The sequence below is a fragment of the Streptomyces sp. NPDC037126 genome (assembly GCF_055605965.1).
The window spans coordinates 1-338547 of record NZ_JBVJTD010000009.1 but is presented as its reverse complement, the minus strand read 5'-3'; the positions used below and the strand labels follow the sequence as shown (position 1 = coordinate 338547).

At 73.2% G+C, this 338547-nt stretch carries 292 protein-coding genes and 11 pseudogenes; 164 read left to right on the top strand and 139 right to left on the bottom strand.

Features of this window, described 5'->3' with window-relative positions; genetic code table 11:
• Window positions 1–12 precede the first annotated feature (12 nt).
• A pseudogene (locus tag ACZ7FF_RS22085) lies at window positions 13–11577 on the top strand (SDR family NAD(P)-dependent oxidoreductase); the annotation flags it as partial.
• Between the two features lie 135 nt (window positions 11578–11712).
• On the opposite strand, the gene ACZ7FF_RS22080 reads toward ACZ7FF_RS22085, so the two are convergent.
• The 9 genes from ACZ7FF_RS22080 to ACZ7FF_RS22040 form a co-directional block, all read right to left on the bottom strand.
• Window positions 11713–12543, bottom strand: a complete 831-nt coding sequence (locus tag ACZ7FF_RS22080) for an ABC transporter permease (protein ID WP_470813952.1) — start codon at window positions 12541–12543, stop codon at window positions 11713–11715.
• A complete protein-coding gene (locus ACZ7FF_RS22075; protein WP_470813951.1) occupies window positions 12540–13553 on the bottom strand; it encodes an ATP-binding cassette domain-containing protein in 1014 nt (337 codons plus the stop codon). The genes ACZ7FF_RS22080 and ACZ7FF_RS22075 overlap by 4 nt, the downstream gene beginning before the upstream one ends.
• A gap of 222 nt (window positions 13554–13775) precedes the next feature.
• Window positions 13776–19103, bottom strand: coding sequence for a type I polyketide synthase (locus ACZ7FF_RS22070; protein WP_470813950.1), 5328 nt, complete (start codon window positions 19101–19103; stop codon window positions 13776–13778).
• Between the two features lie 219 nt (window positions 19104–19322).
• Window positions 19323–21425: an aminodeoxychorismate synthase component I gene (gene pabB / locus ACZ7FF_RS22065; protein ID WP_470813949.1), complete on the bottom strand. Its 2103-nt coding sequence runs from the start codon at window positions 21423–21425 to the stop codon at window positions 19323–19325.
• The gene (locus ACZ7FF_RS22060; RefSeq protein WP_470813948.1) at window positions 21425–22180 is read right to left on the bottom strand and encodes a thioesterase II family protein; all 756 of its coding nucleotides are present in this window, start codon (window positions 22178–22180) and stop codon (window positions 21425–21427) included. Before ACZ7FF_RS22060 ends, pabB begins: the two co-directional genes overlap by 1 nt.
• 37 nt (window positions 22181–22217) lie before the next feature.
• Complete coding sequence (locus ACZ7FF_RS22055) at window positions 22218–22412, bottom strand: ferredoxin (protein ID WP_470813947.1); 195 nt, start codon at window positions 22410–22412, stop codon at window positions 22218–22220.
• 19 nt (window positions 22413–22431) lie between these two features.
• The gene (locus ACZ7FF_RS22050) at window positions 22432–23628 is read right to left on the bottom strand and encodes a cytochrome P450 (RefSeq protein ID WP_470813946.1); all 1197 of its coding nucleotides are present in this window, start codon (window positions 23626–23628) and stop codon (window positions 22432–22434) included.
• 28 nt (window positions 23629–23656) lie between these two features.
• Complete coding sequence (locus tag ACZ7FF_RS22045) at window positions 23657–24715, bottom strand: DegT/DnrJ/EryC1/StrS family aminotransferase (protein WP_470813945.1); 1059 nt, start codon at window positions 24713–24715, stop codon at window positions 23657–23659.
• A 33-nt stretch (window positions 24716–24748) separates the two neighbouring features.
• On the bottom strand, window positions 24749–26134 hold the full coding sequence (locus tag ACZ7FF_RS22040; RefSeq protein ID WP_470813944.1) for a glycosyltransferase: 1386 nt from the start codon (window positions 26132–26134) through the stop codon (window positions 24749–24751).
• Window positions 26135–26427: 293 nt separating this feature from the next.
• On the opposite strand from ACZ7FF_RS22040, the gene ACZ7FF_RS22035 reads away from it, so the two are divergent.
• From ACZ7FF_RS22035 to ACZ7FF_RS22020, 4 genes are all read left to right on the top strand, one after another.
• Window positions 26428–29325, top strand: coding sequence for an ATP-binding protein (locus ACZ7FF_RS22035; protein WP_470813943.1), 2898 nt, complete (start codon window positions 26428–26430; stop codon window positions 29323–29325).
• 173 nt (window positions 29326–29498) lie between these two features.
• On the top strand, window positions 29499–32192 hold the full coding sequence (locus ACZ7FF_RS22030) for a LuxR C-terminal-related transcriptional regulator (protein WP_470813942.1): 2694 nt from the start codon (window positions 29499–29501) through the stop codon (window positions 32190–32192).
• On the top strand, window positions 32186–34996 hold the full coding sequence (locus ACZ7FF_RS22025; protein ID WP_470813941.1) for a helix-turn-helix transcriptional regulator: 2811 nt from the start codon (window positions 32186–32188) through the stop codon (window positions 34994–34996). Before ACZ7FF_RS22030 ends, ACZ7FF_RS22025 begins: the two co-directional genes overlap by 7 nt.
• Before the next feature lie 357 nt (window positions 34997–35353).
• Entirely contained in the window at window positions 35354–36055 is a 702-nt protein-coding gene (locus tag ACZ7FF_RS22020) for a helix-turn-helix transcriptional regulator (RefSeq protein WP_470813940.1), read from the top strand.
• Window positions 36056–36226: 171 nt separating this feature from the next.
• Here ACZ7FF_RS22020 and ACZ7FF_RS22015 read toward each other — a convergent pair whose 3' ends face one another.
• Together ACZ7FF_RS22015 and ACZ7FF_RS22010 are read right to left on the bottom strand one after the other, a co-directional pair.
• Window positions 36227–36439 carry a hypothetical protein gene (locus ACZ7FF_RS22015; protein ID WP_470813939.1) on the bottom strand — a complete coding sequence of 71 codons (213 nt, stop codon included), beginning with the start codon at window positions 36437–36439 and terminating at the stop codon, window positions 36227–36229.
• A gap of 101 nt (window positions 36440–36540) precedes the next feature.
• Window positions 36541–37323 (bottom strand): aminotransferase class IV, encoded by a 783-nt coding sequence (locus ACZ7FF_RS22010; protein ID WP_470813938.1) that lies wholly within the window; start codon window positions 37321–37323, stop codon window positions 36541–36543.
• 307 nt (window positions 37324–37630) lie between these two features.
• Here ACZ7FF_RS22010 and ACZ7FF_RS22005 point away from each other — a divergent pair, with 307 nt between their 5' ends.
• The gene (locus ACZ7FF_RS22005; protein ID WP_470813937.1) at window positions 37631–39700 is read left to right on the top strand and encodes a SpoIIE family protein phosphatase; all 2070 of its coding nucleotides are present in this window, start codon (window positions 37631–37633) and stop codon (window positions 39698–39700) included.
• 42 nt (window positions 39701–39742) lie between these two features.
• Here ACZ7FF_RS22005 and ACZ7FF_RS22000 read toward each other — a convergent pair whose 3' ends face one another.
• Window positions 39743–40237, bottom strand: coding sequence for a cupin domain-containing protein (locus tag ACZ7FF_RS22000; protein WP_470813936.1), 495 nt, complete (start codon window positions 40235–40237; stop codon window positions 39743–39745).
• Window positions 40238–40317: 80 nt separating this feature from the next.
• Here ACZ7FF_RS22000 and ACZ7FF_RS21995 point away from each other — a divergent pair, with 80 nt between their 5' ends.
• Window positions 40318–41169 (top strand): LysR family transcriptional regulator, encoded by an 852-nt coding sequence (locus tag ACZ7FF_RS21995; protein ID WP_470813935.1) that lies wholly within the window; start codon window positions 40318–40320, stop codon window positions 41167–41169.
• A 4-nt stretch (window positions 41170–41173) separates the two neighbouring features.
• On the opposite strand, the gene ACZ7FF_RS21990 is transcribed toward ACZ7FF_RS21995, so the two are convergent.
• Entirely contained in the window at window positions 41174–41746 is a 573-nt protein-coding gene (locus ACZ7FF_RS21990; protein WP_470813934.1) for a dihydrofolate reductase family protein, read from the bottom strand.
• A 195-nt stretch (window positions 41747–41941) separates the two neighbouring features.
• Between ACZ7FF_RS21990 and ACZ7FF_RS21985 the strand changes: the two genes are divergently transcribed.
• From ACZ7FF_RS21985 to ACZ7FF_RS21975, 3 genes are all read left to right on the top strand, one after another.
• The gene (locus tag ACZ7FF_RS21985) at window positions 41942–42820 is read left to right on the top strand and encodes an SDR family NAD(P)-dependent oxidoreductase (protein ID WP_470813933.1); all 879 of its coding nucleotides are present in this window, start codon (window positions 41942–41944) and stop codon (window positions 42818–42820) included.
• A 67-nt stretch (window positions 42821–42887) separates the two neighbouring features.
• Complete coding sequence (locus tag ACZ7FF_RS21980) at window positions 42888–43454, top strand: TetR/AcrR family transcriptional regulator (protein WP_470813932.1); 567 nt, start codon at window positions 42888–42890, stop codon at window positions 43452–43454.
• A 727-nt stretch (window positions 43455–44181) separates the two neighbouring features.
• On the top strand, window positions 44182–46428 hold the full coding sequence (locus ACZ7FF_RS21975; protein WP_470813931.1) for a bifunctional glycosyltransferase/CDP-glycerol:glycerophosphate glycerophosphotransferase: 2247 nt from the start codon (window positions 44182–44184) through the stop codon (window positions 46426–46428).
• Between the two features lie 12 nt (window positions 46429–46440).
• Here the strand turns inward: ACZ7FF_RS21975 and ACZ7FF_RS21970 are convergent, their stop codons facing one another.
• Window positions 46441–48045, bottom strand: a complete 1605-nt coding sequence (locus tag ACZ7FF_RS21970) for a glycosyltransferase family 2 protein (protein ID WP_470813930.1) — start codon at window positions 48043–48045, stop codon at window positions 46441–46443.
• A 271-nt stretch (window positions 48046–48316) separates the two neighbouring features.
• Here ACZ7FF_RS21970 and ACZ7FF_RS21965 point away from each other — a divergent pair, with 271 nt between their 5' ends.
• Window positions 48317–49228, top strand: coding sequence for a M56 family metallopeptidase (locus tag ACZ7FF_RS21965; RefSeq protein WP_470813929.1), 912 nt, complete (start codon window positions 48317–48319; stop codon window positions 49226–49228).
• A 373-nt stretch (window positions 49229–49601) separates the two neighbouring features.
• Here ACZ7FF_RS21965 and ACZ7FF_RS21960 read toward each other — a convergent pair whose 3' ends face one another.
• On the bottom strand, window positions 49602–49982 hold the full coding sequence (locus tag ACZ7FF_RS21960; RefSeq protein WP_470813928.1) for a BlaI/MecI/CopY family transcriptional regulator: 381 nt from the start codon (window positions 49980–49982) through the stop codon (window positions 49602–49604).
• Window positions 49983–50127: 145 nt separating this feature from the next.
• On the opposite strand from ACZ7FF_RS21960, the gene ACZ7FF_RS21955 reads away from it, so the two are divergent.
• Complete coding sequence (locus ACZ7FF_RS21955; protein ID WP_470813927.1) at window positions 50128–52611, top strand: transglycosylase domain-containing protein; 2484 nt, start codon at window positions 50128–50130, stop codon at window positions 52609–52611.
• Here ACZ7FF_RS21955 and ACZ7FF_RS21950 read toward each other — a convergent pair.
• The 3 genes from ACZ7FF_RS21950 to ACZ7FF_RS21940 all read right to left on the bottom strand — a co-directional run bounded on the left by ACZ7FF_RS21950 (window position 52608) and on the right by ACZ7FF_RS21940 (window position 55537).
• A complete protein-coding gene (locus tag ACZ7FF_RS21950; protein WP_470813926.1) occupies window positions 52608–53243 on the bottom strand; it encodes a hypothetical protein in 636 nt (211 codons plus the stop codon). The genes ACZ7FF_RS21955 and ACZ7FF_RS21950 overlap by 4 nt on opposite strands.
• 114 nt (window positions 53244–53357) lie before the next feature.
• Window positions 53358–54155 (bottom strand): polysaccharide deacetylase family protein, encoded by a 798-nt coding sequence (locus tag ACZ7FF_RS21945; RefSeq protein WP_470813925.1) that lies wholly within the window; start codon window positions 54153–54155, stop codon window positions 53358–53360.
• On the bottom strand, window positions 54152–55537 hold the full coding sequence (locus ACZ7FF_RS21940; RefSeq protein WP_470813924.1) for an MGDG synthase family glycosyltransferase: 1386 nt from the start codon (window positions 55535–55537) through the stop codon (window positions 54152–54154). Before ACZ7FF_RS21940 ends, ACZ7FF_RS21945 begins: the two co-directional genes overlap by 4 nt.
• A 138-nt stretch (window positions 55538–55675) precedes the next feature.
• Here ACZ7FF_RS21940 and ACZ7FF_RS21935 point away from each other — a divergent pair, with 138 nt between their 5' ends.
• Together ACZ7FF_RS21935 and ACZ7FF_RS21930 are read left to right on the top strand one after the other, a co-directional pair.
• Entirely contained in the window at window positions 55676–56107 is a 432-nt protein-coding gene (locus ACZ7FF_RS21935) for a BlaI/MecI/CopY family transcriptional regulator (RefSeq protein WP_470813923.1), read from the top strand.
• 120 nt (window positions 56108–56227) lie between these two features.
• Complete coding sequence (locus tag ACZ7FF_RS21930) at window positions 56228–57583, top strand: MptA/MptB family glycosyltransferase (protein ID WP_470813922.1); 1356 nt, start codon at window positions 56228–56230, stop codon at window positions 57581–57583.
• Between the two features lie 76 nt (window positions 57584–57659).
• Here ACZ7FF_RS21930 and ACZ7FF_RS21925 read toward each other — a convergent pair whose 3' ends face one another.
• The 3 genes from ACZ7FF_RS21925 to paaI form a co-directional block, all read right to left on the bottom strand.
• Complete coding sequence (locus tag ACZ7FF_RS21925; RefSeq protein WP_470813921.1) at window positions 57660–58277, bottom strand: TOPRIM nucleotidyl transferase/hydrolase domain-containing protein; 618 nt, start codon at window positions 58275–58277, stop codon at window positions 57660–57662.
• Between the two features lie 138 nt (window positions 58278–58415).
• A complete protein-coding gene (gene paaK / locus ACZ7FF_RS21920) occupies window positions 58416–59762 on the bottom strand; it encodes a phenylacetate--CoA ligase PaaK (protein WP_470813920.1) in 1347 nt (448 codons plus the stop codon).
• Entirely contained in the window at window positions 59759–60202 is a 444-nt protein-coding gene (gene paaI, locus ACZ7FF_RS21915) for a hydroxyphenylacetyl-CoA thioesterase PaaI (protein WP_470813919.1), read from the bottom strand. The genes paaK and paaI overlap by 4 nt, the downstream gene beginning before the upstream one ends.
• 121 nt (window positions 60203–60323) lie before the next feature.
• Between paaI and ACZ7FF_RS21910 the strand changes: the two genes are divergently transcribed.
• The 6 genes from ACZ7FF_RS21910 (at window position 60324) to paaE (ending at window position 65623) form a co-directional block, all read left to right on the top strand.
• Complete coding sequence (locus ACZ7FF_RS21910; RefSeq protein WP_470813918.1) at window positions 60324–61547, top strand: thiolase family protein; 1224 nt, start codon at window positions 60324–60326, stop codon at window positions 61545–61547.
• Between the two features lie 320 nt (window positions 61548–61867).
• Complete coding sequence (gene paaA, locus ACZ7FF_RS21905; protein ID WP_470813917.1) at window positions 61868–62854, top strand: 1,2-phenylacetyl-CoA epoxidase subunit PaaA; 987 nt, start codon at window positions 61868–61870, stop codon at window positions 62852–62854.
• The gene (gene paaB / locus ACZ7FF_RS21900) at window positions 62851–63153 is read left to right on the top strand and encodes a 1,2-phenylacetyl-CoA epoxidase subunit PaaB (RefSeq protein ID WP_470813916.1); all 303 of its coding nucleotides are present in this window, start codon (window positions 62851–62853) and stop codon (window positions 63151–63153) included. Before paaA ends, paaB begins: the two co-directional genes overlap by 4 nt.
• 9 nt (window positions 63154–63162) lie before the next feature.
• Entirely contained in the window at window positions 63163–63996 is an 834-nt protein-coding gene (gene paaC, locus ACZ7FF_RS21895) for a 1,2-phenylacetyl-CoA epoxidase subunit PaaC (protein WP_470813915.1), read from the top strand.
• Complete coding sequence (paaD, locus tag ACZ7FF_RS21890; protein WP_470813914.1) at window positions 63990–64505, top strand: 1,2-phenylacetyl-CoA epoxidase subunit PaaD; 516 nt, start codon at window positions 63990–63992, stop codon at window positions 64503–64505. Before paaC ends, paaD begins: the two co-directional genes overlap by 7 nt.
• Complete coding sequence (gene paaE / locus ACZ7FF_RS21885) at window positions 64505–65623, top strand: 1,2-phenylacetyl-CoA epoxidase subunit PaaE (protein ID WP_470813913.1); 1119 nt, start codon at window positions 64505–64507, stop codon at window positions 65621–65623. The genes paaD and paaE overlap by 1 nt, the downstream gene beginning before the upstream one ends.
• A 58-nt stretch (window positions 65624–65681) precedes the next feature.
• Here paaE and ACZ7FF_RS21880 read toward each other — a convergent pair whose 3' ends face one another.
• Both ACZ7FF_RS21880 and ACZ7FF_RS21875 read right to left on the bottom strand, forming a co-directional pair.
• Window positions 65682–66164, bottom strand: coding sequence for a hypothetical protein (locus tag ACZ7FF_RS21880; RefSeq protein ID WP_470813912.1), 483 nt, complete (start codon window positions 66162–66164; stop codon window positions 65682–65684).
• A gap of 62 nt (window positions 66165–66226) precedes the next feature.
• Window positions 66227–67939 (bottom strand): MFS transporter, encoded by a 1713-nt coding sequence (locus ACZ7FF_RS21875; protein WP_470813911.1) that lies wholly within the window; start codon window positions 67937–67939, stop codon window positions 66227–66229.
• Between the two features lie 282 nt (window positions 67940–68221).
• Here ACZ7FF_RS21875 and ACZ7FF_RS21870 point away from each other — a divergent pair, with 282 nt between their 5' ends.
• The 5 genes from ACZ7FF_RS21870 (at window position 68222) to ACZ7FF_RS21850 (ending at window position 73474) form a co-directional block, all read left to right on the top strand.
• Window positions 68222–69016, top strand: coding sequence for a TetR/AcrR family transcriptional regulator (locus ACZ7FF_RS21870; protein ID WP_470813910.1), 795 nt, complete (start codon window positions 68222–68224; stop codon window positions 69014–69016).
• Window positions 69017–69199: 183 nt separating this feature from the next.
• Window positions 69200–70285, top strand: coding sequence for an S-(hydroxymethyl)mycothiol dehydrogenase (locus ACZ7FF_RS21865; RefSeq protein WP_470813909.1), 1086 nt, complete (start codon window positions 69200–69202; stop codon window positions 70283–70285).
• Between the two features lie 421 nt (window positions 70286–70706).
• Window positions 70707–71069: a bifunctional 3-phenylpropionate/cinnamic acid dioxygenase ferredoxin subunit gene (locus ACZ7FF_RS21860; protein WP_470813908.1), complete on the top strand. Its 363-nt coding sequence runs from the start codon at window positions 70707–70709 to the stop codon at window positions 71067–71069.
• A complete protein-coding gene (locus ACZ7FF_RS21855; protein WP_470813907.1) occupies window positions 71066–72229 on the top strand; it encodes an NAD(P)/FAD-dependent oxidoreductase in 1164 nt (387 codons plus the stop codon). The genes ACZ7FF_RS21860 and ACZ7FF_RS21855 overlap by 4 nt, the downstream gene beginning before the upstream one ends.
• A gap of 111 nt (window positions 72230–72340) precedes the next feature.
• On the top strand, window positions 72341–73474 hold the full coding sequence (locus ACZ7FF_RS21850) for an aromatic ring-hydroxylating oxygenase subunit alpha (protein ID WP_470813906.1): 1134 nt from the start codon (window positions 72341–72343) through the stop codon (window positions 73472–73474).
• 71 nt (window positions 73475–73545) lie between these two features.
• On the opposite strand, the gene ACZ7FF_RS21845 is transcribed toward ACZ7FF_RS21850, so the two are convergent.
• Window positions 73546–74343: an IclR family transcriptional regulator gene (locus tag ACZ7FF_RS21845; protein WP_470813905.1), complete on the bottom strand. Its 798-nt coding sequence runs from the start codon at window positions 74341–74343 to the stop codon at window positions 73546–73548.
• A 151-nt stretch (window positions 74344–74494) separates the two neighbouring features.
• On the opposite strand from ACZ7FF_RS21845, the gene betA reads away from it, so the two are divergent.
• The 6 genes from betA to ACZ7FF_RS21815 all read left to right on the top strand — a co-directional run bounded on the left by betA (window position 74495) and on the right by ACZ7FF_RS21815 (window position 84796).
• Window positions 74495–76165 (top strand): choline dehydrogenase, encoded by a 1671-nt coding sequence (gene betA / locus ACZ7FF_RS21840; RefSeq protein WP_470813904.1) that lies wholly within the window; start codon window positions 74495–74497, stop codon window positions 76163–76165.
• 452 nt (window positions 76166–76617) lie between these two features.
• The gene (locus ACZ7FF_RS21835; RefSeq protein ID WP_470813903.1) at window positions 76618–78087 is read left to right on the top strand and encodes an aldehyde dehydrogenase family protein; all 1470 of its coding nucleotides are present in this window, start codon (window positions 76618–76620) and stop codon (window positions 78085–78087) included.
• 20 nt (window positions 78088–78107) lie between these two features.
• Entirely contained in the window at window positions 78108–79199 is a 1092-nt protein-coding gene (locus ACZ7FF_RS21830) for a quaternary amine ABC transporter ATP-binding protein (protein ID WP_470813902.1), read from the top strand.
• Window positions 79199–81175, top strand: a complete 1977-nt coding sequence (locus ACZ7FF_RS21825) for an ABC transporter permease (RefSeq protein WP_470813901.1) — start codon at window positions 79199–79201, stop codon at window positions 81173–81175. The genes ACZ7FF_RS21830 and ACZ7FF_RS21825 overlap by 1 nt, the downstream gene beginning before the upstream one ends.
• Window positions 81176–81188: 13 nt before the next feature.
• On the top strand, window positions 81189–82154 hold the full coding sequence (locus ACZ7FF_RS21820; RefSeq protein WP_470813900.1) for an ABC transporter substrate-binding protein: 966 nt from the start codon (window positions 81189–81191) through the stop codon (window positions 82152–82154).
• A gap of 203 nt (window positions 82155–82357) precedes the next feature.
• On the top strand, window positions 82358–84796 hold the full coding sequence (locus ACZ7FF_RS21815; RefSeq protein ID WP_470813899.1) for a GcvT family protein: 2439 nt from the start codon (window positions 82358–82360) through the stop codon (window positions 84794–84796).
• A 12-nt stretch (window positions 84797–84808) separates the two neighbouring features.
• Here ACZ7FF_RS21815 and ACZ7FF_RS21810 read toward each other — a convergent pair whose 3' ends face one another.
• The 3 genes from ACZ7FF_RS21810 to ACZ7FF_RS21800 form a co-directional block, all read right to left on the bottom strand.
• On the bottom strand, window positions 84809–85606 hold the full coding sequence (locus ACZ7FF_RS21810) for an IclR family transcriptional regulator (protein WP_470813898.1): 798 nt from the start codon (window positions 85604–85606) through the stop codon (window positions 84809–84811).
• Window positions 85607–85652: 46 nt separating this feature from the next.
• Window positions 85653–87434 (bottom strand): glycoside hydrolase family 15 protein, encoded by a 1782-nt coding sequence (locus ACZ7FF_RS21805; RefSeq protein ID WP_470813897.1) that lies wholly within the window; start codon window positions 87432–87434, stop codon window positions 85653–85655.
• Window positions 87435–87519: 85 nt separating this feature from the next.
• Window positions 87520–87672, bottom strand: coding sequence for a hypothetical protein (locus ACZ7FF_RS21800; RefSeq protein ID WP_470813896.1), 153 nt, complete (start codon window positions 87670–87672; stop codon window positions 87520–87522).
• Between the two features lie 374 nt (window positions 87673–88046).
• Here ACZ7FF_RS21800 and ACZ7FF_RS21795 point away from each other — a divergent pair, with 374 nt between their 5' ends.
• Window positions 88047–88286, top strand: coding sequence for a hypothetical protein (locus ACZ7FF_RS21795; RefSeq protein ID WP_470813895.1), 240 nt, complete (start codon window positions 88047–88049; stop codon window positions 88284–88286).
• A 20-nt stretch (window positions 88287–88306) separates the two neighbouring features.
• Here the strand turns inward: ACZ7FF_RS21795 and ACZ7FF_RS21790 are convergent, their stop codons facing one another.
• The 4 genes from ACZ7FF_RS21790 to ACZ7FF_RS21775 form a co-directional block, all read right to left on the bottom strand.
• The gene (locus ACZ7FF_RS21790; protein WP_470813894.1) at window positions 88307–90388 is read right to left on the bottom strand and encodes a SpoIIE family protein phosphatase; all 2082 of its coding nucleotides are present in this window, start codon (window positions 90386–90388) and stop codon (window positions 88307–88309) included.
• A gap of 283 nt (window positions 90389–90671) precedes the next feature.
• Entirely contained in the window at window positions 90672–92933 is a 2262-nt protein-coding gene (locus tag ACZ7FF_RS21785; protein ID WP_470813893.1) for an FUSC family protein, read from the bottom strand.
• Between the two features lie 257 nt (window positions 92934–93190).
• Window positions 93191–94894 carry a carbohydrate binding domain-containing protein gene (locus ACZ7FF_RS21780; RefSeq protein ID WP_470813892.1) on the bottom strand — a complete coding sequence of 568 codons (1704 nt, stop codon included), beginning with the start codon at window positions 94892–94894 and terminating at the stop codon, window positions 93191–93193.
• Window positions 94895–95090: 196 nt separating this feature from the next.
• The gene (locus ACZ7FF_RS21775; RefSeq protein WP_470813891.1) at window positions 95091–97523 is read right to left on the bottom strand and encodes a SpoIIE family protein phosphatase; all 2433 of its coding nucleotides are present in this window, start codon (window positions 97521–97523) and stop codon (window positions 95091–95093) included.
• 177 nt (window positions 97524–97700) lie between these two features.
• On the opposite strand from ACZ7FF_RS21775, the gene ACZ7FF_RS21770 reads away from it, so the two are divergent.
• Window positions 97701–99305, top strand: coding sequence for a sigma-70 family RNA polymerase sigma factor (locus ACZ7FF_RS21770; RefSeq protein ID WP_470813890.1), 1605 nt, complete (start codon window positions 97701–97703; stop codon window positions 99303–99305).
• A 69-nt stretch (window positions 99306–99374) separates the two neighbouring features.
• Here the strand turns inward: ACZ7FF_RS21770 and ACZ7FF_RS21765 are convergent, their stop codons facing one another.
• Window positions 99375–99998 carry a TetR/AcrR family transcriptional regulator gene (locus ACZ7FF_RS21765; RefSeq protein ID WP_470813889.1) on the bottom strand — a complete coding sequence of 208 codons (624 nt, stop codon included), beginning with the start codon at window positions 99996–99998 and terminating at the stop codon, window positions 99375–99377.
• Between the two features lie 176 nt (window positions 99999–100174).
• On the opposite strand from ACZ7FF_RS21765, the gene ACZ7FF_RS21760 reads away from it, so the two are divergent.
• The 6 genes from ACZ7FF_RS21760 to ACZ7FF_RS21735 all read left to right on the top strand — a co-directional run bounded on the left by ACZ7FF_RS21760 (window position 100175) and on the right by ACZ7FF_RS21735 (window position 107697).
• A complete protein-coding gene (locus ACZ7FF_RS21760) occupies window positions 100175–102382 on the top strand; it encodes an MMPL family transporter (protein ID WP_470813888.1) in 2208 nt (735 codons plus the stop codon).
• Window positions 102383–102418: 36 nt separating this feature from the next.
• Window positions 102419–103132, top strand: a complete 714-nt coding sequence (locus tag ACZ7FF_RS21755) for an LmeA family phospholipid-binding protein (protein ID WP_470813887.1) — start codon at window positions 102419–102421, stop codon at window positions 103130–103132.
• A gap of 133 nt (window positions 103133–103265) precedes the next feature.
• Window positions 103266–103787 carry a peptide-methionine (S)-S-oxide reductase MsrA gene (gene msrA / locus ACZ7FF_RS21750; RefSeq protein ID WP_470813886.1) on the top strand — a complete coding sequence of 174 codons (522 nt, stop codon included), beginning with the start codon at window positions 103266–103268 and terminating at the stop codon, window positions 103785–103787.
• A gap of 254 nt (window positions 103788–104041) precedes the next feature.
• On the top strand, window positions 104042–106729 hold the full coding sequence (locus ACZ7FF_RS21745; protein WP_470813885.1) for a winged helix-turn-helix domain-containing protein: 2688 nt from the start codon (window positions 104042–104044) through the stop codon (window positions 106727–106729).
• 125 nt (window positions 106730–106854) lie between these two features.
• Complete coding sequence (locus ACZ7FF_RS21740; protein ID WP_470813884.1) at window positions 106855–107373, top strand: hypothetical protein; 519 nt, start codon at window positions 106855–106857, stop codon at window positions 107371–107373.
• Window positions 107374–107499: 126 nt separating this feature from the next.
• Window positions 107500–107697 (top strand): hypothetical protein, encoded by a 198-nt coding sequence (locus ACZ7FF_RS21735; RefSeq protein WP_470813883.1) that lies wholly within the window; start codon window positions 107500–107502, stop codon window positions 107695–107697.
• A gap of 12 nt (window positions 107698–107709) precedes the next feature.
• On the opposite strand, the gene ACZ7FF_RS21730 is transcribed toward ACZ7FF_RS21735, so the two are convergent.
• Both ACZ7FF_RS21730 and ACZ7FF_RS21725 read right to left on the bottom strand, forming a co-directional pair.
• The gene (locus ACZ7FF_RS21730; protein ID WP_470813882.1) at window positions 107710–109119 is read right to left on the bottom strand and encodes a DUF2252 domain-containing protein; all 1410 of its coding nucleotides are present in this window, start codon (window positions 109117–109119) and stop codon (window positions 107710–107712) included.
• A gap of 41 nt (window positions 109120–109160) precedes the next feature.
• The gene (locus ACZ7FF_RS21725) at window positions 109161–109739 is read right to left on the bottom strand and encodes an ion channel (protein ID WP_470813881.1); all 579 of its coding nucleotides are present in this window, start codon (window positions 109737–109739) and stop codon (window positions 109161–109163) included.
• Window positions 109740–109937: 198 nt separating this feature from the next.
• On the opposite strand from ACZ7FF_RS21725, the gene ACZ7FF_RS21720 reads away from it, so the two are divergent.
• From ACZ7FF_RS21720 to ACZ7FF_RS21695, 6 genes are all read left to right on the top strand, one after another.
• Window positions 109938–110582 carry an HdeD family acid-resistance protein gene (locus ACZ7FF_RS21720; RefSeq protein WP_470813880.1) on the top strand — a complete coding sequence of 215 codons (645 nt, stop codon included), beginning with the start codon at window positions 109938–109940 and terminating at the stop codon, window positions 110580–110582.
• Window positions 110583–110644: 62 nt separating this feature from the next.
• Window positions 110645–111991 carry a hypothetical protein gene (locus ACZ7FF_RS21715; protein ID WP_470813879.1) on the top strand — a complete coding sequence of 449 codons (1347 nt, stop codon included), beginning with the start codon at window positions 110645–110647 and terminating at the stop codon, window positions 111989–111991.
• Window positions 111992–112094: 103 nt separating this feature from the next.
• Window positions 112095–112556, top strand: a complete 462-nt coding sequence (locus tag ACZ7FF_RS21710; RefSeq protein ID WP_470813878.1) for an SHOCT domain-containing protein — start codon at window positions 112095–112097, stop codon at window positions 112554–112556.
• A gap of 33 nt (window positions 112557–112589) precedes the next feature.
• Entirely contained in the window at window positions 112590–113015 is a 426-nt protein-coding gene (locus tag ACZ7FF_RS21705) for a DUF7144 family membrane protein (protein ID WP_470813877.1), read from the top strand.
• 156 nt (window positions 113016–113171) lie between these two features.
• A complete protein-coding gene (locus ACZ7FF_RS21700) occupies window positions 113172–113846 on the top strand; it encodes an ankyrin repeat domain-containing protein (protein WP_470813876.1) in 675 nt (224 codons plus the stop codon).
• A 108-nt stretch (window positions 113847–113954) separates the two neighbouring features.
• A complete protein-coding gene (locus ACZ7FF_RS21695; protein ID WP_470813875.1) occupies window positions 113955–114239 on the top strand; it encodes a hypothetical protein in 285 nt (94 codons plus the stop codon).
• Here ACZ7FF_RS21695 and ACZ7FF_RS21690 read toward each other — a convergent pair.
• Window positions 114231–115304 carry an NAD(+)/NADH kinase gene (locus tag ACZ7FF_RS21690; protein WP_470813874.1) on the bottom strand — a complete coding sequence of 358 codons (1074 nt, stop codon included), beginning with the start codon at window positions 115302–115304 and terminating at the stop codon, window positions 114231–114233. The two genes, ACZ7FF_RS21695 and ACZ7FF_RS21690, sit on opposite strands and share 9 nt — an antisense overlap.
• A 145-nt stretch (window positions 115305–115449) precedes the next feature.
• On the bottom strand, window positions 115450–116157 hold the full coding sequence (locus ACZ7FF_RS21685) for an SDR family NAD(P)-dependent oxidoreductase (protein WP_470813873.1): 708 nt from the start codon (window positions 116155–116157) through the stop codon (window positions 115450–115452).
• Window positions 116158–116259: 102 nt separating this feature from the next.
• Here ACZ7FF_RS21685 and ACZ7FF_RS21680 point away from each other — a divergent pair, with 102 nt between their 5' ends.
• The 8 genes from ACZ7FF_RS21680 to pqqB all read left to right on the top strand — a co-directional run bounded on the left by ACZ7FF_RS21680 (window position 116260) and on the right by pqqB (window position 123207).
• Complete coding sequence (locus ACZ7FF_RS21680; protein ID WP_470813872.1) at window positions 116260–117105, top strand: helix-turn-helix transcriptional regulator; 846 nt, start codon at window positions 116260–116262, stop codon at window positions 117103–117105.
• 156 nt (window positions 117106–117261) lie between these two features.
• Entirely contained in the window at window positions 117262–117507 is a 246-nt protein-coding gene (locus tag ACZ7FF_RS21675) for a hypothetical protein (protein ID WP_470813871.1), read from the top strand.
• Window positions 117508–117600: 93 nt separating this feature from the next.
• Window positions 117601–119112 carry a purine-cytosine permease family protein gene (locus ACZ7FF_RS21670; protein ID WP_470813870.1) on the top strand — a complete coding sequence of 504 codons (1512 nt, stop codon included), beginning with the start codon at window positions 117601–117603 and terminating at the stop codon, window positions 119110–119112.
• Window positions 119109–119660, top strand: coding sequence for a cysteine hydrolase family protein (locus ACZ7FF_RS21665; protein WP_470813869.1), 552 nt, complete (start codon window positions 119109–119111; stop codon window positions 119658–119660). Before ACZ7FF_RS21670 ends, ACZ7FF_RS21665 begins: the two co-directional genes overlap by 4 nt.
• Window positions 119657–120364 (top strand): GntR family transcriptional regulator, encoded by a 708-nt coding sequence (locus ACZ7FF_RS21660; RefSeq protein ID WP_470813868.1) that lies wholly within the window; start codon window positions 119657–119659, stop codon window positions 120362–120364. The genes ACZ7FF_RS21665 and ACZ7FF_RS21660 overlap by 4 nt, the downstream gene beginning before the upstream one ends.
• A gap of 222 nt (window positions 120365–120586) precedes the next feature.
• On the top strand, window positions 120587–120985 hold the full coding sequence (locus tag ACZ7FF_RS21655) for an SseB family protein (protein WP_470813867.1): 399 nt from the start codon (window positions 120587–120589) through the stop codon (window positions 120983–120985).
• A 150-nt stretch (window positions 120986–121135) separates the two neighbouring features.
• Window positions 121136–122248, top strand: a complete 1113-nt coding sequence (locus ACZ7FF_RS21650; protein ID WP_470813866.1) for a hypothetical protein — start codon at window positions 121136–121138, stop codon at window positions 122246–122248.
• Window positions 122249–122316: 68 nt separating this feature from the next.
• Window positions 122317–123207, top strand: a complete 891-nt coding sequence (gene pqqB, locus ACZ7FF_RS21645) for a pyrroloquinoline quinone biosynthesis protein PqqB (RefSeq protein ID WP_470813865.1) — start codon at window positions 122317–122319, stop codon at window positions 123205–123207.
• A 47-nt stretch (window positions 123208–123254) separates the two neighbouring features.
• On the opposite strand, the gene ACZ7FF_RS21640 is transcribed toward pqqB, so the two are convergent.
• A complete protein-coding gene (locus ACZ7FF_RS21640; protein WP_470813864.1) occupies window positions 123255–123653 on the bottom strand; it encodes a MarR family winged helix-turn-helix transcriptional regulator in 399 nt (132 codons plus the stop codon).
• A 75-nt stretch (window positions 123654–123728) separates the two neighbouring features.
• Window positions 123729–124079: a VOC family protein gene (locus ACZ7FF_RS21635; RefSeq protein ID WP_470813863.1), complete on the bottom strand. Its 351-nt coding sequence runs from the start codon at window positions 124077–124079 to the stop codon at window positions 123729–123731.
• A gap of 567 nt (window positions 124080–124646) precedes the next feature.
• Between ACZ7FF_RS21635 and ACZ7FF_RS21630 the strand changes: the two genes are divergently transcribed.
• From ACZ7FF_RS21630 to ACZ7FF_RS21585, 10 genes are all read left to right on the top strand, one after another.
• Complete coding sequence (locus tag ACZ7FF_RS21630; RefSeq protein WP_470813862.1) at window positions 124647–124934, top strand: helix-turn-helix domain-containing protein; 288 nt, start codon at window positions 124647–124649, stop codon at window positions 124932–124934.
• Between the two features lie 41 nt (window positions 124935–124975).
• Complete coding sequence (locus tag ACZ7FF_RS21625) at window positions 124976–125935, top strand: SMP-30/gluconolactonase/LRE family protein (protein WP_470813861.1); 960 nt, start codon at window positions 124976–124978, stop codon at window positions 125933–125935.
• Between the two features lie 70 nt (window positions 125936–126005).
• Window positions 126006–126467: a fluoride efflux transporter CrcB gene (gene crcB, locus ACZ7FF_RS21620; protein ID WP_470813860.1), complete on the top strand. Its 462-nt coding sequence runs from the start codon at window positions 126006–126008 to the stop codon at window positions 126465–126467.
• The gene (locus ACZ7FF_RS21615; RefSeq protein ID WP_470813859.1) at window positions 126464–126847 is read left to right on the top strand and encodes a DUF190 domain-containing protein; all 384 of its coding nucleotides are present in this window, start codon (window positions 126464–126466) and stop codon (window positions 126845–126847) included. Before crcB (ACZ7FF_RS21620) ends, ACZ7FF_RS21615 begins: the two co-directional genes overlap by 4 nt.
• Window positions 126844–127218, top strand: a complete 375-nt coding sequence (crcB, locus tag ACZ7FF_RS21610) for a fluoride efflux transporter CrcB (protein ID WP_470813858.1) — start codon at window positions 126844–126846, stop codon at window positions 127216–127218. Before ACZ7FF_RS21615 ends, crcB (ACZ7FF_RS21610) begins: the two co-directional genes overlap by 4 nt.
• A gap of 75 nt (window positions 127219–127293) precedes the next feature.
• Entirely contained in the window at window positions 127294–128130 is an 837-nt protein-coding gene (locus tag ACZ7FF_RS21605) for an undecaprenyl-diphosphate phosphatase (RefSeq protein ID WP_470813857.1), read from the top strand.
• Window positions 128131–128301: 171 nt separating this feature from the next.
• Window positions 128302–128979 (top strand): FadR/GntR family transcriptional regulator, encoded by a 678-nt coding sequence (locus tag ACZ7FF_RS21600; protein ID WP_470813960.1) that lies wholly within the window; start codon window positions 128302–128304, stop codon window positions 128977–128979.
• A gap of 79 nt (window positions 128980–129058) precedes the next feature.
• On the top strand, window positions 129059–130078 hold the full coding sequence (locus ACZ7FF_RS21595) for an asparaginase (RefSeq protein ID WP_470813856.1): 1020 nt from the start codon (window positions 129059–129061) through the stop codon (window positions 130076–130078).
• Window positions 130079–130196: 118 nt separating this feature from the next.
• On the top strand, window positions 130197–131609 hold the full coding sequence (aspA, locus tag ACZ7FF_RS21590) for an aspartate ammonia-lyase (RefSeq protein WP_470813855.1): 1413 nt from the start codon (window positions 130197–130199) through the stop codon (window positions 131607–131609).
• Window positions 131610–131673: 64 nt separating this feature from the next.
• Window positions 131674–132612, top strand: coding sequence for a glutaminase (locus ACZ7FF_RS21585; RefSeq protein ID WP_470813854.1), 939 nt, complete (start codon window positions 131674–131676; stop codon window positions 132610–132612).
• Here ACZ7FF_RS21585 and ACZ7FF_RS21580 read toward each other — a convergent pair whose 3' ends face one another.
• Window positions 132613–132750 (bottom strand): hypothetical protein, encoded by a 138-nt coding sequence (locus tag ACZ7FF_RS21580; protein WP_470813853.1) that lies wholly within the window; start codon window positions 132748–132750, stop codon window positions 132613–132615.
• A 139-nt stretch (window positions 132751–132889) separates the two neighbouring features.
• Between ACZ7FF_RS21580 and mptB the strand changes: the two genes are divergently transcribed.
• Window positions 132890–134293, top strand: coding sequence for a polyprenol phosphomannose-dependent alpha 1,6 mannosyltransferase MptB (gene mptB / locus ACZ7FF_RS21575; protein ID WP_470813852.1), 1404 nt, complete (start codon window positions 132890–132892; stop codon window positions 134291–134293).
• The gene (locus ACZ7FF_RS21570; RefSeq protein ID WP_470813851.1) at window positions 134290–135672 is read left to right on the top strand and encodes a glycosyltransferase family 87 protein; all 1383 of its coding nucleotides are present in this window, start codon (window positions 134290–134292) and stop codon (window positions 135670–135672) included. Before mptB ends, ACZ7FF_RS21570 begins: the two co-directional genes overlap by 4 nt.
• A gap of 14 nt (window positions 135673–135686) precedes the next feature.
• On the opposite strand, the pseudogene ACZ7FF_RS21565 reads toward ACZ7FF_RS21570, so the two are convergent.
• Both ACZ7FF_RS21565 and rho read right to left on the bottom strand, forming a co-directional pair.
• Window positions 135687–136427, bottom strand: a pseudogene (locus tag ACZ7FF_RS21565) (D-alanyl-D-alanine carboxypeptidase family protein); the annotation flags it as partial.
• A 251-nt stretch (window positions 136428–136678) separates the two neighbouring features.
• A pseudogene (gene rho / locus ACZ7FF_RS21560) lies at window positions 136679–137826 on the bottom strand (transcription termination factor Rho).
• Window positions 137827–138154: 328 nt separating this feature from the next.
• On the opposite strand from rho, the gene ACZ7FF_RS21555 reads away from it, so the two are divergent.
• Window positions 138155–139411, top strand: a complete 1257-nt coding sequence (locus ACZ7FF_RS21555) for a cytochrome P450 family protein (protein ID WP_470813850.1) — start codon at window positions 138155–138157, stop codon at window positions 139409–139411.
• Window positions 139412–139583: 172 nt separating this feature from the next.
• Window positions 139584–140456, top strand: coding sequence for a hypothetical protein (locus ACZ7FF_RS21550; protein ID WP_470813849.1), 873 nt, complete (start codon window positions 139584–139586; stop codon window positions 140454–140456).
• Window positions 140457–140578: 122 nt separating this feature from the next.
• Here ACZ7FF_RS21550 and ACZ7FF_RS21545 read toward each other — a convergent pair whose 3' ends face one another.
• Window positions 140579–140977, bottom strand: a complete 399-nt coding sequence (locus tag ACZ7FF_RS21545) for a nuclear transport factor 2 family protein (protein ID WP_470813848.1) — start codon at window positions 140975–140977, stop codon at window positions 140579–140581.
• Window positions 140978–141049: 72 nt separating this feature from the next.
• Here ACZ7FF_RS21545 and ACZ7FF_RS21540 point away from each other — a divergent pair, with 72 nt between their 5' ends.
• Together ACZ7FF_RS21540 and ACZ7FF_RS21535 are read left to right on the top strand one after the other, a co-directional pair.
• Complete coding sequence (locus ACZ7FF_RS21540; RefSeq protein ID WP_470813847.1) at window positions 141050–141619, top strand: PadR family transcriptional regulator; 570 nt, start codon at window positions 141050–141052, stop codon at window positions 141617–141619.
• A gap of 4 nt (window positions 141620–141623) precedes the next feature.
• Window positions 141624–142367 (top strand): class I SAM-dependent methyltransferase, encoded by a 744-nt coding sequence (locus ACZ7FF_RS21535; RefSeq protein WP_470813846.1) that lies wholly within the window; start codon window positions 141624–141626, stop codon window positions 142365–142367.
• On the opposite strand, the gene ACZ7FF_RS21530 is transcribed toward ACZ7FF_RS21535, so the two are convergent.
• From ACZ7FF_RS21530 to ACZ7FF_RS21495, 8 genes and pseudogenes are all read right to left on the bottom strand, one after another.
• Window positions 142345–143088: a GntR family transcriptional regulator gene (locus ACZ7FF_RS21530; protein WP_470813845.1), complete on the bottom strand. Its 744-nt coding sequence runs from the start codon at window positions 143086–143088 to the stop codon at window positions 142345–142347. The two genes, ACZ7FF_RS21535 and ACZ7FF_RS21530, sit on opposite strands and share 23 nt — an antisense overlap.
• A 153-nt stretch (window positions 143089–143241) precedes the next feature.
• The gene (locus ACZ7FF_RS21525) at window positions 143242–144426 is read right to left on the bottom strand and encodes a serine hydrolase domain-containing protein (protein ID WP_470813844.1); all 1185 of its coding nucleotides are present in this window, start codon (window positions 144424–144426) and stop codon (window positions 143242–143244) included.
• A 111-nt stretch (window positions 144427–144537) separates the two neighbouring features.
• Complete coding sequence (locus tag ACZ7FF_RS21520; protein ID WP_470813962.1) at window positions 144538–144660, bottom strand: hypothetical protein; 123 nt, start codon at window positions 144658–144660, stop codon at window positions 144538–144540.
• A 50-nt stretch (window positions 144661–144710) separates the two neighbouring features.
• Window positions 144711–144875 (bottom strand): annotated as a pseudogene (locus ACZ7FF_RS21515) (acetylxylan esterase); the annotation flags it as partial.
• Between the two features lie 218 nt (window positions 144876–145093).
• Window positions 145094–145240 (bottom strand): annotated as a pseudogene (locus ACZ7FF_RS21510) (acetylxylan esterase); the annotation flags it as partial.
• Between the two features lie 150 nt (window positions 145241–145390).
• Window positions 145391–145975: an Rv1733c family protein gene (locus tag ACZ7FF_RS21505; RefSeq protein WP_470813843.1), complete on the bottom strand. Its 585-nt coding sequence runs from the start codon at window positions 145973–145975 to the stop codon at window positions 145391–145393.
• Window positions 145976–146238: 263 nt separating this feature from the next.
• Window positions 146239–147021, bottom strand: coding sequence for a ferredoxin reductase (locus ACZ7FF_RS21500; protein WP_470813842.1), 783 nt, complete (start codon window positions 147019–147021; stop codon window positions 146239–146241).
• Complete coding sequence (locus ACZ7FF_RS21495; RefSeq protein WP_470813841.1) at window positions 147014–147619, bottom strand: sulfite oxidase-like oxidoreductase; 606 nt, start codon at window positions 147617–147619, stop codon at window positions 147014–147016. The genes ACZ7FF_RS21500 and ACZ7FF_RS21495 overlap by 8 nt, the downstream gene beginning before the upstream one ends.
• Before the next feature lie 212 nt (window positions 147620–147831).
• Between ACZ7FF_RS21495 and ACZ7FF_RS21490 the strand changes: the two genes are divergently transcribed.
• Window positions 147832–148596, top strand: a complete 765-nt coding sequence (locus tag ACZ7FF_RS21490; protein WP_470813840.1) for a GNAT family N-acetyltransferase — start codon at window positions 147832–147834, stop codon at window positions 148594–148596.
• Between the two features lie 109 nt (window positions 148597–148705).
• On the opposite strand, the gene ACZ7FF_RS21485 is transcribed toward ACZ7FF_RS21490, so the two are convergent.
• Window positions 148706–149104, bottom strand: coding sequence for a MarR family winged helix-turn-helix transcriptional regulator (locus tag ACZ7FF_RS21485; protein ID WP_470813959.1), 399 nt, complete (start codon window positions 149102–149104; stop codon window positions 148706–148708).
• Window positions 149105–149229: 125 nt separating this feature from the next.
• On the opposite strand from ACZ7FF_RS21485, the gene ACZ7FF_RS21480 reads away from it, so the two are divergent.
• A complete protein-coding gene (locus ACZ7FF_RS21480) occupies window positions 149230–150312 on the top strand; it encodes an ABC-2 transporter permease (RefSeq protein WP_470813839.1) in 1083 nt (360 codons plus the stop codon).
• 61 nt (window positions 150313–150373) lie between these two features.
• Here the strand turns inward: ACZ7FF_RS21480 and ACZ7FF_RS21475 are convergent, their stop codons facing one another.
• Genes ACZ7FF_RS21475 through ACZ7FF_RS21465 form a run of 3 tightly spaced genes read right to left on the bottom strand, consistent with a single transcriptional unit; the run spans window position 150374 to window position 154259 of the window.
• Window positions 150374–151615 (bottom strand): vWA domain-containing protein, encoded by a 1242-nt coding sequence (locus ACZ7FF_RS21475; protein ID WP_470813838.1) that lies wholly within the window; start codon window positions 151613–151615, stop codon window positions 150374–150376.
• On the bottom strand, window positions 151612–152853 hold the full coding sequence (locus tag ACZ7FF_RS21470; protein ID WP_470813837.1) for an AAA family ATPase: 1242 nt from the start codon (window positions 152851–152853) through the stop codon (window positions 151612–151614). The genes ACZ7FF_RS21475 and ACZ7FF_RS21470 overlap by 4 nt, the downstream gene beginning before the upstream one ends.
• A 44-nt stretch (window positions 152854–152897) precedes the next feature.
• Entirely contained in the window at window positions 152898–154259 is a 1362-nt protein-coding gene (locus tag ACZ7FF_RS21465) for a hypothetical protein (protein WP_470813836.1), read from the bottom strand.
• A 301-nt stretch (window positions 154260–154560) separates the two neighbouring features.
• Here ACZ7FF_RS21465 and ACZ7FF_RS21460 point away from each other — a divergent pair, with 301 nt between their 5' ends.
• The gene (locus tag ACZ7FF_RS21460; RefSeq protein ID WP_470813835.1) at window positions 154561–155355 is read left to right on the top strand and encodes a putative protein N(5)-glutamine methyltransferase; all 795 of its coding nucleotides are present in this window, start codon (window positions 154561–154563) and stop codon (window positions 155353–155355) included.
• 260 nt (window positions 155356–155615) lie between these two features.
• Here the strand turns inward: ACZ7FF_RS21460 and ACZ7FF_RS21455 are convergent, their stop codons facing one another.
• Window positions 155616–157694, bottom strand: a complete 2079-nt coding sequence (locus ACZ7FF_RS21455; protein WP_470813834.1) for a SpoIIE family protein phosphatase — start codon at window positions 157692–157694, stop codon at window positions 155616–155618.
• A 318-nt stretch (window positions 157695–158012) separates the two neighbouring features.
• Here ACZ7FF_RS21455 and ACZ7FF_RS21450 point away from each other — a divergent pair, with 318 nt between their 5' ends.
• The 4 genes from ACZ7FF_RS21450 (at window position 158013) to ACZ7FF_RS21435 (ending at window position 162108) form a co-directional block, all read left to right on the top strand.
• On the top strand, window positions 158013–158894 hold the full coding sequence (locus ACZ7FF_RS21450) for a hypothetical protein (RefSeq protein WP_470813833.1): 882 nt from the start codon (window positions 158013–158015) through the stop codon (window positions 158892–158894).
• Window positions 158895–158990: 96 nt separating this feature from the next.
• On the top strand, window positions 158991–159365 hold the full coding sequence (locus ACZ7FF_RS21445; protein WP_470813832.1) for a hypothetical protein: 375 nt from the start codon (window positions 158991–158993) through the stop codon (window positions 159363–159365).
• Between the two features lie 151 nt (window positions 159366–159516).
• The gene (locus ACZ7FF_RS21440; protein WP_470813831.1) at window positions 159517–161532 is read left to right on the top strand and encodes an NADPH-dependent 2,4-dienoyl-CoA reductase; all 2016 of its coding nucleotides are present in this window, start codon (window positions 159517–159519) and stop codon (window positions 161530–161532) included.
• Window positions 161533–161562: 30 nt separating this feature from the next.
• A complete protein-coding gene (locus tag ACZ7FF_RS21435) occupies window positions 161563–162108 on the top strand; it encodes a PadR family transcriptional regulator (protein WP_470813830.1) in 546 nt (181 codons plus the stop codon).
• A 7-nt stretch (window positions 162109–162115) separates the two neighbouring features.
• Here ACZ7FF_RS21435 and ACZ7FF_RS21430 read toward each other — a convergent pair whose 3' ends face one another.
• Window positions 162116–162679 (bottom strand): hypothetical protein, encoded by a 564-nt coding sequence (locus tag ACZ7FF_RS21430; RefSeq protein ID WP_470813829.1) that lies wholly within the window; start codon window positions 162677–162679, stop codon window positions 162116–162118.
• A gap of 201 nt (window positions 162680–162880) precedes the next feature.
• Complete coding sequence (locus ACZ7FF_RS21425; protein WP_470813828.1) at window positions 162881–163852, bottom strand: fibronectin type III domain-containing protein; 972 nt, start codon at window positions 163850–163852, stop codon at window positions 162881–162883.
• Between the two features lie 448 nt (window positions 163853–164300).
• Between ACZ7FF_RS21425 and ACZ7FF_RS21420 the strand changes: the two genes are divergently transcribed.
• Entirely contained in the window at window positions 164301–165080 is a 780-nt protein-coding gene (locus tag ACZ7FF_RS21420) for a glycoside hydrolase family 75 protein (protein ID WP_470813958.1), read from the top strand.
• Here the strand turns inward: ACZ7FF_RS21420 and ACZ7FF_RS21415 are convergent.
• The 3 genes from ACZ7FF_RS21415 to dhaK are packed head-to-tail and all read right to left on the bottom strand — an operon-like array spanning window position 165065 to window position 167115.
• Window positions 165065–165475, bottom strand: a complete 411-nt coding sequence (locus ACZ7FF_RS21415) for a PTS-dependent dihydroxyacetone kinase phosphotransferase subunit DhaM (protein ID WP_470813827.1) — start codon at window positions 165473–165475, stop codon at window positions 165065–165067. The genes ACZ7FF_RS21420 and ACZ7FF_RS21415 overlap by 16 nt on opposite strands.
• A gap of 1 nt (window position 165476) precedes the next feature.
• Complete coding sequence (gene dhaL / locus ACZ7FF_RS21410; RefSeq protein ID WP_470813826.1) at window positions 165477–166076, bottom strand: dihydroxyacetone kinase subunit DhaL; 600 nt, start codon at window positions 166074–166076, stop codon at window positions 165477–165479.
• A gap of 46 nt (window positions 166077–166122) precedes the next feature.
• Window positions 166123–167115 (bottom strand): dihydroxyacetone kinase subunit DhaK, encoded by a 993-nt coding sequence (gene dhaK, locus ACZ7FF_RS21405; RefSeq protein WP_470813825.1) that lies wholly within the window; start codon window positions 167113–167115, stop codon window positions 166123–166125.
• A gap of 327 nt (window positions 167116–167442) precedes the next feature.
• On the opposite strand from dhaK, the pseudogene ACZ7FF_RS21400 reads away from it, so the two are divergent.
• Together ACZ7FF_RS21400 and ACZ7FF_RS21395 are read left to right on the top strand one after the other, a co-directional pair.
• Window positions 167443–167523: pseudogene (locus tag ACZ7FF_RS21400) on the top strand (50S ribosomal protein L31); the annotation flags it as partial.
• 4 nt (window positions 167524–167527) lie between these two features.
• Window positions 167528–167734 carry a hypothetical protein gene (locus ACZ7FF_RS21395; protein ID WP_470813961.1) on the top strand — a complete coding sequence of 69 codons (207 nt, stop codon included), beginning with the start codon at window positions 167528–167530 and terminating at the stop codon, window positions 167732–167734.
• Window positions 167735–167795: 61 nt separating this feature from the next.
• Here ACZ7FF_RS21395 and ACZ7FF_RS21390 read toward each other — a convergent pair whose 3' ends face one another.
• Window positions 167796–168839, bottom strand: a complete 1044-nt coding sequence (locus tag ACZ7FF_RS21390) for a helix-turn-helix transcriptional regulator (protein WP_470813824.1) — start codon at window positions 168837–168839, stop codon at window positions 167796–167798.
• Between the two features lie 85 nt (window positions 168840–168924).
• On the opposite strand from ACZ7FF_RS21390, the gene ACZ7FF_RS21385 reads away from it, so the two are divergent.
• Both ACZ7FF_RS21385 and ACZ7FF_RS21380 read left to right on the top strand, forming a co-directional pair.
• Window positions 168925–169323, top strand: a complete 399-nt coding sequence (locus ACZ7FF_RS21385) for a VOC family protein (protein ID WP_470813823.1) — start codon at window positions 168925–168927, stop codon at window positions 169321–169323.
• Between the two features lie 168 nt (window positions 169324–169491).
• Complete coding sequence (locus ACZ7FF_RS21380) at window positions 169492–169830, top strand: DUF3040 domain-containing protein (RefSeq protein WP_470813822.1); 339 nt, start codon at window positions 169492–169494, stop codon at window positions 169828–169830.
• Window positions 169831–169946: 116 nt separating this feature from the next.
• On the opposite strand, the gene ACZ7FF_RS21375 is transcribed toward ACZ7FF_RS21380, so the two are convergent.
• Window positions 169947–170510, bottom strand: a complete 564-nt coding sequence (locus tag ACZ7FF_RS21375) for a hemerythrin domain-containing protein (RefSeq protein ID WP_470813821.1) — start codon at window positions 170508–170510, stop codon at window positions 169947–169949.
• A gap of 559 nt (window positions 170511–171069) precedes the next feature.
• Here ACZ7FF_RS21375 and ACZ7FF_RS21370 point away from each other — a divergent pair.
• The 5 genes from ACZ7FF_RS21370 to ACZ7FF_RS21350 all read left to right on the top strand — a co-directional run bounded on the left by ACZ7FF_RS21370 (window position 171070) and on the right by ACZ7FF_RS21350 (window position 176252).
• Window positions 171070–171666, top strand: a complete 597-nt coding sequence (locus ACZ7FF_RS21370) for a carbamoyltransferase C-terminal domain-containing protein (protein ID WP_470813820.1) — start codon at window positions 171070–171072, stop codon at window positions 171664–171666.
• On the top strand, window positions 171663–172658 hold the full coding sequence (locus tag ACZ7FF_RS21365; RefSeq protein WP_470813819.1) for a glycosyltransferase family 2 protein: 996 nt from the start codon (window positions 171663–171665) through the stop codon (window positions 172656–172658). Before ACZ7FF_RS21370 ends, ACZ7FF_RS21365 begins: the two co-directional genes overlap by 4 nt.
• A gap of 864 nt (window positions 172659–173522) precedes the next feature.
• A complete protein-coding gene (locus tag ACZ7FF_RS21360; RefSeq protein WP_470813818.1) occupies window positions 173523–173966 on the top strand; it encodes an STAS domain-containing protein in 444 nt (147 codons plus the stop codon).
• A gap of 126 nt (window positions 173967–174092) precedes the next feature.
• Window positions 174093–175343 carry an ANTAR domain-containing protein gene (locus tag ACZ7FF_RS21355; RefSeq protein WP_470813817.1) on the top strand — a complete coding sequence of 417 codons (1251 nt, stop codon included), beginning with the start codon at window positions 174093–174095 and terminating at the stop codon, window positions 175341–175343.
• Window positions 175344–175796: 453 nt separating this feature from the next.
• The gene (locus ACZ7FF_RS21350) at window positions 175797–176252 is read left to right on the top strand and encodes an RpiB/LacA/LacB family sugar-phosphate isomerase (RefSeq protein WP_470813816.1); all 456 of its coding nucleotides are present in this window, start codon (window positions 175797–175799) and stop codon (window positions 176250–176252) included.
• A gap of 73 nt (window positions 176253–176325) precedes the next feature.
• On the opposite strand, the gene ACZ7FF_RS21345 is transcribed toward ACZ7FF_RS21350, so the two are convergent.
• Window positions 176326–176691, bottom strand: coding sequence for a DUF6479 family protein (locus ACZ7FF_RS21345; RefSeq protein WP_470813815.1), 366 nt, complete (start codon window positions 176689–176691; stop codon window positions 176326–176328).
• Window positions 176692–176889: 198 nt separating this feature from the next.
• Between ACZ7FF_RS21345 and ACZ7FF_RS21340 the strand changes: the two genes are divergently transcribed.
• Window positions 176890–177264, top strand: a complete 375-nt coding sequence (locus tag ACZ7FF_RS21340) for a four-helix bundle copper-binding protein (protein ID WP_470813814.1) — start codon at window positions 176890–176892, stop codon at window positions 177262–177264.
• Between the two features lie 120 nt (window positions 177265–177384).
• On the top strand, window positions 177385–178563 hold the full coding sequence (locus ACZ7FF_RS21335) for an acyl-CoA dehydrogenase family protein (RefSeq protein ID WP_470813813.1): 1179 nt from the start codon (window positions 177385–177387) through the stop codon (window positions 178561–178563).
• A 393-nt stretch (window positions 178564–178956) separates the two neighbouring features.
• Here the strand turns inward: ACZ7FF_RS21335 and ACZ7FF_RS21330 are convergent, their stop codons facing one another.
• Together ACZ7FF_RS21330 and ACZ7FF_RS21325 are read right to left on the bottom strand one after the other, a co-directional pair.
• Window positions 178957–179253, bottom strand: a complete 297-nt coding sequence (locus ACZ7FF_RS21330; protein ID WP_470813957.1) for a transposase — start codon at window positions 179251–179253, stop codon at window positions 178957–178959.
• Between the two features lie 176 nt (window positions 179254–179429).
• Window positions 179430–180578 carry a serine hydrolase domain-containing protein gene (locus ACZ7FF_RS21325; RefSeq protein ID WP_470813812.1) on the bottom strand — a complete coding sequence of 383 codons (1149 nt, stop codon included), beginning with the start codon at window positions 180576–180578 and terminating at the stop codon, window positions 179430–179432.
• Window positions 180579–180822: 244 nt separating this feature from the next.
• On the opposite strand from ACZ7FF_RS21325, the gene ACZ7FF_RS21320 reads away from it, so the two are divergent.
• A complete protein-coding gene (locus ACZ7FF_RS21320) occupies window positions 180823–181224 on the top strand; it encodes a hypothetical protein (RefSeq protein ID WP_470813811.1) in 402 nt (133 codons plus the stop codon).
• Window positions 181225–181240: 16 nt separating this feature from the next.
• Here the strand turns inward: ACZ7FF_RS21320 and ACZ7FF_RS21315 are convergent, their stop codons facing one another.
• The 3 genes from ACZ7FF_RS21315 to ACZ7FF_RS21305 all read right to left on the bottom strand — a co-directional run bounded on the left by ACZ7FF_RS21315 (window position 181241) and on the right by ACZ7FF_RS21305 (window position 184169).
• Window positions 181241–181912 (bottom strand): enoyl-CoA hydratase-related protein, encoded by a 672-nt coding sequence (locus tag ACZ7FF_RS21315; RefSeq protein WP_470813810.1) that lies wholly within the window; start codon window positions 181910–181912, stop codon window positions 181241–181243.
• 125 nt (window positions 181913–182037) lie between these two features.
• On the bottom strand, window positions 182038–183081 hold the full coding sequence (locus tag ACZ7FF_RS21310; RefSeq protein ID WP_470813809.1) for an SLAC1 family transporter: 1044 nt from the start codon (window positions 183079–183081) through the stop codon (window positions 182038–182040).
• 71 nt (window positions 183082–183152) lie between these two features.
• On the bottom strand, window positions 183153–184169 hold the full coding sequence (locus ACZ7FF_RS21305; RefSeq protein WP_470813808.1) for an alcohol dehydrogenase catalytic domain-containing protein: 1017 nt from the start codon (window positions 184167–184169) through the stop codon (window positions 183153–183155).
• A gap of 217 nt (window positions 184170–184386) precedes the next feature.
• Between ACZ7FF_RS21305 and ACZ7FF_RS21300 the strand changes: the two genes are divergently transcribed.
• Complete coding sequence (locus tag ACZ7FF_RS21300; protein ID WP_470813807.1) at window positions 184387–184959, top strand: TetR/AcrR family transcriptional regulator; 573 nt, start codon at window positions 184387–184389, stop codon at window positions 184957–184959.
• A 62-nt stretch (window positions 184960–185021) separates the two neighbouring features.
• Here the strand turns inward: ACZ7FF_RS21300 and ACZ7FF_RS21295 are convergent, their stop codons facing one another.
• Window positions 185022–187373: a SpoIIE family protein phosphatase gene (locus ACZ7FF_RS21295; protein ID WP_470813806.1), complete on the bottom strand. Its 2352-nt coding sequence runs from the start codon at window positions 187371–187373 to the stop codon at window positions 185022–185024.
• A gap of 386 nt (window positions 187374–187759) precedes the next feature.
• Here ACZ7FF_RS21295 and ACZ7FF_RS21290 point away from each other — a divergent pair, with 386 nt between their 5' ends.
• Entirely contained in the window at window positions 187760–188479 is a 720-nt protein-coding gene (locus ACZ7FF_RS21290; protein ID WP_470813805.1) for a hypothetical protein, read from the top strand.
• A gap of 130 nt (window positions 188480–188609) precedes the next feature.
• On the opposite strand, the gene ACZ7FF_RS21285 is transcribed toward ACZ7FF_RS21290, so the two are convergent.
• Window positions 188610–188930, bottom strand: coding sequence for a hypothetical protein (locus tag ACZ7FF_RS21285; protein WP_470813804.1), 321 nt, complete (start codon window positions 188928–188930; stop codon window positions 188610–188612).
• A gap of 110 nt (window positions 188931–189040) precedes the next feature.
• A complete protein-coding gene (locus tag ACZ7FF_RS21280) occupies window positions 189041–189238 on the bottom strand; it encodes an MBL fold metallo-hydrolase (RefSeq protein WP_470813956.1) in 198 nt (65 codons plus the stop codon).
• 390 nt (window positions 189239–189628) lie between these two features.
• On the opposite strand from ACZ7FF_RS21280, the gene ACZ7FF_RS21275 reads away from it, so the two are divergent.
• The 6 genes and pseudogenes from ACZ7FF_RS21275 (at window position 189629) to ACZ7FF_RS21250 (ending at window position 197993) form a co-directional block, all read left to right on the top strand.
• Window positions 189629–190471: an oxygenase MpaB family protein gene (locus ACZ7FF_RS21275; protein WP_470813803.1), complete on the top strand. Its 843-nt coding sequence runs from the start codon at window positions 189629–189631 to the stop codon at window positions 190469–190471.
• Between the two features lie 119 nt (window positions 190472–190590).
• A complete protein-coding gene (locus ACZ7FF_RS21270; protein WP_470813802.1) occupies window positions 190591–192861 on the top strand; it encodes a serine/threonine-protein kinase in 2271 nt (756 codons plus the stop codon).
• A gap of 44 nt (window positions 192862–192905) precedes the next feature.
• Window positions 192906–193697, top strand: a pseudogene (locus ACZ7FF_RS21265) (phytoene desaturase family protein); the annotation flags it as partial.
• Between the two features lie 79 nt (window positions 193698–193776).
• Window positions 193777–194889: an NAD(P)H-dependent flavin oxidoreductase gene (locus ACZ7FF_RS21260; RefSeq protein WP_470813801.1), complete on the top strand. Its 1113-nt coding sequence runs from the start codon at window positions 193777–193779 to the stop codon at window positions 194887–194889.
• A complete protein-coding gene (locus ACZ7FF_RS21255; protein WP_470813800.1) occupies window positions 194886–196439 on the top strand; it encodes an acyl-CoA synthetase in 1554 nt (517 codons plus the stop codon). Before ACZ7FF_RS21260 ends, ACZ7FF_RS21255 begins: the two co-directional genes overlap by 4 nt.
• A gap of 57 nt (window positions 196440–196496) precedes the next feature.
• On the top strand, window positions 196497–197993 hold the full coding sequence (locus ACZ7FF_RS21250; RefSeq protein WP_470813799.1) for an acyl-CoA synthetase: 1497 nt from the start codon (window positions 196497–196499) through the stop codon (window positions 197991–197993).
• 96 nt (window positions 197994–198089) lie between these two features.
• Here ACZ7FF_RS21250 and ACZ7FF_RS21245 read toward each other — a convergent pair whose 3' ends face one another.
• The 4 genes from ACZ7FF_RS21245 to ACZ7FF_RS21230 all read right to left on the bottom strand — a co-directional run bounded on the left by ACZ7FF_RS21245 (window position 198090) and on the right by ACZ7FF_RS21230 (window position 201424).
• Window positions 198090–199013 (bottom strand): RNA polymerase sigma-70 factor, encoded by a 924-nt coding sequence (locus ACZ7FF_RS21245; RefSeq protein WP_470813798.1) that lies wholly within the window; start codon window positions 199011–199013, stop codon window positions 198090–198092.
• A 62-nt stretch (window positions 199014–199075) separates the two neighbouring features.
• Complete coding sequence (locus ACZ7FF_RS21240) at window positions 199076–199549, bottom strand: carboxymuconolactone decarboxylase family protein (protein WP_470813797.1); 474 nt, start codon at window positions 199547–199549, stop codon at window positions 199076–199078.
• Between the two features lie 103 nt (window positions 199550–199652).
• Window positions 199653–200507, bottom strand: coding sequence for an ABC transporter permease (locus ACZ7FF_RS21235; RefSeq protein ID WP_470813796.1), 855 nt, complete (start codon window positions 200505–200507; stop codon window positions 199653–199655).
• On the bottom strand, window positions 200504–201424 hold the full coding sequence (locus ACZ7FF_RS21230) for an ATP-binding cassette domain-containing protein (RefSeq protein WP_470813795.1): 921 nt from the start codon (window positions 201422–201424) through the stop codon (window positions 200504–200506). The genes ACZ7FF_RS21235 and ACZ7FF_RS21230 overlap by 4 nt, the downstream gene beginning before the upstream one ends.
• A gap of 207 nt (window positions 201425–201631) precedes the next feature.
• Here ACZ7FF_RS21230 and ACZ7FF_RS21225 point away from each other — a divergent pair, with 207 nt between their 5' ends.
• The 4 genes from ACZ7FF_RS21225 (at window position 201632) to ACZ7FF_RS21210 (ending at window position 205145) form a co-directional block, all read left to right on the top strand.
• A complete protein-coding gene (locus ACZ7FF_RS21225) occupies window positions 201632–202804 on the top strand; it encodes a sensor histidine kinase (protein ID WP_470813794.1) in 1173 nt (390 codons plus the stop codon).
• Complete coding sequence (locus ACZ7FF_RS21220; RefSeq protein WP_470813793.1) at window positions 202801–203463, top strand: response regulator; 663 nt, start codon at window positions 202801–202803, stop codon at window positions 203461–203463. Before ACZ7FF_RS21225 ends, ACZ7FF_RS21220 begins: the two co-directional genes overlap by 4 nt.
• Window positions 203464–203536: 73 nt before the next feature.
• Window positions 203537–204430 carry an alpha/beta fold hydrolase gene (locus tag ACZ7FF_RS21215; RefSeq protein WP_470813792.1) on the top strand — a complete coding sequence of 298 codons (894 nt, stop codon included), beginning with the start codon at window positions 203537–203539 and terminating at the stop codon, window positions 204428–204430.
• A 10-nt stretch (window positions 204431–204440) separates the two neighbouring features.
• Window positions 204441–205145 carry an alpha/beta fold hydrolase gene (locus ACZ7FF_RS21210; RefSeq protein WP_470813791.1) on the top strand — a complete coding sequence of 235 codons (705 nt, stop codon included), beginning with the start codon at window positions 204441–204443 and terminating at the stop codon, window positions 205143–205145.
• A gap of 23 nt (window positions 205146–205168) precedes the next feature.
• Here ACZ7FF_RS21210 and ACZ7FF_RS21205 read toward each other — a convergent pair whose 3' ends face one another.
• Complete coding sequence (locus ACZ7FF_RS21205; RefSeq protein ID WP_470813790.1) at window positions 205169–206785, bottom strand: acyl-CoA synthetase; 1617 nt, start codon at window positions 206783–206785, stop codon at window positions 205169–205171.
• A gap of 190 nt (window positions 206786–206975) precedes the next feature.
• Between ACZ7FF_RS21205 and ACZ7FF_RS21200 the strand changes: the two genes are divergently transcribed.
• The 7 genes from ACZ7FF_RS21200 (at window position 206976) to ACZ7FF_RS21170 (ending at window position 213176) form a co-directional block, all read left to right on the top strand.
• On the top strand, window positions 206976–207776 hold the full coding sequence (locus ACZ7FF_RS21200) for a crotonase/enoyl-CoA hydratase family protein (protein WP_470813789.1): 801 nt from the start codon (window positions 206976–206978) through the stop codon (window positions 207774–207776).
• Between the two features lie 115 nt (window positions 207777–207891).
• Window positions 207892–208833, top strand: coding sequence for a Zn-ribbon domain-containing OB-fold protein (locus ACZ7FF_RS21195; protein WP_470813788.1), 942 nt, complete (start codon window positions 207892–207894; stop codon window positions 208831–208833).
• The gene (locus ACZ7FF_RS21190; protein ID WP_470813787.1) at window positions 208830–209879 is read left to right on the top strand and encodes a thiolase domain-containing protein; all 1050 of its coding nucleotides are present in this window, start codon (window positions 208830–208832) and stop codon (window positions 209877–209879) included. Before ACZ7FF_RS21195 ends, ACZ7FF_RS21190 begins: the two co-directional genes overlap by 4 nt.
• Window positions 209876–211042, top strand: a complete 1167-nt coding sequence (locus ACZ7FF_RS21185) for a thiolase domain-containing protein (RefSeq protein ID WP_470813786.1) — start codon at window positions 209876–209878, stop codon at window positions 211040–211042. Before ACZ7FF_RS21190 ends, ACZ7FF_RS21185 begins: the two co-directional genes overlap by 4 nt.
• 82 nt (window positions 211043–211124) lie before the next feature.
• The gene (locus ACZ7FF_RS21180) at window positions 211125–211367 is read left to right on the top strand and encodes a DUF397 domain-containing protein (protein WP_470813785.1); all 243 of its coding nucleotides are present in this window, start codon (window positions 211125–211127) and stop codon (window positions 211365–211367) included.
• A gap of 138 nt (window positions 211368–211505) precedes the next feature.
• Entirely contained in the window at window positions 211506–212411 is a 906-nt protein-coding gene (locus ACZ7FF_RS21175) for a universal stress protein (RefSeq protein ID WP_470813784.1), read from the top strand.
• A 267-nt stretch (window positions 212412–212678) separates the two neighbouring features.
• The gene (locus ACZ7FF_RS21170) at window positions 212679–213176 is read left to right on the top strand and encodes a hypothetical protein (protein ID WP_470813783.1); all 498 of its coding nucleotides are present in this window, start codon (window positions 212679–212681) and stop codon (window positions 213174–213176) included.
• Between the two features lie 12 nt (window positions 213177–213188).
• On the opposite strand, the gene ACZ7FF_RS21165 is transcribed toward ACZ7FF_RS21170, so the two are convergent.
• Both ACZ7FF_RS21165 and ACZ7FF_RS21160 read right to left on the bottom strand, forming a co-directional pair.
• Window positions 213189–215159, bottom strand: a complete 1971-nt coding sequence (locus ACZ7FF_RS21165; RefSeq protein WP_470813782.1) for an N-acetylmuramoyl-L-alanine amidase — start codon at window positions 215157–215159, stop codon at window positions 213189–213191.
• 269 nt (window positions 215160–215428) lie between these two features.
• On the bottom strand, window positions 215429–216574 hold the full coding sequence (locus ACZ7FF_RS21160) for an aminoglycoside phosphotransferase family protein (protein WP_470813781.1): 1146 nt from the start codon (window positions 216572–216574) through the stop codon (window positions 215429–215431).
• A gap of 287 nt (window positions 216575–216861) precedes the next feature.
• Here ACZ7FF_RS21160 and ACZ7FF_RS21155 point away from each other — a divergent pair, with 287 nt between their 5' ends.
• Entirely contained in the window at window positions 216862–218355 is a 1494-nt protein-coding gene (locus tag ACZ7FF_RS21155) for a DNA-binding protein NsdB (protein ID WP_470813780.1), read from the top strand.
• Between the two features lie 68 nt (window positions 218356–218423).
• Here the strand turns inward: ACZ7FF_RS21155 and ACZ7FF_RS21150 are convergent, their stop codons facing one another.
• On the bottom strand, window positions 218424–219854 hold the full coding sequence (locus ACZ7FF_RS21150) for a PP2C family protein-serine/threonine phosphatase (RefSeq protein WP_470813779.1): 1431 nt from the start codon (window positions 219852–219854) through the stop codon (window positions 218424–218426).
• A gap of 349 nt (window positions 219855–220203) precedes the next feature.
• Here ACZ7FF_RS21150 and ACZ7FF_RS21145 point away from each other — a divergent pair, with 349 nt between their 5' ends.
• On the top strand, window positions 220204–220617 hold the full coding sequence (locus tag ACZ7FF_RS21145) for an SsgA family sporulation/cell division regulator (RefSeq protein WP_470813778.1): 414 nt from the start codon (window positions 220204–220206) through the stop codon (window positions 220615–220617).
• 128 nt (window positions 220618–220745) lie between these two features.
• Entirely contained in the window at window positions 220746–222770 is a 2025-nt protein-coding gene (locus ACZ7FF_RS21140; RefSeq protein ID WP_470813777.1) for a phosphocholine-specific phospholipase C, read from the top strand.
• On the opposite strand, the gene ACZ7FF_RS21135 is transcribed toward ACZ7FF_RS21140, so the two are convergent.
• Window positions 222760–223785, bottom strand: a complete 1026-nt coding sequence (locus ACZ7FF_RS21135; RefSeq protein WP_470813776.1) for a Gfo/Idh/MocA family protein — start codon at window positions 223783–223785, stop codon at window positions 222760–222762. The two genes, ACZ7FF_RS21140 and ACZ7FF_RS21135, sit on opposite strands and share 11 nt — an antisense overlap.
• Before the next feature lie 156 nt (window positions 223786–223941).
• Entirely contained in the window at window positions 223942–225036 is a 1095-nt protein-coding gene (locus tag ACZ7FF_RS21130) for a baeRF3 domain-containing protein (RefSeq protein WP_470813775.1), read from the bottom strand.
• Between the two features lie 162 nt (window positions 225037–225198).
• Between ACZ7FF_RS21130 and ACZ7FF_RS21125 the strand changes: the two genes are divergently transcribed.
• Both ACZ7FF_RS21125 and asnB read left to right on the top strand, forming a co-directional pair.
• A complete protein-coding gene (locus tag ACZ7FF_RS21125) occupies window positions 225199–225978 on the top strand; it encodes an alpha/beta fold hydrolase (protein ID WP_470813774.1) in 780 nt (259 codons plus the stop codon).
• 280 nt (window positions 225979–226258) lie between these two features.
• Window positions 226259–228100: an asparagine synthase (glutamine-hydrolyzing) gene (gene asnB, locus ACZ7FF_RS21120; protein ID WP_470813773.1), complete on the top strand. Its 1842-nt coding sequence runs from the start codon at window positions 226259–226261 to the stop codon at window positions 228098–228100.
• Here asnB and ACZ7FF_RS21115 read toward each other — a convergent pair.
• Together ACZ7FF_RS21115 and ACZ7FF_RS21110 are read right to left on the bottom strand one after the other, a co-directional pair.
• Window positions 228073–228621 carry a DUF4232 domain-containing protein gene (locus ACZ7FF_RS21115; protein ID WP_470813772.1) on the bottom strand — a complete coding sequence of 183 codons (549 nt, stop codon included), beginning with the start codon at window positions 228619–228621 and terminating at the stop codon, window positions 228073–228075. The two genes, asnB and ACZ7FF_RS21115, sit on opposite strands and share 28 nt — an antisense overlap.
• Before the next feature lie 30 nt (window positions 228622–228651).
• Window positions 228652–230262, bottom strand: a complete 1611-nt coding sequence (locus ACZ7FF_RS21110) for an alpha/beta hydrolase (RefSeq protein WP_470813771.1) — start codon at window positions 230260–230262, stop codon at window positions 228652–228654.
• Window positions 230263–230545: 283 nt separating this feature from the next.
• Between ACZ7FF_RS21110 and ACZ7FF_RS21105 the strand changes: the two genes are divergently transcribed.
• The 3 genes from ACZ7FF_RS21105 (at window position 230546) to ACZ7FF_RS21095 (ending at window position 232685) form a co-directional block, all read left to right on the top strand.
• The gene (locus tag ACZ7FF_RS21105; protein ID WP_470813770.1) at window positions 230546–231208 is read left to right on the top strand and encodes a chaplin; all 663 of its coding nucleotides are present in this window, start codon (window positions 230546–230548) and stop codon (window positions 231206–231208) included.
• 104 nt (window positions 231209–231312) lie between these two features.
• Window positions 231313–231834 carry a hypothetical protein gene (locus tag ACZ7FF_RS21100; protein ID WP_470813769.1) on the top strand — a complete coding sequence of 174 codons (522 nt, stop codon included), beginning with the start codon at window positions 231313–231315 and terminating at the stop codon, window positions 231832–231834.
• Window positions 231831–232685 carry a GNAT family N-acetyltransferase gene (locus ACZ7FF_RS21095; RefSeq protein ID WP_470813768.1) on the top strand — a complete coding sequence of 285 codons (855 nt, stop codon included), beginning with the start codon at window positions 231831–231833 and terminating at the stop codon, window positions 232683–232685. Before ACZ7FF_RS21100 ends, ACZ7FF_RS21095 begins: the two co-directional genes overlap by 4 nt.
• A gap of 9 nt (window positions 232686–232694) precedes the next feature.
• On the opposite strand, the gene ACZ7FF_RS21090 is transcribed toward ACZ7FF_RS21095, so the two are convergent.
• Window positions 232695–233966 (bottom strand): MFS transporter, encoded by a 1272-nt coding sequence (locus tag ACZ7FF_RS21090; protein WP_470813767.1) that lies wholly within the window; start codon window positions 233964–233966, stop codon window positions 232695–232697.
• Window positions 233967–234026: 60 nt separating this feature from the next.
• Here ACZ7FF_RS21090 and ACZ7FF_RS21085 point away from each other — a divergent pair, with 60 nt between their 5' ends.
• Together ACZ7FF_RS21085 and ACZ7FF_RS21080 are read left to right on the top strand one after the other, a co-directional pair.
• Window positions 234027–234398, top strand: coding sequence for a MerR family transcriptional regulator (locus ACZ7FF_RS21085; protein ID WP_470813766.1), 372 nt, complete (start codon window positions 234027–234029; stop codon window positions 234396–234398).
• A gap of 47 nt (window positions 234399–234445) precedes the next feature.
• A complete protein-coding gene (locus ACZ7FF_RS21080) occupies window positions 234446–235222 on the top strand; it encodes a GNAT family N-acetyltransferase (protein WP_470813765.1) in 777 nt (258 codons plus the stop codon).
• A gap of 12 nt (window positions 235223–235234) precedes the next feature.
• On the opposite strand, the gene ACZ7FF_RS21075 is transcribed toward ACZ7FF_RS21080, so the two are convergent.
• Window positions 235235–235498 carry a GlsB/YeaQ/YmgE family stress response membrane protein gene (locus ACZ7FF_RS21075; RefSeq protein WP_452971641.1) on the bottom strand — a complete coding sequence of 88 codons (264 nt, stop codon included), beginning with the start codon at window positions 235496–235498 and terminating at the stop codon, window positions 235235–235237.
• A 216-nt stretch (window positions 235499–235714) separates the two neighbouring features.
• On the opposite strand from ACZ7FF_RS21075, the gene ACZ7FF_RS21070 reads away from it, so the two are divergent.
• Window positions 235715–237184, top strand: coding sequence for a hydrolase (locus ACZ7FF_RS21070; RefSeq protein ID WP_470813764.1), 1470 nt, complete (start codon window positions 235715–235717; stop codon window positions 237182–237184).
• Between the two features lie 45 nt (window positions 237185–237229).
• Here ACZ7FF_RS21070 and ACZ7FF_RS21065 read toward each other — a convergent pair whose 3' ends face one another.
• A complete protein-coding gene (locus ACZ7FF_RS21065; protein ID WP_470813763.1) occupies window positions 237230–239950 on the bottom strand; it encodes a glycoside hydrolase family 2 protein in 2721 nt (906 codons plus the stop codon).
• Between the two features lie 107 nt (window positions 239951–240057).
• Window positions 240058–241242, bottom strand: a complete 1185-nt coding sequence (locus tag ACZ7FF_RS21060; RefSeq protein ID WP_470813762.1) for an ROK family protein — start codon at window positions 241240–241242, stop codon at window positions 240058–240060.
• A 135-nt stretch (window positions 241243–241377) separates the two neighbouring features.
• Here ACZ7FF_RS21060 and ACZ7FF_RS21055 point away from each other — a divergent pair, with 135 nt between their 5' ends.
• The 3 genes from ACZ7FF_RS21055 (at window position 241378) to ACZ7FF_RS21045 (ending at window position 244268) form a co-directional block, all read left to right on the top strand.
• Complete coding sequence (locus tag ACZ7FF_RS21055) at window positions 241378–242826, top strand: APC family permease (RefSeq protein WP_470813761.1); 1449 nt, start codon at window positions 241378–241380, stop codon at window positions 242824–242826.
• A 94-nt stretch (window positions 242827–242920) separates the two neighbouring features.
• A complete protein-coding gene (locus tag ACZ7FF_RS21050) occupies window positions 242921–243445 on the top strand; it encodes a GNAT family N-acetyltransferase (RefSeq protein ID WP_470813760.1) in 525 nt (174 codons plus the stop codon).
• A 31-nt stretch (window positions 243446–243476) separates the two neighbouring features.
• Entirely contained in the window at window positions 243477–244268 is a 792-nt protein-coding gene (locus ACZ7FF_RS21045; protein ID WP_470813759.1) for an ArsR/SmtB family transcription factor, read from the top strand.
• A gap of 107 nt (window positions 244269–244375) precedes the next feature.
• Here ACZ7FF_RS21045 and ACZ7FF_RS21040 read toward each other — a convergent pair whose 3' ends face one another.
• The 3 genes from ACZ7FF_RS21040 to ACZ7FF_RS21030 form a co-directional block, all read right to left on the bottom strand.
• On the bottom strand, window positions 244376–244813 hold the full coding sequence (locus ACZ7FF_RS21040) for an SPW repeat protein (RefSeq protein ID WP_470813758.1): 438 nt from the start codon (window positions 244811–244813) through the stop codon (window positions 244376–244378).
• 137 nt (window positions 244814–244950) lie between these two features.
• Window positions 244951–246327 (bottom strand): cryptochrome/photolyase family protein, encoded by a 1377-nt coding sequence (locus ACZ7FF_RS21035; protein ID WP_470813757.1) that lies wholly within the window; start codon window positions 246325–246327, stop codon window positions 244951–244953.
• Between the two features lie 63 nt (window positions 246328–246390).
• Window positions 246391–247902, bottom strand: coding sequence for an SDR family oxidoreductase (locus ACZ7FF_RS21030; protein ID WP_470813756.1), 1512 nt, complete (start codon window positions 247900–247902; stop codon window positions 246391–246393).
• 225 nt (window positions 247903–248127) lie between these two features.
• Here ACZ7FF_RS21030 and ACZ7FF_RS21025 point away from each other — a divergent pair, with 225 nt between their 5' ends.
• The 3 genes from ACZ7FF_RS21025 (at window position 248128) to ssuE (ending at window position 249463) form a co-directional block, all read left to right on the top strand.
• The gene (locus tag ACZ7FF_RS21025) at window positions 248128–248304 is read left to right on the top strand and encodes a hypothetical protein (RefSeq protein ID WP_470813755.1); all 177 of its coding nucleotides are present in this window, start codon (window positions 248128–248130) and stop codon (window positions 248302–248304) included.
• A gap of 176 nt (window positions 248305–248480) precedes the next feature.
• Entirely contained in the window at window positions 248481–248564 is an 84-nt protein-coding gene (locus ACZ7FF_RS21020; protein ID WP_361374499.1) for a putative leader peptide, read from the top strand.
• 344 nt (window positions 248565–248908) lie between these two features.
• Window positions 248909–249463, top strand: coding sequence for an NADPH-dependent FMN reductase (gene ssuE, locus ACZ7FF_RS21015; protein ID WP_470813754.1), 555 nt, complete (start codon window positions 248909–248911; stop codon window positions 249461–249463).
• Window positions 249464–249679: 216 nt separating this feature from the next.
• On the opposite strand, the gene ACZ7FF_RS21010 is transcribed toward ssuE, so the two are convergent.
• The gene (locus tag ACZ7FF_RS21010) at window positions 249680–250729 is read right to left on the bottom strand and encodes an acyl-CoA dehydrogenase family protein (RefSeq protein WP_470813753.1); all 1050 of its coding nucleotides are present in this window, start codon (window positions 250727–250729) and stop codon (window positions 249680–249682) included.
• Between the two features lie 147 nt (window positions 250730–250876).
• On the opposite strand from ACZ7FF_RS21010, the gene ACZ7FF_RS21005 reads away from it, so the two are divergent.
• Window positions 250877–251227: a YciI family protein gene (locus tag ACZ7FF_RS21005; protein ID WP_470813752.1), complete on the top strand. Its 351-nt coding sequence runs from the start codon at window positions 250877–250879 to the stop codon at window positions 251225–251227.
• Here ACZ7FF_RS21005 and ACZ7FF_RS21000 read toward each other — a convergent pair.
• The 3 genes from ACZ7FF_RS21000 to ACZ7FF_RS20990 are packed head-to-tail and all read right to left on the bottom strand — an operon-like array spanning window position 251224 to window position 253162.
• Window positions 251224–251679, bottom strand: a complete 456-nt coding sequence (locus tag ACZ7FF_RS21000; RefSeq protein ID WP_470813751.1) for a hypothetical protein — start codon at window positions 251677–251679, stop codon at window positions 251224–251226. The genes ACZ7FF_RS21005 and ACZ7FF_RS21000 overlap by 4 nt on opposite strands.
• Window positions 251676–252665, bottom strand: coding sequence for a metallophosphoesterase family protein (locus ACZ7FF_RS20995; protein ID WP_470813750.1), 990 nt, complete (start codon window positions 252663–252665; stop codon window positions 251676–251678). The genes ACZ7FF_RS21000 and ACZ7FF_RS20995 overlap by 4 nt, the downstream gene beginning before the upstream one ends.
• Window positions 252662–253162, bottom strand: coding sequence for a cupredoxin domain-containing protein (locus ACZ7FF_RS20990; protein ID WP_470813749.1), 501 nt, complete (start codon window positions 253160–253162; stop codon window positions 252662–252664). The genes ACZ7FF_RS20995 and ACZ7FF_RS20990 overlap by 4 nt, the downstream gene beginning before the upstream one ends.
• A 164-nt stretch (window positions 253163–253326) precedes the next feature.
• Between ACZ7FF_RS20990 and ACZ7FF_RS20985 the strand changes: the two genes are divergently transcribed.
• The 10 genes from ACZ7FF_RS20985 to ACZ7FF_RS20940 all read left to right on the top strand — a co-directional run bounded on the left by ACZ7FF_RS20985 (window position 253327) and on the right by ACZ7FF_RS20940 (window position 262866).
• Window positions 253327–253929 carry a sigma-70 family RNA polymerase sigma factor gene (locus tag ACZ7FF_RS20985; RefSeq protein WP_470813748.1) on the top strand — a complete coding sequence of 201 codons (603 nt, stop codon included), beginning with the start codon at window positions 253327–253329 and terminating at the stop codon, window positions 253927–253929.
• A gap of 25 nt (window positions 253930–253954) precedes the next feature.
• The gene (locus tag ACZ7FF_RS20980; RefSeq protein ID WP_470813747.1) at window positions 253955–254743 is read left to right on the top strand and encodes an anti-sigma factor family protein; all 789 of its coding nucleotides are present in this window, start codon (window positions 253955–253957) and stop codon (window positions 254741–254743) included.
• Window positions 254744–254889: 146 nt separating this feature from the next.
• Window positions 254890–255327, top strand: a complete 438-nt coding sequence (locus ACZ7FF_RS20975) for an ATP-binding protein (RefSeq protein WP_470813746.1) — start codon at window positions 254890–254892, stop codon at window positions 255325–255327.
• Between the two features lie 124 nt (window positions 255328–255451).
• Window positions 255452–256654 carry an RNA polymerase sigma factor gene (locus ACZ7FF_RS20970; RefSeq protein ID WP_470813745.1) on the top strand — a complete coding sequence of 401 codons (1203 nt, stop codon included), beginning with the start codon at window positions 255452–255454 and terminating at the stop codon, window positions 256652–256654.
• A 49-nt stretch (window positions 256655–256703) separates the two neighbouring features.
• Complete coding sequence (locus ACZ7FF_RS20965; RefSeq protein ID WP_470813744.1) at window positions 256704–258092, top strand: aldehyde dehydrogenase family protein; 1389 nt, start codon at window positions 256704–256706, stop codon at window positions 258090–258092.
• A gap of 396 nt (window positions 258093–258488) precedes the next feature.
• Window positions 258489–259418, top strand: coding sequence for an aldo/keto reductase (locus tag ACZ7FF_RS20960; RefSeq protein WP_470813743.1), 930 nt, complete (start codon window positions 258489–258491; stop codon window positions 259416–259418).
• A gap of 519 nt (window positions 259419–259937) precedes the next feature.
• On the top strand, window positions 259938–260315 hold the full coding sequence (locus ACZ7FF_RS20955; RefSeq protein ID WP_470813742.1) for a BlaI/MecI/CopY family transcriptional regulator: 378 nt from the start codon (window positions 259938–259940) through the stop codon (window positions 260313–260315).
• Complete coding sequence (locus ACZ7FF_RS20950; protein ID WP_470813741.1) at window positions 260315–261241, top strand: M48 family metalloprotease; 927 nt, start codon at window positions 260315–260317, stop codon at window positions 261239–261241. Before ACZ7FF_RS20955 ends, ACZ7FF_RS20950 begins: the two co-directional genes overlap by 1 nt.
• A gap of 106 nt (window positions 261242–261347) precedes the next feature.
• Window positions 261348–261749 (top strand): VOC family protein, encoded by a 402-nt coding sequence (locus tag ACZ7FF_RS20945; RefSeq protein WP_470813740.1) that lies wholly within the window; start codon window positions 261348–261350, stop codon window positions 261747–261749.
• Between the two features lie 46 nt (window positions 261750–261795).
• Complete coding sequence (locus ACZ7FF_RS20940) at window positions 261796–262866, top strand: adenosine deaminase (RefSeq protein WP_470813739.1); 1071 nt, start codon at window positions 261796–261798, stop codon at window positions 262864–262866.
• On the opposite strand, the gene ACZ7FF_RS20935 is transcribed toward ACZ7FF_RS20940, so the two are convergent.
• The 3 genes from ACZ7FF_RS20935 to ACZ7FF_RS20925 all read right to left on the bottom strand — a co-directional run bounded on the left by ACZ7FF_RS20935 (window position 262848) and on the right by ACZ7FF_RS20925 (window position 265861).
• Entirely contained in the window at window positions 262848–263363 is a 516-nt protein-coding gene (locus tag ACZ7FF_RS20935) for a mycothiol transferase (protein ID WP_470813738.1), read from the bottom strand. The genes ACZ7FF_RS20940 and ACZ7FF_RS20935 overlap by 19 nt on opposite strands.
• 28 nt (window positions 263364–263391) lie before the next feature.
• Window positions 263392–264882, bottom strand: coding sequence for a carotenoid oxygenase family protein (locus ACZ7FF_RS20930; protein ID WP_470813737.1), 1491 nt, complete (start codon window positions 264880–264882; stop codon window positions 263392–263394).
• Between the two features lie 67 nt (window positions 264883–264949).
• Window positions 264950–265861 carry a LysR family transcriptional regulator gene (locus tag ACZ7FF_RS20925; protein ID WP_470813736.1) on the bottom strand — a complete coding sequence of 304 codons (912 nt, stop codon included), beginning with the start codon at window positions 265859–265861 and terminating at the stop codon, window positions 264950–264952.
• 110 nt (window positions 265862–265971) lie between these two features.
• Here ACZ7FF_RS20925 and mgrA point away from each other — a divergent pair, with 110 nt between their 5' ends.
• A complete protein-coding gene (gene mgrA / locus ACZ7FF_RS20920; RefSeq protein WP_470813735.1) occupies window positions 265972–266964 on the top strand; it encodes an L-glyceraldehyde 3-phosphate reductase in 993 nt (330 codons plus the stop codon).
• Window positions 266965–267043: 79 nt separating this feature from the next.
• Here mgrA and ACZ7FF_RS20915 read toward each other — a convergent pair whose 3' ends face one another.
• On the bottom strand, window positions 267044–267283 hold the full coding sequence (locus ACZ7FF_RS20915) for a hypothetical protein (RefSeq protein WP_470813734.1): 240 nt from the start codon (window positions 267281–267283) through the stop codon (window positions 267044–267046).
• A gap of 412 nt (window positions 267284–267695) precedes the next feature.
• On the bottom strand, window positions 267696–268079 hold the full coding sequence (locus tag ACZ7FF_RS20910) for a nuclear transport factor 2 family protein (RefSeq protein ID WP_470813733.1): 384 nt from the start codon (window positions 268077–268079) through the stop codon (window positions 267696–267698).
• 314 nt (window positions 268080–268393) lie between these two features.
• On the opposite strand from ACZ7FF_RS20910, the gene ACZ7FF_RS20905 reads away from it, so the two are divergent.
• Window positions 268394–268804 carry a hypothetical protein gene (locus tag ACZ7FF_RS20905; RefSeq protein ID WP_470813732.1) on the top strand — a complete coding sequence of 137 codons (411 nt, stop codon included), beginning with the start codon at window positions 268394–268396 and terminating at the stop codon, window positions 268802–268804.
• 80 nt (window positions 268805–268884) lie between these two features.
• On the opposite strand, the gene ACZ7FF_RS20900 is transcribed toward ACZ7FF_RS20905, so the two are convergent.
• On the bottom strand, window positions 268885–270165 hold the full coding sequence (locus tag ACZ7FF_RS20900; RefSeq protein ID WP_470813731.1) for a streptophobe family protein: 1281 nt from the start codon (window positions 270163–270165) through the stop codon (window positions 268885–268887).
• A 337-nt stretch (window positions 270166–270502) separates the two neighbouring features.
• Between ACZ7FF_RS20900 and ACZ7FF_RS20895 the strand changes: the two genes are divergently transcribed.
• Window positions 270503–270955 carry an ATP-binding protein gene (locus ACZ7FF_RS20895; protein WP_470813730.1) on the top strand — a complete coding sequence of 151 codons (453 nt, stop codon included), beginning with the start codon at window positions 270503–270505 and terminating at the stop codon, window positions 270953–270955.
• Window positions 270956–271003: 48 nt separating this feature from the next.
• On the opposite strand, the gene ACZ7FF_RS20890 is transcribed toward ACZ7FF_RS20895, so the two are convergent.
• Complete coding sequence (locus ACZ7FF_RS20890) at window positions 271004–271891, bottom strand: RNA polymerase sigma factor SigF (protein ID WP_470813729.1); 888 nt, start codon at window positions 271889–271891, stop codon at window positions 271004–271006.
• 279 nt (window positions 271892–272170) lie between these two features.
• Between ACZ7FF_RS20890 and ACZ7FF_RS20885 the strand changes: the two genes are divergently transcribed.
• On the top strand, window positions 272171–272554 hold the full coding sequence (locus tag ACZ7FF_RS20885; RefSeq protein WP_470813728.1) for a helix-turn-helix domain-containing protein: 384 nt from the start codon (window positions 272171–272173) through the stop codon (window positions 272552–272554).
• A gap of 13 nt (window positions 272555–272567) precedes the next feature.
• On the opposite strand, the pseudogene ACZ7FF_RS20880 reads toward ACZ7FF_RS20885, so the two are convergent.
• Window positions 272568–273765 (bottom strand): annotated as a pseudogene (locus ACZ7FF_RS20880) (epoxide hydrolase family protein).
• A gap of 121 nt (window positions 273766–273886) precedes the next feature.
• Between ACZ7FF_RS20880 and ACZ7FF_RS20875 the strand changes: the two are divergent.
• Window positions 273887–274369 carry a VOC family protein gene (locus ACZ7FF_RS20875; RefSeq protein WP_470813727.1) on the top strand — a complete coding sequence of 161 codons (483 nt, stop codon included), beginning with the start codon at window positions 273887–273889 and terminating at the stop codon, window positions 274367–274369.
• Between the two features lie 14 nt (window positions 274370–274383).
• Here ACZ7FF_RS20875 and ACZ7FF_RS20870 read toward each other — a convergent pair whose 3' ends face one another.
• The 5 genes from ACZ7FF_RS20870 to ACZ7FF_RS20850 form a co-directional block, all read right to left on the bottom strand.
• Window positions 274384–275283: an aminoglycoside phosphotransferase family protein gene (locus ACZ7FF_RS20870; protein WP_470813726.1), complete on the bottom strand. Its 900-nt coding sequence runs from the start codon at window positions 275281–275283 to the stop codon at window positions 274384–274386.
• Window positions 275284–275337: 54 nt separating this feature from the next.
• A complete protein-coding gene (locus ACZ7FF_RS20865; protein WP_470813725.1) occupies window positions 275338–276216 on the bottom strand; it encodes a geranyl diphosphate 2-C-methyltransferase in 879 nt (292 codons plus the stop codon).
• 45 nt (window positions 276217–276261) lie between these two features.
• Entirely contained in the window at window positions 276262–277311 is a 1050-nt protein-coding gene (locus ACZ7FF_RS20860; RefSeq protein WP_470813724.1) for a family 2 encapsulin nanocompartment cargo protein terpene cyclase, read from the bottom strand.
• A 16-nt stretch (window positions 277312–277327) separates the two neighbouring features.
• Window positions 277328–278770: a family 2B encapsulin nanocompartment shell protein gene (locus ACZ7FF_RS20855; RefSeq protein ID WP_470813723.1), complete on the bottom strand. Its 1443-nt coding sequence runs from the start codon at window positions 278768–278770 to the stop codon at window positions 277328–277330.
• Between the two features lie 227 nt (window positions 278771–278997).
• Window positions 278998–280005, bottom strand: a complete 1008-nt coding sequence (locus ACZ7FF_RS20850; RefSeq protein ID WP_470813955.1) for a zinc-binding alcohol dehydrogenase family protein — start codon at window positions 280003–280005, stop codon at window positions 278998–279000.
• Between the two features lie 147 nt (window positions 280006–280152).
• Here ACZ7FF_RS20850 and ACZ7FF_RS20845 point away from each other — a divergent pair, with 147 nt between their 5' ends.
• Together ACZ7FF_RS20845 and ACZ7FF_RS20840 are read left to right on the top strand one after the other, a co-directional pair.
• Complete coding sequence (locus ACZ7FF_RS20845) at window positions 280153–280947, top strand: VOC family protein (protein ID WP_470813722.1); 795 nt, start codon at window positions 280153–280155, stop codon at window positions 280945–280947.
• A 34-nt stretch (window positions 280948–280981) separates the two neighbouring features.
• A complete protein-coding gene (locus tag ACZ7FF_RS20840; RefSeq protein WP_470813721.1) occupies window positions 280982–281677 on the top strand; it encodes a ribonuclease H family protein in 696 nt (231 codons plus the stop codon).
• Here the strand turns inward: ACZ7FF_RS20840 and melC2 are convergent, their stop codons facing one another.
• Window positions 281678–282499: a tyrosinase MelC2 gene (melC2, locus tag ACZ7FF_RS20835; protein WP_470813720.1), complete on the bottom strand. Its 822-nt coding sequence runs from the start codon at window positions 282497–282499 to the stop codon at window positions 281678–281680. It abuts the gene before it with no gap.
• Window positions 282500–282534: 35 nt separating this feature from the next.
• Window positions 282535–282912, bottom strand: coding sequence for an apotyrosinase chaperone MelC1 (gene melC1 / locus ACZ7FF_RS20830; RefSeq protein ID WP_470813719.1), 378 nt, complete (start codon window positions 282910–282912; stop codon window positions 282535–282537).
• Between the two features lie 339 nt (window positions 282913–283251).
• On the opposite strand from melC1, the gene ACZ7FF_RS20825 reads away from it, so the two are divergent.
• The 7 genes and pseudogenes from ACZ7FF_RS20825 to ACZ7FF_RS20795 all read left to right on the top strand — a co-directional run bounded on the left by ACZ7FF_RS20825 (window position 283252) and on the right by ACZ7FF_RS20795 (window position 289360).
• Window positions 283252–284451 carry an FAD-dependent monooxygenase gene (locus ACZ7FF_RS20825; RefSeq protein ID WP_470813718.1) on the top strand — a complete coding sequence of 400 codons (1200 nt, stop codon included), beginning with the start codon at window positions 283252–283254 and terminating at the stop codon, window positions 284449–284451.
• A 220-nt stretch (window positions 284452–284671) separates the two neighbouring features.
• Window positions 284672–285493 carry a lipase family protein gene (locus ACZ7FF_RS20820; protein ID WP_470813717.1) on the top strand — a complete coding sequence of 274 codons (822 nt, stop codon included), beginning with the start codon at window positions 284672–284674 and terminating at the stop codon, window positions 285491–285493.
• Between the two features lie 58 nt (window positions 285494–285551).
• Window positions 285552–286249, top strand: a pseudogene (locus ACZ7FF_RS20815) (MFS transporter); the annotation flags it as partial.
• 86 nt (window positions 286250–286335) lie between these two features.
• Window positions 286336–286941 (top strand): TetR/AcrR family transcriptional regulator, encoded by a 606-nt coding sequence (locus ACZ7FF_RS20810; protein WP_470813716.1) that lies wholly within the window; start codon window positions 286336–286338, stop codon window positions 286939–286941.
• 125 nt (window positions 286942–287066) lie between these two features.
• Window positions 287067–288050 (top strand): aldo/keto reductase, encoded by a 984-nt coding sequence (locus ACZ7FF_RS20805; protein WP_470813715.1) that lies wholly within the window; start codon window positions 287067–287069, stop codon window positions 288048–288050.
• 52 nt (window positions 288051–288102) lie between these two features.
• Window positions 288103–288600 (top strand): DUF6328 family protein, encoded by a 498-nt coding sequence (locus ACZ7FF_RS20800; RefSeq protein WP_470813714.1) that lies wholly within the window; start codon window positions 288103–288105, stop codon window positions 288598–288600.
• Between the two features lie 130 nt (window positions 288601–288730).
• Window positions 288731–289360: a DUF3887 domain-containing protein gene (locus ACZ7FF_RS20795; RefSeq protein ID WP_470813713.1), complete on the top strand. Its 630-nt coding sequence runs from the start codon at window positions 288731–288733 to the stop codon at window positions 289358–289360.
• Between the two features lie 155 nt (window positions 289361–289515).
• Here ACZ7FF_RS20795 and ACZ7FF_RS20790 read toward each other — a convergent pair whose 3' ends face one another.
• The 10 genes and pseudogenes from ACZ7FF_RS20790 to ACZ7FF_RS20745 form a co-directional block, all read right to left on the bottom strand.
• On the bottom strand, window positions 289516–289941 hold the full coding sequence (locus tag ACZ7FF_RS20790) for an SsgA family sporulation/cell division regulator (protein WP_470813712.1): 426 nt from the start codon (window positions 289939–289941) through the stop codon (window positions 289516–289518).
• Window positions 289942–290002: 61 nt separating this feature from the next.
• Entirely contained in the window at window positions 290003–291046 is a 1044-nt protein-coding gene (locus tag ACZ7FF_RS20785; RefSeq protein WP_470813711.1) for a hypothetical protein, read from the bottom strand.
• A gap of 134 nt (window positions 291047–291180) precedes the next feature.
• Complete coding sequence (locus ACZ7FF_RS20780; protein ID WP_470813710.1) at window positions 291181–292152, bottom strand: LLM class F420-dependent oxidoreductase; 972 nt, start codon at window positions 292150–292152, stop codon at window positions 291181–291183.
• 49 nt (window positions 292153–292201) lie between these two features.
• Window positions 292202–293755 carry a serine/threonine protein kinase gene (locus tag ACZ7FF_RS20775; protein WP_470813709.1) on the bottom strand — a complete coding sequence of 518 codons (1554 nt, stop codon included), beginning with the start codon at window positions 293753–293755 and terminating at the stop codon, window positions 292202–292204.
• 179 nt (window positions 293756–293934) lie between these two features.
• Window positions 293935–294897, bottom strand: a complete 963-nt coding sequence (locus ACZ7FF_RS20770) for a threonine/serine dehydratase (RefSeq protein WP_470813708.1) — start codon at window positions 294895–294897, stop codon at window positions 293935–293937.
• A gap of 93 nt (window positions 294898–294990) precedes the next feature.
• Window positions 294991–296013: a polyprenyl synthetase family protein gene (locus ACZ7FF_RS20765; RefSeq protein WP_470813707.1), complete on the bottom strand. Its 1023-nt coding sequence runs from the start codon at window positions 296011–296013 to the stop codon at window positions 294991–294993.
• Window positions 296010–297050 (bottom strand): tetratricopeptide repeat protein, encoded by a 1041-nt coding sequence (locus ACZ7FF_RS20760; RefSeq protein WP_470813706.1) that lies wholly within the window; start codon window positions 297048–297050, stop codon window positions 296010–296012. Before ACZ7FF_RS20760 ends, ACZ7FF_RS20765 begins: the two co-directional genes overlap by 4 nt.
• A gap of 156 nt (window positions 297051–297206) precedes the next feature.
• Entirely contained in the window at window positions 297207–297884 is a 678-nt protein-coding gene (locus tag ACZ7FF_RS20755) for an AIM24 family protein (protein WP_470813705.1), read from the bottom strand.
• Between the two features lie 56 nt (window positions 297885–297940).
• A pseudogene (locus tag ACZ7FF_RS20750) lies at window positions 297941–298138 on the bottom strand (CAP domain-containing protein); the annotation flags it as partial.
• Window positions 298139–298349: 211 nt separating this feature from the next.
• On the bottom strand, window positions 298350–299567 hold the full coding sequence (locus ACZ7FF_RS20745; protein ID WP_470813704.1) for a serine hydrolase domain-containing protein: 1218 nt from the start codon (window positions 299565–299567) through the stop codon (window positions 298350–298352).
• Window positions 299568–299877: 310 nt separating this feature from the next.
• On the opposite strand from ACZ7FF_RS20745, the gene ACZ7FF_RS20740 reads away from it, so the two are divergent.
• A complete protein-coding gene (locus ACZ7FF_RS20740; protein WP_470813703.1) occupies window positions 299878–301665 on the top strand; it encodes a M4 family metallopeptidase in 1788 nt (595 codons plus the stop codon).
• A gap of 452 nt (window positions 301666–302117) precedes the next feature.
• Window positions 302118–303359 carry an SGNH/GDSL hydrolase family protein gene (locus tag ACZ7FF_RS20735; RefSeq protein WP_470813702.1) on the top strand — a complete coding sequence of 414 codons (1242 nt, stop codon included), beginning with the start codon at window positions 302118–302120 and terminating at the stop codon, window positions 303357–303359.
• 20 nt (window positions 303360–303379) lie between these two features.
• On the opposite strand, the gene ACZ7FF_RS20730 is transcribed toward ACZ7FF_RS20735, so the two are convergent.
• The 3 genes from ACZ7FF_RS20730 to ACZ7FF_RS20720 are packed head-to-tail and all read right to left on the bottom strand — an operon-like array spanning window position 303380 to window position 306884.
• A complete protein-coding gene (locus tag ACZ7FF_RS20730; RefSeq protein WP_470813701.1) occupies window positions 303380–303730 on the bottom strand; it encodes a UBP-type zinc finger domain-containing protein in 351 nt (116 codons plus the stop codon).
• Window positions 303727–305211 (bottom strand): ATP-binding protein, encoded by a 1485-nt coding sequence (locus tag ACZ7FF_RS20725; protein WP_470813700.1) that lies wholly within the window; start codon window positions 305209–305211, stop codon window positions 303727–303729. The genes ACZ7FF_RS20730 and ACZ7FF_RS20725 overlap by 4 nt, the downstream gene beginning before the upstream one ends.
• Window positions 305208–306884 carry an NAD(P)/FAD-dependent oxidoreductase gene (locus ACZ7FF_RS20720; RefSeq protein WP_470813699.1) on the bottom strand — a complete coding sequence of 559 codons (1677 nt, stop codon included), beginning with the start codon at window positions 306882–306884 and terminating at the stop codon, window positions 305208–305210. The genes ACZ7FF_RS20725 and ACZ7FF_RS20720 overlap by 4 nt, the downstream gene beginning before the upstream one ends.
• Window positions 306885–307103: 219 nt before the next feature.
• Here ACZ7FF_RS20720 and ACZ7FF_RS20715 point away from each other — a divergent pair, with 219 nt between their 5' ends.
• The gene (locus tag ACZ7FF_RS20715) at window positions 307104–307970 is read left to right on the top strand and encodes a universal stress protein (RefSeq protein WP_470813698.1); all 867 of its coding nucleotides are present in this window, start codon (window positions 307104–307106) and stop codon (window positions 307968–307970) included.
• A 1-nt stretch (window position 307971) separates the two neighbouring features.
• Here ACZ7FF_RS20715 and ACZ7FF_RS20710 read toward each other — a convergent pair whose 3' ends face one another.
• The 3 genes from ACZ7FF_RS20710 to ACZ7FF_RS20700 all read right to left on the bottom strand — a co-directional run bounded on the left by ACZ7FF_RS20710 (window position 307972) and on the right by ACZ7FF_RS20700 (window position 310702).
• Complete coding sequence (locus ACZ7FF_RS20710) at window positions 307972–309207, bottom strand: DUF4032 domain-containing protein (protein ID WP_470813697.1); 1236 nt, start codon at window positions 309205–309207, stop codon at window positions 307972–307974.
• Between the two features lie 31 nt (window positions 309208–309238).
• Window positions 309239–309985 carry an MBL fold metallo-hydrolase gene (locus ACZ7FF_RS20705; protein ID WP_470813696.1) on the bottom strand — a complete coding sequence of 249 codons (747 nt, stop codon included), beginning with the start codon at window positions 309983–309985 and terminating at the stop codon, window positions 309239–309241.
• Window positions 309986–310072: 87 nt separating this feature from the next.
• Window positions 310073–310702, bottom strand: a complete 630-nt coding sequence (locus tag ACZ7FF_RS20700) for an alpha-ketoglutarate-dependent dioxygenase AlkB (RefSeq protein ID WP_470813695.1) — start codon at window positions 310700–310702, stop codon at window positions 310073–310075.
• A 127-nt stretch (window positions 310703–310829) separates the two neighbouring features.
• On the opposite strand from ACZ7FF_RS20700, the gene ACZ7FF_RS20695 reads away from it, so the two are divergent.
• Both ACZ7FF_RS20695 and ACZ7FF_RS20690 read left to right on the top strand, forming a co-directional pair.
• Entirely contained in the window at window positions 310830–311459 is a 630-nt protein-coding gene (locus ACZ7FF_RS20695; RefSeq protein WP_470813694.1) for a TetR/AcrR family transcriptional regulator, read from the top strand.
• A gap of 18 nt (window positions 311460–311477) precedes the next feature.
• Window positions 311478–313151, top strand: coding sequence for an FAD-binding dehydrogenase (locus tag ACZ7FF_RS20690; RefSeq protein WP_470813693.1), 1674 nt, complete (start codon window positions 311478–311480; stop codon window positions 313149–313151).
• A gap of 2 nt (window positions 313152–313153) precedes the next feature.
• On the opposite strand, the gene ACZ7FF_RS20685 is transcribed toward ACZ7FF_RS20690, so the two are convergent.
• Complete coding sequence (locus ACZ7FF_RS20685) at window positions 313154–313504, bottom strand: DUF488 domain-containing protein (RefSeq protein WP_470813692.1); 351 nt, start codon at window positions 313502–313504, stop codon at window positions 313154–313156.
• 159 nt (window positions 313505–313663) lie between these two features.
• On the opposite strand from ACZ7FF_RS20685, the gene ACZ7FF_RS20680 reads away from it, so the two are divergent.
• From ACZ7FF_RS20680 to ACZ7FF_RS20665, 4 genes are all read left to right on the top strand, one after another.
• Window positions 313664–315085 (top strand): M1 family metallopeptidase, encoded by a 1422-nt coding sequence (locus ACZ7FF_RS20680; RefSeq protein WP_470813691.1) that lies wholly within the window; start codon window positions 313664–313666, stop codon window positions 315083–315085.
• 64 nt (window positions 315086–315149) lie between these two features.
• The gene (locus tag ACZ7FF_RS20675; RefSeq protein WP_470813690.1) at window positions 315150–315890 is read left to right on the top strand and encodes a L,D-transpeptidase family protein; all 741 of its coding nucleotides are present in this window, start codon (window positions 315150–315152) and stop codon (window positions 315888–315890) included.
• 20 nt (window positions 315891–315910) lie between these two features.
• Entirely contained in the window at window positions 315911–316615 is a 705-nt protein-coding gene (locus ACZ7FF_RS20670; protein ID WP_470813689.1) for a response regulator transcription factor, read from the top strand.
• Window positions 316612–318447, top strand: a complete 1836-nt coding sequence (locus ACZ7FF_RS20665; protein WP_470813688.1) for a sensor histidine kinase — start codon at window positions 316612–316614, stop codon at window positions 318445–318447. The genes ACZ7FF_RS20670 and ACZ7FF_RS20665 overlap by 4 nt, the downstream gene beginning before the upstream one ends.
• A 95-nt stretch (window positions 318448–318542) precedes the next feature.
• Here ACZ7FF_RS20665 and ACZ7FF_RS20660 read toward each other — a convergent pair whose 3' ends face one another.
• Window positions 318543–318794 (bottom strand): WhiB family transcriptional regulator, encoded by a 252-nt coding sequence (locus tag ACZ7FF_RS20660; protein WP_470813687.1) that lies wholly within the window; start codon window positions 318792–318794, stop codon window positions 318543–318545.
• A gap of 341 nt (window positions 318795–319135) precedes the next feature.
• Window positions 319136–320023: a LysR family transcriptional regulator ArgP gene (locus ACZ7FF_RS20655; RefSeq protein ID WP_470813954.1), complete on the bottom strand. Its 888-nt coding sequence runs from the start codon at window positions 320021–320023 to the stop codon at window positions 319136–319138.
• Window positions 320024–320087: 64 nt separating this feature from the next.
• Between ACZ7FF_RS20655 and ACZ7FF_RS20650 the strand changes: the two genes are divergently transcribed.
• Together ACZ7FF_RS20650 and ACZ7FF_RS20645 are read left to right on the top strand one after the other, a co-directional pair.
• Window positions 320088–320702: a LysE/ArgO family amino acid transporter gene (locus ACZ7FF_RS20650; RefSeq protein WP_470813686.1), complete on the top strand. Its 615-nt coding sequence runs from the start codon at window positions 320088–320090 to the stop codon at window positions 320700–320702.
• Window positions 320703–320785: 83 nt separating this feature from the next.
• On the top strand, window positions 320786–322090 hold the full coding sequence (locus tag ACZ7FF_RS20645; protein WP_470813685.1) for an MFS transporter: 1305 nt from the start codon (window positions 320786–320788) through the stop codon (window positions 322088–322090).
• A gap of 4 nt (window positions 322091–322094) precedes the next feature.
• On the opposite strand, the gene ACZ7FF_RS20640 is transcribed toward ACZ7FF_RS20645, so the two are convergent.
• Together ACZ7FF_RS20640 and ACZ7FF_RS20635 are read right to left on the bottom strand one after the other, a co-directional pair.
• A complete protein-coding gene (locus tag ACZ7FF_RS20640; RefSeq protein ID WP_470813684.1) occupies window positions 322095–322550 on the bottom strand; it encodes a cyclic nucleotide-binding domain-containing protein in 456 nt (151 codons plus the stop codon).
• 265 nt (window positions 322551–322815) lie between these two features.
• Entirely contained in the window at window positions 322816–323058 is a 243-nt protein-coding gene (locus ACZ7FF_RS20635; RefSeq protein ID WP_470813683.1) for a hypothetical protein, read from the bottom strand.
• A gap of 144 nt (window positions 323059–323202) precedes the next feature.
• Between ACZ7FF_RS20635 and ACZ7FF_RS20630 the strand changes: the two genes are divergently transcribed.
• Entirely contained in the window at window positions 323203–323634 is a 432-nt protein-coding gene (locus tag ACZ7FF_RS20630; RefSeq protein ID WP_470813682.1) for an ATP-binding protein, read from the top strand.
• A 233-nt stretch (window positions 323635–323867) separates the two neighbouring features.
• Window positions 323868–324710: a SigB/SigF/SigG family RNA polymerase sigma factor gene (locus ACZ7FF_RS20625; protein WP_470813681.1), complete on the top strand. Its 843-nt coding sequence runs from the start codon at window positions 323868–323870 to the stop codon at window positions 324708–324710.
• Window positions 324711–324725: 15 nt separating this feature from the next.
• On the opposite strand, the gene ACZ7FF_RS20620 is transcribed toward ACZ7FF_RS20625, so the two are convergent.
• The 4 genes from ACZ7FF_RS20620 to ACZ7FF_RS20605 form a co-directional block, all read right to left on the bottom strand.
• Entirely contained in the window at window positions 324726–326948 is a 2223-nt protein-coding gene (locus ACZ7FF_RS20620) for an FUSC family protein (protein ID WP_470813953.1), read from the bottom strand.
• Between the two features lie 217 nt (window positions 326949–327165).
• On the bottom strand, window positions 327166–328539 hold the full coding sequence (locus ACZ7FF_RS20615; protein ID WP_470813680.1) for an NAD(P)/FAD-dependent oxidoreductase: 1374 nt from the start codon (window positions 328537–328539) through the stop codon (window positions 327166–327168).
• 198 nt (window positions 328540–328737) lie between these two features.
• A complete protein-coding gene (locus ACZ7FF_RS20610) occupies window positions 328738–329172 on the bottom strand; it encodes an ATP-binding protein (protein WP_470813679.1) in 435 nt (144 codons plus the stop codon).
• A 152-nt stretch (window positions 329173–329324) separates the two neighbouring features.
• Entirely contained in the window at window positions 329325–331223 is a 1899-nt protein-coding gene (locus tag ACZ7FF_RS20605; protein WP_470813678.1) for an AMP-dependent synthetase/ligase, read from the bottom strand.
• A 151-nt stretch (window positions 331224–331374) separates the two neighbouring features.
• On the opposite strand from ACZ7FF_RS20605, the pseudogene ACZ7FF_RS20600 reads away from it, so the two are divergent.
• Window positions 331375–331601: pseudogene (locus ACZ7FF_RS20600) on the top strand (DUF6480 family protein).
• Window positions 331602–331609: 8 nt separating this feature from the next.
• Here ACZ7FF_RS20600 and ACZ7FF_RS20595 read toward each other — a convergent pair.
• The 5 genes from ACZ7FF_RS20595 to ACZ7FF_RS20575 form a co-directional block, all read right to left on the bottom strand.
• Window positions 331610–332698, bottom strand: a complete 1089-nt coding sequence (locus ACZ7FF_RS20595) for a glutamate--cysteine ligase 2 (RefSeq protein WP_470813677.1) — start codon at window positions 332696–332698, stop codon at window positions 331610–331612.
• 89 nt (window positions 332699–332787) lie between these two features.
• Window positions 332788–334995, bottom strand: a complete 2208-nt coding sequence (gene glgB / locus ACZ7FF_RS20590) for a 1,4-alpha-glucan branching protein GlgB (RefSeq protein WP_470813676.1) — start codon at window positions 334993–334995, stop codon at window positions 332788–332790.
• Between the two features lie 4 nt (window positions 334996–334999).
• A complete protein-coding gene (locus ACZ7FF_RS20585) occupies window positions 335000–336364 on the bottom strand; it encodes a maltokinase N-terminal cap-like domain-containing protein (protein WP_470813675.1) in 1365 nt (454 codons plus the stop codon).
• Between the two features lie 31 nt (window positions 336365–336395).
• Window positions 336396–338114, bottom strand: a complete 1719-nt coding sequence (gene treS / locus ACZ7FF_RS20580; protein ID WP_470813674.1) for a maltose alpha-D-glucosyltransferase — start codon at window positions 338112–338114, stop codon at window positions 336396–336398.
• Window positions 338111–338547 (bottom strand): alpha-glucosidase C-terminal domain-containing protein (locus tag ACZ7FF_RS20575; RefSeq protein WP_470813673.1); only part of this gene is annotated, 437 nt, incomplete at its 5' end. The genes ACZ7FF_RS20575 and treS, both read right to left, overlap by 4 nt.

The window sequence follows — 338547 nt, the reverse complement described above, 5'->3', positions numbered from 1 at the left end:
GTGGCCTGTGACGTGTCGGATCGGGAGGCGTTGGAGGGGCTGCTCGGTGGGATCGTGGCCGAGCGGCCGCTGACCGCCGTCGTCCACGCGGCCGGCGTCGGCGACAGCGCCCTGACCAGCGCGCTGACACCCGCCCAGCTGGACACCGTGTTCGCGCCGAAGGCGGATGCGGCCTGGCATCTGCACGAGTTGACGCGGGGGATGGATCTGGCCGCGTTCGTGATGTTCTCCTCGGCGGGCGGGCTCGTGCTGACCGCGGGGCAGGGCAACTACGCGGCGGCGAACGTCTTCCTGGATGCCCTCGCCGCCCGCCGCGCCGCCGAGGGACTACCGGCCACCGCCATGGCCTTCGGCCTCTGGGAGGTCGGCGGCGGACTCGGCGCGTTCCTGACGGACGTCGACCGCAAACGGATGACGACCCAGGGCATACCGCCCATGAACCACGAGACCGGCCTCGCCCTGTTCGCGGCCGCGCTGCGGTCGGGGCTCACCAACGTCGTCCCCGTGCGCGTCGACAGCAACGCCCTGCGCACCCGTACGGACGAGGTCCCCGGGCTGCTCCGCGGCCTGGCTCCCGTCGTACGGCGGGCAGCGGCCGGTGGTTCCGCGACACTGGAGCCAGGCTTGAGGGAACGGCTCGCGGGACTGTCGGCGGGTGAACGGCACCGCGTGGTGCTGCACATCGTGCGCTCCGAGGTGGCGTCCGTCCTCGGACACGCCTCGGCCGAGGCGATCGGCCCCGACCGGCCCTTCCAGGAGCTGGGCTTCGACTCCCTGGCCGCCACCGAGCTGCGCAACCAGCTCAACAGGGCCACCGGCCTGCGGCTGCCCGCCACGCTCGCCTTCGACCACCCGAACGCGGAAGCCGTCACCGGACAAGTCCTGCAAGAATTCGGCGAGTTCGGCGGTGACTCGGGTGTCGACTCCGGTGACGAGGAACTCAGGCACGCGCTCCGGTCGATCCCGGTGAGCCGGCTGCGCGACGCCGGACTCATGGACAGCCTGCTGGAGTTGGCCGAGGTGCGCGTCACACCGGCGGACCTGGCCGAGCGCACGGACGACGAGGAACCCGTCGCGTCACCCGACGAGGACGGAGACGCGCTGGCGGCCGCCCGCCGTGAGACCGCACGACTGCGCGCCGACAACCGCAGGCTCACCGCCCAGCGGCACGAGCCGATCGCCATCGTCGGCATGGCCTGCCGGTATCCCGGTGGCGTGACCAGCCCCGAGGGCCTGTGGCGGCTCGTCTCCGCGGGCGACGACGCGATCTCCGCGTTCCCGGCGGACCGCGGCTGGGACCTGTCGACCCTGCGCGACCCGAACGCGGAAGGCCCGGACGCCTACTACACGCGCACCGGTGGATTCCTCGACGGCGCCGCGGACTTCGACCCGGCCTTCTTCGGCATCTCCCCGCGTGAGGCTCTGGCCATGGACCCGCAGCAGCGGCTGACGCTGGAGCTGTCCTGGGAGGCGCTGGAACGGGCCGGCATCGACCCGACCACTCTCAAGGGAACCCGCACCGGCGTGTTCGCCGGCGTGATGTACCACGACTACCCGGGCAGCGACGGCAACGGCAGCGTCGTGTCCGGCCGCGTCTCCTACAAGCTGGGTCTCGAAGGGCCCGCCGTGGCCGTGGACACCGCCTGTTCCTCCTCCCTGGTCGCCCTGCACCTCGCGGTGCAGGCCCTGCGCCAGGGCGACTGCTCGCTGGCGCTGACCGGCGGTGTCACCGTCATGGCCACCCCGGGTGTCTTCGCCGAGTTCGGCCGCCAGGGCGGTCTCGCCCCCGACGGCCGGTGCAAGTCCTTCGCCTCGGCGGCCGACGGCACCGGATTCGCCGAGGGAGCGGGCTTCCTCGTGGTCGAGCGCCTCTCGGACGCCGTACGCAACGGCCACGACGTGCTCGCCGTCATCCGCGGCTCCGCCGTCAACCAGGACGGCGCCTCGAACGGCCTGACCGCGCCCAACGGCCCCTCCCAACGCCGGGTGATCCGCCAGGCGCTCGCGAACGCGCGGCTCGCCGCCGACCAGATCGACGCGATCGAGGCGCACGGCACGGGCACGACCCTGGGCGACCCGATCGAGGCCCAGGCCCTGCTGGCGACGTACGGCCAGGGCCGCGCCGACGACAGTCCCCTCTGGCTGGGCTCGGTGAAGTCCAACATCGGCCACTCGCAGGCCGCCGCGGGTGTCGCGGGCGTGATCAAGATGGTCATGGCGATGCGGCACGGTGTGCTGCCGTCCACGCTGCACGTCGACGAGCCGAGCGACCAGGTCGACTGGACCGCGGGCAAGGTGCGCCTGCTCACCGAGGCCCGGCCGTGGCCGGCCGGCGACCGCACGCGCCGTGCGGGCGTCTCGTCCTTCGGGCTCAGTGGCACCAACGCACACGTGATCGTCGAGGAGGCCCCGGCCACCGCCGAACCGGTGACGGGCGCCGCCGACATCCCGGCCCCGGTCGTGGCGCCGGTCGTCGTGACTGCGGCCGGCCCCGAGGCCCTGCGCGCCCAGGCCGGCCGCCTGCTGACGGCCGTCCGCACGGCGGACCGGCTGCGTCCCGCCGACCTCGGCCACTCCCTCGCGACCACCAGGGCCGCCCTCACCCACCGGGCCGCGTTCGTCGCCGCCGACCGGAACCAACTCCTGTCGGCTCTCGAAGCGGTGGCCCGCGGCGACCAGGCCGTGCCCACGGCGACAGCGGTCTCCGCACCCCTCGCCTTCCTGTTCTCGGGCCAGGGTTCGCAGCGGCTGGGTATGGGGCGTGAGTTGTACGGTCGTTTCCCGGTGTTCGCGGAGGCGTTCGACGCGGTGTGTGCCGGGTTGGATGCGCACGTGGACGTGTCGGTGCGGGAGGTGGTCTGGGGTGAGAGCGAGGAGCTGCTCAACCAGACCATGTATGCGCAGGCGGGCCTGTTCGCCGTAGAGGTGGCGCTGTTCCGGCTGGCCGAATCACTCGGCGTCCGCCCGGACTTCGTCGCCGGGCATTCGATCGGTGAGGTGGCGGCCGCGCATGTGGCGGGCGTCCTCTCCCTGGCGGATGCGTGTGCGTTGGTGGCGGCGCGTGGTCGGCTGATGCAGGCGCTGCCGGAGGGTGGGGCGATGCTCGCTCTCCAGGCGACCGAGGATGAAGTACGGCCGCTGCTGGGCGAGTCGGCGTCGATCGCGGCGGTCAACGGCCCGAACTCGGTGGTCGTGTCCGGCGCCGAGGAGGCGGTGGAGCAGATCGGCGCCCGCTTCGAGGACCGTAAGTCGACTCGCCTGCGGGTGTCGCACGCCTTCCACTCCCCGCTGATGGACCCGATGTTGGACGACTTCCGCCAAGTGGTGGAAAACCTGTCCTTCGCGGCCCCGGTCATCCCGGTGGTGTCGAACCTGACCGGCGCGGTCGCCGAGGACCTGTGCTCTCCGGAGTACTGGGTGCGCCACGTCCGTGAGGCGGTCCGCTTCGCCGACGGCATCCGCACGCTCTCCGACGCGGGCGTGACCCGCTTCCTGGAGCTGGGCCCGGTCGGCGTACTCACCGCCATGGCACAGCAGACGGTCTCGGATGCCGTCCTCCTGCCGGCTCTGCGCGGCGACCGGCCCGAGGAGAACTCGTTCGTCGAAGCGCTGGCGGGGCTGCACATGCACGGCGTCGGCGTCGACTGGGCGGCCTTCTACGCGGGTTCCGGTGTTCGCCGGGCCGAGCTGCCGACGTACCCGTTCCAGCACCGCCGGTTCTGGCCGGCCGTGATGGCTCACGCCGGTACGGCGCAGTCGGTCGGGCTCCGGCCCGCGGAGCACCCGGTGCTGACGGGTGCCGTCGAACTGGCCGAGTCCGAGGGCCAGTTGTTCACGGGTCGGCTGTCGGCCCAGACGCACGCGTGGCTCGTCGACCACGAGGTGATGGGCGCGGTCCTGGTACCGGGCTCCGCCCTGGTCGAACTGGCCCTGCGCGCGGGCGATGAGGTCGGCTGTCCCGAGGTCGAGGAGCTGACTCTGGCGGCCCCGCTCGTTCTGCCCGAGCGGAGCGCCGTACAGCTGCAGGTCTGGGTGGGTGAGCCCGACGCGGCCGGGCGCCGCGCGGTGCGCGTGCACGCACGGCCCGATGAGGACGAGGGTTCCGTGTGGACCCTCCATGCCACCGGGGCACTCGGCGGCGGCACGGGCGCGGCCGTCGGCTTCGACGCGTCGGTGTGGCCGCCGGCCGCGGCCGAGGCCTTGGACGTGACCGCCGTGTACGAGCGGTTCGCGGACGCCGGATTCGCGTACGGACCCGTGTTCCAGGGGCTCAGGGCCGCCTGGCGGAGCGGCACCGAGGTGTACGCCGAGGTCGCCCTGCCGCAGGACGTGGACGGCGCGGCCTTCGCCCTGCACCCGGCCCTGCTCGACGCGAGCCTGCACGCCCTCGCGGCGGCGGGGGCGGAGGGCGCGGAAGGGGCCGAGGAGCGGCAGCCGGGCGGTGTGCCGTTCGTCTGGAACGGTGTGTCCCTGTGCGCGCCCGGCGCGTCCGCGGTGCGGGTGCGGCTGTCGCGCACCGGAGACGGAGCGGTGACCGTCGCCGTCGCCGATGCCGCCGGGGAACCGGTCGCCTCGGTGAAGTCCCTTGTGGTGCGTCCGATTTCAGCGGAGCACATCCAGGCCGGTGCCGCCTCCGCGGTCGGGCGCGACTCCCTGTTCACGGTGGAGTGGTCGCCGCTCGCCGCGGCCGCCCAGGATGCCGTCGCGTTCACCGAACTGGAACTGCCCGCGGAACTGCCCGTCCACGAGCCCGTACCGGATGTGGTGGCGGTCCGGCTCGCGGGGGCCGCGGCTGGCGCGACCGACCTGGTCGGTGCGGTGCACGCGACGACCACTCGGGTGCTGGGCCTGGTGCAATCATGGCTGGCGGAGGACCGGTTCGCCGGCTCCCGCCTGGTGTTCGTCACACAGGGCGCGACGACCGGCGGGGATCTCGCCGCCGCCGCGGCGTGGGGTCTGGTGCGGTCGGCGCAGTCGGAGCACCCGGGCCGGTTCGGTCTGGTCGACGTCGACGGCGACGAGGGCCACGCCCTGCTGGGTTCGGCGCTCGCGTTCGACGAGCCCCAGCTGCGGGTTCGCGACGGACGGGTGCTCGCGGCCAGGCTGGCCCGCGCGACGGGTGGTGCCGAGTCCGGTGCCGAACCGATGTGGGACGGCGAGGGCACGACACTGATCACCGGCGGTACGGGCGGCCTGGGCAGGCTCGTCGCCCGCCACCTGGTCGCCACGCACGGCGTACGGAGCCTGCTGCTCGTCAGCCGCCGGGGCGCCGACGCCGAGGGAGCGGCCGACCTCGCCCGTGAACTGGGCGGGCTGGGCGCACGGGTGGACATCGAGGCGTGCGATCTCGCAGACCGCGCGGCCGTGGACGCGCTGATGGCGGGCCACCAGGTACGCGCGATCGTCCACACCGCCGGTGTGCTCGACGACGCCGTGATCGGCTCGCTCACCCCGGAGCGGCTCGACGCCGTGCTGCGGCCCAAGGCCGACGCCGCGTGGAACCTGCACGAGGCGTCCCGGGAACACGAGGTCTCGCGGTTCGTCGTGTTCTCCTCGGTGGCCGGTGTGTTCGGCAACGCGGGACAGGCCAACTACGCGGCGGGCAACGCCTTCCTCGACGGACTGGCGCAGCACCGGCGCTCGCTGGGGTTGCCCGGCGTGTCCCTGGCCTGGGGGCCGTGGACCCGTACGGGCGGTGGCATGACCGGAGCCCTGACCGAGGCCGAGGCCGAGCGGATGACGCGGGCCGGCCTGCCTCCGCTCGCACCCGAACAGGGCCTGGCCCTGTTCGACACGGCGGTCTCCGGCGTGCGTCCCCACATCCTGCCGGTCCGGCTCGACCTCGCGGCACTTCGCCGAGGCGGTGACGCCGTACCCGCACTCCTGCGGGGCCTGATCCGTGCACAGTCCCGGCGGCCGGCGGGAACGGCGGCTTCCGGCTTCAGCGCCCGCCTGCGCGGGCTGGTCGGGGAGGCGCGCCGCGAGGCGCTGCTCGACGAGGTGCGCACGCACATCGCGCTCGTGCTCGGACACACCGGAGTGGCGGAGGTCGACCCGTCCCGGAACTTCCAGGACCTCGGCTTCGACTCGCTGACGGCGGTCGAGCTGCGCAACCGCCTGGACGCGGCGACCGGCCTGCGCCTGCCGGCCACGCTGGTCTTCGACTACCCGACGGCGGACGCGCTCGTGCGCTTCCTGCTCGACGAAATCCTCGGATCGGGAACCGGGACCGCGACGACCACGCCCGCCGAACTCGCACCGGCGCGCACGACGGCCGACGACCCCGTGGTGATCGTGGGTATGGCGTGCCGCTACCCGGGTGGCGTCGAGTCGCCGGAGGACCTGTGGCGGCTCGTCGCCGACGGCGTCGACGCGGTCACCGGATTCCCGACGGACCGCGGCTGGGACGTGGACGGGCTGTACCACCCGGACCCGGAGCACACCGGCACCAGCTACACCCGCTCGGGCGGCTTCCTGGAGAGGGCCGGTGACTTCGACGCCGACTTCTTCGGGATGAGTCCGCGTGAGGCGTTGGCGACGGACGCTCAGCAGCGTCTGCTGCTGGAGACGACGTGGGAGGCGTTCGAGCGGGCGGGGATCGACCCGGTGTCGCTGCGGGGCAGCCGGACCGGCGTCTTCGCGGGCGTGATGTACAACGACTACGCCAACCTTCTCGGCGGTCGCGAGTTCGAGGGCTACCAGGGCAGCGGCAGTGCCGGCAGCGTGGCCTCCGGCCGGGTGTCGTACACGTTCGGGCTTGAGGGTCCGGCGGTGACGGTGGACACCGCATGCTCCTCCTCCCTCGTGGCCATGCACCTGGCGGCCCAGGCCCTGCGGTCCGGGGAGTGTGCCCTCGCGGTCGCCGGTGGTGTGACCGTGATGTCCACCCCGACCACGTTCGTCGAGTTCTCCCGGCAGCGCGGTCTGTCGCAGGACGGCCGCTGCAAGGCATTCGCCGAAGCGGCGGACGGCGTCGGCTGGGGCGAGGGCGTGGGGATGGTGGTGCTGGAGCGGTTGTCGGACGCGCGTCGCCATGGGCACCGGGTGCTGGCGGTGGTGCGTGGCTCGGCGGTCAACCAGGACGGCGCCAGCAACGGCCTCACCGCCCCCAACGGTCCCTCCCAGCAAAGGGTGATCCGTCAGGCGCTGGCCAGCGGCGGCCTCGGGACGGCTGATGTCGATGTGGTGGAGGCGCACGGCACGGGCACGACCCTCGGCGACCCGATCGAGGCCCAGGCGCTCCTCGCCACCTACGGCCGGGACCGCGAACAGCCCTTGTTCCTGGGGTCGGTGAAGTCGAACATCGGCCACGCCCAGGCCGCGGCGGGTGTCGCGGGTGTGATCAAGATGGTGATGGCGATGCGGCACGGTATCGCTCCGCAGACCCTGCATGTGGATGCTCCGTCCTCGCATGTGGACTGGAGCGCCGGCGAGGTGGAGTTGCTGACGCGGCGGACGGCGTGGCCCGAGACGGGCCGGGTGCGTCGCGCGGGTGTGTCGTCGTTCGGGATCAGTGGGACGAACGCGCACGTGATCCTGGAGCAGCCGCGGGAGGTGGTCTCGGGCGAGGCGGCTGTGGTGGTGCCGGGTGTGGTGCCGTGGGTGACCTCGGGCAGGACGGAGGACGCCCTGCGGGCCCAGGTCGCGCGCCTGCTCGCGGCTGACGTGGAACGTCCCGTGGACGTGGGTCTGTCCCTCGCCGCTGGTCGATCGGTGTTCGACCACCGCGCCGTGGTGCTCAACGGCACCGAGACCGTCCAGGGGCAGGCGAGGACCGGCAAGTCGGCGTTCCTCTTCTCCGGCCAGGGTTCGCAGCGGCTGGGTATGGGGCGTGAGTTGTACGGTCGTTTCGCGGTGTTCGCGGAGGCGTTCGACGCGGTGTGTGCGGGGTTGGACGAGCACCTGGAGCGGCCGGTCCGAGAAGTCGTCTGGGGTGAGAGCGAGGAGCTGCTCAACCAGACCATGTATGCGCAGGCGGGCCTGTTCGCCGTAGAGGTGGCGCTGTTCCGGCTTGCTGAATCGCTGGGTGTGCGCCCGGACTTCGTCGCCGGGCATTCGATCGGTGAGGTCGCGGCCGCACACGTAGCAGGCGTGTTCTCGCTGGCGGATGCGTGTGCGTTGGTTGCGGCGCGTGGCCGTCTGATGCAGGCCCTGCCCGAGGGTGGGGCGATGCTCGCCCTCCAGGCGACCGAGGATGAAGTACGCCCGCTGCTGGGCGGGTCGGTGTCGATCGCGGCCGTCAACGGCCCGAACTCGGTGGTCGTGTCCGGCGCCGAGGAGGCGGTGGAGGAGATCCGTGCCCGCTTCGAGGGTCGTAAGGCGACCCGTCTGCGGGTGTCGCACGCCTTCCACTCTCCGCTGATGGACCCGATGTTGGAGGGCTTCCGCCAGGTGGTGGAGGGGCTGTCCTTCGCGGATCCGGTCATCCCGGTGGTGTCGAACCTGACCGGCGCGGTCGCCGAGGACCTGTGCTCTCCGGAGTACTGGGTGCGGCACGTCCGTGAGGCGGTGCGCTTCGCCGACGGCATCCGCACGCTCTCCGACGCGGGCGTGACCCGTTTCCTGGAGCTGGGCCCGGACGGCGTCCTGACCGCCATGGCCGCCGAGTCCGCCGACGCGGTGTTCGCCGCCGTACTCCGCAAGAACCAGGACGAGGAGACGACCGCTCTCCAGGCGCTTGCGCGCCTGTACGTGGACGGTGTGAAGGTCGACTGGGCGGCCCTCTTCGCCGGCACCGGAGCCCGACCTGTCGACCTGCCCACCTATGCCTTCCAGCACCGCCGCTACTGGCCCACCGGCATGCCCGCCGGACGGGGCGCCGAGGCTCTCGGACTGAAGTCAGCCGAGCACCCGTTGCTCTCCGGGGCGGTGGAACTGGCCGGTTCCGACGGGTTCCTGTTCACCGGTCGGCTGTCGGTGGCGACGCATCCCTGGCTGGCGGACCACGTCGTCATGGGTTCGGTCCTGGTGCCCGGGACCGCGCTCCTCGAACTTGCCGTGCGCGCGGCCGACGAGCTGGGCTGCGGGACCGTGGAGGAGCTGACCCTCGCCGCGCCGCTGACGTTGCCCGGTGCGGGTGGGGGAGTGCGGGTGCAGGTGGGTGTCGGGGCGCCCGACGAGTCGGGGCGTCGGACGTTCACCGTGCACTCCCGGCCCGGGCAGGGCGACGAGGAGCCGTGGACGCGGCACGCCGGTGGCGTGCTCGCGCCGGAGGCGCTCGCTCCCGCGGCCTTCGACACCTCGGTCTGGCCGCCGGCCGGTGCCGAACCGCTCGACGTGGCAGGGGCGTACGACCGGTTCTCGGACCTCGGCTTCGACTACGGTCCGGTGTTCCAGGGCCTGACCGCGGCCTGGCGGCTCGGTGACGACGTGTTCGCGGAGGTCGCCCTGCCCGGCGGTGCGGAGAGCACAGGGGCCGGCGGGTTCGGGCTGCATCCCGCGCTGTTCGACGCGGCCCTGCACGCTGTCGCGCTGGGCGGCGGGGACGGGCAGGCGGGTGTTCCGTTCTCGTGGTCCGGCGTGTCCCTGCACGCGGCCGGTGCCTCGGCGGTGCGGGCCCGGCTCGGCCGGAGCGCGTCGGGTGGCCTGTCGCTGGCGCTCGTCGACCCGGCCGGTGCTCCGGTCGCGTCCGTGGAGTCCCTCGTCGTCCGGCCCATCAGCGCGGACCAGCTGTCCGGCGCACGGGGCGCCGCGCACGACGCGCTGTTCCGGCTCGACTGGACGCCGGTCGACGCCGAAGACACGCTGGACGAGCGGATCGTCGTCGTCGGGGCGGACAGTTTCGCGGCGCTGCTCGGGGAGTACCCGGTGCGCGGTGATCTCAAGGAGCTGACGGCGGACACCGAGTCGCCGCGGGTCGTCCTGGCGCCGGTGTCCGGCGAGGCCGGGCCCGACGGGTCGCCCCGGTCCGTGCACGCCCTGACGGCGCACGCCCTGGAGCTGGCGCAGGCGTGGCTGGCCGAGGAGCGATTCGCCGCTTCCCGGCTGGTGTTCGTGACCCAGGGGGCCACGTCCGGCGCGGATCCGGCCGGGGCCGCGGTGTGGGGGCTGGTGCGTTCGGCGCACTCGGAGAACCCGGACCGCTTCGGCCTGCTGGACCTGGACGGTCCCGACGCGGCGGCGCTGCTGCCGCGTGCCCTGGCCGCTCTCGCGGAGGGGGAACCGCAACTGGCCCTGCGCGACGGTGAGGTGCTGGCGGCCCGGCTCGCCCGGGCCGCCACGGAGACGGGGCCGGCCGCCGTTCTCGGCGGCGAGGAGGGCACCGTGCTGATCACCGGTGGCACGGGCGGGCTGGGCCGGCTGCTGGCCCGGCACCTGGCGGCCGAGCACGGGGTACGGAGTCTGCTGCTGGTCAGCCGGCGCGGTGCCGAGGCGGAGGGCATGGAAGAACTCGTCGCCGAACTGACCGGGTTCGGCGCCGAGGCCGTCGTGGAGGCGTGTGACGTCTCCGACCGCGCCGCCGTGGCGGACCTGGTCTCCCGGCACCCGGTGCGGGCGGTCGTCCACACCGCGGGCGTCCTGGACGACGGGGTCCTCGGATCCCTCACCCCGGAACGGCTCGCGAGGGTCCTGCGGGCCAAGGCGGACGCCGCCTGGAACCTGCACGAGGCGACCGAGAGGCTGGATCTCGACGCCTTCGTCCTGTTCTCCTCCGCTGCGGGCACGCTCGGCAATCCGGGCCAGGCCAACTACGCCGCCGCCAACGCCTACCTCGACGCGCTCGCCCTGCACCGCCGGGCCCAGGGCCTGCCGGGTCTCTCGCTGGCCTGGGGCCCGTGGACGGGCACGGGCGGCGGGATGACGGGCGGCCTGAGCGAGGCCGAGGCCGAGCGGGCGGCGCGGGCCGGGATGCCGCCGCTCACCCCGGAGCACGGACTGCGGCTGTTCGACCTCGCTCTCGGCGCTGACCTGCCGGACCTGCTCCCGGTGCGGCTCGACCTCGCGGCGCTCCGCGCCCGGGGCGAGGTGCCGGCCCTGCTGCGCGGCCTGATCCGTACGCCCGCACGCCGTGCGGCCGGGGGTGCGGAGGGCGCACTCGTCGTACGGCTGGCGGCACTGCCGGAGGCCGAACGCCACGGGGCGCTGCTGGAGGAGGTGCGGGGACAGGCCGCGGCCGTGCTCGGGCACGCCCGGGCGGCCGAGGTGGACCCCGAGCGGTCCTTCCAGGACCTGGGCTTCGACTCGCTGACCGCGATCGAGCTGCGCAACCGGCTCAGCACGCTGGCCGGGGTCCGGCTGCCCGCCACCCTGGTCTTCGACCACCCGACGACCGCGGGGCTGGCGGACCACCTGTACGCGCAGCTCGACCTGGCGCCGCCGGCCGAGGAGACCGCCGGCGCGGCGCTGCTGACCGAACTGGGCGAGCTGGAGCGGGCGTTCGGCGAGGCCGAGGTCAGCGAGGAACTGTTCGAGCAGGTCGCGGGACGGCTGGACGTCCTGCGGGAGAAGTGGAGCTCCCTGAGGGCGGCCGCCCGTGGCGGCTCCGCCGGGGACGGGTCGGGCGAGGACGCGTTCGACTTCGACGCGGCCTCCGACGAGGAGGTGTTCGACCTGCTCGACAAGCAGCTCGGCCTGTAGCCCGGGGGGCGGGCGGGTCGCGGGGCCACCCCCCGGTCCCGCACCCGCCGTACCCGCCGGAAAACCCGGGGCCCGGCCCTCCGAGACTTCCTCGGAGGGCCGGGCCCCGGGCGTTTCAGTTGTGCCGCCCGTCCGTCACATCGGGCGCCGGAATCCCAGCACCGCGAGGACCCCGCCCACGACGGCGACGACGCCACCGGTGAGCAGGGCGGGTACGATCGCGTCCCCGCCCGGGATGTCCAGCGCGAGGGCGCGTGTGGCGTCGATGGCGTAGGTGAGCGGGTTGACCTCGGCGACCGCGGCCAGCCAGGCGGGCAGGTCCGCGACCGGGATGTAGGCGCTGGAGGCGAACATCAGGGGCAGGATCGCGATGACCGCGAGGTTCTGCATCGGTTCCGCACGGCGCAGCCAGGCGCCCGCGGCGATGAACGCCCAGCCGATGGACCAGCTCATGAAGAGCGTCAGCCCGACGGACGCCGCGACCTCGGTCAGTCCGCCGCGCGGTGCGTAACCGAGCACGCCGACGGCCAGCACGAGGATGACCACCGCCTGCACGGCGCTGCGCACGAGGTTCGCGATGCTGCGGGCGAGCAGGAGCGTGGAGGGGACGATGGGGAGTGAGCGGAGCCGGGCCACCACGCCGTTCTTGAGGTCGTCGACCAGTCCCACGCCCGACTGCACGGCGGACTGCACGGCGTTGTCCACGAGAACGGCGGACAGGATGAAGTCGAGGTAGCTGATGCCGGCCGGGAAGTGCGGCGGCGCGCCCATCTTGCTGAAGACCTGGGTCAGGACGAACAGGATGACGACCGGTTGCAGCAGCCCGAAGAGGATCACGCCGGGGTCGGTCACCAGGGAGCGCAGCGAGCGGCCGGTGAGCACCCAGACCTGGAGGAACACGGAACTGCCCTGCCACTGCGTCCGGTCGGGGGCGGACAGGGCGGCGGACGGGACGGTCGTGGTCATGCCGCCGGACCTCCGGAGAGCGAGGGGACGAGGTGCTCGGGCCGCTGCCCGGCGAGGGTCAGGTACACGTCGTCGAGGGTCGGTTCGCCGAAGGAGAGTTCGCCGGCCTCGACGCCCGCCTGGTCGAGCGTCCTGATCACGGTCGCCACCTCCTTGGTGGCCTCGATGGGCACGACCACGGAGTTCGGCTGCGGGCCCGCCATCGGCTGCAGTCCGGCGCCGCGCAGCGCGGCGACGGCCGCGGCGGTGTCGTCGTCCAGCGTGACGGTCACCGTGCGCCGTCCCACTCTGGCCTTCAGCTCGGCGGGTGTTCCGCTCGCGATCACGGATCCCGAGGACAGGACGGTGACCGAGTCGGCCAGCCGGTCCGCCTCCTCCAGGTACTGCGTGGTGAGCAGCACCGTCGTCCCCTGTGCCACCAGCCCCTCCACGATCTCCCACAGCGTCAGGCGGCTCGCCGGGTCCAGACCCGTGGTCGGTTCGTCGAGGAAGAGCACTTCGGGGTGGCCGACGAGGCTGGCGGCGAGGTCGAGCCGCCGGCGCAGACCGCCGGAGTACGTCCGGGCCCGGCGGTCCGCCACCTCCTGGAGGGCGAACAGCTCCAGCAGCTCGTCGGTCCGGGCCCGGGCGGCCCTGCGGCCGGCGCCGAGCAGCCGGGCGATCAGCACCAGGTTGTCCCGGCCGCTCAGCTTGCCGTCGACGGAGGCGAACTGGCCGGTCAGGCCGATGCGGCGGCGGACCTCCTGCGGCTGTCCGGTGACGTCGAACCCGGCGACCGCGGCCCGTCCGGAGGTGGGTGGCAGGGCGCCGGTGAGGATGCCGACGAGGGTCGTCTTGCCGGCGCCGTTGTGGCCGAGCAGCGCCAGTACGGTGCCGCGCCGCGCGGACACGGTGACCGAGTCCAGCGCGCGCACGGATCCGAACGTCCTGCTCAGGTCCTGTGTCTCGATCATGATGTCCGGATCCGCCGATGTGCGGGGGACGGTGCGGGGCTCGAAGAGCCGGGTCATCGGTGAACTCCCATGGTTCGGTTGCCGGATGGAAGAAGCCGACCGGCAGGAGGGTCGCCGGTCGGCTGCGGACGGGGGACGGGTGGGTGGTCGAACGGGGTCGGTGAGGTCCCCTGCGGGCGGCATGCCCCTGAAGGGCCGCGGCTTTGCCGTGTGGCCGCGGACCGGCCACGACGGGCCCGCGGCGGACCGGCGGCCCGTCGCGGCCCTTTCCGCGCGGCCTCAGTCCGCGGCGCCGTCCATGAGGCGGAACAGGTCCTCGTCGGAGGCGGAGTCGAGATCGAGACCGCCGGCCGGCCCGCCCGAGGGGGCCGGAGCCGAGCGCTTCACCAGCTCCCTGAGCCGTGCCGCCGTCACCGGGTCGAGGCCGGGTCCGGTCGCGAGCGCGCGGTCCAGTTCGTCCACGAGGTCGGCGGCCGGCCGCGGCGCCGCCGTCGGGTGCCGGGTGAGGTGCTGTCGTACGAGGCCCACGACGGCGGCGGGCGTGGGGTGGTCGAAGACCAGGGTGGCGGCCAGGCGCGCCCCGGTGGCCGAGGTGATCCGGTTACGGAGTTCGACGGCGCTCACCGAGGTGATGCCCAGGTCCGTGAAGGACGTGCCGCCCTCGGAATCCGCCAGGTGCCGTCCGCCGAGCGTGGCCGAGGTCTCGTCCAGCACCAGGCGGAGGAGTGCGCGGCCCCGCTCGCTCGCGCCGAGCCCGGAGAGCCGCTCGGCGAGTGCCGGGGGCACGGGGCCGGGGGCCGGTCCGTCCGCCGCCCGTACGGCGGCGTCGGCCGGGGACGCCAGCCAGTAGGTACGGCGCTGGAACGGGTAGGTGGGCAGCGGCACGGTGGCCGTGCCGGGCAGGACCGACCGCCACGCCACCGGGACGCCCCGCAGGTGCAGCCGGGCTACGGCAGCGAGCAGGTCGCGCCGCTCGTCCCGGCCGTCCTGGTCGCCGGGCGCCGCCGCTACGACGTCGACGCCGGGCGTGCCGGCCGCGCACGCGTCGACCATCGGTGTGAGCGCGGCCCGCGGGCCGATCTCCAGGAAGACGTCGGCGCCCTCGCGCAGCAGCCGGTCCACCGCCTGCGCGAACCGGACCGGTTCGCGCACGTGCCGGACCCAGTGGCCGGGGTCCCGTGCCTCCTCCCGGGTGAGCGGGCGCCCGGTGAGACAGGAGATGACGGGAACCGAGGGCTCGGCGGTGTCCAGCGTGCCGATCGCCGTCCTGAAGTCCTCCAGCATGGGGTCCATCAGCGGGGAGTGGAAGGCGTGGCTGACCGTCAGGCGCCTGGTCCGGTGCCCGGCGGCCGTCAGTCGGCCGGTGAGTTCGGCGAGTGGTTCCTCCTCCCCGGAGAGGACCACGGAACGCGGGGCGTTGACCGCGGCCACCGCCACGCGGCCCCGGTAGCCGTCGAGCAGGGGGGTGATCTCCTCCTCCGGCAGTTCCACCGCCGTCATGACACCGCCCGCGGGCAGCGCGTCCATCAGCCGTCCCCGCGCGGCGACCAGCCGGCACGCGTCCCCGAGGGTCAGCAGCCCTGCCACGTGCGCCGCGGCGATCTCGCCGACCGAGTGGCCCACGAGCCGGTCCGGGACCACTCCCCAGGACTCGACCAGCCGGTACAGGGCCACCTCGAACGCGAACAGCGCGGGCTGGGCGTACCGGGTGCGGTCGAGCGGCTCCGCCGGGCCCGACCACATCAGCTCCCGCAGCGATTTGCCCAGCAGCGGGTCGAACGCCGCGCAGACCTCGGTGAGCGACGCGTCGAAGACGGGGAAGGCACGCGCCAGTTGCCGGCCCATGCCGGGCCGCTGGCTGCCCTGTCCGGTGAGGACGAACCCGAGCCCCTGCGCGGAGGTGCGGGCGCCCTCCGGTCCGGTCGGGCGCTCAGCCAACTCGGTCAGACAGTCGAGGAGTTCGCCGCGGTCCGTGCCGACGACGTACGCCTGGTGCGCGTGCACGGCCCGGGTGGTGGCCAGGGAGAGGGCGATGTCGCCCGGCGCGAGGCCGGGACGCGCGGCGATGTGCTCGGCCAGCCCGCGTGCCTGCGCGCGCAGCGCGTCCGGGGTCCGCGCCGACAGCACCCACGGTACGCAGGCGGTGTCCCCGGGACGGCCGGCCGTCGCCTCGGCCGGTGCCTCTTCGAGGATCACGTGGGCGTTGGTCCCGCTGATGCCGAAGGAGGAGACCCCGGCGCGCCGGACCCGGCCGGCGGTCCGGGGCCACGGGTGGGCCTGGGTGAGCAGCCGCACCTCGCCCGCCGACCAGTCCACCCGGGAGGACGGCGCGTCGACGTGGAGCGTGCGGGGCAGCACGCCGTGCTCCAGCGCCAGTACCGTCTTGATCACTCCGGCGACCCCGGCGGCGGCCTGCGCGTGCCCGATGTTCGACTTCACGGAACCGAGCCACAGAGGCCGGTCCGCCGGGCGTGCCCGCCCGTACGTGGCGAGGAGGGCCTGCGCCTCGATCGGGTCCCCCAGCGTCGTCCCCGTGCCGTGGGCCTCCACCGCGTCCACGTCGGCGGCCGTCAGCCGCGCGTCGGCGAGCGCCTGCCGGACGACCCGGCGCTGCGCGCCGCCGTTCGGCGCGGTGAGGCCGTTCGACACGCCGTCCTGGTTGACCGCGGAGCCGCGGACGACGGCGAGCACCGGGTGACCGGCGCGGCGGGCGTCCGAGAGGCGCTCCAGGACGAGCAGACCGGCCCCCTCGGACCAGGCGGCGCCGTCGGCGGCGTCCGCGAAGGACTTGCAGCGCCCGTCCGGTGACAGACCGCGCAGCCGGGAGAACTCGGTGAACGACGACGGGGTCGCCATCACCGCCACACCGCCGGCCAGCGCGAGCGACGACTCCCCGGCGCGCAGTGACCGGCAGGCCAGGTGCAGGGCGACCAGGGAGGACGAGCAGGCCGTGTCCACGGTGACGGCCGGTCCCTGCAGACCGAAGGTGTACGCGATACGGCCGGCCAGGGCGCTGCCCGCCGTGCCTACGCCCAGCAGGCCCTCCAACGGGCCGGCCGCGGCCCGGGCGTTGGCCGCGTAGTCGTGGTACATGGCCCCGGTGAACACGGCGGTCCGGCTGCCGCGCAGGGACCTCGGGTCGATCCGGGCGCGTTCCAGGGCCTCCCATGCCGTCTCCAGGAGCAGTCGCTGCTGGGGGTCGGTGGCCAGGGCCTCGCGGTCGGAGAGCCCGAAGAAGGCGGCGTCGAAGTCGCCCGCGTCATGGAGGAAGCCGCCCTGCCGGGCGTAGGACGTGCCGGGCCGGTCGGCATCGTCGGAGAAGAGGTGTTCGAGGTCCCAGCCGCGGCCGGTGGGGAAGTCCGAGACGGCGTCGGACTCGCCGATGACCAACTGCCACAGGTCGTCCGGGCCGCTCACCCCGCCCGGCAGCCGGCATGCCATGCCGACGACGGCCACCGGGTCGTCCTCCGAGGCGGAGGGGAACGGCTCGTCGGCATCGTCGACCTGATCCCCCGTCAGCAGGCGTGCCACGTCGGCGGGCGTGGGGTGGTCGAAGGCGAGCGAGGCGGGCAGCGGCAGACCGGTGGCCTCGGCCAGCAGGTTGCGCAGCCGGATGCAGCGCACCGAGTCCAGCCCGTGGCCACGGAAGGTGACGTCGGGCGCGAGGAAGGCACCGGGTTTCTCAGCGCCGCCGAATTTCCCGGCTGGGCGTGGTTCTCCGGCGGCGCCGAATTTCCCGGCTGGGCGGGATTCTCCGGCGGCACCGGATCCCTCGGCGGCACCGGATTCCTCGGCGGTGTGGAACTCCCCGGCGGCGCCGGGTTCCCCGGCGGTGTGGAACTTCCCGGCGGGACCGGGTTCCCCGGCGGTGTGGGACTCCCCGGCGGTTCCGGGCGACAGCACCCTGGCCATGCAGGAGCGCACCAGTTCCAGTGCCTCGCCGAAGCCCCGTGGCGCGGCGGCGCCGGGCCGGCGCGCGGGGCGGGCCGACAGGTCGCCCGCCGCCAGCCGCTGTTCCAGGGCGCGGCGGTGCAGCTTGCCCGCCGGGGTCCGGGGCAGGTCGTCGACGACGAGGAGTTCCAGCGGGATCTTGTACTCGGCGACCCCGCGTTCCTGCAGGAAGCCGGTCACCTCGGCGAGACCGAGGGAGGCGTCCGCGCGTCCGGTGACGACCAGACAGGGGTACTCGCCGAGCCGGGGGTCGGGTCTGCCGACCACGGCGAGCGGCCCGATGCCGGGCAGGTCCGCCAGGATGCCCTGGACCTCGGTGGCGTTGAACTTGCGGCCGCCCACGTTGATCAGTTCCGCCGACCGCCCGAGGAACGTGATCCGCCCGTCGTCGCCGACGCGCGCGAGGTCGCCGGTGCGCAGCCAGCCGTCCGGGGTGACCGCCGCCCCGGTCAGCTCCGGCTCACGGTGGTAGCCGCGGAACATTCCGGGGCTGCGGTAGTGCAGTTCGCCCGGTTCGCCCGGCGCGCACTCGGTGCCGTCCTCGGCGACGACCCGGGCGCTCGCACCGTACGTCGGCCTGCCCACGCTGCGCTCCGGCACGTCGGCCGGATCGTCGGCGCGGGTGCAGGTGCCGGTGCCGACCTCGGACATCCCCCAGACGACGACGAGCGGACTGCCCAGCGCCTCGCGCACCCCGGTGACCAGCGCACCCGGGATCGCCGCGCCCGCCGTGCGGACCTGGCGGGGGCGGAAACCCGCAGGATCCCCGCTGTCGGAAAGCCTGTTGACGACGTCGTGCAGCTGCGCGGGTACGGCGAAGACGACGGCGGGCTGCTCGGCGCGGGCCAGTTCCAGGAAGCGGTCCGGGTCCCAGGCGCGCAGCAGGACCTGCCGGCAGCGGGTGAACAGCGCGGTGTGCAGGGACTGGAGACCGAACAGGTGGGTCAGCGGGCAGGCGGTGACGATCGCGCCCGCGAAGGAGGCCGCGCTCTCCTCGGCCACGGCCGCGGTGTTCGACAGCAGGCCGTCGTGGCTGTGCAGGCAGATCTTCGGCCGCGCGGAGGTCGTACCGGAGGACGGCAGCAGCACGAACGGCAGGCCGGGCCGCAGCTCCACCGGCAGCGGAGCCCGGCCCGCCCACCGCTGCAGCAGCGCCTCCACCGTCTGCGCACCGGAGTCCCCGGGGGCTCCGTCCGCCACGAGCACGGTACGCAGGGACGGCACCGCCGACCGCAGGGCGCCGCCGGCGGCGGTCGCGTGATCCGATCCGGCGGGCAGTACGGCGGCCACCGGGGCGACCCGCTCCAGCAGCGCGAGCACGTCCGCGCTGCCGTTGCCCTGGTGGACCGGCATCATCACGGCACCGGCCGCCGCGAGGGCCAGGTGCAGGGTCTGGAACTCCCAGCAGTTGGGCAGCTGGACGGCGACCACGTCACCGACGCCGACGCCCAGCTCCTGCAGTCCGCGGGTCAGGGCGTCGACCTCCGCCTTCCAGCCGCCCCAGGTCCACGTCCGTGCGCCGTCGGTCAGGGCCGGGGCGTCCGGTGCCGCCGCCACGGCGGCCTCGAAGACCGCCGGGAGCGTCAGGCCGCGCAGCAGCCCCTGCGGGTCGGGGAGGGCAGCGGTTTGGAAATCATCGACATGGACGGACACCATCACTCCCGAGAAAGCCGGCCACTGGCGGTCGGCCCCATGCTGGGCCCGCGACCACTGGAAAAGCCCTAGGTCCTGTCTGACGATTCGCGTCTGCCGCGCGACGCCATGCACGCCGAGGGCACGCACCTGACGCCGCGCGGCCGCCCCTCGGGCGACGACGCGAATGGTCGGACAGGCCCTGGAGCCCGGCCCTTCCGCCGGTGGCCGGCCCGTCGTGCGTCAGTCGTCCGTGCCGGTCCGCTGCCCGGGGATCCGGACGCCGAGCAGCGCTCGCAGCGGTGCCGACTTGACCACGGTCTCCTCGAACTCCTCGTCCGGATCGGACAGGGCGATGACCGCACCGCCGACGCCGTAGCGCAGCAGGCCACCGCTCATCACCACGGTGCGGATGACGATGGACAGGTCGGCGGCGCCCGTCAGCGAGAAGTAGCCGATGGCGCCCGAGTAGACGCCGCGCGGCCCGTCCTCCAGGCGGTCGATGATCTGCATGGTGCGGATCTTCGGCGCCCCGGTCATCGAGCCGCCGGGGAAGGCCGCCCGCACCCCCGCCACGGCGCCGACCCCGTCCCGCAGCGTCGCCCGTACGGTGCTGACCAGCTGGTGGACCGTGGCGTAGGTCTCCACCTGGAACACCGGATCGGCCACGACGCTGCCCACCTCGGCGCACCGGCCGAGATCGTGCCGCACCAGGTCGACGATCATCAGGTTCTCGGCACGGTCCTTCTCGCTGGCCGCCAGGTCGGCGACGTGCCCGGCGTCCTCGGCGGGTGTGCCCCCGCGCGGCCTGGTCCCCTTGATGGGCTTGGACTCCATGGTGCCGTGCCGGTCGACCCGCAGGAAGCGCTCGGGGGAGGTGCTGAGCACGGACAGCTCCCCGAAGCCGAGGAACGCGGCGAACGGCGCGGGGCTGGCCCTGCGCAGCCGGCGGTAGGCCTCCCAGGGGTCGAGAGGGGTGCGCGCCTCGATCATGTTGGTGAGGCACACCTCGTACGTCTCGCCGGCGCGGATCTCCTCCTGGCAGACGTCGATGAGCTTCAGGTAGGCGTCGCGGTCGTGGCGCAGCCGCAGCTCGGTGTCCTGTTCGCGCGGGGGCGGCCCGCCGGGCGTGGGCCGCCGGCCCGCGAGGGAGCGCAGTGCCGCGCCGGTGGCGGTGAGCCAGGCGCGGGCCGCGTCCTCGTCCCCGTCCTCGGCGAGGGCGAGGAGGTGGGTGGTGCCGGTGAGGTGGTCGAGTACGAGGGCGCGGTCGGCGAAGACCATGGCGGCGTCGGGGTCGGGCGACCGGTGCGCCAGGTCGCCGCCGCACTCGGCCTTCAGTTCGTAGCCGAGGTAGCCGACCCAGCCGAGGGCGAAGTCGAAGGGCAGCTCGGGCACGTCCGTGTGCAGGTGGGCGAGGTCCCGCTCCAGCCAGTCCAGGAAGGGGCTCTCGACGGTCCGGCCGCCGTCCGCGGAGGTGACGGTCACCGTGCCCTCGTGCACGTCCGCTGTCGCGATCCGGGCGAGCGGGCCGGAGGCGTCACCGAGCACGGACAGCCGGCCCAGTGAGCCGTCCGGTCTGCTGCTGTCCAGCCAGAAGGGGTGCGGGCCAGGGCGGAAGAGGTGGTCGAAGACCACTTCGGCGTCCCAGCCGGTGGCGGCCTGGTCGGCCAGCACGCGCAGTCGGCGAACCGGGCGGCGCTGCTCCGCCGCGCCCGGCGCGGTGGCGGCGGCCGGGGCGGCGGGGCGGGCGGGGACCGGGCGCCTGCCGTGGCGCCGGGTCAGCTCGGCGAAGTTGGCCAGCAGCCGGTGACCGCACCGGGTGCCGATGGACTCGGGGTGGAACTGGACTCCCCACAGCGGGAGTTCACGGTGGCGCACCGCCATCACCAGGTCGTCGTCCACGGACCGGGCGATGACCTGAAGGCCGGGGGAGTGGCCGGTGACGGTGAGCGAGTGGTAGCGCACCACCTCCAGCGGGTCGGGCAGCCGGTCGAACAGCCCGGTGCCGTCGTGCCGTACCAGTGAGGACCGGCCGTGGCGCGGTTCGGGTGCCCGGCCGACGTCGGCTCCGTGGGCGAGGGCGATGCCCTGGTGGCCGAGGCACACACCGAGCACGGGCAGCCGGGCCTCCTCGGCGATCCGGGCGCACAGGCCGAAGTCGGCCGGGCGGTGCGGCGTGCCCGGGCCGGGCGACAGCACGACGTTGTCGAACCCGTCGAGGAGCGCCTCGTGCCAGTCCGGGTCGTCGTTGCGGATCACCACGGGCTCCCGCCCGTTGACCTCCGCCAGGTAGTGGAAGAGGTTGAACGTGAAGGAGTCGTAGTTGTCGACGAGGAGCGTGCGCATCACAACGTCCCGAGGACGCGGTCGATCTCGTCACCGACCGCCGACGGGTGCTCGCTGAGGAAGAAGTGCCCGCCGGGGAACACCTCCAGGCGGAAGGCGTCCCGGGTGTGCCGCTGCCAGACCTTCGCCTCGGCGAGCGCGGTACGGGGGTCGGCGTCGCCCGTGAGCACGGTGATCGGGCAGGCGACGGTGCGGTCCTGCGGGCAGGTGTACTTCTCGATCGCCTCGTAGTCGCCGCGTATCGCGGGCAGCGCCATGCGCAGGATCTCCTCGTCGCCGAGCAGGTCCGCGTCGGTCCCGTTGAGCAGCCGCAGTTCGGCGATGATGCCGTCGTCGTCGCGTCGGTGCACCGCCTCGGTGCGCACGGTCGAGGGGCCGCGCCGGCCGGAGGCGATGACGTGCCCGGGGGCGTGCGAGCCCTTCTGCTCCAGCCGCCAGGCCGTCTCGAAGGCCAGGACCGCGCCCATGCTGTGGCCGAAGAACAGGGTGGGCCTGTCGTCCAGGAGCAGCAGTTCGTCGGTGATCAGGTCGGCCAGGGTGCCGATGTCCAGCACGCAGGGCTCGCTGCGCCGGTCCTGGCGGCCGGGGTACTGCACCGCGACCACGTCGACGCCCGGGGAGAGACGCGCCGACACCGGGTGGTAGAAGCTGGCGGACCCGCCGGCGTGGGGGAAGCAGACCAGCCGGACGGGTGCGTCCGCGGCCGGGTGGAAGCGCCGCAGCCAGAGGGCGTTGGCACGGTCCGTGCTGTTCAAAGTGTCGGTCCTTTCCGGGGTTTCCGTCCGAGGGGGTTCAGTCCTCGTGGACGGTGATGGTGTGTGCCGGGCACAGGTCGCCCGCCCGCAGGACGTCGTCGTGGTCCTGCGGTTCGGGGTGCGGGGTGAGCAGGGTGACCAGTCCGTCCTCATCCTGGTCGAACACTTCGGGGGCGGACAGTACGCACTGCCCGGCGCCGACGCAGCGGTCGGTGTCCACGGTGATCCGCATGGGTTCTCTCTCCTGGGGGTTACCAGCGCACGGGCAGCGCGTGCAGTCCGCACAGCACGCCGTCGTACTTCAGCGGGAGTTCCTCGACGGGAACGGCGAGTTCCAGCGACGGAATGCGTTCGAAGAGCCTGCGGTAGGCGATCTCCATCTCCGCCCGTACGAGATTCTGGCCCAGGCACTGGTGCACGCCGTAGCCGAAGGCCACGTGGTGGCGCTCGGCGCGGGCCGGGTCGAAGGCGTGCGGGCAGGCGAACGCCTCGGGGTCGTGGTTGGCCGCGGCGACGAGCGGGATGATGCCCTCGCCGGCCCTGATCAGCTGCCCGGCGATCTCGACGTCCTCCAGGGCGACGCGCAGGGACACGAGATCGGCCACCGAGTGGAACCGCAGGGTCTCCTCGACCGCGCGCTCGTCACCGATCCACTCCGGATTCAGCAGCAGGGTCACCACGCCGAGGGCGATGTTGTTCGCGGTGGTCTCGTGTCCCGCGATGAGCAGCAGCATCAGCACCCCGGTCAGCTCCTGGGGGTGGATGCCGCCGGTCGCCAGCAGCCGGCTGACCAGGTCGTCGCCGGGCCAGTTCTGCTTGATGGCGATGAGCCGGTTGATGTACCGCATCAACTCCCGTGAGGCCGTGTCCCGTTGCTGCTCGGTGGAGGTGCGGATGGCCACCAGGGTGCGGGTGCGGGACTCGAAGAAGTCACGGTCGACGGGCGGCACGCCGAGCAGCGAGGAGATCACCAGGGAGGGGATCGGCAGCGCGAAGTCGGCGACGAGGTCGGCCGAGTCGCCCGAGGCGAGGAGGGCGTCGATGCGCTCGTCGACGGTCCGTTCGATGGCCGGGCGCATGGAGCGGACCCGGCGCACGGTGAACTCGGGGATCAGGGCCTTGCGGAAACGGTCGTGCTCCGGGGAGTCCAGCCCGACGAACCAGCCGGGGATCTGCTCCTGGCGGGGCACGCCGATGGTGTCGCTGATGTGCGGGAAGCCCTCGTGCTCGGGGTTGGAGCTGATCCTCCTGTCGGTGAGGACGGCGCGGACCTCCTCGTGCCGCGTCACCAGCCAGACCTTGTTCCCGTTGGGGAGGAGGGTCACGACCAGTCCCGGGCGCCGGCGGTAGTCCTGGTAGCGGGGCGGCGGGAACGGCTCGCCGGGCACCCGCAGCGGGAAGTCCACCACGGGCGGCGCGGCGGAGGACTCGGCGTTCGGCATGCTCATTTTCTTCCTCCTGGCCGGTGCCGGGCGGTCAGGCCGCGCCGTAGAAGGCGCGGATCGTCGCGGTCACGAACTCCTGGTCGGCGGCGGTCAGTCCGACGTACGTCGGCAGGTACAGGCCGTCCGTGCTGAACCGGGTCGCGTTCAGATAGGGCCACACGGGGTCGTGGTAGCCGGGCTGCCTGCTCATGGGCTTGAAGAACAGCCGGGTCTCGATGCCCTCCGCCCTCAGGTACGCGCGCAGTTCCTCGCGGCGCTCGGCCCGGATGTCGTACATCCACAGCACGTCGCGGGGCGGCATCAGGGTGATGCCGCGCACGTCCTTGAGGCCCTGCTCGTAGCGGCTCTCGATCTCGCGGCGCGCGGCGAGGATCTCGTCGATGCGCTCCACCTGGGCGAGGGCGACGGCCGCCTGCATGGCGGTCATCCGGAAGTTGTAGGCCAGCTTCTTGTGCAGGAAGCTGTGGTCCTTGGTGAACGCCATCGCCCGCAGATGTGCCAGTTGGTCGGCGAGCCGGCTGTCGGCGGTGAGGCAGATGCCGCCCTCGCCCGAGGTGATGATCTTGTTCGCGTACAGGGAGTAGCAGGCGATGTCGCCCACCGGGCGGATCCCGTGAGCCTCGGCCGAGTCCTCCACCACGCGCAGGTTGTACTGGTGGGCGAGGTCCATGATCGCGTCCATGTCGCAGCGCCTGCCGTAGACATGGACGGGCATGACGGCCTTGGTCCGGCGGGAGATCTTCTCCTCGATCTTGGTCACGTCGATGTTGAGATCGTCCGCGCAGTCGACGAACACCGGTGTCGCACCGGTGTAGGTGACCGCCCAGGCGGAGGCGATCATCGTGAATTCCGGGACGATGACCTCGTCGCCGGGCCCGATGTCCAGTGCGCGCAGCGCGAGGGTCAGTGCGGCCGTCCCCGAGGAGCAGGCCACGCCGTGCGCGATTCCGTTGTAGTCGGCGAACGCCTGCTCAAATCGCTTGACAAACGGGCCCTGGGAGGAAATCCACTCACCGCGGACTGTTTCGGTGACATATTCGAGCTCCCGTCCGCCGAGCGTGGGCCGGGAAACGGGGTACTTGTACGACATCCGATCCTCGTTCTGTTCGGGTGCGGGGGCTCGTCATGCCAGGGCGGGAAGTGCGAGCAGGAGATCGGCGGCGGTGGTCCGGCCGCCCGCGGCGCGCTGCAACTCACCGATTCGCTCGGCGCGTTCACGGAAGGCGGGGTTCTCCAGGATTCGGGTGAGTTTGTCGACGACGTCGTCCGGATCCATGTCCCGGGGCCGGTCGAGGGTCAGGCTGATGCCCCGGTCCCGGCCGCGCACGGCCTGGTCGTAGCAGTCCACCCAGAGCGGGCGCACCACCAGGGGCTTGCCGAAGTAGACGCCTTCGTGGAAGCCGTTGCCGCCGCCGTGCGTGAAGAACGCGCCGACCTTCGGGTGGGCGAGCACGTCGAGCTGGGAGGGCAGCCAGCTCTCGATCCGCAAGTTGCCGGGCAGCGACTCCCGGGGCGGCAGCAGATGCTGCTGCTCACGGGGCAGTTTCCATAGGAACTGGTGCCGGTCCGCCATCCGCCGGGCGACCTCGACCAGCGCCGCGGCCTGGTCGCGGGTCAGCCTGGTGATGGTGCCGAACCCCATGTAGACGACGGAGGACTGGGCGTCGAGCCAGTCCGTGACCCCGGTGTCGTCGTCGGCCGGTCCGGCCTCGGGCAGCGGCGGCACCATCGCACCGACCAGCTTCATCTTCCCGGGAACCGTGAACGGGTAATCCAGTTCCGCGACGGAATTGCAGAGGATCATCTCGGCCCGGTCGATCCGGGTCATGGGGCTGGGCTTCGGCAGCCCGAGTTCCTTGCGTATGCGCGCGTCCTCGGAAAGCACCTTTCCCATGGCCGGATTGAAGAACATCGCCAGTGTGCGCCACTTGAAAAGTTCGTTGCGCAGCCTTTGCCCGAAGCTCATTTCGAAGGGCAGTCCCGAGTGGGGCACAGGGAAGCCGCGCGGCGTTCCGGAGGGTCCGAAAGGATTGAGTGACGTCAGGACATTGCTGGGCAGAAACGGAACGCTGAGCACAAAGGGAATGTTCCGCCGGACCGCCAGGTCCACGGCGAATCCGCTCACGCAGTCGATGACCATCAGTGCCGGCTCGACCTTGTCCACGACGGTTTCCAGACGGCGGTACTTCTCCGCCTGGAGGTCCGGCCGGTACGACTGCCGGACGACGGCGCGGTGCGCCCGGAAGCGCGACGTCTGGGTCACCTCCCGGTAGACCTCGTCGCTCCAGCTGACCGCGGACAGTTCGGAGAACACCTCGCCCAGGGAGGCGAACTCGACGGAGCTGCCGTGGGCCTGCCGTTCGACCTCCGCGCGCCGCGGCTCGTCCGTGGCGAACCACAGGCCCGGCACGCCACGCCGGGAGAGTTCGGCCGCCAGCACGAGCAGCGGGTTGAGCAAGCCGCTCTCCGGGAGGCTCACGAACAGGATGGGCCGGTGCGGGGCACTCATCGGACTCCTTGGGGCATGACCGGGTGGCTGGTTGGCTGCACAACCACTGTGGTCTCATGGCCCGGCCCGGGATTTCCTTAGAGTCGGAGGGCGCGGCCGGAGCATGTCCAACCCGCAACTGTTCAAGATGCAACCATCCCTGATGTTCAGGTGTTCTTGGCCGACGCTTCTTAATGGCTCCCATATAGTCGGCCACATCTCGATCAGGTAACCTGGCCTGGTTCAAGCAGCTTTGGGGCTTACTGCAAGGAGCTTCGACGGGGGCCGGCGTCTTTGCGGATAGCGGGGGGAACGTGGTTTTCAGCCAAACGGCGCCCGACCATTCCAACGGCCATGCGGCGTTCGGCCGTACTGGCGAGATCTCGATGCTCTCCGCTCGGGCTCGGGCAGCATGCGCCGGTCAGGCCGGTGTCGTAATGGTTTCGGGGCCCGCCGGAATGGGGAAAAGTAGTCTCCTGGAAGCGTTTTCCCAGGGGCCGGGCGTCACCGGCATGACCGTGCTCAGCGGCAAATGCGCCGACAATGCGCAGAACGTGCCGCCGTACTCCGGCGTGCGCGCCCTCTACGGCCCGTTCGTGGCGGCCGGCGGGGGAGCGCCGGGCCATCCGCTGCTGGTGGGTGCCGCACGGCACGCCGTCCCCGCACTCCGCCCGGCGGCCGGCGACGGCGGCCCGTTCGCCGCCGACTCCGCCTACCCGGTGTTCCAGGGGCTCTACCGGCTCACCGCGGCCCTGGTGACGGAGCGTCCGCTCGCGCTCGTCCTCGACGACGCCCACCTCTGCGACGAACACTCGCTGCGCTGGTTCGAGTTCCTGCTACGCCGGGCCGACGGCCTGCCCCTGCTGGTGGTCCTCGCCCGGCGCGGCGACGGCGACCCCGCGGGCACCGGCGTGTGGCCGTATCTCGACGCCCATCCCGCCTGCACGAGGCTGCCCCTCGGACCGCTGGACGAGGAGGCCATAGGCCGGATGGCCCGGCAGGTCTTCGCCGCACCGGTCGCCCCGTCCTTCGTCCTGCAGGTCACGGGCGTCTGCGGCGGAGCCCCCGGCACGGCCGCCCGCCTGCTGCACGCACTGCGCCGCGAGGGCGTCCGCCCCGACGCCGACGGCGGACGCCGCGCCTTCGAACTCGGCACGGCCATGATCGCCGCCGCCGTCCGGGACCTGCTCGACGAGAAGCCCGCCTGGTTGCGCGCTGTGGCCACCGCGATCGCGGTGCTCGACGGGGCCGCGCCGGGGCACACGGCCGCCCTCGCCGGGGTGTCCGTCCCGCTCGCCCAGCGAGCCGTCGCCCTGCTGCGCGAGGCCGGAGCCCTGCTCCCGGACCGGACGGCACCGGTCCACGAGGCCGTACGCGCGGCCCTTCTCGCCCCGCTCGGCGCCGGGGACCTGGCTCACCTGCGCCAGCGGGCCGCACTGCTCCTCAGCGACGCGGGCCGCCCCGCGCAGGAGGCGGCCCGGCACCTGCTGGGAGTGCCGGGCACCCCCGAGCCGTGGATGTCCGGCATCCTGCGCGACGCGGCCGGCGAGGCCGAGGACCGCGGCGCACCCGAGGCGGCGGCCCGCTATCTGCACCGCGTCCTCGAAGCGGAACCCGACGACTCCACGGTACGGCTGCGGCTCGGCAACCTCCTGGCCCGGACCGACCCCTTCGAGGCGGTCCCGGTGCTCCGGGACACCCTGGAGCGCGCCGGTGACCCGGCCACCCGGGCCGGTGTCGCCGTGCCCTACGCCACGACGTGCCTCACCGCGCAACAGCCGCGGGCCGCCCGGCAGGCGGCCGCCGCCGTGCTGCGGGCCCTGAACGCCCGGGGCGGGACCGCGCCCGGCCCGGCCGAACACCGGCTGCGCACCGCGCTGGAGTGCGTCCTGCTCCTCACCGGCCCCGCCGCGAGACCGGCCGCGTCCGCCGTCCTGGAACAGCTCGCACACCTCCCCGAGCACCCCCGCCCCGTGCAACCGCACCCGGACGCGCTCGGCGCGCTCGCGGCCGCCCTGTACGGCGGCAGCCCGGAACTGGCCGCACGGTACGCCCGCCAGGCCCTCAACACGCCCTCCTGCGACGGATGGCCGCTGCTCGCCGCGGCCACCGCCCTCGCCCTCGCCGGAGAGCCCGACGAGGCGCTGCGCGCCCTGGACGGCCACGCGTGTCCCGAGGAGGCCGCGACCGGCCGGCCCGGGCCGCTCGCCCTGACCGCCCGCGCCGTGGTCCTGTACGGCACCGGAGCCCTCCACCACAGCGTCGCCGCCGCGCGGGCCGCGCTGGCCGCGGCCGACGAGGCGGCGAGCGGCGTACGGCTCGTGCTGCCGCGGCTCGTCCTCGCGACCGCGCTCACCGACCGCGGCGAGGCCGCCCACGGCGAGGAGGTGCTCGCCGACACGGGCCCTGCCGGACTCACCGCCGCCGGGCCGTACCAGCACCTGTACCTGATGGCCCGCGCCCGCGCCCGCTGGGTCCTCGGCGACGGCGAGGCGGCCCTCGTGCTGCTGCGCGCCGGCGGACGCGCCCAGCAGGAGGCGGGCGTGGTCAACCCCGTCTTCGCGCCCTGGTGGGCCGACGCCTGCCGCATCCTGGCCGCCCTGCACCGTCCAGAAGAGGCCCGCGAACACGCCGAGTTCGGCACCGAGGCGGCCCGCCGGTGGGGCACTCCCCGCGCCCTCGGCCTGGCCGCCCTCGCCCGCGGCGTCCTCGCCTCCCCGGCCGCGCGGACCGGCCTGCTCACCGAGGCGGTCACGGCCCTCGGACGCTCGCCCGCGCGGGCCGACCACGCCCGGGCCGAGTACGAGCTGGGCCGGGCCCTGCTGCGCCAGGGTGACCAGCGCGCGGCCCGCCGGCACCTGCGCGCCGCCGCCGACCTCGCCGGTTGCTGCGGCGCGCTGCCGCTCGCGCGCTCCGCACGGCGGATGCTGATAGCGGCCGGCGGACGCATGAGCGCGATCACCGGATCACGCGCCGACCTGCTCACCGCGGCCGAGCGCAAGATCGCAGGCCTGGTGCTGCTCGGCACGAGCAACCGCAGGATCGCCCAGCGGCTGTGCGTCACCGTACGCACCGTCGAGACCCATCTGACCAGTGTCTACCGGAAGTTGGGCGTGAACGGACGGGACCAGCTCGCCGCGGTCCTGCGCGCGCCTGGGACACTCGTACCGCGCCTGGCCGCCGAGCCCGGCCCCACCGCCAGGGCGAGCTGAGCGACGCGGGACCCTCGCCGCACCGTTCGACCTCGACGACCTGAAGATCCGGTATCACCATGTTTCCTTCGGCGTTCCCCCGTCCCCTTCCCCTCCGTGCCGGCCGACCCGTCTCCGATGCCGCCCCGTCCGCCGCGCGCCGTCACGCACGCGAACAGGCCGTCCTCGCCTCCGTGCTCAGCGGCCTGAGCGCACGCCGCTCCGCCGTCGTCAGCGTCACCGGCGGCACCGGCTTCGGGCAGAACGCCCTGGCCCGCTGGACGTCCCGCAGCGCCGCGGCCCATGGACTGCGCGTGCTCAGCGCCCGGGCGAGCGTGGCCGAGAGCCAACTGCGCTACGGGGTCGTGGCCCAGCTCCTGGCCGCCGTACCCGGACTGCGCGCGGACCTCGACGGAGGCCGCCCGCTCCCGGCCGGCGCCGCCTGCGCACCCGGACTGGCCGAGGTGCTGCACAGCTGCCGCCGGCAGCCGACCCTGGTCGCCGTCGAGGACGCCCACTGGCTCGACGCCGAGTCGCTGCGCTGGCTGCACCTGCTCGCACGCCGCGTCGCCGCCGCCCCGGTGGTCCTGCTCACCGTCGGCAGCGCCGCCACGGTCAGCGGACCCGACTGGCGCGAGGTCGCCGCCTCGTCCCCGGGCTCCCAGAGCGTGCACGAACTCGCGCTCGGCCCGCTGACCGCCACCGACGTCACCGGCGCGGTGCTGGACGCCTGCGGCGCGCCGGGCGACGAGGTGTTGCTCGCCGCCGCCCACCGGGCCACCGCCGGGAACCCGGCCGTGCTCCACGAGACACTGCTCCGCTTCGCCGGGCAGGGACACCCGCCGGACGCGACCCGCGTGCCGGAGCTCCTGGCGATCGCCGCGGCCGTCCTGGACGAGCACGTCGAGCGGGGACTGCGCGGCCTGCCCGAGGAGACAGTCGTGCTGCTGGGGGCCCTGGCCGTGTGCGGCGACGTACTGGAGTTCCCCCTGGTCTGCGTCCTCGCCGGTCTCGCACACCTCGGCGAGGCCCGGCTGCGTGCCGCCGTGGCGGCCACCGGCTTCGTCACCGCCACCCCCGCCGGGCCACGGCTGCGGCGGCAGGTCCGCACCCGGGTGCTGGAGGCGATGACGCACCCGGCGCGCGCCGACCTGCACGCCCGTGCCGCCGAACTCGCCCATCGCGCCGCCGCCGACGACCGGTCCGTGGCCCAACTGCTGCTGGGCGCGGGGCCCGTAGGGGCCGACTGGGCCGTGCACGCGCTGAGACGCGCCGGCCGGCTCGCCCGCCGGGACGGCGACCACACCCGTTCCACCGCCTGTCTGACGCGGGCCCTGCGGGAACCGGTCGGCCCGGAGCGGCGGGCGCGGCTCACCTTCGATCTGGCCGCCGCCGAACTGGTCACGCTTCCGGAGGCGGGCCGCAGACGGCTCGGCGACCTCGTCCGGTCACCCGGCACAGCCCCCGACCTGCGCGTCCGGGCGCTCGATCTGGCGCTGGCCGACGGCGGCTCGGACGCCCTGCGCCAGGCCGTCGCCGAGGCCCTGCCCACCGCCACCGGTCCCGAACGCGACGACCTGATCGCCCTGTTCTGGGCGGCCGACCAGGCCGCGCCGGGCCGTGCGGAGATGATGGTGCCCGAGGTGCCGGCCCTGCCCGACCGACCGGTCCCGGCCGCCCAGGCCGGGCAGCGCGCCTGGCAGCTCGCGATGCGCGGGGTGGACCTGCCCGTCGTCGCACGGCTCGCCCGGACCGCCCTCGCCGCACCGGCGGGACACGCCCTGATCCTGCCGCGCCTCGCCGCCTGCAGAGCCCTGTGTCTCACCGAGCACTACGAGGAGTCCGAGGCCGGACTCGGCTCGCTTATCGGGGAACTCCACCGCCGCGACATGGGCGTGGCCGTCGCCCACGTCCTCACGGCACGGGCCGAACTGCACCTGCGCCGCGGCCGTCTCGCCGCCGCCGAACGGGACGTCGCCGCAGCCGAGACGGCCCTGCCGCCAGCCGCCCGGCACCCGATGACGATGCCCTACTTCGCGGCCGTCCGGCTGCTCGTGGATCTGGAGAGCGGCCACCAACGCGAGGGCGCATCGCTCGCCCTGGAGCCGGTGCCCCCGGCCACCCGGCGCAGCGGCTACTGGCCCTGGCTGCTCTTCGCGCGGGGTCTCGCGCACGCCGCCGAGGGCGACCCGCGGGCGGGGGTGGGCCTCCTGAAGGAGTGCGGGCGGCAGCTGCTGAACCGGCACCAGCCCAACCCGGCGCTCATACCGTGGCGTTCGTACGCCGCCCGCCTCCTGCGCGTCACCGGTGACCGGGCCGAGGCACAGCGGCTGAGCCGCGAGGAGCTTCGGCTCGCCCGCGGATGGGGGGCGCCCGGCGCCCTCGGCTGGGCCGAACTCAACGCGGGCCCGGGCAACGGGCGCGATCGCCTCTCCAGAGCCCGGCACGCCGTGCGCCTGCTCCAAGACGTCCCAGCAAGTCCCGGGCACCTGAGGGCACTTGCGGATCTGGCGGCCGCCGAGATGTCCGGCGGCGGGAACCGGGACGCGGCCACCGCGGCCCTCGACGAGCTGTCGGTGCTCACCACCACCCATCCGCACAGCCCCATGGCCGCCCAGGCGCGGCTGCTCGCGCGGCGGACGGAGCCGCGGCCGAAGCCGCTCGGCGCGGCGTCCCCGGACTGGGCCGAACTGTCGCCGAGCGAGGCGCGCACGGCACTGCTCGCCGCCCACGGCCACAGCAACAGCCGTATCGCCGAGATGCTCTCGGTCTCCCGGCGCACCGTCGAACTCCGGCTGAGTCGCGCCTACACCAAGCTTCGCATCAGTGGCCGGCAGGAACTGCGGGCGCTCGTCCGTGCGAGGGAAGGAAGGCGAGACGGATGTTGATCGAACGAGACGCCGAGATCGAGCGGGTCCGCGAAGCGCTGCGCGCCGCAGCCGACGGCCGGTCCTCCTTCTTACTGGCCGTGGGTCCGCTCGGCATCGGCCGCTCGGCCTGGCTGAGGGAACTCCCCACCTGCCTGCCGGAGCAGGACGTGTACGTGCTGCGCGCCCACGCGGCGCCCATGGAACAGGACTTCGCCTTCGGTGTCGTACGGCAGCTCTTCGACAGCCTGGCGCCCAACATGCCCGAGCAGGCCCGAGAGACCCTGCTGCACCAGGCGGGCGCCGCACGGCCGGCGCTCGGCTACGACACCTGCCCGCCCGCGGAGGCCGACGCGGGTGCGGCTCCCTATGTCGTCCTGCACGACCTCAGGGCGATGGTGGAGCGGCTCGGCTCGGCCCGGCCGCTGCTCGTCCTCGTCGACGACCTGCCCTGGGCGGACGACGGGTCGCTGCGCTGGCTCGCCTACCTGGCAAGGCGGCTGCACGGTCTCAGGGTGGTCGTCGTCTGCTCCCTGCGGGAGGGCGAGTCGAGGGCGCGCGATCCGCTGCTGCGCGAGGTGGTGGAGGCGGCGACGGACACGCTGCGCCTCGCCCCGCTGTCGCGGGCGGCCACCGCCGAGATCGTCCGGGAGCAGTTCGGTGAGCCGGGCGACGAGGAGTTCGTCCGGGCCTGTCACGAGACCTCGGGCGGCAACCCGGTGTTCCTCATGGCCGTGGTCCTCTCGATGGTGATGGACGGCCACCGCCCCACCGCCGAGCAGGCCGGCACGGCCAGGTCGCTGTGCCCCTCGAACCTCAGGGAACGCCTGACGGGCTGCCTGCGCAACCAGCCGCAGCCCGAACGCGACCTCGTCGCGGCCGCGGCCGCACTGGGGGAGCGCAGCACCCCCGAACTGGTCACCCGGCTGGCCGGGCTCGACACCGTCGGCTACACGGGTGCGGCGCGCGCGCTGCACCAACTCGGCCTCCTCACCGGCGTGGACGAACCCCGCTTCGTCCACCGGGTGGTGCAGGACGCGGCCGAGGCCTGCCTGACCCTCGCCGAGCGGCAGCACTGGCACGAGGCCGCCGCCGCCCTGCTCTACGACAGCGGGCATCCCGCCGAGCAGGTCGCCGCCCAGCTCATGGCCGTGCCCGCCTCCGGCACCGGCTGGGCCGCGACCGTACTGCGCACCGCCGCCGAGACCGCGCTGTACCGGGGGGCGCCGGACACGGCCGCCCGCTATCTCAGACGCGCGCTGCTGGACAGCTCGGAACAGGGTGAGGAACGCGCCCGGCTGCTCATCCATCTGGCGGGCGCCGAGCGCCACTTCGACCCCGCCGCCGCGGAACGCCACATCGCCCAGGCCATGTCGCTCCTCGGCACCGCCCGCGACCGGGCTGCCGCCGCGCTGCACGTGTCACCCGGCTTCCTGGACACGACCAGCGCCTCCGCACTCGACATCCTGCGGCGCGCCGCCGACGACCTCGGACCCCACGCCCAGCTGAGCGGAACACCGCGCGAGCTGGCACTGCGCCTGGAGGCGCGGCTGAGTCACTGCGGACGCGAGGACCCCGCCGAACTCGGGCTGTCCGTACGGCTGCTGGGGGACGAGCGGCGGCAGTTGCCGGTGTGCTCTTCCGCGGAACGCGAATGGCTGGCCGTGCTGCTGCACTCCGTCTCGCTCAGCGGCAGCCTGCCCGCGTCACAGGTGACCCGGCAGGCCGTCCGGGTCCTGGACCGCGAGCCGGTGCGGTCTCCCGGGGACCACAGCGTGCTGCCCCTCGTGCTGTCGGCCCTGGTGGCGGCCGACGCGGTGGACGAGTTCGAGTCGTGGCTCGGCGTGGAGGAGGCGCACGCTCTGCGGGCCGCCGGAACCGACCCGTTGGTGGCGCTCGCGCACGCCCTGCTGTACCTCGCGCGCGGACGGCTCACCCAGGCCAGGGAGCGGGCCGAGCGCGTCTTCGGGGCGGCCGGGTCCGGCCGGCCGGAGGAGGGGGCCGTCGCCACGGTGGTGCTGGGCGCCGTCGCCCTGGAGACCCGGGACCCGGCGCTCAGCGAGCGGGTACGGGCCCGTGCGCTGGCGGGCCGGCCGGTCGGCCTCGGCTTCACCACGATGCTGCGGCTCCTGGAGGCCTCGGCCGAGGCGCAGCGCGGTGAGACCGCCCGGGCCCTGGACACGGTGCTGGACTGCGGCCGTCGGCTGGAGGCGTCCGGCTGGCGCAACCCCGTCCTCTTCCCCTGGCGGCCCAGGGCGATCGGACTGCTCGGCAGGCTGGGCGACACCCGCTCGGCCCGGGCCCTCGCCGAGGAGGAGTACAAGCAGGCCACCGTGTGGGGTGCGCAGGTCGCCCTCGGGCGCGCCCAGCGGCTGAGAGGCGCACTGCGCGGCGACAGCGAGGGCATCGCCCTGCTGCGCGACGCGGTCGAGGTGCTGCGGGGATCCGGCCATGAGCTGGAACTGGCGCGCGCGCTGCGGGCGTTGGGGCTGGCTCTAGGGCAGGGACCCGAGGCCGGCGCCCTGTTGGGGGAGGCGACCGGTCTTGCCGCCCGGTGCGGCGTCGTCTGGCCCGCGGTCCGGACCGAGGGCCAGGCCCCGCGGACCGTGGTGGTGTCGTCGGCCGCGGCCCTCACCCCCACCGAGTCCCGGGTGGCGACCCTGGCGTGCAGCGGTCTGACCAACCAGGAAATCGCCGTTGAACTCGGCGTAGGTACGCGTGTGGTGGAAAAACACCTCACCAATTCCTATCGAAAATTCGGAATCTCGGGCCGTCGCGAGCTGGTCAGCCTGCTGAAGGATTCCGGACTGAATTCCGGTCAATAACCCGGGGGTGCCCGGTCCTTCGGTCACCCATCCGTGGTGCGGTCCTTCCGCTCACGGCTTCGGCGGTACGGTCGGTGTCCTCCGTAGGCGCCCCGTCAGGCCCCCAGTACAGGCCTGAACTGGTGCGCTGTGAACACCGCACCGTACCGAACCACCGAAGCCGCCGGTACGGACCGCACCTTTCGAAGGTACGGCCACGAACTTGTCCGTACCGGTGCCGGTCGCCGTTGACCAGCCCGATCGGACGTATTTAGGGTTCAATACAGAATCCGGTGAGCGCCACTCCCCATGGGCGCCCGGAGTTATCCCGCCACTCGGCGACGCATTTCTGGCCACCCCCCCGTGCCATGAGAGGAAATGAGTTCCTTGGCAATCTCCGCTCCCGTTCCGGCCGATCTCGTCCCCACCGTCGTACCGACTTCTCCGACGGAGCCCGCCGGACCGGCAGAGACGCACCCCCTGTTCAACCAGCCCGGCCTGACCACGGCCTGCCTCGACCGGAACCTCGATCTCCAGCAGGCGAACCAGGAGTTCTTCCGCCGCTTCGGCGGCTCCGCCCCCCAGCTCGTCGGCCGCTCCTTCGTCGACCTCGTCCACCCCAGCGGCCAGGAGCCGCTGCTGAGGCAGTTCGCCGGGCTCACCGACGGCCGGCGCGACCGGTTCACCACCGAGGTCATCGCGGTGGGACCCGACGGCGAACCGTTCCGGACGTTCCTTACGGCGTTCGCCGTGCGCGGCGGCACGCCCGACATCTGCGCCATCTGGCTGATGATGGCCGGATCCGGCGACACCGCGGAGCCGGCGATGGCCACACCCCGCAAGAAGATCCTCAGCGAGGTCGACGCCCGCATCCTGGAGGGCATAGCCGCGGGCGTCTCCACCGTTCCCCTGGCGGCACGCCTGTATCTGAGCCGGCAGGGCGTCGAGTACCACGTGACCTGCCTGTTCCGTAAGCTCCGCGTCCCCAACCGGGCCGCCCTCGTCTCCCGTGCCTACTCGATGGGCGTGCTCAAGGTGGGAACCTGGCCGCCGAGGGTGGCGCAGGACTTCGTCAAGTGAGTGCCCCGGCCCGGGACGGCTCCGGACGGTCGGCGCCCCCCGGCGGTTGACGGCGTGGGCCGCGCGTCGACGGACGCGCGGCCCGTGCCCGGAGCGGTCCGGACGCGGTCACCGGCACGGGTCACCGGACCCGCGCGCTCCACGGCCCGCTCACCTCGGGGGAGGCCCGGGTCACCCGTCGATGCAGGTCCAGGCGCGGATCAGCGCCGGCGCCCAGGCCGGCCGGTCCTGCGGTGCATCGGCCAAGGGCTCCGGACCGGTGTCCGCGTCGCGGCCGTCCTCGTCGGCCGGGTCGGGCCCGGGGTGCAACGCGGCGCCGAGCGAGTGGAGTTCGGTCACCCACGAGAGCAGTCCCCGTGCGCCCGGGTCTCCTGCTGCAGCCATGTTCCCCATGCCCTTCGCCGGTCGGAGGACCCCGCGACACGGGGCCCGCTCTGGTTCGTTCCGACCGTAGGGACGTCCCGTCAGGGAAACTCGTAGTACCGCTACAGGCGCTCCGGCGGGATCGCCGTGTAGGCCTGCCGGAGTTCGGCGAGCGCGGGGTCGCCGTCCGGGAACCTCACCTCGTCGACCTGATGGATCGCGCGCACTCCCACGGCGGCGCTCGTGGCGAAAGCGGCGCGCATGGACGGCAGTTCGCCGATCCCGACCGGACGTGCCGCGCTCCTCCCGCGGGCCGACCGGAGCAGGCGCATGGTGACGCCCGGCAGGACGTCGGCGTCCGGCCAGACCACCTGTCCGGCCGCGTCCACGAAGCCGACGTTCCAGGTGCAGCCCTCCGAGATCCGGCCGTCGGCGTCGGTGAACAGGACGTCGTCGAACCCGTCGGCCTGCGCCGCACGCCGGGCCTGGAGCTGGCCGAAGAGCGCGACGTGTTTGACGGCGGCACTGTCCCGGTGGAACGTGCGCGAGCAGACCCTGAGGGGAGCCGGGGGAAGGGCGGCCGCCGGGCGTGTGGTCACGAGGATGTGCGGATCCGCCTTCTCGGCGGGACGCGTGATGTCCAGTGCGGGGTCGAAGACGGTCACGCGTACGACCAGCGGGCCGCTCCGCGGACCCACCTCGTGCCGTACGCAGTACAGGACCCGCTCCGGATCCAGACGCGCGCCGAACACCGTGGCGCAGTCCTGCACCAGCCGGGCCAGGTGCAGCGACAGTCCGCGGACCCTTCCGTTCTCCAGGCGCATCGTCGTGAAATGCCCGTAGTTCGCCAGGGCGAGGGACATCATCTGCTCCACGGACGCGCGCACTCCATTGACAGAGGCCATGAGCCCAGTGTGGCCGCCCCTGGTTACCGGGGAGGCCCGGACGGCCCGTCCCTAGGGATTCGCCCAGAACGCGAGGCCCGCCCGGGGAGCGGAACCCGGCACCCAGCGCCGGGACGGCCGCGCGCCGGAGAACGCGCAGGTCGGCGGTCGGCCGTGCACGGTCCGCAGCCGACTCCGCCGCACACCGTAGCGGGCGGCCGGCCGGTCCAGGTGTGCGCCGCCCGGGCCGGGGGACGACCATGGATGGAGGCAGCACGCCCGCCGGTACGGCACGAGCCGGGGCGCCGGGCGGGAGGGAAAATGAGACATGGGCCCGACGGACTCCTCCCGAGCAGGCGACGGCCGGCCACTGGCGGTTCCCGCCGCGCCCCCCAGTGGCCTCCTCGACCTGCTCAGCGTCGCCGCGGTGGTGTTGAACGCGCAGGGCCAGGTCGTCTTCTGGAGCCCCAAGGCCGAGGAGTTGTTCGGCTACACCGCGGCCGAGGCGCTGGGACAGTACGCGGCCCCGCTGACCGTCCACGAGGAGCACCGGGACGAGGTGATCAGGCTGTTCGCCGAGGTCATCGAGTCCGGCACCGACTGGGCCGGCGCCTTCCCGATCCGGCACAAGGACGGCAGCACCCGTCTGGTGGAGTTCCGCAACATGCGGCTGCTGGACGACCTCGGCGACACCTACGTCCTCGGCCTCGCCGCGGACCAGGCGGCCGTGGAGCGGATCGAGCGGGATTCCGCCCTGGCCATACGACTGGTCTCCCAGTCCCCCGTCGGCCTGGCCATCCTGGACCCACACCTGCGGTACGTGGCCGTGAACCCCGCCCTCGAACGCATCACCGGCCAGTCCGCGGCCGAGCGTCTCGGCCGGCAGGCCGGCGAGATCCTGAGCTTCCTGAACACGGACCCCGAGGCACGTCTGCGCCGCGTCCTGGAGACGGGGGAGTCGGTGGTGGACCGGGAGATCATCTGCCGTCCCCCCAACGATCCGGACCACGAGCACGCCTGGTCCGTCTCCTACTACCGGCTGGAGGACTCCGGCGGGAGGGTGCTGGGGCTCGCCTACTCCGTCATCGACGTCACCGAGCAGCACCGGGCCGCCGCCGAGGCGGCGCAGGCGCGGCAGCGGCTGGCCCTGATCGCCAGGGCCTCCGTCTCCGTGGGCACCACCCTCGACCTGGAGACGACGGCCTGCGAGCTGGCCGACGTCGTGGTCCCCGTGCTGGCCGATGTGGCGGTCGTGGACATGCTCGACAGCGCCCTCGCCGGCCGTACCCCGCCGCCCGACGGCCCGGCCCTCTTCCACGCCCTCGCCGTCAGCGCGGCCCACTCCACCGAGGCGGTCCACGCGGCCGGCCCGCCCGGGAGGGTCGCCCCCTACGACAGTGACCGCCTGATCACCCGGTGCGTGCGCACCGGCCGACCCGTGCTGGTGCCCCGCACCACGCCCCAGGACCTGGCACGCATCGCCCGGCACGGCGAGGCCGCGGCCCTCCTCGAGAAAGCGGGGGTGCACTCCTACCTGGCCGTACCGCTCGTGGCCCGCGGCGAGGTCCTCGGCGCCCTCGACCTCATACGCACCCGCGACCGCGGACCGTTCGACGACGACGACGCGTTCCTCGCCGTGGAGCTGGCCGCCCGGGCCGCGGTCTGCATCGACAACGCCCGCGGCTACCAGACCCAGCGCCACGCGGCCCTCACCCTCCAGCGCAGCCTGCTTCCCGAGCCCCCCTCACACGTGCCCGGCCTGGAGGTCGCCTGCCTCTACCAGCCGGCAGGCGCCACGAGCGAGATCGGCGGCGACTGGTACGACGCCATACCCCTCCAGGGCGACAGGACCGCCCTGGTCGTCGGCGACGTCATGGGCAGCGGCATCAACGCCGCCGCCACCATGGGCCAACTCCGCACCGCCGCCCGCGCGTTCGCCGAACTCGCCCTCGCTCCCGCGGAGGCCCTGCGTCACCTGGACCATCTGACCCAGGGGATCGAGCAGACCATCACCACCTGCATCTACTGCGTCTACGACCCCCACCGGGGCCAGTGCGAGATCTGCCTCGCCGGCCACCTGCCGCCGGCCCTGATGCGGCTCGGCCGGACGGCGCGGCTGCTCGACCTGCCCACCGGCGCGCCGCTGGGCGTCGGCGGAGTGCCCTTCGAGGCGACCACCATCGCCTTCCGGCCCGGCGACGTGCTGGTCCTCTACACCGACGGCCTGGTCGAAACCCGCAGCGAACCCATCGACGCCCGCCTGGGCACCCTCCTCGAAGCCCTCAGCGCGACACAGGGCCACGATCTGACGCACACCTGCGAGCACATCCTGGAGACCCTGCGCTCGCCCGGTGGCGAGGACGACGTCGCCCTCCTCATCGCCCGGGCCAGGTCCTGAGCGGGGCGACCGGCCGGCCGCCGCGACTGCGAAGACGGGCCTTCAGGCGAGGTCCGTGGCGGGCTCGGTGGCGTAGCGGCTCATCGTGCGGGTGAGCGCCTGCGGGCTCGGGGGCCGGCCGTCGGCCATCATGTCCTGCAGGTCCCGGAAGTACTGCACGTACAGGTCGGGTGTGAACGTGCTGAGCATGACGGCGGGTCGGTCGGTCGTGTTGGCGAAGGTGTGCGGGGCTCCGGGCGGGACCATCACGAGGGTGCCCGCCGTCGCGTCGTAGTCCTTGTCCCCGACCGTGAACCGCACGGTGCCGGAGATGACGTAGAAACCCTCGTCGTGCCGGGCGTGGCGGTGCTGGGGCGGTCCGGGCGTGTGCGGCTGGAGGACGGATTCGGCGATCCCGAGCCGGTGTCCGGTGCCGCTGCCGTCTTCGAGGACGCGCATGCGTGTGGTGCCCAGGAGGATCGTCTCCCCGTCCTGGGGGCCGACCACCGACACGGGCGGGTCGGCCTTCGCTTCACTGGGATTCGGTTCGTCGGTCATGCCCCGATTCCACTGCGGGGGAGCGGCGGCTGTCCAAGACCCGTTCCGCGCCCTCGATACCGCATCGGTATCGTCGCAGGATGGAGCTTCGTGGTCTGCGGTACTTCGTGGCGGTTGCCGAGGAACTCCACTTCGGCCGGGCCGCCGTCCGACTGCACATGAGCCAGCCGCCGCTGAGCCGGGCGATCAAGCGGCTGGAGACCGAGATCGGTGCCGCTCTGTTCGACCGCTCGCCCGCGGGGGTCTCGCTCACCCCGGCGGGGGCCGTGCTGCTCGAAGAGGCGCGCGCCCTGCTGGAGCGGGCCGAGCGGGCCCGCCTCCGCGTCGCCGCGGCGGCCGGCACCGCGGCCATCGCGATCGGCGTCCTGGGCGACAGCACCGACCCGGCCGCGATCCGCCTGGCCGGCGCGTACCGGCGGCGGCACCCGGACGTGGAGGTGCACATCCGCGAGACGGATCTGACCGATCCCACCTGCGGGCTGCGCGCCGGCCTGGTCGACCTCGCCCTGACCCGCGGGCCGTTCGACGAGACCGGCCTGACCGTGCGCGAACTGCGCGCCGACCCGGTGGGAGCACTGCTGCGCGCCGACGATCCGCTGGCCCGCCGCGACAGCCTGGAACTGGCCGAGCTGGCGGACCGCCGCTGGTTCCGGTTCCCGGCGGGCACCGACCCCGTCTGGCAGTCGTACTGGCACGGCGGACAGCCCCGCGAGGGTGCGGTGGTGCGTGGCGTCCAGGAATGCCGGCAGGCCGTGCTCTGGAACGGCACGGTCGGCGTGACTCTCCTCGGCCACGAGCCGGGGGAGGGACTGACCGTGGTGCCGCTGGCCGACATGCCGCCGAGCCGCGTGGTGACGGCGTGGAAGGAGGGCGACACCAACCCGCTGATCCGCTCGTTCGTCCAGCTCACGACGGCCGCCTTCCGGGGCTGACCGGTCAGCGGACGACGTCGAACACCTGCTTCTGCACGCCGTTGGAGTAGACCTCGTGCTCGACCGGCCTCAGCTTCTGGGTGTCCTTGTCCGCGGTGCTGAACAGGCGCTTGCCGGCGCCGAGGAGCAGCGGGTGGACGAGCAGGTGGTAGCGGTCGATCAGGCCGGCGTCCGCGAGGCCGTGGTTCAGCGCGGCGCTGCCGTGGACGAGGATCGGCCCTCCCTCCGTCCTCTTCAGCTCGGCGACCTGGTCGAGTGAGCGCAGGATCGTGGTCTCGCTCCAGTTGGAGACCAGGTCGTCCTCGGTGAGCGTGGTGGAGACGACGTACTTCGGCATCGCGTTGTACCGCGCGAACTCCGGCATGTCCGGCCACACCGGGCTGAACCCCTCGTAGCTGACCCGGCCCATCAGGAGGGCGGCGGCCTCCCGCTGCTCCCGCTCCTTCAGCTCGAACGCCTCGGGGGCGAACTCGACGCCCTTGAAGGTCCATCCGGAGTTGCGGTAGCCGGGCTCGCCGCCGGGGGCCTCCATGACGCCGTCGAGCGAGACGAAGGCGGTGCTGATCAGGGTTCGCATGGGTGATTCCTCGGTTCTCGTGCGTGCGGTCCGCCCGTCCGGCGTGCGCCGCGGCCGTTCCAGGATCGTACCGACAAATAAAACTGTCAAGAAAAATCGAGTTGTCGGTGACCCGGGAAACGGATAGGTAATCCGTATCTGCTACGGTGAGCGCGAAGCGGATGACCTATCCAGATATGCGGAAGCGGTGGCGTGATGAGACGGACAGCGGTGGTCACGGCGGGTACGGCGGGAATCGGGCTGGAGACCGCCCTGGGGCTGGCCGACGCGGGGTTCGCGGTCACCGTGGTGGGCCGGAACGCCGAGCGCGGGGCCCGCGCGGTCGAACGGATCGACGCCACGGCGCCGGCGCACTCCGCCCGGTTCCTGGCCGCGGACCTCTCCTCGCTGGGCGCGGTCCGCACCCTCGCCGGCCGGATCGCCGCGGACGGTCCGCTCGCCGTGCTGGTCAACAACGTCGGGGCGATGTTCCCGGAGCGGCAGGACTCGGTCGACGGGATCGAGGCGACGTTCGCCGTCAACCACCTCTCGCCGTATCTGCTGACCGAACTGCTGCTGCCCGCGCTGAGATCCGGTGCGCCGAGCCGGATCGTGAACGTCACCTCGGGTGCGACCGGTGTCGCCAAGCGCGCATTCGACGCGGTCGAGCCGCCCGGCGGCTACTACGGCTTCCACTGGTACGGCCGCGCCAAGCTGGCCAACCTCGCCTACACGCTGGAGCTGGCCGGCCGGCTCGACGGCACGGGCGTCTCGGTCCTCGCGGCGGATCCGGGCGGCGCCGCGACCGACATGACCAACGGCACCATGCGCGATCCGAAGATCGTCTCGCCGGGGCTCCGGCTGCTGTGGCCGCTGGTCAGGCGCAGGTTCGAGCGCTCGACCTCCGGCCCGGCGTCCCTGGCGGCCAGATCCTCGGTCTTCGCCGCGACCGATGCCTCGCTGGCCGGCCGGACCGGTGTCGTCATCGGACCCCAGGCGCATCCCGTCGCCCCCTTCCGTCCGGCAGCGGACCCCCGTGTCGCGGGAGCAGTCCGCCGCCTCAGTGAGCGTCTCGCGCCACTCACCACGGAGTGACGGCGGCCGGCCCGTCCGGATCGCACCCGGGAGCGATCCGGATGGGCCATCCGGTTAAACTTCCCGTATGACGACCGCACCCCTGCGCAAGGACGCCGCCCGCAACTGGGAACGGATCGTCGCCGTGGCCCGCGATCTCGTGGCCGAGGGCACACCGCTGCAGCTCAACGACATCGCCCGCCGCGCCGGAATGGGCGTCGGCACCGTCTACCGTCACTTTCCCACCGGCGAGGCACTCCTGGAGACCGTCGCCACACCGAGCCTGGAGGCACTCGCCGCCCACGGCGAACGGGCGCTGACGGAGGACGACCCCGGACGTGCGCTCGCCGGCTTCCTGACCCGCACCATCGAAGCGCAGGTCACCGACGCCGCCCTCGCCCCGGTGACCGCCGCGCCCGCGGACGCCCTGCCGCGCACCACCGAACTCAAGCGGACCATACGGTCGGTCGGCCGGGAACTGCTCGAACGGGCCCGCGAGGCCAAGGCCGTTCGCGCCGACCTGACCCCCGACGACCTGGTCCCGCTGATGTGCGGAATCGCCTACGCCGCGAACGTCCACGGCGACTCGGCGGCCCGCGTCGAGATTGCCCGCCGCTACCTGGCCACGCTGCTGGAAGGTCTGTACGTCCGGTAGGGCCTGTGGCGGCCGTCGGCTCCCGTCACCGGGAGTTCACCGGCCTCGGCTGCCGGTCCTGATGAGCGGCGCGCGTCGCCACGCCGCACCCGGTGCCGTGGCCCGGACCAGCCCCACGCGACCAAGTCGCCGCGGGAGAAGCACAGTCGTCGTCTCCGTTCCCCGGTCCCTGCCTCAGTTCCAGGCCAACTCGCCCGGCGAGGCATCGCTGTTGACCAGGTCGGGCCGGACGGCGGTGACCCGCTGGGCCAGGCCCTGCAGGAGCCGTAGGTCCGTGGTGCTCACGAACTCGGAATCACCCGTGGAGTGCCAGCGTGCCAGGGCCCCGCGAAGCCGTCGAGTCGCTTTCCCGGGAGGGCGGAACACGGCCCGGCGTCGCGCCGCGCGTGTTCCGGGCGGACCGGTGGAGGGACTTCGGAAGCGCGTAACGCCATGATCGCTGCCGGTCGCCCTTTCGGGTGGTGTCCCGGCTGGGTCCGGGCGCGGGGGCCGCACCGCCTGGTATCTCCGAGTTGCCTGCTTTTCGCACCGGCGCACGGCCCGCCTAGTAGTCCTACACTTTGTAGGACTACTCTGTGCCCGTGACCCGGCCACGCGGCCGAGCACATGTGTGCGCCCGGGGCAGTTCGCCGCCGGCCGGCGGCGCGACGCGAGCCGCCGGACCGCATCGGGCCCGGGTCCCGTCGGGGCGCGCAAGGCATACACACGGCACCTGCCTGGAGGACATGTGGCAACAAACGACAGCCCGGCCACACGGCGGACCGGGGAGGACGTGCTCATCACCGTCGTCCTGCCCGTCTACCAGGTGCAGGACTACCTGCCGGGATGCCTGGACTCCCTGCTGGGGCCGGCGCAGTCCTGCGAGGGCGTCGAGGTCGTGGCCGTGGACGACTGTTCGCCCGACGGCAGCGGTGCCCTGCTCGACGACTACGCGGCCAAGGACTCCCGGCTGCGCGTGGTGCACCTCCCGGAGAACGTGGGACTCGGCCGGGCGCGCATCGAGGGCCTGGCCCGGGCCAGGGGCGAGTACGTCTGGTTCGTGGACAGCGACGACCGGCTGACGGACGGGGCGCTGGCCGCGGTCGCCGAGCGGCTGCGGCGCACCGCTCCCGACGTGCTCCTCGTCGACCACGCCCTGGTCAACCCGGACGGAAGCGTGGAGCGCAACGTGCGCGCCCATCTCTTCCGGGACGCGCCCGAGACGTTCACGCTCGGGGAGCGGCCCGGCACCCTGGACCTCATCATGACCGCGTGGGGCAGGGTGCTGCGCCGGGAGTTCCTGCTCGGCCTGGAGGTGGAGTTCGGGCACGGGTACTACGAGGACATCTCGGTCACCTATCCCGTGCTGCTCGCGGCCCGCCGGCTCAGCATGCTCGACCGGGTCTGCTACCACTACCAGCGCGGACGTGAGGGCGCGATCACGAGCACCTCCAGTCCGAAGCACTTCGACCTCTTCGGCCAGTACGAGCGGATCTTCGCCTTCATCGACCGCGAGGCCGAGACCGCGGAGCCGTTCCGCAAAGCGGTGTTCGACCGGACCGTGCGCCATGCGACCACGGTGCTCGCCACCCCGGGCCTGGTGCCGGAGAACCTGCGGCGCGACTTCTTCCAGCGGATCTCGGAGCACTTCCGGCGGTTCCGGCCGAGCGGCTACTCCTACCCGTCCGGGCTGCGCGGCCTGCAGTACCGGCTGGTGGAGCGGGGTGCCTATCCCGCGTACGCGGCGCTGGAGCCGGTGAACCGGCTCCGCCTCGGCCTGCGCACCTCCCTCGGCCGGGCGCGCGGTACCGCCCGGCGCACTCCGCGGCTCGCCGCTTCGGCGCTGCGCCGGACCTACTACCACGCCTGCCTGCGCCTTCCGGCCGACGACAACCTGGCCGTCTACGCGGCCTACTGGAACCGCGGTTACGCCTGCAACCCCGCGGCCATCTTCGAGAAGGCCCGCGAACTCGCCCCGGGCGTCCGCGGGGTGTGGGTCGTCGCGAGGGACAGGACGGCTGCCGTCCCGCCGGGCGTCGAGTACGTCGTGGAGGGCACCCCCCGCTGCCTGCGCACCATGGCGCGGGCCAGGTACCTGGTCAACAACGTCAACTTCCCGTACGAGCTGCCCAAGCGGCGCGGCGCGGTGCTGGTGCAGACCCAGCACGGCACCCCGCTGAAGAAGATGGGGACCGATCTGCGGGACCACCCCGCCGCCGCCCGCGGCATGAACTTCGACCGGTTGGTGGAGCAGTGCGGCCGGTGGGACGTCCTGGTCTCGCCGAACCCCCACACCACCGAGGTGTTCTCCCGGGTCTACCCCGGCGGCTACGACGTGCTGGAGACCGGCTATCCGCGGGTCGACCGGCTGGTCAACGCCTCGCTCGACCGGATGAACCGGGTGCGCGGCGAACTCGGCATCGCGCCCGGGCAGATCGCCGTCCTCTACGCCCCCACCCACCGCGACCACCAGGACGGGCCGGAGCCCCTGCTGGACGCCCGGTGGCTCTCCGACCAACTCGGCGACGACCATGTCCTGCTGGTGCGCTCGCACTACTTCGACGCCCCGTGGACCTCCTCCTCGCGGGGCGTCGTGGACGTCTCGTCCCACCCGTCGATCGAGGACCTGTGCCTCGCCGCCGACGTCCTGGTCACCGACTACTCCTCCGTGATGTTCGACTACGCCGTCCTGGACCGGCCGATCGTCGTCTACGCCCCCGACTGGGAGGTGTACCGGCGCACCCGGGGGGTCTACCTCGACCTCCTCGCCGAGGGGCCCGGCGCGGTCGCCACCACGCAGGAGGCGCTCGTCGAGGTGTTCCGGCGCGGCGAGCACACCGGCCCCGCCGCGGCCAAGCGGCTCGCCGGATTCCGGGACCGCTTCTGCCCCCACGACGACGGGCGTGCTGCCGAGCGCGTCGTGCGCAGCGTCTTCCTGGGCGAGCGGACCGGGGCGCCCACCGACCCGAACAGCCTTGCGCCGACCGCCGGTTGAACACGCCACGGGTCAGGACCGCACCCGGCGGGCGAGCCGCCCCGCGACCACGGTCCGCAGCCCGACGAGGCCGTCGGCGACACGCAGGGCGAGACATCCGCTCTGGGTGGCGTAGGGCTGGAGCAGCAGCACCCGCGCCCGCCCGCCGAGCCGCACCGACCGTCCGAGGCCCGCTCCGGCGCGCAACGGCCGCGTGACCCGCTCACCGTCCCGGAAGGTGAGGGTCACCCAGGCGTCCCACGTGGTGATCGTGCCCTGTTCGCAGAGCGCCCCGGCGTCGACGGCGACGACGGCACGGCGTCCCTCGCCGCCGGGCACGGCCTCCCACACCCCTTCGCACTGTCGCGTCGAGTCCGTCACCCGGTGGCGGAACTCGACGGTCGCCCGCTCCGGTCCGGCCTGCGCGGTCCTGCCGTACAGCTCGGTCAGCCGCAGTCCGAGCCGGAGCCGGCGGCCCGTGTCCACGTCCGCGGCCACGTACAGCGGGAGCTGCGCGAGCGGGGCGTCGGCGAGACCGTCGAGCACGATCTCGTCCGCTTCGCCCGGGACGGAACGCGCCTCGTCCCACAGTGGCCGGGGCCGGTCACCGGCGTACGGAGGCGGCAGCCGCGGCGGGTCGGCCGCCAGCTCGGCCAGCCGCCCCAGGTCCGCCGTCCGCCGCTCGCGCCCGAGCAGCACCGCGGTGCGCCAGCGGGCCGCGGGTGTGGCCCGGGACACGGCCTCCTTCTCGAAGCCGTGTACGTGCTCGCGTGAGATCCGCCACCACTGGTCCTGGTACTCCGGCGCACGCCGGGGCAGCTCGCCCAGGTAGACGGGGAGATCGAACTCCAGGAACTTGGTCTGCGCGGCGATCAGCAGATCCCGTTCGCCGCTGTCCCGCATGATCTCCAGCACCTGCTGGTGCGCGGCGACCCGGTCCCGCCAGTTCTGGATCCGGTCCCGGCGCAGTGAGATCGAGGCCTGACCGGTGCCGTAGCGCACATGCCAGACGTAGACGGTCGCGGGGGTGACGGCGAGGCGCGGGCGGGCCGCGTAGACGCGCGCGGTGAAGACGAAGTCCTCGTAGTGCGCCGCGCCGTCGGGGAACCGGATCCGCCGGGTGAGCAGGAACTCCCGGCGGTAGATCTTGTTCACGGACAGCGTGTCCCACAGTGTCCGCGGGCGCCCGGCCACCCCGTCGTGCACCGACTCCCTGGCGAACAGCTGCTCCTGCCAGGGGATCTCCCGGCCACCGGGCAGCTCGCGCCGTACGCACAGCCCCGCCGCCACATCGGCGTCGTGCCGCAGTGCGGTGGCGAGCAGCGAGTCCACCGCCTTCGGCGGAAGGACGTCGTCGCTGTCGAGGAAGACGAGCCAGGGGGAGCGGGCGGCGTCGATCCCGTCGTTGCGCGGGGTCCCGCAACCGCCGCTGTTGTACGCCCGGCGTACGACGCGCACCCGGGGGTCGGCGGCCGCGAGCCGTTCCAGCAGGCGGGGCGTGTCGTCGGTGGACGCGTCGTCGACGACCACGACCTCGCCGACCGCGTCGCCCTGGGCGAGCGCCGAGGCGACCGCCTCCGCGACCCGCTCCGCGTCGTTGTAGGTGATGACCACCACCGTCACGACGCCATCGTTCACGCTGGACACCTCTGCTCCTCCTCGCGCGGCCGTGACAGGCACCCCTGCCACGGCAGAGGGCCCGGCGCGGGCAGATCCCAATGAACTCCTACATTATGTGAGACAGGGGCGGTGCGGGACGGTAGCGGCGGGTCCTCAGGGGACATCGGCAGAACTAACTCGGGTCTTACCTCGCGCACGTCGAACGAATGACCATCCGTGCTCTACTGAAGCGGGAGCCGGTGCCTCACGCGCCGGTCCACGTCCGGAACCGAAGCCGACCGGAGCCGCTGTGCGCATCACCGTCTACCTGCTTCTCCTGGCCTCGGTCGCCCTCGCTCTGCTCGGCCCGCGCCTGGGGCGCCATCTGGCCCCGGCCGCCGCGGTGCGCGCACTCACCCTGCTGAGCCTCGTCGCGGGGGCCGCCACGGTGTGGGGCCTGACGGCGGTGACGGTGGGCGGGCTGGGACGCACCGACGTCTTCCAGGACCAGGCCCACAGCAGTGCGATCGCCCTGGCCGACGACGACCCGGTCCCCAACGTCCTCGGGGTGCTGGCGGCCGTGCTGCTCGCGGGGGCGCTGCTGCGGACGCTCGCGGTGGTGCGCCGCCGATGGTCCACGCTGCGTGAGCTGGCCCCGCTGCGCAAGCGGCCGGCCGCCGGTGACCTCGTGGTGATCGAGACGGACCAGCCGGACGCCTACGCGCTGCCGGGCCGGTCGGGGCGGGTCGTGGTGACCACCGCCATGCTGCGCGCCCTGCCCGCCGACGAGCAGGCGGTGCTGCTCGCCCATGAGCGGGCCCATCTGCGCCACCGGCACCACCTCTACGCGGCGGTCGCCGAGACGGCGGCCGCCTGCAACCCGCTGCTGCGGCCGGTGCGGGACCTCGTCGACTTCCACATCGAACGCTGGGCGGACGAGGAGGCCGCGCGGACGACCGGAAGCCGCCCGCTCGCGGCCCGTTCCCTGGCCCGCGCCGCACTCGCCCTCGCCGCCGCCGCCCGGACCCGTGGGCCGCAGGGCGTCCTGGCCTACCTGCGGCACAAGGTCACCGCGCGCGTCGGCGCCCTGCAGGCCGAGCGTCCGACCAGTCACTGGGGAGCGGCCTTGCCCACCCTGGCGGTCACCGCCCTGACCGGTCTGGCCTTCGCCGAGGTCACCTCGGACATGGCGCGCTGCCTGCAGGTTCTCCACCTGGTCTGAAGCGCCGGCCCGGGGCGGGCGCCGGCGCCCGGGGGCCGGTGACGACTGCGGCGGCCGTGATCCGTGAGGTCCGTGTGACCCCGGCTGCCGAGCCCATGGGGCCTGTGTGACCCCCCGCGGCTGAGTCCCGTGGGGTCGGTGTGACCGCGGCGGTCGAGTTCCCGTGTGGCCGATGTGACTATGGCGGCCGTGTTCCGTGAGGGCCGGTGTGACTCCGGCGGCCGTGACCATGGGGCCGGTGTGACTCCGGCGCCGTTTTCCGTAGGACCGGTGTGACTAGGGCGGCCGAGTCCCATGGGGCCTGTGTGACCCCCGTGGCTGAATTCCGTGGGGTCGGTGTGACCGTGGCGGTCGAGTTTCCGTGTGGTCGATGTCACCCTCCCGGGCCGAGGAGAGCGCGCAGCGCGGCCTCGTCCGCGGGATCCAGGGTCTCGATGAAACGCTGCAGCACCGCCGTGCGGTCGTGGCCGCGGTCCAGGGCGGTCTTCATCTGCTCGGCGGAGGCCTCCGCCGCCTCCCGGCGCGGGCGGTAGGCATGGGCGCGGCCGGAGCGCTCGCGCTCCAGCATCCCCTTGGCGTGCAGCCGCCCCAGCACGGTCAGCACGGTCTTGTAGGCGAGTCCGGGTGCCAGCGCGCCCTGGACGGCGCCGGCGGTCAGCGGCTGTCCGGCGCTCCAGAGCACGGCCATGACCTCGGCCTCCAACGCCCCGCTCGCCCGGCGGTCGGCCTGCTCGCCACCGCTGTCGTGAGCCATGCCCGACCCCTCCTGTGCCTCCCGTACGCACGCCACGATCGATCCTACGCGCCGTGGTGCTCTACCCAGAGGCGGTTACCTTCGAGGTTCGAGCACTGGTTAGTCTTACGTTTTGTAGGAACTGAGAGCTTCAGGAGTGGCGAAGATGAGCGGACACCGGCGCAAGCCGTCCGGGCGGACCGGGCCGTCCGGCCCGGACGACTCAGGGTACGGCGTCCGGGCCGCGGGGGCCGGTGCCGGACGAGCGGGACGGCGCAGGGCGGACGACCGGCGCCCGAACACCGGGCGCGGTGGCCGGCGGGGCCTCATCGACTACCCGCGTGCGGACAAGCACGGCATTCGGCGCTGGCTGCCCTCCTGGAAGCAGGTGCTCGGCACCTTCCTGGTGCTCTTCGGCGGCCTGGTCGGCCTCTTCGGCTACGCCTACGCCACCACGACGGTCCCGAGCGCGAACCCCAGCACCCAGCGCCAGAGCAACACCTACTACTGGTCCGACGGCTCGGTGATGGCCACGCAGGGGTCCACCAACCGGCAGAACGTCGACCTCGCCCAGGTGCCGAAGCCGGTGCAGTGGGACTTCCTCGCCGCGGAGAACGCCACCTTCTACACCGACCCCGGCGTCGACACGCAGGGCATGCTCCGCGCTGTCTACCACATGGCCACGGGCGGTGAGGTGCAGTCCGGCTCCACCATCACCCAGCAGTTCGTGAAGAACACGTACCTCGACCAGAACCAGTCGGTCACCCGCAAGTTCAGGGAGATCCTCATCTCCCTGAAGATCGGTGACCAGATGTCGAAGCAGCAGATCCTGCAGGGCTACCTCAACAGCTGCTACTACGGGCGCGGTGCCTACGGCATCGAGGCGGCGGCCAACACCTACTACCACGTGCACGCCTCCCAGCTGACCGTCAGCCAGGGCGCGTTCCTCGCGGCCACGGTCAACGAGCCGAGCGTGATGATGCTCGCCGACACCGACCCGGGGGCCAAGGCCCAGGCCACGGCCCGCTGGAAGTACGTCCTGAACCGGATGGCCACCATCCACCGGATCAGCCAGGCCGACGAGCAGAAGTACCTCGCCGCCGGGTTCCCCACGCCCAGGCCCTACACGCCGTCGGCGGGGATGGCCGGGCAGACCGGCTACCTGCTGCAGACCGCGGAGAAGTACGTCGAGGCCCGCTCCTCGCTCAGCGACCAGCAACTCGGCCGCGGCGGCTACCAGATCTACACCACCTTCGACAAGAAGAAGGTGAACGCCCTGTCCGCGTCCGTGGCGGCCATGGAGAAGAGGCACCTCGACCCCAAGCATCGCTCGGCCGACAAGGACGTCCAGGTCGGCGCGGCGTCGATCGATCCGTCCACCGGCGCGGTCATGGCCCTGTACGGGGGCGCGGGCTGGAACAAGGGCCACTGGAACGACAACGCGGACGCCACCGGTGTGCCGGTCGGCTCCACCTTCAAGCCCCTCGACCTGGCCGCCGCCCTCGACCACGGCGCCGTGCTGTCCCCGGGTCAGCCGGCCTCACCCGTCACCCCGGAGTCCAAGTTCAACGGCGACGACGGCATCACCATCAAGAACCAGCAGGGCCAGGAGATGCCGGACGCGAACGACCCCACGGGATTCCTGCACCAGCGCAACGACGTGCCCACGAAATGGGGTTACATCACCCTGCGCAAGGCCATGGAGCAGTCGGTGAACACGCCCTACGTCCAGCTCGGCGAGGACGTCGGCTACGGCAACGTCGAGAACGAGGCCCTCAAGGCGGGTCTGCTCCGCAAGAGCCTGCAGTACGACACCCCCGGCTTCTACATCGGCACCTCCACCCCCTCGGCGATCCGCATGGCCGACGCCTACGCCACCTTCGACGACAGCGGTGTCCAGCACGAGCCGTACTCGGTGACCAAGGTCATCGCCGACGGCCAGCCGCTGCCCGGCTTCGACAAGCCCAAGGGCACCACGGCCATGCCGAGCTCGACCGCCGACACCGTCACCGACGTCCTGCAGAACGTGGTGAAGAGCGGCACGGGCACCAACGCCCAGGCGCTGGGCCGGCCGGTCGCCGGCAAGACCGGCACCACCGACGACTACAAGTCCGCCTGGTTCATCGGCTACACCCCGCAGATGGTCACGTCCGTCACGATGTTCAAGGAGGACCCGAAGAACGCCGGCCTCCAGTCGATGCAGGGCGTCGGCGGCTACTCCAAGGTCTTCGGTGCCGACATGCCCACCGAGGTGTGGACCGGCTACATGACCTCGGCCCTCCAGGGCCAGCCCGTCCAGCCGTTCCCGCCCGCACCCCAACTGGGCAAGGGCGCCGACGAGTTCGGCGCCCCGTCGCCGACGCCGACGCCGACCGCGAGCACCCCCTCGCCCGCCACGACGGCACCGGCCACGCCGGGTCCCTCCGCCCGAGGCTGCCACGGCTGGAAGAAGAACTGCCCCATGCCGAACCCGACCGACAGCACCGGCACCACCGCCGGCCCGACGGGCGGCGCGACCGGCGGAGGGCTGCTCGGCGGCGCGACCGGTGGCACCACCGGCGGCACGAACGGCGGCGCGACCGGTGGCACCACCGGCGGCGGCTCGACCATGCCGTCACCCACGTTCCCCCGCCACGGCCGGCATCCCTAGAGCGGGGGGAGGACGGCGGGCCGGTCGGGGGTCCCGGCCCCCGTCCGGTGGGCGAGCAGGGTGCGCGAGGCCGCCGGCCAGGGCTTGGGGAAGGGACGCAACCGGCGCCAGTCGTACGGGGGATGCCCGAGCTTAGGGCGCCGCCGGTCGTAGACGTTGATCAGCAGCCAGCCGCCGACACACAGCACGATCAGCACGCGCCCGGTCACATCGACCGGGCGCGCCCCGGGCGCCGTCAGGCCGCCGATCCCGGCCGTCCACAGCCAGTGCCCGAGCAGCGGGTAGACCACCAGCTGATGCCAGATCTTGGTCGGGGCGAGGGCCTGCTGACGGGTGAAGAACCCCGCCCGCAACTCCGCCCACCACTGGGCGAGACCGAAGCACAGCCAGGCCGCGCCGGACACCAGCGCCCAGCACGGCGCCGCGGGACCGGCAGGCGGCGCCGCACCCGTCCGCCACACCCCGAGCGCGACCGCCGCGACCAGCAGCGGATCGCCGAGGAGCACCGCGACGAACCCGGTGCGAAATCCCATCAGTCGGCGCTCCAGCACCAGCGCCAGCAGCCACAGGCCGCCCGGTGTCACCGCGAACACTGCGAGCGCGGCGACCCACGGGCCGTGCTCCAGCGGCACGCCCGGCCAGGAAGGACAACGCCCGTTCACGACGGACGAGGTTCCCGGCGCGCGCGTTCTCATGCCGCGTGGTCATCCGGCCGCACCTGCGGTGCGACCAGGCGCCGGCTTCCCCTAACCCGGGACTCGTTCACCCCGGTCCGCGACGCGCGGTGCGGACGCGGGCCGTGTCCCGGCGTCCGCGGGCGGCCGGCCGTGGTCCCGCAGCGGCCCGACCTCGTAGCCCCGTTCCTCGCACGTGTCGAGGATCCGGGGGAGCGCGCCGAGGGCCGAGCGCCAGGCGCCCGGTGCGGAGGTGCAGTCCGAGTCGTGGAGGAGGATCGTGCCGCCGCCGTCGAGGTCGGCGGTGACGGTGCGGTGCACGGACTCCGGGGTGGCGCGTGCGGTCCAGTCCTCCCCCCAGCAGGTCCACAGCACCGGGGTGAGCCCGAGGCGGCGCGCCGCCAGGTGGGCCGCGGTCGACATGACGCCGTAGGGGGGCCTGAAGAGCGTGGGCCGGTGTCCCGTGAGGTCGGCGACGAGGTCGCGGGCCCGGCTGAAGTCGTCGACGGTGGCGCGCGGACCGCGCAGGAGCAGGGGGCGGTGAAGCCAGCCGTGGACGCCGATCTCGTGCCCGGCGGCGGCGATCTCCCGGACCAGGCCGGGGGAGCGGCGTGCCTCGCTGCCGAGCAGGAAGAACGTGGCGCGCACCCGGCGGTCGTCGAGCCGCCGCAGGAAGTGCGGGGTGGAGAGGGGGTCGGGCCCGTCGTCGAAGGTCAGGGCCACGTGGCCGGGGCGGCCCCGGCCCGACAGACGGGGCATGACGCGGTTGCGCAGCGGTCCGAAGGTGGAGATCACGGGCGCGGCATGGGCGGCGGCGAGAACGGGCAGGGCCACGACGGCGGCCGAGCGGAGGGTCCGGGTGACGTTCACGAGTGGTGGTCTCCCTGCGGGTGGGCGTGGTCCGCGAGACCGTCCAGGTCGAGGCGGCTTCCGATGGCGTGCATGAGGCCGGGACGGTCGTACGTCGTCGCCATCCCCGTGCCGACGGCGCACGCCCACACCGCGGACGCGACCACGGCGGTCGTGGCGAGCCCGCGCGGGCCGCGCCGCCGGGGCGACGGGGGCTTCCCGCCGCCGTCCGTAAGACCCGCGCGCTGCACGCGGGCGATCTCGGCGGCCGGGCCCCCGTCCGGGGTCCGGGCGAACAGCCCGAGGCCGGTGGCGCGCTGCTGCTCCCCGAGCGGGCCGTCGATCAGGTCGCACAGCACCGTCTTGAGGTCGGCCGGGTCGCGGACCCACACGGCCGCACCGGCCTCGTCCAGGGCGGCCGCGTTGGTCAGCCCGTGCCCCGGTATGCAGCGGTAACTGGCGACGGGCAGGCCCGAGGCGAACGCCTCCAGGGACGTGAGCCCGCCCGCGTTCTGCACGAGGACGTCGGCGGCGTGCATCAGGCCGGGCATGTCGTCGACCCAGCCGAAGGCGTACTCGATGCCGTCCGCGCGCAGTTGCCGGGCCAGGGCCTCGTTGCGGCCGCACACGACGACCGGGACGGCGGCGCCGCAGTCACGCAGTTCCAGGGCCACCTGGCGCACCGGCCCGACCCCCCAGGACCCGGCGACCAGGAGGGCCAGCGGAGCCTGCTGCGGCAGCCCGAACGCCGCGCGCGCCCGGGCCCGCCGCTCCGCGTCGCAGGGGCGGAACCGGGGGTCGGTGACCGGGCCGCACACCCGTACGTCCCGGGCGCCCGCGGCCCGTGCCTGGGCGGCGGGCACGGCGTGGGCGGCCAGGTGGACGTCGACGCCGTCCGCCACCCACAGCGGGTGCACCGAGAAATCGGTCAGGTACGTCACGACGGGCACGTTCAGGCGCCGCTTCAGGCGGAGGCTGCCCAGGACCCGGCTGGCTCCGGGATAGGTGGAGACGACGGCTCCCGTGCCCGGAGGGAGGGCGCGCGACATCCGGTCCTCGGCCGTGCGCAGCAGCGCCCTCGCGAACGGGCCGCCGCCCCCGGCGCGTTCGGTGCTGGAGTAGATGCGCTGGTAGGCCCAGGGGGCGCGGACGAGCATCCGGTGGTAGCCCTGCTGTACGGCACGGCCGAGGCGGGCCGGCAGCAGATCGAGCAGGTCGAACCGGTCGACCGCGAAGCCGTCCGCCCCGAGACGTCGGGCGAGTTCGGCGGCCGCGCCGTCGTGACCGGCTCCGACGCTCGCGGAGACGACGGCGATCCTGCCCGCGCGGGGCGCGGTGCCCCGCTGCTGCGGAATCGCGCCCGCGAGGGTGGGTCCGGGCGCCGAGCTTCCGGCGTGGGGCATGGGTTTCCTCCGCACATGAAGGGAGCGACGGAACTCTACGAAATGTAGTAGTCCGAGGTTTGAATTCCGGAGCATACCTCCTACAAGTAGTAGTTGGCTGCTGGGTAGCCTGTACGGACGCGGAACGACGGAAGGCGGATGGTGGAGGACCACAGGCACGAGCAGACCCGAGGTGCGGCCGGCAGGCGGGCGCGCGGCGAGCTGGAGAGCGAGGTGCTCGCCGCGCTCTGGGCCGCCGACGGGCCGGTGACCGCACGCCAGGTCCGGGAGCGGCTGCCGGGCGACCTGGCCTACACGACCGTGCTCACCATCCTGACCAGGCTGCACGAGAAGGGGATGCTCGTGCGGCACCGCGAGGGCCGGGGGTACGCCTACGAGCCCGCCCGGGACGAGGCGTCCCACACCGCCCATCGCATGCACTCCCTGCTCGAAGGGGGCTCCGACCGCGGGGCCGTGCTGGCCCGCTTCGTGTCCGAACTGTCGGCGCACGACGAGCACCTGCTGCACCAACTGCTCTCCGGGTACGACGAACCGCCCGCCGAGGACGAGCACCCCCGCCGCAAGCGGTGAGCCGGATGCCCGCGGCTCCGCCCGCCGTGCCCTGACGCGGCTGCCGACCGGGGGCGGCGATTTCTGGGGGGCGTCCGTGCGTGGAAGAGTCATGACCCGAGTACGACCCAGAGGCAGACCTTGACGACTGACAACAAGGAATGGGTCCTGCGGCCCGCGGGCCCGAGCGGCACCCTCGTACACACGGCACGAACGGGTGACGCACAGCCCAGACCGCGCGCGGCCCTGTGGATGGCCGGCGCGGGCATCGTCCTGTTCGGGCTGGTCGGTGCGAGCGCGCCGAACCACAACACGCTGCGGGCCCCCGTCAGCTGGCTCCAGCTGCCCGCCATGTCCGGTGCCGTCTCCGAGGTGGCCACGTCCGTCGCGATAGTGCTGTCGTGCGCCGGGACACTCGGCCTGCTCGACGCCCACAGCCGCGGCTGGCGGCCCGACCCCCGCGCCCTGTTCCGCGCGGGTGCGGTCGCCGTCCTCCTGGTCGCGGACCTCACCCCGATCGGCTCCTCGGACACGGCCAGTTACGCCGCCTACGGCCGTATCGCCGCCCTCGGCGGCGACCCGTACGTCACGACACCGGCCCAACTGGGCGGCGCCTACGCCCATCTGGTCAGCGACGCGTGGCGCAACACCCCGTCGGTCTACGGGCCCGTCGGCACGTGGTGGCAGGCCGTCGCGGCGTTCGTCGGCGGTGACCAGCCGTGGCTGACGGTCTGGGCGCTGATGATCGCCAACGGGGTCGCGTTCCTCGGCGCCGGCTACCTGCTGATGCGCGCCGCCGACGACCCGGTCCGGGCGACGCTGCTGTGGACCGCCAATCCGCTGCTGATCGGCGTGCTGGTCGGCGGCGGGCACCTGGACACGGTCGTGGCCGTCCTCGCCGTCTCCGCCGTCCAGTTGGCGCGCAGGTCGAACGGGTGGCACGAGGACCTGGCGGTCGGCGGACTGACCGGCCTCGCCTGCGGTGTCAAGATCAGCGCCGCTCTCGTCGGCGTCGGCCTGGTGTGGCCGTTGCTGTGCCGCGGTGCCTGGCAGCGGGCCGGCCGGGTCGCGGTCGCGGCCGTGCTGACGCTCGGCGCCCTCTACGCCATGTACGGCCTGCACGCCCTCGATCCGCTGACGGCGGCCTCGCACATGGTGTCCACGCCCTCGTTGTGGGCCGTGTTCGAGCACTTCGCGACCGCGCTCGCTGGGCCCGGCATGGCCGCGGCGACCGTCGGCGTGCTGTGGCCCGTGCTGATGCTGGGGCTGGCCCTGGTGCTGCACCGGCACGTACCCGCCGAGGCGCCCGCCGTCGTCACCGTTCCGTTCGCGCTCGCCTTCGCCTGGATCCTCACGGCGCCCTGGTCGATGCCGTGGTACGCGGCCCTCGCCTGCGCGCTGGCCGCGCTCTTCCGCCAACTCCGCCTCGCCCAGGGCGTCATCGCGGCGACGGCCGTCCTGGCGCTGTTCCACAACGGCGGCGGCCACGGCTGGTGAGTGCGTGGACTTGCCCGCGCCGGGGCGCGGTGACCCCGTGGCGTGAGGTACCCGTTCGGGCCTCGGTGCCGGGCGTTCAGAGGCTCGTGAGCAGGCCGTCGAGCGGGGCGGGCACGCGGCCCGGGTCGAGGGCCTCGACGAGGACGCGGCCGTAACGGATCTTGCGGCCCTTCGTCGTGCCGAGGAAACGCCGCAACTGCTGGTGCGCGGTGCGGCCTTGCTGCGCGGGCTGGCGCCGGAAGGTCCCGAGGGCACGCGACTCGCCCTCCGCGCGGACCAGTTCCTCCACCCGCGCCACGCCCAGCGCGCGGATCAGCTCGTCCTCCAGATCCGCCGCGCAGACGAAGAACCCCTGCGGTGCCGCACCGGCTTGGTCCAGGGCGCGGGCGTAGTAGCGGCGCTCCGCCTCGTCGCACAGTCCCGTGAGGCGGAGGTCCAGGCCGGACGGCCCGAGGAGGCGGACGAAGCGCCCCACGCTCATCGCGCCGCCCATCGGCAGGACGCAGACTCCCTCGGCCGCCAGGTCACGGCCGCGCAGCGCGGCCAGCGCACCGACCGCCGCGGCGTCGCTCGGCCCTTCGAGCAGGACCACCGCCCGGACGGTCAGCCGCGAGGCCAGCTCGCACGCGGGGTCGCCGGGGCCGCCGGCCGCCCAAGCGGTGACCGCCTCCCGGAACGCCCCCATGTCAGCCATGGGACGAGTCTGCGCCCTTCGCGGCCGCCGCGACAGGCGATTTCCGCCGGCCCGCCGCTCGTCGGGGAGCGGCGGCCGAGGCGGTCCACGCCCGGAGCAACTCCTGCCAGGAGCCCGCCTGTTCGGAGCGCTGGGTGATCACGCCCCGCGCAGGTCCTTGACGCGGCGGAGCTTGCCCAGCGAGCGCTCCAGCGTCTCCGGCTCGACGATCGCGACCTCCACGGTGACGCCGACACCGTCCTTGACCCCTGTGGCGATCAGCCGCGCCGCGGCCTCCCGCTGCTCGGGCCCGCTGTGGGGGCGAGCCTCCACGCGCACCGTCATGTGGTCCATCCGCCCGCGCTGGGTGAGCTGGATCTGGAAGTGGGGGGCGACGCCCGGCGTGCGCAGGACGACCTCTTCGATCTGGCTCGGGAAGACGTTCACACCCCGCAGGATGATCATGTCGTCGCAGCGGCCCGTGATCTTCTGGATGCGCCGGAAGGCCGGGCGGGCCGTCCCGGGCAGGAGGCAGGTCAGATCGCGCGTGCGGTATCGGATGATCGGCAGCGCCTCCTTGGTCAGGGAGGTGAGGACGAGCTCGCCCCTCTCGCCGTCGGGCAGGACCTCGTCCGTGATCGGGTCGACCACCTCGGGGCGGAAGTGGTCCTCCCAGACGTGCAGACCGTCCTTGGTCTCCACGCACTCCTGGGCCACGCCCGGGCCCATCACCTCGGACAGGCCGTAGATGTCCACGGCGTGGATGTCCAGGCGTTCCTCGATCTCACGGCGCATCTCCTCCGTCCACGGCTCGGCGCCGAAGATGCCGATCCTCAGCGAGGTGGACCGGGGATCGACTCCCTGGCGCTCGAACTCGTCGAGCAGGGTGAGCATGTAGGACGGGGTGACCATGATGATCTCGGGCTGGAAGTCCTGGATGATCTGCACCTGGCGGGCCGTCATGCCGCCCGAGGCGGGGATGACGGTGCAGCCGGCGCGCTCGGCGCCGTAGTGTGCCCCGAGTCCGCCGGTGAACAGGCCGTACCCGTAGCTGATGTGCACCTTGTGGCCGCGGCGGCCGCCGGCGGCGCGGATCGAACGGGCGATCAGGTCGGCCCAGGTGGAGAGGTCCTTCTCCGTGTAGCCGACGACGGTCGGACGCCCGGTCGTGCCGCTGGAGGCGTGGATGCGGCGGACCTCGGACATGGGCACGGCGAACATGCCGAAGGGGTACGTGTCCCGAAGGTCGGCCTTGGTCGTGAAGGGGAAGCGGGCCAGGTCCCCGAGCGAGCGGCAGTCCTCGGGCCTCACCCCGGCCCCGTCGAACTTCTTCCGGTACAGCTCGACGTTGTCGTAGGCATGCCGGAGCGTCGCCCGGAGGCGGCTGAGCTGCAGGTCCCGCAGGTCCGCCTCGGTGAGTTTCTCCGCGTCGTCCAGCAACTCCTCGGGGCAGGGCTCGCCGCGGCGCCCCCCTGCGGCCGGCGTGGTGTTCAGCTCGGTGCTCATCGCGACTCCTTGGCTGTGCTGCCCCTGAAGGTGCGGCTGCGGCCCCGGAACTCCGCGACCACCTCGTCCCCGCGCGTCACGGTTACGTCGTAGATGCCGCTGCGGCCGAACCGGGTGCGCTCCTGGGCGGTGGCCACCAGGACGTCGCCCTCGTGCACCGGGGCCACGAAGTCGATGTCGGCAGCGGCGGCGACCGTCGTCGGTCCGTGGCTGTTGCACGCGCAGGCGAAGGCGGTGTCGGCGAAGAGGAACAGATAGCCGCCGTGGGCGATCCTGTGTCCGTTGACCATGGCGGGGGTCACGGTCATGCGCAGCGCGGCGGTCCCCGGGCCGTGCTGCAGCAGCTCGATGCCCAGTCGCCGGGAGGCTTCGTCCGCGGTGAACATGGCCTCGACCGGTCCGTTTGCACCATTGGCGGCTTGTTTCACTGTATCCACCATCTTGTGTCCCGACCGAACATTCGGTTAGCGTGCGGCACGGCCATGTAACTCAGCCGGATCGATGCCTGTCAAGGGGTGGACCGCATGCTGCTGACGACTCCGACCGCCGAGGAGGCCCGTGATGTCTGACGAGGTCTTCCTGATCGACGGCGCCCGCACTCCCCAGGGGCGCTACGGCGGCGCCCTGGCCGCGGTACGCCCCGACGACCTGGCCGCCCTGGTCGTCGGCGAGTCGGTACGACGCTCCGGCGTCCCCGCCGACGCCGTGGACGAGGTGATCCTCGGCGCCGCCAACCAGGCCGGCGAGGACAACCGGGACGTGGCCAGGATGGCGGTGCTGCTGGCGGGCCTGCCGCACACCGTGCCCGGATACACCGTGAACCGGCTGTGCGCCTCCGGTCTCACCGCGGTCGCCTCGGCGGCCCAGTCGATCCGCGCGGGCGAGGCGGACGTGGTCGTCGCCGGGGGAGTGGAGTCGATGACCCGGGCGCCCTGGGTGATGGAGAAGCCGGGAACTCCCTGGGCCAAGCCCGGCGGGGTCCACGACACGGCCCTGGGCTGGCGCTTCACCAACCCCCGGTTCGCCGCCGCGGACCGCGAGGTCCCCGCGGGGGCCGGCCCGGAGACGGTGAAGCTCACCCTCTCCATGGGGGAGACGGCGGAGGAGATCGCGGCCCTGGACGGCATCGGCCGCGCCGAGTCCGACGCGTTCGCGCTGCGCAGCCACCGGCGGGCCGTCGCGGCACAGGAGGCCGGGCACTTCGACCGGGAGATCGTCCCGGTCGCCGTGCAGGACGGCGAGATCGGCCGCGACGAGGGGCCCCGCCCCGGCACCACCCTCGACAGGCTCGGCGCGTTGCGCACGATCTTCCGCCCGGACGGCGTCGTGACCGCCGGTTCCTCCTCGCCGCTCTCGGACGGCGCCTCCGCTCTGGTGGTGGCGAGCGCCTCCGCCGTGCGGCGGTACGGCCTCACCCCCCGGGCCCGCGTCGTCACCTCGGCCTCCGCCGGCGTGCAGCCCCACCTCATGGGACTCGGCCCGGTACCGGCGACCCGCAAGGCGCTGGCCCGCGCGGGCTGGGAGACGGCGGACCTGGACGCCGTGGAACTGAACGAGGCGTTCGCCGTGCAGTCCCTGTCCGTCATCCGCCGGCTGAAGCTGGACGAGGACAGGGTCAACGCCGACGGCGGCGCCATCGCCCTCGGCCACCCGCTGGGCTGCTCCGGTTCCCGCATCCTGCTCACCCTGCTCGGCCGCATGGAACGCGAGGATTCGCGCCGGGGCCTCGCCACCCTGTGCGTCGGAGTGGGGCAGGGCGTGGCCATGCTCGTGGAGCGCGTGTAGCGCTCAGCCGTGACGATCGTCGGTCGCCCGGGCGCCGGAACGGCGGGCCACCGGGCTGCGGCGGGCCGCCGAACGCGACCGCCTCCCGAGCCCGCCGACCCGGTGCTCGACCGCGTCACGACGGTCGCGTCGGTCGCCGACGCGCCGCACCGGCTCCGCCGGTGGCCGGCTCGGCGCGGCGCTCGGTCTGGAGGTCGCCCGCGGTGAACCGGGCCGGAAGACCGGGAAGGGGTTTCCGCATGGCGGTGACCACTTCCAAATTCAAGGGAACTCGTCATATCATGAGCCGAACGAACGGTCGGTTGGGATAGGTGGTAGGGATGACTGCACGGCAGGCCGGGCCCTCGTCCGCGGACGGGGCGCCGCCCGAACTCCAGGAGCGCTTCGAGGCGACGATCGCGCGCGACCAGCGGATCGAGCCGCGGGACTGGATGCCGGACGGCTACCGCAAGACCCTGGTCCGGCAGGTCGCCCAGCACGCCCACTCGGAGATCATCGGCATGCAGCCGGAGGGCGAGTGGATCACCCGCGCTCCGTCGCTGCGCCGCAAGGCCATCCTGTTCGCCAAGGTCCAGGACGAGGCCGGGCACGGGCTCTACCTCTACTCGGCGGCCGAGACCCTGGGCGTGGACCGCGCCGACCTCACCGAGCGCCTGCTCGAAGGCCGGCAGAAGTACTCGTCGATCTTCAACTACCCGACCGTCAGTTTCGCCGACGTCGGTGTCATCGGATGGTTCGTGGACGGCGCCGCCATCTGCAACCAGGTGCCGCTGTGCCGCAGCTCCTACGGCCCCTACGCGCGCGCCATGGTCCGTATCTGCAAGGAGGAGTCCTTCCACCAGCGGCAGGGCTACGAACTGCTGATGACCATGATGCGCGGCACCGAGGCCCAGCGGGAGATGGTCCAGGACGCGGTGAACCGCTGGTGGTGGCCCTCGCTGATGATGTTCGGCCCGCCCGACGACGACTCTCCCAACTCCGCGCAGTCGATGGCCTGGAAGATCAAGCGGCACAGCAACGACGAGCTGCGCCGGCGGTTCGTGGACATGACCGTGCCGCAGGCCGAGAAGCTGGGCGTGACCCTGCCCGACCCCGAGCTGCGCTGGAACGAGGAGCGCGGCCGGTACGACTTCGGCACCCCCGACTGGGCCGAACTGAAGCGAGTGATCAGCGGCGACGGGCCGTGCAACACCGAGCGGATGACGCGGCGCCGGGCCGCGCACGAGGAAGGCGCCTGGGTGCGCGAGGCTGCGGCCGCGCACGCCGCCAAGCAGGCGGCCAGGACGCGGAAGGGAACAGCGGCATGAGCGAGACGCAGACGAAGAGGGACGGCTGGCCGCTGTACGAGGTGTTCGTACGGGGCAAGCGCGGACTCAACCACGTCCACGTCGGCTCCCTGCACGCCGCCGACGACCGCATGGCCCTCACCCACGCCCGCGACCTCTACACCCGGCGCAACGAAGGCGTGAGCATCTGGGTGGTGCGCTCCGAGCACATCACCGCCTCCACCCGCGACGAGAAGGACCCCTTCTTCGACCCGAGCGCCGACAAGGTCTACCGGCACCCCACCTTCTACGACATCCCCGACGACGTCCCGCACATCTAGGAGCAGGTAATGAGCGACGATCACGTCTACCTGTCCCTGGCCGAGGGGCACGACGACAGCGACGCCCGATGGGCCTTCGGCACCGGCTTCGAGGACCCGCTGCACGGCGTCAGCACCGCCGTCCCCGAGGGCGTCGACCGGGCCGAACTCGCCGCGAGCTGCCTGGCACTCGGCGACGACGCCCTCGTCACCGCCCAGCGGCTGGCCGAGTGGACCACGCGCGCCCCGGAGCTGGAGGAGGAGGTGGCGCTGGCCAACATCGGGCTCGACCTCCTCGGCCAGGCCCGCCTGCTCTACGCCCGCTGCGGCCAGGTCGACGGCACCGAACGCGGCGAGGACGCCTACGCCTACTTCCGCGACGCGGGCGACTTCCGCAACGTGACCCTGGCCGAACTGCCCAACGGGGACTTCGCGTTCTCCATGGCGCGGCTGCTGGTGTTCGCCGCCTGGCGCCTGGCCCGCTTCGAGCGGCTCGCCGGATCGGCCGACCCAGTGCTCGCCGCCATCGCCGCCAAGGGCGTCAAGGAACTGACCTACCACCGGCAGTACGCGGCCGAGTGGGTCGTCCGGCTCGGCGACGGCACCGAGGAGTCCCACCGGCGCATGCAGGCAGGGCTCGAACAAGTCGTCCCGCATCTGGGCGAGTTGTTCGCGGCCGACGACACCGGGGACACCGTCCTCGCCGTACTGCGGCAGGTCACCGAGGCCGCGGGCCTGTCCCTGCCGGACGTACCGGCCACGGCGGCCGCCTCCGGACGCGAGGGCGACCACACCGAGCACCTCGCCCCGCTCCTCGCGGAACTGCAGAGCGTGGCCCGTGCCCACCCGGAGGCGACATGGTGACCGTCCTCACCGACGACCGGCGCGCCCGGCACATCGCCGAGCAGGTGCCCGACCCCGAGCTGCCCATGCTCACCCTCGCCGACCTCGGCGTGCTGCGCGAGGTGCGGGTGACCCCCGAGGGCACGGTCGTCGCCGACCTCACGCCCACCTACTCCGGCTGCCCCGCCATGGCCGAGATGCGGGCGGACGTGGCCGCGCGGCTGAGGGGCGCGGGCTACGAGCGCGTCGAAGTCCGCACGGTCCTGGACCCGCCGTGGACCACCGACTGGATCACCCCCGAGGGCCGCCGCAAGCTCGCCGAGCACGGCATCGCACCCCCCGGCCCGGCGCCGCGCCCGGAACCCGGACCCGTACCGCTGGTCCTGTCCGCCACCCGCCGGGCGGTTCAGTGCCCGCGCTGCGGTGCCATGGACACGGAGGAAACCTCCCGCTTCGGCGCCACCTCCTGCAAGGCGCTGTGGCGCTGCCGCGCCTGCCGCGAACCGTTCGAGTACGTCAAGGAGATCTGATGGAGGACCTGCTGGCCCCCGCCGACGCGGCCCCCGCCCCGGTGCGCCGCACGCGCCGCCGCCCGGCCTTCCACACCCTGCGGGTGGCAGCGGTTGAGCGGCTGTGCGAGGACGCCGTCGCGGTGAGCTTCGACATCCCCGACGAGCTTGCGCAGGAGTTCGACTTCGAGCCCGGCCAGTCGCTCACCCTGCGCCGTGAGGTGGACGGACGCGACGAGCGCCGCTCGTACTCGATCTGCTCCCCGGCGGGTTCCGGGCCCCGGATCGGCGTCCGCGTGGTGCCGGGCGGACTCTTCTCCTCCTGGCTGGTGAACGAGGTCGAGCCCGGCGACGCCGTCGAGGTGATGGGTCCGGTCGGCGCCTTCACCCCCGATCTGACCACGCCCGGACACCACGTGCTCATCGCGGCCGGCTCGGGCATCACGCCCATGGTCTCCATCGCCGAGTCGGTCCTCGCCGCCGACGACACCTCCCGGGTCACCCTGTTCTACGGCAACCGCCGCACCGGGTCCGTGATGTTCGCCGACGAACTGGCCGACCTGAAGGACCTGTACCCCGCGCGGTTCCAGCTCGCGCACGTGCTCTCCCGCGAGCCGCGCGAGGCCGACCTGCTGACCGGCCGCCTGGACGCCGACCGCCTCTCGGCTCTCGTCGACGGCCTGGTCGACGTCTCCGAGGCCGACCACTGGTGGCTGTGCGGCCCGCACGGCATGGTCCTCGACGCCCAGCGGGTGCTGGCCGGGCTGGGCGTGCCGGCCGACCGGATCCACCAGGAGCTCTTCTTCGCCGGCGACGAGCCCGTCGCGGCCGTACGCCACGAGGAGCCCCGCGCCGACGGCCCCGTCAGCCAGGTCACCGTCGTCCTCGACGGCCGTTCCACCACCTCCGCGCTCTCCCGCGAGGCCACCATCCTGGACTCCGCCTCCCGGGTCCGCCCCGACCTGCCCTTCGCCTGCAAGGGCGGCGTCTGCGGCACCTGCCGCGCCCACGTCACCGAGGGCGAGGCCGACATGCGCCGCAACTACGCCCTCGAACCCGCCGAGGTGGACGCGGGCTACGTGCTGACCTGCCAGAGCTACCCGGTCTCCGACACCCTGACGGTCGACTACGACAGCTGACCCGGCACCGCGGCCACGCCGTCACGACCGGGCGGCGGGCCGTTCCGCCCACGCCCCCTCAGGCGGCTGACGCGAGCGAGGACAGCGCGGCGGCGACCCGCTCGCACGCCTCGGGCGGGGTCGAGGCGTGCGGAGAGAGCCTGAGGGAGCCGGCGCGCACCGTCGGCGTGACGCCCTCGGCGTGCAGCGCCTTCGCGACGAGGGCCGGATCGCGGTCCGGCACCGTGAAGGAGAGGATGCCCGCGCGGCGCGCCGGGTCGGTGGGGGAGAGGACACGGCCGCCGTACTCCCGCACGGCGTCGGTGAGTTCGGCGGTCCGCGTGGCGACGGCGGCCTCGATCGCCGGGACGGTGTGCCGCTCCACCAGGTCCAGTGCGGTCACGAACGCGGCCGCCGTCACCGGGCTGAGGTTGGTGATCGACCACCGTCGCGCGTCCGGCGCGGGCGGATGCTCGGCGCCGTCGAAGAGGCCGGCGTCCTCGACGGCTCTCGGCCGGGCCGTGCATCCGGCGTCGGCCGCGGGCCCGGGTCGAGACGCCACGGCCGGGCACCGCTGAACAGCGGTGCCCGGCCGTGGCGTTGGCCTGTCCGGAGACTCGGTGCTCAGTGGCCGCCGGACTCCTCGGGGCGTGCGTGGCGCGGCAGGAGGAAGGCGAGCAGGAAGGTCAGTGCGAGCATGCCGTCGACGATCCACAGCACGGTCTGCATGACGGAGCCGAAGCCGCTGCGGAAGGCCGAGGACGCGGTGGCCTTCAGCGCGGCGGGGACCTGGGCGGCGGCCTGGGGCGACGTCACCGCGGAGCGGGTGTCCTCCTCCAGGCGCGCGCAGGACGCCGGGGTCGCGGCGGGATCCTTGGCGACGGCGCGGTCCGAGGCGCACGTGCGCAGGTCCGCCACGACGCGGTCCTGGGCGGCCGGCGCGACGTGTGCGGCGGCGAGCTGCCCCCGCAGGCCGTCCGCGCGGTGGTCGACGGCGTCGGCGATCCCGCCGCCCAGCAGACCGAAGAACACGGTGCCGAGCAGGGCCACGCCGAAGGCGCCGCCGAGCTGCTGTATCGCGGTCATCGTGCCGGACGCCGAGCCCGTCTCGTGCTGCTCGACGCTGGCGAGGACGATGTCGAAGAACGGCGCCATGAGCAGGCCCATTCCGATACCGGTGACGAGCAGGGACGGCAGGAGCTGCCAGGGGCCGACGCCGCTGCCGACCATGTCGAGGGTCAGCCACACACCGAACACGCCGAGCGCCATGACCAGCGCGCCCGCCTGCAGCACGGCCCGCCCGAACCGGGCGACGCCCTGGGCGACACCGAAGCCGACGATCATGCCGCCCGACCAGGGGACCATCACCAGCCCGGCCTTGAGGGGCGAATAGCCGAGACCGATCTGGGTGTAGAGATTGAAGACCAGCATGAAGCCCTGCATGGTCGAGAAGAAGACCAGCCCGAGGGTCATGCCGCCGCTGAAGCCACGCTTGCGGAACAGGCTGGGGACGACCAGCGGGTCCAGGCCGGCCTTGCTGCGCCGCGCCTCGTACCGGCCGAAGACGGCGAAGACGACGGCCGAGGCGCCCATCATCACGAACGTCCAGACGGGCCAGTCGTACTCACGGCCCTGGACCAGCGGGAAGATGATGAGCAGTGCGCCCAGCGAGACCAGGAGCATGCCGGGGATGTCCAGGCGCGGCTTGCTGCCGGACCGGCCCCTCGGCAGATAGCGCAGGGCGCCGAGGAAGGCCGCGGCGCCCAGCGGCAGGTTGATCAGGAAGATCATCCGCCAGCCCGTGCCGAAGTAGTCGGCGTCCACGAGCCAGCCCGCCAGGATCGGCCCGCACACCGCGGACAGACCCATGACCGGGCCGAACATGCCGAAGGCCTTCTGGGACTCCTTCGGCGGGAACATCTCCTTGATCATGCCGAGGCCCTGCGGCAGCATCACCGCGCCGAACAGCCCCTGTACGACGCGTGCGCCGATCAGCATCTCGGGCGACCCGGACACCGCGCACAGCAGCGACCCCAGGGTGAAGCCGGCGGCCCCCACCAGGAACATCCGGCGGCGCCCGTGGATGTCGCCGAGCCGTCCTCCGGTGACGAGGCCCACGGCCATCGAGAGGGTGTAGGCGGCGGCGAGCCACTGGAGGGTGGAGGCACCGCCGCCGAGGTCGGCCCGCATGGACGGGCCTGCGATGTTCGTGACGACCGCGTCGAGGAGATCCATCACCTCGGCCGCGAGGATCACGAAGAGCGCAGCCCAGCGCCACCGGTAGGGCGCTGGCGAGTCGGTGGGCGTCTCGGCGGACGCGACACCGGTGGTGGACATCGGGACTCCTCGCAGGAGGGCCGCGCCGGGGCGGTGACCTGTGGGCGCGGTGGGACGGACGGATGGTGGGGCCCCGGCTCGCCGGCGACCTGGGAACGGGCGCGCGCCTTGAATGCCGAGGAGAACACTGTTCACGTTAACAGAACAGTGCTCGATCGGAGAACGCTGTTCATTAAGATATAGCGCAACTTCCCCGCGTCGACAAGATATATCGCGTTTCGCCCGGGTGAACGCCCCTCACCTCGGGAGAACACTGTTCTCCGGGCGCCCTAGACTGGGCCCATGAGCGACGCGGCCGCCGGCACCCCCGCATCCCCTCCGCCGTCCCCCTGGGAGCGGGAGCGCCCCGCGCGCGCCCACGCCGCCCCGCCGCGCGCCCCGTTGTCACGTGACCGGGTCGTGGAGGCGGCGTTCACCGTGCTGGACCGGCAGGGTCTCGACGGGCTGTCGATGCGCCAGGTCGCGGCCGAACTGGGCGTCACGGTCTCCGCGCTCTACGCCCATGTCAGCTCCAAGGACGACCTTCTGGAGCTGATGTACACCCGCCTGTTCGACGGCTTCGAGATGCCCGCGGCCGATCCGGAGCGGTGGCTGGACCAGGTGCGGGACTACGCCCGCGCGGGGCGCCGCCGGCTGCTGTCCCACCGGGACATGGCCAGGATCTCCATGGCCCACGTCCCCTTCACCGCCGAACTGCTGCCGCACGTGGAGGGGCTGCTGGCCATCTTCCGTACCGCCGGGCTGCCGGACCACATCGCGGCCGAGGCGGGCGACCTCATCTCCACCTACATCGACGGCTTCGTCCTGGAGGAGGGCATGTGGCGGGACCGGGCCGCCGAACACGGCGGTGGCGACTCCTCCCTGGCCCGCCCCGACTGGCGCGAGATGGCCGACAAGATGCAGGACTACTTCGCCTCCCTGCCCGAAGGCGACTTCCCCCATCTGCGCGCCCTGTCCGGACTGATGGTCACCGACTCCTCCGACGAGCGGTTCGACATCGGCCTGGAAATCATCCTGCGAGGCCTGGCGAGCTACCTCCCGCCCGGGACGGCCACCCGGCCCCCGAACGTCACCTGACCCACCTCGCCGATCGCGTCGCCGGGGGCTCGGTCGTGGGCGCGGTTCCCTCCCGGCCCGGGCGTGCAAGCCGCCGGTGACGGATTATTGACCGGCGGTTCCCGCTCCGCGATGCTGTGTTGCGGAACATGAGATGCGTGCCGCAATAGGCAACGTCCTGTCTCTGTGAGCCGAGGAGTGGCCATGACTCAGCAGGTCCGTGGTGTCGTCGCGCGGAGCAAGGGCGCCCCTGTCGCTCTCGAGACGATCGTGGTGCCGGATCCGGGTCCGGGTGAGGCCGTCGTGCGGATCCAGGCCTGCGGGGTCTGCCATACCGATCTGCACTACCAGCAGGGTGGTATCAACGACGACTTCCCCTTCCTCCTCGGTCACGAGGCCGCCGGTGTCGTCGAGTCGGTCGGTGAGGGTGTCACCGACGTGGCGCCGGGTGACTTCGTGATCCTGAACTGGCGTGCGGTGTGCGGTCAGTGCCGGGCCTGTCTGCGTGGGCGCCCGTGGTACTGCTTCAACACCCACAACGCCGGGCAGAAGATGACCCTGACCGACGGCACGGAACTCTCTCCGGCGCTGGGTATCGGCGCGTTCGCCGAGAAGACCCTGGTCGCGGCCGGGCAGTGCACCAAGGTCGACCCGTCCGTCTCGCCGGCCGTCGCGGGCCTGCTGGGCTGCGGGGTGATGGCGGGCATCGGTGCCGCGATCAACACCGGGAACGTCGGGCGCGGTGACACGGTCGCGGTGATCGGCTGTGGTGGGGTCGGTGACGCGGCGATCGCGGGGTCGCGTCTGGCGGGTGCGGCGCGGATCATCGCCGTGGACATCGACGACCGCAAGCTGGAGACGGCTCGTGCCCTCGGCGCGACCCACACCGTCAACTCCAAGGCCACCGACCCGGTCGAGGCGGTGCGGGAGCTGACCGGCGGGTTCGGTGCGGACGTCGTGATCGAGGCGGTCGGCCGTCCGGAGACGTACCGGCAGGCCTTCTACGCCCGTGACCTGGCCGGCACCGTCGTCCTGGTGGGCGTGCCCACGCCGGAGATGAAGCTGGAGCTGCCGCTGCTGGACGTCTTCGGCCGTGGCGGGGCGCTGAAGTCGTCCTGGTACGGCGACTGCCTGCCCTCGCGGGACTTCCCGATGCTGATCGACCTGCACCTGCAGGGCCGCCTGCCGCTGGACGCGTTCGTCACCGAGACCATCCGGCTGGACGAGGTCGAGAAGGCCTTCGAGCGGATGCACCACGGCGACGTGCTGCGCTCGGTGGTGGTCCTCTGATGCCGGGAGCCCGCGTCGAACCCCCCTACGGCACCGTCGTGCACACCGGTCACGGGGACACCACCACCGGCGTGAAGGCGCCGCACCGCCGGGAGCGGATCGAGCGCGGCATCTGACCGTGCCGGGCGCACCGGAACCCGATCACCCCGCGGACCGCGGCATCCGGACGCCCGGCGAAAGGGCGGCCCTGCCCCGGTGACGGCCCCTGCGGACCGTACCGGCGGCCGGGCCGTCGCCGCCCCGTGAACACCCTCTCTTCCACCGCCTGACCTGCGCTTTCGAGGTCGCTTCGACGTGCCCGGGAAACGGCCGCCGCAGCCCGCGCAAACCGCCCTCTGGACGCCTTGACAAGGCTTCAGCGCGGCCTCCAGACTGGCGTTGCGCTCATCGCAATCCGTTTCGCTATACGCACCGAGGTGTCATGATGATTCCCGCGTGCCGTCTCTCGGATCTGCCGCGAGGCGAGGCCCACCGGCTCGACATCGATCCGCCGGTTTCGGTGTTCCACACCGACGACGGCGAGCTCTTCGCCATTGACGACACCTGCACCCACCAGGACGCCTCGCTCGCCGACGGCTGGCTGGAGGGCCCCGAGGTGGAATGCCCCCTGCACTCCTCCAGGTTCGACCTGAGGACGGGGGCCGTGGACGCGCCCCCGGCCAAGCTCCCGGTCCGCACGCACGAGGTCCTCGTCGAGGACGGCATGGTGTACGTGCGGCTGTCCACGGAGGCGCCCAACCTGCCGCCGTGCATCGCGGCCCGGCTGGCCGGGGGCCCCGCGTGAGGACCGTGGCCGTGGTGGGCGCCTCGCTGGCCGGACTGTCGGCCGCGCGCCGGCTGCGGCAACGGGGGTACGACGGTCGCCTGGTCGTCATCGGCGACGAGCCGCACCGCCCTTACGACAGGCCGCCGTTGTCCAAGGAGTTCCTGGCCGGCGCCATGGGCGAGACGGATCTGGCGCTGGAGAGGGACGACGAGGACCTCGGCGCCGAGTGGCTGCTCGGCGTCCGTGCCACGGCACTCGACCGCACGGAACGCGCGATCCGGCTCGCCGACGGCCGGGAGGTGCGCGCCGACGGCGTGGTCCTCGCGACGGGCGCGGCCGCCCGCACCCTGCCCGGCGCCGAGGGCCTCGCCGGCGTCCACGTGCTGCGCACCCTGGACGACGCCCGTGCCCTGCGGGACGAACTGGCCCCGGGCAGAAGGCTGGTGGTGATCGGCGGCGGGTTCATCGGCGCCGAGGTCGCCTCCACCGCGTACGCCCTCGGCCTGGACGTCACCGTGATCGAGGCGGCCCCCACACCGCTGGCCGGACCGCTCGGCGAGGCCATGGGCGGGATCGTCTCCGCGCTCCACGCCGACCACGGCGTACGGCTGCGGTGCGGGGTGGGGGTCAAGGGGCTGAGCGGCGAGCGCCGGGTGGACGCCGTGCTGCTGGAGGACGGCCGCAGCGTGCCCGCCGACGTCGTCGTGGTCGGGATCGGTGCGCGACCCTGTGTCGAGTGGCTGGAGGGCTCCGGCCTGACGCTCGACGACGGAGTGAAGTGCGGCGCGGACGGCCGCACCGGGCTCGCCGGGGTGGTCGCCGTGGGCGACTGCGCCAACTGGTACGACCCGCACACCGGAAGCCATCGCAGGGTCGAGCACTGGACCGGGGCACTGGAACGCCCGGCCGCCGCGGTCACCGCGCTGCTCACCCGCGGCGCGTCGCAACCGGGTGCGCCCAGGCCCCCGTACTTCTGGTCCGACCAGTACGGCGTGCGGATCCAGTTCGTCGGCCACGCGGCCGCGGCGGACAGTGTGACGGTCGAGGAGGGCTCGACCGACGACCGCAGCTTCCTGGCCGTCTACCGGCGGGGGAGCCGGCCGGTCGCCGCGCTCGGGATGAACCAGCCGAGGCTGTTCACCCGCTGGCGCAAGCAGCTCGGCGCCACGGCGCCCTGACGGCGACCGGCGCCCCTTCGCCCGGCATCACCGGCGTCGTCGCCCAGGTGCGAGCCGCACCTGCCGGCGTGTGACCGCCCCCTTCCACGACGTCTCCCGAGGAGTGCAGCGTTGACCTCGACAAGCCTGCCGGACAGCCTGATCGCCACCCTCCCCGGATCCGCCTACACGGACCCAGGCGTCTTCGCCCAGGAGCAGGAGCGCATCTTCGAGACGATGTGGTTCTGCGTCGCGCGGGCCTCGGACCTGCCCAGGCCGGGCGCGTTCCGCACCGTGGACGTGGGCCGCGAGAGCATCATCGTCACCCGGGCCAGGGACCTGTCCCTGCGCGCCTACTTCAACGTGTGCCGGCACCGCGGGGCCAGGCTCCGCACCGAGGAGGCGGGCGAGGTCAGACGCGCCTTCCAGTGCCCGTACCACGCCTGGACCTACGACCTGGACGGCAAGCTGGTCGCGGCGCCCAACCTCACCAAGATGCCCGACGTCGGCCGCACCGAGTACGGCCTGGTCGGCGTGGCCGTCCGCGAGTGGCTCGGGTACGTCTGGGTGTGCCTGGCGGAGGACCCGCCCTCCTTCGAGGAGGACGTCGTCGGAGACGTGATCGCGCGCCTCGGCGACGTGGAGTCGATCGAACGGTACGACATCGCGCACCTCTCGGTCGGCCGGCGGATCGTCTACGACGTCAGGGCGAACTGGAAGCTCATCGTCGAGAACTTCATGGAGTGCTACCACTGCGCCACGATCCACCCCGAACTCACCGAGGTCCTGCCCGAGTTCGCCGACGGCTACGCCGCCCAGTACTACGTGGGCCACGGCGCCGAGTTCGGCACGGAGATCCAGGGCTTCACCGTCGACGGCTCCATGGGCCTGGACCGCATCCCGGGAGTGTCCGAGCAACAGGACCGCCGCTACTACGCGATCACCGTCAAGCCGCAGGTGTTCGTCAACCTGGTGCCCGACCACGTGATCTTCCACCGGATGTACCCGATGGCGCACGACCGCACGGTCGTCGAGTGCGACTGGCTCTACCTCCCGCACGTCGTGGCGGACGGCAAGGACGTCAGCCGGTCGGTGGAGCTCTTCGACCGGGTCAACCGCCAGGACTTCGACGCCTGCGAACGCACGCAGCCGGCGATGGGTTCACGCCTCTACGCCAAGGGCGGTGTGCTCGTGCCCAGCGAGCACCACATCGGCGCCTTCCACGACTGGGTGAACGAGCGTCTGGGCGTCAGCCGGCCGGAGTGACACGGCGGCGGGCGCCGCCCCTGGCCCGCGGGGCGTGTCGCGGGCCGTACGGCGGTCGTGCCGCGTGGTGCTCAGCCCAGGTAGCCCATGCGGTGGCTGATCTCCTCCGCGCCCTTGACCAGCACCGGCGCCAGCTCGTGCATGCGCTCCTCGGTGAACCGGTAGGAGGGCCCGGAGGCGCTGATCGACGCGATGACCCGGCCCTCCCGGTCGCGGATCGGCGCCGCCATGGCGTGCAGCCCGATCTCCAGCTCCTCCAGCGTCCAGGCGTACCCGCGTTCCCGTGCCTCGGCGAGGTTCTTCTCGAGCTTCGTGCGCGCGGTGATCGTGCGGGGCGTCACCTTCTTCAGCCCGGCCTCCGCCACCAGCGCGGCGCGGTCCTCGGCAGCCAGATGGGCCAGCATGATCTTGCCGCTGGAGGTCGCGTGCAGCGGGGTCAGCTGGCCGACCCAGTTGTGCGCGGTGACGGCGGCCGAGCCGCGCACCTGGTAGAGGTTGATCGCGTAGTGCTCCTGCATCACCGCGATGTTGACCGTCTCGCCGATCTCCTCGGCCAGCCGCTCGCACACCGGACGTCCCTGCTGGGTGATGTCGATGCGTCCCGTGACGGCGCCCGCCAGGCGTACGATGCCGAAGCCGAGCCGGTACTTGCCCCGCTCGCCCGCCTGCTCCACGAGACCGCGCGCCTCCAGGGCGCCGAGCAGACGGAACGCGGTCGACTTGTGAACATCGATCTCGGCGGCGACCTCGCTCACGCCCGCCTCGCCGCGCTGGGCCAGGATCTCCAGGACGCTGATGGCCCGGTCGACGGACTGCACTCCGCCGGACTGCGGCCCGCTGGTTTCGGTCTCCGGACTGTAGTTGCTCATGACGGAACTATAAGCGCGGTAAACAACGCGGTTGCAAGGATTCCGGTGGAGTCAAAGGCCCCTGCAAGTTGCGCGGTTCGCAACCTGGTGCGCATTGCGATACCCGTACTAGCATGCCCGCGTATCGACGGCGCGAGCGAGACGAGGCACCATGGCTCCTCTGCAGTACGACTTCGTCATCGTCGGTGGTGGATCGGCCGGCAGCGCACTGGCGAACCGGCTCTCGGCCGACCCCGGCAACCGGGTGCTCGTGCTGGAGGCGGGCCGCTCCGACTACCCCTGGGATGTGTTCATCCACATGCCGGCGGCGCTGACCTACCCCATCGGCAGTCGCTTCTACGACTGGAAGTACGAGTCCGAGCCCGAGCCCCACATGGGCGGCCGGCGCATCTACCACGCCCGCGGCAAGGTGCTCGGCGGCTCCAGCAGCATCAACGGGATGATCTTCCAGCGCGGCAACCCCATGGACTACGAGCGCTGGGCCGCCGATCCCGGCATGGAGACCTGGGACTACGCCCACTGCCTGCCGTACTTCCGGCGAATGGAGAACTGTCTCGCGGCCGACCCCGACGACGAGTTCCGCGGCCACGACGGCCCCCTGGTGCTGGAACGCGGCCCGGCCACCAACCCGCTCTTCACCGCCTTCCTGGAGGCCACCCGGGAGGCCGGCTACGCGCCCACGGACGACGTCAACGGCTACCGGCAGGAAGGCTTCGCCAAGTTCGACCGCAACGTCCACCGCGGGCGCAGGCTCTCGGCCTCGAAGGCGTACCTGAAGCCCGCGATGAAGCGGCCGAACCTCACGGTGCGGACGCGCACCCTGGTCACCCGGGTGCTCTTCGAGGGCGAGCGGGCCGTCGGCGTCGAGTACCGGCGCGGCAGGGGCGCACCCCAGCGGGTCCGGGCCGGCGAGGTCATCCTGTGCGGCGGCGCGATCAACTCGCCCCAGTTGCTGCAGCTCTCCGGCGTCGGCAACGCCGTCGAGCTGTCCGCCCTCGGCGTCGACGTCGTCCAGGACCTGCCGGGCGTCGGCGAGAACATGCAGGACCACCTGGAGGTGTACGTCCAGTACGCCTGCAGGCAGCCCGTCTCCATGCAGCCGTACATGGCGAAGTGGCGCGCGCCCCTCATCGGGCTGCAGTGGCTGTTCCACAAGGGGCCCGCGGCCACCAACCACTTCGAGGCGGGCGGCTTCGCCCGTAGCAACGAGGACGTCGACTACCCCAACCTGATGTTCCACTTCCTGCCGGTCGCGGTCCGCTACGACGGCTCCTCGCCGGCCGGCGGCCACGGGTACCAGGTCCACGTGGGGCCCATGTACTCGGACGCGCTCGGCTCGGTGAAGATCAGGAGCAGGGACCCGCGGGAGCGCCCGGCGCTGCGCTTCAACTACCTCTCCACCGAACAGGACCGCCGGGAGTGGGTCGAGGCGATCCGTGTCGCCCGCCGTATCCTCGGTCAGCCGGCGCTCGCCCCCTACAACGACGGCGAGATCTCTCCCGGGCCCGCCGTCGAGACGGACGAGGAGATCCTCGCCTGGGTGGCCAGGGAGGGGGAGACCGCCCTGCACCCCTCGTGCACGTGCAAGATGGGCACCGACGAGATGTCCGTCGTCGACCCCCTGACCATGAGGGTGCACGGTCTGCAGGGCCTGCGCGTGGTGGACGCGTCGGTGATGCCCTACGTCACCAACGGCAACATCTACGCGCCGGTGATGATGACCGCGGAGAAGTCCGCCGACCTCATCCTCGGCAACGAGCCGCTGCCGCCGTCCAAGGCCGCCTACTACCGCCACCGCGACGCCCAGAAGCAGGCCGGGTAGGGCCCGGCAGCCGCCGAGCGCCGAGCCGCGGGGCCGTTGAGCGGCAAGAGCCGCTGAGCCGTCGGGCCGCCGAGCCGCGGGGCTGCCGAGCGGCAAGAGCCGCTGAGCCGTCGGGCCGTCCGGCCGCCGAGCCGCGGGGCCGCCGAGCCGCACCGTGTGGGCGGATGGCCGGGCGGTGCGGCGCCGGTGACGTCCGCGTCCCGGCCGGCGACGCCGATCCGTCGGCCGGGACCCGGGACGCGGGGCCCGCCCCCCGGGCCCTGCGGCTGCCGGCGGACGCGCGCCCACCCGGCTGTCCACCCGTGGCGCGGCGGCGTCGGACGCCTTCGCACCCGTGGCCGAATCGGCATCTGCCGACCCCTTGACGGCCGTCAGTACGGTCCGCCAGGGTGTTCCACCACAAGCAATTCAATGCACGATGCGCAACGAATTCTGTTCGAAGGGCGCGGCGCGTGGCAGATCTGTATGTGGACGGAGCATGGCGCGCCCCGGTGGCCGGCGGCCACCGGGAGATCCGCTGTCCGGCGGACGGCACGCTCGTGGCGACGGTCTCGGAGGCGACCCGCCCCGACACGGAGGCGGCGATCGCCGCGGCCCGGCACGCCTTCGACGCGGGCCCCTGGCCGCGCACCCCCGAACGCGACCGCGGCGCGGTGCTGTTGCGCACCGCCGACATCCTGGAGCGCGACGCCAAGGAGTTCGCCCGCGCCGAGTCCCTCGACACCGGCAAGCGCCTGGTCGAGAGCGAGTACGACATCGCCGACGTCGTCTCCTGCCTCCGCTACTACGGCGGCATCGCCGGCACCGGTGCCGGCCGGGTGATCGACACCGGCCGCGACGACGCCCTGAGCCGGGTCACGTACGAGCCCGTGGGCGTCTGCGGACTGATCACCCCCTGGAACTACCCGCTGCTGCAGGCCTCCTGGAAGGTCGCCCCGGCGCTGGTCGCGGGCAACACCGTCGTCCTCAAACCCAGCGAGCTGACGCCCTCCACCTCGATCCTGCTGATGCGGGCCCTGCAGGAGGCGGGGCTCCCGGCCGGCGCCGCCAACCTCGTGCTCGGCGACGGAGCCGAAGTGGGCGCCCCGTTGTCCGCACACCCGGGCGTCGACATGGTCTCGTTCACCGGTGGCCTCGACACCGGCCGCCGCATCATGGCCGGCGCCGCCGCGACGGTGAAGAAGGTCGCGCTGGAACTCGGCGGAAAGAACCCGAACGTCGTGTTCGCGGACGCCGACTTCGAGACCGCCGTCGACTTCGCGCTCACCGCCGTCTTCCTGCACTCCGGGCAGGTCTGCTCGGCGGGCGCCCGCCTGGTCGTCGAGGACCGTCTGCACGACGCCTTCGTCGACGAACTCGTGCGCCGCGCCCGCCTCATCCGGCTGGGCGGCCCCTTCGACCCCGACGCCGACACCGGTGCGCTGATCTCCGCGCGGCACCGGGAGAAGGTCGAGGCCTACGTCGCCGCCGGGCTCGCCGAGGGCGCCGTGCTGCGCTGCGGCGGCGCCCGCCCCGACGACCCCGCGCTGGCGGACGGCTTCTACTACCCGCCCACCGTCCTCGACGAGTGCCGGCAGGACATGCGGGTGGTGCACGAGGAGTCCTTCGGCCCGGTGCTCACCGTCGAGCGTTTCCACGACGAGGACGACGCCGTACGCATCGCCAACGACACCGAGTACGGCCTCGCCGGAGCCGTCTGGACGCAGGACGCGGGCAGGGCCCAGCGGGTGGCTGGCCGGCTGCGCCACGGCACCGTGTGGATCAACGACTACCACCCCTACGTGCCTCAGGCGGAGTGGGGTGGGTTCGGACACTCGGGCGTGGGCCGTGAGCTGGGGCCGACCGGCCTGGACGAGTACCGAGAGCCCAAGCACGTCTGGCAGAACATCCAACCCCGGCCGCAGCACTGGTTCCGCGGCTGACCGCCGAGAAGAGGTCGACCATGACCCCAGCACAGACCGAGGTGCCGCAGCGGCGCGGCACGTCCCAGGACCCCGACGAGCGCACCCCGGTCATCTCCGTGCGCGGGCTGTGGAAGGTGTTCGGGCCGAAGGCCGACCAGGTGCCGGGCTCCGAGGAGTTGTGCGGGCTATCCCGCCGCGAGCTCATGGACCGCACCGGATGCACCGCCGCCGTGCGCGACGTCGGCTTCGACGTGTCGCCCGGCGAGGTCTTCGTCGTGATGGGCCTGTCGGGCTCCGGCAAGTCGACCCTGGTGCGCTGTCTGACCCGGCTGATCGAACCCACCGCCGGTGAGGTCGTGTTCGAGGGCGAGGACATCCGCGGCGCCGACGCGGGGCGGCTGCGCGAGCTGCGGCGCAGCAAGTTCTCCATGGTCTTCCAGCACTTCGGTCTGCTGCCGCACCGCAGGGTCGTCGACAACGTGGCGTTCGGCCTGGAGATCCGGGGCATGGGCAGGGCCGACCGGACCAGGAGGGCCCAGGAGGTCGTCGAACTGGTGGGGCTCGCCGGATACGAGAACTCCTACCCCGACCAGCTCTCCGGCGGCATGCAGCAGCGCGTCGGGCTCGCCCGCGCCCTGGCCGGCGACCCCGACGTCCTCTTCTTCGACGAGCCGTTCTCGGCGCTCGACCCGCTGATCCGCCGCGACATGCAGAGCGAGGTCGTCCGCCTGCACCACGAGGTCGGCAAGACCATGGTGTTCATCACCCACGACCTCTCCGAGGCCCTGAAGCTGGGCGACCGGATCCTGATCATGCGGGACGGCAGGACGGTGCAGTGCGGCACCGGTGACGAGCTGGTCGGCGCCCCCGCCGACGACTACGTACGCGACTTCGTCAAGGACGTGCCGCGCGGCGACGTCCTCACCCTGCGCTGGATCATGCGCCCCGCCGAGCCCGAAGACGCCCTCGACGGGCCCGAGTTGGGGCCGGAGGTCGTGGTGCGCGAGGCGACCCGGGCGGTGCTCGCCGCGGACAGGCCGGTGAAGGTCGTCGAGAACGGCAAGCTGCTCGGCATCGTCGGTGACGAGGAGATCCTCTCCGTCGTCGCCGGACGGGAAGGCGGTGCGTGATGGCCGTCGCCGCCGACGCGACCGCGCCGGTCGCGCCACTCCGCAGAAAACCCGGCCGTCCCATGGTGGTCGCGGCGGTCCTGGTCGCCTGGCTGGTGCTCTTCGCCGTGCTGCGCGGCCGGCAGACGCTGACCCTCGCGGCGGCCGATCTCACCGGCCTGCACCGCTGGCTCAACGACGTCAACGACACCGTCGGAGCCAACCGCAACTCCAACCCGCTCTTCCTGTACTTCTTCAACGAGATCCGGCTGGTCATCGACAACCTGGTGACCTTCGTCCAGTCCCTGATCTCCCAGCCCACCGGCGGACGGCCGGTCCCGCAGCTCGGCTGGCTCGGTGTCGTCGGGCTCACCGGCTACGTCTCCTGGGCCGTGGGCAACTGGCGGGTCGCGCTGCTGGCGGTGGCCGGCTTCACCTTCTTCGGGCTGCAGGGCCTGTGGCAGGAGAGCATGGACACCCTGGCGCTGACCCTGTCGGCCGTGCTCGTGGCGCTGCTCATCGGCATCCCGCTCGGCGTGTGGGCGGGCCTGTCCGACCGGTTCAACCGGATCATGACGCCGTTCCTGGACTTCATGCAGACGATGCCGACCTTCGTCTACCTCGCCCCGCTGACCCTGGTCTTCCTCATCGGCGGGGCCTCCGCGGTGATCACCACGGTCATCTACGCGGCACCGCCCGCCATCCGGATCACCGCGCACGCCATCCGCTCGGTGCCGAGGACCACCGTCGAGGCGGCGGACTCGCTCGGCGCGACCCGCTCGCAGCAACTGCTGAAGGTGCTGCTGCCGATGTCCAGGCGCACGGTCGTCATGGGCGTCAACCAGACCATCATGGCGGCCCTGGCCATGGTGACCATCGCGGCCCTGATCGACGCGCCCGGCCTCGGCAAGACCGTCGTCCAGGCCCTGCAGTCGCTCGACGTGGGCACCGCCTTCAACGCCGGCCTCGCCATCGTCGTCATGGCGATCGTGCTCGACCGGGTCACCACGGCGGCGGCCGAGCGCACCGGGACGGCCCGGCGTCCGGGCAACCGCCCGACCAGGTGGCGCCGGCCGCTGCTGGCGGCGGGCGGGATCGCGGCCGCCGTGCTGGTCTACCTGTCCCACACCTACGTCTGGGCGGCCGACTTCCCCGGCGGCGGCAGCACCGGCAGCCACATCGCGAGCGCGGCCGACACCGCGACCACCTGGCTGCAGGACCATCTCTCACCCGTGACCAACGCCCTGCGCGACGCGCTCACCAACGGCCTGCTCAACCCGTTCCAGACGCTGCTCACCGACTCCCCGTGGTGGCTCGTGGGCGTCGTGCTGGTGGCGCTCGGCGCGGTGCTCGGCGGATGGCGCGCCGCGGTCACGGCCGCCGTGTGCGTCGGGCTGCTGGTCGGCACCGGCCTGTGGTCGGACAGCATGACCACGCTCGCCTCGACCGCCGTGGCCACGGTCCTCGTGATGCTGCTCGGCGCCGTCTTCGGCGTCTGGATGGGGCGCAGCGCGCTCGTGGACCGGCTGGTGCGGCCCACCCTGGACGCGGCGCAGGTCATGCCGCCGTTCGTCTATCTCGTGCCGTTCCTGGCCCTCTTCGGGGCCACCCGGTTCACCGCCATCGTCGCGGCCGTCGTCTACGCGGCGCCCGTCGCGATCAAGATCATCGCGGACGGCGTGCGGAACGTGCCGGAGGCCACCGTGGAGGCGGCCACCTCGGCCGGGTGCAACACCTGGCAGATCATCACCAAGGTCCAGCTGCCGATGGCACGTGGCGCCCTGACCCTCGCGACCAACCAGGGCCTCATCTACGTGCTGTCGATGGTTGTGGTGGGCGGCCTGGTGGGGGCGGGCGCCCTCGGCTACGACGTCGTGGCCGGATTCTCGCAGGGTGAGCTGTACGGAAAGGGGCTGGCGGCGGGACTCGCCATCGTACTGCTCGGAGTCATGTTCGACCGGATCACTCAGGCTGCGGCACGACGCACCAGGGCATAAGGAGCAGGACACCATGGCAAGACACTGGCGAGCCGGCGCGGCCGGCCTGGCCGTCCTCGGCCTCACCCTCACGGCGTGCGGCGGGGCGAAGGTCGGCGACAGCTCCTCCGCGGGCTCCAAGAGCTCGGGCGGCAAGTGCGGCACGTTCAACCTGGCCGTCAACCCCTGGGTGGGCTACGAGGCGGACGCGGCGGTCGTCGCGTACGTCGCGCAGCACGACCTCGGCTGCACGGTGAACAAGAAGGACCTCAAGGAGGAGATCGCCTGGCAGGGCTTCGGGACCGGTGAGGTCGACGCCGTGCTGGAGAACTGGGGCCACGACGACCTGAAGAAGAAGTACATCAGCGGCCAGAAGACCGCCGTGGAGGCCGGCTCGACCGGCAACCAGGGCGTGATCGGCTGGTTCGTGCCGCCGTGGCTCGCCAAGGCGCACCCGGACATCACCGACTGGCACAACCTCGACAAGTACGCCGACCGGTTCAAGACCTCCGAGTCGGGCGGCAAGGGCCAGTTGCTCGACGGGGACCCGTCCTACGTCACCAACGACGCGGCGCTGGTCAAGAACCTGAAGCTGAACTTCAAGGTGGTGTACGCGGGCAGCGAGACCGCGCTCATCCAGGCCTTCAGAACGGCAGAGAAGAACAAGCAGTGGATGGTGGGCTACTTCTACGAGCCGCAGTGGTTCATGTCCGAGGTGCCGCTGGTGAAGGTCGATCTGCCCAAGTACACGACGGGCTGCGACGCCGACGCGGCGAAGGTGGCCTGCGACTACCCCGTCTACGACCTGGACAAGGTCGTCAGCGCGAAGTTCGCGGGGTCGGGCAGTCCGGCGTACGGGCTGGTGAAGAAGTTCCACTGGACGAACGACGACCAGAACACCGTGGCCAGGTACATCGCGGTGGACAAGATGTCGGACGACGCGGCGGCGAAGAAGTGGGTCGACGCGAACCGCGGCAAGGTCGAGGCCTGGCTGAAGTAGCCCCGGACGGACCGGTCGAGGACGCCCGGCGGGCGGCGCGCACCCCTGCGCGCCGCCCGCCGGGCGTCGCCGCGTCCGGGGCCGTTCCGCGACGTCACCGACCCCTTGACACCCCTCCTCGAGGGCGGGCACATTGAGTTGCGCAACCTGAAGCAAGTTGCGCAGAAAGCAACTGCACCGGTCTCAAGTTCGGAGGTTGGGCGATGGCGGGACCCCGAGTGGTCATCATCGGAGCGGGCGTCGTGGGAGCGGCTCTGGCGGACGAGATCTCCGCCCTCGGCTGGACCGAGGTGACCGTGGTCGACCAGGGCCCCCTCCCGGCCACGGGCGGCTCCTCCTCACACGCGCCGGGCCTGGTCTTCCAGACGAACCCTTCGAAGACCATGACCGAACTGGCCCGGTACACGGTCGAGAAGTTCTGTTCCCTCGACGTCGACGGCGAGCCCTGCTTCCTCCAGGTCGGCGGTCTCGAAGTGGCGACCAGCCCCGAGCGCCTCGCCGAACTCCACCGGCGCCACGGCTGGATCACCGCCTGGGGGGTCGAGGCGCGCCTGCTGACCCCTGACGAGTGCGTGGAGCGGCACCCCCTCGTCGACCGGGACAAGGTCCTCGGCGGCCTCCTCGTCCCCACCGACGGTCTCGCCAGGGCCGTCCTGGCCGTCGAGGCCCAGATCCGCCGCGCCACCGGCCGTGGCGTGCGCTTCCTCGCCCGGCACGAGGTCCTCGACGTCCGCCGCGGCGCGGGCCGCGTCACCGGCGTGCTGACCGACCAGGGCGAGATCCCCGCCGACGTCGTGGTGTGCTGCGCCGGCATCTGGGGTCCGAGGATCGCCCGCATGGTCGGCATGAACCTGCCGCTGACCCCGCTCGCCCACCAACTCGCCTGGACCGGACCGGTCCCCGCCCTCGCCGGCCAGACCGAGGAGGCGGTCCGCCCGATCCTGCGCCACCAGGACGCCGACCTCTACTACCGCGACCGCTTCGACGGGCTCGGCATCGGCTACTACGGGCACCGCCCCATGCCCGTCTCCGCCGACGACATCCTCTCCGTGGACGAGGCGGAGGGCATGCCCTCGGTGCTGAAGTTCACCGAGGAGGACTTCGAGGACGCCTGGACCGAGACGCGGTCCCTGCTGCCCGCGACCCGCGAGGCCAAGATCGAGGAGGGCGTCAACGGCCTGTTCTCCTTCACCACCGACGGCTACCCGCTGCTCGGCGAGTCCCCGGACGTCAGGGGCTTCTGGGTCGCCGAGGCCGTGTGGGTCACCCACTCCGCGGGCGTCGGCCGGGCCGTCGCCGAATGGCTGGTCGACGGCCACTGCTCCTCGTTCGACCTGCACGAGTGCGACGTCAACCGCTTCGAGCCGCACCAGCTCTCCCCGGAGTACGTCCTGGCCCGCGACTGCCAGAACTTCGTGGAGGTCTACGACATCCTCCACCCCCTCCAGCCCTCCGGGAAGCCGCGCCCGATCCGCACCAGCCCCTTCCACGCCCGCCAGCGGGAGCACGGCGCGTTCTTCCTGGAGGCGAACGGCTGGGAGCGGCCCCAGTGGTACGAGGCCAACGCGTCCCTCGTCGAAGGGCGCGGCATCCCGGTCCCCAACGACTGGGCCGCCCGCCACTGGTCGCCGATCGTCGGCGCCGAGGCCCAGGTCACCCGCGAGACCGTCGCGCTGTACGACATGACGGCCCTCAAGCGCCTGGAGGTGAGCGGTCCCGGCGCCGCCGACCTCCTGGAGCGGCTGGTCACCGGCAAGGTCGCCAAGTCGGTCGGCTCGGTCACGTACACACTGCTCCTGGACCACGACGGCGGCATCCGCAGCGACATCACCGTCGCCCGCCTCGCCCCCGACCTCTTCCAGGTCGGCGCCAACGGCAACCTCGACCTCGACTGGTTCACCCGGCACCTGCCCGCCGAGGGCACGGTCCAGGTCCGCGACATCACCGCCGGCACCTGCTGCATCGGACTGTGGGGCCCGCTCGCCCGCGAGGTGCTGCAGCCGCTGACCGACGCGGACTTCTCCGGCGAGGGCCTGAAGTACTTCCGCGCCAGGCGCGCGCACGTCGGCAGCGTCCCGGTCACCGCGATGCGCCTGTCGTACGTGGGCGAACTGGGCTGGGAGCTGTACACCACCGCCGACCTGGGCCTGAAGCTCTGGGACACCCTCTGGGCCGCGGCCGAGCCGCTCGGCGGCATCGTCGCGGGCCGCGGCGCCTTCAACAGCCTCCGCCTGGAGAAGGGCTACCGCTCCTTCGGCACCGACATGACCTTCGAACACGACCCCTACGAGGCCGGCGTCGGTTTCGCCGTCAAGGAGGACAAGGCCGACTTCATCGGCAAGGCCGCGCTGGAGCGGCGGCGGGCCGGCGCCCGGCGCCGGCTGAGCTGCCTGACCATCGACGACCCGCGGGCCGTCGTCATGGGCAAGGAGCCGGTGTACGACGGCGGGCGCGCCGTCGGCTACGTGACCAGCGCCGCCTACGGCTACACGATCGGCAAGGGGATCGCGTACGCCTGGCTGCCGGCCGAGCTGGCCGTGCCCGGCACGACCGTGCACATCGGCTACTTCGGCGAGCGCGTCGAGGCGGTCGTCGCGCAGGAACCGCTGTTCGACCCGGCGATGACCCGTCTGCGTGGCTGAGCGGTCCGGGGCTCAGCCCAGGTAGCCCATCCGGTGGCTGATCTCCTTGGCGCCCCTGAGCAGCGCGGGCGCGAGTTCGTGGACGCGTTGCTCGGTGAGGCGGTACGCCGGCCCCGATGCGCTGAGCGCGGCGACGACGTCGCCGTCGCGGGAGCGGATCGGGGCCGCCATGGCGTGCAGCCCGACCTCGAACTCCTCCAGCGTCACGGAGTATCCGCGCTCCCGCGCCTCGGCGAGGTTCGCCTCGAGCTTCGTCCTGGCGGTCAGGGTGTGTGCCGTCAGCTTCCGCAGCCCGGTCTCCGCGAGCACCCGGGCGCGCTCCTTCGCCGGCAGGTGGGCCAGCAGGATCTTGCCGCTGGACGTGGCGTGCACCGGGGTGAGCTGCCCGACCCAGTTGTGCGTGCCGACCGCGCCCGGACCGCGCACCTGGCAGAGGTTGACGGCGTAGTGCTCCTGCAGGACCGCGATGTTGACGGTCTCGCCGATCTCCTCCGTCAGCCGTTCGCACACCGGCCTGCCCTGCTGGGTGATGTCGAGCCGCCCGGTGACCGCGCCCGCGAGGCGCACGATGCCGAAGCCCAGCCGGTACTTGCCCCGCTCGGCGGTCTGCTCGACGAGATCGCGTGACTCCAGCGCTCCGAGCAGGCGGAACGCGGTCGACTTGTGGACGTCGATCTCGGCGGCGACCTCGCTCACGCCCGCTTCGCCGCGCCGGGCGAGGATCTCCAGCACGCTGACGGCACGGTCGACGGACTGGACCCCGCCCGCCGCGGGAGCCGCTGTTTCGCCATCTGCGCTGTGGTTGCTCATAGCGCAACTATACGACCGGCCGCCGGATATCCCTCGGGCCGCCGCGTCAGCCTGGCAGCGTCGAGGCGTCGTTCAGACGGACCGCGCACTCCAGCAGGAGGGCGTGCACGAACGCCTGGGGCAGGTTGCCGCGCAGCTGGCGCTGGCCCACGTCGTACTCCTCCGCGAACAGCCCGGCCGGCCCGCAGGCGGACCGGGTCCGCTCGAACCAGCGCAGCGCGTCGGCGCGGTCCCCGAGCCGGTCGGTGGCGAGCGCCATCGTGAACCCGCAGAGCAGGAACGCCCCCTCGGCCTCGCCCAGGGGCCCGCCCGAGTGGACGAAGCGATAGAGGTATCCGTCCTCGTTCAGCTGCTCGTCGATGAACCGGCGGGTGATCGCGCCGCTCGGGTCGTCGGCGGGCGGGCAGCCCCGGGCCAGCGGAGTCAGCAGCGCGGCCTCGGGCCCGTCGTCGTCGGCCGCCCGCCGCCACCGGCCGTCGGGGCGCAGACAGCGCTGCCGGGTCTCGGTGAAGACGGCCTCGCCGAGGTCGGCGCAGCGCTTGGCCGTCGGTCCCGGCAGCACCTCGGCCACCCGCCGCAGCCCGCTGACCACACTCAGCCGGGACTGGGTCCACCACCGTTCCTCCAGCTCCCACAGACCGGCGTCGGGCCGGAGCCAGTTGCGCTCCACCGCGTCGACCGCGACCGTGACCGCCCGCTCCGCCTCGGGCGTGAGCCGGTCGTGGTGGGCGGCGGCCGCGAACAGCTGGAGCGCCTCCCCGAACGCGTCGAGCTGGAACTGGTCGGCCGCGTGGTTCCCGACGCGGTCGTTGCCCCCGGGATAGCCCGGCAGCGGGAGCACGTGCTCGTCCGGTACCCGGCCGCCGCCGACGTCGTACGCGGGGTGCAGGCCCTCACCGTCGGCGAGGATGCGCTCGGCGGTGAACCGCACGGCGGTGTCGAGCAGTTCGTGCGGGCCGTGCGCGGCGACCGCGAGGCCCGCGTAGCTCTGGTCGCGCAGCCAGGCGAAGCGGTAGTCGTAGTTGCGGCCGGTGTTCGCCCGTTCCGGGAGCGAGGTGGTGGCGGCCGCGACCATGCCGCCGGAGGAACTCGTCAGGCCGCGCAGGACGGCATAGGCGTGCCGGGCGTCGCGCGGCGCGGCCAGGCCCGAGCAGTCGGGTACGGCCCGCCGCCAGGCGTCCTGCGTCCGCGCCCACAGCCTCTCCGGATCCAGCCGGTCGGTGCTCTCCTTCTCCGACAGCTCCAGGACGAGGTCGTGGTGCTCTCCCTCGCGCAGCCGGAACTCACCGCGCAGGCCGGACCCGGCGTCCCAGGCCGCCCGGGGCGCGCCGAGCAGCCGCAGCCGCAGACCGCCGGCCTCCCCGGTCCACACATCGCCGTCGAGACGGGGTTCGCGCATCCGGCCCGCGCCGAAGCCGGGCCGTAGGTCGAGGCCGAGCCGCAGGCGTGCCTCCCCCTTCTTCACACGCATCCGGCGCAGCAGTACGAGACGGTCCACGGAGGCCGGCACCGCCAGGGCGTCCCGGCACTCGATCACCGCGTCGGCGGTCACCCAGCGGCTGACCCGGATCAGCGTGCCGTCCTCGTAGTAGCCGCCCCACACGTGCCAGGTGTCCTCCGGTTCGACGCCGAAGTACCCTCCGCCTCCGATCAGGGAGGAGAACACCGCGTCGCTGTGCCAGCGCGGTGCGCACAGCCAGACGATCCGTCCCTTCGGGTCCACCACGGCACCGCGTTCGCCGTCGGCGAGGAGCGCGTAGTCCCGCAGCACCCACGGCGGGCAGACGCCGTCCCGGGCGCCTACCGCCTTGTCCGCTCTGTCGTCCATGGCACTCGGGTTCTCCAGCCGCCGCGCGGGGAAACTCTCCGTACGCCGGCGGAGGGGCGCGGCCACCCGCACGGGCTCCGGTTCCTCACCGCCCCGGTCCGCCGGACCGCGACACCCGCCCCCGCGTCGTCCCCGGCCCCGCGTGCCGCCGTTCCGCCGACGCGAGCGCCGTCGCCACGTCCCGCGGGTACGTGCGCAGGGCGAGCAGGCCCAGCAGTCCGGCGACGAACAGCGGCACGAGACACACGAGGAAGGTGGCCTCGTGGCCGACACCAGCAGGCCGATGCCCGTGTGCCCGATGTGGAAGACCTGCTCCAGGGTGGCGGCGTTGACCGAGACCGTCGCCTTGTCCGCGCCGTCGAGGGCGATCACCAGGCCGAGCAGGGTGATCACCCGGAGCCGGACCCCGCCGCCGACCCAGCGGTCCGCGCGCCGTACCAGGCCCGAGGCGGGCGCCCGACCGGGTTTCCCCTCCCGCGCGGGGCGTCGTGCGCGGGCGGTCCCGGGCGCCGGTGGGGCGGTACGGCGCGCAACGTCGCGCCCCCGCATACGAGAGTGCATGGCCACTGGGGCCACCTCCCTTCCCGTCATGCGTGGCGCTCCGCCTCGGACGTGCTGCGCTACGACGGCGGCCCGGCGATCGCGACCCTCCGGTACGAGGGCGATCCGCGGTCGCAGGACGGGGGGTGCTTCCTCGTCGACACCTTTCTCGACGAACTCGCCAACCGGATCGGGCCGTGGCAGGGCGAGGTGCCGCTGTCGGAACCCTGTCTCCTCCACGCCCGCGCCGACGGGCCCTGGTCCGTCACGGTGCGGCCCCTGGGAGCCCCGGCACCCGGCTCGCTCGGCTGAGCCGCCGAGCCGCCGCCCGTTCAGCGGTGCGACAGGGGTTCGGCCCGGGCGATGAGGAGGGCGACGTCGTCGTGGCCCGCCGGGTCCCTGAGGTGCCGCAGGAGCCGGTCGCAGGTGTCCTCGGCCGAGCGGTACGGCTGTGACAGCAGACGCAGCAGATCGTCCAGGCGCTCGTCGATGGGGTCGTGGCGGGTCTCGACCAGTCCGTCGGTGTAGAGCACCAGTTGATCCCCGGGGCTCAGGTCGAGGGTGATCGTCTCGAAGGGGACACCGCCTACCCCCAGCGGCGTGCCGGTGGGGAGGTCGAGGAGTTCGGGGGGCCGGCCGACGCGGATGAGGACCGGCGGCAGATGGCCCGCGGAGGCCACCTGGAGCCGGTTGCGGTGGGGGTCGTGGACGGCGAAGACGCAGGTGGCGATGTAGGGGTCCAGGCCGTGCGTGATCCTGTCCAGGTGCGTCAGGACTCGCGCGGGATCGAGGTCCAGGTCGGCGAGGGTGGAGGTGGCGGTGCGCAGCCGGCCCATGGCGGTGGCGGCCGGGATCCCGCTGCCCATGACGTCCCCCACCGCGAGGGCCGTGCGGTCGCCGTCGATCGGGATGACGTCGTACCAGTCGCCCCCGACCTCGCTGAAGGCCTGCGCGGGCCGGTACCGGGCGGCGACCTCCAGGCCGGGGTGGCGGGGCGAGAGCCGCGGGAGCAGGCTGCGCTGGAGGGTCTCGGCGGCGCTGCGGATGTGATGGTGCATCACCGCGTTGTCTATGCTCAGCGCGGCGCGCGAGGCCAGCTCGCAGGCGAGGGCCAGGTCGTCCTGGTCGAACGGGACGGGGTTGCGGGCGCGGGCCAGTCCCATGACGCCGATGACCTGTTCCCGGGCGATGAGCGGGATGGCCATGTCGGTGTGGACACCGGCCCGGGCGAGCAGCTGGGCCGCGTCGGAGTCCGCGGCGATGCGGTTGATGCCGCCGCTGTCCAGGTGGGTCATCAGCAGCGGGCTGCGGGTGCGGATGCAGTGGGCCGCCGGATGGTCGGCGTGGTAGGTGGTGAGTCGGCCGGGCGGGACGAGCGCCTGGGCCGCGTCGGTGGAGAAGGCGGTCTTCACCGCCAGGGCACGGAACAGCGCCGGTTCCTCGCCGACGTCCGTACGGCCCGTCCGCAGCACGGAGTCCAGGAGGTCCACCGCGACCATGTCGGCCAGGTCGGGCACGAGGACGTCGGCCAGTTCCTGTGCGGTCCGCTCCACCTCCAGCGTGGTGCCGATGCGGGCCGAGCCCGTGGCCATCAGGCGCAGGCGCCGCTGGGCCCGGTCGGCCTCGCGGGCGGCCCGGTACCGGTCGGTGACGTCGACGACCACGTTCGCGATGCCCAGCGGGTGCCCGTGATGGTCCTCCAGCCGGTAGTACGACACCATCCACGCGTGATCGCAGTCCGGGTCCGCGGCGGTGCGGCCCACGATCTGCTGGTCCACCATGGGGACGCCGGACGCCAGGACCTTGCGCATCGTGGCCTCCATCGCGAGGAAGGGCAGACTGGGGACGATCTCGCGGACGCTGCGGCCGACGTGGTCGGCCTCGGGGACGCCGTGCATCGCCGCCAGGGCCGGGTTGACGACCACGAACCGCAGGTCGGTGTCCAGGACGGAAAGCCCGATCGGGGCCTGGGCGACCAGCCGGGTGGACAGGGCCACGTTGCGCTCCATCTGGCGCAGGGTGGACCGGTCGGTGGCCAGGCCGAGCGCGTAGTGGTCGCCGAGGTGGTCCGTGAGCCGCATGTTGCGGAACTCGACCAGCCGGGTCGTGCCGTCCTTGTGCCGGATCGGGAACGCGCCCGCCCAGCCCCGGCCGGTCTCCATGACCTGTGCGAACAGGGTGATCGCCGCGTCCTGGTGCTCGGGACGCAGGAGCAGTGGCGCCGCGTACTGCCCGACCGCTTCCCCGCGGGCGTAGCCGAACAGCTCCTCGGCCTGCGGACTCCACATGTCGATCCGGCCGTCGGCCTCCAGCAGCACCGCGGCGACACCCAGCAGATCCATCAGCCCGGTCGGGTCTGACACCCGTGCCTCGGGAGGATCCGCCTGCTGCGGGTGCTGCTTCCCTCGGCTCATCCCTCTCGCTCCTTCCCTCTGCCGGCCCCGTTCGCGGCGCCCGCCCCGGCACACGGGAGCGGCGGGTTTCCCCGGGGCCGGCGGATCGTCCACGGTGCGGCACGGAGCGTTCGGCGGCGAGAGGACGCACCGGCGCGGGCACCGTGTCCGCAGCCGGTCCTCCGTCCGGTCCCACCACGACCGGGCCGGGGCGACGGGCAGGCCGTCACTCCACTACTACCCCGTCCCCGCCGGCACCCGGCGCGCACCGCCGGCGGCGGCGGGGACGGGGCGCGGCGGTCGGTCATTCGGGCCCCAGGGCCGGTCCGCCGTGCGCGATCCGGGCCAGGTCGGCCATGAGCGAGTCCAGCCAGAACACGGTCGCGTAGTACAGCCGCGGCGCGTTTGCCGGTTCGGCGGTGAGCCCCGCGGGGGCCGGATCGATCACGGGAACCTGTGCGGCCGGGGTGTCGCCGCCCGGGTCCAGCGCCGCCGAGACCAGCAGCATCCGCCCGGCGACGCGGTCCCCGAGCATGCCGACCGACTCGGCCGCCGCCGGCCCGAGGCCGGTGCAGGGCGGCTCCAGCAGCCGGTCGGAGCCCCACAGGGTGTGGTGGCCGGTCATCAGCGTCGCCTGCCAGTCGACGTCCGGCAGTGTCGCCCCGCGTCCGCGACCGCCGAACGGCGTCGGCTCGCTCTGGAACTGCACGTACGCGGACTCCGCGAGGATGACCGCGTGCCGCAGCGAGCCGTGGCGGGGCGAGCCCGACGGCGCGGGCACCGGCCCCTTGCACGCCACCGAGGCGCTGGTCGCCACCACGATCTCGGCCGCTCTGCGCAGCAGCTCCGCCGCCGCGAAACGCAGCTCGTCATGGGCTCCGCGGGGCCAGGCCAGCAGCCCGAACACCGCGCCGATCGCGCTGCCGACCAGCACGTCCAGCATCCGCACCTCCGCCAGCCGCCACGTCGGCGGCGCCAGCTGGGCGAAGACCAGGGCCACCAGCACGGTGAACAGGCCCTGGGCCCAGCCGACCCCCTTGACCGGTCCCACGGTGAAGGCGAACAGCATCCACAGCGGCAGTACGACGACGTAGACCGCGGTGTCGGTCCCCACGGAGGCCAGCATCCCGGCGGTCACCAGGGCACCGGCGAGCGTGCCGGTGAGCGCCCGGCGGACGGTGCTCCAGGTCTCGTCCACGGTGGTCCGGGTGAGGGTGAGCGTCGCCAGCGTGGCCCAGAAGCCGTGGGGCAGCGTGTCCACACCGGCCACGAGCCGGGCCGCCGTCAGGGCCAGGGCCAGGCGCACCGCGTTCTGGAAGAAGACCGACCGGCGCTCGGCGTGGCCGCGCAACCGGTGCCACCACAGCGCGGGCGCCGGGACCGTGGCGTACCAGAAGAACACCCAGCGGCGGTCGGTGTCGGTGGGTGTCCGCCACCGGCCGAGAACCGGTGCCGCCGCGTACCAGAAGCGGCCCGGCGGCATCCGCACCGAGGCCCGGCGCCCGTGCACCCCCAGATCGGCCGCCGCGCCCATGGCCAGAGCCGCGTCGCAGACCTCCAGCACGGCCGCGTGCCGACGCAGTTCGGACGGCGGGAGGCCCGGCCCGGCGGCGGCCCCGTCGCCGGCGTACGTGTCATCCGTGACGGCCGAGCCGTCCGTGACCGTCGTGCCGTCGGTGACGGACGTGCCGTCCGAGGCGGACGCCCCGGCCGTGACGCGGCCCGCGGACAGCGCGGACAGCGACGCGCGTGCCGTGACCAGCGCGTCGTACTGCGCCACGGGCGGCGTCCCGGTCCGCAGACAGGTCGCGGCCGCCGCGGCCAGTCGCGCCACCGCGTGCAGCACGGCGCGGACCTCGGTGCCCGGCGGGTCGCCCGGCGCGCCCGGCAGCTGCGCCAGCCGGGCGATCAGGGTGCGGGCGGCCAGACCGGCGTGGGCGAGGGCGCGGTCCCGCACGCCGGGACCGGCCGGCCGGTCCGCCTCCGGCACGTTCCGCGCGCGCAGCCTGCGGCCCGTGTCCAAGGCGGCCTGGATGTCCGTGTCCGTCAGGGCGTACGGGGGCGCGGCGAGGAGCGTCGCGCAGTGCGCCGCGGTCGTCGCGGCCCGGGCGGCCCGCTCCCGGTACGGCAAGGGGGCGGGCTCGGGCAGGATCAGCGCCTCGGCCGCGGCGAGCAGCACCATCCCGGTGGTCGTACCGATCAGCCGTGCGTCGAGCGAGCCGGGGTCGTACGGCGGGAACGACGGCAGGATGTAGAGGAGCTGCAGCCCGGGAGCAGCTCCGGCCGGGCGCGGGCCGCCCACGGCGGAGAACGCCAGGGCGAAGCCGACCACCAGCATGCCGAGCACGGCACTCCAGGTCCGCACCGACAGGAAGGTGCCGACGACCACGAGCAGCCAGCCCACCGGCACCAGCCGGAACACCACCGCGGCGCGCTGCCGGCCGGTTCCCGGGATCCTGGACAGGCCGCCCAGAGCCACGGCGGCGAACAGGGCGTAGGTCGCCGCCACGGGTGAGCCGAGGCCGTAGCGGAAGAAGAAGAAACACGCCGAGGCGACCAGCGTCACATGTACCGCCCGGCGGCCCGCGGCGCCGTAGGCCGCGGGTATCCGACCGGGTGGAACACCGCACACCCTTACAGACTCACGCATCCTCGCGCGCCCGGCACCTGCGCACGCCTCCGCCCCGGCCCGAACGGCCGTGCCGGCCGGTGTGCCGCGGCGGCGCGCCCGCCGGCGGACGGGACCCGTCCGCCGGCAGGTGGGGGAGGCGCGCCCCGGGGCGCGGTGGAGCGGCCGGGCCCGGCTCGGGGTGCGGCCCGGGTCTAGCTCAGGGTGAAGTCGTCGGCCTGGACGCTGCCCTGGCCGTACCAGCCGTGGACGTAGACGGTGACGGTTCCGCTGCCGCCGGTGGTGAAGGTGACCGACAGCTGGTTCCAGTTCGTGCCGTTCGACCAGGTGCTGCCGGTGGCGCCGCCGCTGACCCCGATGTAGGCGTACGGACCCTGGACCCAGCCGCTGAGCGTGTAGGTGTGATCGGGGGACAGGGCGACGGTCTGGTCGCACTCACCGGTGCTGCTGGAGCCCGGGGTGACCTGGAGGGCGTGGCCGCCGGTGTGGACCGGGGCGGAGCCCACCGAGCTGCCGCCCGTGCAGGTCCAGGGGCTGAGCCCGCCGGTCTCGAAGCCGGCGTTGCCCAGTGGGCCCCCGCCACCACCGCCCCCGCCGGACGTGACGGTGAGGGTGTAGGTCGCGCTGTGGTTGCCGCCCGCGCCCGTGCCGGTGACGGTGATGGGGTAGGTGCCCGCGGCCACGGACGAGCCGACCGTCGCCGTCAGCGTCGAGCCGGCGCCGGAGGTGACGGAGCCGGGGCTGAAGGAGACGCCGACCCCCGAGGGAGCGCCGGAGGCGGAGAGGCTGACGGGTTCGGCGCTGCCGGAGGTGACGGCCGTGGAGACGGTCGCGGTCGTCGAGCCGCCCTGGGCGACCGAGGCGGAGCCGGGGGCGAGCGACAGCAAGAAGTCGCTGCTCGTGCCGCCGCCACCGCCCGAGCCGCCCTCGTAGGGCACGAAGGCGTCGGTGAACGCGAGGCTGTTCTGGCTGATCTCGCTGCACGTGGGCAGGGAGTTGGCGCTGCCGCTGCACGGCTGGTCCCGGTTGACCGACCAGAAGGCCAGCCGCCCGACACCGTTCTGCGCGGCGAAGCTCTCCACGGTCCGGGCGTCGGCCAGGGTGAACGTGGAACCGTCGTCGTTCTTGCCGATCATCGGGGTGATCCCGAGGTCGGCGTAGGTGTAGCCGGGGTCGACGGACTGCATCTGCGCCAGCGTGGCCCTCGCGGCGGAGACCGCGCCCTGGCCCATCTCGGTGCCGGTGCCCGCGTAGTAGTCCATGGCCATGATGTTGACGACGTCGATCTTGATGCCCGCGTTCTTGGCTGCCTTGAGTATGTTGACGCCGTCGTTGGTGAGCCCGCTGGTCAGCACCGGCAGGGTCATGGAGAACCGCAGGCCCGGGTCGGCCGCCTTGAGGTCCTTCATCGCCTGCATCTGACGGGCCGCGGCGGCGGTGTCCGCGACGGCGGCGCCCTCGACGTCGAAGTCGAGCTGGTTGACGCCGTAGTCGTCGATGATGGCCTGGTATCCGGCGTCGATGCTGCTCTGGGTGGTGCAGGTCCAGGCGAGCGGTTCGCCGCTCGCGCCACCGGAGGAGACGATGACGGAGGCGCCCTCGGACTTCGCCCTGGCGATCTCGGGGTCGGTGTAGGAGTCGTTGCCGATGGGGAGGGTGTCGCCCCAGATCTGGGTGCAGCCCTCGCCGAGCACGAAGGCCGCGGTGTAGGCCTTGAGGTGGTGTCCGGTGACGGCCGTGTCGAGCAGGCCTTCCTGCCCGTTCGACATGTCGACGTAGGGGGCCACTGAGTAGACGCCGCCGGTCGCCGCGCCGGCGGCGGGTGCCGTCGCGACGGCCGCTCCGGTGCCGGCGAGCGCGAGCGCGCAGGCGGCAGCCGTGAATCTTGCCAGGTGCATGACATTTCCCCTTCTGGGGATGCCTCTGGGGCGTGGGGTGGTGGGGGTGGTGCCGTGCGGGGCGGAACATTGGTACATACCAAACAGCCCGCACGCCCGGCCGTCAAGAGGACTAGACCAACGGGGAGTCACCCGGGGCGCTGTGTGAACTCACCCCGACGAGGCTCAAGTTGACCGGAGCGCTGCGACCGGTTGCTCAGCGGCCGCCGCCCGGCAGCTGCTGCTCCGTCCAGATCGTCTTGCCCGTCGGGGTGTACCGGGTGCCCCAGCGCTGGGCGACCTGCGCCACCAGGAAGAGACCGCGGCCGCCCTCGTCGGTGCTGTGGGCGCGGCGCAGGTGCGGCGAGGTGTTGCTGGCGTCCGACACCTCGCAGATGAGCGCCCGTTCGTGGATCAGCCGCAGGCCGATCGGTCCGCTGGCGTGCGTGATGGCGTTGGTGATCAGCTCGCTCACGATCAGCTCGGTGGTGAAGGCGACGTCCTCGAGGCCCCATGCCGTCAACTGCCGCTCGGTCCTCTCCCGGGCCTCGTGCACCGCGCGCGGTTCGGCGGGCACCTCCCAGGAGGCCACGCGGTCCGGGGCGAGGGCGCGGGTCCGGGCGATCAGGAAGGCGACGTCGTCGTGCGGGTGCTCCGGCAGGAGGATCCGGACCATCGTGTCGCAGATCTCCTCCAGCGGCCGGTCGGGGTGGGCGAGCGCGAAGCACAGCCGCTCGAAGCCGATGTCGACGTCGCGGTCCGAGGCCTCGATGAGTCCGTCGGTGTACAGCGCGACGACGCTGCCCTCCTCCAGGTCGAACTCCGCCGACTCGAACGGCAGCCCCCCGAGTCCCAGCGGCGGCCCGGCGGGGATCTCGGGGAGTTCCACCGGCTCGCTGAGGTGGGCGAGGGCGGGCGTGGGGTGCCCGGCGCGCGCCACGCTGAGCTTGCGCGAGATGGGGTCGTACACGGCGTACACACAGGTCGCGCCGATCACCACCGGGCCGTCCGCGACCGCCTCCGCCTCGTCCGCCAGGCGCAGGACGAGATCGTCGACCCGGGCGAGCAACTCGTCGGGCGGCAGGTCCAGATCGGCCAGGGTGTGCACGGCCGCGCGCAGCCGGCCCATGCTGGCGGCCGCGTGGATGCCGTGGCCCACGACGTCGCCCACGACGAGGGCGACGCGCGCCCCGGACAGCGGGATGACGTCGAACCAGTCGCCGCCCACCCCGGCCTCGGCGTCCGCCGGCAGATAGCGGTAGGCGACGTCGACGGCGCAGTGGTGGGGCAGGTCGGGAGGCAGGAGGCTGGTCTGCAGGGCGAGGGCCGCGTTGTGTTCACGGACGAAGCGCCGGGCGTTGTCGACGCACACCGCGGCGCGCGCCACCAGCTCCTCCACCAGCAGCAGGTCGTCCTCGTCGAACGGGTTGGGGTTCTGCCAGCGCAGCAGCGTGAGCACTCCCATGGTCACGCCCCGCGCGCGCAGCGGCACCACCATGTGGGTGTGCACCCCGAGACCGGCGGTCTTGGCCAGCCGCTGCGCGTCGCCGGCGAGCCACCAGGTCGCCGGCGACAGGACGGCGTCGCGGATCGGGCGGCCGGTCGTCAGGCAGCGCTCCTGCGGCGACTTGGGCGCGTATCTGCTGGGCGCCCCGATGGGGATGACCGCCTCCGGCAGTTCCTCGCGGACCGACAGGTGCGCCGCGCGCTGCAGCGTGCCGCCGGTGACCGGTCCGGGGGTGAGGTCCCTGGCCGCCAGCACGCCCTGGAAGAGGTCGATGGCGACGAAGTCGGCGAGCTGCGGCACGAGCACCTCGGCCAGTTCCTGCACCGTGCGGTCCAGGTCCAGGGTGGTGCCTATGCGCTGCGCCGCCTCGTTGACCAGGGCGAGGCGTTCGCGTGCCCGGTCCTCGGCGGTGAAGTCGACGGCGGTGTGGCACACCCCGAGCGTCTTGCCCTCGACGTCCCTGAGCGGAAACGACGAGCGGAGCCTGAGGTGGCCCTGCGTGCCGCGGCGGGTCATGCCCTGGGGGGCCGTCACATGTTCCACGGCCGGTGTGACCTGGCCGGACATCAGCGCCTGACGCGCCTGCCAGTCCACGGCGGGCGGCACCTGCCCGGACACCGGGGGCGCCGTCGGGCCGAGGGCGCCGAGGTGGGGCGGCAGGCCCTCCATGGCGGCCAGCACCTGGTTCACCCACTGGAACCGCATCTCGTTGTCGAGGACGGCGATGCCGATCGGGGACTCGTCCAGGAGCCCGCGCATCACCGCCTGTTCGAGGTCCCACTGGCGCGCGGCGGTGACCTCGCAGGCCGCGACGAGCCAGGCGGAGTCCCCCTCCGTGTGCAGCGGACACGCCCGCAGGGCCAGCTCGACCTGGTGGCCCGCGTGATGGCGCACGGTGAGCAGGCCCTCCCAGCCCTCCCCGACGCGCTGCGCCGCGGACAGCGCGGACGCGAGCGTGTCCTCGCCGACGAGTACGGAGGCCGCGGGCCGCCCCAGCACACCGGGCGCCGGATGTCCGAGCAGGATCTCGGCCCGCTCGTTCCAGTAACGGATCAGACCGTGTCCGTCCACGACCACGACGGCGGCGGCCGTGATGCCGAACGGATCACCCGGGTGCCCGTCGGCCAGATCCCTCAGAGCCATGGCGTCGGCCCCATCTGCGAGGAGGCGTCCTCACCCCACGGTCTCACATGGCCCCGGTCCCGGCTCCCAGGGACGGCGCCCGGAAATCGGTGTGCGAATAGCTGTTATCCGGGGCGCTCCGAGCGGTCTCCCAGGCATCGGACAGAATCGTTCGGCGTCGAGGACGGGAAACATCTGATGAGCACACAGCACGGGGTGGACACGGTGGCACTGGTGACCGCTGCCCGAGAGGGGGACGCGCAGGCGCAGGACGCCCTGGTCAGCGCCTACCTCCCGCTGGTCTACAACATCGTGGGGCGGGCTCTGAACGGCTCGGTGGACGTCGACGACGTGGTCCAGGAGACCATGTTGCGTGCCCTCGACGGTCTGGGCGGGCTGCGCACGCCGGAGCGCTTCCGCTCCTGGCTGGTGGCGATCGCGATGAACCAGGTCCGTACGCACTGGCAGGACCGGCAGTCCGCCCCGGGCACGGTGGAGGAAGCCGAGGAGCTGGCGGATCCGGGCGCCGACTTCGTCGACCTGACGGTGGTGCAGCTGCAGCTCGCGGGGCAGCGCCAGGAGACCGCGCACGCGACGCGCTGGCTGGAGCCCGACGACCGGGGGCTGCTCTCCTTGTGGTGGCTGGAGTGCGCCGGCGAGCTGACCCGGGCCGAGGTCGCCGCGGCCCTCGACCTGTCGCCCGAGCACACGGCGGTGCGGGTGCAGCGGATGAAGGCGCAGCTGGAGGCGTCCAGGGTCGTGGTGAGGGCGCTGGAAGCGCGGCCGCTGTGCGAGGAGCTGCGGGTCGTGCTGGCCGCCTGGGACGGCAGGCCCTCGGCGCTGTGGCGCAAGCGAATAGCCCGGCACGCTCGCGGCTGCGCCCGCTGCTCCGGGCTGTGGAGCGGACTGATGCCCGCGGAGGGGCTGTTGGCCGGTCTGGCGCTGGTCGCGGCGGCACCCGCGCTGCTCGCGAGCGTGCGTTCCGCCTCGGGCGGCATGGTCCCGGCCGGTTCGGCGACCCGGATCGGCGCGTCCGGGGGCCGCGGGGGAGCGGGGCAGGGTGCCGGAGGCCGGGCCGGCACGCGCGGTGAGTCGCGTCGCCGCAGGCGCCTGCGGCGACGGGCCGTCGGCGGCGCCGTCGTCGCGGCCTGCGTCGCGGGCGGTGGCCTCTGGTACTTCGGTACGGACTCGGGGACCGGTGGTGGCACCGGCGCCGCGGCGACCGCGGGCGCCCCCGTCGTGGACCTCTCCGCTCCCAGCACCGTGGCGACCTCGCCCTCGGCCACGCGGTCTCCCTCCCCCTCCGCCTCGCCGTCCCGGACGAAGAAGCCGAAGCCCACCCCGAGCCCGACCAGGAAGAAACCGGCCACCCGGCCCGCACCGGCGCCGGCCACCACCGTGCAGTCGGCGCCCGTGCCGTCCGGCACGGTCGACCAGGTGGTCGCGCTGGTGAACAAGGAGCGTGCGACCGCCGGCTGCGGTCCGCTCACCGAGAACGCGCAACTGGAGAAGGCGGCCCAGGGCCACTCCGACGACATGGCCGCACGCCACTTCTTCGACCACACCAACCCGGACGGCGCCGACCCCGGTCAGCGGATCACCGCCGCCGGCTACCACTGGTCCACCTACGGCGAGAACATCGCCCAGGGCCAGCAGACCGCGCAGTCCGTGATGCAGTCCTGGATGAACAGCCCCGGCCACCGCGCCAACATCCTCAACTGCTCCTTCAAGGACATCGGCGTGGGCGTGCACAAGGGCACCGGCGGCCCCTGGTGGACCCAGGACTTCGGCGCCAAGCTGTGAGGCCGCCCCGGCGGCGGGGCATTCGTACCGCCGCGCCGTGACGGACCGGCACCGCGCCCCCGGCCGCCGTCACGGCCGATCGGGGGCGCCGATCCCGCGCAGGATGCCGAAGGCCCGCAGCAGGGGTGCCGGGCCCGTGTCCGTGACACCGGCGGCGCGGCGCGCCCGGCGGGTCCGCAGTACGGCGCGCACCGCGGAGAGCGCGGCGCACGCGATCACCGCGGCCGTGAGGTCGGCGTCGGGCGCGTCCGGGGGCAGCCTGCGCTGAACGAGGACGGTGAGCCGTTCCTCGAAGTCGGAGAAGGCTTGGACGAGCCGGGCCGTGACGACGTTCTCGAGGTCCTGGACCGGATGGCTGAGCGCGGTCAGGGTGGAGGCCGCGAACGGCTCGGCCGCCTCCAGCAGGGCGTTGCAGACCGCGTCCAGGGGCTCCTCGTCGGCCGGACGCCGGGACAGGGCGTTCTCGACGTAGGCGAAGATCTCGACGCCGTCCGGCAGCAGCAGCGCCTCCTTGCTCTCGAAGTAGCGGAAGAACGTGCGCACGGAGACGTTCGCGTATGCGGCGATGTCCGCGACCGTGGTGGCCTCGAAGCCGCGTTGCTTGAACAGGCGCGCGGCCCCTTCCAGCAGGCGCCGCCGCGTCTCCTCCTTCTTGCGTTCACGCAGTCCGGCGGGGGCGATCTCACTCGGCATGGTCCGAAGCCTCCCGCCATCGCGTCGCGACTGTCAATTGGCACACATGTCACCCGAGGGCCGCCGTGCGCCTGCCCGGGGTCGTCGCATCCGCGAATTGGCACGACTGCCAATTGTCATTCGTGCCACTTCTTCTCTAAAGTTCGTGTCACTCGTGACACTTTTCCTTGGAGATCATGGTGGCCCGACCTCTGCCCCACCCACCAGCGCCGACCGGGGCGCACACCGCCGAGCGACCCCCGACGGACCCCGCCGCGGTCCACGGCGGACTCGGCCGGCTCGGCGGCCTCTGCGCCCGGCACCCGGCCGCGGTGATCGCCGCCTGGCTGCTGGTGCTCGTCGCCGCGCTGGCCGGACGGCACCTCGCCGCGCCCACCTTCAGCGACCAGATCAGCCTGCCCGGCACCGCCTCCCACACCGGCGCCGACCTGCTGGCCACCTCCATGCCCGAGGCGGGCCGGCCCAACGGCAAGGTGGTGTTCCACACCGACTCCGGCGCCGTCGCCGACCAGCGGTCCGCGCTCGACCGCACCCTGGCCGACCTGCGCGCCCTGCCGCACGTCACCGCCGCCTCCGCGCCCGTGACCAGCTCCGACGGGCGCACCGCCTACACCACCGTCTCCTTCGACGAGCAGTTGAAGAACCTCGGCCACGACTACACCGGGCAGCTCGACCGGGCGACCGGGCCCGCCCGCGCGGCGGGGCTCGGCGTCGCCTACGGCGGTGACCTGGAGCAGGTGGTCCGCGCACCCGCCGACGACAAGCTGAGCGAGGGCGTCGGCGTAGTCACCGCCCTCGTCATCCTGCTGCTGGCCTTCGGCAGCATCCTCGCCGCGCTGCTGCCCCTGGCCACCGCCCTGATCGGCGTCGGGGTCGGCCTCGGCGTCGTGGGCGTCGTCGCCGCCACCATCTCCTTCGCGACCTCCGCCACCACCCTCGCCGGAATGATCGGCCTGGGCGTCGGCATCGACTACGCCCTGTTCCTGACGACACGCTTCCGCCAAGACCTCATCGACGGCCGCGACCCGGTCGAGGCCGCGGCCCGCACGGCGCACACCAGCGGACGCGCCGTCCTCATCGCCGCCCTGACCGTGGCCGTCGCCATGCTCAGCCTCTACGCCTGCGGACTCACCTTCATCGGCAAGATCGGCCTCGCCGCCACCCTCGCCGTCGTCGTCACCGCCGCGGCCGCCCTCACCCTCGTACCGGCCGCCCTGGGGCTGGTCGGCAGGCGCATCGACCGGCTGCGGCTGCGCCGCCCGGTCGCCGAGGGCACCGCGGCGCGCGACGGCCGCAACCGCTACGCGGACCTCGTCGCCCGGCGCCCCTGGACCTTCCTGGCCGCCGGCACCGCCGTCCTCGCCCTGTGCTCCGTGCCGCTGCTGTCGATGCGCCTCGGCCACGTCGACGCCAGGGCCGACCGGCCCGGCAGCAGCACCCGCACCGCGTACGACTGGATCGCGCACGCCGGCGGGCAGGGCTTCGGAGCGGGCGCGAACGGCCCGGTCGTCACCGTCGTCGACGTGAGCGGGGCGAGGTCTCCCGTCGACCGGATCTCCGACGACGTGACCACGGCCCTGCGGACCACCCACGGCGTCGCGGCCTTCACGCCCGTCCGGGCGAGCACCGACGGGAAGATCCTCGTCACCACGGTCACCCCCACCACCGGACCGCAGGACGCCGCGACCGGCGACCTGATCGACACCCTCTCCGGACGGACCCTGCCGAAGGCCCTGCACGGCACCGGCGCCGAGGCCTACCTCACCGGCAGCGTGGCGGGGCAGGCCGACTTCCGCCACACGGTCGGCGAGCGGCTGCCCATCGTCATCGGCATCGTCCTGGTCCTCGCCTTCCTGCTGCTGATGACGGTCTTCCGCAGCCTGGTGATCCCGCTCAAGGCCGTCGTCCTCAACCTCTGCACCACGGCCGCCTCGTACGGCGTGCTCGTCGCGGTCTTCCAGTGGGGCTGGGGGGACCGGCTGCTGGGTCTCTCCGAGCCGGTGCCCATCGAGTCGTACGTCCCGATGATGATGTTCGCGATCGTCTTCGGGCTGTCCATGGACTACGAGATCTTCCTGCTGTCCCGGATCGCCGAGGCCTGGCACCGCACCGGCGACAACCGGCTCGCCGTGGGGGAGGGGCTGTCCGCGACGGCGCGGGTGATCTCCGCGGCGGCCTTCATCATGACCGCGGTGTTCCTGTCCTTCACCGCCTCGCCGACCGTGGTCGTGAAGATGCTCGCCCTGGGACTGGCGATCAGCGTGATCGTCGACGCCACGGTGGTCCGCCTGATCCTCGTGCCGTCCGCCATGTTCCTCATCGGCCCGGCGAACTGGTGGCTACCCCGCCGGCTCGACCGGGTCCTCCCGCGCCTGCACGCCTGACCGCCCGTGAGCCGACCGATCCGGAGCAGTGACCCCATGACACCGAACCGCCGCGCGAGGACCCGCGTCGTCCTGCTCGCGCTCCCCGCGACCCTGGCCCTCCTCGCCTGCGCGACCGACCTCCTGGTCGAGCACAGGACCGAGGAGCGGGTCGTGTCCCAGGCGTCGCGACGGCTGAGGCCCGACGGCCCGGTGCACGCCGATCTCACCACGCCGCTCGCGGGCCTGCGCACCCTCGGCGGAGACGTCGGCGACGTCGAGGTGAGCGCCCACGGCGTACACCGACAGCACACCGTGATGGACGTGGACGTCCGCCTGAAGGACGTCACGACGAACGGCGACAGCGCGGGCGGCACCGGGACCGCCACCGTGGGGTACGACCAGGTGACCCGGCGCCTCGGCGCACCGGGCGACGGCCTGACCGCCGGAGGCCAGGACGGCGACCTGGTCCTCGTCGGGACCGTCGGCGGCCTGGGACTGCCGGTCACCGTGCGGGCCGGGGTGTCCACGACCGCGCACGCCTTCACCGTCACGCCGACGACGGTGAGCGTCCTCGGCCGCAGCGTCGCGGTCGACGGCCTGCCCGCCGCCTCCGGGCTGCGGGACCGGCTGAAGCCCCGGACCGTGGCCGTCACCGGACTGCCCCACGGCGTCGCGCTGACCTCGGCGCACGCCGCCGGCGACGGTCTCGTCCTCGCCTTCTCGATCGCCGCCGGGCCGACGCCGGGTGCGGGCGGCGGAGCGGCCTGACCCCCGCCCGGGCCCCGGAACCCCCGGGGCCCGGGCGGCCGTTCGTCGGCTGCTCGCGGACGGTACTAGGCTGGGTGACCATGCGACCGGCACGTCGACGACCGCGCCGGGCTGGAGTGTCAGGGAGCGGACGATGACAGTGGGAACCGAGCGGGCCGTACTCGCGGGCGGTTGTTTCTGGGGCATGCAGGATCTGATCCGCAAGCAGCCCGGCGTGGTGTCCACCCGCGTCGGCTACAGCGGCGGGGACACCCCGAACGCCACCTACCGCGACCACGGCGACCACGCCGAGGCCATCGAGATCGTCTTCGATCCGGCGGCCACGAGCTACCGCGACATCCTGGAGTTCTTCTTCCAGATCCACGACCCGACCACCAGGGACCGCCAGGGCAACGACATCGGGCGCAGCTACCGGTCGGCCGTCTACTACGCCGACGACGAGCAGCACCGCGTCGCCCTGGACACGATCGCGGACGTGGAGGCGAGCGGGCTGTGGCCGGGCAAGGTCGTCACGGAGGTCGAGCCCGTGGGCGACTTCTGGGAGGCCGAGCCCGAGCACCAGGACTACCTGGAGCGCTACCCCGACGGCTACACCTGCCACTTCCCGCGGCCCAACTGGAAGCTGCCGCGGCGCGCGTCGTCCACGACGGACTGAGCCCCGCGCTTCGGGAACGTCCACCGGCCCGGCTCCCACCTGGTAGCCGGGCCCTGGGGCCCCGGCTACCGCCCTTCTCGCAGCTCAGACGGCACATTCGGGCTCGCGTGCCCGGCCCGGGGCCGGACGTCGGGGAGCTTCCGCCGCGGCCAGGGACCAGTGGCCCATGTGGCGCGAGACCCGTCCAGGGCCATCCTGAGATGTAGGAGGGGTGTGTGTTGTCCGCGACCTGACGACATCAGTGGCGGTGAACCATGGCCGTGCTGGACGAGACCGGACCGGAGCCCGAGGACGGGAGTTCCGACCCCTGCGGGGATCCGTTCCTGCGGACCCGCTTCGCCATACCCACCCTCCCGGTGACGTTCCTGCGCCGCGACCGCCTGGTCAGGCACCTGGACGAGGCCCTGCTGAAACCGCTGACCCTGGTCGACGGAGCCGCCGGTGCGGGCAAGACACTGCTGGTCGCCGACTGGGCCGCCGGACTCGGCGACCGCGTCGCCTGGCTCACCGCGCAGGTCGCGGACAAGGGGTGCGGCACCTTCTGGGCCTACCTCCTGCAGGCCCTGCGCCTGGCCGGCGTCACGCCGTCCGCCGAGGTCGGCGTCCCCGCCGAGGCCCAGGCCGTGGACGACGCGCTGCTCACCCGGCTCGCCGCGGAACTGAGCGCCCGGGAGCTGCCGGTGGTCGTCGTGATCGACGAGTACGATCGGGTCACCGCCCCGGAGATCGCCGACCAGCTGGAGTTCGTCCTGCGGCACGCGGGAGGCGGCCTGCGCCTGGTGCTCGTCACCCGCACCGAGCCGCTGCTCCCGCTGCACCGCTACCGCGCGGCGGGCGCCGTCACGGAGATCAGGAACGACGAGCTGGCCTTCACCCCCGGCGAGGCGGCCGACCTGCTGGCCCTGCACGGCCTGAGCCTCCCGGCCGGCGGAGTGACCTCGCTGGTGGAGCGCACCCGGGGCTGGGCGGCGGGCCTGCGGCTGTGCGCCCTGGCGGCGCAGGACGAGACCGATCCGCAGACCTACCTCAAGGAGTTCGAGGCCGACCGCAGCACGATCGGCGACTTCCTGCTGGCCGAGGTGCTCAAGCGGCAGCGGGCCGAGACCCAGGACCTGCTGCTGCGCATCAGCATCCTCGACCGCTTCTGCCCCGCCCTCGCCGACGCGCTCACCGGGCGCACCGACGCCGAACCCATCCTCACCGGACTGCACCGCGAGAACGCGTTCGTCGAGCACCTCGGGCACGCCTGGTTCCGGCTGCATCCTCTGTTCCGGGAGATCCTCCGCGCCCATCTGCGCGTGCGCTCCCCAGGGCTGGAGGCCGAACTGCACCGCCGGGCGGCCCGCTGGCTGCGGCGCTCCGGGCCGCTCGCGGAGACCCTCGACCACGCGGCCGCCGCGGACGACTGGGACTCGGCCGCCGGTGCCCTCGTCGGCGACCTCGCCATCGGGGAGCTCTTCACCGGACTGCACTCCGACACCCTGTGCACGCTCTTCTCCGGCATGGGGCCCGAGCCCAGGACCGCCGCCACCGATCTCGTCCGCGCCGCCCGTGAGCTGTCCCGCTGCGACCTCGACCGGGGGCTGCCCCACCTGGAACAGGCCGCACGGGCCCTGGCCGGGGAGAGCCCGGTGGGGGACGCCGTACCCGACCTGGCCGCCGCCCGGCTCAGCTGCGCACTGCTGGAGGCCCTCGCGGCGCGGCTGACCGGCTCGCCCGGGCGGGCGGAGATGGCCGCGCGGGCCGCCGAGGAGCTGCGCCACGAGGTGCCCGGCCGGCTGCTGGAGGAGCATCCCGAGCTGACCGCCCTGCTGCTCACCCATCTCGGCTCGGCACGGCTGTGGGCGGGCCGGTTCGCGGACGCCCGCGGGGCCCTGACCACCGTGGTCGACTCCGGCCGGACGGTGTCGACGGCACCGGTGCGGGAGGAGTGCCTGGGCCACCTGGCCCTGATCGACTATCTGAAGGGCTGGCCGGGCCGGGCCGAGCGCAAGGCCCTGGCCGCGCTGTCCGCGGCGGACCGCTCGGGGCCGCCCTCGGCGCCCGGGGCGGGCCTCGGCTCGCTGGTCCTCGCCGCCGTCGCCATGGACCGCGACGAGCTGGAGCGGGCCGAGGCGCTCCTCGACGCCGCGGCGGACGCCCGGCACCCGCCGTGCGACCCGGTGACCCGGGCGGGGCAGACCATCGTCGCCGGGCGGGTCCTGCTGGCCCGCGGCGACACCGAGGCCGCGCTCGAAGTGGCCGACCGGACGGTCGAGGCCGACGTGGCGTGCCCCTGGGCCGACGCGTACACGGCGCTGCTGGCCGCCGCCGCCCACCTCGCCGAGGGCCGGCCGGAGACGGCCGTGAAGCTGCTGGAGGAGGAGCCGGGCGAGGAACCGGTGTGCCTGGTGGGGGCCGCGCAGGCGGAGCTGGCCGCGGGCCGCGCCGGGACCGCGGTCGACCTGCTCGAACAGGTGCGGCCCCAGCACGGCGTCGGTCCCGCGGTGACCGTCCGGGCCGCACTGGTCAGGGCGCAGCTGGCCGGCGACGCCGGGGACCGCGCCCTCCAGCGCCGGCTCGTGGCCCAGGCGCTGCGCGAGGCCCGGCGCGAGCGGCTGCGGCGCCCCTTCGTCGAAGCCGGGCCGTGGCTGCCGCCGCTGCTCGGTGCGATGCCGTTGAGCGCCCTGGCCGCGGGCTGGCTCACCCCCGGGGGCACGTCACCGGCCGGCCTCAGGGTGCCGGAGGGACAGCCGCCGCTGCCGGTGGTGGAGGAGCTCAGCGGACGCGAACGCGACGTCCTGCGCCGGCTGGCCGAGATGATGTCCACCGAGGAGATCGCCGCCGACCTGTACGTGTCCGTCAACACGGTCAAGACCCACCTGAAGAGCGCCTACCGGAAACTGGCCGTGAACCGGCGCCACGACGCGGTGCACCGCGCACGTGACCTCGGGCTGCTGTGAGCCGCGCGCCCGGTCGGCGGGCGCCGGGAATCCCCCGCGCGGGGTGAGGCGACCGCCGCTTCCCCACGACTGCCATGGACGGTGGCACGGGGGCCGTACGGGCACCGACAGCGCGGGAGGCACCGATGTCCGGAACCCGGAACGTCACCACCGGAAGACACGCGCCGGAGCAGCGGGCCCACGCGGACTACACCGGCGGAATCTACGGGTCGATGCTGGCCATTTCCGTGGTGGTGGGCGCCGGCGCGACGGGCTCCGTCGTCCGGCCCGAGCTGGTGCTGCTGCTCATGCTGACCGGCGTGGCGTTCTGGCTCGCGCACGTCCACGCCCAGCTGTTCGGGGCGCGGATGGCCCAGCAGCCCCTGAACCGCCGGACGGTGCTGCACGTGTGCCGCGACGAGTGGCCCATCGTCAAGGCGGCCGTCCCGCCGGCCGCGGCGGTGGCCCTCAGCCCGCTGCTGGGCCTGGACGCCGCCGGCGCCTACTGGCTGGCGCTCTCCGTCGCCGTGGCCGGCCAGGTGGGCTGGTCCTGGGCCGCCGCGCAACGGGCCGGCGCCTCCTGGCGCCTGGCGGCGGTCACCGCTTCGGTCAACCTCCTCCTCGGCCTGCTGATCCTCTCCTTCAAGCTCTCCCTGACGCACTGAGCCGCGGGCCGGGGGTGTCCGGGCCCGGTATCACCTGCGACGGGTGAGGCCGGGCGGCGGGCCGGGGCGGAGGATCGCAGGAACAGGGCAGGGTACGCCCGTCCGCGGAACGCGGGAGAGCACCTCATGCGCTACGAGATTCGCGTCGACGGAGAGATGACGGAGACGCTGGCCAAGGCGTTCCCGGAGCTGGACCACGTGGTGATGTCCGGTCACACCATCCTGTTCGGCCTGGTCCTCGACGAGGCGCACCTGTACGGGCTGCTGGCCCGCTGCCAGTCGCTGGGGCTGCACGTCCTGGAGATGCGCCAGGCACCCGAGTGATCCCCGCCCTCCTCACAGAGCCGTGGCCCGCACCCGGCCCGACCGTGCGGCGGCACCCAGCTCCCCGAAGTCCCGCTCGTTGAGATCGGCGTAGGCCTGGGCGAACCCGGTCAGCGCACGGTCGAAACGGTCGCCCGCCCCCAGGTACGCGGCGATCGCCACCGGGTCGCCGGACCGGGCGTGGGCACGCGCCAGACTTCCCCCGCACAGCCGGGCGAACAGGTCCAGCAGGGCCGGATCCATGGTCTCCGGCCGGGCGATGCCCTTCCAGTCGCGCAACTGGCGTACGTAGAAGTCGCGGCCGCGCCCGTCCAGGCCCTCGACCCGGGTCCAGCCGAGGAAGATGTCGCTGCCCGTCTGGATCAGCCGCTGCCCCCTGACCACGCGGCGGCCCTGGTTGTCGTAGCCGGGGCCGCCTGTGTGGGCGGCGAGCACCGACTCCTGCGCCTCCTTGGCCTGCAGCAGCAGCGGATCGGTGTCGTCCCGGCCCAGCATCAGCAGGATCCAGCACCGGGTGCCGACGCTGCCGACGCCCACCACCTTCCTGGCCACGTCGACCAGGTGGTAGCGGCGCAGCAGATGACGGCGCTCGGAGGACAGGCTGCGCGCATAGCTCTCCACGACGCCGCGCAGCTCCTTCTCCTCCTGGTCGTCACCGGGATCGGGCAGCAGCCGCCGCAGCGGCACGATCAGCGGCGGGTCCGGGGCGAACCGGCGCCCCTCCCCGGTGATCAGGGTGAGCTTCTCGAACGCCTGGAGATGGGTGCGCGTGCGCGCCCGGGCCGTCGCCTCGGCCGTACGGCGCCGGGCCGTGCGGTTCATCGACGAGGCCAGCAGTTCCCGCATCCGGTCCGTGTCGTCCTGCGCGTACCAGATGTCCAGGGTGCGCATGCCGGCGAACTCCCGCATGCGCTGCCGGTAGGCGCCGACGCAGGTGCGCACCACGGCGTTCTGCTCCTTCGTGGTGAAACCGTTGGCACGGCCGGCGATCACGAAGCTGGTCGCCAGGCGCTTGACGTCCCACTCGAAGGGCCCGGCCAGGGTCTCGTCGAAGTCGTTGATGTCGAACACCAGGTGCCGCTCGGGCGAAGCCATCAGCCGGAAGTTGAGCAGATGGGCGTCCCCGCAGAGCTGCACCTTCAGGCCCGTGTCCGGCTGCGAACCGAGGTCCGCGGCCATGACGGCGGCCGCGCCCCGGTAGAAGCGGAACGGCGACTCGAGCATGCGGCCGTAGCGGACCGGTACCAGCTCGGGCAGGCGGGACGCCGACTGACGTTCCAGCACCCCGATGGGATCGAACCGGCCGGCCGCCGCCTCGAACCACCCGTGCGCGGCACGCGGCACGCGCGCGCGTGCCCTGCTGCCGTGGGCCGCCCGCTCCTCGGGTGACAGGAACGAGGTGATGGTGCTCGGTGTGCTCATGACGCGAACCTCCCGCGGACCGCTCCCGGATCGCGCCGGCCCTACGCCGGCGGCTCCCGTCCCTGCCGGCGCAGCCCGGCCTGGACCGCGGCCGCGACCAGCCGGGCGGCGACGCCCAGGATCAGCAGGCCGCACACCATCTGGCACATCACGGCCACCCGGCCCGCCTCGGACCGCGCGGTGATGTCGCCGTACCCCACGGTGGTGAACGTCGTGAGGGTGAAGTACAAGGCGTCCGTCCTGGTCAGCGGCTCGGTGAAGGAGCCGGGAGTGTCCCGCTCGATCAGGAAGTAGACGCTCGCGTAGACGACCAGGTACAGGGCCACCGTGGCCGCCAGGGCCTCGACGGCCTTCAGCCGCGGATGCGGGGAGTGCACGATGAGCCACGCCTCCCACCCGAAGACCGCGAGAATTGCGAGCAGACCGCACAGGAGCAGGACAGACGCCCCCAGCGTCGTGCGCGTGTCCAGGGGCACCAGGTAGTACGCGACGACCAGGCCGGCCACGATGGCCACCGACCGGGCGAGGGTCATCGCCGCGGCCCGGCGGTCCGGCCGCACCGGCCCCGGAGCACCCTCCGGCGGGGTGCGCCTCGTACCGGCAGCCACTGGATCGGTCATCGCCTCTCTCTTCCGCCGCTTCGGCGCAGGCCGGGCCGCCTGCCCTCGCCACCACCTCAGCGCCCCGGCCCCGGACCCGGATCACCCGCCAGGGGTGATCCCGGCCGCGGCCCGGCGGCGGAGGCTGGCTCCGTGAGGTCCCCGCACACGGCCCCGTCGGCCGGTCCGGAGCGGCTCTGGAACACGTGAGGAGGAGCCATGACCGTTTCACGTGGTCACAGGCCGTACACCGGATCGGAGCAGGCTCCCGACGGGGCCTTCCTCCCGGAAGGCGGCGACATCGCGGACGCACTGACGAGGCTCGGTCGTTCCTGGACCTGGATCCTCGGCTCGGCGCTCGTCTCCCTGGTGCCCGGCATCCTGATCCTGGTCTGGCCGCACGAGACCCTGCACGTGCTGGCCGTGATCATCGGCCTGTACCTGCTGGTGACCGGGGCCTTCCGCTTCGTGGAGTCCTTCGGCCGTGAGGCGGCCGGCGAACGGGTGACCCGCGTCCTCGTCGCGGTGCTGTACGTGCTGGCCGGAGTGCTGTGCCTGAGACACCCCCTGCAGACGATCACCGCCCTGTCGGTGATCGTGGGGATCGTCTGGCTGGTGTCCGGGATCCTCGTCCTGCACGCCGCCCTCGGGGCCAGGGACCTGCCCCACCGCGGCTTCCTCGTCGGCGCCGCCGTGATCGGCGTCCTCGCGGGCGTCGTGGTCCTCGCCCTGCCCGCCCAGTCGGCCGTGGCGCTGACCCGGCTGCTGGGCCTGTGGCTCGTGCTGCTCGGTCTGGCCGAGGCCGGACTCGCCCTCGCCTGGCGGTCCGCGCTGCGCAGATCGGCCGGCCCGCCCGGGACCTAGCACTCCGCCCCCGGCCGCTCGCACACGTCCCCTACGGGTGACACACCCGCACAGGAGGAGCCATGGCTCCGGGTACCGCCTCCGAACCGTCCCGCTCCGACGCGTCCCCGGAGCCCGGTCACGTCCTGACCGCCGAGGAACACGCCGAGTACCTACGGCTCCGCCGCGCCTCCCGGGTGCGGCACCGGAGGTGGCGCCAGGTGGGCGCCTCGGTCCTCCTGGTGCTCACATTGATCCTCGCCCCCCTGACCGTCGTCGCCGTCTGGGTGCACGACACCGTCGCCGACACCGACCGGTACGTGCAGACCGTCGCGCCTCTCGCCTCGGAACCGGCCGTCCAGAACGCCCTCGTGAACAAGCTGACCGACCGTGTCGTGTCCCAGGTGGACGTCCAGGCCGTGACGGCGTCGCTCACCAAGGTGCTCGCGGACAACGGGGCGCCGCCCCGCGTGGTCGACGCGTCCAGGGCGCTCACCGGCCCGCTGCGCTCCGCCGTGCAGACGGTCGTGCACCGCGTCGTCAACCGCGTGGTGACCAGCGACGTCTTCAAGGAGGCATGGGTGGTGGGCAACCGGCGGGCACAGTCCGCGGTGGTCGGCATGCTCACCGGCGAGGGACAGGGCGCGCTCAAGGCCAGCGGAGACACCGTCCAGCTGGACATCGGCGTGGTCGTCGACCAGGTGCAGAAGCGGCTCGTCGACGCGGGCTTCAAGCAGGCCGCCGCCATCCCGAAGATCGACCGCTCGGTGACCCTGTTCCGCACCGACAAGCTCGACAAGGCCCAGAACGCGATGCGGCTGCTGGACATCCTCGGCACCTGGATGCCCGTGATCACCCTGTGCGCGGCCGCCGCGGCCGTGTGGGCCGCCCCCGGACACCGCCTGATGCTGATGGTCACCTCGATCGGCGTCGCGGTCATGATGGTCGTACTGCTGGTGGCCCTGGTCGTCGCCCGGCGCGTCTACCTCGACTCGGTGCCCCCCACCACGCTGCCGCCCGACGCCGCCTCGGCGATCTACGACACCTTCGTCCGCTTCCTGCGCGACAGCGTCCGCACCCTGCTGGTCATCGCCGTGATCACGGCGATCGCCGCCTATCTGTACGGGCCGAGCAGAGTGGCCCGCGCCGTGCGGCACACCTCGCAGCGGGGCGCCACGGCGGCCGGCCGGCAGCTGAGCCGGGCCGGGGTGCGCACCGGTCACGCCGGAGAGTGGCTGACCGCCCACCGCGCGTGGACGACCGGTGTCACCATCGGGGCCGGCGCCCTGGCACTGCTGCTGTGGAACCACCCCACGGTCGGGGGCGTGGTCCTCGTCCTCGTGCTGGTCCTGGTCGTGCTCGCGGCCACGGCGATCCTGGCCGCCGCGACCGGGCGGACCCCCGAGGAACCACGCCCCGCGACGCCGTGACCACCGTTCACCCGCACCGGGTGAGGCGGCGACGGGCCCGCCCGCGCAGGCTGGCAGGGTACGCATCGACTACCGGGCGCAGACCCGGGACGGAGGAAGCGACATGAGCGCGCAGACCTACCTCGCGTATGACTATCCGGCGCTGAGCGTCTTCTGGTCCATGCTGGTCTTCTTCCTGTGGATCATGTGGTTCGTACTGCTCTTCCGTGTCATCGCCGACATCTTCCGCGACGACGACATGAGCGGCTGGGGCAAGGCCGGCTGGCTCGTCTGCGTCGTGCTCCTGCCGTTCCTGGGCGTCTTCGTCTACCTGATCGCACGCGGCAAGGGCATGGGCCGCCGCGAGGTCCAACAGGCGCGCGCCCAGCAGCAGGCCTTCGACAGCTACATCCGCGAGACCGCTCAGTCCACCACCACCAGCGCGGACGAACTCGCGAAGCTGTCCGAGATGAAGTCACGCGGCGACATCACCGAGGACGAGTTCCGCCGCGCGAAGGAACTGGTGCTCACCGGCCACAAGCCGGCCGACCGCCCGGGAGCGGTCCCCTCCGCCTCCACGCACTGAGCACCGCGCACCGGAGAGAAACGAGGTAGCACGATGACCGCCACCACCCGCGCCGGGCACGAGCCCACCGCCAAGGAGCAATGGGCGACCGGTCTGACGGCGTTCGCAGCAGTCATGCTCCTGCTCGTCGGAGTGTTGGACATCTTCCGCGGCATCATGGCGATCGCCCACGACGACGTCTTCCTCACGACGCGCAACTACGTCTTCAAGTTCAGCCTCACCGGCTGGGGCTGGATCCACCTGGTCCTCGGCGTCCTCGCCCTCCTCGTCTGCTACGGACTCTTCCGGGTGGCGATGTGGGCACGGGTCTCGGGAGTGGTCATCGCCTCGCTGGTCATCCTCGCCAACTTCCTCTCCCTGCCGTACTACCCGGTCTGGTCGATCGTGGTGATCGCCCTGTCCGCCTTCATCATCTGGGCGTTGTGCGTGGTGCGGCAGGACAACACCCTGTTCGACTGAGGGCGGGAGTGTCTTCGGCCGGCGGCTCAGGGGCAGAGCCGGCCGGCCCTCCCAGGAGGCCGCCATGTCCGGGCGGCCTCCGCTCGGTGCCGCGAACGTCCGGATCCCGACCTCGTCCCCGTCCGGCCCGGCCCTCCCGCCTCGTACACTCTGTCCGTGGCTGAGCAGCGTGTCGCGCAGTGGGACGGCGTCACCCGCCGGAAGACGGTCAAGAAGGCGTTCACGCAGCGCCGTGACCGGCTTGCCGACGCGGCACGGGACGGGGACTGGCCCACGGCCCTCGGCATCCTCGACGAGCGTCCGGAATGGGCCAACTGCGCCCGGCTGGAAGGCAGCAGCGGCTACACGCCGCTGCACCAGGCGGCCTGGCACGGGGTCCCCGCCGGGACCGCCGAGCGCCTGCTGGAGTACGGCGCCTGGCGCACGCTGCGGACGAGCGACGGGGACCGCGCCGTGGACATCGCCGCCCGGCGCGGCCACGCGCATCTCACCCCGCTGCTGCTCCCGGACCTGCGGCACCCCCTGCCGCCGGACGAACTCACCGGGCTGCAGGCCCACTTGCACCGACTGATCCGGCACCGGGCGAGCCCGGGCGCCGGCCCCGACCTGGCCACACGGCACGAGCTGCGGCTGCCCGAGCTGGAGGTGCTGACGGAACTCGACCACCCGGTGTGCTGGTTCCCCGTCCCGGGCATGTACGGGGGATTCAGGATCGCGCTGAGCGGTACCGAGCTGACCGTGGACAGCTGGATCCGCGTCGTCGGGGGCTCCGAGCGCACGGACCGGGTCACGGCCGAGGGCGTGTACCTCCAGGAGGGCGGGCGGCTGTGACGGCGGCCTCCTGAGGCAGGCGCCGTACGGAGTCGTTCCGCCCGGAATTCCTGGGTACACGGTGTCGACACGGGCGGTCTGCGTGCGCCAGGAGCGCCGTCGCGACGGTTGCCCGCGCGACCCGAGGGTGTCGCGTCGGCGCGCCGTTTCGTGCGGGCCACGCTGGGCGGCGTCGCGCCCGGGACGCTGGACACCGCCGAACTGCTCGCCGGTGCACTCGTCACCACCGCGGTGCTGCACGCGCGCACCGAGGTGGAGGTCCACGCGACCGCGGCCGGGCTCCCTGCGCAGACCGCTCGGGCCGCCGGCCGTCGTCCGCGAACGCGGGTGCGCGGAGCGGCAGTCGGGGCCGGCCGCCCCGCGGCTAGGGGCACGTCCACGGGTTCACCGTGACAGGGGCGTGTCGCCGGGGGCCGCGGGCAGGGCCAGGTGGGCGAGGTCGGCGGGCGGCGGGGTGGACACCGGCCACAGCGGCGCGGCCTCGCCGTCGGCGAGCGCGGCCGGGGCGTCGGTCAGGTTCATGCGCTCACGCAGCCGGCCGTAGAAGTCCATCGGGCCGAGCCTGACCGCCTTGAGCCGGCGGGGCGCCGCGTACACGCCGATCCAGTCACCGGGACTCAGCACACCGCGCAGCTGGCCGTCGATGCTGACCGCGGCCGGGCCCGACCGTTCCAGCACCCGCAGCGCGATGGGCTCGTCGGGCGCGGCCACCACCGACCGGTTGAACACCATGTGCGGGGCCACCGGCGTGAAGACGAGCCCCTCCGCGCGGGGCGAGACGACCGGACCGCCGGCGGCGAAGCTGTAAGCGGTGGAGCCCGTGGGCGTTGCCACCAGCAGCGCGTCGGCGGAGTAGGACGCGAGCAGCCGCCCGGCCAGATAGACCGCCACCGACACCTGGCGGTCCCGGGCCAGCTTCTCCAGCACGACGTCGTTCAGCGCGGTGACGTTCAGCGCCACGCCCCAGTCGCTGCCCGTCACGCACTCCGCGCGCACCCGGGGCGGCGGCAGCAGCGGCCCGCGGCCGTACCGCATCAGCACCTCCATCTGCGAGGGCACCTCCATCCGGCAGGACGCCCGCATCGTGAGGAGCATGCGGCTCTCCACGGTGATCCGCTCCTCGCGCACCGCGTCCAGCGCCACCCGCACCGCCGTCGCGGGCACCTCGGTCAGGAAGCCGACCCGCCCGAGGTCCACGCCGAGCACCAGCGCGTCGTTCTCCGCCGCGAGGCGGGCCCCGCGCAGGAAGGTGCCGTCGCCGCCGAGCGTCACGATCAGGTCCGGATCGCTCGCGGCGTCGACCTCCTCCCGCGCGCTGTGCCGGGCGCCCTCACGCCACACGTCGATGTCGGTGCACGCCACGGCGTGCTCGGCGCACCACTCGCGCACGGCCCGCCCGGCCGCCACTGCCTCGGGCCGACCGCCGTGCGCGACCAGGCCGATACGGTTCACCGTCATGTCCGCCTCCCAGCCCGCTGCCACCGTGCGCCATCCTCGCCGCGGACCGCGGCGGCCCGGCACGCGCCACGCCGCCGCGTGCCACAGCCGGGGCAGCGACACGCCCTCTCGTCGGCCGGTCCGTCGCCGGTGCCCCGGGGGCCGGTCACCACGGCAGGACTCCGGCCGCGTTCCGGAAGGTGCCGGTGGGACCGTCCGGGCCGATGCCCGCCATACGGACGATGACCTCGGCACCCTGCCCGACCGTCTGCGTCCCGGTGTTGTGGTTGAGGTCGGTGGCGGTGAACCCGGGGTCGACGGCGTTGATCCTGATGCCTTCGAACGCCTTGGCGTACTGCACGGTGAGCATGTTCACCGCGGCCTTGGACGACGGGTAGGCGAGGTCGGGGTAGAAGTGCTCGGGCGCCGCCGGGTCCGCGAGCGCCGCCGCCGAGGCGAGTCCGCTGCTGACGTTGACGACGACCGGGCGGGCCGAGCGCCGCAGCAGAGGCAGGAAGGCGTGCAGCACCCGGACCATGCCGAAGACATTGGTCTCGAACACGGCCCGCACGTCGTCCGCGGTGGTCGCGGCGGGGTCGACGAACCCGCCGTCGGGTTGGCGTGGTTCGACGCCGGCGTTGTTGACCAGGACGTCCAGCCCGCCCTCGGCCTCGATCGTCTTGACCGCGGCGGCGACCGAGGCGTCGTCGGTCACGTCGAGCCGTACGAAGCGGGCGCCCAGTTCGTCGGCGGCGCGCCGGCCGCGCCCGGGGTCGCGGGCGCCGAGGTGGACGGTGTGTCCCGCGGCGAGCAGCCGGCGGGCGGTCTCGAAGCCGAGCCCCTTGTTGGCTCCGGTGATGAGTGTGTTCGTCATGCTTCAAGGCTGCGCCGACGTCACCGGCACAGCCAGAAGAGGCGTTTTCCTAGGAACCGCGGTACCAGGCACGCCCGCGCGCCGCGCGGCACACTGGGGGGCATGACGAGCGGGGAACTGGGGGCGGCGATCCACCGGTGGCGCGACCGGCTCCCGCCCGGGGACGCCGGACTGCCCGCCGGGGGCCGCAGGCGGGCCGCGGGGCTGCGCCGGGAGGAACTGGCGCAGCTGGCGGGGATCTCCGTCGACTACGTGATGCGGCTGGAGCAGGGCCGTGCGACCAACCCCTCCTCGCAGGTCGTCGAGTCGCTGGCCCGCGCGCTGCGGCTGTCCGCCCTCGAACGCGACCACCTCTACCGGCTGGCCGGACTGGCACCGCCCGGGCCGCGGACCGTGCCCGCCTTCATCCCGCCCAGCGTGCAGCGGTTGCTGGACCGGCTGGCCGGGACCCCGGTCGCGGTCTACGACGCCACCTGGACGCTGCTGGTCGCCAACGCGCCGTACGCCGCCCTGATGGGCGACCCCTCACGGCTGGAGGGCGGGCAACGCAACGGTGTGTGGCGGCACTTCCTCGGCCCCGGACACGGCGTCACCCACACGCCGGACGCGCGGCGCGCCTTCGAGACGGCGCTCGTCGCCGACCTGCGCACCGCCGCCGAGCGCTACCCGGCGGACCGCCGGCTGCACGCCCTGATCAAGGAACTGCGCGAGCGCAGCGACCGCTTCGCGGGGCTGTGGGACAGCGGCGTGGTCGGCGTCCACGACGCGGCGCGCAAGACCGTCGAACACCCGGCCGTCGGACCGGTCACACTCGACTGCGACGTGCTCTCCGTGGCCGGCAGCGATCTGCGGATCATGGTCTACACCGCCGAGCCCGGCACCGAGGACGCCGAGCGCCTGTCCCTGCTCACCGTCCTCCGAACCCAGGAACTCCCCACCGCACGGTGAGCCCGCGCGGCGGCCCGGACCGGTCAGGAGCCGGGCACCGGGAGTGGATTCATGTGCCCGGCCCGTCGTGGGAGGCGGCGCGGGCGGGTACTCGGGGCCCTGAAACAGCCCTGAAACAGCCCCGGAACAGCCGCGGGACGAGTGCGGGAGGCCCAGATGAGCGAGTACACCACCCCCTCCCAGGCCGAGGGCGAGCGGGAGCCGGACGAGGCGGGGGCCGCGCAGCCGCTCCGGACCACCCCGTCCCAGGCGGAGGGTGACGTGGACGAGGAGAGCGTCCCGCAGGACGCCGGCCCCGGCCGCACCGCCGCACAGCGGGCGGAACAGGGCGGCAAGCCCGGGATCTCGCAGCACCTGCGGGAGGAACCGCGCACGCGGATCCAGGAGGAGTTCGACCGCTGACGATCGACGGCACGCGCACAGCGCGTGCCGTCCTTGACGCTCTGCGTGACGCCGACCTAGCGTGACTGGACACGTCTGGACAGGTAGGTCGCGATGACGCATCCGCAGGACCCCCCCGGCACCACCGACGGCAGATCCGCCGGCCTCCCGATCCAGCTGGAGACGCACGGGCTGGACGTGATCGGGGACGCGGACCGCAAGGGCACCCCGCGCATGCTGTTCTGGCCCTGGTTCGGGGCCAACGTCTCCGTCCTCGGGCTGGGCTACGGCGCCTTCACGCTCGGCTTCGGCCTCTCCTTCTGGCAGGCGCTCGCCGCGGGCGCGATCGGCATCGTCGCCTCGTTCCTGCTGTGCGGCTTCGTCGCGGTCGCCGGAAAGCGCGGCTCGGCGCCCACCATGGTGCTCAGCCGGGCCGCGTACGGGGTGCGCGGCAACCGGCTGCCCTCGGTGATCTCCTGGATGCTGACCGTCGGCTGGGAGACCGTCCTCACCTCGCTCGCCACCCTGGCCACCGCGACCGTGTTCACCCGGCTCGGCTGGGGCGGCGGTACCGAGACCAAGGTCGTCGCCCTCATGGTGGTGGCGGCCCTGACGGTCGTCGCCGGGGTCATGGGCTTCGACATGATCATGCGCCTGCAGACCGCCATCACCCTGATCACGGGCCTGCTCACGCTCGTGTACGTCGGCCTCGTCGCGGACCACGTCCACTGGAGCGCCGTCAGCGCCGTCCCGGGCGGCTCCCCGCAGCAGTTCATCGGCGCCCTGGTGTTCACGATGGCCGGCTTCGGCCTCGGCTGGGTCAACGCGGCCGCCGACTACTCCCGCTACCTGCCCCGGAGTTCCTCCAGCCGGGGGGTGGTCGGCTGGACGGCCTTCGGCGGATCCCTCGCCCCGGTGCTCCTGCTGGTCTTCGGCCTGCTGCTGGCCGGCTCCTCACCGGCGCTGAGCAAGGCCATCGCCGCCGACCCGATCGGCGCGCTCACCACGATCCTGCCCACCTGGTTCCTGGTGCCGTTCGCCGTGGTCGCCGTCCTCGGCCTGGTCGGCGGCGCGGTCCTCGACATCTACTCCTCGGGCCTGGCCCTGCTCTCCGCCGGCCTGCGCGTGCCGCGCTATCTGGCCGCGTTCCTCGACGGCTGCCTCATGATCGCCGGTTCGGTCTACATCGTGTTCTTCGCCGGTGACTTCCTCGGCCAGTTCCTCGGCATCCTCACCACGCTCGGCGTGCCCATAGCGGCATGGTCCGGCGTGATGCTCGCCGACCTCGCCCTGCGCCGCCGCGACTACGACGAGGGAGACCTGTACCGCCCGGAGGGCCGCTACGGCGACGTCCCCCCGGTGCCCCTGCTCCTCACCCTCGGCGCGACGGCCGTCGGCTGGGGTCTGGTCACCGACACCGCCGCCCGCTGGCTGACCTGGCAGGGCTACCTCCTGGAGCCGTTCGGCCTCGGCGGCAAGTCCGGCGCCTGGGCGTACGCCAACCTGGGTGTCCTGGCCGCCCTCGCGCTCGCCTTCCTGGGCTCCCTGCTGCTCGGCCGCGGCCGGGTGCGCGCGCAGGAGGCGCAGGCGCCGAGCGGGGCGGACGAGGGGGTGTGCAACGCGTGAGCACCGGGCTCCTCGCCGTCATAGACATGCAGCGCGTCTTCGCCGACCCGGCCAGCCCCTGGGCGGCGCCCCGCTACGCCGACGCCGCGGCGGGCGTGAACAGCCTGCTGCCGGCCTTCGCCGACCGCGTCGTCTTCACCCGCTTCCTCGCCCCGAGCGAGCCGACCGGCGCATGGCGCGCCTACTACGGCCGGTGGCCGTTCGCGCTTCGGCCCCCGGACGCCCGTCTGTGGCACCTCACCGACGAGTTCGCCGCCGTGGCCGGGCACGTCGTGGACACCAGCACCTTCGGCAAGTGGACCCCGGAACTCGCCGACCGCGTCGGCCCGGACGGCCGGCTGGTCCTGGCCGGCGTCAGCACCGACTGCTGTGTGCTGTCCACCGCCCTGGCCGCGGCGGACGCCGGGATAGAGGTGCTGGTGGTCGCGGACGCCTGCGCCGGCGCCGACGACGACTCCCACCTCAAGGCCCTGCAGATCATGGAGCTGTACCGGCCGCTCGTCCGGGTCACCACCGTCGCGGGCCTGCTCGCGGAGGACGAGCCGTGACCGGCGTCCCGCTCAAGCACCAGCAGATCAGCCGCGCCCTCGCCGAGGAGATCCGCGCCGGCCGCCGCCCGGCGGGGGAGCGGCTGCCCGGCGAGCACACCCTCGCCGCACGGTTCGGAGTGAGCCGTACGACCGTCCGCGCGGCCCTCGCCGAGCTGTCCGAGGAGGGCCTGATCACCACCCGCACCGGCAAGGGCTCCTACGTCGTCTTCGACGGCCGCCCGCCCGACGACCGGCTCGGCTGGGCCCGCCCCCTGACGGCGCCGGCCATGGACAGCAGGCTGCGGACCCTCGCCGTGCACGAGACGCGCGACCGCGCCCTCGCCGCGGAACTCGACCTGGACGAGGACGTGTTCGTGTGCGTGGAGCAGACCCGGGAGCTGGTCGCGGACGGCACCGTGACGTCGTACGAGCGCAGTCTCCTGCCGCCGGTGCCCGCGATCCGGGAACTGACCGCCGAGGGCCTCGGCGGTCAGCCGGTCACCGAGGCGCTGCTGCGTTCGGGACTGCGGCCCGACCACGGCGAGCAGCGGGTGTCCGGGCGGCGGCTCGGCGCCCGTGAGGCGCGGCTGCTGCGGCGCACGCCGGGGGACTGGTTCCTGGAGACGCGGCGCACCAGCCGCGCGGCCGACGGCGGCTTCGTCGAGCACGTCGTCGGCCTGTACGATCCCGGTCACGTCCGGCTGGGCCTGACCTACGGCTGACCCCGGGTCCGCTCGACCGGGGCCCGCCGGCTCCGCCCACCGCACGGACGTACCCGGATCGGCCAGTGGCCGGCCTCTCACCGCCCCGGCCACCGCCCCGCCACCGGACCTCCCCCCGATCCGCACGCATGCCCCGGGCGCCACCCGGGTACGCGAGGCGGGAGCACGCCCGGACGGCTCGTCCGGGCGGCCCGTACGACGACCGCTACCTGGGGATCTGCCATGGAGACACCCGCACACGACATCCGGCCGACGGCTGCCCAGCAGGCGCTGGACGCGTTGACCGTGAACGCCGAGGACCAGGCCGCCCTGGACACCCTCGCCCACAGCGACGTACTCATCCCGGTGCCGGACGACGCCGTGGACGGAGAGGGCGCCGACGCCACGACGGTTTCCCTGCCCGTCCTCGAACAGCCCGGAGGGGACCCGGTCGTCCCCGTGTTCACCTCGGAGGGCGAGATGGCCGAGCTACTGCCGTTCATCTCCCGCTACCGCCTCATCCCGCTCGGCGCGCTGGCCTCCCAGTGGCCGGACGAGGACCTCTCCCTCGCCATCGACGGCAGTTCCACCCACGCCCTGACGCTCACGTCACAGGGGGTACGCACCCTTCTGGCCCGCTGAGCAGCGCCCGCTCGAAGGAACCGGGGCCGCACGGGAGTGCGGCCCCGGCGCACGGGCGCAGGCGGCCACGACACGCGGGCGCGGGCGCCCCGGCGCCCCCGCGGCCGTGCCCAGAGCGATCACCCGCCCGTCCGGCGGGAAAATGGGGTCATGCAATACATCGCCGGCGCGGTAGGGGGGCTGCTCCTCTCCCTCGTGCTGAGCAGCATCCTCCGCAGCCTCGTAGTGCCCAGGGGCCTCTACTCCGGGCTGGTCTTCCGCCTGTGGCGGGTGCTGCGCCGGCTGCTCCGGCTGACGACGCCCCACGGCGACTACGACGCCATCGACCGGTCGCAGACATGGCTCGCCCCGCTGATGCTCATCGGCATGCTCGTCACCTGGCTCGCCGGGGCCCTGGTCGGCTTCGGGTTCCTGCTGTACGCGCTGTCCCCGCTGTCCTGGTCCACCGCGTTCCGGGAGGCCGGCTCCAGCCTGTTCACGCTCGGCTTCGCCAGCGGCGCGCGCCTGAAGCTGTCGGTGCTGGACTTCGTCGCCGCGGCCACCGGGCCGGTGCTGATCGCGCTGCAGATCGCCTACCTGCCCACCCTGTACAGCGCCTACAACCGCCGTGAGCTGGAGGTCACCCTGCTCCAGGCCAGGGCCGGCGAGCCCGCCTGGGGTCCGGAGATCCTCGCCCGGCAGTGGCTGGTCGACACCGAGACCGCGCTGCCCGAGCTGTACCGCGCCTGGGAGCGGCTCGCCGCCGACATGGGCGAGAGCCACTCCACGTACCCGATCCTGCTGACCTTCCGCTCGCCGCGTGCGCGCCGCAGCTGGCTGGTGGGCCTGATCGCGGTGATGGACGCGGCGGCGCTGCAGCTCGCCCTCGACCCCCGCACCGCGCCGCCCGAGGCGCGCCTGGTGCTGCGGGCCGGCTTCAGCGCCCTGCGCGACATCGGCCGCGTGGTGCGCGTTCCCTTCGACGCCGACCCCTCGCCCGACACCCCCATCCAGCTCACCTTCGCCGAGTTCGACGCGGCCGTGGCGATGATGGACGCGGCCGGATTCCGGGCGGAGCGCAGTCCCAAGGAGGCCTGGCCGCACTTCCGGGGCTGGCGGGTCAACTACGAGACGGTCGCCTACGAGCTGTGCCGCCGCTGCGACGCCGTACCCGCCCTGTGGACCGGCGGCCGCGACTTCGGCTGCGCCCCCATCCCGCCGCAGCGCCCCGTGGACCGGCGTCCCGACGGAGGTCGGCCGGAACTGCCCCCCGCCGGGGAGTAGTCACCCGGCCCCGCGCAGGGAAGATCCCAGCGGGAGACCGGTCCGGCGAGCCTAAGGAGCCGATGGTCGTGAGGGTCGTCCTGCTGGGCACCGCCGCGGGCGGCGGCTTCCCGCAGTGGAACTGCGCCTGCGCGCCGTGCGGGGCCGCCCGGGACGGCCGGCTGCCCTCCCGGACGCGGGAGTGCGCCGCCGTCACGGGGAACGGCCGGGACTGGTGGCTGCTGAACGCCTCGCCCGACCTGCGCGCCCAGGCGGGTGCCGTACCGGCCCTGCGGCCGGGGCCCGGGCCCCGGGAGTCACCGCTGCGGGGTGTGCTGCTCACCGACGCCGAGGCCGAACACGTCGTGGGTCTGGCCGAGTTGCGGGGCACGACCGGCCTGCGGGTGTACGCGGCCCCGCCGGTCCGCGCCGCCCTCGGCCCCGCGCGCGCCGCCCTGGACCGCTTCGCCCTCTGGGAATGGGCGGACGGCCTGGCCGACGGCGGCTTCGTGCTGGCGGGCGGTCTGGTCGTCACGGCCCATCCGGTGGGCTCCGAACCCCCGGTGTACGTGCCCGAGCGGCCACCGGCGCCCGCCGGGCCCTGGATGACGGCGTACCGCATCGAGGACCTGGCGAGCGGGGGCGTGCTGGTGTACGCGCCGTGCGTCGGTGCCTGGGACGAGGAACTGGACGAGCTGTGCGCCGAGGCGGACTGCGTGCTGATGGACGGGACGTACTTCGCCGCCGACGAGAGGGGGCCGGCCGTGCGGTCCGGTGCCGGGCACGCGACCGGGGGACACCTGCCGGTCACCGGGCTCGACGGCACCCTCGATCCGCTCTCCCGTCACCTGGGGGCCCGCCGGATCTACACCCACCTCGACCACGCGAACCCGCTGCTCGACCCGGGCTCGGCGGAACGCGCGCGGGTCGCCGGGGAAGGTGTCGAGGTCCTGCCGGACGGGTCCGAGCTGCTGCTCTAGGTGTGCTGTCCCAGCACGCGTGTCACCAACGTCCCGGGACGGCACATCTAGCGCTCCTGACCGGTCAGCATGCGTTCCAGCACCGCCCGTTGCAGCGGCAGCACCTCGGCGTGCAGATCGCGCCCCTTGCGGGTGAGGGCGACCCACACCCCGCGCCGGTCCTCCGCGCACACCGAGCGCTCCACGAGACCTTCCTTCTCCAGCCTGCCGATCAGCCGGGACAGCGCGCTCTGGCTGAGATGCACCCGCCCGACCAGGTTCTGCACCCGGCACTGGTCGCCCCGGGCGGACGACTCGACGGCCAGGATGTCCAGCACCTCGAAGTCGCTGGCGCCCAGTCCGTAGGGGTGCAGCGCACGGTCTATCTCGCACATCGTGCGCGCATGCACGGCGAGGATGCCGCGCCACCGTTCCTCGAGCCGGGCGTCGGCCGTCTTCACTGCCATACCCGCACCGTAGCACCGATCCGGCCAGTCGTTGAGTGTGCAACTAGTGCGGGCGCAAGCGGGCGGGGCGGGGGCTCAGGAGGTGGGGTCCTGGAGGAGGCCGACCAGGTTGCCGTCGGCGTCCCGGACGGAGGCGACGAGCCTGCCGTTGCCGACGTCCCGCACGTCCTGGACCACTTCGGCGCCCGCCTCCAGCAGGGCCGCGAGCCGCTCCCGCAGATCGGTGACGTGCCAGAACGGCACCGGCCCGGTCAGCCCCTGAGCGTGCCCGTTCGGATCGAGGCCGATGTCCTGGCCGCCGGCCTTGAAGCCGATGTAGTACGGCTCGTCGGCGTACGGCTCCACGCCCAGCAGCGCGGTGAACAGGGCCTTGGCCCGCTGCGGGTCCTTGACGGGGTAGATGATCGTCTGCACACCGGCGGTCATGGGTCTCTCCTCGTGAGGTGCGTGTCCCGGCGGTCCTCCCCGCCGGTGCACACCACGCTAGGCCCGGTGAGCCCGTCGCGGCTTCTCGGATCCTGACCGGTCGCGGCGACCTCCCCGAACCACTCCCTCGCTCGCCGCGCGGCACCCCCGCGACGATGGGACGGGCCGCCCGCCGGTCGGGGACCACCGCGATCACGAGCGGTGACGACGTAGGGGACGGGGCTGGTCGGGCCGGGGGAGCCGTAACCGGTCCCCGGCGGCGCGGGCGACCTCCGGGCGCCGCCCGGACCCCGGACCGGACCCCGCTCCGTTCCGACTTCCGCTCCGACTCCTGCTCCGCGCTCCGACGGCAACGCGCTTGCCCCACGACGCGGTTCGGCCACCGGCGGCGGGGCCGGGCGCGGGCCGCGGACGGCCCCGCCGCCTCGTTTCCGGCCGTGGGCACGCTCCTCGGTCGCACTGCCGTTCGCTACCGGACAACGGTCGCCGAATGCCGGACGCGCCGGCCACGGCCGCGCCACAGTGGGAGCTGTGCGGACGAAGGCGCCTGGGACGGAGGGCGGACGGATGACGGGGACTCCCTCGGGCCGGGTGCGGCGGACCATCCTGGAGTGGCTCAAGGATCCCGCGGCCCACTTCCCGGCCGCACGCCACCGCGATCCCGCCGGCACAGGTGTCACGGCGCGGGCCGTGGCCGCCAAGCTGGGTGTGCCCCGCCGGACCGCCCTCGCCCATCTGGACTTCCTCACCCGCCTCGGCGTGCTGCGCACCCGGCGGGTCCGTTGCCGCACCTACTACCGGCGCGACGAGATCCGTGTGGCGGAGGTGGCCCGCCTCTTCGAGAAGGGATGGTGACCTGTCAGGATGGGTCGATCCGACGGCGAAGGGCACCGCGCATGGACCGACCCATGGCACTCCTTCCGCTCCACTACGTCTCGTTGGGCGCCCACGGCCCCGAGGACGTGGTGGCCGACCCGCAGGGCCGGGTGCTGACCGGCGTGGCGGACGGCCGGGTGCTGCGGATCCACCACCTCGACGACCCGCGTGCCGCGCGCACCGAGACCGTGGCCGAGACAGGTGGGCGTCCCCTCGGGCTCGAACTCCTCCCGGACGGGGACCTGTTGGTCTGCGACGCGGATCGCGGACTGCTGCGCGTCGGCACCGAGGACGGCACCGTCCGCGTCCTCGCGGACTCGCTCGCGGGGCAGCCGCTCCGCTTCTGCAGCAACGTCGTCGCCCTGCCCGACGGGAGCGTCTGCTTCACCGTCTCCAGCCGCCGCTACCCCCTCGACCAGTGGATCGGCGACATAGTCGAACACACCGGCACGGGCCGCCTGCTGCGCATCGGCCCCGACGGCGGCGAACCCGAAGTGCTCCTGGAGGGGCTGCAGTTCGCCAACGGCCTGGCCCCGAGCGCCGACGGTTCCTTCCTGGTGATCGCCGAGACCGGCGCCTGCCGCCTCACCCGCTACCACCTCACCGGCCCCCGCGCCGGACAGTCCGACCACTTCGCCACCCTGCCCGGCATGCCGGACAACGTCTGGCGCGAGAGCCCCGACGGCCTGATCTGGGTCGCCCTGCCCAGCCCGCGCGTCCCCCCGCTGGACCTCCTGCACCGCACCCCGCCCGCCGTCCGCCGCGCGGCCGCCCGCACCGCCGTGCACGCGCCGTACCGGCCCTCCGGCACCATCGGCGTGCTGGCCCTCGACGACGAGGGCCGTACCGTCCACCGCCTCACCCGCCGCCGCTCCGGCTTCCGGATGGTCACCAGCGTCTGCGCGACCGGCGCCCACCTGGTCCTCGGCAGCCTCATGGAGCCGGGCGTCGCGGTCTACGCGCGGCCCGGGGCCGGCTGACCCGGCGGTACCCTGGTGCCCGGCCGTGATCACCCACCGGGGGGCAGGGCCGAACAGGAGACGTAGGAACATGACAGCCCCGGAAGCCGAGAGCATCCGCGTCCGCTCCGCCGCGCGCCGGCGGGCCGAGTGGCGTGCCCAGGCACCCGTCGTCGCCGTGGTCGCGATCGGCGGCGCCATCGGCGCCTGCGCCCGCTACGGGCTCACCCTCACCTGGCCCACGCCGCCCGGCGGCTTCCCCTGGGCGACCTTCTGGACGAACGTCGTCGGCTGCGCCGTGATCGGCGTGTTCATGGTGCTGATCACCGAGGTGTGGGCGGCCCACCGCCTCATCCGCCCGTTCTTCGGCACCGGTGTCCTCGGCGGCTTCACCACCTTCTCGACCTACGCCGTCGACATCCGCAGGCTGGTCGACGCCGGCCGCCCGGGGACCGGGCTGGCCTATCTCGCCGCGACGCTGGTCGCGGCCCTCGCGGCGGTCTGGCTGGCCTCGGTCGCCGCCCGCCGGGTGCTGATCAGGAGGCAGCCATGACCTCACTCACCGGCCGGGCCCTCAGGCTGACCGTCTACATCGGCGAGGACGACACCTGGCACCACAAGCCCCTCTACTCCGAGATCGTGCACCGGGCGCACAGGGCCGGACTCGCCGGGGCCAGCGTCTTCCGGGGCATCGAGGGCTTCGGCGCCTCCTCCCGCATCCACACCTCCCGGCTGCTGTCCCTGAGCGAGGACCTGCCGGTCGCGGTGGTCGTCGTGGACACCGAGGAGCGCGTCCGGGCGTTCCTGCCGCAGCTCGACGAACTGGTCGGCGAGGGTCTCGTGACCCTGGAGGAGTGCGAGGTCGTCCGGTACGTCGGCCGGACGGCCGAACCGGAGCCCGGCGAGGATCCGAGGGGTGGGATCCAGACGTGAACTGGCTGCTGGTCGTCCTGGGGGCCGTCGTCGGCGCGCCCATGCGGTATCTCACCGACCGGGCCGTGCAGGCCCGCCACGACTCGCTCTTCCCGTGGGGCACCTTCGTGGTGAACGTCACGGGAAGCCTGATCCTCGGGCTGCTCACCGGTGCCGTCTCCGCCGGAGCCGCCGGACCCCATCTGCGGCTGCTGATCGGCACCGGGCTGTGCGGCGCCCTGACGACGTATTCCACCTTCTCCTACGAGACCCTGAGGCTGACGGAGGCCGGCGCCGGCCTCTACGCTGCCGTGAACGTCGTCGCGAGCCTCGCGGCGGGGCTCGCGGCGGCGTTCGCCGGGGTCTCGCTCGCCGGGGCTCTGTGGGCCTAGGCGCCTGCCGTACGGCCGGGCATAGTACGTACTGTCTACAGCACTGTCGACCAACTCTTCCCAGAACTGGATTCCATGAGCGCCATCTCCGTCGGTCAGGCCGTCGTCCTCGGAGTCGTCGAGGGGGTGACCGAGTTCCTCCCGGTGTCCTCCACGGGTCACCTCAAGATCGCCGAGGGGCTCATGAACATCCCCGTCGACGACAAGTCCGTCGTCGGGTTCTCCGCCGTCATCCAGGTCGGCGCCATCGCCGCCGTGCTCGTGTACTTCTTCAAGGACATCAAGCGGATCGTCAGCGCGTGGTTCCGCGGTCTGACCAACCGCGAGGAGCGCTACCACCACGACTACAAGTTCGCCTGGTGGGTGATCGCCGCCACCATTCCGATCGTCATCGTGGGTCTGGCCGCCAAGCCGCTGATCGACGGCCCGCTGGCCTCGCTGTGGGTGGTCGCCGGTTCGCTGATCGCCGGATCCGCCGTGATGTGGTGCGCGGACCAGATGGGCCGCCACAAGCGCGGTGAGGACGACACGTCCTTCAAGGACGCCATGTGGGTCGGCTGCTCCCAGATCCTCGCCCTGCTCTTCCCCGGCTTCTCCCGCTCCGGCGCCACCATGTCCACCGCGCTCATCCTGGACCTGGACCGCGTCGCCGCCACCCGCCTCTCCTTCTTCCTCGGCATCCCGGCCCTGACCGGCGCGGGCATCTACGAGCTGAAGGACGCGCTCGGCGCCGGTGTGGGCGCGGCGCCGCTGGCCGTCGGCACGATCGTTTCCTTCGTCGTCGCCTACGCCTCGATCGCCTGGCTGCTGAAGTTCGTCGCCAAGCACTCCTTCAACGCCTTCGTGATCTACCGGATCGTCATCGGCCTCGGCCTGCTCGGGCTGCTCGCCACGGGCACGCTCAACGCCTGAGCGAATCTCCCGCTCACCCACGGGGTGCGGCGCCCGTATCCGGGCGCCGCACCCCGTGGCCGTCTTCTGACGGCGACGCCTTGACAGTTCCCGGGCGCAACCCGCAGGATCGCTCCCGTGAACCTGTCAGACAGCCAGACAGGTGGTGGGGGGCCGCGGCGCGTGAGCGCCATGGAAGCGGTCCTCGGCCACCTCCGCAGCGCCATCGAACGCGGCGAGTACGCCATAGGCGACAAGCTGCCCTCCGAGGCCGAGCTGTGCCGCACCCTCGAGGTGTCCCGGCCCGTGCTGCGCGAGGCGCTGCGCGCGCTGCAGACGATGGGCCTGACGGTCTCCCGTACCGGCAAGGGCACCTTCGTCGTCGCGAACGCCGTCGAGGACCCCACCTTCGGCGACTACGCGGCCAGCGACCTGCTGGAGGTGCGCCGGCACATCGAGATCCCGGTCGCCGGCTACGCGGCCCTGCGCCGTACCCCCGAGAACCTGGACCACCTGTCCCACCTGCTCGACCGCATGGAGCGGGAGACGGACACCACCGCGTGGGTCGCGATGGACACCCTCTTCCACCTCGCCGTGGCCGAGGCAGCCCAGAACCCGGTCTTCCGCCGGGTCATCGAAGAGATCCGCGACGCCCTGGCGCGCCAGTCGGCCTTCCTCAACGAGCTGGGCGGCCGCCGCGAGCAGTCCAACCGCGAGCACCGGGCGATCGTCGAGGCGCTGACCGACGGGTCCGAGCTCGACGCGGTGGAGGCCATGAGCCACCACCTGGACCGCGTCGAGACCACCCTCACCGACATCGTGCGCCCCCAGCGGGCGGACACCCCCACAAAAGGCGGAGCCGAGGCGTGAGCGAACAGCACCGCAAGTCCACCGGCGCCGGCGCGTGACCCGCTCCCCGGCCCATCCCGACCCGACGATGCAGGCAGTGATGAACAGCAGTTCCCACCCCGCGGACGCACCCGTCGTCCGTGAGCCCCTCCACGCCCCCGTCGCCCACCTGATACGCGACGGGGTCGTCGAGGGCATCCACTACGGCTCCGTCGTCGTCCTCGGCGCCGACGGCGAGGTCCAGTTCCAGCTCGGCGACATCGAGGCCGCCTTCTACCCGCGTTCGGCCGTCAAGCCGGTCCAGGCGGTGGCGATGCTGCGGGCCGGGCTGCCGCTCGACGGCGAGCTCCTGTCCCTGGCGGCCGCCAGCCACTCCGGCGAGGAGCGGCACCTCGCCGGCACCCGCCGCATCCTCGAACTCGCCGGACTCACCGAGGACGACCTGCGCAACGTCCCCGACATGCCGTACGACCCGGTCGTCCGGGACGCCTGGATCAGCGAGGGCCGGGCACCCTCCCGGCTCGCCCAGAACTGCTCCGGCAAGCACGCCGCGATGCTGTGGACCGCCAAGCTCAACGGCTGGTCCCTGGACGACTACCTCGACCCGAAGCACCCCCTGCAGCAGGCCGTCGCCGAGATCGTCGAGGGCCTGACCGGGCAGCGCGTGGCGCGGGTCAGCACCGACGGCTGTGGCGCCCCGCTGTTCTCCGTCTCCCTGCACGGACTCGCCCGCGCCGTCGCGCGGATCGCCTCCGCGGCGCCGGGCACCCCCGAGGCCCTGCTCGCCGGCGCGATGCGTGAGCACGCCGAGATGGCGTCCGGCTCGCGGCGTGACGTGGCCGCGCTGATGCGGGCGGTGCCGGGCCTGCTCGCCAAGGACGGCTTCGAGGGCGTCCAGGTCGCCGCGCTGCCCGACGGCCGGGCCGTCGCGGTGAAGATCGCCGACGGGGCGAACCGGGCGCGGATCCCGGTCGCGGCGGCGGCGCTCGCCCGCGCGGGCGTGGACCCCGGGCTGCTCACCGGGTTCGCGGGTGAGCCGCTGCTCGGCGGCGGACAGCCGGTCGGTCGTGTGCGGGCCGTGCGCGCGCTGGACCCCGTCGCGCTCGGCGTATGCGCGTAAGGCACCGCCGGACAGGCCGTCCGAAGCCGCGGGCCGTGCCTGGCCGGTCGCGCAGTTCCCCCGCGCCCCTTCCGGGGCGCTCCCACCTCCGCACCTCGGAAAGAGGACCCGTACCCTCATGACCGCCGCCATCACTCGCAGCGAACACGATCTGCTCGGCGACCGCGACGTACCCGCCGACGCGTACTGGGGCATCCACACCCTGCGTGCGACGGAGAACTTCCCCATCACCGGGACCCCGATCTCCGCCTACCCGCACCTGATCGACGCCCTGGCCGCCGTCAAGGAGGCCGCCGCGCTCGCCAACGAGGAGCTCGGCCTGCTGACGCCCGGGAAGGCCGCCGCGATCGTCGCCGCCTGCCGGGAGATCCGCGAGGGCCGGCTGCACGACCAGTTCGTCGTGGACGTCATCCAGGGCGGCGCCGGGACCTCCACCAACATGAACGCCAACGAGGTCGTGGCCAACCGGGCGCTGGAACTGCTCGGCCACGCCAAGGGCGAGTACGGCCACCTGCACCCCAACGAGGACGTCAACCTCGGCCAGTCCACCAACGACGTCTACCCGACCGCCGTCAAGGTGGCGACGGTGTTCGCGGTGCGTGGACTGCTCAAGGCGATGGCCGTCCTCCAGGACGCCTTCGCCGGCAAGGCCGTCGAGTTCCGCGACGTGCTGAAGATGGGCCGCACCCAGCTCCAGGACGCCGTGCCGATGTCGCTCGGCCAGGAGTTCTCCGCGTTCGCCGTCATGATCGAGGAGGACCGCAGCCGTCTCGCCGAGGCCGTCGAGCTGATCCACGAGATCAACCTGGGCGCCACGGCCATCGGCACCGGACTCAACGCCCCCGCGGGCTACGCCGAGGCCGCCCGCCGGCACCTCTCCGCGATCACCGGGCTGCCCCTGGTCACCGCCGCCAACCTCGTCGAGGCCACCCAGGACTGCGGTGCCTTCGTGCAGATGTCCGGTGTCCTCAAGCGGATCGCGGTCAAGCTCTCCAAGAGCTGCAACGACCTGCGCCTGCTGTCCTCCGGTCCGCGCGCGGGCCTCGGCGAGATCAACCTGCCGCCGGTGCAGGCCGGTTCGTCGATCATGCCGGGCAAGGTCAACCCGGTCATCCCCGAGGTGGTGAACCAGGTCGCCTTCGAGGTGATCGGCAACGACGTCGCCATCACCATGGCCGCCGAGGCCGGGCAGCTCCAGCTCAACGCCTTCGAGCCGATCATCCTGCACTCGCTGTCCGAGTCCGTCACCCATCTGCAGCGCGCCTGCCTGACGCTGGCCGAGCGCTGCGTCTCGGGCATCACCGCCAACACCGAGCGGCTGCGCGAGACCGTGGAGAACTCCATCGGCCTGGTCACCGCGCTGAACCCGCACATCGGCTACACGGCGGCCACCGACATCGCCAAGGAGGCCCTCGTCACCGGCCGCGGCGTCGCCGAACTGGTGCTGGAGAAGGGCCTGCTGCCCGCCGGGGAGCTGGCTGCCCTGCTGCGCCCCGAGGTCCTCGCCGGCAGCGGAGCGCCCACCGCCTGACCTGCGGTAACGGGCGGATATCAGCCTGTTCGCGAGTGGGCTGAAGGACCGGCGGGGAGGCACAATGGTGATCATGACAACGACGTCGTCCCTCACCTTCCTGCCGGTCCTGGAGCGCATCGCCGAGGAGATCGGCCGCACGCCCGGCCGCGGGCGCCCGGCCGACTACATCCCGGCGCTCGCCGCCTGCGACCCCCGCAGCTTCGGCATGGCCGTCGCCGAGCTGGACGGCACGGTGTACGGGGTGGGGGACTGGCGCCGGCCCTTCTCCACGCAGTCCATCACCAAGGTCTTCACGCTCGCCCTGGACCTGGCCCGCGAGGGCGACGAGCTCTGGGAGCACGTGGGCCGGGAGCCCTCCGGCAACCCGTTCAACTCCCTGGTCCAGCTGGAGTACGAGAACGGCATCCCGCGCAACCCGTTCATCAACGCCGGCGCCCTCGTCGTCACCGACCGCCTCCAGACCCGTACCGGGGACGCGGCCGGCGAGCTGCTGGCCTTCCTGCGCGCCGAGAGCGGCAACCCCGCCCTCGACTTCGACAAGGAGGTCGCCGCCTCCGAGAACGCGCACGGCGACCGTAACGCGGCCCTCGCCCACTTCATGGCGTCGTACGGCAACATCGACAACGACGTGCCCGTCCTGCTCGACCAGTACTTCCGGCAGTGCTCCGTGGCCGCCTCCTGCGCCGACCTCGCCCGCGCCACCGGCTTCCTCGCCCGGCACGGCATCCGCGCGGACGGCACCCGGCTGCTCACCCGCAGCCAGGCCAAGCAGGTCAACGCGGTGATGCTGACCTGCGGCACGTACGACGCGGCGGGCGACTTCGCCTACCGCGTGGGACTGCCAGGCAAGAGCGGGGTCGGCGGCGGGATCATCGCGGTCGTGCCCGGACGGTGCACGCTGTGCGTGTGGAGCCCGGGCCTCGACGAGCGCGGCAACTCGGTGGCCGGGGTGGCCGCCCTGGACCGGTTCACCACGCTCACCGGGCTCTCGGTGTTCTGATCAGTCCAGGAACTCGTGCAGCAACGGCAGCGGCAGGGCCGTACGGCGCATGAGCGCCATGTGCGCGGTGCCGGGCAGCACCGCCGGCCGGGCGTCCGGGATCAGGCCCAGCACCTCGGCCCCGTGCTCGACGCGCACGAAGTCCGGTGCGGTGGTGACCGGCCGGATCCCCGGAAGTCATCGCCGCGCACACGCCGGTCACGTCCGGGCCGCCCGCCGGTGGAGGGAGCGTCGCCTTCCGGCCATCCGGCGTTGACACGCTGATCCAGTGTTGGCCATGGCATTCCCCGTCGATCTGCGCCGCTGCCAGTTGCTCGGTCTGGCCGGTACCGCCTTCCTCGCGCTCGGCGGTGAGACGGCCGGTGCCCTGCCTGTCGAGGACCTGCTGGCCCCCGCCTCCGTACAGGCCGCCATCGGCCTGGTCGGGGTGTACTTCGGCGTCGTCCTGCTGATAGCCGCCTGGGTGCTCCTGGGCCGGCTGGTGCGCGGTCCGCGGCCGCCCGCCCCGCGCGCCCTGCTGGTCGTGCTGGCCGTCTGGACCGCCCCGCTGCTGCTCGCACCGCCGCTGTTCAGCCGGGACGTCTACAGCTACCTCGCGCAGGGCGCCATGGCCGACGCCCACATGGACGTCTACGCCCACGGTCCCGCCACGCTCGGCGGACCGCTCGCCGACCAGGTGGCCCCGATGTGGCAGCACACGGGAGCGCCCTACGGCCCCGCCTTCATGGGCCTGGCCTCCGCCCTGTCCGGACTCACGCGGGGCGAGCTGCCCGCGGGCCTGCTCGGCATGCGCCTGGTCGCGCTGCTCGGCGTGGCCCTGATGGCGGTGGCCCTGCCCCGCCTCGCCCGGCACAGCGGCGCCGACCCGGCCGCGGCGCTCTGGCTCGGTGCCCTCAACCCGCTCGTCCTGCTGCATCTGGTGGCGGGTGCCCACAACGACGCCCTCATGCTCGGTCTGCTCGGCCTCGGCCTGGTCGCCGCGCGCGGCAGGGGTCCCGCCCTCGGTACAGTCGCCGCTGTGCTCGTCACTCTCGCCGCCCTGGTCAAGGCGCCCGCGGCGCTCGGCCTCCTCGCCGTGGTGGCCCTCCAGATGCGCGCCGGCCGGCGCCCCGTGCCGGCCGTCCTGACGACGGCGGTCGCCGCCGCCGGGACTACGGTGGCCGCCACCGCCGTGGCCGGCACCGGCTACGGCTGGATCGGCGCGCTGGCCACCCCGGTCTCCCCGCAGAACTGGGCGCTGACCAGCCTGCTCGGCCGGGCCACCGGCGCGCTGCTCGAACACCTGGGCAGCGGCCTGGCGCCGCTGGCCGTCCCGGCCTGGCACCTGCTCGGCCTCGCGATCACCGCGATCGCCGTGCTGCTGATCTGGCTGCGGCTGCGCCTCAGACCGGTGTACGCGCTCGGCCTCAGCCTGCTCGCCGTGGCCGTGTTCGGGCCCGCGATCCGCCCCTGGTACGTGCTGTGGGGCCTGTTCCTCATCGCCGCCGCCGCGCCCAGCACCTCGGTACGGCACCGGGTCGCGGCCCTGGCCGGGGTGCTCGCCCTCGCCGTGCTGCCCAGCGGCGGGCCCGCCGACACCGGGCAGTTGGTGCTCGCGGTCTCCGGCGGGGTGCTCGGCGTGGTCGTGCTGTGGCAGGCCCACCAGGCCGCGCAGGCCCCGGCCCCGGGGCGCGCCGCATGACGGGCCCCCGCACCGAACGGGGCCGGCTGTTCCTCGTCCTCGGCGTCGCCGCCGCGGTGACCGTGTTCACCGCCACCGTGCCGCTGCTGCGCGGCTTCTTCGACCTGCGCGTCTACTACGGCACCGTGCACACCTGGGTCCACCACGCCGGCCGGATCTACGACTACCGGGTGCCGGGCACCGCGTACGGCTTCACCTATCCGCCGTTCGCCGCCGTGCTCATGCTGCCGCTGGCGCCGATGGGCCGGGGCACCGCGATCGCCGCCTCCCTGCTGGTGAACCTGGCCGCGCTCGCGGTCGTCCTGTGGGCCTTGGCCGGCCCCGGCCTGCGGCGGCACGGCTGGTACAAGTGGTCGCTCGGCCTGTGCCTGCTCGCCCTGTTCGAACCCCTGCGGGACACCTTCAGCTTCGGACAGGTCAACCTGGTGCTGCTCGCGCTCGTGCTCACCGACGCATGGCTGCTGGCCGACGGCCGGGGCCGCTGGGCGGGCGCCGGGATCGGGCTCGCCGCGGCCGTGAAGCTCACGCCCGCCCTGTTCATCGGACTGCTGCTGCTCGCCGGGCGCCGACGGGCGGCCGTCACCGCGACGGCCGTGGCCGCCGCCGCGACCGCGCTGGCCGCCTGGGCGGATCCCGGCGCCTCCCGGTTCTACTGGACCGAGGCGCTGTGGGACACGGGCCGGGTGGGCCGCCTGGACTACGTCTCCAACCAGTCGCTGCAGGGAGTGCTGGCCCGGCTCGGCGAGACGGGCCGCCCGCTGTGGGCGACGGCGGCGCTGCTGACCCTGTGCGTGTGGGCGTGGCGGGCCCGCCGGGCGGCGACGGCCGGCGACTGGCAGGCCGCGTTCGCGCTCACCGGCGCAGCCGCCTGCCTGGTCAGCCCGATCACCTGGGTGCACCACCTGGTGTGGCTGCTGCCGTCCTTCGCCGTGCTGGTGCGCGCCGGGCATCCGCGGGTCGCGGGCGCGCTGTACGCCGTGATGTGCACCAGCGTGGTGTGGCTGTGGTTCGACGACGCCTCCGGCCCGGGCGGCTTCCTCGGCAGCAACACCTACACCTGGATCACCCTGGGCCTGCTGCTCGGCCTGCCGGCGGGTCAGCCACGCCGCTCGGGCCGGTCGCCCTTCGCCCGCAGCACCAGCGTCACGGCCGCCGCGCCGAGTCCGGCGAGCCCCAGCCCGACGGCGGTGCCGGACCAGTCCGAGCCGTCGTCCGGGGCCCCGGAGGTGGCCGCCGCCACGGGCACGGCCGGCTCCTGCCGGGGCGCCGGGCGCAGCGCGTCCAGCGAGCCCACCGGATCCACCCGCCCGGCCGCTCCGAAGCCCCAGTCGAGCAGCGCGCGGGCCTCCTCGTACACGGTCAACCCGCCACCGGCCTGAGGGTTCATCAGGGTCACCACGAGGGTGTGCCCGCCCCGGCGGGCGGCGGCCACGAGCGTGTTGCCGGCGTTGCTGGTGTAGCCGTTCTTGATGCCGACCAGCCCCGGGTAGGGCGCCACGCCGTCCTCGCCGGACAGCAGCCGGTTGGTGTTCTCGATGGCGTACGACGACCCGTCACCCGGGAACTGGGCCACGGCGGTGGAGCAGTACCGGGCGAAGTCGGGGTTGCGCAGACCCTCGCGTCCGAAGACCGCGAGGTCGAAGGCCGAGGACACCTGGCCGGGGGCGTCGTAGCCGTCGGGGGAGACCACACGGGTGTCCCGCGCGCCCAGCGTCCGGGCCTTCGTCTGCATGTGCCGGGCGGTGGCCTGCCAGCCGCCGGCCAGCGAGGCGAGCACGTGCACGGCGTCGTTGCCGGACTCGAGGAAGACCCCGCGCCACAGGTCCGCCACCTGGTAGGTGTGTCCCTCCTCGACCCCGACGAGGCTGCTGCCCTCGCCGACGTCCGCCAGTTCCTGGTAGCGCACGGTGTGCTCCAGGCCGCTGGGCAGCGTCGGCAGCACGGTGAGGGCGAACAGGGTCTTCATGGTGCTCGCGGGCGGCAGTGGGCGGTGCGCGCCGTTCGCGGCCAGCACCTCCCCGCTGTCGGCGTCGGCGACCAGCCAGGACAGCGCCGAGACGTCCGGCACCTCGGGGGCGCCCCGCCGCGGCCGGACCTGGGTGCCGGTGCGGTAGAGCAGGGACGCCCCGGGCATCGCCGCCCGGGGCGCGGGTGGCGCGGGGTCCCCGGCCCGGGTCCCGGCGGTGGCCGCCGGGCCCGCGACGGCGGCGGTGGCCGGCATGAGCGCCAGCACGCCCGCCACACACAGGGAGCAGGCCGACACGGCCGTCCGATATGTGAATCCGGTGATCATATGATCAACGTACGAACGTGCGGCGCGTGTGCCCTGCCGGCCGGGCCGTTCGGCCCAGGGGAGCAACCCGGATGACGCACCCGGGCCCCCGGTCAGCCGGTGGGCAGCGTCGGCCGGACCTGCCGCAGGAACGCCGCGTTGTCCGGGGTGGCGCGCAGCCGCTCCAGCAGGGTCTCCAGGGCGGCCGGTCCGCCCTCGCGGGAGCGCAGGACGCGGCGCAGACCCCGCGTGGCCGTCAACTCGGCCGGGGTGAGCAGCAGTTCCTCGCGGCGGGTGCCGGTGCCGTCGAGGTCCACGGCGGGGAAGACACGGCGGCCGGCCAGTTCCCGGTCCAGCCGCAGCTCCATGTTGCCCGTGCTCTTCAGCTCCTCGAAGAAGTAGCCGTCGGCGCGGGAACCGGTGTCCACCAGGGCCGTGGCGAGGAGGGTGAGCGAGCCGCCCTCCTCGGCCTGGCGGGCGGCGCCGAAGAACCGCTTGGGGCCGAGCAGCGCGCCCGCGTCGACACCGCCGCTCAGGGTGCGGCCGCCGGCCGCGGAGGCGTTGTTGTGCGCCCGGCACAGCCGGGTCAGCGAGTCCAGCAGGACGACGACGTCCTCACCGGCCTCGACCAGCCGCTTGGCGCGCTCGACGACGAGTTCGGCGAGCGCGATGTGCTCCTTGGCCGACCGGTCGAAGGTGGAGGCGTAGACCTCGCCGCGCACCGAGCGGCGCATCTCGGTGACCTCCTCGGGACGCTCGTCCAGCAGCAGGACCATCAGGCGGCACTCGGGGTGGTTGCCGGCCACGGCGGCGGCCAGCTGCTGGAGCAGCACCGTCTTGCCGCTCTTCGGCGGGGCCACGAGCAGGCCGCGCTGGCCCTTGCCGACGGGCGCGAAGAGGTCGGTGACGCGTCCGGCCAGCCCGGCCGCCGGGTGCTCCAGGCGCAGGCGCCGGTGCGGGTGGAGCGGGGTCAGGTCGCGGACTGCCGGCGGGCCCGGAGGTCCGCGGGGGCGCGTCCGTCGACGCGTGCGATGTCGGTGAGGGGGCGCCCGGCGCCCCGGACGCCCTCGACGAGGTCGCCCTTGCGCAGTCCGCAGCGGCGGATCAGCGCCGGCGGAACCTGCGGGTCGGCGGGGGAGGGGAGCAGGGTGGGGGACCTCAGGTGCCCCCTGCCCTGCGCGTCGATGTCGAGGACACCGGTGACGAGCCGGGCCGCGGGGCCCTGCTGGGCCACGGGAGGGTGTTCGAGCGTGGTGGTCATGAACGAGGGTCCTTTCGAGGACGGAGAAGCGAGGAGAAGGGGGGGAGAGGCCGCGAGCGGGAGGCGGGCACAGCTGCCTCCGGGCGGCGGGAACGGCGCCTCGGACCTGGCGGGAACGCGCTGGTCGCGGGGTGGTGCCGGGAAGAAGCCCGGGCCGGTGGAGAACCTCGGCCGAGGGGCTGGAGGAGAGGACGGCGACATCGGTGCCGTTACGAGGGGCACGCATATGCGCTGATCGCACTATACCCGTGCGTCCACATCCGTCAACATGATGGCGTCCGCGTCTGTTCCCGGACCGTCCCCTCCCGTACGACCGTCAGGAGACCCGGTGGAGAACTCCCCCGTCAGGCCCCCGCACCGCCTCGACCCCTCCGGGGGCTGCCCGCACGCCGACAACGCGCGGCTGCTCGCCCGCGGGGCCGTGGCTCCGGTGGAACTCCCCGGCGGGATCGAGGGGATGGCCGTGCTCGGGCACGAGGCGCTCAGGGAGTTCCTCCAGCATCCGGAAGTCGCCAAGAACGCCCGCCACTTCACCGCACTCGGCGAAGGACGGGTCGGCGCAGGCTGGCCGCTGCTGACCTTCGCGACCGTGCCCGGCATGACCACCGCCGACGGCGCCGATCACCGGCGGCTGCGCGGCCTGGTGAGCCGCGCGTTCACACCCCGGCGGATCGATGAACTGAGACCGCGCGTCGAGGAGTTGACCGAGTCCCTGCTCGACGACCTGGCGCGGGCCGCCGCCGAGGGCGACGGCGTGGCCGATCTGCGGCGGCACTTCGCGATGCCCCTGCCGATGGGGGTCATCAGCGAACTCCTCGGCGTGGACGTCGAGTTCCGCGAGCGTCTGCACCACCTCAGCAGCCAGGTCGTGGCCACCGACCTGGGGCCGGCCGAGGTCATCGCCGCCAACCGCGAACTGGTCGCCGTGCTCGGCGAGATCGCCGCCGGGAAGGACGCACACCCCGGGGACGACCTCACCAGCGCGCTCATCGCCGCCCGCGACGAGGGCGGCGACCGGCTCAGCCAGGAGGAGCTGATCGGCACCCTGGTCCTGATGATCGTCGCCGGGCACGAGACCACCCTCAACCTGATCACCAACGCCGTGCGCGCCCTGTGCGGCCACCGCGACCAGCTCGATCTGGTGCGCATGGGCGTGGCGAGCTGGGCCGACGCGGTGGAGGAGACCCTGCGCTGGGACGCGCCGGTCAGCTACTTCCCGTTCCGCTACCCGGTGCGCGACCTGACCGTCGGCGGCACGCCGATACCCGCGGGCACCCCTGTGCTCGCCGGCTACTCGGCCGCAGGCCGGGACGCGGCCGCGCACGGCCCCGACGCCGACCGGTTCGACGTCACCCGCCCCGCCCGGCCCGACGCCGTGCGCCACCTGTCCCTCGGGCACGGCGCCCACTACTGCCTGGGCGCCCCGCTGGCCCGGCTGGAGGCCACGGTCGCGCTGGAGCGGTTGTTCGCCCGCTTCCCGGCCCTCACCCCCGCCGTGCCCGAGACCGAACTGGCCCCGCACGCCGGGTTCGTGGGCAACAGCGTGCGCGCCCTGCCGGTACGACTCGCACCCGCCCTCGGCTGAGCGCACACGGGCCGCACGAACCGCCGACAGGCGCGTGCGACGAGGGGCCGGGGCCGGGTGCCTCGGCCCTCGGGTGCGCGGGCGTGTCATGGTTCCGTGGCAGATGTCCCCAGACCCCAACGATTGTGGACGTCAGGGGACTTGACCGCCAACCATGCACTATCTTCACGACATGTCCACGCCACCGCAGCCCCCGCAGCCGGCCGACCGGCCGGCGCCGCAGCAACCGGCCGTCCCGCCGCAGCCGACGGCTTACCCGTACCCGAGCCCGCAGTCCGCGGCGCCGGGGACCTTCTATGCGCAGCCCACACTGGTCGGTGGACCCGTCCAACCGCCGCTCGGGCAGCCGCAGCCGGGGAACCCCTACGCCCAGGCGCCCCAGTACGGCCCCCTGCCGGTACCGGCGCCGGGCGGCAGCGGCGGGGCGGGAAAGGCCGTGCTGTGGGCCGTCGTCGGAGCGGTGGTCGCCTCCGCCGCCTGGGCGGCCGGCGTCCTCCTCGTCGGCGGCACGGGCGCCGCCGCGGACCTGCGCGGTTACTCGGCCCCCGCCAACATGTGCTCCAGCGCCGACTACTCGTCCTTCAAGACCGAGTACCCCCAGGACGACTCCGCGCCGACGAAGACCTCCCTCAAGGACGCGGCCCTGGACGAGAGCTTCTGCAGCGTGGGCCTGAAGAAGTCCGGCTCGACCTACGCGGACGCCTACCTCTCCATGCAGCTGGACCTGCACAAGAAGACCGATCCGGGGCCCGAGTTCACCGCCACCTGGAAGAACTACGGCGACAGCCACACCGGTTACGACGTCTCCCCGGTCAAGGGCATCGGCGACGAGGCCTACCTGGTCAGCCAGGACACCACCAACGGCTCCACCAGCGGATCCCGCTACGCCACCCTCGCCGTCCGCGACGGCTGGGTGACGTACACGATGAGCTACAGCGTCTACCTGAGCTCCTACGACCAGGACAAGAACCCGCCCGCGCTCACCGACGTGGACGACTGGCTGAAGAAGGACGCCGGGGCGACGCTGGACCGGCTGAAGGGCTGAGCCCGCAGGGCACCGGTCTCCCGCCGTGCGCACCCCGTGCGGGAGGCCCCGACCGCGACCGTCGACGGGGCGCCGACGAGCCTCACGCCGGGGGCCCCGTCACCCCGACCAGGCGGCGCCGGTCACGCCGACCGCGCCTCCGCCTCCTGCGCGATCTGCTCGAAGCGGGCGCCCATGGCCTCGGCGAGGGCCTGCAGGCCCGACAGCGGGCGGACCATCACCATGAAGTCGTCGATCAGGCCCTCCTCGTTCACGTGCAGGAAGTCGCAGCCGGTCAGCTGCCGGTCGCCGACCCGTGCGGTGAAGACCAGCGCGTGATCGGCGCCGGCCGGGTCGCCGATCTCGCGGACGTAACGGAAGTCCTCGAACACCTGGGAGACCGCGCGCAGGATCGCCGCGGTGATCGGCTTGCCGGGATACGGCTTGAAGACGGCCGGGCTGGAGAACACCACGTCCTCGGCCAGCAGCGCCTCGGCGGCGGCCAGGTCCCCTGCCTCGATCGCCTCGCGGAAGGCGTGCATCGGATCACCCCTATAGTCAACTAATTGAATAGGTGCGGATGAGATTAATCAACGGCTGCTAGCCTGTCCAACATGTCGCTCAGGTACGCCGTCCTGGCCGCCCTCCTGGAGGGCGAGGCCTCGGGCTACGAACTGTCGAAGGTGTTCGACGTCTCGCTCGCGAACTTCTGGCCCGCCACCCCCCAGCAGCTCTACCGGGAGCTGGAGCGCCTGGCGCAGGACGGTCTCGTCCGGGCCCGGACCGTGGAGCAGGAACGGCGGCCCAACAAAAGGATGTTCACGCTCACCGAGGCCGGCCGGGCGGAGCTGGGCGCGTTCGCCGCCGAGCCGCCCAGGCGGCCCACCGCCATCCGCGACGAACTCCTCATCAAGATCCAGGCGATGGACGGCGGCGACCCGGAGGTCACCCGGTCCCTGATCGAGGAGCGCAGGGGCTGGGCGCGCGGAAAGCTGGACCGCTACGAACGGGTGCGCGACCGGCTCCTCGACGGGCGCACGGAGGAGGAGCACCTGCGCACCGCCGACCGCGTCGGGCCGTATCTGACCCTGATGGCCGGGATCGCCTTCGAGGAGGAGAACCTGCGGTGGTGCGAGCGGGCGCTCACGGTCCTGGAGCGGCGCATGGCACTGGGCCTGGGCTGACGCGATGTTCGGACCAGAAGGCCCCACGCTGCGCGAACTCGCCGTACAGGCGCTGTCGTCCGTCGAGCACGGCTACGACCTGCTCGCCCCGAAGTTCGACCGCACCCCCTTCCGTACGCCCGACGTGGTCCTCGGCCCGGTGGCACGGGCACTCGCCGAGCTCGGCCCGTTCGAGGACGGGCTCGACCTGTGCTGCGGCACCGGGGCCGGGACCGAGGTGCTGGCCGGGCTGTGCCGCCGGAGCGTCACCGGGGTGGACTTCAGCGCGGGCATGCTCGATGTCGCCCGGCACCGGGTCCGGCCCGCCGGCGGGACCGGGATCGCCTGGGTGCGCGGCGACGCCCGGGCCCTGCCGTTCACGGCCGCCTTCGATCTCGCGGTCAGTTTCGGGGCGTTCGGCCACTTCCTGCCCAGGGAGCTTCCCGGGCTGTTCGCCGGGGTCCACTCGGCGCTCCGGCCCGGGGGTGTCTTCGCCTTCCCGGTGCTCGCCCCGCCCCGCCCGACGGACCCCGCGTACTGGATGCTGCTCGGCTTCGACGCGGTGATGCGGGTGCGCAACGCCCTGTGGCGGCCGCCGTTCGTCATGTACTACCGGGCCTTCCGCCTCGGCACCGTACGGGAGGAGCTGACCCGGGCCGGGTTCACGGTCGAGCTGCGTGCCCTGCCCGGACTCGGGCGGCGCGCCGACGGCGGCCCGCGGGGCCGGCTGGTGACGGCCCGGAAGGTCAGCCGGCTGCGGGCAGTGTGAACTCGTAGACCAGCGCGTCCTGTTCGGCGTTCACGACCAGGTCGGTGATCTCCAGCGGGCGGGCGTACTGGTCGTGCACCCGCCGGGTGACCAGGACCGACGACGCGTCGCCGACCTGGGTGATGGCGTCCCGGTGGTGCAGGGCCAGACCGGCCTTGCGCATCCAGTCGTAGGCCCGCCGCAGCTGCGCGGGAGTGGCCCCGTCGGCCCGGTCGCGGTACCGGGCCAGCTCCGCCACCTCGGCGAGCGCCACCGCCGAGAACGAGGTGACCGCCGTGCGCAGCGCCCGGCCGTCCGGGGTGGCCGAGCGGTAGCGGTGCACCAGGGTCGGGCGCTGCGGGGCGAGCCCCAGCGCCCGCGCGTGCTCGGGCGGCGGCGCCTCCCAGGTCACCGTGGCCCGGTCGACCGCGCACGGGTCGGCCGGGCTGGCGCCCACCGGAAAGGTCAGCGACTGCGGTGTCTCGACCGGCCGGCCGGGCAGCGTGGCATGGGTGCCCCGCCGGTCGGTGGCGACCACGCCGCCGCGGCGCAGCACCTCCAGCGCCTGCCGGACGGTCTCCCGGCTGACCCCGAAGTGCGCGGCCAGGTGCCGCTCGCCCGGCAGGCGTTCGCCCGGCGGAACGGTGCCCTCGCGCAGTTCGTCGAGCAGCAGCGCCGCCACCTGCGCGTACAGGGGCCGGTCGGTGGACTGGGAGGGTTCGTGCGGGGTGGTGCGGGCCATGCCGCGCCTCCTGTTGGTGACAAGACGTAGCCGTGCGGGCTCATTGCGCGACCACAATTAGCATTGGTCTAAACCACAAGGGAAGAGCGGTCCGCCGGTTCGGCCGAAACCCACCCGCGCGATCTTTCGGTCACCCGGCCCGGGCGTCGCCGGTCACAGGGCCCGGTAGAGGGCGTCGATCAGCGCCGTCTTCCGGGGGTCGTCGGCGATGCGCGGCCCCATCCGGTTCATGACGTAGCCCAGCGACACGCCCGCCTCGGGGTCGGCGAGCCCGCACGAACCGCCGAACCCGTCATGACCGAAAGCCCGCGGATTGGGGCCGTACGAGCCCTGGGGTCCGCTCAGCCACAGGCCGAGCCCGACCTCGGTCTCGCCCTCGAAACCCGCCCCCAGCACCAGGTCGCGGCAGGCACCCTGGCCCTCGCGCACCCGCTCCGCCGCCTCCGGTGAGAGGATGCGCCGGCCACCGGCCGAACCGCGGCCGGCGAAGACGCCGTACAGCGCCGCGACCGCCCGTGCCGTGCCGTGCCCGTTCGCGGCCGGGATCTCCGCGGCCCGCCAGGCGGGCGTGTTGGCCTCGGCCGCCCCGACCACGGGGTTGGCCAGCGCCGCGACGGCGGCCGGGGCCAACTGACGGAAAACGGCCGCCTGCTGATCCGCCGACATGGCCGGCGGGCGGACCAGCTCGGCCGCCCGGCCGTACTCCTGGGCCGGCAGGCCGACGGTGAAGTCGATCCCGAGCGGTCCGGTCACCTCGCGCCGCAGGAAGGCACCCGGCAGCAGGCCGGAGATCCGGCGTACGACCTCGCCGACCAGGAAGCCGTACGTCAGCGCGTGGTACCCGGACCGCGTCCCCGGCTCCCACCAGGGCTCCGTCGCCGCGAGCCGCGAGGTGGTCGTCCGCCAGTCGTACAGGTCGTCCAGGGAGTGCGGCTCGCGCAGCCCCGACAGCCCGGCACGGTGCGACAGCAGATGCCGCACGAGCACCTTCTCCTTGCCCGCGGCCGCGAACTCCGGCCAGTACACGGCGACCGGTGCGTCGAGGTCGAGCAGTCCGCGGTCGGCGAGGACGTGCGCGCACAGCGCCACCGGGCCCTTGGTGGTCGACCACACGTTCACCAGCGTGTCCCGCTTCCAGGGGCGTACCCGGGCCGGGTCGGCCCAGCCGCCCCACAGGTCCACCACCGTCTCCCCGTCGACGGTCACCGCCAACGCGGCGCCGAGTTCGCCCCGTTCGCGGAAGTTCTCCTCGAACGCCTCCCGGACCGCCGCGAACCGCGGATCGCAATGGCCGTGGACCGGTGACTGCTGTGTCTGCCGTGCCTCGTGCGCGGACATGGGCCCTCCGTGGTCGCCGGGGAGCCCGGGCCTCGATGCCACGGCCCGGGCTCCCCGAACGTACCGACTGGTCGGACTGGAGGGAAGGCCGGGGGAGGGGGAGCGTACGGCTCAGGCGTACGACCTCGGCCAGCGCACCTTCGCCGCCTCGTGGAAGGGGGCGCCCTCGTGGTCGTTGAACTCGTACACCTCGATCGCCTTGTCCTCGTGCGCCCAGGCGTTGACGCCGCGCACACGGTCGACGGCGGGCAGGTCTCGTCCTCCAGGGCGGTCGAGAACAGGGCCGGGGCCCGGCCGCAGGCCGCGAAGTGCACCCCGTCGAAGTAGGACAGGGTGCGCAGCACGTCCGCCGAACGGCCGCGGTGCGTCCTGAGGAACAGGCCGATCTCCCGGTACGGATGACGGTCCGGCAGGGTCGTCGCGCGCGGGAAGTCGCACAGGAACGGCACGTCCGGCGCGACCGCGACCAGGTCGGGCGCACGAGAACCTGCTGTACGCGTCGACGGGCCGGGCGCACTTCGTGATGGACACGCGGGGGCAGGGCAGCGTCTGGGGCGGCACGGCCGACCCGGTGGGCGCGTCGCCCGCCTTTCCCGGCTTCATGACGCCGGGGCCGGCCGCGCCCGCCGCCGTAGCCTATGAACTCCACGACCAGCGGCAGCGGCCGCGTGGCGCCGGCCGGCAGGCGCAGCCGGCCCTTGACGGCGTGCCCGCCGAATCCGGCGAACGTCACGTCGTACACCTCGACCGTGGACAGCCCGGTGTCCACCGGCTCGAAGCGGGCGTCCAGTTCGTGCTCGCGCGCCTGCCACAGGGTCTTGTCCCAGAAGGCGTCGAAGTCCTCGGGTTCGGCCGACTCGCTGCGTCACTCACGGAGTTCGTCGAGGGAACGGTCGAACAGGGCCATCGACAAGCGCCTTCGTGAACGGAGATGCGTCAGGCCACCGTACGCAGGGCCGCGGGATCAGGCCCTCGGCTGGGTCCACTTGGGTCCCGTGCGCGCCCACTCACGCTCCCACTCGGCGAGCCGGTGGCGCAGCGCGATCCGGCGCTCGACGGCATGGCCGAGGAGCACCACCCCGCCGGCGCCCGCCGCCGCGCAGATGCCGATGGTGACCGCGTGCTGCCAGATCGCCACGTCGTCCGGGGGCGCGGCGACATTGCGGTCCCGGGAGTCGAACCACACCGACACCGTGTCACCGGTCCGGGTCCCGGCCGGCACCCGCGCCCACGCGGTCCTGGTCCCCTTGCCGGGCTCGGTCCAGCGGACCTCGGCCCGGTACGGATGCGCGCGGTCGCCCTGGACGGTGGGCACCCGCCGGGGCGGGTCGCCGAACACCGTGGCACTCACCTCGTGGCGCGTCGCCCGCTCCGCCGCCGCGACCGCCTGGGCCCGGCCATGGGCGTGCAGCCCCGCGGCCACGCCCACCAGGGGCGCGACCACGAACAGCAGGACGGCGACGACCAGCACCGTCCACGACTCCATGACGTCCGACCGGCGCCGCAGCGGATTGCGCCGCCAGCGCCAGCCACGCACCCGGGTACGCATGCCCACCTCCTCGCCGCCGCAGCCGGAGAGCGGGACGGGCCGGGTCGCCGGTCCGCCGCGCCCGCCCCCTGCCTACGCACACGAGCGTCCACACCCGTCACGTACCCCGTTCGGCGCACCCTCTTCACCCGGCGAACCGCGAGTTCAGGCCCACCTGAAGCACGGAACGGGCCATGCGCCCCACGATCGCGCGACCTGTCCGAGGCCGCGACCCGGGCGCGAAGGGCCGGTTCCGGCCGGTCGGCGCCGCCGGGTCCGGTGGTCTAGCCGAAGCGCTCGATGCGGATGCGGTCCACCGGCTGACCGGCCTCGACGAGCAGCCGTGAGACATGTTCCGCGAACCCGTTCGAGCCGCACACGTAGGCCTCCCACCCGCCGGGAGGCCCCTCGGCCAGGAGCGGTGCCACGTGCCCGGCCGCGATCCGGCCCACCGGTACCCCGGGCGGGGCGCCGCGGGTGAACACCGGCGTCGTCTCCGCGCCCAGCTCCCGCGCGTAGATCAGCTCCTCGGGGCTGCGCGCGGACACCAGCATCCGCAGCGGCACACCGAGGCCCTGTGCCCGGTGGTGCCGGACCATCGACATCAGCGGTACGACTCCGGAGCCGGCGCCGAGGAGCAGCGCGGGCCGGTCGCCCGGCCAGGCGAAGAAGCCGCTGAGGGGACCGCGCACCTCGACCGTGTCGCCGGGCCGGGCCACCGTGTGGAACCAGCCGGAGACCTCGCCGTCCGGCACCCGGTCCAGGGTCAGCTCGATGTGCCCCGAGCCGTCCGGGGCGGACGCGATCGAGTAGTGGCGCTGTGCCGTGTAGCCGTCCTCGGCGGTCAGCCGCAGCAGCAGGTGCTGGCCGGGCAGGTGCCCCGCCCAGTGCGGCACCGCCAGGCGGAAGGTGGCCGCGTGGGGCGTCTCGTGCCGGACCTCCGTGAGCGTGGCCCGCTGCCAGACCGCCGCGGCCTGCTCGCTCACGGCGATGCGTCCGGGCACCGCGAACGCCGTCGTGGGGCCGCCCCCGCCGGGCACGACCGTCGTCGTCACCGTCTCAGTCACCGGAGTACCGCTGCTCCTCCCAGGGGTTGCCGCGCGCGTGGTAGCCGTTGCGCTCCCAGAACCCCTGCTCCTCGTGGTCGAGGAGCGTGATGCCCGCGATCCACTTGGCACTCTTCCAGAAGTAGAGGTGGGGCACGACCAGCCGGGCCGGACCGCCGTGCTCGGGCGGCAGGGGCTTGCCGTCGAACTCCCAGGCGATCCAGGCCCGTCCGCCGGTGAGGTCGGCGAGCGGCAGGTTCGCGGTGTAGCCGGTGTGGGAGCGGGCGATCGCGTGGGTGGCGGACGCACGGGGCCGCACCGCGTCGAAGAAGGCGTCGAGCGACACCCCGCCGAACCGCACACCGAACTTCGACCAGCCGGTCACACAGTGGATGTCGCCGTCGTACGCCGACGCGGGCAGTGCGCGTGCCGTGTCCCAGTCCCAGGTGTGCGGCCGCTCGACCAGACCGTCGATGCGGAAGGACCAGTCGGCCGGCGCGAGGTCCGGGGTGACCTCGGCGGACAGGACGGGCCATTCGTCGCGCGCGTCGTACTGCCCGGGGGGCAGTCCCGGGTTGTCCTGGCGCGGGCGGCCCGTGAAGCCTCGCGTGACGTTCATGCTTCAACCGTACGCTGTCGTGCCGGGTGCTCCGTCCCAGGTCACCGACCGGATCATTGCGACCGCGGGAACACCCTCCAGGACCGGGAATACCGGCCGGGCGCCGCTCCTTGGCGTTCGGTGCCGGGCACCGGTGCGCCGGTGGGAGCGCGAGAGAAGTGAGGAACGAGGATGCAGGTGCACGTCCGCAGGACTCCGAGCGAGGTGGCCTCGTGACCCTCACCACCAGCCCCGGCGGCCCCGGCCGGGCCGCCGGCGACACCCCGCACGTCCTCGACAACCCCGCCCACGCCTCGCTGACCGGACCGCACGCCCGCTTCGCCGAGCGGCGCGGCCGGGTCCTGCGCTACCCGCCCGACGTCTCCCCGTGGCTCGCCCTGCCCGACGAGCCGGACGCCCAGGACTGGGCGGACCTCGCCGCGCTGGCCGGTCCGGGCGCCGAGATCGACCTGCCCGGCTTCCGCGGGCGGCTGCCCGACGGCTGGGAGGTCACCCAGCGGATCGAGGGCGTCCAGTTCGTGGACGACGGCCTCGCAGCCGCCCCGGACCCGGAGGCCGTCCGCCTCGGCCCCGCGGACGTGCCCGAGATGCTCGACCTGGTGGCGCGCACCAGGCCCGGGCCGTTTCTGCCGCGCACCGTCGAACTCGGCACCTACCTCGGCATCCGGCGGGGCGGCGCGCTGGTCGCCATGGCGGGGGAGCGGATGCACCCGCCGGGCTGGACCGAGATCAGCGCCGTCTGCACCGACCCCGCCGCCCGCGGCGAGGGCCTCGCCACCCGTCTCGTCCTCGCCGTCGCGCACGGCATCCGGGAGCGCGGCGAGACGCCGTTCCTGCACACCGGCGCCCGGAACACGAACGCCATCCGGCTCTACGAGTCCCTCGGCTTCCGGCTGCGCCGCCCGACGGCCTTCCTCATGGCGAGGGCACCGCGGCGGCTGACGGACGGCCCCGCGACGGCGGTACCGGTGCGGTAGGGGCACGGGCGGGGCCACGGGGTACGAAGGCGGCCGTCGCCCGGTCCAGGCGGGCTCGGTATCGGCGGCCGTCGCCCGGTTCACGCGGCCTCGGCTGCTGGTGCCCGGTTCAGGGGGACTCCGCGTCGGCCGGTCCCGCGTTGTACCGCTCCAGATAGGCCGCGAACCTCACCAGGTCCTCCGCCGGCCAGTCCGCGAGCCGCTCCCGGAACGCGGTCCGGCGGCTCCGGGTGACCTGGGCGAGGATCTCCTCGCCCGCCTCCGTCAGATGCAGCACCTGGACCCGGTGGTCCTCGGGGTCCAGGCGGCGCTCTATCAGCCCGGTCCGCTCCAGCGCGGCCACCTGGCGGCTCACCGTGGACTTGTCCAGGGCGTAGTGGGCCGCGAGGTCCGTGGCCCGGCATCCCCCGCTCTCCTCCAGCTCGCCGAGCAGGGTGTACGACACCAGCGACAGCTCGGGGTGCATGCGGCCCGCCGAGGCGCGGGCCCGGCGGGCGAAGATCGACATCTCGCGCTGGATCGTCTCGACGGCCGACTCCGCTGCGCTCACGGGAATACCTCCTCCGGCGTTGTAGTTGTATTGTACAACTTGAAACTGGAGTTGTATAAGCCAACCATTGGAGGCCGTGCGCGATGAGGTCACCGGCACTGCGCCATGTGCTCACGCACCTGATCACCCCGCTGCTGATGTGCATAGGCATGGGGCTCGCCTACATGGGGGCGTTCGTCACCCCCGAGCCCCACCATCTGCCCGTCGCCGTCGTGGGCAGCGCTCCCCGGGCGAAGGTCTTCGCCCAGACCGTGAAGGACACCGCGGGGGACAAGCTCGACGTCCGCACGGTCGCCACCCGCGCCGACGCCGTCGCCCTGCTGAAGTCCCGCGAGGTGACCGGCGCCTACGTGCCCGGCGCCAGGGCGCCCGAGCTGCTGGTGGCCAGTGCCGCCTCCGACATGGGTGCGACCGCGGCGGAGAAGGTCTTCACCCCCGTCGCCGCCCAGGAGGGCGCCCCGCTCAAGGTCACCGACGTGGCCCCGCCGGCCGCCGACGACCCCACCGGCCAGGGCCTGTTCTTCCTGCTGATCGCTCTCAGCATCGGCTCCTACGCCTCGGTCGCCGCCCTCGGCGCCGCGGGCGCCGCCCTGCCGATGCGGGTACGGGCGCTGCTCACGCTCGGCGTCTCCGCGGCGGTCAGCGGCATCGGCGCGCTGCTCGCCGGGCCGGTGTTCCACCTCGCCCACCACGACCTCGCCGGCGTCTGGGGCATGGCCTGGCTGTACTCGGCGGGCATCCTGTTCATCGGCGTAGGACTGCACACCTTCCTCAAGCGGTGGACCACGCTGACCATGATGGTGCTGTTCGTGATGCTGAACTTCACGAGCTCCGGCGGGCTGTTCCGCCCCGAGCTGCAGAACGGCTTCTTCGGGACGCTGCACGCCTTCTGGAACGGCGCCGGGTTCGTCGAGGGCGCCCGCAGCCTGCTCTACTTCGGCAGCGACGGCCTCGGCCGCAACGTGTGGACGCTCGCGGTCTGGCTGCTGGCCGGCCTGGCCCTCACCGCCGCCGCGGCCCTGTACGAGCGGGGCCCCCGGGTCCGGGAGACCACCGCCCGCCACGGCCACCGGACCCCGCCCGCGCCCGCCCCGGTGCCGGCCGGGCGGGAGGCCGTGGAAGAAGCGGGTGCGGAGGAAGAGGTCGAGGAGACCGTCGGCGTCTGACCGCACGCCGACCGTGCGGGGGAGCACCGCCCGGCAACGGGCGGAGCCCCCGGCCCCCCGCTCATCCCGGCGCCGAGCCGATGGTCACCACCCGCGCCCACGCGGGCGGTGAGTCCGGCCGGTGGTCGGGATCGTCCTCGTCCCAGGACCCGGAGGCGCGCGGGAACAGCCCCACCACCGTCCGGCACGCCGGGCGGGCCTGCGGCCACGGCGTCCGACCGTCGGTGAGAACCACCACCACGTCGGGGCGCGTGCGCAGCGCCCGGGCGAACCCGGTGCGCAGATCCGTACCCCCGCCGCCCACCAGCTCGATGCCCTCCGCCCGGCACACCGGCTGCACGCTCCGGGCCGCCGCGTCGCACGACAGCACACTGACCAGGTCGCGACGGCCGCCCACGGCCCGGGAGATCGCGGCCACCTCCAGCAGCGCGCTGCCCAGCTCGTCGTCGCTCACCGACCCGGACGTGTCGACCACCACGCAGACCCGCGGCGGCCGGCGCCGCAGGCTCGGCAGCACGACCCCGGGCAGTCCGGCCGAGCGGCGCGCCGGCCGGCCGTAGCTGTAGTCCCCGTCCGCACCCGGGCCGGACACCGCGGAGCGCAGCGCCGCGCCCAGCAGCTCCCGCCAGGGCTGCGGCGGATGGAACACCTCCCGCGCCCACCGCCGCCAGCTCTTCGGAGCGTCTCCGGGGCGGCCGTTGATGCCCTGCGCCACCCGGAACCGCACCGCGTCCCGCTCCTGGTCACTGAGCCCGTGCGCGCCGTCCGGGCCCAGGTCCCACTCCCGTCCGAGCCCGTCGGCGCCGCTGCCGCAGTCCAGCCAGGCCAGCCGCGCCAGCCAGGGCCCGAGCCGGAACTGGCGCAGGTAGTCCTCCAGCAGCTCGCCCTCGGGCAGCCCCAGCGTCCCGGGGGTCACGGCGCCCTCAGGGGGCACCAGACCGTCGCCGTACACGTCGTCGTTGATCTCGCAGTCCGCGGCGATGTTCATCCGCAGCCGCTGCGCGGGACCGGTCAGCCCGCGCTCGCGTGCGACCCGGTCGCTGCGTCCGTGATGGTCGCGCAGCAGGTGCGTCACCTCGTGCACCCACACCCCGGCCAGCTCCTCCACCGGGGTGCGCGCCACGAACGCCGGGGAGACGTAGACCCGCCAGTACCGGTCGACGGCCATCGTCGGCACCCGGCGCGACTCCACCGGGTGCAGCGCGAACAGCGCCGTCGCCAGATACGGCCGGACACGGGCCGCGTGCAGCCGGGCGGCGAACAGCTTGCCGAGGTCCAGCGCCCCGGTCGTGCCCGCCGTCACCGGCGCCCCCGGGAGGCGAGCGCGGCCCGGCGGGCGGCCTCGTCGGCCCGCCGGGACAGGGACACCGCCCCGGCGAGCCGCTCGATCGCCGCCGGTACGTCCCAGTCGCCCTGCCGCAGCGAGGCCAGGGTGGTGGCGGGGACCACCACCACGTCGGGCGCGCCGGTCTCCATGGCCCGCACCAGCAGGGCCCAGGCCGCGTCCCAGCGGGCCCGCTCCGGCCGCTTGCGGACGGCGTCCACCACGCCGTCCAGCACCGCCTGGCGCAGGTCCCCGCGTTCGGGCAGTTCGGCGCCGGCCGGGTCGGCGAGCAGCTCCTCCGGGTCGGGCAGGTCCATCCGGTCCAGGCTCGCCAGCAGCTCCAGGCCCGGTCCGTCCCCGACGGTTCCCCGGACCAGCAGGGACAGCACGTCCCGCGAGGACCCGGCGGCGGTCGCGAAGGCGATCAGGCGCAGCGTCGCCTCCCAGCTCCGGGGTGACGGCCACGCACCGCCCCGGCGGCTCTCCCCGTCGGGCAGCCGGTGCACCAGGCCCGGCCGCGCGGTCAGGAACCCGCACACGGCGCGACGGGCGAAGGCCACGGACTCCGGCAGCCGCTCCGGGCGCAGCCGGGGCAGCGTCGCGTGCGGCCAGGTCCCGCCGAGGCCGCGCACCACGACGTCGTGGTCGTGCGTCCACTGCAGGTGCACGAACCGGTTGGCCAGCGGCGGGCTCAGTTCCCAGCCGTCGGCCGCCGAGGAGCGCGGGTTGGCGGCCGCCACGATACGGACCCCGGGTGGCAGGGTCAGCGCGCCGACGCGCCGCTCCAGCACGAGCCGCAGCAGGGCCGCCTGCACGGCCGGGGGCGCGGTGGACAGCTCGTCGAGGAACAGCAGCCCCCGCCCGGCCCGGACGAGCCGCACCGCCCAGTCCGGAGGTGCCATCGGGACGCCCTGGACGGCGGGATCGTCCCCCACCACGGGCAGCCCGGAGAAGTCGGACGGTTCATGGACGCTCGCGATGACGGTCGTCAGCGGCAGGTCCAGCGCCTCGGCCAGCCGGGTCAGCGCCGCGGTCTTACCGATGCCGGGTTCGCCCCACAGCAGCACCGGCAGGTCCGCGGTCACGGCCAGGGTCAGCGCCTCCAGCTGGGTGTCGGCCCGCGGTTCGGTGGTGGTGTCGCCGAGCGCGGCCAACAGGGCCCCGGCGACGTCGAGTTGGGAGTCGGAGGAGAGAACGGCGGAAAAATGTGCGGACATGGGTGATCACCTGAGGGTGTGAGTAGGGGACGGCGAAGGGGAGTTCAGCGCCGGGACGACGCGCGGCGCGGGCGGCGGTCACGGCCCGGCCGGCGGTCCGGGTCACGGCGGACCGGGTCGTCCCCGATCAGGCCGGCCCGGTACAGGCCGTAGGTGATGCGCCGTTCGGCCGCGGACGCCAGTTCGTCCCGCAGGGGGCCCGGGCGCAGCACCGCGTCGGGGCCGAGCAGGCCCTCGACCACGGCCACGGCGCCCGCCGTGTCACCGTGGTCCAGACGCTCACGGACGCCGGTGAGGCACTCCGGACGGCGGTGCGCCTCGTCGACGGCCCGCAGACAGGGCAGCGGCGGGCCGCCGAGCGCGAACAGCAGTTCCTCACGCCGGATTTCGGCCGGATCGTGGTCCAGTGGTGCCAGTGCGCCGTCGACCGGGCCGATCCGGTGCGTGGCCCCCCGGCACTCCACGAGCCGGGCCCCGCCCACGGGATCGGGAGCGCGGGGCGGTCCGGACGGCGCACGGCCGGGTGCCAGCGCGTCGGCCACCAGCGGATGCAGCCGGCCCGGCCCGATCAGCCCGGCGCGCAGCAGCTCCAGGTCCGGCAGTACCCAGGTCGCCGCGTCGGGCAGGACGGGCAGCGCGGACAGGCCGCCCGCGGACCCGGTCGCGATCCGCGTGCTCCCGCCGGTGCCCGCCGGGTCCGGCTCCAGGACCAGCCGGCGCCCGCCCCCGAGGCGCACCGTGAACGGGCCGCCGGGGCGTCCCTCGGCGCGCAGCAGAAGGGCTGCCTCCGCGGTCCACCGCGCGACGGCGCACCCGTGGCCCGGCGGTACGAGCCCCAGCGGATCGTGGTCCGGCGGCACCGGCCCCTCGGCCCCCGACCGCAGGCGGAGTTCGGCCGCCCGGCCGGCGTCCCAGAGGTGCCGGTGCAGGTCGAGCCGGTAGCGCCGGTCGGGCCGGGGATGCGGGTGCCGTCGGGTGTCGGCGTGGGCCGGATCCCACAGGGTGAGGCCGACCCGCTGGCCGGCATCGGCCCAGGCGGGCGCGGTCCGGGCCACCAGGTGGAGGGGACCCGCGCGGCCGGGCCGGTCGTACCGGGCCAGTGTGAGGGTCAGGCCGGGGCGCAGCAGCCCGTCGGGCGCGATCCTCGGCAGGTGCCAGCGCAGCAGGTCCGGCGCGAGCCGGCGGAGGTCGGAGCGGACCCGGGTCGCGAGGTCGCGGCCGTGGGCGCGGGCCACGGAGCGCAGATCGAGATCGGCGTCGAAGCGGGCGGCGGCACAGGCCCCCGCCCAGTCCCCGGCGCGGCGCCGGAGGGTCGCGGTCTCGATCATGCACGGCGGCACGGCGTACTCGCGTACGCGCAGCCACCGGGAGAGCCGGTAATCCCCGTTCGCGGTCGAAGGGAGCATCAGCGCTCACCTTGCGCGGACGGGACCCCCAATCCGTATGTGCGGTAGGTCGTCATCGCGGCGAGCGTAGCCGTCCGCCCGGCACCGCGCCAGGCGATTTCCACGGCCGGGTCGGGCCGTGCCCGCTGGGGTATGGTGGCCGTCCGGCCGTGGACCGACACGGCCCCGGGCAACGAGGAGGTGGGACCCATCACCGCTGTGTCAGCCGGGGTGCTCTCTCCTCGTGACGGCGCGGTCCACCGGCGACGGTGACCGCGGGAGCGCCCTGCGATCCCGCGCTCCCGAAAGGCCTACGGCTTCCATGCCCTCCGTGTCCTCTCCGCCCCCGCTCCCCTTCCCCGCGGTCGTCTCCGCGCTGCGCGCCGCCGGCTGCGTCTTCGCCGAGGACGAGGCGGAGTTGATCCTCGCCACCGCCCGCACCCCCGACGAGCTGGCCTCGATGGTGGACCGCCGCGCCGCCGGGCTCCCGCTCGAACACGTCCTGGGCTGGGCCCGGTTCCACGGGCTGCGCATCGCCGTGGAACCAGGGGTCTTCGTCCCCCGCCGCCGTACCGAGTTCCTGGTCGACCAGGCGCTGGCCGAGGCGCCCGGCGCGACCGTGGTCGTGGACCTGTGCTGCGGTTCCGGCGCGCTCGGCGCGGCCCTCGCCGCAGCCCTGGCCGGCGTCGAGGTGCACGCCGCCGACATCGACCCGGCCGCGGTGGGCTGCGCCCGCCGCAACCTCGCGGCCTTCGGCGGCCGCGCCCATCAGGGCGACCTGTACGACGCCCTGCCCACGGGCCTGCGCGGCCGCGTCGGCGTCCTGACGGCCAACGTGCCCTACGTCCCCACCACCGAGGTGCCCCTGCTGCCCGCCGAGGCCCGCGACCACGAGCCGCAGGCCGCCCTGGACGGCGGCGCGGACGGGCTCGACGTCCTGCGCCGGGTCGCCGCCGGGGCACCGCGCTGGCTCGCGCCCGGCGGCCGTCTGCTCTCCGAGACCAGCGAGCGCCAGGCACCCGCAGCCGTCGAGGCGTTCACCCGCGCGGGCCTGACGACCCGTCTGGCGGTGTCGGAGGAGTTGAACGCGCACGTCGTGATCGGGATCCTGCCCTGAACGTCCCCGACGGGGCTGGACCACCGTCGGCGGCCGCGGGGGAGCCGCCCCACAGGAGCGCGGAACCCGCGGGGGGAGGATGCGTCCGTACACCGACGCCGGTTCGCCCGCGCCGACGCGGCCGGCGCGGGCGAACGCGGTGCGGGAGGCCGGCCCGCTGCGGGGCAGGCGCCGTCCGGCGAGCGCGCCGTCCGACGAGCCGACAGGAACCGTGCCCGGAGCCGGACTTCCCGGGCCGGAGGTGCCAAGTGGCCGCCAGCTCAGGGGAGTTCCTGAGCCCGGGCGATGAGCAGGGCCACGTCGTCGTGGTTGTCGGGGTGGTGCAGGGTCCGCAGGAGGAGGTCGCAGGCCTCCTCGAGCGGGCGCGCGGGATCGTCGAGCAGGGTGAGCAGGAAGTCCAGTCGCTCGTCCAGCGAGTGGCAGCGGGTCTCCACCAGCCCGTCGGTGTAGAACACCAGCTCGTCGCCGGGCTCGAAGTCGACGGTGACGGTGGAGAACGGGACCCCGCCGACGCCCAGCGGCACCCCCGTGGGCAGGTCGAGCAGTTCCGGCGGGCGCCCGGGCCGGACCCGCGCCGGCGGCAGATGGCCGGCGTTGGCGATCCGGCACTGGCGCAGATGCGGGTCGTGGACGGCGTACACGCAGGTCGCGATCGAGTGGTCCAGGGCCGAGGTCGTCTTGTCCAGGTGTTCGAGCAGCATGGCCGGGTCCAGGCCGAGAGCGGCCAGTGTGGTGGTCGCGGTGCGCAGCCGGCCCATGGTCGCGGCGGCGCTGATCCCGCTGCCCATGACGTCGCCCACCACGAGCGCGGTCCTGCCGCCCTCCAGCGGGATGACGTCGAACCAGTCGCCGCCGACCTCGCTGGTCGCGCCCGCGGGCTGGTAGCGGGAGGCGACCTCCAGCCCGGTCGTCACCGGCGGGTGGCCCGGCAGCAGACTGCGCTGGAGGGTGAGCGCGGTGTTGCGGGCGTTCTGGTACCAGCGCGCGTTGTCGATCTGCACGGCGGCCCGGGCGGCCAGCTCCCTGGCGAGCAGGACGTCGTCCTCGTCGAACGGCGCCGGGTTGGCGGTGCGCTTGAGGTCGAGCGCGCCCAGCACCTCGCCGCGCGCGATGAGCGGCACCGCGAGGTAGGAGTGCAGGCCCGCCCGGCCCAGCAGCACCGCCGCCTCGGGGGAGCGGGCGATGCGCGGCAGGTCCTCGTCCTTCACCTGCGGAACCAGCACGGCCTCACCGGTGCGCACGCACTCGGTGACCAGGCGGTCGGGCGCGTACCGGGCGATCTGGCCGGGCCGGTCGGCCGCCCGTACGGCGTCCGAGCCGTTCTCGGGGCGGAGCGCGAAGGCCCGGATCACCGCCGACTCGGACGGGCCGAGTGTGCTGGGCCGGCCCTCCACGACCGCGTCCAGCAGGTCCACGGCGGCCACGTCCGCCAGCTCGGGCACGGCGACCTCGGCCAGCTCGCTGGCGGTGCGCTCCAGCTCCAGGGTCGTGCCGATCCGGGCGGAGGCGTCGGCGATGACCGCGAGCCGGCGCCGCGCGGCCTCCGCCTCCAGGGAGGCCCGGTGCTGCTCGGTGATGTCCACCATCGAGCAGGCCACACCGAGCACGTTGCCGGTGGAGTCGTCGAGGCGGTACAGCGACATCGCCCAGGAGTGGTCCGTGTCCGGGTCGGCGGGGGTGCGGCCGACGAGGATGTCGTCGATCAGCGGCGCACCCGTGCTCAGTACCCGGTGGGCGGCGGCCGCCAGGGCGTCGGTGTACAGCTGCGGCAGCACCTCGCGCAGGCTGCGCCCCACGTGCTCTGCGGCCGGCAGCCCGTTGATCTTCTCCAGGGCCGGGTTGACCGAGACGAACCGCAGCTGGGTGTCGAGCACGGCGAGCCCCATCGGCGACTGCCTGACCATCCGCTCGGACAGCGCCACGTCCTGTTCCAGCCGGCGCACGGTCGACTGGTCGGCGGCGAGCCCGAGGGCGTACACGTCGCCGTGGTCGTCCATCAGCCGCATGTTGCGGAACTCCACCAGACGGGTGCTGCCGTCCTTGTGCCGGATCGGGAAGCCGCCGGCCCAGCTCTGCCCGGTGCGCAGCACGTCCGCGAAGAGCTTGCCGACCAGCTCGACGTGCCGTTCGTGCACCATGAGCCGGGCGGCGTACTGCCCGAGGGCCTCCCGCGCGCCGTAGCCGAAAAGCTCCTCGGCCTGCGGGCTCCACAGCACGATGCGGCCCTCGGTGTCCAGCACCACCGACGCCACCCCGAGCACGTCGAGGAGCCCGCCCGGCCGTTCGGGGCCGCGGGCAGGCTCGCCGCCCTCCGTCACCGGAGCCTCGGCTGCACTCATGCCACGCACCGCCTTCGCCCGTACGCACGGCACGTCGTCCCCCGTGCCGACTCCCCTTGTTCTACCGCGCTCACACCCGACTCTCCGAGGCCCGTGCCGTTCTTTCTCCACCATTCCTCACCACGGCGGCGGACGTCCGCCGCCGTCGCTGCGCCGGCGTCGCGCGGTGCGGGGCCTCCTGCCGAGACCGTACAGCGCGATCCGGCGGGCCGTGAGAGTTCACGCCCATGTTGCCGCATTGGCCTGTACATGACTAAGGCGCCACGCCAGACTGTCCGCCGAGCGAGTGCCCCCACCCCCCCGTCCGAGGAGTCGGTCATGCCCGCGTCCGCCCGGCAACGTTGTCACGCAGTTCTCGCCGGACTCGTCACCCTCGCCACCGCCGCCGTCGTGTCCCTCGCCGCGCCCGGCCCCGCCTTCGCGGCCGGCACCTGGACCGAGACCGGCTCCGACCGCGCCGACCCGCTGACCGAGAGCCAGGGGCTGGCCTCGGTGGAGGTCCCGGCGAACAGCCCGAACCACTACACCGGCATCGGCACCATTCCGCTCGGCGTCTCCAGCCGCGGCTGGAACCACGTCGGCGACCCCGACGCCTCGTACCAGGGCTACTACATCGAGCCCTACCAGCAGGACTCCGGCAACTCGAAGATGTTCCGCGTCCAGTCGCCCGGCGGCGCCTGGTCGGAGTACGTCCACACGCTGAGCCCCGGCGAGGCCCTGAACAACTCCTGGGACGCGATCTCGCCCGACGGCCAGTGGATGCTGTCCGGCGAATGGGGCACGATGAACCGGCTGCTCGTCTTCCCGACCCCGGGCGAGAACCCGAGCACCTCACCCTCCGCGAACCTGCCGCAGGTCGCGAACGTGAACCTGGACCACGCCGTGCGCGACGTGCAGGGCTGCGACTTCTCCGGCCCGACGACCCTGCTGTGCTCCTCCGACGACCCGGACGGCAGCCTCTTCGGCATGACCAAGCCGCTGCTCCAGATCGACCTGTCGGCCCCGCCGAACGGCTCGGGCGACGTCTCCGGTCATGTCACGGCCCTGCGCCCGCTGCCGCTGCGCAGCTCGTGCTCGGGCACGTTCGAGGCGGAGGGCATCGACTACGACCGGCGCACCGGCATCCTGCGGGTGATCGTCATGTCCCCGGGCTTCTGCATCCTCACCGACAGCAAGACGTACAAGTTCTCCCTCGGCTGAGGTGTGCTCATCGGCCCCCGGTGCTTTCCTGAAGGGTGGACGCGGTTCGGCGGGGTACCCCGTTCCACCGCAGCGCGGCCACGAAAGGAGCGATCAATGGCGAACAGGGAGCGGTCGCATCCGGAAACCGTCATGGTGGAGATCAGCGGATGCTCCAAGGAGGACGCCCGTCTCGTCTTCGAGGCGCTGAGTTCCTGCTTCGCGTCCGACCGGGGCGCCGACGAGGTGCCCCAGCAGCTCCACGAGACCCGCCCCATGGTGTGGCTCGGGTCGTACGACGTCGCGGACGCCCATCGGCCGGGCTGTCCGCCGGTCCACCTGGACGCCTCCGTGCAGGCGGACGTCCAGGGCGGCTACTGGGCCGTGGACCGGTTCCGCGACACCCTCAACTCGATGTTCACCGTCCACGAGACGTGCACGGCCTCCGGCGACCAGGAGAGGGACCTCCACCTCCGCCTGGAGAGCCGCTGACCGGTACCGCCCGTCACGACGCCCCGGCCGGCCCCGCGCCGCCCGGGGCGTCGCTCGTGTCCGCCCGCGCCCGACGGTTGTGCAACTAGTTGCATAAACGGGGTCGCGTCCTCTACAACAGGAGGCGACGACACCGCGCACGGAGGGCCCCATGAGCCGTTACCCGCATCTGACGACCCCGCTCGACCTGGGCTTCACCACGCTGCCCAACCGCGTGCTCATGGGCTCCATGCACGTCGGCCTGGAGGAGGCCGAGCGTGGGTTCGAGCGGATGGCGGCGTTCTACGCGGCCCGCGCCCGCGGAGGTGTCGGGCTCATCGTCACCGGCGGCATCGCGCCCAACGACGAGGGCCGGCCCTACGAGGGCGGCGCCAGGCTGACCACCGAGGCGGAGGCCGAGCAGCACAGGGCCGTCACCGAGGCGGTACATCAGGCGGGCGGCCGGATCGCGATGCAGATCCTGCACTTCGGGCGCTACGCCTACCACAAGGACCTCGTCGCACCGAGCGCCCTGCAGGCGCCGATCAGCCCCTTCGTGCCGCGCGAACTCACCGACGCCGAGGTCGAGCGGACCATCGACGACTACGCCCGCGCCGCCCGCCTCGCCCAGCGCGCCGGCTACGACGGCGTCGAGATCATGGGCTCCGAGGGCTACCTCGTCAACGAGTTCATCGCCGCCCCGACCAACCGGCGCGAGGACCGGTGGGGCGGCTCGTACGAGAACCGCATGCGCTTCCCTGTCGAGATCGTCCGGCGGGTGCGCGAGGCTGTCGGCCCCGACTTCATCCTGATCTACCGGCTCTCCATGCTGGACCTGGTCCCGGGCGGCTCCTCCCTCGACGAGGTCGTCACCCTCGCCAAGGCCGTCGAGGCCGCCGGGGCGACCATCATCAACACCGGGATCGGCTGGCACGAGGCCCGGATCCCCACCATCGCCACCTCCGTGCCGCGCGGTGCCTACACCTGGGTCACCAAGAAGCTCATGGGCGAGGTCTCCGTACCCCTGGTGACCACCAACCGCATCAACACCCCGGAGCTCGCGGAGGAGCTGCTGGCCGGCGGGTACGCGGACATGGTGTCCATGGCCCGGCCGATGCTCGCCGACCCCGACTTCGTCGCCAAGGCCGCCGCCGGCACGCCGGAGGCCATCAACACCTGCATCGGCTGCAACCAGGCCTGCCTCGACCACACCTTCAGCGGGCAGATCACCTCCTGCCTGGTCAACCCGCGCGCCTGCCACGAGACCGAGCTGGTGCTCTCGCCGACGCGGCTCAGGAAGCGCGTCGCCGTCGTCGGCGCCGGCCCGGCCGGGCTCGCCTGCGCCGTCAGCGCCGCCGAACGCGGCCACGCCGTCACGCTGTTCGACGCCGCGAGCGAGGTCGGCGGGCAGCTCAACGTCGCCCGCAGGGTCCCCGGCAAGCAGGAGTTCGACGAGACGCTGCGCTACTTCCGCCACCAGCTCGACGCCCACGGCGTCGACGTACGCCTCGGCGCGTGGGTGACGGCCGAGGACCTGGCGGACTACGACGAGGTGGTCGTCGCCACCGGCGTCAGCCCGCGCACCCCCGACATCCCGGGCATCGACCACCCCCGCGTCGTCGGCTACCTCGACGTGCTGCAGGGTGGCGCCCCGGTGGGCGACCGGGTCGCGGTCCTCGGGGCCGGCGGCATCGGCTTCGACGTCGCCGAGTACCTCACCGACGGCGGCGACAAGGCGAGCGAGGACCCCGGGACGTACTTCCGCAACTGGGGCGTCGACATGGAGTACCGGGCGCCGGGCGGCCTCGCCGCGCCGCAGCGGCCGGCCCCGCCCCGCCAGGTCCACCTGCTCCAGCGCAAGACCACCAAGGTCGGCGCCGGGCTCGGCAAGACCACCGGCTGGATCCACCGCACCGAGCTGAAGCACCGCGGGGTCACCATGGTGCCGGGCGTGCGCTACGACCGGATCGACGACGCCGGCCTGCACATCACCGTCGGCGAGGAGAGCACGGTCCTGGAGGTCGACACCGTGGTGCTGTGCACCGGCCAGGAGCCGCGCCGTGAGCTGTACGAGGCACTGGTCGCCGCCGGGCGCAGCGCGCACCTGATCGGCGGCGCGGACGTCGCGGCCGAGCTGGACGCCAAGCGCGCCATCAAGCAGGGCACCGAGCTGGCAGCGGCGCTGTAGGGACGCCGCGCCGGTACCTAGGATGAGCCCATGTCACTCCCGCACGCGATCCTCACCGCCCTGCTGGAAAAGCCGTCGTCGGGACTGGAGCTGACCCGCCGGTTCGACAAGTCGATCGGCTACTTCTGGTCCGCGACGCACCAGCAGATCTATCGCGAGCTCGGGAAGCTGGAGGCCGAGGGCTTCATCCGCACGCTGCCGGCCGAGCAGCCGGCCCGCGGGCAGCGCAAGAGCTACGAGGTGCTGCCCGCCGGCCGCGCGGAGCTGGAGCGCTGGACCGCCGCCGCCCAGGAACCCAAGCCGCTGCGGGACACGCTCCTGCTGCGGCTGCGCGCGGCTGCGGTGGTCGGCACCGGCGGCCTGGGCGCGGACCTGGAGCGCCATCTGGAGCTGCACCGGCGGCAGTTGGCCGAGTACCAGGAGATCGAGAAGCGCGACTTCCCGCCGGACCGGGACGCCCCGCAGGACCGGCTGCGCCATCTGGTCCTGCGGGCGGGCATCGACCTGGAGACCTTCTGGACGCAGTGGCTCACCCACGCCCTCGCGGAGTTCGCCGAGCTGCCCGGGGCCGACTGAGCGGCGCTCAGAGCCGGTACGGCTTGGAGCGGCGGCGCAGGAACCAGCCGGTGGCGACGACGCCCGCGCCGACCAGCGCCGCGCCGATGCCCAGCGTAAGCGTGCCGTAGTCGCGGGCGGCACCGCCGAGGCCGCCCATCACGCCCCGCGAGGGTGCCGTCGTGGTGGCCGGACGGGCCGTCGGCACCCGGCCGGTGCCCGGCGCCTGGCCGGTGCCGGAGGAGACCACCACCGACTGGGTGCCCGCCGTGGTGCCGCTGGAGCAGACCACGACCACGGTGTACGTCCCCGGGCTCACCCCGGTCCAGCCCGCGGACTGGCTGACGGTGGTGCCCGCGAGCGCGGCCTGCCGGCCCTGGGAGAAGTTCGCCTGCCGGCTGGTGAGCAGCGCCGCGCTGCCCCAGCTCCCGTTGATCTGCGTGCACGCGCTGGTGACCACGGAGACGGTGGAGCCGGTGGTGCTGACCGAGATGCCGGACTGGGCGGCGGACGGCGAGGCGAGTGCGGCCGAGAGCGCGGCGGCGGCCGCCAGGATCAGACCGGAGCGCTGCGGGAGTCTGGAGTTGAGCATGGGCTGGCCTCCGACGGCACGGTTGGCGGTACGTCCCATGCGCCGCCGAGGTCGGGAAACGTCCGTGCTGCCTCGGCAGCCAGCCAACGACGCCCCGGGCGCCGCCGCATGCGGAGGCGCCCGCCCGGGTGAAGGATTCCTTCAGCCGGAGCACGAGGCGCGGAGTGCGGGGTACGTCGCCCGGCCCGCGGGGGGCGTCCGTCAGCCACCCGTGGTGACCGTCCGCTCCGCCGACCAGCCGCCCCAGGTGCCGTCCGGCAGCCGGGCCCGCAGCCGTACCCGGTGTTCCTCGCCGGCGGCCCGGCCCACGTAGAAGCTGTGGTGCGCCCGGCCGCGCGGCGGGGTGCCGCCCCACACCAGCGAGGTGGTGGCGGTGCGGTCGAGGCCGATCAGGTACTCGGTGATCACCCCGTCCGTGCGCGGGGGATCCCAGGACAGGTCGACGTAGTAGGCACCGCCGGCCCGGTGGGTGGCGGCGGTGAAGCCGGTGGGCGCGGTGCCGAGGCCGTCGTCGGTGCCCGCGGTGGTGAGGCGGAGCGGGGCGCCGGCGGGGGAGAGGTTGTCGGCGGCGTCCCGGGCCCGCACGGTGAACACGTAACGGGTCCCGGGCCGCAGCCCGGTGACCACGGCCGCGGTCTGGTCCCCGCCGACGCTGTGGATCTTCACTCCGCCCTGGCAGACGTCGTACGACAGCACGCCCCGGTCGTCCCGGGAGGCGCTCCAGGACAGCTCGACGGCGCGGCTGCCGAGGACGCGCCCGGTGGGCGTTCCGGGGCGGGTCGGCGCCGAGCGGTCGGCCGCCGTCAGGGCGGGGGTCCGGGCCCGTACCGGCCGGCTCGGCGGGCCGAGCCGGCCGTCGGTGTCCCGGGCCCGCACGGTGAAGGCGTACCCGGTGGACGGCCTGAGCCCGACGACGTCCACCATGCGCAGCGAACCCGGCACATCCTGGACCTTGGCGGTGCCGCGGTACACCTCGTAGGCGCGGATGCCGGGGCCGTCGGCGACCGCGTTCCACATCACGTGCACGGTCGTGGCGCTGCCCGCCCGTGCGGTCACACCCGTCGGAGCGCCCGGTGCCCGGCCGTCGTCCCCGGCGGCCCGGCCCCAGCCGCAGGACGCGACCAGCAGCAGGGCCCCGCAGACCGGTACCAGCGGAAGGGGAACGCGTCGCACGGTGCTGCCTCCCCGGATCGGTGACGGCCTCGGCGGCACAGCAAAGGTCCGGACCAATATGGCCCGACCGGCGCTCCCGCGGCAAGGGGCCGATGGTGACCATGTGGGGAAGTTACGTATGCTGAGTGCTCCTACGGCTGAACTACCCGGAAAGACACGGGAGTTCATGCCCCTGGCGCGGACACGCTGTCGTCGCAGGACCCGCGCCGACGCGGGCGGCCGGGGGTCCGGGGCGCAGTCGGACCGGGCCCCCGGCCCCCGACGTCCCCCGTTGCCCTTTTCCGGGCTCCGGCTCCCCTCCATCGGGCCCGTTGTCCCCTTACGGAGTGTCAGGGGCGTGCTCCATCCGGCCCCTTCGGGGCGGCCTCGGTAGCCGCTCGGCCGAGTCGGCACCACAGTGAGCGGAATGTCCCCCTTGTCCCCAATGAGAGGTTCCCTCATCGTGCGTGTGCGTGTCCCGTCGCTGACGCTGGCCGCGGCCGGCGCCGCCCTGCTCGCCCCCGCAACGCTCCCCGACCCCGCCGCGGCCGTCCCGCCCCGGCAGGGAGTCGTGGCACCCAAAGAGGGATCCGTCACCGCCGCGGACCTGCTGGCACGGGTCGGCACCTGCACCCAGATCTCCCACGGCCGGTACCGCACCGACGCCGACAGCCCCGCCACCGTGCCCGTCTGCGGCACCAGGAACGCCGTCTTCTGGAAGGCCGACCTGGACATCGACTGCGACGGCCGGGTCACCACCCACTGCAACAGCGGCACCGACCCGCTGTTCGCCTCCGCCACCGCCTTCCAGCAGTCCGACGGCCGCATGCTGAACGCCGAGACCCTGCCCTACGTCGTCGTACCGACCCCGGGGGCCATCTGGGACTACCGCGCGGACGGGGTGAAGGGAGGTTCCGTCGCCGCCGTCGTCTACCAGGACCGGGTGCAGTACGCGGTCGTCGGCGACACCGGCCCGCAGGACCTCATCGGCGAGGCCTCCTACGCCACCGCCCAGGGCCTCGGCATCCGCCCCGGGCCCATCGACGGCGGCGTGCCCTCCGGCGTCACCTACATCGTCTTCAAGAACTCGACCGTCGATCCGCTGGAGGACCATGCGGCCGCGGTGGCGACGGGGGAGCGGCTGGCCAGGGAGTTCGTGACGAGCACGGACAAGCGGCCGGCCACCCCGGACGAACCGGAGGACCCCGACGCCCCCGACGCGCCCGACGACCCTCAGACCTTGCGGTAGCCGTACGCCTCGGTCGCGGCGGCCTCCACCGCGGCCAGGTCCGCCCCGGCGGACGCGGTGACCACCGCGGCCACCGCGCCCTCCAGGAACGGGGCGTCCACCAGGCGCGTGTTGCCGGGCAGTTCGTCGCCCTCGGCGAGCAGCGCCTTCACCGTGAGCACGGCGCTGCCGAGGTCGGTGAGCACCGCCACCCCGGCACCCCGGTCGACCGAGGCCGCGGCGGCGGAGATCAGCTCGGCGCTGGTACCGAGCCCGCCGCCCTCCGTGCCGCCCGCCGGGGCCACCGGCACCGCCGTGGCCCCGCCCGCCAGCCCCTTGGCCAGCTCGGCGACCGAGGCCGCCACCTCCGCGCTGTGCGACACCAGCACGATCCCGACCAGCTTCTCCTCACTCACGTCAGCCCTCCGCCGCGTCGACGAGCGCGGCGATCAGCAGCGCCGACGAGGTCGCCCCGGGATCCTGGTGACCGATGCTGCGCTCGCCGAGATAGCTCGCCCGGCCCTTGCGGGCCAGCAGCGGAGTGGTGGCGACCGCGCCCTCCTCGGCCGCGGCCCGTCCGGCCTCGAAACCGTTCGCGAGCGCGTCCACCGCGGGCAGCAGGGCGTCGATCATGGTCTTGTCGCCGGCTGCCGCCCCGCCGAGCGCCATCACACCCTCCACGCCCGCCCGCAGCGCCTCGGCCAGCTGAGCCTCGCTGACCTCGGCGTCCTCGCCGAGCGCCTTGCCGGCCCGGCGCAGCAGGGTGCCGTACAGCGGTCCCGACGCGCCGCCCACCGTCGAGATCAGCTGCCGTCCGGCGAGGGTCAGGACGGCCCCCGGGGTGTCCGGCGCCTCCTTCTCCAGGGAGGCCCGCACGGCGGTGAACCCGCGTTGCAGGTTGCTGCCGTGATCCGCGTCCCCGATGGCCGAGTCGAGGGCGGTGAGCCGTCCCGCCTCGCGTTCCACGGACGCGGCGGTCGCCGTCATCCAACGGCGGAAGAAGTCGGCGTCGAGCACTGGACCTCCATGCGTGGTAGGGGTGTCGGGCACAGCCTCCGCCGTATCACATCCCCCAGCGCAGCGCAGGGGTCTTCACCGGCGCGTCCCACAGCCGCAGCAGTTCCTCGTCGACCTGGCACAGCGTCACCGAGGCGCCCGCCATGTCGAGCGAGGTGACGTAGTTGCCGACGAGGGTGCGGGCCACGGCGACCCCGCGCTGGGACAGCACCCGCTGCACCTCGGCGTTGAAGCCGAACAGCTCCAGGAGCGGGGTGGCGCCCATGCCGTTGACCAGCACGAGCACGGGGTTGCGCGGGGGCATGTCCTCCAGGATCGCGTGCACCGCGAAGTCGGCGATCTCCCCGGAGGTCATCATCGGCCGCCGCTCCCGGCCGGGCTCGCCGTGGATGCCGATGCCCAACTCCAGTTCGCCGTCGGGCAGGTCGAAGGTGGGGGTGCCCTTCGCGGGGGTCGTGCAGGCGCTGAGCGCCACGCCGAAGCTGCGTGAGTTCTCGTTCACCTGCCGGCCGACCGCCTCCACGCGCTCCAGGGGCTGCCCCTCGGCCGCCGCGGCGCCCGCGATCTTCTCCACGAACAGCGTCGCCCCGGTGCCGCGCCGCCCGGCCGTGTACAGGCTGTCGGTGACGGCCACGTCGTCGTTCACCAGCACCTTGGCGACCTGGATGCCCTCGTCCTCGGCCAGTTCCGCCGCCATGTCGAAGTTGAGCACGTCACCGGTGTAGTTCTTCACGACGAACAGCACACCCGCGCCGCTGTCCACCGCGGCCGCGGCACGCGCCATCTGGTCCGGCACCGGGGAGGTGAACACCTCGCCCGGACAGGCCGCGGCCAGCATGCCGTGACCGACGAACCCGCCGTGCAGCGGCTCGTGCCCCGACCCGCCACCCGAGACCAGCGCGACCTGCCCGGACACCGGGGCGTCCCGGCGGACGATCACCCGGTTCTCCACGTCCACGTTGAGATCGGGATACGCCGCCGCCATCCCGCGCAGCGCGTCCGCCACGACGGTCTCCGGCACGTTGATCAGCATTTTCATGCCTATCTCCTAGGAAAGTTAGCAGGTGGGTCCTTGACCGGCGTTCTTCCTGTTCAGAGGGGGTACGACGAGTGGGCGACCCGATCGGCCGGCCGCGGCCGGGAGCGAGGTGCGGCGGTACTGCCGCCGTCCGGACGGCGACACGGCTGACGGGTCATCGGATCCCCCCGGGGCACCTTTGGGGCGGACGGAGTCTCGCTCCTCAGTATCGGCCTTGCGGCACCGAAGGTCATCTGCGCCGGGGGGCCGGATATGCGCCGGACGGACCGCCGGCCGGCGCCAGGGCCGCCGGCCACGCCTTCCTCAGCCGGTCCACGGCCGCCTGTCTTCCACACCGGCACCCAGCGGGTCCTGGACACCGCGGGCCGGGTCGAGCGCTTCGAACGGCGCTGCGGCCGCAGTGGGGCGAACGGTGAACTCCGGCCGGACGCGGCTGCCGGTCGCGATCGTCGCCGGCCCGCGCGCCGACGCCCGCCGGAGCGCCGTGGCGGAGATCGTGCGCACGGTCTCCGGCGTGATGGCGCAGCACCACGACCTGACACGCGCCGCGGAGGGCGCCGTGCGCCTGCAGAGTGCCGGCCGACGATTCAACGGAGCGACGCGCATCATCAGTCCGTGAGACGGCCGCCGTGGCGCCAACAGCCTTGATCCGCAGGACTCTTTCGAGGAGGCCAGGGGCATCACGGCGCCGGGTCGACCGGATCGACCGGATCGGCCGGGTCGGTCGGGGAACGTTCGGCGGACCGGAGGAGGCGGTCCGCGAGGGCGCGGACGTGGTCGCGCAGGGCGGACGGTTCCTCGATCACGAAGGGCCGGTCGATCCAGGCGAACAGTGAAGGCACCCAGTCCAGTTGCTCGGCCTGGAGCCGCACCCTGACCCAGGGCCCGCTGCCCGCCGGCGCGTCGGCCGGCAGGTCCTCCGGTGCGACCGGGTCCACGACCGCCAGGCCCGGCGGCACGCGCCGCTCGACGTGCGCACGGTCGGCCCGCACGAGCACCCGGACGGCATACCGGCGCGGCGCCGTCGCGAGGGAGTCGAGAAGCCGCTCACCGGGGTCGCGCTCGTCGGGGAGGTCGAACGTCTGCGGCAGGAGCGCGGCCCTCTCCACCCGATCCAGGCGGAACGTCCGGTCCCCGCCACCGGCGAGGTCCGGGCCGGTCACGTACCAGCGTCCCGCGTGGGCGGCCATGGCGTACGGATGGACGGTCCTCTCGCCGACCCGTCCGTCGCCGGAGCGGTACGTGAAGGCCACCGCCCGCCGCTCCCGGGCGGCTTGCGCGAAGAGCAGCAGCACGTCGGTCTCCGGCACGGCGCCCGACTGCCTCGGCGCGGTGAAGCCCGCGGTCTCCAGCAGCGCCGCCAGTCGTACGCCGAGCCGTGCGGGCAGCACCCGCCGTACTTTCGCCGCGGCGCTCCGGGTGGCCGCGGCCGACGCCGGGACCGGACCGGAACGCTCGGCGGCCAGCAGGCCCAGGAGCACCGAGAGCGCCTCCTCGTCGGTCAGCATCAGCGGCGGCATGCGGAAACCGGGGGCCAGCCGGAAGCCGCCGTACCGGCCGCGCTCGGACCGTACGGGCACGTCGAGGTCCATGAGGTGCCCGACGTAACGGCGCACGGTGCGCTCGTCCACGTCGAGCCGGCCGGCGAGTTCTCCGGCGGTGTGTGTGCCGCCGGCCTGCAGGATCTCCAGCAGCGCCAGCACGCGAGAGGTCGGTCGGGCCATGCTCGCAAGGATTCCACGGATACAGGGCGGATTCTGTCCGGTATCACCGCTAGCGTCCTCGGCACGGACTGAAAGGGAGAAGGACATGAAGCTCGTCTCGGTACGGATCATCACCGCCGATGTGGGACGCCTCGTCGATTTCTACGAACGGGTGACAGGGGTGCGCGCGGTGTGGAGCGGCGAACTGTTCGCCGAGATCGGAACACCCGTCGGCACCCTGGCCATAGGCAGCGACAAGACCGTGCCGCTGTTCGCCGCGGACAGCGCGGAGCCGGCGGCCAACCGCAGCGCCATCGTCGAGTTCATCGTCGACGACGTCGACGCGGACTACGCCCGCCTGCGGGACGGGCTCACCGATGTGGTGACCGAGCCCAAGGACATGCCGTGGGGCAACCGCGCGCTGCTCTTCCGCGACCCCGACGGCAACCTGGTCAACCTGTTCACCCCGGTCACCGAGCAGGCCCGCGCGAGGTTCGGCGTCTGACTCCGCTCCGCGGCCCCCGGCCCGTCGCCGTGCCGGGGACCGAGGCACCGAACGCCGGTGGACCGGCCGCGGCAGGGGACCGCGGGCCGGTCCCGCATCGGTACGGCCGTCAGGGGGAACTCGGTGCGGACACGGAGGCCGCCGACCGTCGGAGGAGGTGCCGTTGCCGTGGACGACTGGGAGATGTGGGAGATGCACGACGAGATACGGCTGTCGCCGGGTGAGCGCCTCGCGCTGCTGGAGATAGAGGCGCGACTGAGGCAGGACCGGCGGTTCGCGCGCCGCATGGGCGGAGCGCGCCGGGAGGTCTGGCTGCCGGTGGGAGTGCTGCTGCTTGCCGTCGCGTCGGCGTTCGCCGCCGTCATGGGCATCCGTACCTCGGATCCCGCGCTGCTGTGGTGCTTCGCGCTGCTGTGGCCGCTGACCCTCTTCCAGGCGTTCCGCCTGCTGTGCCGGACGACCCGGCACCGGGCCGGGGCCGCCGAACGGGTGGCTCCCTGGCTGTGAGCATCCGCCGGGCCCAGCGGACCTGTCTGCGCCCGCCGGCCGTCACGGCCGACGGGCGCAGACAGGTCCCGACCGGATCGGATCGCGTAGGCCGGGCGCTCGGCTCGGCCGGGCGTTCAGCCCTCCTTGCCCCGCCCCGACAGCGCGTCGCGCATCCGGTCGACCAGACCCGCGCCGGGGGCCAGCAGCTTGTTGGCCGGGGGAGTGTCCGGAGCCGACGGGTGCGGACGGGTCGGAGCCATCTTCTTCGCACGGCGCACCTTGTCGCCCAGGTCCATCAGCGCGTCGGGGGGACAACTCGCCTCCAGGCGGGGGAAGAGGTTCTGCTCCTCGTCCGTCACGTGGGACCGGATCTCGCTCATCAGCTGCGCCATGAGCGTGTCGAACCGCGCGTCGTCCGCGCGCAGGCCCTCCAGGTCCTTCATGATCTGCTCGGCCTTGGCGTGGTCCTCCAGCTCCTTGTCGGCCAGCGCGTCCCCGCCCGCCATGTGCTTGCGCACCGCGGGGTACAGATACGACTCCTCCGCGACCGAGTGGCGCACCAGCTCGATCGTGGCCTGGTCGCAGATGGTCTTGCGCTCCTCGGAACTGGGCGGCAGCGCCTCGATGCGGCCGAACATCTCCTCGACCTCGCGATGGTCGGTCGTCAGCTCCTGGATGACGTTTCCGCCGTGACCCATGTCGACACCTCCTGAGTAGGACGCGGCGGCCGTGAACGGCCGGCCGTCGCCGCGTCGAGTGCCCCGGGCTCCACGTGCTACACGGCCGCGCCCGCCCCCGTCAGCACATCGAGTGGCGGGCGACGGCCATCCGGCCGGACCCGGGTGCGCATCCTCCGCAGCGGTGGGCCGGATCCCGCCGGTGCCGGGCCGCCCGGGGCGGGCGCCCGCCCCGGGAAGTCCCGCGGCGCCCGGGAGCGACACCGGTGTGCCCGGGAGGAGCGACGCCGGTCTCCACGGCCGCCGGTCACCGGAGTCGCGCGAGCGGCGGGCCCACCGGACAATGAGAGCCCAACGTGTGAAACCGACTGGCAGGGGACGCCTGCCAGTGCCGTCCAGCAAGTGGCGGCCGACCAGGGCGGTCCTCCGGATCAGCGGGACCCGAGCCCTGTCCTCTTCCTACGCTGCGGGCCCGGCGATCGCCGGGCCCCGCGACGCGGTACGCGCCGGACGCCCCACGCGGGCGCCGTTTCCGGCGCGCGGACGTCGTGGACGAAGGACGACAAGGAACAGCCTCCCCATGACTGGTGACACACCGTTCCCCCGCCTGCGCGCCCTCGTGACCGGCTGCGCGGCGCGGCCGGTCGGCCCGTACGACCCGGTGCCGCGGTTCGCCCGCCCGGCCCCGCCCGGCGGCCACCTGCCCCCGAAGACCCTGGACGCGGGCAGCCTCGGCACCCGCGACGCTCCGGGGACCGGCGGAGCCCGCTCCCTGCTCGCACGGACGCGGCGCATGCGCGGCCCCGGTACCGACGCCCTCCTCCACACTCCCGCCGCCGTGATCACCGGCGGCAGGGCCGTGTCGGCCGCGCAGAAGAAGTGGTTCTCACGCCTCAGGCACGGCGAGCGGCCGGCCCGGGTCCCGGCCGTCGCGCAGGCGGACGGCACGGCCCGCATACGGACGGTGCGCCGCTCCGAAGGGCCCCTGGCGCCCCTGGTGACCGCCGGCTTCGAACGGCGGACCGGTCTGCCGGCGGTGGTCGACACCAGCCTGGACACGGCCGGGCGGCCCGTGGCCCACGCCCCGCGCGACGCCCTGGAGCGCGTCGGCCCGGCCCGCGTGGACCCGCTGGTCCCAGGGCCGTCCACGATCCGGCGGGGGAGGGGCTTCGCATGAACCGTACGCCCGCCTACACCGTCGTCGTGCCGACGGTCGGCCGCCCCTGTCTCGCCGAGTGCCTGCGTGCGCTCGCCCGGGCTGAGGGGCACCCGCCCCACCGGGTGGTCCTCGTCGACGACCGGCCCACGCCCGACGGCGACCTGCCGCTGGAGGCCGCCGGGCCGCTGCTCGACCGGGTACGGACCCTGCGCACCTGCGGCAAGGGTCCGGCCGCGGCCCGCAACGCCGGCTGGCGTACCGTCACCACACCCTGGACGGTCTTCCTCGACGACGACGTCCAGGTGCTGCCGGACTGGTCCCGGCTGCTCGCCGAGGACCTGCGGGAGGCCGGCGAGGACGTCGGCGGTGTCCAGGGGCAGCTGCGTATCCCCCTGCCCCTGGACCGCGGGCCCACCGACCGGGCCGGCGACACCAAGGGCCTGGAGAACGCGGCCTGGTCCACGGCCGACATGGCCTACCGCACCCGGGCGCTCGTCAGGGTCGGCGGTTTCGACGAGCGCGTTCCGCGCACCTTCCGGGAGGACGCCGACCTCGCCCTGCGCGTGCAGCGGGCCGGCTGGACGCTGTGCCGCGGCAGGCGGGTCACCCGGCACCCGGTCCGTCCGGCCCACTGGTGGGCCTCGCTGCCCGCGCAGCGCGGCACCGCCGACGACGCGCTGACGAACCGGCTGCGCGGTCCCGACTGGTGGGCCCGCGCCCGGGCGCCCGGCGGCCGGCTGCACCGCCACCTGGTGGTCACCGGAGCCGCGCTCGCCGGGGCCGCCTGCGCGCTCGCCGGACGCCGCCGCGCCGCCGTCGCCTGCGCGGCCCTGTGGACGCTCGGCACCGCCGAGTTCGCCCTCGCCCGCATCCTGCCCGGCCCCCGTACCGCCCGCGAGATCGCCGGAATGCTCGGCACCAGCGTGCTCATCCCGCCGCTCGCCGTCCGGCACTGGCTGCGCGGCCTCGTCCGTCACCGGCACGCCGAAGCCCAGGAAGGTGCCGGGTGACGGACATGTCCGCCGCCCTGCTCCACCGCGGCGGCACCCTCGCGGCGGACGCCCCGCTGGAGCAGGGCACCCCGGACGTCCCGGACGCCCGGACGGCTCCGGCTGCCCTGGGCGCCCTCGGCTGCCCCGGACCTCCGGGCGCCCTGGATGCCTCGGCTGCTTCGGACCCTCGGACCCCTGGGCGCTCCGGACGCCCGGACTGCTTCGGCTGCCCCGGACTTCCGGGCGCCCTGGATGCCTCGGCTGCTTCGGACCCTCGGACCCCTGGGCGCTCCGGACGCCCGGACTGCTTCGGCTGCCCCGGACTTCCGGGCGCCCTGGATGCCTCGGCTGCCCCGGACCCCCGGGCCCCCGGGCCCCCGGACCCCCGGGCCCCCGGGCCCCCGGGCCCCCGGGCCCCCGGGCCCCCGGGCCCCCGGACCCCCGGCGCTCCGGACGCCCGGACTGCTCCGGCTGCCCAGGACCTCCGGGCGCTCGGCGCCCTGGATGCCCCGGTTACCCCGGTCGACGCCGACCCCGGCCGCGCCACCCTGCCGACCCGCGCGCGGGAAGCCGTAGCTGTCGTGGGCCCGCGCCACGATCCGGTCCGCGGCCGTACTGCCATGGGCCCGCGCCGCGACCCGGTCCCGTCCGATCCGGAGCGCCGGGCGGTCGCACCGCGGTGGGTGTGGCGGGCCTCACCCGCCCGGCGGTGCGACGGCCGGCCGTCTCCTGGCCGGGCCGGTGGCGACACGCCGGGGGCGGTCGTTGCGCCGGCCGCCCCGGTACGGGCACAGTGAGCCTCCCGGTCATGACGCGGCTGGCTGATTCTTCCCTCCAGGAAGCTCTGTTCCCATGGAAAACGGTCAGCTTTCCCCTGCCCGCGTGCAATCGGGCGAGGCCCCTCCGCTGCTTCTGCAGTCGCTGCGCGAGCACCGCCGCGAGGTCGGCCGGATCAGTGTCCTGAAGGCTCTGGGCACCGTCGACGCGACCAACGCCACGGCGTTCTCCGTGGCCGTCGCCGACCACATCACCCACGCCGATCGGGCCGGGGAACACCCTCTCCTGGACCTGTCGGAGGCGTATCTCGGCTGCGTCGCGGGCGTGCGCGCCCTGGACCGGGCCACCGGGATCCTCGCCTTCGCCGGCCGTGCGCTGCCCGTCGTCCAGCCCAGGCCGCACATCCGGGAGACCCTGCGCGCCGCCGGCCTGCCCGGCGTCCGGGTGCACGCGACCATGGCATCCGCCCTGCACGCCCTGGAGCCCGGCAGGGCCCCGCGGCCCCCCGAGCCCCCGGCAGGGCGCCCGCACGCCGGCGGCGCCCGCTGATCCCGGCCCGGGCCGGGGGACCGGTCCGGGTGCGGTTGAGAGACCGGCACCGGCCGTGCAATGTGGTGGTCCAAGGTCAGGAAGGCGCCGATCCGGTCCTCACTGACGTCCTGTCTGGGTGATGCCATGAAAGCTTCTTCCGACCGGCCGGGCGCCCCGGCCCCCCTCGTCATCGAGTCCTCCGTGGTGGAGGGACTCCCCGCCGAGGGCGCCCTGCTCCTGCGCATGTCCGGCAGCCTCGACGCCCAGGGGGCCCGGGCCTGGTCGGAGGAACTGCGCGGGCACCTGGAACAGGCGGACCACGCCGGGCTGCGACCCGTCCTCGACATGGCCCATGTGCAACTGGGCGGCGCCGCCGTACTGCGCACGCTCAGCGAGACGACCCGGGCGCGCGGCGGTCGCCCGGACCTGATCATCGTCCGGGCCCGGCCGGGCGTGCGCGAGGCGGTGCACCTGGCCCGTCTGAACGGCGTACAGCTGTACGCCACGCTCGACGAGGCGCTGCGGGAACTGGCCCGGGCCGCCTCCCAGGTGGAGGAGCTGCCCGCCTGGCGGTCACAGATGGCGGACCCGCTGCGGCCCTCGTACCAGGACCTGCACCAGGAGGTCCGCGCGCTGCGCGCCCGGGTCCGCACCGCCCCGGTGATCGGCATGGCGCAGGGCATGCTCATGGCCCGTTACGGCCTGCCGGACTCCGGCAGCGCCTTCCGGGCCCTGCGGGAGGCATCGCAGCGGTTCAACGTGCCGCTGCGCGTCCTCGTGTCCGCGGTGGTGGTCGCCCGGCCGCCGGACGGCGGGGTGTGGTTCCCGGGCCGCCGCTCCCTGCCCGTGCCCCAGCTGCGGATCCTCGCCCGCGGCGGCCCCGACCCCCGCTGCCGTGGCCGGATGATCGACGCCGTGCTGCGCGAGGCCCTGGCCATCGGGCGCGCGCCCGCCGGTCATGTGCTGTTCGTGGACCCGGCCGTGAACGCGCTGACGCTGGAGACGCACTACGGCTGCCCGGACGCCTTCCTCGACCAGCTCGTGCGGGGCCGGGACGAGGGCACGGCCGAGGCGGTCGCCCGGACGCGGGGACGGCGGGTGAGCGTGCCCGACGTGGCCACCGACGCGCTGCTGTCCGACGACAGCCGGCGCGCCCTCCTCGGGGCGGGCGCCCGAGCACTCCAGTGCCTGCCGGTGCTGTCCTCGGCCGGATCCTGCGTCGGACTGATCACGGTGCACTGGCCCGATGCAGGGCACCGGCCGGCCCCGGCGCAGGCCGAGGCCCTGGGCCTGCTGGCCGCCGACACCTCGGCCTGGCTGGCCTGGTACCACCGCTCGGTCCTCCTCGACACCCTGGAGCATCTCCACCGCAAGCTGACCCGCGCCGCTCGCTGAGCGGGGAGCGGCGCGGGTCCTGGCGACGGGTGGTGCGTCGCGCGCGTGGCCGTGAGAAACCGGACCACGCACGCACCACACGGAGGGAGTCCGGCGCGTGTCCGATCCGCGGCAGCCCGAACAGCGGCGCGGTGACAGGGGAGGCGCCCCGCCGCAGGACGGCGGGCGGCACAAGACCCACCGGACGCCCGCCCGCGGCGAGGCCGCCCGGCCCCACGGCTCGACCAGGGCCGCAAGGGCGGGGGAGAAGGTGGCGGTGTGCCCCCAGCCCAGCAACCCGATCACCCCTTGCCCCGACGGCCGCGCGCCTCGGGGCCCTGTCGCGCGTCGGCCCGGGGGGCGGCTTGCGGACCACAGTGGTGCGGGGGTCGTGCGGCGACGGATCGGTCCACGGGCCTGCCACGCCGCACGGCGATACGGCCTGCCACGCCGCACGGCGATACGCTCCGGGGTATGCGGATCTCCGTCTCCTCCGACATGGACGAACCCGTGGCCCGGCTGCTCGTGACGGAGTTGCGGCACCGCGGACACGAGGTGCGCGCGCACGGCGCGCTGCTGCCCGGGGCCGACGCCCAGTGGGCGGCCTGCACGGAGGCGGCGGCCCGGGACGTGGCCGAGGGCGCGGCCGACCAGGCGGTGGTGTGCTGCTGGACCGGCACCGGCGCGTCCATCGCGGCGAACAAGGTGCCCGGGGTCCGCGCGGCCCTGTGCGCGGACGCCGTCACCGCGGACGGCGCGCGCCGCTGGAACGACGCCAACGTCCTCGCGCTGAGCCTGCGGCTGACCTCCGAGCCGCTGCTGAGGGAGATCCTCGACGCCTGGTTCGCGGCCGAGCCCAGCCAGGACCCGGAGGACCGGCAGAACGTGGCCCGCGTCGGCCGTCTGGACGCCGCCCGGGAGGGCTGCTAGGCGCAGAACGACCCGGCGCGGGCCGGGGACCGACTCGTCGTGGTCCGGTGTTCGGTCGTACCGGGGCCGGGGGTCAGTGGGCGCCGAGCCCGCCGCCGCCGAAGGAACCGCTCGATCCCTTGCTCCAGCGTGGTCGGTCCTTGTTGTCGCTCGGCCTCGAATCCATGTTGGTCAGCTCGTACGGAGTGAGCGGACGGCCGCCCTTGGGCGTCTTGGGAACCTCGGCGGATTCCCTGTTCTCCCGGACCTCGTGCACGGCTCCCTCCGGCGGCAGCTTGGGCTGCTCCTCGGGGCGCGGGCGCGCGGACTCGCGGTACTTGACGCGGGAGGTCAGCCAGAAGCCGCCGCCGAGCACTGCCAGGAGAGCCACGGCCACGATGAAGAGCACGAGGCTCATCAGGCCGCTCGCCGCGGCCAGCTGCATCGATGCGGTAGTCATAACTCAGGCATACCCCACCCAGACCGGGACGAACCGGACACCATCCGTGACCTGCGACGACACACGGCGACCGGCCGCCGTGGCCGGACGGCACCCGGCCGCGGGCGCTCCCCGCCCTCGTCGGCTTTCTCCCCCCGCTCCCTGCTTGCTCGTCCCGGAAAGGTGTTTGCGGATCGGTGACCCGGCTACCCGCACGGCGTGACACCGCAGACTTCGCAGCAGCAGCTGTACCGGTTCCTGGAGGACCGCTTCACGTGTGCGCAGGCGTGCACGGAGTGCGCGCGGGCCTGCGCGGTGCGCGCGAGCCTCGTCGACCCGGGCGGGACCGAGCACCAGGAGCGGGTGCGCCGGCTGGGCATCATGTGCGCCGAGGTGTGCGACGCCACCTGCCGGGTGCTGTGCGAGGAGACCAAGCAGGACGAGGAGGGGATCCGGGTCCGGCTGGAGTGGTGCCGCCAGGTCTGCCTCGAATGCGCCCACGCCTTCGACGAGCAGCCCGGCGCCGAGTCGGCCGCGGCCTCCTGCCGGATCTGCGCCGAGGCGTGCACCGACTTCCTGGAGACGCTGAGGTGACCTCCCCGGCGGGGAGCCGGACGTGCGGCGCAATTCGCCCCGGGCCCGCCATTCCCAATTACTGAAACACGTTCTACGGTGTGCGCCGTCAGGACCGCCCTTGGGGAGCCTGGAGGCGCCGTGCACCTCGACCACACGCCCGAGCAGCTACGACTGCGCGCCGAGCTGCGCGCCTACTTCGCGCAGCTGGTCCCGGACAACGCCTACGCCCGGTACGCCGACCCGGCCGCCCAGAAGCGGTTCTACCGCGACACCATCCGGCGGCTCGGCACCGACGGCTGGCTCGGCGTCGGCTGGCCCACGGAGTACGGCGGGCGCGGCATGACGGCGATGGAGCAGTTCATCTTCTTCGACGAGGCCGCCCAGGCCGGCGTACCGCTGCCGCTGATGGCGCTGAACACGGTCGGCCCGACGCTCATGCGGTTCGGCACCGAGGAGCAGAAGTCGTACTTCCTGCCGCGCATCCTCTCCGGCGAGATCGACTTCGCCATCGGCTACAGCGAGCCCGACGCCGGCACCGACCTCGCCGCGCTGCGGACCAGGGCCGTGCGCGACGGCGACACGTACGTCGTCGACGGGCAGAAGATCTGGACCACCAACGGAGACACCGCGGACTGGGTGTGGCTCGCCGTGCGCACCGATCCGGCGGCCCCGCCGCACAAGGGCATCACCATGCTGCTGGTGCCCACCTCCGATCCCGGCTACTCGTGCACGGTCATCAACACCCTCGCCTCGCACGACACCACCGCCAGCTACTACGAGAACATCCGCGTCCCCGTCTCCCGCCGCGTCGGCGAGGAGAACCAGGGCTGGCGGCTGATCACCAACCAGCTCAACCACGAACGCGTCACCCTCGCCGCCCACGGCACCATGGCGATCCGCGCCCTGCACGACGTCCAGCGCTGGGCCATGGAGACCAAGCTCGCCGACGGCCGCCGGGTCGCGGACCTGTCCTGGGTGCGCCGGCTGCTCGCCCGCACCCACACCCGGCTGGATGCGATGAAGCTCCTCAACTGGCAGATGGTCAGCGCCGTCGAGGAGGGCACCCTCACCCCGCAGGACGCCTCCGCCGTCAAGGTCTACGGCTCCGAGGCCCGCCGGGACGCCTACGCCTGGCTGATGGAGATCGTCGGGGCCGCCGGCCCGCTGAAGGAGGGGTCCGCGGGAGCCGTCCTGCACGGCGAACTGGAGCGCGGCTACCGCTCGGCCGTCATCTTCACCTTCGGCGGCGGCAACAACGAGATCCAGCGCGAGATCATCTCCTGGATCGGTCTGGGGATGCCCCGGGTGCGGCGTTAGCCTGCGGTGTGACTGGGCTTTTTAGGTGGCACAAAAGCGGGATGGTTGGCACCAAGACCATTCTGCTGGTGCCGAGGCGGCAGCGACTGGCGACGCACAGCGTGACACGCATGGGAAGAGGGTGTGAGGCCGGGCGGGCACGGCAGGCGACGCGTAGTGCCCAGTCGGCCGCCTGCGACCGGTCCGGGCGAGCCGGGTGATGCGCGAGTAGGGCAGTGTCCACCACTCGGACCTGCGCCGGGCGTTCCCCAGACGGCAGCATGCGCAGCCATCCGGCATCGGCGAGTTCACGCACAGCATCCGAGACCGGTTCGAGGCGGAGGCTGCGGAGCATTCCGCCAGGCAGCCTGACCTGAGCGGCGTCGTTCGTGCAGAGTGCGCACTGCAGAGCGATCAGTCGGGCTCCGGCACTCGTGTCGGAAGGCAGGGCAGCGGGGCTCGTAGCGGGTAGACCGCCCTGTTGCACAGCGTGCTGGCTCTCGCCGAGAACGTATGCGGGCTGGGCGTCATGCCGGCGTGGCTTTGTACGAATCCCAGCTTCAGCGGCAGGAGTTGCCAGGCGATGCCTCGGCGCAGGACGTAAGGGATGCCCTGCAGACAGAGCCGATCATCCACTGGCCTCGGCCCCGGCGACCGCGTCGGCCAGGGCGGCAGCAGCAGTTCGATCAGCGCCCATAAGCCATCGTCCACGATCCACGGCCGAGTCGTCACACCCACCGCACGATCAGATCGTCACAACGGTCACGCTCGACCGGGATGCCTCAGCAAGGTCTCTTTGCGGGCTTGAACAGCCATGCGTCGTGGTCAGGTCTCGCCCCCCCAGTCAGCTGAGCCCACCGTGAGGCCACGGGCGTGAGATGCGTGATTCAGGCGTCCGCCGCGTACCGCCAGAACTCCCTGATCACCGGTGCCGGCACGGGACCCATCGCTGCTACCTGAGTCAGCAGGATGGTGACCACGCCCGTGGCCGGGATGACGTGCGCCACTGTGCCCGTGCCTCCGACCCAGCCGTAACGACCGGGCGTATTCCACGGGTTGGTCCGGTCGATGTCAACCGAGCCGCCGAAGCCCCAGCCCTGGCCCTCCAGGAACAGTCGGCCGATGTCGCGCTGCGCCGGATTCGTATGGTCGGTGGTCATCATGCGTACGGAGTCGGCCGACAGCACCCGCCGGCCGTCGGCCGCCACCCCGCCGGCCAGCAGCATCCGGCAGAAGGCCAGCCAGTCGTCGGCGGTCGAGGCCAGCCCGCCATTGCCGAGCGGCAGCGCGGGCAGGCTGCTCCACTCGCCGTCCGGGCCGTCGGCGAGCTCCAGGCCGCCGTCGTCGCCTGGCCTGTAGAAGCTGGTGAACCGGCTCCGCTTGGCGGCCGGCACCTCGAAACCGGTGTCCACCATGCCCAGCGGCCCGAAGATCCGCTCCGTCAGGAACTCCGGCAGCGGCTGTCCGGTGACCCGCGAAATCAATACCCCCTGCAGGACGGAGCAGGTGTCGTACAGCCAGGCAGCGCCCGGCTGGTACAGCAGCGGGATGCGGCCGAGCGCCGCCATCCACTCGTCGGCCGGCGGGAAGTTGCTCGGCACCCGGCCGTCCTTTTGCACCGTGAACAACTCCTGCACCGCCGGCAGTGTGAAATCGGAGGGGAATCCGTACCCGGCTTGGGAGGCCAGCACGTCGAGTACGGTGATGGGCCGGTCGGCCGGCACCACGTCGTCCACCGGGCTTGCCGGCGTGCGTACGACCACCGGCTTCCCCAGCTCCGGCAGCCACATCCCGACCGGGTCGTCCAGTGCGATCGTGCCCTCCTCCACGAGGATCAGCAGTGCGGCGGCGGTGACGGACTTGGTGATCGAGGCGACCCGGAAGATGGAGTCCCTCGCCATCGGGGCGCCGTCGCCGGTGTCCTGCGCGCCGACGGCCACCACCTCGGCCTGGTCACCCCGGGCCACGAGGCCAACCGCTCCCGGCAGCGTACCGGCACCGACGTGGGCTTCGAGCAAGTCGTGCAGGGTCATCATGAAGCCGCCTTCCAGAAGATCGCTGTCGAAAGACAGACTCCCGCACGGGCCGGGAATCATCGGCGTCGACAGGTCTGATGGCCGGAGACCTCTTCGTGCCAAGAGGGGCGTCTCACTCCTGCGCCGAACATGCCTGACACTCCGCAGAGTGGTTTCCCGGACGGCAGTTACTGGAAGCTCAAGTCCGCGGTCGTGCTGTCCTGGGAAGCCATCGCGGCACATGACCAGACCAACTGGGAGGCGAGTGCACGCAGAGCGCTTCGAAGAGAAGCGGGCCCGACCCCGCGACGTCGAGTCTGCCGAACGCGGCGACGGTGTCCGCGACGACGCGCTCGGCCGCGTCGGCGTCGGTGACGTCGAGCCGTGCCGCGCGGATCCGGTTGCCGTGGGCGGCCACAAGGTCGTCGAGGGCGTGCGGATCACGTGCGGTGGCCGTGACTTCATGGCCGGCGGCCAGAGCGGCCATGCGGCGGGGGTGCGGCAAGACGGCACCGAGCGGCGCTGGAACACGGCGGCCCGGCGTCAGGTGGTGATGACATCGGCGTTGCAGAACTGCAAGTCGGCTGCCTTGCCGCGGGGCATCCGTACGGTGGCGATCATCGGCCGGCAAGGGGTGTGGATCCGTGTGCCCCGTTCCGGCCGATGACTGCCCCGGCGCGGCGTCAGCCCAGCGGGCTGGTCGTGTCGCGGAGCATGGTGAGAACAGGGGCGTACATGCGCGTCTTGATGGTTCCGAGGCTGTCGCCGGCCTTGTTCGCGTGAGCCTGAGCGAGTTCGAGGGCGGCGGTGCGCAGGGTGGCCTCGTCCGCGGCCTGATCGACGATTCCGGCGGCGGCTGCTTCCTGGCCGCCGAAACGACGGGCGGAGACCATGGCATGGTGAGCTGTTTGCGGGGTCAGCCGTGACTGGATGAGGGCGGACATGCCTGGGGTGAACGGGATGTTGATGTCTGCCTCGGGCAGGCACCAGAAGCCTCGGTCGGCGCGCATGAGCCGGAAGTCATGGGCCAGGGAGAACATCGCTCCGGCGGCGAACGTGTGTCCCTGCAGCGCGGCGACGGTGATCAGCGGGAGGGACAGGAGCCGTGCGAACAGTCCGTGGACGGAAGTGACGTAGTCCCGGTGCTCGTCGCTGTGCGCGGCGAGCCATTCGAGATCGAGACCGTTGGAGAAGAACTTCCCGGTCGCAGCGGTCACCAGGGCGCGGGGACCTTCCGCTTTCTCCACTTCGTCCAGGGCCGCGTTGACCGAGGCGATCCAGTCGGGGTGGAAGCGGTTCTCACCGTCACCGAGGTCGAGAACGAAGACGGCGTCCTGGCGGTCGAGTGTGGGCACGATGGCTCCTCTGGAGATGTATCGGTGGGGCAGGGCATGTGGGCCGCGGGGAGTCGGGGTCCGCTGGGCCGCCGTTCGGCGCTGCGGGGCGTTTGGGATGCGTCTCCCCGCCGCCGCGGCGGAAGTCAGATCGGACGTGCTCTCCTGGCCCGGTGGTGCAGGGTGGCCGCGGCCAGTAGGCCCAGCGCGATGCTCGCACCGGCAAGGAGGATCCCGGTGAGGGCCGGCCCACCGGGAAGTGCGGATCCGTGTATCCAGCGGATGGTGAAGTTGGTGCTCGCTGCTATGGGAAAGCTGAAGATCCACAGGCCCGGATGGAACGCGGGCTGGCGCAGCTCGGGGAGGAGGAAGGCGACGAGGAGGACGGTGAAGAGCAGGGCCCCGGCGAAGCCGTAGCCGACGGCATCGAAGACGCCCTTGTGAGCAGCGGTCCAGGCGATTCCGCCCGTCGCGGGGGGAATGGTCAGGACAGTGAGTGCGGGGCGGGCAGGCCCGGGCAGGGGGCCGTTGGTGACGAGGCTGCCGAGGATGACGGTGCCGAAGGCGAGCCAGTACAGCAGCCCCACCGCGAAGGCCGCGTCGGCGACGCCGGGGAGTCTGAGCGTGGAGGCCATGGCGCTGGCGACAAAGGGGGCGGAGGAGACGGGCAGCAGGTAGCCCGGGTGCAGAGTGGCACTGCTCAGGGCGCCCGTGAGCCAGTGGGCGAGCAGGCGTGCGGCGATCAGGGCGGCCACGGTGAGGAACACCGCGTAGGCCGAGCGTGCCCCGGTCAGGTCGAACCGGGAGAAGTGGCCGGCGATCAGCATGCCGATGATGGGGACGTACCCAAGGGCGAAGCCCTGGCCGGGATGGCTCAGGTCGTGGCGCACATTGCGCCACTCGGACCCGCCATGGCGCAGGTACTGGGCCAGCAAAACCAGCCAGATGAGACCGCTGACGGAGAACAGCGCGTCGCTGACCTGCAGAGCGGGCGGGAAGGTTGTCGCCGCCGCCTGCCAGGCTCCGCCGAGGCCGGCGGTGCCGAGGGAGATGGACAACAGCCCGATCCGGGCCGCGCGGGCCGCGTGGCGGCCGCTGTTGTCGGAGGCCATGTCGGCGGCTGGACGCGCGGGCCCGCCGTCGTGCGGGCGCGTGCTGGTGTGCTCTGTCGTGTCGACCATGTCGGTCATGGGGGAACCTCGAGGGGAATGCCTAGGGCGCGGGCCGGACCGTCTGCCTGGCGGTGCGGGTCGCGGCGTGGTCAGGCGGCCATGTCCAGGACGACCCGGAAGCGGGCCTTGCCCGAGAGCATCCGCTCGTAGGCGTCCATCGCGTGAGTGAAAGGCATGGTCTCGGTGGAGGGGCGGATGCCGTGGGCGAGGCTGAAGGCGAGGTTGTCCTCGTTCTGGATCGACGACCCGGTCAGGCTGCCGACGATGCGACGCGTACCGAAGATCAGGTCGGCTGTGGCGACCGTCAGCGGGTCGGGGGCGGCGCCGACCACCACCAGCGTGCCGCCCGGGGCGAGTCCTCGGACCAGGGGGTTCATCGACGTTCCGCTGGACGCGGTGGCGACTATGACCGATGCGCCGCCCAGGTCGGCCAGCGCCGTGCCGGGGTCGGTGCCGGTGCTGTCGATGTACTCGCCGGCACCAAGCTCCCTGGCGAGAGCCTCCTTCTCCTGGCCGCGGGCGATGGCGACCACACGGTGTCCGAGGCCGCGGGCGTATTGCAGGGCCAGGTGCCCCAGCCCGCCGATCCCCTGCACGGCGACCAGCGCGCCCGCGCGGGCAGGGGCCTGCTGGAGTGCAGTGAGGGTGGTCAGCCCGGCACACAGCAGCGGAGCCGCCTCGACGGCCGGCATGCCGTCGGGGATGCGCACCAGTCCGCTCGCGCGGGCGTACGTCACCTCCGCGTATCCGCCGTCGATGGTGGTGCCGGTCTGTTCCTGGTTCAGGCAGTTGACGAAGTCGCCGCGGCGGCAGGGCTCACACTCCCCGCAGTGTCCGTTCAGGAAGCCGACGCCGACGCGGTCGCCGGGCCTCCAGGCGGTGACACCCGCGCCCACGGCATCGATCACGCCGACGATCTCGTGGCCGGGAACCACTGGATGGGACGGGTCGGGGCGCAGTCCCTCCACGGCCAGCACGTCGGAGTGGCAGACGCCGCACGCCTCCACCCGGAGGCGGACGTGCCCGGGCTCCGGCTCGACCAGCTCCCGCTCGACGAGCCGGAGCTGGTGGGCGCCGGTGGCCTCGAATGCTCGGTACGTGGACATGACGCATCTCCTCGGTGCTGCCTCTGCCGGCACGGGGAGGGCCGAGGGCTTGGGGACGGGGACTTCAATATGACCGGTCACTTTAAAATTCGTCAAGCGCTGCCCACAGCCGAAAGCAGGCCCTGTGCGGTCGTGGACGGCGCTGCTTTCCCTGATGGTCCGGGTTTGACCCAAGGCAAGGCGACCGGACATATTGACCTTCGAGGTGGTGGTGAGGATGGCACGCGCGTCCAAGCGCGAGGAGATCGCGAAGGCAGCCCTGGAGCAGTTCCGTACGCGGGGCTTCAATGCCACGGGTATCAGCGACATCACCTCGGCGGCGGGGGCTCCGAAGGGCTCGTTCTACAACCACTTCGCCAGCAAGGAGGAGAGCGCCCTCGAGGCACTGAGGCGCTACGCCGCCGGGTTGCGGTTCGACATGCTCGACACCCCAGGGCGCCCAGCGCTGGAGCGGCTCCGGGCGCACTTCGAGTTCCTGGGCACGGACACGGTCGACAGCGGCTTCGCCCGCGGATGTCTGGTCGGCAACCTCGGCGCCGAGGTAGGGGACCACTCCGAGGAGATCCGCTCCGCGGTCCAGGGCGGCTTCCAGCGGTGGGCCACGCGCATCCGGCAAGTGCTGACCGAAGCCGAGGAGGCAGGAGAGCTGAAGGCCGCTCTCGATGTCGAGGCTGCCGCGCTGTTCATCCTCAGCGCCTGGGAGGGCACATTGATCGCTGCCCGGGCGGACAAGTCCACTGCTCCCTTGGACGCCTTTTTCCGCATGGTCTTCGACGTCCTTCTGCGCTGATCCCCGCTGGGGTCCGCTGAGGACTCGCAGGCGTCGCCCCACGATTCCTGGTCGGAGGGGCGCTACGGGTGCTGTGACGGGAGGGTTTGCTCGGTCCAGACCGTCTTCCCGTTGTCGGTGTAGCGGATACCCCAGTTGTGTGCGAGTTGGGCGCAGATGAACAGGCCGCGGCCGCCTTCGTCGACCGTCCGTGCGTGGCGCAGCCGCGGAGCGGAGATGCCGGAGTCGTGGACCTCGCAGGTGAGCGTCCGGTCGTTGATGAGGCGCAGTTGCACGGGCGGCGCGCCGTACCGCAGGGCGTTGGTGACCAGCTCGCTGACGATTTCCTGGGTGTCGTAGGCAGCGTCCTCGTCCACGCCCCAGCTGGCTAGTTGGCGCCGGGCGTGGCGCCGCGCGACGGCAGGAGCGGTGGGCTCATCGTCCAGCGGCCAGGTGACGACGCGGTCGGCGGGGAAGGGGCGGGTGCGGGCGAGGAGAAGGACGGCGTCGCCGGGAAGAGCATCGGTCCGGAGTCGGTAGAGGATGTCGTCGCACAGGTCCTGCAGGGGCCGGTCGGTGTCGGCGAGCAAACGCTGAAGCGGCTGCGTGTCGCTTGTGCCGTCCTCGGGCCGTGCCGCAGACAGCAGCGAGGCCGTGTAGAGGGCGAGCACATCTCCATCGCCCAGAGTGAGTGTGGTGGCGGCGTACGGGGGGCCTCCTCCGTTACCGAGGGCGGCTCCGGCGGCCAGGTCGAGCACTCGGGTGGCGGAAGCTGCGCCGGCGACGACGGGGGGCGGGTGTCCGGCTGAGGCGATGGTGCACGTATGGGTGAACGGGTCGTAGAGAACGCACAGGCACGTCGCGCTGAGGGGCTCGTCGCGCAGGAAGTCGCCTAGTGGCAGCGCCCTCCGCTCGCGTGCGAGACGTGACATGGTGTCGTCGAGCCGGGCGAGGAGTTCGTCGGGTTCCAGGTCCAGGGCGGCGAGCGACTGCATGGCGGTCCGCAGCTGCCCCATGGTGACGGCGGTGTGGATGCCGTGGCCGGCGACTTCCCCGACGACCAGGGCCGTACGGGCGCCGGGCAGGGCGCAGGCGTTGGACCAGCCCCCCGCGCCCCGGTCGTCGGCCACGTACAGGTCGGCGGTCTCGATCGCGGTCTGTGATGGAGGAGCCGGGGGCAGCAGATGGCGCTGCAATGTCGCTGCGATGGTGTGCTCGCGCGTGTAGCGGCGGGCGTTGTCGATGCTCAGGGCGGTGTGCGTGGCCAGTTCCAGGGTGAGGGCGAGTTCCTTCTCGTCGAATCCGCCGGATCGCTGTGTGCGGTAGAGACTCAGCAGCCCGAGCACCTTTCCGCGCAGCGTCAGCGGTGCGACGAGCAGGAAACGTGCGCCGGATGCGTGGATCGCTTCGGCCCGCGCCGGATCGGCCGCCAGCCAGGGCGTGTCGGGGCTGAGGGCAATCGTGCGCGGCTTGAGGTCGGCCAGCGTTTGCGCGTACGGGGTCGGGAACGGCAGCGCGCGGACGTCTCCCACCGGATGCGCCCGGGCCTGCTGATCACCGCCGCTGTTCCCGAATGCGGCCCGACGCAGCGGCACATTCCGGCCTGGCGGGCTCAGCGGTGGTTCCTCTCCGCGCACGACAGGCTCCACCACTTCCACCACGGCGATATCGGCGAACCCGGGGATCAGCGCGCGGACCAATTCCTGGCAGGTAACCACCACATCCAGGGTTTGTCCCACCCGCTCCTGGACGGCATACAGGGCCTGGGCTCCGCGGCGTACCTGCTCCTGCTCTGTCACGTCGTGCGCCACGACCACTGCCCCCGGTGCGTCCCGCAGGGGAAGCACCGAGACGCTGTGCGTGTGCTGGGAATCATTCTTCGGGTCCGTCCGCATGACGTGGTCGACTGCCGACGCACCGTCTCCCATGGCCTGGCACAGCATGTTCTCCAGTTCGCCGGGTGACGTAAGGGGCCACGTATCGGTGAGGGGGCGTCCTCGTATCTGCGGCGTGCTCGCGCCGGACAGGGCCTGCGCCGCCGCATTGGCCGACACGACGTGCAACTCCTCGTCCACCACGAACAGAGCCGCTGCCATGTGAGCGGACAGCGCCTTGAGCACCGCGCTCTCGATGCCGGGCACCAACCCGTCCGCAGGTGGCAGGAAGACGCCCCACGCAGCCGAACCGTCGTCACGCAGCACCGGCCGCACACACAGGCCCCCGCCGGCGGCGCCCTCTGAAACACCACGATGGCTGCCATCGCTGCAGCGCTCCGGGTAGCCACCACCTGGCGCGGGGACAGGGCTGGCCAGGTCTGTTGCCGGACGCCCTACCACCTCGCCCGCGGGGCGCCCCCACAGCTCCTCCGCCTGGTGGCTCCACTGCACGACCACACCTTCGCCGTCCACGACCATCAGGGGCGTCTCACCGGCCATGGGAACCACCTCCGCCTTCCAGCTTGCCCGGCTGTCTGGGGCTGCGCCGCCGCTGATCGGCGCCTTTCGAGGCTGCGCACGCTGGCCGGTACGAAAGAACCCCTACGACAGCCGCCGGTGTACTTGCATAAACCGCCACGCCAACGCTGGGGGCGAGTCTGACCAGCGGATACTTGCCGTCCGCGACAGTTCCGCCCGGGCTTGCAGCGCCCCGAGGATCAGCGCCCGGGGTGCGTGACGCCGACGAACCAGTGAACGATGAGAGATGCGCCCGGCCTGCGAGGGTCACCGCGGATCGCATGGCTGCGGCTGCGGTTGCGTCGCCGGGCCGCCCGATCGACGTCCCTTTGGCCGCCTCCCCTGGCGCGACCGAGCAGGAGACCGACATGAACACGTTGCTCGCGGAGGTCCTCGATGCGCATGGCGGCCTCGACCGCTGGAACGCACTCACCATGGTCCGCGCGACCATCGTCAGCGGTGGCGACATGTTCGTCATCAAGGGGATGCCGCAGGACCCCACCCCCCGGGAGATGACCGTCTGGCTGCACGAGCAGCACGCCGCCGTGATGCCGTTCGGCGCCCCCGACCAGAGGACCGACTTCACGGCCGACCGCATCGGCATCGAGAAGATCGACGGCTGTGTCGTGGCCGAACGCGACCAACCGCGGAAGTCGTTCGCAAGCCACGAGCTGAGCACCCCTTGGGACCCGCTGGACCGCGCCTACTTCAACGGATACGCGTTGTGGACGTATCTCACGACGCCGTTCCTGCTGGTGATGCCCGGCTTCACGGTCACCGAAATCGAACCGTGGTGGGAAGGAGACGAACTCTGGCGCGGGCTGCGCGCGATCTTCCCGCCCGGCATCGCCAGCCACAGCACCCGGCAGGACTTCTACTTCGGCCCCGATCACCTTCTGCGTCGGCATGACTATCACGTCGACATCGCGGGTGGGTTCGCCGCAGCGCAGTACGTCTACGACATGGTGGAAGCGGAGGGGATTCGTCTGCCCACCAGGCGTCGGGCCTACCGAAGCGCTGCGGACAACCGCCCGATCCTGGACCAGACGATGGTCTCCATCGACATCAGCAACGCTCGGTTCACCTGACATCGGCCCGTACGCGGCGCGTGCTGGGCGGGGCCGGCGGCTGCGCGCTTCCCCACCCATTCAACCGTCGGCTCAGGCGCCCAGGCCAGCCAGAACAGGGCGCTGAGGCTCCCGTGAGGATCTCGGCAGGTCACTCTCCGAGGAGCCCGACCGCCCCGTACCACACCGGGGCCGGGTTCAGGCGGTCCGGATGGAGCGCGATCATCTGGTCGAAGTACTGGCGGGCCGTAGGTTTCTGGCCGAGCAGTCGGATGGCGTCGAGCAGGTATTGCCGGGTCTGTTCCAGGATGGCGGGATCATCGGGAAGGTCCTTGTTCTTGTGGCCCGCCACGACGGCCTTCGGCTCGAGCGCGGCGACCCGGTCGAGGGCCTTGAGCCATTCCTGCAGGCCCCCGTTCCCGCCTTCGAGGATGTACTGGTGTACGCCGTCGTAGGCGACGTCGCCGGCCACGACGAGTCCGATGGACGGTACGTACAGGACGGAGGTTTCGTCGGTGTCGGTGTGTGGCCAGGACCGGGGTGTCGGGGATGAGACCGGGGAACTGCTTGTCCCACAGTTCTTCACGCCCCTTGGTGGCCTGCCGGCGCATGACCTCGATGGTGCCCGGCGTCGCGTAGACGCTTCACGAGATCCGCGGTGCCGAACCAGTGGTCGCCGTGCCCGTGGGTCGCGTAGATGTAGGCCAGGCGCTTGCCGGACCGTTCGATCCAGTCGCCGACCCTCTGGGTCTGTTCGCGGGTGAGAGGCGGGTCGACCAGTACGGCGTCCTGACGGCTTTCCGAGCGCGAGGTTCATCGCGACGTCGCCCAGTCGGGGGCGGCCACAACCGTAGGATGACCAGATCCGCGTCAGTCGGCGATGGGCTGCCAGATCACCACGCGTCGTGTATCCCAATGGCCCTGTGCTGCTCGATCGAGCCTCGCTCACGGAGGTACGGAGATAACCCATGCCCCAGGTCTGGGGCTCCGTTGCCGAGATCGCTGCGCGCCTTGGATGTCCAGCTACGGCGCCCCCCTTGTGACCTGCGCTGTACCAAAGTGCCAACCATCTTGCTGATCCGGTACCTCCGGACGGTAGAGCCAGTTGGCATCAGCGCAGGTCACGAGCGTTGCCTTGTGCCAACTGACGAGCCCAGTCACACTGCGGGCATGGGCGACCGCGGGCTCTTCACCCCCGACTCCGTGACCTGGCAGATGCACGGCGACCCCATGATGTGGGTGGCCGGCGTCCGCGCGCTCTACCTCCAGGCGCTGCACCCCCGCGCGGTCCGGGGCGTCCTGCAGAACTCCGACTTCCGGCGCGACGCGTGGGGCCGGCTGATGCGCACCGCGAACTTCGTCGGCACGACGACGTACGGGACCACCGGCGCCGCCGAACGCGCGGGCGCCCGCGTCCGGAAGATCCACGGCATGCTGACCGCGACCGACCCGGTCACGGGCGAGCGGTACGGCGTCGGCGAACCCGCGCTGCTGCTCTGGGTGCACTGTGCCGAGATCGACTCCTATCTGCACGTCCTGCGCCGCTCCGGGTTCCCGCTCACCGACGCCCAGGCCGACCGGTACATAGCCGAACACCTCGTCAGCGCCCGCCTGGTGGGCCTCGACGAGCGCGCCGTACCGGCGAACCGGGCGGAGCTGGCCGCCTACTTCGAGCGGGTGCAGCCGGAACTGGCCGCGGGACCCGAGGCCCGGGTGGTGGACGACTTCCTGCTCCGTCCGCCGACGCACGCCCTCCTCGTCCCGGCGCGCGAGGTGCTGTGGCGGCGCGTGGCGCATCTGGCGTACGCCGCTCTGCCGCCGTACGCCCACGCGTTGTACGGCAGACCGGCCCCCGCGCCCGCCGTCGTGACCCGCCGCCTGCGGATGACGGGCGCCCTTCTGCGCCGTGTTCCCGCACGTCTGCGCTGGCAGCTGCCGCCCAAACACATCCTGCGGGCGATGGCGCGGCTCGGTCCGGACGCCCGCCCGGCACCGTACAAACTCGGACGATAAACCGCCATACTGGACGAGCAGGGGGGTGCGTCACGGTTCGGGCCGGCCGGGTGCGGGCGGGGCCGGCGCGGCGAGCCACCCAGGGGCGGGGCGGACGGCGACGGGGGCGGCGTATCGCTATGGCGGAGAACAGGCTGGTCCAGGGCCGGTACCGGCTGCTCGAACTGATCGGGCGGGGCGGGATGGGCGAGGTGTGGCGGGCCCGGGACGAGTCCCTGGGCCGGCGGGTCGCGGTCAAGTGCCTCCGGCCGCAGGGGCCGTACCACGATCCGTCGTTCTCCGGTGTGCTGCGGGAACGGTTCCGCCGGGAGGCCCGGGTGGCCGCCGGGCTCTCCCACCGCGGGGTGACCGTCGTGCACGACTTCGGCGAGTCCGACGGGCTCCCGTACCTGGTCATGGAGCTGTTGGAGGGCCGTGACCTGAGCCGGCTGCTGGCGGACCACGGGGGATGTCCGCTGCCGGTGGACGACGTGCTCGACATCGCCGGCCAGGTCGCCGCCGCCCTCGCCTACACCCACAAGCAGGGCGTGGTGCACCGGGACCTGAAACCGGCCAACATCGTGCGGCTGACCGACGGCACCGTGAAGATCTGCGACTTCGGCATCGCCCGCCTCGGCCACGACATCGGCTTCACCGCCCGGCTCACCGGCACCGGGGTCGCGCTCGGCACCCCGCACTACATGTCCCCGGAGCAGATCGGCGGCGACGCCGTCGACCGGCGCAGCGACCTGTACTCGCTGGGCTGCGTGCTGTACGAAATAGCCACCGGCGCGCCCCCGTTCGACCTGGCGGACGCCTGGGCGATCCTCATCGGCCACCGCGGCGCCCCGCCCCGGCCCCCGCGCGAACGACGCCCCGAACTGCCGGCCCGCCTCGACCGCCTCATCCTCGGCCTGCTGGCCAAGCGCCCCGAGGAACGGCCGCGCGACGCCGAGGAGTTGCTGCGCCTGCTCCAGTCGGTGCGGAGCACGACCACCCATCTCCCCGCCGGTACGCCCGGCGCGACGACGGCGGCGTACCCCGCGCGTGGAGAGCCCGTCGTGGGAGGCGCACCGGCGTTCCCGGAGCCGCCCCGCACCCGCCTGCCGGCCTGGACCCAGGGCATGACCACCGGTCACAAGGCCACGGGCGTGGCGCCGGCCGGACTGCACGCACTGCCCCCGGACCCGGGCGCGGCGCTGACGGACCGATGGGCCACCGGGCCGGCCCGCGCGGGCACGGCGGTGGCAGTGCACCCCGGCCCGGCGGGCACCCTCGCCGCCCTGACCGCGCGGCACCGCGAGGGCGTCCGGCTGGCCGGCAGCGGCCGCTGGGCGGAGGCCGGCGAGGTGCACCGGGCCGTGGCCGCCGGGCGGGCCGCCCTGCTCGGACCCGACCACCCCGACACGCTGGCCAGCCGCTACGAGGCCGCCTTCACCCTCGTACGCACCGGCCGCGCGGCGGAGGCACTGCCCCTCTACACGGACATCGCCGAGGCCAGGGCCCGCACGCTCGGAGCCGACCACCCCGACACCCTCGCCGCCCGGCAGGAGACCGCCTACGCGCTGGGCCGCCTGGGACGGCACTTCGAGGCGCACCGGATCTACACCGCGGTGCTGGCCGCACGCGAGCGCGCCATCGGCCCCGACGACCCGGACACCCTGCGCTGCCGCCACAACCTCGCCTGCAGCCTCGGCCGGCTCGGCCGCCCGGACGACGCCCGCCGGCTGGCCCGGGAGGTGGCCGCCGACCGGGCCCGGGTGCTCGGCCCGGACCACCCCGACACGCTGGCCTCCCGCTGCGAGGTCGCCTACGCGCTGGGCCGGTCGGGCCACTGGGAGGAGGCGCTGCGCACCTACCGCGAGGTCGCCGCGGCCCGCGCCCGCACCCTCGGCCCGGACCATCCCGACACCCTCGCCGCCCGCTACGAGAGCGCCCTCAGCCTCGGCCGCCTCGGCCGCGGCGCGGACGCCCTGCGCGTCTACCGGGACCTGATCGACGACCGCACCCGCGTCCAGGGCCCCGACCACCCCGAGACCCTGCGCGCCCGGCACGGCCTCGGCGTCAACCTCGGCCGGCTCGGCCGCTGGGAGGAGGCGTTCGACGAGGCCCGCGAGGTCTGGGCGCTGCGGGCGCGGGTCCTCGGCCCCGACCACCCCGACACGCTCGTCAGCCACCGCGAGGCCGCGGTCGCCCTCGGCTGGCTGGGCCGCTGGACGGACGCCCTCGTCGCGTACCGGCAGATCACCGCGGCCCGCGAGCGCGTCCTCGGGTCCGGCCACCCCGACACCCTCACCAGCCGCACCGATGAGGCCCACTGCTTGGAGCGCCTCGGCCGCGTCGCGGAGGCCGGCGAGCTGTACCGCAGGATCGCGGCCCACCACCAGCGGCGCGCCTCTGAGGGCCCCTGACCAGGAACCCGGCCGAACGGTGGCCGGGCCCATCTCCGGTCGTCGAGGCGGTCCGGATCGACACCGACGGGCACACCGCCGAGGTCACCTACCGCACGGCCGACGGCGAGGGCGTGGCCGCCGCCCGGCACGTCCTGGTGAACGCCTCCCCGCAGGAACTGGCCGCCCTCACCGGTGACACGCCCCCGGAACCCGCCGAGGGCGCCCAGCTCAAGGTCAACATGCTGCTCAAGCGGCTGCCGAAGGTCCGCGACCCCGCCGTCGACCCCCGTGAGGCCTTCGCCGGCACCTTCCACATCGCCGAGGGCTACCAGGAGCTGGCCACCGCCCACGCCCAGGCCGCGTCCGGCCGGCTCCCCGCCGCGCCGCCCTCGGAGATCTACTGCCACTCCCTGACCGACCCCAGCATCATCGGCCCCGAACTCGCCGGCCGCGGGTACCAGACGCTGACCCTCTTCGGCCTGCACACCCCGGCGAGGCTCTTCGACGGGGACAACGACGCCGTACGCGAGGAACTGCTGAAGTCCACCCTCGCCCAGCTCGACGCCCACCTCGCCGAGCCGCTCGCCGACTGCCTGGCGACCGGCGCCGACGGCCGCCCCTGCATCGAGGCGCGGACCCCGCTGGACCTGGAGCGGGACCTGCGGCTGCCCGGCGGCAACATCTTCCACCGGGCCCTGTCCTGGCCCTGCGCCCAGGAGGACACGGGCCGTTGGGGCGTGGAGACCCGGCACCCGGGGATCCTGCTGTGCGGCGCCGGAGCGGTGCGCGGGGGAGGGGTGAGCGGGGTGCCCGGGCACAACGCGGCGATGGCGGTCCTGGAGGCCGGCGCGTAACCCTACGGCCCCCAGAGCAATCTGACGGAACGTCAGAAAAGGTCTTCCGTCGTCCGGGCGGCTGCGGCATCCTGCGCCCATGCAGACGGAGCTGAGCAAGCAACTGGGCGTCGAGCACGCCGTCTTCGGCTTCACGCCGTTCCCCGCCGTCGCCGCCGCCATCAGCCGCGCCGGCGGCTTCGGCGTGCTCGGCGCGGTCCGCTACACCACCCCCGGCGACCTCAAGCGCGACCTCGACTGGCTCGACGCGCACTGCGGCGGCCGGCCCTACGGGCTGGACGTGGTGATGCCCGCCAAGAAGGTGGAAGGGGTCACGGAGGCCGACGTCGAGGCGATGATCCCCGAGGGCCACCGCCGGTTCGTGCACGACACCCTCGCCCAGCACGGCGTGCCGGAGCTGGCCGAGGGCGAGGCCGCCGGATGGCGCATCACCGGCTGGATGGAACAGGTCGCCCGCACCCAGCTCGACGTCGCCTTCGACTACCCGATCAGGCTCCTCGCCAACGCCCTCGGCTCACCCCCCGCCGACGTCGTCGCCCGCGCCCATGGCCGGGGCGTGCTGGTCGCCGCCCTCGCGGGCAGCGCCCGGCACGCGCGCAAGCACCGGGAGGCGGGCATCGACGTCGTCGTGGCCCAGGGCTACGAGGCCGGCGGCCACACCGGGGAGATCGCCACCATGGTGCTCACCCCCGAGGTCGTGGACGCCGTGCACCCGCTGCCCGTGCTGGCGGCCGGTGGCATCGGCAGCGGAGAGCAGGCGGCGGCCGCCCTCGCGCTCGGCGCCCAGGGCGTGTGGCTGGGCTCCGTGTGGCTGACCACCACGGAGGCCGACCTGCACTCGCCCGCCCTGACCCGCAAGCTGCTCGCCGCGGGCTCCGGGGACACCGTCCGCTCCCGCGCCCTGACCGGGAAGCCGGCCCGCCAGCTCCGCACCGAGTGGACCGACGCCTGGGACGACCCGGCCGGTCCCGGCACCCTCCCCATGCCCCTGCAGGGCCTGCTGGTCGCCGAGGCGGTCTCCCGCATCCAGAAGTACGAGGTCGAACCGCTGCTCGGCACGCCCGTCGGCCAGATCGTGGGCCGGATGAGCGCCGAACGCAGCGTCCAGGCCGTCTTCGACGACCTCACCCGCGGCTTCGAGCGGGCCGTGGACCGCATGAACCGCATCGCCGGAAGGAGCGGCCAGTCGTGAACACACCACCCCCCACTGGTTTCTGGGCGCAGGCGGCCGCGGACCCCGGCCGCACGGTCCTGATCGCCCCCGACGGCGAGGCATGGACCGCAGGCCGGCTGCACTCCGCCGCCAACCGGCTGGTGCACGGGCTGCGCGCGGCCGGCCTGGAGCGCGGCGACGCCTTCGCCGTCGTCCTGCCGAACGGCGTCGAGTTCCTCACCGCCTACCTGGCCGCCTCCCAGGCCGGGCTGTACCTCGTCCCGGTCAACCACCACCTGGTCGGGCCCGAGATCGCCTGGATCGTCGCCGACTCCGGTGCCAAGGTGCTCATCGCCCACGAGCGCTACGCCGGGGCCGCCCGCGCCGCGGCCGACGAGGCGGGCCTGCCGGCCACCCACCGCTACGCGGTCGGGACCGTCGAGGGCTTCAGCCCCTACCGCCGACTGCTCGACGGGCAGCCGGAGTCCCCGCCCTCCGGCCGGGAACTCGGCTGGGTCATGAACTACACCTCGGGCACCACCGGACGCCCCCGCGGCATCCGCCGCCCGCTGCCCGGCAGGTCCCCCGAGGAGGCCTATCTCGGGGGCTTCCTCGGCATCTTCGGCATCAAGCCGTTCGACGGCAACGTCCACCTCGTGTGCTCGCCGCTCTACCACACGGCCGTCCTGCAGTTCGCCGGCGCCTCCCTGCACATCGGGCACCGCCTGGTGCTGATGGACAGGTGGACCCCCGAGGAGATGCTGCGGCTCATCGACGCCCACGGCTGCACCCACACCCACATGGTCCCGACCCAGTTCCACCGCCTGCTCGCCCTCCCGGGGGAGGTACGGGCGCGCTACGACGTGACCTCCATGCGGCACGCCATCCACGGCGCCGCCCCCTGCCCGGACCATGTGAAGCGGGCCATGATCGACTGGTGGGGGACCTGCGTGGAGGAGTACTACGCGGCCAGCGAGGGCGGCGGCGCCTTCGCCACCGCCGAGGACTGGCTGAAGAAGCCCGGCACGGTCGGCAGGGCCTGGCCGATCAGCGAACTCGCGGTCTTCGACGACGACGGTGAGCGGCTGCCGCCCGGCCGGCTGGGCACCGTCTACATGAAGATGAGCACCGGCGGCTTCGCCTACCACAAGGACGAGGCCAAGACCCGCAAGAACCGCATCGGCGACTTCTTCACCGTCGGCGACCTCGGCTACCTGGACGAGGACGGCTACCTCTTCCTCCGCGACCGCAAGATCGACATGATCATCTCCGGTGGCGTCAACATCTACCCGGCCGAGATCGAGTCCGTCCTGCTCTCCCACCCGGCCGTCGCCGACGCCGCCGCCTTCGGCATCCCGCACGACGACTGGGGCGAGGAGGTCAAGGCCGTGGTCGAGCCGGCGCCCGGGCACGAGCCGGGCCCGGACCTGGCCGCGGCCCTGCTCGACCACTGCGCGGAGCGGCTCGCCGGCTACAAGCGGCCCAGGAGCGTGGACTTCACCGCCGAGATGCCCCGCGACCCCAACGGCAAGCTCTACAAACGGCGGCTGCGGGACCCCTACTGGGAGGGACGCACCCGGCAGGTCTGACGGCGGTCCTGCGGAGGTCCTTGACCAGCCCTTCCGGCGGCCCGAGGATCGGCTTTCATGATGCAGGGACACGGCAGCACGGTCGACGGGGTGCTGCGGCGCAGCGCCCGCCGCACCCCGGTACGGGTCGCGGTGGAGTACCGCGAGCGGACCTGGACGTACGAGGAGCTGGACGACGCCGTCTCCCGTGCGGCCGCGGTCCTGCTCGCCCAGGGCCTCGCGCCCGGCGACCGGGTCGGCGCCTACGGCCACAACTCCGACGCCTATCTGATCGCCTTCCTCGCCTGCGCCCGCGCGGGCCTGGTCCATGTGCCGGTCAACCAGAACCTCACCGGCGACGACCTCGCCTACATCGTGGGCCAGTCGGGGTGCACCCTGGTCCTCGCCGACCCGGGCCTCACCGGGAAACTGCCGGACGGCGTACGGGTGTTGCCGCTGCGGGACGGCGAGGACTCGCTGCTGGCCCGGCTCGCCGGCACGCCGCCGTACGACGGCCCCGACGCCCGCACCGAGGACCTGGTGCAACTGCTGTACACCTCCGGCACGACCGCCCTGCCGAAGGGCGCGATGATGACCCACCGGGCCCTGGTGCACGAGTACCTGAGTGCGATCACCGCACTCGACCTGAGCGCCGGCGACCGGCCGGTGCACGCGCTGCCGCTCTACCACTCGGCCCAGATGCACGTGTTCCTGCTGCCGTACCTCGCGGTCGGCGCTACCAGCGTCATCCTGGACGCGCCCGACGGCGACCGCCTCTTCGACCTGATCGAGGCGGGCCGCGTGGACAGCCTGTTCGCGCCGCCCACGGTGTGGATCGGCCTCGCGAACCGGCCCGACTTCGCCACCCGGGACCTGGGCGGCCTGCGCAAGGCGTACTACGGCGCGTCCATCATGCCCGTCCCGGTCCTGGAGCGGCTGCGGGAGCGGCTGCCGCGCCTCGCCTTCTACAACTGCTTCGGGCAGAGCGAGATCGGCCCCCTGGCCACGGTGCTCGGCCCGGACGAGCACGAGGGCCGGCTCGACTCCTGCGGGCGGACCGTGCTGTTCGTGGACGCCAGGGTCGTGGACGACAAGGGCGAGGACGTGCCCGACGGCACGCCGGGCGAGATCGTCTACCGCTCACCGCAGCTGTGCGAGGGCTACTGGGACAAGCCCGAGGAGACCGCGGCGGCCTTCCGGGACGGCTGGTTCCACTCCGGCGACCTCGCCGTCCGGGACGCCGACGGCTACTTCACCGTCGTCGACCGGGTGAAGGACGTCATCAACTCCGGCGGTGTGCTGGTCGCCTCGCGCCAGGTCGAGGACGCGCTCTACACCCATGAGGCGGTGGCGGAGGCGGCCGTGATCGGACTCCCGGACGAGCGCTGGATCGAGGCCGTCACGGCCGTCGTCGTCCAGCGCGCCGAGGTGACGGAGGATCAGCTCATCACGCACGTACGGGAGAAGCTCACCTCCTTCAAGGCGCCCAAGCGGGTGCTGTTCGTGGACACGCTGCCGCGCAACGCCAGCGGCAAGATCCTCAAACGCGAACTGCGGGACCGCTTCGACGGTTAGCCGGGTGTACGGGCCGGCCTGCGGCCCCCGCTCCGCACGACCGGGGCCGGAGGCCGGCCGCGCGGGGCACCCGGGCGGCCCGCGGACGCCGCGCGGTCAGTCCTGCCGCCGGCGGGCCCTCTTCAACTCGCGGGTGACGGCCCAGGCGTCGGCCACCGGGCCGAGGTGGCCGAGCTTGTCGGGGTTGAGCACCACACGGACGGTCTGGATCCGGCCGTCGAGCACGTCCAGGGCCAGGGTCTGGAGCACCCTGCCCTCGCGGTCGCGGAAGATCGCGCCCGGCTGGCCGTTGAGCTCGTGCGGCTCGCACGCCACGTCGATCCGCGTCAGCCAGGGGAAGACCGTGCCCAGTACCCGAGCCACGTTCTGCGCCCCCGCGACGGCCCTGGCCAGCTGCGGGGCCTTGCCGCCACCGTCCCCGACCAACTGCGCGTCGGCGGCGAGCAGTTCCCGCAGCCCGGCGACGTCGCCGTCCTTCAGCGCACCGAAGAACCGTGCCGCCAGCTCCCGCCGCTCCCGCCGGTCCGCCTCGAACCGCGGCTGCCCGGACCGCATGTGCCCCCGCGCCCGCACCAGCAGCTGCCGGCAGGCCGGCTCCGAACGTCCCACCGCCGCGGCGACCTCGTCGAACCCGAAGCCGAACACCTCGCGCAGCACGAACACCGCCCGCTCCAGCGGGCTGAGCCGCTCCAGCAGGAGCAGCGCCGCCATCGACACCGAGTCGGCGAGCTCCACCGACCGCGCCGGATCCTGGTACGGATCGCTCAGCAGCGGCTCGGGGAACCAGGGGCCCACGTACGCCTCCCGCCGCACCCGCGCCGAGCGCAGCACGTCGATCGAGATCCGCGTCACCACGGCCGACAGAAAGGCCTTGGCCGACGCGGGCCGGGCCGGGGAGCCGGCGAAACGCAGCCAGGTCTCCTGCACCGCGTCCTCGGCCTCGCCCACACTGCCCAGAATCCGGTAGGCGATCGAGAACAGCAGCGGCCGCAGCTCCTCGAACTCCTCGGTCCTGTCCACGCAGAACCCCCTTTCCCCTCAGGCGCCTTCACACGGCCTTGCCGGCATCCCGCGCCGACGGCTCAGTGGAACCGGCCGGCCTCGTGATCGCCGGCCGGCTGCCGGGTGATGATGTTCAGCCGGTTCGCCATGTTCATGAATGAAACCAGGATCACCAGGGCGGTGAGCTGCCCATGGTCGTAGTGCTCGGCGGCCCGCGCCCACACCTCGTCACTGACCCCGGCTGCCGCGTCCGCGACCCGGGTGCCCTCCTCCGCCAGCGCCAGCGCGGCTCGCTCGGCCTCGGTGAACACCGTGGCCTCCCGCCACGCCGTGACGAGGTGCAGCCGCACCGGGGTCTCGCCCGCGGCGGCGGCCTCCTTGGTGTGCATGTCGATGCAGACCGCGCAGCCGTTGATCTGGCTCACCCGCAGCGCCACCAGCTCCCGTGTGGCGGCAGGCAGCGGCGACTCCTTGATCGCCCTGCCCGCCGACATGACGTGCTTGAGGGCCGTGCCGCCGCTCGGGTCGGCGAAGTAGTCCAGTCGCGCGTCCATCGTGTGCTCCTCTGTCCGTCAGTGCCTACGCTCCCGAGACGAGGCACCCCGTCCCCCTGTGACACGGATCCGTGTGACCTGCGTCTCCCGAGGAGAATCCCCCTCACACGTCCCGCTCGCGCACGACGAACACCGCGAGCGCGACCGCGATCAGCGGCCACAGGGCGTACACGGTCCAGGAGCCGGGGACCGTGGCGCTGAATCCGAGGGAGTCGGGCGACGGCTCCCAGTTCTGCACCAGACGCCTCCAGGCGGTGACCACCATGGCGTGCTTGACGTCGGCGGACCAGCGCCTGCCGTCCGAGAAGACCGTGGGCAGCATCAGCAGCGTGAAGGCGCAGACGGCGATGGTCGCGGCGCCGTGCCGGATCAGGGTGCCGAGGCCCAGGCCGACCAGCGCGCAGACCGGGGCCAGCAGCACCGTGGCGGCCAGCGCCCTGCCCACCCCCGGGTGGGTGAGCGCGACGCCTGCGTCCCGACCGTCCAGGATGGCCTGGGACACCAGGAAGGAAGCGGTCGAGACGACCGAGCCGACGGCGGTCCACAGCACGCCGGCCACGACGGCCTTGGCGAGGACCACCGAGCCGCGGGCCGGGACGGCCACGGTGGTGCCGCGGATGAGGCCGCTGTTGTACTCGCTCACGACGGCGACGGCACCCATGCCCCCGGCGACCAGCACCAGCGTCATGCAACCGGCGGGCGGGAAGGCGTCCAAGGGCAGGAAGTCATGGAGCACCCGGGCGCCGGGGCGGGTGCCCGCGAGGTTGCGGTAGTCCGCCACGGCCGCCACGGCGGCGGACCCGACGACGAACAGCGCCGTCAGGGCGATCGTCCACCAAGTGGAGCGCAGCGACCTGGCCTTGATCCACTCGGCGGCGACGAGGTCGGCGAAACGGGCGGGCGGCCCGGTGAGGGCGGGGTCCGGTACGGCCGGGGGAACGGGGGCGGTCGTGGTCATCGGGTCCGTCCTGCCAGGTGTTCGACGCTGTCGGCGGTGAGTTCCATGAACGCCTCCTCCAGTGAGGCGGTCCGGGAGGTCAGCTCCCTGAGCGGGATCCGGTGGTCGAGAGCGAGCGTCCCGACGCGTTCCGCAGGCAGCCCGGTCACGGCGAGCGTCCCGGCCCCCGGCGGGCCGGTCGGCTCCACCGTGGCCCCGGCGGCGGACAGCACCGCCGCCAGCTCGGCGGCCCGCGCGCTGCCCACCACGACGCCCCGGCGGGTGCCGCGCGCTGCGAAGTCCCGCAGGGATTCCGCGGCGATGAGGCGTCCCCGGCCGATGACCACGAGCTCATCGGCGGTGTTCTCCATCTCCGCCATCAGATGGCTGGAGAGGAAGACCGTACGGCCCTCGGCCGCCAGCCGCCGGAACAGCCGGCGCACCCGAAGCACACCCTCCGGGTCCATGCCGTTGATCGGCTCGTCGAACATCAGCACAGGAGGGTCCCCGAGCAACGCGGCCGCTATGCCGAGCCGTTGCTTCATGCCCAGGGAGAACCCGCCGATGCGGCGCGCCCCCACCTCGGCCAGCCCCACCTCACCCAGCACCTCGCCCACCCGGCGCAGCGGGATGCCGTTGCCGCGGGCCAGGGCGGACAGATGGGCCACGGCGCTGCGGCCGCCGTGCACCTGGGTGGCGTCGAGGAGGGCTCCGGCGTGCCGCAGCCCCCGGGCGTGGGTGCGGAAGGGCACCCCGCCGACGGTGGCGGTCCCACCGGTGGGTGTGTCCAGGCCGAGGATCATGCGCAGTGTGGTGGTCTTCCCGGCTCCGTTGGGCCCGAGGAAGCCGGTGACACGGCCCGGCCGCACGGTGAAGGAGAGCCGGTCGACGGCGCTTCGGCCGCCGTAGCGTTTGGTGAGTTCGTTGACTTCGATCACACGGCAACCGTGCCGGGCGGACACCCGGCCGGGCATGAGGCCGTGAGCGGTATTCGGGACGCCGGTTCAGCCCGTGGGTGTAGCTCCCCGGGTCGATGCCGCGCAGGCGGCGGCTGGCTACGCTCGCGGCATGGACACCACATCAGGAGGCGCGCCGCCGTCGTGCGTTCGGCGACGCCACCTCACGCCCGAGGGGACACGACCGCGGTGACGAGGGCGAAGGTCACGGCCTGGGCGTGGTGCGCCGGCTACCTCCTCGTGGTGCTCCTGCTGCTGTGCGGCGCACCGCGGGCCTCGGGCACGGTCCACGCGGTGGGCTCGCTGCTGGCACTGAGCCTGCTCACCGGAGTACTGCGCCGGATGCCGCTGGCGGCCCTGGTGACGACACTCCTCGGGGCCACCGCCGTCGTGGTCGTACCGCCCGGCACCTCCGCGCACCCGGGCGAGGTCTACCTGGGCCAGTTCCTGGCGTACCTGGCGGTGGACGTCGCCCTGGGCGTCGCCGTGGCGACCCGTGCGCGGCGGGTCCCGGTCGTCGTCGTGGCCGTGCCGTTCGTGGTGCAGAGCCTGGTGATCGCCCTCTTCGCGCACGGTGACGCCCTGATCGTCAACGAGGTCGTAGGACTCCTGGCGACGGCCGCCGCCTGCATGGTCGGGCTGCTGAGCCGCGAGCGCCACGAGCACGCGGTGGCGCTGCGCGCGCAGGAGGTCGCCGAGGCCGTGACGGCCGAACGGCTGCGGATCGCAAGGGAGTTGCACGACATGATCGCGCACAGCGTCGGCATCGTCGCCATCCAGGCCGGGGTGGGCAGCCGGGTCATCCACACCCGGCCGGCCGAGGCGGCCGAGGCGCTGCGTGCCATCGAGGCCACCAGCCGGGAGACGCTGTCCGGCCTCAGGCGCACGCTGGTCGCCCTGCGCCGGGCCGACCGTGACACCGCCGCCCCGGGCAAGGCGTCCCTGGCGCCGTCGCCGGGCCTGGCGGACCTGGACCGCCTCGCGGCGGCGACCGCGGACGCGGGGGTCCGCGTCGACCTCCGCCGCAGCGGGGAGTGCCGTCCGCTGCCGGCCGACGTCGACCTGTCCGCCTTCCGTATCGTGCAGGAGGCGTTGACCAACGTGGTCCGCCACGCGGGCACCGGGCACTGCCGGGTGGCCGTCGACTACGGGGAGGAGGAGCTGACCGTGGAAATCGTCGACGACGGACGCGGTGCAGCCGTGAGCGGCCCGGCACACGGCTTCGGCATCGTGGGCATGCGGGAGCGGGCCGCGCTGCTGCGGGGCGAACTCACCGCCGGGCCGCGCCCGGAGGGCGGTTTCCGGGTGACGGCACGGCTGCCGCTGGGCACGTCCGTCCCGAGCGTGGCGGAGGTCCGATGACCATCCGGGTCGTGCTCGCCGACGACCAGCCGCTGGTGCGCTCCGGGCTGCGTGTGCTCATGGCAGACGAGTCCGACCTGGAGGTCGTCGGGGAGGCCGCCACCGGCGCGGAGGCGGTCCGGCTGGCGGGGGAACTCGACCCCGACGTCGTGGTCATGGACATCAGGATGCCCGGCATGGACGGGATCGAGGCCACGCGCCGGATCACGGCCGGACCGACGACGGCCCGTGTCCTCGTCCTGACCACCTTCGACGAGGACGACCACGTCCACGGGGCGCTCCGAGCCGGCGCGAGCGGTTTCGTGGTCAAGGACATGGCGCTGGACGACATCCTCGCGGCGATCCGCGTGGTCGCCACCGGCGACGCCCTGCTCGCGCCGGCCGTCACCCGCCGTCTGATCGCGGACTTCGTGGCACGGCCCGCGGCCGTCCCGGAGCGGGCCCCGCGGCCGGTCGAGGGCCTCACCGAACGGGAACGGGAAGTGCTGACCCTGGTGGGCCGGGGCCGGTCGAACACCGAGATCGCGGAAGACCTCTTCATCTCGGTGGCCACCGCCAAGTCGCACCTGTCACGCCTGTTCACCAAACTGGGCGCCCGGGACCGGGTGCAACTCGTCATCGCCGCCTACGAGATGAGGCTCGTCGAGCTCCCCGGCTGAGGGCTTGACCGCGAAACCGGCACGCGCGCAATGCAGTTGCGGGCCGCCCGGAGGGGGACGGATGATCAGGCCCATGCCGACCTTCAGCGCAGCCGACGGCACACGGCTCGCCTATCACCTGCGGGGCGAGGGCGAGCCCCTCGCCGTCCTGCCCGGCGGGCCCATGCGGGCCTCCTCCTATTTCGGGGACCTCGGCGGGCTGACCGGGCGGCGCCGCCTGGCCCTGCTGGACCTGCGTGGCACCGGTGACTCCGGGACGCCCGCGGACCCGGCGACGTACCGCTGCGACCGGATGGTCGAGGACGTGGAGCTGTGGCGCGGCCACCTGGGCCTCGCACGCATGGACCTGCTCGCCCACTCCGCCGGCGCCGCCCTGGCGATGCTCTACGCGGCCCGGTTTCCGCACCGGATACGGCGGCTGGTGCTGATCACCCCGAACCCGTCCGCCCTCGGCATGCGGGCGACCGCCGAGGACCGGCTGGCGGCGGCGCGGCTGCGAGCCGGCGAGCCGTGGTTCGGCGAGGCGTTCCCGGCCTTCCGGGCGTGGCTCGCGGGCGAGGCGGACTTCGACGACGTGTTCCTGCCGTTCTTCTACGGCCGCTGGGACGACACCGCCCGGGCGCACACGGACGCCGAGCTGGAGGAGAGCAACGAGGAGGCCGGCGACGTCTACTTCGCCGACGGCGCCTTCACCCCGGAGGCGACCCGCGCCGCCCTCGCCCGTCTGGCCGCGCCCGTCCTCGTGTACGCCGGCGAACTGGACGGCGGCCCACGGCCCCGTCTGGCCCGCCGCACCGCCGAGGCCTTCCCGGACGCCGAGTCGGCCGTACAGCCGGGGGCCGGCCACTACCCCTGGCTGGACGACGCGAAGTGGTTCCGCGACCGTGTCGCCGCCTTCCTCGACCGCCCCGTGGACGCGACTTCGCCCTCGGCGGAGCGGGCGCCCCGGGCGGAGCCGCCGGGCTAGCGTGCCCGGCATGAACACCACACCGGCGTACACCGTCGAGGCGAACGGCATCACCCTGGCCTGCCGTGCCTGGGGCCCGCGCGACGCCGAGCCGATCGTCCTGCTGCACGCCCGGGGCGCCGACGGCACCGACTGGTCCCCGATCGCCGAACGGCTCGCGGCGCCCCCGGGGCCCCGCCGGGTGTACGCCCCCGACCTGCGCGGCCACGGACGCAGCGACTGGCCTGGCGAGTACGCCCTGGAGGCGATGAGCGACGACGTGCGCGCCCTGCTCACCGCTGTCGGCATCGGCGGCACGGACGTGGTGGGCCACTCGCTGGGCGGCCTGGTCGCCCTGCTGCTGGCCCAGCGTCACCCCGGTGCGGTACGGCGCCTGGTGCTGGAGGACGTCTGCGCCCCGCTGCCGCTCGACCCGCCCCGGCCGCCCGCCGCACGGCCGGCCGGTGAGCTGCCGTTCGACTGGGCGATGGTCCTGGCCACCGACGAGCAGCGCAACCGACCCGATCCCGCGTGGTGGGAGCACCTGGGCCGGATCACCGCGCCCACACTGGTGGTCGGCGGCGGCCCCACCAGCCACATCCCGCAGGACGAGCCCGCGCGGCTGGCGGAGCTGATCCCGGACGCCTCACTGGTCACCGTCGACGCCGGGCACCTGGTGCACGGGACCCGTCCGGAGCAGTTCCTTTCCGTGCTCGGGGAGTTCCTCGGCGGGTGAGCGTCGTACGAGCCCGTCCGGACCTACCCCTGGTCCGCCGCCACCGCCACCTCGCGTGCCCAGCGGTAGTCGGCCTTCCCGCTCGGCGACCGCTGGATCGAGTCCGCGATCACGAGCTGGCGGGGGATCTTGTAGCCGGCCAGCCGGGTGCGGCAGTGGCCCTGGATGTCGGCCAGTGAGGGGCGCGGGGCCCCCTCGCGCAGCTGCACCACGGCCGCCACGTGGTTGCCCCACGTGGAGTCCGGGACACCGGCGACCAGGGCGTCGTACACGTCCGGATGCGCCTTCAGCGCCTGCTCGACCTCCTCCGGATAGACCTTCTCGCCCCCGGTGTTGATGCACTGCGAGCCCCGGCCGAGGACGACGACCACGCCCTCCTCGTCGACGGTGGCCATGTCGCCGAGCAGCACCCAGCGCTGTCCGTCCTTCTCGAAGAAGGTCTCGGCGGTCTTGCGGGGGTCGTTGTAGTAGCCGAGCGGGACGTTCCCGCACTGGGCGACCCGGCCCACCTCGCCCACGGCCACGGTGTCGCGCGTCACCGGATCCACCACCTGGGTACGGGAGTTGACCCGGATGCGAAAGCCGCGCTCGGGTCCGGAGTCCTCCGTCGCCGTCCCGTTGAAACCGGACTCGGAGGAGCCGAAGTTGTTCAGCAGCAGCGCGTTCGGGACCAGCTCGCGGAACTGCGCGCGCACCGTCTCCGACATGATCGCGCCGGACGAGGAGACGCTGAACAGGGCCGAGCAGTCCGTGCCCTTCAGCGGCCCGCCGAGCGCGTCGATCAGCGGGCGCAGCATCGCGTCACCGACCAGGGACACACTGGTCACCTTCTCGCGCTCGATGGTGCGCAGCACCTCCTCCGGCACGTACTTGCGGTGCAGCACGACCCGCTGGCCGAAGTTGAAGCCGATGAACGCGGTGAGGGTCGAGGTGCCGTGCATCAGCGGGGGAGTGGGGAAGAAGGTGATGCCGTGGCCGCCCGCGGCGACCCGCTCGGCCAGCTCCTGAGGCGTCTTCACCGGCTCCCCGGTGGGCGCCCCGCCGCCGAGACCGGCGAAGAACAGGTCCTCCTGACGCCACATCACGCCCTTCGGCATGCCCGTGGTGCCGCCGGTGTAGATGATGAACTGGTCGTCCCCCGACCGCGGCGGGAATCCCCGCTCGGGCGACGCGGACGCCGTGGCCCGAGCGAAGCCGATCGCCGTGGCGATCCCGCCCGGCCCCACCCCCACCCGCAGCAGGTGCCGCAGCTTCGGGGCGCGCGGGGCGGCCCCCGCCACCCGCTCCTCGAACTCCGCGTCGTAGACCAGCGCGACCAGATCGGCGTCCCGGTAGAGGTACGCCAACTCGTCCTCGACATAGCGGTAGTTGACGTTGACCGGGACGACCCTGGCCTTCATGCAGCCGAGCACCGTCTGCAGGTACTCGACGCCGTTGTACAGATGCAGCCCCAGGTGCTCCCCGGGGCGGATGCCGCTGTCGATCAGATGGTGTGCGACGCGATTGGCCGCCGCGTCCAGCTCCGCGTACGTCAGCCGGCGTTCCGCGCCCGTGCCGGGGTGGTCGAGGTACACGAGCGCCTCGCGGTCCGGGACGACGTCGACGACCGACTCGAACAGATCGGCAAGGTTGTACTCCACCGCTCCTCCTGACCCCCGGCAGTCCCTGACGGAGAAAGGCGCGTCCGTCGGTTCGCCCGGTCATCAGAGCAAAGCGTGCCGCAACTGGGAAGGGATCGGGCGAAGAAATCTGACTGAGTGTCAGCAAACCCTTGAAGTGCCTTCCCGCCTACTGCAACCTGTTCTCGTTCTTACCGAGGGGAGACGGCCCATGGGTGGGACGGAACACCTGACCGTGCGGCGCGAGGGCGCCACGCTCGTGCTCACGCTGAACAGACCCGATGCCAGGAACGCGCTCTCGCTGCCGATGCTCGTCGGCCTGTACGACGGCTGGACCGAGGCCGACGAGGACGACGCGGTCCGCTCGATCGTGCTCACCGGGGCCGGCGGCGCCTTCTGCGCGGGCATGGACCTGAAGGCGCTCGCGGGCGACGGCATGCAGGGACAGCACTACCGCGACCGGCTCAAGGCCGACCCGGACCTGCACTGGAAGGCGATGCTGCGGCACCACCGCCCGCGCAAGCCGGTGATCGCCGCCGTCGAGGGCCACTGCGTCGCGGGCGGCACCGAGATACTCCAGGGCACCGACATCCGGATCGCGGGCGAGACCGCGACCTTCGGCCTCTTCGAGGTCAGACGGGGACTGTTCCCGATCGGCGGCTCCACCGTCCGGCTGCAGCGCCAGATCCCCCGCACCCACGCCCTGGAGATGCTGCTCACCGGGCGGCCGTACAGCGCACGGGAGGCCGCCGGCATCGGCCTCATCGGCCATGTCGTGCCCGACGGCACCGCACTTTCCAGGGCCCTGGAGATCGCCGAGCTGATCAACGCCTGCGGTCCGCTCGCCGTGGAGGCCGTCAAGGCGTCCGTGTACGAGACCGCCGAGATGAACGAGACGGACGGGCTCGCCGCCGAACTCGCCCGTGGCTGGCCCGTCTTCGACACCGCCGACGCCAAGGAGGGCGCCCGCGCCTTCGCCGAGAAACGGCCCCCCGTCTTCAAGCGCGCGTGACCTCCGCAGCCGGTTCGGTGCGGACCCCGCGGGCCGTCCGTGGCCGGTCGCGCGGTTCCCCGCGCCCCTCGGGGCGCGGCCTCAACCGACCTTGTCCGAAGGAGGCAAGTTCCCGATGCCCGACGTCCTCAAAGCGCCCCTCGTCGTCGAATTCCCCTTCACCCGCTCCCTCGGCCCCGTCCAGAGCGCCTTCCTCACCGGCCTGCGCGAAGGCGTCGTCCTCGGGGTGCGCACCACCGGCGGACGCACCCTCGTCCCGCCCGTCGAGTACGACCCCGACACCGCCGAGGAGATCCGCGACCTGGTGGAGGTCGCGCCCACCGGCACGGTCACCACCTGGGCCTGGAACCACGCCCCCCGCCGCGGCCAGCCCCTCGGCACCCCCTTCGCCTGGGTCCTGGTCCGCCTCGACGGCGCCGACACCGCCCTGCTGCACGCCCTGGACGCCCCCGGCCCCGACGCCGTCCGCACCGGGATGCGGGTGCGGATCCGCTGGGACGGGGAGCGCACCGGCGCCATCACCGACATCGCCTGCTTCGAGCCGTACGACGGCGAGCCCGCCGAGCCGGGCGGCCACGACGGCGTGTTCGAGAACCCCCTCACCGGGATCGTCGCCCCCGCCCGCCTCGACTACACCTACTCGCCGGGCCGCGCCCAGTCCGCCTACATCGAGGCCCTCTCCGGACAGCGGACCGTCGGCGAACGCTGCCCCTCCTGCCACAAGGTGTACGTCCCGCCGAGGGGTGCCTGCCCCACCTGCGGCGTCGCCACGACGGAACGGGTCGAGGTCGGGCCCCGCGGCACGGTCACCACCTACTGCATCGTCAACATCAAGGCGAAGAACCTCGACATCGAAGTGCCCTACGTCTATGCGCACATCGCCCTCGACGGCGCGGACCTCGCCCTGCACGCCCGGATCGGCGGCATCCCCTACGACCAGGTGCGCATGGGCCTGCGGGTGGAACCGGTGTGGACCGAGGGCGCCCGCTACCCCGACCACTACCGGCCCACCGGCGAACCCGACGCGGACTACGACACCTACAAGGAGCTGCTGTGACCCGGGAGATCGCCGTCGTCGCCTTCGCGCAGTCCGACCACCGGCGCTCCACCGAGGAGTTCTCCGAGGTCGAGATGCTGATGCCGGTGCTGCACGAGGTCCTGGAGCGGACCGGCCTGAAGACCGCCGACATCGGCTTCACCTGCTCCGGGTCCAGCGACTACCTCGCCGGACGCGCCTTCTCCTTCACCCTCGCCCTCGACGGCGTCGGCGCCTGGCCGCCGATCTCCGAGTCCCACGTGGAGATGGACGGCGCCTGGGCCCTGTACGAGGCCTGGACCAAGCTCCTCACCGGGGAAGCCGACACCGCGCTCGTCTACTCCTACGGCAAGTGCTCGCCCGGCTCGGTGCGGGACGTGCTCACCCGCCAGCTCGACCCGTACTACCTGGCCCCCCTGTGGCCCGACGCCGTGGCCCTCGCGGCCCTCCAGGCGCAGGCCCTCATCGACGCCGGGGACGCCGACGAGACGGCCCTCGCCGCCGTCGCCGCCCGCAGCCGCGCCGACGCCGCCGCCAACCCGCACGCCCAGCTCAAGGGCCCGGCGCCGCACGGCGAGCACGTCGTACGGCCGCTGCGCACCGGCGACTGCCCACCCGTGGGCGACGGCGCGGCGGCCGTGATCCTCGCGGCCGGGGACCGGGCCCGCGAACTGTGCGAGCGGCCGGCCTGGATCCGGGGCGTCGACCACCGCATCGAGGCACATGCCCTCGGGGTGCGCGACCTCACCGACTCCCCCTCCGCCCGGCTGGCCGCGCAGAAGGCCGGCGCCTTCGAACGGCCCGTCGACACCGCGGAGTTGCACGCGCCGTTCAGCTCGCAGGAGGTGGTCCTGCGCAAGGCCCTCCGCCTCGGCGACGACGTACGGATCAACCCCTCCGGCGGGGCGCTCACCGCCAACCCGGTCATGGCCGCCGGACTCGTCCGCATCGGCGAGGCCGCCGCCCGCATCCACCGCGGCGAGTCCGACCGCGCCCTCGCCCACGCCACCTCAGGTCCCTGCCTCCAGCAGAACCTGGTCGCCGTACTCGAAGGGGATCCACGATGAGCAAGGAGCCCGTGGCCGTCACAGGGATCGGCCAGACCCGGCACGTGGCCGCCCGCCGGGACGTCTCGATCGCCGGACTCGTCCGCGAGGCCGCCCGACGGGCCCTCGACGACGCCGAGTTGACCTGGGCCGACATCGACGCCGTCGTCATCGGCAAGGCGCCCGACTTCTTCGAGGGCGTGATGATGCCCGAGCTCTACCTCGCCGACGCGCTCGGCGCCGTCGGCAAACCCATGCTGCGCGTGCACACCGCGGGCTCCGTCGGCGGATCCACCGCCCTGGTCGCCGCGAACCTCGTCGCCGCCCGGGTGCACGGCACGGTCCTCACCGTCGCCTTCGAAAAGCAGTCCGAGTCCAACGCCATGTGGGGCCTGTCGCTGCCCATCCCCTTCCAGCAGCCCCTGCTCGCCGGAGCCGGCGGCTTCTTCGCCCCGCACGTGCGCGCCTACATGCGGCGCAGCGGCGCCCCCGACACCGTCGGCTCCCTCGTCGCCTACAAGGACCGGCGCAACGCACTGAAGAACCCCTACGCCCACCTCCACGAACACGACATCACCCTGGAGAAGGTCCAGGCCTCGCCCATGCTGTGGGACCCCATCCGCTACTCCGAGACCTGCCCCTCCTCCGACGGCGCCTGCGCCATGGTCCTCACCGACCGCGCCGGAGCCGCCCGCGCTCCCCGCCCGCCCGCCTGGATGCTCGGCGGCGCCATGCGCAGCGAGCCGACCCTGTTCGCGGGCAAGGACTTCGTCTCCCCGCAGGCCGGCAAGGACTGCGCCGCCGACGTCTACCGGCAGGCCGGCATCACCGACCCGCGCCGGGACATCGACGCCGTCGAGATGTACGTGCCGTTCTCCTGGTACGAGCCGATGTGGCTGGAGAACCTCGGCTTCGCCGAGGAGGGCGAGGGCTGGAAGCTCACCGAGTCCGGGGTCACCGCACTCGACGGCGACCTGCCCGTCAACATGTCGGGCGGCGTGCTGTCCACCAACCCCATCGGCGCCTCCGGCATGATCCGCTTCGCCGAGGCGGCCCTCCAGGTCCGCGGCCAGGCCGGAGAACACCAGGTGGAGCGCGCCCGCAAGGTGCTCGGGCACGCCTACGGCGGCGGTTCGCAGTTCTTCTCCATGTGGCTCGTGGGAGCACAGCCACCCGACGCCTGAAAGTCCTCCCCACGTGGGCTGTTGGGCATCGTGAGCGGTCGCTAGGCTGACCCGCGGACGACGAACCGGGAGGAGCACGGACGTGGCCGAGACCACCACCCAGCACCAGCCGCTCGTGGGCTGGGACAAGCCGCAGCTGGACCTCAGCAGTGCCGAGTGGCAGTCCAGCAGCCGAGGTCTGGGCGATGTCCAGATCGCCTTTGTCGAGGGCTTCATCGCGATGCGCAACAGCGGCCGTCCGGAGAGCCCCTCCCTGATCTTCACGCCCGCGGAGTGGGGAGCCTTCGTCTCCGGCGCCCGCGAAGGGGAGTTCGACCTCACCTGAACCGGACCCCATCTGATCTGAACCGGGGGTGTTCCGAGCCGATTTCCGGACACGCGACCAGCAGCGCCCTGCCGGGGCCGACGCCTGAGCGAGGCTGGCCCCAGCAAGGGGAAGGTCGTGTTCCGGAGGTGAGGAAGCATGAGCACTGCGCCGGTCATCGCCGCGGTCGACGGTTCCGAGGACAGCCTGCGCGCGCTGGACTGGGCCCTGGACACCGCCCGCCGCCGCGCGGCACCGCTGCGGGTGGTCCACGTGCGCCAGTACGCCGCCTGGGGCCAGGCCGACGTGCTGGTCGCCGCGCCGCCCGAGACGGCGGGCGATCCGGTCCTCGACGAGGTGCGCGCCCGGCTCGAGGGCGGCGACGCCGGGGTACCGGCCGTGGAGTACGTCGCCCTGGAGGGCGTACCGGGCGCCGCCCTGCCCGAACTGGGCACCGACGCCCAGCTGTTGGTGCTCGGCTCCCGGGGCCGCGGCGGCTTCGCCAGCCTGCTGCTCGGCTCCAACGGCCTCGCCGCCGCGCGGGACGCCGAGTGCCCGGTCGTCGTCGTACCCCGGCCCGACCGGGAGGTCCACGGCGACGAGCCCGCCGAACCCGGGCCCCGGGTGGTCGTGGGCCTGCACGTCGACAGCCCCGACGAGGGAGCCCTCGCCTTCGCCTTCGACGAGGCCGCCCACCGCGAGGCCCGGGTACAGGTGATCGCCGCCTACCCGTGGCCCGTGCAGACCTGGTCCGCCCCGGGCCAGCTGGTCCCGCCCATGGTCGACCAGGACGCCGTGGAGAACGAGACGCGCGTCCTCGCCGACGGATTCCTCGCACCGCACCGGGAGCGGCACCCCGGCGTCCGTGCCGACGCCGCCGCGATCCCCGGCGACGCGGCCGGGCACCTCGTCGCCGCGTCCAAGGACGCCGAGCTGGTCGTCGTCGGCCGGCACCGGCGGCGGCTGCTCGCCCCGGCCCGCATGATGGGCTCCGTCACCCAGGCCGTGCTGCTGCACGCCGCGAGCCCCGTCGCGGTGGTCCCGCCCGGCCCACCGGAGGAGTAGGGGAGCGCCACGACCGGCGGACGGACCGTTCGGCCGTACGACGGCGGGGCGTCCGCCAGGGCGGCACACCGTGCCACGCGACGACTCCGCCCTGCCCGCCTTCCGGCCGGCACCGGGATCTCACCCGCGCGTCGGACGCCCCGGCGAGCCGCCGGGCGGCGGCCGTGGGGCCGGCGACACGCCGCTGTCGATCGGCCGGGGCGTCGCCGCCGCTCCACCGGACGCCCGCAGGTCTCCCAGCGGGGCCGGGGCACGTACCATTGCCGCATGTCGTTCCTCCGCCGCCGCAGCGCCACCCCTGCGGGACCCGACTTCGACGTGCTGGCCATGGATCCGGGCGACTGGCCGGGCAACCTCGGCGCGGGTCTGCTGCCCGCCCCCGACGGCACCTGCCAGGGTGTCTTCCTGCGCTACGACCTCTTCGGCGGCCGCGGCCCCGCGATGATCATCGGCAATCTGCCGGAGGGCTCCCCGGCCCGCGAGGTCGCCGAGGACGAGATCCCCTTCGAGGTGGGCCAGCTGCTCCTGGCGCTGGAGAACGACGAGGAGGTCACCGTCGTCGGCACCGAGGACACCCCCGTCCTGCAGGGTGACAACCTCCTCATCGTGCGGCGCCTCAAGCTGTCCGAGGGCCGGATCTCCTGCGTGCAGTTCGACCGCAGCGACGGCGTCCTCGTGACCATCGCCGCCTGGGACCGCCCCATCACGGACGACCTGTACGCCCTGCTGAAGCCGCTCCCGGCGGAGCTTTTCCAGCAGGGCTGAGGGACCCCCCGGCTAGCCGGCCGAGCCCTCGAGGGTCACGTCCGCGGCGCGGACGAACCCGACGCGGTGGCCGTACTGGATCTCGTAGTACAGGTCCTTGCCCACCACGACCCGGTGCGAGTCGGTGGTGAAGGTGACCGCGTAGTAGTACTCGCCCGGCACCTCGTCACCGACTACGTACCGCTGTCCGGCCGGGATCGTGTACGGCAGGGGCACCACCGACTGGGCGGGCACGCCCGCCGGGTACGCCTCCTTCTCCGGGTAGGCGCGGCCGTACACCGGGATGGTGGTGGCGCCGTCCTTCGGGGTCACCACCATGCCCTTCGCCGGCACCGCGGTCGGCGCCTTGCGCGGGTTCTCGAACCAGGCCTTCTGCCCCAGGTACCAGATGGCCGTCCAGTCGCCCCAGTGGTCCGCGACCGCGTACTGCTGGCCGGTGGACACCCGGGAGGACAGGTCGTTCACATCGATGGTCGGGGCCGCGTTCACACCGATGTCCTTGATCAGCGGCGCGTTCACGTCATGGTCGGAGTACAGCCGGACCTCGTCGGACCCATGTGCCGCACACGGCTCACCCGAAGCGGTGCAGCCCGTGTAGGCGGGCTGGTTCGCGGCGTAGTCCGGCAGGATCGTGACCAGCCCGCCCCGCTTGCCGGCCGTGCGCTCGAAGGGGTGGCCCAGCAGCTGGAAGTAGTGCCGCCAGTCCCAGTACGGCCCGGGGTCGGTGTGCATCCCCGGGATGGTGGAGGCGGTCGGCCCGGGCACGTTGTCGTGGCCCAGGACGTGCTGCCGGTCCAGCGGGATGTCGTACTTGGCGGACAGGTACTTCACCAGCCGCGCCGAGGACCGGTACATCGCCTCCGTGTACCAGGCGTCCGGGTTGGCGAGGAAGCCCTCGTGCTCGATGCCGATCGACCGGGCGTTGATGTCCCAGTTGCCGGCGTGCCAGGCCACGTCCTTCGCCTTCACGTGCTGGGCGATCAGGCCGTCGGTGGAGCGGACGGTGTAGTTCCACGACACGTACGTCGGGTCCTGGATCAGGTTCATCACCCCGTCCCAGGCGCCCTCCGTGTCATGGATGACGATGTACTTGATGCTCTGCGACACCGGGCGGTCACCGAGGTCGTGGTTGCCGTAGTCGTCGTTGCCGAACTGGGCGTACGGCGCCCAGACGGCCTCGCAGGACACCGACCGCGGGCACTCGACGCCGTCCGTGGGCAGCCCGCGCAGCCCGGCGCGGCCGAGCTGGGCGGTGTCGGCCCTCAGCCGGGGCTGGGCCGCGAGCGCGACCAGCTGGCCGTCGTCGGTGGTGCGCTGCTCGCCTGTGTGCAGCACGTCGTAGACGTCGTTCGCGTACGCCGCCGCGGTCGCCCTGTCGTCGGCGCCGGAGAAGCGCGCCACGGCGCCGTACCAGTCGGCCGGGTCGGCGCTCAGCGGCTCGCCCAGCTGCTTCTGCGCGGCGGCGAGCAGGGCGGCACCGCCGTCCACGTTCGCCGCCGGGTCGGTGCGCAGCCGGGCGGCCGGGATGCCGGTCAGCCGCGCGGCCCTCGGCAGCGTCTTCAGACGGGCCGGCAGCGCGGACTCGGCCGGCGGCCTGACGGCGGGGTGCAGGGCCGGGCGGGCGCTGTCGCCGCGGGCGTCCTCCGTGCCCTCGGCGAAGTGCTCCGTCGCGGCGATCGCGGTCCGGGCATCGGTGAGGTGCATCGGGCCGTAGCCGCCGGACACGCTGGGCGCGCCGGCGTGCCAGTCCCAGCGGGACTGGAGGTAGGAGACGGCCAGCAGGACGCTCTGCGGCACGTGGTACTCGGCCGCCGCGGAGGCGAACGCGTCCTGGAGCCGGGTCGCGGAGGGGGCGGTGGCGCTCGGGGCGGGAGCCGCGCCGAGCAGCGGCAGCAGCAGGGCCGCGGTGGCGATCGGGGCGGCGGCTCGCCGCAGATGTCTGTGGCCGGGGGTGGCAGTGGGATCGGTGGCGGAACCTCGCAATGCGGCCTCCTGTGACGGGCGGGCTTGGCGGGGCGTGCGGCGCCGAGCTGGGTCAGTGGTACCCGCTTGCCGACGATCCGTCAATGATGCCTTCAGGACGTTGATTTCCCACGTCACGGAGGGGTTCCGGCGAGTTTCGCGACGGCGGCGGGCGGGCCTGCGGAGCGTCACTGGAATACACCAGTGGCCACGGCCGGCGAACCGCCGGGAACACACGAAGGTCCGCGGTGCGCCGCCGCTCCGGGCGCACCGCGGAACCGTCGTCCCCGTCAGCGAGTGCCGACCGCCGCGCGGACGGCCCGGCGGGCCATCTGGCAGTCGTCGTGCAGCCGCCTGAGCAGCAGCCGCTGTTCCTCGCCGGACGGCGCAGCACCCGGGTGGGCCATACCCGGTGCCGCCGGGGCCGGATCGTGCATCGAACGCTGCAGTGCCGTCTCGTACGTGCGGATCTCCCGGGTCAGCAGGATCATCAGGTTCACCAGGAAGGCGTCCCGGGAGGCCGGGCCCGCCGACTGGGCGATCTGGCTGATCTGCCGCCGGGCCACCGGTGCGTCCCCGAGCACCAGCCACAGCGTCGCGAGGTCGTAGCCCGGCAGGTACCAGCCCGCGTGCTCCCAGTCCACCAGCACTGGACCGGCCGGTGAGAGAAGGATGTTCGACAGCAGGGCGTCGCCGTGGCAGAACTGGAGCATGCCGTGCCGGCCGACCTCGTGGGCGATGCCGTGCAGCAGCTTCTGCAGGTCGCCGAGGTCCCGGTCGGTGAGCAGGCCCAGCTCGTGGTACCGGGTGATCCGGTCGCCGTAGTCCAGCGGCCTGTCGAACAGGCCCGCCGGAGGCCGCCACGCGTTCACCCGGCAGATCGCGCCCAGCGCGGTCCGGATGTCGGCGCGCGGCGGCGCCTCCACCGGATGCCGCTGGAACGCGGCCACCCGGCCCGGCATGCGCTCGATCACCAGGGTGCAGTTGTCCGGGTCCGCCGCGATCAGCCGGGGCACACGGACCGGGGGCCGGTGCCGGACGAACGAGCGGTATGCGGCTATTTCGTGCCGGTACCGCTCGGCCCAGGCGGGCGAGTGGTCCAGCAGACACTTGGCGACGGCCGTGCTGCGTCCCGTCGTCCCGACGAGGAGGACGGACCGTCCGCTGCGCCGGAGCACCTGCACCGGGGCGAACTCCGGGCAGATCCGGTGCACCGAGGCGAGCGCGGTGCGCAGCTGCGCGCCCTGGGGGCCGGACAAGTCGAGTCTCCCGCTGAGCGGTTGGGTACCGGGCTGGCCCGGGATCCGCCGGGGCCGGCCCGCGCCCAGCACGGGGCCGCCCGGCCGCGCCGCCGGGTCGAGGTACGGCCCGCCACCCGCCGGACGGGAGCGCAGCGGCCGGGGCGGGGCGGACACGGAGGACGATGCTGCGTACATGGGAGATACAGATCCCTTCGTGTGCCTGCTGTGCCTGCCTGTAAGTCCTTGCGCACAACCCGGCCCGGACGCCCGGGCGCACCCTGGGGAATGCGTCCGTGGCACCGGGAGAACCAGGAGCCCCTGGAGAATCCAGGAAGCGAACCGGGTCGGGGTGGCGCATTCCTACCTGACACCCGTCGCCCAGTGGCACACCATCTGGCGGACCCTGGCGAACCGTGGCGAATAGTCGCCCGGCAACCTCCACGGGGCTACTGTCAAGTCAGCCGAGAACCTGGGGGCTTGACGTGAGTGGACAACCCAACACCCGCCTCGCGGACCTGTTCGGCCTGGCCGGCTGGTCCAAGGGCGAACTCGCGAGGCTGGTCAACAAGCAGGCGGCGGCCATGGGCCACCCCCAGCTGTCGACCGACACCTCCCGGGTGCGGCGGTGGATCGACATGGGAGAGATCCCGCGCGATCCGGTGCCGCGGGTGCTGGCGGCCCTGTTCACCGAGCGTCTCGGCCGTGTCGTGACCATCGAGGACATCGGTCTGGTACGGCACGGGCGTGCGGGGAAACGGCAGGGCGACGGGATCGAGGAACATCCCGACGGTGTGCCGTGGGCGCCCGAGCGGACCGCCGCGGTCCTCACCGAATTCACGGGAATGGACCTCATGCTCAACCGACGCGGCTTGGTGGGCGCGGGTGCCGCGCTCGCCGCGGGATCCACACTCAGCAGCGCCATGCACGACTGGCTGCACACCGACCCGGCCCTCAAGGCCGACGCCCCCGTCCTCGACGACCCCCTGCACGCCGACCCCGCCGGGTTCGACCGCTACGAGGCCGCCCCCATCGGGTCGCAGGAGATCGAGGAACTGGAGCGCTCGGTCGAGGTGTTCCGCGCCTGGGACGCGGCCCGCGGCGGCGGGCTCCAGCGCAAGGCGGTCGTGGGCCAGCTCAACGAGGTGGGCGGCATGCTCGCCTACCACCACCCACCCCACCTCCAGCGGCGCCTGTGGGGCGTCGCGGCCAACCTCGCCGTCCTCGCGGGCTGGATGTCGCACGACGTCGGCCTGGAGCCCACGGCCCAGAAGTACTTCGTCATCGCCGCCCACGCCGCCCGTGAGGGCGGTGACCGGCCCCGCGCCGGCGAGGCGCTGTCCCGGGCGGCCCGCCAGATGGTGCACCTCGGCCGGCCCGACGACGCGCTGGACCTGATGAAGCTCGCCCAGTCCGGTGCCGGCGACCGCCTGCAGCCGCGCACGAAGGCGATGTTCCACACCATCGAGGCCTGGGCGCAGGCGTCGATGGGCAAGGGCCAGGCGATGCGCCGCACCCTCGGGCAGGCCGAGGACATGTTCGTCTCCGACCGGGGCGAGGCCGAACCGCTGGACTGGATGCAGACCTTCAAGGACGAGGACCTGTACGGCATGCAGGCCCTGGCCTACCGCACACTGGCGGAGTACGACCCGAGCGCGGCCGCGCACGCCCAGTACTACGCGGAGAAGGCCCTGTCGCTGCGCATCGACGGCAGGGAGCGGTCGAAGATCTTCGACCATCTCTCCATGGCCTCGGCCTGCTTCATCGCCGACGACCCGGAACAGGCCGACCGCTACGCACGGCTGGCCCTGATGTCGATGGGCTCGAACTCCTCCCGGCGCACCTGGGACCGGCTGCGGCAGATGTACCGGCTCACCGCGGAGTACGCCGAATATCCGAGGATCCACGAGCTGCGCGAGGAGATCAGGCTCGTCCTGCCCAAGCCGAGGCCGAAGGGCGACGACAGCGCACAGGCGTAGGGGGCCCCTGCGCCTCGTACCCCGAGCCGTGTGACGCGGGGTGGGTCACCTGGCGCGGTGACCTCGGCTCATACGGTGACCTTGGCGACGAGCACGCACGCGTCGTCCTCGCGTCCGGACCCGCCGAACTCCTCGACCACCGTCCGCACACAGTCCTGCGCGGTACGCGCCGCGCCGAACCGTGGGGCGAGGCCGAGCAGGCGGTCCACGACGGCGGTTCCGCCGTGCCCGGGCACCAGAGCCGCAGTGTGCAGCAGGAGCAGGTCGCCCGGTTCCAGGGCCACTTCGGCCTGCCCGTAGACGGCGCCCGGGGTGGCGCCGAGCAGCACGCCGTCCGGCGCGCCGAGCACGCGCCCCGTCCCGTCGCGGTACAGCAGCGGGGCGGGGTGTCCTGCCTGCGCCCAGACCAGGGAGCGGGTCTCGGGCCGGTAGCGGCAGCAGACGGCGCTGCCGAGGGCGGGCTGCACGGTGGCGTCGAGTAACTGGTTGAGCATGGCGAGCAGTTGACCGGGCTGGGCGCCGGCCATCGCCATGCCGCGCACGGCGCCGAGCAGTGTCGCCATGCCCGAGGCGACGGCCACCCCGTGGCCGGTGAGGTCGCCGACGCTGAGCAGGGTGTCGCCGTCGGACAGCTCCAGCGCGTCGTACCAGTCCCCGCCGATCGGTGTCTCGCCGGCGGGCGGCAGGCGGTGGGCGGCGAGGTCCAGGGTCCGCGGCCCCTGGTGCGGGAGCCGCAGGGAGCCGCGCCAGGGCGGCAGCACGGCCTCCTGCAGCTCGGCCGCGATCCGGTGCTCGGTCTGCTCCCGGCTGCGATGGAGCCGCAGCGAGTCGCCCGTCTCCCGGACCGTGCGCTGGGTGCGCCGCAGCTCGCTGACGTCCCGCAGCACGGCCCACATCGAGGCGGTGCCGCCGTCGGCCCCGAGCACGGGCTCGCCCATCATGTGCACGGTCCGCACCGAGGTGTCGGGCCGTACGACGCGGAACTCTCCGTCGATCGGCTTGGCGTCGACGAGGCAGTCGGTGACCATCGCGGTCAGCGTCGACCGGTCCTCGTCCAGGACCATGGAGGGCAACTCGTCCAGGGTGAGGGCGGGTTCGTCCGGGTCCAGGCCGAGGATCCGGTACAGCTCCCCGGACCAGGTCGCCTCGTCCGTCAGCAGGTTCCACTCCGCGCTGCCGACACGGCTGAGCAGCGATCCGCGCGGGGCGCCGGCCGCGGCCGGCCGGACGGCGGGCTCGGCCGGGGCGGGCGGCAGGGGTGCCGGGCCGTCCCGCAGCTGGGCCAAGTGGGCGTCCAGGTCGTCCAGCTGGTGCAGGGCGAGGTCGTACAGGGCGCGCTGCCAGCGTTCCTCCGGGTCCCCTCCGGCGCCGTCCCGGGCGTCCCGCCGTACCGCGTCCACGTCGCCCTTGAGTCGCCGCGCCTGCGATATCAGCGCCTCGACCGAGCCGCGTCCGGGTGGCTGGGCGGCTGGGTGGTCCGCGGAGATGGGGGACGGCATTTCGCACTCCGAAGGGGAACGGTACGGCCAAGGAGGAACGGGGGGACCGCTACGACTTTCGCACAGCCCGCGACGCCCCGTAAGGGATTTGGCAACACACGATACGGTGGTGCTTTTGGCATATGCCAGAGTCTTTCCGGAGTGTTCCCGGGGTACGAATGGCGTACGCGTTCGACGTTTCAAGTCGTAGAAGCCCTACGGGAGTTGACCCATCCGATCGACTCCGATGCCGTGCCCAATCGGGTGTTCGACGCTCGTGTGTTCCATGATGCCGCCGACCGGCCGGTACGCATCGAACTCTGACCGGATTTGGCGGCATGCGAAGCGCCTCGACCGACTCCATAAAGGCATGGACATCAGCGTCGAACAGCCCGCCCACGCCCGGCTCATCACCGCGGAGGACCAGGAGATCCCGGTGACCGCCACCCTGCGCTACACCACCGACGATCCGCTGGCCGTCTTCCTGGACTTCCCGGCCGAGGCGTCCCTGGAGGGCGAGGAGGTCACCTGGACCTTCGCGCGCTCCCTGCTCGACCAGGGGCTGCGCAGCCCGGCCGGTCACGGGGACGTACAGATCTGGCCGTACGGCCGCACGCGGACCGTGCTGGAGTTCCACTCGCCGTACGGCCTCGCCCTGCTCCAGTTCCCCGCCTCCACGCTGCGGCGATTCCTGGTGCACACCTACGAGGTGGTGGCGCCGGGGCAGGAGGATGTGACGGGGGTGGTGGAGCGGGGTCTGAGCGCCCTGTTCGGCGGGGTCTGAGCAGCGCCCGGCATCTTTGAACTTTGTTCACCTTCGCCTCACCGCACGGGTATGGACCCTGACGATCACCGCGTGCACCCTGGCGCGCGGTGTGCCGCAGGGGCACTCCCGGGACGAGGACGGGGCGAATGACACCGATCAGCCGAAGAGGCTTCGTGGGACTGGGCGCTTCCATGGCGGCGGGGATGGCGCTCGGCGCCGGCACCCGCGCTTCGGCCGCCGCGGCGACCACGGCGACCGGCACGATCAAGGACGTCCAGCACGTGGTGATCCTCATGCAGGAGAACCGCAGCTTCGACCACTACTTCGGGCGCCTCAAGGGCGTGCGCGGCTTCGCGGACCGCAGCGGTATCAGCCTGAGCGGCGGCTACCCGGTCTTCAACCAGCCCAACGGCCTGGGCCGCCAGTACCCCTGGAAGCTCAGCGCCACCCCGTCCGCGGGCGGCAAGGACGGCGAGACCCTGGCGCAGTGCAACGGCGACCTGCCCCACTCCTGGTCCTCGCAGCACTCCGCCTGGAACAAGGGGCGCATGGACAACTGGGTCCTGGGCGTCGGCAACGTCCGCTCGCTCGGCTACCTGGACCGCTCGGACATCCCGTTCCACTACGCGCTCGCCGACAACTACACGATCTGCGACGCCTACTTCTGCTCCACCCTCAGCGCCACCGGCCCCAACCGCACCTATCTGTGGAGCGGCAAGGTCGACCCCTCCAGCTACGACGGCGGCGACGAGTCCGGGCTGACCTGGCAGAACTACGCCGAGGCGCTCCAGGCCGCCGGGGTGACCTGGAAGGTCTACCAGAACGCGGCGGACAACTACGGCGACAACGGCTGCGCCTACTTCAAGAGCTTCGCGGGCGCCAAGCCGGGCGACCCGCTGTACGACCGGGGCATGTCCTCGGTGCCGAGGGCGACCGGCTCGACCCCGGACGACATCGCGGCCGCCATCAAGGCCGACGTGCTCGCGGGCACCCTCCCGCAGGTCTCCTGGGTGGTGCCCAACCAGGCCTTCTCCGAGCACCCCTACGCCCCGCCCGGCGACGGCGCCCACTTCGTCAACCTCGTCTACCAGGCCCTCGCCGCCGACCAGGACGTGTTCGACTCGACGGTCCTGTTCCTCAACTACGACGAGAACGACGGCTACTTCGACCACGTGCCCCCGCCCGCGCCGCCCGCCGGAACGGCCGGCGAGTTCCTCAACGGGGTCCCGTACGGCTTCGGCTTCCGCGTCCCGATGATCGTCATCTCGCCCTGGACGCGCGGCGGCTGGGTGTCCTCCGAGGTCTTCGAGCACACCTCGGTGCTGCGCTTCCTGGAGACCTGGACCAACGCCCTCGGCAAGCCCGCCGGATGCCCCAACATCAGCGACTGGCGGCGCAGGGTGAGCGGCGACCTCACCGGCGTGTTCGACTTCGCCCACCCGGTCTACGGCCCGGTGAGCCTGCCCGCGACCAGTGTCATCGGCATCGACACCTGCGGCCCGCTGCCCAACCCGGCCCCGACGGACAACGCCCTGCCCGTCCAGGAGACCGGAACCCGCCCCGCCCGCGCGCTGCCGTACCAGCCCAACGGCTACCTGGACCACCTGGAGTTCGGGGCCGCCGGCAAGATCCTCGCCTGGTTCACCATGGCCAACCAGGGCGGCCCGGCGGCCCGCGCGGCCCACTTCTCCATCCACCCCAACGCCTACCGGGACACCACGCCCTGGCAGTACACGGTCGACGCGGGCGGCACCGCCTCCGACTCCTTCAACATCGGCACGGGCTTCGGCGGCGGCAAGTACGACCTGACGATGACCGGCCCCAACCGCTTCCTGCGCCGCTTCCAGGGCGACGCCGCCAAGGCGGGCAAGTCGGCGGAGGTGAGCTGCCGCTACGCCGTCGAGCCGGGCACCGGCAAGCTCGCCGTCTACTTCAAGATGACCAACTCGGGCACGTCCGCGGTGAAGTTCACCATCACCTCCGACCACTACCGCGGCGACGGCCCCTGGACCTACACCGTGGCCGCCGGCGCCTCGGCGGAGGACTTCTTCAACGCCGTCGCGTACCAGAACGGCTGGTACGACTTCACGGTGACCGTGGACTCCGACGCGACCTGGTCGCGCCGGTTCACCGGGCACCTGGAGACGGGCGCCGCCAGCGTCAGCGGCTGACCCCGGCGTACAGGTCCGGGCGCGGGACGAGGTCGACGGCCACCCGGCCGCCGGTCTCCAGCGCCCGGACCCCCGACTCGGCGACGGCGGACGCCGCGTACCCGTCGTACACGCCCGGGCCGGTGACCTCGCCCCGCCGGGTGGCGTCGACCCAGGCCTGCACCTCGCGGTCGTAGGCGTCGGCGAAGCGGACGAGATAGTCCCGCGCCACCTCCTCACGGGCGCCGCCCCGGGCGGTGACCACCATGGTGTGCTCGTCGCCGATCCGTGCGCTGCCCGCCTCGCACACGGCCTCGCAGCGCACCTGGTAGCCGAAGCCGCAGTTGACGAAGACCTCGACGTCGACCAGCGTCCCCCGCTCGGTCTCGAACAGCACGAACTGCGGGTCGACCAGCCCCTCGGGGGCGCCCGCCGAGGACGCCGGACGCAGCACGGTCACCGCCGTCAGCTCCTGCCCCAGGAGCCAGCGGGCCGCGTCGATCTCGTGCGAGACGGAGCTGTTGACGAGCATGGCGCTCGTGAAGTGGGCGGGGGAGGAGACGTTGCGGTGGGTGCAGTGCAGCATCAGCGGCCGGCCGAGGCCGCCGCCGTCCAGCAGGGCCTTCAGCCGCTGGTACTCGGCGTCGTACCGGCGCATGAAACCGATCTGCGCCAGCCGGCGGCCGAGCCGCACCTCGGCCTCCATGACCCGCACCGCGCCTCGCGGGTCCGGCACCATGGGCTTCTCGCACAGCACCGGCAGCCCCCGGGCGAACGCGGCGAGCAGGGCGTCCTCGTGGGCGGGCCCGGGGGAGGCGACGAGGACGGCGTCCACACCGGGGGCGTCCAGGGCGGCCTCCGGATCCGTGTGCACGGTGACGCCCGTGAGGCCCGCCACGGCCTCCTTCGCCCGCTCGGCGTCGGGATCGGCCACCGCCGCGACCCTGGCGCCGCTGACCACCCGGTCGAGGCGGCGTATGTGGTCGGCGCCCATGTGCCCCGCACCCAGTACCGCGACACCCAGCAGCTCACCCATGCGCTCTCCCTCTCGCCGACGATCACGCCGTAGCGTACGCCGACGAGAGAGCGCTTACTCCGGGGCCGGGGCCGGGCCGGTGCCGGAACGCCGGGACGGGGCGGGGGGTTCGGCACCGCGGGGTTCAGGACCGCGGGGGTACGGATTCGCGGGGGTTCAGAAGCGCAGCACTCCGGCGATCCCGTCCGCGTCGGCCAGCGCGCCGTCGGGCACGAAGCGGACGTCGGCGCCGGTCTCCAGGCACTGCTCCACGATCTCGTCCACGATGTCCTCGCGGGCGTCGAGGTCGCCGGCCTCGGCCGGCACCAGATGCTCGCCGAGGTCGCGGACGGTCGCGCGGTAGCCCTCCTCCACCGCGAGCAGCCGCACCCGGCCCTCCCGGGCGCTCTGCCACAGCTCGTCCAGGCCGGCCGCGAACATCCGGTGGCCGCGCGCCGAGGTCAGCTCCCGGACCACGGAGGAGGTGTCCTTCGACTCCTCCGCCTCCAGGACCGGCCGCACGGCCTGCCACACGGTCTCGGCGCTGGAGTGGGCGAGCCCGCCGTGCCGCACCTGCACGGCGGCCTTGGCGACGCTGCCGACCTCGTCGAGCAGCGAGAGCGCCGCCCGCTCCCCGGTGACGTACAGCGGCCGGGGCTGGTCGCGCAGGACCGTGCTCATCGCGGTGTCCGCCTCGCGCAGGAACTGGCGGGTGCCCTCGTCGCGGAAGGTGCTGGGCAGATCGCCGATGCGTTCCTGGCGCTCGGCGTCGAAGTTCGGCCGGCTGCGGACCAGCGGGAAGGCGCCGGCATGGTCCTCGACGACCCGGTCCGGGCCGCCGCTCCACAGCGTGACGCGGTCCGCGGAGACCGACATGACCCAGAAGGGCCGCTCGGCGGTGTGGGCGGCGACCAGGTTGCGGGTGAGGAAGGTGTCCGAGAGCACCACGCGCTCGGGAACGGCGCGGCCCAGTGACCAGACCTGGTGCTCACCCGGGGCGGCGAAGATCACCAGGCCGTCCTCGGCGTGCGCCAGGTCCACCTCGGCCAGCGCGCGGTCGAGCTGTGTCTCGACGTCGGCGCGGCGCTCACGGGTCACGGCGGGATCGGCCTCCAGGCGCTTCCTGGCCTCGGCCAGGACATTGCGCAGGCGGACCGGATCCTGGCCGCTCTCGGATCCGCGGCGATGCGTCGGCGTCAGCACGGACACCGCAGGATAGGGCCGCGGACGCCGCAGTTGGGCAAGGGTTGCGGGACTCAGTGCGTGCTCCATGACAGAACGATAGGACCGATTCACCTGTACGGCATTCGGGGTAATCCGGACCTGCCGAACTCACCCGAACTCCTTGCCCGGCTCCGGTGACTCGGGACCCCGCGGGCGGCTACCGTACCCGTCAGTAACCGGATCGGACCGGACCGCACCCCAGGAGGCCCCATGCCGCAGCTCGAAGTCGCCGGAGCGGCCCTGACGTACGACGACGAGGGCCCCCGCGACGCGGCGGACGTGCCCCTGGTGTTCGTCCACGGCTGGACCGCCGACCGGCACCGGTGGGACCACCAGATCGCCCACTTCTCCGCGGGACGCCGGGTGATCCGGCTGGACCTGCGCGGGCACGGGGAGAGCACCGGAGCGGGGGTGCGCACGATCGCCGAGCTGGCCGAGGACGTGCTCGCGCTCCTGGACCACCTCGGGGCCGAGCGGTTCGTGCTGGTGGGCCACTCCATGGGCGGGATGATCGCGCAGACCATCGCCCTCGCCCACCCCGAGCGGGTGGAGCGCATGGTCCTGGTGTGCTCGATCGGCCGGATGACCTACAGCCGCGGCCGGGGCCTGCTGATGGCGGCCTCCACGCTGGTGCCGTTCAAGCTGTTCGTCGCCGCCAACATCCAGCGTGCGTTCGCCCCCGGCTATCCGCGCGAGGAGATCCGCGCGCACATCCGCGCCTCCGCCGGCACCCCGCGTGAGGTCGTCATGACGCTGTACGGCGCGATGCGCGCCTTCGACCTGCTCGACCGCGCCGGCGAGATCCGTACACCCACCCTGATGGTGCACGGCTACCACGACGTCCAGCTGCCGGTGCGGCAGATGCTCCGGATGGCCAAGGCCTATCCGAACGCGGTCGTCCGGATCCTGGACGCGGGGCACGAGCTGCCCCTGGAGAAGCCGGCCGAGCTGACCGAGATGCTGGACTGGTTCCTGACTGCGAAGCTGTGACGGGCCGCGCCGTTTGGGGAAGTTTTTGCCCGTGGCCGGTTCCCGCCGCTCCCTGCCGGGTGGGACGGCGGATCCTCGATTTCGCGGAGGCAAAACACGGCCGAATCCATCGGGCGCACCAGGCAGGCCGGACCGCTGCCGCGTTGACCGGCACCGAGTGCCTGACGGACGCTCGTCATATAGGTGCTCGATACAACGGGTTCACCGGCCGGCCCCGACCACCCCCTGAAGCGCAGGCGGACGGGGAGCGGGACCGCCGGCCGGAGGCGGGAGGCAGCGCATGTGCGGCATCACCGGATGGGTGTCCTTCGACCGCGACCTGACCACCGAGGCCGGCGCACTGCACGCGATGACCGAGACCATGGCCTGCCGGGGCCCGGACGACCGCGGCACCTGGACCGAGGGGCCCGCCGCGCTGGGCCACCGCCGGCTCGCCATCATCGACCTGCCCGGCGGCCGCCAGCCGATGTCCCTCACCACCCCCGAGGGCAACATCGCCATGGTCTACTCCGGGGAGGCGTACAACTTCACCGAGCTGCGCCGCGAACTCGAGGCCCGCGGCCACCGGTTCACCACCGATTCCGACACCGAGGTGGTCCTGCACGGCTACCTCGAATGGGGCGACGCCGTGGCGGAACGCCTCAACGGCATGTACGCGTTCGCCGTGTGGGACGGCCGCCACGACAAGCTCGTGATGATCCGCGACCGCATGGGCATCAAGCCCTTCTACTACCACCCCACCCCCGACGGCGTCCTGTTCGGCTCCGAGCCCAAGGCGATCCTCGCCAACCCGCTGGCCCGCCCGCGCGTCACCCTCGACGGACTGCGTGAGCTGTTCGTCCTGATCAAGACCCCCGGGCACGCCGTCTGGGACGGCATGCGCGAGGTGGAGCCGGGCACCGTCGTCACCGTCGACCGCTCCGGCCTCTCGACCCGCGTCTACTGGCGGCTGGAGACCCGCCCGCACACGGACGACCGCGACACCACCGTCGCCACCGTGCGCTCGCTCCTGGACGACATCGTGCGCCGCCAGCTCGTCGCCGACGTGCCGCGCTGCACCCTGCTCTCCGGCGGCCTCGACTCCTCCGCCATGACCGCGCTCGCCTCCCGGCAGCTCGCCGAACACGGCGAGAAGGTGCGCAGCTTCGCCGTCGACTTCGTCGGCCAGACCGACAACTTCGTCGCCGACGAACTGCGCGGCACCCCCGACACCCCGTTCGTGCACGACGTGGCCCGGCTCGCCGGCACCGACCACCAGGACATCGTCCTCGACGCGCAGTCCCTCGCCGACCCCGCCGTGCGCGAGCGGGTGATCCGGGCCCGCGACCTGCCGGCCGGCTTCGGCGACATGGACGCCTCCCTGCTGCTCCTCTTCCGCGCCGTCCGGCAGAAGTCCACGGTCGCCCTGTCCGGCGAGTCCGCCGACGAGGTCTTCGGCGGCTACCTCCAGTTCTTCGACGAGGAGGCGCGCCGCGCCGACACCTTCCCCTGGCTGGTGCGCTTCGGCCGGCACTTCGGCGACGACACCGACGTGCTGCGCGCCGACCTCGTCAAGTCGCTCGACCTGGAGGGATACGTGGCCGACGGCTACCGCACCGCCGTCGCGCAGGTCGACCGCCTGGCCGGCGAGAGCGACTTCGAGTTCCGCATGCGGCAGATCAGCCATCTGCACCTGACCCGCTTCGTGCGCGCGCTGCTCGACCGCAAGGACCGGATGAGCATGGCCGTCGGCTTGGAGGTCCGGGTGCCGTTCTGCGACCACCGGCTGGTCGAGTACGTCTACAACGCCCCGTGGGCCCTGAAGTCCTTCGACGGCCGGGAGAAGAGCCTGCTGCGGGAGGCCGCCGCGGACGTCCTGCCGCGCTCGGTGTACGACCGGGTGAAGAGCCCGTACCCGTCCACGCAGGACCCGCAGTACGCCCGCGCCCTGCAGGAGCAGGCCAAGGACCTGCTCGCGCGGCCCTCGCACCCGGTCTTCGACCTCGTGGACCGGGACCGGGTCCGGCAGGCGGCCGAACGCGGCACCCCGGTCAGCACCCAGGTGGCCCGGCGCGGCCTGGAGCGCACCCTGGACCTCGCCGGATGGCTGGACGTCTACTCGCCCGAGCTCACGCTCGGCTGAGCCGGCCCGACGGCCCGGTCCGCGGCCGCCGCCGAGGACTGCCACCACGTCGTCACCGGCTCCCACACCGGCACCTGCCCGCCGGTGCCGAGCCCGGCGGCGGTGAAGGAGTGGCCCCGGTGCGCCGCGGACGCGGCGACGGTGACCGTGCCGACGTGGCGGGCCTGCGGGTCCGCCGGGTCGGCGATGGTCCGGACGTCGGCGTAGGCGGTCCCCCCGGCCGCGAGCGTGTAGTCGCCGGTGCCGCCGGGCGGCACCGGCAGCGCGGCCCCGTCCAGGTTCCCGAAGACCACCGTGGGCACACGGTCGACGAGACAGGCCTGGCCGCCCCGGTTGGTGACGGCGACGCGCAGCACGGTCGTCCCACCGGGCACGGCGGCCGCCCGCAGCGACAGCGACTGCTCGGCGCAGCGGGCGGGGCCGGAGCGGCCGGTGGCGGCCTGCCCCGGCGGGGCGGTCAGCAGCAGGGCCGCGGCGGCGGCCGTGGCGGCGGATACGGAGATGGCGGCGCGGATGCGCATGGTGGATTCCCCTTTGCGCCGGTCCTGGCGTCAGTCGGTGGCGTTCGTGGTGGCACTGAAGTCCTTCCCGTCCGCCGGGCAGGAACTGCCGCTCGGCGGCAGGGAGCCGTACAGCAGGAAGTCGTCGATCTGGCGGTGCACGCACTTGGAGGAGCCGTACCCGGTGTGGCCCTCGCCCTTGTTGTCGAGCACCACCGCGGCGGAACCGAGCCGTCTGGCGGTCTCCTCGGTCCACCGGTACGGCGTCGCCGGATCGCCGCGCGTGCCCACCAGGAGCATCCGCGCCGAGTCGACGTTCTTCACCTGGTCGCGTATGTAGTTCGTCCCCTTGGGGCGGCCGAAGCACATCAGCAGCTGGGTCAGCCGGTAGTGCCCGAACACCGGGGAGGCCTGGTCGTACGCGGCCTTCAGGTCCTTCAGGTCCCTGGCCACCCGCGCCTCGTCGGGGCGGTCGGGGTCGTCCGCGCAGTCGATCGCCATCAGCGCCGCCCGGAGGTTGTCCGTCGGCACGTCCTGGGGATCGACCAGGCCGTCGTGGGCCGGGTGCCGGCCGCGGGGCAGCCCGGCGCCGCCGGTGGCGAAGGCCAGCACGCCCCGGGTGTCGCCGTCCTGCGTCAGGGAGGCCAGCGCACGCTCCAGAGAGGGCCACAGCTTCTTGCTGTAGAGGGCCTGTCCGATGGCTCCCACCAGGTCCTGGCCGGAGAACGAGCCGCCGAAGTCCGTGGGCTCGGGGCTGCGGTCCAGCGAGCGCACCAGCCGGACCACGTCGTCGCCGGCCGTGCGCCGGTCCTGCCCGAACGGACAGGCGAGGTCCGTCGTACACCAGTCCAGGAAGTCGTCCAGCGCGGTCTGCTGTCCCTCCGCGCCCGCGATGCCCTGCTCGGACAGCGGCTCGGTGAGAGTGTCCACGCCGTCCAGGGCGACGCGGCCGACATTGTGCGGGAACTGGGCCGCGTACACCGCGCCGAGCCGCGTCCCGTAGGAGAAGCCCAGGTAGTTGAGCTTCTTGTCGCCGAGTGCCTGGCGGATGACGTCCAGGTCGCGCGAGGCGTTCACCGTGCCGATGTACGGCAGCACCGGGCCGGAGTTCCGGGCGCACTCGCCCGCGGCCCGCCGCAACTGCCGCAGCAGCGGCTGCGGCCGGCTGATGTCGGCGTTCTCGCCCGTCACGGCCGAGGCCTGGTCGCTGCCCTCGCCGCAACTGACGGGGGAGGAGCGGCCGACGCCGCGCGGGTCGAAGGTGACCACGTCGTAGCCGTTGGTCAGGTCCATGAACTCCCGGCCGTTGGAAGCGAGTTCGCTGATGCCCGCACCGCCGGGGCCGCCGAAGTTCAGCAGCACCGAGCCCTGGGACCTGCCGGTGGCGCGGTAGCGGGCCAGCGCGATGTCGAGCGAACCCGCGTCGGGCCGGGCGTAGTCGAGCGGGACGGTCACCTTGCCGCACTGCAGGTCCTTGGGCATGTCCGGGCCCGTGCAGACCCCCCAGGCGACCTTCTGCCGGTAGAACGGGGACAGGTCGGGCGGGGTCTGGCCGGCCGCCGCGGCGGTCGTGGGCAGGCCGTAGCCGAGCAGCGCCAGGGCGAGGACCGAGGCACCCGCGCAGCGCCGCACAGCGGGCCGTGTGGACAGCATGGCCAGCATCGATCGCCTCCCGGGGCGCCCGCAGCGGACCGGGACGGCGCCCTCCCGATCACCATAAGCGGGCCCCGGGCGGCCCGCCTGTCGGACGGGCGCGACTGCGTCCGGTGCCATACCCTTCGCTCCCCGAAATCCCGTTGGTGATCATTGATCGGCTTTGCGTGCGGTTCGATAACCCTGCCACTCGATGGGGTGAAAGGCCGATAAGCCATAACTCGGATGGTTCACCCGCGTTTTACGAGGTGCGGGTGAGTGCCCGCGACCATGTCTGGAAGGCAGGGAACCTATGAGACGGGCTACCCGAAACGGTGTGATCGCCGCCGTCGCCGCCGCCTCCGGCGCGGTGTCCGTGGCGCTGCCGGTGTCCGCCGCGTTCGCGGCCGACGGCGCCACCGCCGACGGCGCCGCGGCCGGCTCGCCCGGGCTGATCTCCGGCAACGGCATCCAGCTCCCGGTGGACGTGCCGGTGAACGTGTGCGGCAACACCGTGGACGTCGTGGGACTGCTCAACCCGGCCGCGGGCAACAGGTGCGCGAACGGCGGCGGCAGCGCCGCCGGCGCGTCCTCGGCGCCCGGCGGGGCCTTCGCCCACGGTGGCGCGAAGGACTCGCCCGGGCTGATCTCCGGCAACGGCGTCCAGCTCCCCGTCCATCTGCCGGTGAACGTGAGCGGCAACAGCGTCGACGTCGTCGGCGTGGGCAACCCGGCCCAGGGTGACACGTCCGTCAACGGCCACGGCGAGACGCCGCGCCCCCGCACCCCGGCCCCGAAGCCGCCGGCCCCCGCCAGGTCCCACCCGCGTGCCCCGCAGCCGGCCCCGGCGACGGCCCCGCCCACGCTCGCCCACACCGGCGCGGACCTCACGGCCCCCACCGTGGCCGGCAGCGCCGTGTTCCTCCTCGCGGGCACGGTCCTGTACCGCCGCTTCCGCCCGGGCCGCGACCGCTGAAGCCCCAGAGCCGGGAACCCCACCGGACGCCGGCCCGGTGGGGTCCTTCGCGGACGCCGTGCCGTGCCCGACTCCCGTGTGGGCGCGTGCAGTAGGTTGATCCGGTGACGGACGGCATACGACGGCGGTGGCGGGCGCTCCCCCTGTGGGCACGCGGGCTCCTCGTGGTCTACGCCGCCGGATTCCTGGAGGGGACCGGCGCGCACGTCCTCGACCTCGCGCGCGGCGGCCCGCACGTCTACGCCTCCTTCGCCCCGCCCCCGATCCAGGTGTTCTTCGTCGCGCTGGTCGTACTCGACCCGCTGGTCGCCGTACTGGCGCTGTGCGCACGGCCGGCGGGCGTCTGTCTGGCGGCCGTCGTGATGGCGCTGGACGCCCTCGCGAACTGGATCGTCGGCTGGTCCTGGGTGCGGGCCGACCCCACGCGGCTGCTGCACCCCGTGGGTCTGCTGCCCATCACGCTCTTCGCGCTGTTCGTCCTCGCGTCGGCGCTCCCGCTGCTGCGGGCCGTGAATGGCCGGTGCACGCGCTCCGCAACGGCCGATCTCACCATGGCGCGGGGGCCGTTGATCCGCGAGGATGCCGGTCGGCAGTCACCTCCCGACGCAGATGGAGCGCACCGATGACGTCTTCCGCCCCCCACGACCTCGTCGTCACCCAGGCCGGCCTCGCCGACTGGCCGGTGATCAGCGGGTGGGCGGCGGCGGAGGGCTGGAATCCGGGGCTGTCCGACGGGCCCGCCTTCTTCGCCCAGGACCCCGAGGGATTCTTCCTCGGCCGGATCGACGGGGAGCCGGTGTCGGCCGTCTCCGTCGTCAACCACGGCCCCGACTTCGCGTTCCTCGGCTGCTACCTGGTCCGCCCCGACCTGCGCGGCCACGGCCACGGCCTCACCACCTGGAAGACCGCCCTGGCCCACGCGGGCAACCGCACCGTCGGCCTCGACGGGGTCGTCGCCCAGCAGGACAACTACCGCCAGTCCGGCTTCGAACTCGCCTACCGCACCGTCCGGTTCACCGGCACCGCCGCCACCGGCGAGCCGCCCACCGGCGTCCGTCCGGCAGGGCCCGCCGACCTGCCCGCGATCATCGCCTACGACGGCGCCTGCCACCCGGCCGACCGCCCGCGCTTCCTCGCCCAGTGGCTCGGCGGACCCGGGCACTGCGCCTACGTCCGCCACGACGGCGGGCGTCTCACCGGCTACGGCGTGCTCCGCCCCGGCCACGACACTCTGCGCATCGGCCCCCTCTTCGCGGACACCGAAGCGGACGCCCGGGCCCTGTTCGCCGCGCTGACGGCCGCGTCCGCCGGCCGTGAGGTCGCCATCGACGTGCCCGAGCCGAACCGGGCGGGCGTCTCGCTCGTCGAAGGGGCGGGATTCAGCGCCTCGTTCGAGACCGCCCGCATGTACACCGGGCCGGTCCGGGCGCACGCCCTGGAGCGGGTGTTCGGCGTCACCACCCTCGAACTCGGCTGACCCGTCTGCTCAGTTACCTTCGCAGGCGGCCGCCCGGCCGTGCCCGGCCAGATCCCCGCCCACGCTCCCGGCGGTCGCCGGGGCCGTCCGGCCGGCCACGGAACGCCGCGACGGCGGGAAGGCGCGCCGGCGCGCCGCGGCGGCCGTCGCGAGCGCCAGTACGGCCGGCGCCAGCGCGGTCCACGGCAGCGCCCGCGCGCCCAGCGCGTCCAGGGCCACGCCTCCGGTGAGCGAACCCGCGGCGATGCCCGCGTTGTACACCGTGGTCTGCAGCGAGGTCGCCACGTCGGCGTCGGCGGGCCCCGAGGCGTCGACCAGCGCGGTCTGGATCAGCGTCGGCGCCCCGCCGAAGGCCACGCCCCACACCGCGACGGCACCGGCCAGCAGCGCGTGCGCTCCCGCGCCCAGGCCCAGCACCGGCAGGACGCCCGCGAAGAGCACGAGCGCCCCGAGCAGCGTGCGGCGCAGATGCCGGTCGACGAGCACACCCGTGACCCAGATCCCGGCCACGGTGGCCGTCCCGAACACCGCGAGCAGCAGCCCCGTACGCCCGTACCCGGCACGTCCGGCGAACGGTGCCAGGTAGGTGTACATCACCTGGTGCCCGAGCAGCAGGAACAGCGTCACGCACAGCACCGGCCCGATCCCCGGGCGCAGCGCGACCCGGACGAGCGGCGGGCGCGCGTGCGGAGGTTCGCCGGGGAAGCCCGGCACCCGCAGCCGCACCCACACGACGACCAGCACGGCGAGCAGGGCCGGCGCGCCGAAGGCCGCCCGCCAGCCCACCGCACCGGCCAGCGCGGTACCGGCCGGGACCCCCGCCGACAGGGCCAGCGTGATCCCGGCGAGCACCACCGCGATGGCCCGGCCGCGCCGCGCGGCCGGCACCATCCGCGCCGCGTAGCCGGCCAGCATCGCCCACAGCGCGCCGCCCGCCGCCCCGGCGAGCAGGCGCGCCGCGAAGGTGAGCGGGTACGACGACGACAGCGCCACGAGCGAGTCGCCCACGGCGAACGCGAGCAGCGCGCCGCACAGCACCGGCCGCCGCGGCAGCCCGCGCAGCGCGGCCGTGAGCGGGACCGCGGACACGAAGGAGGCGGCCGCGTAGGCGGTGACGAGGAAGCCGACGCGGGACTCGGCGACCCCGAGCGAGGGTGCCATCGCGGGCAGCAGGCCCGCGGGCAGGAGTTCCGTCATGACGGCGGTGAACGCGGCACAGGACAGGGCGAGCAGCCCCGACCACGGCAGCGGACCGCCCTTGACCTGGGAGGACCGGTACATGCGACCATGGTCGAAGCCTCACATCAGTGTGAAGGTCAAGTACGGATCCGGGAGGCCCGCGTGCGCATCGGCGAACTGTCGCGCCGCACAGGCGTCCCCACCCGGCTGCTGCGCTACTACGAGGAGCAGGACCTGCTCCACCCCGAACGCGCGGGCAACGGCTACCGCAGCTACTCCGAGTCCGCCGTCGCGGACGTCACGCAGATCCGGGGGCTGCTGGACTCGGGCCTCACCACCGAGATGATCCGCGCCATCCTGCCGTACCTCTCCGGCCCCGGCGATCTGCACCCGCCCGCCGAGTGCGTGACCCCGGGGACGGCCGCCCTGCTGGAGGGGCACATCGACCGCATCCAGGCCCGCATCGACTGCCTGGCGCGCAACCGTGACCGGCTCAGCGCCTACCTGGCGGCCGTACGGCCGCGGACGGGGTGAGTGATATCCCGTTGCCCGGGACGGGCGCCCGTGATCATGATGCGCCCATGGAACACACGACGGTACTCGCCCTCTACGACCGGGACATGCGCGAGGGCGCGCGTCCCGACGGCCCCGGCGCCCGCATCGAACGCGACGGTGCGGTGGTTCGTCAGGTCGCGGACGCGCACGGGTGGAACGGGGTGCTCTGGTCCGGTCTCGACGCGGCGGGCGCCGACCGCGCGATCCGGGACCAGATCGCCCACTTCACCGGGCTCGGCCGGGACTTCGAGTGGAAGCTGTACGCCCACGACCGGCCGGCGGACCTGGGCGACCGGCTCGCCGCGGCCGGTTTCCGTGCGGAGCCGGAGGAGACACTGATGATCGGCGAGGTCGCCCGGCTCGCCCTGGACGCGGAACCGCCCGAGGGCGTCCGGCTGGTACAGGCCACCGACCCGGCGGGCGTCGACCTGGTGGTGGACGTGCACGAGAAGGCCTTCGGCACCGACGGCACCCGGCTGCGGCACCGTCTGCTCGCCCGGCTGGACGCCGACCCCGGCACGGTCGTCGCCGTGGTCGCGCTGGCCGGCGGCGAACCGGTCAGCGCGGCCCGGATGGAACTGGTGCCCGGCACGAGGTTCGCCGGCCTGTGGGGCGGCGGCACCGTCGAGGCCTGGCGGGGCCGGGGCCTCTACCGCGCGCTGGTCGCCCACCGGGCCCACGTCGCCGCCGCCCGGGGCTACCGCTACCTCCAGGTCGACGCCTCGTCCATGAGCCGCCCGATCCTGGCAAGGCTCGGCTTCCAGGCACTGAGCACCACCACCCCCTACCTGTACGGCAGTTGACGTCCCGCGCGCTCAGCGCCGGGCGCGGCTGCGGTCCAGTGCGGCCACCCCCACGGCCGCCAGGGCGATCTGGATGAACCACTCGATCCAGTCGGGCCCCTTGGTGTTCGCGACCCCGAGGCCGGCGGCGATCGCCGAGCCGAGCAGCGCGGCCACGATGCCGACCACGATGGTCCACAGGATCCCGATGTGCTGCCGTCCGGGGACGACCAGGCGGCCCAGCACACCGATGATGAGCCCGATGACTATGGCACTGATGATGCCGGAGATCTCCATCCTCAACCCCTCCTCGTGACACACCCGCTGAGGAGGCATGTGCCCGCTGTGTGCGGAGCCACGCCGTCCCGGTTATTGCCGGGACTTTCTGTTCATCGGCGCTTCATGCCATGTACCTTTCAACCAGTCCACGCGTGTAGAACCCTCAAGCGGGTTCTACGCGCGCAGACTTGGCGCCTGCACTGCCTCTCCCCACCCCTCATGGAGGTTCGCCGGATGCTTGGATCCAGGAGATCCCGCCGCAGACTCACCACCGCCCTCGCCGGCTTCGGACTGCTCCTCACCGGAGCGGCCGTCCAGGTCGGCACCGGCGCCCCCGCCCACGCGGCGACCACCACGCACCGCGTCCTGTTCGACAACGCCCACGCCGAGACGGCCGGCAACGCCGACTGGATCATCTCCACCAGCCAGCCGGACCCGCTCGGCCAGAACTCCTCCCCGTCCGCCGAGACGGACTGGACCGGCGCCCTGTCCTCCTGGGGCGTGGCGCTGCAGAAGACCGGCGGCTACAGCCTGAAGACGCTGCCCACGGGCTCCAGCCTGAGCTACGGCGGCTCGTCCTCGCTCGACCTGTCGAACTTCGACACGCTGGTCCTGCCCGAGCCGAACACGCTGTTCACGAGCGCCGAGAAGACGGCGATCATGAACTTCGTGAAGAACGGCGGGGGTCTGTTCATGATCTCCGACCACACCGGTTCCGACCGCAACAACGACGGTGCCGACGCGGTCAAGATCCTGAACGACCTGATGACGAACAACAGTGTCGACTCCACCGACCCGTTCGGCTTCTCCATCGACTCGCTGAACATCACCTCGGACTACCCGGCCGCCATCAGCGACAGCACGAACCCGGTGCTGCACGGCTCCTTCGGCACCGTCACCAAGAGCCTGATCGCCAACGGCACCACCGCCACCCTCAAGCCCGCCGACAACTCCTCCGTCAAGGGCCTGGTCTACCGCACCGGTTACTCCGGCAACACCGGCGCCTTCTTCCTGACCAGCACCTTCGGCAGCGGCCGCGTGGCGTTCTGGGGCGACAGCTCCCCGATCGACGACGGCACCGGCCAGTCCGGCAACACCCTGTACGACGGCTGGAACGACCCCGGCGCCACCAACGCGGCCCTCGCCCTCAACGCCACCGCATGGCTCGCCGGCACCGGCACCAGCGGGGGTGGCGGAGGCGGAGGCGGTGGCGGCGGTGGCACCGGCACCTGCACCGCCGCCCAGCTCCTCGGCAACAACGGCTTCGAGTCCGGCAGCAGCGTCTGGAGCGGAACCAGCGGTGTGATCACCAACTCCACCGGCGAGTCGGCCCGTTCGGGCTCGTACTACGCCTGGCTGGACGGCTACGGCACCGCCACCACCGACACGCTGTCCCAGTCGGTGAGCATCCCCTCCGGCTGCTCGACGGCCGAGCTCGGCTTCTACCTCCACGTCGACACGGCGGAGACCTCGACCAGCACGGCGTACGACACCCTGAAGGTCCAGGTCCTCAACGGCTCCGGCACCGTGCTCGGCACCCTGGCGACGTACTCGAACCTCGACGCCGCCTCGGGCTACACCCAGCGCAGCTTCGACCTCAGCGGCTACGCCGGCCAGACGGTCACCCTGAAGTTCACCGGTACCGAGGGCTCCAAGTACCAGACGTCGTTCGTCCTGGACGACACCGCGCTCAACGTGAGCTGACCGCGGCACAGGGGCGGGCCCGCCCGGGCCCGCCCCCTCGTCCGTTCACGCGGCCGGCACCGTCCGCTCCGGCGTGTTCCAGCCGCCGACCCGCACCTGCGGAGCGGAGCCGTGCAGGTCGGCCGTGCGGTAGGTGGCGGTCAGCGTCACCGACTCGCCCGGCCACAGGCCGACCTCGTTGTCCGACCAGCGCACCGGCAGCACCGGCCGGCCCTGCGCGTCCACGAGATGGACGTCCGTCAGCAGCGACGGGGTCTTCCCGCCGCCGGTGTTCCGCAGCGTCACGGTCGTGGTCGACACACCGTCCGAGGACCGCGTGCCGGCCGCCGCCGACACCGGGACCCGCGCCATCGAACCGAGCCCCGTCAGGTCGGCGTAGCCGGTCGTCGGTGTGTAGTACCAGGTGGTGCGGCCCCAGTCGAGGGTGTCGGGCCGGGTGGAGAGCCAGTACACGTTCCGGCTCACCTCATGGCCCGCCGGGTCGGTCAGGACCAGGCGGAGCAGGTACGTCCGCGGCAGCCCGCCCACCGAGGACGGCAGCGTGAGCGGCGTCGCGTGCGCCCCGTCCCCGTCCACCGACACACCGGGGACCGCACGGTCGTACCGCTGCGTGCCGTCGGGGTCGAAGAGCGTGGCCCGCGCGGTGAGGCCGTGCTCGGACCCGGGCCGGTTGTTCACCACGACGACCGAGCGGTCGTCGTACGAGTACTGGATGTGCAGCGGCTCGTTCGCCTTCTTCGCGCCGAAGTAGGAGCCGCCCTGGTCCAGGTAGCGGTCCGTCAGCTGCCAGTGCAGGGACGTCCACCCGCTGTTGAACATCCAGTGGATGACCCCGGTGGACGGACCGGCGGCGTCCGTCGCGTTGCGTTCGTAGGCCTCGAACTGGGCGCGGACGGCCTCGTACTGGGCCAGCTGGGCCTTGCGCACGTAGTCGGCGAGGCTCGTGGGGGCGCCGTAGCGGCCGGCGAGCGCCTCGTCGTAGATCTTGAGGGTGCCGAAGACGGTGGACGGCGAGCGGTGGTACTGCCTGGCGCCCGGGTCCTTCCAGAGGGTGTCGAGCTCGGCCGGTGTCATCATCCGGCGCAGGGTGTCGAGGGTGGGGATGCTCGGGCCCGCGCTGGTCTCCGAGTTGAAGCCGGTGGCACCGCCCTCGCGCTTGGCGTACCAGTATCCGGGCGGCACCCACTCGTAGGGGCCGGTCATCTTCATGCCCGAACGGCCCAGCTGCGGCGAGGACTGCTCGGAGGCCGCGGGCACCACGGGGACGGGCCAGTCGGCCGCCTTCAGCGCGTCCAGGTAGCCCTTCTCGATCGTGGCGTCGGGGGCGGAGTCGCTGCCGATCAGGAAGGACAGCACGCTCGGGTGGTCGCGCAGCCGGGCGGCCTCGGCGGCCATGGACGCCTTCGCGACGGCATGGTCGGCGGCCGTCCACTTCTTCCCGGACCCGGTGGGGTTGACCTGGCCCTCCCACTTGTCGCAGCACTCCCAGCCCGGCAGGGTGAGCACGCCGTGGCGGTCGGCGAGGTCGAAGAACTCGTCCGGTTCCAGATGGCCTTCGAGGCGGATGGCGTTCAGCCCCAGGTCGACGGCGTACTTCAGCCGGTCCTCGACGTAGGAGCGGTCCCAGCGCAGGAACTCGTCAGGCGACCAGCCGCCGCCCTTGACCAGCAGCCGGCGGCCGTTGATCCGGTACTGGCGGGCGCCCGAGGGGTTCAGCGGCGCCTGGACGTCCCGGATGCCGAAGGTCTCGTGCGCGGTGTCCGACGTCGTGCCGGACACGGAGGCGGTGAGGTCGAGGTCGTACAGCGGCTGCCCGCCCATCCCGGCGGGCCACCACACCCTCGGCGAGGTGAGGTGCAGGCCCGGGACGTCGGCGGGGGAGAAGGTGACGGTCCTCCTCTCGTGGGCGGCGAGCGTGACGGTCCGGCCGAAGCGCGTCCCGTCGACGCTGCCGCCGACGTCCGCGGTGACCGGTGCCCCGGAGTCGTTCCTGGCCTCCGCCTTCACCGTCAGGTCGGCGGTGGCCAGCGAGGGCACGGCGAGCCTGGTGACCACGTGCGCGTCGCGCAGCGCGACGGGGCCGCCCCTGCGGACCAGGACGTCGCGGACGATGCCCATGTTCCGGTCGGGCGGCGGCTGGAGCCAGTCGAGCCAGCCCATGGTGAGGTCCTTGTCCGGGTCGTTGGGCAGGACGCGGAAGGCGACCGTGTTCCTGCCCGGACGGACCAGCGAGGTGATGTCCAGTTCGTGGTGGGTGTAGGCGCCGGTGACGTCCGGGGCCGCGGCCACCCGGTGACCGTCGACGTGGACGTCGGCCGCCGACATGACCCCGCTGAAGTCGAGGTAGGTGCGCCGGGCGGGGTCGTCGACCGTGAAGTCGGCGCGGTACCACCAGGGCACCTGGAAGTCGGCCTTCGGGATCTGCCGCTGGTTCGTGGAGCGGAACGGGTCGGGGTACACCCCGTCGGCGAGGAGGGCGGCCAGCACCGTGGAGCGCGGCCCCGCCGGGTACCAGCCCGTCGCCGGGTAGCCGGGGGAGGAGACGGCCGCCGCGGAGTCGCCCACCTTCGCCGTGGACTGGATGGCGAAGCCCGCGAGCGGGGTGGCGGTGCCTGCGGCGGAGGGGACATGCGTGACCCGGGCGGTCCGGGGCGGCGCGGCCGTGGTGCGCGGACCGGCCCAGGCGGCGGTGGTGAGGGCGCCGAGCAGGCCGAGGAGCGCGGCGGTGGTGGCGAGTCTCCGGCCGGGTGCGGGGCGAGGGAACACGGCGGTCTCCAGCCTCGTAAAGTTAGGAAACTTTACTAACCTGGCTCAAGCTAGGGCGCCGTCCGGGCCGTGTCAACGACCATAGCCGCCACGGGGCGCGGAACCCGTCAGGCTCCCGCGACCCGTCGCTCGAACACCACGTCGCGGGCGGTGTCCAGGGCCGTCGCCACCGCGCCCAGCAGCACCGCGTCCTCGCCCAGACGGCTCGGCGCGATGCGCGGCCGGAGCGGGGTGAGGGCGCGCAGATGCTCGTGGACCGGGCGCAGCAGCAGGTCCACGCTGTGCCCGACGCCGCCCCCGAGCACCACCAGGTCCGGGTCCAGTACGGCCGCGGCCGCGGCCACGGTGTGCGCGATCCGCTCGCCCTCCAGCTCCACGGCCCGCGCCGCCGCCGTGTTGCCCTGCCGGGCCGCGTCGAAGACGGCCTTGGCGGTGAGCTGCCCGTTCATCCCGAAGCGCCGGGCCGCCTCCACCACGGCCACCCCGGACACCGCGTCCTCGAGGCGTTCCGGCTTCCGCCGGCCCGGCCAGGGCAGGAAGCCGATCTCCCCGGCCAGCCCGTGCGCCCCGGTGAACAGCCGCCCCTCGCTCACGACGCCCATGCCGAGACCGGTGCCTATCAGGATGTACGCGAAGAGCCGGCTGCCCGCGCCGACCCCGTACGTGTACTCGCCGAGCGCCGCCAGGTTGGCGTCGTTGTGCACCTCCAGCGGCACGCCCAGCTCCTCGCGCAGCCGGTCGACGAGCCCCGCGCGCCCCCATCCCGGCAGGTGCATCGCGTACCGCACCCGCCGCTGCTTGGCGTCGTAGACGCCGGGTGTGCCGACCACCCCGTGCACCACCTCGGCCGGGTCCACGCCCGAGTTGGCGACCACCTGGCGGGCGGTGCCCACGACCAGGTCGGCCAGTGCCGAGGCGGACCGGGCCCGGTTGCGTACGTCGGCCCGGGCGGCGACCGTGCCGTCCAGGTCCACCACGGCCACCCGCAGCCAGCCCCGCCCGATGTCCACGCCCAGCGCGTACCCGGCCGACGGGTCCGGCGCGTACAGCACGGCGGTGCGGCCGCGCTCCGGGGCGTGGGTGCCGACCTCGTGCACCAGCCCGGCCGCCGCGAGCGAGGCCAGGGCGCTGGACACCGTCGGCTTCGACAGGCCCGTCTCCCGCGCCAGTTGGGCACGGGACGCGGCGCCGAGGGCGCGCAGCCGGTCCAGCAGCAGCCGCTCGTTGGTGCTGCGCAGGCGCCGGCGGCTCCAGGGCTGCTCCTGCTGGTCCACGACGTCGCCCGCGGTCATCGCCCCATTGTCACGCATTGCCCACGCATACTTGACGCATCTAGTAAGGCTCCTTAACTTTATCGCCCAGTCAGCCCGGCCGGGCGAGTCGCCGCCCCGCACGGGGTCCGTGCGCCCCTCGTGTCAGGAGTCCCCATGTCCGGTAGCCCGCCACCCCCGGGTGGCTTCGTCCGCCGTGTCGGCCTGTTCCAGGCCACGGCCATCAACATGAGCCAGATGTGCGGCATCGGGCCGTTCGTGACGATCCCGCTGATGGTCGCCTCGTTCGGCGGCCCGCAGGCGGTCATCGGATTCGTCGCGGGCGCCGTGCTGGCGCTGTGCGACGGGCTGGTCTGGGCCGAACTGGGGGCCGCCATGCCCGGCTCCGGCGGCAGTTACGTCTATCTGCGCCAGGCCTTCCAGTACCGCACCGGCCGCCTGATGCCGTTCCTGTTCGTGTGGACGGCGATGCTCTTCATCCCGCTGATCATGTCCACGGGCGTGGTCGGCTTCGTCCAGTACCTCGGCTACCTCGCCCCCGGCCTCGGGCAGACGGCCGGCGACCTGATCGGCCTCGGTGTCATCGCCCTGGTCGTACTCCTCCTGTGGCGCGGCATCGAGCACATCGCCCGGATCACGGCCGTGATGTGGGTCGTGATGATCGCCTCGGTGCTCCTGGTGATCGCCGCCGCGGCCACGGACTTCAGCCCCCATCTGGCCTTCACCTATCCGGCGCACGCCTTCGACCTGACCACCGACCGCTTCTGGATCGGCTTCGCCGCGGGCCTGACCATCGGCATCTACGACTACCTCGGCTACAACACCACCGCCTACATGGGCGCCGAGATCAAGGATCCCGGCCGTGTCCTGCCGCGCTCCGTCATCTTCTCGATCCTCGGCATCATGGCGATCTACCTCCTCCTCCAGATCGGCACGCTCGGCGTCGTCGACTGGCACCGGATGACCGACCCGCACGACATCGCCTCCACCTCGGTGGCGTCCGCCGTGCTGGAGGAGACCTGGGGCAAGGGCGCCGCCGACACGGTGACGGTGCTGATCCTGATCACCGCGTTCGCCTCGGTGTTCACGGGGCTGCTCGGCGGCTCCCGGGTGCCGTACGACGCCGCGCGCGACCGGGTCTTCTTCCGGCCGTACGAGAAGCTGCACCCGAGGCACCGGTTCCCGACGCTGGGACTCGCGACCATGGGTGTGATCACCGCCGTCGGCTTCCTGATCGGGCGTCACACCGATCTCGCGACGCTGATCCAGCTGCTCACCACGGTGATGGTGATCGTGCAGGCGCTGGCCCAGATCGTCGCGCTCACCGTGCTGCGGAAGCGGCAGCCGGCCCTGCGCCGCCCGTACCGGATGTGGCTCTACCCCCTGCCGAGCGCCGTCGCCTTCGCCGGCTGGTGCGTGATCTACGGGTACGCCGACCGCAACTCGCCGGGCCGCCACCCCATCGAGTGGTCCCTGGCCTGGCTCGCCCTCGGCTGCGTGGCCTTCGTGGTCTGGGCCCGGCTGGAGAAGGTGTGGCCGTTCGGGGCCAGGGAGGTCGCCGAGGAGTACGTGGCGGGCCGGGACCCGGACACCCAGCCGGTCTGAGGCCCGCCCAACCCGCGGACGGTAGAATGCAGTTACCGCGTACACGCGAACCTCCCCGGTCCGGACCCGAGTCCGCCCGGGGAGGATTTCGTTCATGACCGAAACCATGACTCCGGACGTCTCCGTCCGCCCCGCGACCCCCGAGGACCGGCCCACCGTGGAACGGCTGTGGCTGATGTTCCGCCACGACCTGTCCGAGTTCCACGGCGTGCTGCCGGCCTCCGACGGCAGCTTCCGCGGCGACCGCGTCGAGCAGGCCTTCACCGCGCCGGGCTGGGCGCCGTATCTGCTGGTCTGCGGCGAGCGGCCCGCCGGGCTCGCCTTCGTCCGTGGGCTCGACGGCCCGACACGCGTGCTGAACAGCTTCTTCCTGGTGCGCGGGGTGCGCCGCAGGGGGCTCGGACTGCGGGCGGCGCGCGAGGTGCTGCTGCGGCACCCCGGGCCGTGGGAGATCGCCTTCCAGGAGGAGAACGCGGCCGCGGTCGCCTTCTGGCCCCGCGTCGCCGAGGACCTCGCCCCGGGCGCCTGGACGCGCGAACGTCGGCCCGTGCCGGACCGGTCGGAGCTGCCGCCGGACGTGTGGCTCTCCTTCACCGCGGCCGTCCCGACGGCGGCTTGACATGCAGGCAGTTACCTGCATAACGTTGAGTGTGCGATCGGAGAACGACACCGGGACGGACAGGGTCTTCAAGGCGCTGGCGGACGACACCCGCAGGCGCCTGCTCGACCTGCTCCACGAGGACAACGGCCAGACCCTGGGCGAACTGTGCGAGCACATCGCCATGACACGCCAGTCGGTCACCCAGCACCTGGCCGTCCTGGAGGCGGCCCATCTGATCGGCACGGTGCGGCGGGGGCGGGAGAAGCTGCACTACCTCAACCCCGTGCCGCTCCACGAGATGCAGCAGCGGTGGATCGACAAGTTCGAGCGCCCGCGCCTCGCCGCGCTCGGTGCCGTGAAGCGACGAGCCGAGGAAGCCATGTCCGACAAGCCGGGTTTCGTGTACGTCACCTACATCGCGAGCACCCCCGCGAAGGTCTGGGAGGCGCTGACCGACGCCGACCTCACCGCCGCGTACTGGGGCCACGGCAACGTCTCGGACTGGCGCCCGGGCTCCCGCTGGGAGCACGTCCGCACCGACGGCTCGGGCATCGCCGACGTGGTCGGCCGGGTCGTGGAGAGCGAGCCGCCGGTCCGGCTCGTCACCACCTGGGCCGCGCCCGCCGAGGAGGGGCAGGCGGAGCGGCACTCCCGGGTCACCTTCGACATCCGGCCGCACGAGGACATCGTCCGGCTGACCGTCACCCACGAGGCCGCGCGGGACGAGGGTGAGCGCGACGCCGCCGCGGCCGGCTGGCCGGCCGTGCTGTCCAACCTGAAGTCGCTGCTGGAGACCGGCAGGCCGCTGCCGCAGGAGCCATGGCTGATGCCGGTCCGCTGAGCCGGCACGGCGAGGCCGGTCCGCTCGCGCGGACCGGCCTCGGTGTACTGCCCGTGCTGCCCGTTCCTTTCCTTCGTTCTCCTCCGCTTCCCTCCCTCACGTCTCCGTCACGGCCTGGGGGCGGTCCGCGCCGCCGTGCCGGCGCAGAGCAGCCCGAGGAGGATCGCCAGCCCGCCGATCACGGCGTTGTTGATGATCACGCCCTGGTCAGGGTGGCTGCCGACGATCCACGGGGCGATGATCATCCAGACACCCAGGGCGCACATGGCCCAGCTCAGGCCGTACATCCGCTCGGGGGCCCTGGTGAATCCCAGGGCCAGCAGGCCGATCGCTATACCCATGATCAGGTTGTGGGTCATGAGTGCCGGCTGACTCGTGGTGTAGTGCAGGATCCACGGCGACGCGGCGCAGTACAGGCCCAGCAGGAACACCGGCCCGTCCACGAGCGCCACATCACGACCCCCGAGCATGCGGGCGTAGCGTTCCCGCATTTCGGAGACATCGGGGTGGCTCGTCATGTCACCCCTGTGCGAGACGTTGGCCATGACTCGTCTCCTTCGACTGTGCGGGTCGGACCGCGCCCGGTGTGGTGCGAGGTCTCTGCCGCGTCCTCATTTTGCGCTTATTCAGCCTTTATGTGTAGAGGTCGGGTCAGTTGTCATGTATGTGCTGTATGCACCTGTCAGGTGCGTCCCCTGGCCTCCTTGAAACGCGCGAGGCCCTCGCCCAGGTCGACGACCGGGGCCGGGTAGCCGGCGGCCGCGTCCCGGTCCGCGCCGCGCAGCCTCCAGGGCTCGTGCACCGCGGCGCCCTCGACGCCCTCCAGCTCCGGCACCCAGCGCCGCACGTACGCCCCGTCGGGGTCGTGGCGGCGGGCCTGGGCGAGCGGGTTGAGGACGCGGTTGGGCCGGGTGTCCGTGCCCGTGCCCGCCACCCACTGCCAGTTCAGCTGATTGTTGGCGATGTCCCCGTCGACCAGCAGCTCCAGGAAGTGCCGGGCCCCCACCCGCCAGTCGACGTACAGGGTCTTCGCCAGGAAGCTCGCCGTCAGCAGCCGGGCGCGGTTGTGCATCCAGCCCTCGTGCCGCAGCTGGCGCATGGCCGCGTCGACCACCGGATAGCCGGTCCGGCCCGCCCGCCACGCCTCGACGTCCGCGCGGGCCGCCCGCTCCGAACGCCAGCGGTCGTGCCGCGTGCGGTAGTCACCGGTGGCCGCGGCGGGCCGCGCCGCGAGCACCTGGCGGTGGAAGTCGCGCCAGGCCAGCTGCCGTACGAACGCCTCCGCGCCCGGGCCGCCCGCCCGGCGCGCCCGGTGCACGACCTCGGTGGGGGACAGCGTGCCGAAGTGCAGATGCGGCGAGAGCCGGGAGGTCGCGTCGCCCGGCAGATCGTCGTGCCGGTCCTCGTACCGGTCGACGTCCGAGCGGAGCCAGGCGGTGAGCCGCTTCCTGCCCTCCTTCTCCCCGCCGGCGGCCAGCCCCGGGGAGACACCTCGCACGCCGTCCCGGGACGGCGGCCGCTCGGACCCGACGCCCTCCGGGACCCGCACCGAGCGCGGCGCCGCGAGCGGTTTGCGCGGGCTCTGCCCCGACCAGTGGCGGAAGTACGGCGTGAACACGGCGAAGTGGTCCGAGGAGGCGGGGGTCAGCGTGCCGGGAGCCACCACGGTGGTCACCGTGTCGTGGACGTGCAGCCGCACGCCGTCCGCCTCCAGGGCGCGCCGCAGCCGCCGCTCCCGCCGCTGGGCGTAGGCGCTCACGTCGGCGGCCATGTGCACCTCGGTGGCCCCGGCCTCCGCGGCCACCGCACACACCTCCTCGACGACGTCCCCGGTGCGCACCACCAGCCGTCCGCCGCGCTCGCGCAGCCCCGCGTCCAGGTCCCGCAGGCAGTCGGCGAGGAACGCCAGCCGGTTGGGCACCGCGAAGCCCGCGCCGGTCACCGCGTCGTCCCGCACGAACAACGGGACCACCTCGCGGGCGCCGTCCAGGGCGGCCCGCAGCGGCGGATGGTCGTGCAGGCGCAGATCGGCGGTGAACAGGACGACCGAGACGTGCATGGCGCGGCTTTCGGGAGAGGGAACGGGGCACGGGCCGGGGCCGGCGGTGTCTTCGGAGGGGCGTCAGGGCAGCGGCGCCGGGGGCCGCCGGGCGGCCGCCCGGGCGATGTTGCGGGCCATTCCGCCGAACACGACGGAGTGGAACGGGGAGATGCCCCGCCAGTAGGCGTGCCCCAGCAGCCCGTGCGGGTGGAACAGGGCCCGCTGGCGGTACCGGCTGCGGCCCTCGCCGTCGGGCTCGGCGCACATCTCCAGCCAGGCCAGCCCGGGCAGCCGCATCTCGGCCCGCAGCCGCAGCAGGCGTCCCGGCTCGATCTCCTCCACCCGCCAGAAGTCCAGGGAGTCGCCGACCCGCAGGTGCTGCGCGTCCCGGCGGCCCCGGCGCAGTCCGACCCCGCCGACCAGCCGGTCGGCCAGACCGCGCAGGCTCCACGCGAGCGGGAAGGAGTACCAGCCGTTGTCACCCCCCACGCTCTCGATCACCCGCCACAGCTCGGGCGCCGGCGCGGCCACCTCCGCCTGCCGCTGGTCGGTGTACAGGCTGCCGCCCGCCCAGTCGGGATCGGTGGGCAGCGGATCGCTGGGCGCGCCGGGCACGGCCGCCGACGACCAGCGGGTCGTCACCCTGGCGTCCCGCACCCTGCGCAGGGCGAGTCGCACCGCCTGCTCGAAGCGGAGCGGATGCCCGGGAGGGTCCGGCACGTACCGCGTGATGTCGTGCTCGTGGCACACGACCTCGTGGCGCAGCGACTCGGTCAGCGGCCGGGCGATGGACGCGGGGACGGGCGTCACCAGTCCCACCCACAGGCTCGACAGGCGCGGGGTGAGGACCGGCACGGGCAGGATCGCCCGGCGCGGCAGGCCCGCCACCCGGGCGTAGCCGGCCATCATGTCGCGGTACGTCAGGATGTCCGGGCCGCCGATGTCGAAGGTGCGGTTCACCGCGGACGGCAGGTCCGCGCATCCGACGAGGAGCCGCAGCACGTCCCGTACGGCGACGGGCTGGATCCGGGTGCGCACCCAGCTCGGGGTGATCATCACGGGCAGCCGCTCGGTGAGGTAGCGGAGCATCTCGAAGGAGGCCGAGCCGGAACCGAGGATGACGGCGGCGCGCAGCACCGCGGTCGGCACGCCCGAGGACAGCAGGATCCGCCCCACCTCCGCCCGCGACCGCAGGTGCGGGGAGAGTTCCGGCTCGGGCACACCGGCCGGCGTGAGACCGCCGAGGTACACGATGCGGCGCACTCCGGCCGCCTTCGCCCGCTCCCCGAAGATCCGCGCCGCGCGGCGGTCGGTCTCCTCGAAGTCCCTGCCGGTGCCCAGGGCGTGCACCAGGTAGTAGGCCACGTCGACGTCCCGCATGGCCTCCGCGACCGACTCGGGGTCCGTGACGTCACCCCGGACCACCTCCGCCTCGGCCGCCCAGGGGTGGTCGCGCAGCTTGCCGGGGGAGCGGGCCAGGCAGCGCACCCGGTGCCCGGCGTCCAGCAGTTCGGGCACGAGCCGGCCGCCGATGTAGCCGGTCGCACCCGTCACCAGGCAGCGCAGCCGCTCGGTCGACTCCTCGTGATCCATCGCTTCCGGGCCCTCCGCGTCGGTCGTCGCTCCTCGAGCATCACTTCCCCCCGGGTACCCGGCGCGGATGCGCGTCCCTCGACGGAGTGAACGTGCGCACCCGCCTTCCCGCGGTCCATCGGCAGAGGCGGCACGGGGTGACATGTCCGCAGTCATCGGGGGCAGCCGGAGAAGTACAGGATGTACGTGACGTGCACCCGCAGACGCTGGAGGTGACCGGCCGTCATGGACGCAAAGGTGTTGGAGAGGTTCCCCGCCGGGGCGCCGCGCGGCTCGTGGCCGGCGGAGGAGTACGCGGCGGCGTGCCGGGCCGAGGGGCGGCCCGCGACCGTGGTGATGGACCTGAAGTCCGACGCCTTCCTCGTCGTACTGGAAGGGCAGGACGGCGACGCCCGCTGCTGAGCCGTGTTCCCGTGCTCGGCCGACGGCGCCGGGACGGGGCGGGCGATGGTCACCGAGGGGCGGTTCCCGGCCCGCCGTGCCCGTCGTCGGGACCCCGTGAAATTCGGTGGTCCGCGATGCGAGACCGGTCCGGTTCTCCTTGACGGCCCTCGACGGCTGCTGCCACGATCAACGGCATGACGATGCGACTGGACCTCACGCGGCGACGCCATGTCGACCTCGCGCGCGTCTCCAGCGCCTCCTGTCGCCCCGCGGCCTGAGCGCCCGCGCTTCCACCACCTTTCTGGTTCTCCGGGGTCACCGCGCACGTCCGGTCTCCCCGCCTCCCGCCGCACTTTCCCGCTCGGAATCCGGCGTGCCAGAAAACCCTTCGCACCCTTCTCGCAGCAGGAGTTGCGCCTGAAGGCCGTCGCCCCGCCGCCGTCCGTCCCGGCGGCGCCTGCCGGTTCCCGTACGCGAGGGGGAGGCGGCGGGGCCGAGGCCGACGCCGTCGGAGCCCATGCCCGACTGTGGGCGAGCTCCCGCACCCACCGGCACCGCACCCGACGTCCCCGGTCGCCCGCCCCCGTGCGACCGGCTGGCGCACCCCAGAAACGAGGCACGCATGGCCATCGTCCTGTCCGTCTCCGGCAGTCCCTCCGCCGCTTCGCGCACCAACCGGCTGCTACGCCACCTGGACCAGCGGCTGAGCGCCCAGGGCCATGAGGTGCTCCCGCTCGACGTCCGCACCGTCCCGGCCGAGGCCCTGCTCGGCGCGGACTTCCGGCACCCGGCCGTCGTCCGGGCCACCGAGCTGTTCGCCCGCGCGGACGGCGTGCTCATCGGCACGCCCATCTACAAGGCGTCGTACTCCGGCGTGCTCAAGGCGCTCCTGGACCTGCTCCCGCAGTACGCGCTCAGCGGGAAGACCGTCCTGCCCCTGGCGACCGGCGGCTCCACCGCGCACGTCCTCGCCATCGACTACGCGCTCCGCCCGGTCCTGAACTCCATGGGGGCCGCCCACATCGTCCAGGGCTGGTTCACCCTCGACAAGGACATCACCGTCGGCGAGGACGGCTCGCTGACCCTCGCGCCCGCCACCGCCGAGGCGCTGGGTCAGGTCGTGGACCAGTTCTCGGCCGCCCTGCACCGCACCCCCGCGCTCGCGGCGGCGAGCTGACCGCGCGCGTCATCGCCGACGACGCGGAGGCATCCGCGGTCGCGGCCGTCCCGGCGCCGGAGTTTTGGACCGGGGCGGCCGCCGGGTCGCCGAACGGCTGCTGCCCAGGGCCGAGTCGGGCCGGCCGTCCGCCGCCGGTCCGCCCGCCGTGACCGTGCCCGCCGAACCCGGTGAACCGGGCGAACGGTCCCGGCGGAGCATCGGCCCCGGGGGTTCTCAGTCGTCCGCCCCGCCCCCGGTCAGCGCGCGCAGGTGTGCCGCCCTCGACTCGGCCGTCTGGCCCTGGACCAGGAGGAACAGCGCCTCGCGGGCGAGGCGCTGGGCGCGGCTCGTCAGGGCCATCGCGCGGCCGCCGCCCGCCACCACGGCCGCGGTGGTGGCCGTGCCCAGCACGTCGTGGGCCTCGGCGCGCACCGCCAGGCGTTCCCCGGTCCGCTCGTGCGCCGGCGGAAGGTCGGCCAGGGCGTACGCGCGCCGGCGCACGTCGGCCAGGCGGGTGCGCAGCGGCGCCGCCGTGTCCCCGGGCAGCAGGGAGAGCGCGGCCTCGGCGACACCGAACACCGCCGGGTTGGCGTTCAGCGTCCTGGCGCGGTCCCCGGGCGCCCAGCGCTCGTACGGCGTCCGCAGGACCACCGCCTCCTCGGGCAGCCAGAGGCCGGTCAGCTCCAGGGACACCGTGCGCGAGGCGGTGAGGGCCGCCAGGCGCATCGGCGGTGAGGCACGCAGGCCGGGCTGCTCCCGCGCGTCGGCGAAGGCGAACAGCACCTCGTCGTCCTCGGTCACCCCGGCGAGCAGCATCACGTCGTTCAGCCCCCACCCGGTGTACCAGGGCACGGTCCCGTCGAAGCGCCGGCCGCCGTCCTGCCGGCGCACCCGCACCGGGACGCGCGGATACGACCGCAGATGCGCGTACGCCACCCCGGACAGCAGTTCCCCGCGCGAGAGCGGACCCAGCAGCCGGTCCCGCACCGGGCCCGCGCCGCTCTGCGCGAGGGTCTGCACGGGCGTGTGGTGCTGGGTCTGCACGAACCACGTCGAGCAGCACGCCCCCGCCATGATCTCCGCGGTCTCCCGCAGCACGGCCGGCGGCGCACCCGCCCCGCCGTACTCGACCGGTGCCACCACCCCGAGCAGCCCCGACCGCTTCACGGCCGCGATGTGGCTCACGGGCACGCCCTCCTGGTCGACCCGCTCGGCCTCGGGCAGCAGCAGGTCCGTGGCGAGCCCCCGGGCGCGGACGACGAGCGGATGCGCGCTGATGGTCATGGAGGGATTCTCGCCAAGAGCGCGGCCGGGCACCTCCGGCGGACCTTTTTTCGCGGACGTACGGGGCGCGGTGTCGATCCGTCGCCCCGCCGTTCGTGTAGGAGGTGACAGACAGCCCGACCCGGGCACGACGCCATGGAGGACGTCATGAAGCACTACCTGCTCAGCGTGGTCCAGCCCGCCGACGGAACCCCGCCCGCCGCCGAGGCCCTCGCCGAGATCATGCGCAACGTCGAGGCCTTCAACGACGAGCTGCGCGCCGCCGGTGCGTGGGTCTTCGCGGGTGGCCTGCACGGCCCGGAGACCGCCACCATGCTGCGCCCCGAGGACGGCGAGGTGCTGATCACCGACGGCCCCTACGCCGAGGGGAAGGAGTACCTCGGCGGGCTGTGCCTGATCCGGGCCGCCGACCTGGACGAGGCCCTGGACTGGGGGCGCAGGGCCGCGCTGGCGACGACCCTGCCCATCGAGGTACGGCCCTTCGTGGACCAGCACTAGACGCGTTCCCCCGGCTCACCTCGCGGCCCGGACGTCGCGGCCGCGAGGTGCACCGCCGTCGGCGCGGGGCGGCGGTGCCGTGCCGCCACCTCCCAGGACGCCAGGAGCAGCAGCGTGCCGCTCTCGGCCAGGATGCCGAGCAGGGCCTGGGGGGCGGGCTGCAGTCCGTGTTCGGTGAATCCGAAGACGCCCACGGTGTGCGAGGCGGCGAAGCCGCCCAGGGCACCGAGCGCCGTACCGGCCGCCGCGAGCCTGAGCAGCGGCGGCATGCCGAACAGCAGCAGCGCGGCGACGGCGAAGGAGCCGCTGGCCTGCAGCAGGAACAGGGGGCCGACGACGGGGATGGACCGGTAGTCGCCCACGTAGAGCTGGGCATGGATGTATCCGCTGCCCGCGACCAGGGCCGCGATCGCCAGGCGTACGGCCCGGCCGCCGAGTCTCCCGGGGCTCATGTCAGCCTCTCGTCCTTGACCGCCAGCTCCCGGTCTCCCCGCCGGTAGCCCACGGTCCGGATGCCGAGCGCGTCCTTCAGCTGCCGGGCGGGCACCACCTGCGGGGTGGGTGCGGGTGCCCGGCCCGGCTTCGGCAGCGGGTAGGCGGTGGTGGTGGCGGAGTGGAAGGTGATGTTGCCCTCCGTCTTGGTGAAGAGCTGGTGGACGTGCCCGTTGAGGCAGGTGACCGAGGAGAAGCGGCGCAGCAGCGCGATCACCTTCAGCGCGTCGTCCGTGCTCCAGCCCCACTTCGGGTACATGGCGAACAGCGGGATGTGGCTGAAGACCACGATCGGGGTGTCCGACGGCAGGCCCGCGAGGTCCCTGCGGACGAAGTCGATCTGCTCGTTGCCGAGGTGGCCGAGCTTCTCCAGGCTCAGGGTGTTGACCAGGGCGACGAAGTGCACCCCGTGGGTGTCGAAGCTGTACCAGCCGTCGCCGAGCGTGCCCCGGCCGAAGATCTGGCGGTAGGCGCGGCCCGCGTCGCCGATGGAGTCGTGCTCGCCCGGAACGGTGAAGACGCGGTCCGTCCGCAGCCCGGTCATCATCTGTCTGACCTGGTCGAACTGCCCCGCCGTGGAGAGGTGGGTCAGGTCGCCGCTGTGCATGACGAAGTCGGGTGTGAAGCCCAGCCCGTTGACCTGGTTGATCGCCTCCGTGAAGGAGCCGACCACGTCCGTGTTCGCCGGGCCCTGGAAGCCGATGTGGCTGTCGGAGACCTGGACGAACCGGAGGTTGCCGCTCGGTGCCGCGGCGGCCTCTGCGGTGCCGTCCCTGGCGTCCGCCACGTGGCTGACCACCTCTCCGGCGGCCACGGTGAGGACGACGGCGCCGCCGAACCACCCGGCGTGCCTCAGGAGCTGACGGCGGGTCATTCCGTACGGGTCCGAGGGCGGCTCGGCGTCGCCGGCCGGCACCGGGTCCCGCGGGTCGTCGCGGCCGGTCATGAGGTCACCTCCACGGTGCCGGTCATGAACGGATGGATGGTGCAGACGTAGGCGTAGCTGCCGGGCCTGGTGAACGTGTGGCTGTAGGTGGCCTGCGGGGCGAGGGCGGACGAGTGCAGTGGGCCGCCCGAGCCGTTGCTGGTGACGGTGTGGGCGTCCGTGTCCTGGTTGGTCCAGGTCACCGTGGTGCCCGCCTTCACCTTCAGCGTGGCCGGGGAGAACGCGAAGTTCCTTATGGTCACGGCGTGTCCGGAAACGGGCTTGGCCGCGGTGGCCGTGCTCGGCGTGCCCATCGGCATGGTCATGCTGGGCATCCCCGAGGCGCCGGGCGTCCCGGCCAGCCGGTTCTGGCCCGGGCCGGGCGTCAGGGCTCCGGCGTGCGTGGCGTGGGGCGACTGGCCGCACGCGCTCAGCAGCCCTAGAGCACCTACGGCGGCGACGGCGAGCCCGGCCGCACAGCGCGATCGGCGGCCCGCCGGGCGGAATTTGATGTGCATGGGTGTTCATCCCTCACTGATCGGGTAACAACGCTTATGTCAGCTATGTCTGTCTTCACGGATCGCGGCGCCGCACGGTTCGGTGGCCGCGCGTCACGTGCCGGATTCCCGGCGGTCACCGGGCGCGGCACGACAAATCGGCACGGATGCGTGATGATCGCCTTATGCCATGGAGTGTCCGAAAGCGTGGCGAAACGGCCGAGCCGAATCGCTCCGGGCGCCGTGTCTCTGGTGACGGGACGATTTCGACCGCGGACGAGGAACTGCTCCGGGCCCTGTACGCCGAGCACGCGGGTCCCCTGTTCCACTACGTGCTGCGACTGACCTCAGGAGACCGGCAGTGGGCCGAGGATGTCGTGCAGGAGACGCTGCTGCGGGCGTGGCAGCACCCGGCCGCGTTCGAACCCGAACGGGGTCCGGCGCGGGCCTGGCTGTGCACGGTCGCCCGGCGCCTGGTGATCGACGCCCACCGGGCGCGGCGGGCCAGGCCCGCGGAGGTGGGCGGGGACGCCCTGGATCGGGCCGCGGAACAGGCGCCGGGGGAGGACGGCATCGAGGCCGCGCTGCAGAGCTGGGCGGTGGCCGACGCCGTCCGGACGCTGTCCCCGGACCACCGTGCCGTCCTGCTGGAGACGTACTACCGGGGCCGGACCATGGCGGAGGCCGCGAAGGTGCTCGGCATCCCGCTGGGCACCGTCAAGTCGCGGACGTACTACGCCCTGCACGCGCTCCGGCTCGCACTGCGGGAACGGGGCATCGAGCCATGACCACGGCAGGGAGGAGGTGCCGGCCATGAATCCGGACCACGACGCCCTCCGGCTGGCGCTCGGCGGGTACGTCCTCGGCACGCTGCCCCCGGCGGAGACGGGGCGGGTGCGGGCGCACCTCGCGGAGTGCGACGACTGCCGGGCGGAACACGCCGAGCTGGCCGGGCTGCCCGCGCTGCTCGCCACCGTCAGCGCGGCGGACGTCGCGCGCACCGCACCCGCCGCCGGCGAGGACCCGGCCGACCGGCTGGTGCGGCGGGCGGCCGACAGCGTCGCGGGCCCACCGCAGGCGCCGCCCGCCCCGCCCGAGGCGCCCCCGGTCCCCGAGCCGGGGCTGCTGGACCGGATGCTCCGGCAGGCCGCCGCCCGGCGCCGCAGGACCTGGCGGCGGCAGCTCGCCGGGGCGGCCGCGTCGCTGGCCCTGGTCGCCGCCGCGGCGGCCGGCGGCACATGGCTGGCCACCGGTGGGGCCGTGGTGGGCCAGGCGGCCCGGCCGGGCACGGCCACCTCCGCTCCGGTGCGCACCTTCTCCGGCAGCGATCCCGCCACCGGCGTCACCGCCTCGGTGCGGGTCTCGCCCTCCTCGTGGGGCAGCGTCGTGGAGGTCTCAGCCCGGGGGGCGCACGCGGGCATCACCTGCCGGCTGCAGGCGGTCGGGCCCGGCGGGGCGCGGGAGGTCGCCGCCACCTGGCGGGCGGGCGCGTACCCCGCCGGCACCGCCGTCCCCGGGGCGGTCCCCCTGTCCCCGGGGGCCATCCAGCACTTCGAGATCGTCGCGGGCAACGGCCAGAAGCTGGTCACGATCCGGGCGTGAGGCGATCGCGGGTCACTGGCTCACCCGGGGAAAAAGAACCATTCCAGGAAGTGGAACAAAAGGGGCGAATGGCTCGAACCATATGCACGCGTCAGCCGTAGAACTGAATGAGTGCTCACATGCAGGTTCCTACTCAGAAGAGCCAGATGACCATGTATGTCACCGATTCCGCCCGTTCCGGTTCACCCCCTTCACGGTCGACCGGCCACCACCAGGCGATGCTCACCCTGCCCGCCCACGAGGAGCACGTCCCCGCCGCCCGCCATCTCGCGGCGGACCTGCTGAAGTGCTGGCGCGTGCCCGACGACGAGCGCGACTGCGCGGTCCTCATCGTCGACGAACTCGCCGCCAACGCCGCCCAGTACGGCCACGAGGACATGACGCTGATGCTGGTCCTCGACGACGGCACCCTGCACATCGTCGTCAGCGACTCGGGAACCGAGGTCGAGCGCGCCCACCGTGACGTCGCCCCGGACGAACACGGGCGCGGCACGGTCATCGTCGACTCCCTCGCCCAGTCGACCGAGGTCCACCAGACCCGCGGCGGACGAGAGGTCCGCGCCTGTCTGCGGTGCTCGGCATGACCCGACCCGTACGCTTGCTTCCACCGGCCACGGCGGCACCGCCACCGGCCACCGGGCCGCACGGCGCCCCACGTCCGCAGTGCGCCGGGACGCGGCGTGACCGAACAGAAGGGTGCGGGCGCCGATGCCGGAAACCGTCGATGTCGAGGCCGTCTTCCGCGCCGAGTACGGGCGCGCGGTCTCCGTCCTCGTCCGCTTCCTCGGGGACATCGACCTCGCCGAGGAGGCGGTGCAGGACGCCTTCGCCACCGCCCTCACCCGATGGCCCCGGACCGGTGTGCCGCCGAGCCCGGCCGGCTGGATCATCACCACGGCCCGCAACCGGGCGATCGACCGGCTGCGCCGGGAATCCTCCCGGGACGCCCGGCACGCCGAGGCCGCCCGTCTGTACGCGCCCGCCGCGCCGCCCGGCGAAGGGCCCGTGCACGACGACCGGCTCCGACTGATCTTCACCTGCTGCCACCCCGCGCTCGCCCTGCGGTCCCGGGTCGCCCTCACCCTCCGTCTGCTCGGCGGCCTGAGCACCGCACAGATCGCCCGCGCCTTCCTGGTGCCGGAACCCACGCTCGCCCAGCGCCTGGTGCGGGCCAAGGCCAAGATCCGCGACGCGGGCATCCCGTACCGCGTGCCCCGCGACGCCGACCTGCCGCAACGGCTCGGCGCGGTCCTCGCCGTCGTGTACCTGATCTTCAACGAGGGCTACACCGGTGACCCCGCCCTGTGCGCGGAGGCCGTCCGCCTCGGCCGGCTGCTCGCCGGGCTGCTGCCGGAGGAGCCCGAACCGGCGGGCCTGCTCGCGCTGATGCTGCTGGTCGAGTCCCGCCGGGCAGCCCGGCGGGACGCGGACGGCTCCCTCGTGCCGCTGCCCGAACAGGACCGCGCCCGGTGGGACCGGGCCCTGATCGCCGAGGGCCAGGACCTGGTGCGGCACTGCCTGCGCCTGGGCCGGCCGGGGCCGTACCAGATCCAGGCCGCGATCCAGGCCGTGCACAGTGACGCGCCCACTCCGGCCGCCACCGACTGGCCGCAGATCCTGCGGCTCTACGACCAGCTCATGATCGTGTCGCCGTCCCCCGTGGTCGGGCTGAACCGGGCGGTCGCCGTCGCCGAGGTCGCGGGACCGGCGCAGGCGCTCGACGTGGTCGACGCGCTCGACCTCGGCCGTTACCACGTGCTGCACGCCGTGCGCGCCGATCTCCTGCGCCGCCTCGGGCGGAGCGCCGAGGCGGCGCAGGAGTACGGCCGGGCCGCCGAGCTGGCCGCCAGCGAGAGCGAGCGGACCCATCTGGAGCGCCGCCGCCGGGAGACGGACCCGCGGGGCACGTGACCGTCGTCACCGCGGGCACCCGGAATGAACTTGAGAACATGAAAGGTTGGTGTTTACACCTGACCGTGATCCAGTACCGCGGGCCGCACCGGCCCGTGCACCCCTGCGAGGCACCGTGAACCCCTCCAGCCCCGAGCGGCCCGCCGACCTCGTGGCGCGGCTGCGCGCCACCTTCCGCACCGGCCGCACCAAGCCCGTCGAGTGGCGCACCGGACAGCTGCGCCGCCTGCGCGCACTGCTCACGGAACGCGGCACCGACCTGGCCGCCGCCCTCCGCGCCGACCTCGGCAAGAGCGGCACCGAGGCCCACCGCACCGAGATCGACTTCACGATCCGCGAGATCGACCACACCCTGGAGCACCTGGCGGACTGGCTCCGCCCGGAGCCCGCGCCCGTCCCGGCCCACCTCGGCACGGACGCGACCGCCTGGACGCAGTACGACCCGCTCGGCGTCGTCCTCGTCATCGCCCCCTGGAACTACCCGGCGCAACTGCTGCTCGCCCCGATGGTCGGCGCGCTGGCCTCAGGCAACGCGGTCGTCGCCAAGCCCAGCGAGCTGGCCCCCGCCACCTCGGCCGCACTCGCCGAACTGATCCCGGCGTACCTCGACACCGACGCGGTCGCCGTGGTGGAGGGCGGTGTCCCGGAGACCACGGCCCTGCTGGCCGAGCGCTTCGACCACGTCTTCTACACCGGCAACGGCACCGTCGGCCGCGTCGTGATGCGCGCCGCCGCCGAGCACCTCACCCCGGTCACCCTCGAACTGGGCGGCAAGTCCCCGGTGTTCGTGGACCGCGGCACGGACCTCGACGTGGTCGCCGACCGGCTCGCCCGCGGCAAGTTCCTCAACGCCGGCCAGACCTGCGTCGCCCCGGACTACGTCCTCACCGACCCTGAGACCGCCGCCGCCCTGGAGGCCGCGCTGGTCCGCACCGTGGAGGCGCTGTACGGCACCGACCCGGCCGCCTCGCCCGAGTACGGCCGGATCGTCAACGAGCGTCACTTCGACCGGCTGACCGCCCTGCTCGGCTCCGGCCGGGTCGCGGTCGGCGGCACCGGCGACCGTACGACCCGGTACCTGGCGCCCACCGTCCTCGCGGACGTCGACCCGAAGTCCCCCGTCATGCAGGAGGAGATCTTCGGCCCGATCCTGCCCATCGTCACCGTCGCCGGCCTGGACGAGGCGATCGGTTTCATCAACGACCGCGACAAGCCCCTCGCGCTGTACGTCTTCTCCGAGTCCGAGGACACCCGCGCCCGGATCGCCTCCGAGACCTCCTCCGGCGGCCTCGCACACGGTCTGCCGCTCGCCCACCTCACCGTCTCCGACCTGCCGTTCGGCGGCGTGGGGGAGAGCGGCATGGGCAGCTACCACGGCCGCTGGTCCATCGAGACGTTCAGCCACCGCAAGGCCGTCCTCGCCAAGCCGCTCGGCTGACGCTCGGGGCCTCCGCGGCCCCGGCGGCCGCACGCTCCCGGACCAGGACGCCGCCGGCGGCCTCCGCGGTCACCCCGGCGTCCTTCACGGCTGTGCGGGCCCGCCGGATGTCGAAGGCAGCCGACTGCTGTGCGGGCTTGCCGGGCGTCGAAGGGAGCCGACTGCTGTGCGGGCTTGCCGGGCGTCGAAGGGAGCCGGCTGCTGTGCGGGCTTGCGGATGTCGAAGGCACCTGGCTGCTGTGCGGGCTTGCCGGGCGTCGAAGGGAGCCGACTGCCGTGCGGGCCCGCCGGACCTCGAAGGCACCCGCGGGCTTGCCGGGCGTCGAAGGGAGCCGACTGCCGTGCGGGCCCGCCGGACCTCGAAGGCACCCACGACCGGTGTGCGAGACTCCGCCGATGACCACCGAAACGATCACCGCGGGCGCCTCCGGCAGCTTCACCCTCGGCGACCTGCCCGTCCACCGCATCGGCTTCGGGGCCATGCGGCTGACGGGCAGCGCCGCCTTCCACCTGGGCACACCCAGCGACCGGGCGCGCTCGATCGCCGTGCTGCGCCGGGCCGTGGAACTCGGCGTCGACCACGTCGACACGGCCGCCTTCTACTTCTCCGCCCTGCGCTCCGCCAACGAGCTCATCAACACGGCCCTCGCCCCGTACGCCGACGACCTGGTCATCGCCACCAAGGTCGGCCCCTTCCGCGACTGCTCCGGCGACTGGGCCACCTCGGCGCGGCCCGACCAGCTGCGCGGACACGTCGAGGAGAACCTGCGCCAGCTCGGCCGGGACCATCTCGACCTCGTCTATCTGCGCCGGATGCGGCAGGACTCCATCGCCGAGCACTTCGGTGCCCTCGCCGAACTGCGCGAGGCCGGGCTGATCCGGCACCTCGGCATCTCGGCCGTCGAGCCCCGGCACCTGGTGGAGGCGCTGCGGATCGCCCCCGTGGTGGCCGTGCAGAACCGGTTCGGCCTCGACGCCCCGGACCCCGAGGGGGCGGAACTGCTGCGGATGTGCGGTGAGCGGGGCATCGCCTTCGTGCCCTTCTACTCCGTCGCCGGGGAGGGCGCCGACCGCGGTGCCGCCGACCGGCCGCGGGCCGTCCGGGACGACGCGGTGGGCGCCGTGGCCCGCGCGCACGGCGTGAGCGCCGCGCAGGTGCGCATCGCCTGGACGCTGCACCAGGGCCCGCACGTCCTCGCCATCCCCGGCACCGGCGATCCCGGCCACCTGGAGGAGAACGTCGCGGCGGGCGCCCTCCGCCTCACGGACGAGGACCTGTCCACACTGAACGCTCCCGCCCGGAACGGAGAAGGCCGCACCCACTGAGCCCCACCCGCACCAGGGCAGGCCACACCGGACGAGGCCTGCCCTCGGCACCCGGACGGACCGGCCGGACCCCCGGGAAGCGGCCTCCGCCCCCCGGGCCCGGTCGGGGTGCGGCCGGAACCACTGAGGGCCGGCTTCGAGTTCCGGGCAGGGACGGTGCTCAGCCGGCATGGTCGGCCCCCGAGCTCCGGGCAGGGACCGGGACAGCCGGAACCGCCAAGGGGTCCCCTCCGCCCTCCCGGCCCCGCCCCACGCAGCCGCAACCGCCGACGGACGCCCCCCGCCGCCTCACAGCCAGAACCGCCAACGGACGCCCCCGTCCCCCGGCCCCGCCCCCACGCAGCCGGAACCCCCAACGGACGCCCCCGCCGCCCCGGCCCCGCCCCACGCCCCCGCAACCACCGGCGCGCTCCCCACCGTCCTCCCGGTCGGGTGTGCGTTCGTGGTGTGGGGCGGCGGTATGACTACCATCGTGTAGACGGTCCGAACGGAGACGAGGACGGGGTGATGAACGGTCCCATGACCGAAGCCAAGGACGAACGCCGGCCGGCCGGTGGACTCGAAGCCAGCGTCATGGCCGCGCTGTGGTCCGCGGGCGGGCCCCAGACGCCCGGCCAGGTGCAGCAGCGCCTCGGCGCGGAGCTCGCCCGTACGACCGTGACGACGATCCTCACCCGCCTGCACGACAAGGGGGTCGTCGAGCGGCAGCGCAGGGGCCGCGGCTTCGTGTACGTCCCGGTCCAGGAGGTCCCGGACGCCCACGGCCTCACCGCCCGCCGGATGCACACCGAGCTGGACCGGGACAGCGACCGGGAGATCGTCCTCGCCCGCTTCGTGGCCCAGCTCAGCCCGGACGACGAACGCGTCCTGCGCGACCTGCTCGAATCCGACGGCTGATGACCGCACTGCTCCTGCTGCCCCTGCTGCTGCCGTTCGCGCTGCCGCCGCTGGCCCGGCGGGCCCTGGACCGGCTGGCGCCGGTCGCCGCGCTCTGGGCCGTCACCGCCTGCGCGGTCGTCCTCGCCGGCTGCTCGCTCGCCGCGCTCGGCGCCTTCGTCCTGATCGGGCTGCTCAAGCTGCCCCTCTTCGCCGCGTTCGGCGAGCTGATCCACCCGCTGCGCACCGCCTCCGCCATGATCGTCTGGCCTGCCACCGCGACCTCCATCGGTGTCCTCGCCGTCTGCAGCTGGACCCTGGTCCGCTCGGTGCTGCACCAGACGCGCGCCTTCCGCGCCGCCCGCACACAGGCCGGCCGCGGGCCAGCGGCCGGCGACCTGTGCGTGGTGGACTCGCCCCGCCCCGACGCCTACGCGCTGCCCGGGCGCCCGCACCGCATCGTCGTCACCACGGCGATGCTGCGCAGCCTGGACGGCCCGGAGCGGGAAGCGCTGTTCGCGCACGAGCGGGCCCACAACGAGGGCGGCCACCACTACTTCCTCGCCGCCGCGGAGCTCGCCGCACACTGCCACCCCGCCCTGCGGCCCGTCCGCGAGACCATCCGCCTGGCCGCCGAGCGCGCCGCCGACGAGGCCGCCGCGACCTCGGTGGGAGACCGGCGCCTGACCGCCCGGGCCATCGCCCGCGCGGCCCTCGCCGGGCACGCGGCCCGGACCGAGCGCCCGGACTTCGCCGCCGCCGCGACGACGGGCCCCGTCCCGCAGCGCGTCCAGGCACTGCTCGCCGCCCCGCGGGCGCCCCGCGCCGGCCGCGCGGTCGCCGCGCTGCTCGTCGCCTGCACCGCCGTCTCCTGCGCCGCCTCGGTCACCGGGATGGCCGATTTCCACCACCGTGTGGAGGTCGCCCAGGGCGACGAGACGCCCTGACGGAGAGGCCCGCACCCCGCCGCCGCAACGCGCGTAGAACGGAACTGGCGCCCGCCGGGTTTTACGTATAACCTCACCGGCTAACCACCCTCACCGGAAGGTCCCGATGCGACGCCTCGCCCTGGTCACCCTCGTCGTCGACGACTACGACGAGGCCATCCGCTTCTACACCGAGGCCCTCGGCTTCCGCCTGGCCGAGGACGCCCCGCGCCCCGACGGCTCCCGCTGGGTCGTCGTGGAGCCGGGCGCGGAAGGTCAGGACGCCGGCGGTACCGGACTGCTGCTCGCCCGCGCGAAGGACGAGGCGCAGCGGGCCCGCGTCGGCGACCAGACCGGCGGCCGCGTCGGGTTCTTCCTGCACACCGACGACTTCGCCCGCGACCACGCGCGCATGACCGCCGCCGGCGTGACCTTCCTCGAGGAGCCGCGGCACGAGCCGTACGGCACCGTCGCCGTCTTCGAGGACCTCCACGGCAACCGCTGGGACCTGCTCCAGCCCGCCGACTGACGCTTCCCCCGCTGCTTCGAACCGCCCGCCCAAGGAAAGACCCACCATGACTGCTACGCGCGTAGACGCCGACGTGATCCGCCGCCTGCCCAAGGCCGTCCTGCACGACCACCTCGACGGCGGCCTGCGCCCCGCCACCGTCGTGGAACTCGCGGCCGCGGTCGGCCACACCCTGCCGACCACCGACCCCGACGAGCTGGCCGCCTGGTACTTCGAGGCCGCCAACTCCGGCGACCTGGTCCGCTACATAGCCACCTTCGAGCACACCCTCGCCGTCATGCAGACCCGCGAGGGCCTGCTGCGCACCGCCGAGGAGTACGTCCTCGACCTCGCCGCCGACGGTGTCGTCTACGCCGAGGTGCGCTACGCCCCCGAGCTGAACACCAACGGCGGCCTCACCCTGAGCGAGGTCGTGGAGACCGTGCAGGAGGGTCTGGCCGCCGGTATGGCCAAGGCGGCCGCCGCCGGCACCCCGGTCCGCGTCGGCACCCTGCTGTGCGGCATGCGGATGTTCGACCGCGTCCGCGAGGCCGCCGACCTCGCCGTCGCCTACCGCGACGCCGGTGTCGTCGGCTTCGACATCGCCGGCGCCGAGGACGGCTTCCCGCCCGCCGACCACCTGGCCGCGTTCGAGCACCTGCGCCACGAGAGCGTGCCGTTCACCATCCACGCCGGCGAGGCGCACGGCCTGCCCAGCATCCACCAGGCCCTCCAGGTGTGCGGCGCCCAGCGCATCGGCCACGGTGTGCGCCTGACGGAGGACATCGTCGACGGCAAGCTCGGCCGGCTCGCCTCCTGGGTGCGCGACCGCCGCATCGCCCTGGAGATGTGCCCCACCTCCAACCTGCAGACCGGGTGCGCCACCTCCATCGCCGAGCACCCCATCACGGCACTGAAGGACCTCGGCTTCCGGGTCACCCTCAACACCGACAACCGTCTGGTGTCGGGTACGACGATGACCCGTGAGATGTCGCTGCTGGTCGAGGAGGCCGGCTGGACCGTCGAGGACCTGCGCACGGTCACGGTGAACGCCCTCAAGAGCGCGTTCATCCCGTTCGACGAGCGCAATGCCCTGATCGAGGACGTCGTGCTGCCGGGTTACGCGGCCGCGCTCTGAACCAGCCCCCTGAGGTAGGCGGCCTGTCCGACGTGCTGAAGGTCGTCGGACAGGACGCTCACCAGGCGCGTGCCCAGGGTGACCGGCGGATCCCAGCGCTCGTCCACGACGCGTTCGAGGTCCTTGGCGGCCAGCGAGCGCAGGGCGCCGAGCGTCTGCTCGTGCACGGCGTCGTAGTACCCGGTCAGCAGGTCGGCCGACTCCACCCGCACCTTGGCGACCTTGGCGGGGGAGTGGCCGTAGCCGGTGTCGTGCCGGGGCAGGTCGAGGCCGAAGCGCTTGTCCCAGTCCTGGGAGAGCCAGACCTGGTCGAGGTCGAAGGCCTCGGCGACGTGGTCGTCCTGCACCCGGGTGAGGTGCCAGACCAGCCAGGCGACGGAGTTGGCGTCGGGGACCGGACGGTGGTGCAGCTCGTCCGGTCCGAGGCCGTCGAGGGTGGCACGGACTTCTTCGTGGATGCGGCCGAAGCCGTCGATGAGGATGTCCTTGGCATGCATACCGTCCACCTTCGCAAATCACCGGCGCTCACGCGTCCGGAATCCAGCTCCCGTGGAAACCGAGCGGGACCCGCCCCGGCAGGTGCACCCGGGCCACCGGCTCCCCGCTGAAGTCCTGCGCCGCGAGGATCAGCAGGTCGGCGGCCCCCCGGTCCGGGTCGTGGACGTACGCGAGCGTGTACCCGTCGTCCTCGTCGGCCCGATGGCCCTCCTGGTCCCGGGGCACGAACACCGCCTCGCCGGCCGCCGCCCCCGCGGGCAGCCGGTGCACCTGGGCCGTGCCGCGCGACAGGTCGTGCTTGATGAGCGCGTTGGAGAAGGCGCGGTCGGGCGGCGTGGCGTCCGGTGGCAGATACGCGAGCGTCATGTCCGCCGCCGCGGCGGCGTAGCCGTACCGGTGCCTGCGGGACACCAGCGCCTCGTTCACCCGCGGGAACTCCTGGGGCCGGTCGTCCAGGACCCGCTGCCGCACCTGACCGCACCGCAGGTCGATCGTCCAGCGCTCGAGCCTGGCCGTGCCCACCGCGCGCGGGCCGTCCGTCCCCGGCCCGGCGACCTGGAACGGCGCCGGATAGGTGGTCAGGTCCACGACCACGCGATCGCCCTCGTCGTAGGCGTTGAGCGTGTGGGAGTAGAAGACCGGCTCGATCCCGAACCAGCGCGCCGGGCCGCCGGCACGCGCCATGACGCCCACCCGCGTGGGGTGCTCGCGGTTCCAGACGTACGGCACCGGGGCGCCCCGCCCGGCGGCCCCGGGATCGAAGGTGACCGGGAGGTCGAAGACGACCACGTGCCGCCCGGTGAGCGCGAAGTCGTGCATCATCGGCGCGTCCGCGACCGGGATCCGCGTGGTGCGCGCGACCCGCCCCGCCGGGTCCACGACGAGGTGCCGCACGTGGTCCCACGCCGGGTAGTAGGCGATCGCGTGCAACTCCCCGGCGTGCACGTCGAACTTGGTGTGCGCGGTGAACGCGCCCTCCAGCGTCCCGCCGAAGTCGTACGTGCCCACGGTGCCCAGTTCGCCGTCCAGCTCGTACGGCAGCGGACCGCTCTCCTGGAGGGCGAGGATCCGGCCCCGGTACGGGATCACATGCGTGTTGCACGGGAAGTCGTCGGGCGGGACGGTGCCCCGGTACGGCTCGGCGAGCTTCCCCGCGACCTGCGAGGAGCGCACCCAGCGGTTGCGGTACCACTCCGCCCTGCCGTCGCGCAGCCGCACCCCGTGCACCATGCCGTCGCCGAGCATCCAGTGGTGTGCGCGGGGGTCCTCCAGGCCCAGGACGTTGGGGCCGTTGCGCAGGAAGCGGCCGTTCAGCGAGCGCGGGACGCGGCCGGTGACCGGCAGGTCGAAGGCCGTCAGCTCCTCGGTGACCGGCGCGAACGCCCCTTCCAGGAAGAGGAAGCGACCGTCCGTCCCCCGCGCCGCCGTCGCCCGGGGTGCCAAGGGGCCGGCTAGCGCCCCCGCCGCCGCGAGTCCGGCCGCTCCGCGCAGCACCGTCCGCCGTGTGTGTCCCGCCATCTGCCTTGCTCCTGACCGTCATTGGGGTCACCGACGGTCATGAGTCTGCGGCGGCGGGCGCCCGGAGTCAGGAGGCCTGGGTCCACTCCCGGGGTGGTGCCAGGTCCCCTGTTTCGAGCAGGGTCACGAGCGCGCGGGCGGCGGGACTGGTGGCCCGCTCCGGCGGCAGCAGGGCCACGGTCTCGTACTCCGCCTCGCCCGTGCCCCTCGTCGGCAGTGCCGCGAGCGAGGGCCGCTTGTGCCGGAAGTGGCGGGGTACGACCGCGATCCCCAGGTTCTCGTCCACCAGGTCCAGCAGACTGTGCACGTCGTTGACCTCCAGCGCGACCGTGCGGCGGACGCCGGCCGCGGCGAACGCGGCGTCGGTGGCGCGGCGCGGCCCCCAGTCCGGGTGGAAGTCGACGAAGACCTCCCCGGCGAGGTCGTGCGGCGTGAGGAGATCCGCGGCGGCGAGACGGTGGCTGGGATGGCACAGCACGGTCATCGGCTCACTGGTCAGGGACACCGAGCGCAACTGGTCCGTGTCCGCCTGGGTGCGGTAGGCGAACGCCAGGTCGAGCCGCCCGGCGGCGACCTCCTCGGCCAGCGCGCCCGAGCCCGCCTGCCGCAGCCGGATCTCCACGTCCGGGTGCCGGCCCCGGAAGGCCGCCAGCAGCCGGGCCACGTGCACACCGGCGATGCACTGCTCGGTGCCCAGGGCCAGCGTGCCGCGCAGCACCCCCTGCACCGCGGCCACCGCCTCGTGCGCCGAGCGCACCTGCGCGAGGATCCGCTCGGCCTCCACCAGCAGCGCCCGCCCCGCCTCGGTGAGCGTCACCCGGCGCGTGGTGCGCACGAACAACGGCGCCCGCAGCTCCCGCTCCAGCGCCCTGATGGACGCGGACAGGCCCGACTGGGACACCATCAGGCGTTCGGCGGCCCGGGTGAAGTGCTGGTCCTCGGCGACCGCGACGAAGTGCTGGAGATGACGCAATTCCATGATTGAGAAGCCTAGCCGCACAATTCCATCGGATTCTCCTGTTGGACCGCTGCACGGGCCCGGGGAAGAGTGGAACCGGTAGATCCTGTGCCCACCCCTCTGGAGTCGCGTTGTACACCGCACATTCCGACCGCTACGCCGACATGCCCTACCGGCGCACCGGACGCAGCGGACTGAAACTCCCCGCGCTGTCGCTCGGCCTGTGGCACAACTTCGGCCCCGCCCGGCCCGTGGAGACCCAGCGCGCGATCCTGCGCCGCGCCTTCGACCTCGGCATCACGCACTTCGACCTGGCCAACAACTACGGCCCGCCGCCCGGCGCCGCCGAGTCCGCGCTCGGCGAGGCACTCAGGGCGGACCTCGCGCCGTACCGCGACGAGCTGGTCGTCTCCACCAAGGCCGGCTACCTGATGTGGCCCGGCCCGTACGGCGAATGGGGCTCGCGCAAGTACGTGCTGTCCTCGCTGGACCAGAGCCTCGCCCGTATGGGCCTGGACTACGTCGACGTCTTCTACTCGCACCGCCACGACCCGGACACTCCGATGGAGGAGACGATGGGCGCCCTGCACACGGCGGTGCAGCAGGGCAAGGCGCTCTACGTCGGCGTCTCCAACTACTCGGCCGAGCAGACCCGCGAGGCCGCCCGCATCCTCGCCGACCTCGGCACCCCGCTCCTCATCCACCAGCCGCGCTACTCGATGCTCGACCGGCGCCCCGAGGACGAAGGCCTGCTCGACGCCCTGGACGAGCTCCAGGTCGGCTCCATCGTCTACTCCCCGCTGGAGCAGGGCCTGCTGACCGGCCGCTACCTCGACGGCATCCCGGAGGACTCGCGCGCCGCGAGCGACAGCCCCTTCCTGAACTCCGACGCGGTCACCGGGGACCTGGTCGCCCGGCTGCGCGCCCTCGACGAGATCGCCGGCTCCCGCGGCCAGAGCCTGGCCCAGCTGGCCCTCGCCTGGGTGCTCCGCGGCGGCCGCGTCACCTCCGCCCTCGTCGGCGCCAGCAGCCCCCGCCAGCTGGAGGACAGCGTCGGCGCGATCCGCAACCTGGACTTCGACGAGGAGGAACTGAGCCGCATCGACGCGATCGTGAAGGGCTGAGGTTCTCCGGCGGGTGAGCTGAACGCCGGGTGCGCGGGGCAGCTTGTGGACCCACCGCCGGCGTGAACGGCCGTCGCGGTCAGGCGGTGAGCCGCTCGCTCAGCTCCCACAGCCTGGCCGCCGCCTCCGGGTCGGCGGCGTACGGGAGGACGCCCGGCGCCGACTCGTCGGCCTTCCAGGACGCCTCGTCCTCCACCAGGGGGGCTGACGTCGGTGTTATCGCGGCAGACCCCGTCCGGCGAGCCTCCGCGGTGGCGCACCACACGCTGGCGGCCGCGCCCTGCCGGACCGTCTTCAGCCGGCGGGCGGGTTCCCGCACCGGGCGCCCCTCGGCGCCGAGGCTGCGACCTCGGCCCGGACGGCGGCGACCTGCTGCGCCGGGCCCTGCCCGGGCTCATCCACCTGCGCGCCGGCGCGGCCGAGGCGCCGGTGTTGCGCCGGCTCACCGGGCGGCATCGAGGAGGCGGCCCGCGGCCGCGCCGGTTCCGCCTTCACCCGCGACCACCTGGCCCAGCTGATGTCCGTCCAGGTGCTGCGGGCCTGTCTCGACGATGCCGACGGGCTGCCGCCCGGCTGGCTGCGGGCGCCGGCGGACGAACGCCTCGCCCCCGCCCGCCGCTACCCGGAGTCGCTCGGGAACCGAGCCGCTTCTCGACGCGCACGCTCACCCGAGCGCGGTGCCCCGTACCGGATCGGTCGCCGCTACGGGGCACCGCGCACGGCGGACGCCGTCAGGCGCCCGCCGGCACCCGGTCCAGGAACCCCAGCACCTGCCGGATCCGGCCCTCGGCGTCCAGCGTGACCACGTCGAACCCGGCCACCGGCGCCGAGCCGTCGGCCTCGTTCACCAGCTCCCAGCCGAAGCGGGCGGTGTCGTGGTGCCCGTCCACCGTGCCGAGCGGGCGGAAGACGAACCCGGGGAACTGTTCGTGCGCCGCCGCGATCACGGCGGCGACGCCGTCGTGCCCGCGGACGTCGGCGAGCGGGTCGGTGTAGCCGCCGTCAGCGGTCCACGCGGCGGCGACCGCCTTCTTCAGGGCCTCCGGCTCGGTGGCGTTCCAGGCCTCGAAGTAACGGGCGGCGGCGGTCTCGTAGCGGTCGGTGTTCACGGACATGGCGAATCAGCCTCCATCGAGGTCGTCTGTGCTGGTCGGTCCCGGATCCGGGGTCCGCCCGATCCGGTGTGACCACCATGCCGGAGGTGCGCGCGGCGGGTCGATTACCTCCGAGGTCATGCCCGGCGGCCGCCCCACCCCGGCGCATTCCGGCCAGAAAGGGTCATGAATATGCCAAGAGACTGGCCGGAAAGTCATGGTGACAGTGTTTCGGGAGTGTCGATACTCGAAGGTCAGGGGCACTTCACCGCACAGGAGCCGCACGGAGAGCGAGGACCGGCCGGCACACCGGCGAAGCGACGGGGGAGTGAGACGTGCACGACGAGTTCCTGTGCCATGTCACGGCATACGGCATGTGCGACGGCCGGCGCATCGGCGTCCCACTGGGCACCTACCGCGCGCCCACGCTGGCGCTCGCCCTGTGGTGGCTGCGCGACCGCGCGTCCTGGATCGCCGAGCGGCTCGACCCGAGCCCGGACGAGGGCGCCTTCCCGGCCGGGGCGCTGGTGCCGGTCGCGGACACGGTGGCCGACGTCCCCACCCTGCTGCGCGCGTGGTGCGCCGACGACGGCCGCCAGGAGCGGGTCGCGGAGGAGCTGGCGGGCGGGCGGCTGGTGCGCATCGCCGCCAGCGACGACACCACCGAGTACGAGCTGCTCGCCGAGTCCGTCGACGCGCTCCGCATGCAGCGCACCCTCCCCGCGCTCGTCATGCCTGTCGCCTGACACGTGTCCGCCGACCGTGGCGCACCGCGGACGGGTGGGCGCGCATGCGGGCGCCCGCGGCCCGGACCGGGAAGGGACCCCTACGGCCGGGTCCGTGGCGCGCCGACCTCGCCCCGGTGGCGCACGGGACGGGCCAGCAGGCCGCCGAGGAAGCCGGTGACCAGACCCCACAGCGCGCCCAGGCCGACCGCCCCCCACAACCGCGGCCGGAGCAGCACCTCTCCGGCCAGACCGCCGCCCAGGTCGCCGATGCCCAGCAGGGACAGTCCGTAGTGCGCCGAGATCCGGCCCACGAGACAGATCATCAGCACCGTCAGGGCCAGCGCGACCGCCAGGTGCACGGCGTGCCGCCACAGGCGGGTCCGGGCCGGTGAGCGCACCGCCGCCCGGAAGGCCACGGCGAGCAGCAGGACCGCGGCGACCACCAGCAGCCACCACATCCGGGCGTCGTGGTCGGTCAGCGAGCCGAGGTTCAGCTCGGAGACGTCCGGGGTGCGCAGGACCAGGTCCAGGATGTGCGGCATCGGCAGGCCGAACGGACCGTCCACCCGCCCGTTCCAGGTCGCCCCCATGCCGATGGTCAGGGCCGGCCACACCAGGTTGGGCAGGCCGAGCAGGATGAGCGCGAAGGTCGTCGCGGCGTGGCCGCGGGTCGCCGCGGTGACCAGTGCGGTGACCAGGCCGATGACGACGTAGGCCAGCAGCAGCTCCACCATCGCGTGGGCCGCCGGGCGCACCGACTCCTGCCATGGCAGCAGCCGCCCGGGCAGCGGGGCGCCGCGCGCGACCAGCAGCGCGAGGAGCAGCACCCCGGCCAGCCACAGCAGCCCGAACAGCACGGTCAGCGGCACGTCCGTGGTGAACCCGACCCGCGGTGCCACGTCGAACAGACCGGTCAGATCGCTGAGGATGCCGCTGCCCACGTCGACGGCGAAGGTCTGCCGGGCGGTCAGACCCAGCCCGACCAGGACGAGCACCCACAGCACGGCGATCCGGGCGGCCCAGCCGGCCAGCTCCAGGGCCGAGGCGACCGCCCGGTGCCGCAGGGGACGCAGAAAGCCCGCGCCGATCAGCAGGGCACCGGCGAGCGTGACCGAAAGGGGCATCACGGTGATGGCCGCCTCGGTCTTCGCGAGCGCGCCCGCGTTCCCGGCCAGCTCCACGCTGCCGCCGACCGCCGAGACCACGGTCGCGACCACCACCCTGGGGAACGCGCCGTCCGGCAGGTTCGCCGCCCCTGCGGCCCACAGCCCCAGCGCGGCCACCAGCACCATCACCGCCACCCCGGAAAGTACCGTGGCCACGGCCTGGACCCAGCCGTGCCGGGCGACGGGCCGCGCGGATACGGTCGGAGGGCTCACACCTGCCACGCTAGGCAGCGACCGGGCGCGCCGCCCGCCGGGTGGGCCGTCCGCGTGGGCCTGTGGACCCGCGGCCCCCGGCCGGGCGCTATAAAGGTGGCCCGAGCGCAAAGGGGACCTCAGTGAATCGGCGACGACCGACGTCCGGCCGCGGCATCCGCCCAGCGGCTCGCCGACGGGGCGGGCGGGTGCCACCGAAACCGTCCGCGGACGTGAGCCTCGCCACTGTGCGCGCTGGGCGAACGGTCGGGTGGACTGTCGGGCGCCGCTGTGGGTACGAGGACTCGTGCAAAGACGACCGACCGGACCGGGCATCCGGGCTTCCGAGAGAGACAGCATGACCGAGTACCTGGGCGGGGCAGTGATACCGACTGGTTTCGACGTACCCGTTGAGCCGCTGCGACGTGCGGCGCACTACACCGGCGAACCCGGATGCATCGCGGAGGCGCGCGCCTTCGCGGGTCAGTTCCTGGACCAGTTGCGGACCGAGTGGTGCGCCGCCCCGGACCGTAGCGCCGACGGGGAACTGCTGCTGCTCGTCAGCGAGCTGGTCACCAACGCCGACCGGCACAGCAACGGGCCGTACATCCTGGAACTGGAGGGCACGGACTCCGCCGTCACGGTGTCCGTCTACGACAGCAGCGCCGCCCTGCCCCGCCGCTTCCCGAAGGATCCGCAGCGCGTCGGACGGCACGGCCTGGAGATCGTGCACGCTCTGGCCGCCGAGGTCACCGTGGAGCGGGTTCCCGTCGGCAAGCGCGTGCGCGCCCGTTTCGAGCTCCGCCGCTGAGCGCCCGGGCGCCGGGTGCGGGGCACCCAGCGCCGGGGCGCACCGGACTCAGGCGCAGCCGAGTTCGCCGAGCATGCCCTGGCGCAGCCGCGTGATGATCCGCTTGATCAGCCGCGAGACGTGCATCTGGGAGCAGCCGAGCCGTTCCCCGATCTCCGCCTGGGTGGCCTCCTCGACGAACCGCAGGTGGATGATCTCCCGGTCGCGGTCGCTCAGCTCCGCCATCAGCGGGGCCAGCGCGTGGAAGTCCTCGACGAGCCGCAGCCCCTCCTCCTCCACGCCGATGAAGTCGGCGAGCACCGCCTCGCCGTCCTCGGGGCCGTCACCGGTGAGCGCGGCGTCCAGGGAGGAGGAGTTGTAGCCGTTGGAGGCGAGCTGGGCCTCGACCACCTGGTCCTCGGGGATGTTCATCAGGGTGGCCAGTTCGGCGACCGTCGGATCACGGTCGAGCCGGCTGGACAGCTCCTCGCGCGCCTTGGCCAGCTCCACCCGCAGCTCCTGCAGCCGCCGCGGGACGTGCACCGCCCAGGTGGTGTCCCGGAAGAACCGCTTGATCTCACCCACGATGTACGGAAGGGCGAAGGAGGTGAACTCGACCTCGCGCGCCAGCTCGAACCGGTCGATCGCCTTGATCAGGCCGATCATGCCGGTCTGGACGATGTCCTCCATGTCGTCGCCGCGGCCACGGAAACGGCCGGCCGCGAACCGCACGAGGGACATGTTCATCTCAATGAGGGTGTTGCGCGCGTACTGGTACTCGTGCGTGCCCTCCTCCAGCTCGGTCAGCCGGCGGAAGAACTGGCGCGACAGCTCCCGCGCGTCACGCGGTGCCACGGACGAGGGGTCCGTGATGCCAGGCAGTGATCCCTCGCCCGTCCTGTCCTGCTCGGTCCTCTCGGCGACCTCTGCTTGCGACCGGATCCCGGCGGTTTTCATTACCTCTCCCACGAAAGTCACGGCTCGGCGAAAGCCTTCTCGGCTTTTCGTCCGACCCCTGCGATGTTGCGTTCTCTGCGGGTACCCGGAATGCGGTTCTTCATGCGTACGCGCAGAGGCATTCACCGAGCGGGTACCCCCGGTGACGCACCGCATGCACCCGCCGACCGGCAGTGGCGGGAAACCGCCAGTCGCCCTCCGGGCGCCGGGACCGTCATTTCCCTCAGGGCGCAACGCCGGGCCCTTGCCCCGCGCCGGGCGGCTCCTAGGCTGACCGGGGTGAGCAACCAGGTGAGCAACGAAGCCCGAGTGATCCCGCTGCGACCGGCCCCCGCCCGCCCCGAGCGGGCCGAGCCCGCGCCCCGAGAGCCCCTGTGGCGCGATCTCATCGGTGACGTGCTGCGCCGCGAGCGACAGGCGCAGGAGCGGACGCTCAAGGAGGTGGCCGACGCGGCCCGGATCTCGCTGCCCTACCTGTCCGAGGTCGAGCGCGGCCGCAAGGAGGCCTCCTCGGAGGTCCTCGCGGCCGCCGCGGGCGCCCTCGGCCTCGGGCTCGGCGATCTGCTGTCCCTCGCGCACGGCGAGCTGACCCGGCGGACGACGGCCGTACGAGGGACCGGCTCACCGCGGCGCCCCTACGACGGGCTCTGCCTGGCCGCCTGACCCGGCCGCCGGGTCACTTCTCCCGAAGCTGCCGGAAGAACGCCCGGACGTCCCCGGCCACCAGGTCCGGCTCCTCCATGGCCGCGAAGTGCCCGCCCCGGTCGAACTCCGTCCAGCGCACCAGGTGCTCGGTCCGCTCCGCCTTGTGACGCAGCGCGATCTGGGGCTCGGCCGGGAACAGGGCCAGCGCGGTCGGCGCCTTCGACGGCTCGGCCGGCCGGGCACCGCGGCCGGTGGCGTGCGCCCGCTCGTAGTAGATGCGGCCGGACGACGCCGCCGTGCCGGTCAGCCAGTACAGCATCACGTTGGTCAGCAGCCGGTCCCGGTCGACCGCCTCCTCCGGCAGCTCCCGGCAGTCGCTCCACTCCCGGAACTTCTCCACGATCCAGGCGAGCTGGCCGACGGGCGAGTCCGTCAGGGCGTACCCCAGGGTGTGCGGCCGGGTGGACTGCAGAACGGCGTACCCGGTGCCCTCACGCGACCAGTCCGACCATCCCCGCCACGACCGCAGCGCCCGCTCCCGGTCCGCGGGGCCGAGCCCTGCCAGCTCCTCCTCGGTGGGCTCGGTGGTCGCCTGGGCGCCCGGCAGCAGATTGAGGTGGACGCCGATCACCCGGTCCGGATGGGCGCGGCCCAGCTCGCGGGAGATCGCCGCGCCCCAGTCGCCGCCCTGGGCACCGAACCGCTCGTAGCCGAGCCGCCGCATCAGCTCCGCCCACGCGTCGGCCACCCGGCCGGCCTCCCAGCCCGGCTCGGTGGTCGGCCCGGACAGACCGAAGCCGGGGATGCTCGGCAGGACGACGTGGAAGGCGTCGGCCGCCTCGCCGCCGTGCGCCACCGGGTCGGTGAGCGGCCCGACCACGTCCAGGAACTCCACGATCGAGCCCGGCCAGCCGTGGGTCAGCACCAGCGGTGTGGCGTCCGGCTCCGGGGAGCGGAACATGGGCGAAGTGCACGTTCGCTCCGTCGACGATGGTGGTGAACTGCGGCCACCGGTTCAGCTCGGCCTCGGCCGCCCGCCAGTCGTACCGGTGCCGCCAGTACCCGGCCAGTTCCCGCAGATACCCGGCCGGGACTCCGTACTCCCAGCCGGCGCCGGGCAGCTCGGCCGGCCAGCGGGTGCGGTCCAGGCGCTCGTGCAGGTCGTCCAGTTCGCTCTGCGGGACGGACAGACGGAAGGGCGCGATGTTCTCGCCGGGCTCAGAGATCATGATCCGGATGCTATGCCGCGGCACCGCTCACCCGGCCGGATCATGGGGCGGCCTCGGCGATGAGTTTCGCGCACGGCACCGGTCCACACTGATGACCGCTACCGCGCTTCAGGAGGTGCCCATGACCACCGACGGATTCACCACGTGCCTGTGGTTCGACGGCCAGGCCGAGGAGGCCGCCGAGTTCTACGTGTCCGTCTTCAAGAACTCCAGCATCGGCCGCGTCAGCCGCTACAGCGACGCGGGGCCCGGTCAGACCGGTTCCGTGCTGACCGTCGAGTTCACCGCCAACGGCCACCGGTTCGTCGCGCTCAACGGCGGCCCGCAGTTCACGTTCAACGAGGCCGTCTCCTTCCAGATCCTCTGTGCCGACCAGGCGGAGATCGACCACTACTGGAACAAGCTCACCGAGAACGGCGGCGAGGGCGGCCCCTGCGGCTGGCTCAAGGACCGGTACGGCCTCTCCTGGCAGGTCGTCTACGACCGGCTCGCCGAGATGATCCACGACGCCGACCGGGCGAAGGTCGACCGCGCCACCGCGGCCATGATGGCCATGGGCAAGCTGGACGTGGCCGCGCTGGACCGGGCGTTCGACGGGGAGTAGGCCCCGGGTCGCGCTCACCCGGCCTCCGCGAGGATCTCGGCGATCACATGCCGGGAGTTCTCCGCGAGGGCCGGGTTGGTGTCCCAGTAGTACGGCAGCTGGATCAGCGAGACGGACAGCGCCCAGCCCCGCCCCCGCGCCCACTGCGCGTCGTCCGCGCCGACGGCCTCGCGGAAGGCGTCCCGGGCGGTCGCGGGCAGCAGGTTCCAGGCCACGATCAGGTCCACGGCCGGATCGCCCACCCCCGCGCACCCGAAGTCGATGACCGCGCTCAGCCGGCCCCCGTCGACCAGCACGTTCCCCGGGGACAGATCGCCGTGCGCCCACACGGGAGGCCCGGTGTGCCCCGGCGCGCGGAGGGCCTCCTCCCACACGGCGGTGACCGCGTCCGTGCCGACCCTCCCGGCCAGCTCGGCGACGGCCCTGCGTGTGGGCTCGTCCCGGTCCGCCAGCGGGCCGCCCCGGTACCCGGAAGGACCGTCCTGCGCGGGGACGCGGCGCAGCGCGCGCACGAACGCCGCCAGCTCCCCGGCCAGCCGCTCCGGCTCCGCCACGGCGCCCGCCACCGGATTTTCCCCCTCCAGCCAGCGGTAGACGGACCAGGGCCACGGCCAGCCCTCGTCCGGCCCGCCCACTCCCACCGGTTCCGGCACGGCCACCGGCAGCAGCGGCCCGAGCCGGGGCAGCCAGCGCTGCTCGTGGACCAGGTCCGGTACGGCGCCCGGCCGCCGGGGCAGCCGGGCCACCAGTCCGGCGCCCACCCGGAACATGGCGTTCTCGGTGCCGGAGGAGGCGAGCGGGCGCACCGGAAGCGCCGCCCACTCGGGGAACCGGCGGGCGATCAGGCGCTGGACCAGCGGGACGTCGGGGCGGACCTCGTCCGCGTGCATTCTCTGCGTGTTCACGGCACTCATCGGGGTCATCCCAGTGCCTCGACGCCCTCGCTGTCGACGGGTTTTCGGCGCGGCTCAGACCCGGTCGGCGACGATCAGCAGGTACTGGAAGCTGCCGTTGCGGTAGGCGGTCAGGAACGTGTCCTCGATGCCGGTGACCAGGTGGTCGGCCTCCCTGCGCAGGTCCCAGTACGGGATCGTGGCCTCGGTCAGGTCCTCGACGTGCACCGGCACCAGACGGTTGCGGGCCATCGCCCGGAAGTACTCCGAGCGCGGGTGGATGTCGCAGATGTAGTGCGCGTTGATCAAGGACACCTCGCGTGAGGCCTGCCCGTAGGTGTCGTTGTAGCAGCCGGTGACCACCGCGTAGCGTCCGCCGCGGCGCAGCAGCCGGGCGTGCTCGGCGAAGAGCAGGTCCAGTTCCACGTACATGGTGGACTCGTTGTTCCAGGACGCCGCGTACCCGCCGGTCTCGAAGCCGGTGTCGAGCATGTTGCGGTGGTGGTAGCGCACCTTGTCGTCGATGCCCCGCGCGCGGGCCTGCTCGTTCGCGAACTCCGCCTGCTTCGCCGAGATGGTGACACCGTCGGCGTGGCAGCCGTAGCGCAGGTTCGCCACCACGCTGCCGCCGCCCCGGCCGCAGCCGGCGTCGAACACGCGGTCGGTGGGGGAGAGGGGCCCGAGGTGCGAGGCGAGCAGCTCGGCCTGGGAGTGCTCCAGGCGGTGCAGTTCGGCGGTGATCCGCTCCCGGCGCCGGTCCGGATCGGGCTCGTCGAGCACCGTCCGGTCGGCCGCTCCGATGCCGTAGTGGTGGTGGTACAGGTCGTCGAGCCTGCCGAGTTCGAGGTTGACCGGGTTCTCCTCGGCGTTCCAGTAGTCCGCGACGCGGCTCTGGTAGGTGGACTGGGCCGGGACCGGCAGGGACGTCTTACGGGCGACGGGCGCGGTGGTCAAGTAAGGCTCCTCGTGGTGCATGTGACCGTGTTCCGAGAGTTGCGGTTACCAGTAGTCGGGCAGGTGGTAGCGGTGGGTGTTGGTGGCGTGCCACTCGTGGTTGCCGGACACCCAGGCGGCGAGCCCTTGGGCGTAGCGCTCCACGAGAGGCGAGCCGGCGGACAGCACGGCGGACTCCTCCTCGAAGGCCGTCATGATCCGGTTGTGGATCTCGACGGACTTCAGATAGGCGGCCTTCAGCCCGCACCGCTCGTTCGCGGCGACCACCTGCGGCAGATTGAGGTGGGTCGGGTCGCCGGCCAGTTCCTTGGTGAAGGAGTACAGGTCGTTGACGATCGTCGTCGCGTTGCAGGCGAGCGCGGTGATCCGCTGGATCTCGGGCCGGGCGTAGACCTGCTCGGGCAGTTCGTAGCCGTCCACCGCGTCCACGATCGACAGGCAGGGGCGGAAGTTGTTGAACTGCCGCATCACCAGGTACTCCCATACCCGGGGTACGTACCGGGTCTCGGCCCAGGCGGCCTCGGCCAGGTACCCCAGGTGCAGCCGGGCGATGTCGTGCACGAACCGGTCCGTCTGGCTGGGCGTGGCGAGGCCCGAGAAGTCCCGCAGGGCGAAGTGGTACGACCGCAGCGGGCCGTCCGCCTGTACGCCCTGGCGCCAGTCCTCCTCCAGCTCGGGGACGCCGTGGTACGGATCGAGCGCCGACTGGGCCATGACCAGCCGCCCGCCGAGCCCCCTGCGTGCTCCTCCGCGCCCCTCGTCCTCCTCGCAGTAGCAGCTGTCGACGATGTTCTCGGCGAGCAGCAGCTCGCCGGCGGCGGTGAGCCGCTCCAGGTCGGCGGCGCCCGGATGCTGCAGGACGACGGCCCGGCCGAACTGGAAGCCGGTGAAGTCCCCGCGCCAGGCCGCCGGGAACAGGTCGTTGTCACGGGCCCAGGCCTCCAGCCTGCGGTCGACCTCGCGCACCTTCTCCGGGTCGGCGGGCACCGCGGGCCGGTACAGCAGTCCCGGGATCGCCCCGGTGCGCCGGGTCCGCAGACTCCGGGCGAGGTTGGGGGGTCCGGGCATCGAGAAGGCGGTGGTGGAAGTGGTCATGGGGTGCTCCAGGCCGTCATTCGGGGAGCCGGCCGATCTGGACGTTCTCCAGGATCCCGGCCGCGTCCGGCACGAGAATGGCCAGCGAGTAGTAGGCGGTCACGAGGTAGTTGACGATCGCGGCGGAGTCGATGCCCATGAACCGGACGTTCAGGCCCGGCTGGTACTCCTCCGGGATTCCGGTCTGGTACAGGCCGACGACTCCCTGGTCGGCCTCCCCGGTGCGCAGCGCGATGATGCTGCTGGTGTGGTCGTCGTTGACCGGGATCTTGCCGCAGGGGTAGATCGGCACACCGCGCCACGCGGGTACCTCGTGGCCGTCGACGCTCGCGGTCCCGGGGACCAGCCCGCGCCGGTTGCACTGCCGGAAGAACGCCGCGATCGCCTTCGGATGGGCGAGGAACACCTTCGTCTTGCGGCGCATCGACAGCAGCTCGTCCATGTCGTCCGGCGTGGGCGGCCCGGTGAAGGTGCTGATCCGCTGGCCGTAGTCGACGTTGTGCAGCAGCCCGAACTCCCGGTTGTTGACCAGCTCCCACTCCTGGCGCTCGCGGATCTCCTCCACGGTCAGCCGCAACTGCTGGGCGGTCTGGTCCATGGGGTGGTTGTAGAGATCGGCGACCCGGGTGTGGACCCGCAGCACGGTCTGGGTGAGGGACAACTCGTACTCGCGGGGCGCGAGTTCGTAGTCCACGAAGCCGCCGGGCAGCGTCGGCTCGCCCACGTGGCCGGCCCGCACCGGCACCTCGGCCTCGCCCTTGCGGTTCATCGGCCTGCGCTGCCGCTCGACGTAGGCCCGCAGATGCGCGCCGAGGGAGGGCGCCCGCTCGGTGACCTCCTCGACGACGGCCCAGGGCAACGCCAGCACCACCCCCGGGGTCTCGGCCCGCACCGACGTCAGCCACAGCGGGTCGGACTGGCCGACCGCCTCGTCGCCCATCTGGTCGCCGTCGGTGACGATCCCGATGATCTCCTCGTCGCCGTACTTGCCGGCGGTGAAGCGGGTGAACCGGCCGTGCACGACCAGGTACGCCTCCGTCACGGGCTGTCCGGCCTCGAACAGCACCTGCCCGGCGCGGACCTCCCGGGACTGGAAGCGGCCCGCGATCTCGCGCAGCACCTCCGTGTCCGGGTAGCCGCGCAGGATCGGCAGCTCCGTCAGCGTCTCCGGGATGACCCGGATGTCGTCGGCGCCGTTGTGCTCGAAGTGCACCCGGCCGCGTCCGGTGCGCAGCTGGAGCCTGCGGTTGACCCGGTAGGCGCCGCCCTTGACGTCCACCCACGGCAGGGTCTTCAGCAGCCACCGGGAGGTGATGGCCTGCATCTGCGGTTCGGACTTGGTGGTCGTGGCGAGCTGGCGTGCCGCCCGGGTGCTGAGGCTGGTGAGCTGCCCGTCGGCCTCGGGGCCGGGGGCGGGTTCGCCGACGGCGGAAGCGGTCGCGCTGTCCGGTGTGGACACATTCCCTCCAGCGGAGCGGTGAACGAACGGTGGTGAGCGGATCGGTCAGTGGTGAACGTGATGGCGGTGCGCCGTGATCCACCCAAACAGTCCTGGTGGGGGCGCCGGTACGGCGCGAACGGGGCGGATCAGCGCCCCGGGATTCGTAAACCCGCCGTCGGGGGCGGAACTCGCCCGCTGCGCGCTCCTGCGCCGGTTGATCGCTCCTGTGAGCCGTGTGACCGGCGTCAGGGCTCGTCGGCGACCAGCACGGCCGCACCGTCGAAGCGGCCCGCCTTCAGATCCCGCAGGGCTCTGGGCGCCTGCGCCAGGGGGTAGGCGTGGGTGGTCGCCCGTACCCCGTAGCGGGCGGCCGCGTCGAGGAACTCCCGCCCGTCCGCACGGGTGTTGGCGGTGACGCTGCGCAGCTCCTTCTCGTAGAACAGCTCGGTCTCGTAGTGCAGCGGGGGTATGTCGCTGAGGTGGATGCCCGCCAGCGCCAGCACCCCGCCGCGGTCCAGGGCGCGCAGCGCCACCGGGACCAGCGCGCCGACCGGCGCGAACAGGATCGCGGCGTCGAGCGGCTCCGGCGGTGGCTGGTGCAGGTCGCGGGCGGAGGCCGCGCCCAGCCCCAGGGCGAGCTGCCGGGAGGCCGCGTCCCGGGTGACCACGTGCACGGTGGCCCCCTCCGCGAGCGCCACCTGCGCGCACAGGTGCGCGCTGCCCCCGAACCCGTAGAGCCCGAGCCGCCCGCCCGGCGGCAGCTCCGTCCGCCGCAGCGCGCGGAAGCCGATGATCCCGGCGCACAGCAGCGGCGCCGCCCCCACGTCGTCCAGGGCGCCGGGCAGCCGGTAGGCGTACCCGGCCGGTACGGTCGTGTACTCGGCGTAGCCGCCGTCTGCGTCCCAGCCGGTGTACTCCGAGCGTGGGCACAGGTTCTCGGCGCCGCGCGCGCAGTACGCGCAGACCTCGTCGGTCCGGCGCAGCCAGGCCACGCCCACCCGGTCGCCCACCGCGTAGTCACCGACCCCCGAGCCGGTCCTGGCCACCGTGCCGACGACCTCGTGCCCCGGGGCCACCCCGGCCCGGTGCACCGGCAGGTCACCCTCGGTGACGTGCAGATCGGTCCGGCACACGCCGCAGGCCTCCACCCGTACCAGCAGCTCGTCCGCGCCGGGCAGCGGCACCGGCCACTCCACGAGCCGCAGCGGGTCGTCCTCGACGGGCCCGGGCCGCACCACCGACCACGCCCGCATCGTCGACGCCGTCATCGCGTCCGCCCTTCCGAGGCAGGGGTCCCCACCCCCAGTGTCCGGCAGCACGCCCGTTCGGCGCGCGGGGCGACGGAGGGGTGGCTAGCGTGAGCAATCGGGGGACGGCACGACACCAGGAGGGCCGCGAGCATGGCCGTGCAACCCGAAGGAACACCCTGTTGGGCCGATGCGATGTTCAGCGACGTCGAGGGCGCCAAGAAGTTCTACGGCGACGTCCTCGGCTGGACCTTCGGCGACTCTTCGTCGGAGTACGGCAACTACACGCAGGCCTATGTGGACGGCAAGGCGGTGGCCGCGGTCGTCCCGCCCATGCCCGGCCAGGAGGGGCAGTCGCAGTGGTGCCTGTACTTCGCCTCCACCGACGCCGCGGCCACCGCGGAGAAGGTCCGGGAGAACGGCGGCGAGGTGCTGATGGAGCCGATGCAGGTCGGCGACTTCGGCACGATGTGCCTGGCCCGCGAGCCCAGCGGTGCCGTGTTCGGGGTGTGGCAGGCGGGCACCCACGAGGGCTTCGAGGAGACGGCGACGCCGGGCGCCTACTGCTGGGCCGAGGTCTTCACCCGCGAGCCCGAGAAGGCGGACGCCTTCCTCTGCGCCGTCTTCCCGTACCGGACGAAGGACATCGTGGACGACGCGGTGGACTTCCGGATGTTCGACGTCGCCGAGGAGACCGTCCTCGGCCGGATGCGGATGACCGACGACTTCCCGCCCGACGTGCCCTCGTACATCAACGTCTACTTCACGGTCGACGACTGCGACGAGGCCGTGTCCCGGGCCACCAAGCTCGGCGGCATCCTGCGCTTCGGGCCGATGAGCAGCCCCTTCGGCCGGTTCGCGGCGCTCAGCGACCCGCAGGGCGCGAACTTCTCGGTGATCGACATCATGACCACCGAGGGCGAGATGCCGCAGATCAAGGACGTCTGACCGCCCGGTCCCGGGCACCCCCCGCCGCCGTGGGATGATCGTGCGCATGCGTGAACGAGTGGTGGCCGCGTGCGACGGGGCTTCGAAGGGGAACCCCGGACCGGCCGGATGGGCGTGGGTGGTCTCGGACGACGACGAGCGGACCCCCGCCCGCTGGGAGGCCGGCCCGCTCGGCCGGGCCACCAACAACGTCGCCGAACTGACGGCGCTGGAGCGGCTGCTGACCGCCGTCGCCGCCGACGTGCCGCTGGAGATCCGCATGGACTCCCAGTACGCGATGAAGGCCGTCACCACCTGGCTGCCGGGCTGGAAGCGCAACGGCTGGAAGACGTCCGCGGGCAAGCCGGTCGCCAACCAGGAGCTGGTGGTCCGCATCGACGCGCTCCTCGACGGCCGGTCCGTGGAGTTCCGCTACGTGCCCGCCCACCAGGTCGACGGCGACCCGCTGAACGACTTCGCCGACCGCGCGGCCAGCCAGGCGGCCACGGTGCAGGAGGAGGCCGGCAGCGCGCTCGGCTCGCCGGAGCCGCCGGCGTCGCCCGACACCCCCAAGGCGTCCGCCCCGCGCAAGAAGGCGCCCCGCCGCACCGGCGGCGGAGCGTCCTCCCGCACCATCAAGGCGAAGTTCCCCGGCCGCTGCCCGTGCGGCCGCTCCTACGCGGCGGGCGAGTCCATCGCCAAGAACGCGCAGGGCTGGGGCCACCCGGAGTGCCGTACCGCCGACGCCTGATCAGGCGTCGAACGTGTAGTACTTCGTGTGGTCCAGCAGATCCGACGGGCGCACGTCGTTCCACGGCTTCATCGTCTCGTCCAGGTCGACCACGTCCGGTGTGCCGCCCGTCGGCACGTACCCCGCGCCCGGGTGCCGGCCCTGCCACTCGGCCCACAGCTTGTCGACGAAGGCGTGGTGCAGCCAGAACACCGGGTCGTTGGGGGAGACCCCGGTGCCCATCTGGCCGCCGACCCAGACGTGCACCCGGTTGTGCAGGTTGACCCCGCGCCAGCCCTCCAGGTTGTTGCGGAAGCCATCCGAGGCGCTGTTGTACGGCGCCATGTCGTACGTCGGCATGGACAGCACCGACTCCACCTCCGCGCGCGTGGGCAGCTCGCGCACCCCCGTGCCGAGCGAGCGGCGCAGGAACGTGCGGCCGTCCACCCGCACCGTGAGCGGCCAGTTGCCGGCGGACGCGGCGAACGGGCCGTCCGTGACCCGGCCGTCCGAGGCGCGCCCGGTGCCACCGAGGAAGTCCGGCGCCCACAGCGAGGCACGCACCGTGCGGTCGGTGCTCCAGTCCCAGTAGGGCAGCGCGACCGAGGAGTCCACGGACTGCAGCGCCTGCTCGAAGTCGAGCAGGAATCTGCGGTGCCAGGGCAGGAACGACGGGGAGCGGTGCCCGGTCCGCTCGCCGGTGTCCGTGTCGGACATGATGAACATGTTGTGGGTGCGGACGAACTCGTCGTAGCGCCCGTTGCGCTTGAGTTCGAGGACGGCGGCGACGAACCGCCGCTTCTCGTCGGCGGTCAGGGCGGCCTGGTTCTTGCGTACGGTCATGTGCGCGGTACTCCGGGGGTGCTTGCGGGGGGCGGTCAGTTGGCGGGGAACGGCAGCAGCGGAGCACCCTGCAACTCGTCCACCGCGGCACGGGCGGCGGCGCGCGGGGTGGGCACCGGGTCGTAGTGGCTGACGACGCTGATCCAGCTGCCGTCGGCGTTCCGCATCACGTGCAGCTGCACCCCGTCCACGAACACCGCGTAGCCGCCGCCGTGTTCGTGGTGGTGACCGCCTCCCATGGAGGGACGGCCCTGTATCCGGCGGCCCTTGTAGACCTCGTCGAAGGTGTCGCCGTCCATGGGGTGTTCGTGGCCGGCGGCCGAGGCGCCGGGTGCGACGAGGGTGGCGGCGGAGGCCGTCGCGGCGAGCGCGGCCGCCGTGGTGAGCGCGCGGCGGCGGGTGATGTCGGGCATGCGGGTCCTTGGGTCGGGGTGTTCTGGTGGTGACGACGCATGCCTATCGGGCCGCCGGAGGACAGGAGAAATCACCCGGATCCGGTTGGCTACGATCCGGACAATTGACTACATGTCGTACAGGGTTGAACGAAAACGATCTTGCTGTGACGGTGGTGCGCTCGACCCCGGAACGGGGAATTCCTTGCCGGGCGGCGCGGCTTTCCGGTGATCCTTCGCGGCCGCCGCGCGTCCGGGTGGCGCGGCTCACCGCGGCAAACTGGCGCGATCGGGGTGCCGCCCGCCCTGCTACCCTGCGTTGTCGATCGACCACGTCAGGTGACTGTCAGGGGTGTGTGCGTGAAGGTCGTCTGTGCCGGAGGCGGGCCCGCGGGCCTGTACCTCGCCATCCTGCTCAAGCTGCAGAACCCGTCCCACAACATCACCGTCCACGAGCGCAACCCCGAGGGCTCCACCTACGGATGGGGGGTGACGTACTGGCGCGGCCTCCTCGACCGGCTCCAGGCGTACGACCCCGTCACCGCGCGGGCCGTCGAGGAGAACTCCGTGCGCTGGAACGAGGGGGTTGCCCGGGTCGGTGAGCTGACGACCCGTCACAGTGGCGACGAGGGCTTCGGGATCGGCCGCCAGCGGCTGCTCGACCTGCTCGCCGGCCGGGCCCGCGGCCTCGGTGTGCGCCTGGAGTTCGAGAGCGAGATCACCGAACCACCCGCCGACGCGGACCTCGTGGTGGCGGCCGACGGCGTGCACAGCGCCCTGCGCACCCGTCACGCCGCGCACTTCGGCACCGAGACCGGCTCCGGCCGCAACCACTTCGTCTGGCTCGGCACCACCAAGGTCTTCGACGCGTTCACCTTCGCCTTCACCGAGACCGAGCACGGCTGGATCTGGGCCTACGGCTACGGCTACAGCGCCGAGCACAGCACCTGCGTCGTCGAGTGCTCCCCCGAGACCCTCACCGGCCTCGGGCTGGACCGCGCGGACCAGGGCGAGAGCCTCGCCCTGCTGGAGAAGCTCTTCGCCGGCGTCCTCGACGGCCACCCCCTGACCGGGCGCCCCGGAGCGACCTGGGGGACCTTCCGCACCCTCACCAACCGCACCTGGCACCACGGCAACGTGGTCCTGCTCGGCGACGCGGCCCACACCACCCACTACTCCATCGGCGCCGGCACCACCCTCGCGCTGGAGGACGCCATGTGCCTGGCCGGCGCCCTGCGCGAGCACCCCGGCCTGCCCCGGGCCCTGGACGCCTACCAGGCCCGGCGCCAGGGCGAACTGCTCTCCGCCCAGAGCGCTGCCCGCCACAGCGCCCAGTGGTACGAGAACCTGCCCCGCTACATCCACCTGCCCCCGCACCGCATGTTCGCCCTGCTCGGCCAGCGCCACTCGCCGCTGCTGCCGTACGTCCCGCCGCAGCTGTACTACGGCCTCGACAAGGCGGCCGGGCAGCTGGAGGTGCTGCGCCGGCTCAAGCGGTGGCTCGGCCCCCGCGCGGCCCGCGCCCTCCAGCAGGCGCGCTCCGCGTCCGACCGGCGCTAGGGCCTGTCTGACCGTTCCCGCCCGCGCGCGACGCCATGCCCGCACGCTCGGCGTACCGGCCCCGGACCCGCGTACGTCCGGTACGAGGGCCTGGGGCCGGTACGCCGAGAGCACGCACCTGACGCCGAGTGGCCGCCCTTCGGGCGACGACGCGCATGGTCAGACAGGACCTGGGCGCCCTCCCCCCACACCGCACGCCTGTTTCGAAGGAGTCCCGCCCATGGCCGTACCCGTCACCTTCGACCACGCCTCGACCGGCTACAGCCTGCAGCGCGCCTACTGGCTGGCCCGCGCGGCCGAACTGGCCTACAAGGACCGTGCCGCCATCGAGAAGCAGGCCGCCCGGTGGGGCTTCGACCAGGTCCGCCACCACGAGACCCGGTTCACCCCGCCCTTCCCGCTGCAGGACACCCAGGCCTGCACCCTGGCGAGCGACCGGATGATCGTCACGGCGTTCCGCGGCACCGAGCCCGGCCAGATCAAGGACTGGCTCTCCGACGCCACCACCCCGCCCGCGCCGGGCCCGGGCGGCAACGGCTATGTGCACCACGGCTTCGCCGAGGCCCTGGAGTCGGTCTACCCGGCCGTCTCCGGCGCCCTCGCCGAGCTGCGTACCGACGGGCAGAGCGTCTACTTCACCGGCCACAGCCTCGGCGGCGCCCTCGCCATGCTGGCCGGTGCCCGCCTGTACCTGGAGGCCCCGCACCTGGCCGCGGACGGCGTCTACACCTTCGGTCAGCCGCGCACCTGCGACCGGCTGCTCGCGGAGGCGTTCCACCAGGGCTTCGGCGGCCGCATGTACCGCTTCGTCAACAACAACGACGTCGTCCCCCAGTTGCCGCCCGAGCCCGCCTTCACCCATGTGCGGGCGCTGCGCTACATCGACTCCCAGGGCAGGCTGCACGAGAGCATGCCGATGTTCTCGGCCCTCGCCGACCGGGCCAGGGGGCTGACCGCCGACGCCTTCGCGCCCGCCTCCGACGGCATCCGCGACCACTTCATGAGCAACTACCTGACGGCGCTGGAGAGGAACCTGGGCTGAGCGTTCCCCCGGAAGGGGCGGACGGCGTCGGCGAATGACCATTCACTCGATAGGGTGAATGGTCATTCACCTCGCCCGCACCTCGTCCGCGGGAGCACCCGTGGACCGCCCCGTCCCGATACCCCGGCCGCCGGCCGGCCCGCTCCGGCTGGGGGAGCGGCCCACCATTCCCGTCCTGGCGTTCGGCGGCATCCTCATGGCGGTCATGCAGGCCGTGGTCGTCCCCCTGCTGCCGGACCTGCCCCGGCTCACCGGCGCCTCGGCGGCCACCGTGTCCTGGACGGTCACCGCCACCCTCCTCTCCGGCGCTGTCCTCACCCCGGTGCTCGGCCGAGCGGGGGACATGTACGGCAAACGCCGGGTGCTCACGGCCGCGCTGGCCCTGATGACCGTCGGCTCCGTGCTGTGCGCGCTGACCTCCGACATCGGCGTGCTCATCGCCGCCCGCGCCCTGCAGGCGCCGCCGCGTCCGTCGTCCCGCTGTCCATCAGCATCCTGCGCGACGAACTCCCGCCGCAGCGCCGGGGCTCCGCCGTGGCGCTGATGAGCTCCACCGTCGGCATCGGCGCCGCCCTCGGCCTGCCGCTCACCGCGCTGGTCGTGCAGTACGCCGACTGGCACACGATGTTCTGGCTGACCAGTGCCCTCGGCGCCCTCGGCGTCGCGGCGACCTGGTGGGCGGTCAGGGAGTCACCGGTGCGCGAGCCCAGCCGGCCCGACGTGCCCGGCGCGCTCGCGGCCTGCGCGGCCGGCCTGACCATCCCGGGCGACGCCTCCCCCGACGGCACCCGGCGCGTCCGCGGGGCCACCCGGGACGCGTGCGACGAGGCGATGGAGGGAGCATGAAGGGCGTGAGCACACCGCCCGGTGACCGTACGACCGCCCCCGCACGCCGCGACGCCACGGCCACCAAGGACGCCATCCTCAAGGCCGCCCGGTATCTCCTGGCCCGGCACGCGCACGCCGACATCACGCTGAAGGCCGTCGCCGACCGGGCCGGGGTGAGCCCCCCGCTGATCCTCAAGTACTTCGGCAACAAGGACGCCATGTTCGCCCGGGTGATGTCCTTCGACACCGACGCGGACGACCTGCTGGACGCGCCCCTGGCCGACCTGGGCCGGCACATGGCCCGACACGTCCTGGCCGGCCAGGACGAGCGGGGCGCCGACCCGCTGCAGCGCATCGCCTTCGCCCCGCTGCAGGGCGATCACGGCGACACCCTCCGCGCCAACTTCCGCGCCCAGGTGACCGAACGCCTCGCCGCCCGGCTCACCGGTCCCGACCCGGGCCTGCGTGCCGAGCTGGCCGTCGCCGCCCTCGCCGCCATCGTCGGCCTCGGCGTGATGTACGGCATCGCCCGCGGCCCGCATCTGCGCGCGGCCGGTATCGACGCCGTCGTGGACCGCTACGGGCCCGTCGTCCAGACGCAGTTGACCCCCGGCCGCTGAGGCGCCGGGGCGGATCCCGCCGCCCGGCGCACGCTCCCGGGGCGAGGTGGCGGCCCGCAGAGGCGGGCGCGCGACCCGGAGGGTCACGTTCCGCCGGGCGCCGCGCCGGGTGACAGACTGGCGCCATGGACGAACGTGTGATGGGCAGGTCTGATCAGTGGGCATCGGTGGTCGGTCTCGGCACGTGGCAGCTGGGCGCCGACTGGGGTGACGTCGACGACAAGGAGGCGGAGGCCGTCCTGGAGGCGGCGGCCGAGTCCGGGGTCACCTTCCTCGACACCGCGGACGTCTACGGCGACGGGCGCAGCGAGGAGACCATCGCCACGTTCCTGCGCAGCAGGCCCGATCTCCATGTGCTGGTCGCCACCAAGATGGGCCGCCGGGCCGAGCAGGTCCCCGAGAACTACGTGCTCGACAACTTCCGCGCCTGGAACGACCGTTCGCGCCGCAACCTCGGCGTCGACCGGGTCGACCTGGTGCAGCTGCACTGCCCGCCCACCGCGGTCTACTCCTCCGACGCGGTGTACGACGCCCTGGACACCCTGGTCGAGGAGGAGCGCATCGCCGCGTACGGGGTGAGCGTGGAGACCTGCGCGCAGGCGCTGACCGCGATCGCCCGGCCGCACGTGGCGAGCGTGCAGATCATCCTCAACCCGTTCCGCATGAAGCCCCTGCGCGAGGTGCTGCCCGCCGCCCGCGAGGCCGGTGTCGGCGTCATCGCGCGCGTGCCGCTCGCCTCCGGGCTGCTGTCCGGCAAGTACACGAAGGACACGGTCTTCGCCGAGAACGACCACCGCACCTTCAACCGCCACGGCGAGGCCTTCGACCAGGGCGAGACCTTCTCCGGCGTCGACTACGCCACGGGCGTCGAGGCGGCCGCCGAGTTCGCGGCCCTCGCGCCGGAGGGCTACACCCCGGCCCAGCTGGCGCTGCGCTGGATCATCGAGCAGGACGGCGTCACCACGGTGATCCCCGGTGCCAGGAACCCGCGGCAGGCCCGCGCCAACGCGGCCGCCGCCAAGTTGCCGCCGCTGCCGCCGCAGACCTTCACCGCGATCCGGGAGCTGTACGACCGGCGCATCAAGGACCAGGTCGAACACCGCTGGTAGCGGTCGCGGCGCACACCGTTTGAACGGCCGGGCGGACGGTTACACGCACCGCATGAGTCAGGACGGGCTGCGCCGGGGGCGGAACGAGACCGAGGAGGAGCGGGCCGACCGGATGTGGGGCGAACTCATCCAGGAGGTCCGCGTCGCCCAGACGGGCGTGCAGATCCTCTTCGGCTTCCTGCTGACCGTCGTCTTCCAGCCGAAGTTCGCCCGGCTTCCCGACACCGACCAGACCATCTACATCGTCACCGTGATCCTCGGCGCCTGCACCACCGGCGCCCTCATCGGTCCGGTGTCCCTGCACCGCCTGGTCGCCGGCCGGAAGGTCAAGCCCGAGGCGGTGCGGCTCGCCTCCCGGATGACCTTCGTCGGCCTCCTCATGCTGCTCGCCACCATGACGTGCGCCCTGCTGCTCGTGCTGCGCGTGGCCACCGGTGACAGCTACCTCGCATGGCTGGTCGCGGCCGTCGTCGCTTGGTACCTCCTGTGCTGGTACGGCCTGCCCCTGTGGGCCCGCCACCGGCACACCCGCCCGCCGGCCGACCACTAGGGCCTGTCTGACGATTCCCGTCTGCCGCGCGAGCGACGACGCGCATGGTCAGACAGGCCCTGGCCGCCTCGGCCGGAGCCGTTGTAAAGGAAACCTTGACGCCCTGGAGCTGTAAAGGCATCCTTTACGTGTGACGGACGCTTCGAAGAGCCTTTCCTCCCTCAGTGCCCTGCTGGCCGAACAGGCCTCGGTCCTGGCCGGGGCCCTGGGCAGCCCGCTGACCCCGCCCGCCTATCTCGACCTGGTGCGACGCGCCCGGGGCGTGGACGAGGTGGCGGAGCAGGTGCTCAAGCTGTGCGTGCAGCAGAGCCGGGACGCCGGTCACACCTGGCAGGAGATCGGGGACCTGCTCGGAGTCACCCGCCAGGCCGCGTTCCAGCGGTTCGGCAAGCCCATCGATCCCCGAACGGGAGAACCCATGGACAAGACAGTGCACATGACCGACGCCGCCGAGCGGGCCGTCGAGATCGTCACGGACGTGCTCGAGGGACGCATGGACCGGGCGAGGCGGTCCTTCAACGCCCAGGTCCTGGAGGCGTTCACCGACGAGGTGCGGGGCAGCGGCATGGCCACGGTCGCCGGCATGGTGGGCGCCTTCGAGGGCTTCGGCGAGGCCGAGCCGTTCGTCCGGCGCATCGGCGACCACACCGTCGTCGACGTCCCGCTGTGCTACGAGGCCGGAGACATGAAGGCCAGGGTCGCGTTCGACACCGACGAGAAGGTGGCGGGCCTCTTCATCCTGCCCCCCGAGACCCCGTGACCCCCGCGGCGTAGACGGCCTGCCCGGCTCGTCGCCGTCCACGCCGTGGACGGCGCTCGTGCCGCCCGAGGCGTGGCTCGCCGGCTGCGTCTTCGGCAACGTGACCGGGCTCATCGCCTGTCCGAGGTTCGGCCGGAGCGAGGACCGTCAGGTGCTCAGCCCGCCGAGAGGATGTCCGCCAACAGCTCGTCCACCCGGACGCGTTCGCTCCCGGCCGGGACGACCCGGTGGGTCTCGCGCAGGAACGAGGCGATCGCCGGCGCCCAGGCGAACACCACCGCGTGGTGCCTGCTGCCGTCCGGCCGGACGTCGCCGAGGAACTCCATGCGCAGTTCGTTCCACATCCCGGTGGCGGCCGGACGCAGGCGCACGTCACCCACGCCGACCGGCTTGTCGAGCCCGTCGGAGAGCATCTCCCGGTCCAGCCGCCAGCTGGCCAGCACATGGCCGTCGTGGCCGAAGACGGCCGTCACGGCGAACGGGTCGTCGGCGTCGTAGCTGAGATGGGCGAGGACGGGACACCGGTCGGTGCCCTGCGCGCGGAGCTGGACCACCAGGGTCTTGTGCACGAACGACTTCATGCGAGGGCCTCCGGGAACGATCGGTGTAGGCCCTCTAGTACCCCCGGTTCGCCCGTGTTGCTCACCCGTTCGAATGATTCCCGTGCGGACCCCGCAGCGCCGCCAGGCAGGAGCCGATGGCCTGCTGGAGTTCCTCGAGCCGCTGGACCATGTCGTCCTCGTAGAAGTCCTGGGCGTCGTCGAAGGTCAGCTCCTCGAAGGCCCTGGTCGCCTTCTGCAGGCTGCTGTAGAACTTCGTCCGCCGTTCCTGGACGCGCAGTTCGGGGTCGGCCTCCACCGCCTCGGCGACGAGCGACTTCATGGTGTCGTAGGCGTCGGTCGCCCACTCGCCGGTGTCCTCGCCGTCCTCCAGCTCGTCGATCAGCGACAGATGGCGTTCGGCCTCCTCGCGCAGGTCGGAGGGTGCCTCGACGGTCTGCCCGGCCGGAGTCCTGATCTGCCCGGACTCGGCGATCTGGCGGACGTAGCCGATCCGGTCGGCGGCCCGGCTCTGGCTCGCCACGGCCTTCTTCAGGTCGTCGGTCCGTACGACGTCCCGGGCCAGCTCCGCCTGCAGGCCGGCGTCCTCCCTGACCCGGTCCAGCAGGGCGGCGCGGGCCGCGCGGGCGGTGGCGGGGTCGGCGAGGATCGCGGCGCGCAGCGCGGTGGGGTTCTCGGCGACCTCCAGCGCCTTGGTGGGGCGGATGCCCTCGGCCTCGGCGGCCTGGGCGATCGCGGTGCCCCGCTCGGAGGCGGCGCTGTTGCGCGAGGCGTAGTAGCTCAGCCACGCGTCCGCGTCCGGGAGTTCCACCTCCTGGCCCGGCAGCAGCGCCTCCAGGTGCGGGACGAGACCGTCGTCCGCGGCCCGGTCCCAGGCCCTGTAGTAGCGCATCACCCGCTCCGCGGAGCAGCCCGCCAGCTCCGCGAACTCCTTCGCCGACACCTTCGGCGTCTCACCGGCGGTCTGCCCGCCCGGCCGCACGCTGCGCGCCACCATCAGCGCGAAGGCCCAACCGCCGGTGCGCGCGTAGACGCCGAACTCGCGGGCGTCGCGCGCCACGAGGTCGGACAGCGGGGGCGCGGCCGGGGCGGACGGATCGGACGACGGCTCGATGACCAGGGTCACGGATGACTCTCCTGCGGGAACGGCTGGGGAGGACCGCACCCGGGGCCGGGTGCGGACAGGAAGCCTATATGGACCCATTGACCATGCTTTGAGGCGCCCGTGTCCGTACCGGCCGTGCGGGCCCGCGCACCGCCTCAGCCGAACGCCTTCCGCAGCGCGGGCAGCAGGGTCTTCGTCGACCAGTCGAGGAACTCCGGCTGGGTGTCCCCGCCGATCTGGACCAGGGCGACCTCCCCGAAGCCGGCCTCGGCGTAGGGTCGTACGGCCTCGACGAAGGCGTCCGGGTCGTCGCCGCACGGGACGGCGGAGGCGACGTCGTCGGTGGTGACGAACTGCGTCGCCGACTCGAAGGAGTCCGGGTGCGGCAGCTCGGCGTTCACCTTCCAGCCCAGTCCGAACCAGCGGAACTGGGCGTGGGCCCGCTCGACCGCCGTGTCCCGGTCGGGGCCGTAGCTCACCGGCAGCTGGCCGACCCGGGGCTTGCCGCTGCCGCCGTGCCGGTCGAAGGCCTCCAGCAGGCCCGCCTTCGGCTCGGTCGCGATCACCAGGTCGGCGAGGTGCCCGGCGAGCTTGCAGGACTGCTCGCCGGAGACGGCGATGCCGATGGGCGGCGCCTGCTCCGGGAGGTCCCACAGCCGGGCCGACTCCACGTCGTAGTGCGGTCCGTGGTGGGTGACGTGGCCGCCCCGGAACAGGGCGCGGATGATCTCCACGGCCTCCTCCAGCATCTCGTGGCGCACGTCCACCGGCGGCCAGCCGCCGCCCACGACGTGCTCGTTGAGGTTCTCGCCGGCGCCCAGCCCCAGCCGGAACCTGCCCTCGGACAGCAGCTGCACGGTGGCCGCCTTCTGCGCCACCACGGCGGGGTGGTAGCGCAGGATGGGGCAGGTGACGTAGGTCATCAGCGGGATCCGCTTGGTGGCCTGGGCGGCGGCGCCCAGCACGCTCCACGCGTACGAGGAGTGGCCCTGCGAGCGCAGCCACGGAAAGTAGTGGTCCGAGATCACCGAGAAGTCGAATCCGGCGTCCTCGGCGCGCACCAGGTGGTCCACCAGGTCCCGGGGACCGGCCTGCTCGGTCATCATCGTGTATCCGATTTGCACCATACGGGGCGAGTCCCCGGGCCCGCGTGCGGAAAACGGACGCGGGGCGGGGTCAGTGCCCCGGCTCGCGGAAGGTCTTCAGGAAGGTGGCGAGCGCCAGCCGGTTCGCGGCGTCGTCCCAGCTCGCGGCCGGGGTGGTGAAGCGCAGGGAGAAGCCCCGGCGGCCGCCGAGCAGGAAGCCGCGGCCGAAGGTGTGCACGCGGCCGTCCCCCGACCCGGCCAGCCACTCCAGGTCGGCGGCCGAGTGCCCCCGGTAGGTGGTGGCCCGTACGGTGCCGACGCGCTGGTAGCCGGGGAGGCGCCGCAGGCCCGGCTCGACGTCGTCGCGCCAGACGGCGACCGGATCGGGGCCCACGCGCTCGCTGTAGGTGACGGCGAGGGTGGGGGAGGCGCCGTCCGTGCCGAAGGTGACGCGGTAGGCGAGACCGCTCACGCGGGAGGTGGTCAGCCGCTTCCAGCCGCCGGGTAGCGCCACCGAGAATCCCTCCGGCGCGGCGTACGTGCGGTAGCCGGCCGGCAGGGCGGGGGAGCCGGAGGCGCTCGGCGTGGGGGTGCCGCCGCCCGTGTGGCGGCCGGTGGGGTTCGCCGGTGCGGCGGCTCGGGGCGGCTTGGGCGCCGTGCCGGTGCCGGGCAGGAGGTGGGTCGCGGCGAGCACCCCGAGGGCGATGGTGCCGACGGCCAGCGCGGTACCGGCGGCCAGCGCCCAGCGGCCGCGCCCGGGGAGTGCCGCCCGCACGCCCGCGGACGCGCCGCGCGGTCGCGGCACCGGCTCCCCGTCCGCGCCGCTCCCCTCGTCCAGGGTCCGGAGCAGGGCCGCGCGGACCACGGGCCGGGTCAGCCGCTCCCGTGAGTTCTTGCGCAGCAGACCCTGCACGGCCGGGGTGAGCGGGCCGGCCCGCAGCGGGGTGCGCAGCGGCAGCCGGTCCAGCGCGTTCATCGTGACGTCGGGGCGGCCGCGGTCCCGGAACGGCGGCCTCCCCTCGACCATGGTGTAGAGCAGCGCGCCCAGCGCCCACAGGTCGGCGGCCGGCCCGATGCGCTCGTCGCGCGCCTGTTCCGGCGAGGCGTACGACGGTGCCGTGAGCCGCGGCGCGAGGGTCGCGCCCGCGAGTCCGAACCCGGTGACGACGACCGGACCGCCGTCCCGCACGAAGACCTGGCCCGGGCTCAGCTCGCCGTGGGTGATGCCCTCGTCGTGCGCGGCCTGGAGCACGTCGAGCAGTTCCAGGCCGGTCCGTGCCGCCCGCACCGCGTCGAACGAGCCCTCCTGTTCGAGCAGCCGGCTCAGGGGCGTGCCCGCGATCAGGTCGACGACCGTCCACAGGGTGCCGTCTTCCACCACGGCGTCGACGACCTCGGCGACCTGGCCGGGGCACAGCAGCCGCATGGTCTCGGAGGTGCGCACGACCCGGGCCGTGACCCGGCGCGCCGTGTCCTCGGCGGCGGGCTCCGGAAGGGTGGTCTGCGCCACCATGCGCGGCTGCCGTGCCGTGACGTCCTCGGCGTACCACCAGAGGCGGTTCGTCTCGCGCGTGAAGACGTCCAGGAGCCGGTACCGTCCGGCGATCAACCCGTGTGCGGAGACATGCGCCTTGACCATGGTCATCCCTCGCTGAAACCCCTGTTTTCGTGTCTTCCAGAGGTACGCGGGGCGCGCGGGGGTGCGTTCAAAGAATCCTCAACTCGCGCCCCCTCCTGCCTTTTATTCAATTCTTCGAAAGGGCTTGCGAGTTTGGGATGGGTGTACCCGGCGACGCTTCCGCCTGCGGGTAACCGAGGGTAATGTCACCGCAGCCCAAACCGGTCGGCCCAGCCGATCAGTTCCCCGGGGGTCGTGTTGCCCCCGCACACCACCAGGCCGAGCCGGGCGCCGGCGCCGACCCGGGCCGCCACCTCCCGGGCCGCGGGGAGCAGGCAGCCCGCGGCCGGCTCGGCCCACAGCTTGGCGTGCTCGGCGAGTTCCAGGCAGCCCCGCACGGCGTCCCGGTCCGGCACCACCAGCACCTCCTCGACGAGCGCCGACACGTGTTCGTAGGTCGACCTCGACACCGCGGGCGGGCTGAGCGTGGTGACCAGCGACGTCAGCGGCACCTGGACCGGCCCGCCCGCCCGCAGCGCCGCGGACATGGACTCGGCGCCTTCCGTCTCCACGCCCCAGACCCGCACCCCGGGGCGCCGGGCCCGCAGCGCCGCCGCGACCCCGGCGATCAGCCCGCCGCCCCCGATGCTGACGACGACGTCCGTCAGCCCGTCGTCCGCGTCCTCGGCCAGCTCCAGCCCGACCGTGCCCTGCCCCGCGATCACCACCGGGTCGTCGAACGGGTGGACCAGGGTCAGCCCCTCGTCCCTGAGCCGGGTCACCAGCCGGAAGGCGCTGTCCATGCCGTCGGTCAGCCGCACGGACGCCCCGGCCTCCCGCGCGAGCGCGACGGAGCGCGCGGGCGCGGTACGGGGCATCACCACCGTCGCCTTCACGTCGAGGGCCGCCGCCATCACCGCGAGCGCGATCCCGTGGTTGCCGCCGCTGACCGCCACCACGCCCGCCGCCCGCTCGGCCCCGCTCAGCGACAGCAGCTTCGCCGTGGCCCCGCGGGCCTTGAACGAACCGGTGCGCTGGAGCAGTTCGAGCTTGGCGGTGACCGGGACGCCGAGCAGTGCGCCGAGTCCGGGGCTCGGCACGGTCGGCGTCCGCACGACGTGTCCGGCGATCCGCCGGGCGGCGGCTTCGATGTCCGAGATGCCGATCAAGGTGGTTCACCCTTCCGGCGCGGGGGTGGGAACCGCGCCGTCCGCACCCTGACCCGCGGGTTCCCGCGAGGTCAACACCGTTTCCCGGGACGGCTACAGCTCGCGGCCCACCAGGGACTCCACGAGCGTGCACAGGTCCGCGGCGGCCCCGGCGGCCAGCGGCGCCCCCGCGAGCAGTTCGCGCGCGGCCCGGGTGTGCGCGCGGGCCTCGGCCAGCGCCGCCGTACGGCCGCCCGCCTCCTCGATCAGCCCGGCCGCCTCCTCGGCCCGCCCGGGGGAGCCGAGCAGCGCGGACAGCCTGGGCCCCGCGGGGGAGCCGAGCGCGACGAGCACCGGGTACGTCTTCCTGCCCTCGCGCAGATCGCCGCCCACGGGCTTGCCGGTGACCGCCGGGTCGCCCCAGACGCCCAGCACGTCGTCGACGAGTTGGAAGGCGATCCCGAGCCGCCGCCCGGCCCGGTCCAGCGCGTGGACGGTGGCCTCGGGCGCCCCGCCGAGCGCGGCGCCGAGGGCCCCGGCGCAGCCCAGCAGGGCGCCGGTCTTGCCCTCCGCCATCCTCAGGTACTCCGCCTCCGTCACCCGCCGCGGACCGCTCGGCGGGCGGTCGGCGAAGAGCAGGTCGTCGGCCTGTCCGCGCACCAGGTCCGCGAGGGCCGCCGAGAGCAGCCGCACGGCTCCGGGGCCGCCGGGCGCGGCGGCCAGGGTGTCCACCGCCAGCGCGAACAGCGCGTCCCCGGCGAGCACCGCGGGGCCCGTGCCGTACGCCTGCCACACCGCGGGCCTGCGGCGCCGGGTGGTGTCGCCGTCCATGATGTCGTCGTGCAGCAGCGAGAAGGCGTGCACCAGCTCCACCGCGACCGCCGCCGGCACACCGGCCCGGCCGTCGGCGCCCGCGGCCTCGGCGCCGAGCACGGCCAGCGCCTGCCGTACGCCCTTGCCGCCCGGCGCGGTGGCGGGCGCCCCGCCGACCTCGCACCAGCCGAAGGAGTACGCGGCCATCTCGGCCACCCACGGGTGCAGCCGGTCCACGGCCTCCGTGAGCGCGGGCCGCACCAGGTCCCGGCAGCGGGCGAGGACCTGGCCGGGCGCCCGCAGCGGCGAGGTGAGGGGCGTCATCGCGCGACCTCCGTGCCAAGGCCCAGTTCCCGCTGGGCCCGCGTCACCATCTCCCGCGCGTGCCGCAGCCCGCCGCGCTCCAGGATCCGGGCCAGGTCGGCGAGTTCGGCCGCGGTCTCGGCGCGGTCGCGGCCGAGCCGGGCGAGGGACTTGGCGAGGCCCAGCCGCGACAGGGCCTCGCCGCGCGGCTCGCTCATCGCGCGGAACTCCTCGAGCGCCAGCTCGTACAGGTCCCGGGCCTCGGCGTACCGGCCGGCCCGGTACAGGACGTTGCCGCGCATCTTGTGGTTGTACGCGAGCGCGCTGGAGAGGTTCATCGCCCGGCAGCTCGCCTCCGCCCGGGACAGCAGCTCCAGCGCCCGTTCCGTGTCCTTGTCGCGGACCGAGACGATGTCGGCGAGCCCGCGCAGCGCCCAGGCGTGCCCGCGCCGGTCCTCGGCCCGCTCGGCTATCTCCGCCGCCTCCTCGAACAGCGCGTACGCCGTGTCGTGGTCCCCGGTGTTGCGGTGCATCTGCGCGATGCCCTCCAGCGCCCACACCGTGTGCCGGGCCTCCCCGCGCCGGCGGGCCTCGGCGAGCAGCTGCTCGTGCAGCCGGCCGACCGCCGCGTAGTCGCCCTGGATCCGGCCCGTCTCGGCGAGACCCGCGAGCGAGTAGCCCCGGACCACGACGTCCCCGCCCCGCTCGCCGAGTTCGGCCGCGAGCCCGAGCAGCCGCCAGGCCAGCGGGAACGCCCCGCGCTGCCGGGCGAGGGTGCCGCCGCTCCAGAGCGCCCAGGCCATGGCCGCGGTGTCCCCGGCCTCGCGGGCGGCGCGGTAACTCGCCTTCCAGGCCCGGTCGGCGTCCCGTACGTGCCCGAGCCGCCGGTGCGCCTCGGCGGCGGCGAGCCCGCAGCGCGCCGCCTCCTCGGGGTGGCCGGAGCGCTCGGCCTCGCGGAGCCGCTCGGTGGCCTCGGCCAGCACGTCGACCAGCGAGGAGTTCACGGACAGTGTGGTCAGGGCGCCCTGGTACTCCGGGGCGAAAGCCTTGCCGTACATGCGTACCCTTCTATACACGAAGCGTATACATAGCGTGTATAGTATCTCGGAAAAAGAGCCCCGGTCCGGACGGCCGGGGCTCATCGGTCTGTTGAGGATCAAGACGCGGGCGCGGCGACGGGGGTTGCCCGCGCCGACCGGCTCACATGTGAAGGTTCAGTGCTGCTGCGGCCTCTGCGGTGTCAGCTCGCTCGGCCGCACCACGACGAACCCCTCGCCCTGGAGCATCAGCTGCACGGCCTCCCCGGAGCCGCCGCGCAGCATCGAGCCGATGGACTGGGAGCGGTGCAGCGAGGTCTGCAGGTGCGCGGTCCAGCCGACCACCGCGTCCGTGTCGACGTACACCGGGGACTGCGCCGACACCGGTATGACCAGCGGGTTGCCCTCGCACACCAGACCCAGCCGGCCGTGCCCGCTGAACACGCTGTTGAACAGGCCGCCGCCGGCGATGCCCGAGCCCTTCACCGTCTTGATCTCGTACGACAACGAGGCGTCGAAACACAGCACGTTGCGGCCGTTCACGGTGAACAGGTCGCCGGGCTCGACATCGACGACGAAGCAGTTCTGCGCCTCGTGCGCGAACCAGGCCTCGCCCTGCCCCCGCACCGCCATGAGGGGCAGCCCCTCTCCCGTGACCGCACGCTTCAGCATGCCGCCGACGCCCTGCCCCTTGCGCTCGAACCCCAGGCTGCCGCGGTAGGCGACCATCGCGCCCTGGCGCGCGTACATCTCGCCGTTCACCGCGTACCTGATGCACTTGGCGTTCTCGACGGTCATGCCCGGCTCCGCGGCCGGGCGCACCACGTGCTCACCGGAGAAAAGATCACCCTTCATGCGGGGCATGGTGTCCCGGAGGGCCTGGTTCCGCCAAGATCGCGGAGCGATTCCGTTCAGCCGCCGAACAACTGCGCCCAGTACGTGCCCGCCCGGCCGCCCCCCGTGAAGCCGATGCCGATGTGGGTGAACTCCCGTCGGAGGATGTTGGCGCGGTGCCCGGGGCTGTCCATCCAGCCGGTCACTACCTAGGCGGGGGAGCGCTGCCCGCAGGCGATGTTCTCGCCGACCGTGCGCCGCGAGGAGCCCGCCGCCGGGGGCGCGGCAGCGCGCGTGAGCGCTCCGCGCCCCCTACTCCTTGGCAACGGCGCCCGCGTCCGGGTGCCCCTCGACGGCCGGGCCCCTGCTCTTTGGTGCCCAGCGGCCGTGTCCTGGTGCCGTTCGACGGTCGCCGCGCCTTTGCCCTTCGGTCCCCTGCGGCCGTGCCGCTGGTGCCGCCGGTGCCGTTTGACGGCCGTCGCGCCTCTACCCCTTTGCCCCGGCGCCCGCGTCCTCGTTTCGCTCGGCGGTCGCCGTGTTCCGCGGCGTCTTGGCCTGCTTGCCGCAGAACGCCGACTCCAGTGTTCCCGCCAGCGCGTTGAGCACGGTGCCGTTGTTCGACGTGGTGGCGACGGCCGTCAGGCTCCGGCTTCCGTCCTTCGCGGAGAACGCGTAGGTGTAGTAGCCCTGTACGGCACCGGTGTGCCCGTAGACCGAGACCCCGCAGGACAGATCGCGGCGCCGCAGCCCGAGCCCGTAGGCCGTGGTGCTGTTCACCGGCGTCCACCGCTCCATCTCGCCGAGCCGCGCGGTGGACAGCAGCCTGCCGCCGGCCAGCGCGCCGAAGAACACGTCCAGGTCCCGCGCGCTGGAGATGATGGCGCCCGCGCTCTGCGCCCACGACACGGTCTGATCGGTCGCGTCGACGAGCGGGTCGCCCGCCCGGTCGGGGGTGAGGTAGCCGCGGGCGTGGGGGCCCGGGATCCGGGTGTCGGGGTGGACGTAGAACGTGTCGCGCAGCCCCAGCGGCTTGAAGATGCGGTTCTCGTACTCGGTCCGCACCGAGTGGCCCGTGAGCTTCTCGATGAGCATGCCGGCGACGACGAAGTTGGTGTTGGAGTACGAGTAGGCGGCGCCGGGCTCGTTGGTGCGCGGTTTCTTCAGGGACAGGGCGACCAACTGGCGGTAGGTGAAGACCTTGTCGCGCACGGCCTCGAAGCCGGACACGCTGTCGGCGAACAGGTCGTCGGTGTAGTCGTACAGGCCGCTGCGGTGGCTCAGCACCTGGCGGACCGTGATCCGGTCGTCGGGCAGCAGCCCGGGCAGATAGCGGTTGACCGGGGCGTCGAGCGCCAGCCGGTGTTCGTCGGCGAGTTGCAGCAGGACGACGGCCGAGAAGGTCTTGGTGACGCTGCCGACGCGGAACCGGTCCTCGGCGGCCATGGGCCGCCCGGTGGTCCGGTCGGCGAGTCCGCTCGTGAACCGGTACGTGCTGCCCCGGTCGTCGATCCTGGCCAGCGCCCCCGGTGCGCCCTGGGCCACCACCGACCTGAGCACCGCGGCCACGCCCGAGGGGTCCGGCGCCGGGAGCTCCGCTGCCGCCGGGGACTTCGGCTCCCCGGTCGCGGCCCGCGCCGGCACCGCGAGGAGCGACAGCACCACCGCTCCGAGGACCGCACCCCTGTTCACCCTGGCTGAGACCATCCGGCACCCACTCCCATCGAGACGACTGTTGATGCGATATCGGTCACATTCCGGCCTGGGAACCTAGGGGATGGCAGCGGCGTCTCCACAGCCGACACACAGTTGGTCATACAGCGATCACTCTCTGGCGCCCATTTGCAAAGGATTGCCATAGAAGGTCGCGAAATGGATCATTCCGTCTTTACGTGCACATGACTGATCCGTAAGGGTGACTTCTCGGGGCCCGACCAGCCCCCTTGGCGTCCAACCACGCCATGCCTCAGGGCGGTTGACGATCCGACCGCCTTCGAACGAAGGAACCCTGATCAGATTGCGTAGACCGCACATACGTTCCCTGGCCGTCGCCGTCGCGGTGACGACGGCCGCCACGGGCCTGGCCGGCACTGCCTTCGCGGGACCTTCCGCCACGGGGGCGGACCGGTCCGCCGTGTCCTCCGCCACGAACACCGCCGCGGTGGTGGAGGCGGCGCGCACCGCGGCCTTCGCCCACGCCTCGGCCTCCGGGGTCTCCCAGGGCGACGAACTCCACGCCCAGGACGTCATGCTGGACCCCGAGGGCGCCCGGCACGTCCGCTTCGTCCGCACCCACGACGGCATGCCCGTGCTCGGCGGTGACCTCGTGGTCCACCTCGACCACAAGCTCGCCTACACCGGCGTGACCAGCGCGTCCGACCGCGCCGTCAAGCCGGCCGCCACCAAGGCCAAGCTGACCGCCGGTCAGGCCGCCGCCAAGGCGGCCCAGGCCGCGAAGGGCGAGGCGGGCAGCGCCCAGCTCGTCGTCGACGCGCGCGGCGGTGCCTCCGCGCTCGCCTACCAGGTGACCGTGACCGACGAGAACGGCACGAACACCGTCGTCGTCGACGCCGTCACCGGCAAGGTGCGCAGCAACACCCCCGACAGCGATGAGTTCCTGTCGCCGAAACTGCTCGACGCCCTGCACCAGCGCGGCGAGACGATCGACCCGGCCACCGGCACCGCCGCCACCCCGGCCGCCGGCCTGCTCGGCGCGGGCGCCTCCGCCGCCACGAGCTACCCGTCGGCCGCCAAGGGCACCGGCAAGACCCTCTTCGTGGGCAGCGTCGGCCTCACCACGACGCAGACCTCGCGCGGCCACTACCAGCTCGCGGACCCGAGCCGGTACGGCACCGAGACGCGGGACGCCAAGGGCAAGATGACGGAGAACTTCGGCACGGGCACGAAGTTCACCGGCACCACCAACGTGTGGGGCAACGGCGCGACCTCCAACCGGGCCAGCGCCGCCGCCGACGCCCAGTACGGCATCACCGAGACCCTGGACTTCTACAAGAAGACCTTCAACCGCAAGGGCATCGCCAACAACAGCAAGGCGGCCCACGGTCTGGTGCACTGGGGCAACAAGGTCGCCAACGCGTTCTGGGACCCGACCTGCAACTGCATGCTGTACGGCGACGGCGACGGCAAGACCTTCAAGAAGCCGCTCGTCGTGCTCGACGTCACCGGTCACGAGCTGACCCACGGCGTGGTGGACGCCACGGCCAAGCTGCAGCCGACCTACGTCGACGCGGACGGCAACCAGTACGGCGAGCCGGGCGCGCTGAACGAGTCCCTCGCGGACATCTTCGGCTCCAACGTCGAGTTCTTCGCGAACAACAAGAAGGACACCCCCGACTACCTCATCGGCGAGAAGCTGGGCCTCGCGCAGAAGTTCCTGCGCCGCCTGGACCACCCCTCGCTCGACAAGCTCGAGGGCACGATCGACTACTGGTCGCCGGACACCTACTACACCGAGGTGCACGCCGGTTCCGGTGTCTCGTCGCACGCCTACTACCTCCTCGCGGAGGGCAGCGGCAAGAAGACGATCAACGGCGTCGCGTACGACTCGCCGACCTACAACAAGTCCACGGTCAAGGGCATCGGCCGCACCAAGGCGACCGCCATCTTCTACCGTGCGCTGACCCGCTACATGGTCTCCACCACCGACTTCCACGACGCGCGCACCGCGACGCTGAAGGCGGCCAAGGACCTGTACGGCGCGAACAGCACCGAGTACAAGACGGTCGACAAGGCGTGGGCCGCGGTCAACGTCACCGCCGCCAACACGCCGGCCGCCCGCCACTGACGGACGGCAGCAGCACACCGCACCACCGGATGCCCCGCCCCGCGCGGGGCATCCGCATGTCCGCGGCCGCGCACGCGGACCGACTCCCCCCGCGCCAAAGGGACGTGGACACCGCACACGGCGGCGGTGGCACGGACACCGATCTGCGAAACTGGTGTGCGCGCTGTTCGGCGACCACCGCACGGCGGCCGTGGAACCCGGCGGGGACGCCGGCTTCGCCGCCACCGCCGGAGCCGTGCGCGAACGGCCGTACCTGCCCGTGGTGAGCCCGCGACCGGCCGGCTGGAGGAGCGGATGTCACCGGACGACCTCGGCGGGACCCCTCGCCGGAACCCGACCGACGTGCGGATCCGCGGCACGGGCGGGACCATGACCTCAGTGGGATACGCAGGCATGCCCCGGAGGGTCCGCATGCGGCCCGGCGGATCCGTCACACTCCGGGACCTCGCCCCGTGAACGGCCGGCTCGGGCGCGCCTGCCGCGTCGCCGCCGCCTTGCTGACCGCCGTCGCCTGCCACGCGGGACCCACCCGGAGCCAGTCCGGGCCCGCCCGTGCGGCCGTCACCCTGCCCCCCGCCGCCACCCGGCCCACCGGCGTGGTCACCTGGGGCGCGAGCGCCGACCGCATGGCGGAGGGGGCGGCCGGCCAGGGCTACCGGATGGTCGTGCACACCAGCGTCGGCGGCAGCGCCCCGCGGGTCCGCCTCACCAACGCCTTCGGCGACCGGCCGCTCACCCTGGACAGCGTCTACGCGGGCCTGCGCCGCGCCGGCGCCGCACTGCGCCCCGGCAGCAACCACCGCCTGACCTTCGGCGGCGCCCGCACGGTGACCGTCCCGGCGGGCGCCGTGGCCTGGAGCGACCCGCTGCCCGGCAGGCTGCCCGCCGGTTCCGACCTCGTCGTCAGCCTGCACACCCCGAACGCGGCCGGCCCCGCCACCGGCCACTGGACGGCGATGCAGACCTCGTACACCGGCCAGGGCGACCACACCGCCGACGAGAGCGCCACCCACTGGACGGGGACCACCGGCGCCTGGTGGTACCTCGACGCCGTCGCCGTACGGCCGGCCCGTCCGGCCACCGGCGCCGTGGCCGCGCTCGGCGACTCCCTCACCGACGGCCGGCAATCCACCCCCGACCTGAACCACCGTTGGACCGACTACCTCGCCCGCCGGCTGCACACGGCCCGCACCGCCGTCGAGGGCGTGGCCGACGAGGGCATCTCGGGCAACCAGGTGCTCGCCGACGGCGGCGGCCAGAGCGCCCTGCACCGGCTGGACCGGGACGTGCTGTCCCAGCCCGGCGTCCGCACGGTCTTCCTCTTCGAGGGCGTCAACGACCTCAAGGCCCGTACCGGCGTCACCGCCGCCGATCTGATCGCCGGCTACCGGGAGATCGTGCGGCGGGCGCACGCGGCCCACAAGTGCGTGGTCGCCGCCACCGTAGGACCGTTCAAGGGCTGGCCGGAATGGGACCCGGCCGCCGAGGCCGTGCGCCGGCAGGTGAACCATTACATCCGTACCAGCGGGGAGTTCGACGCTGTCACCGACTTCGACCGCACCCTGCGCAGCCCCTACGACCCCGAACGGGTGCTGCCGTCCTTCGACGGCGGCGACCATCTGCACCCCGACGACAAGGGCATGCGGGCGCTGGCCGACACGGTCGACCCGCACCGCCTCGACTGCACCCGCTGAGCCCGCGCCGGGGCCCCGCCCTACCGGAGGGTCTGCGCCCAGTCCGCCGGCACGCGTCCCTCCGGGCCCGGTGTCGGCTGCTCGGCGGGATGGCTGTCCGGCGGGCTCAGTTCGGGGCCGGAACCGTAGAGCTCGTCCGTGGCGTAGTTCCAGAACCAGTCCTCGCCCGGCTCGAAGCTCTGGATGACGGGATGCCCGGTGGCCTCGTAGTGCGCGGTGGCGTGCTTGGCGGGGGAGTCGTCGCAGCATCCGATGTGCCCGCACTGGGCGCAGCGGCGCAGATGGAACCACCAGCCGCCCGCCTCGTCGCACTCCACACAGCCGGGGCCGCTCGGCGCGACACCCGGGTCGATTCCGTCGACGGTGCTCATACGGCTTCCTCCGCTCGTTCCTCGGACTCTTCGGGCCCTGACGACCCTGGTGCCTCGGCGGTCAGGGGCAGCAGCACCTGGAAACGGGTGTCGCCGGGCACCGACTCGACCCGCAGGGTGCCGTGGTGCTTGTTGACGACGATCCGCCAGGAGATGTCCAGGCCGAGCCCGGTGCCCTCGCCGACCGGCTTGGTGGTGAAGAACGGGTCGAAGATCCGGCCCCTGATCTCCGGCGGGATCCCGGGCCCGGTGTCCCGGAACTCGACCAGCACCTGGTCGTTGTCGAGCGCGGTCCGCACCGTCAGCCTGCCCTCGCCGCCCGCGCCCTTGATGGCGGAGACCGCGTTGTCGATGAGGTTGGTCCACACCTGGTTCAGCTCCGCCGGATAGGCGGGCACGGGCGGCAGCGTGCGGTCGTACTCCTTCACGACCTCGATCCCCGCGCCGATCTTGCCGGACAGCATCAGGACGGTGCTCTCCAGGAGTTCGTGCACGTCCACCACCCGGTACGGCGCCCGGTCCAGCTGGGAGTACTGCTTGGCCGCGTCCACGAGGTGCGAGATGCGGGTGGTGGAGTCCTCGATCTCGTTCATCAACAGCTCGGTCTCGACGGTGTAGTTGAGCCACCCGACCGCGCCCGCCAGGATCTCCTCGTCCACGGCCGCCGCGACCTGCTCCAGCCAGTCGACGTCGAGCCCCGCCTGCACGAAGGTCGGCGCCACCTGCCAGCCGTTGTCGATGCCGTGGTCCTCCAGCCAGTCGGTGAGCGTGTCCTCCCGGTCGGCGGCCTCCAACGGACTGAGCGCGGGGGCCTTCGCGACCCGCTCGGCGGTGCGCTCCTGGATGTCGATCAGACCCGCCAACGCCTCCCGGGAAAAGGGTGCTTCGGCGATGATCGCGAGCTTGTGCCGCATCTTCGCGACCCGCTCCCGCAGGGTCGCGGTGGCCCGCACGGCCGCCGCGGCCGGGTTGTTCAGCTCGTGCGTGAGCCCCGCGGACAGCGAGCCGAGCGCCAGCAGCCGCTCGCGCTGACCGATCGCGGCCTGGGTGCTCTTCGACCCGAAGAACAGCCCCTCCAGCAGGTGCACGGCCATCGGGAACCACTCGCGCATCACGTCCGCGAAGATGTCCGCCGGCAGCACGAAGAACCGGCTCGGCTCCGTGACCCGCATCGAGTTGTTGTACACCTGCCGCACCCGGTCGTCGAGGTACGCCTGCATCGCGCCCGCGTACACCCCGCGCTGCGAGGTCCGGGTGACCTCGACGTCGTCACCCGCGACCCGGCGGTAGAGCACGACCGTGCCCTCCAGCAGGACGAAGAAGCAGGTGGCGGGATCGCCCTCGGTGTACACCGGACCGGGCTGGAACAGCTCCACCCGCCCCTCGCTGCACAACCGGCCCAGCTGCTCGGGGCCCAGCTTCTCGAAGAGGAACAGCGAGCCGATCTCCTTGGGGCTGCACGGCATGACCTGTCCGCTCATGACTGCTCCAGGTACCGGTGGACGAGCATCACGGCCATGGCTCCCTCTCCGACGGCGGACGCGACACGTTTCGCCGACTCGGCGCGCGCGTCGCCCGCCACGAACACGCCGGGAATGCTGGTCTCCAGGTGGTACGGCGGCCGGTCCAGCTCCCAGCCGGCCGGCGGCCGCCCGTCGGCGGTCAGGTCGGGCCCCGACAGGATGAACCCGCGCTCGTCGCGCAGCACCGTGTCGCCGAGCCAGTCGGTCAGCGGGGCGGCGCCGATGAACACGAACATCCACTGGGCGTCGACCCGTTCGGTGTCGCCGGTCGCCGTGTGGCGCAGCGTCAGCTGCTCCAGGTGGCCGGAGCCATGGGCCGCGTCCACCACGGTGTGGCTGCGTACGGAGATGTTCGGCGCCTCACCGATCTGCTGGATCAGGTAGTACGACATGGACGCCGACAGGTCCGCGCCGCGCACCAGCAGCGTCACCGACTTCGCGCCCCGGGACAGGTACATCGCCGCCTGGCCCGCCGAGTTGGCGCCGCCGACGATGTACACGTCCTGCCCCTGGCAGGAGGCCGCCTCCGTCAGGGCCGAGCCGTAGAACACCCCGCAGCCGGTGAGGTCGGTGCAGCCCTGCGCCTGCAACTGCCGGTACTGCACCCCGGTCGCGAGGATCACGCTGTGCGCGGCGATCGCCGACCCGTCCGCGAACCGCACCACCCGTGCCGCGCCGTTGACCTCGAGCCCCGTCACCTGGCGCGCGGTCAGGATCTCGGCGCCGAACCGGGCCGCCTGCCGTCGCGCCCGGTCGGTCAGCTGGGCGCCGGAGACACCGTCGGGGAAGCCGAGGTAGTTCTCGATCCGGGAGCTCTGCCCGGCCTGCCCGCCGGTCGCCGACCGCTCCACGAGCACGGTCCGCAGCCCCTCGGAGGCGCCGTACACGGCGGCCCCCAGCCCGGCGGGACCGCCGCCGATCACGATCAGGTCGTAGAAGTCGGCCGTGGGCGTCGTCGCGAGGCCCACCCGCGCGGCCAGCTCGGGTGCCTCGGGCTCGACCAGGGCCGTGCCGTCGGGGGTGATCACCAGCGGCAGCCGCTGACCGTCCTGCCCCGCGGCGGCCAGCAGCCGCTGCCCCTCCGGCTCCTCCACCGAGTACCAGCGGTAGGGCACCTGGTTGCGGGCCAGGAACTCGCGTACGTCCGAGGACCGCGCCGACCAGCGGTGCCCCACGACCTTGGTGCTCGGCACCGGCCGGTAGTCGCTGCAGCGCCACGCCTGCAGCAGGTCGTCCAGGACCGGGTAGAGCTTCTCCTCCGGCGGGTCCCACGGCTTGAGCAGGTAGTGGTCCAGATCGACCACGTTGATCGCGTCGATGGCCGCGCTGGTGTCGGCGTACGCGGTCAGCAGCACCCGCCGCGCCCCGGGATAGACGTCAAGCGCCTGTTCGAGGAACTCGATGCCGTTCATCTGCGGCATGCGGTAGTCGGCCAGGATGACGGCCACCAGGTCGCCGCGCAGCTTCAGCTCGCGCAGGGCCTCCAGCGCGGACTCCCCGGACTCCGCGCGCACGATCCGGTACGACTCGCCGTAGCGCCGCCTGAGGTCGCGGGCGACGGCGCGGGAGACCCCCGGGTCGTCGTCCACGGTCAGGATGACGGTCCGCGCTGCGTCGGCGGCCTGTGCCATACGTCTCCCACCCCGAGCGTTGGTCCCACGGGACGGTGTCGTGGGGACCACCGCACCGGTACGCGCCCATCGTATGTTCGATCGCCCCCGTTCGCTCTGGTGTACCGGACCGCCCCCGGGCGCCGTACGGAGATCGTCGAAGGGATCGGTCCGCCGGTGCGCGCCGGGGCCGATAGTGGGCACCAGCACCACGAGCACGCGACGACGAGGAGGACACGGATGGCACGCGCGGTCACGGCAGGGGTGGACGGCACGGAGGAGAGCCTGGCGGCGCTGCGGTGGGCCGCCCGGGAGGCCGTACGCCGTGGGCTGCCCGTGCGGGTGGTGCACGCGTGGCGGTACGCCGAGGCGCTCGCGGAGGCCGACCGGGACACCCAGCGCGGATGGGTCTCGCAGGGCGTCTCGGACGCCGTGCGGGACCTCTCCGAGCGGCATCCGGAGCTCGCGGTGAGCGTCGACGTGGTCGAGGCCGGGGCCGTGGAGGCGCTGGTCCGGGAGGCCGCGGAGGCGGAGGTGCTGGTCCTGGGCTCGCGCGGACACGGCCCGCTGCTCGGCTTCCTGCTGGGCTCCGTGGGCCAGCAGGTGATCGCCGAGGCCGCCCGGCCCGTGGTCCTGGTGCGGGCCGGGGACCGGGCGGCGGGGGAGGCCGCGGGGCGGGACGTCGTGGTCGGCCAGCACGGCAGCCCGGAGGACAGCGCGGCGACGCTGCGGTTCGCCTTCGAGACGGCGGCGGCCCGCGGCGCGACCGTCCGGGCCGTGCGGGCGTGGACGCTTCCCCCGGTCTTCGCCTACAGCCCCGGCTCGCTCAAGCTGCTGGACGACGTGGGCGGTCTGGAGCCGTACGAGAAGCGGGCGCTGGCCGAGGCACTGGAGCCCTGGCGGCAGCGGTTCCCCGAGGTGCCCGTCGCCGAGCAGGTGGAGATGGGCAGCGCGGCGCAGGTACTGCTGTCGACGGCCGACCGGGCCCAGCTGATGGTCGTGGGCCGCCGGGCGCACCGGACGGCCGTGGGCGCCCGGATCGGGTCGGTCGCGCACGGGGTGCTGCACCACGCGGGCTGCCCGGTGGCCGTGGTCCCGCACGAGTGAGCTAGCGCGGGTCCGCGGGCTGGAGGGTGGCGCGGGCCCTGGGCAGCACGTTCTCGATGTAGTCCGCCACGGCCGTGCCGAGACCGATGTCGTGCTGGGCGCGCTCCGACAGGTACCAGCGGTGTTCGAGGAGCTCGTGGTAGATCTCCGCGGGATCCATGGCGCCGCGCAGCTCGGGCGGCACGGCCCGCACCGTGGGCCGGAACACGTCCCGCACCCAGCGGTGGGCGAGCACCTCGGGCCGCGCGGCCAGGGGGTCGCCCGGGGCGTGGTCGTCCTGGGTGGCCATCCAGCTCTCCAGGTCGTTCAGCAGCCGCCGCGCCTGGTTCTCCTCGGCGTCCAGGCCGGTCAGCCGCAGCAGCTGCCGCTGGTGGTGGCCGGCGTCGACGACCTTCGGCACGAAGGTGACCGTGTCGCCGCCCGGTGAGTGCCCGATCTGCATCTCGGCCACGTCGAAGCCGAGGTCGTTGAGGCGGCGTATCCGGCGTTCCATGTAGTGGTACTTGCCCGCCGGGTACACCGAGGTGCGGGTCAGCTCCTGCCACAGGCCCTCGTAGCGGGTGCAGATCTCGTGGCCGAACTCGACCGGGTCGACGGACGGGTGCAGGGCGCCGGAGGCCTCCAGGTCGAGCAGCTCGCCGCTGATGTTCACCCGGGCCAGGTCGAGGTCGTAGTCCCGCTGCCCGGGGCTGAGCCGGGGGTGCAGGTCGCCGGTCTCGGCGTCGACCAGGTAGGCGGCGTAGGCACCGGCGTCCCGCCGGAACAGGGTGTTGGACAGCGAGCAGTCGCCCCAGGCGAACCCGGCCAGGTGCAGCCGCACCAGCAGCACGGCGAGGGCGTCCATCAGCCGGTGCATGGTGGCCGGGCGCATGGTCGTCTCGAACATCGACCGGTACGGCAGCGAGCCGCGCAGGTGCCGGGTGACCAGCACCGGCTCCAGCGGGGCGCCCGTGCCGTCGGTGCGGCCGGTGACCACGGCGAGCGGGTCGACGGCGGGGATGCCCAGCCGGTCCAGGTCGCGCAGCAGTCCGTACTCGCGCAGCGCGGGCCGTTCGGCCAGCTCCTTGACGGCGACGACCTCCTCGCCCGCGTGCGCATAGCGCACGACGTGCCGGGAGATGCCCCGGGGGAGCGGCACGAGGTACTCCTCGGGCCACTCCTCCAGCGGCACGTCCCACGGCAGGGCGAGCAGCAGGGCCGGATGCTCCGGGTTCGTGGCGCTGATCTGCAAGGCCATGCCACGAACCCTAAGGCCCCGCCCGGCCGTTCTAGGAGGCCCGGTCCCGGGCCTGCTCGGCGGCGGCGCGCACCGGGCCCCGGTGCACCGGGCCGTGCCCGGGCAGCAGGATGTCGCCGTCGAGCGCGGCGATGGTGTCCAGCGAGGCCAGCACCCCCGCGCGCTCGTGGTGGAAGAAGTCGTGCAGCAGTTGCGGCCCCTTGACGCGTGAGGTCGCGTGGCCGCTCACCAGGGCGTCACCGGAGATGACGATCCCCGCGTCCGGCAGGTGGTAGACGCAGTGGCCGTCGGTGTGGCCGGGCGTGTGCACGGGCACAGGGCGGCCCGGCAGGTCGAGCGGACCCTCGCCGGGGAACGGCTCGGGCGCGGTGACCGGGTTGTGCTCGATGCCGCCGACGCGGATCACGTGCCACGCCCAGGGCAGGACGCCCGGCCGCCAGGCGTTGCGCACGACGTCGCCGATGGTGGCCTGCTGCAGGAAGTCCCGCCGGGCGTGCGGGACTTCGGCGGGGTGCAGATAGACCGGGGTGCCGTGCGTGGAGCGCAGGTACTCGGCCGAGCCCAGATGGTCGTTGTGCGCGTGGGTGATCAGCACCGCGGCCACCGCCTCCGGTGAACTGCCCACCGCCGCGAGGGACTCCAGGACCCCGGGCCGGTCGCCCGGGTATCCCGTGTCCACCAGCGTGACGGCGTCCCCGTCCTTGAGGATCACCCAGTTCACGTTGTTGCCGTGCACCAGATAGGTGCCGTCGGCGACTTGCTTCACCTCTGCACGCATGGTCTCCCCGAGCCCCCTGATCCTGATCGTCGCGGGACAGCCAACCAGATCGGCGCCCGGTTCGCGCAAGAGGGTGGCCGTAGCCGGTCAGTGCACACCGTGCGGCCGGAACTGGATGCTGATGCGCGGACCCGCGGCCCGGGCCGTCTTGGGCACGCAGTGTTCCCAGGTGCGCTGGCAGGAGCCGCCCATCACGATCAGGTCGCCGTGCCCGAGCGGCCGCCGCACGGTCGTGCCGCCCCCGCCGACCGGGCGCAGCAGCAGGTCCCGGGGCTCGCCCACGGAGAGGATCGCGACCATCGTGTCCTGGCGGGCGCCCCGGCCGATCCGGTCGCCGTGCCAGGCCACGCTGTCCCGGCCGTCGCGGTAGAAGCACAGCCCGGCGGTGGTGAACGGCTCGCCCAGCTCGCCGGCGTAGTGCCGGGACAGGGCGGTGCGGGCCTCGTCGAGGACGGGGTGCGGCAGCGCGTCCCCCGCCGTGTAGAAGGCCAGCAGCCGCGGTACGGCGACGACGTTGTCGTACATCTTCCGCCGTTCCGCGCGCCAGGGGACCTCCGCCGCGAGCTGTTCGAAGAGGGCGTCGGCGCCGCCGAGCCAGCCGGGCAGCACGTCGATCCAGGCGCCCGCGCCCAGCTCGGTCCGGTGCAGTCCGGCGAGCGGGCCGAGCCGCAGCTCGTCGGTCTGGTCGAACAGCGAGCCCTGGAGGTGCGTGGACATGGGTCCAGCGTACTCCTTAATCGAAAATGTGTTCCCTTGATTCCGGCCGGGCCGCCGGGGTGCCTTCGAGGCGCCTCTTTCGATACACCGCCGTATCGGATACATTCCCGTATCGAACGGAGGTGCCATGATGGAACAGACGGCCAGGCGCGTCACCCGGCGCCGGGTGCAGACCCGGGCCCGACTGCTCGACGCCGCGTTCCGCGTGTTCGCGGCCAAGGGCTTCGGACGCGTCTCCATCGAGGAGGTCTGCGAGGCGGCGGGCTTCAGCCGGGGCGCCTTCTACTCGAACTTCGCCACCCTGGACGAGCTGTTCTTCGCCCTCTACCGGGAGCGCGCCGACCTCATCGCCGCCCAGGTCGCCGACGCCCTCGCCCAGGACGGCCCCGACCTCGACGTGCCGGCCTCGGTGGACCGGGTCACCGAGGTGCTGCTGCTCGACGTCGACTGGCTGCTGGTGAAGACCGACTTCCTGGTCCACGCCGCCCGCGACCCGGTCGTCGCCCACGCCCTGCTCGACCACCGCGCCCGGCTCCGGGAGGCGATCGCCGACCGCCTCTTCCGGGCCCGGGGCCACACCGAACTGCCCGCCGTCCTGGGCGCCGCGGACGACGCCGCGCACGCCGTGGTCGCCGCGTACGACGGCGTCACCACCCAACTGCTGCTGGACAAGGACCTCGACGCCGCGCGCGCGTGGCTGAAGCAACTGCTCAGCGCGCTGCTCACCGACGGCAGCGGCTCCCCATCGACGCACTGAGGAAGGAACCTCCACGCCATGGACGCGGACGTCATCGTCGTCGGAGCGGGCCTCGCCGGCCTGGTCGCGGCGCACGAACTCACCAGCCGGGGCCGCCGGGTGGCCCTGGTCGACCAGGAGAACGCCGCCAACCTCGGCGGCCAGGCGTTCTGGTCCTTCGGCGGGCTCTTCCTCGTCGACTCGCCCGAACAGCGCCGCCTCGGCATCAAGGACTCCTTCGACCTCGCCTGGAACGACTGGCGGGGCAGCGCGCAGTTCGACCGGCTCGACGACGAGGACTCCTGGGCGGTGCGCTGGGCCCGCGCCTACGTGGAGTTCGCGGCCGGCGAGAAGCGCTCCTGGCTCCAGGGGCACGGCATCGAGCTGCTGCCCACGGTCGGCTGGGCCGAGCGCGGCGACCTCAGGGCGGACGGCCACGGCAACTCCGTCCCCCGCTTCCACATCGCCTGGGGCACCGGCACCGGAGTCGTCGAGCCCTTCGTCGGGTACGCCCGGCAGGCCGCCCGGGACGGGCTGCTGACCTTCCACCACCGCCACCGGGTGGACGAACTGGTCATCGAGGACGGCACGGCACGCGGGGTACGGGGCACCGTCCTCGCCGACGACCGCTCACCGCGCGGCGCGGCCTCCAACCGCGACGCGGTCGGCGACTTCGAACTCACCGCACAGGCCGTCGTCGTCACCACCGGCGGCATCGGTGCCGACCACGAGATCGTCCGCCGCCACTGGCCCGAACGGCTCGGCACACCCCCCGCCGAGATGGTCACCGGCGTCCCCGCCTACGTCGACGGCCGCATGCTCGACATCAGCGCCGAGGCCGGCGTCCGCCTGGTCAACCGCGACCGCATGTGGCACTACACCGAGGGGATCCAGAACTGGGACCCCATCTGGCCCGGCCACGGCATCCGCATCCTGCCCGGCCCCTCCTCGATCTGGCTCGACGCCCTCGGCCGCCGGCTGCCCGACCCCTGCCTGCCCGGCTACGACACCCTCGGCACCCTCAGGCACCTGCGCACCACCGACGACATCGCCGGGTACGACCACTCCTGGTTCATCCTCACCCGGAAGATCATCGAGAAGGAGTTCGCGCTCTCCGGCTCCGAGCAGAACCCCGACATCACCGCCAAGGACCGCAAGGCGGTGCTGCGCGACCGGCTTCTCGGCAAGGGCGCGCCCGGCCCGGTGCGGGCCTTCCTCGACAACGGCGCCGACTTCGTCACCGCGGGCAACCTGGAGCAGCTGGTCGGGAAGATGAACGGCCTCACCGGGAAGACGCTCCTCGACGCCGCCGAGGTGCGCCGCCAGATCGAGGCCCGTGACCTCCAGATGGCCAACCCGTACAGCAAGGACTCCCAGGTCCAGGGCATCCGCAACGCTCGCCGCTACATCGGCGACCGCCTCGGCCGGGTCGCCTCCCCGCACCGCATCCTCGACCCGGCCGCGGGCCCGCTGATCGGCGTCCGGCTGCACGTGCTGACCCGCAAGACCCTCGGCGGCATCCAGACCGACCTCGACTCGCGCGCCCTCGGCGCCGACGGGGGTCCGATCGAGGGGCTGTACGCGGCGGGCGAGGTGGCCGGCTTCGGCGGCGGCGGCGTCCACGGCTACAACGCCCTGGAGGGCACCTTCCTCGGCGGCTGTCTGTTCTCGGGGCGCGCGGCCGGCCGGCACGCCGCTCGGCAGACCGGCTGACGTCAGCCGGTCAGCAGGTCCGCCAGCACATGGGCATGGCTCTGTCCGGGCGCCTTGGACGCCGTCAGCAGGGTCACCCTGCCCTCGCGGACCGACTTCCTGAGGCCGTCGAGCAGCTCGGCGGCCTCGGGGGCGTCGAGTTCCGCCTCGTAGCGCCGGCGGAAGTCCTCGTACGAGCCCTCCCCGCCGTGGTACCACTTGCGCAGCTCGGAGGAGGGCGTGAGCCCCTTCGGCCACTGGTCGACGTGTGCCTCGTCCTTGGCGAGGCCGCGCGGCCACAGCCGGTCGACCAGCACGCGCAGGCCGTCGTCGGGCTCGGGCGGTTCGTAGATCCGGCGCACTCGCACGCTCACGGGTCGGGCCCCCTCTCGGGACGGCGGACGGCACAGCGAGCCTACTGCGGTGTCCGTCGGGCGGCGACGCGGCGTGACTTGACCAAAATGAGAGGGAGACCGGGCCGCCCGCGCCCCTAGTCTGTCGGCTGATCACCAGCCACCCCCTGAGGAGCGCATGTGTCGCCATCCCGCAGACAGCCCGCACCCCGCCCCGCGGCGGTCCCCGGCCGCAGGGCCGTCCTGGCCACCGTCCCCGTGGCCGTGGCGGCGCTCCTCGGCGCCGCAGCACCGGCGGGGACGGGCACGACCGGCGCGGCCGGCGCGGGCGACCCGTACTTCCCGCTGAGCGGCAACGGCGGCTACCACGTGGGGCACTACGACCTGATGCTCCGCTACGACACCACCGGTGGCCTCGACGCCAGGGCGGTCCTCACCGCCCGCGCCACCCAGCGGCTCACCCGCTTCGACCTCGACCTCCAGGGCCTGAAGGTCACCGCCGTCACCGTCGACCGCGGTGCCGCGGCCTTCCGGCGCTCGGGGCAGGAACTCGTCGTCACCCCGCGCCACGCCCTGCGCGCAGGCCAGGGGTTCAGCGTGGCCGTGGCCTACCAGGGCACCCCGAAACCGGTCACCGACCCGGACGGCTCCCAGGACGGCTGGATCCCCACCGACGACGGAGCCTTCGTCGCGGGCGAACCCCAGGGCGCGATGACCTGGTTCCCGGCGAACAGCCACCCCAAGGACAAGTCGTCGTACGACTTCACCCTCACCGTGCCCAAGGGCCGCACCGCCGTCGCCAACGGTCGCCTGCTCGGACAGAGCACGGCGGGCGGCCGCACCACCTTCCGCTGGCGCGAGACCCGGCCCATGGCCGCCTACCTGGCCACCGCGACCATCGGCACCTTCCAGGTCCAGCGGTACACCACCCACGACGGCATCGAGGTGTACAACGCCGTCGACCCCCGGGAGGCGCACGCCTCGGCGCCGGTGCTGGCGCAGCTGCCCTCCGTCCTGGACTGGGAGAGCAAGCTGTTCGGGCCGTACCCGTTCCGGGACGCCGGGGCGATCGTCGACCACGCGAAGGTCGGCTACGCCCTGGAGACCCAGACCCGGCCGCTCTACGACTCCGCGCCCGACATCAGCACCCTCGTCCACGAGAGCGCCCACCAGTGGTTCGGCGACTCCGTCTCGCTGACCGCCTGGAAGGACGTCTGGCTCAACGAGGGCTTCGCCACCTACGCGGAGTGGCTGTACGCCGAGCAGCACGGCGGCCAGAGCGCCCAGAAGGCCTTCGACGCCCTCTACGCGCGCCCCGCGGGCAACGAGCTGTGGGCCTATCCGCCCGCCGACCCGGGCAGCGGCAAGAACATCTTCGGCACGCCCGTCTACGCCCGCGGGGCCATGGCCCTGCACGAGCTGCGCAAGGCCGTCGGCGACCGGGACTTCTTCCGCATCCTGCGGGCCTGGGCGACCGGGCACCGCGACGGTCACGGGACCACCGCGCAGTTCGTCGAACTCGCGAAGCGGGTGTCCGGCAAGTCCCTCGACGGGATGTTCCACACCTGGCTGTACGCGAAAGGCAAGCCGAACATCGGCTGAATCCCGACCAGTTCCCAACGAACCCTGACCAGTTCCAAACAATTGTCGGCTTAGGGTCGACAATATGATCAACCGCAGAACCGCCGTCACACTCCTCGCCTCCCCGCCGCTGCTCACCGGCTGCGGCGGCGGAGCCGAGGCTACCGAGCGCCGGACGACATCCAACCCCCCGGCGCCGACGGCGAGCCCCTCCACCGAGTTCCGGGCCGAGCAGGCGCCCCAGGGCATACCCGGACTCGGCCCCACCCGCTCGGCCGCGATACCCGAGCGCTGCGAGCAGGTCGTCGTCGCCACCGGGCGCGGCAAGGACTCCCCGGTCTGCACGGTCGTCCTGCACCAGCGCACCAGCGAGGGCTGGCAGGCGGGCGAGGCCTGGCCCGCCCACAACGCGCTGCACGGCTGGAGCGCCCACCACATGCTGGGCGACCTGCGCTCCCCGCTCGGCGTCTACACCCTCTCCGACGCCGGCGGCCTGCTCCCCGACCCCGGCAGCAGACTCCCGTACCACCGGTCCGGCGGCTTCCACTCGCCCGGCAGCGGCTTCGAGGGCGAACCCCTCGAAGGATGCTTCGACTACGTCATCGCCATCGACTACAACCGCAGGGCCGGCACCTCGCCCCTGGACTGGACCCGCCCCCTCGGCGCCCGGCGCGGCGGGGGAGTCTGGCTGCACGTCGACCACGGCGGGCCCACCCACGGCTGCGTCAGCGTCGCCAAGGCGCACATGAAGGACCTCCTGCGCACCCTCGACCCGGACCGGCATCCGGTCGTCGTGATGGGGTACGCCGACTGGCTCGCCGTCTGAGCCGCCTAGGATCCGAACCCGTGTGCGCACATGTACTGGTCGCCGAGGACGACGAGAAGCAGGCCGAACTGATCCGGCGGTCCCTGCTGGCCGAGGGACACACCGCCACGGTGGTGCACGACGGCGCGGCCGCGCTCGACGCGGCCCGCCGCCTCGGGCCCGACCTCCTCGTCCTCGACCTGATGCTCCCGGTCGTCGACGGCTTCGGGGTCTGCCGTGAGCTGCGCGGGGCCGGCGGCCCGGACATCCCCGTCGTGATGCTCACCGCCCGCTCCGCCGAGGAGGACGTCCTGCTCGGTCTCGAAGTCGGCGCCGACGACTACATGACCAAGCCGTACAGCCCGCGCGAGCTGATGGCCCGGATCCGCACGGTCCTCAGACGCAGCGGGCGGGGCGCCACCGCCCGCGGCGACGACCCCCAGGTCCGGGCCGCCGGGATCAGCGTCGACCCGGTGCGCCACGAAGTGCGCTGCGACGGCGCACCGGTGGAGTGCACCCCGGCCGAGTTCCAGATACTGCTCGCCATGGCGGCCGAGCCGGAACGGGTCTTCTCCCGGCGCCAGTTGCTCCAGTGCACCCGCGGCTTCGACCGGGCGTCCACCGAGCGCGCCGTCGACGTGCACATCATGAACCTGCGCCGCAAGATCGAGGCCGACCCGCGGCGCCCGGCGCGGCTGCTCACCGTGTTCGGCGTCGGCTACAAGCTGAGCGGCGCGCGGCCGTGAAGCGCCGGATCCCGCTGCGCAAACGGCTGCTCGTCCGCCTGCTGTTCGTCTCCGCCCTGATCGCCGTCTGCTCGGTGGCGGCCACCGCCTGGCTCGCGGTGACCACCACCACCAGCGCCCTGAAGGAGGAGCAGGGCCAGGACCTGGCCGCGGACAACAGCATCCTGGCGCAGCTCAGCGGGTACGCGGCCACCCACGCCGACTGGGCCGGCGTCCAGCGCACCGTCCGGGAACTGGCGGCGAGGACCGGCCGCCGGATCGCCCTCACCACGTCCGACCGCACCCTCGTCGCCGACTCCGCGCCCCGCGGCACCCCGCTGCCGCCCCGGCCCGCCGCGACCGTCGACCCGCTGCGCACCGACACCTACACGGAGACCGGCGCCCAGCTCAGCGGCATCGACCCGCGCGTGGTGGGCCCCTACCGGCTCTCCGCGAAGGAACGCGCCGGCCTGGACGGGCTGGCCGCCCGGCGCAGGCAGTGCTACGCGCGGTTCGGCGTGGGGACCACGGTGGTGCGCACCCCCAGCGGGCGGCCCGTGCTCACTGGCACCGACGGCACCGACCCCGGCCGCTTTGGGGTGACGGAGTGCGAGGACGGCAAGCTCAACGCGCCCACCTCCACCGAGCGCACCGCCCTGGACGCGTTGTCGCAACTCGCCCGGCCCTGTCTGAAGAAGGCCGGACTGGACTTCGGCGGGCCCCTGTTCCTCACCTTCGACCCCAGCGGCAAGGACCCCTTCGGCGCCGGCTACCTGGTCGCCAAGTACGCCGCGGTGGGCAGGGGCGCGACCGTACGGGCCGCCCAGCACTGCGTCCTGACCGCCCGCCGCACCCAACTGGAGCCCTACGTCGCGCCGGTGGCGGACCTCTTCCTCGGCATCGGCGACCAGAACCCCTCCCGCTTCGACATGTCCCCGGCCAACAAGGCCAAGGTGGTCTCCGCGGCCGGACTGGTCCTCGCCGTCACCGTCGCCGTGACCGCCGCCGTCGCCGTCCGGCTGGTACGGCCGCTGCGCGCGCTGACCGCGGCCGCCCAGGCACCGCCGGAGCTGCACGTGCGGGTGCCGGTCACCACCCGGGACGAGACCGGCATCCTCGCCGAGGCGTTCAATGACCTGGCCGAGCGCCGCGAGCGGCTGGAGGCCCAGCGCAGGGCGATGGTCAGCGACATCGCGCACGAACTGCGCAGCCCGCTCACCAACATCCGCGGCTGGCTGGAGGTCGTCCGCGACGGCGTCGTCGACCCCGACCCGGCCCTGCTGGACTCCCTGCACGAGGAGGCGCTCGTCCTGCAGCGGATCATCGACGACCTCCAGGACCTCGCCGCGGCCGACGCCGGCACGCTCCGGCTGCACCGCGAGCCGCTGCGCGCACGCGACCTGCTCGACCAGGTCGCCGCGGCGCACCGCGTCGCCGCCGACGCCGCCGGGGTGTCGCTCGGCACGGCCTGCGACCCCGCGGCCTGGCTGGACGCCGACCCGGTGCGGATGCGCCAGGCGCTCGGCAACCTCGTCTCCAACGCGCTGCGGCACACCCCCGCCGACGGCACCGTGACGCTGGCCGCCCGCCGGGACGGCGACGTCGTCGTCCTCACCGTCGCCGACACCGGTGCGGGCATCGCGCCGGAGGACCTGCCGCACGTCTTCGACCGGTTCTGGCGCGCGGAGAAGTCCCGCAGCCGGCGCACCGGTGGCAGCGGCCTAGGGCTGCCGATCGTCCGCCACCTGGTCGCCGCCCACGGCGGCACCGCGCAGGCGGCGGGCGCGCCGGGCGAGGGAGCGCTCTTCACCCTGCGGCTGCCGGCCGCGGAACCGCCGGCCGAGGAGCGGTGAGGGCGCGTCCGCGGACACGGCGAGGGCCCCGGCGCGCGTCCCAGCCTCATCGAGGGCCGGGATGCGGGCCGGGGCCCCGGGGGCGAGCCGCCGGTTCAGCCCGAGCGCGGCCGGGAGCGGGCGCGGCGCCGCAGGGCGCGGCGCTCCAGATCGGTCGTACCGCCCCAGATGCCGATGCTCTGCCCGGTCTCCAGCGCCCAGTCCAGGCACTGCTCCGTCACGGGGCAGCGCCCGCACACCGCCTTGGCCCGCTGGGTCTGCACCTGTGAGGGCCCGGTGGTGCCGATGGGGAAGAACAGGTCGGGGTCCTCGTGACGGCACGCGGCATGGTCGCGCCAGTAGTCCATGGAAGTCTCCCTGGATCTGATCGAAGTCGTCCGTGGCCTTTGTGTGTTTCGTTCTTCGGTTCGGGTGACCGGTCGAGGCGGGGTGAAACGGCGCGGCCGCCGGGACGACGCGATCCGGTCACCACGCGCGCGGACGCCCGGAGGAGCCGTTGCGCGCTCGACGGGCCGGGAAAGGGCGCCGCGGGCCGTCGGCCCGGGGGCGGCCGTGCCCGACCGGGCACACCGGTGACGAGGGCTGCGCGGCGACGACCGGATGGGCCGTCCGCCGGCTGCCGCGGCACCGCGCGAACACGTTACTCCGCTTCCGGCCGGCGGGAGCCGGGCGTGCAGCCGTCGGCCCGTCAGCGCCGCAGGGCCTCGGCCGCGGTCGCCGTCACCGCCTCGGCCAGCGCCGCCAGCGCGGGGGAGTCGAGCCTCCACTGCTGCCAGTGCAGCGTGACGTCCATCCACTCCCCGGGGGCGAGGAGGACCAGCCGGCCCTCCGCGAGCAGCGGGTCCGCCTGGACCTCCGGGACCATGCCCCAGCCGAGGCCGGCGGCGACCGCGTCGAGGAAGCCCTCCGAGGTCGGCACGTGGTGCCGGAAGGGTCCGGCGGACCCCCTGCCCAGCCGTCGTACGAAGGCGTCCTGGAAGTCGTCCTTGCGGTCGAAGACCACGACGGGGGAGTGGGGCAGGGCCTCCGGCAGCGGCCGCCCGGCGAGATGGGTGCGGGTGAACTCCGGTGCGCCGACCGGCAGATAGCGCATCCGGCCGAGCGGGCTGACGGTGCAGCCGGGCACGGGGTCCGGCGAGGAGGTCACCGCCGCCATCACCAGCCCCTCCCGCAGCAGGGCCGCCGTGTGGGCCTCGTCCTCGCGGCGCAGCTCGAAGCAGAGCCCGGGCACCCGGGTGAGCGCCGGCAGGAACCACGTCGCCAGCGAGTCCGCGTTCACCGCGACGGACACCCGCGTCGGCTCCCCGGCGCCGCTCAGCCCCAGCTCGCCCCAGGCGTCCCGCTCCAGCCTGGCGAGCTGGCGCGCGAACCGCACCAGCACCGCGCCCGACTCCGTGGGCCGCACCGGCTTGGTGCGCTGGAGGAGCACCCGCCCGGTGCGCTGTTCGAGTGCCTTGACCCGCTGGCTGACCGCCGACGGCGTCACATGCAGGGCGGCGGCCGCCGCGTCGAAGGTGCCCTCGTCGACCACGGCCAGCAGCGTCCGTACCTGCTCCAGCGGAAGGTCCATCACGATCGCTAAGGATACGTAAGAATCTTTAGCTGTACTTGTGCTCCGTGGCAACCTTAGTTTCGAAGGCATGAGCGCCTCCCTGACCGCTGTGGTCGCCGGTTTCGGCACCGGCCTGTCCCTGATCGTCGCCATCGGAGCCCAGAACGCCTTCGTCCTGCGGCAGGGGGTGCGCCGTGACGCCGTACTCGCCGTGGTCGGGATCTGCGCGCTGTCCGACGCGGTGCTGATCTCGCTCGGCGTCGGCGGGGTCGGCGCGGTCGTGGTGGCCCGGCCGGGCGCGCTCAGGGCGATCGCGGTCGTCGGCGGCGTCTTCCTGCTCTGCTACGGCCTCCTCGCGGGCCGCCGGGTCCTGCGCCCCGGCACCGGTCTCCTGGCCGAGGGCGAGGCCGCCGGGTCCCGGCGCCGGGCGGTGCTCACCTGCCTGGCGATGACCTGGCTCAATCCGCACGTCTACCTGGACACCGTGTTCCTGCTCGGCTCCCTAGCGGCCGACCGTGGGCCGCTGCGCTGGACCTTCGGGCTCGGCGCCGCGCTCGCCAGCCTGTGCTGGTTCACCGCGCTGGGCTTCGGCGCCCGGCTGCTCGGCCGCTTCCTGGCCCGGCCCGGCGCCTGGCGCGTCCTGGACGGCCTGGTCGCCGTCACCATGCTGGCGCTCGGCGTCTCGCTGCTCACGGAAGGCTGAGACAAGTAGTTCGCTCCGCGAAGGACTTGCTGTAATAGTTAGGCTCTCGAAGCGAAAAGATGTAGCGAGCAACCAGGACATCAGTGGACACCAGCGAGAGCAGCAGTACCGGTACCGACACCGCGACGCCCGCGGCCGACGACGCCCCGCCACGGCGGGGCTGGCGCCGCTGGGCGATGGACACCCGCCCGCTGCGCATCCCGGCCTACCGGCGTCTTTGGTCCTCGACCATCGTCACCGCCGTCGGCAGCCAGCTCACCGCGGTCGCCGTCCCCAAGCAGATCTACGACATCACCCACTCCTCCGCCTGGGTCGGCTACGCGAGCCTGGCGGGCCTGGTGCCCATGGTGGTGTTCGCCCTGTGGGGCGGGGCGGTCGCCGACACCGTGGACCGCCGCAGACTGCTGCTGGTGACCAACATCGGGATCGCGGTGACCTCGCTGCTGTTCTGGGCGCAGGCCGTCACCGGACTCGACTCCGTCGTGGTGCTGATGCTGCTGCTCGCCCTGCAGCAGGCGTTCTTCGGCCTCAACTCACCGGCCCGCAACGCCTCCATCGCCCGCCTGGTCCCCGCCGGCGAGCTGCCCGCCGCCAACGCGCTCAGCTCCACGGTGATGCAGACCGGACTCGTGGCCGGCCCGCTGCTCGCCGGCATGCTGATCCCGGTCATCGGGCTGCCCGAGCTGTACCTCATCGACGCGCTCGCGCTGTGCGTGACGGTGTGGGCCGTCTTCCGGCTGCCCGCGCTGCCGCCGCTCGGCGACGCCCCGGGCCGCCGCGCCGGGGTGCGCGAGATCGCGGCCGGGTTCCGCTACATATCCCTGCACAAGGTGCTGCTGCTGTCCTTCCTCGCCGACATCGTGGCCATGGTGTTCGGCATGCCCCGCGCCCTCTTCCCGCAGCTGGCCGCGCAGACGTACCACTCCTACGGCGAAGGCCTCGCGCTCGGTGTGCTGTTCGCCGGCATCCCGGTCGGCGCGGTGCTCGGCGGGCTGTTCTCGGGCGTGTTCTCCCGGGCCCGCCGGCACGGCTGGATGGTCATCGGGGCCGTCGTCGGCTGGGGTGTGGCCATCGCCGGGTTCGGGCTCAGCGGCAACCTCTGGGTCGCCATGGCGTTCCTCGCCGCGGCCGGTGTCGCGGACATGGTCTCGATGGTGTTCCGGGGCGCGATCCTGCTGTCGGCCGCGACCGACGAGATGCGCGGCCGGATGCAGGGCGTGTTCACGGTCGTCGTGGCGGGCGGCCCGCGCCTGGCCGACGTGCTGCACGGCACCGCCGGCTCCGCGTTCGGCATGCGCGCCGCCGTCGCGGGCGGCGGCGCGCTGGTCGTCGTGCTCATGCTCGCGCTGGCCGCCGCCGTGCCGGCGCTGCGCCGCTACCGGATCTGAGGACCTACAACGCGCTGCGGCGGCGCAGCGCGTACTGGTCCATCAGTTTCCCGCGGGTCGTCTCCAGGCGGTTGGCGAGGATCTCGGCCACCGTCCGCACCAGCGAGAGCCCGAGCAGCGGATCCTCCACGCAGATCGCGAGCACCGAGGGCCCGTCGAACTCGTAGGCCCGTACGTTGCTGAAGGCCACCGCGCCGAAGTCCCACTGGTAGGGCGGGAACAGCCAGGACCAGCCGAGCAGGTCGCCCGCGCCGAGCGTGGCCACGGTCACCCGCTGGCGCGAGGTGACCTGCTGGTCCAGATGGACCGCGCCCGAGCGGATCACCCAGAACCGGTCGGCCGTGCCGCCCGCCTCGAAGATACGGGTGTCCTCCGGGAAGGAGATCTCCTTCGCCAGCTCCATCAGGCGCTCTCGCTGCGCCTGGGGCAGGGCGGTCAGCAGTTTTATCGCTTTGGTCATGGCGCGGGGCTCCTCGCCGGCGGCGGTTCGGGTGCTTTCCCTAAGCCCATTTCAGCCGCTGCCGTCGGCCCGGGCACCTCGAACGACGCGGCTTTCCCGGCCCCGCCGCCGTCCGGGCAGAAAAAAGCCCTGGCTGGACGGGGGAGACCAGCCAGGGCCGTTCGCGGTGACGCGGGGCGGCGGGGAGCGAGGCTCCGGCCCACTCGCGCATCACGTATGGATGAACGATAAACCATCTGGTGTTCGATCCGAAAATCGGGACAGCTCACGTGACCCGCCTCGCTCCCTCCTCCGCCGGCGGGGGCCCGCCCGGGCTGACGATCTCGTCCAGCACCCGCAGGACCGCCTCGTAGGCCCGCGCCCGGACCGACGCCTCCCGCGCGCCGTCCGGATCGGTCGCCGTCAGGCCCTGCGCACGCTGCGCCCACACCCGCTCCGCCTCGGCCGCGTGGTCCCGGCCCCGCTGGATACGCCGCAACAACTCGTCCGCGTCCACCACATCGGTCATGGGGTCCGGGTACCCGCCCGGTCCGCCGTGATGGCATCCGCACCGAACGTGTTTGGGGGCGCCGTCGGCGGTCAGCCGCATGGGGAGAGACCACACGATGCGGGCACAGGCCCGTCCGATCCCGGCAAGCCCAGGGAGGAAAGGATGCCCGACCAGCACCGGACCGGCTCCGCCGCGACCCTCCGGGAACCCCGCCGGCCACCGTCCCGTCCGGCGGAGGCCCGCAGAACCGTGCGGCACGTGGTCGCCGAGCGGTGCCGGGACCGCGCCATCCCGTGCGGCGCCCAGGCCATGGAGGACGCCCTTCTGGTCACCTCGGAACTGACCACCAACGCCATCCTGCACGGCGACGGCATCACCGGCTTCGACGTCGACGTGGACTCCGCGGGGGTACGGCTGTCGGTGAGCGACCGCAGCGACGAGATACCCGTGGCCACCGCGCCCATGGGCGACCCCGGCCACTCCCAGCCGCACGGCCGCGGCTGGCTCATCGTCTGCCGGCTGGCCCGGGATGTGCGGGTCGCGGAACTGCCCAGCGGAGGCAAGCGCATCACCGCCGTCGTACCGCTCCGCTGAACACCCGTCGGTGGACTTGGGCCGCACCGGCGTTTGCCCTCGGTAGCGGGGGGCAGACGGAATCTCGTGCTTCGGACCGGAGGCGCGCGCCCAGCGGGAACAGCGAAGGCTGACTGGGCCCCCTCCTGGCGGGCTCGGCGGCATATTCCCGCGGCGACCTGACAGCACCGTTCGGGCATGACCCGGAACCCGTTTTCCGGCCGTGCCCTGAAAACGTTCAGGAGCGAATCCGCATGCTGACCGACATGTCGACAAGCCGTCCCGGCACGCCCGCCGCCCCGTCCGCCGCGCCCGCGCGGCGGAACCACGACGACGCCCCCGACACCACGGAGCTCTTCTCCCGGCTGGCGCACCTGGACGACGGTCCCGAGCGGGACGCCGTGCGCGACGAACTCGTCAGCGCCTGGCTGCCCATGGCGCACCGGATCGCCGGCCGCTTCCGCGATCGCGGCGAGTCCGTCGAGGACCTGCGCCAGGTGGCGGCCCTGGGCCTGGTGAAGGCCGTCGACCGGTTCGACCCGTCGCGCGGGGCGTTCGAGAGCTATGCCGTGCCGACCATCACCGGCGAGGTCAAGCGGCACTTCCGGGACCGCATGTGGGCCCTGCGGGTACCGCGCCGGGTGCAGGAACTGCGCAACCGGGTGCGCGTCGCCCGCCGTGAGCTGACCCAGAACCCCGGCAGCCCCGAGCCCTCCGTCGCCGCCGTCGCCGCCCACACCGGCCTCAGCGAGGACGAGGTCACCGCCGGCATGGAGGCACTGGAGAGCTTCAGCACCCTGTCCCTGGACGCGGAGCTGTCCACCGGCGACGGCGGCTACAGCCTCGCCGACACGCTCGGCGCGGCGGACACCTCCTACGACGTCGTGGTGGACCGCGAGGCCGCCAAGGAAGGGCTGCGCCGCCTGCCCGAACGCGAGCAGGCCATCCTCTACATGCGGTTCTTCGAGGACATGACGCAGAGCCGCATCGCCGACAAGCTCGGCATCTCCCAGATGCACGTCTCCCGGCTGATCAGCCGCAGCTGCGCCCGCGTCCGCGACGAGGCGCTGGGCCGCCGCCACGGCGGGGCCGTGTGAAGGGCGCCGCAGGCGTCACCGCCGTGGCGGTGCGGCCTCCGCGCCGGCGCCCAGCGGGCGGGCCAGGCCGGAGACCGCCTCGTCCAGGCGCTGCAGGTGCCGCAGGACCCGGTCGGTGACCCGGCCGTAGCGAGGGGTTCGCAGGGTGCCCGGCTCCAGCATCGACGCGATGCTGGAGCCGGTCTCGATCCGGGCCGTGGACCGCGGGTCGGCCACGTGCTCCGCGATCGCCTCGATGTTGTGCACGATGCGCCCGCACGCTCCGCGCAGCCGGGGATCCGCCGCGATCGACGGATGCGTGGGCAGCAGCTCCGCCGTCGCCGCCAGTGAACGCCCGTGGTACGCGCAGGTCTCCAGCAGCGCCACCACGTACCGGGCGGTGTCCCGGCGGGCGCGCAGCGGGGTGATCGGATGGGTCAGCGGCTGGGTGGCCGCCCGCAGATCGGCCAGCGTCTGGTCCAGTTCGCGCGCCTGCTCCACCAGATCGCCGCCCGCCCCGCCGCTCAACTGGTCCACCGCGGCCCGGGTGAGGCCGGCGAGCCGGTCCAGGACACCGACGAGGAGTTCGTTCGTCCGGCGGTCGGTGTGGATCGGCAGCACCACGGCCGCCGCGATGATCCCGCAGGCCGCGCCCAGCGCCGTCTCCTCCACCCGCAGGACCAGCACCGCCGTGCTGTAGGTGTTCAGCAGCGTGTACAGCAGTCCGAGCGCCGCCGTGACGAAGAAGGACATCAGCGTGTACGACAGGGGCGCCGTGTAGAACATCGCGAAGACGAACACCAGCACCAGCCCGAACGCCGTCCACGTGTGGTGCCCCACCAGGCCGGCCAGCCCGATGCCGGCCACCACGCCGAGCATCGTGCCCAGCAGCCGCCGGTAGCCCTTCACCAGGATCTCCCCGGTGGACGAGGTGTTGATGAACACGATCCAGCAGGTGAGCACCGCCCAGTACCAGCGCTGGCTGGACAGCAGCTCCCCGCCGACGATGGCCAGGGCGGAGCCGACGGCGACCTGCACCGCCGCCCGGGTGGTGGGCCGCCCGAGGCCGGTCGGCTCCGCCGCCTGGGGCTCGCTCTCCTCGCTGCCCTCGATCGCGGCGTCCTCGGCGTCCAGTTCCTCGCGTGAACGGGCGGTCGCGGGGGAGTCGTCGGACTCGTCCAGCGGCCCGTCGAGGGCGAGCCGCAGTCCCAGCGCGGCCCGGGCCGCCTCGCCGAGCCCGCGGAAGACGTCCTGCACGGCCGGGGAGGCCTTCGGCAGGTTCTCCTCCTCGCGGTAGCCGAGCAGCCGGTTGCGGACCTGTGCGAGCGCCGTGCCCGAGGCCTCGCCGAACGGCCGCAGCGCCAGCAGCCGCAGCGCCTGCAGGTCCCGGCGCAGCGTGGCCGTGGCCTCGTCCCGCACGGGCAGCTCGCCCCCGGTGGGCACCGCGGCGCCCGGCAGGTGCAGGGTGAGGGTGTCGGTCCGCTCGGCGCTGCGCGCGGTGAGCAGCAGCAGGCCGAGGCGCTCGGCGGCGATCTCGGCGTCCGCGGTGCGCCGCTGCAGCAGTCGGGCCACCGCCTCGTCGGAGGTGCCGTCCTCCAGCCGGCCCTGGATCATCAGCGCCGTCTCGTGCAGCCGCGCGGTGCCGGTGCGCAGCTCCTCCAGGACCTTGTCCACCTCGTCGGGCCCGGCGTCCAGCAGCTCGACCTGGATGTCGAACAGCTGGGCCAGCCGGGCCCGGAAGGCCCGGCGCAGCCGGTCCAGGGTGCCCGCCGGGGTCTGCGGCAGCAGCACGAAGCGCGCGGCGGCGCTGCACCCGAACGCCATGCAGATGACGGCGTACAGCTCCGGCAGCACGGACGGGGTCGCGTGCACGAACACGGACAGGAAGTAGACCTGGAAGCCGATCAGCCCGAGCGCCGTGCCGCGGTCGCCGAACCGGCGGCCGTAGACGGCGCCGAAGATGAGGGCGATGAAGAACAGGTCCCCGGCGACGACCAGTTGACCGAGCAGCGTGCCCAGCGACACGGAGGCCAGGGCGACCAGCAGACCGAGCGCGAGCGTGACGGCCTGCTGGTCACGCTGCTTCTCCCGGATCGCGAAGGTCGACACCATCGCCGCGATGGCGCCGGCGACCAGGAGCGGCACGGGGACCCGGAGCACGCCGAGGACGAACAGGGTCAGCGCGATCGACGTGACCGTGCGCAGCCCCGCCGTGAGCCTGAGGAGCCCGGGATCCGACGCCGCGAGCCGGTCCCACATCCGTACCCGCCCCGACCGTACCGCTGACCTCACGCCGCCGCGCTCTCCCGTGTCCGAAAACCGTGCCTCGAATCGATCTCCGTCCAGCATCGCACGCGGCCCCCGCTCACCGGCCCCGGGCCCTGCCGACCCGCTCGCCGTGCCGGGTCACCGGAGACGAGGAGGAGGCCGCCGGTCCCGTGCGGGAGGACCGGCGGCCCCCGGTGCCCGAGTCGTCTCACGGGCTCTCGAGCGCGCCGCCCTCCGCCCGGGCCCGCACCTGCTCCGGCGTCAGATACGAGTCGGTGAACTCGAAGTCCTTCAGCCGGGCGGGCTTGCGGGACTGGAAGCCGGTGCGGACGAAGTCGTCGCCGGCCACCGCGTTCAGCATCCAGTTGGTCATGACCCGCGCCTTGGCGACATTGGTGCGCAGCGCCGACCAGTGGTAGCCGCGGGCCACCACCTGCGCGGGCACCCCACGCAGCTCGATGCCCAGCGGCTTGGACACCGCGTCCTTGCCGCCGAGGTCGACGACGAGGCCCAAGTCCTTGTGCTCATACGGCGACAGCGGCTGGTTCCGCAGCGTCGCGATGACGTTCTCGGCGACCCGCTTCCCCTGGCGCATGGCGTGCTGCGCGGTGGGCGGGCAGACCGCGCCGTCGCCCTTGGCCAGGTCGGGCACGGCGGCCGAGTCGCCGAGGGCGAACACGCCGTCCTGGCCCGGCACGGTCATCTCGGGGTCGACCACCAGGCGGCCGCGTGCCGTCTCCGCGCCCAGTGTGGCGATCAGCGGGCTGGCGACCACGCCGGCCGTCCAGATCAGCGTGTGCGTCGGCACCACCCGGCCGTCGGTGAAGGTGACCTCCTCGGCCGCGGCCTTGTCGATCGACACGCCCAGCGAGACGTCGATGCCGCGCCGCTTCAGGATCTCCTGCGCGCTGCGGCCGAGCTTGTCGCCCAGTTCGGGCATGAGCTTGGGCGCGATGTCGATCAGGTGCCACTTGATCAGGCCCGGGTCCAGACGCGGGTAGCGGCGTACGGCGGCGTGGGTGAGCCGCTGCAGACAGGCGGCGCTCTCGGTGCCCGCGTAGCCGCCGCCGACCACCACGAACTGCAGCCGCGCGGCCCGCTCCGCCGGATCGTCGCTGGCGTCGGCCAGGTCGAGCTGCGAGATCACGTGGTCGCGGATGTAGGCCGCCTCGGCGAGGGTCTTCATCCCGAAGGCGTGCTCGGTCAGGCCCGGGATGTCGAAGGTCCGGGTCACGCTCCCCGGGGCCAGCACGATGTAGTCGTAACGCTCGTTGACGATCTTGTCGGTGATGGTGCGGACGACGCAGACCTTCGCCTTGAGGTCGACGCCGATCGCGCCGCCCGGAATGATCCGCGTGCGGTACCTCCTGCTGCGACGCAGCGACAGCGCGATCGACTGCGGCGTGAGCACGCCGGAGGCGACCTGTGGCAGCAACGGCAGATAGAGCTGGTAGGCGTACGGCGTCACCAGGGTGACGTCCGCCTCGCCGGGTGCGAGCTTGCGCTCCAGGCGGCGGACGCAGCCGACTCCTGCGAAGCCTGCGCCAATCACCAGGATCCTGGGTCGTGTCACGGTGTCCATCCCTTTCTGCGGCTCCAGGCGGTCCGACTCAACGCCGTTCGCATGCCCTGGATCGCGCTGCGCACCACCTCGATCCCACCGTGGCCCAAGCCGTGCCGCCAGCTGGGCGGGGCAGGCAGACGAACGTGCGTGGGCACCAGCATGCCCCCGCAGGGCCTGGAGTAACCGGTTGTCGCGCGGATACACCCGCGCCCCGCTTCACCAGGGCAGGAACGCGTGGATGTCCTTGCCGCCGTCGTGCACCACGACGCTGACCTGGGTGCACAGCGTGTGTACCAGGTGCCAGCCGATTCCGCCGCCGCCCGTCCGTGGGTGGAAGGGCCGCGGCTCGGGCTTGACGGTGCTGCTGTCGCGCATCGTCACGTGCACGCCGTCGAAGGTGCGCCGCAGCCGCAGGTCGAACGGGCCGGGCGCGTACTGGATGACGTTGGCGGCCAGCTCGGTCACGACCAGCAGGATGTCGTCCCAGTACTCGTGCGCGCCGGGAGGCGCGGCACGGGCCAGGGCGCACAGGAAGTCCTCCGCGGCGAGCCGCGCCTCCGTGACGTTGCACAGCTCACCGCCGAAGGAGAACGTACGCTCGTACCTCTCCTCCGAGGGGGGTGGGTCGTCCCAACGCGGCTCCGTCACCATCTCGCATTCCCCGGGCCCGGCCGGAGAGGGGTCTGCCACTGCCCCTCGGCCGGGCCGGTCGTCGTCGCCGATCTCTCGTTGCGCTGCGGGTTCCCCCTGGCGGGCGGACTATCCGTCCGCCCCGGACCGGCGATCCGTCCGCCCGTACCCGCTCAGCGGAAGACGTCGTCCGGGTCGTCCCAGTCGGCCGGCTCCTGCGGCCCGCGCCCGGCCCGGGACCGCGCCTGGTACATCGCGTCGATCTCGCCGGCGTAGTGCCGTGCTATCGCGTCCCGGCGCAGCTTCATGGACGGTGTGAGCAGTCCGTTGTCCGGCGCGAACGGTTCCGGCAGGACACGGTAGACCCTGATGGACTCCGCGCGGGACACCGCACTGTTGGCGGAGGAGACGGCCCGCGCGATCTCCTCCCGCAGCGCGTTCTCCTCGCGGGTCTCCCGGCCCGCGACGTCGCCCTGCAGCGCCAGGGCGGCCCGCCAGTGCGCGAGGAACTCCGGGTCCAGGGTGATCAGGGCGCCCACACAGGGCCGGTCGTCGCCGACCACCACCGCCTGGTGGACGAGCGGGTGCATGCGCAGCCGCTGCTCCAGCGGGGCGGGGGCCACGCTCTTTCCGCCGTTGGTGACGATGATGTCCTTCTTGCGTCCGGTGATCGCCAGATAGCCCTCGGAGTCCAGCCGTCCGATGTCCCCCGTGGCCAGCCAGCCGCCGCGGAGCGCGGACCGGGTCGCCGCCTCGTCGCTGACGTAGCCCTGGAACACCGACGGCCCCCGCACCAGGATCTCCCCGTCGTCGGCCACCTGGACCTCGGTGCCCGGCAGCGGCCTGCCCACCGTCCCGGACTTCTCCAGGCCGAGCGGCTGCATCGTGATCCCGCCGGAGGACTCGGTGAGCCCGTACCCGTCGTGGAGGTACACGCCGATGCCCTCGTAGAACAGGCTCAGGTCGCGGTCGAGGGAGGAGCCGCCGGAGGTGCCGCGGACCACCCTCCCGCCCAGCGCGGCCCGCAGCCGGCGGTACACCGTCCGCTCGTACAGGGCGTGTTGCACCCTCAGCTCGAACCCGGGGCCCGGCCCCCGGCCCAGCCGGCGGCGCTCCTCGGCCGCGGCGAACTCCCGCGCGGTCCCCGCGGCCCGCTCGAACAGGGCGCCTCGGCCCGTCTGTTGGGCCACCCGAAGGAAGTTCTTGTACAGCTTCTCGAACACCGACGGAACGCCGTACAGATACGTCGGCCGGAACGTGGTCAGCGCCGACGCCAGCGCCGTCTCGGTCAGTTCCGGCTCGTGCGCCATCAGGACGCCGCCGCGCACACACGTGAGCATGATCATGATGCCGTAGACATGGGAGAACGGCAGGAAGGCCAGCACGGACGGCTGTTCGCCCGGCGGCGCCGCCGTGTGCCCCCAGCCGGCCAGCAGGACGTCGCACGGGTAGGCGAGCCCCCGGTGGCTCAGCGCGCAGCCCATCGGGCGGCCCGAGGTGCCCGAGGTGTAGACGACGGCCGCCGTGGAGTCGGGCAGCACGAGCCGGCGCAACGACTCCACCGTGGTGTACGGCACGACGGTGCCGCGCTCGACGATGTCGTCCACCGCGCCCGCGTCCAGCTGCCAGACGTTCCGCAGCCGGGGCAGCCGGGTGCACACCGTGCCGACGGTCATGACGCCCTGCTCGTCCTCGACGACCACGGCCACGCAGCCGGCGTCCCGCAGGATCCACTCCACCTGGTCCCGCGAGGAGGACGGATGGATGGGCACGACCTCGGCGCCCACCGCCCACAACGCGTGCGCCAGCACCGTCCACTCGTAGCGGGTGCGGGCCATCAGGGCCACCCGGTGGCCGGGTGAGACCCCGGCCGCGATCAGTCCCTTGGCCAGGTCGACCACTTCGTCCCGCAGCTCCACGGCCGTCACCTCGTGCCACCCGGTGGCGGCGGGCCCGGCCCGGCGCGCGAGCACCGGGCGGGTGGGATCCACGTCCGCGAGGTCGAAGACGCTGTCGGCGAGGCCGCCGGTGAGCGGTGGGGTGGCGGCCGGAGCGAGGGCGACGTCCCGCATGCGCTGCTCCTGGGTGTACAGAGGGTCACTCCGCCGATCGGCTCTGTTGTCGGCGGTGCTCGAATCTAGCCCAGGTGGGCGCGTTCGGTGCCGGGAACGGGGAAGTCGTGATCGGCTGATGATCTGGGCGTGTCCTGGGGACTCGGCAGACATGAGTCATGTGAACCCCGATCCGGAACCCGAACGCACCACCGGGCTGGAGCCCGGCGGCTCGGTCCCGCCCGGTGAGACCCCGCCCGCCGAGAGCAGCATGCCCGAGGCCGGGCCCCGGCAGCCGGACGCAGAGGGTGGTCGAAGACGCCGGTGACGCTGATCATCATCCTCGTCGTGGTGATCGCCGCGTTCTTCCTGGCGTACGCCCTGGCCCTGATCTTCTGAGCTGCCCCTCACCCCTGGGTGTGCCGCACGCACTCGGTGACGACACCCCGCAGGTTGCCGGTCCGCTCCATCAGCCGCCGCTGCTCGCGCGCGCCGTTGCCGCGCCGCAGCACGTACGCGACGCCCTCCTCGGCGCGGGCCGCGTCCCCCGTCCCGGTGAGCGCGTCCCCGGTGTGCTCCAGCAGGGACCGCAGCACCTCCCCGGCGGGCCGCGGGCGCAGGGTCGCCGGGTCGAGGAGTTCCCCGTCCAGCCCCGACCGGGCGGCCTGCCAGACGGCCAGTCTGAGCAGACTCACGCTGTGGTCGAGCGGCGGCCGCCCGGCCCGCCAGTCCCGGGCGGCCGTCTCCACCAGGGCGCGGGTCAGCGTGGCGATCAGCAGGGCGGTGTCCGCGCACAGGCACACGTCCGACACCCTGATCTCGACGGTCGGGTAACGGGCCGACAGCCGCGCGTCGAAATAGACCATCGCCTCGTCGAGGATGACGCCGGTGTCCACCATGTCCGCCACCCGCCGGTGGTACCGCGCCGGCGACTCGAACAGCTCGGTCGGCCCGGCCGACGGCCAGCGCCCCCACACCCGGGTCCGGTAACTGTGGTAGCCGGTGTCGCGGCCCTGCCAGAACGGCGAGTTGGCGCTTATGGCGCAGAGCACCGGAAGCCACGGCCGCAACCGGTCGAGGACCGCCACGCCCTCCTCGTCCGACTCCACCGATACATGCACATGACAGCCGCAGACCAGCTGGTCCCGGGTGCCGATCCCGTACCGCTCGGCCAGCCACTCGTACCGCTCGTTCACCGTGAGGGAGGGACTCACCGGCAGCGGAGAGGTGGCGAGCGCGGCGACCGCGCATCCGATCTGCCCGGCGTGCCGGGCCGCCTCCTTGCGGCAGCGCACGATCTCCTCGCCTAGGTCCGCCATCTCCGCCTGCGGATGCGTCGCGAACTCCAGCATCTGCCCGAACAGCTCCTTCTCGAACACGTCCTGCCCGGGATGGTCACGGGCGGCACGGGCGAGGACGGCCGACGCCAGCGCCTTCGGGTCGCCGCTGTCCGGATCGACCAGAAGAAGTTCCTCCTCCACTCCGACGGTGCGCACGCGGTGCCGCCCTTCATCCCTGCCGGCAGGGGCAGTCATGGGTTCGTACGACCCCGACTGCCCCTGGGGCGGCCGTCGACACCTGCGAGTCAGCGCAGGGGGGTGAGGAACACCGTGGCGAGCGGCGGCAGGGTGAGCCGGAGGAACCCGTCCTCCGGTTTGAGCGCCCCCGGCGCACCGGCGCCGACTCCGCCGCCCCCGTAGCGGACGTCGTCGGTGTTGAGCGCCTCCTGCCAGGCGGGCACCTCGTCGGGCACCCAGAGGCGGTAGTCCTCCCGGACGACGGGGGAGAGGTTGGAGACCGCGAGCAGGGGGGTGCCGTCGGCCGCGAACCGCAGGAACGCGAAGACGTTGTCGTCCGCCGCGTCGCACAGCAGCCACCGGAACCCGCCCGGGTCGGTGTCCCGCTGCCACAGCGCAGGCGTCGCCCGGTACAGGGCGTTCAGGTCCCGGACCAGTTCCTGGACGCCCCGGTGGTCACCCGCGGAGTGGTACTCGTCGTCCAGCAGCCACCACTCCGGGCCGTGGGCCTCGGACCACTCGGCGCCCTGGGCGAACTCCTGCCCCATGAACAGCAGCTGCTTGCCGGGGTGGGCCCACATGAAGCCCAGGTACGCCCGGTGGTTGGCGCGCCGCTGCCACCAGTCGCCCGGCATCTTCGACACCAGCGCCTGCTTGCCGTGCACCACCTCGTCGTGGGAGATGGGCAGCACGTAGTTCTCGCTGTAGGCGTACACCATCGAGAAGGTCATCTCGTCGTGGTGGTACCTGCGGTGCACCGGCTCCTTCTGGATGTACTGCAGCGAGTCGTGCATCCAGCCCATGTTCCACTTCAGCCCGAACCCGAGCCCGCCGCCGTCGGTCGGCCGGGTCACCCCGTCCCACGCGGTGGACTCCTCGGCGATGGTGACCACACCCGGGCAGCGCCGGTACACGGTGGCGTTCATCTCCTGCAGGAACGCGACCGCGTCCAGGTCCTCCCGGCCGCCGAACACGTTGGGCTCCCACTGGCCCGAGTCCCGCGAGTAGTCGAGGTAGAGCATGGAGGCGACGGCGTCCACCCGCAGGCCGTCGATGTGGAACTCCTCGCACCAGTACACGGCGTTCGCCACCAGGAAGTTGCGCACCTCGGTACGCCCGTAGTCGAACTCGTACGTCCCCCAGTCGGGGTGCTCGGCACGCAGCGGGTTCCCGGGCTCGTACAGCGGGTCCCCGTCGAACCGGGCGAGCGCCCAGTCGTCCTTCGGGAAGTGCGCCGGCACCCAGTCCATGATCACGCCGATGCCGGCCCGGTGCAGCGCGTCCACCAGGTACCTGAAGTCGTCGGGCGAGCCGAGGCGGGGCGTGGGCGCGTAGTACGAGGTGACCTGGTAGCCCCACGAACCGCTGAACGGATGCCCCGCGACCGGCATCAGCTCCACGTGTGTGAAGCCCATCTCCCTGACGTAACCGGGCAGTTCCTCGGCGAGCTGCCGATAGGTCGATCCGGGCTTCCAGGACGGGAGATGCACCTCGTACACCGAGAACGGCGCCTCGTGCACCGGGGTGTCGCCCCGGTGCGCCATCCACTGCGCGTCACCCCACTCGTAGCGCGACGCCGTCACGACCGACGCCGTGTCCGGCGGTACCTCCGTGCACCGCGCCATCGGGTCGGCCTTGAGGAAGCCGTGCCCGTAGCGGGAGGTGATCCGGAACTTGTAGCGGGCGCCCTCGCCGATCCCCGGCAGGAACAACTCCCACACCCCGGACGCGCCGAGCGAGCGCATCGGGTACTGCGTGCCGTCCCAGTAGGTGAAGTCCCCGGCGACGCCCACCCCCTGGGCGTTGGGCGCCCACACGGTGAACCGGGTGCCGGCCACGCCCTGGTGGGTCATCGGCTCCGCGCCCAGCGCCCGCCACAGCTCCTCGTGCCGGCCCTCGCGGATCAGGTGCAGGTCCAGCTCGCCCAGCGCGGGCAGGAAGCGGTACGGATCGTGCACCTCCTGCTCCTCGCCGTCGTACGTCACCAGCAGGGTGTACGACGGGATCTCCGGGTAGGGCAGGACGGCGGCGAAGAGCCCACCGCCCTCCGAGGCGAGCGGCTCGCGCACCCCGTCCACCAGGACGCTGACCGCCCGGGCGTTGGGGCGCAGCGCCCGGAACAGGGTGCCCTCCGGGACCGGGTGGACGCCCAGCAGGGCGTGCGGATCGTGGTGTGCGCCGCCCAGCAGGCGGCCCCGGTCGCCGGGGTCGAGCGCGAGGGCCGCGGGCGGCACGGGGCCCGCGGCCTCCGGCAGCGAAGAGTCGCGCAGTGCCATGTCGTCAGCCTCCCCACACCGCGAGTCGCTTGATCGCGGCCATCGGGACCGGCAGCCAGTCCGGCCGGTGTCTCGCCTCGTACAACACCTCGTACACCGCCCTGTCCGTCTCGTGCGCGCGCAGCAGCGCGTGCTTCTTGCGTGGATCCCAGCCGGCGCGGGCCGCGTAGCCCGCGCAGAACGCCTCCCGGCAGCGGCGCGCCCACTCGGGTCGCCAGGGGCGGCGCTGCCGGGCCGCGTAGTCGAAGGAGCGCAGCATCCCGGCCACATCCCGCACCGGGGACTGCGGGGCCCGCCGCTCGATGAGCGGCCTGGACGGTTCTCCCTCGAAGTCGATCACGAACCAGTCGCGGCCCGCCCGCAGCACCTGCCCGAGGTGCAGATCGCCGTGGATGCGCTGGGCGGCCGGCCCGGTGTCACACGTGGCGAGCGCCCCGAACGCGGCCCGCAGCCCGGGCACGAACGGCTTCAGCCCGGGCACGGCGTGCGCAGCGGCCTCCAGCCGCGCGCACATCTCCTCGGCCGTGCGGCCGTTCTCGCCGGGCCCGGCCGGCGGAAAGGCCTCGGCCAGCGCCAGGTGCACCTCGGCCATGGCCCGGCCCAGCTCGCGGGCCTCGGCGGTGAAGTCGTCGCCCGCGGCGAGCGCCCGCAGCGCCAGCGTCCAGCCGTCCGTGGCGTCCGGCAGGAACGGCTGGAGCACACCGAGCGTCGCCGGACGCGGCGAGGTGGTGGTGAACCAGGCCACCGGCGCGGGCACCCGGGTGCAGCCCTGCGCGGCCAGCGCGGCCGACACCTCCAGGTCCGGGTTCACCCCGGGCTGGATACGGCGGAAGACCTTCAGGATGAACGCGTCGCCGTACACGAGCGAGGTGTTGGACTGCTCGGCGTCCAGCAGGCGCGGCGGAAGCCCCCCGGGCAGGTGGACGGCGGGGTCCGCGTCGAAACGCAGCGGGCCCGCCGTGCCGGGCTGCCGCAGCCGCTCCAGCAGCAGGTGGGCCGAGCGCGGGTCGTGCAGTGCGTCGTACACCGCGAACCCGGCCAACGGGCCCACCTCGGCGCGCCCGATGAAGGCCCGCTCCAGCCGCGGCGCGAGGTGCTCGCGCAGCCCCAGCAGCAGTTGGTAGCAGTCGCCGGGCGGGGGAGTGCCGCCGGGGGGCGGCACCGGGGCGTGCGAGGCGTGCACCAGCAGGTGCAGGCACCCCGGGAACAGCTCGGTCACGGAGAGCAGCGACAGATCGGTGACGGGGCGGTCCTTGCCCGCGAACCAGCGTTGCCTCGGCAGCCACTCGTGCAACAGCCCGCCGAGCGAGGCCAAGGGCGCCTCGACGCCGGCCGTGGTTCTCGGCCGGGCGGTGATGGTCTTCGGCATGGTGACGCGTCCTTTCCTCGGCGCCGGACGTTCAGCGGCGGCGGCCGATGCGGGATGCGACTCGGGTGAGCCGGAACCAGTAGAAGCCGTGACCCTGCAGGGTGAGCAGGTAGGGCAGTTCACCGATGGCGGGGAAGCGCACCCCGCCGATCAGCTCGACGGGGTGGCGTCCGTCGTAGGCCCGCAGGTCGAGCTCGGTGGGCTGGGCGAAGCGGGAGAAGTTGTTGACGCACAGCACGAGGTCGTCGCCGTACTCGCGCAGGAAGGCGAGCACCGCCGGGTTCGACGACTGTAGTTCCGTGAACGAGCCGAGTCCGAAGGCGGGGTTCTGCTTGCGGATCTCGATCATGCGGCGCGTCCAGTGCAGCAGGCTGGACGGCGAGGACATCGAGGCCTCGACGTTGGTGACCTGGTAGCCGTAGACCGGGTCCATGATCGTGGGCAGGTAGAGGCGTCCCGGGTCGCAGGACGAGAAGCCGGCGTTGCGGTCGGGCGTCCACTGCATGGGGGTGCGGACGGCGTCGCGGTCGCCGAGCCAGATGTTGTCGCCCATGCCGATCTCGTCGCCGTAGTACAGGATCGGCGAGCCGGGCAGGGACAGCAGCAGCGCGGTGAACAGCTCGATCTGGTTGCGGTCGTTGTCGAGCAGCGGTGCCAGGCGCCGCCGGATGCCGATGTTGGCGCGCATCCGCGGGTCCTTGGCGTACTCCGCCCACATGTAGTCGCGTTCCTCGTCGGTGACCATCTCGAGTGTCAGCTCGTCGTGGTTGCGCAGGAAGATGCCCCACTGGCAATTGGCGGGAATGGGCGGGGTCTTGGCGAGGATTTCCGAGACGGGGTAGCGCGACTCCCTGCGTACGGCCATGAAGATGCGGGGCATGACGGGGAAGTGGAACGCCATGTGGCACTCGTCGCCGCCGCTCGGGTAGTCGCCGAAGTAGTCGACGACGTCCTCGGGCCACTGGTTGGCCTCGGCCAGCAGCACGGTGTCCGGGTACATCGCGTCGATCTCCTTGCGCACCCGCCTCAGGAACTCGTGGGTCGCGGGCAGGTTCTCGCAGTTGGTGCCCTCCTCCGCGAAGAGGTAGGGGACCGCGTCCAGGCGGTAGCCGTCGATGCCCAGGTCCAGCCAGAAGCGCAGGGCGGCCAGGATCTCCTCCTGCACCGCCGGGTTCTCGTAGTTGAGGTCCGGCTGGTGGGAGAAGAAGCGGTGGAAGTAGTACTGGCCGCGCACGGGGTCGAAGGTCCAGTTGGAGGCCTCGGTGTCGACGAAGATGATCCGCGCGTCCTCGTACTGCTTGTCGTCGTCGGCCCACATGTAGAAGTCCCCGTAGGGACCTTCGGGGTTCTCGCGGGACTCCTGGAACCACGGGTGCTGGTCGCTGGTGTGGTTCACGACGAAGTCGATGATCACGCGCATGCCGCGCTGGTGGGCGGCGTCCACGAACTCCACGAAGTCGGCGAGGTCGCCGAACTCCGGGAGCACCGCGGTGTAGTCGGACACGTCGTAACCGCCGTCCCGCAGGGGGGACTTGAAGAACGGCGGCAGCCACAGGCAGTCCACGCCGAGCCACTGCAGATAGTCGAGCTTGGCGGTCAGGCCCTTCAGGTCACCGACGCCGTCGCCGTTGCTGTCCTGGAAGGAGCGGACCAGGACCTCGTAGAAGACGGCGCGCTTGAACCAGTCCGGGTCCCGGTCCTTGGCGGGAGTGTCCTCGAAGGTGTCCACCACGGGTTCGTTGACGGTCATGAAGCTGCGGGCCCTCCGATCTGGGGCGTCGAACGCCCGACGTGGAGCACGTGCGCAGGCGCCCGGCCGGGCGTGAGACGCACGTAGTTGGTCCTGCCCCAGTGGTACGTCTCGCCCGTCAGTTCGTCGTGCACGGGCAGGGCGGCGTGCCGGTCCAGGCCGAGTTGCGGCATGTCCAACGAGACCGTGGCCTCCTGGGTGTGATGCGGGTCGAGGTTGACGACCACGATGACCGTGTCCGTCCCCGTGCTCTTGCTGTAGGCGAGCACGGCGTCGTTGTCGGTCTGATGGAAGCGGAGGTTCCGCAGGCGCTGTAGCGCCGGGTGCCGGCGGCGGATGTCGTTGAGCCGGGTGACGAGGGGGGCGATGGTGCGGCCCTCCTTCTCGGCCGCCTCCCAGTCGCGGGGCCTCAGCTGGTACTTCTCCGAGTCCA

Bases quoted from the DNA above. Each gene is read 5' to 3' on its own strand.
- ACZ7FF_RS22080 (WP_470813952.1), bottom strand. From the start codon at position 12,543: ATGACCACGACCGTCCCGTCCGCCGCCCTGTCCGCCCCCGACCGGACG.
- ACZ7FF_RS22075 (WP_470813951.1), bottom strand. From the start codon at position 13,553: ATGACCCGGCTCTTCGAGCCCCGCACCGTCCCCCGCACATCGGCGGAT.
- ACZ7FF_RS22070 (WP_470813950.1), bottom strand. From the start codon at position 19,103: ATGGTGTCCGTCCATGTCGATGATTTCCAAACCGCTGCCCTCCCCGAC.
- pabB (WP_470813949.1), bottom strand. From the start codon at position 21,425: ATGCGCACGCTCCTCGTCGACAACTACGACTCCTTCACGTTCAACCTC.
- ACZ7FF_RS22055 (WP_470813947.1), bottom strand. From the start codon at position 22,412: ATGCGGATCACCGTGGACACCGACCGCTGCGTCGGCGCCGGGCAGTGC.
- ACZ7FF_RS22050 (WP_470813946.1), bottom strand. From the start codon at position 23,628: ATGAGCATGCCGAACGCCGAGTCCTCCGCCGCGCCGCCCGTGGTGGAC.
- ACZ7FF_RS22045 (WP_470813945.1), bottom strand. From the start codon at position 24,715: ATGTCGTACAAGTACCCCGTTTCCCGGCCCACGCTCGGCGGACGGGAG.
- ACZ7FF_RS22040 (WP_470813944.1), bottom strand. From the start codon at position 26,134: ATGAGTGCCCCGCACCGGCCCATCCTGTTCGTGAGCCTCCCGGAGAGC.
- ACZ7FF_RS22025 (WP_470813941.1), top strand. From the start codon at position 32,186: ATGTTGATCGAACGAGACGCCGAGATCGAGCGGGTCCGCGAAGCGCTG.
- ACZ7FF_RS22020 (WP_470813940.1), top strand. From the start codon at position 35,354: ATGAGTTCCTTGGCAATCTCCGCTCCCGTTCCGGCCGATCTCGTCCCC.
- ACZ7FF_RS22015 (WP_470813939.1), bottom strand. From the start codon at position 36,439: ATGGCTGCAGCAGGAGACCCGGGCGCACGGGGACTGCTCTCGTGGGTG.
- ACZ7FF_RS22010 (WP_470813938.1), bottom strand. From the start codon at position 37,323: ATGGCCTCTGTCAATGGAGTGCGCGCGTCCGTGGAGCAGATGATGTCC.
- ACZ7FF_RS22005 (WP_470813937.1), top strand. From the start codon at position 37,631: ATGGGCCCGACGGACTCCTCCCGAGCAGGCGACGGCCGGCCACTGGCG.
- ACZ7FF_RS22000 (WP_470813936.1), bottom strand. From the start codon at position 40,237: ATGACCGACGAACCGAATCCCAGTGAAGCGAAGGCCGACCCGCCCGTG.
- ACZ7FF_RS21995 (WP_470813935.1), top strand. From the start codon at position 40,318: ATGGAGCTTCGTGGTCTGCGGTACTTCGTGGCGGTTGCCGAGGAACTC.
- ACZ7FF_RS21990 (WP_470813934.1), bottom strand. From the start codon at position 41,746: ATGCGAACCCTGATCAGCACCGCCTTCGTCTCGCTCGACGGCGTCATG.
- ACZ7FF_RS21985 (WP_470813933.1), top strand. From the start codon at position 41,942: ATGAGACGGACAGCGGTGGTCACGGCGGGTACGGCGGGAATCGGGCTG.
- ACZ7FF_RS21980 (WP_470813932.1), top strand. From the start codon at position 42,888: ATGACGACCGCACCCCTGCGCAAGGACGCCGCCCGCAACTGGGAACGG.
- ACZ7FF_RS21960 (WP_470813928.1), bottom strand. From the start codon at position 49,982: ATGGCTCACGACAGCGGTGGCGAGCAGGCCGACCGCCGGGCGAGCGGG.
- ACZ7FF_RS21955 (WP_470813927.1), top strand. From the start codon at position 50,128: ATGAGCGGACACCGGCGCAAGCCGTCCGGGCGGACCGGGCCGTCCGGC.
- ACZ7FF_RS21940 (WP_470813924.1), bottom strand. From the start codon at position 55,537: ATGCCCCACGCCGGAAGCTCGGCGCCCGGACCCACCCTCGCGGGCGCG.
- ACZ7FF_RS21935 (WP_470813923.1), top strand. From the start codon at position 55,676: ATGGTGGAGGACCACAGGCACGAGCAGACCCGAGGTGCGGCCGGCAGG.
- ACZ7FF_RS21925 (WP_470813921.1), bottom strand. From the start codon at position 58,277: ATGGCTGACATGGGGGCGTTCCGGGAGGCGGTCACCGCTTGGGCGGCC.
- paaK (WP_470813920.1), bottom strand. From the start codon at position 59,762: ATGAGCACCGAGCTGAACACCACGCCGGCCGCAGGGGGGCGCCGCGGC.
- paaI (WP_470813919.1), bottom strand. From the start codon at position 60,202: ATGGTGGATACAGTGAAACAAGCCGCCAATGGTGCAAACGGACCGGTC.
- ACZ7FF_RS21910 (WP_470813918.1), top strand. From the start codon at position 60,324: ATGTCTGACGAGGTCTTCCTGATCGACGGCGCCCGCACTCCCCAGGGG.
- paaA (WP_470813917.1), top strand. From the start codon at position 61,868: ATGACTGCACGGCAGGCCGGGCCCTCGTCCGCGGACGGGGCGCCGCCC.
- paaB (WP_470813916.1), top strand. From the start codon at position 62,851: ATGAGCGAGACGCAGACGAAGAGGGACGGCTGGCCGCTGTACGAGGTG.
- paaC (WP_470813915.1), top strand. From the start codon at position 63,163: ATGAGCGACGATCACGTCTACCTGTCCCTGGCCGAGGGGCACGACGAC.
- paaD (WP_470813914.1), top strand. From the start codon at position 63,990: ATGGTGACCGTCCTCACCGACGACCGGCGCGCCCGGCACATCGCCGAG.
- paaE (WP_470813913.1), top strand. From the start codon at position 64,505: ATGGAGGACCTGCTGGCCCCCGCCGACGCGGCCCCCGCCCCGGTGCGC.
- ACZ7FF_RS21875 (WP_470813911.1), bottom strand. From the start codon at position 67,939: ATGTCCACCACCGGTGTCGCGTCCGCCGAGACGCCCACCGACTCGCCA.
- ACZ7FF_RS21870 (WP_470813910.1), top strand. From the start codon at position 68,222: ATGAGCGACGCGGCCGCCGGCACCCCCGCATCCCCTCCGCCGTCCCCC.
- ACZ7FF_RS21865 (WP_470813909.1), top strand. From the start codon at position 69,200: ATGACTCAGCAGGTCCGTGGTGTCGTCGCGCGGAGCAAGGGCGCCCCT.
- ACZ7FF_RS21860 (WP_470813908.1), top strand. From the start codon at position 70,707: ATGATGATTCCCGCGTGCCGTCTCTCGGATCTGCCGCGAGGCGAGGCC.
- ACZ7FF_RS21845 (WP_470813905.1), bottom strand. From the start codon at position 74,343: ATGAGCAACTACAGTCCGGAGACCGAAACCAGCGGGCCGCAGTCCGGC.
- betA (WP_470813904.1), top strand. From the start codon at position 74,495: ATGGCTCCTCTGCAGTACGACTTCGTCATCGTCGGTGGTGGATCGGCC.
- ACZ7FF_RS21830 (WP_470813902.1), top strand. From the start codon at position 78,108: ATGACCCCAGCACAGACCGAGGTGCCGCAGCGGCGCGGCACGTCCCAG.
- ACZ7FF_RS21825 (WP_470813901.1), top strand. From the start codon at position 79,199: ATGGCCGTCGCCGCCGACGCGACCGCGCCGGTCGCGCCACTCCGCAGA.
- ACZ7FF_RS21820 (WP_470813900.1), top strand. From the start codon at position 81,189: ATGGCAAGACACTGGCGAGCCGGCGCGGCCGGCCTGGCCGTCCTCGGC.
- ACZ7FF_RS21815 (WP_470813899.1), top strand. From the start codon at position 82,358: ATGGCGGGACCCCGAGTGGTCATCATCGGAGCGGGCGTCGTGGGAGCG.
- ACZ7FF_RS21810 (WP_470813898.1), bottom strand. From the start codon at position 85,606: ATGAGCAACCACAGCGCAGATGGCGAAACAGCGGCTCCCGCGGCGGGC.
- ACZ7FF_RS21805 (WP_470813897.1), bottom strand. From the start codon at position 87,434: ATGGACGACAGAGCGGACAAGGCGGTAGGCGCCCGGGACGGCGTCTGC.
- ACZ7FF_RS21790 (WP_470813894.1), bottom strand. From the start codon at position 90,388: ATGAGCCGAGGGAAGCAGCACCCGCAGCAGGCGGATCCTCCCGAGGCA.
- ACZ7FF_RS21780 (WP_470813892.1), bottom strand. From the start codon at position 94,894: ATGCACCTGGCAAGATTCACGGCTGCCGCCTGCGCGCTCGCGCTCGCC.
- ACZ7FF_RS21775 (WP_470813891.1), bottom strand. From the start codon at position 97,523: ATGGCTCTGAGGGATCTGGCCGACGGGCACCCGGGTGATCCGTTCGGC.
- ACZ7FF_RS21770 (WP_470813890.1), top strand. From the start codon at position 97,701: ATGAGCACACAGCACGGGGTGGACACGGTGGCACTGGTGACCGCTGCC.
- ACZ7FF_RS21765 (WP_470813889.1), bottom strand. From the start codon at position 99,998: ATGCCGAGTGAGATCGCCCCCGCCGGACTGCGTGAACGCAAGAAGGAG.
- ACZ7FF_RS21760 (WP_470813888.1), top strand. From the start codon at position 100,175: ATGGTGGCCCGACCTCTGCCCCACCCACCAGCGCCGACCGGGGCGCAC.
- ACZ7FF_RS21755 (WP_470813887.1), top strand. From the start codon at position 102,419: ATGACACCGAACCGCCGCGCGAGGACCCGCGTCGTCCTGCTCGCGCTC.
- msrA (WP_470813886.1), top strand. From the start codon at position 103,266: ATGACAGTGGGAACCGAGCGGGCCGTACTCGCGGGCGGTTGTTTCTGG.
- ACZ7FF_RS21745 (WP_470813885.1), top strand. From the start codon at position 104,042: ATGGCCGTGCTGGACGAGACCGGACCGGAGCCCGAGGACGGGAGTTCC.
- ACZ7FF_RS21740 (WP_470813884.1), top strand. From the start codon at position 106,855: ATGTCCGGAACCCGGAACGTCACCACCGGAAGACACGCGCCGGAGCAG.
- ACZ7FF_RS21735 (WP_470813883.1), top strand. From the start codon at position 107,500: ATGCGCTACGAGATTCGCGTCGACGGAGAGATGACGGAGACGCTGGCC.
- ACZ7FF_RS21730 (WP_470813882.1), bottom strand. From the start codon at position 109,119: ATGAGCACACCGAGCACCATCACCTCGTTCCTGTCACCCGAGGAGCGG.
- ACZ7FF_RS21725 (WP_470813881.1), bottom strand. From the start codon at position 109,739: ATGACCGATCCAGTGGCTGCCGGTACGAGGCGCACCCCGCCGGAGGGT.
- ACZ7FF_RS21720 (WP_470813880.1), top strand. From the start codon at position 109,938: ATGACCGTTTCACGTGGTCACAGGCCGTACACCGGATCGGAGCAGGCT.
- ACZ7FF_RS21715 (WP_470813879.1), top strand. From the start codon at position 110,645: ATGGCTCCGGGTACCGCCTCCGAACCGTCCCGCTCCGACGCGTCCCCG.
- ACZ7FF_RS21710 (WP_470813878.1), top strand. From the start codon at position 112,095: ATGAGCGCGCAGACCTACCTCGCGTATGACTATCCGGCGCTGAGCGTC.
- ACZ7FF_RS21705 (WP_470813877.1), top strand. From the start codon at position 112,590: ATGACCGCCACCACCCGCGCCGGGCACGAGCCCACCGCCAAGGAGCAA.
- ACZ7FF_RS21690 (WP_470813874.1), bottom strand. From the start codon at position 115,304: ATGACGGTGAACCGTATCGGCCTGGTCGCGCACGGCGGTCGGCCCGAG.
- ACZ7FF_RS21685 (WP_470813873.1), bottom strand. From the start codon at position 116,157: ATGACGAACACACTCATCACCGGAGCCAACAAGGGGCTCGGCTTCGAG.
- ACZ7FF_RS21680 (WP_470813872.1), top strand. From the start codon at position 116,260: ATGACGAGCGGGGAACTGGGGGCGGCGATCCACCGGTGGCGCGACCGG.
- ACZ7FF_RS21675 (WP_470813871.1), top strand. From the start codon at position 117,262: ATGAGCGAGTACACCACCCCCTCCCAGGCCGAGGGCGAGCGGGAGCCG.
- ACZ7FF_RS21670 (WP_470813870.1), top strand. From the start codon at position 117,601: ATGACGCATCCGCAGGACCCCCCCGGCACCACCGACGGCAGATCCGCC.
- ACZ7FF_RS21655 (WP_470813867.1), top strand. From the start codon at position 120,587: ATGGAGACACCCGCACACGACATCCGGCCGACGGCTGCCCAGCAGGCG.
- ACZ7FF_RS21650 (WP_470813866.1), top strand. From the start codon at position 121,136: ATGCAATACATCGCCGGCGCGGTAGGGGGGCTGCTCCTCTCCCTCGTG.
- ACZ7FF_RS21640 (WP_470813864.1), bottom strand. From the start codon at position 123,653: ATGGCAGTGAAGACGGCCGACGCCCGGCTCGAGGAACGGTGGCGCGGC.
- ACZ7FF_RS21635 (WP_470813863.1), bottom strand. From the start codon at position 124,079: ATGACCGCCGGTGTGCAGACGATCATCTACCCCGTCAAGGACCCGCAG.
- ACZ7FF_RS21630 (WP_470813862.1), top strand. From the start codon at position 124,647: ATGACGGGGACTCCCTCGGGCCGGGTGCGGCGGACCATCCTGGAGTGG.
- ACZ7FF_RS21625 (WP_470813861.1), top strand. From the start codon at position 124,976: ATGGACCGACCCATGGCACTCCTTCCGCTCCACTACGTCTCGTTGGGC.
- crcB (WP_470813860.1), top strand. From the start codon at position 126,006: ATGACAGCCCCGGAAGCCGAGAGCATCCGCGTCCGCTCCGCCGCGCGC.
- ACZ7FF_RS21615 (WP_470813859.1), top strand. From the start codon at position 126,464: ATGACCTCACTCACCGGCCGGGCCCTCAGGCTGACCGTCTACATCGGC.
- ACZ7FF_RS21605 (WP_470813857.1), top strand. From the start codon at position 127,294: ATGAGCGCCATCTCCGTCGGTCAGGCCGTCGTCCTCGGAGTCGTCGAG.
- ACZ7FF_RS21600 (WP_470813960.1), top strand. From the start codon at position 128,302: ATGGAAGCGGTCCTCGGCCACCTCCGCAGCGCCATCGAACGCGGCGAG.
- ACZ7FF_RS21595 (WP_470813856.1), top strand. From the start codon at position 129,059: ATGAACAGCAGTTCCCACCCCGCGGACGCACCCGTCGTCCGTGAGCCC.
- aspA (WP_470813855.1), top strand. From the start codon at position 130,197: ATGACCGCCGCCATCACTCGCAGCGAACACGATCTGCTCGGCGACCGC.
- ACZ7FF_RS21585 (WP_470813854.1), top strand. From the start codon at position 131,674: ATGGTGATCATGACAACGACGTCGTCCCTCACCTTCCTGCCGGTCCTG.
- mptB (WP_470813852.1), top strand. From the start codon at position 132,890: ATGGCATTCCCCGTCGATCTGCGCCGCTGCCAGTTGCTCGGTCTGGCC.
- ACZ7FF_RS21570 (WP_470813851.1), top strand. From the start codon at position 134,290: ATGACGGGCCCCCGCACCGAACGGGGCCGGCTGTTCCTCGTCCTCGGC.
- ACZ7FF_RS21550 (WP_470813849.1), top strand. From the start codon at position 139,584: ATGTCCACGCCACCGCAGCCCCCGCAGCCGGCCGACCGGCCGGCGCCG.
- ACZ7FF_RS21545 (WP_470813848.1), bottom strand. From the start codon at position 140,977: ATGCACGCCTTCCGCGAGGCGATCGAGGCAGGGGACCTGGCCGCCGCC.
- ACZ7FF_RS21540 (WP_470813847.1), top strand. From the start codon at position 141,050: ATGTCGCTCAGGTACGCCGTCCTGGCCGCCCTCCTGGAGGGCGAGGCC.
- ACZ7FF_RS21535 (WP_470813846.1), top strand. From the start codon at position 141,624: ATGTTCGGACCAGAAGGCCCCACGCTGCGCGAACTCGCCGTACAGGCG.
- ACZ7FF_RS21530 (WP_470813845.1), bottom strand. From the start codon at position 143,088: ATGGCCCGCACCACCCCGCACGAACCCTCCCAGTCCACCGACCGGCCC.
- ACZ7FF_RS21525 (WP_470813844.1), bottom strand. From the start codon at position 144,426: ATGTCCGCGCACGAGGCACGGCAGACACAGCAGTCACCGGTCCACGGC.
- ACZ7FF_RS21505 (WP_470813843.1), bottom strand. From the start codon at position 145,975: ATGCGTACCCGGGTGCGTGGCTGGCGCTGGCGGCGCAATCCGCTGCGG.
- ACZ7FF_RS21495 (WP_470813841.1), bottom strand. From the start codon at position 147,619: ATGAACGTCACGCGAGGCTTCACGGGCCGCCCGCGCCAGGACAACCCG.
- ACZ7FF_RS21485 (WP_470813959.1), bottom strand. From the start codon at position 149,104: ATGTCGATCTTCGCCCGCCGGGCCCGCGCCTCGGCGGGCCGCATGCAC.
- ACZ7FF_RS21480 (WP_470813839.1), top strand. From the start codon at position 149,230: ATGAGGTCACCGGCACTGCGCCATGTGCTCACGCACCTGATCACCCCG.
- ACZ7FF_RS21470 (WP_470813837.1), bottom strand. From the start codon at position 152,853: ATGTCCGCACATTTTTCCGCCGTTCTCTCCTCCGACTCCCAACTCGAC.
- ACZ7FF_RS21465 (WP_470813836.1), bottom strand. From the start codon at position 154,259: ATGCTCCCTTCGACCGCGAACGGGGATTACCGGCTCTCCCGGTGGCTG.
- ACZ7FF_RS21460 (WP_470813835.1), top strand. From the start codon at position 154,561: ATGCCCTCCGTGTCCTCTCCGCCCCCGCTCCCCTTCCCCGCGGTCGTC.
- ACZ7FF_RS21455 (WP_470813834.1), bottom strand. From the start codon at position 157,694: ATGAGTGCAGCCGAGGCTCCGGTGACGGAGGGCGGCGAGCCTGCCCGC.
- ACZ7FF_RS21450 (WP_470813833.1), top strand. From the start codon at position 158,013: ATGCCCGCGTCCGCCCGGCAACGTTGTCACGCAGTTCTCGCCGGACTC.
- ACZ7FF_RS21445 (WP_470813832.1), top strand. From the start codon at position 158,991: ATGGCGAACAGGGAGCGGTCGCATCCGGAAACCGTCATGGTGGAGATC.
- ACZ7FF_RS21440 (WP_470813831.1), top strand. From the start codon at position 159,517: ATGAGCCGTTACCCGCATCTGACGACCCCGCTCGACCTGGGCTTCACC.
- ACZ7FF_RS21435 (WP_470813830.1), top strand. From the start codon at position 161,563: ATGTCACTCCCGCACGCGATCCTCACCGCCCTGCTGGAAAAGCCGTCG.
- ACZ7FF_RS21430 (WP_470813829.1), bottom strand. From the start codon at position 162,679: ATGCTCAACTCCAGACTCCCGCAGCGCTCCGGTCTGATCCTGGCGGCC.
- dhaK (WP_470813825.1), bottom strand. From the start codon at position 167,115: ATGAAAATGCTGATCAACGTGCCGGAGACCGTCGTGGCGGACGCGCTG.
- ACZ7FF_RS21390 (WP_470813824.1), bottom strand. From the start codon at position 168,839: ATGGCCCGACCGACCTCTCGCGTGCTGGCGCTGCTGGAGATCCTGCAG.
- ACZ7FF_RS21385 (WP_470813823.1), top strand. From the start codon at position 168,925: ATGAAGCTCGTCTCGGTACGGATCATCACCGCCGATGTGGGACGCCTC.
- ACZ7FF_RS21375 (WP_470813821.1), bottom strand. From the start codon at position 170,510: ATGGGTCACGGCGGAAACGTCATCCAGGAGCTGACGACCGACCATCGC.
- ACZ7FF_RS21370 (WP_470813820.1), top strand. From the start codon at position 171,070: ATGACTGGTGACACACCGTTCCCCCGCCTGCGCGCCCTCGTGACCGGC.
- ACZ7FF_RS21365 (WP_470813819.1), top strand. From the start codon at position 171,663: ATGAACCGTACGCCCGCCTACACCGTCGTCGTGCCGACGGTCGGCCGC.
- ACZ7FF_RS21355 (WP_470813817.1), top strand. From the start codon at position 174,093: ATGAAAGCTTCTTCCGACCGGCCGGGCGCCCCGGCCCCCCTCGTCATC.
- ACZ7FF_RS21350 (WP_470813816.1), top strand. From the start codon at position 175,797: ATGCGGATCTCCGTCTCCTCCGACATGGACGAACCCGTGGCCCGGCTG.
- ACZ7FF_RS21345 (WP_470813815.1), bottom strand. From the start codon at position 176,691: ATGACTACCGCATCGATGCAGCTGGCCGCGGCGAGCGGCCTGATGAGC.
- ACZ7FF_RS21325 (WP_470813812.1), bottom strand. From the start codon at position 180,578: ATGATGACCCTGCACGACTTGCTCGAAGCCCACGTCGGTGCCGGTACG.
- ACZ7FF_RS21310 (WP_470813809.1), bottom strand. From the start codon at position 183,081: ATGACCGACATGGTCGACACGACAGAGCACACCAGCACGCGCCCGCAC.
- ACZ7FF_RS21305 (WP_470813808.1), bottom strand. From the start codon at position 184,169: ATGTCCACGTACCGAGCATTCGAGGCCACCGGCGCCCACCAGCTCCGG.
- ACZ7FF_RS21300 (WP_470813807.1), top strand. From the start codon at position 184,387: ATGGCACGCGCGTCCAAGCGCGAGGAGATCGCGAAGGCAGCCCTGGAG.
- ACZ7FF_RS21295 (WP_470813806.1), bottom strand. From the start codon at position 187,373: ATGGCCGGTGAGACGCCCCTGATGGTCGTGGACGGCGAAGGTGTGGTC.
- ACZ7FF_RS21290 (WP_470813805.1), top strand. From the start codon at position 187,760: ATGAACACGTTGCTCGCGGAGGTCCTCGATGCGCATGGCGGCCTCGAC.
- ACZ7FF_RS21275 (WP_470813803.1), top strand. From the start codon at position 189,629: ATGGGCGACCGCGGGCTCTTCACCCCCGACTCCGTGACCTGGCAGATG.
- ACZ7FF_RS21270 (WP_470813802.1), top strand. From the start codon at position 190,591: ATGGCGGAGAACAGGCTGGTCCAGGGCCGGTACCGGCTGCTCGAACTG.
- ACZ7FF_RS21260 (WP_470813801.1), top strand. From the start codon at position 193,777: ATGCAGACGGAGCTGAGCAAGCAACTGGGCGTCGAGCACGCCGTCTTC.
- ACZ7FF_RS21250 (WP_470813799.1), top strand. From the start codon at position 196,497: ATGATGCAGGGACACGGCAGCACGGTCGACGGGGTGCTGCGGCGCAGC.
- ACZ7FF_RS21240 (WP_470813797.1), bottom strand. From the start codon at position 199,549: ATGGACGCGCGACTGGACTACTTCGCCGACCCGAGCGGCGGCACGGCC.
- ACZ7FF_RS21235 (WP_470813796.1), bottom strand. From the start codon at position 200,507: ATGACCACGACCGCCCCCGTTCCCCCGGCCGTACCGGACCCCGCCCTC.
- ACZ7FF_RS21220 (WP_470813793.1), top strand. From the start codon at position 202,801: ATGACCATCCGGGTCGTGCTCGCCGACGACCAGCCGCTGGTGCGCTCC.
- ACZ7FF_RS21215 (WP_470813792.1), top strand. From the start codon at position 203,537: ATGCCGACCTTCAGCGCAGCCGACGGCACACGGCTCGCCTATCACCTG.
- ACZ7FF_RS21210 (WP_470813791.1), top strand. From the start codon at position 204,441: ATGAACACCACACCGGCGTACACCGTCGAGGCGAACGGCATCACCCTG.
- ACZ7FF_RS21200 (WP_470813789.1), top strand. From the start codon at position 206,976: ATGGGTGGGACGGAACACCTGACCGTGCGGCGCGAGGGCGCCACGCTC.
- ACZ7FF_RS21195 (WP_470813788.1), top strand. From the start codon at position 207,892: ATGCCCGACGTCCTCAAAGCGCCCCTCGTCGTCGAATTCCCCTTCACC.
- ACZ7FF_RS21185 (WP_470813786.1), top strand. From the start codon at position 209,876: ATGAGCAAGGAGCCCGTGGCCGTCACAGGGATCGGCCAGACCCGGCAC.
- ACZ7FF_RS21175 (WP_470813784.1), top strand. From the start codon at position 211,506: ATGAGCACTGCGCCGGTCATCGCCGCGGTCGACGGTTCCGAGGACAGC.
- ACZ7FF_RS21170 (WP_470813783.1), top strand. From the start codon at position 212,679: ATGTCGTTCCTCCGCCGCCGCAGCGCCACCCCTGCGGGACCCGACTTC.
- ACZ7FF_RS21160 (WP_470813781.1), bottom strand. From the start codon at position 216,574: ATGTACGCAGCATCGTCCTCCGTGTCCGCCCCGCCCCGGCCGCTGCGC.
- ACZ7FF_RS21150 (WP_470813779.1), bottom strand. From the start codon at position 219,854: ATGCCGTCCCCCATCTCCGCGGACCACCCAGCCGCCCAGCCACCCGGA.
- ACZ7FF_RS21145 (WP_470813778.1), top strand. From the start codon at position 220,204: ATGGACATCAGCGTCGAACAGCCCGCCCACGCCCGGCTCATCACCGCG.
- ACZ7FF_RS21140 (WP_470813777.1), top strand. From the start codon at position 220,746: ATGACACCGATCAGCCGAAGAGGCTTCGTGGGACTGGGCGCTTCCATG.
- ACZ7FF_RS21135 (WP_470813776.1), bottom strand. From the start codon at position 223,785: ATGGGTGAGCTGCTGGGTGTCGCGGTACTGGGTGCGGGGCACATGGGC.
- ACZ7FF_RS21130 (WP_470813775.1), bottom strand. From the start codon at position 225,036: ATGGAGCACGCACTGAGTCCCGCAACCCTTGCCCAACTGCGGCGTCCG.
- ACZ7FF_RS21125 (WP_470813774.1), top strand. From the start codon at position 225,199: ATGCCGCAGCTCGAAGTCGCCGGAGCGGCCCTGACGTACGACGACGAG.
- asnB (WP_470813773.1), top strand. From the start codon at position 226,259: ATGTGCGGCATCACCGGATGGGTGTCCTTCGACCGCGACCTGACCACC.
- ACZ7FF_RS21115 (WP_470813772.1), bottom strand. From the start codon at position 228,621: ATGCGCATCCGCGCCGCCATCTCCGTATCCGCCGCCACGGCCGCCGCC.
- ACZ7FF_RS21110 (WP_470813771.1), bottom strand. From the start codon at position 230,262: ATGCTGGCCATGCTGTCCACACGGCCCGCTGTGCGGCGCTGCGCGGGT.
- ACZ7FF_RS21105 (WP_470813770.1), top strand. From the start codon at position 230,546: ATGAGACGGGCTACCCGAAACGGTGTGATCGCCGCCGTCGCCGCCGCC.
- ACZ7FF_RS21095 (WP_470813768.1), top strand. From the start codon at position 231,831: ATGACGTCTTCCGCCCCCCACGACCTCGTCGTCACCCAGGCCGGCCTC.
- ACZ7FF_RS21090 (WP_470813767.1), bottom strand. From the start codon at position 233,966: ATGTACCGGTCCTCCCAGGTCAAGGGCGGTCCGCTGCCGTGGTCGGGG.
- ACZ7FF_RS21080 (WP_470813765.1), top strand. From the start codon at position 234,446: ATGGAACACACGACGGTACTCGCCCTCTACGACCGGGACATGCGCGAG.
- ACZ7FF_RS21075 (WP_452971641.1), bottom strand. From the start codon at position 235,498: ATGGAGATCTCCGGCATCATCAGTGCCATAGTCATCGGGCTCATCATC.
- ACZ7FF_RS21070 (WP_470813764.1), top strand. From the start codon at position 235,715: ATGCTTGGATCCAGGAGATCCCGCCGCAGACTCACCACCGCCCTCGCC.
- ACZ7FF_RS21060 (WP_470813762.1), bottom strand. From the start codon at position 241,242: ATGACCGCGGGCGACGTCGTGGACCAGCAGGAGCAGCCCTGGAGCCGC.
- ACZ7FF_RS21055 (WP_470813761.1), top strand. From the start codon at position 241,378: ATGTCCGGTAGCCCGCCACCCCCGGGTGGCTTCGTCCGCCGTGTCGGC.
- ACZ7FF_RS21050 (WP_470813760.1), top strand. From the start codon at position 242,921: ATGACCGAAACCATGACTCCGGACGTCTCCGTCCGCCCCGCGACCCCC.
- ACZ7FF_RS21040 (WP_470813758.1), bottom strand. From the start codon at position 244,813: ATGGCCAACGTCTCGCACAGGGGTGACATGACGAGCCACCCCGATGTC.
- ACZ7FF_RS21035 (WP_470813757.1), bottom strand. From the start codon at position 246,327: ATGCACGTCTCGGTCGTCCTGTTCACCGCCGATCTGCGCCTGCACGAC.
- ACZ7FF_RS21030 (WP_470813756.1), bottom strand. From the start codon at position 247,902: ATGGATCACGAGGAGTCGACCGAGCGGCTGCGCTGCCTGGTGACGGGT.
- ACZ7FF_RS21025 (WP_470813755.1), top strand. From the start codon at position 248,128: ATGGACGCAAAGGTGTTGGAGAGGTTCCCCGCCGGGGCGCCGCGCGGC.
- ACZ7FF_RS21020 (WP_361374499.1), top strand. From the start codon at position 248,481: ATGACGATGCGACTGGACCTCACGCGGCGACGCCATGTCGACCTCGCG.
- ssuE (WP_470813754.1), top strand. From the start codon at position 248,909: ATGGCCATCGTCCTGTCCGTCTCCGGCAGTCCCTCCGCCGCTTCGCGC.
- ACZ7FF_RS21010 (WP_470813753.1), bottom strand. From the start codon at position 250,729: ATGACCATCAGCGCGCATCCGCTCGTCGTCCGCGCCCGGGGGCTCGCC.
- ACZ7FF_RS21005 (WP_470813752.1), top strand. From the start codon at position 250,877: ATGAAGCACTACCTGCTCAGCGTGGTCCAGCCCGCCGACGGAACCCCG.
- ACZ7FF_RS21000 (WP_470813751.1), bottom strand. From the start codon at position 251,679: ATGAGCCCCGGGAGACTCGGCGGCCGGGCCGTACGCCTGGCGATCGCG.
- ACZ7FF_RS20995 (WP_470813750.1), bottom strand. From the start codon at position 252,665: ATGACCGGCCGCGACGACCCGCGGGACCCGGTGCCGGCCGGCGACGCC.
- ACZ7FF_RS20990 (WP_470813749.1), bottom strand. From the start codon at position 253,162: ATGCACATCAAATTCCGCCCGGCGGGCCGCCGATCGCGCTGTGCGGCC.
- ACZ7FF_RS20985 (WP_470813748.1), top strand. From the start codon at position 253,327: ATGCCATGGAGTGTCCGAAAGCGTGGCGAAACGGCCGAGCCGAATCGC.
- ACZ7FF_RS20980 (WP_470813747.1), top strand. From the start codon at position 253,955: ATGAATCCGGACCACGACGCCCTCCGGCTGGCGCTCGGCGGGTACGTC.
- ACZ7FF_RS20975 (WP_470813746.1), top strand. From the start codon at position 254,890: ATGACCATGTATGTCACCGATTCCGCCCGTTCCGGTTCACCCCCTTCA.
- ACZ7FF_RS20970 (WP_470813745.1), top strand. From the start codon at position 255,452: ATGCCGGAAACCGTCGATGTCGAGGCCGTCTTCCGCGCCGAGTACGGG.
- ACZ7FF_RS20960 (WP_470813743.1), top strand. From the start codon at position 258,489: ATGACCACCGAAACGATCACCGCGGGCGCCTCCGGCAGCTTCACCCTC.
- ACZ7FF_RS20955 (WP_470813742.1), top strand. From the start codon at position 259,938: ATGACCGAAGCCAAGGACGAACGCCGGCCGGCCGGTGGACTCGAAGCC.
- ACZ7FF_RS20950 (WP_470813741.1), top strand. From the start codon at position 260,315: ATGACCGCACTGCTCCTGCTGCCCCTGCTGCTGCCGTTCGCGCTGCCG.
- ACZ7FF_RS20945 (WP_470813740.1), top strand. From the start codon at position 261,348: ATGCGACGCCTCGCCCTGGTCACCCTCGTCGTCGACGACTACGACGAG.
- ACZ7FF_RS20940 (WP_470813739.1), top strand. From the start codon at position 261,796: ATGACTGCTACGCGCGTAGACGCCGACGTGATCCGCCGCCTGCCCAAG.
- ACZ7FF_RS20935 (WP_470813738.1), bottom strand. From the start codon at position 263,363: ATGCATGCCAAGGACATCCTCATCGACGGCTTCGGCCGCATCCACGAA.
- ACZ7FF_RS20930 (WP_470813737.1), bottom strand. From the start codon at position 264,882: ATGGCGGGACACACACGGCGGACGGTGCTGCGCGGAGCGGCCGGACTC.
- ACZ7FF_RS20925 (WP_470813736.1), bottom strand. From the start codon at position 265,861: ATGGAATTGCGTCATCTCCAGCACTTCGTCGCGGTCGCCGAGGACCAG.
- ACZ7FF_RS20910 (WP_470813733.1), bottom strand. From the start codon at position 268,079: ATGTCCGTGAACACCGACCGCTACGAGACCGCCGCCGCCCGTTACTTC.
- ACZ7FF_RS20895 (WP_470813730.1), top strand. From the start codon at position 270,503: ATGACCGAGTACCTGGGCGGGGCAGTGATACCGACTGGTTTCGACGTA.
- ACZ7FF_RS20890 (WP_470813729.1), bottom strand. From the start codon at position 271,891: ATGAAAACCGCCGGGATCCGGTCGCAAGCAGAGGTCGCCGAGAGGACC.
- ACZ7FF_RS20875 (WP_470813727.1), top strand. From the start codon at position 273,887: ATGACCACCGACGGATTCACCACGTGCCTGTGGTTCGACGGCCAGGCC.
- ACZ7FF_RS20870 (WP_470813726.1), bottom strand. From the start codon at position 275,283: ATGAGTGCCGTGAACACGCAGAGAATGCACGCGGACGAGGTCCGCCCC.
- ACZ7FF_RS20860 (WP_470813724.1), bottom strand. From the start codon at position 277,311: ATGACCACTTCCACCACCGCCTTCTCGATGCCCGGACCCCCCAACCTC.
- ACZ7FF_RS20850 (WP_470813955.1), bottom strand. From the start codon at position 280,005: ATGCGGGCGTGGTCGGTGGTGCGGCCCGGGCCCGTCGAGGACGACCCG.
- ACZ7FF_RS20845 (WP_470813722.1), top strand. From the start codon at position 280,153: ATGGCCGTGCAACCCGAAGGAACACCCTGTTGGGCCGATGCGATGTTC.
- ACZ7FF_RS20840 (WP_470813721.1), top strand. From the start codon at position 280,982: ATGATCGTGCGCATGCGTGAACGAGTGGTGGCCGCGTGCGACGGGGCT.
- melC2 (WP_470813720.1), bottom strand. From the start codon at position 282,499: ATGACCGTACGCAAGAACCAGGCCGCCCTGACCGCCGACGAGAAGCGG.
- melC1 (WP_470813719.1), bottom strand. From the start codon at position 282,912: ATGCCCGACATCACCCGCCGCCGCGCGCTCACCACGGCGGCCGCGCTC.
- ACZ7FF_RS20820 (WP_470813717.1), top strand. From the start codon at position 284,672: ATGGCCGTACCCGTCACCTTCGACCACGCCTCGACCGGCTACAGCCTG.
- ACZ7FF_RS20810 (WP_470813716.1), top strand. From the start codon at position 286,336: ATGAAGGGCGTGAGCACACCGCCCGGTGACCGTACGACCGCCCCCGCA.
- ACZ7FF_RS20805 (WP_470813715.1), top strand. From the start codon at position 287,067: ATGGACGAACGTGTGATGGGCAGGTCTGATCAGTGGGCATCGGTGGTC.
- ACZ7FF_RS20800 (WP_470813714.1), top strand. From the start codon at position 288,103: ATGAGTCAGGACGGGCTGCGCCGGGGGCGGAACGAGACCGAGGAGGAG.
- ACZ7FF_RS20790 (WP_470813712.1), bottom strand. From the start codon at position 289,941: ATGAAGTCGTTCGTGCACAAGACCCTGGTGGTCCAGCTCCGCGCGCAG.
- ACZ7FF_RS20780 (WP_470813710.1), bottom strand. From the start codon at position 292,152: ATGGTGCAAATCGGATACACGATGATGACCGAGCAGGCCGGTCCCCGG.
- ACZ7FF_RS20775 (WP_470813709.1), bottom strand. From the start codon at position 293,755: ATGACCATGGTCAAGGCGCATGTCTCCGCACACGGGTTGATCGCCGGA.
- ACZ7FF_RS20765 (WP_470813707.1), bottom strand. From the start codon at position 296,013: ATGACGCCCCTCACCTCGCCGCTGCGGGCGCCCGGCCAGGTCCTCGCC.
- ACZ7FF_RS20760 (WP_470813706.1), bottom strand. From the start codon at position 297,050: ATGTACGGCAAGGCTTTCGCCCCGGAGTACCAGGGCGCCCTGACCACA.
- ACZ7FF_RS20755 (WP_470813705.1), bottom strand. From the start codon at position 297,884: ATGAAGGGTGATCTTTTCTCCGGTGAGCACGTGGTGCGCCCGGCCGCG.
- ACZ7FF_RS20745 (WP_470813704.1), bottom strand. From the start codon at position 299,567: ATGGTCTCAGCCAGGGTGAACAGGGGTGCGGTCCTCGGAGCGGTGGTG.
- ACZ7FF_RS20730 (WP_470813701.1), bottom strand. From the start codon at position 303,730: ATGAGCACCGTCGACGGAATCGACCCGGGTGTCGCGCCGAGCGGCCCC.
- ACZ7FF_RS20725 (WP_470813700.1), bottom strand. From the start codon at position 305,211: ATGAGCGGACAGGTCATGCCGTGCAGCCCCAAGGAGATCGGCTCGCTG.
- ACZ7FF_RS20720 (WP_470813699.1), bottom strand. From the start codon at position 306,884: ATGGCACAGGCCGCCGACGCAGCGCGGACCGTCATCCTGACCGTGGAC.
- ACZ7FF_RS20715 (WP_470813698.1), top strand. From the start codon at position 307,104: ATGGCACGCGCGGTCACGGCAGGGGTGGACGGCACGGAGGAGAGCCTG.
- ACZ7FF_RS20710 (WP_470813697.1), bottom strand. From the start codon at position 309,207: ATGGCCTTGCAGATCAGCGCCACGAACCCGGAGCATCCGGCCCTGCTG.
- ACZ7FF_RS20705 (WP_470813696.1), bottom strand. From the start codon at position 309,985: ATGCGTGCAGAGGTGAAGCAAGTCGCCGACGGCACCTATCTGGTGCAC.
- ACZ7FF_RS20700 (WP_470813695.1), bottom strand. From the start codon at position 310,702: ATGTCCACGCACCTCCAGGGCTCGCTGTTCGACCAGACCGACGAGCTG.
- ACZ7FF_RS20695 (WP_470813694.1), top strand. From the start codon at position 310,830: ATGATGGAACAGACGGCCAGGCGCGTCACCCGGCGCCGGGTGCAGACC.
- ACZ7FF_RS20690 (WP_470813693.1), top strand. From the start codon at position 311,478: ATGGACGCGGACGTCATCGTCGTCGGAGCGGGCCTCGCCGGCCTGGTC.
- ACZ7FF_RS20675 (WP_470813690.1), top strand. From the start codon at position 315,150: ATGATCAACCGCAGAACCGCCGTCACACTCCTCGCCTCCCCGCCGCTG.
- ACZ7FF_RS20660 (WP_470813687.1), bottom strand. From the start codon at position 318,794: ATGGACTACTGGCGCGACCATGCCGCGTGCCGTCACGAGGACCCCGAC.
- ACZ7FF_RS20650 (WP_470813686.1), top strand. From the start codon at position 320,088: ATGAGCGCCTCCCTGACCGCTGTGGTCGCCGGTTTCGGCACCGGCCTG.
- ACZ7FF_RS20640 (WP_470813684.1), bottom strand. From the start codon at position 322,550: ATGACCAAAGCGATAAAACTGCTGACCGCCCTGCCCCAGGCGCAGCGA.
- ACZ7FF_RS20635 (WP_470813683.1), bottom strand. From the start codon at position 323,058: ATGACCGATGTGGTGGACGCGGACGAGTTGTTGCGGCGTATCCAGCGG.
- ACZ7FF_RS20630 (WP_470813682.1), top strand. From the start codon at position 323,203: ATGCCCGACCAGCACCGGACCGGCTCCGCCGCGACCCTCCGGGAACCC.
- ACZ7FF_RS20625 (WP_470813681.1), top strand. From the start codon at position 323,868: ATGCTGACCGACATGTCGACAAGCCGTCCCGGCACGCCCGCCGCCCCG.
- ACZ7FF_RS20620 (WP_470813953.1), bottom strand. From the start codon at position 326,948: ATGTGGGACCGGCTCGCGGCGTCGGATCCCGGGCTCCTCAGGCTCACG.
- ACZ7FF_RS20615 (WP_470813680.1), bottom strand. From the start codon at position 328,539: ATGGACACCGTGACACGACCCAGGATCCTGGTGATTGGCGCAGGCTTC.
- ACZ7FF_RS20610 (WP_470813679.1), bottom strand. From the start codon at position 329,172: ATGGTGACGGAGCCGCGTTGGGACGACCCACCCCCCTCGGAGGAGAGG.
- ACZ7FF_RS20605 (WP_470813678.1), bottom strand. From the start codon at position 331,223: ATGCGGGACGTCGCCCTCGCTCCGGCCGCCACCCCACCGCTCACCGGC.
- glgB (WP_470813676.1), bottom strand. From the start codon at position 334,995: ATGGCACTGCGCGACTCTTCGCTGCCGGAGGCCGCGGGCCCCGTGCCG.
- ACZ7FF_RS20585 (WP_470813675.1), bottom strand. From the start codon at position 336,364: ATGCCGAAGACCATCACCGCCCGGCCGAGAACCACGGCCGGCGTCGAG.
- treS (WP_470813674.1), bottom strand. From the start codon at position 338,114: ATGACCGTCAACGAACCCGTGGTGGACACCTTCGAGGACACTCCCGCC.